Genomic DNA, 461373 nt, shown 5'->3' on the forward strand with positions numbered 1-461373 from the left:
TGATCATTGCCCACCGGCTGTCTGCGGTGAAACAGGCGGATCGGGTGCTGGTATTCGACGGTGGGCGCATCGCCGAGGACGGCGACCATCAGCAGCTTATTGCCGAAGGTGGCCTCTACGCGAAGTTGTACGGGCACCTGCAAAAAATTTGACGCGCTTGAGTTTTATCGGGTTTTCTGTGCTTAGTGGTTGAATTGACTGAAGGAAAGACTTTTTTCTCTGTGTGTGCGAACGATGGATGAGTTCCGGTGACCTGGAAGGGGGGAGGTTGATCCCTTCGGTGTCATGGAAATTAGCCTAGGCTGTGCTATCAGAAGTGGATTTCTCTCGAGTGCTCATCTGGCAGTGCTGATGCAAGGGATCTCATGAAGCAAACGCGGACTCTCGGAACGCCACGGCTGTTGGGCATCGTCTGGCCATTTATTGCTGTTGTCCTGTTTCAGGCCCTGCTGGGCTGCCTGAGCCTGTATGTGCTGTCCGCCGTGCGCGGTTATGTGGCGGGCGAGAGTCTCTGGTCCAAGGGCCAGAAGGACGCCATCTACTACCTCAACCTGTACGCCGATAGTCGCGACGAAACGATCTTCCGTAAATACCAGGAAGCGATCGCCGTGCCCCAGGGCGGACACGACCTGCGGGTCGCCCTGGATTCGCCGACCCCGGACCTGGCGGCCGCCCGGCGTGGGATACTGCAAGGCGGCAACCACCCCGACGATGCCTCCAGCATCATCTGGTTATACCTGAACTTCCGGCACTTCAGTTACCTGGAACGAGCCATTGAAAAATGGGCGGTGGGCGACAGTTATCTGTTGCAACTGGACACTGTCGCCCAGCAGATGCACCGGGCGATCTCGGTCAACCAGGAGAGTAACAACGATATCCGGCGCTGGAAGAGCCAGATCTTTGCCATCAATGATGGCGTGACACCGGCTGCTAAAGCCTTCAGCGATGCCCTGGGCGAAGGTTCGCGGGTCATTCTGCGCTTGTTGCTGATCACCAACCTGGCCACCGCCCTGGGCCTGATCGCCCTGGCCTTGCTGCGCACGCACAAGTTGCTGGCCCAGCGCCATGCCTTTGCCGATGCCTTGCAACTGGAAAAAGAGCGGGCGCAGATTACCCTTGAGTCGATCGGTGACGGGGTCATCACCACCGATGTGGAAGGCGCCATCGCCTATATGAATCCGGCCGCCGAGCACCTGACCCACTGGAAGGCCGGACAGGCCCATGGCCTGCCCCTGGCGGCACTGTTCAACCTGCTCGACGAAAATGCCCAGGAGGAAGGTTTTACCCTGATCGAACATATTCTCAGCGGCCGGCTGAGCGGTGGCAGCGAGCATTCCAAGCTGATCCAGCGCCTGGACGGCAGCACCGTGTCGGTGACCCTGGTGGGCGCGCCGATCCGCAACGCCGGCAAAGTCAGTGGGACGGTGCTGGTGCTGCACGATATGACCCAGGAGCGCCAGTACATTGCCAACCTGTCCTGGCAGGCCACCCATGACGCCTTGACGGGCCTGGCCAACCGGCGTGAATTCGAGTATCGCCTGGAACAGGCGCTGTACAACCTGAGCCGCCAACCGGCACGCCACTCCTTGATGTTCCTCGACCTGGACCAGTTCAAGCTGGTCAATGACACCTGCGGTCATGCCGCCGGCGATGAATTGCTCCGGCACATCTGTGCCTTGCTGCAATCCGGCTTGCGCGAGGGCGATACCCTGGCCCGTCTGGGCGGTGACGAGTTCGGCATCCTGCTGGAGAACTGCCCGTCGGAGGCCGCGGAAAAGATCGCCGAAGGCCTGCGGCAGACCGTGCAGAACCTGCATTTCGTCTGGAAAGGGCGGCCGTTCGTGACCACGGTCAGTATCGGCCTGGTGCACATTGCCCAGGCACCGGCCACCCTGGAGGCTTCGCTGCGGGCGGCGGACATGGCCTGCTACATGGCCAAGGAGAAGGGTCGCAACCGGGTCCAGGTGTATCACGCGGACGATTCGGAGTTGTCCTTGCGTTTCGGCGAGATGGCCTGGGTCCAGCGTTTGCACATGGCCCTGGAGGAAAACCGGTTCTGCCTGTATGCCCAGGAAATTGCCGCCCTGGGACACACCGATCACACCGGTGGGCATGTGGAAATCCTCCTGCGTTTGCACGACGAGGCCGGGCGTATGATCCTGCCCGACAGCTTTATCCCGGCCGCCGAGCGTTATGGCCTGATGACCCAACTGGATCGCTGGGTGGTGCAGAACGTCTTCAAGGTCATTGCCGAATGCATCGCCCAGAAGCGCGGGGGCGCGATGGCGATGTGCGCGATCAATCTGTCGGGTACCACCATTGGCGACGACGGCTTCCTCGGCTTCCTGCATGAGCAGTTCAAGCTGCATGGCATTCCGCCGGATATGATTTGTTTCGAAATAACTGAAACCAGCGCCATTTCCAATCTCGGCAGCGCCATACGATTTATCAATGAACTCAAGAACTTGGGCTGTCGGTTCTCGTTGGACGACTTTTGCGCGGGAATGTCTTCATTCGCCTATCTCAAACATTTGCCTGTAGACTTCCTGAAGATCGATGGAAGTTTCGTAAAGGATATGCTGGACGACCCGATTAACCGCGCCATGGTCGAGGTGATCAATCACATCGGCCATGTCATGGGGAAGCGAACGATTGCAGAATTCGTTGAAACACCGCAGATCGAGCAGGCCCTGCTCGAGATCGGTGTCGACTATGCTCAAGGCTATATTGTCGAGCGGCCGCAGTTGTTCACCTGTGACAGCCTGTTGTGTCGGCCCGCTCGACCCCGGCCTCTCCTGTTCAAGGCGCCTGGTACATTCCGCTGAAACCTTTGCTGATCTGCTTAAATCACCACTCAGAAGGAGCCCGACAGTGATCGACACTTTCAGCAGAACCGGCCCACTTATGGAGGCCTCCAGCTACCCCGCGTGGGCGCAGCAGCTCATTCAGGACTGTAGCGAGAGCAAGCGCCGGGTTGTCGAACACGAACTTTACCAGCGGATGCGCGACAACAGGTTGAGCGCGAAAACCATGCGCCACTATCTGATTGGCGGCTGGCCGGTGGTTGAACAGTTTGCGTTATACATGGCACAGAACCTCACCAAGACCCGTTTTGCCCGCCATCCCGGCGAGGACATGGCGCGGCGTTGGCTGATGCGCAATATCCGCGTGGAACTGAACCACGCCGACTATTGGCTGCATTGGAGCCGCGCCCACGGCGTGACCCTTGAGGACCTGCAGGCACAACAGGTCGCGCCCGAGCTGCACGCGCTGAGTCATTGGTGCTGGCATACCAGTTCGGCCGATGCGCTGATCGTCGGGATTGCCGCGACCAACTACGCCATTGAAGGGGCCACCGGCGAGTGGTCGGCGCTGGTCTGTTCGACGGGGGTCTATGCCGCGGCTTTCCCGGAGGAAGACCGCAAGCGTGCGATGAAATGGTTGAAGATGCATGCCCAGTACGATGATGCCCATCCGTGGGAAGCGCTGGAAATCATCTGTACCCTGGCCGGCAACAATCCCGCCAAGGCACTGCAGGTCGAGCTGCGGCAGGCGATCTGCAAGAGCTATGACTACATGTATCTGTTCCTTGAACGTTGCATGCAGTTGGAACATGGGGAAAAGGCTCCGGTCGCCCGCGAGCGCCAGGCCGCTCTCGCCGAGGGTTGACTGGTGGCACCTCGATCCTGAGTTCGATGCAGTCACTGTGGGAGCCGGCTTGCCGGCGATAGCGGCCGATCAGGCGATGCAAGGCTCACAGGCCTCATCGCCAGCAAGCTGGCTCCTACAGGGGTTGCGTGCAGTCTTGAATTTCCGGTTTGTGTCGCGCGTTCAACCTGCCATGGCCAGGCGGTTGCGCCCTTCGCGCTTGGCCACATACAGGGCATTGTCCGCGCGGCGTAGCAGGCTTTCGGTGGACTCGCCTGGCAACAGCGTGGCGCAACCGAGGCTCACTGTCAGGTTGATCAACTGGCCGTCGCAGGCGTAGTCCTGGTCTTGGGCCGCATAACGCAGGCGTTCGCCAACCATGGCCGCGGCCTCGCGGTGGGTATTGGACAGCAGGATCAGAAACTCCTCGCCGCCATAACGGAACACCCGGTCGACGTTGCGCAACTGGTCCTTGATCGACGCCGCAACGATTTTCAGCACCTGGTCGCCAGCGCTGTGTCCATGGCTGTCATTGATCCGCTTGAAGTGGTCGATATCCAGCATCAGCACCGAGATCGGCTGGCCATGGCGGCGCGCCATTTCGAATTCCCGCTGCAGGGCCTGCTCCATGGCGATGCGGTTGCCGGTTCCGGTCAGCGGGTCGCGCAGTGCGCAGCGGGTAGCGGCGCGGTAGAGCAGGGCGTTGCGCATCGGGTACAGCAGGCTCGCCAGCACCGATTCCAGATTGCCCAGTTCCTCTTCGTTGAAGCGGGTGCCACGGCGAAATATCAACTCGCCCAGTTGCTCGCCTTCATGGCTGAGGCTATAGCTGATCAAGTGATGGCCGCGTTGGCCGAACTCCAGGCGCAAGTCGCTGGCCGGGTGCAGGTAGCTCAAGGCATCCAGTGGCACCACGCGCTGGATCTCGCGGAAGAAGATGTCCAGGATGCGCTCCGGCTCCAGGCTGACCTGCAGCTGCAGGGTCAGTTGATGGCGCAGTTGGGCCAGGTTGATGGGGCGTTGCTGGGCGGGGGGAAGCTGGCCAAAGCCCAGACGTTGCAATCTGGCGCGATCAAAATCAATTGCGTTGGTCTGGGTCGGCGTTTTCATGGTGGCAAGCCCCTAAGCACAGAATACGGTCTTACAGGGTGGGCGAAAGAGCGGTTTGGAAACGACTCTTACGCTGCGTGTTGAAGAAGTTAGAGCGAAAGTCGTGCCAATCGGTTCAATCGAATAAAAGTCGTTTGAATTCAGGGATTTGATTTTTAGGGGCAGTGTCGTCGGCCGGCAAGGGCGGCAATTGTTTGACTTGCACTGATGGCTTTTGGGGGGCAGATCGCCGCGCGCCGGTATTCCGGCACACGCGGCGCGGTGGGGCGAGGGTTTACTGCGCGTCGAAGGCCTGGCCGTTGACGCCGCTGCTGTCGGGCCCCATCAGGTACAGGTAGACCGGCATGATCTGTTGCGGTGTCGGGTTGTTTTCCGGGTTTTCGCCGGGATATGCCTGGGCGCGCATGCTGGTGCGGGTGGCGCCGGGGTTGATGCTGTTGGCGCGCACCGGGGCCACGGTATCGAGCTCGTCGGCCAGGGTCTGCATCAGGCCTTCGGTAGCGAACTTGGACACGCCATAGGCCCCCCAATAGGCGCGGCCTTTGCGGCCGACACTGCTGGAGGTGAAGATCACCGAACCGTCCCGGGACAGCTTGAGCAGCGGCAGCAAGGTGCTGGTCAGCATGAACATGGCGTTGACGTTGACGTGCATGACACGCATGAAGTTTTCGCCGGAGAGCTGTTCCAGCGGGGTACGCGGGCCGATGATCGAGGCGTTGTGCAGCAGGCCGTCGAGGTGGCCGAATTCGGTTTCGATCATGGCCGCCAGTTCGTCGTACTGGTGCGGCAGGGCGGTTTCCAGGTTGAACGGGATCACGGCCGGTTGCGGGTGGCCGGCGGCTTCGATCTCGTCGTAGACCTGGCTCAGGTTGGCTTCGGTCTTGCCCAGCAACAGCACGGTGGCACCGTGGGCGGCGTAGGTCTTGGCGGCGGCGGCGCCGATGCCACGGCCGGCACCGGTGACCAGGATGACGCGGTCCTTGAGCAGGTCCGGGCGGGCGGAGTAATCGAACATGGCTAAACCTCTACAAATGTAAAACAGCTGGCAGGCTCAACAGCTGCACAGCGCGTTATCCAATACCTTGCGCAGCTCCAGCGGATGGTCGACCACCACATCGGCGCCCCAGTGATCGGGGTTGTCGTCCGGGTGGATGTAACCGTAGCGCACGGCGGCGGTACGGGTACCGGCGTCGCGACCGGACTCGATATCGCGCAGGTCGTCACCGACGAACAAGACGCTGGCCGGGTCGAGATCAAGCATCTTGCACGCGAGGATCAGCGGCTCCGGGTGGGGCTTGCTGTTCGTCACATGGTCCGGGCAGATCAGCAGCGCCGAGCGCTCTGCCAGCCCCAGCTGTTGCATGATCGGCTCGGCGAAGCGCAGCGGCTTGTTGGTGACCACGCCCCAGAGCAGATTGGCCTTCTCGATGTCGACCAACAGCTCGGCCATGCCGTCGAACAGGCGGCTATGGATGGCGCAGGCCTTGAGGTAGCGCTCGAGGAACTCCTGGCGCAAGTCTTCGAAGCCCGGCGACTCGGGGTCCATCATAAAGGTCACGGCGACCATGGCACGGGCACCGCCGGAGATCTCGTCGCGAATCGACCGATCGGCAATTGGCGGCAGGCCGCGCTCGGCGAGCATGGCCTGGCAGATGGCAATGAAGTCCGGCGCAGTGTCGAGCAAGGTACCGTCCATGTCGAAGAGAACCGCTCTCAAACGCATCGGTTACTCCTCGCGCAGGGTCTGGATCATGTAGTTGACGTCGACGTCCGCCGCCAGCTTGTAATGCTTGGTCAGGGGGTTGTAGGTCAGGCCGATGATGTCCTTGACCGCCAGGCCCGCTTCGCGGCTCCAGGCACCGAGCTCGGAGGGGCGGATGAATTTCTTGAAGTCATGGGTGCCGCGCGGCAGCAGGCCCATGATGTATTCCGCGCCGACGATGGCGAACAGATAGGCCTTGGGATTGCGGTTGATGGTGGAGAAGAACACCTGGCCGCCGGGCTTGACCATACGGAAGCAGGCGCGGATCACCGAGGACGGGTCGGGAACGTGCTCGAGCATTTCCAGACAGGTCACCACGTCGAACTGCTCGGGCATTTCCTCGGCCAGGGCTTCGGCGGTGATCTGCCGATACTCGACGCTGACACCGGACTCCAACTGGTGCAGCTGGGCCACGGCCAGGGGCGCTTCACCCATGTCGATGCCCATCACGGTGGCACCGCGCTGGGCCATGGCCTCGCTGAGAATGCCGCCGCCGCAGCCGACGTCGAGGACCTTCTTGCCGGCCAGCTTGACCCGCTCGTCGATCCAGTTGACCCGCAGCGGGTTGATGTCGTGAAGCGGCTTGAACTCGCTTTCGCGGTCCCACCAGCGATGGGCGAGGGCTTCGAACTTGGCGATTTCAGCGTGGTCGACGTTGCTCATGGACTATCCTCTAAAGCTTGGAAATCAGGTTGATGTCGCCCGCCGGGCGTTGCGTCATCTTCAAATCATGCACTCTATGGCGCGTCAATCAATGCTTCTGGGCGCCGATGCGCTGGCCCCAGGCCCGGGCCGTGGCGCCTAACTGCTGTTCGTCCAGGCGAGTCAGGCGGCGGTCTTCGAGCAGCGGCTTGCCGCCGACCCAGACATGTTGCACGCAGTCGCGGCCGCTGGCGTAGATCAGTTGCGACACCGGGTCGTAGATCGGCTGCTGGGCCAGGCCTGACAAGTCGAAGGCGACCATATCCGCGGCCTTGCCGACTTCCAGCGAACCGATCTCCTGCTCCAGGCCCAGGGCCCGGGCGCCATTGAGGGTCGCCATGCGCAGTGCGCGGTGTGCGTCCAGGGCCGTGGCGGAACCGGCGACGGCCTTTGCCAACAAAGCGGCGGTACGGGTTTCGCCGAGCAGGTCGAGGTCGTTGTTGCTCGCCGCGCCATCGGTGCCCACGGCCACGTTCACGCCGGCTTGCCACAGGCGCTCCACCGGGCAGAAACCGCTGGCCAGTTTCAGGTTCGATTCCGGGCAGTGGATCACGCTGCTGTTGCTTTCTACCAGCAATGCCAGGTCGTCATCGCTGATCTGGGTCATGTGCACGGCCTGGAAGCGTGGGCCAAGCAAGCCGAGGCGGCCCAGGCGCGCCAGCGGACGCTCGCCGCGTTGTTCCACGGACTGCTGCACTTCAAAGGCGGTCTCATGCACGTGCATGTGGATCGCGGCATCGAGCTCTTCGGCGATGACCCGGACTTTTTCCAGGTTTTCGTCGCCAACGGTGTAGGGTGCATGGGGACCGAAGGCGATCTTGATCCGTGGGTGATGCTTCAGGTCGCCGAACAGCTCGATGGCCTGGCGCAGCGACTCATCGACGCTGGCGGCGCCGGGGATCGGGAAATCGAGGATCGGAATGGCGATCTGCGCGCGCATGCCGCTGTTGTGCACGCGTTCGCTGGCGATTTTAGGGAAGAAGTACATGTCCGAGAAACAGGTGATGCCACCCTTGAGTTGCTCGGCGATGGCCAGGTCGGTGCCATCACGGACGAAGGCTTCGTCGACCCATTGGGCTTCGGCGGGCCAGATATGCTGCTCCAGCCAGGTCATCAGCGGCAGGTCGTCGGCCAGACCGCGAAACAGGGTCATGGCGGCATGCCCGTGGGCGTTGACCAGGCCGGGGGCGAGCAGGGTTTCCGGCAGTTCGCGGACCTCCCTGGCACCGAGTTTCAAGGCCTCGGCCCGAGTGCCGATAAAGGCGATGCGTCCGTCACGAATGCCCAGGCCATGCTCCTTGAGTACCACGCCGGCGGGCTCGACCGGGACCAGCCAGGTCGGCAGCAGGAGAAGATCGAGCGGGGCGGCGGTATTCGGCATCGTGGACGGCTTCCAGGCTTTATCTGAAATAATGGCGAAGTATACCCGAGCGTCCCCATGGGGGGATCGCTATAATCGGCGGCTTTTGTTCCGGAGTGTGGGGTGAATCATGCGCGATCGGCTATTGGCTGCGGAAAAAGTGAAGGCCATCGATTGGCGTGATGGTGCCTTGTATCTGCTCGATCAGCGCATTTTGCCGTTCGAGGAAACCTGGCTGGCCTACGACAGTGCGGCGGGGGTCGCCGAGGCGATTCGTTCGATGGTGGTGCGCGGTGCACCGGCCATTGGCATCAGCGCCGCTTATGGCGTGGTGTTGGCGGCACGGTCGCGAATCGCCGAGGGCGGCGACTGGCTGGCGGCGATGGAAGTCGATTTCGCCCTGCTGGCGAACTCGCGCCCGACCGCGGTCAATCTGTTCTGGGCCCTGGACCGCATGCGTGAGCGTCTGGAGCGGGTCAAGGATGGCGCCGATCCGCTGGCGGCCCTGGAGGCCGAGGCAATGGCGATCCATGAGAGTGATCGCGAGGCCAACCTGACCATGGCGCAACTGGGGGTCGACCTGATCCGCAAGCACCAGGGCAATGCCCAGGCGATTCTCACCCACTGCAATACCGGCGCCCTGGCCACCGGCGGCTTCGGTACGGCCCTGGGAGTGATTCGCGGGGCCTTTCTGGAAGGGATGGTCGAGCAGGTCTATGCCGATGAAACCCGACCCTGGCTGCAAGGCTCGCGCCTGACCGCCTGGGAGCTGGCCAACGAAGGCATTCCGGTGACCCTGAACGCCGACTCGGCCGCCGCGCACATCATGAAGACCAAGGGTGTGACCTGGGTGATAGTCGGGGCCGACCGCATTACCGCCAATGGCGATGTGGCCAACAAGATCGGCACCTATCAGCTTGCGGTCTGCGCGATGCACCACGGCGTGCGTTTCATGGTGGTGGCGCCGAGCTCGACCATCGACATGGACCTGGCCAGTGGCGACGATATCCCGATCGAGGAGCGCGACGGCAGCGAGCTGTTGAGTGTTGGCGGTCATCGGGTCGGGGCCGAGGTCGAGGCCTTTAATCCGGTCTTCGACGTGACGCCTGCGGACCTGATCGATGTCATCGTGACCGAAAAAGGCATCGTCGAGCGTCCGGACACCGCGAAGATGGCACAATTGATGTGTCGCAAACGCCTGCATTGACCGGCTTTTGTCCCCGGCCATGGGGTGTTTTGTGGGTCCAGAAGGCAGTCATTTTGCCTCTAAGCCCCTCTCGGCGCGCTCCCGGTCGGTTGCAGCGGCCGCCCGTCTACTTCCTTGCCTCTGTCGGGGTAGGTGCGTGGCGGCGATTGTGATAACATCCGACGGTTTCCAGGGCAGCCCGAACCGGCTGCCTTCACTGCGCAGATCCAAGGCATAACTCGTTGATTTGTCGTAAGTCGTTGCAGGGCATCAGGCCCGCGGCGGCGAGCTTCGTTCGTCCCAAATGGATGTGACGAAGTTTCACCAGAAAAAGGAATCAGGCTTCTCATGGGCGAACTGGCCAAAGAAATCCTCCCGGTCAATATCGAAGACGAGCTGAAACAGTCCTACCTCGACTACGCGATGAGCGTGATTGTCGGGCGGGCACTGCCTGATGCGCGCGATGGCTTGAAGCCCGTGCACCGGCGTGTGCTGTTCGCGATGAGCGAACTGGGTAATGACTGGAACAAGCCGTACAAGAAATCTGCCCGTGTGGTCGGTGACGTGATCGGTAAGTATCACCCGCACGGTGATACCGCTGTCTACGACACCATTGTTCGGATGGCGCAGCCATTCTCCCTGCGCTACCTGCTGGTCGACGGCCAGGGCAACTTCGGTTCGGTGGACGGCGACAACGCCGCGGCCATGCGATACACCGAAGTGCGCATGACCAAGCTGGCGCACGAGCTGCTGGCCGACCTGCATAAGGAAACCGTGGACTGGGTGCCGAACTATGACGGCACCGAACAGATCCCGGCGGTCATGCCGACCCGTATCCCCAACCTGCTGGTCAACGGCTCCAGCGGTATCGCCGTGGGCATGGCGACCAACATCCCGCCGCACAACCTCGGTGAAGTCATCGACGGTTGCCTGGCGCTCATCGACAACCCCGAGCTGACCGTCGATGACCTGATGCAGTACATCCCGGGCCCGGACTTCCCGACCGCCGCGATCATCAACGGTCGTGCCGGTATCATCGAGGCCTATCGCACCGGTCGTGGGCGCATCTACATGCGCGCCCGTTCGACCATCGAAGACATCGACAAGGTCGGTGGTCGCCAGCAGATCGTCATCACCGAGCTGCCGTACCAACTGAACAAGGCCCGGCTGATCGAGAAGATCGCCGAGCTGGTTAAAGAGAAGAAGCTCGAAGGCATCACCGAGCTGCGCGACGAGTCCGACAAGGACGGTATGCGCGTGGTCATCGAGTTGCGCCGTGGCGAAGTGCCAGAGGTGATTCTCAACAACCTCTATGCCCAGACCCAGCTGCAAAGCGTATTCGGTATCAACATCGTTGCGCTGATCGACGGTCGCCCGCGGATCCTCAACCTCAAGGACCTGCTGGAAGCCTTCGTCCGTCACCGTCGCGAAGTCGTGACCCGGCGTACCGTGTTCGAGCTGCGCAAGGCTCGCGAGCGTGGTCATATCCTCGAAGGCCAGGCCGTTGCGCTGTCCAACATCGACCCGGTGATCGCGCTGATCAAGGCCTCGCCGACGCCGTCGGAGGCCAAGGAAGCGCTGATCAGCATGCCTTGGGAATCGTCCGCGGTCGTGGCGATGGTCGAGCGTGCCGGTGCCGACTCGTGCCGTCCGGAGACCCTGGACCCGCAGTATGGTCTGCGCGACGGCAAGTACTTCCTGTCGCCGGAACAGGCGCAGGCCATCCTCGAACTGCGTCTGCACCGCCTGACCGGCCTGGAACACGAGAAGCTGCTGGCCGAGTACCAGGAGATCCTCAACCAGATCGGCGAGCTGATCCGCATCCTCAACAGCGCCACGCGCCTGATGGAAGTGATCCGCGAAGAGCTGGAAGTGATTCGTGCCGAGTACGGCGACGTGCGCCGTACCGAGATCCTCGATGCCCGTCTCGACCTGACCCTGGGCGACATGATCCCGGAAGAAGAGCGCGTGGTGACCATCTCCCACGGCGGCTACGCCAAGACGCAGCCGTTGGCGGCCTACCAGGCCCAGCGCCGCGGAGGCAAAGGCAAGTCGGCGACCGGCGTCAAGGACGAGGACTACATTGCCCACCTGCTGGTTGCCAACAGTCACACCACGCTGCTGCTGTTTTCCAGCAAGGGCAAGGTGTACTGGCTCAAGACCTACGAAATTCCCGAAGCGTCCCGTGCCGCCCGTGGCCGTCCGCTGGTGAACCTGTTGCCGCTGGATGAGGGTGAATACATCACCACCATGCTGCCGGTGGAGGAATACACCGAAGGTCATTTCATCTTCATGGCGACCGCCGACGGTACCGTGAAGAAGACCCCGCTGGAAGCCTTCAGCCGTCAGCGTAGCGTTGGCCTGATCGCCCTGGAGCTGGATGAAGGCGACGTGCTGATCAGCGCCGCGATCACCGATGGCGAGCGTGAGGTCATGCTGTTCTCCGACGCCGGCAAGGTCACTCGCTTCAAGGAGTCCGACGTCCGTGCCATGGGTCGTACGGCCCGCGGTGTGCGCGGCATGCGCCTGAACGAAGGGCAGAAGCTGATCTCCATGATTATCCCGGAAGAAGGCAGCCAGATTCTCACGGCTTCCGAGCGCGGCTTCGGCAAGCGCACCGCGATCAGCGAGTTCCCCGAGTACAAGCGCGGCGGCCAGGGTGTAATCGCCATGGTCAGCAACGAGCGTAACGGCCGTCTGGTCGGTGCGGTACAGGTGCTCGACGGTGAGGAGATCATGCTGATTTCCGACCAGGGCACGCTGGTACGTACCCGTGTCGATGAAGTCTCCAGCCTGGGTCGTAATACCCAGGGTGTGACGTTGATCAAGCTGGCCAGCGATGAAACGCTGGTGGGCCTGGAGCGTGTCCAGGAACCTTCGGAAGTCGAAGGTGAAGAACTGGAAGACGGTGTCGAGTTCGACGGCGAAGTGCTGATCGATGACGCGGCCGACGACCAGGCGCTGGATGCAGCGACCGACGAGGCGCAACCGCAGGACTAAAAGCGCCTGTCTGCTCTACTCTCCACCGTAGGCGTAGCCGGTCTGGAGTAGGGCGCAGGCCGGTGTGTATTGAAAAGCATAGCGAGAGTGGATGTGAGCAAACGAGCCTATAACTTCTGCGCGGGTCCTGCTGCGCTGCCTGAAGCTGTCCTTTTGCGTGCCCAGTCCGAGCTGCTCGACTGGCACGGCAAGGGCCTGTCGGTCATGGAAATGAGCCATCGCAGCGATGAGTTCGTGTCCATCGCCACCAAGGCCGAGCAGGATCTGCGTGACCTGCTGGATATTCCCTCGAACTACAAGGTGCTGTTCCTGCAGGGCGGCGCCAGCCAGCAATTTGCCCAGGTCGCGCTGAACCTGCTGCCCGAAAGCGGCAAGGCCGACTACATCGAGACCGGTATCTGGTCGAAGAAAGCCATCGAGGAAGCTTCGCGTTTCGGCAACGTCAATGTCGCCGCCAGCGCCAAGCCCTATGACTATTTCGCCATTCCCGGCCAGAACGAGTGGAAGCTGTCGAAAGACGCGGCCTATGTTCACTATGTGTCGAACGAAACCATCGGCGGCCTGGAGTTCGACTGGATTCCGGAAACCGGTGATGTGCCGCTGGTCACCGACATGTCCTCGGACATCCTTTCGCGTCCGGTGGATATTTCCCGCTTCGGCATGATCTATGCCGGTGCGCAGAAGAACATCGGCCCGAGCGGCATCGTCGTCAATATTGTCCGTGAAGACCTGCTGGGTCGCGCCCGTTCGATCTGCCCGACCATGCTCGACTACAAGGTCGCGGCCGACAACGGCTCCATGTACAACACCCCGCCGACCCTGGCCTGGTACCTGTCGGGCCTGGTTTTCGAGTGGCTCAAGGAGCAGGGTGGCGTCGAAGCCATCGGCAAGCTCAATGAAATCAAGCAGCGCACGCTGTATGACTTCATCGACGCCAGCGGCCTGTACAGCAACCCGATCAACAAGACCAACCGCTCCTGGATGAACGTGCCGTTCCGCCTGGCCGACGATCGCCTGGACAAGCCGTTCCTGGCCGGCGCCGAAGAGCAGGGCCTGTTGAATCTCAAGGGCCACCGTTCGGTGGGTGGCATGCGCGCCTCCATTTACAACGCCGTCGACATCAACGCGGTGAACGCGCTGGTGGCGTACATGGCAGCGTTCGAGAAGGAACACGGCTAATGTCCGAGCAAGAACTCAAGGCACTGCGCCTGCGTATCGACAGCCTCGATGAGAAAGTTCTCGAACTGATCAGCGAGCGCGCACGCTGCGCCCAGGAAGTCGCGCGGGTAAAAATGGCCTCGCTGGCCGAGGGCGAAGTGCCGGTGTTCTATCGTCCGGAGCGTGAAGCCCAGGTGCTCAAGCGGGTCATGGAGCGCAACCAGGGACCGCTGGGCAACGAAGAAATGGCGCGGCTGTTCCGCGAGATCATGTCTTCCTGCCTGGCCCTGGAGCAGCCGCTGAAAGTGGCTTACCTGGGTCCTGAAGGTACCTTCACCCAGGCTGCGGCCATGAAGCATTTCGGCCATGCCGTGATCAGCAAGCCGATGGCGGCGATCGACGAAGTCTTCCGTGAAGTGGCGGCCGGCGCGGTGAATTTTGGTGTGGTGCCGGTGGAAAACTCCACCGAGGGTGCGGTCAACCACACCCTCGACAGTTTCCTCGAGCACGACATGGTGATTTGCGGTGAAGTCGAGCTGCGCATTCACCACCACCTGCTGGTGGGCGAAAACACCAAGACCGACAGCATCAGTCGCATCTACTCCCACGCCCAGTCCCTGGCCCAGTGCCGCAAGTGGCTGGACGCCCATTACCCGAACGTCGAGCGCGTGGCGGTTTCCAGCAACGCCGAAGCGGCGAAGCGGGTCAAGGGCGAGTGGAACTCGGCGGCGATTGCCGGCGACATGGCGGCCGGCCTGTATGGCTTGACCCGCCTGGCGGAGAAAATCGAGGACCGTCCGGACAACTCCACGCGGTTCCTGATGATCGGTAGCCAGGAAGTGCCGCCCACCGGCGACGACAAGACCTCGATCATTGTTTCCATGAGCAACAAGCCTGGCGCGCTCCACGAGCTGCTGGTGCCGTTCCACGACAACGGGATTGACCTGACGCGTATCGAGACCCGACCTTCGCGCAGTGGTAAATGGACGTATGTGTTCTTTATCGACTTCGTCGGCCATCACCGTGATCCGCTGGTCAAGGGTGTGCTGGAGAAGATCAGTCAGGAAGCCGTCGCCCTCAAGGTGCTGGGCTCCTACCCGAAAGCGGTTCTGTAAAGGCGTTGATCATGAGCGGTAACTTCCTCGCCCTGGCTCAGCCGGGCGTGCAACAACTGTCGCCTTACGTTCCGGGCAAGCCCGTGGATGAACTGGCCCGTGAGCTGGATATTGATCCGGCGCGGATCATCAAGCTGGCGAGTAACGAGAATCCCCTTGGGGCGAGTCCCAAGGCCCTGGCGGCGATTCACGATGCCCTGGCGGATTTGACCCGTTATCCGGACGGCAATGGTTTCGAGCTCAAGCAGCGTCTGTCCGAGCTGTGCCGGGTGCAGGCCAGCCAGGTGACCCTGGGCAATGGTTCCAACGATATTCTCGAACTGGTCGCCCGTGCCTATCTGGCGCCGGGGCTGAACGCGGTGTTCAGCGAACATGCCTTTGCGATCTACCCCATCGTGACCCAGGCGGTGAATGCCGAGGCCCGTGTGGCTCCGGCCAAGGACTTCGGGCATGACCTGGCGGCGATGCTCGCGGCCATCGACGAAAATACCCGTGTGGTGTTTGTCGCCAACCCGAACAACCCGACCGGTACCTGGTTCGGCCCGCGGGCGCTGGAGACGTTTCTCGCCGCTGTGCCACGGGATGTCCTGGTGGTCCTGGACGAGGCCTATATCGAATATGCCGAAGGTGTCGACCTGCCGGATGGCCTGAACTACCTGGCAAGCTATCCGAACCTGCTGGTTTCTCGAACTTTCTCCAAGGCCTACGGCCTGGCGGCCTTGCGTGTCGGTTATGCGCTGTCGTCGCCCGCCGTGGCGGATATCCTCAATCGCGTTCGCCAACCGTTCAATGTCAACAGCCTGGCGCTGGTCGCGGCCCGTGCGGCACTTGACGATGTCGAGTATGTCGCCGGTAGCCGAAGCTTGAACGAAGCCGGCATGCAGCAACTGGAAGAAGGTTTTCGCCAGTTGGGGCTGAGCTGGATTCCCTCGAAGGCCAATTTCATTGCTGTCGATGTCGGTCGTGAGGCTGGCCCGGTGTACCAGGGTCTGCTGCGTGAAGGGGTGATCGTGCGTCCGGTGGCCGGTTACGGCCTGCCGAAGCACCTGCGGGTCAGCATTGGCCTGGCCAGTGAGAACAGTCGTTTGCTGGAGGCGCTGGCCAAGGTCCTGGCCCGTGGTTGATGTCATGTCGATGCAATCTGTGAAGCCTATGATCGGCCGCCTTGTGGTGGTCGGCCTGGGTTTGATCGGCGGCTCCTTTGCCAAGGGGCTGCGGGAAAGCGGCCTGTGCCGGGAAGTGGTGGGTGTCGATCTCGACCCGCAATCCCGTGAGCTCGCGGTCGAGTTGGGCGTGGTCGATCGTTGTGAGGCTGATCTGGCGACGGCTTGCCAGGGCGCCGATGTGATTCAGCTGGCGGTGCCGATCCTGGCCATGGAGAAAATGCTCGGCTTGCTGGCGGGCATGGACCTGGGGCAGGCGATCCTCACGGATGTCGGCAGTGCCAAGGGCAATGTCGTGCGTGCCGCCGGTCGGGCCTTTGGCACCATGCCGCCGCGTTTTGTCCCGGGGCACCCGATTGCCGGGTCCGAACAGAGTGGCGTGCAGGCCTCCAACAGTGCGCTGTTCCGTCGGCACAAGGTGATCCTGACGCCGTTGGCCGAGACCGATCCGTCGGCGCTGGCGACGGTCGATGCGCTCTGGCGGGCCCTGGGGGCGGATGTCGAGCACATGCAGGTCGAGCGTCACGACGAAGTGCTGGCGGCGACCAGTCATTTACCGCACCTGCTGGCCTTCGGCCTGGTGGACTCGTTGGCCAAGCGCAACGAGAACCTGGAGATTTTTCGCTACGCCGCCGGTGGATTCCGCGATTTCACGCGGATTGCTGGCAGCGATCCGGTGATGTGGCACGATATCTTCCTGGCCAACCGGGACGCTGTGCTGCGTGCGCTGGACAGTTTTCGCGGTGACCTGGACGTCTTGCGCGATGCGGTCGATGCCGGGGATGGGCCTCAGTTGCTGGAGGTATTCCAGCGTGCGCAAGCGGCGCGCGAGCATTTCGGCAGAATCCTGGCCCGCCGGGCCCGCAAGGGCACCTTGAACGCCAATGATGATCACAAAGAGGCACGGTCGTGAATATTCAAGCTCCAGTTATCACCATTGACGGGCCGAGCGGTTCGGGCAAGGGCACGGTCGCCGGGATCCTGGCCAAGCGCCTGAACTGGTGCCTGCTGGATTCCGGCGCCCTCTATCGGTTGCTGGCATTCGCCGCGCGCAACCATGGGGTCGACCTGACCAACGAGGAACTGCTCAAGGCCCTGGCCGCTCATCTGGATGTACAGTTCGTCGGTGCGACCAGTGATCGTACGGCGCGGATCATCCTCGAGGGCGACGACGTCACCGAAGATATCCGCAACGAGCAGGTCGGCGCCTGGGCTTCCCAGGTCGCGGCGTTGCCGGCGGTGCGCGAGGCTTTGCTGCAACGCCAGCGGGCGTTCCAGGAGCCGCCAGGCCTGGTGGCCGATGGCCGGGACATGGGCACGGTGGTGTTTCCCGATGCGCCGCTGAAGATTTTTCTGACCGCCAGCTCCGAGGAGCGGGCTCGTCGCCGGTACTTGCAGTTGAAGGCCAAGGGCGATGATGTTAGTCTGTCGAGTCTGCTAGATGAGATACGTGCACGCGATGAGCGTGACACCCAGCGAGCGGTAGCCCCGCTCAAGCCGGCGGCTGACGCCATACAGCTGGATTCCACGGAATTGTCCATCGAGCAGGTGCTGGAACGCATCATGAGCGAGATCGCCATTCGCGATATCGCCGGGTGACCAAGAGGTGTGCAGGGGACCAGTCATAGTCCTGCGCGGCTTCTTTCATATGAACGTAACCCACACCGTCTGGGGTGTGGCAGATGGGCGTATTCTTCGCCCTTATCAACAGGAATTAAAATGAGCGAAAGCTTTGCGGAACTCTTTGAAGAGAGCTTGAAGACCCTTAATCTTCAGGCTGGTTCGATCATCACCGGTGTTATCGTTGATATCGATTACCAAGCTCGTTGGGTCACTGTCCACGCCGGTCTGAAGTCTGAAGCTCTGATCCCGCTGGAACAGTTCTACAACGATGCTGGCGAGCTGAACATCAACGTCGGTGACGAAGTTCACGTGGCGCTGGATTCGGTTGAAGACGGCTTTGGTGAAACCAAGCTGTCCCGTGAAAAAGCCAAGCGCGCTGAATGCTGGATCGTTCTGGAAGCAGCCTTCGCAGCCGAAGAAGTGGTCAAGGGCGTTATCAACGGTAAGGTTAAAGGCGGCTTCACTGTCGACGTTAACGGCATCCGTGCGTTCCTGCCAGGTTCTCTGGTTGACGTCCGTCCAGTGCGCGACACCACGCACCTGGAAGGCAAAGAGCTCGAGTTCAAGGTCATCAAGCTCGACCAGAAACGCAACAACGTTGTTGTTTCCCGTCGCAGCGTCCTGGAAGCCGAGAACTCCGCCGAGCGTGAAGCTCTGCTGGAATCCTTGCAGGAAGGTCAGCAAGTCAAGGGTATCGTCAAGAACCTCACCGATTACGGCGCATTCGTCGATCTGGGTGGCGTCGATGGCCTGCTGCACATCACCGACATGGCTTGGAAGCGCATCAAGCACCCATCGGAAATCGTCAACGTTGGCGACGAGATCGATGTCAAGGTTCTGAAGTACGATCGCGAACGCAATCGTGTTTCCCTGGGCCTCAAGCAACTGGGCGAAGATCCATGGGTTGCTATCAAAGCCCGTTACCCAGAAAGCACTCGCGTCACCGCTCGTGTTACCAACTTGACCGACTACGGCTGCTTCGCTGAGCTGGAAGAAGGCGTTGAAGGCCTGGTACACGTTTCCGAAATGGACTGGACCAACAAGAACATCCACCCTTCGAAAGTCGTACAAGTCGGCGACGAAGTGGAAGTCATGGTTCTGGACATCGACGAAGAGCGTCGTCGTATCTCCCTCGGCATCAAGCAGTGCAAATCTAACCCATGGGAAGATTTCTCTGGCCAGTTCAACAAGGGCGATAAAATCTCCGGCACCATCAAGTCGATCACCGATTTCGGTATCTTCATTGGTCTGGACGGTGGCATCGACGGTCTGGTTCACCTGTCCGACATCTCCTGGAACGAAGTGGGCGAAGAAGCCGTTCGTCGTTTCAAGAAGGGCGACGAGCTGGACACCGTTATCCTGTCGGTTGACCCAGAGCGCGAGCGCATCTCCCTGGGTATCAAGCAACTGGAAAGCGACCCGTTCTCCGAGTACGTCTCGGTTAACGACAAAGGCGCCATCGTTAAAGGCATCGTGAAAGAAGTTGACGCCAAAGGCGCCATCATCGTTCTGGCCGACGATATCGAAGCGACTCTGAAAGCCTCCGAAATCAGCCGTGACCGCGTTGAAGACGCGCGCAACGTTCTGAAAGAAGGCGAAGAAGTAGAAGCCAAGATCATCAGCGTTGACCGCAAGAGCCGCGTGATCCAGCTGTCGATCAAGTCGAAAGACGTTGAAGACGAAAAAGAAGCCATCCAGAGCCTGCGCGACAAGCCAGCTGCTTCGGATGCTCCAGTCGACACCACTCTCGGTGCTCTGCTGCGTGCTCAGATGGAAAAACAGAACTAAGTTCTGTCGGACCATAGAAAAAGGGCGACTTCGGTCGCCCTTTTTTGTGCCCACGATTTGACGTTCAAAATCTGAAACGAATTCAGGGTGGCGACGGTCTTATTTATCAGTGTAAAAACGTTTGTCGTCAGGATCGTAGATTTGTGCTTCGTGAGCGGTTCGGGGAGCGCGTCAGTAAGGAAAGGAATGAGCAAGCTAATGGTTGTCCTCGCGTTGCTGTTACTTGCGGGGTGCGTCACCCAGGCGACGACTCACGTCAGGCGGGGCGTGAGCGGTGTCGAGATCGACTGTTCGGGACTTGGGTCGGACTGGGACAAGTGTTACACGCGGGCTGCCCTTGAGTGCAAGGCTCAGGGCTATAAGGTCGTCACCCGGTCCAGCGATGCAAAGGATGAAGGGGATGGCTATCTTTTCGGCTGGAATCCGGCCGGCGCCGTCACTCGCACCATGCTGGTGATTTGTAATTAGACGATCCTGTTCCTTGTTTCTTCTGCATGCAGATAAGTCAATAGATGGGCTGTTCAAAACCTTCCGCTCATGCTAAAACCTTCGAAGTGCTTTCCTAGCTGCTTGAAAAAGAAGGGAAAAATATGACGAAGTCGGAGCTGATCGAACGAATTGTCACCCATCAGGGGCTGCTTTCATCCAAGGATGTGGAGCTGGCCATCAAGACCATGCTTGAGCAAATGTCCCAATGCCTGGCAACCGGCGACCGCATCGAGATCCGCGGGTTTGGGAGTTTTTCGCTGCATTACCGCGCTCCGCGGGTTGGACGAAATCCAAAGACCGGGCAGTCGGTAAGCCTGGATGGGAAGTTCGTACCGCATTTCAAGCCGGGGAAAGAGTTGAGGGATCGGGTGAATGAGGAGGAAGAGGATTGATTGGATGAATTGGCGGTAACGCCATTTCCGGCTTGCCAGTTGCCCTATGGGGCGGTTTTCCGGGAAGGAACGCTGGGGTGAAGCCAAGCTCATGCCCCCAGAGGGATGTCCTGTGGTTATAGTTGTATAATTATATTCTTGTCGGACTTTTGATCCGCGTTGCCATGAAGATACTTTATTCTGGTGACTCATCAGCAGGAGAAGCCTAAATGGATGGTGCGTGAAATGGCATCCTGGGTAATGCCTTGCTAGATCTTCCGGATAGTTGCTCAAGAAATCTGAAGGTAAGAATATTCGGAAAAAATGTCATGTATGGAATCGGTCGAGAGAATTTTTATATTGAAAAAGTGCGGATAGTACGGATAGGGCGTTAGGAATGGTTGATGTTTTAGGTAGTAATGGAGTTGAGGCTCCACGGGCGCTGGGTTTGATCGATTTTTTTCGGCTTTTTTGGCAGCAAAGGTTCTTGCTGCTTTTTGTTATGTTGGTCAGTGGCGGGGCTGGAGCAGGTTATGCTTTTTGGGCGGTGCCAGTCTATGAATTTAACGTTGTTTTGGGCCCCCCTGCGGCAAGTGAAGTGTCAGCGCTGAATTATGGTCGTGGTAAAGACTTTGGCTTGGGATACCTGACGACCAGAGAAGTTTATGCTGTGTTCGCCCGTGAACTGAAGTCGTTGGATGTGCGACATGACTTTTATACAAAGATCTATCTACCTTCGCTACCTGTTGAGGTTCGCGGTTCGGAGGAGGCTTCCTACGCCCGTTTTGCCAAGAAGCTTGTCATTGCCGAGATGCCACTCAAGATCTATCCAGATGAAAATTTCGATAAGCGTTTTCCGCTCAATAGCTATCTGGTTGTCATGCGTGACAGTAATGCCGAGCAGGTTAAACAATGGCTCCAGGCGTTTGTCAAATTTGCAAGTGATGCGGCAGTGGCTGAGGTTGTCGAGCAGGTAAATCGTGATGCGATGGTGCTGGCGCGCAGCTATGACCATCAGATCGAGGTAGAGCGTAGCGCTGCGAATGATGGGGCCTCTGCCTCGAGGATTCGGGCCTGGGAAGTTAAGCGCAACTATTTTCGTGATCTGAAGGTTGGTGCTGAAGGGGTGGGGGTCTATCGATCAGATGGTTTTTTACAGGTTGAAAATATAGCGCCCGGTAAAAAAATCATCGTCTACTTCTTTTTGAGCGCTTTGCTCGGCGGGGCTTTTGCCGGATTGATGATCGCAGGGAAATTTTTCTTCGACGTATTGCGATGGCGGCAGGGAAAATTCTAGCCATTGATCCTGAGAAGGACGGTGTAGAGAGGAAGGGGGCGCGATGCTCCCTTTTGTTTTTTTGAGACAGTCTCCGCTGCCGGTGATGGCTGCTGTGGCTGTCGGGATAGGAGCTATTAGTCGTATAATGGGCGGTCAGTAGAGCAGTGTCCGCGACAGAAGTGCACGTAGGGTGATTTTTGGCCCGATGCATCCGGCCTTGATGCGAATAGGAAAGGCAGTTTTGAAAGGGGGGGGGTGATAGCTTGATGCCGTAATTTGTTGTTTTTTTGAGAATGGTTGTTATTGGTGTTTATGGTTTTTTGCATCTGTCAAGACTTGCCTTGACTGGTTTTGGATGTGAGGGAGTGCTGAGATCGCTGTCAGCAGTCGCCGCACCTGGCCTATTTCCTCGGTAGTGCGCTCGTAACGGGTCAGCACCCGAGGAGTTTGGAGTGCTGCGATGATCTGAGATTCGGGCGCAGCTGCCGATTTTTCAAGACTGAACTGTTCAATATTATGAATATGACGGCATTGGTAATCGAATGACTTTAAAGGTTTTGAGTGTGTTTGGCACACGTCCTGAAGCTATCAAAATGGCACCATTGGCGCTGCTTCTTGCCGCGGATGAGCGTTTTAATGCGAAGATCTGCGTTACGGGACAACACCGTCAAATGTTGGATCAGGTGTTGGAGCTATTCGAACTCGAGCCAGATTTTGATTTGAATATCATGAGACCTGCTCAAACGCTCACAGATGTTACCACGGCGATTCTTCAGGGCATGAAAGACATATTTGTCGACTATCGGCCTGACGTTATTCTTGTGCACGGTGACACTGCGACCACCTTCGCAACTACCCTGGCGGCCTACTATCACCAGATTCCAGTGGCTCACGTCGAGGCTGGACTGCGTACCGGTAATCTCTATTCTCCCTGGCCCGAGGAGGCGAATCGAAAGTTGACGGGGGCATTGGCAGCCGTTCACTTCGCCCCGACCGAGCGCTCGCAGCAAAACCTGCTTCAAGAGGGCGTGGATGCGGCATCCATTCATGTCACGGGCAACACGGTAATTGATGCGTTACTCGAAGTCGTAAAAAAACTGGAATCCAGCGAGGCGTTGCAGGCTCAGTTCGCCGAACAGTTTGGTTTTTTGTCAAAAGACCGCCGCCTGGTATTGGTGACCGGCCATCGCCGTGAAAGCTTTGGTGACGGTTTTGAGCGGATATGTCACGCCCTGGTTTCCATTGCCAAGGAGTTTGATGATGTTGAAATTGTCTATCCGGTACACTTGAACCCTAATGTGCGTGAGCCGGTCAATCGACTGCTGGGTGGCGTTAAAAATATCCATCTGATCGAACCTTTGGATTATTTGCCGTTTGTGTACCTGATGAATCGCTCCCACCTGATTCTGACAGACTCGGGAGGTGTGCAAGAGGAGGCGCCGTCCCTGGGCAAGCCCGTGCTGGTGATGCGGGACACTACGGAGCGGCCGGAGGCTGTCGAGGCGGGTACAGTCAGGCTCGTGGGGACTTCTGAAGATGCAATCATCAGTAACCTGCAGGCGCTTCTTCGAAGCTACGCAGCCTACGAAAAAATGAGTGTTGCCCATAACCCTTATGGCGATGGCAAAGCTTGCATGCGTATTGTAGCTGTCCTGGCAACGCTTCAGAAATAAGGTTCATTCATGAATTTTTCAACCATTTCAGTTATTGGTTTAGGTTATATCGGCCTGCCAACAGCCGCTGTTTTTGCGGCGCGAAAGATAAAAGTGCTCGGTGTCGACGTCAACCAGGCGGCGGTCGATACGATCAATCGCGGTCAGATCCATATCGTCGAACCGGATCTGGATATGGTCGTCCATGCCGCGGTTACTGAAGGTTTTCTTCGGGCCAGTACCCAGCCCGAGCCGGCCGACGCTTTTCTGATCGCGGTGCCTACGCCGTTCAAGGAAAACCATGCGCCAGACCTGAGTTATATCGAGTCGGCGAGTAAGTCGATTGCTCCCGTTCTGAAAAAGGGTGACCTGGTTATTCTCGAGTCCACATCGCCAGTCGGTGCGACTGAGCAGATGGCTGCCTGGTTGGCTGAAGCGCGTCCGGACTTGAGCTTTCCCCATACATGTGGCGAAGCGTCGGATATCAGAATCGCTCATTGTCCAGAGCGTGTTCTGCCAGGGCACGTATTGCGTGAGTTGGTCCAGAATGATCGCGTTATCGGCGGGATGACACCGAAATGTTCGGCGCTTGCGACCAGCCTGTACAAGATTTTTGTCCTGGGTGAATGTATTGTGACCAACGCGCGAACAGCTGAAATGTGTAAGCTGACAGAAAATAGTTTTCGTGATGTCAATATTGCCTTTGCCAATGAACTTTCAATGATCTGCGATTCGTTTGATGTCGATGTCTGGGAGTTGATAAAACTCGCCAACCGTCATCCGCGAGTCAATATTCTTCAACCGGGCCCGGGCGTCGGTGGGCACTGTATCGCCGTTGACCCTTGGTTTATTGTCAGTCAGGCCGAAGGGCAGGCGCGGCTGATTCGCACCGCTCGCGAAGTCAATGATTCCAAGCCTGATTGGGTCATGGAGAAGGTCGACAGGGCTATCGCCGAGCATCTGTCAGGCAATCCAGGGAAGCTTGAAAAAGACGTCGTTATCGCCTGTTTCGGCCTGGCCTTCAAGCCCGACATCGATGACCTCCGCGAGAGTCCGGCGCTCGAGATCGCAAAGGATATTTCGAAGCGTCATTCCGGCAAGGTGCTTGTCGTTGAGCCGAATATCGAAGGTTTGCCTGAGGCGCTGAAAGCGACAACGGAAATTACCAGCATCGAGGAAGCGATTGCTCGAGCGGATGTTTTGTTATTGTTGGTTGATCATAAAGAGTTCAAGGCTGTTCCCGCCGCCACATTGCAGGGTCGTAAGATAGTCGATACCCGTGGAATCTGGCTGCCATGAAAGTTCTTCCTGTCATCATGTCCGGAGGGGCTGGCACCCGTCTTTGGCCCTTGAGCAGGACCCTGTACCCCAAGCAGTTTCTGGCAATGTCAGGCAGAGAAACCCTCTTTCAGCAAGCGGCTTCCCATTTGTCCGAGCTGGGGGCCTGGGTTGCGGTTTGGCGCTCGCAGGATAAGGACGCGCAGGAAAGCGCCATACGCGGTGATGTCATTATCGATTCCAGCGTTAATACGCTGATTGTTGCTAGTAGTGCGAATATCTATGGCAACTCGCTGTCCTCACCGATTGCCGAAAGCGCAAGCCCGCAGCCGATGAATCACTACGCGCTCAGTAAGCTGGCGATGGAGGCGCTGGTTCAGAAATGGTTCAGTCGTATTTCAATAGTGGTTGTCAGGCCATTCAACTACACGGGGCCTGGTCAGTCCGAGTCTTTTGTTTTTTCAAAAATCGTGGGCGCTTTTGCGAGAAGCGAACCGGAATTGAGGCTGGGAAATATCGATGTTTCCCGGGATCTTTCCGATGTGCGTTTAGTGGTTGAGGCGTATGCCAGGTTATTGCTTTGCGATGCTCGCAGCGAGTTTTTTAATATCTGCTCTGGGCGCAGTATTTCCTTGGAAAACGTGATCGATGAGAAGGCACTGATCGCAGGCTACATGCCAAAAGTTTCCGTTGATCCTGCGTTTGTCAGGCAGGACGAGGTCAAGAGCCTCTATGGGGATCCTTCAAGGCTCTTTTCTGCTGTCGGTGATATTTCCATACCTGGTTTGCGCGAGACATTACTGTCTATGTACGAGCATAAGGTTACCGTCAAAGCTTAACGGCCAGTTTCAGGTTGGTGCACTGTGCGTATCTGTTTTTTTGCTAACATGTCAGCTCATGAAAACTGGCGTGAAATGTTTGACAAGGTCGAGTTCTACCGGGTCGATATTCGTATCCTCAAGGAATTGGGTCACGAAGTCATAGTTTCAGGTACGCCTGCGACGCTGGACTGGAAGGCTGATTTGTATTTTTGCTGGTGGTGGGGGCATTCGCCGCTCCCGCTGTTGGCCGGAAAATTGCGCCGAAAACCGGTGATCGTGACGGGGGCATTCGATTATTCAACGTGCCGGAAAGAAATTCCCGGTATGTGTTATCTGGATCGCCCGTGGTGGCAGAGAGTTGTATTACGCGCCTCGTTGCTGTTGGCTGACAGGAATCTGTTCATCTCTCATTTCGAGCGTGAGGAAGTGACCTCGAATCTTTCGGTGAAAAACCCGGTCGAGGCGACGCTGGCAATTGATACCGACTTTTACTCTCCTGGTGATCAAGCCGCGACGCCTGGTGATTATTTTTTTACCGTAAGTTGGACAAGTCGGACCAACGTTATTCGCAAGGGGCTTATTCCTACTATTGAAGCGTTTGCCCGGTTGGCTGAGCGTGCGAAAGATCTTCGTCTCGTTATAGCCGGGAAAAATGGCGATTATTTGTCCGAACTGAAGGCGTTGACTGCAAGGCTTGGGGTAAGCGATCAGGTCGAGTTTATCGGAATGATCTCCGATGAAGAAAAGCGTACTCATTATCGCAACTGCCTGGCCTACGTCCAGCCGACGCTTTATGAAGGGTTTGGGCATGCCATTGGCGAGGCCTTGGCCTGCGGGGCTCGTGTCATTACTTCGCCGCGGGGCGCAGTGCCAGAAGTAGCCGGCGATCATGCCTATTGGGTTCAGCCCGAGAGTGTTGACGAAATCGCGGCCGCCATGAGCTCCGTACTTCAAGCAGAAGTCGGCGATGGCGCGGCGGTTCGGCATAATTGGATTGTGTCGAAGTTTTCTATTGCCGCGCGTCGGGATGTTCTAAAGGCGGTTATAGATTCACTGGCACAAAAAAAGCGGGTGTGAATGTATGGGGTGTTCAAGGGCAATCGCTATGAATGGCGGTGTGGAGTGCTAGCGCGCCTAATCGCCTTGCTGGAAGGTTCACGGCTTTTTCAGCTTTTTATTATCACTGCTTGTATTCAAGGTGGTGTCATCGTCAGCCAGTTCCTGGTTTTCCCCTGGATCAGCCCCGCGGAGGTGGGGACGATTCGCTCCGTGGAAACCATCATTGCCCTGATCGTGCTGGCTGGCAGCCTGGGTATGCAGAGCATCGCGGTTCGAGAGTCTTCGGAGGTTGATGGTCTGCTGCTTCAGGGAGAGGTACTGCAGCGTGTTTATATGCTGATCGGCCTGACGTCTTTTGTGACGGTGCTGGGTGTTTGTATTGGCTACGGCCTTCTTCCGGTGTCGATCATTGGTGGTTATGTTTTACAGGCCTGTGGTCTGGTCTTTCTGACTAATTTGATTCGTGCTTCCACCGCGTTTGCGCAGGGTGTGAAAGCGATCAGGGAAATATATTTTGCATTGATGCTGGCAACCACTGCCGGGGTATTGGTGCACGTTTTGTTGACGCGAATTTATGGGGTTCACGGCTGGGTGCTCGCTCGCTACTTTGGTGAGGGGTTGTGTTTGCTTGTGGTGGGATGGAAGTTGAGGGCGTATGTCACCTCGGCCTGTGATAGGCGTCATTTCAGTTGGCAAAAGCTGATCGTTATGGCGCGCTCCGGTGCGTTGGTCAATGCGAGTCTTTTTGTCCGCCTGATTGTTGATAGCTTGCCGATATTGCTGTTGAATTATTTTACCTTGCCCATCGACCAAGTCGGTTATTTTGGTGTTGCCATGCTCGGCCTTGTTGCCGGGATATTGCCCGTGACGATAATCGCCCAGCGGGCACTTCCTGAGCTGGTCTCGGCGTTTGAGGACAAGGAAATATTTCGAAAAAATTACGCATTATTTGTCAGTACTATGCTGAAAGTGTCGTCCTTGACTGCCGTGCTGTTGATACTGGCTTCTCTGATATGGCTGTTTTTTTCGAAAGGGGCCTATGAGTTGACAGCACTCTATTCTCTGGTATTGGCACTGTCGTTACCCATGAAAGCGATGGCACTCTGCTGTGGTACAATGCTGCTGGTCCTTCGGGTCTTTGGACTCAGTTTGAAAATAAATATTGTCGAGGGTTGTGTGGTTTTACTTACACTTTTCAGTGGCGTTCCACTGATCGGCGGATGGGCGGGGGTTCTGGCGTCTTTAGTTGGGGCGGCCTGTTCTGCCGGTTTGTTGTTTTATTTTTTACGGCAGCGCTTGGCAGAGTTGTGAGCGAAAGAAGGACAGCTTTTGAAAATGTAAAGGCCTCGGATGGTCGATAGATGATAGGGGGTCTTATGGAACTTGCTTTAGTGGCTTTTATTGGTTTTCTCAGCATCGCCTATTGCCGCCTTGTTGGGCTGTTTGCACGCTTTGATGTCAGGCGCGATGCGTTTTTTATTTTTTTTTGCTTTCAGGCAATTGTTTACCTGATCGCGTCCCCGATGGGTGTCTACTTTCTGAATGATGGGGCCGACGTGTCAGGCTACTCGGGGTTCTGGATAGGGATATTGGTTTTTTACTTCCCCGTCCTGTTTGTCGCCTATGGATTGTTGGTGTGGCGTCTTCCCGGGATTGAAAAGGTGGTTGTCGTTTATCGATCTCGGTTCGCGATTACCGCGTTTTCAATTCTTTCTATTCTGTTGCTCGGCATTTATTGTTTTCGCGCGTTATCGCTTGGTTATTTTTTTCGGAGAATTGGTTCGGCGGAGGCCGCACAGCTTTTTTCCAGTTTGAGCGGATTAGACCTGCTGTTGATAAAATTTCATGATATGGCGGTTCCGCCCATTTTTTTCATGCTGATCGTGATCTTACGTCAGCAGTGGTCTCCGTTGTGGATGAAAATTATCGGAGTCATATTGGCTGTTGATGTATTGATATTTGCCGTTGTCAACTCACGGATCGCATTGGTTTTTATTTTTGTGTCCGTTGGAGTCATGATGTTGTGGACGGGGCTTGAGTTGAAGAAGTTTGCGCTTCGAATGCTGGCCCTGTCTCCCGTTTTTCTCTATCTCATGATCGTACTGGTCAACTTTCGCACCAGTGTTGATGCGGGAGGGGTCGACTACCTTGCTATATTGAATCCCTTTATGATAAGCACGGGGGGCTCTCAGATTAGTGCCCATGAGTGGTTGGATCGGGTCAATTGCTTTGATTTGATCAGTATCATCAGTCCTGTGCTGCAAGAACGTGGGTTTCCTTTGGGAGAAGCTTGGTATAGTCCATTCATCAGCTTGTTTGGTCCGCTGGTAGGCTCAACTGACGCGATCACACTGAAGGCGATGGGGATGACGACCGCCAAGGCTTTCATGATAGGGGAGTACACCAGCTTGTCCGCTGTTGATTATCAGAGCTGTGGACTAACGGATGCGTACGGCAATTTCGGTCCGGTTGGTTTTATTTTGGCGGGCCTTGTTCATGGTGTTTTCCTGGGGCTTATCACGCGCCTGCTGATGCATGGACGCAGTGGGCGAACACTGCTGGTGGTCATTATGCTGTCCTACTACTTCCTGCTCTTTGAGCAGGAGTTTTTCAATTTTGCCGTTGGCTGGATAAGGATCGTACCTTGGCTGGTTGTCTTGGCGCTGCTTGTACCCATTCGCTATTACTCCGTTGTTGGCAGTCGGTCTGCACCTCCTGAAAAAACTGCGGTTTCGACTGGATAGTCTTTTGCTTTTTAAATGAAGAAGCAAACGATATTTTAAACACATTGAGAGACGTTCTATGTGCGGTATCATGGGGTATGTTCATCGCGGTGAAAAAGAAACGATCGATTTTTCGGCGGCGCTTTCTTTTATTCGCCGTCGTGGTCCTGATGACCAGGGCGTTTGGTCGGATACAAACGCTGGCGTCTGGTTAGGTCAAGTACGCCTGTCCATTCTCGACACTTCTTCGGCAGGCCACCAACCCATGATTTCGGCCGATGGTCGGGTGGTCATGGTTTTTAATGGGGAAATCTATAATTTTCGCGAACTTCGAGTTCACTTGGAGAAAGCCGGGGATACGTTTTTCAGCCAGTCCGACTCCGAGGTTCTGCTTGCCTTGTTTTGCCGTTATGGCATCGATTGCCTGTCGCGCTTAAACGGTATTTTTTCGGTTGTCTTTTGGGAACGTGACACTCAGAAACTCTGGGTTGCCCGTGATCAATTGGGTGTCAAACCCCTTTATATACACGCTGGGCATGATCGCTTTGCTTTTTCGAGTGAGATGAAAGGTTTGCTGCGAGGCGGATTTACCAAACCGGACATTGACCCTCAGGCGGTATTGGCCCATTTGGGGTATTTGTGGTCGCCCGGGGAAAAGACAATCGTCCGGGGTATCAAGAAGGTGTTGCCCGGGCAGGCCATGTGTATTGTCAATGGTCAGGTCGAGAAGGCGTGGTTCTATTATGAGCTACCCATGTTGGAGGCTTCACAGCTTCAACCTGTCGAGGAAACGACCCGGGAGTTGGCGGCAGCGGTTCGCACGGCTGTCAAGCGACAGCTGGTGTCGGATGTACCGTTGGGCTCGTTTCTTTCGGGAGGCCTGGACTCCAGTGCCATCGTTGCATTCGCTGCTGAGGAGATACGAGGCAAGGAGCGTCTGCAATGTTTTAGCATCAAGATTGACAGTGCTTCCGCTGCCGGCGAGGGATTTGCCGAGGATTTGCCATACGCGGAAAAAGTGGCAAAACATCTGGATGTGGACCTGCAGGTAGTCACTGTCGGTGACGAAATGATGGACCGCCTACCTGATGTGGTCTATCTCCTCGACGAGCCCACGGCGGATCCGGCAGCGCTGAACGCGTTGTTTATCTCGGAGATGGCCAGCCAAAACGGCATTAAGGTGCTGCTGTCCGGGGCTGGTGGCGATGATATTTTTACCGGATACCGACGTCATTTCGCCCTGGCGCAGGAGCGTTGGTGGGGGCATCTGCCTGCTGTTATTCGTAAAGGGCTAGCGGGGAGTGCTGCACTACTGCCTGCGTCTTCACCCTTGTCGCGGCGCGTGGGCAAGGCTTTCCGCTATGCGGAGTTGCCACAGGACGATCGGCTGATCAGCTACTTCTTTTGGCTGGCCCCGGACATGGCTTTTGGCCTGCTGGCACCTGACTTGCGTCGGGAGTTATCGATCGACGACCTGTTCGCTCCAATGCGTGAGTCGTTGGCTCGTCTTCCGAACGACGCTACGCCGCTGGACAAGATGCTGACTTTGGAGTGCAAGCATTTCCTGGCAGACCACAATCTTAATTACACGGACAAGATGGGGATGGCGACGGGGGTTGAAGTTCGTGTTCCCTTGTTGGACCTGGAACTTGTCAAGCTGGCAGGTAGCTTGCCTTCGGGGCTCAAGCAAAAGGGTCGGGAGGGCAAGTGGATTTTCAGAAAGGCCATGGAGCCTTATCTCCCGCATGATGTTATTTATCGCCCTAAAACCGGTTTTGGCGTGCCGCTTCGCCATTGGCTGCAGGGGCGTTTGAAGCCGCTGGTCGATGAGGTGCTGTCACCCGTTTCGCTCGCGTCCAGGGGGATTTTCGATCCGGAGGCTGTTGCCAGTTTGATCAAGGCAGATCGCGCGGGTCGAATCGATGCGGCTTACACCTTGTTTGGTATCGTTTGCATGGAGCTATGGTGCAAGCAATATCTCGATGGGCATTTTGCTCTCGACTGACGTTGGATAAGATGGGCCTCCGTACGATAAACAGAATTTCAACTTTACTGGTATTTATGCATGAAGCAGGTTGTTCAAAATATGTCTAGCGGTGAAACGTCTTTGGTTGATGCCCCTGCGCCGGCGGTACGCAGCGGTGCCTTGAAAATGGCAACGACCAATACGTTGATATCTGCCGGTACGGAACGCATGCTCGTGGGGTTTGGTCGCGCCAATTGGTTTGAGAAGGCGCGCCAGCAGCCGGATAAAGTCCGCATGGTATTGCAGAAAGTTCAAACGGACGGTTTGATGACTACTGTCGATGCGGTTCGATCAAAGTTGGCCCAACCGCTTCCCCTTGGCTACTGCAATGTCGGGGTTGTTACCGAGATCGGTAAGGGCGTTTCTGGATTTAAAGCAGGGGATCGCGTCGTTTCGAACGGTCCCCATGCTGATATTGTCGTTGTTCCGAAAAACCTTTGCGCCCGGATTCCTGACGTCGTCAGTGATGAAGCGGCGTCGTTCACTGTGCTTGCCAGTATTGGTTTGCAAGGTATTCGTTTGGCCTCGCCTACGTTGGGTGAGACCTTTGTTGTCACTGGCGTTGGGTTGATCGGCCTCATGACCGTGCAGCTTTTACGGGCACAGGGATGTCGCGTACTGGCCATTGATTACGACGAGCAGAAACTTGCAATGGCGCGTCGCTACGGTGCTGAAACCTGCAATCCGGGCAAAGGGGAGGACCCTGTCGCTGCAGGTATTGCTTTCAGCAGAGGTCGTGGTGTGGACGGCGTGATCATAACCGCCTCGACCAAATCATCCGATCCTGTCACTCAAGCAGCAAACATGTCCCGTAAGCGGGGACGTATCGTTCTCGTGGGCGTCACGGGGCTGGAGTTGAATCGCTCCGACTTTTATGAGAAGGAACTTACTTTCCAGGTTTCTTGCTCTTATGGTCCCGGGCGATACGATCCTGATTATGAAGAGCGCGGAAATGATTTTCCGATAGGATTTGTTCGTTGGACGGAACAGCGCAATTTCGAAGCTGTTCTGGATATGATGGCCAGTGGTCAGCTCGAGGTCGAATCGCTGATCTCCCATCGATTTGCCTTTGAGCAGGCGGGTGACGCTTATCAGGTGCTGACGACGGGCACCTCAAGCCTTGGTATTATTTTGCAATATTCCTCGAGTGAGACGGAAAGGAATATTAAAAAGGTCGTCTTGAACACGCTTGCGCCATCTCATTTCAACTCCATCAAACCGGTCGTTGGTTTTATCGGTGCGGGTAACTATGCTTCGCGGATGTTGATCCCTGCTTTCAAGGCGGCGGGCGCTCAACTTCACACCATCGTTACCGCCGGGGGGCTGAGCGGCGTCATACATGGGAGCAAGGCCGGTTTCGCCGAGGCCTCGACCGATGTAACAGGATTGCTTGAGGACGCGAGGGTCAACACGGTTGCCGTTGTTACTCGGCATGACAATCATGCGCGTTTTGTTACACAGGTCTTGGATGCCGGTAAGCATGTTTTTGTCGAAAAGCCGCTGGCTATTGAGGCACAGGAGTTGCTGGATGTGGAGAGGGCCTACCATGACGCTTACGCCCGTGGGGCCAAGCTTCATTTGATGGTCGGGTTCAACCGTCGTTTTTCTCCACAGATTCAAAAAATGAAGGCACTGTTACAAAGTGTCAAAGAGCCGAAGTCCTTTATCATGACGATGAACGCCGGTGCTATTCCTGCTGATCATTGGACACAGGATATAGCAGTGGGGGGAGGACGTATTATCGGAGAGGCCTGTCATTTTATAGATCTCATGCGTTTCCTCGCAGGAAGTCGGATTGTTTCCATTCAGGCACGACGAATGGGCGGAGTCGATGGCGTTACCATTACCGAGGACAAGGCGGCGATCACACTTGGGTTCGAGGATGGTTCATTTGGAACAGTCCATTATCTGGCAAATGGTTCTTCGAGCTTTCCCAAGGAGCGAGTTGAGGTTTTTACTGCTGGTCGAGTACTGCAACTGGATAATTTCCGTAAATTGAGGGGGTTTGGTTGGCCGGGCTTCAAAAAGCTCAACCTCTGGAAGCAGAACAAGGGGCAGAATGAGTGTGCCCGTGCGTTCCTGGCTGCAGTTGAGAGCGGCGGCGAGACCCCGATTTCCGCAGCGGAGATTTTTGAGGTTGCCCGGGCCAGCATCGAGGTCGCACAGATGTTGCGTGAGCAGTGATATTACTCTAGGTTTACGCTTTCTGAAATGTTATGAAAAGGGTCTTATACGATGGGAATGTTTCGCATAGGTCCCAACTCATTTATTATTTAAACTTTTATGGGCGATGTGCTGATGTCTCGGTTTTTGAAGCTCTATCACACAGTCAAAACCTTACGATTGAAGCAGATTGTTTACAGAATATATTACCGTTTTGTAAAGGTTGGGCCATTTGTGGTCTCGGGGTACAAAAAGAGCACATCGTTTGGTCTCGGACAGATTCCCGCCTGGAGTGCGTCGAGACTGACCTCGGATAAGCAATTTGAGTTCATGGGAATCAAGCAGCCAGTGCAATGGAATAGTTCGACGCTTCCAAAAATCTGGCTTTACAATCTGCATTATCTAGATTGCTTGACAAGCGTTGACGTTACATCTGACGCCCTTGACAGTTATATCGTCAATCGCTGGATCGAGGAAAATCCACCCTATTCAGGGTGTGCTTGGGAGCCTTACACGCTTTCGTTGCGCATTGTGAATTTGCTGAAGTGGTTTCGCGGTCGCTCGGATTTGAAGCAGGATTGGTTGGATAGCCTGGCTCTTCAGACATTCGCACTGTCCAAACAAGTTGAATACCATATTCTCGCCAATCATCTATTTGTTAATGGCAAAGCATTGCTCATGGCTGGCTGTTTTCTGGACGGTCTGCATGTCGAGTATTGGCGGCATCTCGGTTTAAAAATACTCGATCGCGAGATTGATGAGCAGTTTTTATCCGATGGAGCACACTATGAGTTGTCACCCATGTATCACGCCTCCCTAATATGGGATATGTGCGACTTGGTCAACCTCGCCGCACACACACGGTGGGCACCGCTAGCAGAGCGTCTTGAAAAGTGGAAGGCGGTTGTCAGGCAAGGCATCATCTGGCTGCGTGATATTCAGCACCCAGATGGTGATATTCCTTTTTTCAACGACTCGGCATTTGGGATCGCACCACGCTTGCGAGATATTGAAGCCTATGCGCAGTTATTGGGTTGTTTGCCACCGCCAATGCAATTCGTGGCGGGGGGCGTGGCAGCCAGATGCTACAAGGACAGCGGTTATGGTGTTATTGATTTGGACGAAGGTGGCAAGGCGTTGATGAGCTTTGCGCAGATAGCCCCCGATTATCAGCCAGGGCACGCCCATGCGGATACCTTGAGTTTTGAACTCAGCCTCTTTGGTCAACGGGTTTTCGTCAACTCGGGAACCTCGCGGTATGGTGAGGATCGTGAGCGTCACCGCCAGCGCAGCACTGCCGCCCACAATACTGTTGAAGTGAACGGGGAGAATTCATCTGAGGTGTGGGCCGGGTTCAGGGTCGCGCGACGTGCAAGAGCTGAACTTGAGGCGTTTGAGAGCGTCGACGACAGTGCGCGTATAGCATGCAACCATGACGGCTATATTCGTTTGAGGGGCCGCAACATGCACCGGCGCGAGTGGCGGGCGACAGCTGGCGAGCTGCAGATTATTGACAGCATTACAGGGGCGTTTGATTGCGCGCTTTCAAGGTTTTTCGTTCATCCCGATGCGACTGTCTTGCGTGATGGGAGAAATGTGAGCGTGGTGCTGCCCCTGGGGGGAGTCGTGCATGTCTGCTTTCGAGGTGCTGTCAACATCAACGTTGTTGATTCAACATGGCATCCGGAGTTCGGGAAGTCCATCCCCAATCAGTGTATTATTGCTGAGCTTTCCTCGGAGATACTGATGACCACCATAACCTGGTGAGGTTTATTTGAAAATTCTAATACTCAGTTTTTATTATCGCCCTGATCTATCTGCCGGTTCGTTTCGTACCAGCGCGCTTGTGCAGGCGCTGCTGGAAGACTTGCCCACGTACGCCAGTATTGAGCTGATTACGACGTTGCCCAATCGCTACAGCTCATTTAATAGTGAGGCCCCTGAGCACGAAGAGCATTCACGCCTCACTATTCGCCGTATCGCGTTACCTGCCCATAAAAGTGGGATGCTGGATCAGGCCCGGGCGTTTTTAGTCTACGCGCGCCGTGTGCGTAACCTGACTCTGGGCAAGCACTATAATTTAATCTATGCGACTTCTTCGCGACTGATGACCGCCTCGTTGGGGGCCTGCATAGCAAGACGTCAAAACGCGCCCCTTTACCTTGATATTCGCGATATTTTTGTCGATACCATCAAGGATGTGTTGCCGAAAACACAGTCATGGCTTCTGACCCCTCTATTTTCATTACTCGAAAAATTTACTATTCGGTCTGCAAAGAAAGTCAATCTTGTGTCTGCGGGCTTCCTTCCTTATTTTGAACGTGCTTATCCTGAGCAGATCTATTCTCTGTTCACCAATGGGATTGATGATGAGTTTTTGAGCGCGGGTCCAGTGGCGGCTGAAGCCAGCTCAAATAAAATCCTGGAAGTGGTATATGCCGGTAATATGGGCGAGGGGCAGGGTCTGCATCATATTATTCCGCAGTTGGCCAAGCAATTTGAAGGTAGGCTTGTATTCAAGCTGATTGGCGATGGCGGGCGACTTGAGATCCTGAAGTCTGCAATTAGCGCAGTGGGCTGCACCAATGTTGAACTCTTGAAACCTGTCAGGCGTAATGAGCTGATCAGGATTTATCAAGCTGCGGATATATTGTTTCTGCATCTCAATGATCACAATGCGTTCCGTAAAGTTTTACCCTCAAAACTCTTTGAATATGCGGCGCTGGGCAAGCCGATTTGGGCGGGGGTTGCCGGTTATGCGGCGAATTTTGTTTCTGAAAATATAGACAATGCTGCGGTATTTACTCCATGTGATGTGTCGGGTGCTGTGAGTGCTTTTCAAAAATTGAACGCTGTTACGGCCCCGCGCGATGAATTTATCGAGTGTTTTTCTCGATTAAGCATTATGCGTGAAATGTCGAAAGACATTGTCTCTATCGTGAAAGGATCCTGATAATGCGTGTTGTTCTGACGGGAGGCAACGGTTTTATCGGTCGTGGCTTGATTACTGTGCTACTGGAGCGAGGGCATGAGGTCACTTCTGCAGTACGCAGAAAGCAAGCCAGCCTGGATCCGCGTATCAGGCAATGTTGGGTGGAGGGGCTTTCTGCCGATCAGGAGTGGCGACCGCTGCTGGCGGGGCAAGACGTTGTCGTTCAACTCGCTGCACGAGTACATGTCATGGGGGATACTTCATCTGATCCTCTTGCTGAATATCGCAAGGTCAATGTGGAGGGAACGCTGAGTCTGGCTCGGCAGGCGGCTGAGGCTGGAGTTAAACGGTTTATTTTTGTCAGTTCGATCAAGGTTAATGGAGAGTCCACCTCTCTCGGAAAGCCTTACACTGCTGATATGGCGGCGGCGCCTCTGGATCCTTATGGGGTGTCAAAGATGGAAGCCGAACAAGCTCTGCAAGCCCTGGCGGCCAGGACAGGCATGGAGGTGGTCATTATTCGTCCTGTTCTTGTTTATGGTCCGGGTGTGAGGGCAAATTTCTTTGCCATGATGAACTGGTTATACAAGGGGGTGCCGATGCCATTTGGTGCAATTGATAACAATCGGCGCAGTTTGGTGGCATTGGACAACCTGGTTGATCTGATTATGACTTGCCTGGTTCACCCAGCAGCGGCAAATCAGGTTTTTCTGGTAAGTGATGGTGAAGATCTTTCGACGACTGATCTGTTGCAGAGAATAGGTGGCATGTTAAATAAGCCGGCACGTTTGATACCAGTACCATGCTGGTTGCTGGAGGCCGGTGCCATAATATTAGGCAAGCGAGCGCTTGCTCAGCGTTTATGTGGGTCGTTACAGGTCGACATCCGCAAGACTCGCGAGCTTCTGAGTTGGAGTCCATTGATCAGTGTCGATGAAGCGTTGCGCAAGACGACCGAGGATTTTCTAGCGCAACGGGCGGGTTGAAACAGGATCTCGGTCCAGTGGCTCCAAGAGGTGTCACGATTGGCGGCTAGTCATTGGTCGCTGGCTGGCCATTGATTTTCGTTGCGGGTCACAAGAGTTCTCCAGCAGGCGCACATCTTCCTCGGTGCCTCGAACTACACCCATGCCTGCGCCACGCCGGGCGAGCCCCAGGTGGACTGGGTGATGGCGTTGAGCCGGGCCCTCAGCTATTTCGGTGGCGTCTCTGAAATGATCGCTCCGGATAGCCCGTGCGCTCTGGTTGCCCGGCCGTTACAAGCCGGACCTGAGGCGTGCGGCACTGAAGTGTGCGCCGGTACTACGGCGCCATTATGCTCCCGGCGCGGCCGAGCAAGCCGCAGGATAAGGCCCGGCTGGCGGTGCAGGTAGTCGCGCGCTTAATCATGGCCCGGGCTGCGGCACACAATCGAGTATTAACCAATTAAAGATGATGCTTTTTTGATATTATTGGCGCCCCGTGTGTAGATACCGGCCATTGCGATCTCTTCGCATATGCTCTTGCTGCGCAAGCCTCGGTCAATACTTTCTGATATTCTTGTAGCCCGATTGGCGTTGGTGCGGTCCCATGAAATGACGGTAAAGCAGCATCTAAAATTTTTGCTCGGCTGAAACAACGGTTTTGTGCCATTTTCGTGCTGAAAAATACGACAGCAGCCAACTTGAATCTAACGCTTTCGAGTGGCAGTAAAGGATCTAAAAAATGGGATTGATCCCGGTAATTCTATCTGGTGGTGTGGGTAGCCGGTTGTGGCCTGCTTCCCGCGAGGCGCATCCAAAGCCTTTCATGACCCTGCCCGACGGGCAGAATCTGATTAAGAAAACCTTCCTGCGTGCGTCGAAGCTCGAAGGTGTGGTGGAAGTGCTTACCGTTACCAATCGCGAGCTTCTGTTTAAGACCGAAGATGAATACCGCACCATCAACACCAGTGGTCTGGCACAGGGCTATATTCTCGAGCCGTTTGGTCGCAACACTGCCGCGGCCGTCGCAGCTGCCGCCCTGCAGCTCAAGGCGGTCCATGGTGCCGAGGCGTACATGTTGGTGCTGGCTGCCGACCATTTGATCCAGGACGAAGCCGCTTTCGCCAGTGCTGTTGCAAAAGCCGTGAGCTTGGCTGCCCAAGGCTGGCTGGTGACCTTTGGCATTCAGCCGCAGTATCCAGAGACCGGTTTCGGTTACATCGAGGCCGCTAAAGGTACCGTGCTCGAGGGTGGCCTGCAGGTCGAGCGTTTTGTTGAAAAGCCAGATCTGAAAACTGCCGAGTCCTATGTTGCTGCCGGTAACTACTTCTGGAACTCGGGAATGTTCTGCTTCCGCGTCGGCACCGTGCTCGAAGAGCTGGAAAAGCACGCCCCCGACGTGGTGGCTGCCGTTGCCCGTACCTTGGAGCAATCGCGCCGTACCACCGCCACCGGTTATAGCTGCCTGGCGCTGGACGCCGACACTTTCGCCAACGTGCCCGATATCTCCATCGATTACGCGCTGATGGAGCGCTCGACCAAGGTCGCCACCATCCCGTGCGACATCGGTTGGAGCGACATCGGTTCCTGGAACGCCGTGAGCGACCTCACTGCGCCTGACGAGCAGGGCAATCGTTTCGAAGGCGAAGTGTTCTCCTACGATTCGCGCAACAACTACGTCAACAGTGAGGACCGCCTGACCGCCCTGGTTGGTGTCGAAGACCTGCTGGTAGTCGACACCCCGGACGCCGTGCTGATTGCTCACAAGGATCATGCTCAGGATGTGAAACACATCGTCGGTCAACTCAAGGCCAAGGGGCACCACCTGCACCTGCTGCACCGCACCGTGCACCGCCCCTGGGGTACCTACACCACCCTGGAAAACGGCGAGCGCTTCAAGATCAAGCGTATCGTGGTCAAGCCGGGTGCCTCGCTATCACTGCAGATGCACCACCACCGCAGCGAGCACTGGATTGTCGTCAGCGGTATGGCTGTGGTCATCAACGATAGCCAGGAGCTGATGCTCAACACCAACGAATCCACCTTCATTCGCGCGGGTCACAAGCACCGTCTGAAAAACCCGGGCGTGATCGATCTGGTGCTGATTGAAGTGCAGAGCGGTGATTATCTGGGTGAAGATGACATCGTGCGTTTCGAAGACAACTACGGTCGCGTCGACAAGTAACCACACTGAGCCCGTTGCGAGCCTTGCGTCAAGCCGGGCCGCGCGCCAGTGGCATCAGACCCTGGCGGTCCATTTTCGGCGTTGCCACCCCAGGGTGGCATTGCGCATTCAGTGAGTGAGCAGAATGTATCCTCCTATTGTGACCCAATGCTTCAAAGCCTATGACATCCGTGGCCAGGTCCCCGCTCAACTCAACGAAGACATTGCCTACCGCATAGGCCGTGCGCTCGTCGTCGAGTTGCAGGGGCAAATCTTTGTGGTCGGCCAGGACATGCGCCTGGAAAGCCCAGCCTTGGCAGTTGCACTGATGCGCGGCATCAGCGATGCCGGCGCCAGCGTGATCGATATCGGCCTGTGCGGCACCGAGGAAGTCTACTTCGCCACCAGTCACTACAAGGTCGACGGCGGCGTGATGATCACCGCCAGCCACAACCCCAAGGGTTATAACGGCATGAAGTTGGTGAAGGCCGAATCGCGCCCCATCAGCGGCGACACCGGCCTGGACGCTATTCGTCTGCGCGTCGAGCAGGGCGACTTGGGTGACGAAGCAGTCGTCAAAGGTGAAGTGCGTGAGGTCTTTGACAAGACTGCCTACATAGAACACCTGCTTACCTACGTAGATGTCAAGGCCCTCAAGCCCCTGAAGATCCTCGCTGACCCGGGCAATGGCGCCGCCGGTCCTGTGCTCAAGGCACTGGCCGCACGCTTGCCGCTACAATGGGTGTTCATCAACGAAGAGCTCGACGGCAACTTCCCCAACGGCGTACCCAACCCGCTGCTGCCGGAAAACCGCGAGCTGACCCGTCAGGCGCTATTGGCCAGCCAGTGTGACATGGGGCTGGCTTGGGACGGCGACTTCGACCGCTGCTTCTTCTTTGATGCCGACGGTCGCTTCATCGAGGGCTACTACTTGGTCGGTTTGCTGGCCGAGATGCTGCTCAAGCAACACCCCGGTAGCAAGATCATCCACGACCCGCGCTTGACCTGGAACACCATCGAGCAGGTCGAGCAGGCTGGCGGTATCGCCGTACAGAGCAAGACCGGGCATGCGTTCATCAAGGAGCGTATGCGCGAGGAAGATGCGGTGTATGGCGGCGAGATGAGTGCACACCATTATTTCCGGGATTTTGCGTATTGCGACAGTGGAATGATTCCTTGGTTGTTGGTGGCGGCGTTGATGTCGGGCACTGGCAAGCCGTTGTCCGAGCACGTTGATGAGCGCATCGCAGCGTTCCCTTGTACCGGTGAAATCAACTACAAGGTGGCCGATGTCGCCAAGACCATTGAAAAGGTGTTGGCTCACTACCAGGCTCAATTACCTGCCTTGGACAGGACTGACGGTATCAGCGTGGCTTTCGAGGATTGGCGCTTCAACCTGCGGGGCTCCAACACTGAACCATTGTTGCGCTTGAACGTTGAGTCCAATGGTAATAGCGAATTGATGTGGGTTCACCTAAAGGAAATTGAAGCATTGATTGGTGCGGCTCAATGATTAATCCGGCACTGAAGGCTCTATGGAATTATCGAGGTTTTATCCTGGGCAGCGTCAAGCGAGAGTTTCAGTCAAAATACACCAACTCGATGTTGGGTGTTGCCTGGACGGTGATCCAGCCGCTGACCATGATCTTCGTGTACACGGTGATTTTCTCGCAATTGATGCGGGCAAAATTGCCGGGTGTGGAAGGGGTCTTCGGCTACAGTATCTACCTCTGTGTCGGGGTCATCGGCTGGGGGTACTTCGCCGAGATCGTAGGTCGGGCTCAAAGCATCTTTATTGATAACGCGAATCTGATCAAAAAGTTGAGTTTTCCGCGTTTGTGTCTGCCAGTGACACTGGTGCTGAACGCATCCGTCAATTTTGGCATTATATTCTCGCTGTTCATCATCTTTATGCTGGTGACAGGAAATTTCCCAGGATGGGTTTTTTTCACCATTATTCCGGTCCTGTTGATCCAGGTTCTGTTTGCCATCGGCCTGGGGATCACCTTGGGCGTGCTGAACGTATTCTTTCGCGATGTTGGCCAGCTCTTTGGTGTGGTGCTGCAATTCTGGTTCTGGTTTACGCCGATTGTTTACCCACTCAATATCCTGCCTGCCTGGCTGCAGGGGGTGATGGCGCTCAACCCGATGGCTACGTTGATTGGCACCTATCAAGGCGTCATGGTTCACGGCTTAATGCCCGATTGGATTGCCCTTATTCCTATTGCGTTGCTCAGCCTGTTCATATGCTTTTTGGGGCTTCGTTTATTCAAAAAGCATTCAGGTGAGCTGGTGGATGAACTCTGATGGGCACGATTAATGTTAATGGCCTGGGCAAGGCTTACAAGCAGTATCCGAGCCGTGTCTCCCGACTTGCTGAGTGGGTCATCCCATGGAGCAAGCCACGTCATAAATTGAAATGGGTGCTGGAAGGGCTCACCTTTCATGTTCGTTCAGGTGAGGCGGTCGGAATCATTGGTGTCAACGGGGCAGGTAAAAGTACGTTGTTGAAAATGATCACTGGCACCACCCAGCCTACCGTCGGCAGCGTGGAGATCAGTGGCCGAGTGGCTGCATTGCTCGAATTGGGCATGGGTTTTCATCCGGACTTCACCGGTCGTCAGAACGCGATTATGGCTGGCCAGTTGCTAGGGCTTAGCGTGGCTGAGGTCAACGAGCTGATGCCTGAAATTGAAGCGTTCGCCGAAATTGGTGATTACCTCGAGCAGCCGGTGCGGCTCTATTCCAGTGGAATGCAAATGCGCTTGGCCTTCAGCGTCGCGACTGCGCGTCGGCCTGACGTCTTGATTGTCGACGAGGCACTGTCGGTGGGCGATGCGTATTTTCAGCACAAGAGCTTTGAACGAATTCGCGAGTACCGCAAGGCGGGGACAACCTTGCTGATTGTTTCGCACGACAAAGCGGCGATTCAGTCCGTTTGTGATCGTGCCATCCTACTCAAAAGCGGCAAGCTAGCGATGGAAGGAAAACCTGAAGAAGTGATGGATTATTACAATGCGATCCTAGCCGAAAGAGAAAACCAGACGGTACACCAGTTGGTGGCCGAAGAAGGGCGAGTTCAGACGGTGTCGGGTTCCGGCGAAGCATCCATCCTGGATGTCAGTGTCCTCGATGAGCATGGCGACTCCTTGAAGGTCGTTGAGGTCGGTGCATCGGTCACGTTGCGTGTTCGAGCAAAAGTCAACCAGGGCATCGACAAGATGGTACTTGGTTTCATGATCAAGGATCGCTTGGGGCAACCCGTTTTCGGTACTAATACGCACCACATGCGGCAGACCTTGAGTGACTTGCGCGCCGGTGAATGTGTAGATTTCAGATTTGCTTTTAACGCAAACTTGGGTCCAGGCAGTTACTCAGTTGCTGTTGCATTGACAGGGTCTGAAAATCACCTTTCTGAAAACTATGAGTGGCGCGATCTGGCGTTGGTTTTCGAGATGTTGAACGTCAATTGTGATGTGTTCACTGGCAGCCTGTGGCTGAATCCAGTTGTCACTATTGAGAAAGAAATGGTTGAATGATGATCATCAGAATAGTCAACAAACTTTTATCCGCTTTTGACGTGGCCGTTACGCGTAGGTCAAGTTTGACTCGACTGTCGCAAGCGGCACTACATGTTCCTGCTCAAACTGATGCGAATACATCGGCTCAAAACGCCATTGTGGATCACTTGGCGGCCTTTCACCAAGACACTGTCCGAGGGCGGATTGCAAGCCAATGGAGAGTTATCGATCATGTCGAAAGGTTGTTGCCTTCTCCTTTGACCTTGGCGTGCGAGCTTTGTGGCGCGGTACACGCTACGTCGGCGTACAAGGCCATGGAGTCGCACTGTGTATTCGGAGGAGGGCGACTGCTTCGTCACCAGTGTCCGGATTGTGATGCTGTTTTCGGTCCGTCTAAAATGATGGTGTTGAGCGCTGCGGAACTCTCACAAGACTATGCCGTTCACTATAGCGTCTATCAGGAAGGTGACTCGACTGACTTGGAGGTTCGTACCTTCCACGCACTTAACCCAAACAAAGAAGGGGTTTATCTGAACTACGGTGCAGGCGGATGGTCGAAATCTGTTCAGCTATTACGTGAGCAGGGGTGGAACGTGATGGCCTATGAGCCACATCACTCTGGTGCGACAGCCAATGAACCGTATGTCATTTCCAGTGAGCGTGATCTTGATGCCATCGAATTTGACGGCATTTTCTCCAATAATGTATTGGAGCACTTTCGTCATCCGTTGACCGAAATGCGCTCGATGGCCAAACACCTCAAGCCAGGAGGGAAGATGTCTCACACTACTCCTTGCTTCGAGTACCGCTACGAATTTACCCGTTTTCATTTGTTTTTCTACCTTGGGCGTTCCCGTCAAGTGCTCGCCGAGCAAGCAGGGTTACTAATTGATTCGTATACGCAAGATGGCGAATTTATTAATTATATTTACTCGGTAAAGCACTGATGAGTTTTGTTTCCTACGCTCAAAATTTTGAAGACGTCATGTTGTGGAGGGCTTTGAGTCACGTCGGTAAAGGTTTCTACATCGACATCGGAGCCCAGGACCCGGTTAGCGACTCTGTCAGCCTGGCGTTCTATGAGCATGATTGGCGTGGTGTGCATGTTGAACCAACCGAGCAGTACTCCACGAAGCTGAAGCTCGCTCGGCCTGATGAAGTGATCGAACAGGTCGCTATCGGTTCGGGTGCGCAAACGCTAGAGTTTTATGAGTTCTCGGATACAGGTCTTTCGACGTCCGATGACTCAATCGCCAAGCTACATATTGAATCGGGATATAAGGCTATTCGCCGTGTGGTCCCTGTTATGCCACTCGATGCCTTGTTGGAAAAATATCGGGACCGTGACGTCAACTGGATGAAAATCGATGTTGAGGGCCTTGAGAAAAACGTTATCGAAAGCTGGGTCGAATCGGCAATTCGCCCCTGGATTTTGGTCATCGAGAGTACATTGCCGTTAAGTCAAGAGCAGAGTCATGGTGACTGGGAGCACTTGATTCTGGCGAAGGGTTATCGCTTTGCTTACTTCGATGGACTTAACCGTTTTTATGTACATGAATCGCACCCCGAACTGTTTGAGTCGTTTAACCGGCCTCCCAATGTTTTTGACCGTTTTGTGCTGGGCGGCAAAGCTTCGCACTCCTTTTATCAACTCATTCAAAATCACGTCTCCCAAGCAGAGGCAGAGACTAGACGTCAGGAGTTGTTGCGAGCGTCGCTAGAAGATCAATTGGCTGCTTTGTACGCGAGCACTTCCTGGCGCTTGACACGGCCGTTGCGTTGGCTGGTCTTTCAAAGCCGTTTGGCCAAAGAGCTGGGTTTTACGGTTCGTTTGAAAACTTTCGTGAAAAAAATCCTGAAATTCTCGCTTTGCAAAACAAGCCTGTTTTTTGTGGCGCGACCTCAATTGCGAGCACGGTGCATCAGTGTGCTGAGGAGTGCGAGGCTTTACGATGTCGCCCGTAAGTTATTCAATCGTCTTGCCAAAAGCGCTGCTGCCAAGCGGGCCATAGCACCACTAAGTGAACAGCACCTTACCGGCCGCGGACGTGATCTGTACCTACGGCTCAAAAAGGCTGCCGAACAACGTGGTGGACGCCAATAATGCGTATAGTAATCGATCTGCAAGGTGCTCAATCCACTGGCTCGCGTAACCGCGGTATTGGTCGCTATGCGCTGTCCTTGGCCCAAGGTATTGCGCGTAATAGCGCCGATCATGAAATTCTACTCGCCTTGAACGGAGCATTTCCTGAGTCCGTGGACAGCCTTCGCAATATCTTCCAGGGTTTGATCCCTCAGGAAAATATAGTCGTCTGGCATACCCCGGAGGCTGTTAGTCATATCGATGCAGGAAATGCCTGGCGGCGTGATGCTGCGGAACGGGTTCGCGAGTCTTTCCTGGCTTCGCTTGAGCCAGATGTCGTGCTGGTGAGCAGCCTTTTCGAAGGTGTTGAAGATGACTCTGTCACCAGTATCGGGTGCTTTACCAACAGGCTGCCGACTGCGGTGGTTCTGTACGACCTGATCCCGCTCATCAATCGCGACATTTACTTGAAGAACCCGCTCATCTCGAAGTGGTATGACAGTAAAGTCCGCTATCTGAAGTCAGCTGATCTGCTGTTGGCCATCTCGGAGTCTTCTCGTCAGGAAGCCATCCGGTACTTGGGGGTCGATGCTCTCCATGCAGTGAATATCTCGACCGCAGCAGATGCTCACTTCAAAGTGCAATCGTACAGCGATACGCAAAAAACTGAGGTGCTCACACGCTTCGGATTGAATCGTGCATATGTGATGTACACGGGGGGTATTGACCACCGCAAGAATATCGAAGGTCTGATCCGCTCTTATGCATTGCTGCCCGCCAGTGTCCGCGAACTGCATCAACTGGCGGTCGTCTGCTCGGTAAGGCCGGATGATCGCGTGCGTCTGGAAGCCCTGGCCAAGGAACACGGGCTTGATCACGACGAGTTCGTCATGACCGGGTTTGTGTCGGAAAACGATCTGCTTGCATTGTATAACTTGTGCCAGGCTTTCGTCTTTCCTTCCTGGCACGAAGGCTTTGGACTCCCAGCATTGGAGGCTATGTCCTGCGGTCGTGCGGTGATCGCGGCAAATACATCCAGTCTGCCGGAAGTGATCAACAATGAGCGGGCAATGTTTGATCCTCTGGATGACGCGTCGATCACACAAAAACTACGTGAAGTTTTGATGGATGATGCGTTCCGTCGCGAGTTGGAGCTGCATGGTCTTGAGCAGGCCAAGCAATTCTCTTGGGACATTACTGCTCAGCGCACCATTGCTGCACTGGAAGCTTTTCATCAGGAACGCTCATTGTCAGTTGCCCCTGTTGAACCCCGTCAGGGCCTTCCGCGTCTGGCGTATGTGTCACCGTTGCCAGCGGAGCGCAGTGGTATCAGTGACTACAGCGCCGAGCTGTTGCCCGAGCTGATGCGTTACTTCAATGTTGATCTGGTCGTAAAACAGAGCGTGGTCGAGCCGGCTTGGATAAACGAAAAGTGCCAAATTCGCTCAGTCGAATGGTTTGTCGATAACGCGGCGTCTTTTGACCATGTGCTCTACCATTTTGGCAACTCGACATTTCACGAACACATGTTCGAGCTTGTGAACGTCATTCCAGGTGTCGTGGTATTGCACGACTTTTTCCTTTCGGGCATTCTCGCGCACATGGAATTGAATACTCCGGCTCCAGGTGTCTGGACCGATGCACTCTATGAGAGCCATGGTTATTCGGCTGTCATTGACCGCTTCCATACAAAAGAGTTGGTTGACACTATCTGGAAGTATCCAGTAAACCTAGCCGTCCTGAAAGCGGCGCAGGGAGTGATTATCCACTCTGAAAACTCACGAAAACTTGCGGCTCAATGGTATGGCTCGCAGGCAGGGAGAGATTGGGTCAATATTCCGTTGTTGAGAGTTCCTGCAGAGTTACCTTCTGAAGGGAATGAAAACATCCGCAGTAAGTTGACGCTCAAGGCTGAAGATTTTGTCGTCTGTAGTTTTGGCTTGCTGGGCCCGAGTAAATTGAATCACAGGCTTCTGGACGCTTGGTTGAGCTCGCCGATGGCCAATGATGCAGCCTGTGTTCTGGTGTTTGTCGGGCAAAACGATCCAGGTAGCTACGGCGACCAGCTCCAGCAGCGTATCAACCAGGCCGGTGTGGCTTCGCGCATTATGATCACCGGGTGGGCCTCCAGCAAAACATTCTGTGATTATCTCTCCGTGGCCGACGTCGGTGTCCAACTGCGTACCCATTCGAGAGGTGAGACTTCTGCGGCAGTGCTCGATTGCATGAATTACGGCCTGGCAACCGTCGTCAATGCCAACGGTAGTATGGCAGACTTGGACGATGATGGGGTCGTCAAACTGCCGGATGAGTTTACCGATGCTCAATTGATCGCTGCGCTCAATCAGCTCTGGACTGACGTTCAGGCGCGCAAGGTAATAGGCGCGCGTGCGCAGGCAATTGTTCACGGCAATCATGCTCCAAGCGCTTGTGCTGCCCAGTACAAGACGGCTATCGAAGATTTCGCTGCACGCAGCAAAGCGGGTGTGTCAGAGTTGATTCTTGCTGTCGGCACGCTCCCTGTGACGCCCGAATTGTCTGTTACCGACGAAGACCTCATGGCTGTTGCGGATGCGATCGATCGTTCTTTGCCGGCAGCACTGGAGCGCTCACAATTATTGTTCGATGTGACACCATTCATCGATGGGCAAATGCCACGAGACAAAGCAGGAGCGTTGATTGGTGACTGGTTGGCGCGTGTTCCTGCCGGTGTGCGATTTGAGCCGGTGTTCGCCGATCGCGAGGAACAGGTCTATCGCTATGCGAGAGCATTTACTCTATCGATTCTAGGCTGCCCTTCGGATGTATTACATGATGAGAAGGTTTCTTATCGAATGGGTGATCGGCTGATCATGTTGGAAGGTGGATCCGCACATCGTGACTCAATGCAGGAAGGGTTGGAGGCGTTGCGCCATCAAGGCGTTGGCTTTTTCTCTGTAAATAGTGAACAAGATAGTTACGAACAAGGCACGATTTTTACCGAGCTGCTTGCGCGCGCCGATTTAAATTAGTCCTAAGGCTTCGCCTGATCATGCCGACATGATGTGTGTCGACATGATCGGGAAAATTTGCAAGGTCGGTTGAAGCAGTACCAGTGGCATATTAGCTGGCCTCTGCGCTGTCGTCATGAATGGCAGCAGTCTGTATGATCTGCACTACGCTAAATGCCTAGGCATGCATCTGGGGCTCAGGTATGGGCTCCTCGTTTTTGAAAATATTTGTATGGGGTTCAGAGGATTCGAATGAAAGCTATCGTTACCGGCATTACTGGTCAGGACGGCGCCTACCTGGCGGAGCTGTTGCTGGAAAAGGGTTACACTGTGTATGGCACCTACCGCCGTACCAGCTCTGTCAATTTCTGGCGCATTGAGGAGCTGGGCATTCACCAGCACCCTAATCTGCATCTGGTTGAATACGACCTGACCGACCTGTCTGCCAGTATTCGTCTGCTTCAGACTACTGAAGCCACCGAGGTCTACAACCTAGCGGCGCAGAGTTTCGTGGGCGTCTCCTTCGAGCAGCCATTGACCACTGCTGAAATCACCGGTCTGGGTGCGGTCAACCTGCTGGAAGCCATTCGTATTGTTAACCCGAAGGTTCGCTTCTACCAAGCCTCGACTTCCGAAATGTTCGGCAAAGTCCAGGCTATTCCGCAAGTTGAAAGTACACCTTTCTACCCTCGCAGCCCTTACGGTGTGGCCAAGCTGTACGCCCACTGGATGACTATCAACTACCGTGAGTCGTACGGTATTTTTGCAACCAGCGGTATTCTGTTTAATCACGAATCACCACTGCGCGGTCGGGAGTTTGTGACCCGAAAAATCACCGACTCCGTGGCCAAGATCAAGCTGGGCTTGCTGGAGGCAATGGAGCTGGGCAACCTGGATGCCAAACGTGACTGGGGCTTCGCCAAGGAATACGTAGAAGGCATGTGGCGCATGCTGCAAGCCAAGGAGCCGGACACCTTCGTCCTGGCCACAAACCGCACCGAAACTGTCCGCGACTTCGTGTCGATGGCGTTCAAGGCAGTGGACATCGCCATCAACTGGACCGGTGAGGCTGAAGCAGAGCAGGGCACTGATGCGGACACCGGTAAAGTGCTGGTGAGTATCAATCCCAAGTTCTACCGTCCTACTGAAGTCGAGTTGTTGATCGGCAACCCGGCCAAAGCAAAGGAAATACTTGGTTGGGAGTCCAAGGTCAATCTCGAAGAGCTGTGCCGCATGATGGTTGAGGCGGATCTTCGTCGCAATGCACAAGGATTTTCGTTCTGATGACCACTGCTGGCAAGCGTGCACTGATAACAGGTATTCAGGGGTTCACCGGGCGTTACATGGCTGCTGAACTCAAAGCTTACGGTTACGAGGTCAGCGGGTTGGGCAGTCAGCCCTCCGATGAAGCTGGATACCATCAGATCGATCTGGCTGATGGGCTAGGTCTACACGCTTTGCTGGCAACGCTTCAGCCGGACTTCGTAGTGCATCTTGCTGCGTTGGCATTTGTTGGGCATGGTACGCCGGAGGCGTTTTATCAGGTCAATCTGATAGGCACCCGGAACCTGCTCGACGCCATCGCCAATTGCGGCAAAACACCGAGTTGCGTTCTGCTGGCCAGTAGCGCCAATGTGTACGGCAATACCTCATCCGGTTTGCTGGATGAAACCACTGTCCCGGCCCCGGCTAATGATTATGCAGTCAGCAAGTTGGCCATGGAGTACATGGCTAACTTATGGCGCGATCGATTGCCTCTGGTCATTGCTCGCCCCTTCAATTACACCGGTGTCGGTCAGGCAGAAAATTTCCTATTACCCAAGATTGTTTCTCACTTCCGCCGTAAGGCCGAGAGAATCGAGCTGGGTAACCTTGATGTGTGGCGCGATTTCAGCGACGTACGAGCGCTGGTCAAAGCCTATCGTGGGCTTTTGGAAGCCAAGCCCATTGGCCACACAGTCAATGTCAGCTCTGGCAATGTCCACTCGTTGCGCGAAGTCATTGCCATGTGCGAGAGGTTGTCGGGTCGAAAGATCGTAGTTGAGGTTAATCCGGCGTTTGTGCGGGAAAACGAGGTGAAGACCTTGTGTGGCGACAATAGCCGCCTCAAGTCACTGGTGGCAGGGTGGCAAGCCCCCCCACTCGAAGAAACCTTGAACTGGATGTTGGCGGCCGAATAAATGAAGTTAGTGTTATCCGTAGAGCCGGTCCGTTTTCCACTGACCGGCATAGGTCGTTATACCTACGAACTAGCCTTGAGACTACAGACAAGCAAGGAGATTACGGATCTCCAGTTTTTTGCAGGTCGCCGCTTTTTACCCCGTCTGCCTACCGCCTCTGATGCCTCCGGCGGCGGATACGGTTTGAAGAGAACTGTCCAGAAGAATTTTTTGGCGGTGGAGGCATATCGGTTGCTGATGCCGATCCTTCGAGCACAGGCGCTGAAAAAGTACTCGGACTTTCTGTACCACAGTCCAAACTATTATCTCCCTCCATTTGGCGGGAAGAGGGTTGCAACGTTCCACGACCTTTCTCCGTTTACCTGGGCCCATTGTCACGCCCCGCAGTTAGTTCGCTATCTGCAAAAAGAGTTGAAGAAGACCCTGGAACGGGCTGATGCGCTGATTACTGACTCAGAGTACATCCGTCGAGAATTGGCCGAGTATTTCTCATGGCCAATCGAGCGTATCCATACCGTTCCGCTGGCCAGCTCCGAAGAGTTCCATCCGCGCGATTACGAAATGCTGCAGATCTCGCTCGCCAAGCACGGCCTTGTGCCCGGGGAATACAGTCTTTTTGTCGGTACGATCGAGCCTCGCAAGAACATTGAAACCTTGCTGAGCGCCTATGCGCGACTGCCGTTGGCTTTGAGAGCCCGTTGGCCATTAGTCCTCACCGGTTACCACGGCTGGCGCAATGATGAGATTCACCTGCGTCTGGAGACGGCACGACGAGAGGGTTGGGCACGCTACCTGGGCTTTGTGCCGAGCGAAGATCTACCTCTGTTGTTTGCCGGAGCGCGGTTGTTCACGTTCCCATCGTTGTATGAGGGGTTCGGCCTGCCGGTGTTGGAAGCCATGAGTTCTGGTGTGCCGGTGGTGTGCTCCAACAGTTCTTCGTTGCCTGAGGTTGCCGGCAATGCCGCGCTGATGTGCGAGGCTCTGGATGTCGAAAAACTGACCGAGCTCCTGCAGAAAGGCCTCGAGGATGAGGCCTGGCGTGCTCAGGCCATTACTGAGGGGCTGCTGCACTGTTCGGCATTTACCTGGCAGCGCTGTGCCGACGAAACGCTGCAGGTGTACCAGAAAGTTATGGAAAGTTGATGATCAAGGTTCTGCATTTTTTCAAGACGTACTACCCGGAAACCATGGGCGGTATCGAGCAGGTGATTTTCCAACTGGCCGAAGGTTCGGCCAGGTATGGAATTCAGGCTGAAGTTCTTTCCTTGAGCTCTCGTGGCGCAGCTCGTAACGAGACCGTGGGTACCCATGTGGCCCACCGCTCCAAGCTTGATTTGCATGTGGCCTCGACCGGTTTTTCGTTTTCGGCGTTCGGGGATTTCGCGGAGCTGGCTAAGGGCGCGGATATCATCCATTTCCATTTCCCGTGGCCTTATATGGATTTGGTCCATTTTGCCACGCGCTTGCGTAAGCCCACCGTTGTCAGCTACCACTCGGATATCGTCAAGCAGAAGACCCTGCTCAAGCTCTACAAACCGCTAATGTACCGCTTCCTCTCCAGCGTTGATTGTATTGTCGCGTCCTCGCCAAACTATGCACAGAGCAGCAGGGTGCTGACAGGCTTCAAGGAAAAGGTCAGCATCGTTCCCTATGGTCTGGATCGGGCAACCTATCCAGAACCCTCGGTTGAAAAGCTTGAGGAATGGAAAAAACAGGTGGGCGAGAAGTTTTTCCTATTTGTAGGTGCACTGCGTTATTACAAGGGCATTCACTTTCTACTGGCGGCGGCAGAGAAGACGCGTCTTCCTGTGGTCATTGTCGGTGGTGGAATGCTGGAAGAGGAGCTGAAAGCCAAAGCTCAAGCCTCTGCTCTGGATAATGTGTATTTCGTTGGCAAGTTGCCGGATGTTGATAAAGCCGCCTTGCTCAATCTTTGCTATGCATTGGTTTTTCCTTCCCACTTGCGTTCTGAGTCGTTTGGCATCTCTTTGCTGGAGGGGGCGATGTACGGGAAACCGATGATTTCCTGTGAGATTGGCTCTGGCATGTCTTATATTAATATTGCTGGCGAGACGGGGTTGGTGGTGCCTCCTGCGGATGTAGATGCGTTGGCGTCGGCGATGCAAACGCTTTGGGATCAGCCTGAGAGGGCCGCGCAGATGGGGCGAAATGCTGCCGGGCGGTTTGAAAAGGTGTTTACGGCGGATGTGATGGTCGCTACTTATGCCGAGATCTACCGTCGATTGATTTAAATAGTGGATCAGTTCCGCGTTAGCGCGGGTTTAGCTCACCATGAGGATTGATGATTCTGTGGGGGGTGTTGCTTATTTATTGTGGGGGGGGTATGGAGGAGGGAAGGCATAATAGGGATGTCGACGTACTGCGCGGTTTAGCAATTGTGTTGGTTGTGTCCTATCACATGGCTGCCGTTTCTTATCTTCCTGAGTCAATTAAATTTCTCTTGGCGATATTTAACGGGTCTTTCGGTGTAGATCTTTTTTTTGTGATCAGCGGATTTTTGGTTAGTTCTTCGTTGGCGCGTGCGTTAAATGCAAGGATGCAAGGCATAACTTCAGTGCTGCGAGTGTACTTTGCTCGTCGTTGGTTTAGGACTATCTTGCCGGCTATTGTGTGGGTTGTAATATGGACGCTTCTATCTTTTGTGACGCCCTATTTTGGTATATTTTCCAATAACTTTCATCATGCTGTTTCAGCGGTGTTTCAGTGGGCCCACATTTTTCTTTATGTCGAGTGTGTGAAGGGCGACGGTTGTGGTTTGTTTGGGTACTACTGGTCTCTGTCTCTTGAAGAGTGGTTTTATCTTTTGCTTCCGTTGTTCTTTATAGTGATCAAAGGACGTGCTGTCTGTATTGTGATAAGTTTGTTGTTGGTGGCTCTTTTTTATTTGGCGTTTCAGGGGTGGCCATTGTGGGGGGTGTTTCGTATTGAGCCAATGTTGTGCGGTATTCTTGTTTATTATTTTCGTGTGCCGCTAATCCAGTGGATATCCAGTAGGTCGTATATAAAATTCTTTTGGTGTGTGGTGCCGGTGTTGCTTTTGGTCTGTATGTATGCGACGGCAAATTTTTTTGGTAAAGCATACGTGCTCATAGTGCTGAGCTGTGTTTTTTTGCTGGTCATATCATTGCCAGATAAGGGGTGTTTGATGCCTCAGCGTGCTGCCCGTCTATTCGAGAGTGCTGGAAAATTTTCATTTTCTATCTATTTAGTGCATGTGCCGTTGATATGGTTTGTGGGGCGTCTATATGAGGGGTACTCAGGTTGGATAGCGATATTTTTCTTTAATAGCCTTCTTTTTTTGTTGGTCTGGGGGCTGTCTGCTGCTTCTTTTCGTTGGTTAGAATTGCCGAGCCGGAATGTAGGATATTGGGTCAGTAGGAAGCTAGAGAGTCAGAAAAATTAAATTGCGTGTCAGCGTGAATATTGATTTTATTTATTTGTCTAAGCTTTTTTCCTCAAGAGCGGCTGCATTTGGAAAGTGCATCCAGATGCAACCGGGTAAAGCTAGAGGTTAGGTCGGCTTTTTTTGCGCAAGATATGCCTATAGCGTAGAATCGGCTTTTCAATAAAATAATAGGATGCTAGGCTTGCAATAAAGGAGCATGCAAGTAGGGCTGTTGCCAGTGACGGCGAATTATAGAGGTTGCTTGCGCCAAAACTATGAAATATATATATAAATATAAAATGGTTAAGAAATACTCCGTAGCTTATGTTTCCAAAGAATTCGTCAATTTTGTGGTAGCCAAACTTGGATAGGAAATAAATTGCCGGGATTCCAAAGATAATGCCTGCAGTCACTTCTGTGTTAGATGGCGCCTCCTTGACTGTGCCTACTTGTATGGCTATGAAAAGAATAAGCTGAACGGTCCATGCTGTAAAAATCAGAATTTTCCCCCATTTTTCGCTAAAAAATATATAGCTTCCGCAAAGGAATATGAAAAGCACTCCGGGCAATAATCGATAGCCGTATATATCTGTGTTTATAACTCCGGTGATTGCAGTGATTGCTATCATCAGAGATGCAGTAAACATGAATGTTCTCAGCTTCCAGATGAGTATAAATGGAATCGCAAGATAGAAAAAGGCTTCAAGGCCTAATGACCATGCAGGGGGTATGATATCTGTAGAGGTAATACCAAACATGTATAAGTCAAGCGGTAAAATTCCTAGACTAGGGATGATGTTGGCTGCGCTGATGCCTTCTGCAGTCGGCGAGTTTGGAAGCATTGTGCCGATGATGATGCAAGCAAGTAAAAAGTAAAATAAAAATTGAGGGTAAAGTCTTAGTGCTCTATCTAGATAAAAAGCGGGGACTCTATCTATCGTAGAATAGTTTTTCTTTATTAGAGAGGTCATCACGAGTCCGCTTATTATTAAGAATGAGATGACTGCAAATACACCGGGATTATGCCCTGCTATTGATATACCCATGTGAGAGATTGCTACCAGCATCGCCAGTAGTAGGCGGAAAGCACCCATGTGTTTAATTCCTAGTCTAGGTTTTAGCTGTTGTAATTGGCGTATTATGCCAATCGTACGTTGCAAAAGCGAAGGGATTTAATATTTATAAGTCGAGGGTAGGGTGGCCAACTGCCCGGTTATCAAATTTTTTGTAAGCGCTCCATGAGCCTCGCATTCAAAGCGCTTAGCGGTGACCCCGGATGCTGTGTTCCCAATTTCCCCTCTGGGCCCAGCTCGCCGTGATGTGACCCGACGTCAAAGTCGAAAAAGTGTATCTGTGCTCCAGGCCCGTCGACTTTCGAAAATCCATTGATGGCCTGGCTGCGCTGGTCGAGCTGGACATTAAGATAGCCGTGTTCGACCCGGTGCTTTTCGTCTTCCTAAATAAGCCGCGCAATCGCGTGAAAATTTTGTATTGGGCGCGCAGCGGCTTCTGCCTTTGGCACAAGCGCCTGGAGTCTGTGCGATTTAAAACATCGCCCGATATCAGGACGAAGGTAAGCGGTTCATAAATCCGACCTACCGAAAAAAAGCGTTCTATACGTGGCTACGTCATGTGCTGAAGCGGTTACCATGAGGGCTACGAAGCCTTACTGCCGTGGAACTGCTCGCCGGAAATGCCAAAGTAAATCGCTAACCCACCTTTGGGGAGTTGGATTCATGGACCGCACACAGAACATCCATACTTTTACGTCGAATGAAAAAAATGTGAGGACACATCGACTATTTTGTGGAGGTCGATGGTCGTTATGCGCTCCACTACCTGCCCGGATGTTGGTGGGTTGGATGTCTTGGAATCCGCGTTTCCGGCGCATGAACGTCAAAGGCTTATTTTTCCTCGTCGACCAATCTTTCTATGGTTAGTGACTCTACCGAAAGGTTACCTGATTGATACCAGGTTCGAACCTCAAGGTTTCTCACAAAGCTATCTGCCACATCAAGCTCGGTCTCGAGCTTGACTTCGCTGCCCGCCCGGAGTGTTTTTTTCGCGAGTGTGACCGCCTTATTGGTCGCGTCTACTCCAATGATATCCGTGTAACCCAAGTCTGTGCCGTCACCTGAAATGGATAGTTCCACCCGGTACTTTCCTTTGGGCAACTCGATGTAAGGTCCATAGGACATAAACCCCGTACGCGTTTGGCCCTGCAGAGCTATACGCTTTCCGTCTTTTGGTGAGCCTACCAGACCTGCTAGTTCATCACCTTGCCATACAAAATGCTCAAGGCAAGTACCATGGATATCAATTTTCAGGTGATGGCAATTAGCGTCGAATTTGTATTTGATAGGGGGTTGATGAACTCTCAGTATCCAACCTTGCCAGCAGAAAAATACAGTGATGATCATTGCCAGCACAAAGGTAGACTGATGCAATATGCGGTGTGTGATCGCTGCCATGAAAGGAATACAAAACAGGAATAAGCCGCCTGCCTTCATGTAACCAGTAAAGTTCCAGATGACGGTGTCACCAAAGCAAAGGTACAGCAGACATAGCGTGAGCGTAAATGCCCCAGTGGTGTTTCTTATAATATCTCCCTTAAGAATCGATTTTACAGGTGATGTTTTCGCAATAGCCCAGAATGTCCAAGCTAATAAAACAGAGAACAGTGCCAAGCCTGTGCCTGCCATGTACGAGTCCCAGCCACTACCCATATTGGGGTAATGTCCCTGTAGTCCCGCAATGAGATGCATTATTAGGCTTTTTAGCGGAAAGCCAAGAACTAAAGCGCTTTGTTCCGCCGGTGTCATTGTAAAATGTATTCGGATGAAAGACTGCCAGGCAATGAAAATGATCAGAGGGCAAAGCAGAAAGAATAAATCTGAGTAGGGTCTGATCGATTTTTGCTTGATCAGGCGCTCAAGGAGTTGGGTACCGAAGAGGATCGCCGGGAACGCCACATACGCTTCTCTCGACAGGCAAGCAAAGGTAATAGTGACGGAGTATATCCAAAATTTCTTTTGATAAGCAGCCACCATACTGACAATGAGCAGCGCATCCGCGGCTCCATCGGGAAGCCCGTTCAGCAGCGTTATCTGAGTACCCATACTAATGGACCAAGGAATGATCCAGTAGACCGGTACACCTTTTTTGATAAAAAACTGTGCTGCGACAGCCGTGCCAAGTAGTATCAGTACAAAGTGTGTGAGGTAGTAGATGAAAGGGCTAACCCAATCCTGAAATAGAATAAGCGATAGGAGCTTGGACAGCACGGGGATACCGACTCTTTGGTAGCGGTAGGCATCGGCGTCGATGTGGCTGGAAGTATCTTTCTGCGCGAGCAAATCGTTTGCAATGTAGTAGTAGAACTGACCGTCCCAGCCCGAATTCCATTCGTCCAAGTAGAGCGGGGTAACGCCGTGCGCCTTGACGGCTTCGGGGATGCCCCAGCGATCAGCCTGCATCAGGTAATGATCAAAGTTACCATTGAGGGGGCCTTTAACATAGGTCACCATAGTGTAGATACTCACCATGGCGGTCAGTAACACGCAAGCCAAGATGGACAGGTACTGCCGGTTGATGAAGCGCTTACTTAACGTCATTCAAACCTCTTCTGTACTTCTCGGCATCCCAGTCAATCAACTCGGAAATCTGCGTATCGCTCAGCGTCGACAGTTTGGCTCCGTCATTCAATTTCGTCATTACATCGTAATAGCAAAGCAGTTGTGCGACTTTCGCTTTGTTCATCTTGTCGCGGGTAAACGTGCCCAGGCCGCGCACGAAGATGACATCGGGCAGTTCGGCTTCTTTTTCCAGGCTGGCCTTTGCTTCTTCAGGCGTTGCGAACAGGCGTGGATATGGACCGAGAAAAACAATATGGTCTGGATACAGCGCCCAACTGTCGTTTAGCCGGTCAACCAAAGCGGGCGCGGTAGCGATCTCATGAAGCTGTTCAAGCGCAATGGGGGAAAATTCGACGCCATTGATCAGGCTCAGCGACTGACGGGGTGCGATGATCGGTTGGTTGACCGCAGGCGTGGCAAAAAAACGAGTCAGGTAGCCGAGTATTTCGCCAATCTCGGCTATGTTGTCGCCACCAATAATCACGCCATGGTTCTTCAGGAAGACCACGCGCGTACTGTTGGTACTGTCGAGCTGCTTGGCGACGGCTTCTGCGAGTTCAGCACCAGGCTTGCAGTATTCAACGCTACGCGCGTTGAGCAACGTGTCCAGGTCCGGGTAATTGGCCAGATCGAAGTCTTTGCGAACTAGGTGCGTGAGCACCTCGATGGCGTGCAGGTGGACCACGATGCGCTGAGGCATCAGGGCATGCAGCAGTGTTTCGATCGAAGGTTTCAGCGGATGAGGCTCGACGGTTTGCGGCACCACGGCAAAGTCCCGGTTTTCAAGGGCTGTAGTCAGTTGGCCCAGTTTTACCGGTACAAAGATGTCTTTTTCACTGGCATCTGCCAGCCAAGTGCCGGATGCCTTGATCCAGAGGGCATCGTTCTCCTTCCAGGAGACGTTCCCACCGGCGCCTTGGACCAGCAGCGGATCTTTACCAATTTCAGAGCAAAATTGGCGAACCGAATCATGCAAGTTCATTTTTCTCTCCAAGCCTGGCAATCAGGCGACGCAGGTCACGAAACTCGGTGAAGGCGGCATCTGGAGCGTTTTCCTCAATGCCTAGCGGTGTACCGGTATGGATCTTTTGCAGGGTTATGGCATTGATCTGCTCGCGACCGCCGCGGATATCGTTGATCGGGTTGTCGCCGATCATCCAGATGCTATTGCCTTTGGGTCGCATTTTTTCCAGAGCGATTTCAAAAGGTGCCGCATGAGGTTTGTCGAACCCGGCTTCTTCGCTGGTCACGATGTAGTCGAAGTATTGATCGAGCCCAAAGTAGACCACCTTGCGAAATTGAATCTGAGCTGTCAGGTCGGTCACGATCGCGGTTGGAATGCCGAGCAAGCGCAGGTCGTCCAACAAGTCCTTCACCTCGTCGAACAGCACGGCGTTGCTGAGGAAGGTACGCCAATAGGTCTGTTCAAAGTCCAGCGCCAAAAGGACCTGCGAGCCTAGGCCCATGATTTCGAGCATGCGCTGAAGGTACAGAAGGCGGCTATGTGAAGACGCCGTATGTTTAAGGCGAGTCTTGACCTGTTCGCGGGCTTCCTTGAAGGCTACGTCAAACACTTCCGGTTTGATCGAGAAGGTAGTGACTACTTTATCTCGGACGGCCTGTTGCGCCGCAGCATGTGCTGGGTCATAAGGGTAAAGCGTGTTATCGGTGTCGAACAGTATAGCGTCAGGGAGGCGATTGAACCGCTCAGGTGCAAAAATCTTCACTATATGAACCGTTTTGTCAGTGCTTGGTTGATATGGGATAGGGTAATCAGCTGCATTAACCCCATGACGCCGTCTTGCCACTGTGGCTTGATGTCGAGGAATTCGAAGATGCGCGGGCAGATCATTCGCGCGGCCATTTCGATGTCCTGGGCAGATGTTTCGCCTTCGATCGTCAATTCAACTTCTGTGGTGTCATTGCGGTTGCACATGTCGACATGCAGACCGCAAACCCCAACCAGTACCCGTGTGAGTGATAGTTCATTCAGGCCGTTGCGCGAGCGTGCAACGATCTTGAAGTGCAGGGGGGGGGGCTTGCCGACACCTTCCAGAATGCGAGGATGTATCGGTTGCAGGGACAGCACCAGATCCGCATGTGCGGCTTGCGGGCGAATGAACCGTGCTGAGTCCGGTTCTCTGCGCTCGAAGGAGGCAAGCACTTTCTCTACGGTGTGGCCACGCTGGTGCACGTCGCGTTGAAGCTTGAAGTGGCGCCGTAAACCTTCGTCGATGTCCAGGTAGACGCTCAGGTTGTAGCACTCACGGAGGATCGGCATGTAAAGGGTATGCAGGCCACTTGCAATTACGAAGTCGTTGCTCTTGATCATGAAGGGGCGGCTCATGCGGCCAGTTTGATGATCGTAGTGCCGTGACTGGATGTGTTTGGAGTCAGTCAGTTTCACCAGGTCGCTGGCAAAGCCTTCCAGGTCGTTGGCCATGGGGTTCAGGTGTGTCATCACCTGCCACATCGGTTTCTGGCGATCCCACAGGTGGTAGTCGTCACCGGAAAGGGTCGTGACTGAGTGGCCGCCAAACAGTCCTTTGATGGCGTCCGAAAAAGTATCCTTGCCTGCGCCCGAATCACCCGCGACACCAATCACGAATGGCTTGCGGCTCAGGCGGAAGTAATCGTTACGGCTGACCGACTCGCGCCAGATTCGGATGGCCAGGACGATGCCCGCAGCAACCATGGCGGTATGCACCAACGATGATAGCTTGCCACCAAAGAGCCATTGACTGCTCCCCTGTGGCAACCAGTTAGTCTGGTCCACAAGCAGCTTGGCATCCGGGGTGATCAGTAGCGCGCTCGCCACATAGAGCAGCGAAAAAATCCCGGTAATGGCAATGGCTACACGATTGCTGGCTGCCTGGTAAGCTACCAGTGGGGGGATGGCCCAGATAAACCACCCCGGAGAGGCAGGTGTCATCAGTACGACAAGCAAGAACACGATGCCGAGCATGGCATGGAAAAGCTCGAAGTTTGGACGTTTTATCCGCCAGGCTGCATAGATCATTAGTAGGTAGGCTAGCGGTACGACATATAGATGAGTGCTGTCCCCGATACTGAATGCCAACCGGTATATCTTGTCAATTTCCGGGTTGTTGATCAGCATACTGACACCGGCACTGGACAGTAGAAACGGCACCAGAGTTGCCACCATGCCCACGATAAGTCCGATCAGAAGGCGTGGCAGATGTTGGCGCAGAGGCCGGTTATGCTGCAGGTAGATCAGAAAGAAGGGCAGTGCCAGCACCATGCTCAGCTTTGCCGAAATGGCTGTGACAAAGACCGCGCCCGTGAGTATCAAGCGAACACGCTTGAAAAAATACAGCGACCACGCTAGTAGCAGTACCGGGATCAAATCGTTGAACCCGAGTACATAGCTGCCGACGATCACGATTGGTGATAGCCAGTACACCCAAACCAGCAAACGGTCGCGACTGGGCACTATTTTTCTGAGCACGACCAGTAGCAAGAAATCTGCGCATAACAGTGTCAGGCCGTAGCCGAGTATCAAGGGCAGCGAGAGTGTTTTGCACAGGAGGATCGCTGGCAGGAAGGCCACCCACATCACGTAGCCATACGGGAACGCGGTAATGATGCCTCCCTGATTCAGCCACGTACTCCAGGGATCAAGTGTCAGCGTGCTGGTGCTGCTATCAAGGAATGGAAGGTACCATTCAGTGACAGGGGCAGGAGCAACCCAAAGTACAAGTACCAGTCGAAGCACCAGCCCGACCAGAAAGGCCGGCTGGTAGAAAACCTTTATGTTCATGCGTACGCAGCCAACGTTTCCCAGATGTCAGGTCGTTTGGTGCAAACCGCTTCGGCGACAATATTGCGATCAGTCAAGAGTTTCGCCAGCCGGGGGATTTCGGTTTCGGCATCGCGGCCCTGAAGCTCGGGGGAGACCAGACACAGTTTGAAGCCTGCCTCCTGGAGTCGCTTGGCATCTTCATGAGTGAGTGGGAACTGGTTGAAGCAGTCGACCCACACCCACTCCACCTTGCCTGCCAGTGTCATCGCGGTTTCAATCGACTCGAACTCGGATACCCGCACGGCGCAACGGCGTTCGCCAGCTTTGGACCATTTGATGAGGAACGGAAAGGATTGATCGAGGAAGAAGTAGTCTTCGATGCCCTTTTCCTTCATCACTGTAATCAAGCGTGCTTCCAGACCTTCTTCCTTGACGTTCAGAATCAGGGTCCCGTGCCGATAGTCGGCAATCCACTCATCAAACGACTCACCTTGTACACACGGGTCATGATGAATGATCAGATCGTTGCCGTAGCTGCGAATGTCGACCTCAATGCCATATTTCCCCTCTGTGGCATTGAGTTCCTGGCGGGTATTACGCCGATGCGATATGAGCTTCATGTCCTTAGACTCTTCTTAAGTTGCAAACTGAAATCGACAGTTCTGCGGATGAATTTTCGTTTGGCAGCCCAGTTGACGTTCCAGTGAGAAACACCATGGGCGCGCTCACCAAAACGCACGGCAAATCGATAAATCTTAAGGCCCTGTACATGAGCCTGGTAGTACGCATACAGGTCGAGCGCAAAATCGGATGGCGCGGCTTGCCAGCGTTGAAAAAAAGTCTTGGAGAACATCGTCGGCTGCGCGTTGATGTCCCACATGGGTTTGCCCAGCAGTACCGTTTCGAAAACGCTCATACCGAACGTGAACGCAACGTCGGCCAAGGGGCGGCCGAAGCGACGACCTTTAACAAAGATATTCGGGCCATGGTGATCAAAAAACTCCAGACCACGCAAGGCGTCCATGGGATCGGTTTGCAGGTCTGCATGAGTCCAGCCGAGAATTTCGCCTTCGGCGGCACGCAGGCCGGAAAGGATGCCGAAACCATAGCCCTGATTGACTTCTACCCTCACGCTTCTGCAGCCTGGATAGGCCGGCAGGAGACGCTGCAGCACCTGTGGGCTGTCATCAGTGGAGCCATTGTCGACCAGAATGACCTCCACACCAGGGCGTTCGGCCAGGCCTTTGCAGCGCTCCAGCAGCAAAGGCAGGTTTGCCGATTCGTTGTAGCAAGGGATAATGAGCGAAAACTTCATGATTTCTCCGTCGATGCGCTGGCCTTGAATACAAACAACTTCATTCCCAGGAAGTTGAGGACGGCCGATACACCCGTTGCAATCAGAAACGCCAGTTGTACTGTAATGGACACTGAACTGAACAACGACAGACAGCCGGCGTTGACCAGCACGTTGGCGCTCAGTGTTATCGCATAGAGCAAGGCGAATCGCCAGACACTGCCGGGGGCGTGCGCCTGCTGGCCAAATGTCCACACCCTGTTTGCGAAGTACGCAAACAGGGTGCCCGTCAGAAAGCCCGCGGCCTTTGCCAGGTCGACATCCATCCATGCGCTCCAGACCAGGCCGCGATAGGTCAGGAAGTCGATCAGCACGGTCAATGAGCCTACGACCAGAAATACGGCAAGCTCACGCTTGATCATGCCTGGGCGCCTGGCATTGCTGGCACGGTCGTTTGATAGCGTGCTTCAAGTTCGGCGACGGCGTCGGAGGGTATCCGACCATCGTTCTGCAGGCGATAGGAGTGCCCTGGCCATTTGTGGAAGCAGGACTGCCAATATTCGAATGTGCGCAGGTCGTTCGGAGTACCCCATGACAAGAAACTGTCTACTTCGAACAGTTCACAGCGCAAGCCCAATTCGATAGCGTCGTTAATGGTTGAGTCAATATAAAACTCGCCATTGATACGGCCGTCACGTTCAATCAATCGTGAGACTACCTTGCGAAAATCTTCGGCGCGGCGGAACGTGAAGGTGCCTAATACGATTGGGTCTGTTGCTGGAGACTCCAGCGGAGTCTTCACCGAGATCCTATGAATTCGGCCATTCGTTGCATCGATCCAGCCGAACATCTGTGGATGACGGATGGCATTCGCATGCCCTCGTACTCCCCAGATGATGATGTCCACATCTGGGGTCTCGATGAGGGTCTGGAAAGCCTTCTCGTCATAAAGGGCACCATTATCACAAGCCCCGAAGGTGATCGGGCCGTGGACATCGGCGATGGCACGTTCCAGAGCTTCCAGGCCGAGTAGTGCGGTACAGGCCTGGCCTTGAGTGACTTGCGCAACGGTTTCGATCACGGTGCGGGGGAATGCTTGCTCTAGTTCCCTGGCAATCTCTGCATAGCCGGGCATGTTCTTGCGTAGAACGAATGCATGGTGCTCGGCCTTGGGCAAGTCCTCTGTGGCCTGAGTAACCATTGGTTTGCCGGACACGGGGATCAGTGGTTTGGTCAGTGTGTAACCTTCGTTGACGAATCGTTGTCCCATACCTGCCATCGGGATTACCAAGGCGCCGATGGGTTTGGTCTCGGCACCTTGTGTCTGACGACTCATTGTCTCGAAAGCCGCCGACCAGCCATTGTACTCCCGCACGTCGTCCGGAGTGCCCCACTGCATGAAGTGCTGCAGGGAATAGACCGCGACAGGCTGCTTGTTTGCCAGCAGCGGCTTGTAGGCTAGGCTGACGTAGTATTCGCCACCTACATTGAGTTGTTGGTCCATGGTGTCGCGGAACGCTTCGCTCATGGTCTTGCCCGAGTCGAAATAGTAGGTCCCGCTGGAGGCGAACTCCTCCATGCGATTGTCGGTGTAAGGCTGCTTCTCTTGAATGTCGTCGACCCAGCCATGTGTCTCGCGAATATAGGCGTAGTTGGTGCTGCCCAGGGTATGCGGGTGGAAACCTTTGTAAGCCGGGATCGCACCTACGCATGCGGTGGCTTTGACGAAATGCTTGAAGTGCTGCCAATCCCAGTAGCAGCTGAAATCGCAATAGTTGACGATAATTGGGCGATTGGCGTCGATCAGGTGTTCAATCTGACGAACGGCATGGATCGGGCCGAGCTTGTGCGCAGGGATACCGATTATCTGACCTGTGGGACAATAACATTGCAGAATGGGCGCCATACGGTAATCAGGATCATCCAGATGATCCTGATTGCAAATAAAAATAAAATCCGTTTCGCCTGGAAACATGTCGATGACATGGGCGATGATTGGTTTGCCGTCAATTTCAATAAGGGGTTTTGGGACCGTGTAGCCCGCCCGGCGGAAGCGCTCGCCGAAACCTGACATTGGAATAATTATCTGCACTAGACACTCGTTTACTTACAATGTTGACGTCAGGGTTATGCACATTCATATGCCACCCGCGCGACCAATAGAAAAAAGCATTTTAGTCTGAAGACTGCCAGTGAGTCATCTTTCTTTAATAGGCTTTATGAATCAATTTTTTATGAGCCGGGCGGTTTGGGCATTAAGGTGGCCAGCTTTCCGTCATGTTGCCCCGTTTAGGTGTGGTGGTTTAATTTCCCCGGACACCCCGATAGGTGGAAAATGCATCTATCGAGGAGTTTTTCATGACCGACAAGCGCAGGACATTCGACGACAGCTTCAAGCTGCAAGTCGTGAAAATGATCACAGACCAGGGGTTGGCCGTTTCACAGGTCTGCCGGGATCTCAATCTGGTCGATTCGGCCGTTCGACGCTGGGTCCAACAGTATGAATCGGAGCAACTGGGGCAAGCCGGGATCGGTAAGCCGCTGACACCGGGGGTACGCAGTTCACGTTTCTAGGATTCACCTTTCGGCCACGAGAGGCACAGGGTAATAATGGACGCCGGTTCACCAGCTTCTAGCCTGCTGACAGTACCGAGGCTTTGAAACGAATACGCCAGCAAACTCGCCGCTGGAATATCCAGCGGCAAACACCGGCCAGCCTTCTGGATGCGGATTCCACGGCCATCCGGTCACCCATTCCACAGCCATCCGGTCCCCCTTAAGGCAGGCAGCGACGCAGGATTAATTCACTACCATCGACCTCTTTTTTCGAAGCAGAGAGGCCGTCGTGGAGCGGTTATCCATGCGTAAGATTCGAGAAGTACTGTGTCTCAAATTTGAGGTCGGTCTATCTGCCCGCCAGATTGCGGTCAGCTTGCAAGTCGAGCGAGCCACTGTCGGTGATTACCTCAATCGCTTTGCTGCCAACGGGCTGACTTGGCCCTCGGCATTGTCGGACGTTGAACTGGAACGATCTCTGTTCCCGCCAGCGCCGACGGTTCCCAGAGAGCAACGCCCAATGCCTGACTGGGCATGGGCTCACGCCGAGCTGCGCCGCCCCGGTGTCACCTTGGCCCTGCTCTGGCAGGAGTACCGACTCAGCCACCCACAAGGCTTTCAGTACAGTTGGTTCTGCGAGCACTACCGGCTCTGGGACGCCAAGGTCGATGAGGTCACGCGCCAGGAACATCGCGCCGGCGAGAAGCTGTTCGTCGACTACGCCGGCCAGACCGTAACGGTCATCGACCGGCAGGCCGGGGAAATCCGTCAGACCCAGATTTTCGTTGCCGTGCTCGGCGCCTCCAGCTACACGAGCACTACGGGGTTGCCGTGCTGCCCGCTCGCTCGCGTAAACCCAGGGACAAGGCCAAGGTCGAAGTCGGCGTGCAGGTGGCCGAACGCTGGATCCTGGCGGCGCTGCGCAACCGCCAGTTTTTCTCCTTGGGCGAACTCAACACAGCGATCAGCGTGCTGCTCGAACGTATCAACCAAAGGCCTTTCAAGAAGTTGCCCGGCTCGCGCCGCTCGACCTTCGAGGCCATCGATCAACCAGCACTGCAACTGCTGCCGGAACATCCGTACGTCTATGCCGAATGGAAAAAAGTACGAGTCCACATCGACTACCACGTCGAAGTCGACGGCCATTACTACTCGGTGCCGTATCAGTTGGTGAAGCACCAGCTCGAAGTACGCCTGACCGCGAAGACGGTCGAGTGCTTCCACGCCAACCAGCGTGTGGCCAGCCACCTGCGCTCGCCACACAAAGGCCGTCACACCACACCGACCGGACACATGCCTAAGAGCCACCGCGAACATGCCGAATGGACACCGCAACGGCTGATCCGCTGGGCCGAGCATTCGGGGCCCAACACAGCTGGTGTCATCGCCTGCATCCTTGAACGACGAATCCATCCGCAGCACGGCTTCCGTGCCTGTCTGGGCATCCTGCGCCTGAGCAAACAGCACGGCGAAGAGCGGCTGGAAGCCGCTTGCCAGCGTGCGCTGGCACTGGGCGCATGCAGTTACAAAAGCCTCGAATCGATCCTGCGCCAAGGGCTGGAACGACTGCCACTGGCCCAGCAAAACCTGTCGCTGCTGCCCGACGAGCACATCAACCTGCGTGGCCCCGGCTACTACCACTGACTGAAAAAGGAGCACGAACATGCTGCCCAATCCGACACTCGACAAGCTGCAAACCCTACGACTGCACGGGATGATCAAAGCGCTGAGCGAGCAACACGCAACGCCCGATATCAACGACCTAAGCTTTGATGAACGACTCGGCCTGATGGTCGACCGAGCGCGAAGACGCCCGCCTGACCACTCGACTCAAAGCCGCCCGACTGCGTCACAACGCTTGTCTGGAAGATATCGATTACCGCAGCCTGCGCGACTTGGATAAATCCCTGATCCTGCAACTGGGCAGCGGCCAATGGTTGCGCGGCGGCCTGAACCTGATCATCGGCGGCCCAACCAGCGTGGGCAAAACCTGGCTCGTTTGCGTGCCGGGACGGCTACAGCGTCCGTTACCTGCGCCTGCCGCGCTTGATGGAGGGGCTGGGCCTGGCCCATGGCGATGGACGCTTCGCCAAACTAATGATGGCCGGCTACGCCAAGACCGACCTGCTGATCCTGGACGACTGGGGCCTGGCGCCGTTTACCGCCGCGCAACGGCGCGACATACTGGAGCTGCTGGACGACCGCTACGGGCATCGCTCGACGCTGGTAACCAGCCAGATGCCGGTGGACAAACTGGCGGGCAGATAGACCGACCTCAAATTTGAGACGCAGTACTTCTCGAATCTTACGCATGGATAACCGCTCCACGACGGCCTCTCTGCTTCGAAAAAAGAGGTCGATGGTAGTGAATTAATCCTGCGTCGCTGCCTGCCTTAAGGGGGGGCGGATGGCTGTGGAATCCGCAGTCAATATTTCGCGAACAGCTCGGACCTATATAAATATTGTCATTTTTTACAAAAATGCCACGGGTGTAACAGCCCAGAATTTTCCTCCGCAAAAGCATGCCGCTGCTGTCATATTCATGTAACTCTTTGGTGTCGGATTTGGCACAGTAACAAGTGCTCGCCCATGGCCAACAGTCTGTGTGTTTGCGAGAGGCCGCTGATACGACGTTTGCCGCTGAGTAGATACTGGATAAAGCCTGCTTGCTAGTCTTGCCCTTATACTGGCGATGATCGGTGAAATCACCAAAGAAACAAAATACGATACGTTGGTTCCAGAGTACCAAGTAGTTGAGGTGTTTGAAGCTATTTTCACCGGCGAGTGTTCAGAGACGAATTTCCTTTACATTTTCATTCAGCTGCAGAAGTTTATTGGCGCCGGTCCCCACGGCGTAGAGGAAGTGGGGCTGCGATCAGAACATCATGAATGTCATGAATATGAGGATCATCATATTGCTCTGTGCCGTGGTTTTATAAAGCACCAGGCCCTGAGGTTGCAACCCCCTTCGCAGGGTTGTCCCGCTGAGGCTGATACCCGTGGGGTCGATCATGTCCAGCCGGAATACCTAGTCCGATGAATAAATGAAAGCCCACCTCAATTGGGCGAGGAAACCAGTAGATGATCAAAGAGGTAGGGTATGTGCTCCTGCACCTGCAACCAAAAATAACGAAAATGCAGTCATCGAGCACTTCTGGATTCCTAAAGTGATCGCGAACGACAGTGTTTACATACACGTCCTTGTTCAGGTAGCGGTAGAGCTGATTAATGAGGACCGTTGATCAGGGCGAGTAATTGATCCACCCCGGCGTCCAGACCCACGTTTTGCGTGTCGATCCTCAAGTGGGGCTGTTCGGGGGCTTCGTAAGGGGAGGAAATTCCGGTAAAATTCGGCAAGCTGCCCGATCTGGCTTTGTTGTACATACCTTTCGGATCACGGGATTCACAGACCCCCAATGAGGTACTGACATGAACTTCGCGGAAGTGCTCGGCTCCGATGATGGTCCGGGCCAGTGCGCGATCCTGGGTGAAGGGGGAAATAAAGGCCGCGATGACGATGAGCCCGGCCTCGTTCATCAATTTCGCCACTTCTGCCACGCGGCGGATATTTTCCGCCCGATCCTCGGTGCTGAAGCCCAGATTGCTATTGAGCCCATGGCGAACATTATCGCCATCGAGTACGAAAGACAGTTGCCCCTTGTCCAACAGACGTCGTTCCAGCGCAAAGGCCAGGGTCGACTTTCCGGAGGCGCTCAAACCTGTCAACCAGACGGTGATCGGTTTCTGACTCAGCAAGCCCTGGCGGTCTTCCGGTGTCACCTGACTGGCATGCCACATCACGAGTGGAGGTTGTGCGTCGGTCATAGAGGGGTGGTCCTGAATACGTTATAAAAGTTGATATCAGCCGGACGGCGCGAGACTGCAATCGTCAGCGACCAGGGCGAGAGGGCGCGCCTGCGCGGGCATCCGAGAGCAAGCGAGTTGCTGAAAAGCGTGTTGCCCACAGATTGTCCTGGCGGAACGCCTGGACCCTTGAAAAATTGCAGCGATAGTCAAGCGCCTGCCGGCTTGTCAGGCGTAGATCGCTGTTTTCATCGATCAGCCATACCGCGGCCTCTTCATCACGCAAGGCCATCTCACCAAAACGAGTGGAGATCACCGGCAGGCCAAGCGAGCGGTATTCATAGTATTTGATCGGATCGACGGAGTCTGTCAGACGATTGAGCTTGAATGGGATCAGGCCAACCGAGAACGTCGCCATGGCGGCAATGGCCTCGGCATGAGGGCGCTCGGGTAATAGCTCGATATTCCCTGGTAGCAGGCAGGGCGGGGGGGCAAAGATCGGGCCGATCAGTTGAATCCGGTTTTCGGGGTTGGCCTTTGCCAGCGCAATGACCAGTTCCCAGTCGAACCAGCTACCAATCGTTCCCACATAACCCAGCAACTGCTGCTTGGTATCCAGCACCAGCGATTCGAGGGGAGCCAGTTTCTGGATGTCGCAAGCATTCAGGGCCAACTCCACCTTGTCTCCCATGGCGCCCAGCGTTTTACCGATGGCGGTGGAGGAGACCAGGATTTTCGATACTCGCTCCACGAGCAAGCGCTCGCGAGTGGCCATGGAGCGACGAGAAATCCCCTTGTAGAAGGCCGGAAAATCGTCCATGGCATCGTAAACCGCATAGCTTTCGGGCATGCGCTCAATTAGCTGCAGCGCAAGCTCCGAAGGTTTACCGACGCAAATCATGCAGGGGTGTTCCGCGGCGAAAGCATGGGCTTTGTTGATGATCTCGCGCCAGAGCAAGGTTTGAAGCAGACCCGAGCCCGGAATGGGCTCGATGGGCAAAACCTTGGGCTTGACCACCTGTAGCCACTCAAGGGACAACTCCTCTTTGGTGGCTGGAGCTGGAGCAGCGGTTTTGCGCTTGAAATCGGATTGTCTCGGCAGTCTTGTGGGGTATGGATCTATCCATAGCACCTGCGCCTGTGTCTGTTCGTGATACCAGGCCACGAAATGATGTGAGCGCTGGCTGAAGCTAGTCCAGGGGACCGGGGACAGATAGATCATTCGCATGTTTGAAAATGTCGTACCAGAACTTCGACGATACGCCCGGCTGCCAGGCCATCGCCATAAGGAGAGACACCCCGTGCCATGGCTTTATAGGCCGCGGGATCGTCAAGCAATCGCTGAGTTTGTCCGATGATGGTGGCCTGATCCGCACCGACCAGCTTTACCACTCCAAGCTCGACGGCTTCGGGGCGCTCGGTTCCCTCCCTCAGCACCAGTACGGGTTTACCAAGGGCCGGAGCTTCTTCCTGAACACCGCCGGAGTCACTGATGATCAAATAAGAGCGCTTCATGGCCGCGACGAACTGTGGATAGTCCAGGGGGGCGCAAAGCATGATGTTGGTCGTCTGGCCCAGTATTTCGTGGGCGACATCCTTGACGTTGGGGTTGGGGTGTACAGGATAGAGTATCTGCACATCGGCATTGCTTTCGGCGATCATCCTGAGTGCCTGGCATATCGAGCGGAAGGGGGCGCCGAAGTTCTCGCGACGGTGGGAGGTCACCAACACCAGGCGTTTGCTCTCATCCAGTTGCATATCAAGGGCAAGCGGTCTGGCTGCCGCCATCAAGAGTGCATCGACGACGGTATTTCCGGTCATGGTGATCGCCGTCGTGGCAATACCTTCCTGTAACAGGTTTTCCATGGCGCCCTGGGTTGGCGCAAAATGCCAGCGTGCCAGCCTGCCGACGATGACCCGGTTCGCCTCCTCGGGGAACGGGTTGTACAGGTCCGCGGTGCGCAGTCCTGCCTCAATATGTCCAAATGGAATACGTTGGTAAAAGCAAGCCAGTGCCGCGGCCATGACCGTCGTGGTATCGCCTTGAGCCAGGACGACATCAGGTTTTTCGGCAAGCAGTACCTCATCGAGCCCTTCCAACAGGCGTGCGGTCAAGGTCGCCAGGGACTGGTTGGGACGTATAATGCAGAGTACCTTCTGGGTCATTCCTTTATAGATCCTGTTATCTGCATGTTTCATGCGTCACGGTATCGATGGGGAGTCCAGGCCCCCCACTTGCTTTCATAAATGGCTTTGTTTTTTTCAAAAAGCGCCTGCTTTTTTTCTGCGCCGAGCTTGTTGAAGGACGCTGACAAGTGATGGTGTACAAACACGTCTTCGGCACAGGCGGCGCGTATCCCCTGATGTTGAATACGACGGCAGTAGTCATCGTCTTCGAAAAAGCCCAATCCATAGTCTTCGCATAAGCCGCCGATCTGTTCATAGGATGAGCGTGGCAGCATCACGCAGAAAAACGCCAGTGTATTGATCTCGAACCACTGCCCCATGTGCTGACGGGTGATGCGCGCGGACTCGGCGTGCATTTCGCTCAGATGGGTATAGCGCGTGGTGATACGCGCCTCATTGCCAATATTGTTGGTGACAGGGCCGATAATGCCGATGTCATTATTGTCTATCAGATGACGCATCAGGCCCTTGATCCAGCCGGCCGTGACAATCGTGTCATTGTTCAGTATGACCAGGTAGTCGCCGCTAGCGGCTGCCAATCCCTGGTTGTTGCCGGCCGCGAAGCCTTTATTGTCCTGGTTGAGAATGATGATGCGGTCTGGGTCGGCCTTGGCCCACTCGGCCAGAAACGCCGGTGTCTCGTCGGTGGAATTGTTGTCAACGACGATAATCTCAAGGTTTTCGTAGTGGCTTTCGTTGACCAGGCTATTGAGGCAGGCCTGGGTCAACTCCAGGTTGTTATAGGTCAGCACCACGACGCTGACTCTTGGCGACGGCAAGCTGTCGATCGCCTGGCGCAGGGCAATGGCTCGATGTTCCCAGGTCTGGGTTTGCGCGAACTGCTGGCGATCCAGGCGTGCTGAGTAGGGTTCGGGGAGCTGTTCCAGAACGTTTTGAACGGCGGCGATAAACTCCATTGGGTTTTCAGCGGTATTGACCAGGTGACCGAATTGATCCAGTTCAGGCAGCTTGACCGATACCACGGGCTTGCCGGCGCTCAGGTACTCGTACACTTTCACCGGGTTGGTCGCCAGTGTCAGGGGAATGACCTTGAACGGCAGCAGGCACACGTCCATTGCATGGAGATAGTGCGGCAGGGAAGCGTAGGGAACCTCGCCATGCATGACAACGTTCGGGCAGCCCTTGAAGGTTTTTTTGGCATTGACCGTATCATTGCCTATGAGCAATACCAGGTGCTGGGGAAAGGCCTGGGCAAGCTGCTTGACGAGTTGAAGATCAAACCACTCCGCGATCGCGCCGTAGTAACCGATGATTTTTCTGTTTTGGGTATCCCGATAGACTTGCTGCGGTGCTTGGCAGAACGCGCTGTATTCCGCGGCATTGCGTATCACGCTGACGTTCTGGTTCTCACGTTTGCCATGCTGTTCGATCCAGGTTGACGTGGCAACCAGCAGGTCCGCTCGACGCATCAATGCTTTTTCCAGGTCCAGCAGCTCCCGGGCGACATTGCCAAACCCCTCGTGATGGTCCATGCAGTCATAGATCAGGGTGGAGTTGGGAACGCATCTGGCGAGTGGAAACCAATAGGCGTGCTGGACAATGCAGTTCACCTTTCCGATCTTTGCCCATTGCATCAACTCCGCCAGGCTCAGGCGCAGTTGTTTGGTCGCGGCGCTGCTGGGAGGGGCGTGATAGATGGCTGGTGCGCCGAGTACGTTCAGTCTGATCTGGAATAAACCACTTATGCTCTCAAGGGGTTCAACTTCAAACCCGGGGCGGTCGTTATCAATGAAGTGGTTGGAAATGTAGAACGTCACCTGGCCGGTTCGTGCCAGCTCTTTGGCCAGGTTCTGTGGACGCTGGATACGAAAATGCCAGTCAATGACCCCAAAGATAAAGGCGGCCGTCTGCTTTTCGTAAGGCGCTGCTGCTTCGGGACCCTTCTGGGGTATCTTCATCAGCGTTGAAAACGGCTGGTTTTGCGTTATGGACGCGGCACTGCCTTTCAGCCAGAGACGAACCCTATGGGCCCATTTGCTCTTCTTGCTGGGGTCAAGGGGGAGGTGGATGTACACATAGCGAGCCGAGTTGAACAGAATTTTTTGTAGTAGATGGCGCAGCGGTGTACGGTCCATGGTGATTGCCTAGTCTGAGAGACTCAGTAGTTCGGTTTGTTTTGACGCAAGCTGGTGATGCGGGCTGGCGACTTGCTCTGACAGTGCCTGGACTTCAGATTTTTGTGCTTGAAGCCGTTTCTCTGCTTCCCTGGGTTTCTGCGATACTGCTTGTATCTGGTTGTTGGCTGTGCTCCATTTGCCCAGTCAACCGCCCCAACTCGGGCGCGTGCGTTGACAGACAATCATCGATGCGGCCATGGGGTTTGATGCTGTCGCCGCTGGGATTGAGCAGGCCGCAAATGAGTTGCAACGAGGTGGGCCTGCCACTTCCGCTACGGCCGATGATGTCGACGGTTTCGCTATTTTTTATTTGAAAGTTAATATCTTTCAGGACAGGGTGAGCGTTGAAATACTGCTTGCGTCGATCGGTAAGCATTTTAAGCAAGTGCTGAAAGTGCTTTTCATAGTGATGATAGTGCTTTGACAGCTTCTCAATATGGATCGCCATTTCAGATGACATCAGCGAAGCCCTTGCGTGTTTTTTGAAACCAGATGAAGCCAAGCCAGGCCACCAGGAAAGTGAAGGCATAATAGATAGTCAGCCCCTCCCAGTGTGGCCAGGATCCCCAGAATAGAGCATTGCGGGCCATTTCTATCGGAAGGGTCAGAGGATTGGACTTGAGAAAAAAACGATAACTTTCAGGGAGTGCTGATACAGGATAAAAAACAGGTGACATAAACAACAGGGCGGTGGTCAGAATACCGATCAACTGACTGAGGTCACGCAGGTAGACGCTCAGGGCCGCGAGAAACCAACTGACCCCAAGTATCAATAAAGTCAGCGGGAGAACGATCAGCGGTAGTGAAAGGGCGGTCACCGGTGGAGCGCCAAACAGCACAACATAAAAAAGCAGCCAGACCAGAAGACTGATAGCGCTGTGAAACAACGCGGCGCCGAGCGATACGATCGGGAGGATTTCCAGGGGGAAGACAATTTTCTTGACGTAATTGGAGTTGCTCAGAATCAGGCCGGGTGCACGGTTTACACACTCGGAGAACAGATTGAAGATCAACAATCCGGCAAACAGTACCAAGGCAAACTCGCTCTTCGAGTCGCTTCCGCCTGACCAGCGGGTCTTGAACACCACACTGAAAAAAAATGTATAAATCAATAACATGAATAATGGGGTGGCGAAAGGCCAGAAAAGGCCGAATATTGAACCTTTATAGCGCCCTGTGACCTCTCGGAAAATGAGCGCTCGTATCAGACTCTTGTTGTTCAAAATGCTGCGCAGCATTGAGAGGGGGGATGAGTTGAACGACTGCATCAGACTGGTGCCTCGCGTGATCAAGCGTCGACTCATGAGTGATGTGTTTATGGGTCGATGTTGAAATGATTATTTTTTCTGTGGTGCCATTTTGATGGCGTCATTTTAGTATTGGTACGCTTTATCTATCGACCATTAGCTATTTTAAAAGCCTGCGGCTACTATATATTGGACTATGGTTGCAGGGAAGTATTCGCATTGACCGTCGCGCCGACGATTTTAGCAGTAGGTAACAGGTGGGTATCAGAATTGTTACTTTGTGGAATATGGATTTGAACTGTTTTGAACTTTCTATTGACCCGCCGTGAGCTGGCTTCATTTGAGTCGGGCTCTTCAGAAATGTCGCCTGCACTGTTAGATAATAGTTGCGATGTCATTATTGTCAACTACAATGCAGGCGAGTTTCTCTCTGAAAGTGTCTTGTCCGCATGGCGGGCAGGCGCTTCCCGCGTGATTGTGGTGGACAACGCCTCAAAGGATGGCAGTCTAGACAGCTTGATGCCGGCGCAGGGGGGGGCGTTACACGTTGTGCACAATGCTTCCAATCTCGGGTTTTCTGCCGCTTGCAATATCGGTACCCACCATACATCAGCCCCTTATGTGTTATTTCTCAACCCGGATTGTGTGCTGGCTGCCGATGCGTTGAATGGCATGATTCAGGCGTTGGTGAGTTATCCGCGTTCAGGGATGGTAGGGGGCTTCCTCTGCAACCCTGATGGTACGGAGCAGCCCGGTGGCCGGCGCGTTTTTCCGACGCCCAAGAGGGCTTTGTTGCGGGCATTCGGGCTCTCTCGGTTTTCGAAGTTCCTGCCGGCTTCATTCTCCGACTTCTTGTTGCACGAACAACCGTTGCCACGTGAGCCCATGGTTGTGGAAGCCATTTCCGGTGCCTGCATGCTTGTCCGGCGTGAAGCCATTGAGTCGGTTGGGCTGTGGGATGAGGGTTATTTTCTCCACTGCGAGGATCTGGATTGGTGCATGCGTTTTCGTCAGGCGGGTTGGGATGTCTTGTATGTGCCGGGTGCCAAAGTAAGTCATCAGTTTGGGGTCTGTAGTCGTGGTCGCCCCTATTTCGTGGAGTGGCACAAGCACCGTGGAATGTTGCGGTTTTATCAGAAGTTCTTCCGGCGCCAATACCCCGGGGTTTTGTGGGTGAGTGTGGTGATTGGCGTCTGGCTACGCTTCAGCTTGGTTGTTGCTCGCCATCTGCTCATGGGGTTGCTCGCATTTTTTAAACAGAAAAAAGGTGCATAAGATGCGTGTTGCGATCCTGGGTGGAGCGAGCTTTCTCGGAGAGCGGCTGGTCCCGGTGTTGCGGCAGTCCGGTTTTGAGGTGATCTCCTTTACGCGTGATCGCGCCCGGCTGCCTTCCTCCACTGTGGCGTGGCAGCACGTTGACGATTGGCCACGCCTGGAGTTCGGCGCCTGTGTCTGCCTGGCGCCGATCTGGGTCCTTCCCGAGTATCTGGAGCGCCTTGCCTTAAGCAAGGTCAGGCGTATCGTTGCGCTTTCCTCAACCAGTCGATATACCAAGCGCGAGTCGTCGGACCTTGCCGAGCGGGCGCTGGCTGATCGTCTGGCGACGAGCGAGTCGCTCCTGGAACGTTGGGCCGGGGATCATGGGGTCGAATGGGTGGTGTTGCGTCCCACCCTGATCTATGGCCTGGGCCGGGATAAAAATGTCTCTGAAGTCGCCCGATTCATCCTGCGATTTGGTTTTTTTCCGTTGGCGGGCGGTGGTACGGGGTTGCGTCAACCCATTCATGCCGACGACCTGATTCAGGTCTGTCTGCGGGCCTTGACCGCGCCCGCGGTGGTGGCAGGAGGCTACAACCTCTCCGGAGGTGAAGTGCTTTCCTATCGGGAGATGGTGATCCGTATATTCGAGGCGCAGCGATTGCCTGTGCGTATTATCAGCATCCCGGTGGTTTTTCTGCACTTGGCCATTTCAATGGCGCGTTGTCTGCCTCGTTATCGGCATCTGTCCCCCGCCATGGTTTCACGAATGATCGAGGATCTGGTGTTTGATCATTCCGAGGCTCAATACCAATTCGGTTTCATACCCCGTCCCTTTGAGCTGAGCGATACAGACTTGCCTTGAGGCTCTGTACCACCCCTCACGACCGATCGCTTTCTGGCCCCATCATCTGGCTGTTCTGACGAATCGACACCATCCGCGAGCTTCCGATGTCTTTTGCCGGTAGGCAGAGCCTGACGTGCGATTACGATGTTGCGTAGAATGGTGGATTGAATTCGCGAGCTTCGCTCTTTGCCTTGGCTTGTTTGTGGCCAATGTTTCAGGAATTTTGAACTAGATGATGATTTTGCTGCTGTGCGCGTTCGTATTGGTCTCCTCATTATTGTTGACCGGTGCGTTACGCCGATATGCGTTGGCTCGCAGTTTGATGGATGTTCCCAATGGGCGTAGTTCCCATTCTGTTGCCACGCCGCGGGGTGGTGGTGTGGCGATCGTGCTCGGTTTCCTGATCGCATTGTCGGCTCTAGCCTGGATGGGCATGATGCCAGTGGCGATATTCTTGGCACTTTTTGCGGCCGGCGCCGTTGTCGCCATAGTGGGATTTCTCGATGATCATGGGCATATAGCTGCTCGTTGGCGCCTATTGGCTCATTTTGGCGCCTCTTTTTGGATCCTGCTTTGTCTGGGGGGGGCGCCGGCCTTCAATCTGTTCGGGGCAGTGTTCAATTTGGGCTGGTTGGGGCACATTCTCGCGGCCTTTTACCTGGTGTGGATGCTTAATCTCTATAATTTCATGGACGGCATTGACGGGATTGCCAGTGTCGAGGCTATTTTTGTTTGCCTCGGTGCTTGTCTTGTCTATGAATTGGGCGGGTATGAGGGCCTGGTCTGGGCTCCTCTGTGCCTGGCACTGGCCGTGGCCGGTTTTCTTTATTGGAACTTTCCACCCGCACGTATTTTCATGGGCGATGCAGGCAGCGGTTTTCTAGGCATCATGCTGGGAGGGCTTTCTCTCCAGGCCGCTTGGCATTCGCCTCATTTGCTGTGGGTATGGTTGATTTTGCTGGGCGTATTTATCGTCGATGCGACGTTTACGCTGGGACGTCGACTGCTCCGTGGAGACAAGGTGTATGAGGCCCATCGCAGCCACGCCTATCAATTTGCCTCGCGTCAGGTCGGGCGTCATTTACCCGTGACCCTGGCTGTACTCGGGATCAATATCGTCTGGTTGTTGCCCATCGGCTTGTGTGTCGGCTTGTCTGTGGTGGACGGTCTCACCGGTGTGTTGTTGGCTTATGCTCCTTTGGTGTTTATCGCGGTCAGATTTCATGCAGGTGAGCTGGAGAAGGTTGGTTAATCTGTTGTGGTCTGGAACCGGGTTGGGTAATTGTCGATCCAATACGATGGTATTTTGCAGGCAAGCTATAGAGGGGTTATGGATAAGATACGAGCCTATTTGGTAGGTCTTCCGCGTCGAAAGAAGCGCGTTCTGCAGGTGCTCACCGATATCGTCATGGTCTGGGCAGCGCTGTGGATGGCGTTTGTCGTGCGTTTGGGGGTGGGTGACCTGATCAATCCATTTGCCCAGCACCGCTGGCTATTTATTGCCGCTCCGCTTGTCGCCATTCCTCTTTTCATTCGATTCGGCCTTTATCGGGCGGTGATGCGTTATTTCGGCAATGACGCGTTGATCACCATTGTCAAGGCGGTGAGTCTTTCGTCGTTGATTCTGGGGGTGGTCGTCTACATCTACAGTAACCACCAGGTGGTTGTTCCGCGTTCGATCATCTTCAACTATTGGTGGCTGAGCCTGGTCATGGTGGGTGGTCTGCGTCTTGCGATGCGCCAGTACTTCCTGGGTGACTGGTTTGGTACCGCGCAGCATATGCCGTTCACTAATCGTGATGATGGCTTGCCCAAGGTTGCCATTTATGGCGCCGGCTCGGCGGGCAATCAACTGGTTGCCGCGTTGCGCATGGGTCGTGCCATGCGGCCTGTTGCTTTTATCGATGACGACAGCGGTATTGCCGATCGCAATATCGCCGGTTTGCAGGTCTACAAGCCCAAGCATATCCAGCAGATGATTGATGCCACGGGGGCGCAGGAAATACTCCTGGCGATCCCGTCGTCTTCGCGTGGCCGTCGTCGTGAAATACTGGCGCTGTTGGAAGGTTATCCGCTCCATGTGCGAAGCGTGCCGGGCTTCATGGACCTTGCCAGTGGGCGGGTCAAGGTCGACGATATCCAGGAAGTCGATATCGCGGATTTGCTCGGGCGCGATACGGTTCCCGCTCAGGAAGATTTGCTCGAGCGCTGCATCAGGGGGCGTTCGGTGTTGGTGACGGGGGCTGGCGGTTCAATCGGTTCCGAGCTTTGCCGACAGATTCTGACGCTTCGTCCTACCACGCTTCTGCTTTACGAGCACAGCGAGTTCAATCTCTACAGCATCCTCTCCGAGCTTGAGCAGCGGGTTGTTCGAGAGTCGTTGTCGGTGCGTTTGCTACCGATCCTGGGTTCCGTGCGTAACCAGGACAAGCTCCTTTCGGTTATGAAAACCTGGCATGTCGAGACGGTCTACCATGCGGCGGCCTACAAGCACGTTCCGATGGTTGAGCACAATATCGCCGAAGGCGTACTGAACAACGTGATCGGTACCTTGAACACCGCACAAGCCGCCTTGCAGTCGGGTGTTGCCAACTTCGTGCTGATTTCCACCGACAAGGCGGTGCGTCCAACCAATGTGATGGGCAGTACCAAGCGCCTGGCTGAAATGACGCTCCAGGCCCTCAGTCGTGAGCTCGCCCCGGTACTGTTTGGCGATCAAGCCAATGTATCGCGGGTGAACAAGACCCGCTTCACCATGGTCCGCTTTGGCAATGTGCTCGGGTCCTCGGGTTCTGTTATTCCGCTCTTCCACAAGCAAATAAAAGCAGGCGGGCCGCTGACCGTTACTCACCCGAAGATCACGCGTTACTTCATGACTATTCCAGAGGCGGCCCAGTTGGTTATTCAGGCCGGCTCCATGGGGCAGGGCGGCGACGTCTTTGTTCTGGATATGGGCGAGCCTGTGAGGATTGTCGAACTGGCTGAAAAGATGATCCATCTCTCCGGCTTGAGTGTGCGCACGGACAAGAGTCCTCATGGTGATATCGCGATAGAGTTCACCGGGTTGCGGCCTGGTGAAAAGCTTTACGAGGAGTTGCTGATCGGTGACAACGTCGCTGCGACCGAGCATCCGATGATCATGAGTGCCCATGAAGATATGCTTTCATGGGATGCACTCAAGTCCAGGCTGTATGAATTGATGGCCGCCGTTGAGGGCGATGATTACGTTCGTGTACGGCAAGTGTTGCGCGATACCGTAAGCGGTTACGCCCCCGACGGTGAGATTGTCGACTGGATTTACCAGCAGCGCCGTATGGATCCCTGATCGTTACACACTTGGTAATGACGTGATTTTTGACAGGAGAGACCCATCATCTAGGTTTGGAAAGCAGCTTCGGAAAAGCTGCTTTCCTCTTACGATGTCATGGAGTGTCACTTATGCGTACAAGCTTTCTCTCTTCCCTCGCGTTCACCCTGCTGCTGGGTATCACCGGCGTGGTCAATGCGGCGCCGACCGCGCCCGCCAAGACCGATTCGTCTGTTGCCGCCTCAAGCCCGGCGGCAAGCGCCACGTCCGGCAAGCTCAACCTCAACACCGCCGATGCCCAAACCATCCAGCACGAACTCTCTGGCATAGGCGAAGCCAAAGCCCAGGCCATTGTCGCCTATCGTGAAGCGAATGGTCCTTTCTCGTCAGTGGATGAGTTGCTCGAAGTCAAAGGCATCGGCAAGTCGCTGCTCGACAAAAATCGCGACAAGCTCGATATCAACTGAATACGCTCCGGCGGGAGAAGAGGCCTTTTCAGTGATCGGCCTCTTCTCAGGGCGTAAAGCGGCGTTTTACTCCACCTGATCCTTCAAGTGCGCTTTCGTCACCGCCAGTATTTTTTGCGCCAGGGTCTCGTCCTCGGCACTTCGGGATAACACCAGGGCTCCCACCAGCGTCGCCAGCATGACAATGCTCTGATCCTGCGCGTCCGGCCCTGACCCCAGTGCGTCTTCGACCTGCTTGAGCCGCGACTCGATCACTGTATCCGTCGTCGGGCTCGGCTCCCCTCGCTGCCCCAACTCCAGGCACATGGTCGGCAGCGGGCAGCCGTGATCGGGGGTGGTCAGGTGCCACTCGGACAGATAGCTGTCGATAAAGGCCTGCAACGGTTTGTCCTGGCTGAACAGCGTATCGCAATGCACATCCAGTTCGGCCGCGGCTTCCTGCAGTGCCTTTTCCACCAACTCATCCTTGGATTTGAAATGCGCGTAGAAGCCACCATGGGTCAGCCCCAGCGCTTTCATCAGGGGTTGCAGGCCGGTCGCGCCAATACCGTCACGTCGGAAGCGTGCGGCGGCCTCCCGGATGATGCGTTCGTGGGTCTGGGCTTTGTGGTCTTGTGAATACCGCATGGCGGGCTCTCCGAATCGTTAAGCCATGATAACCGTGACATGTAGGCGATTTGTCATGTTTTTTCAAGGGCGCATACCGCTAATGGGGAAAAGTCGAAACCAAGGATCTGGCATGAATAGTGATTACCCATTGCTCTACGATTGTTGAACAATCCAAGGCGATGATCATGAGTACACAACTGTCCCTGGCGGACCAGATTACCCTGGAGCTGCGCGCCGACATCATCGGCGGTCGCCTGCTACCGGGTATGCCGCTGGTCGAGAACGATCTGGTCAATACCTACAACGCCTCGCGCAACACGATTCGCGAGGCGCTCCATCGGCTCGGCCAGGAAGGCCTGGCACGTTACGTCCGGAACAAGGGCGTGATGGTGCGCCGCCTCGGCGTCGAGGAGGTGCGCGATCTGTTCCAGGTGCGCCGCACCCTGGAGCTGCAGGCCATCGCCCTGAGCAAACCCCTGCGCGAATACCAGTCCGACCGCATGCTCGAGTCCATCGAGGCCGCCGAGTTGGCTCGCGAGCGCGAGGATTGGCGGGCCCTGGGCACCCACAGCCTGGCGTTTCATCAACATATCGTCGGCTTGATGCGCAGTCCGCTGTTCGACGAGTTCTTTACCAATATCGTTGCGCAGTTGCGCCTGGTGTTTTGTTCGGCGCCCGATGAGCAGCGTTTCCAAGCGCCCTGGCTGGCGCGTGACCGTTATATCCACGACCTGCTTGCCGAAGGTGACAAGCACGCCGCCGGGGAGGCGATGAGCCTGTACCTCGACGATTCCGAGCAGATGCTGCTCGACTTTTTAAGCCGTCCTTCCCATCACTGATCGAGGATCTTGAGCATGTACAAAGACTATCCCGCCGCCTATCAGGTCAGCAAAGGCTCGGCCTTGCAGGTGGATACCGCGTTTTACCAGCGCATTCGCGAGGAAAAGAGCGCTCGTACGCTGATCGAGCAGTTCGAGGTGCCAATTCGTACCGGGCGGGCCTGGAAGGTGCCGGCCGGCCACGTGTTCCGGGTGACCACGCCGGTTGGCCCACAGGTCGGTGACTTCAACGTCTGGAATGCCAACGACCCGCGTGAGCGTCTCTGGGCGGCCCGCACCCGTCAGTTGCAAGGCGCCCATGTCAGCACCCATGACCGGCTCTGGTCGAACCTGCCGTTCCTCCGTCCGCTGGTTACCATTACCGACGATAGCTTGGCCGGCTACGGGATCGACGAGCATGGCGGACGTATGCATGATCTTCTGGGGACGCGCTGTGATCCTTATGTGAACAAGATGCTGACAGGGGAAGACTTCCATCATCACTGTCACTCGAACCTGACCCGCGCCGTCCTGCCGTATGGCCTGACCGAATTCGATGTCCACGATGTACTGAATATCTTCCAGTGCACGGGGCTCAATCACGACGACATGTATTTCATGAAGGCCTGCCCGGCGCAGAAGGGCGATTACCTGGAGTTTTTCGCTGAAATCGATCTGCTGTGTGCGCTGTCCACCTGCCCGGGCGGTGATCTTTCGCTGCCGATGTGGGGCCCTGAAGCCCAGGACCCGCTCAGCGTCTGTCGCCCGTTGGGGGTGGAGGTCTATCGGTTGGAGCCGTCACTGCTCGAAGGTTGGAGTTCGCCTGAGCGAGCCGCCTATAAAGGCCTGCATGGCTTGCATATCGCCAAGGCGGACTGGGAGAAATAACCAGAGGGAATGGACGATCAGCGATCCTTGGCGTCCTGGGCGTCCATCTCTGCGTTTCGTTCCTGGACGCGCCGACGCTGTTCGTCAGTCAGTTCCACTTTGTTTGCGGTGTCGCGCAACATCATCAGTCCACCGACGATGGAGCCGATGGCGACGACGATGATCAGCCAGGCATACCAAGGCATAAGGTTCTCCCAGATGGGCCGTTTGCGGATGAGCATTTCATCCGCAAGGTCGGCCCTTACCACTTCGAGTCAAAAGATTTCTCGGTGGTTCCATTGTAAGCCCGATCGGTCCGAATAGCCCTTAAAGCCCGGTCAGCATCGCATCGGCCGGCGCCGCGGCACGCGATTGCCCGGTCAACAGGAAGTAGAGGAAGCCCGCGGCCATGAAACCGAGGAAAATCAGGCCGATCAGGGTGTTGAACCAGGCCATCGCGATCAGGCACACCACCGCCAGGACCAGTGCGATCCCCGGGACGATCGGATAACCCGGTGCGCGGAAGCTGCGTTCCAGATTGGGTTCGGTTTTACGCAGTTTGAACAGACTGAGCATGCTGATGATGTACATCACGATGGCGCCGAATACCGACATGGTGATCATCGCGGCCGTCAGACTCATGCCCTGCAGGTTGATCAGGCCGTCGCTGTAGATCGCCGCGATGCCGATCAGGCCGCCGGCAATGATGGCCCGGTGCGGGGTCTGGAAGCGTGACAGCTTGGCCAGGTAGGCGGGCAGGTAACCGCCCCGGGCCAGGGCAAAGAACTGCCGCGAGTAGCCGAGGATGATCCCGTGGAAGCTCGCCACCAGGCCGAACAGGCCGATCCACACCAGCATGTGCATCCAGCTGGAGTTACTGCCCACCACCGCTTTCATCGCCTGGGGCAACGGGTCGTTGATGTTCGACAACTGGCGCCAGTCGCCGACGCCGCCGGCCATCACCATCACGCCGAGGGCCAGGAACACCAGGGTCAGGATACCGCCGACGTAGGCTTTGGGAATGGTGCGCTTGGGGTCCTTGGCTTCTTCGGCGGCCATGGCCGCGCCTTCGATGGCGAGGAAGAACCAGATCGCAAAGGGGATCGCGGCGAAGATGCCGGGGATCGAGTCGATGCTGAAACTGCTCGAGCCGGACCAGCCGTTGAGCACGAAATTGCTGAAGCTGAAGCCCGGCGCGACCACGCCCATGAACACCAGCAACTCGGCCACCGCGAGCACCGTCACCACCAGTTCGAAGGTGGCGGCGATGCTGACGCCGAGGATATTCAGGCCCATGAACACCACATAGGCGCCGACGGCGGCGAGACGTGGGTCGAGGTCCGGGTACTGGACGTTGAGGTAGGCGCCGATGGCCATGGCAATGGCCGGCGGGGCGAAGACGAATTCGATCAGGGTGGCGATCCCGGCGATCAGTCCACCACGTTCACCGAAGGCCCGGCGGCTGTAGGCAAAAGGCCCGCCGGCATGGGGAATCGCGGTGGTCAGTTCGGTGAAGCTGAAGATGAAGCAGGTGTACATGGTCGCCACCAGCAAGGTGGTGATGAGAAAGCCCAGGGTGCCGGCGGTCCCCCAACCATAGCTCCAGCCAAAATACTCCCCGGAGATCACCAGTCCGACCGCGATGCCCCACAGGTGCAGTGTGCCCAGCGTGGGCTTGAGTTGTGTGTTCATACGTTTTCTCCCTGAACGGTTTGGATACTGCTCGGGGCGGGTAAGTGCAGTGGGCGTGCCAGTCGCCAGGATCGCGTCGTTATCCGCGAAAAGCTGTCGTATCGAGGACGTTTCGCCGATGTTCGCCAAGGTTACGACTTGCTTTGGTGCGAGCTCGGGCATTTATGGCGCATCGGGACTAGATTTACCGATCACCGGGTCCCGGTCCGCCCCGGGTTCCGCTACAATGCGCGCCGATTTCGACTTGCCAGAGAGCCCGCCCATGTCCGCCTGCCAGACGCCTATTATCGTCGCCCTGGATTTCCCCTCCCGTGACGCCGCCCTGAAGCTGGCCGATCAACTGGACCCGAAACTGTGCCGGGTCAAGGTCGGCAAGGAGCTGTTCACCAGTTGCGCGGCGGAAATTGTCGGCACCCTGCGTGACAAGGGCTTCGAGGTGTTCCTCGACCTGAAATTCCACGATATCCCCAACACCACGGCCATGGCGGTCAAGGCAGCGGCGGAGATGGGCGTGTGGATGGTCAATGTGCATTGCTCCGGCGGCCTGCGCATGATGGCGGCGTGCCGTGAGGTGCTGGATCAGCGCAGCGGCCCGCAGCCGTTGCTGATCGGCGTGACCGTGCTGACGAGCATGGAGCGCGAGGACCTGGCCGGTATCGGCCTGGATGTCGATCCGCAGGTGCAGGTATTGCGTCTGGCGGCGTTGGCGGAAAAGGCCGGGATGGATGGCCTGGTGTGCTCGGCCCTGGAAGCCACGGCGCTCAAGAGTGCCCATCCGGGCTTGCAACTGGTGACTCCGGGGATTCGTCCTGCGGGCAGCGCCCAGGACGATCAGCGTCGTATCCTGACCCCACGTCAGGCCCTGGATGCCGGTTCCGATTATCTGGTGATCGGTCGCCCGATCAGCCAGGCGGCCGATCCGGCCCAGGCGTTGGCGGCGGTAGTGGCCGAACTGGCCTGATAAGGTCTTATCGCGAGCAACCGGCGCATGCCCGATTGCTCGCGATGCGTTCTACCTGAGACGGCCCGGCTTTAAACCTTCAACACCAGCTTGCCGAAATTCTCCCCGCTGAACAGCTTCATCAGCGTTTCCGGAAAGGTCTCCAGGCCTTCGACGATATCTTCCTTGCTCTTGAGCTGGCCCTTGGCGATCCAGCCGGCCATTTCCTGTCCGGCCGCGGCGAAACGACTGGCGTAGTCCATCACCACGAAGCCTTCCATGCGGGCGCGATTGACCAGCAGCGCCAGATAATTGGCCGGGCCTTTCACCGCTTCCTTGTTGTTGTACTGGCTGATGGCGCCGCAGATCACCACGCGCGCCTTGAAGTTCAGGCGAGTGAGCACTGTGTCGAGAATATCGCCGCCGACGTTGTCGAAATACACGTCCACGCCTTTCGGACATTCACGTTTCAGGCCGGCGCCCACATCCTCGCTCTTGTAGTCGATGGCCCCGTCGAAGCCCAGTTCGTCGATCAGGAACCGGCACTTCTCGGCGCCGCCGGCAATCCCCACCACCCGGCAACCCTTGAGCTTGGCAATCTGCCCGGCAATGCTGCCGACCGCGCCGGCCGCACCGGAGATCACCACGGTTTCGCCGTCTTTCGGCGCGCCGACATCCAGCAGGGCGAAATAGGCGGTCATGCCGGTCATGCCCAGGGCGGACAGGTAGCGCGGCAGCGGCGCCAGTGTCGGGTCGACCTTGTAGAAGCCCTTCGGCTCACCGAGGAAATAATCCTGCACCCCCAGGGCGCCGTTGACATGGTCGCCGACGGCAAAGCCCGGGTGGTTGGACGCCACGACTTTGCCGACACCCAGGGCGCGCATCACTTCGCCGATACCCACCGGCGGGATGTAGGACTTGCCCTCGTTCATCCAGCCGCGCATGGCCGGGTCCAGGGACAGGTATTCGTTCTTGACCAGGATCTGGCCCGCTCCCGGCTCGCCCACCGGCACTTGCTGGTAGGTGAAGGTCTCGCGGGTCGCAGGGCCGACCGGGCGCTTGGCCAGCAGGAATTGGCGATTGTTCTGGGTGGTCATGGCAGGCACTCGAAGATCAATGAAGTCTTGTTGATAGACCCTCATCGCGCAGACAGCAAGTTTTGCAGGCAAGGCGAATAGGGCGTGATCCACTTCAATGATGAAAGTCCCCATAACCTTATCACTGCAACGCATAAGCCATTAACCGGGCTTCTGATAGTGCTGCCGCGGCGGTTGCCGCGCTGGCTAGACTGAGAGCACAGCAGCCCTTTCGTATTGCATTGAGGACATAACCATGAGCATGACGTTTTCCGGCCAGGTAGCCCTGGTGACCGGCGCAGCGGCCGGCATTGGCCGTGCGACCGCCCAGGCGTTTGCCGCCGAAGGCCTGAAGGTGGTCGTTGCCGACCTCGACGTTACCGGCGGTGAGGGCACGGTCGAGCTGATCCGCGCCGCGGGCGGCGATGCCGTGTTCGTGCGTTGCAATGTCACCCAGGAAGCCGATGTGCAAAACCTCATGGCTCAAGCGGTGAACGCCTATGGGCGGGTTGACTACGCCTTCAATAATGCCGGTATCGAGATCGAGAAAGGCAAGCTGGCCGACGGCACCCTGGATGAGTTCGACGCGATCATGGGCGTCAATGTCAAAGGCGTCTGGTTGTGCATGAAGTACCAGTTGCCGCTGATGCTGGCCCAGGGTGGTGGCGTGATCGTCAACACCGCCTCGGTGGCGGGCCTGGGCGCGGCACCGAAGATGAGCATCTACGCGGCCTCCAAGCACGCCGTCATCGGCCTGACCAAGTCGGCGGCCATCGAGTACGCGAAGAAGAAAATCCGCGTCAATGCCGTCTGCCCGGCAGTGATCGATACCGATATGTTCCGTCGTGCCTATGAGGCCGATCCGAAGAAAGCCGAGTTCGCCGCGGCCATGCATCCGGTCGGGCGCATCGGCAAGGTCGAGGAGATCGCCAGCGCGGTGCTTTATCTGTGCAGCGACGGTGCCGCCTTTACCACCGGTCACGCCCTGGCCGTGGACGGCGGAGCCACCGCGATTTGAGTTGTCGCTCGCTTCGCCCCGGTTCGTAGCCCCTTTGCAAGGAACCCGCCTAATGGCGGGTTTTTTTATGTCCGCCGGTGTTGGAAATCCGGTCGGTACATTCGCCCTCGCGCGTCAGTCGGTGTCTTCAGGGCCCGGCGGGCGGGCCTTCCAGGGCGGGGGGAAGAGGCTTTTTGTGCAAGCAAGACCCCCGGGCTTTTGTGTTTAACTGTTTAACGAGAAATAACAATGGGTTGGAGCGTCAAACAGAATGGATTTGGAAATTGATCGGCAGGCGCTGGTCCCCGTCGTGCAGCAAATCGTCAACGCCGTGATCGAGTGGATCCGCTGCCAGCGCGCAGGCCCCGGGACTCGCCTGCCATCGGTTCGGCAGTTGGCCAAGGACAACTCCCTCAGCCAGGCGAATGTCCTCGAAGCCTGCCAGCGCCTGGTGGCGCAGGGCGTGCTGACACCGCGCAATGGCTCGGCCTTTATTGTCTCGGATGCCCACGGTGATGCCGGCGACAACGGCGAGCGGCAGTGGTACGAAGGCTTGGAGGCGGAGTGGGGGGCCTTCAGCGAGCACCCTCTGGGCGAGTTGAAACTGGGCTGCGGTTGGGTGCCCGAAAGCTGGCGCGAGAGCGATGATATCGCCTATGCCATTCGCCAGGTCAGTCGTACGCAGATGCACGGGATGTTCAGCTACAGCACGCCCCAGGGGCTGCTGGCGTTGCGTCAACAGATCCAGAAGCGCCTGACGCAAAAGGGCATCGCCTGCGCACCCGAGCAGATACTGACAACCCATGGCGTCACCCAGGCGCTGGACCTGCTGGTGCGTCACCTGCTCAAGCCGGGTGACTGCGTCCTGGTGGAAACACCGGGCTACGCCAATCTGTACAAACTGCTGGCGCTGCAAGGAGTCAAGTTGTTGGAGGTGGAGCGTACGCAGTCCGGTCCGGACATGGAGCAGTTATCCAGGCTGTTGCAGCAGTACCGACCGCGTTGCCTGTTTATCAACAGCCTCTACCATAATCCGACGGGTACCAGCCTGACCCTGGCGGTGGCCACGCAGTTGTTGCAGTTGGCCCAGGCCCATGACTTCCTGATTGTCGAAGACGCTATCTACAGCGATCTGCAAAGCGGGCCCGGCGTACAACTGGCCGCGTTGGACAGTGCCCAGCGGGTGATCTACGTGGGCGGTTTTTCGAAAACCCTGAGCAGTTCATTGCGGGTCGGATTCGTCCGTGCCCGAAGCGAACTGATCCAGCGCCTGGCGCAAGTGAAGATGATCACCAGCCTCGGCGCCTCGCGTTTTGCCGAGTGTGTGGTTGCCATGCTGCTGGCCAATGGCACCTATCGCAAGCTGGTGCAGCGACTGCGCCAGCGACTGAGCGTGGAGCGGGTCACCACCCTGGATACCTTGGAGAGGGCGGGCTGGGAAGTCTTCGCCGAACCCACTGGCGGCATGTTCATCTGGGCCCGCAGCCCGGGCTATCCTTTGACGCAAGTCCTGGCCCGGGCGCGCAAGCTGGGGGTGCTGCTGGCTCCGGGCGACGCCTTTATGCCGCAGGGTACAAACAGTGACTGGCTGAGGATAAATGTGGCCTATGCTTCGGATCTGCGCGCGCAGAAGTTCTTCCGTCTGTTGGGCGGCGCCGAATCGACCTCGACCATCCTGAAAGCGACGCGGATGTAGCTTTTGGCCATTATTCCGGCGCCAAAGGCTTGTGCTTTACCCGTCCCGATTGCGAATCTGCATGAATCTTGAATGGGCGTGTGCACCTTCAGCATTCTAATCGGGGATTAAGCGCCATGATTTCTGCCGTGCAAGGACGTTTCGCCAATCTCGGTATGGCCAAGAAATTGGGTATCGGGTTTGCCTTGGTATTGCTGCTGACCGGTCTGGTGGCGGCGATCGGTGTCTGGTCCTTGCAAACCATCAGCTTGCGCTTCGATGGGCTCAAGCAGATGTCTTCGCTCAACAGCCAATTGCTCCGGGTGCGTTTGCTGGAGCAGGAATATGCGCTGCGTTCGGATCCCAAGACCGTCGATGCCCTGCATCAGGGCGTTGACGGCCTGTTGGCGCAGGCGCAGGTCCTCAAGGCGCAATCGGCGGCCAACGTGCCGGTCATGACCGACGTCGAGCAGGCCCTGGGTGCCTACCGCAAGGCGTTCGACGAATTCGTCGAACTGACCCAGACCAAGGACCTGGCGCTGGAAATGGCCAGTTGGTCGGTGTCCAGCGTGGCCAACAACCTGGATGTGCTCCAGGCCGGTTTGTCCGATGACGGTACCTATGCTCTCAAGGATTCCCAGGGCAAGGACGGCAAGGATTTTGTCGAGCAGGCCGGCCAGGTCAGCCATGTCTCGCAGTTGATGTTGCAGGCGATGAACGAGGCCCGGGTGCGCCTCGACCAGAGCCGCAAAGGCAATGAAGAGAACCAGAGCAAGGGCAAGATCGAGCAGGCCGACCAGGCCCTGGCCCAAGTGGAGGAACTCAAGACCTCGGTCAAGGACCCGGGCTATCAGACGGTGCTGACCGAGGTCAGTGGCCATATCGCCAGCTTCAGTGACAAGCTCACCGAATACACCGGCCTGCTGGAGCAGGAAAAAAAGGTTTACCAACAGTTGCATGAGCGCGCGGCCCAGGTGGTCGAGCGGGTCAACCAGGCCTATGCCGCCGAAGACCAGTCGATGCAGGCCGAACTGAAGAAAAACTCGCTGCTGATCATCGGCTCGTCGGCCCTGGCCTTGCTGGTCGGGCTGGTGGCGGCGCTGGTGATTACCCGTCTGATCGTTGCGCCGTTGCGCAGTGTGATCCTGGTAGCTCAGCAGATTGCCGCCGGTGACCTGACCGGTAAGGTGGAGGTCCGGCGTCGCGACGAAATCGGTCAACTGATGCAGGCCATGCAGCAGATGGGCGCGGGCTTGAGCGGCATCGTCAGCGGCCTGCAGGCCGGGATCGAGCAACTGGCGACCTCGGCGCATTCATTGTCGGCGGTTACCGAGCAGACCAATCTGGAAGTCAGCAGCCAGAAGGAAGAAACCGAGCAGGTCGCCACCGCGATGAACCAGATGACGGCCACGGTGCACGATGTCGCACGCAATGCCGAAGAGGCCGCCCAGGCGGCGCAGACCGCCGACGACAAGGTCGACAGCGGCCAGCAGGTGGTGCGCCAGAGCATGCAGCGGATCGAGCAACTGGCGGATTCGGCCAGTTCGGCGAGCCAGAGTATCGAAAGCCTCAGCGCGGAAATCCAGAATATCGGCACGGTGCTCGGGGTGATCAAGAGCGTGGCCGAGCAGACCAACCTGCTGGCCCTCAACGCGGCCATCGAGGCGGCCAGGGCCGGTGAGCAGGGCCGTGGTTTTGCCGTGGTGGCCGATGAAGTCCGGGCCCTGGCCAAGCGTACCCAGCAGTCCACCGAAGAGATCGAACGCCTGGTCAGTGCCCTGCGCACGGCCGCGCAGGCCTCGGTGCATCAGATTCAGAGCAGTGGCGAGTTGGTCAAGCTGGCGGTCAGCGATGCGTTGCAGACCGAGAGCGCGCTGGGCAGCATCGCCGCGGCGGTGTCGCTGATCCAGCAGATGAACCAGCAGATTGCAGCGGCGGCCGAGGAGCAGAGCTCGGTGGCCGAAGAGATCAACCGCAGCGTGACCAGCATCCGCGCCAGTGCCGATCAGTCGGCGCTGGCGATGCAGGGCAACGCGGCGTCAAGCATCGAGTTGGCACAGCTGGGGATGGAATTGAAGGGGATGGTCGGGCATTTCCGGATCTGATCCTTCAGGCCCGGTTGAATGCGTTCCCTGTAGGAGCCCGGCTTGCCGGCGATGGCGTCCGCAAGATCGACGCAAGACTTGCTGGCCTCATCGCCGGCAAGCCGGGCTCCTACAGGTTTTGTGGGGCTTCGGGATCTAGGCCTTGCGCCAATTGAGGATCAGCAGTGTCAGCACCCCCGCGACGATCCCCCAGAAGGCCGAGCCCACCGAAAACAGCGTGAACCCCGACGCCGTCACCATAAAGGTGATCAGCGCGGCTTCCCGCTCCTTGGGCTCGTTCATGGCCAGGCTCAACCCATTCATGATCGAACCGAACAGCGCCAGCGCCGCGATCGACAGCACCAGCTCCTTGGGCAGCGCGGCGAACAGTGCCGCGAGTGTCGCCCCGAAGGTCCCGGCAATCCCGTAGAAAATCCCGCACCAGACGGCGGCCGTGTAGCGCTTGTTCTTGTCCTCATGGGCATGGGCCCCGGTGCAGATGGCCGCGCTGATGGCCGCCAGGTTGATCCCGTGGGAGCCGAAAGGCGCCAGCAGCAGCGAGGCGATCCCGGTCACGCTGATCAACGGTGAGGCCGGCACGTTGTAGCCGTCGGCGCGCAGCACGGCGATACCGGGCATGTTCTGCGAGGTCATGGCCACCACGAACAATGGAATGCCGATGCTGATGGTTGCCGCCAGGGAGAACGAGGGCGTGGTCCACACCGGCGTCGCCACCTCCAGGTTGAAGCCGCTGAAGTCCAGCAAGCCCAACAGGCCCGAGACGGCTGTGCCGACCAGCAGCGCGGCAAGCACGGCATAGCGTGGCGACAGGCGCTTGATGATCAGGTAGCTGAAGAACATCCCCAGCACCAGCCCGGTGCGATGCTGCGCGGCGACGAAGATCTCGCTGCCGATCTTGAACAGGATGCCCGCCAGCAGCGCCGCCGCCAGTGACGAAGGCAGGCGCTTGACCAGCTTCTCGAAACTGCCGGTCAGGCCGCAGATCGTCACCAGCAGCGCGCAGGTGATATAGGCACCGATCGCCTCGCCGTAGGTCACCCCGGACAGGCTGGTGATCAGCAGGGCCGCGCCGGGTGTCGACCAGGCGATGGTGATCGGCGTGCGATAACGCAAGGACAGGCCGATGCTGCAAATCGCCATGCCGATCGACAGCGCCCAGATCCACGAGGAGATCTGTCCGGTGGTCAGTCCCGCGGCTTGCCCGGCCTGGAACATCAGCACCAGGGAACTGGTGTAGCCGGTCATCATCGCGATAAAACCGGCGACCACGGCGGAAGGTGAGGTGTCGGCCAAGGGGCGCAGGCGTGCCTGGGTGAGGTCGGTCATGGGACGGCATTCCTTGTACAGGGAAACAAGCGGTAACAGTCTGGGTAGACTAAACGTAAAGGTGCGGGCTGATTGCAATACAGCCGGCGCGGCAAACAGCCGTACAGTCGTGTTGGCACCCGGCTTTGTGTACAATGTGCCATGTTTTTACGCGCTACTTGTCAGTGACCCGCTGTGCCGTTCGCCAGTCGGGGTCCATTCGCCGCCGTCTCCGATCCGAGTGACCATGAACGAACAGTTGCAACCCCTCAAGAAACAACCGCGTGCCGGCAAGGCCGGTCGCACCGGGACCCAGGACGATATCGTCTACGCGCATATCTTCGAGGCCATTCTCGAACAACGGCTGGCGCCTGGGACCAAGTTGAGCGAAGAAGCGCTGGGGGAAATTTTCGGGGTCAGTCGCACCATCATTCGCCGTGCCTTGTCGCGCCTGGCCCATGAAGGCGTGGTGTTGTTGCGCCCGAACCGTGGCGCGGTGGTGGCGAGTCCCAGTGTCGAGGAAGCCCGCCAGGTGTTCCTGGCCCGGCGCATGGTGGAGAAGGCGATTACCGAGCTTGCGGTCTTGCACGCCACGGCTGAGGAATTGGCGCTGTTGCGGCAGATGGTCAACGATGAACGCGACAGTTTTTCCCGTGGCGATCGTGGGGCGGGGATCCGCCTTTCCGGCGAGTTCCACCTCAAGCTGGCGGAAGCGGCGAAGAATGCCCCGCTGATCAGCTTCCAGCGCAGCCTGGTGTCGCAGACTTCATTGATTATCGCCCAATACGAAAGCGGCAATCGTTCGCACTGTTCCTACGATGAACACACCCAGTTGATCGATGCCATCGAGGCCCGGGATGCGGTGCTGGCAGTGGACTTGATGATGCACCACATGGACCATATCGACAGCAAGCTCAACCTCGATGAAGAGAGTGCGTCGGATGACCTGCATGCGGTGTTCTCGCACTTGTTGCTGGCCAAGAAGCCGGGGCGGTCCGGGGCAAAGCTGTAGGCAATTGCCCGGTTCTGCCTTGCCACAATACTGTGTACCGATACGAACCTTGTAGGAGCAGGGCTTGCCCGCGAAGGCGGCCTTGAGATCGCTAAAAGCTTCGCGGGCAAGCCCTGCTCCTACAGGTTATGTGTTGTCGATGAGACTGGGTGCGCTCAGCGCTGATGCACCAGGTTCCCCGCCGCATAGGTCTGCTTCACCGTCCGGTCATCCCCCAGGGTCATCAGGACGAACAATATCTCGGCAATATTCCTGGCCTGCTTCAGGCGATAACTGAGCAGTGGCGTGGCGTGATAATCCAGCACCAGGAAGTCGGCGTCGCTGCCCGGTTGCAGGCTGCCGATCCTGTCCTCCAGGCGCAGCGCCCGGGCGCCGCCGAGAGTCGCCAGGTACAGCGATTTGAACGGACTCAACCGTGCCCCTTGCAGCTGCATCACCTTGTAGGCCTCGTTCAGCGTGTGCAGGATCGAGAAGCTGGTGCCGCCGCCCACGTCCGTGCCCACGCCAACATTCAACTTGTGTTTCTCCGCCATCGGCAGGTTGAACAAGCCGCTGCCGAGGAAGAAGTTCGAGGTCGGACAGAACGCCACCGCCGAGCCGGTCTGCGCCAGGCGTGCACACTCATCGTCACACAGGTGCACACCATGGGCGAACACCGAGCGCTCGCCGAGCAGTTGATAGTGGTCGTAGACGTCCAGATAACCCTTGCGCTCCGGGAACAGCTCCTTGACCCACTGCACTTCCTGCAGGTTCTCACTGATGTGGGTCTGCATGTACAGGTCCGGGTATTCCCCCAGCAGTTGGCCGGCCAGGGTCAATTGCTCCGGCGTTGAAGTCGGCGCGAAACGTGGTGTCACCGCGTAGTGCAGGCGACCCTTGCCATGCCAGCGCTCGATCAGCGCCTTGCTCTCCAGGTAGCCGGATTCGGCGGTGTCGGTCAGGTAGTCCGGCGCGTTGCGGTCCATCATCACCTTGCCGGCGATCATCCGCAGGTCGAGTTTCTCCGCGACCTCGAAGAAAGCATCCACCGATTGCGGGTGCACGCTGCCGAAGACCAGGGCGGTGGTGGTGCCGTTGCGCAGCAACTCCTTGATGAAGATATCCGCGACTTCCTCGGCATGGGCGCGGTCGGCGAACTGGCTTTCGCAAGGGAAGGTGTAGGTGTTCAGCCAGTCCAGCAGTTGCTCGCCATAGGCGCCGACCATGCCGGTTTGCGGCAGGTGGATATGGGTGTCGATAAAGCCCGGGGTGATCAGCGCGTCGGTGTGCTGGATGACTTCAACATCGGCGGGCAGGCTCGGCAGCAGCTCGCTGGCGGCGCCGAGGGCGATGATGCGGCCGTTCTCGACCACCAGCAGGCCGTCTTCGAAATATTCATAGGAGGCCTCGATGCCGACCTCGGCCGGATCGGCGAGGCTGTGCAGGAGGGCGGCGCGGTAGGCGGTACGGGTCGAAGGCATGGTCTTTCTCAGTGTGTGACCTGGCTGCGGCGCGAAGCCGGCAGCAGTTTGGCAATAGGTTCGGCGCTCGCGCTGTGCTGGCCGAAATTCGCGTTATAGGTGGCGATGATCTCGCCGGCGATGGAGATGGCGATTTCCACCGGCAACTTGCCTTTGACTTCGGCCAAGCCCAGCGGGCAGCGCATGCGTTGCAGCACGCTGGCGTCGAAGCCGCGCTCACGCAGGCGGTGTTCGAACTTGACCCGTTTGGTCTTCGAGCCGATCAGGCCGAAATAGGCGAAGTCGTTGCGCTTGAGGATCGCGGCGGTGAGTTCCAGATCGAGCGGGTGATTATGGGTCATGACGATGCAGTAGCTGCCCGCGGGCAGGTTGTCGATCTCATCCACCGGTTCCTCGCTGACGATCTTGCGCACACCGCTGGGTAGTTGCGCCGGAAACTCCTGTTCGCGGGAGTCGATCCAACGTACCCGGCAGGGCAGGCTGGCGAGCAAGGGCACCAGGGCGCGGCCGACATGGCCGGCGCCGAACACCGCGATTTCTGCCTGGACCTGGCCCATGGGCTCGAACAGCAGCACGGTGGCGCCGCCGCAGCACTGGCCGAGGCTGGCGCCCAGGCTGAAACGCTCGAGATGGGTGTTCTGCTGGCCGCGGGCGAGCATGTCCCGGGCGATCTGCATGGCCTTGTATTCCAGGTGACCACCGCCGATGGTGTCGAAGGCGCCGGCGGCACTGACGACCATTTTCGAACCGGCATTGCGCGGCGTCGAACCGAGCTCTTCGATGATGGTCACCAGCACGCAGGGCTCGCCCTGGTTCTGCAGGTCGGCGAGGGCGCTGATCCAGTAGTTCATAGACACCTCTCTGTCGTCTGTTCGACAACCGCGACCTGTTCCGCCTTGACCTGACGCATCTGCTCGCAGCCCCATAACACCCGCTCCGGCGTCGCCGGGGCATCGATTTTCGGTTGAACCCGATAATCCGCCAAGCTCGCCACCGCATCCTTGAGCGCACACCACACCGCAATCCCCAGCATAAAGGGCGGTTCGCCCACGGCCTTGGAATGGAACACCGTGTCTTCCGGGTTCTTGCGGTTCTCCACCAGCTTGACCCGCAGGTCCAGCGGCATATCGGCCACCGCCGGGATCTTGTAGCTGGCCGGGCCGTTGGTCATCAACTTGCCCTTGGCGTTCCACACCAGTTCTTCCATGGTCAGCCAGCCCATGCCCTGGACAAAGCCGCCTTCCACCTGGCCGATATCGATGGCCGGGTTCAGCGAGGCGCCGACATCATGCAGGATGTCGGTGCGCAGCATCTTGTACTCGCCGGTCAGGGTATCGACGATGACCTCGGCGCAGGCCGCGCCATAAGCGAAGTAATAGAACGGCCGGCCCCGGGCCTGGCTGCGGTCGTAGTAGATCTTCGGCGTCTTGTAGAAGCCGGTGCTCGACAGCGACACCTGGGCGAAATACGCCTGCTGGATCAACGTCTCGAAGGTCAGGATCTGGTCGCGTACCCGCACGTGGCCGTTGCGGAATTCCACGTCCGCCTCGCTGACCTTGTAGTGCCGCGCGGCAAACTCCACCAATCGCTGCTTGATGATCTCGGCGGCGTTCTGCGCCGCCTTGCCGTTCAGATCGGCACCGCTGGAGGCGGCGGTGGGCGAGGTATTGGGCACCTTGTCGGTGTTGGTGGCGGTGATCTGCACCCGATCGATTTCCACCTGGAACACCTCGGCCACCACCTGCGCGACCTTGGTGTTCAAGCCCTGGCCCATCTCCGTGCCGCCGTGGTTCAGGTGGATGCTACCGTCGGTGTAGATGTGCACCAGCGCCCCGGCCTGGTTGAGGAAACTGGCGGTGAACGAGATACCGAATTTCACCGGCGTCAGCGCCAGGCCTTTTTTCAGCACCGGGCTGTGGGCGTTGTAGCGGCGAATGGTTTCCCGCCGTTCGACGTACTGGCTGCTGGCTTCCAGTTCGGCGGTCATTTCCTCGAGCATATTGTGCTCGACGGTCTGGTAATAATGGGTGACGTTGCGTTCGGTCTTGCCGTAATAGTTGGCCTTGCGCACCGCCAGCGGATCGAGGCCCAGGTGCCGGGCGATGCTGTCCATCACCTCTTCGATGGCGACCATGCCTTGCGGACCGCCGAAGCCGCGATAGGCGGTGTTGGAAGCGATGTTGGTCTTGCAGCGATGGCCGTTGACGGTGACGTCGCCCAGGTAATAGGCATTGTCGGCATGGAACATCGCCCGGTCGACAATCGATGCCGACAGGTCTGGCGAACAACCGCAGTTGCCTGCCAGTTCCAGGTTGATCCCGTGCAGGCGCCCGCTGCTGTCGAAGCCGACGTCGTACTCGATATAGAAGGGGTGGCGCTTGCCGGTCATCAGCATGTCTTCGACCCGGGGCAGGCGCATCTTGGTCGGTTGCCCGGTCAGGCGCGCCACTACCGCACAGAGGCAGGCGGGGCTGGCGGCCTGGGTTTCCTTGCCGCCGAAACCGCCACCCATGCGCCGCATATCGACCACGATCTTGTTCATCGACACGTCCAGCACCTCGGCCACCAGCTTCTGCACTTCGGTGGGGTTCTGGGTCGAGCAATAGACAATCATCCCGCCATCTTCGGTGGGCATGACCGAGGAGATCTGGGTTTCCAGGTAGAAGTGTTCCTGCCCGCCGATATGCAGGTTGCCCTGGATACGTTGTTCGGCAGTGGCCAGGGCGGCGGCCGAATCACCGCGTTTATGGGTATGGCTGTCGAGCACGAAATGGCGTTTGCGCAGGGCCTCGACCACATCCAGCACCGGCTCCAGGTCTTCGTACTCGATCACCGCGGCCATGGCCGCCTGGCGTGCGGTATCCAGGTCGCGGGCGGCGACGGCGAGCACCGGTTGGCCGACGAATTCGACGATATCGATGGCCAGCAGCGGGTCGCCCGGCAGCAGCGGGCCGATGTCCTTGAGGCCGGGAATGTCTTCATGGGTAATGGCAATGCGCACACCCTCGAAGGCATAGCACGGCGCGGTATCGATGCTGAGAATGCGCGCATGGGCGCGATCGGACATCCGCGCATAGACGTGCAACTGGTTGGGGAATTCCAGGCGGTCGTCGATATACACCGCCTCGCCGGCCACGTGTTTGTCGGCGCTGTCGTGCTTGACGCTGCGACCGACGCCGGTGCTCAGGTCCCGGGCGAACAGTTCGGCCATCTCGGCCTGGGTTTTTTCCACGGCGTGAGGGTTAGACATAAGCGGTCACCCGAGTCTCGATGTGCGGTGTTTGCAGCTCGATAAAGTACTTGTGCAACAGGTTGCGAGCACTGAGCAGGCGATATTCCTTGCTGGCGCGGAAGTCCGACAGTGGAGTGAAATCCTCCCCCAGCGCCGCGCAGGCACGTTCCAGGTTGTCCTGGTTCCAGGGCTGGCCGACCAGGGCGCGTTCGCAGGCACGGGCCCGTTTGGGAATCGCCGCCATGCCGCCGAAAGCGATCCGCGCCTCGGCCACGACGCCGTTTTCGAGGCGCAGATTGAAGGCTGCACAGACGGCTGAGATATCGTCGTCCAGGCGCTTGGAAACCTTGTAGGCACGGAACTGCCATGCGGCATCGGCCCGGGGCACAATGATGCTTTCGATAAACTCGCTGTCCTGGCGCGCGGTGACCCGGTAATCGATGAAATAGTCTTCCAGCGCGAGGGTGCGCGTGCTGTCGCCCTTGCGCAGCCGCAGTTGTGCGTTCAGCGCGATCAACAGCGGTGGTGAATCACCAATCGGCGAGGCATTGCCGATATTGCCGCCCAGGGTGCCCTGGTTGCGGATCTGCAGGGAGGCGAAGCGTTGCAGCAGTTCGCCGAAGTCCGGGTACTCGGCCTTGAGGGCGGCGTAGCAATCGGAGAGTGGGGTCGCGGCGCCGATTTCCAGGTGATCTTCAAAGGTCTCGATGCGCTTGAGTTCGGCCACATTGCCGACATAGATCATCACCGGCAGGGTACGGTGGAACTGGGTGACTTCCAGCGCCAGGTCGGTACCGCCGGCCAGCAGTCGGGCTTGCGGATAAGCGTCGTAGAGCGCGGCCAGGTCGGCGACCGTCAAGGGCACCAGGCAGCGCTTGTCGCCGCTGTTCAGTTCCGCGGTTTCGGTCGGCGCGATGGCCTTGAGGCGGGCGATGGTTTCGGCTTCGCGGGCATCGAACTGGTCGGCCGGCTTGTTGCAGCAGGCGCGCTCGGCGGCGGCCAGGATCGGCCGGTAGCCGGTGCAGCGGCAGAGGTTGCCGGCCAGGGCTTCATGGGCCTTGTGGCTGTCCGGGGCATCGCTGTTCTTTTGCAGGGCGAACAGCGACATCACGAAGCCCGGCGTGCAGAAGCCGCACTGCGAGCCATGGCAGTCGACCATGGCTTGTTGCACGCTGTGCAGTTGGCCCTGATGCTTGAGGTCTTCAACGCTGATCAGTTGCTTGCCGTGCAGCGACGAGACAAAGGTCAGGCAGGAATTGAGGCTGCGATAACGGATCTGCTCCTGGCCCGAAGCGTCGCAATGCAGCTCGCCGACCACCACGGTGCAGGCGCCGCAATCGCCGCTGGCGCAGCCTTCCTTGGTGCCGGGTTTGCCCAGGTGCTCGCGCAAATACTCGAGCACCGTCAGATTCGGGTCCAGGGCGTGCTCGCGGCGGAGTTCCTGGTTGAGTAAAAACTGGATCACGGAAGGCCTCGCAGACTCATTATTGTTGTTGACCGATGGGCAGAATCTAGTGATATCTGACTTTTCGGTCAACAAATATCTGACCTTAGGGTCAGGAAAATCTCGCGATTGAAAGCATGGAGCGCTTTCTCCCAGTCTAGCTGCTGAAATAATTGCGGGATTCGTGCCAAATTCCGCCTCAGGAGCCCTGCGCCACCCGGTATCAAGTGCGCTACACTGCGCCGCTTGCACTGATCGAAGATTTTGAAGGAAAACCATGACGTTCAAGGCGCCGGACAGCCTCGCCGAGCAAATTGCTCACCACCTCGCCGAACGCATCATTCGCGGCGACCTCAAACCCGGGGAGCGCATCCAGGAACAGAAGGTTACGCTGGCGCTCAATGTCAGCCGTGGCTCCGTACGCGAAGCGCTGCTGATTCTCGAGCGCCGCCATCTGATTGCCATCCTGCCCCGGCGCGGTGCCCATGTCACCGAGCTCACCGCCCACAAGGTGCAGAGCCTGTGCACCCTGATGAGCGAGTTGTACATCCTGCTGGGCAATGCCGTCGCCCAACGCTGGAAGGAGCAGGCCGACCTCGCGCCGTTTCTGCAACTGCAGCAGCGCCTGAGCGCCAGCTTCGAGAACGCGGATATCCGCACCTTCGTCGAAGACAGCTTCAATGTGATGCGCGCGGCCTTTCCGTTCGCCGACAACCCGTACCTGCAGGAAACCGTCGAGAACCTGCAGCCGGCCATGAGCCGCGCCTATTACCTGGCGCTGGAGCGGCGCAAGGCGGAAATGAGCGAATACCTGACCCTGTTCGCGCAACTGCTGGCCGCCGTCATGGCCCGCGACCTGCCGCTGATCCGCACGGTCCTGGCCAATTACGCCCAGCGTAGCTGCGACATCGTCCTGTCTGCCCTGGCGGTCGACTAAGCGTGCGGCTCAAGTGCATCAAGTTGGCGGGGTTCAAATCCTTCGTCGACCCGACCACGGTGAACTTCCCCAGTAACATGGCGGCGGTGGTCGGTCCCAACGGTTGCGGCAAGTCGAACATCATCGACGCCGTCCGCTGGGTGATGGGCGAGAGCTCGGCGAAGAACCTGCGCGGCGAGTCGATGACCGACGTCATCTTCAACGGCTCCACCAGCCGCAAGCCGGTGAGCCAGGCGAGCATCGAACTGGTGTTCGACAACTCCGACGGCACCCTGATTGGTGAATACGCCGCCTACGCGGAAATCTCCATCCGCCGCAAGGTCACCCGCGACAGCCAGAACAGCTACTTCCTCAACGGCACTAAATGCCGGCGCCGGGACATCACCGATATCTTCCTCGGCACCGGCCTGGGTCCGCGCAGCTACTCGATCATCGAGCAGGGGATGATCTCCAAGCTGATCGAAGCCAAGCCCGAGGACCTGCGCAATTTCATCGAGGAAGCGGCGGGCATCTCCAAGTACAAGGAGCGCCGTCGCGAGACCGAAAACCGTATTCGTCGCACCCATGAAAACCTGGCGCGCCTGACCGACCTGCGCGAAGAGCTGGAGCGCCAGCTCGAACGCCTGCACCGCCAGGCCCAGGCCGCCGAGAAGTATCAGGAATACAAGGGCGAGGAGCGTCAGCTCAAGGCCCAACTGTCGGCCCTGCGCTGGCAGGCACTGAACGAGCAGGTCGGCCAGCGCGAAGCGATTATCGGCAACCAGGAAATCAGCTTCGAAGCCCTGGTGGCCGAGCAGCGCAATGCCGATGCCAGCATCGAACGCCTGCGCGACGGGCACCATGAACTGTCGGAACGCTTCAATCTGGTGCAGGGGCGCTTCTATTCGGTCGGTGGCGATATCGCCCGGGTCGAACAGAGCATCCAGCACGGCCAGCAGCGTCTGCGCCAGTTGCAGGACGATCTGCGTGAAGCCGAGCGCGCCCGTCTGGAAACCGAATCGCACCTGGGTCACGACCGCACCTTGCTGGCGACCCTCGGTGAAGAGCTGGCCATGCTCGAACCCGAGCAGGAGCTGACCAGCGCCGCCGCCGAAGAAGCCGCCGCCGCGTTGGAAGAGTCGGAAACCACCATGCACGGCTGGCAGGAACAGTGGGACCACTTCAACCTGAGCTCGGCCGAACCGCGGCGCCAGGCCGAAGTCCAGCAGTCGCGCATCCAGCAGCTGGAAACCAGCATGGAGCGCCTGGCCGAGCGCCAGCGGCGTCTGGCCGAAGAGCGCGCCTTGCTCTCGGCGGACCCGGAAGACGCGGCCATCCTCGAACTCAGCGAGCAGTTGGCCGAGAGCGAGCAGACCCTGGAAGATTTGCAGGCCAGCGAAGAAGGCCAGGTCGAGCGCCTGGAACAACTGCGCCAGGATTTGCAGCAGGCCATGCAGGATCAGCAACAGGCCCAGGGCGACTTGCAGCGCCTCAATGGCCGCCTGGCCTCCCTCGAAGCCTTGCAGCAGGCGGCGCTCGATCCGGGCACCGGCACGGCCGAGTGGCTGCGTGAGCAGCAGTTGGCGCAGCGTCCGCGCCTGGCCGAAGGCTTGAAGGTCGAGGCTGGTTGGGAGCTGGCGGTGGAAACCGTGCTCGGCGCCGACTTGCAGGCCGTGCTGGTGGATGATTTCGCCGGTCTCGACCTCGGCGGTTTCCAGCAGGGCGACCTGCGCCTGCTCAGCCCCGCGCCGGACGGCACCCGGGTGCCGGGCAGTCTGCTGGAGAAGGTCGAGGCGGATATCGATCTGTCGCCCTGGCTGGGTCAGGTCAAGCCGGTTGAAAGCCTTGAGCAAGCCTTGTCCCTGCGCGGTCAGTTGGCGGCCGGGGAAAGTCTGATCAGTCGCGACGGTTTCTGGGTCGGGCGGCATTTCCTGCGCGTGCGCCGGGCCAGCGAGGCCGAGAGCGGCGTGCTTGCCCGTGGTCAGGAAATCCAGCGCCTGGGCCTGGAGCGTGAAGAGCGTGAAGAAACCCTGGCCAGCCTCGAAACCCGTTTGCAAACCCTGCGCGCCACCCAGCGCCAGCAGGAAACCGGACGTGAGCATCTGCGTCGTCTGCTGCAGGACGAAGCCCGCCAGCAGGGTGAGCTGAAGGCCAAGCTGTCGGCCAGCAAGGCCAAGGCCGAGCAACTGCAATTGCGCCGTACCCGTCTCGATGAAGAGCAGAATGAACTGGGCGAGCAGCGTGCCCAGGAACACGAAGAAGTCGGTGAGGCCCGCCTGCAACTGCAAGAGGCCCTCGACACCATGGCCGTCGACACCGAGCAACGCGAGTTGCTGCTGGCCCAGCGCGACAGCCTGCGCGAGCGCCTCGATCGGGTTCGCCAGGAAGCCCGCCAGCACAAGGACCATGCCCATCAACTGGCGGTGCGCCTCGGCTCCCTCAAGGCCCAGCATGATTCCACCCGCCAGGCCCTGGAACGCCTGGAGCTGCAATCCGAGCGCCTGAGCGAAAAGCGCGAGCAGCTGAGCCTGAACCTGGAGGAGGGCGAGGCGCCGCTGGAAGAGCTGCGCCTCAAGCTCGAAGAACTGCTCGACAAGCGCCTGAGCGTCGACGTCGAACTCAAGACCGCGCAGATCGCCCTGGAAGACGCCGACCGCGAGTTGCGTGACGCCGAAAAACGCCGCAGCCAGGCCGAACAGCAGTCACAGCTGATTCGCGGCCAGCTCGAACAGCAGCGTATGGAATGGCAGGCCCTCAACGTACGACGCAAGACCTTGCAGGATCAGTTGCTGGAAGACGGCTACGACCTGCACGGCGTGCTCGCCACCCTGACGGCCGAGGCCAGCGAGAAGGAAGCCGAGGAAGAACTCGAACGCATCGCCGCGCGCATCCAGCGGTTGGGCGCGATCAACCTCGCGGCCATCGACGAATACCAGCAACAATCCGAGCGTAAACGTTACCTGGATGCCCAGAACGCCGACCTGGTGGAAGCCCTCGATACCCTGGAAAACGTGATTCGCAAGATCGACAAGGAAACCCGCAATCGCTTCAAGGACACCTTCGATCAGATCAACGCCGGCATACAAGCTTTGTTTCCAAAAGTGTTCGGCGGCGGCAGCGCTTACCTGGAGCTCACCGGTGATGATCTGCTCGACACCGGGGTCACCATCATGGCGCGGCCCCCGGGCAAGAAGAACAGCACCATCCATTTGCTCTCCGGCGGCGAAAAGGCCCTGACCGCCCTGGCCCTGGTGTTTGCCATTTTCAAATTGAATCCGGCACCGTTTTGTATGCTCGACGAAGTTGACGCGCCGTTGGATGACGCTAACGTTGGACGGTATGCCCGACTTGTCAAAGAGATGTCACAAACGGTGCAGTTCATCTATATCACCCACAACAAGATCGCCATGGAAATGGCCGATCAACTGATGGGCGTGACCATGCACGAGCCGGGTTGCTCACGGCTGGTGGCGGTGGATGTGGAGGAGGCCATGGCCCTGGTGGACGCCTGAATCGTCCGCCGTTGAGGCAAAGATATTCGAGGCGTAAGGGGATTTCCTTGGGCATTGTGGGAACTAGCACTGATCCTTGGGGACTTATAAATGCAAGCCTGTACGACAGACGGTGTAAAGTTTCCTTGTGTCGTGTTAATTTAATGTCAAGTTTTCTTGTGCGTGGGAAAAAATGCCTGTCAGAACATAGAGTTGGCGCCACGCTTTAAAGGGGTTTCAGCCCTTTCTTCATAGAACCATTTATTTAGAGGCACGGGATTACATGGAAATCGGTCTGCGCGAGTGGCTGATCGTCATCGGCATCATAGTCATTGCCGGTATTCTTTTTGATGGCTGGCGCCGGATGCGCGGTGGCAAGGGCAAGCTCAAGTTCCGTTTGGACCGGAGCCTGTCGAACCTGCCGGACGAGGACACCAGCGCCGAATTGCTGGGCCCGGCCCGGGTGCTGGACACCCACAAGGAACCTCAGCTGGACGAGCATGACCTGCCGTCCGTGAGCATGCCGGCGCGTGAAGGCCGCGAGAAGCTGTCCAAGCGCGGCAAGCGTGGTGGCGAGCCGAGCCAGGGCGATTTGAACCTGGACCTGGATGAAGGCCCGAGCTTCAGCAGCCGCGACGATGACTTCCCCGAGGAAGGCAACAAGCCGGCGGCGCGTCAGGAAAAGGAACAGCCGGCAGCGGAAGAAGTGTTGGTGATCAGCGTGATCAGCCGCGACGCCAACGGTTTCAAAGGTCCGGCGCTGTTGCAGAACATTCTGGAAAGCGGCCTGCGTTTCGGCGAGATGGATATTTTCCATCGCCACGAAAGCATGGCGGGTAACGGCGAAGTGCTGTTCTCCATGGCCAACGCGGTGAAGCCGGGTGTCTTCGATCTCGACGATATCGACCACTTCACCACCCCGGCGGTGAGCTTCTTCCTCGGTCTGCCGGGCCCGCGTCATCCGAAGCAGGCGTTCGACGTGATGGTCGCCGCCGCTCGCAAATTGTCACAAGAGCTCAATGGCGAACTGAAGGATGACCAGCGTAGTGTGCTGACCGCCCAGACCATCGAGCACTACCGTCAGCGCATCGTCGAGTTCGAACGTCGCGCCTTGACCCAGAAGCGTTGAATGGCTGAGCGCTTTGCGCTCATCGCCAGCGAACCGGCTCCTACCGCACTAACATATTGAGCAGCCTCGGCTGCTCTTTTTGCTTTTGAGAGAACTCCATGACCGCCGCCCACACCCGGATTCTAGAGCTGCGCGCTGAACTGGATCAGCACAACTACCGTTACCACGTCCTCGACGAGCCGAGCATTCCGGACGCCGAGTACGATCGCCTGTTCCACGAACTCAAGGCCCTGGAGGCCGAGCATCCGGAACTGGTCAGCGCCGATTCACCGACCCAGCGCGTCGGCAGCGCGGCACTGTCGGCCTTCACCCAGGTCCGGCATGAAATCCCCATGCTCAGCTTGGGCAACGCCTTCGAAGAAACCGATATGCGTGAGTTCGATCGTCGGGTCAGCGAAGGCCTCGACCTGCCGGCTGGCGACCTGTTCGGTGGCGGCGCCGAAGTTGAATACAGTTGTGAACCCAAGCTCGACGGCCTGGCGGTCAGCCTGCTGTACCAGGACGGCGCCCTGGTCCGTGGCGCCACCCGTGGCGACGGCACCACCGGCGAAGATATCAGCGTCAATGTGCGCACCGTGCGCAACATCCCCCTCAAGCTTCACGGCAGCGGCTGGCCGGCGACCCTGGAGGTGCGCGGCGAAGTCTTTATGTCCAAGGCCGGCTTCGAGCGCCTGAACGCCTCGCAGCTGGAAGCCGGCGGCAAGACCTTTGCCAACCCGCGCAATGCTGCAGCCGGCAGCCTGCGCCAGCTGGACTCGAAGATCACCGCCAGCCGTCCGCTGGAGTTCTGCTGCTACGGCCTGGGCCAGGTGTCCGCCGAGATTGCCGACACCCATATCGGCAACCTCCAGCAACTCAAGGCCTGGGGCATGCCGGTCAGTCGTGAACTGAAGCTGGCGAAAGGTATCGGCGAGTGCCTGGATTATTACCGCGATATCGGTGAGCGGCGTAATGCGCTGCCGTACGAAATCGACGGCGTGGTGTTCAAGGTCAACAGCCTGGCGTCCCAGCGTGAACTGGGTTTCCGCGCCCGCGAACCGCGCTGGGCGATTGCCCACAAATTCCCGGCCATGGAAGAGCTTACCGAACTGCTCGATGTGGAATTCCAGGTCGGTCGTACCGGTGCCGTCACCCCCGTGGCCCGACTGAAACCGGTCAAGGTCGCGGGCGTGACCGTGTCCAACGCCACCTTGCACAATATGGATGAAGTGGCCCGTCTGGGACTGATGATTGGCGACACCGTGATCATTCGCCGGGCCGGCGACGTGATTCCGCAAGTGGTGCAGGTCGTGACCGAACGGCGCCCGGACAATGCCCGCGCAGTGCAGATCCCGGAAAGCTGCCCGGTGTGCGGCTCCCATGTCGAACGCACGCAACTGGTCAAGCGCAGCAAGGGCCGCGAGACGATCAGCGAAGGCGCGGTGTATCGCTGCGTTGGCCGGCTGGCCTGTGGCGCGCAGCTCAAGCAGGCGATCATCCACTTTGTCTCCCGTCGGGCCATGGATATCGAAGGCCTGGGCGACAAGACTATCGAGCAGTTGGTGGATGAAAAGCTGATCGCCTCGCCAGCGGATCTCTACACCCTGGCATACGAGCAGATCGTCGACCTGGAAGGTTTTGCCGAACTCTCGACACGCAACCTGCTGGAAGCGATTGCCGACAGCAAGAAGCCGAGCCTGGCGCGGTTTATCTATGCCCTGGGTATTCCCGATGTGGGCGAGGAAACGGCCAAGGTCCTGGCACGTACCCTCGGCTCGCTGGAGCGGGTCATGCAGGCGCTGCCGTCGGTGCTGACCTATCTGCCGGATGTCGGCATGGAAGTGGCCCATGAGATCCACAGCTTCTTTGAAGACGAGCACAACCGCACGGTTATCAAGGAACTGCTGGAGCGTGGGCTGGAATTGCAGGACCAGGGGGAGCTGGGCGCCGAGTTTGCCGCCAGCACTACCCTGGGCGGGCTGATCGCCAAGCTGGATATCAGCTCGGTGGGGCCGACGGCGGCGGAAAAGCTGGCGACCAAGTTCGGTTCGGTCGAAGGCGTTATCGCGGCGGACTGGCTGGATCTGCGCCAGACCTTGAGTGAAAAGCCGGCCAATGCCGTGCGTGAGTTCTTCGCCCAGCCGGAGAATGCCCGGCGAGCCTTGGCGATTGAAGCGCAACTGCGTGATTTCGGCATGCATTGGCAGAGCGAGAAAAAGGCTGTTGAAGGCTTGCCGCTGGCGGGGCAGACCTGGGTGCTGACTGGCTCGTTGGAGTTGATGAGCCGTGATGTGGCCAAGGACAAGCTGGAAAGCCTGGGGGCCAAGGTGGCGGGCTCGGTCTCGGCCAAGACCCACTGCGTGGTGGCGGGCCCGGGTGCCGGCTCGAAACTGGCGAAGGCTAACGAACTGGGGCTCAAGGTGCTGGATGAAGAGGCGTTCGTGGCGTTCCTGAAGGGCCGTGGTATCGAAGTCTAAGCCCGAAAGTGCCGCAATCTCCTGTAGGAGTCGGCTTGCTGGCGATGGCGTCCTGGAGGCCGCCAAAAGCTTCGCTGGCAAGCCATGCTCCTACAGGCCTAGGTCGTACACACAACTTTCATCCGACACGAAACTGTAGGAGCAGGGCTTGCCCGCGAAGAGGCCCTTGAGGCCACCAAATCTTCCGCGGCGAGCCACGTTCCGACCGCCGATGTTTCTTCCCTGCATCAGGGAACCCACCACCGCGCCCAATGATCTAGTCTAGGCAGGCCCCTGGAGAGATCGCCATGTACCGGTTCTTCGAACAACTCAGTTCCCGCATCGCCGCGCCCTTCATCAGCGAACCCTCGCGCAACAGCAAGGTCTGGCGTTGCCGTTGCGATCAATCGGTATTCTTCCGCAACAGCCAATGCCTGGCCTGTTCCGCGGCCCTGGGCTACGAGCCTCAGGGCAGTGTACTGTCATCCCTCCAACCCGGCCCCTACCCAGAGAGCTGGCAACTGGACACCGACCCCGACGCAGGCCTGTTCCGCCGCTGCGCCAACCTCGACACCGCGGCCGCCTGCAACTGGGTGATTCCCTACGCCCACGGCAGCGCCCTGTGCACTGCGTGCGCCCTCAACCGGACCATCCCCGACCTGTCCATCGCGGAAAACCCGGATCGTTGGCGCAAGGTCGAAACCGCCAAGCGCCGCCTGGTGGCCCAGCTGATCACCTTGGGCCTGCGAGTCATCCCGAAAACCTGGGACGAAGAAAGCGGCCTGGCCTTTGACTTCGTCGGTGTCGACCTGGAGGGCAAGGCCCCCATGACCGGCCACGCCAACGGCCTGATCACCCTCGACATCAAGGAGGCCGACGACGAACACCGGGAAAAAGTCCGCGTGCAGATGCGCGAGCCGTACCGCACCTTGCTCGGCCATTTCCGCCATGAAGTAGGTCATTACTACTGGGATCGACTGATTGCCAACAGTCACTGGCTGGAACCGTTTCGCGGCCTGTTCGGTGACGAGCGCGCCAGCTATGCCGACGCCCTGGAGCGTCATTACCAGCAGGGTGCCCCGCAGGACTGGTCGCAACACTTCGTCAGCGCTTACGCGACCATGCATCCCTGGGAAGACTGGGCTGAGACCTGGGCGCATTACCTGCACATGATGGACGCGGTGGACACGGCACTGGGCTTTGGCATGAGTGCCAAGGAATCGGATTTCGACTACCCGTCGTTTCCCCTGAGCGCGCTCTACGACCCGCAACATCCGGAGGGGCCGGCGTTCCTGTCGTTCGTCAACGCCTGGATCGAGCTGGCGGGCATGCTCAACGAACTGTCCCGCAGCATGGGACAGCCGGATTTCTACCCCTTTGTGCTACCGCCGGCGACCATCGCCAAGCTGCACTTCATCCACCTGGTGATCCAGGAGGAGGGTGGCCGGGCGGATGAGGTGTTGCAGGTCGCGTCCTGAGGTTTTTTTACAAGCCCAGTTCGCTGTGTGAGCCGAGTCGAACGAGTTGCAGGATCGTGTCATCTGGTTTGCGATAAATCATCACCAAGTCTGGTTTGACGTGACAATCCCTGAAGTCTTTCCAGTTGCCGGTAAGCGCATGATCGCGGTGCTTTTCGGCCAATGGTCGATCATTCGCCAATGCTGTGATGATGGGCACAAAATCCCTTTGTAACGTTTCCCGATGCCGACCTTTGGTTTCTCGTTTGTAGTCGCGTTTGAACTGCCCCGTTTGCTCAATCTTCCGCATTCAGGTCCGCCATCAAGTCCTCTACGGAGTCGAACGACTTCAAGCCGCCTTGGCGGGCTTCCTTCATGGCGTTCAAGGTGGTGGCGTTCGGTACCAGTGGTTCGAACGGTAGTGCTTTTTCTTGGGCAACACGGGTCAGCATCATGCGGAAGGCATCGGATATGGTCAATCCCATTGCGGCGAGTACGACAGTCGCCTCTTCTTTAATGTGCTCATCAATACGAGCACGAACTACTGCATTTGCGGACATGGTTTGATTCTCCAGGCTGTTGGGCCACATTGTAGCCCAGCTACTAGCCTGTTGGCATTGCGTGCTTTTTAGCATCGATTCTCACCAAAAATACGAGGTGGCCAGAGGCCGGGTTTGGCTCGCTGTCTCTACTGAGCCGTGCCCGTTAGCATCCACTCAATTCTCAGTGCGATGTTGTAGAAAGATCCCTTTCACTTGCCTGAAATTTCCTAGAAAATCCCAGCCCGTTGCGCCTGTTCGAACCGGCGGCTAGTCTGCATTCCGTCACCGCAAAATCGGTGACACGGACGTGCAAGTCCGGACTGCGAGATAAGGCGCATCAACGCCACCACTACCTTTGGGCATCTTCATGTCTGGAGTTTGGTGTTATGGCGGCTGTACGTGGGAGATCTTCGGGATCTGCCGGGTAGTGCGCCTCTTCTTGCCCCGGTCTTGCACACCTGCGTATAGCTGCCACCCTCTTTGCGTGCAAGCAAACGGTGACGGCCTCTCTCAATCAGCAAGAAAGAGGTGCACCCGTATGTTCAAGATCACCCCCAATCCCCCAGCCGAAGACCTGTCGTCTCTTGCCAGCCAACTGGCGATTGAGCGAGCGTTCGCCCATTACGAACTGCCACCGGACAACGTCTCGCGACGTCGACGCGAACAGCTGACGACCGAAGACGCCCTGGCTCAAATCGACGAAATCCTCCAGTCCGCCTCAGTCACGGCTTACGAGTGCGCGGACAACCTGCAGGGCTCCAATCGCAAGCTGGCCTTGGGCGTGGTGCACCTGGTCGATCTGGCCTTGAGCCGGGTGGATAAGCTGCTGGATAAGCTGCTGGACAAGCAAGCACTACCAGCCTGACCTATCCCTGTAGGAGCGAGCTTGCTGGCGATGACGGCAGTGATTCCACCACCGCCATCCCTGGCAGGCCGCCGGGCCTGATCCACGCTGAGGACCGCCACACACCAGACACCGACAAGTACTTGACCCTCATCGAATTTTTATCGACGCCTAGCGGTTGTAACTTCTCGTTATCTAGGTACAATGGCGCGGCTCGCCGTCAGGCGGGCGTCGTTATGGTGACCCCATCGGTCCCCCCGCAACGATTACCCGTGAACCTGGTCAGATCCGGAAGGAAGCAGCCACAGCGGGAACATTGTGTGCCGGGGTGTGGCTGGTGGGGTTGCCTCCATAACGCCCACCATCAAAGCTTATCCCCCTGAATATCAGTCAAAGTGCCAGATCAAGATCAGCGCTTTGTTTTTCTGCATCTGAAATTCAAGATTCGACCCCGGGACCTTGGCGCCCTGAGTTGCTATGCCTATGACCCCTTGGTTCTCTTGATCTCCACCCCAGCATTCATTTTTGGCTTTGTATCGGATTGGTTACAAAGATGATATCGTTGAGCTATCAGTGATGCTCACGTAATCAATGTTATAGGGAGATGGCATGAAAAGAGTATTGGCTTTGGCTTTGGCTGCGCTGGTCCTTTCCGGGAACGTCTACGCTCGGGGTAGCGGTTTTGGTGGACACTCATCGTCCCACTCCAGCTATTCCAAGAGCCCTCGTTCGGATCACGCGATTAGCGGGTACACCAGGAGAAATGGGACCTATGTCCATCCCTCCCATGCCACAAACCCGGATGCTACACGGAACAATAACTACAGTACGAAAGGAAATGTAAACCCGTACACCGGTAAGGAAGGTACAAAAAATCGCGATGGAAGATAGTTTTTCAGTCGCTCGATATCGTTGGAGTATCTGGCGGGCTACTGTGGATGCTAAACAGTGGTCTGCATCCATTAGGCGCCGTCCCTGGCCTGACGCTCTATAAGGCTGTTGTCTTCGTTTGACAGCTCTTGTGCGGTATCAGAGATGTATAAGTGGAGGAGGAAGGCCGAAAAATGGGATATCAGACATCCACTACCTTTGGTTGCATGGCTGGATTCAAAGCGACCTCATGGGTCAGCATATTAAAAATTTGCGGTTGCACGACATACTTCCATTTGCCCTCTTTGTAGAACAGAAAGTTGAACGCGTTGGGCGCAGGATATTTCTGGTCGCTACGGCAATAGTCACTGGCGTCAATGCAGGAAAGAATGGATTGTCCCTGGGCCAGGATCAGTTGATTGATAGTTGCGCTGTCTGGATGTTGGTGATGATAAATTCTGAGCATGTTGCTGCCGGCCGGAGAGGTTGTTGTGACCAGCGCGCACCCGTTCATGGCGGCAGTGAATACAAAATTATGCTGTGGATTATGCCGTGGTATATCGACAAAACCAGGCAATACGTTGCCTTGAATAAAGGGGCACCAGTAGGCGGTGACCAAGGGATCGGCATGCGTGGGGTTGCCGGTTGGTGCCAGTACGACTTCTTTCGCCTGCCCGTCACCCAGTAGGTCGAAGGCGCCTGATTTGACGGTATTGAGAACCCTGTTTCGCTGTTGGTTCGTGCTGTTCGCTTGGTCCTTCATAAACCACGACACATTGTTTATCGCTCGCTGAGCGACATACCATATCGGATTGTTCCTAAAAGTCAGGTTGTGGCCGTTCATAATGATCTCCAGTTGTTGCACAAATACCCGGCATTAAGAAGAACGCCAGTGGGTGTGTAGTATTTTGTGAATGGAGAGAATGGTATTTATGGAGTAGAGGGCGGACAAGTGATCAAGCATGATGAGATGTTTCCGCGTTCAAGAGCTGAATGCGAAAATGTTTAAGTGTGTTGCGCCACGCTTGAATAACCGGATGTTCCTAAAGTACCGCCCGCAACTCCCGCGGCGACAACCCATAATGCTTGCGAAACCGCACGGCAAACCGTGAAGCCGAAGCATAACCACTGGCTGCCGCAATTTCCCCGATGGGCCGCGGAGTGACCTGCAACCACTGCAACGCCATCCCCAGCCTGACGTTCTCCAGGATATTGCTGAAGCTATCGTCCTCGTTCGCCAACTGCCGTCGCAACGTCGACGCACCAAGGTTCAGGCGCTCTGCGACACTGGCAACGGTCCAGTCCCGTGCCGGATCGCTCATGACAATCTGCTGCACGCGCTCACACAGCGGATCTCGACGGTCCAGTAGCACCGGGCCGGCCCAACCGCCCAGGGCCAACGCCAACAACACCGCTTCCGCATAATGCGTGCGCAAGGCATCCGGCGAGTCGGCGTTGATGCAGTCCAGCAGGTTTTCCCAGGCCTGGGTCGTATGCCGATCCAGCGGTACGCACAACTCCTGTGTCGCCGCGCGTCCGGGGAAAGTATTGATCTGCTGGCTGTAACGAACGCTGAAGGCCCGCAACAACTCCGTGGGAAAGGTCACTGCATCGGCGATGTAGTAACCCTGTGCCCCGGGATAGTTGCTGATCCCCACTTCGCACCCCGCCGGCATCAGGATCAGATGCCGTGGACCCACGCGCATTTGCCGATCATCCCAGCCCATCAGCTTTTCGCCCTGGCGGACACGGCACAGGGTGGTGACGAAAATCGGCACCCGTTGCAGTGCATGGGGCTGGCGCGCCTGTATGACACTGGCGCCGATACGGCTTTGGCGATGCTGGATGCCGGCGGGGGCGTTCATGGTTCCTAGCGTCCGTAGGGGGCGGTGAGGGTGGCTTTGCCCAAGGCGTTGGCGTTGAGCATGTAACCTACCATGGCGCCGCTGGATTGTTCATTGACCGGCAGTTTATCGACCTTCAAGGCCCAGACGGTGAATTGATAGCGATGCGGTTTATCGCCGGCCGGCGGGCAAGCGCCGCCGAAGCCTGATTGACCATAGTCGGTGCGGCCCTGGACGGCACCTACGGGCAGTTGGCTGGCAGTAGGGTTGCCTGCGCCAGAGGGCAATTCGTGGGTGGAAATCGGGAGGTTGACGACTGTCCAGTGCCACCAGCCGCTGCCGGTCGGAGCATCAGGATCGTAGACGGTGATGGCAAAGCTTTTTGTGCCGGCCGGAGCATTTTGCCAGGACAGTTCAGGCGAGGTGTTGCCGCCTTCGCAGCCAAAGCCCTGGAACACTTCGCGGCTGCTCAACGGCTTGCCGTTGGCGATGTCGCGGCTGGAGAGGGTGAAGTCGGCAGCCTGGGCGCTGAGGCTCAGGCCGAGGGTGAGGGCGGTGAGGAGAAATCGGGTTTTCATGCTGATCTCGTCTTGATAGGGAGAGGAGACACAAGTGTATTGAGGGACGGAACGGGTCGTTGTGCCGTTGCGCTCGGCCATTGTGCCGAAACGCTCAGAGTGTTTTTTACAGGAGCGGGCTTGCTCGCGCGATTGTCGTCGCAAGAGAGCGGGGTGTCAGGCGCTCCGCGTCATCGTTGACGTTTATCGCTGGCAAGTCAGCTCCTACAAGAGCTAGCGCTTGAACAACTTGCGGAAGAACCCGGCAACCACCACCAGTCCCACCACGATAAATTTCTTCAGCGCCAGCAGCATCACGCCGATCTTGGCGAACAGCCCGGCCTTGGCCGCAAGACCGCCCGCCACCAACGCCGCCAGCCCATAGGGTGCCAGCTTGTCGGTCTTGGAGTCATAGTCGGCATAACGGTTGCCGTCGGTGAAGTTGGTGAACGCCAGAATCTTCGGCGTTTCCAGCTTGATGGTCTGCAAATCGGCCATCGCCGCCACCGCGTTGAGCTCCAGGACTCCCTCGCGACCCAGTACGCGGATGCTGTAGTTCAGGGTGGTCTGTTGCGCATCGTCGGCCTTCAGCTCACGGGCCCAGTACATCTTGTGGCTGCCCTGGTCGTAGCTCGGTGGCTCGGCCCAACCCAGCAGCGACAGGCCGGCATAACCCTGCTTGTGACGCTCCTTGTTGTTTTCCTCATCATCGGCCTGCATCTGCTTGAGCAGGTCGGCGTAGTCGATCTTGGCCGCGTCATCGTCGGAAATATGCCCGTCGTTCTTGTAGCTGACGATCACGCCCCAGCCATTGTCCGCCAGCGGGCTGGTCGACTTGGGAATGATCATGCCCAGGGTCTTGTGACCGGGCGGGTTGCCCCAGCCTTCAGTCAGCAGACGCTCGGTGTCGGCCGGCGACAGGTAGTAGAAATCGTCATTGAGTTGCAGGGTGGCAATGCCACTGGGCAAGGTGATATTGCCGTGCTGCTGCTTGAGGGTCGCCAGCCATTGTTCAGTCGTTTGGTGGGGCGGGGTGCTGGCGGTCGGCGCCGGAGCGGGAGAGCTGGCGGCCAGGGCAGGCAAAGTGAGGCTGCTGAGCGCCACTGCGGCCAATAGCTGGCGCAGATGATGTTTCATCGTAGTCCCTTACATTTTGAATTAATTTGGTCGGCAGGATAGCTGAAGGGGCGAAGGTCGCGCTAGAGAAGGCGTGTAGTCGCTTTCAGGGGGCTTGGGGTGGTGTGACGATGGATTTGTGGCACTCTGGTGCCATTGATACAGCGTGTTTTTGGCCAGGATTGCGAGGCAGCAAATGGCACGAGAACGGTATCCATTCCAGGCGTCCTCACGAATCTACAAGCAGGCTCGCGAGTTGGCCGACAAGCTGCGTAAAGCCAGCATCGCGGGGAGCCGTCATTGCTTTTCCAGGACGTCGGACAGCCTGGCCGCCCAAGGCCTGGGGCTCTTGCAGAGCGATGAGCAATGGCAGTCGGCGATTGAATGGGCAAGGAACGATCTGGATGCCCTGGCGCGCCGGGTTGACCCGAGACTCGCCATTCCCGCACTGATCGAGGCGGTGGACGATTTCTATTACGGCCAGAAGAACTGGCGCAAGAAGGTGCCTTGGTGTGGCTCGTCGTTGAAAACGACGATCGCGCTCATATGGCCCAATCGCAAGGAACCGTTGGCCGTTGATAGAAGCGCCGCCCAGTTGCTCAATCTGGTCAATGCGGTGATTGCCTGGGAGCAATTGAGAGAGCTCTACGAGAGCAGCCAGGTTTTCAACTTTCAAGCGGTCGGTCTCAGGCCCCATGGATTCGAGTTTTCAGACAAGGCTGACCAGCGGCTGTTGGGGCGCTGGAACGCCATGGCAGCGCCCTACGGTGAAAACCAGAGAACGCTTGAACATTCGAAAGCGGTTATCTGGAAGGACCTCTTGCGGTTTTCCCAGGCCGTCTCTTTCGTCCTGTCGGGGCGTGACTCCACCACGATTGAATTGTTTGCCGGAACGGTCTTTGCGCTGGCCGGAAAGAACCCGGCATTCTGGATTGGGCTCAATGCCCGGCTGGTGTTGTTGGCCTGTGTGCGTCACATCAAGTCGACCGGGTCGAAGCGCATGGCCGGCGTGGTGCTATTCGAGGATCTGCCTATTGTCACCGATGCTTTCGGTGATGATCCCGTGCTTGCGAAACAGTCTCTCGAAGCCTGTTTTTGGCAGGAGCCCTGGTACCCGGACCGAGTGAGGAGCTATCCCTCGAACATGTTGGTCGAGCGGCCTGTCGTGCGGATTGATGACAGGACATTTGCCACAAGCGTCATGACCATAGTCGACTCCGTGAATTGTTTTGTTGAACACTCTGTTTTCCGCTACGTGGGCTATGGCGGGGCTCCTGTGGACGATGAGTCCTTTCGCGTGCATGTCTCGCAGCCTTTTGAAAATGCCGCGGTGCAATTGCTCCGCAAGGCCGGCTGGAAAGCCAGCGGGGTCAGTGATTCCGGATATTGGCAAGCGGGAGAGTCTCGCCTGGCGCACGAGAACGGCCAGAAAGTACCCGGGGAAATCGATGTGTTGGCCTTGCACCCTTCCGGGCAGGTCGCCCTCCTGATCGAGTGCAAGGTGCTCAGCCAGCCTTTTTCAATGAACAAGTTGAGCAATGTGGTCGCTAAGCTGGGCCCCTCCGACAGCGAGGGCTTTCACGCGAAGATCGAGAAGAAGGTCGCTTGGGCCGAAGCGACGGACGCCATGCAGGGCGCGCAGGTCGTTGGCCTGTTGTTGGTGGAACATGGCAGTTTTCTCGGGGAGAATGCCGCCCATCTGGTCGTCGAGATGCGTCAACTGGAAATACTCGTGGCCGAGATTAATAAAACCCTCGCGGGGTAATCATTTCCCCGACTGTTCCAGGCGCTCCTGCAATAGCCGGGCAAACGCATCGCGAGCCGGATGGCGAGTGGTTTCCTTGTGCCAGATAAAGCAGTTCTCCACTGGCGCCAGTTCAGCGAAGCGGTGGGTTTCAAGCCCGGCGGACTGCTCGTAACGTTGCAGGATGCCCTCGGGCACCAGGGACACGCCGGCACCGGCATGCACGCTGCCGATGATGGTGGCCCAGCTGGCGTAGCTGGCAATGGCCGGATGCGGGTCGTGGGGCTGCACCCAGTTTTTCAGGGCCGCGCGATAAGGGCAGCCGTTGGGCCACATGATCAGGGTCTTGCCGTGCAGGTCGGCGGCTCCTCGGATCGGACCGCTGCCGGCGGCGCTGATCAATACCAGCTGTTCACGGTAAAGCGCGTTGCTGGCGATTTTCGGGTGCTGGATATCGGCGGCGACCAGGGCGCCATCTAGGCGGCGTTGCCGTACGTCTTCCAGCAGTTGTGACCAGTTGCCGGTGGTCAATTCCAGGCTGACGCCGGGATAGGCCTGCTGGTACTCGGCCAGCAGCGCGGGCAGGTGCACCGTGGCGCAGGACTCGATCGCGCCGATGCGCAGGAGGCCCGAGGGTTGGGTGTTGGCGTCGACGGCGCGCTTGGCTTCGTCCACCAGCCCGAGGATTTTCGTGCAGTAGTCGAGGAATACCGTGCCGGCCGGGCTCAGGCTCAGGCCGCGTCCGGCGCGGATAAACAGGTCGGTACCCAGTTCGCTTTCCAGCTGCTTGACCCGCGTGGTGATGTTCGACGGTACGCAGTGCAGTCGCTGCGCCGCCTGGGCGATGCTGCCGGTTTCGGCGACCGCTTTCACCATGCGCAGTTGCGCCAGTTCCATGATTCACTCCCGGTGAATTCTCGACTCAATATTGATCAATTGTTCTGGCTGACAGGCCGCTCGAGACTGTGCGCACACCTCGGATCATCTTGGATATCGCACGCTCGTGAAAGCCCTGTCCGCTTTTAAAGTCCCTCTGGCCACCACTGTCGTCATCCTCTGCTGGGCCTACTCGCCCGTGGGAATCCATATCGGCCTGGAAAGCTACAGCCCCGGGCACCTGGCGCTGTTGCGGTTTTTGATTGCCTCGCTGTTCATGGCGCTGGTCGCGCTGCTGAAGGGGATCGCGCTGCCACGCCTGAGGGATTTGCCCTGGTTGTTTGCGCTGAGCTTTTTCGCGATTTTCCTCCATCACATCAGCCTCAACTACGGTCAGCAGTGGGTCAGTCCGGGGGCGGGGAGTGTGCTGTCGCAGTCCACGCCGCTGTTCAGCACCTTGATCGCGTTTTTCTGGCTGAAGGAGTCGGTGTCACTCGGCCGTTGGCTCGGCGTGCTGTCGGGATTGGCCGGTGCCCTGGTGGTGGTCTGGGGCGATCATGGGGTGGGGACGTTCGATCCCCGGGCCTTGCTGATTCTCTTCGCGGCGCTGTCCTGGAGTCTTTATTTCGCCTTGCAAAAACACTATTCCGGGCATTACAGCGGGCTGACCACGGTGTGTTACATGGTCTGGGCCGGGACCTTGTTGCTCTGTATCTATGCGCCGGGGCTGGCGCAGGAGGTGGTGGCGGCGCCGCTGCGGGTCAATGTCGCGGTGCTGTTGCTGGGGATTTTCCCCAGTGCCCTGGCCTACCTGGCCTGGGCCTATGTGCTGAGCCATTCGCTGGTAAGCCGTTCGTCCATTGCGCTGTATCTGATTCCGCCCGTGGCGATGCTGTTGGCGGCGCTGGTCCTGGGGGTAGGGGGTTCAGTGCTGGTGATGGTCGGCGGCGCGATTGTCCTGGGCAGTGTGCTGGCGCTCAATCTGGAAGGGCGGCGGCAACCCGCCACGGTGTCCGCCCAGCCCCGCAGCAGCGGGGTGGGGCAGCGCAGTGTGTAGCCATTTGGCGAGCGTATTCTGGTAACAGACAGGCGTGAGACTAAGGCTTGGACAAGGCTAGATCGACCGCCGCGATCAGCTTTCCCAGGTCCTTCGGGGGAGCGTTGTGGATGACGCCGAACAGGTAGGCACGCTGCTCGTCTTCGTCAGCCAGATCTGTGAAAAAGGCTTTAAGCTTCACCCCCAGGACATCGGCAAACAGGAACAAGGCCTCGACGCTGGGGGTGTAACTGCCGGTTTCGAAGCGGCTGATGGTTTTAGGGTCAAAACCGGTTTTCTCTCCGAGTTCAGCCTGAGTTAGCCCCGCTACCTTGCGGTAGCGCCTGATGGCCGTACCCAAACTTGAAATTTCCATCGCTCAATTCCCATTTAGAATCAAGAACTTAACGATAAATCTTTACATTAGACAACGCCATGGTTCATCACCTTCTATTGCATAATGTGATGTAATTCGTAGAATCAGCATTTAGGACAGGTATTTGGTGATCCGGTTTCCGGTGAAATATTTGTGAAACGGGAAATCCAGGCATTTCTTGGGTGCCCATGCCGTGACGGTCATAAGCCCTGAACAACGCATTGTCTCAGGACAGCCAAAAATACCTGTCCCAGCCAATGATGGCCTTCATTTAATCCTAGTTGATCTTCGTCGAAGTACGGCCAGGCGATGCCGCCAGGCGCGGTTGTGCTGCGAATTCGGGACAACCTCTAGCCGCCCAGGTGAGCTGATTCATGGATGAGACGTATCGCAGGGTCGTGGACGTCGCCGCCATTTTCTCCGAGACCGACCTGAACGGGCGGATCACCTACGTCAATGATCCATTCTGTGTGATTTCCGGTTATAGCCGTGATGAACTGCTGGGGCAGAATCACCGCATCTTGAACTCCGGCTACCACCCGTCCGGATTTTTTGTCGATATGTGGCGCACCATCGCCCAGGGCCGGGTCTGGAAAGGCGAAGTCTGCAACCGCGCCAAGGACGGTTCCCTGTATTGGGTCGACAGCACCATGGTGCCGCTGCTGGATGAGGCCACCGGGCAGGTCCGCAAATATGTGTCGATCCGTTTCGATGTCAGCGAAAAGCTGCGTCTGCTGCATACCCTGCAGTGGCGGGTGGGGCACGATGTACTGACCGGCCTGCCCAATCGGGCGTTTCTGTCGGACCTGCTGAACCAGGCCCTGGATTTTTCCCGACGCGAAGCCATTCCGCTGGCGGTCTGCATGCTCGACCTGGATGGTTTCAAGGCGGTCAACGATGGCTACGGGCATGCCAGCGGCGACCGGCTCCTGGTGGAAGTGGCGGAGCGCCTGCGCGGCATCATGCGCGGGGAGGATGTGGTGGCGCGGCTGGCAGGTGACGAGTTCGTGCTGATTCTGCGTTATGTGCACGACGCCGAGGAACTGAACGCCGCGTTGCAACGGGTGCTCGGCGCCATTTCGGCACCCTATTTGATACTCGGCCAGACCGTCCATGTGGATGCGAGTATCGGCGTGACACTGTTTCCCTCCGACGACGAGGACGCCGACACCCTGTTGCGCCATGCCGACCAGGCGATGTACCTGGCCAAGCAAGGTGGGCGCAATCGTTTCCATTTGTTCGACGTGTCCCTGGACCAGGAGGTCAAGGCCACTCACCAGACCGTGGCATTGATGCGTCAGGCCCTGGCCAATGGTGAGTTCCGCCTGGTCTATCAGCCCAAGGTCAATATGCGCACCGGCAGCGTGGTCGGGTTCGAGGCGCTGATGCGCTGGCAGCACCCGCACGAAGGTCTGCTCCAGCCCCAGGCGTTCCTGCCGCTGGTGGCCCAGACCGATGTGGTCATCGATATCGGCGAATGGGTCATGGACCAGGTCATGGCGCAGATGCAGGCCTGGCGCCAGGCGGGGCACGAGTGGCCGGTCAGCCTCAATATCGCCGCCCGGCATTTCCAGCGTGGCGATTTCGTCGAGCGTCTGCGCGCCTTGCTGATGCGCCACGCCGAGGTGCCGCCGCATATGCTCGATCTGGAGATCATCGAGTCGGTGGCCATCGAGAACATCCAGCGGGTCAGCCAGTGCCTGCAAGACTGCCAGACGCTGGGGGTGCGTTTTTCCCTGGATGACTTCGGCACCGGTTACTCGTCCCTGAGTTACCTCAAGCGCCTGCCCAGCCAGACCATCAAGATCGATCGCTCGTTCGTGCGCGATATTCTCCATGACCAGGATGACCTGGCCCTGACCACGGCGGTGATCGGCCTGGCCCGTGCGTTTGGCCGGGAAGTGATTGCCGAGGGGCTGGAATCCGCCGAGCATGGTCGGTTGCTGATGAGCCTGGGGTGTGAGGTGGCGCAGGGCTATTTCATTGCTCGGCCGATGTCGGCGGACGAGGTGCCGGCCTGGGTCGAGGCGTTCGAGCCACCGGCCTTATGGCGCAGTGTCACCTGATTCGAGCGCGTCCCTCTGGTCGTCATGCCCGGTATAGAGGTGGATGGTCCGGTCGATTTCCCCGGACATTTTCATGCGCAGCAAGGTCCTGAGGATGCGTTGTACCGGCAGGGCCGGGTCGTTGCGCACAAAGCAGCCCACGGCGTCTTCCTGCACGACCGTCACCGCGTGCAACTGTTGGTCCGGCATGCGGGTCTGGTTGAACCAGTCCAGTGCCCATTGGCTGCTGATGGCGTAGGCGTAGCGGCCGACCTCAAGTTTTTGCAGGACCTGTTGCTCATTGCGCGCCTCGTCGCGGATGAACCGACCGCTTTCGAACTGCGCCTGTATGGCCGGGTACGAGTAGCCCAGTACGGTGCCGAGTCGTTGTGGCTCAAGATCTTTCAGGGTCATCGCTTTGGGCGGCTTGGCCTTGCTGACCAGCAGGTTGCGCTGGGTGAGGAAGGGGATGCTCCAGATATAGTCGCCGGACTGGTTCGGTAGCCAGGATTGCGCGGCATAGCAGCGCACATCGATTTCACCGCGTTCCATGGCGCTCTGCACTCGGGCGCGGGCCAGCACATGAAACTCGGCCGGGCTGCCGACCTGGTGGGCCAGGCTGGTCATCAGGTCATACAAAATACCTTGGGTCGGTTGGCCGTGCTCGATCTCTATGATCGGCATGCTCCAACTGTCGGCCACGGAGAAGCGCAACGGCGCCGGGGCAGCGAAAGCAGGGGCGGTCATCAAGGCCAGGGCGTAAAAAACTGCACGCATCAAACTCTCCGGCGGGAGCATCACAAGGCCGCCAATCCATGCACAAAGTGCAGCTTAACCAGATTAGCATCCCATGCCGGATGCATTTTTACCCCTGCTCCGCTAGCATTAGCGGTCTTCCGCTTCCCCGACGCGATGGTTATCGATGAGTTATCAGGTTCTTGCACGTAAATGGCGTCCGCGCTCGTTCCGCGAAATGGTCGGCCAGACCCATGTGCTCAAGGCTCTGATCAATGCCCTGGACAGCCAGCGGCTGCACCACGCCTACCTGTTCACCGGTACCCGCGGTGTCGGCAAGACCACCATCGCGCGGATCATTGCCAAGTGCCTGAACTGCGAGACCGGCATTACCTCGACCCCCTGCGGGACCTGCTCGGTCTGCCGGGAGATCGACGAGGGGCGCTTCGTCGACCTGATCGAGATCGACGCCGCGAGCCGGACCAAGGTCGAGGACACCCGCGAACTGCTCGACAACGTGCAGTACGCCCCGAGCCGCGGGCGTTTCAAGGTCTACCTGATCGACGAAGTACACATGCTCTCCAGCCATTCCTTCAACGCGCTGTTGAAAACCCTGGAAGAGCCGCCACCCTACGTCAAGTTCATCCTGGCGACCACGGACCCGCAGAAACTTCCGGCAACGATTTTGTCGCGCTGCCTGCAATTCTCCCTGAAGAACATGACCCCCGAACGGGTGGTCGAGCACTTGACCCACGTGCTCGGGGTCGAGAACGTCCCGTTCGAAGAGGATGCCCTGTGGTTGCTGGGACGCGCCGCCGACGGTTCGATGCGCGATGCCATGAGCCTGACCGACCAGGCCATTGCCTTCGGTGAAGGCAAGGTCATGGCCGCCGATGTGCGGGCGATGCTCGGTACCCTCGACCATGGCCAGGTCTTCGACGTGTTGCAGGCGTTGATCGACGGCGATGCCAAGGCCCTGCTCGAAGCGGTGCGGCATCTGGCCGAACAGGGTCCGGACTGGAATGGCGTGTTGTCGGAAATCCTCAATGTGCTGCACCGCGTGGCGATCGCCCAGGCGTTGCCGGAGGGTGTCGACAATGGCCATGGCGACCGCGACCGGGTGTTGGCGCTGGCCCAGGCCCTGCCGGCCGAAGATGTGCAGTTTTATTACCAGATGGGTTTGATCGGCCGGCGCGACCTGCCGCTGGCGCCAGACCCGCGAGGCGGTTTCGAGATGGTGCTGCTGCGCATGCTGGCGTTCCGTCCGGCCGACAGTACGGCGCCGCCGAGACCGCCGCTAAAGCCAGTGGGGATCAGCCAGGCCACAGTTGATTCCGCACAGAGTGTGGCTGGCGCAGCCGTTGCCGCGCCAGCCGCCCCTGTGGCACCCGTGGTCGCTGCTGTTGCCGAGACGCCGGTGGTAGCGGCTGCGCCTGCCGAAGTGGCAGCGCCGATTGCCGCGCAACCGGTGCCCGTTGCTGCGCCGGTCGAAGCCGTGCCGGTGACCCCTGTCGTGGCGGCCGCGCCGCCACCGGCCGAGCCCGTTGTCCCGGCGGTGGAGGTCGTGGATCTGCCGTGGAACGATCCGGTCGAGCCCGAGGAAATACTGCAGGAGCCTGCTGTCGAACCGGTGCTGGAAACCGTCGCCGAACAGCCGGAGCTGGCGGCCATACCGCTGCCGACGCCGGACAGCGTGGTTCCGGATGCGCCCGAGTGGGTCGCCGCGACCCTGCCCGAGCCGACGCCCGCCCAGGTGGAGGCCGCGACGCCGGGTCCGGACCTGGACGACGAGCCGCCGCTGGATGAAGACTATATCGAGCCGGATATCGATTCGGCCTACAGCTATCTCGACGAACTGGCCAGCGAGCACGCCGCCGATCCGGCCCCGGAGCCCGAGCCGCAACCCGCGGCGGCCCCGGCCACCGGCCTGGCGCTGGAGTGGCTGGAATTGTTCCCGAAACTGCCGGTTTCTGGCATGACCGGCAGCATCGCGGCCAACTGCACCTTGATGGCGGTCAGCGGTGACGACTGGTTGCTGCACCTGGACCCGGCCCATAGCGCCTTGTTCAACGCCACGCAGCAACGCCGTCTCAATGACGCCCTGAACCAGTATCACGGGCGTGCGCTGAAGCTGACCATCGAGCTGATCAAGCCCGAGCAGGAAACCCCGGCCCAGGCGGCTTCCCGTCGGCGCCACGAACGCCAGGACGAAGCGGTGGCGTCGATTCATGCCGACCCGCTTATCCGGCAGATGATGCAACAGTTCGGTGCGGTGATCCGTGGCGATACAATCGAACCTGTCGATGCCCCGGTGGTCCAGGGCTAATAACTGAACGATGCCAGGCCTTTGCCTTGCATCTCTTTGTACATGTAACTCTTGAGGTGATTCCCATGATGAAAGGTGGCATGGCCGGCCTGATGAAGCAGGCGCAGCAGATGCAGGAAAAGATGGCCAAGATGCAGGAAGAACTGGCCAACGCCGAAGTGACCGGTCAATCCGGCGCCGGCCTGGTGTCCGTGGTGATGACCGGTCGTCATGACGTCAAGCGCGTCAGCATCGACCCGAGCCTGAAGGACGAAGACCTGGAAGTGCTGGAAGACCTGATCGCCGCGGCGTTCAACGATGCGACGCGCAAGATTGAAAGCAACAGCCAGGACAAGATGTCCGGCATGACCGCCGGCATGCAGCTGCCGCCGGGCTTCAAGATGCCGTTCTAAGGCGCCAGTTGCCTTACCTTGTAGGAGCGTGGCTTGTCGGGACGCCGCACCGCCGCGAAGCTTTTAGCGGTCCGAGGGCTTCTTCGTCGGAACGACGCCGGACCAAGCTTCGCTCCTACAAGGAATTGTGTTCCAGCGTGATCCCCGGACGCTGGCTGGAGGCGCGGCTATAAACCGCGTCTCGTGTTCTGTCGGACCCTTTGCCATGAGCTTCAGCCCCCTGATTCGCCAACTGATCGATGCCTTGCGGGTACTCCCCGGCGTCGGCCAGAAAACCGCCCAACGCATGGCCCTGCAACTGCTCGAACGTGATCGCAGTGGCGGCTCGCGCCTGGCCCAGGCCCTGGGCCAGGCCATGGAAGGCGTCGGCCACTGTCGCCAGTGCCGCACGCTCACCGAAGACGACCTCTGCCCACAGTGCGCCGACCCTCGGCGTGATGACAGCTTGCTGTGCGTGGTCGAAGGCCCGATGGACGTCTATGCCGTGGAGCAGACGGGCTACCGTGGCCGTTATTTCGTGCTCAAGGGACATCTGTCGCCCCTCGATGGCCTCGGTCCGGAAGCGATCGGTATCCCGCAACTGCTGGCGCGCATCGAAGAGCAGGGCAGTTTTACCGAGATCATCCTCGCCACCAACCCGACGGTTGAAGGCGAAGCCACGGCTCATTACATCGCCCAGTTGCTGGCCAACAAAGGCCTGATCACCTCGCGTATCGCCCATGGCGTGCCGCTGGGTGGGGAGCTGGAGCTGGTGGACGGCGGAACCCTGGCGCATTCGTTTGCCGGACGTAAGCCGATTTCGCTGTAAGCCCGCCCGGCGCTGGCCGCAACCTTTGAGGTCGCGAGGTTCCCGGGCGCGCCCCGGCGGCGCGACGCGGGTAACGGGTGAGGTCAGGAGGTCAGCAGCAGCAGGATCTGGTCCATGCGATTGTTGGCAATCCAGACCAGGGGCGCGCCGATGACCGCCGCGGCGCCAGCTATGTAGGTGAGTCGGCCCTTGATGGATTTCACATCGTTGCGCACCTCATTGAGGTCACGGTGGATGTATTCGAAGCGGGTTTCCAGCTCTGTGATTCGGGGTTCCATAGCATCGCCTCCAGGGGTACGGATCGTCTTGGCCTTGTCATGGCGGGGCGGGCGTTGCGGTTTGGCGTCGTGATGGCCCGGCTCGTGGGCCGCGGCGCTCAAGTGCGGTGCCGCGCAGTGCTGTAGCTCGACTTCCATGTGAATATGCTTCCTCGATGGTTCAGGTCCAGAGTGTTATTCGCTCGATAAAAAGAGCTTGAAGAAGTTCGCCTTATTTCGTCTCTGGGTCAATTGGGGTTGTTCGCTGATGGTTATCGGAAAAATCCTCATCGTTTGAAGGTCTGCCAAATCAGGCGTGCGGGCTGTCCCAGTAGCGCTTGTACATGCCCAGGTTCTTTTTCAGCCGCCTGGGCAGATGCCGCTCTTGCTGGCTCAGTTTGTAGGCGAGCAGTTTCACCGCATTGCGCCACAGTGAGCCGGGCCAGGCCAGGCAACGGGCGGGGCCGAGGAACTTCAGCTCCGAGATCACGTAGCGCAGGCCCTCGCCGCCGGCCCCGCCGAACTGCTGGCGGATCCACGGCTCACGGGCGTGAAAGACGCCGATATCGAAGTAGCGTCGGAACTCTTCACCGAGGCTGTAGTTATGGGAATGCCGGCAACGGGCGCTGCCTTCGTAGGCGACCTTCCACCCGGCCTGGAGCATTTTCGCGGCGACGTACATGTCTTCCGACAGGATCACATGCTGCGGGAAGCCGCCGACCTGGATCAGTGCCTGGCGCCGATAGGCGGAAAAGGAATTGGAGATGAAGGCGGTCTTGATGCCCAGCCGGGGAGCGTCGGCCAGGCTCTTGACCTGGGAGTCCGGCGGGTAGTTGAACAACCTGGCGTGCTCGGCCAGGGGGGTGGCATCCAGGTGCGGCAGTTGCCGGCCGCAGACGGCGCCGACCTGCTCGTCGGCAAACGGCCGGACGATATTGGCAATGCCGTCGGGATCGTCCAGGTAGGCATCCTGGGTCATGAACACGTAGAGCTCGTAGCCGGGGTTGTGTTCGACCATCCATTGGCGGGTGCCACCATGGTTGAAGTCCTTGCTGTCGATGCGTTGCACCCGTGGGCAGCGCGCGCAGGCCAGCTCGAAGGTGCCGTCGCTGGAGCTGGAGTCGACAATCAGGGTGTCGAAGGTCGCGGTCTGGAGCGCCAGGGAGTCGAGCAGGCGTTCCAGGTCGCGGCGTCCGTTGTAGGTCGGAATCACTACGGCCACTTGAGGGGTCGACATTGTTCGGTCTCCAGGTTTAGCCGGGCAGGGCGCGCCAGGGGCGCAACCACGCCGCCAGGGCAATCAGCAGGATCAGGCTGCACAGGCTGCTCAGGCCCAGTTGCAGCCAGATGCCGTGCAGCGGATGCAGGACTCGCGCGGCCACGACCATCACTGCCAACCCCAGCAAGGCGTGGCTGCGCCACGGTACCAAGGTTTGCAACTGTTGGCGGCGGATCAGCAGCAGGCCGGTGAGTATCACCCCGCAGATGGCGGCCAGGGCGATGCCGATCAATCCGAGGAAATACGGCAGTACCGCCAGCAGCAGGGCATTGAGCAGGCTGCCGGTCAGTTCGCAGGTGAGTGGCAGGCGGGTGTCGCCGGCGGCGTAGGCGTAGCGGGCGAGCAGGGCGTTCCAGGCACCGAAGACCAGGGGGATCGAGAACCAGGCCAGCAGTTCCGGCAGCGGGCTGTCGGCGGCCTGCTGGGGCAGCAGCAGACTGACCAGGGCCCCGGCGGCACCGATCAGCCCGACCACGGCGGGCAGGGTCAGCAGGCTGGCGCTGGCCAGGCCCTTGCGCAGCAGGTCCAGGCGTTCGCTGCCCTGGCTGCCGCTCATCAGGCCGAGCAGCACCTGGTTCAGGCTCATCAGGGCGATCAGCGGCAGGTTGATCAGTTTGCGCGCCAGGTTGATCCAGGTCACGGCGCCTTCGCCGAGCAACGACGCGACCATGCGTTCGAGCAGGGCCAGGCCCTGGCTGGCGAGGTTGCTGCTGAGCAACGGGCCGATGCGTTGCAGCAGTTCTTTGACGGCGCCGGGTGCGTGGCCAAGTTGCCAGGGTTTCCAGCCGCCGCGGTACAAGGCCGGCAACAGCAGCGTCGGCATCAGCAGGCTGCCCAGTACGCAAGCACTGGCCAGGCCGGTCGGAGTGGCGGCCTGGCGCAGGAAGGCCAGGTACAACACCGGCGGCAGGTTGAACAGCAGCGAGCCGAGTCCGGCCAGGACAAAGCGTGAACGGGCCTGCAAGGGCACGCAGAACAAGGCATGCAGGATAAACCCGGGGGCGCACCAGGCCAGCCAATGCAGACTGGCCCCGGCCAGTGCGTAGCCGTCGCTGTCGAGTCCCGGTCCGATCAGCCGAACCCATAATGGTGAGCCGACGCCCAGCACCAGCGCCAGCAGCAGGCCGCAGAGCAGCAGCCGGGGGGCCATCGCGCCGAGCCAGGCGGTTTGTTCGGTGGCGGTGCGTTGTTGGTAGAGCGGTAGCGCCGCCGCGCTGAGCAGGCCGGCCGCCAGGGCCATGCGCAAGGCTTCGGGCAGGAACAGCGCCACCAGGAAACTGTCGCTGCGCCCGCCGGCGCCCCAGGCGGCGACCAGCAGCCACTCGCGGGCGAACCCGGCGACGAGGCCGGTGAGGGTCGCCAGGGTCAGCCACAGGGTGGAACCGAGCAGTTTCGAGTCAGGCATGCCCGCGGCTCAATGGAACAAAGTGAACAGGCCTTTGCCGCCCACCTTGTAGTTCAGGCCGCGGCAACGTTCGCCCTTGATCGCCGCGTCCGGCCCGCCGACGATGGCGTAGGCCGGAACCGGCTTGGAGACCACGCACTGGCCACCGACCACCGCGCCTTCGCCGATATCGGCACCGAACGAGAGCAGGGCGCGACTGGCAATCCAGGCATAGTCGCGGATATAGATCGGCCCGCCGACCGCCCAGAACTCCGGGGCCTGGACGTCATGGCCGCCGGCAATGATCAGCACGTGGGAGGCGATGGTCACATGGTCGCCAATGATCAGGCCGCCACGGGCATCCAGTTGGCAATGCCAGCCGACGGTGCTGTCGTTGCCGATGCGCAGGTTGTTCACCCCCAGCACCTCGGTGTTGCGCCAGACCGTCGAGCCCTTGCCGATCTTCGCCCCGCCCGCGCGCAACCAGAGCAGCCTCAGCGTATGGCTGGGAATCTTGCAGATGAGTATGTTGTAGGCCAGTTCCCAGCCGCGCAGCATGCGGTCGCGCAGGGTCGGCCAGTTGATCCCGTACAACGGGATCAGCTCGCCCTTGACCTCGCGGCCGAGCAAGGCATAGAACCGCCGGGCCAGGGGCGGCTCGATTCGCGATTCGATGTTCAGGTAGCTGATGAAACACAGCATATTGCCCTTGAGCGGCTGTTCGAAACACACGTCGTTTTCCAGCATCCACTGGTAGCTGCCTTCCAGTTCCTCCAGCCCTACGCCCATCTTCTCGGCGTATTCGGGCAGGGCCTGCCTCAGGTTCAACGAGTGGAATATGCGGTGTTTCATGGGTGGATTCCTGGCAGAGGGGTGGCCTTGAACTTGAGACGCCGTGTTTCGTGCAGGTTCAGGCCCAGCATCAGCCAGAACAGGGCGATCAGCACATTGGTAAAGCTGAAATAGTGGTCGAAGAAGCCGCTGAGCAGCGCCGCCATCAAGCCGCAGGTAGTGCCGAGCCAGATGGCGTTGTCTTCGTTCAACTGGAAGGCGGCCAGGGAAGAGCGGGTGTCTCTCCACCAACTCCAGATCACCGCGGCAAACAGGACCAGACCCGGCACGCCGAGTTTGTAGATGAAGTTCAGCCACAGGTTGGAGATACCCCACAGGCCGGTGCCGGGCACGGGCGGCTCGACCTTGAAGCCGATGCCGAAGGGGAACATGGCCATGGCGTTGGGGAAGTGTGAGTATTCGTCGAAACGCACGTTGGTACTGGCGTCGTTGCTGGAAAAAAGCCCCAGCAGACGGTCCTGCAACGGCGGGTAGAACATCAGCAGCAGGCTGCCGAACACCAGGCCGGCGAGGATCACCTGACCGGCGTAGGGCACGCGTTTGCGGGCCATCCAGAACAGGACGATCAGCAGGCTGACCAGCGCCCCGCGTGAGCCCGAGAGCAGCAGGCCGATCACGCCCAGGCTTGCCACCGCCAGGCCCAGCGTGCGCCTCCAGCCTTGGCGGGCCAGCCCGTAGCAGAACGCCAATGGCAGCAGCAGGGTCATGGCGCCACCCAGGGCGTTGGGGTGCATCCAGGGCGAGCCCATGCGATTGGACAGTGCCGACAGGCTGTCCCCCAGCACCTCGATGCTGCCATAGCCGAGTGCGGCCAGGATCGGAGTCATGCCGGTGGCGCTACCGTTCTTGAGGAACACCGGGATCGACAGCAGCAACAGCAACAGGGTCCCGAGCAGCAGGCCGGTGACCACCTGCTCGCGAGCCTTTTGCTGATCGAGCAGGCGGGGCACCAGGAACAGCACCGACAGGTTGAGCAGCCAGCGGATCCAGTTCACCAGGCCGTTACCTTCGGCGTTGATCGTCAACTGGCCGACGATAAACGGAAAGGCACTAAACAACATCAAGGCCACCAGCCAGCGCTCGGTGCGTAGCAGGGGCGTTTTTTGCGGCAGGTTGCTGAACAGGCTTTGTACCAGCACGCTGCCCCAGACCAGCAGGATCAGGGCCTCGGACACCGTGGTACGCAGGCCGACCTGGATCGTCGAGTAGGGCAGGAAGGTGGCGAGCACGCTGAACAGCAGCAGGCCCCAGAGCGGATGGCGGATGATGGTCACCACGCCGCCGATGGCGACCAGCACGACCGCCACCTTGAACGGCGGCAGCAGCCAGGCGAGGATGCCGAACAGCAATCCGAACAACAGGGCGATGGGCAGCGCCAAGGGCATTATTTCAGCTCCTCGATCAGGTGGTTGAAGCGCTCCTGGTAGGCCGCGGTGCCATAACCCGCGGCCCAGGTCCGAAGTGCCTCGGGGTCCTCGGCGGGGGCGTCGGCCAGACCGATCATCAGCGCGCTGAGGGCCGGGCCGTCAGTGGGCGAGAAGCGCGGGCTGTGCGGTGGCGTGATTTCGTCCAGCGCCGACCCGCTGGCGACGGCCACCGGGGTGCCGACGCTGAGGGCTTCGATCACCGGCAGACCGAAACCTTCGGCATAAGACGGTTGCCACAAACGCTCGGCCTGTTGGTACACCCCGTGCAGTTGTGCATCGCTGAGGCCGGTCAGGTAATGCAGGCCCGGCAGGTGTTGCAGCGACGCGGGCAGGTCCTCGGGGGCACCGATCAGCACCAACTCCGGTACCTGCGGCGATTGCTGGCGGGCGGCGTGCCAGGCGCTGACGAACCAGGGGATGTTCTTGCGCGGCTCACGGGTGCCGACGGCCAGCCAGTAGCGTTCAGGCACTTGCAGGTCGCTGATGTCGGCGGCCTCACCGACGAAACCGGTGACCAGGTTGGGCAACACACGGACCTTGTCGCGGGCTTCGGGAAACAACTTGACCAGTTCGTCGGCGGTGTATTGCGATGGGGTCCAGATCCGGTCGGCGACCTTTACCGAATGGCCGATGGAGAGGCGGTCGGTGGCCCGGTAGACGCGTTCCTTGAGTTTCGAACCGTGGCTGTTTTGCAGGGTCAGTTGGAACAGGTCATGGAGTTGCAGCACATAACGCATGCCGGCGGGCTTGCGCCCTGGCGGCAGGCCCATGTTGAAGTTGCAGAGGTAGACCTCGATCCCGGCTTCGCGCAACGCGCCGGGCAGGAAGCCGGCCTCGAAGCGCAGGCGTATCGGCAGACGGTGTACGCCGAACAAGGGCGAGCCCCATTTCGGACAGTGGACGCGGCGACGGATCGGGTGATCCTCCGGAGCTACCCCGAACAGTTGCAGGCTCACCTCGGGATGGGCGCGCAGGGCTTGCTCAAGGGCCAGGTTCTGACGGCCGATGCCGCTGTGGGTGTAACCCGCTGCCGGGCGATAATCCAGACCTATGCGCATACGGATTCTGCTTCCTTGAGGTGGGGGAGGCGGTTATAGACCGCTTCCAGTTGTGCGGCGGCCACGGACCAATCGTGTTCGGCCTTGACGTAGGCCCGGCCGGCTTCGGCGATCTGGTGCAGGCGCGATGGGTGTTCGAGAAGTTCGGCGAGCATCCGGGCCAGGACTTGCGGGTCTTCGCTGCCCAGATAGTGTTGGCCGTTTTCGACCTTCAGTCCCGACACGCCCTGGCCGGTGGTGACCACCGGCAGGCCGGCGGCCATGGCCTCGAGCACCTTGAGCTTGGAGCCGCCGCCCTGGCGCAGCGGTGCGAAGAACACCGAGGCTTTGCTTTGCAGGGTGCGCAGGTCGGGGACAAAACCTTGCCATTCGATTCGCGGATCGGTCCAGCGCGCGCGCCAGGCATCCGGCAAGCCGAATCCGGCAATGGCGAAACGGACCCCCGGATTGAGCAGCCACAGGGCCGGGAGAATTTCCTCCAGGGCCCATTCGACGGCGTCCAGGTTCGGACTGTATTCGTAGTTGCCGATAAACAGCAGGCGTCGGGCGTGGAGGTCGGGTTGGACGCCGGCATAGAGGCCAGTGTCGACGCCGTTGACCACCACCGCCACCGGCTTGCCGGTCTGCTGGCGCAGTACCGTGGCGTCGTCGCGGGTCACCGCGATCAGTTCGGCGGCCTGGCGAAACACCCGGCTTTCCCAGCGCCGATAGCGTCGCTGGTCATATTGCGTGAAGGGCTTCATCCAGCCTGGCAGGCGGTCATAACTGGCGGCGCCGAGGGCCGACTCGATATTGTGCTCGGTGAGAATAAAAGGCTTGCCGGCATCGAGCAGTGGTTGTTCGAAGGGCTGGAAACTGTAGCTGTGCTCGATCTGGATCACGTCCCAGTCTTCTTCCAGCAGGGTGCGCAACCGGGCCTGCAACTGCGGCGCCAGGCCGTTGATCGTGGCCAGCATCGGGTAGGGTGCGAGCAGCACGCCGAGCAGGGTTTTCAGGCTGCGTAACGAGCGTCGCGGGACCACGATCAGGCGTTCGACAATCGGCGCCAGGGCGTGGCGGGTAGCCTCGTCGACGTCGGTTTTCGATTGCACCAGCAGGGTAATCCGATGCCCGCGCGCGGCGAGGCTGCGCAGCAGGTGAAATTGCCGGGTCTTGCCGCCACTGGTGGTGGGCCAGGGCAGGTAGGGCAGGGTCCAGAGGATTTTCATGGCGTCCACACCAATAGCTGCAGGCTGGTTTTCAGCGGCACGGTAATGGCTGTGCTGTCGCTCAGAGTTGTCTGGGTGCCGGTCAACGGGTCGAACAGCGCCGCCTGGGTCACACCGGGCAATTGCAGGCTCTGGCCGCTGGCACTCCAGAACATCCAGACATGGGCGCCGTCATTGCGGGTCCAGGTGATGTTGTAGAGGTCGGCGGGCGCATTGCTCGACGACGGGGCGTCGGCCGGCTGGAGGGCCGGGCCGGTGACCGTGAGGAAGTTCTTCAGGGCGTTATACACCGGCTTCGGCTCGCCGTTGAGGTCGAGCAGGCCGTAATGCTGGTCGCGCGGGGTGGTTCGCTGATCCAGGTCGCTGAGGTTGAACAGGAAGATCCGTTGGTAGTCCATGGCGCTCATCAGGGCCAGGCGTCGCAGAGTGTAGTCGGCCTGTCCGTCGACGCCGATCAGTGCCTGCATTTCCTTGGGACCGTCATAGCTCGACCAGCCCCATTCGGTGGCCCAGACCTGGGTGACGCCCTTGCCGTGCAGATCGCTGTTCATGGCATTGCCCCTGAGCAGGAAGTCCTGGGCCGCGGCGTCGTCGCCTTCCGGGAATTGGGTATAGGGGTGATAGGCAGCGATGATGTTCTGGCCGGCCAGTCCCTGGCCCAACAGGGCGTCGAGCATCAAGCCGGGGGTACTGTGCATCTGGCCGAAGTAAGCGACGCCGGCGGTGGCGATGGCTTTGCCCGGCACCTGGGTGCGGATGACATCGGCGGTGGTGCTCAGCATCTGGTAGTAGGCCGCGGGATCTTCCTTGGGCCGCCAGATGATGTTCGGTTCGTTCCATACCTGCCAGGTGCTCACCTGGGGGTAACGCTGGGCCAGGGTGACCATGCGCGAGGCGAACAGCTTGAAGTCCGTCGGTGGATACTGGTCGCTGCTCGGGGTGCCGGCCGGGGCGCTGCTGGCGAACGGCGGCGAGCCGACCAGGTAGGCGACGGTGTTGTAGCCATGGCTCTTCATCGCCGCCATGGCAGCATCGAGTTCGCTGAACTGGAAAGCCCCCTGTTCGGGTTCGATGATGAACCAGTGCAGGGTCAGGCGCACCCAGTTCAGGCCCAGTGCATCGAGCTGCGTCATCTGTTTCTGGTAGATGTCCGGATCGAAATACTGGAACTGGGCGTTGACCCCGAGAAAGTTTTTCCACTCCACCGCGCGGGGCGCCTTGAGCGTCGTCTGGGCGGCGACCTGGGGACTCCAGGGGATCAGGCTGACGGCGAGCGCCATCAGCAACAGGGCCGGGAACCATAAAAAGGCTCTACGCCACATCTTGATGTCCTCCGCAGGCCTGTTGGAACAACTGCAGGAAGCGCTCGGCGGTGTGGCTCCAGACCCGCTGTGCGCCGATCGCGCTGGCCTGTTCGGCCCAACTGATCGCCAGTTCCGGCTTGGCGCACAAGTGGCTCAGCTCCGTCGCCAGGGCCGTGACATTGCCCTGGGGGAAAATCACGCCGTTGCCCTGGGACACTTCCTCGGCAAAGGAACGTGCGTCCGAGGTGATGACGCCGCGTCCGCAGGCCACGGCCCAGGACAGCGCGCCGCTGGTCCCGCGCAGGCTGCCCAGCAGTTTGAGTTTGCTCGACTCGCGGTACGGCAGCACCATCACGTGGTGGGCCTGGATTACGGCGGGGATCTCGGCGGCCGGCAGGTCCAGTTGCCAGTCGACGTTGTCTTGCAGGCCAAGGCTCTGGATGTGCTGGCGCAGTTGATCGAGATAGCTGCCCGAAGGGCCGAAGGCCATCTCCGGCTCGCTGCCCCCGGCCAGGGTCAGGCGCACGCGGGTCCGCAAAGCCGGTTGCTGGGTGAAGGTGATGGCCAGGGCGTCGAGCAGGTCTTCGATGCCCTTGCCGCGGTAGATGAAACCGAAGTACAGCAGTCGCAGCGGCTCCAGCGCGGGCAGGGGCTTTGCCGCGATGGCCAGGTTACCGTGGGCAATCACTGCCATCTGTTCGTTGCGCAACCCCATGCGCTGGCGCAGGCAATGGCCGCCCGAATGGGTGAGTGTCACCAGGCGGGTCAGGCTGCGGGCCAGTTGCCGCTCCTCGTACAGGCACAGCGGATCGGCCAGCACCGTGGCCATCTGTGGTAGCGGCGAAGGCAGCCGTGCGGCCAGCGACAGCGGCCAGGGCAAGCGCTCGCGGCGCCAGACCAGGCGTTCCGGGTCATGCAAGGTCGCGGTCAGCGGCAGCGCCGGGAAGCGTGCGCGCAGGGCCTTCAAAGCATGGAACTCGGCCAGGCGCCCGCCCCCGATTTCGGCGTGGACCAGATCGATGCCCTGCCACGATGCCTGCGCTACAAGCTCCCTGGCCCGTTGCGGGTCGTTGCCCACTCCCGCCAGGGGCGTGCTGACACGCACCCCGAGGTTTTCCAGTGCCGCTTTCAGATGCCCGGCGTAGTCGGCGATGCCATTCTGTTCCGGTGGCAGGGGCGCTATCAGGGCGATATGCATCAGGCATGGCTCCGGATGCGGGCCAGGGTATTGAGTACACGCTCGGGGATCTCGAAACGCCGGCGATTGAGGATGATGCCGTCGACGCGCTTGAACGCGGTATTGAGTGTCGACAGGGCATTTTCCAGGATCGGTACGGTGGTGCTTTCCGCTTCGATGATCAACGCGATCAGGTCGGCCTGGCGCAGGGTCACGAAGGCTTCCTGGTTGGAGAAGAATGCGCCGGCATTGAGCAGCAGGATTTCCCCCGGATGCGCCGGGCCTTGGCCGTCGACGCGGACCCGATGGCCGCGTTCCTGCAGCAGGTTGGCCAGGTGCTCGATGACGAAGCTGACCCCTTCGCCACGCCGGGCCGAGGTCAGGCCGATGGCCAGTCCGTGTTCGGCGACCTGTTCCAGCGGCAGGACCCCATAGAGCCGGTACATGCTGGCAGTGAACGCGGTGCGACGCTGGATGCTGCCGTTGCTGATGTCTTGCAGGCTGGTCCAGATCTTGACCCCGAAGCGTGACTCGATCTTGTCGCCGTCGTGGATGCGCTGGTCCAGCAGATAGAAGAAATACAGGGCCAGCAGGCCGACCCCCAGGCTCAGCGGAATGGCCAGCAAGAGCATGGTCAGGCTTTTCGGGAAGACCCGGCTTTCGTTGAGGGTGGCCTGTTCGATCACCGCGATGTTGCTGATCTGGCTCTTGTCCAGTTCACGGTCGATCCGCGCTTTCTCGGTACTGGTGCTGTACAGGGCGAAGCTCTTTTCCGCGGCATCGAGTTCACGTTGCAGGCGGGCCATTTCCGGCTCCAGGGCCAGGGCCTGACGGCGGTCCTGCTCCAACTGGTTGAGCTGGGTTTCCTGCTGGGCGGCCTGGGTCTGCAAGCGACTGAGGCTGGCCTCCTGGTCGGCGAAGCTGTTCTGCAGGCGGGTGTAGACCGGGTTCGGCGCCAGGTTATCGGTGCGCTGGACTACCGCGTTCTGCGACTTGAGCAGGTCTTCCAGGTTGGCAATCGCCTTGTCCATGGCCTTCACCGGCGGTGCGCCTTCCTTGAAGGTGCGGAGCATTTCCTGGCGTTCGATCTGCTTGGCGTTGATCCGCTGTTGCAGGTCCTGGCGGTCCGGGTTGATGCTCATCTGCCGACCGATGCTGATTTCTTTCTTCATGCTGTCGAGCTGGGCTTTGATCCGGTCCAGCCCGCTCTTGGTCGAGGCCACCGCACGGGTGGTGTTCAGGTGCTCGCCGCGCAGGTTGTTGAGGTTGCGCGAGATATCGTTCAGGCGCTCGCCGATGCTCACCGCTCCCAGCTCGTTGAGATGGGCCTCGATCTGTTTCTTGTAGTCGAGGATGCGTTTGGTGGTCGCGGTACTTTCGCCTTCATAGAAGGCGTACAGGCTTTTACGCCCCAGGGTGCGGGTGCGTTCCTGTTCATACTGCTCGATCCAGCTCTTGACGATGGTCTGGGCGACCTGCGGGTCGTTCCAGGTGAAGCTGATTTCCATCACCGAGGAGCCCACGGCGTGGGTCACGCTGAAGTACTTCGTCAACTGGTCGGCGAGGCGTTCGACCGGTGTCTGCTTCTCCACCAGACCGAGCAGTTGCAGCAGGCCGCGACCGACATCCAGCAGGCCCTGCACCGTGCTCTTGACCAGGGTCTTGAGGGTGGCGATAAAGCCTTCCTGGGGCGGTACCCTGGACAGCTCGTCGAGGTATTGCTCGGCTACCAGCCGGGCGATCGGGCGCCCGGTGAGGATGCGTTCCTCATCGATGATCGGGTCGCGCTGGGCGCTGGGGATAATAGTTGCCTGGCGGTCGGAGATCTCGATCGGCAAGGTGCTGGTGTCCCGGCCCGGCTTGACCAGCAGCAGGGCCGTGGACTCGTAGCGGTTGGGCAACAGGAAGGCTCCCAGCAGGATGACGACGAAAGTCACTAGCACAGTGGTTTTCACTTCGCGCTTGAAGATGAAGAATAGGCGCAACAAGTCTCGGAAGGAGCGGATATTGATCATGTCTGTTGTCCTTAACGATCAGTTGCCAGTGCTGGTGGAGTTGTTCAGGTTGTAGTTCGCGCCGATGCCAATGGATTTCTGGAAGGGAATCAATTGGTTCAGATACAGGTCGACCCACTCGATGCCGTTGCCCACATGGGACTTGGGCACGAACACCACGTCGCCGCGTTGCAGCAGCACCGGTGCGCGGTTGCTGGCGCCGGCGAGCATGGTGTCGCGATAGTCGAAGAAGTAGGTCTTGTAGCGACCGTCGTCGTCCTGGCGCAGCAAGGCGATATTGCGGCTGTCGCCCACCGGCAGCAGACCGCCGGCACCGATCAGGGCCTGTTCCAGGGTGGTGACGGTGGTCACCGGCAGGCTGGCCGGGGTGCGCACCGAGCCACCGACGAACACGGTGTTGCTCGGGGCCTGGGAGATATTCACCGTCAGGGCCGAATCCTGGTAGATATTCTTCAGCTTGTCTTCGAGGATCAGGGTCAGCTGTTGGGGGGTCAGGCCGGCGGCCTTGACGTTGCCGACATAGGGGTAGGAAAAGCTGCCGTCATTCATCACGATGAACAGCGTCAGTTCGTAGATCGAGTTGGCGGTGAAGGCGGAAATGGACGGCGCTTCACCGGTATTGCGCACGATACGCAAGGTGTCGCCGGCGCGGATGCGCTGGTCCGGCAGCGGCTTGCCGGCCAGGGCGTCGCCGGCCCGGTGACCTTCGCGCAGGACGTCGTTATCCGGTAATGCCACCTTGGCCGGTATGCTGCACGCGCTGATTAATAAAACACTGAGGATCAGCAGGAGTTTGTTCATTGGTCAGTCTTCCCTTTATGCATGGTTACCCCCCCTTGACGGACCCGGGTCCGCGCATGTGGGTGCTCCTACTGTTTCAGGTGTCTCAGGTCTTGCTGGTTTCGACGGGAACCCGTCCATAAATATCGGTGAAACGCACGATGTCGTCTTCGCCGAGGTATTCGCCGCTCTGTACTTCGATCATCACCAGGTCGATCACCCCCGGGTTGACCAGCCGGTGCTGTTTGCCCGGCTTGATAAAGGTCGACTCATTGGTATCGAGCATGAACTCGTTGTCGCCGTTGGTGACCCGCGCCATGCCGCTGACCACGATCCAGTGTTCGCTGCGATGGTGGTGCATCTGCAACGACAGCGACGCATTGGGCTTGACCACGATGCGCTTGATCTTGAAGCGCTTGCCTTCCTCGAGCACGGTGTAGGTGCCCCATGGACGGGTTACGGTACGGTGCAGGCGATAGGCGTCGTGGCCCTGGCGCTTGAGTTCCTGGGCGATCAGCCTGACGTCCTGGCTGCGTTTGCCGTCGGCGATCAGCAAGGCGTCCGGCGTGTCGATGATGATCAGGTCCTTGAGCCCGACGCCGCCCACCAGGCGCTTGGGCGAATCGATGTAGCAGTTGCTGACGTCATGCAGCACGGTCTCGCCGTTGCACTGGTTGCCCTGGGCATCGGCCGGTGTCAGTTCACGCACCGCCTGCCACGAACCGATATCGCTCCAGCCGAGTTGGCAGGGCACCACCACGACTTTGCGCGAGCGTTCCATCAGGGCGTAGTCGATGGAGATGTCCGGCGCCCGGGCCAGGCTCTTGCCGTCCAGTTCCAGTTGAAGTTCCTGGCTGCCTTCGCGGCTGTGGCTGAGGGCCAGGCACTCGGTCATGGCCTCGAGGACGTCCGGGGCATGTTCGCGCAGTTCGCGCAGCACGGCGTCGGCCCGCATGCAGAACATGCCGGCGTTCCACAGGTACCGGCCGCCATTGAGGTACTGCTGCGCGGTCTTCGCATTGGGCTTCTCGACAAAGCGGGCGACCTGGAACGCCTCATCGCCCAGGGCCTGACCTTTCTCGATATAGCCGAAGCCGGTCTCGGGGTGGATCGGTACCAGGCCGAAGGTCACCAGCCAGCCTTGCTCGGCCAGGAGTCGAGCGCTGTCGACCGCCTTGGCGAAGGCGTCCAGGTCCTTGATCAGGTGATCGGCCGGCAGAACCAGCAGTTGCGCGTCGTCGCCGTAGAGCCTGGCCACATACAAGGCCGCCGCGGCGATGGCCGGGGCGGTGTTGCGACCAAAGGGTTCGAGGATGAAGTCCAGCGCCGCGTCGGCCTTGTTCAACTGGCGGTAGTCATCCAGGGTACGGAAGAACACCTCGCGGTTGGTCACCGTCAGTACCCGCTGGACACCGGGCAGTTCGGCGGCCCGGCGGAAGGTCTTCTGCAACAGGCTTTCGCCGTCGGGCAGGCGCATGAAGGGTTTCGGCATGGCCTCGCGGGAGACCGGCCACAAACGGGTGCCGGCGCCACCGGCGATGATGCAGGGGATGAGTACGCCCATTCAGAAGGCCTCGCGGGTCATGAGCACTGCCGGGACAGTGCGGAACAGGATGTAGAGGTCGAACCAGATCGACCAGTTTTCGATGTACTCCAGATCGAACTCGACACGTTTTTCGATTTTTTCCAGGGTGTCGGTTTCGCCGCGGTAGCCATTGATCTGGGCGAGTCCGGTGATGCCTGGCTTGACCCGGTGGCGCGAGGTGTATTCCTTGACCGCTTCCTCGAACAGGATGCCCGCCGCCTTGGTGGCCGTGGCGTGGGGGCGCGGGCCGACCATCGACATGCTGCCGATGAAAACATTGAACAGCTGTGGCAACTCGTCGAGGCTGGTTCTGCGGATAAAACGTCCGACCCGGGTGATCCGCGGATCGCCGCGGGTGGTTTGGGTTTCGGCGTTGGCATCGCTCTGGTGCTGGTGCATCGAGCGGAACTTGAAGACTTCGATCAGGCGGTTGTTGTAGCCGTAGCGCTTCTGGCGAAACAGCACCGGGCCCGGCGAATCGATTTTGATCGCCAGGGCCGTCAGCAGCATGATCGGCGACAAGAGGATCAGTGCGAGGCTCGACAGGACCATGTCCTCCAGGCGCTTGAACATCGGCGACCAGCCGCGCAGGGGAACCTCGGAGGCGTTGAACATCGGCAGGTTGGCGACTTCGGTGATGCGGTTGTGGGCATGCCGGAAGGCAACCATGTCCGGCACCAGCAGCACATTGACCGGCAGGCGGCGTAGTTCGCGGATGATGTAGTCCATGCGGTTTTCCGCCGACCAGGGCAGGGCGACCAGGACCTGGGTGACCTTTTCTTCGCGGATCAGGCGTTCCAGGTCATTGGAGTTGCCCAGCAGCGGCTGGTTGACCAGGGTCTTGGGCAGGCGGCCGATGCGGTCGTCGATAAAACCGATGACCCCGGAGCGGATGTCCTGGTGCTGGGCCAGGTATTCGGCCAGGCGCTGGCCGTTTTCAGTGGCGCCGAGGATAACCGCGTGCTGCAGGAAAAACCCCCGTTGCATCAGTTGCTGGAACAGGGTCAGCAGAACCAGGCGTTCGACACCGAACAGTATCAGGCTTGAAATAAACCAGATAAACAGTTCGGTGTTGGTCAGGAAGTTGAACAGTGACAAACCATGGTGCATGAACAGCAGCAGGCAGAACGCCGATGACCAGGCGAAGAGTGTGAGTTGAAAACGCAGCAGGTTGCTGAAGATGGTCTCGGCATACACGCCCAGCGCCTGGAAGATCAGCACGCTGATGAAACCGAAGAACAGCAGCAGGGTGAGGTAGCTCTTGATGACGGTTGGATCTTGCTCGCCCAGGTATACCAGCAGCATCAGGCCCGGCAGCATCGCGGTCACGCCATGGATCAGGCGGATGCCGAACAGGAAGTACTCGACCATACTGGGTCGTGTCAGTAACAGGCTGTCAACCGGCTGCAGGCGCATAAACACCCCTCCCGTCTTACCATCGTGAATGGTAATTACGAAATGTCGTGGCAGTTGTTTCAGTAGAAAAACCAAGGCTTTGTTGCGCTGACCCCATCCCTGAAGGTTGATCATTTTGCAGATTGAACAGCGTCAATCCAAGTGAGTCCTCCTACTGTCGTCTTGCGATTTTCATCGACCTGACGCTTCGTGTTTGCTTCCTGCTATGGGTGTTATGGGTTTGAGTAAAGCGCATGAAACAGCAGACTGCACAGCCAAATGACGGCTTATTGTAAAAAAAATCCGACTAATTCTTTCGTATTAGGACTACATAAATAGCAGATAAATTCAATGGATCGAGAGTCTTTTTGCTTCGGCCGCGGTCAACATCTTTCACGGTCACGTTGAAGGAAGACAAGGCTCATGAACGAGCGCAAGGCATTGTTGATTCTGCATGGCAAACAAGCCCTCAACGAGGCTGTGCGGGCCGCTGTCGAGGGCAAGCGGGCCGAGGGCTGGGACCTGGCGGTGCGCCTGACCTGGGAGGCCGGCGATGCCCGGCGCCTGGTCGGCGAAGCGCTGGCGCTGGGCTATCGGCAGTTGATTGCCGGCGGCGGCGACGGCACTCTGCGCGATGTCGCCGAGGCCCTGGCCAATGCCGAAGTGGACGCCAGCCTGGTGTTGCTGCCGCTGGGGACTGCCAATGACTTTGCCCGTTCGGCCGGTGTGCCGCTGGAGCCGGCCCAGGCCCTGGCGTTGCTGGAGGTCCCGGCGCGGGCGATCGACCTTGGCGGCGTCGGCGAGCAGATATTCCTCAACATGGCCACCGGCGGCTTTGGCAGCCTGGTCACCGCCAATACTTCGGAAGATCTGAAAAAACTGCTGGGAGGCGCTGCCTACCTGTTTACCGGCCTCAGCCGTTTCAGTGAGTTGCATGTCGCCTATGGCGAGCTGCAGGGGCCGGATTTCCACTGGAAGGGCGATCTGCTGGCATTGGGCATCGGCAACGGTCGCCAGGCGGGAGGTGGGCACCCGCTGTGCCCCGAGGCGCTGGTCGACGACGGCATGCTCGATATCAGCATCCTGCCGGCCCCCCAGGAGATGATCACGACCTTGCGCGAGTTGATGGCCGGTGGCTGGGGGCTGGACAACCTGTTCGTCCGGGCTCGCCTGCCCTGGGTCGAAATCAAGGTGTCCGAGGGGTTGTACCTCAATCTCGACGGTGAGCCCTTGCTCAGCGACAGCCTGCGTTTCGAGGTCCGTCCGGCGGCCCTGCGGGTGCACCTGCCGGAGGATTCACCGCTGCTCAGTCGTCGAGGCTGATGATCTGCTCACGCACGGCGAACAGCACCAGGCCGGCGACGTCGAAGATCTGCAGCCGTTTCATGATCTGCGAACGGTGGGTTTCCACGGTCTTGATGCTCAGGCCCAGGCCATTGGCGATTTCCCGGGTCGACTTGCCGCGCACGATCAGCCGCAGAATCTCCAACTGACGCCCGGTCAGGTTGTGGTTGGCGCTCCGTTCGGCCGGCAGGTTGCGCTGGACCTGGGTCAGGGCCTGGTTGATCACCGTATGGGCGATGGCCGGGCTCAGGTAGCGCTCGTTGCCGCGCAGGGCATCCAGGGCCTGGGCCAGTTCGGTGGCGGTGGTGTCCTTGAGCAGGTAGCCGTGGGCACCGATTTCCAGGGCCTGCATGATCAATTGCGGGTCGGTGTGCATCGACAGGATCAGCACCTTGCTCTGCGGGCGCACCGCCTTGAGCTTGCGCAGGGCATCCAGGCCACCGGTTTCGCGCATGGACAGGTCGAGCAGGATGATGTCCGGGTTCAGCCGTTCCACGGCATCGAGCAACTGCGCGCCGTCGCTGGCTTCGCCGATCACGGCGTAACCCGGGATATCCAGTACCAGGGCGCGGACACCGGCCCGGATCAGTGAGTGGTCATCCACCAGGAGTAGGGTGCAGGTCATGGAGCCTTATTCTTGCTGGCGCGTTCCAGGGCGCGTGGCGCCCAGGGCAGCAGTGCTTCGATCTGCGTACCTTTGCCGGGTCCGCTGGTGACTGTCAATGTTCCGCCTGCCTGTTCAATGCGTTCAGCCATGCCGGCCATGCCGCGCTGGCCCGCCTCGCCGGGATTGCGCGCCGGCGAAAAGCCCTGGCCGTCGTCGGCGATGTGCAGGGACAAGCCTTCGGGCAAGCGCTGGATACGCACCAGCAGGTTACGCGCCTGGGCATGGCGCAGCATGTTGGTGACGGCTTCCTGGGTCACGCGGAAGGCGGTCACCGCCATCTCCTCGGGGATGCCGGTCAGCCGCTGGTGACACTCGAGGCTCCAGAGCACGCTGGTGTTTTCCAGGGTCTTGAGCAAATGCGCGCGCAGACTGGCCTCCAGGCCAAGGCTGGTCAACTGGCGGGGATTGAGAATGGCTGAAACGTCGCGAACCTTGGCCAGGGTTTCGTCGAGGGTGTTGCCCAGGGTCTCGCAGTGACTTTGCAGGTCGTCGGGCAAGCGCCGTTGCAACCACTGGGTCTGGAGCTTGGCCGCGGTGAGCAACTGGCCGATGTCATCATGCAGTTCGCGGCTGAGGCGATGCCGCTCGTTCTCTTGCACCTGGAGCAGGCGATCAGCCAGTTCCTGCGGCTGGAACTGGATGGAGGTGCCGGCGTCGCGGTGCTGGAGCCAGACGCTGGCCAGGGCGGCCAGGTTGAGGATCAACAATCCCGTCGGGAAGCCTGTACAGGTGCTGTAGATGAGCAGGCTGGCGATGGCCGAACTGACGCATAGCACGACTGTCAGCCGGCGGGCATTTTTTCGAGACGGGAGCCAAGGCTTGAATGACTTGAGGCTGGCGTACATAGCGTATGGAGCCGATGAATGTTCGCTACGGGTAGACCGTCAGGACAACCGACAGGCCAAGTTTGAAAAACGGGTACGGTTTAATGTGTGCGTTCGAGGTGAAACAGTGTCAGGGTGAGAAACTTTGCGCAATGATGTCATTTTGATATCTATTTACAAAATTACTAAGCTGTACAAGTACATATGCGAATAAACGGCATGGTAGCACGCGATTCGGGAGCAGTCGCTCTCGGCCGGTATATGTCCGAGCGGTCAACTTTTATCGTACGTTTGTTCCACAAAATACCCTTGGGCAAGCTTACTCCAACTGAAGCCCGATGGCTGTTCCGGGGGGCTTTATCGCGTAGACGCTAGTTATTCTTTTTGCATTAAAAAACCATCGCCTGAAACCTGAAAGTTCGAGGGGAGTTGTTATTGTCGTTTTTAGGTATGAAGAGGGCGGGTCGAAGGCGCGAGGAGGGCGAACGGTTCAAACGGATCGTTCGGGGAAGGTGATCAGGGTGAAGGTCCTGGGCTCGGTGATAGCGGAGCCATATTGGCCGGTCTGGATGGCGAGCGCGGTGATCAGTTCGGACTCTTCGTCGTCGTCCAGGCCCAGTTGACCGGTACGCGGGTCGATCAATTCGACTTGCCAGGCCAGCAGCGTCAAGCAATTGCGCAGGGCCAGCAAGGCGTCTTCATGCAGGTTCAGCGGGTCCTGGGGCTGGCTCAGGAGGGCGTGGATCTGGCGCGAGAACCGGGCCATGGAGCGTACGCCCAGGCCTTGCGCGCAGATGGCCAGGGTGTGCAGCGAGACGAGAAGGCAATCGATGGCGTCCTTGTCGTTGCGGATCAGCTCCAGGTGCTGGCAGCACTCCTGCATTTTCGTTTGCAGGGCTTGGGCCTCGACCAGGAACTCCGGCAGGCTGGCTTGCCGTTCTTTACCGTTCAGCATGCTTTATCTCCTTGAATGCATAGGCAGGCGATAGAAGGTCGCACGGGGCGAACGGTTTTAAAGTTAATGCCGACAGGGCGCGTGTGTCTGTAGTCTGTTTCTGATTGTTTCGAATTACAGCTATTGCATTTCGTTCTCAGGTGCAAGTTGGCGGGCACCCGAAAGCGCCGCGGGCAGGTCCGCAGAAATTCACCGGAAGCGGCGGTCCAGAGGGCTTGAGCACGATGGGTGAAGGTGTTCACCGGGCTGTCTGGCCGAGGTCCTGCAATCGAAAGCAAAAGCCTGACTCCATTCATGCAATGAGAATGGCGTCACATTAATGGCTATTGGATATCGCGAATATCAGGTTGGGCCTGATTGTCACTAGGGGATTCCCCTAGTATGGGGAACTCTGACTGCCATTTGCGGTCGCGCATGGCAACAAGGAGGGGGTGAACTGAGTAAAGCATGATGCTAATGTGACATCAATGCTTTTGGCAGGTATTTGGCCGGAGGGTCAAGCTCCGATATTCTCCGCCGATAACCTATTCAATGTCACTTTCAGCAGCAAGCCCAGGAGTCATTAATGGCCGGCATTCTCGACACAGTAGATCAACGTACGCAACTGGTGGGTGAGAACCGGCTGGAAATTCTCATGTTCCGTCTGGCGGGGCGCCAGCTGTTTGCGATCAACGTGTTCAAGGTCCAGGAAGTGCTGCAACTGCCCAAGTTGACCTTGATGCCCCAGCGTCACCCGTTTGTCTGCGGCGTGGTCAACCTGCGCGGCCAGACACTGCCGGTGATCGACCTGTCCCAGGCGATCGGCATGCGTCCGCTGGTGCCGGGGCCCGACAGTACTATCATCGTCACCGAGTACAACCGTTCGGTGCAGGCGTTCCTGGTCGGTGGCGTGGACCGCATCGTCAACATGAACTGGGAAGCCATTCTGCCGCCGCCGACCAGCGCCGGTCGCCAGCATTACCTGACCGCCATCAGCAAGGTGGACGACCAGTTGGTGGAAATCATCGACGTGGAAAAGGTCCTGGCCGAGATCGTGCCGTACAACGCCAAGGTGTCCCGTGAAAAGCTTGACGACCCGATCATGGAGCAGGCCCGTGGCCGTGAAGTGCTGTTGGTCGACGACTCGAACGTGGCCCTGTCCCAGTTGCGCGATACCCTCGGGCAACTGGGGGTGAAAATGCACATCGCCAGCGACGGCTTGAAGGCCCTGAACATGCTCAAGGGCTGGGCGGATGGCGGTGCGGTGATGACCGACAAGCTGCTGATGGTTTTCACCGACGCGGAAATGCCGGAAATGGACGGTTACCGCCTGACCACCGAAATTCGTAACGACCCTCGCCTGCGCGGGCTGTATGTGGTCCTGCATACCTCGTTGTCCGGCAGCTTCAACGATGCCATGGTGAAGAAGGTCGGTTGCGACAACTTCCTCTCCAAGTTCCAGCCGGACAAGTTGGTGGATGTGGTACGTCAGCGGTTGATGCTGGATAACGCCTGATCCCCGCGGACTTGCAAACACCGCTGAACCTGTAGGAGCCGGCTTGCCGGCGATGAGGTCGGTAAGCCTTGCATTGATTTTGTGGGCGTCATCGCCGGCAAGCCAGCTCCCACAAAATCGCGTTCCAGCGCAAAAATGCCGTCGTGCCCGCCCTCCTGTAGAATCGCTGTTTTGTCTCTCCGGGAGCTGGACATGTTGCGTCTGAGCGCGCTGTATCGATATCCGTTGAAATCAGCCCGGGGCGAGGCCTTGCGCCAGAGTCCGCTGGACGAGCTGGGCCTGGCCGGGGACCGGCGCTGGATGCTGGTGGACGAGGCCAGTGGACGCTTTCTGACCCAGCGCGCGGTGGGCAAGATGAGTCAGTTGTCGGCGCTGTGGAACTCTGCCTGCGGCCTGACCCTGAGTGCTCCCGGCCATTCGGCGCTGGACGTGGCCTTGCCCGGCAAGGACGACACTTTGCGTGGCGTGACCATCTGGAGCGACACCTTGCGTGTGCCGGATGCCGGCGATGAGGCGGCGGCCTGGCTGAGCGGGTTTATCGGCAAGCCGACCCGCCTGGTGCATGTGCCGTTGGAGCGCGCCCGCCTCACCGAGGCCGGCTACGGCAGGGAAGAGGATCGGGTGGCGTTTGCCGATGGTTTTCCTTTGCTGCTGATCGGCCAGGCTTCTCTGGATGACCTGTCGCAGAAGGTCGGGCGTAAGCTGGAAATGCTGCGCTTCCGGCCAAACCTGGTGATCGAGGGCGGCGATGCCTTTGCCGAAGACGGCTGGAAGCGAATTCGCATCGGCGATGTCGAGTTTCGGGTGGTGAAACCCTGTTCCCGCTGCATCCTGACCACCCTCGACCCGCAGACCGGCGAGCGCAGTGCCGACCGCGAGCCCTTGACGACCCTCAAGACTTACCGCGAGCAGGGCGGCGATGTGATGTTCGGGCAGAACCTGGTCAATGATGGCCAGGGGGTTCTGGAAGTCGGGATGCCGGTGACGGTGCTCGAATAGCAGGGTTTTACAGGCGCGGTCACTGTAGGAGCCGGCAAGCCGGCTCCTACAAAACCAGATTATTGGTCGTCGAAATAGCGCTCGTTCCAATCCACCAACGGCTGTGGTGAGTTGAGCTTCTGGCCGTAGATCACCGAGTATGACAACACGTTCTGCACGTATTGGCGGGTTTCGTCGAACGGAATGCTTTCCACCCACACGTCGAAGCCCAGGTGGTTGGCGCCCTTGAGCCACTGCCTGACGCGGCCGGGGCCGGCGTTGTAGGCGGCGGTCGCGAGCACGCGGTTACCGTTGAACTGGCCGTGCACCTGGCTCAGGTAGGCCGCCCCCAGTTGGACGTTCTTGTCCGGGTCCAGTACCTGCTGCGGCGAGGCCAGTGGAATGCTGAACTTGCGCGCGGTTTCCTTGGCGGTCCCCGGCATCAGTTGCATCAAGCCGCTGGCCCCCACGCCTGAGCGGGCATCATCCATAAAGGCGCTTTCCTGGCGGGTAATGGCAAACACCCAGCTCGAGTGCAGCCCGCGAATCTTGGCTTCACGCACCAGGGTGTCGCGATGGGCCATGGGGAAGCGGATATCCAGGTCATCCCAGTATTGCGCCTGGCTGATGGTACGGATGGCTGGGAAATACCATTTCAGGTCATAGGCCAGCTTGGCCTGGGCGACCATTTCATCACGGCTGAACAGACGGCTGACGTGGTACCACTCGCGGCGCCCGTCGACCACCTGGCCGCGGTCATGCAGTTCCAGCGCGCGGAGTATGCCCGGGGTATTGCGGACCTTGTTCATCACTTGTGCGCTGAGCACCAGGGGGCGGTTGGTCAGCTGGTAAGGCGTCTGCGAGCGGTCCGCGGCCAGGAAACCATAGAAGTCGCGCTCGCGGGCGACGTTCTTCAGCAGTACCAGGGCTTGCGGATTTGCCGGTTCCGCCAGCTCCAGGCTGCGGGCTTGCCAGTAGCGCCAGCGATTGGTGGTCGCCAGGTCCTGTGGCAGTCGGCGTGTCAGTTGGTAGGCGTCTTCCCAGCGGCCCAGGCGCAGCAGCAGGCGCAGGCGCCATTCGGTCACGGTGTTGTCGCGCAACTCCGGGTCGTACTGGGTCATGATCTCCAGTGCGCGGCTGTCGTAGCGGCGGGCCAGGGTCAGGCCGATTTCGCGGGCGATCGCAACCTTTTCGTCACGGGAGAAGTGCATGCTCGCGGCATAGCTGTCGAGCAGGGGCATGGCCTTGTCCGGGTCCTGGCGAGCCAGGCGACGCAGGCCGAGGCCGACGACATCGGACATGGCCTCATCCGCCGGAAGGAAGCGCGAGGATTGGCTCAACAGTTCCGGCTTCTGCGCCACGTCGATCAGCAGGCGTCCCTGGGGCGCAAGGGTGGTCAGTCCGCTGGCCAGGCTGCTGGCCAGGCCATAGTTGCGTGCATCGGCTGCCAGTTTCAGGCGCTGCCAGCGTTTCTGTTCGGTCAATTGGCCATCGGCGGCCCAACTGCTGAACAGGGCGTCGCAGGCACTCGGTTGGGTCTTGCCGGTCATCCAGAGCTTTTCCGCCGTGGCATAGCCCTCGGCGCGCAGGTTATGGCTGAGCTGATACTGGCCGTAGAGGCAGTCCAGTTCGGTGAAATTCAGTTTGGGGTCGTAGTACTTGACGAAGGGCTGCCAGTCGCCGCGTTCGGCCAGCCAGCGCAACCAGCGCAGCTTCATCCAGTTGGCCTGGGGCAGGTCGCCATGGGCGGCGAGGAATTGCTCGATCTCGGCATTGCTCGCGGTTTTCAGACGCGCGGTCAACTCGTCGTAGGCCAGGTAGGGCTCCAGCGGATAGTTCTGGAGGGCGTCCTGGTAGCGGAAATAAGGGCCCGAGTCGCCGTTGGCGAGGGCGCGCTTGGCTTCATCGTAAAACTGGCGTTGCTGGGAGAGCTCTAGCGCCTGGGCGGCTTGAACAGCGCAGGTAGAAAGAAGCAGACACGATAAAAAATTGAACAGACGGCTGCGCATGGGAGTTCCGAGAAAATAAAACCTGACAAGCCGTGGAAAATTCCGCGGCTGATTACTAATAGCTTAGCTGTTTGCCATCCGTGGGAGAACGTTTTACCGGTTGCCGTACGTAACTTGATACCAATTGTCATCTTGAACCGAGGTGCCGATAAAATTGCCGGCCGCCTCCTGGCTCAAGTCAGGTAGAATGCGCGCCCGGTTTTTGGAGAAGCTCATGACCCTGCTCAAATTCAGCGATGTGTCCCTTGCCTTCGGCGCCATGCCGTTGTTGGACAAGGTGTCGTGGCAGATCGCCCGTGGTGAGCGGGTGTGCATCATCGGCCGCAACGGCACAGGCAAGTCCAGTATGTTGAAGCTGGTCAAGGGCGTGCAAAAGCCCGATGACGGCTCCGTCTGGCGTGCGCCCGGCCTCAAGATCGGCGAGTTGCCGCAAGAGTTGCCGCTGGCCGACGATCGCACCGTGTTCGATGTGGTTGCCGAGGGCCTGGACGGGGTCGGCGCGTTGCTCGCCGAGTACCACCACCTGAGCCAGAACATCGTCACCGATGCCGACCTGGACAAGCTCATGCATGTCCAGCACGACCTCGAAGCCCGCGATGGCTGGCGCTTGCAGACCCTGGTCGACAGCACCCTGAGTCGCCTGCAACTGCCGGCCGACAAGACCCTCGCCGAGTTGTCCGGCGGCTGGCGTCGGCGCGTCCTGCTGGCCCAGGCACTGGTCTCGGAACCGGACCTGCTGCTGCTCGACGAACCGACCAACCACCTGGACATCGGTGCGATCGCCTGGCTGGAAGAAGCCTTGAAGGATTTCCAGGGCGCGGTGCTGTTCATCACCCACGACCGTTCTTTCCTGCAGAACCTGGCCACCCGCATCCTCGAACTGGATCGCGGCGGCCTGATCGACTGGAACGGCGACTACGCCAGCTTCCTGGTGCACAAGGAAGCCACGCTGGCGGCCGAGGAAACCGCCAATGCGCTGTTCGACAAGCGCCTGGCCCAGGAAGAAGTCTGGATCCGCCAGGGCATCAAGGCCCGCCGCACCCGTAACGAAGGCCGTGTGCGCGCCTTGAAAGCCCTGCGTGTGGAGCGTAGCGAGCGTCGCGAGCGCACCGGCAAGGCGAACATCCTGCTCGATACCGCCGACAAGTCCGGCAAGCAGGTGATGGTGCTGGAAAACGTCAGCTTCGCGCACCCGGGTGGCCCGTTCCTGATCAAGGATTTCTCCATGGTCCTGCAACGTGGCGACCGGATCGGCCTGCTCGGAGCCAACGGCACCGGCAAGACCACTCTGCTCAAGCTGATGCTCAATGGCCTGCAGCCGACCAGCGGCACGGTGGAAGAGGGGACGCGCATCGACGTGGCCTACTTCGACCAGTTGCGCCATCAACTGGACCTGGAAAAGACCGTGATCGACAACGTCGCCGAAGGTCGCGACTTTATCGACATCGATGGCCAGAGCCGTCACGTGCTGAGCTACCTGGGCGACTTCCTGTTCAGCCCGCAGCGTGCGCGTACGCCGGTCAAGGCCTTGTCCGGTGGTGAGCGCGCGCGCCTGCTGCTGGCCAAGTTGTTCAGCAAACCGTCCAACCTGCTGGTACTCGACGAACCGACCAACGACCTCGATGTGGAAACCCTCGAGTTGCTGGAAGAAGTGTTGTTGACGTTCAGCGGTACCGTGCTGATGGTCAGCCACGACCGGGCTTTCCTCGACAACGTGGTCACCAGCACCCTGGTTTTCGAAGGCGAGGGCAAGGTGCGCGAGTACGTCGGTGGTTACCAGGACTGGCTGCGCCAGGGCGGTTCGCCGCGTTTGCTCGGTGTGACCGAGAACAAATCCGGCAAGGCCGAGCTCAACTCCGCGGTAGTGGCGGCTGCGGCAGCGGTCGAACAGCCGGTGGCGAAGAAAAAGCTCAGCTACAAATTGCAGCGCGAGCTGGAAGCGTTGCCGGGTGAAATCGAAGCCAAGGAACAACAGATTGCCGCTGTTGAAGCCGAAATGGCCGAGTCGAGGTTCTATCAGCGTCCGGCGGCGGAGACCGCCGCGGTCATCGCCGGGCTGGAAAAACTCCAGGCCGAGCTGGAAGTGATGGTGGAACGTTGGGCCGAGCTGGACGCCTGATGATCGGCCAGTGACAAAAAAGCCCGGCCCCATTTGCGTGGGTGCCGGGCTTTTTATTGGTGTTGCCGATATTTTATGACTTGCGCGAACCTGTAGGAGCCGGCTTGCTGGCGATTGCGATGCATTCACCGCCGCTATCGCCAGCAAGCCGGCTCCTACAGGTTCGTATTCCAGGATCAGGTCGGGCGTTTGACCAGGTGCACCGCCAGCACATCGCAGGGCGCACCGTGCAGGACGTCATTGGCGGTGGAGCCCAGCAGCAGCGCCAGGCCGTGGCGGCCATGGCTGCCGACCACGATCAGGTCGCAATGCTGTTCCTTGGCCAGATGGTGGATTTCCTGGCGCGGCTGGCCGTAGGTCAGGTGGCAGTTGTCCCGCGAGACCTCCGGGTACTTGACGATCAGCCGATCGAGGCGCTCCTTGGCCTGGTCGAATTGCTGTTGCTGCAACTGCGAAAGGTCCATCGGCACGTCGCCGCCGAACGCCATGGCCATGGGCTCGACGATATGCACCAGGGACAGCTTGGCTCCGCTGCTGACCGACAGTTCGCGTGCGCGCTTGATGACCGGGTCGCATTCTTCTGTCAGGTCGACAGCTGCCAGAATGTGTTCGTAGCTCATGAAAGGCACTCCTGAGGATCGCATTAGCTTTAAGTATGGCTGGTTTCAAGCGGATTGGTTCGGCGGCGAACCCATCGCTCATCAAGAATCGAGAGAGTTAGATATGACGGTATGGATAGTGGTGTCAATCCTCGCGCTGGTATTGAGTCCCCTGGCCTGGTTGCGTCCATCGCGCCGCCAGAGTGGGATGATGGCCGTGCGCATGGAAGCGCGGCGCATCGGCCTGGGCATGCAACTGGCGCCCCAGGAGTGGCCGCACTGGCTGCCTCACGAGCCGCCGAGCCCCTGTGCGCAATACCATCGGCCGCGCCTGCGCGCCGATAGCCCGTGCTGGTGCTATTGGCAGACCGCCCCGGGAGTCTGGGCCAACCAATGGCGGGAAATCTTGACCGATGACAAGCTGCTGGCGCATTTGCGCACGTTGCCAGACAACGCCTACAAGATCGAGGCGGACAAGCAGATGATCGCCGTGTATTGGGGCGAGCGCGGCGATGCCCAGGCCTTGCCGGCCATCGCGGCGGTGCTCAAGGCCCTGGCTTGACGCAGGGCGGGATCGGCCGCTCGCCGCTACACTATTGATTCGCTGAATGGGCGGCCATAAAGCCAGGCGCCCAGGGGGCTTTCACGCCCGGAATATGACCGGGAAGTCGTTTTTTTCGCAATGTTTTCGGCAATTGACAATTGCCGCGAATTCCGTGAAGGTGTCCACACCCAAATCAAACGGGCGTATGAATTGAGCGTTTGTCTGATCAGACGGCTCCAAACAGAATCCCGACTATCGCGTTGGCGGGTGTGCCTGGCGGCTTGGCGTAGCATCGACGGTAACGTCAGTGCCGTACCATCCGCTCGCGTCCGACGTGTACTGTTCAGCTTCCATATCGTGGAGATCAGTTGATGATTTACGAAGGTAAAGCCATCACGGTTAAGGCTCTTGAAAGTGGCATCGTCGAACTGAAGTTCGACCTCAAGGGTGAGTCCGTCAACAAGTTCAACCGTCTAACCCTGGGCGAATTGCGCCAGGCCGTGGACACCCTCAAGGCTGATGCGTCCGTCAAGGGCGTGATCGTCAGCAGCGGCAAGGACGTCTTTATCGTCGGCGCCGACATCACCGAATTTGTCGACAACTTCAAGTTGCCGGATGCCGAGTTGGTCGCTGCCAACCTCGAAGCCAACAAGATTTTCAGCGATTTCGAAGACCTGGCCGTGCCGACTGTCGCCGCGATCAATGGCATCGCCCTGGGCGGCGGTCTGGAAATGTGCCTGGCCGCGGACTTCCGCGTCATGTCCAGCAGCGCCAAGATCGGCCTGCCGGAAGTCAAGCTGGGCATCTACCCGGGCTTTGGCGGTACCGTCCGTCTGCCGCGCCTGATCGGTGCGGACAACGCCATCGAGTGGATTGCCGCCGGTAAGGAAAACCGTGCCGAAGACGCCCTGAAAGTCGGCGCCGTCGATGCCGTGGTTGCTCCGGAAAAACTCCAGGAAGCCGCTCTGGAACTGCTCAAGCGCGCCATCTCCGGCGAGCTCGACCACAAGGCCAAGCGCCAGCCGAAGCTGGACAAGCTCAAGCTCAACGCCATCGAACAGATGATGGCCTTCGAAACCGCCAAGGGTTTTGTTGCCGGTCAAGCCGGTCCGAACTACCCGGCCCCGGTCGAAGCGATCAAGACCATCCAGAAAGCCGCCAACTTCGGGCGTGACAAGGCCCTGGAAATCGAAGCCGCCGGCTTCGTGAAACTGGCCAAGACCTCGGCTGCGCAAAGCCTGATCGGTCTGTTCCTGAACGACCAGGAACTGAAGAAAAAGGCCAAGGCCTACGACGAAATCGCCAGGGACGTGAAACAGGCCGCCGTATTGGGCGCCGGTATCATGGGTGGCGGTATCGCTTATCAGTCGGCCTCCAAAGGCACGCCGATCCTGATGAAGGACATCAACGAGCACGGCATCGAGCAGGGTCTGGCGGAAGCCGCGAAACTGCTGGTCGGTCGTGTTGATAAAGGCCGCATGACCGCGGCGAAGATGGCTGAAGTGCTCAACGGCATCCGTCCTACGCTGTCCTACGGTGATTTCGGTCACGTCGACCTGGTGGTTGAAGCGGTCGTCGAGAACCCTAAAGTCAAGCAAGCGGTACTGGCGGAAGTGGAAGCCCAGGTCAAGGAAGATGCGATCCTCGCCTCCAACACCTCGACCATTTCCATCAGCCTGCTGGCCAAGGCCCTCAAGCGTCCGGAAAACTTCGTCGGCATGCACTTCTTCAACCCGGTGCACATGATGCCGCTGGTGGAAGTGATCCGTGGCGAGAAGTCCAGCGAAGAAGCGGTCGCCACCACCGTGGCCTACGCCAAGAAAATGGGCAAGAACCCGATCGTGGTCAACGACTGCCCGGGCTTCCTGGTCAACCGTATCCTGTTCCCGTACTTCGGCGGTTTCGCCAAGCTGGTCAGCGCCGGTGTGGACTTTGTCCGTATCGACAAGATCATGGAGAAGTTCGGCTGGCCGATGGGCCCGGCCTACCTGATGGACGTGGTCGGCATCGACACCGGCCACCACGGTCGTGACGTGATGGCCGAAGGTTTCCCGGACCGTATGAAGGACGATCGCCGTTCGGCGGTGGATGCCCTCTACGAAGCCAATCGCCTGGGTCAGAAAAACGGCAAGGGTTTCTACGCCTACGAGACCGACAAGCGCGGCAAGCAGAAGAAAGTCGCCGATTCGTCGGTGCTGGAAGTGCTCAAGCCGATCATCTACGAGCAGCGTGAAGTGACCGACGAGGACATCATCAACTGGATGATGGTCCCGCTGTGCCTGGAAACCGTGCGTTGCCTGGAAGACGGTATTGTCGAAACCGCCGCCGAAGCCGACATGGGTCTGGTCTACGGTATTGGTTTCCCTCCCTTCCGTGGCGGTGCGTTGCGCTACATCGATTCCATCGGTGTCGCCGAATTCGTGGCCCTGGCCGATCAGTACGCCGACCTGGGCGCGCTGTACCACCCGACCGCGAAGCTGCGTGAAATGGCCAAGACCGGCCAGCGGTTCTTCGGTTAAGCGCCCACACTAGAGCGAGAGTGAACGATATGAGCTTGAATCCTAGAGACGTCGTGATTGTCGACTTCGGTCGTACTCCGATGGGCCGCTCCAAGGGCGGCATGCACCGCAATACCCGCGCCGAGGACATGTCGGCGCACCTGATCAGCAAACTGCTGGAACGCAACGTCAAGGTCGACCCGAACGAAGTCGAGGACGTGATCTGGGGCTGTGTGAACCAGACCCTGGAGCAGGGCTGGAACATCGCCCGCATGGCGTCGCTGATGACCCAGATCCCGCACACCGCGGCCGGCCAGACCGTCAGCCGCCTGTGTGGCTCGTCCATGAGCGCGCTGCACACCGCCGCCCAGGCGATCATGACCGGCAACGGTGACGTCTTCGTCGTCGGCGGCGTCGAGCATATGGGCCATGTCGGCATGATGCACGGTGTCGATCCGAACCCGCACATGTCGCTGTACGCGGCGAAAGCCTCGGGCATGATGGGCCTGACCGCGGAAATGCTCGGCAAGATGCACGGCATCACCCGCGAGCAGCAGGACGCCTTTGGCGTGCGCTCCCACCAGTTGGCCCACAAGGCTACCGTGGAAGGCAAGTTCAAGGACGAGATCATCCCGATGCAGGGTTATGACGAGAACGGCTTCCTGAAGGTGTTCGACTACGACGAAACCATTCGTCCGGAAACCACCCTGGAAAGCCTGGCGGCCTTGAAGCCGGCGTTCAACCCCAAGGGCGGCACCGTGACGGCGGGGACTTCCTCGCAGATCACCGACGGCGCCTCGTGCATGATCGTGATGTCGGCCCAGCGTGCCCAGGACCTGGGGATCCAGCCTTTGGCGGTGATCCGTTCCATGGCCGTGGCGGGTGTGGATCCGGCGATCATGGGCTATGGTCCGGTACCGGCGACCCAGAAAGCGCTCAAGCGTGCGGGCCTGGCGATCTCCGACATCGACTTCTTCGAACTCAACGAAGCCTTCGCCGCACAGGCCCTGCCGGTGCTCAAGGATTTGAAAGTGCTCGACAAGATGAACGAGAAGGTTAACCTGCACGGCGGCGCGATTGCCTTGGGCCACCCATTCGGTTGTTCCGGTGCGCGGATTTCCGGCACCTTGCTCAACGTGATGAAGCAGAATGGCGGTACCCTTGGGGTAGCCACCATGTGCATTGGCCTCGGCCAGGGCATCAGCACCGTCTTCGAACGCGTCTAAGCGTCTCGTCGAAGGAAGCCGGGGCCTGGTGCCCCGGCTTTTGTTTTTCCGAATTTTTTTATTTTTATTTGTAAGGAGCCGATACATGAAATTGGAACCCGGGCTCTATCAGCATTACAAGGGGCCGCAGTACCGTGTTTTCAACGTTGCGCGGCACTCCGAGACCGACGAGGAACTGGTGTTCTACCAAGCCCTGTATGGCGATTACGGCTTTTGGGTACGTCCCTTGAGCATGTTCCTGGAGTCGGTCGAGGTTGACGGCGAACAGGTCCCGCGCTTTGCTTTGGTGCAAGCTGAACCGAGCCTTTTTTCAAGGCCTTGAGGAGAGGTCGCGCAGAACCCTGCGCTTGACCTCACCTTGTAGCCACTATATATAGCGGTGCCGCGTCAGGCGCAGGCCGCCTCTCACTTCTAGCATTCAGGAATTTTCTGATCCATGGGCAAATCGCTGGTCATTGTGGAATCCCCGGCTAAGGCCAAGACCATCAACAAGTACTTGGGTACCCAGTACGTGGTGAAGTCGAGTATCGGCCATATCCGAGACCTGCCCACCAGCGGTTCGGCGAGTGCCACCAAAGAGCCCGCTGCCAAGCGCGGCAAGGCGGCGGTTGGCGAAGCCCCCGTGCTGACGGCGAAGGAGAAGGCGCGCAAGCAGCTGGTCTCGCGCATGGGCGTCGACCCGGATCACGGCTGGAAAGCTCGCTACGAGATCCTTCCCGGCAAGGAGAAGGTGATCGAGGAGCTGCGCCGCCTGGCCAAGGATGCCGACACCATCTATCTCGCAACCGACTTGGACCGCGAAGGGGAAGCCATTGCCTGGCACCTGCGCGAAGCCATCGGTGGTGATGACAGCCGCTACAAGCGCGTGGTGTTCAACGAGATCACCAAGAAAGCCATCCAGGAAGCCTTCTCGGCGCCCGGCGAGCTGGATATCGATCGCGTCAATGCCCAGCAGGCCCGCCGTTTCCTCGACCGGGTCGTGGGTTACATGGTCTCGCCGTTGCTCTGGTCGAAGATCGCCCGTGGCCTCTCCGCCGGTCGCGTACAGTCGGTGGCGGTGAAGCTGGTGGTCGAGCGTGAACGCGAGATCCGTGCGTTCAACCCCGAAGAGTACTGGGAAGTCCACGCCGACCTCGGCACCGCCAAGGGCGCCAAGGTGCGCTTCGAAGTGGCGCGGGAGAAGGGCGAGGCGTTCAAGCCGCTGAATGAAGCCCAGGCCATGGCGGCCCTGGAGAAGCTCAAGGCGTCGGCCTACACCATCGCCAAGCGCGAGGACAAACCGACCAGCAGCAAGCCGTCGGCCCCCTTCATTACTTCCACCCTGCAGCAGGCCGCGAGCAACCGCCTGGGCTTCGGCGTGAAGAAAACCATGATGATGGCCCAGCGCTTGTACGAAGCGGGCTACATCACCTATATGCGTACCGACTCCACCAACCTCTCGGCTGATGCCGTGGCGATGGCGCGTACCTATATCGAAGGCGAGTTCGGCGCGAAGTACCTGCCGGAAAACGCCAACGTCTACAGCAGCAAGGCCGGCGCCCAGGAAGCTCACGAAGCCATCCGTCCTTCGGATGTGAATACCGACCCGAGCAAGCTGTCGGGCATGGAGCGTGATGCCGAGCGCCTCTACGAGCTGATCTGGCGCCAATTCGTGGCCTGCCAGATGCTGCCGGCGCAATACCTGTCGACCACCGTCAGCGTCGCCGCCGGTGACTTCGAGCTGCGTGCCAAGGGCCGTATCCTCAAGTTCGACGGTTACACCCGTGTCTTGCCGCAGATGAGCAAGCCGGGCGACGACGATGTGCTGCCGGACATGGCCCAGGGTGAGGTGATGAAGCTGATCCAGCTCGATCCGACCCAGCACTTCACCAAGCCGCCGGCCCGTTACTCCGAAGCCAGCCTGGTCAAGGAAATGGAAAAGCGCGGTATCGGTCGTCCTTCGACCTACGCGGCGATCATCTCGACCATCCAGGATCGTGGTTATGTGGCGCTGCACAACCGTCGCTTCTACTCCGAGAAGATGGGCGACATCGTCACCGAGCGCCTTTCGGAAAGCTTCTCCGACCTGATGGACTACGGTTTTACCGCCAGCATGGAAGAGCATCTCGACGACGTGGCCCAGGGCGAGCGTGACTGGAAGAACGTGCTCGACGAGTTCTACGGCGACTTCAAGAAAAAGCTCGAAGTGGCTGAAAGCCCTGACAGCGGCATGCGCGCCAACCAGCCGGTGATGACTGACATCCCGTGCCTGACCTGTGGCCGGCCGATGCAGATTCGCACCGCCTCCACCGGCGTGTTTCTCGGCTGCTCGGGTTACAGCCTGCCGCCCAAGGAACGCTGCAAGGCCACCGTCAACCTGGTGCCGGGGGATGAAATCGCCGCCGACGACGAGGGTGAATCGGAATCCCTGGTGCTGCGCGGCAAGCATCGCTGCCCGATCTGCAGCACGGCGATGGACGCCTACCTGCTGGACGAGAAGCGCAAGCTGCACATCTGCGGTAACAACCCGGATTGCGACGGCTACGAGATCGAAGAAGGCAGCTACCGCATCAAGGGCTACGAAGGCCCGAGCCTGGAATGCGACAAGTGCGGTAGCGAGATGCAACTCAAGACTGGCCGTTTCGGCAAATTCTTCGGGTGCACCAACGCGACCTGCAAGAACACCCGCAAGCTGCTCAAGAGCGGTGACGCGGCGCCGCCGAAGATGGACCCGGTGAAGATGCCGGAACTCAAGTGCGATAAGGTCAACGACACCTATATCCTGCGTGACGGTGCTTCCGGCCTGTTCCTGGCCGCCAGCCAGTTCCCGAAAAACCGTGAAACCCGCGCGCCGCTGGTGATCGAGATCCTTCCCCACAAGGACGAGATCGATCCCAAGTACCACTTCCTGTGTGATGCTCCGCAGAAGGACCCGGACGGTCGTCCATCGGTCATTCGCTACAGTCGCAAGACCAAGGAGCAGTACGTGCAGACCGAAGTGGAAGGCAAGCCGACCGGCTGGAAGGCGTTCTACGACGGCGGCAAATGGACGGTGGAAGACAAGCGCTCGTAAGCTGAGCACCTGATCCGCTGATCGGGTGTGAGCACCGGGGCCGCGTGAAAACTTGGGTTTTCACGCGGCCTTTGTCTTTTTTGGCTTGCGGCGAACTTGGTCGATCCCTGAAACTGACTGACCTGCCTGTGGCCTTTTTCCCTGGAGCGCGCCGTCATGGCCAACGAACTCTATACCCGTACCAACCAGAAGATTTTTTACGCCGGCCTCGCCCTGGAAGCCCTGGGCAAGGCCGAGACGAGCGGGGCGATGAATGCCCTGGCGCTGATCCAGGCCGAGCGCGAAGCCGCGGTGTTTCATCTATACGGTGCGCTGCTCGGGCTCTGCCATGAGATTGCCGGCTTCTACCGCCTGCCCCAGGCCGCCGCGCCGCGGGCCGAGTTGCTGCTGACCCGCGAAGTGCTGGAGGCGATCGCCATTCCGGAAATGGCCGAGCTGGTGGAGTTGGCCCATGGCCCGCAGACCTGGCTGGCCCGCTTGATCAGTGCCCACGCCGCGCTGTATCTGCCGCCCCAGGCCCCCAGGAAGGTCAAGGGCGACGTGTTGCAGCCGTTGATCGTGGCGGTGAGCCTGGATGAGGACGAGGCGCCCGATCTGGGGCGTGAGGAGTTGGAGAGCTGGCGGCAGAACCTGAAGGCGCTGGCGATCCGTTTTCGCGATGGGCTCAACGAGTGCTGAGTGATTGAACGGGCATATGGATGAACAGAGGGCGATTATTTTGTCGCCTTTTTCTTTGAAAAAAGTAGTCCCCATCTGTCAGATGTTCATCAAGTGGTAAAGAAAGCGCTTCAGTTCTCCTGCGAGGTGCCGTTGATGACTGATACAATAATGGCCTTTCGTGGAGAACTGACACTATGCCTACGTCCTTTCTAGAAATTGTCGAGCTGCCGGACGGCCGCATCGAGCTGCGCCGGGCCGAGGACGAAGGTTCTCTGGTGACCCTTAACTTTTCCGAAGATGCCAAGGCGTTCCTGCAGGGCCAGCACGTCGAGGTGGCCAAGGCCATGTTGAGCGTCGGCGTGCAGATGGCTGGGCGTTTGGCCGAAGGTGAAATCGAGAAAGACGACGGCGGGCCACGGGTTCTTCATTGAAACCGAGGCTCGTTCGACGCTGGATGACGTTTCAGGTCGGTTTCTCTGTCTTGGAGAAGCCCTGGGCGATCAGCATGCCGCACCGGCCCTGACGGCCGTTCAAACCGTCAGCCCAAACGAATATTCAGACTTTGCGCATCGCCTTGGCGAGCCGCGCTGATCAGCTGTTGGCGCGCACTGGCGTTCAGCGGGTTCAGCCAGCTGACCACGGTGTGGCTACGGCCCAGGCGCAAGGCTTCACAGGTCAATTGCTGGGCGTTTTGAGCGCTGCTGGGTTGCAGGAGCAGAATCCGCTCCCGGTTGAGCCCTGCATCCCGCAGCCAGGCCTGGGTCAGGCTGGCTGGCGGGGCGATCAGGGTCAGCCAGCGGGCCTCCTGATCCTGGCTCAACTCCCGCAGGATCGGTGCCAGCAGGCTCAGGCAACTCCCGGCAGCGCCCCGCAACGACAGCTCACTGAACACTTCTGGCTCAGTGCTCCAGGGGGCTTCGACCACCTCCTTGAGCAGGGGCGCGAGGGGTTGCGCCATGAACGCTTCGAACAGGGAAAGTTGTGCATGTTGTGGGGTTTGCTGGAATTGCATGACGCCTCCTTCAGCGGCGAATAACGCCGACACTCAAACCTTCGATGACGAAGTCCTGGTCTTTCAGGTTGACTTCGATGGGGGCGAACTCGGGGTTTTCCGCCAGCAGCCAGACCTTGCTGCCTTCGCGCTTGAAGCGCTTGACGGTGACGTCGTCGCCGATCCGCGCCACCACGATCTGGCCGTTGCGGGCTTCGCGGCAGGTGTGCACGGCCAGCAGGTCACCGTCGAAAATGCCGACGTCCTTCATGCTCATGCCGTGGACGCGCAACAGATAGTCGGCCCGGGGATGGAAGAAGGTCGGGTTGATGTTGCAGGATTCCTCGACGTGCTGCTGGGCGAGAATCGGCGCACCGGCGGCCACGCGGCCGATGATCGGCAGGGTGGATTCATCGCTCTTGGCTTCGAAACCGGGGATACGAATGCCGCGGGATGCGCCCGGGGTCATTTCGATCGCACCCTTGCGGGCCAGGGCCTTGAGGTGCTCTTCGGCCGCGTTCGGTGACTTGAACCCCAGCTCCAGGGCGATTTCCGCGCGGGTCGGCGGATAACCATTGTCATCCAGGCATCGTTTGATAAAGGCCAGAATCTCGGCTTGGCGTGGCGTCAGTTTTATCATGTTGAGCGCTCTGTCTTTTTATACAGTGACTGGGATTATATACAGTGCAAGGCGCTTGGCAATCCTCCTTTTTCTCGTGTCCGCCGGACGGTCTCCGGGCTATGGCCGCCGAGGATGGCTACAGGCCAGGATTTGTATGATTTAATGCTCGACCGGTGGGCCACGAACGGACCGCCAGACTTGACATTCCCAGGGCTGAAACGTATGTTTCAAACAAGTGTTTGTCAGGCGGAGTAACCATGGCCCAGTCGGAAACCGTTGAACGCATTCTCGATGCTGCCGAGCAATTGTTCGCGGAAAAAGGTTTCGCCGAGACCTCATTGCGGTTGATCACCAGCAAGGCGGGGGTCAATCTCGCGGCGGTGAACTACCACTTCGGCTCGAAGAAGGCCCTGATCCAGGCGGTGTTCTCGCGTTTCCTCGGCCCGTTCTGCATCAGCCTCGACCGTGAGCTGGAGCGACGCCAGGCCAAACCCGAGGTCAAGCCCGGGCTGGAAGAGCTGCTGGAAATCCTCGTCGAGCAGGCGCTGGTGGTACAACCGCGTAGTGGTAACGATCTGTCGATTTTCATGCGTTTGCTGGGCCTGGCCTTCAGCCAGAGCCAGGGCCACCTGCGGCGTTACCTGGAAGACATGTACGGCAAGGTGTTCCGACGCTATATGCTGTTGGTCAACGATGCCGCGCCACGGATTCCACCGATCGAGCTGTTCTGGCGCGTGCACTTCATGCTCGGCGCGGCGGCGTTCAGCATGTCGGGTATCAAGGCCTTGCGGGCGATTGCCGAGACCGACTTCGGGGTCAATACCTCCATCGAGCAGGTCATGCGCCTGATGGTGCCGTTCCTCGCGGCCGGCATGCGTGCCGACAGCGGTGTCACCGATGCCTCCATGGCGGCGGCGCAACTGCGCCCGCGCAGCAAGTCGACACCGGCACCGGCTGCGGCTGCCAAGGTTTGATAAGGTACGGGTGGGCGCGCCGGCTTTGATCCGCTAAGCTGCCGCCCATGCCTGATTTCTTTTTGTTCCAAGCCTCCCTTGCCCGTTCCCGCTTGCCTGGCGCTGTCCATGGCAAGGCGTTGCCGTGCCTGTCTGTCGCCGCCTGGCGTGCAGGTCCGCGAGGGCAATGGGCACTTTTGTCCAAGGATTCCCTATGAGTACTGCCCTGCAAGGCTCCCTGATGGTGGACGTCGCCGGTACCTGGTTGACGGCTGAAGATCGCCAGTTGTTGCGCCAGCCGCAAGTCGGCGGGTTGATTATCTTTGCGCGCAATATCGAGCACCCGCGCCAGGTTCGCGAACTGAGCGCGGCGATTCGCGCCGTGCGCCCGGACCTGCTGCTGGCGGTCGACCAGGAAGGCGGACGGGTGCAGCGCCTGCGCCAGGGCTTCGTACGCTTGCCGGCGATGCGCGCGCTTGCCGACAATCCGAACGCCGAATACCTGGCCGAGCAGTGCGGCTGGCTGATGGCGACCGAGGTGCTGGCGGTGGGCCTGGACCTCAGCTTTGCGCCGGTCCTGGACCTCGACTACCAGCGCAGCGCGGTGGTCGGCAGCCGCGCCTTCGAGGGTGATCCCGAGCGTGCGGCGTTGCTCGCCGGAGCCTTTATCCGCGGTATGAACAGCGCCGGCATGGCCGCCACCGGCAAGCACTTCCCCGGCCATGGCTGGGCCGAAGCCGACTCCCATGTGGCGATTCCCACCGATGAGCGGAGCCTGGATGAGATCCGCGCCAATGACCTGCTGCCTTTCGCCCGCTTGAGCAAACAGCTTGCGGCGGTGATGCCGGCCCATGTCATCTATCCACAGGTCGATGCGCAACCCGCCGGTTTCTCGCGCCGTTGGCTGCAGGAGATCCTGCGTGGCGAATTGCAATTTGACGGGGTTATCTTCAGTGATGACCTGTCGATGGCCGGTGCCCATGTGGTTGGCGACGCCGCGAGCCGGATCGAAGCGGCGTTGTCCGCCGGCTGTGACATGGGCCTGGTGTGCAACGACCGTGCGGCCGCCGAGTTGGCCTTGAGTGCCGCCCAGCGCCTGAAGGTCCAGCCGTCGCCGCGTATTGCGCGGATGCGCGGCCAGGGGTTCGCCCGCACCGATTATCGCCAGGATCCACGCTGGTTGTCGGCGTTGATGGCGCTTAAAGATGCTCAACTGATTGACTGAGGAATCCCGCATGACGGTTTACGCGATTATCGGCGGCACGGGCCTGACCCAGCTCGAAGGCTTGAGCATTCGTCAGTCGTTGACGCTGGATACGCCCTACGGCGTCCCTTCGGCGGATATCCAGATCGGTGAATACGCCGGGCGTGAGGTGCTGTTCCTGGCGCGTCATGGGCACCCGCACCGTTTTCCGCCGCATCAGGTGAACTACCGGGCCAACCTCTGGGCGCTGAAACAGGCGGGAGCCGAGGCGATCCTGGCGGTCAACGCCGTGGGCGGGATTCATGCGGCAATGGGTACCGGGCATTTCTGTGTGCCGCATCAGTTGATCGACTACACCAGCGGTCGCCAGCACACCTATTTTGCCGATGATCTGGAGCAGGTGACCCATATCGATTTCAGCTATCCCTACAGCGAAGGCCTGCGGGCACAGCTGATTGCGGCGCTGGCGGCCGAGGGGTGCGCCTATAGTAGTCATGGCGTCTATGCCTGCACCCAGGGGCCGCGGCTGGAGACAGTGGCCGAGATCGCCCGGCTGGAACGCGACGGCTGCGATATCGTCGGCATGACCGGCATGCCGGAAGCCGCACTGGCCCGCGAGCTGGAACTGGACTATGCCTGCCTGGCATTGGTGGTGAACCCGGCGGCGGGCAAGTCGACGGCGGTGATCACCATGGCCGAGATCGAGCAAGCCTTGCATGACGGCATGGGCCAGGTGAAGTCGACCCTGGCGCGGGTGCTCGCGGCGGGCCGTTAACGACCGGCTTTCTTGTCCGGCAGCGGCGCGAACAGGGCTTCGATATCGTCGTTCTGCAACTGCCAGTCGCCGGCCTGACGGCCGTCGAGCACACCGGCGGCCAGGTCCGATTTTTCCCGTTGCAGGTGCTGGATCTTTTCTTCCACCGTGCCGCGGGCAATCATCTTGTAGACGAACACCGGCTTCTCCTGGCCAATCCGATAGGCGCGGTCGGTGGCCTGGTGTTCGGCGGCCGGGTTCCACCACGGATCGTAGTGGATCACCGTGTCGGCTTCGGTGAGGTTCAGCCCCACGCCGCCGGCCTTGAGGCTGATCAGGAAAATCTGCAACTTGCCGCTCTGGAAGTCCTTGACCGGCGTGCGCCGGTCACGGGTCTGCCCGGTCAGCAGCGCATAGGCCACCCCGCGTTTACGCAACTCCACCTCGATCAGTGACAGCATCGAGGTGAACTGCGAGAACAACAGGATCCGCCGCCCTTCATCGAACAACTCCTCGAGCATCTCCATCAGGCTGTCGAGCTTGCCGGAGGCGCTGCCGCGCGCGGGCAGGGGCGCGTCGTTGACCAGGCGCAGGTCGCAGCAGACCTGGCGCAGCTTGAGCAGCGCCTCGAGGATGATGATCTGGCTGCGGGCCACGCCCTTGCGGGTGATCTCGGCGCGGACCTTCTTGTCCATGGCCAGGCGCATGGTCTCGTAGACATCGCGCTGGGCCTCGTTGAGTTCGACCCAGTGGATGATCTCGGTCTTGGGGGGCAGTTCGGTGGCCACCTGTTCCTTGGTGCGGCGCAGCAGGAAGGGCTTGATCCGGCCGTTGAGGTGTTGCAGGCGGACTTCACTGGCGTGTTTTTCGATCGGAGTTCGATAGTCGCGATTGAAGCTTTTCACGTCCCCCAGCCAGCCCGGCAACAAAAAGTGAAACAACGACCAGAGCTCGCCCAGGTGGTTTTCCAGCGGCGTTCCGCTCAGGCACAGGCGTTGCCGCGCATCCAGTTCGCGGGCGGCCTGGGCGGCCTTGCTGCCGGGGTTCTTGATGTACTGCGCCTCGTCGAGTACCAGCACGTGCAGCGGCTGGGCCTTGAGCAGCTCGATATCCTTGGGCAGCAGGGCATAGGTGGTGAGCAGCAGGTCGTAATCCTGCAATTGCTCGAAATGCTTCTTGCGTCCGGCGCCGTACAGCGCCAGCACCTTGAGCTGCGGGGTGAAATGCGCCGCCTCGTCCAGCCAGTTGGGAATCAGGCTGGTGGGCATCACCACCATGCAGGGACGGTCCAGGCGCCCGGCCTGCTTTTCGCTGAGAATGTGGGCCAGGGTCTGCAAGGTTTTTCCCAGGCCCATGTCATCGGCCAGAATGCCGCCGACTTCCAGTTGCCGTAGCGACTGCATCCAGCTCAGGCCTTCGTGCTGGTAAGGGCGCAGCGTCGCGTTGAGGCCTTCGGGAAGCGCCGCGCTGTAGTCGCGGATATCCCGCAACCGCTGGGCGAAGCCACGAATCTGTTCGCCGCCTTCCCAGAGCAGCGACAGCTCGTCCAGCGGGTTGAGCCGGGTCGCATCGGCATGGCTCAGGCGCAGGCGGGTGGTACCGGGCTCCTGCAGGTAGAACTCGCCCAGGGTGTTCAGCACCGGCCGCAGGCGCCCATAGGGCAAGGCGACTTGCAGCGGCCCGTGGTTGCCGGCGGGGGAGGCCGGGATATTCACCAGGATCAGTTCGTCGTCGCGGCGCCGGGCCAGGCGCTCGGGATTGAGCAGTTCGGTATGCGAGCGCACCAGGTTCAGCAGGATCGGCAGCAGGCTCAGGCGCTCGCCATTGACGATGATCCCCAGCTCCAGGTCGAACCAGTCGCGTTCGGGGGCTTCGTCGACCGTGGCGTACCAGTCCTCCACGGGGCTGAGGTCGAAACCGAAGTCCTCCTCGATCTGCAATTCCCAGCCCTGGGCGCGCAGGCCCGGCAGTTCGTTGAGGGTGAAATTCAGCCAGGCACTGTCATTGACCATTTCGAACAGCTCGCCGGCACTTTCCGGCAATGCCTTGCTCTGGCGCGTGGCGATCTTGAACCCCAGCAGGCGCAATTGCTCGCGACAGGCCTTTTCCGCTTCAAGCTGACGCTTGATACGCAGGCTCTGGTGTTCCTGGCGCAGGATGATATCGGCGTTTTTCTGCCCGCTGACGTACTCGCCCAGGTAGTCGAAGGAGAGGGCCGCGCGGTGCTGGATATAGCGCTGCATCCGCCCGTTGCGCGGCTCGAAGGCACTGAACTCGATGCTCGCCAGCCACAGGCGTGGCACCGGCATCAGGTCGTCGATCTGCTGTTGTGGCAAGGGTGACGGCGTGCGCGCATCCAGTACCGCCTGGAGTTTTTCCAGCAATTGGGCGTCTTTTTCCGCCGCCGGGTAGGCCAGGGTTTCCTGGACCTGCAGCAACACCGCGGCGGTGTGCTTGCAGCAGCTGCGCACCGGGCAGGTACAGGTGGCGTCGACCACCAGCAGCGTGCCTTTGGCGGACTCACGCAGGTGAATGGTCTGGCGATAGGTATTGCCGCCCGAGCCTTCGCAACTGGCGGTAATGGTGCTGTCGCCGGCCTGGACGATCCTCACGCGGTTTTCCAGGGCGTAGCGCCGGCCCCGTTCGAGGCTCTGTTCCTTGAAGCGACTGACCCAGGACGCGGCGAGCGGTTTGGTCAGGGCGGGCGTCAGGGACGAGGGCATCGGACGTTCACTGGTCGAGATTCTGTGACGGCGCTTCGCGTTTCGATGCGGCGAGTGAGGTCACCTTGAGCAGCAGGGCGAGGTGGCCGGCATCGAGGAAGTTGAGCTGACCGTTCTTGGTCTGGCTGGTCTGGTTCAGGCGTTCGCTGGCACTGACCACGCCGTTGCTGTCGAACTGGTTGACCCAGAACTGCGCCTGCACGTCGGTGAAACGCTTGAGGGTCAGGCTCAGTGTGCCTTGCACCGGGAACTGACCGAACTGTTCCTGGCCCTCGGTGATCGAGACCAGGCTCGGCTGGTCGCCCAGGGTCTGTTGCCAGGCCTTGTGCAGCAGCACCTCGTAGTTGCCGCTGGCGCCCAGTTTGGCGGTCATGTCATTGAGGCTGGGGGTGCGTTCCTGGTCGGCGGTGACCGGCTTGGCCCCCTTGGCCCAATCCTCGGGCGCCGGTTGGCTCTGGAAGGGTTGCTCCAGGTTCTGCCGGATCAGGATCATTTCGATCTGATACAACTCGTCGGCCAACGCCGCCGGGGCGATCAGGACCAACAACAAGGCCAGCGAGGGTATCAGGCGCATACGGCGTCCTTCAGGCAGTTTTCGGGGTGAGGCGTTCGAACAGCGCCTCCAGTGTATTAAAGCGTTCTTCAGCACGTTCCATCGGTACCATGAACTTGAACAGGGTGGCACCTTCGAACTTGTAGCGGTTGGGCTGGCCCTGGATCAACTTGATCAGCGACAGCGGATCGACCGGGGTGTCCGCGGCGAACTCGATGCGCCCACCTTGCGGACCGCCATCGACCTTCTTGATACCCAACTGCTCGGCCTGCAGTTTGAGCAGGGTCAGGCGCACCAGGTTCTTGGTCGGTTCCGGCAACAGGCCGAAACGGTCGATCATCTCCACCTGCAGGTCCTTGAGACCCTCTTCGTCGGTCGCCGAGGCGATGCGTTTGTAGAGGATCAGTCGTGCATGCACGTCCGGCAGGTAGTCTTCGGGGATCAGTGCCGGCAGGCGCAGGTTGATTTCCGGACCACCGCCCAGGGGCTGGTCGAGGTTGGGTTGTTCGCCCTTGCGAATGGCCTTGACCGCACGTTCGAGCATTTCCATGTACAGGGTGAAGCCTACCGCCTGGATCTGCCCGCTCTGACCGTCGCCCAGCAGTTCGCCGGCGCCACGGATTTCCAGGTCATTGGTGGCGAGCACGAAGCCGGCCCCGAGGTCCTGGGTATTGGCGATGGCCTCCAGGCGTTTTTCCGCGTCGGAAGTGATCTGCTGGCGACCCGGGGTCAGCAGGTAGGCATAGGCCTGGTGGTGGCTGCGTCCGACCCGGCCGCGTAGCTGGTGCAACTGGGCCAGGCCGAACTTGTCGGCACGCTCGATGATAATGGTGTTGGCGCTCGGCACGTCGATGCCGGTCTCGATGATGGTCGAGGCGATCAGCACGTTGAAGCGCTTGTGGTAGAAGTCGCTCATCACCTGTTCGAGATCGCGTTCGCGCATCTGCCCGTGGCCGATGCCGATGCGTGCTTCCGGCACCAGTTCGGCGAGGTCGGCGGCGCATTTCTCGATGGTCTTCACATCGTTGTGCAGGTAGTAGACCTGGCCGCCGCGCAGCAATTCGCGCAGCAGGGCTTCCTTGACCGTGCTCTTGTTCTGCTCCATGACGAAGGTGCGCACCGACAACCGGCGCGCCGGCGGGGTGGCGATGATCGACAGGTCGCGCATGCCCGATACCGCCATGTTCAGCGTGCGCGGGATCGGCGTGGCGGTCAGGGTGAGGATGTCGACTTCGCTGCGCAGGGCCTTGAGCTGTTCTTTCTGGCGCACGCCGAAACGGTGTTCTTCGTCGATGATCACCAGGCCCAGGTTCTTGATCTTCACATCGTCCTGCAGCAGCTTGTGGGTGCCGATGACGATATCGATCTTGCCTTCGGCGAGGTCGGCCACCGCAGCGTTCACTTCCTTGGCGGACTTGAAGCGGCTCATCACTTCCACGCTCACCGGCCAGTCGGCGAAGCGATCGCGGAAGCTGTTGTAGTGCTGCTGGGCGAGCAGGGTGGTGGGCACCAGGATCGCCACCTGCTTGCCGCCGTGCACGGCGATAAACGCCGCGCGCATGGCCACTTCGGTCTTGCCGAAGCCGACGTCGCCGCAGACCAGGCGGTCCATCGGCTTGGGCGCGAGCATATCGGCGCGCACGGCGTCGATGGTGGTCTGCTGGTCCGGGGTTTCCTCGAACGGGAAGCCGGCGCTGAAGGTGGCGTAGTCGGCTTTCGGGTCGGCGAACGCATAACCTTCGCGGGCGGCGCGGCGGGCATAGATGTCGAGCAGTTCGGCGGCGACGTCACGGACCTGTTCGGCGGCCTTGCGCTTGGCTTTCTGCCAGGTTTCCGAGCCCAGCCGGTGCAGCGGGGCGAGGGCGTCGTCGCTGCCGGTGTAGCGGGCGATCAGGTGCAGGTTGGCCACCGGCACATAGAGCTTGGCGCCCTCGGCGTAGGCCAGGGTGAGGAACTCGGCGACCTGGTTGTCGATCTCCAGGGTCGCCAGGCCCAGGTAGCGGCCGACACCGTGGTCGATATGCACCACCGGTGCGCCTTCGCGCAGCTCGGTGAGGTTCTTGATCACTGCGTCGTTGTTGGCGTCGGCGCGTTTTTCCCGACGCCGGCGCTGCATCACGCGCTGGCCGAACAACGGGCTTTCGGCAATCAGCGCCAGGGCCGGATCGTCCAGCACCAGGCCTTCGTCCAGCGGCGCGATGGTGATTGCCAGGCGATCTTTGCCGGCGGCGAAGTCCGGCCAACTGTCGACGGTCTTCGGCCGCAGTTTCAGGCGTTCGAGCAGTTCCAGCAGGACTTCCCGGCGCCCGGCGGATTCGGCGGTGAACAGCACGCGACCAGGGAACTCGTCGAGGAACGCGGAGAGGGCCGCCAGCGGCTGGTTGGCCTTGGCCTCGATCGCCAGGTTCGGCAGTTCACGGGCGGCGAAGCGTTCACGGCCGATGCCGGTTTCCACGTCCTGCTGGCTGGCGACCACCCGCGGCCAGCTTTTCAGGCGGGCGAAGCAGTCTTCCACCGGCAGGAACAGCTCGGCCGGTGGCAGCAGTGGTCGGGTCGGGTCGACGCGACGCTCCTCGTAGCGGTTGCGCACATCGTTCCAGAAGTTTTCCGCCGCCTGCTCGATGCCCGGCAGGGAGAACACCTGGGTGTCCTGGGGCAGGTAGTCGAACAGGGTCGAGGTTTCCTCGAAGAACAGCGGCAGGTAGTACTCGATACCGGCGGGGGTGATCCCGCTGTTCAGGTCCTGGAAGATCGGGCAACGGCGGAAGTCGACATCGAAGCGTTCGCGAAAGCGCGCCTTGAAGCGGGTGACCGCTTCTTTCTGCAGTGGAAACTCCTTGGCCGGCAGCAGGCGCACCGAATCGACCTTGTCGATGGAGCGCTGGTTTTCCGGGTCGAAGGTGCGCAGCGTCTCGATCTCGTCGTCGAACAGGTCGATGCGGTACGGCAGTTTGCTGCCCATCGGGAACAGGTCGATCAGGGCACCGCGCACGGCGAACTCGCCATGCTCGTAGACCGTGTCGACGCAACGGTAACCGGTGGCCTCCAGCCGCGTACGCATCTGCTCCACATCGAGCTTCTGGCCGATATCCAGCACCAGGCTGCTGCCCAGCAGGAACTTGGTCGGCGCCAGGCGGTGCAGGGCGGTGGTGATCGGCACCACCAGTACGCCATGGACCAGCTCCGGCAGCCGATAAAGGCTGGCAATGCGCTGGGAGATGATGTCCTGGTGCGGCGAAAACAGATCGTAGGGCAGGGTTTCCCAGTCCGGGAAATGCAGCACCGGCAAGTCCGGGGCGAAGAAACTCAGCTCCTGTTCGAGCCGTTCGGCACTTTGGCTGTCGGCGGTCAGCAGCAGGGTGAAGCGCTTGGCAGCGCTGGCAGCCTCGGCAATGGCCAGGCTCAAGGCTGCACCGGGGAGATTACCCCAGTGCTGTTTACCTGCCGCGGCAGGGAGAAGCGGTAGACGCAGAACGGGCACGGAAGGTTGAGCTCCAAGCGTTGCGACAAAGTCGGTAATTGTAACGGTCCCGGGTGCCGCCTGTCAGTTGCAGACTGTTTCTATTACGCATTGAGGGAAATGTAGTGGCTAAGACAAAAAATAGCGCTTTTCGACCCATTATGTAGTGCCGTATCGGGCGTATGTTTTGGAGGGTTACGGACAAGTCGCCCATGAGCACTCATTTTGTGCCCTGCTGCAAGCCGCGTATTTACTGGGCTGGCGCGGGGTGCGTTTTTTTCAAAAGGGTTTTTGTTGCTGGATGCACGACAGGCGCGCATTGCTCGCAGGGCCACTCGGCGGCATAATGTAGCCCCTTTTTTCAGCCCCTACATGTGGAAGGTTCCCGTGACTCAGAAGCCCGACCAGTGTCTTGGTGAGTGGATTGATCGTGAAGCGCTTGCAGAAGCGATGATCCCGCTTATCGGTCAGCTCTACCGCAATAACAATGTGGTGAGTTCGATCTATGGCCGCAGCCTGATCAACCAGTCTGTCATCGCGATTCTCAAGGCTCACCGCTTTGCTCGCCATCGTCAGAGTGATGATGTCGAACTGTCCGTCCACGAGACTTTCCCGCTGCTCAAGGCGATGAGCGAGCTCAAGCTGGGTGCCGCTTCGGTGGACCTGGGCAAGCTGGCCGTGAAATTCAAGACGCAAGGCAACGGCCGTAGCGCCGAACAGTTCGTTCGCGAAGAACTGGCCGATGTGGTTGGCCAGCAAAGCGCTGGCGGTCGCAAGGGCACTGATGTGGTGCTGTACGGTTTCGGTCGTATCGGTCGCCTGCTGGCCCGTATCCTGATCGAGAAAACCGGTGGCGGCGACGGCCTGCGTCTGCGTGCCATCGTGGTGCGCAAGGGCGCCGAGAACGACCTGACCAAGCGCGCCAGCCTGTTGCGTCGCGACTCGGTGCACGGTTCCTTCAACGGCACCATCACCATTGACGAAGAAAACAACACCATCACCGCCAACGGTAACCTGATCCAGGTCATCTACGCGAAGAACCCGACCGAGGTGGACTACACCCAGTACGGCATCAAGAACGCCCTGCTGGTGGACAACACCGGTGTATGGCGTGACGCCGAGGGCCTGGGCCAGCACCTGGCCTGCCCGGGGATCGACCGCGTTGTCCTGACCGCACCGGGCAAGGGCAAGCTGAAGAACATCGTGCATGGCATCAACCATGGCGAAATCACCGCCGACGACAAGATCGTTTCCGCGGCGTCCTGCACCACCAACGCCATCGTGCCGGTGCTCAAGGCCGTCAACGACAAGTTCGGCATCGTCAACGGTCACGTTGAAACGGTTCACTCGTACACCAACGACCAGAACCTGATCGACAACTTCCACAAGGGCGATCGCCGTGGCCGTAGCGCCGCGCTGAACATGGTGATCACCGAGACCGGTGCCGCCACCGCTGCCGCCAAGGCCTTGCCTGAACTGGCCGGCAAATTGACCGGTAACGCGATCCGTGTGCCGACGCCAAACGTATCGATGGCCATTCTCAACCTGAACCTTGAGAAAGCCACCACTCGCGAAGAGATGAACGAGTACCTGCGCTATATGGCGCTGCACTCGGATCTGCACAAGCAGATCGATTTCGTCAATTCCCAGGAAGTGGTCTCCACCGACTTCGTCGGTTCGCGCCACGCCGGTGTGGTCGACGCTGAAGCGACCATCTGCAACGATAACCGTGTTGTCCTGTACGTCTGGTACGACAACGAATTCGGTTACAGCTGCCAGGTGGTTCGCGTGATGGAAGACATGGCCGGGGTCAACCCGCCTGCGTTCCCGCGCTAAGCAATAGCTGCACATCAAAACGCCCCGACTTGTCGGGGCGTTTTCATTGGGGCCTGAGTGACGGATTTATAACAGGTGTTGTTTCGATGCTTTGAGCGGGGCGGTGTTGTTATATCGCTTTCATCTGGTAGGTTGTTTTGCTGAAATCATATCAATATAGAGGTGTTTTTCATTTTGTTTTTCCAGGCAATTAAAATACTAGAGAAAATAATTGGTTGCTGATCATCGGGTGGGGGTCGTCCATTTAATGGATCCCATTTACGGGGTGCTACATAATTGGCGTCATCAAGTTTCCGATGTTCGGGCGCTTGACACTGGGAAAAACTGAACTTAGTGTCGCCACTGACAACGCCCAAACTATTCCAAGGGATAGCTATCAAAATGCCTGCGTTTAGCCATCAGGCAAGGGTGGAAGTCGCCAGGTTCCTTTCGGTCATAAACAGGCAACATAAGTAGTGGATAAGTGGTCACTATGAGCGGATGCCAACTTCCAAAAAGACAGGAATATCATTCCTGCTCACAACACTAAGAAACCAACTAAATCAGGCAGATCAAGTAGTGGCCTGATGATGGGACATCTTTGCTGGTAACACCTGCTTTATGCCTTTCACGATAACGTGCGGCTACTGGCTGCTTGTTGAGAATGAATGTCTTCATGTCCTATCGGGAGAACCTGACATGACCGAAGAGCGCACAAGGCACTTTCCATTGTCCCTGCTACCCCGACTGGTGGGTGTGGGCATCCTGGTCTTTATCCTGTGGCTGTTGTTGTCGACCTTGTTCATGCCGTTGTTATCGACGTCGGCCACGCGGGCCATCCTCAATGCCCCGGTGATTTTGCTGACCACACCCATCGATGGCGTGGTGAGTTCCCTCAGCATCAAGTCGGGCACCTCCTTTGTCGAGGGACAGCAACTGGCCGTGGTGGAAAACCCCCGGGCCAATCAAGACACCTTGCTGACCTTGCAAACCCGGCGCTTGAGCCTGGAGCAGGAGTTGTCGTCTTCCCTCAGCCAGTTCGAACATGACCAGCAGTACTACCAGGCGCTGGAGAAAATCAGCCAGCAATACCAGGCGGCTTTCCATACCCGCCAGCTGTTCGGCCAGAAAGCCCTGCGGGCCGAAAATTACGCCGCCAGCGCGCGCTTGAAAGAAGCTCAGGATACGGTGGAGCGCAATCTCGAGTTGTTCCGCCAGGGAGCGGTCAGTAATGCCTTGGTCGACTCGTCGAAAGCCCAGTTGGCCTCGTTGCAGGGCGCCGCGGAGAGCGTCAGGTCACAGTTGGGTATCAGCAATGGTGATCTGAGCGCGGCCAACCAGCAGGTCTACCTGGACCCTGACCAGTTGCGCATGTTCGACCTCAGCTCGCATCTGGTCACCTTGAAGCTGAGCCTGGACAACCAGGAGCGCAACCGCTCCACGGTGGAGCAGGAGCTGCAAAAGCTCGACGGCTTGATCGAGGCGGAAAACAGCCGGATCAAACTGATGTCCGGCTATGACGTGGTGGCCTATTCCGCCGGGACGGTCCAGGAGGTGGTGGCGCCCCAAGGTACGCTGGTGCGCGCCGGCTCGACCCTGGTGCGCGCGACCAATTGTGGGGAGAGCTACGTCATCGCGGTCTTTCCCGAGCGGGTGGCGAGCAAAATCGATCGTGACACGGTGCTGAAGGTGAGTATTCGCGGGCTGGAGGAGCCGCTGACGGCCAAGGTCGAGCAACTGCTGTCCCACTCATCCGACCTGCAGCCGGGAACCTACAGCGTGCCTTTCCCCTACGCCGAGCAGAACTCCGTGTATGTGGTCGCCACCTTTGCCGCGAATCTCAGTGACAGGCAACGAAGCATGGTGTGCAAGCCCGGACTCTGGGCTTCCGCCGAGGTCGTGGGGAAATGAGCCGCTGGCGCGGCGTGGCCTGGCTGGTCGGCGCGTGGTTGCTGGGGCTCGGGCAACTGGCCTGGGCGGTGCCAGCCCGGGGGCAACTGGCGGCGGACACCTGTGGCGCATTGGATCAGGCGACACAGGCCTATCCCGGTACCGGTCCGGTGCTGCTGACCAGCTATCCGGCCCTGGATGGACAGCCTCCGGCAATACTGGCGCTGCGCGGGGTGGCCTTCACCTATGACAACGCCCTGGCCAGCATCGCCCTGTTCGCCTGTGGCAAGGCGCAGTCCGCTCGCCGGCTGGCCGATGCCCTGGCGTTAGCCGTGGAACATGACCCCGAGTACGCCGACGGGCGCTTGCGTAATGCCTATGCGGCCGGTCCGATCAAGGGCCAGGCCATAGCGTTGGCGGGGTATTGGAGTACTGAGCGCAATGCCTGGAGCCAGGATGCCTACCAGGTCAGCAGTGCCACCGGCAATCAGGCCTGGGGGGCGCTTGCGCTGCTCGAGGCTTTCCGCCAGACCGCCGAACCGTCTTATCTTGCCGCGGCCCAGCGGGTGCTGCACTGGGTCCAGCAGAACACCTACGACACCCAGGTACCCCCGGGCTTCAGCGGCGGCGTCTATGGCTACCTCAACCAGCAGGTCCGGCAAGGCTGGAAGTCCACCGAGCACAATATTGACCTGGTTGCCGCCTGGATCGCGCTCGACCGCCTGACGGCGGACCCGGATGCGCGGCTCCAGGCGCAGGTTGCCCTGGGTTTCGTGCAAAGCCAGTGGGATGACCGTGAGGGGCGCTTTCTGATTGGTACCGGCGAGGATGGGCGAACGTCGGATCGCCTGCGCTCGGGGCTGGACGCGCAGCTCTGGCCGCTGCTGGCGGTTCCCGATCCGCCGCGGGACTGGCAGCGGGTGTTTGCCTTTGTCGATCAAAGCCACCGTTTCGCCGACGGTTACGGCTTCAACCGCAACCCCGATGGCGTCTGGACCGAGGGCACCGCCCAGGCCGCGGCGGTGGCACGTCTGAGTGGTCTGCCCGACCGGGCCCAGCCCTTGTGGTCGGTATTGCTGGCGTTGCAGGCCGGCCATGGTTGGCTCTTCGCGACGCCGCAGGCGCAAATCAGCACCGGGCTGGCCATCGGTCCGGACTCGCCGCGCAACGATTTCTTCTACTACCACCTGCCTCATCTGGGCGCCACGGCATGGGCCGCTATTGCGGCCACCGGCGTCAATCCCTTTACCGGCGCCCAGGAGGCGGACTGATATGCAGGTACTGGACTCGTTGCATCTTATGCAAATCAATTTCTGGACCCTGGCCGTGGTCATTCTTTTCAGTTGCCTGACCCGGCGTGAGCAATGGGCTGCCCGAGCCGGTTTTGGTGCGATCACTGCGGTGTTGCTGATCAATTATGCCGCCTGGCGTATCCGCGACACCTTGCCCGACGGGCATGGCGGATTTGCCACGGTATGGGCCTATGCCTTTCTGTTTTTCGAGCTGATGGCCATCGGTTACACGCTGTTTTCCATTATCGTCCTGCTCGGTCGCAGCGATCACCGGGCCAGCGCCGATGCCGGCGAGCGTCGCTTGCGGGCGGCCGGGCGCGACGTGCCGGCGGTGGATGTGTTTATCGCCACCTACAACGAAGGCCTGGAGATCCTGGAGAAAACCATTCTTGCCGCCCAGGCCATCGATTACCCCAACTTCACTGTCTGGGTGCTGGACGATACCCGGCGTGACTGGTTGCGTGACTATTGCGCCGAGGCCGGGGTGCAATATGCCCGGCGTGCGGACAATACCCACGCCAAGGCCGGCAATCTGAACAACGGATTGCGCCAGTCGGCCGCCAGCAGCAATGCGCCGTACATTCTGGTGCTGGACGCCGATTTCGCTGCCCAGCAACCGATCCTGATGCGGATCCTGGGATTGTTCGAGGACCCACGGGTAGGCCTGGTGCAGACACCGCAGTTCTACTACAACCCGGATCCGATCCAGCACAATCTCGGCTCGTCCGATTGCTGGGTGGACGAGCAGCGAGTCTTCTTCGATGTTTTCCAGCCGGCCAAGGATGGCTGGGACGCGGCGTTCTGCGTGGGCACCTCCTTTGTGGTGCGGCGTGACCTGATTACCCGCATCGGCGGTTTTCCCACCGGCTCGGTCTGCGAGGACATCTACACCACCTGCCGCCTGCTGCAACAAGGCTATGTGACCCGCTGGCTCAACGAGCGACTGTCCATCGGTTTGTCGGCCGAGGGGCTGACCGAGTACATCAACCAGCGTGCGCGCTGGTGCCTGGGAACCCTTCAGGTCGCGCTGTTGAAGGAGGGGCCGCTGCGTGGCCGTGGCTACAGTTTCAATGATCGAGTGCACTACCTGCATGGCCTGATGCACTGGTTCTCCAAACCCTTCATCCTGATGCTGCTGGTCTCACCGGTGCTCTACTGGTACTTCGGCATTGCCGGGTTCTATGCCAAGCCCTTGGATTTCCTGGCTTTCGGCATGCCGGCACTGATCGCTTTCTGGGGCTATGGCACCTGGGTCACGGCACGCCGAACCCTGCCGGTGTTCACCGAGGTCACGCAGATCGTCGCGGCCCTGGCGGTCACCGCGACGATTGCCAGTGCAATGATTCGGCCGTTCGGCCGCCCCTTCAAGGTGACCGCCAAGGGGCTCGATCGCACCCGCACCCTGATCCACTGGAAGCTGTTCGGGTTCTTTCTGGCATTGATCCTGTTCTCCCAGGTGGGCGCGTTCACCGCCATTGCCACGGCCGCGGCCTTTGACGGCAACATGCTGTTCAACCTGTGCTGGACCGTGGTCGCGCTGATCTACAACCTGGCGACGCTGGTGGCCTGCGTTGACCGGCCTCGCCTGCATGGCGAAGAGCGCTTTCCCTTTGATGAAGCCACTGGCTTGAGACTGGGGACGAAAACCTTTGCGGGGCGTCTGGTGGATATTTCGGTCAGCGGGGTGTGCTTGTCTTGTGCCGTTGCCGACTTGATCAAGCCCGGTGCGCGCGGGCACTTATGGATCCCCTCGCTCGGTTGGCTCGCCGTGGAGGTCATGCGCAACCAGGGCAACGATCGTCTGGGGTTGCGTTTTGTCGACCTCGAGGAGGGGCTGCGCCAGCGCCTTATCGCCCGGTTGTTCAGTGATGCCAGCGTCAATGTGGCGAGCAAGGCCGAGCCGGCCATGGCCTTTGGCACCCTGCTGCGCCGTTCGTTGCTGGGGGAGCGTCGTTCGCTGCCGTCGTTCTCCCGGCCATCCCGGGAGCCGTCCCATGACGCGCTACCGAGTTATCGACCGGCTGCGCCGCGATTGCGCAAACAGCCCCTGTCGCGGGTGGCCGGGGCCCGTGGCGGCCTGTGGGATGCCCTGGTTTCACCCTTGCGAGCCTGGTTGGGCCTGCGTTGATAGAGGTGGATCATGAACCGTTGTGTACCTTCGACTTGCCTGATGTCCCTGTTCCTGCTCAGCGCCTGTTCGCTGGACCCGCCCTATGAAAAGCCCGATGCGCCGATCGACCAGCAGTGGCCGGCCAGTTCGGCAGGCGCCTGTTGTACGGCCAGGGAGGCGTTCGATCACGATTGGCATGGGTTTATCGTCGATCCGCGGCTGCGGACCCTGATCGAGCTGGCGCTGGAGAACAATCGCGGCCTGCGCCAGTTCGCCGCCAGCGTGGAAGAAGCCCGGGCCGGTTATGCCGGTGCAGAGTCGGCGTTGTTCCCCACGATCGGCATCGATACCTATGCCGGGCGCAGCAAGTTGCCGCCGCTGGTGCGCACGCCGGGCGGTGGGGACAGCGCGGGCAGTATCGCCAATACCTTTCAGGCGACAGCCGGTTTCACCTCCTACGAACTGGATCTGTTCGGGCGCATACGTAGCCAGAGAAGCGCCGCCGGCGCTCGCTTCGAAGCTTCCGAAGCGGACTATCAGACGGCTCGGCTGGCGCTGATCGGCGAGGTCGCCAGTACCTGGTTGAGCCTCAAGGCCAGCCAGAACCTGCTGGATCTCGCCCAGACCACCTACGAGACCCAGAACCACTACGGGCAGTTGCTGCGCAAGAGCTACAACCTGGGCTCCAGTGCGCAGATCGATGTGCATCAGGCCGATGCGCAAACCAATACCGCGGCGGTGCAGATCAACACCTATCGCATGCAGGTGGCGCAGAACATGAATGCACTGCGGGTACTGGTCGGTCAGCCGGTGCCACCGGCCCTCTTGCCCAGTGGGGTGTTGGGCGAGTCCCTGGCCACCGCCGATGTGCCGGCCGGGCTGCCTTCTTCGCTGATGACCCGACGCCCCGACATCATGGCGGCCGAAGCCTTGCTGCGCGCGGCCAATGCGGATATCGGCGCGGCGCGTAGCGCTTACTTCCCGACCTTTTCCCTGACGTCGGCGCTGGGTAGCCTGAGCGGCGACTTTTCCCGCTTGCTCAGCGCCCCGGCGCAGTTCTGGTCGACCGCCCTGAGCGGCTCCCTGACCCTGATCGATGGCGGTGCCCGACGGGCTCAGGTGGATGGCGCGCATGCACGATTCGATGGCCGGGCCGCGGCCTATGAGGCGACGGTGCAGAATGCCTTTCGCGAAGCGGCCGATGCGCTCAATGCCCGCCAGGAGATGCTCACCCAGGTGGCGGCGCAGAAGCGCCTGGTGGAGGACTACCAGGAGGCCTATCGACAGTCGCGATTGCGTTTCGAGGCGGGGATGGACAGCTACTTCTCGACGATGGATGCCCATCGCTCGCTGTTCGAGGCGCAGCAGAAATGGTCGCAGCTGGAGCTGGCCAGGGAGATCAATCAGGTGAACCTGTACAAGGCCCTGGGAGGGGGGTGGAGCCAGTCGTTGAAGGTTGCCGGTGAGTCGCGTGTGGCCGAACGGTCAAGGCCGGGGCCGTGATGGGCGGGGAGCCCTTGGCAAACCGCCGCGCAACGTCCGTGCTGCGCGCGAGGTGACCAGCAAGCGCCGGCATTGCGGGCGTTTGCTGGCGGGTGAAGGCGTCTGCTCAGCCGCGGCTGGACACAGCCATCTGCGCCGTGCGCAGTTCATGCTTGTTGCCACGGAACAGTACCAGGGTCGCAATCAACCCCAGTATTGCCGCGGCACTGAGCCAGATGCCCGGTGCCGCCTTGTTGTCCAGCACGTGGATCAGATAGGTACAGACCGCCGGGGTAAAGCCGCCGAAGGTCGCCGTCGCCAGGCTGTAGGCCAGGGAGAAACCGGTGGTCCGCACTTCGACCGGCATGATCTCGGTCAGGGCCACCACCATGGCACCGTTGTAGGAGCCGTAGAGGAACGACAGCCACAGCAAGGCGATCAGCAGGTGACTGAAGCTTGGCGCCGACACCAGCCAGGACAGCACTGGATACGCGGTGAGGATCGCCAGGATGGTCGCCGCCAGCAGCAACGGTTTGCGCCCGATCTTGTCGGACAGCGCACCCATCACCGGCAGCCAGAAGAAATTCGACAGGCCGACGCAGACGGTCACCAGCAGGGCATCGAAGTCCGACAGGTGCAGCTCTGACTTGCCGAAAGTCGGGGTGTAGGCGGTGATCAGGTAGAAGGACACGGTGGTCATGATCACCAGTGCCGTGCCCGCCAGCACCAGGCCGAAATTCTGACCGATTGAACGCATCACTTCCGACAGGCTCGGACGATGTTTGCGTGCCTGGAACTCAGGTGTTTCTTCCAGCGAGCGACGGATGAGGAAGATTGCCGGAACGATCATGCAGCCCACCAGGAACGGCACGCGCCAGCCCCAGTCACCCATTTGTTCTGGGCTCAGCCAGTGGTTGAGGCCCACACCCAGCAAGCCGGCGAAAACCACCGCGGCCTGTTGGCTGGCGGACTGCCAACTGACGAAAAAGCCCTTGCGGCCCGGGGTCGAGATCTCGGCCAGGTAGACCGAGACGCCGCCCAGTTCCACGCCGGCGGAGAAGCCCTGCAGCAAGCGACCGAGCAGGACCAGCAGCGGTGCCGCAACGCCCAGGGTCGCATAGCCGGGTACGCAGGCAATCAGCACCGTGCCCGCCGCCATCAGCGCCAGGGTGATGATCAGGCCTTGGCGACGGCCATGGCGGTCAATGTAGGCGCCGAGGAAAATTGCACCCAGCGGGCGCATCAGGAAGCCGGCACCAAAGGTGGCGAGCGAGAGCATCAGGGATGCAAATGCGCTGTCGGCAGGAAAGAAGGTTTTAGCGATGGCCGTGGCATAAAAGCCGTAAACCATGAAGTCGAACATCTCAAGGAAATTGCCGCTGACAACGCGAAAAATCGCCTTGCCCTTGCCCGTATTCGAGGCCATGTTATTTACTCTCTTTGTCTGTCTTATAAGCAATCCATCGTCTTTGCTCGTCCTTACTGAACCTTTCAGGCATACGCACGCTGGCAGTACAGTTATGTAACGATATGTGTATTAGAGTCATCAGGCAACAAAAAACCTAGGCTACTGGCTAAGTGGCACAACCCTTGATCTAGACGGCTTCAGCCGTGGTTTTGTGCCAACAGTGTTTCCCGTAACGGATCCGACAGGCCTTGCGGGGCCAGCCAGATACCGAAGTACGCCCTGGCCAGTTCCGGATCGCGACTGCTGAAGATCACCTGGCCGTTGCGCTCCAGGTTCAGCCCTTGTCCGACTCGGTAGTCGAGTGCATAGCGATCACCGCGCTGAATGTCCTTGAAACTCTGGTGCAGGCTGTCCAGTTCGCCTTGCAGGCGGACCAGGGTAGCGACTGTTTGCTGGCGTTGCAGGGTGGCGGTGGCGGCCTTGATGACATCGCTTCGGTCGATGTCGCGAAAGTAATAGAGCTCCAGGCGCAGGTCGCGCAGTTCGGTGACGGCCTGGCGGGCGCTGATGCCGGGGGGGCTATACAGCGCGGCGGCATAGACGTCGGCCCAGAGGTAGGTGAGGACGCTTTGCCCCTTGAGTTCGAGGGTTTCGCTGCCGTTGTGCCATTGGCTGGGGAAATGCGCTTCCTTCAGGCGTTCGGCGGGACCGGCCCAGGTCAGCGAGCTGAAGATCAGTAATAGGCAGGCGGCTATCTGACGCATAATGGTCAACCTCGAAAAGGGCCTTTCTACAGACTATGTCAAATCCACAGCCTGCCATGCCTTTGTTACCCGCCCTGGTGCTGAGCGGTGTTTTTGTCCTGCTCGGCGGTTGCGGTAACGCAGATTCGCTGGAGCAGTTTGGTGGCCCGACCATGGGCAGCACCTATTCGATCCAGTACGTCCGGCATGCCGGCGGCCCGGCGGTCGCCGAGGTCAAGCCCGCGGTCGAGGCGATCCTGGCCGAGGTCGACCGGCAGATGTCGACCTATCGTGGCGACTCGGATATCGAGCGCTTCAACGAGCTACCGGCCCACAGTTGCCAGGTCATGCCCTCTTCTATTCTGGAACTGGTCCGCGTCGGTGAACAGTTGTCGCTGGACAGCGACGGTGCCTACGACCTGACGGTCGAGCCTTTGATGAACCTCTGGGGCTTCGGTCCGCAGGGGCGCGAGGAAAAGGTGCCGGACGCGGCACGGTTGGCCGAGGTGCGTCAGCGTGTCGGCCACCGGTATCTGCGGATTGACGGCGACCAGCTGTGCAAGGATGCCGCCGTGGAGGTGGACTTCAACAGCATCGCGGCGGGCTATACGGTGGATCGTATCGTCGCGCGCTTGCAGGCACTTGGTTTGGACAGTTTTCTCGCCGAAGCCACTGGCGAGTTGAAGGCCGTCGGCAAAAAGCCCGATGGCAGTCCCTGGCGGATCGCCCTGGAGGTGCCACGGGATGACGAGCAGGTGGCGCAGCGGATCATCGCCCTCGACGGTTATGGCGTTTCCACGTCGGGCGATTACCGTAATTATTTCGAACAGGACGGCAAGCGTTATTCCCACACCTTCGATGCCCTGACCGGCGCGCCGATTACCCACAACCTGGCATCGGTCACGGTGATTCACCCGTCGACGTTGATGGCCGACGGTTTTTCGACGCTGTTGCTGATACTGGGGCCCGAGCGTGGCTGGGATTACGCGGAAAAACACATGATTGCCGCATTTTTTGTGATGCGTGCCGATACAGGTTTCGTCACACGGACAAATCAGGCGTTCGAGCGCCTGGCCAAGGGTGACGGGCATAACATGTAGTGCAGGCAAAGCTGGCCTACGACGCGACCAAGGGTTAATGTGCGCGGCGTTGAAGCTTCTATAGACTGCACACCGAGATTTGATCCTTCATGTCGCTGGCCGCGACATGATTTAGCCGCAGGTGCCAGAGGGGTGCCTCGGCCTGTTCTGAGGAGTACGCATGGCTGTCTACAACTACGACGTAGTGGTACTGGGTTCCGGCCCTGCTGGTGAAGGCGCGGCAATGAACGCCGCGAAAGCGGGGCGCAAGGTGGCGATGGTCGACAGCCGTCGCCAGGTCGGCGGTAACTGCACCCACCTGGGGACCATCCCGTCCAAGGCCTTGCGTCACTCGGTCCGGCAGATCATGCAGTTCAACACCAACCCGATGTTCCGGGCCATTGGTGAACCGCGCTGGTTTTCCTTCCCGGACGTGCTGAAAAGCGCCGAGAAGGTCATTTCCAAGCAGGTCGCTTCGCGCACCGGCTTCTACGCCCGCAACCGGGTTGACCTGTTCTTCGGCACCGGCAGCTTCGCCGACGAGCAGACCATCGAAGTGGTCTGCTCCAACGGGGTGGTCGAGAAACTGGTGGCCAAGCACATCATCATCGCCACCGGTTCGCGTCCATATCGCCCGGCCGATATCGATTTCCACCACCCGCGTATCTACGATAGCGACACCATCCTCAGCCTCGGCCACACGCCGCGCAAGCTGATCATCTACGGTGCCGGGGTGATCGGTTGTGAATACGCCTCGATCTTCAGTGGTCTCGGCGTGCTGGTGGAACTGGTGGACAACCGCGACCAGTTGCTCAGCTTCCTGGATTCGGAAATTTCCCAGGCCCTGAGCTACCACTTCAGCAACAACAACATCACCGTGCGTCACAACGAAGAGTACGACCGGGTCGAAGGCCTGGACAACGGGGTGATCCTGCACCTGAAGTCGGGCAAGAAGATCAAGGCCGACGCCTTGCTCTGGTGCAACGGCCGGACCGGCAACACCGACAAGCTGGGCATGGAGAACATCGGGGTCAAGGTCAACAGCCGTGGCCAGATCGAGGTCGACGAGAACTATCGCACCTGCGTGCCGAACATCTATGGCGCCGGTGATGTGATCGGCTGGCCGAGCCTGGCCAGTGCCGCCCACGACCAGGGGCGTTCGGCGGCGGGCAGCATTGTCGACAACGGCAGCTGGCGTTATGTCAACGACGTGCCGACCGGGATCTACACCATCCCGGAGATCAGCTCGATCGGCAAGAACGAGCATGAACTGACCAAGGCCAAGGTGCCTTACGAAGTGGGCAAGGCGTTCTTCAAGAGCATGGCCCGGGCGCAGATCGCCGGCGAGCCGCAAGGCATGCTGAAGATCCTGTTCCACCGGGAAACCCTGGAAGTCCTGGGCGTGCACTGCTTCGGTTACCAGGCGTCGGAGATCGTGCATATCGGTCAGGCGATCATGAACCAGCCGGGCGAGAACAACACCCTGAAGTACTTCGTCAACACCACCTTCAACTACCCGACCATGGCCGAAGCCTATCGGGTAGCGGCGTACGATGGCCTCAACCGGCTTTTTTGAGCGGCTCCGGCCGGTGGCCTGAGCCGGCCGGGGAGACCGATTTCAGCCTTTGCCAAGTGTGGCCGTGGCCAAACCGGGAAAGTCTGTAATCAGGCTATCGACGCCGAAGTCAGCGAGCCTGCGCATCAGCGCCGGTTCGTTGACCGTCCACACCGACACATGCAGACCCTGACGCTGGGCCTTGATCAGGCGTTCCGGGGTGCAGAGTGTCCAGTTCAACGCCAGAATCTCGCAGCCATAACTCTGGGCGACCTTCAACGGGTCGAGCCAGGCATATTCGGCTACCAGTCCGCGTGACAGGTCCGGGGTCAGTTCCAGGGCGGCCTTGAGCACTTCCCGGGAGCTGGAAGTGACGGTGACCTTGTCCAGCAGGCCGAAACGCTGGGCCATTTCGCGGATCGCCAGCACGGTGGTCGCCGCCCGGGTGCGCGAGGCACTCTTGACTTCCAGTTGCCAGTGCTCGAAATCGCACTGTTCGAACAGTTCTTCCAGGCGTGGAATCGGGCAGGGCTTGATCCAGCCCGGACCGCCCTGGCGCGCGTCATAGGTCACCAGCTCGGCCGCGGAGTGTTCGACCACCTTGCCGCGGCGGTCGGTGGTGCGCTTGAGGGTCGGGTCATGGATGACCATCAGTTCACCGTCCATGGACAGGTGCAGGTCCAGCTCGCAACGGCGCACGCCGTGCTTGAGGCATTCCTGGAAACTGGTCAGGGTGTTTTCCGGTGCTTCACCTTTGGCGCCACGATGGCCATAAATCAGAGTCACGACTGCTCCTTCAGGGAGAAAAAATACGGTTACAAGGTTAAGACCGCAGGCTGGCTGCAGCCGCAGGGATCAGGTGGCCTCGGGGTCGCTCTGCTCCCGGGCCAGGCGTCGCTCCTGCGCCTGTTTCTGCAGGATATGCCGCGCCAGCAACTGGCGCTGGGCATCGGTCAAGGCTTCGAACTCGGTGCCGATGTCGAAGGTGCCGAAGTGGCGGGGCGCGCAATGGGTTACCTTGGCCCGCAGCAACAGCCCGAGCGCCTGGGGCATCAGCACCATCTTGATCGCCAGGTGGCTGCCGACGGGATAAGCGATATGGTGTTCGAACTCCAGGCCGCCTTCGGAAAGCGTCACCCGTTGCGGTTCGCCGAACTCGCCTAGCACCGAATAGGCCATCACCTGGCTCAGCAGGTCGATGCGCTTGTTCTGGGCCTTGAGGAAGGCCGTCAGGCTTCGGTCACGCTCGCTGACCTGGCGCAGCAGGTGCTGGGACTCGAATTCGCTCAGGTGCAGTTCGCTCAGCAGGTTGAAGAGCGGAGAAGCATCTTGTAACACTTCCTTGTTCGCCGCTTCGGGGGCGGACAAGGGGCTGATTTCCAGTGCGATCGTGTCCTCGATACGGTAGTATTCGCGGCGATCTTCTTCATCTAATGTCGACATGGCGAACCCAGGGCAGAGGTGATGGTCTGAGTGTAAAGCTGCTGACCCTACCTCGCCACAAGGACGTCTTCTTTTCCTCCGAACAAGCCCCGACATGTTCAGACCACTCTTCGTATTTATCGGCACGCGTTATACCCGTGCAAAGCGTCGCAATCATTTTGTGTCTTTCATTTCCCTGACTTCGATGATCGGACTCGCGCTTGGCGTGGTCGTGATGATCGTGGTGCTCTCGGTGATGAACGGCTTCGATCATGAGATGCGCACCCGCGTGCTGGGCATGGTGCCCCACGCGACCATCGAGTCCGATGAGCCGATCAGCAACTGGCCGGCACTGGCCGACAAGATCCTCAAGAACCCGAAGGTAGAGGCCGTCGCGCCGTTTACCCAGATGCAGGGCCTGTTGACCAACAACGGCCAGGTGCAGAAGGTGATCCTCAATGCCATCGATCCGGCGCAGGAGCGCAAGGTCTCGATCATTGACCAGTTCATGCAGCAGGGCCAACTCGATGCGCTGACCCCCGGCAGCTTCGGCATCGTCATCGGCGACAAGGCCGCGACCAAGCTGGGCGTCGGACTCGGCGACAAGCTGACCTTCGTCGCCCCGGAAGTCACGGTGACCCCGGCGGGGATGTTTCCACGGATGAAACGCTTCACCGTGGTCGGCATCTTCCATGTCGGTGCCGGTGAGCTGGACGGTTACCTGGGCGTGACCAACCTCGAGGACCTGGCGCGCCTGCATCGCTGGAAGCCGGACCAGGTCCAGGGCCTGCGGCTGAAGTTCGACGACCTGTTCCAGGCTCCACGCACGGCCTGGGAGATCGCCCAGCAGTTGGGCGATGGTCATTACTACGCCCGTGACTGGACCCGTACCCACGGCAACCTGTACCAGGCGATCAAGATGGAAAAGGCCATGATCGGCCTGCTGTTGCTGCTGATCGTGGCGGTGGCGGCGTTCAACATCATCTCGACCCTGGTGATGGTGGTGAACGACAAGAAGGGCGATATCGCCATCCTGCGCACCCTGGGCTCCACGCCGGGACAGATCATGGCGATCTTCATGGTCCAGGGCACCGTGATCGGGGTGATCGGTACGCTGATCGGCGCGGTGGTCGGGATCCTCGCCGCGCTGAACGTCAGCGCCGCGATTGCTGCCCTGGAGCGCCTGATCGGGCACAAGTTTCTCAATGCCGACGTGTACTTCATCGACTACCTGCCGTCCCAGTTGATGGCCGAGGATGTGTTGATGGTCTGCGGCGCGGCACTGGTCCTGAGTTTTCTCGCCACCCTGTATCCAGCCTGGCGTGCGGCGCGCACCCAGCCTGCGGAGGCGCTACGTTATGAGTGAGTTGGGCATGAGTGAAAAAGCAGTGCTGAGTTGCCGCGACCTGGGCAAGTCCTACGAGGAAGGCCCGGAGTCGGTGGTGGTCCTGTCGGGCCTGCAGCTGGAGCTGCACGCCGGTGAGCGGGTGGCGATCGTCGGCAGCTCGGGTTCGGGCAAAAGTACCTTGCTCAACCTGCTTGGCGGTCTTGATACACCGTCCCAGGGCAGCGTCTGGCTGGCTGGCGAGGAGCTTTCCGCCCTGGGCGAGAAAGCCCGTGGCCTGCTGCGCAACCGCTCGCTGGGGTTCGTCTACCAGTTCCACCATCTGTTGCCCGAGTTCACCGCGCTGGAGAACGTCTGCATGCCGCTGTTGATCGGGCGCACCGCGATTCCCGAGGCCCGTCAGCGCGCCACGGCGTTGCTGGAGCGGGTCGGCCTCGGCCATCGCCTGGAGCACAAGCCGTCGGAGCTGTCCGGTGGCGAGCGCCAGCGTGTGGCGATTGCCCGGGCCCTGGTGAACAAGCCGGGGTTGGTGATGCTCGACGAGCCCACCGGTAACCTCGACCACCATACCGCCCAGGGCATCCAGGACTTGATGCTGGAACTCAGCACCTCGATGCGCACAGCGTTCCTGGTGGTGACCCACGACATGAACCTGGCCCGGCAGATGGATCGCGTGTTGCACCTGGAAGACGGCAAACTCGTCGCTATCTGATTCGCCAGGACCTGCACCCGTTGAATGACGCGGGTGCCGGGTCGATTATTTTTCTACGGTGGCCAGCGAATGTTCAGACCGTTATCGATTTTCATCGGCACGCGCTATACCCGCGCCAAGCGTCGCAACCGTTTTGTCTCGTTTATCTCGATGACCTCGATGATCGGCCTCGCCCTGGGCGTGCTGGCGATGATCGTGGTGCTGTCGGTGATGAACGGTTTCCAGAAGGAAATGAGTTCGCGGATCCTCGGTATGGTGCCCCACGCCACCATCGTTGGCGTCAAGCCTATCGACGACTGGCAGCCGGTGGCTGACGCGGCGCTGAAGAATCCTGAAGTGACGGCGGCGGTGCCCTTTACCGAAATGGACGGCATGCTTTCCTACAAGGGTTCGATGCAGCCGATCCAGATCAGTGGTGTCGACCCGGCCCAGGAAGGCAAGGTGTCGATTGTGGCCCAGCATATTGTCCAGGGGCGCCTGGAAGATCTGAAACCGGGTGAGTTCGGGGTGGTGATCGGTGAGATCACCGCGCGGCGCTTCCGGGTCAATGTCGGCGACAAGCTGACCCTGATTGTCCCGGAACCCAGCACCGAGCCCGGCGGTATTACCCCGCGCCTGCAACGGCTGAACGTGGTCGGGGTGTTCAAGGTCGGTGCGGAGCTGGATGGCTCCATGGCGCTGATCCATATGAGCGACGCGGCGGATATCCAGCACTGGCAGCCGAACCAGGTGCAGAGCGTGCGGCTGGCGGTGAAGGACCTGTATGCGGCGCCGCAAGTGTCCACGGATATCGCCACGGGCCTGGGCAGCGATTTCAAGGCCGATGACTGGACCCATACCCAGGGCAGCCTGTTCAGTGCCATGAAGATGGAAAAGACCATGATCGGCCTGTTGTTGCTGATGATCGTCGCGGTGGCGGCGTTCAATATCATCGCGACCCTGATCATGGTGGTGAACGACAAGGGCGCGGATATCGCGATCCTGCGCACCATCGGCGCCACGCCACGGCAGATCATGGCGATCTTCATGGTCCAGGGCACGGTGATCGGGATTGTCGGGACCTTGATCGGCGGTGTGCTGGGGGTGATTGCAGCACTGAATGTCAGTGAAATGGTGGGTTGGATCGAGCGGGTCAGTGGGCAGCATATCTTCAGTTCCGACGTGTATTTCGTCAGTAACCTGCCGTCGCAGTTGCAGGCGGGGGATGTGGTGTTGATCTGTTCGGCCGGGTTTGTCCTGAGCTTCCTGGCGACCTTGTACCCGGCGTATCGAGCGGCGAAGATCGAGCCGGCTCACGCCCTGAGATATTCGTAGTCGGGGATGGCCTCTTCGCGGCGGTGCGGCGATCCGACAAGCCCTGCTCCTACAGTTTTCCGTCGTTCACAGAACTTGTGTACGCCACCGTACTGTAGGAGCAGGGCTTGCCCGCGAAGAGGCCCTCAAGCCTGGCACGGCAACTCGATCACAAACCGCGTCCAGCCCCTCTCCGATTCACAACGAATCTGCCCACCATGGGCCCTAACGATCGACTGGGTAATCGCCAGTCCCAACCCTGCATGCTCACTGCTGCCTTCACGGCGTGCCGGGTCGGCCCGATAAAAACGGTCGAACAGCTGCGGCAACAATCCCGGGGCAATACCTTCCCCCGTATTCTCGACGCTGACCCGCAGGCCCTGCGGCACATTCTCCAGCCTCACCGCGATCTCGCCGCCCTCAGGTGTGAAGCGCAAGGCATTGTCCAGCAGATTGGACAACGCCCGACGCAGCATGCCGCGATCGCCCGCCAGACTCGCCTGGCCTTCACGCTTGAGTCGCACTCGATTCTCTTCCGCCAGTGGGGTAAAGAACTCCAGCAGGGCATCCACCTCATCGGCCAGCTCCAGCGCCTCACGCCGGGGCGTCAGCAGCCCGTGGTCGGCCTTGGCCAGGTAGAGCATGTCGTTGACCAGCTGCGCCATCCATTGCAGCTCCTCGAGGTTGCTGTGCAAGGCTTCGCGATAGTCTTCCAGCGGCCGGGGCCGGGTCAGGGTGACCTGGGTGTGGGTCAGCAGGTTCGACAGTGGCGTACGCAGTTCGTGGGCGATATCGGCGGAGAACGCCGAGAGTCGCTGGAACGAGTCATCCAGGCGCGCGAGCATGGCATTGAACGACTGCGCCAGCTCCGCCAGTTCCGGCGGCATCTGTTCCTCGGGCAGGCGCTGGGTCAGCGAGCTGGCCGAAACCCCGGCGGCCACTTCACTCATGCGCCGCAAGGGGCGCAAGCCACTGCGCGCTGCCCAGGCGCCGAGCAGGGCGGTGGCCAGGGCCGAAAGGCTGACCGTCAGCCAGATCAGGTGCTGCATGCGTTGCAGGAAATGCTGGTGATGGGTGATATCGAGGATCAGGGTCAGTTGCGGTGAGTCGGCCTTGCTCGGGTCCAGCGGGGCATTGAAGACCCGATAGGCGGTGCCCTCGATTCGCAGGCTGGTGAGCCCGGCTTGCGTCGGCAGGTCGCCGGGCAGGGCATTCGCTGCATTGAACCAGCGCTGGCCATCGGCGCCGCTGACCCGCAAGGCCAGGTCCGGACTCAGGTTAAGTTCGGCCGGCAGCCGGTCGCGGCGCTGCTGAAAGTCGTCGCGGTTCCCGACGCCCGCCAGGCTGCCACGCAAGGCCGCCAGGCGCGCGTCGAGCAGTTGCTGGTCGAGTTCGATGAAGTGCGACTCGCTGGCACGGTTGAACAGTACGCCCGCGCTCAGCGAAACCACGGCGGTGCAAGCGGCGAACAACAGGGCCAGGCGACTGCCCAGGGACAGGCGGCGCATCAGGCGTTGCGCTCTTCAAGGACATAACCCATGCCGCGCACGGTATGGATCAGCTTGTGCGGATGGGCGTCGTCGACCTTCAAGCGCAGACGGCGGATCGCCACTTCGATGACATTGGTGTCGCTGTCGAAATTCATGTCCCAGACCTGGGACGCGATCAGGGATTTGGGCAGGACCTCGCCCTGGCGCCGCAGCAGCAGTTCCAGCAGGGCGAACTCCTTGGCGGTCAGGTCGATGCGCTGTCCGGCCCGTTCGACCCGACGACGAATCAGGTCCAGGCGCAGGTCGGCCAGTTGCAGGTGGGTTTCCTGGGTGGCCGCGCTGCCCCGGCGTAGCAGGCTGCGGACCCGGGCCAGCAGTTCGGAAAAGGCGAACGGCTTGACCAGGTAGTCGTCGGCACCCAGCTCCAGGCCGTGGACGCGGTCCTCGACGGCATCGCGGGCGGTCAGGAACAGCACCGGAATATCCAGGCCGGCGCTGCGCACGGCCTGGAGGATTTGCCAGCCATCGCGACCGGGCAGCATGACATCGAGTATCAGCAGCGCGTAGTCGCCGGTCAGCGCCAAATGCTGGCCGGTGGTGCCGTCGGCCACCAGTTCGGTGTTGAAGCCGGCCTCGTTCAGGCCCTGGCGCAAGTAATGGCCGGTTTTCGGTTGGTCTTCGACGATCAGCAGTTTCATGGATGACTCATGGCTAATGACACAGGAACGTTATACCGCGCACTCGCTGGCCGGGGGGGCAAGCTGACAAAGTTGTAATCTGAAGGTCAGCTCAATGCCAGCGAGCGGGCCTTACAGTTTCACACAGCCTGGAGCCCATCCCCTTGGAGTGTGATTATGTTTTTGCGTAACAGCTTGCTGCTGGCCGGTTTGCTGGCCCTGAGTCTGCCTGCCCTGGCCTCGCCCGCGGAGAGCTACGACTTCGGCCAGCCGGCGCCGCCGAGCAAGGCCACCCGTACGGTTGAATTGACCATGACCGACATTGCCTTCAGTGCCAAGGAACTGGATGTGATGGCGGGTGAAACCGTGCGTTTCGTGCTGATCAATAAAGGTCATCTGCTGCATGAATTCAACCTGGGCCATGCGGCGGCCCATGCCGAGCACCAGCAGGAGATGCTCAAGATGCAGCAGGGCGGCCAGTTGACCGCCACCGGCATGAATATGACGGGCATGGATCACGGGGCCATGGGGCACGGGATGAAGCATGACGACCCCAACAGTGTGCTGGTGGAGCCGGGCAAGACCGCCGAACTGACCTGGACCTTCAGCCAGGCCAGGAACCTGCAATTTGCCTGCAATATTCCCGGGCATTACCAGGCGGGAATGGTCGGCACGGTGAAGGTTGCGCCTTGAAGTGGCCCGGCCGGGCCCAGGGTTTTCGTGCGTGCGGGTGAATTGCGATAGACTGGCGGGGTTTATTCAGTCAGGTTTTTGCCATGCATCCCGCCGCCGAACATTCGCCACTGGGCAAGTCCAGTGAGTACATCGCCACCTACACCCCGTCTTTGCTGTTTCCGATTCCACGGGCGGCCAAATGGGCCGAGCTGGGCCTGAGCGCCGAGACCCTGCCGTATGTCGGCGTGGACTTCTGGAACTGCTTCGAGTTGTCCTGGTTGTTGCCGTCCGGCAAGCCGGTGGTGGCGATCGGTGAGTTCAGCATCCCGGCGGATTCGCCGAATATCATCGAATCCAAGTCCTTCAAGCTGTACCTCAACTCCCTGAACCAGACGCCGTTCGTTGATACCGCCAGTCTGGAAGCGGTACTGCGTGCCGATCTGTCGGCCGCTGCCGGCAAGCCGGTGGGGGTGCGGGTCCGCCATTTGAGCGAGGTGCAGGCCGAGGGTGTGGTCGCTTTGCCGGGTGTGTGCATCGACGACCTGGAGATCAGTGTCAGTGACTACGCCCATCCGCGTCCGGAACTGTTGCGTTGCGATGCGTCGCGGATTGTCGAGGAGAGCGTGCACAGCCATTTGCTCAAGTCCAATTGCCCGGTGACCAGCCAGCCGGACTGGGGCAGTGTGGTGGTGGAGTATCGCGGCGCGGCGCTGGATCACGCGAGCCTGCTGGCGTATCTGGTGAGTTTCCGCCAGCACTCGGACTTCCACGAGCAGTGTGTGGAGCGGATCTTCCTTGACCTGCAACGCCTGTTGAAACCGGAAAAATTGACGGTGTATGCGCGCTACGTGCGACGGGGCGGGTTGGATATCAATCCGTATCGCAGTACCGAAGCGGCTGCGTTCCAGAACCAGCGTCTGGTGCGTCAGTAACGGCAGGTATAAAACCGACAGGCATAAAAAAGCCCCGACTAGTCGGGGCTTTTTCTATTGCGCGTACAGCTTAGGCTTGAACGACCGGAATCTTGGCGTTCGCCGCGGCTTCACGGAACTCGGCGATCTGGTCGAAGCTGAGGTAGCGGTAAACGTCGGCAGCCATGCTGTCGATCTTACCGGCGTACTCCATGTATTCCTCGACGGTCGGCAGGCGACCCAGGATCGAAGCCACGGACGCCAGCTCAGCCGAAGCCAGGTAGACGTTCGCGCCGTCGCCCAGACGGTTCGGGAAGTTACGGGTCGAAGTCGAGACCACGGTGGAGTTCGGTTCTACCCGTGCCTGGTTACCCATGCACAGCGAGCAGCCCGGCATTTCCATGCGTGCGCCAGCTTTGCCGTAGATGCCGTAGTAGCCTTCTTCGGTCAGCTGGTGAGCGTCCATCTTGGTCGGCGGCGACAGCCACAGACGGGTTGGCAACTGGCCTTTGACCTGGTCCAGCAACTTGCCCGCAGCGCGGAAATGGCCGATGTTGGTCATGCAGGAACCGATGAACACTTCATCGATCTTCTCGCCAGCAACGCTGGAGAGCAGGCGGGCGTCGTCCGGGTCGTTCGGCGCGCAGAGCACAGGCTCCTTGACGTCGGCCAGGTCGATTTCGATGATTTCCGCGTACTCGGCGTCCTTGTCGGCTTCCAGCAGTTCCGGGTTGGCAACCCAGGCTTCCATCGCCTGAGCACGACGCTCCAGGGTGCGGGCATCGCCGTAGCCTTCGCCGATCATCCAGCGCAGCAGGGTGATGTTCGACTTCAGGTACTCGGCGATCGACTCTTTCGACAGCTTGATGGTGCAACCGGCGGCGGAGCGTTCGGCCGAGGCGTCGGACAGCTCGAAAGCCTGTTCGACGGTCAGGGTTTCCAGGCCTTCGATTTCCAGGATGCGGCCGGAGAAGGCGTTTTTCTTGCCTTTCTTCTCGACGGTCAGCAGGCCTTTCTGGATGGCGTAGTAAGGGATGGCATGAACCAGGTCACGCAGGGTGACGCCGGGTTGCAGCTTGCCCTTGAAACGCACCAGGATCGATTCCGGCATGTCCAATGGCATAACGCCAGTGGCGGCGGCGAAAGCCACCAGGCCGGAGCCGGCCGGGAACGAGATGCCGATCGGGAAACGGGTGTGGGAGTCACCACCGGTGCCGACGGTGTCCGGCAGCAGCATGCGGTTCAGCCAGCTGTGGATGATGCCGTCGCCCGGACGCAGGGAAACACCGCCGCGGGTCATGATGAAGTCCGGCAGGGTGTGGTGCGTGGTGACGTCGATCGGCTTCGGATAGGCCGCGGTGTGGCAGAACGACTGCATGACCAGGTCGGTGGAGAAGCCCAGGCAGGCCAGGTCTTTCAGCTCGTCGCGGGTCATCGGACCAGTGGTGTCCTGGGAACCGACGGTGGTCATCTTCGGCTCGCAGTAGGTGCCAGGACGAACGCCCGTCACGCCACAGGCCTTGCCGACCATTTTCTGCGCCAGGGTGTAGCCCTTGGTGCTTTCAGCGGGAGCTTCCGGCAGCTTGAACAGGGTCGAAGGTGGCAGGCCCAGTTCAGCGCGCGCCTTCTCGGTCAGGCCGCGGCCGATGATCAGCGGAATACGACCGCCGGCACGGACTTCATCGAGCAGGACCGGGGTCTTCATTTCGAAGGTGGTCAGGACTTCATCGCTGTTGTGCTTGGTGACCTTGCCAGCATGGGGGTACAGGTCGATCACGTCGCCCATGTTCATGTTGGTAACGTCGAACTCGATCGGCAGTGCGCCGGCATCTTCCATGGTGTTGTAGAAGATCGGGGCGATCTTGCTGCCGAAGCAGAAGCCACCTGCGCGCTTGTTCGGCACGTAAGGGACGTCGTCGCCGAAGAACCACAGCACCGAGTTGGTGGCCGATTTACGCGACGAACCGGTACCGACCACGTCACCGACGTAGGCGATCGGGAAGCCGTCGTTGCGCATCTGCTCGATCTGTTTCATCGGGCCGATGGCGCCTTGCTGGTCAGGCACGATGCCGTCACGGGCCATTTTCAGCATGGCCAGGGCGTGCAGCGGGATGTCAGGGCGCGACCAGGCGTCCGGAGCCGGCGACAGGTCGTCGGTGTTGGTTTCGCCGGTGACCTTGAATACGCGCAGGCTGATCTTGTCGGCCAGCACCGGGCGGTTCTTGAACCACTCGCCGTCAGCCCAGGACTGGATCACTTCCTTGGCGTGAGCGTTGCCGTTCCTGGCTTTTTCCGCGACGTCGTGGAAGGCGTCGAACATCAGCAGGGTGTGCTTGAGTTGCGCGGCGGCAACGGCTGCCAGCTCGGCGTCGTCCAGCAGATCGACCAGGGTCACGATGTTGTAGCCGCCCTGCATGGTGCCGAGCAGTTCTACCGCGCGCTTCTTGTCGATCAGGGGGGATTTGACTTCACCCTTGGCCAGGGCGGAAAGGAAACCGGCCTTGACGTAGGCCGCTTCGTCCACGCCAGGCGGAACGCGGTTGGTGATCAAGTCAACGAGGAAAGCTTCTTCGCCAGCCGGGGGATTTTTCAGCAGCTCGACCAGGCCTGCGGTTTGTTCGGCGTTAAGCGGCTGGGGCACGATACCCAGGGCTGCACGCTCTTCGATATGTTTGCGGTAGGCTTCAAGCACAGTTATTACCCTCATCAGTGGTCCCAAATGGGTGTCCGGGACGCTCATCCAGAAATGCACGGCACTCATGCGCTGCGGGGCTTTTTGAGCCGCTTAGCCAGAGTTTCCACGATTTCCAACAGAAGCTGTTTTCAAAGTTTTACGCCTGCGGAACGGGGCTGATGAGGGTCGGCGCAGGGGCTTCCGGGGGGAATTCCTGCGCCAACGCCGTTCTCTAGGGTGAACTGTGCTCGTGACGCTTTGAAAACAGCTTCCAACGGACATTGGCGCCTAAAAAGGCAGGCCGATTCTACGGCATATTCCAAAGAAAGGTAAGTTAGGCCCTACAGGTTCGGGGGTGACCCTTGTTAGACAAAGGGCTAACATGCGGACCTGTTCTGCTTTTCCGCGTGACCCCTGCCCATGTCCAATCAGACCATCAAGACCCCCTGCGTCGGCCTCTGCTCCACTGTTTACGGTGATCTGGTGTGCCGGGGCTGCAAGCGCTTCCACCACGAAGTCATCCATTGGAACGGCTACAACGAGGAAGAAAAGCGTGCGGTCTGGTTGCGCCTGGAACAATTGCTGGTCCAGGTCATGGTGGCCAAGATCGAGGTATTCGATCCGTCCAGGCTGCGCCAGCAACTGGAGGCCCGCAAGATCCGCTTCGTGCCCCATCAGTCGGAATATTGCTGGGCGTACCAGTTGATTGCCCGTGGCGCCCGGGTGATCAGCCAGTTGGAGGCCTATGGCATGGTGTTGCTGCCGGAGTTTCGCGACTGGGGCCTGCCTGAGCTGCGCGACGCCATTGATCGGGAATTTTTCCTGCTGTCCGAGGCGCATTACCAGCGCTATATCGCCCCGGGTTTCCTCAAGGAGGCCATGGGCGGCTGATCAGGGTCGTGGCGCTGTCTCCACCAGGTGATCGATGATTTCCTGGGGCTTGAGCACCAGCACATCGCTTTCCAGGGCATCGAGCACCACTTCCGCGGTATTGCCGATCAGTGCCCCGGAAATCCCGGTGCGCGCCACCGTGCCGATCACCGTCACCGCCGCCCCGAGCGTGCGGGCCATATGGGGAATCAGCACATCGGCGGGGCCTTCCTTGATATGCAGGTGTTCGTCATCCACATCGAATTGGCCCTGGAAATCCCGGCATTGGTCGCGATAACGGCCTTCGATGGTTTCCCTGAGCTGGTATACCGGGTCGGCGGCCGACAGCATGGGCGAGGGGTGGGCGCTGATCACGTGCAAGCTGCCCTTGGCCAGGCTGGCGATGTCATAGCCGTGATCAATGATGCTGGCGTGCAGGTGTCGGTGTTCATCATCGGCATTGCCCACGTCCACGGCCGCCAGAACGACGCCTCCTGACCAGGGCGTCTCGGTCTTGACCATCAATACGGCGCAGGGGCAGTAGCGCAGCAGCTTCCAGTCGGAAGGGGTCAGCAGGGCCTTCTTCAGCGGGCTGTCGGGGCGGTGCTGCTTGATCACCAGGCCACAGCCTTCGGCCTGTTGCACGCCGATGATGGTCTCGTGCATGGTCTTGTCCCAGGCTTGTTCGGCCGTGGCGCTGTAGCCGTCGTCATGCAACTGGCTCTTGAGCAGGCTGAGCAGGGCGCTGTGGTCGTGCTTGGGATCACACATCAGCAGGTGCAGGTGCGCATCCGTGACGCCGGCGATCAGCTTGGCGCGGTTGAGGGCCAGGCTGTGGGCGTGGTCGGGGTCGAGTATCACCAGAATGCTGCGGATGGCTTGCATGGTCGGGGTGCTCCGAGAAAGTCTGAAGGCGACTTGATACAACTATAGTTGCAGTCTGCCGACTGCGACCTTGATGCATATCAAGCAGGGCGACTGGCGATCTGCTCCGGCCGCCGTATAATCGGCGACCTTGTTCTGCCTGATCCCCCCGGTTTTTGTGAGCCCCATGTCGACTATTCCCGCGTTGCGCCCTTGCCAAGCCTCTTCTGTGACGGGAGTTTTCCTGTGAATCTGCCGGAAATCCATGAATTCCTCGGTTGCCCGACCCCGCAAGGCTGGGTGCAGGCGGCGCTGGCGGATCAGGAAACGCTGCTGATCGATCACAAGAACTGCGAGTTCAAGGCGGCCAGCACCGCCTTGAGCCTGATCGCCAAGTACCACTCCCATGTCGATCTGATCAACCTGATGTCGCGTCTGGCCCGGGAAGAGTTGGTGCACCACGAACAGGTCATGCGGCTGATGAAGCGGCGCAAGATCGAGTTGCGGCAGTTGTCCGCCGGTCGTTATGCCTCAGGGTTGCGCAAGGCGGTCCGTAGCCACGAACCGGTCAAACTGGTGGACACCCTGGTGGTCGGCGCCTTTATCGAAGCCCGCAGTTGCGAGCGCTTCGAGGCCCTGGTGCCGCATCTGGACGAAGAACTGGGCAAATTCTACTTCGGCCTGCTCAAGAGCGAGGCCCGGCATTTCCAGGGTTACCTGAAACTGGCCTACCAATACGGCGACGCCGAGGACATCGGCCGGGTCATCGAGCGGGTGCGGGCGGTCGAGCAGGACCTGATCGAGTCGCCCGACAGCGAATTCCGCTTCCACAGCGGTGTCCCGGCTGTTGCCAGCGTTTAAGTGCGCACCAGCTTTTCCAGCGCCGCGTCCGCCAGGAACGATGAGCGGCTCTTGATCCGGTGGTCGCGCACGTAACGATCGATACGCTGGATCACAAAGCCGGGAAGGGTCACGTTGACCTTCTCGGTCTTGCCCAGGTAGGGCGAGATATCGATTTCCAGCATGCCCCAGCCCATGTCCGCGAACTCGGGATTTTTCCGATGGGTGAAGGAGGGCGAGGGTGTCGGCACGGGCTGACCGTTCGAAACGATCTCCTCGAGCATTATGTGGGCGATTTCCAGGGCGGCGTTATAAGCCTCTTCGAACGTATCGCCGGCGGTCACGGCCCCCGGAATATCCGGAATCTGGATGCCGATGGCGGTGTGTTCATCACCCCATTCGATGGCGATGGGATATTGCATGATGGTCTCCTGACTGAACGGGCTCATGACAAGCCCGCCCGTTTTCTGATGCTTCTGATGGTCCCGAGCGGCAGATCCTTCTTCGGATGCGGCACGGGGATCGAGTGGGGGCTGCTGGGGTGGACAAAAACATGATGACTGCCCCTTATTCGTTGCAGCATCCAGCCAGCGGCTTCCAGTTCGGCGATCAAATCCCTGCTTTTCACCTGTGACTCCTTGTCAGGTATGTCAGGGAAGCCTAGCCGTGCCGTTATCAAACATCGAATTCAAAGGTGTGTCTAGAGTTATCTATTCCTTCCTCGGCCTTTTATCGGGTAAATAAAAAGCTTGCTAACTAATGCTTTGATATTAGCTGCCTAAGCAGTAATATCTCACCAACTCTCTGCCTAAGCAGCTTTTGGTGGCCTAATGAAACATTTCACCCCGGACGACTTTCACAACTGCCATCTCGGCTTGCTCCTGGGCCGTGCCGCGTTGCTCAAGGACCGGATCATCGACGCCCATATGGTGCCGTACGGCATCACCGCCGCGCAGTTCAAGGTGTTGATCATCATGGCCCAGTTCGGGGTCGATACTCCGGCCGAGCTGTGCCGCCACCTGTCCCTGGACAGCGGTTCGATGACCCGCATGCTTGATCGCCTGGAGCAGAAAGATCTGCTCGCCCGTCGGCGTTCCGAAGGCGATCGGCGCCAGGTGCAACTGGTGCTGACGGCGCAGGGGCAGGTCCTTGCCGACCGTTTGCCGGAAATCGGTGCCGATGCGATGAACGAACTGGCAGGGGCTGTCACCCCGCAAGAGCTGCGGAGCCTGGAAGAGATCCTGAAGAAAATTTTGCTGGCGGCCGGGGACTCGATCACCCTGCTGCGGGTGGGTGAAAAAAATGAGCAGTAAAACCCTGCGTACCGGCTTCAGCCTGGTGTTCGTGTCGATGGTCCTGGCCGGTTGCGCCAGCTACAGCGGCCTGAACACCGAAGGCGTCAGACTCGAGGCGAAAGACCTCAAGGCCGCTCAATCCCTCAAGGGCGTGACCCTGTCGCCGGCGGCCTGGCCGAAAAGCGACTGGTGGAAAAGCCTCGGCGATCCGCAACTCGATGGCCTGATCCGCGAAGCCCTGCGCGACAGCCCCGATATGCAGGTCGCCAGCGCGCGGGCGCATCAGGCCAGCGCAGCGGCCGATGCCGCCGATGCGGCGCGGACGCCGACCCTCGATGCCAGTGGCGGTATCACCCGTTCGCGCCTGCCGCGGGACCAGGACCCCACCGGTCGCGGCGGCCTTTACGAGACCGTGCGCAAGGCGGGTGTCACCTTCAACTACAGCTTCGATCTCTGGGGAGGCCAGCGTGACGCCTGGGAAGCCGCGTTGGGCCAGGCGCGCGCCGCCGAAGTCGACCGCCAGGCCGCGCAACTGACCCTGGCCGCCGACGTGGCACGGGCCTACAGCAACCTGGGGCAGGCGCATATCGTCTATGACCTGGCCAACGATGACCTGCAGCGCACCCACAAGCTGCTGGACCTGGGCAAGCGTCGGCTGAGTTCCGGCATCGACAGCCACTACCAGTACCAGCAGACCGAAAGCCTGGCCGCCACGGCTGAAGAGCAGGTGATCGACGCCGGGAAAAAGCTGCAAAGCGCCAAGGTCGCCCTGGCCGTGTTGCTGGGCAAGGGCCCGGATCGCGGCAATGAGATCGCCCGGCCGAAAATCCTCCAGCCGAGCGCCGTGGCCTTGCCTTCGGTGCTGCCGGCGGAACTGCTGGGGCGGCGTCCGGACCTGGTGGCCGCGCGCTGGCGTGTCGAGGCCGCGAGCAAGGATATCGCTGCCGGCAAGACGCGTTTCTATCCCAACCTCAACCTGAGTGCCGCCGCCGGTGGCGAGTCGTTGCTGGGAGATGCGATGTTCGGCTCCGCCAGTCGTTTCTTCAGCATCGCGCCGACCGTCTCGCTGCCGATCTTCGATGGCGGTCGCCTGCGCGCCGGCCTCGACGCCAAGGACGCCGACTACGACCTGGCGGTGGCGCAATACAACAAGAGCCTGGTCCAGGCCCTGGGTGATGTCAGCGACACCCTCCAGCAACTGCGCGCCCTCAGCCAGCAGATCGTGGCCCAGCAACATGCGGCGGATATCGCCCAGGACTCCTATAACACGGTGTTGCAGCGCTACGGCGCGGGCATCGGCAACTACCTGGACGTACTCACCATCGAGCAGACCCTGTTGCAGGCCCAGCGTCAGCTGGCGGACCTGAATGCCCAGCAGATCGACCTCTCCATTGAACTGATGCAGGCCCTGGGTGGTGGTTTCCAGGCTGACAACATCGCCTCGAACGCCACCCGCCCCTCGGCTCAGACTTATTAATTCAAGGTACCTGCCATGGCCATTGCAACGAACACTACTGAAACAACCCAGGATGCTGGCAATTCCCGCAAGCGCAAGGTCATGCTGACCGGTCTCACCCTGCTGGTGGTCCTTGGCGGCCTCGGTGTCTGGGGTTGGCATGAAGTCTACGGACGCTGGAACGAAAGCACCGACGACGCCTATGTCAACGGCAACGTGGTGGAAGTCACCCCGCTGGCGACCGGCACCGTGGTCAGCATTGGTGCTGATGACGGCGATCTGGTGCATGCCGGGCAGGTGCTGGTGAACTTCGATCCGAGCGACGCCAAGATCGGTCTGCAAAGCGCCGAGGCCAACCTGGCCAAGGCCGTGCGCCAGGTCCGCGGTCTGTACAGCAATGTCGACGGCATACGCGCCCAGGTCGCCGAGCAGAAGACAGCGGTGCAGAAGGCCCAGGAAAACTTTACCCGTCGCAAGAACCTGGCGGCCGGTGGCGCGATTTCCCAGGAAGAGCTGTCCCACGCCCGTGACGACCTGACCTCCGCCCAGAGCGCGCTGAACAACGTCCAGCATCAACTCAACAGCAGCAATGCCCTGGTGGATGACACCGTGGTATCCAATCACCCGGATGTCAAAGCCGCGGCCGCGCAACTGCGCCAGGCTTATCTGGCCAATGCGCGGACCACACTGATTGCCCCGGTCACCGGCTATGTCGCCAAGCGCACCGTGCAATTGGGCCAGCGGGTTCAGCCGGGTACCGCGCTGATGGCGGTGATTCCCCTGGATCAGCTGTGGATCGACGCCAACTTCAAGGAAACCCAGCTGCGTGATATGCGCATCGGTCAGCCCGTGGACATCGAGGCCGACCTGTATGGCAGTTCGGTGAAATTCAGCGGCACCATCGACAGCCTCGGCGCCGGCACCGGCAGTGCCTTTGCCTTGCTACCGGCGCAGAACGCCACCGGCAACTGGATCAAGATTGTCCAGCGGGTGCCGGTGCGCATTCACATCAACGCCGAAGAGCTGGCCAAGCACCCGCTGCGGGTCGGCCTGTCGACCCAGGTCGAGGTTAACCTGCATGACCAGAGCGGCCCGGTGCTGGCCCAGCAGCCGCCGCAGAAGGCTTCGTTCAGCACCGATGTGTATGGGCAGCAACTGGCCGATGCCGATGCGGAAATTACCCGGCTGATCCATGAAAACAGCGCCACCGCGACGAAAACCGCGCAACGCTGAGTCGCCAATCCAGCCGCGACCCGAGCGTCGCGGCACCTGCCTCGTTTCCAAGGATTCGCGATGAGCTCGAACGCATCTTTCACTCCCCCCAGCCTGTTGCTCAGTACCATCGGCCTGTCGCTGGCGACCTTCATGCAGGTGCTCGACACCACCATCGCCAACGTGGCCTTGCCGACCATTTCCGGCAACCTGGGGGTGAGTTCGGAGCAGGGCACCTGGGTCATCACCTCCTTTGCCGTGAGCAACGCTATCGCCCTGCCGCTGACCGGCTGGCTGAGCCGGCGCTTTGGCGAGGTGAAACTGTTTATCTGGGCGACGATCCTTTTTGTCATGGCGTCGTTCCTCTGCGGTATTTCCACCTCGATGCCTGAACTGGTGGGCTTTCGCGTGCTGCAAGGGCTGGTCGCCGGGCCGCTGTACCCGATGACCCAGACGCTGCTGATTGCGGTCTATCCGCCGGCCAAGCGCGGCATGGCCCTGGCGCTATTGGCAATGGTCACGGTGGTCGCGCCGATTGCCGGGCCGATTCTCGGCGGCTGGATTACCGACAGCTACAGCTGGCCGTGGATCTTCTTTATCAACGTGCCCATCGGCGTATTCGCCGCGATGGTGGTCCGCCAGCAACTCAAGGCCCGGCCGGTGGAGATCAGTCGCCAGCCGATGGACTATGTCGGTTTGCTGACCTTGATCATTGGTGTCGGGGCCTTGCAGGTGATCCTCGACAAGGGCAATGACCTGGACTGGTTCGAGTCGAACTTCATCGTGATCGGTGCGGTCATCTCGGCGATTGCCCTGTCGGTGTTCGTGATCTGGGAGATGACGGACAAGCATCCGGTGGTCAATCTGCGGCTGTTCGCCTATCGCAACTTCCGCATCGGGACCATTGTGCTGATCCTCGGCTACGCCGGGTTCTTCGGCATCAACCTGATCCTGCCGCAGTGGTTGCAGACCCAGATGGGCTACACCGCGACCTGGGCCGGCCTCGCGGTGGCGCCGATCGGGATCCTGCCGGTACTGATGTCGCCTTTCGTCGGTAAATACGCCAATAAGGTCGATCTGCGCCTACTCGCCGGCCTGGCGTTCCTGGCAATCGGCCTGAGCTGCTTTATGCGCGCCGGTTTCACCAATGAGGTGGACTTCGGGCATATTGCCATGGTGCAACTGTTCATGGGGATCGGTGTGGCGTTGTTCTTTATGCCGACCCTGAGCATCCTGATGTCGGACCTGCCGCCCAGCCAGATTGCCGACGGTGCCGGCCTGGCGACTTTCCTGCGTACGTTGGGGGGCAGCTTTGCCGCATCGCTGACCACCTGGATCTGGATTCGCCGGGCGGACCAGCACCATGCTTATCTCAGTGAAAGCATCACCCCCTTCGATCCGGCGACGCGCGACACCCTGAGCAATCTCGGTGGGGCGGGTACCCGGGCTTATGCCCAGTTGGATCAGGTGCTCACCAGCCAGGCGTACATGCTCTCGACCGTGGATTACTTTACGTTGCTGGGCTGGGGCTTCATGGGCTTGATGCTGCTGGTGTGGCTGGCCAAGCCGCCGTTCGCGGCGAAGGCCGGGCCGGCGGCCGCGGGGCACTGACGATAATACGCACGGCACAAAACCTGTAGGAGCCTTGCGGGCCTATTCGCGGGCAAGCCACGCTCCTACAGGTCAGTGTTCAGGCTGGCGGCATGAAATCAAACGCCGCCAGCTGGAAACCCTGCTCGTCCACCTGCAAGGCCCAGCCCTGGCGATCCCAATCCCCCAGCACAATCCGTTTTGCCGCCTGCGCGCCGAGTTGCAGCTTGTGAATGGCCGGTCGATGGGTGTGGCCGTGGATCAGGGTCTGCACACCATGCTGCTGCATGACCTGCACCACCTCATCCGGCGTCACATCGACAATGTCATTGGCTTTCATCCGCGTCTGCGCACGACTCTCGCTGCGCAATTTGCGCGCCAGCTTGTGGCGGGTGCGCAGCGGCAGATGCCGGAGGATGAACAAGGTGATGGGGTTGCGCAGATAACGACGCAGGCGCATATAGGCCTCGTCCCGCGTGCACAGGCTGTCGCCGTGCATCAACAGCACCGGCTCGTCATTCATCCGCACCACGCTCGGGTCCTTGAGCAGGGTCGCGCCGGCCGCTTTGCAAAAGGCCTTGCCCAGCAGGAAGTCACGATTGCCGTGCATCAGGAAAACCTGCGTGCCACTGTCGCTCAATGCGCGCAAGGCTGCGCAGATCGAGTCTTGAAAGGGGGTCATGGCATCGTCGCCGATCCAGACTTCGAAAAAATCGCCCAGGATGTACAGCGCTTGTGCCGAACGGGCGCGTCCGGCGAGGAAATCCAGAAACGCCCGGGTAATGTCCGGGCGCTCCTCTTCCAGATGCAAATCTGAAATCAGCAGTATCACTCAACGATCTCTGCTTTCTCGATGATCACGTCTTCTGCGGGTACGTCCTGGTGGCCGGCCTTCATGGTGGTGGCCACGCCTTTGATCTTGTCGACCACGTCAGTGCCGGAAACCACTTTGGCGAATACCGCGTAGCCCCAGCCCTGGACGGTCTTGGCGCTGTGGTTCAGGAAGCTGTTGTCGGTGACGTTGATGAAGAACTGCGCGGAGGCCGAATGCGGCTCCATGGTACGGGCCATGGCAACGCTGTACTTCTCGTTCGGCAGGCCGTTGTCGGCTTCGTTCTGGATGCTTGGGCGCTTGTCTTTCTTTTCTTTCATGCCAGGCTCGAAACCGCCGCCCTGGATCATGAAGTTGCCGATCACACGGTGGAAAACGGTGTTTTCGTAGTGGCCGGCGTTAACGTACTCGATGAAGTTGGCCACGGTGATCGGGGCTTTCTCGGCGTTCAGTTCCAGGACGATTTCGCCGTGGTTGGTGGTCAGTTTGACTTGGGTCATCTTGGCTACTCTTTGAAGGAATTCGTGGGTTTCGGCATGCGGGTACCGCTCGCGGGGCCGAACCGATCTGGCATAAAACGACCAGGTTGCGCAGTTTAGCGTGAGGCGCGGGAATTTCGAGGCGGTTTTTTCATCCCGGCGCTATTAATAGCCGCCGTTTTCGGCGCGCCACTGTCAGCTGCCTGATCGCATCGGCTATGATAGCCGTTTTGATTGATCAGGCCGCCCCCGGCCGCGCAACCGCAAGCCCAAGGATCCTATGAGCAAGCCCACTGTCGACCCTACCTCGAACGTCAAGACCGGACCGGCTGTCCCGGTCAACTTCCTGCGCCCGATCATTCAGGCCGACCTGGACTCGGGCAAGCACACTCAGATCGTGACGCGTTTCCCGCCTGAGCCCAACGGCTACCTGCACATCGGCCACGCCAAGTCGATCTGTGTGAACTTCGGCCTGGCCCAGGAGTTCGGCGGCGTCACGCACCTGCGTTTCGACGACACCAACCCGGCCAAGGAAGACCAGGAATACATCGACGCCATCGAAAGCGACGTCAAGTGGCTGGGCTTCGAATGGTCCGGTGAAGTGCGCTACGCCTCGCAGTATTTCGATCAGTTGCACGACTGGGCGGTGGAGCTGATCAAGGCCGGCAAGGCCTACGTCGACGACCTGACCCCCGAGCAGGCCAAGGAATACCGTGGCAGCCTGACCGAACCGGGCAAGAACAGCCCGTTCCGCGAGCGTTCGGTGGAAGAGAACCTCGACTGGTTCGCGCGCATGCGAGCCGGAGAATTCCCGGACGGCGCCCGCGTGCTGCGGGCCAAGATCGACATGGCTTCGCCGAACATGAACCTGCGCGACCCGATCATGTATCGCATCCGCCACGCTCATCACCACCAGACCGGCGACAAGTGGTGCATCTACCCGAACTACGACTTCACCCACGGTCAATCGGATGCCATTGAAGGCATTACCCACTCGATCTGCACCCTGGAGTTTGAAAGCCACCGTCCGTTGTACGAGTGGTTTCTGGAAAACCTGCCCGTGCCGGCGCACCCGCGGCAGTATGAGTTCAGCCGCCTGAACCTGAACTACACCATCACCAGCAAGCGCAAGCTCAAGCAGTTGGTGGACGAGAAGCACGTCAACGGCTGGGACGACCCGCGCATGTCGACGCTCTCGGGCTTCCGGCGCCGTGGCTACACGCCTAAATCCATCCGCAACTTCTGCGAAATGGTCGGCACCAACCGTTCCGACGGCGTGGTGGACTTCGGCATGCTGGAATTCAGCATCCGCGACGACCTCGACCACAGCGCGCCACGGGCCATGTGCGTGCTGCGTCCGCTGAAAGTCGTGATCACCAACTACCCGGAAGGCCAGGTCGAGAATCTCGAACTGCCGCGCCACCCGAAAGAAGACATGGGCGTACGGGCATTGCCGTTCGCCCGTGAGATCTACATTGATCGCGACGACTTCATGGAAGAGCCGCCCAAGGGCTACAAGCGCCTGGAGCCGACCGGTGAAGTGCGCCTGCGCGGCAGCTACGTGATCCGTGCCGACGAAGCCATCAAGGATGCCGACGGCAATATCGTCGAGCTGCGCTGCTCCTACGATCCTGAAACCCTGGGCAAGAACCCCGAAGGGCGCAAGGTCAAGGGTGTGATCCACTGGGTGCCGGCGGCGGCCAGCGTCGAGTGCGAAGTGCGCCTGTACGATCGCCTGTTCCGTTCGGCCAACCCCGAGAAAGCCGAAGACAGCGCCAGTTTCCTGGACAACATCAACCCTGACTCACTGCAAGTTCTCACGGGTTGTCGTGCTGAACCCTCGCTGGGCAATGCACAGCCGGAAGACCGTTTCCAGTTCGAGCGCGAAGGTTACTTCTGCGCGGATATCAAGGACTCGAAACCCGGTGCTCCGGTATTCAACCGTACCGTGACCTTGCGTGATTCGTGGGGCCAGTGATTCTTTAAGGACGCCGTTGTGCTAACGATCTACAACACGCTCACCAAGAGCAAAGAAGTCTTCAAGCCCCTGGATGGCAACAAGGTGCGCATGTATGTCTGCGGGATGACCGTGTATGACTACTGCCACCTGGGCCATGGCCGCAGCATGGTGGCCTTCGATCTGGTCACTCGCTGGTTGCGTTTCAGCGGGTATGACCTGACGTATGTGCGCAACATCACCGATATCGACGACAAGATCATCAATCGCGCCAACGAAAACGGCGAATCGTTCGGCGCGCTGACCGAGCGCATGATCACCGCGATGCACGAGGACGAGGCGCGTCTCAACATTCTCAAGCCGGACATGGAGCCGCGCGCCACGGATCATATCCCCGGCATGCTGACCATGATCCAGACCCTGATCGACAAGGGGTACGCCTACGCCCCGGGCAATGGCGACGTGTATTACCGCGTCGCCAAGTTCATGGGCTACGGCAAGTTGTCGCGCAAGAAAATCGAAGATCTGCGCATCGGGGCGCGGATCGAAGTCGACGAAGCCAAGCAGGATCCGCTGGACTTCGTCCTGTGGAAAGGCACCAAGCCCGGCGAGCCGAGCTGGCAGTCGCCATGGGGCGCCGGGCGTCCGGGCTGGCATATCGAGTGCTCGGTGATGTCCACCTGCTGCCTGGGCGAGACCTTCGATATTCATGGCGGCGGCAGCGACCTCGAGTTCCCGCACCATGAAAACGAAATCGCCCAGAGCGAGGCGGCCACCGGCAAGACCTACGCCAATGCCTGGATGCACTGCGGCATGATCCGCATCAATGGCGAGAAGATGTCCAAGTCCTTGAACAACTTCTTCACCATTCGCGATGTGCTGGACAAGTACCACCCGGAAGTCGTGCGTTACCTGCTGGTGTCGAGCCACTACCGCAGCGCCATCAACTACTCGGAAGACAACCTCAAGGATGCCAAGGGCGCCCTGGAGCGTTTCTACCATGCGCTGAAAGGCCTGCCGAATGTGCCGGCAGCCGGTGGCGAGGCGTTCGTCGAGCGTTTCACCCGGGTGATGAACGATGACTTCGGCACGCCGGAAGCCTGTGCGGTGCTGTTCGAGATGGTGCGTGAGATCAACCGTCTGCGCGAGAGCGATCTGGCTGCGGCGGCCGGTCTGGCGGCGCGTCTGAAAGAGCTGGCCAGTGTGCTCGGAGTCCTGCAGTTGGAGGCCGATGAGTTCCTGCAGGCGGGTGCCGAAGGGCGGGTCGATGGGGCTGAAGTCGACGCGCTGATCCAGGCACGTCTGGCAGCACGGGCCAACAAGGACTGGGCGGAGTCCGACCGTATCCGCGACCAGATCACCGCCATGGGCGTGGTGCTGGAAGACGGCAAGGGCGGGACCACCTGGCGTCTGGCTGACTGAGTCGGGTTCCTGTGGCAACAAAAAACCGCCGATTGGCGGTTTTTTGTTGGGTGAAGGCCTTCAGCGTTGTGGTGTCGCTGAAGGCTCCATCGCCTCAGGCATGCAGCGTTTCGGCGGCATACAAGGTGTTTTCCAGCAGGCAGGCGCGGGTCATCGGGCCGACGCCACCCGGAACCGGAGTGATCCAGCCGGCACGGGGCAGGGCGGTCTCGTAGACCACGTCACCCACCAGCTTGCCATCTTCCTGGCGGTTGATGCCGACGTCGATGACGATGGCGCCTTCCTTGATCCACTCGCCCTTGACCAGGCCCGGCTTGCCGGCGGCCACCACCACCAGATCGGCGCGGCCGACGTGGCCGGCCAGGTCCCGGGTGAAGCGGTGGGTGACGGTCACGGTGCAGCCGGCCAACAGCAGCTCCATGGCCATCGGCCGACCGACGATATTGGAGGCGCCGACAATCACCGCATCCATCCCGTACAGATCGACCCCGGTGCTTTCCAGCAGGGTCATGATGCCTTTCGGGGTGCACGGGCGCAGCAACGGAATGCGCTGGGCCAGGCGACCGACATTATAAGGATGGAAGCCGTCGACGTCCTTGTCCGGGCGAATGCGTTCCAGCAGCTTGGAGGCATCCAGATGTTCGGGCAGCGGCAATTGCAGCAGCACGCCGTCGATCTGCGGATCGTCATTGAGGCGATCGATCAGGTCGGTGAGCGCCTGTTGGGTGGTGTCGCTAGGCAAGTCGTAGGCTTGTGAAATGAAGCCGACCTCTTCGCAGTCTTTACGCTTGTGCGAAACATAAACCTGAGAGGCAGGATCGCTGCCGACCAGAATCACCGCGAGGCCTGGCGTACGCAGGCCCTGCTGGCGACGCTCGGCGACACGTTGGGCGATCTGCTGGCGCAGACGGGCGGCGATCGCTTTGCCGTCGATTAGTTGTGCAGTCATGACGCGTGATTAACCATCGAGAGGGGTTGAAAAAGAGTGCGCATTCTCGCATGTCGTGGCGCGAGGGCAAAGGCGCTTGGTCCGGATATTCCCCTAAGCCCTTTATATATCTGAATTTTTTTTAGAAAAGAGTTGACGATCTTTCGGCTCGTCTATAACATTTGTCGCGCTTGTCGGGCATAGCCTAGCACTGGTTGAGAAGGTCGAGCAGAGTTGATGTCTGGCTCAGCAAGATTGAAGCACTTGGTTTGTAGTCGTCACCGAGTACAGATTAATAAGGCGCCCGTAGCTCAGCTGGATAGAGCATCCGCCTTCTAAGCGGATGGTCGCAGGTTCGAGTCCTGCCGGGTGCGCCATTAGGCAGCTTTGGCACAAGTAACGCAATATGGTGGGCGTAGCTCAGTTGGTAGAGCACAGGATTGTGACTCCTGTTGTCGTGGGTTCGATCCCCATCGTCCACCCCATATTTCGAAAAGCGCTAGATTAACAGTCTGGCGTTTTTGCTTTAAAGGCTTCATGCGCGGATGTGGTGGAATTGGTAGACACACTGGATTTAGGTTCCAGCGCCGCGAGGCGTAAGAGTTCGAGTCTCTTCATCCGCACCAAATAAAGTTTCATCAAGGCCGCTGGGTGTTGGTGAGGCTTAACAAGGAGGTCGATCTGATCGGTCTTTTTGAACAGGCAATATGGTGGGCGTAGCTCAGTTGGTAGAGCACAGGATTGTGACTCCTGTTGTCGTGGGTTCGATCCCCATCGTCCACCCCATATTCGAATAAAAACGCCAGATTAATTATCTGGCGTTTTTTTTTCATCAGGTTTCGCCAAGGTCCGCTGACTTTTGCAAGGCCCAGTAAAGAAGCCGCCTTGAGCGGCTTTTTTATTGCCTCGAATTTCGCCATTCTTCGTTGTCTTGGGCGCATTTCCAGCTTGTTCGTGAAGGTGTCTCTGTGCCTCGATCGGAATTTACTTGGCTGCAGCCTTCCAGTCCTTTTATCGGGTGGAGAGGGTTGCCTGGCGGCGTGGTTGGTCTTGCCGAGTCAAGGTGTGGGATATAACGACGGCGATAATGGCGATGGTACGAAGGCCATTGATGTCCTGGCGATACGCAATAGGCGAATGACTGGCGGCATGCTTCTGCGGCGACGAACGTTCTGGTGAGGTCATCGTTGCCAGTTGCTCCAGTGCTTGGCTTGCATGATAAAGCGGCGTAGGTTGGCTGTTAACCTGCCAAGGCAAAAGGCGGATCGCCCACCTGCGGGGCCTGTCGGTGTGCTGGCGCAATGCTCTCCCGCGGCTCTTCTATATAGTAGAAAGGTGATTGAGTGACCGCCTGTCCGGGACGCCTGGCTCAAGGGTGGCCCATGCCCAATGATTACCTGCTGTTTTTAGCCCTTTTCAGTAGGGTGACTTCTTGAGTCTGACCCTCTAGAATGCTTGCCCTTGCTTCTGAGGTCGGAAACGGCCGGCTAATGTCTGTGCAACGAGGAATATCCATGCAAGTTTCTGTTGAAAATACATCGGCTCTTGAGCGCCGCATGAGCATCACCGTGCCAGCTGAGCGCATCGAGACCCAGGTCAACAAGCGTCTGCAGCAGACTGCCCAAAAGGCCAAGATTGCAGGCTTCCGCCCTGGCAAGGTGCCAATGAGCGTGATTCGCCAGCGTTACGAGGCGGATGCCCGCCAGGAAGCCGTGGGCGATGTGATCCAGTCCTCCTTCTATGAAGCCGTGGTTGAGCAGAAGCTGAACCCGGCTGGTCAGCCTTCTGTCGAGCCGAAAGTGCTGGAGAAGGGCAAAGACCTGGAATACGTTGCTACGTTCGAAGTGTTCCCTGAGTTCACCGTTGCCGGTTTCGACTCCATCTCTGTCGAGCGCCTGAGCGCCGACGTGGCGGACTCGGATCTGGATAACATGCTGGAAATCCTGCGCAAGCAGAACACCCGTTTCGAAGTGGCCGATCGCGCTGCCCAGAACGAATACCAGCTGAATATCGATTTCGTCGGCAAGGTCGACGGTGAAGTCTTCGCCGGTGGTTCCGCCAAGGGCACCCAGCTGGTGCTGGGCTCCAACCGCATGATCCCGGGCTTCGAAGATGGCCTGGTAGGCGCTAAAGCCGGTGAAGAACGCGTTCTGAGCCTGACTTTCCCCGCTGACTACCAGAACCTGGACCTGGCTGGCAAAGCTGCCGAGTTCACCGTGACCGTCAACACCGTGTCCGCACCGACCCTGCCTGAGCTGAACGAAGCCTTCTTCGCCCAGTTCGGCATCAAGGAAAGCGGCATTGACGGCTTCCGCACCGAAGTTCGCAAGAACATGGAGCGTGAGCTGCGCCAGGCGATCAAATCCAAGGTCAAGAACCAGGTGATGGACGGTCTGCTGGCCGCCAACCCGATCGAAGTGCCGAAGGCCCTGCTGTCCAACGAAGTGGATCGTCTGCGCGTGCAGGCCGTTCAGCAGTTCGGCGGCAACATCAAGCCTGATCAACTGCCGGCCGAGCTGTTCGAAGAACAAGCCAAGCGCCGCGTCGTGCTGGGCCTGATCGTGGCTGAAGTGGTCAAGCAGTTCGAGCTCAAGCCTGATGAAACCCGCGTGCGTGAGCTGATCCAGGAAATGGCCTCGGCCTACCAGGAGCCAGAGCAGGTTGTGTCGTGGTACTACAAGAACGACCAGCAACTGAACGAAGTTCGTTCGGTTGTGCTGGAAGAACAAGTTGTGGATACTGTTCTGCAGAAGGCGAATGTGACCGATAAATCGGTCTCCTACGAAGAAGCAGTCAAGCCGGTGGAAGCTCCACAAGCCGACTGATTTTCTGACTCGTTGGAAATACACACCATAAGCCAGCCTCGCGCTGGCTTATGCGTATTCAAGACATGACTATTTGGGAGTGACTGCAGAGCATGTTCCGTAATTCTTATATTCAGCAGAACTCTGATATCCAGGCCGCAGGCGGCCTGGTCCCGATGGTTGTCGAGCAGTCCGCTCGTGGCGAGCGCGCCTATGACATCTACTCGCGCCTTCTCAAGGAGCGGGTGATTTTTCTGGTGGGCCCGGTAGAGGACTACATGGCCAACCTGATCTGTGCGCAACTGCTGTTCCTTGAAGCGGAAAACCCGGACAAGGACATCCATCTCTATATCAACTCCCCGGGCGGTTCGGTGACAGCGGGCATGTCGATCTACGACACCATGCAGTTCATCAAGCCAAACGTGTCGACCACCTGTATCGGTCAGGCGTGCAGCATGGGCGCGTTCCTGCTGACGGCCGGTGCCGAAGGCAAGCGTTTCTGCCTGCCGAACTCGCGTGTGATGATTCACCAGCCATTGGGCGGTTTCCAGGGCCAGGCGTCGGATATCGAAATCCATGCCAAGGAAATCCTCTTCATTCGCGAGCGTCTCAACACGCTGATGGCCAAGCATAGCGGGCGCACGCTGGAAGAAATCGAGCGCGATACCAACCGTGACAACTTCATGAGCGCAGAAGCCGCGCGTGACTACGGGTTGATCGATGCAGTGATCGACAAGCGCCCCGCTTAACATTAAGCAGCACAAAATAGGGCTGGTCGGCTGTTCCGATCACCAGCGGGCTTGAAAAAGCCCGCAATAGCCTTCATCTTGTGTTGCAAGCCTATCGGATTTGGATCGAACGAATGACTGACACCCGCAACGGCGAGGACAACGGCAAGCTGCTCTATTGCTCCTTCTGCGGCAAAAGCCAGCATGAAGTACGCAAGTTGATCGCCGGCCCCTCGGTCTTTATCTGCGACGAGTGCGTCGACCTGTGCAATGACATCATCCGTGAGGAGGTGCAGGAAGCACAGGCTGAAAGCAGCGCGCATAAATTGCCTTCGCCTAAAGAAATCAGCGGCATCCTTGATCAGTATGTGATTGGTCAGGAGCGTGCGAAAAAGGTTCTGGCGGTAGCGGTCTACAACCACTACAAGCGTCTGAACCAGCGTGACAAGAAAAGTGACGACGTCGAGCTCGGCAAAAGCAACATCCTGCTGATCGGTCCGACCGGCTCGGGTAAGACCTTGCTGGCTGAAACCCTCGCTCGCCTGCTGAATGTGCCGTTCACCATTGCTGACGCAACCACCCTCACCGAGGCGGGTTATGTGGGCGAAGACGTGGAAAACATTATTCAGAAACTGTTGCAGAAGTGCGACTACGATGTGGAAAAGGCCCAGATGGGCATTGTCTACATCGACGAAATCGACAAGATTTCCCGCAAGTCCGATAACCCGTCGATTACCCGGGACGTTTCCGGTGAAGGCGTGCAACAGGCCTTGCTGAAGTTGATCGAAGGCACGGTGGCCTCCGTTCCGCCCCAGGGCGGTCGCAAGCACCCACAGCAGGAATTCCTGCAAGTGGACACCCGCAACATCCTGTTTATCTGTGGTGGTGCGTTCTCCGGTCTGGAAAAGGTTATTCAGAACCGTTCCACCCGTGGTGGCATCGGTTTCAGCGCCGAAGTGCGTAGCAAGGAAGAAGGCAAGAAGGTCGGTGAATCCCTGCGTGAAGTCGAGCCTGACGATCTGGTCAAGTTCGGTCTGATCCCGGAATTCGTCGGTCGCCTGCCGGTCCTGGCCACGCTCGACGAGCTGGATGAGGCTGCGTTGATGCAGATTCTCACCGAGCCGAAGAACGCCTTGACCAAGCAGTATGCCAAGCTGTTCGAAATGGAAGGGGTTGACCTGGAATTCCGTGCCGATGCACTGAAATCCGTCGCCAAACGTGCCCTGGAGCGTAAAACCGGTGCCCGTGGCCTTCGTTCGATCCTCGAAGGCGTCCTGCTCGACACCATGTATGAAATCCCCTCGCAGTCCGAGGTGAGCAAGGTGGTGATCGATGAAAGCGTGATCGAGGGTAAATCCAAGCCACTGTACATCTACGAGAACAGTGAGCTGCAGGTAAAGGCCGCGCCTGACGCCTGAGTGCGGCAGACTGTGACCTGACAAGGGGCCTTCGGGCCCCTTTTCTTTTGGCGCTTGTTTTTTTCCGAACAAGCCCCCATCTTGGTTTCAAGCTTATCCATCTGTTTCCGGCCGTACGGCCGCCGTAGAGGCGAAATCATGAAGACAACCATCGAATTGCCTCTCCTGCCATTGCGTGATGTCGTGGTGTATCCGCACATGGTGATCCCGCTGTTCGTGGGGCGCGAGAAATCTATCGAAGCCCTCGAGGCCGCGATGACGGGCGACAAGCAGATCCTGCTGCTGGCCCAACGTAATCCTGCCGATGATGACCCGGGCGAAGATGCGCTGTATCGCGTAGGTACAGTCGCCACCGTATTGCAGTTGCTGAAATTGCCTGATGGCACCGTCAAGGTGCTGGTCGAGGGCGAGCAGCGCGGCACCGTCGAGCGTTTCAGCGAGGTTGACGGCTACTGCCGCGCCGAAGTGGCGCTGATCGACGAGGTCGATGCCCCGGACCGTGAGTCCGAAGTCTTTGTCCGCAGCCTGCTGGCACAGTTCGAACAATATGTGCAGTTGGGCAAGAAGGTCCCGGCTGAAGTGCTGTCGTCGTTGAACAGCATCGACGAGCCGAGCCGCCTGGTCGATACCATGGCCGCGCACATGGCCTTGAAGATCGAGCAGAAGCAGGAAATTCTCGAAATCGTCGATCTGTCGGCCCGTGTCGAGCACGTGCTGGCCCTGCTCGACGCCGAAATCGACCTGCTGCAGGTCGAGAAACGCATCCGTGGTCGCGTCAAGAAGCAGATGGAGCGCAGTCAGCGCGAGTACTACCTGAATGAGCAAATGAAAGCCATTCAGAAGGAACTGGGCGACAGCGACGAAGGCCATAATGAAGTCGAAGAGCTGAAAAAGCGCATCGATGCCGCCGGTCTGCCGAAAGATGCCATGACCAAGGCCCTGGCCGAGTTGAACAAGCTCAAGCAGATGTCGCCGATGTCCGCGGAAGCGACCGTGGTGCGCTCCTACCTCGACTGGTTGGTGCAGGTGCCATGGAAGGCCCAGAGCAAGGTGCGCCTGGACCTGGCGCGGGCCGAAGATATTCTCGACGCGGACCATTATGGCCTGGACGAAGTCAAGGAACGTATCCTCGAATACCTCGCCGTGCAGAAGCGAGTGAAGAAAATTCGGGGGCCGGTACTGTGCCTCGTCGGACCTCCGGGCGTGGGTAAAACTTCCCTGGCTGAGTCGATTGCTCACGCGACCAATCGAAAATTCGTACGCATGGCCCTCGGTGGTGTGCGTGACGAAGCGGAAATTCGTGGTCATCGACGGACTTATATCGGTTCGATGCCAGGAAGATTGATACAAAAGATGACAAAGGTTGGCGTGCGCAACCCGCTGTTCCTGCTCGATGAAATCGACAAGATGGGCAGCGACATGCGTGGCGATCCGGCCTCGGCGCTGCTCGAGGTGCTGGACCCGGAACAGAACCACAATTTCAACGATCACTACCTGGAAGTTGACTACGACCTGTCCGATGTCATGTTCCTCTGCACCTCCAACTCGATGAACATCCCGCCGGCGCTGCTCGACCGGATGGAAGTGATCCGCCTGCCGGGTTACACCGAGGACGAGAAGATCAACATCGCCACCAAGTACCTGTCGCCCAAGCAGATCCAGGCCAATGGCCTGAAGAAGGGCGAGCTGGAATTCGAGGTCGAGGCGATTCGCGACATCATTCGCTACTACACCCGCGAAGCCGGTGTGCGGGGGCTGGAGCGGCAAATCGCCAAGGTCTGCCGCAAGGCGGTGAAAGAGCACTCCCTGGAAAAACGCTTCTCGGTCAAGGTCACCTCCGACCTGCTGGAGCATTTCCTCGGCGTGCGTAAATTCCGCTACGGCCTGGCCGAGCAACAGGATCAGATCGGTCAGGTCACGGGCCTGGCCTGGACCCAGGTCGGTGGCGAGTTGTTGACCATCGAAGCCGCCGTGGTGCCGGGCAAGGGCCAGTTGATCAAGACCGGTTCCCTGGGCGATGTCATGGTCGAGTCGATCACCGCCGCGTTGACCGTGGTGCGCAGCCGCGCCAAGAGCCTGGGGATCCCCCTGGACTTCCATGAGAAGCGCGACACCCATATCCATATGCCGGAAGGGGCGACGCCGAAAGACGGTCCTAGCGCTGGTGTAGGAATGTGTACGGCCCTGGTGTCAGCCTTGACTGGCATTCCTGTGCGTGCCGACGTGGCCATGACCGGTGAAATTACCTTGCGCGGTCAGGTGCTGGCCATTGGTGGTTTGAAGGAAAAATTGCTGGCGGCACATCGTGGTGGGATCAAGACCGTCATCATTCCAGAAGAGAATGTGCGCGATCTGAAGGAAATTCCTGACAATATCAAGCAGGATCTTCAGATTAAACCGGTTAAATGGATTGACGAGGTCCTGCAAATTGCGCTGCAATACGCGCCGGAGCCCTTGCCAGATGTGGTTCCGGAGATCGTCGCGAAAGATGAGAAGCGCGACTCCGATTCTAAGGAAAGAATCAGCACGCATTAAGTACGGATCAAGCCTGGGTGGCTTCCTTGACAGCTTTTTAGAGCCCTTGTTATAAAGCGGCTCTTAAGTGTCTGTAGGCCATTCAGCACAGGTTTAGCTTTCACCCAAAAACTTAGAAATATACTCAATAGATATAAGGGGACTTAGAGTGAACAAGTCGGAACTGATTGATGCTATCGCTGCATCCGCTGATATCCCGAAAGCTGCTGCTGGCCGTGCGCTGGATGCAGTCATCGAATCCGTCACTGGCGCTCTGAAGGCTGGCGACTCCGTTGTACTGGTAGGTTTCGGCACCTTCTCCGTGACCGACCGTCCTGCTCGCATCGGTCGCAACCCTCAGACCGGTAAGACGCTGGAAATCGCTGCTGCCAAAAAGCCAGGTTTCAAAGCCGGCAAAGCACTGAAAGAAGCTGTCAACTGACATTCGTTCAAGCCTTTGCCTATCCGGGTCGGGTTATTGCCTGATCTGGCCGCGGAGCGGTGAAGCGGTCGGCCAGGGTCCTTTTTCAGGGCCGGCCTGACACGCCGAGGGACGCGTATCGAGCCCTCATCCGCTCTGCCAGTTACGAGAAGGCGCATCCTCGGATGCGCCTTTCTTCTATCCGGATTCTACCCACGCTCCACGGTTGCCCACATTGAAGTTCAACCGTTTCTGGGGGACGCATGCTGCAAAATATCAGGGACAATTCACAAGGCTGGATTGCCAAGACCATCATCGGAGTCATCGTCGCATTGATGGCGCTGACCGGTTTCGATGCCATTTTCAGGGCCACCTCCACTAGCCAGGACGCGGCCAAGGTCAACGGTGACGAGATCACCCAGACCGAGCTGAGCCAGGCGGTCGACATGCAACGTCGCCAACTCATGCAACAGCTGGGCAAGGATTTCGATGCCTCGTTGCTGGATGAGAAAATGCTCCGCGAATCCGCCCTCAAGGGGCTGATCGATCGCAAGCTGCTGCTGCAGGGCGCCGAGAAGTCGAAGTTCGCTTTCTCCGAGGGTGCTCTGGACCAGGTCATCCTGCAAACCCCTGAATTCCAGGTGGACGGCAAGTTCAGCTCCGATCGTTTCGACCAGGTGATTCGTCAACTGGGCTACGGTCGTATGCAATTCCGCCAGATGCTGGCTCAGGAAATGCTGATCGGCCAGATCCGTGCCGGTCTGGCGGGCAGTGGTTTCGTCACTGATGCCCAGGTACTGGCGTTTGCCCGTCTGGAAAAACAGACCCGCGATTTCGCTTCGCTGAACGTGCCGGTCGATCTGTCGGCGGTCAAGCTGACCGATGACGAGGTCAAGGCCTACTACGACAAGCACGCCAAGGAGTTCATGACGCCGGACCAGGTGGTCGTCGATTACCTGGAGCTGAAGAAGTCCTCGTTCTTCGATCAGGTCACCGTCAAGGATGAAGACCTGCAGGCGCTGTATCAGAAAGAAACCGCGAACCTCGCTGAACAGCGTCGTGCCGCGCACATTCTGATCGAAGTGAATGACAAGGTGAACGACGCACAGGCCAAGGCGAAGATCGAAGAGATCCAGCAGCGCCTGGCCAAGGGTGAGCATTTCGACGCCCTGGCCAAGGAGTTCTCCCAGGACCCGGGTTCGGCCAGCCATGGCGGTGACCTCGGTTTCGCCGGCCCGGGTGTCTATGACCCGGCCTTTGAAAAGGCGCTGTATGCCTTGACCAAGGACCAGGTGTCGGGACCGGTGCGCAGCGAGTTCGGTTATCACCTGATCAAGCTGTTGGGCGTCGAGGCACCGCAAGTGCCGACCTTCGCCAGCCTGAAGGACAAACTGACCCGCGAGCTGAAAACCCAGCAAGTGGAACAGCGTTTCGTCGAGGCGACCAAGCAGCTTGAAGACGCCTCGTTCGAAGCCTCCGACCTGGCCCAGCCGGCCCAGGACCTGAACCTGAAGGTGCACACCTCAGCGCCGTTCGGGCGTGAGGGTGGTGAAGGTGTGGCAGCCAACCGTGCCGTGGTAACGGCGGCGTTCAGTCCGGAAGTGCTGGATGAGGGTGCCAACAGCACCGCCCTCGAGCTGGACCCGGACACCGTGGTGGTATTGCGTGCCAAGGAACACCACAAGCCTGAGCAACTGCCTCTGGCCAGCGTGGATGCACCGATTCGCAAGCAATTGACCAAGGAGCACGCCACGGCGGCGGCCAAGGTCAAGGCGGACGAACTGATCGCCAGCCTGCGTGAAGGCAAGGCACTGCCGGCCGGCCAGACCTGGAAAACCCAGGAAGCCGTCACCCGCGGTCAGGAAGGGGTTGATCCTGCAGTGTTGCAAGCGCTGTTCCGCATGCCCAAGCCCGAAGGCAAGGACAAGCCGACCTTCAGCACCGTGACCCTGGCTGATGGCAGCCTGGTGCTGGTGCGTCTGAACGGCGTGAACGAAGGCGCGGCACCAAGCGAAGAAGAGAAGGCGTCCTATCGTCGCTTCCTCGCCTCCCGTGCCGGCCAGCAGGACTTCGCGGCCTACCGCAAGCAGCTGGAAGGCCAGGCGGACATCAAGCGCTTCTGAGGCACTTGATTCAGCCAACGCTCGCTACATAAAAAAAGACCGCTCATTGAGCGGTCTTTTTTATGTCCGGGAAACAGGAGTCGTCGCTCGGCGTACCTACACTGAACCCGTCCCGGGCACCAGGAACGCCGCTTCCAGCAACTGTTTTGTATAAGGATGTTGCGGCGCGGCAAAGATGTCCTTTGCGTCGCCTTGTTCAACGGCCTTGCCATGCTTGACCACCATCAACTGGTGGCTCAGCGCTTTGACCACCGCCAGGTCGTGGCTGATAAACAGGTAGGTCAGGTTGTACTTGATCTGCAACGAGCGCAGCAGTTCGACGACCTGGCGCTGCACCGTGCGGTCGAGGGCCGAGGTCGGCTCGTCGAGCAGGATCAACGCCGGCTTGAGCACCAGCGCCCGGGCAATGGCGATGCGCTGGCGTTGTCCGCCGGAAAACTCGTGGGGGTAGCGGTTGCGGGTTTCCGGATCCAGGCCGACTTCTTTCAGCGCCGCGATGATCGCCGCTTCCTGTTCCTGCTCGTTACCGATCTTATGGATGCGCAGACCTTCGCCGACAATCTGGCTGACGCACATGCGCGGGCTGAGGCTGCCGAACGGGTCCTGGAACACCACCTGCATTTCCCGACGCAACGGTCGCACCTGCTTCTGGGACAGGCCGCTCAACGACTGGCCTTCGAAACGGATATCGCCCTGGCTGCCGATCAGTCGCAGGATCGCCAGGCCGAGGGTGGATTTGCCCGAGCCGCTTTCGCCGACAATGCCCAGGGTCTGGCCCCGGGGCAGGCTGAACTGGATGCCGTCCACGGCCTTCACATGGTCCACGGTGCTGCGCAACAGGCCTTTCTTGATGGGGAACCAGACCTTGAGGTCGTCCACCTCCAGCAGCGGCTCACCGACCTCGGTCACGGCCGGTTCGCCACGGGGTTCGGCGCTGAGCAGTTCACAGGTGTAGGGATGTTGCGGGGCCTGGAACAGGGCTTCGCAGTCGGCCTGCTCGACGATCCGGCCGCGCTGCATGACGCACACCCGGTGGGCGATCCGGCGTACCAGGTTGAGGTCATGGCTGATCAGCAGCAGGGCCATGCCCAGGCGTGCCTGCAGTTCCTTGAGCAATTCGAGGATTTTCAACTGCACCGTCACATCGAGGGCGGTGGTCGGTTCGTCGGCGATCAGCAGCTCCGGCTCGTTGGCCAGGGCCATGGCGATCATTACACGCTGTCGCTGGCCGCCTGAGAGCTCGTGTGGGAGGGCTCTGAGGCGTTTGTGTGGCTCGGGGATGCCCACCAGCTCCAGCAGCTCCAGGGTGCGTCGAGTGGCCACCTTGCCGGTCAGGCCCTTGTGGATGCCGAGCACTTCGTTGATCTGCTTCTCGATGGAGTGCAGCGGGTTCAGCGAGGTCATCGGCTCCTGGAAGATCATCGCGATGCGATTGCCGCGGATGTGGCGGATGGTCTTCTCTTTCAGGGTCAGCAGGTCCTGCCCGGAATACTGGATCGTACCGCTGGGGTGGTGGGCCAGGGGGTAGGGCAGCAGGCGCAGGATCGAGTGCGCGGTGACCGACTTGCCCGAGCCGCTTTCGCCCACCAGGGCCAGGGTCTCGCCGCGACGGATATCGAAGCTGAGGTTTTCCACCACCCGCTGGCGCTGCTCGCCGACCACGAACTCCACCGAGAGGTCGCGCACTTCGATCAGATTGTCCTGATTCATCTTACTTCCTCGGGTCGAAGGCATCGCGAGCGGACTCGCCGATAAACACCAGCAGGCTGAGCATCAAGGCCAGCACGGCGAACGCGCTCATGCCCAGCCAGGGCGCCTGCAGATTGGATTTGCCCTGGGCCACCAGTTCGCCCAGGGACGGCGAGCCGGCCGGCAGGCCGAAGCCGAGGAAGTCCAGGGCGGTCAGGGTACCGATGGCGCCGGTGAGGATGAAGGGCATGAAGGTCATGGTCGAGACCATGGCGTTGGGCAGGATATGGCGGAACATGATCGCGCCGTTCTGCATGCCCAGGGCCCGGGCCGCTCGGACATATTCCAGGTTGCGCCCACGGAGGAACTCGGCGCGCACCACGTCCACCAGGCTCATCCAGGAAAACAGCAGCATGATCCCCAGTAGCCACCAGAAGTTCGGCTGGACGAAGCTGGCGAGGATGATCAGCAGGTAGAGCACCGGCAGCCCGGACCAGATTTCCAGGAAACGCTGCCCGGCCAGGTCGACCCAGCCGCCATAGAAGCCCTGCAAGGCGCCGGCGATCACGCCGATGATGGAACTGAGCACGGTCAGGGTCAGGGCGAACAGCACCGAGATGCGGAAGCCGTAGATCACCCGGGCGAGCACGTCGCGGCCCTGGTCATCGGTGCCCAGCAGGTTGTCCGCCGATGGCGGGGCGGGGGCCGGGACACGCAGGTCGTAGTTGATGCTCTGATAGCTGAACGGAATCGGCGCCCACAACGTCCAGGCGTCCTTGGCCTTGAGCAGTTCGCGGATGTACGGGCTCTTGTAGTTGGCTTCCAGCGGGAACTCACCGCCGAAGGTGGTTTCCGGATACCGCTTGAGGGCCGGGAAATACCAGCCGCCGTCGTAGTGCACCAGCAGCGGCTTGTCGTTGGCGATCAGCTCGGCGCCGAGGCTCAGGACGAACAGCACCAGGAACAGCCATAGCGACCACCAGCCGCGCTTGTTGGCCTTGAACCGTTCGAAACGTCGGCGATTGAGGGGGGATAACTGCATCTCAATGCTCCCGATGTTCGAAGTCGATCCGCGGATCGACCAGGGTGTAGGTAATGTCGCCGATCAGTTTCACCACCAGCCCCAGCAGGGTGAAGATGAACAGGGTGCCGAAGACGATCGGATAGTCGCGGTTGATCGCCGCCTCGAAGCTCATCAGGCCCAGGCCGTCGAGGGAGAAGATTACTTCCACCAGCAGGGAGCCGGTGAAGAAGATGCCGATGAAGGCCGAGGGGAAACCGGCGATAACCAGCAGCATGGCGTTGCGAAACACATGACCGTAGAGCACGCGGCGCTGGGTCAGGCCCTTGGCCTTGGCGGTGACCACGTACTGCTTGTTGATTTCATCGAGAAAGCTGTTCTTGGTCAGCAGGGTCATGGTGGCGAAGTTGCCGATGACCAGAGCGGTAACCGGCAGCGCCAGGTGCCAGAAGTAGTCGAGGATCTTGCCGCCGAAGCCCAACTGATCGAAGTTGTTCGAGGTCAGTCCGCGCAAGGGGAACCAGTTCAGGTAGCTGCCTCCGGCGAACACCACGATCAGCAGGATCGCGAACAGGAACGCCGGAATCGCATAACCGACGATGATCGCCGAACTGGTCCAGACATCGAAATGACTGCCATGGCGAGTGGCTTTGGCAATGCCCAGCGGAATGGAGACCAGGTACATGATCAGGGTGCTCCAGAGCCCGAGGGAAATTGATACCGGCATCTTTTCCTTGATCAGGTCGACGACCTTGGCATCGCGGAAGAAGCTGTTGCCGAAGTCCAGGGTCGCGTAGTTCTTGATCATGATCCACAAGCGTTCCGGCGCCGACTTGTCGAAGCCGTACATGTGCTCGATTTCCTTGATCAGGGCCGGGTCCAGGCCCTGGGCACCGCGATAGCTGGAACCGGCCACCGAGACTTCCGCACCGCCGCCGGCGATCCGGCTGGTGGCGCCTTCGAAGCCTTCGAGCTTGGCGATCATCTGTTCCACGGGGCCGCCGGGGGCGGCCTGGATGATCACGAAATTGATCAGCAGGATGCCGAACAGGGTCGGGATGATCAGTAGCAGTCGGCGAAAAATATAGGCCAGCATCTTATTGCTCCGCGCTCGTGCTGTCGGTTTGTAGCGGTACCGCCGGCTTGGCATCCGGCTTGATCCACCAGGTGTCGAGGCCGATATCGTAGGCCGGCGAGACTTTCGGGTGGCCGATATGGTCCCAGTAGGCCACGCGCCAGGTCTTGATATGCCAGTTGGGGATCACGTAGAAGCCCCATTGCAGCACGCGGTCCAGGGCGCGGGCATGCTCCACCAGGCTCTGCCGGGAGTCGGAATCGATCAGCGCTTCCACCAGCTCATCCACCGCCGGGTCCTTGAGGCCCATGAGGTTGCGGCTGCCGGGTTTGTCGGCGCTGGAAGATTTCCAGAACTCGCGTTGCTCGTTGCCCGGTGAGTTGGACTGCGGGAAGCTGCCGACGACCATGTCGAAGTCCCGCGAGCGCAGGCGGTTGATGTACTGGGAAACATCGACCCGGCGAATCACCAGATCGATGCCGATGTCGGCGAGGTTGCGCTTGAACGGCAGCAGCACCCGCTCGAAATCGGTCTGGGCGAGGAGGAACTCGATGCTCACCGGCTTGCCCTGGGCGTCGACCATCTTGTCGTCGACGATGCGCCAGCCGGCCTCCAGCAACAGCTGGTAGGCACGGCGTTGTTGCGGACGGATCATGCCGCTGGCGTCGCACACCGAGGGTTCGAAGGCCTGGGTGAAGACCTGTTCGGGAATCTTGCCCCGCAGTGGTTCGAGGATGGCCAGCTGGGCGGCGTCCGGCAGGCCGGTGGCGGCCATTTCCGAGTTTTCGAAATAGCTGCGGGTACGGTGGTAGGCGCCGTTGAACAGCTGCTTGTTGGTCCACTCGAAGTCGAACAGCAGGCTCAGGGCCTCGCGCACGCGGATATCCTGGAACATCGGTTTGCGCAGGTTGTAGATGAAGCCCTGCATGCCCGTCGGATTGCGATTGGGGATCTGCTCCTTGATCAACCGACCCTGGGCGACCGCCGGGGTGTTGTAGGCGTTGGCCCAGTTCTTCGCGCTGTTCTCCAACCAGTAGTCGAATTGCCCGGCCTTGAGGGCTTCCAGGGCTACGGTGCCGTCACGGTAGTAGTCCATGACCATGGCATCGAAGTTGTAGAAACCGCGGTTGATCGGCAGGTCCCTGGCCCAGTAGTCCTTGACCCGCTCATAGCGTACCGAGCGTCCGGCCCTGACCTCGGCCAGCTTGTACGGCCCGCTGCCGAGGGGGAACTCCAGGTTGCCCTTGTTGAAGTCACGGTCGGCCCACCAGTGCTTGGGCAGCACCGGCAGTTGGCCGAGGATCATCGGCAGTTCACGGTTGGTGGTGCGCTTGAACTTGAACAGCACCCGCAACGGGTCTTCGGCGATGACGTCGTCGACGTCGGCGTAGTAGGTCCGGTACAGCGGGGCGCCATCCTTGATCAGGGTCTGGAAGCTGAACACCACGTCTTCGGCGCGCATCGGGTGGCCGTCGTGGAAGCGTGCCTCAGGGCGCAGGTAAAAGCGCACCCAGCTGTTGTCCGGGGCCCTTTCGATTTTTTCCGCCACCAGCCCGTATTCGGTGAAGGGCTCGTCCAGGCCATGGCGCATCAGGGTGTCGTAGATCAGGTCGAGACCATCGGCCGGCACGCCCTTGCTGATAAAGGGGTTGAGGCTGTCGAAACCGCCCATGGACGACTGGCGGAAGGTACCGCCCTTGGGGGCGTCGGGATTGACGAAGTCGACATGCTGGAAATCGGCCGGGTATTTCGGGGGTTCGTTGTAGAGCGTCAGGGCATGTTGTGGAGCAGCGACGGCAAGGCCGGCCAGGGCGCTGAACAGCAGGCCGCTGAAGGGCAGGAACAGGACGCGCGAAAACATCATTGGGCTTTCTCCGAAGCTTTCATCCACCAGGCGCTCAGGCCCAGGGTGTACGGCGGCGTGGTGACGAAGGCGAACCGGTTGCGGTAGGCCAGGCGATGATAGTCAAGGTACCAGTTGGGAATCATGATGTGTTGCCAGAGCAGGACCCGGTCCAGGGCGCGACCGGCGGCCAGTTGCTCGTCTTGGGTGTGGGCCGCCAGCAGGGCTTCGAGCAGATGGTCGATCACGGGGCTTGCGACCCCCGCGTAGTTCTTGCTGCCTTTGACGCCGGCCTGGCTGGAATGGAAGTACTGCCATTGCTCGAGTCCCGGGCTGAGGTTCTGGTCCAGGGTCATCAGGATCATGTCGAAATCGAACTGGTCGAGACGTTGTTTGTACTGGGCACGATCCACTGTTCGCAGGCGGGCGTCTACACCTATGCTCGCGAGGTTTTCGACGTAGGGCTGGAGGATCCGTTCCAGGTTCGGATTGACCAGCAGTATTTCAACGCGCAGGGGTTGGCCGTTCTTGTTCAGCAGGCGCTGGCCGTCGAGTTTCCAGCCGGCGTCGCCGAGCAGGGCGAGGGCGCGGCGCAGGGTTTCGCGGGGGATGCCGCGACCGTCGGTCTGCGGCAGGCTGAAGGGTTCGCTGAACAGCCGGGCCGGCAGTTGTTCGCGGTAAGGCGCCAGCAGCAGCCATTCCTGCCCGGCCGGCACGCCCGTGGCGGAAAATTCGCTGTTGGGATAAAAGCTCATGGCCCGCCGGTAGGCCCCGCCGAACAGCGTGCGGTTGGTCCATTCGAAGTCGAACATAAGGCCCAGGGCTTCGCGCACCGGGTCTTGGGCAAAGCTGGCACGGCGGCTGTTCATGAACAGACCCTGGGTCTGGGTCGGGATCCGGTGGGGGATCCGGGTCTGGATCACTTCGCTCCGCTCGACGGCTGGAAAGCGGTAGCCGCTGGCCCAGTTCTTGGCCTGGTGTTCGATATAGATATCGAACTCACCGGCCTTGAAGGCTTCGAAGGCGACGTCGCTGTCGCGATAGAACTCCACTTCGACGCGATCGAAATTGTATTTGCCGCGATTGACCGGAAGGTTTTCGCCCCACCAGTTCCTGACCCGTTCAAAGACCAACTGGCGACCCGGTTGCACCTTGCTGATGCGATAGGGGCCACTGCCCAGTGGCGGCTCGAAGGTGGTGGCGGTGAAGTCGCGGCCTTGCCAGTAGTGCTGCGCCAGCACCGGCAGTTCACCCAGGCGCAGGATCAGCAGCGGATTGCCCGAGCGTTTGAAGACGAAGCGGATCCGCTGAGGCGTAAGCACGTCGACCCGGGCCACTTCCTGCAGGCTGGTGCGGTACTGCGGATGACCTTCCTTGAGTAGCAGGCGGTAGGAAAAGGCCACGTCGTAGGCGGTAATTGGCGTGCCATCGTGGAAACGCGCCTCGGGCCGCAGGTTGAACACCACCCAGCTGCGATCCTCGCTGTACTCCACCGACTGGGCGATCAGGCCGTAGCTGGCGTTCGGTTCATCCCCCGAGGGTGCGTACTGGCCGGTGCCGGCCATCAGGGTGGCGTTGAGCTCGTTGACGCCGTATTGCAGGAAATTGGGCGTGCTGACCGGGCTGGTGCCCTTGAAGGTATAGGGGTTGAGGGTGTCGAAGGTGCCGAACGCCATCACCCGCAAGGTGCCGCCTTTGGGGGCATCGGGGTTGACCCAGTCGAAGTGGGTGAACCTGGCGGGGTACTTGAGCGTGCCGAACTGCGCATAACCATGGCTTTCGCTGATCGTCGCGCTTGCGGGAGAGCTCAAGGCCAGGCTGATGAACAGCAGGAGGAGGGGACGCGTCAAGGCAGAGATCCGATCCAGGCGGCTTGGGCTATAGGGCCAGTACCTTAACAGCTTGTATCGGGTGGAAAAAGGCGCGCCGGAAGAGGCGCAATCCCCTTGTGAATGTCAGGTTGGAAATCTGGGCTTGCAGGCGACGCCGAACCTGTAGGAGCAGGGCTTGCCCGCGAAGCTTTTGGCGGTCTCGAGGCCGCCTTCGCGGGCAAGCCCTGCTCCTACAGGGGCGTGATGTTTTCGCGGTCGTTGGCGATTAGCGCGGTTGGGAAACCGTCAGGATCTGCCCGGGCTTGAGCGCCTGGCCAGTGCGCGGGTTCAAGCGCTTGAGGTGCTGCATCTCGACATTGAAACGCTTGGCGACGATATACAGCGAATCGCCTTTCTGCACCTTGTAGGTGGTAGCGGCCTTCTTGCTGGTCACGGCCTTGACGTTGTCCTGCATGACCAGGGTCTGGCCGACCTTGAGGTGATGCCCGGAAAGCTTGTTCCAGTGTTGCAGGTCCTTGACGTCGACCCGGTTGGCCTTGGCGATCGAGGTCAGGTTGTCGCCGGTCCTCACCTTGTAGCGGCGGGTCAGGCGTACCGGTGAATTGCCGGCGAGGGATTCGAACACCGGCTTCTTCGGCCGCAGGCTGATCAGCTCTTCGGGTTTCATCCGCGACAGGCTGGCGGTCAGCAGTTGCGCCTTGGAACTGGGCACCAGCAGGTGCTGCGGACCGTCCATCGTGGCTTTCTGCTTGAAGGCCGGGTTGAGCTGGATCATCTCGTCTTCGTCGATCTCGGCCAAGGCCGCGACCCGGCTGAGGTCCATGGGCTGGTTGACTTCGACGGTGGCGAAATACGGTTCGTTGGCAATCGGGTTCAGGTTCACGCCGTAGGCTTCGGGGGCCATGACCACCTGGGACAGGGCCAGCAGCTTGGGCACGTAGTCGCGGGTTTCCTGGGGCAGCGGCAGGTTCCAGTAGTCGGTGGGCAGGCCGAGCTTTTCATTGCGCTCGATGGCCCGGCTGACCGTGCCTTCGCCGGCATTGTAGGCGGCCAGGGCCAGCAGCCAGTCACCGTTGAACATGTCGTGCAGGCGGGTCAGGTAGTTCATCGCCGCGATGGTCGACGCGGTGATGTCCTTGCGCCCGTCGTAGAAACGGTCCTGGCGCAGGTTGAAAGAGCGGCCGGTGGACGGAATGAACTGCCACAGGCCGACGGCATCGGCTCGTGAATAGGCCATCGGGTTGTAGGCGCTTTCGATCACCGGCAGCAGCGCCAGCTCCAGCGGCATATTACGTTCTTCCAGGCGCTCGACGATGTAATGAATGTAGAGGCTACCGCGGGAGCTGGCGTTTTCCAGGAATTCGGGGTTACTGGCGAACCACAGGCGCTGTTGTTCGATACGCGGGTTCACACCCAGGCCGTCCTGCAACTGGAAGCCCTGGCGCATGCGCTCCCATACGTCCTGGGGCGGCGTGTGCTTGGCCTTTTCGCTGAGCCAGATCGGTTTCTGCTTGATCCGGGCGCTGAGGTTCGGGGTCGGTTCGTTGTTGCTGTCCACCGGGGTATGAAGGCTTGAACAGCCGGCCAGGGCGGCGGACACAGCCACGGCAACAGCTTGAGCCAATCGCGTCAATGCGTCTGAATGGGTGGGTTTTCGGTTGGATGACGACATTGGCTGGAAGTGAGTTCCGGGCGAAAATGTCGGGCGATTCTAGAAAGCGCTCAGGGTGCGGTCAACCATTCAGATTTTTTGCGTTGACCGCACCTTGATCAGAAGCTGTCTTTCCAGCGGCGCAGGGCCGCAAAAACCTCACTCGGCGAGCCGTTGTCGAGGCCGTTCCGTTCGTCTGCTTTTTCTTTAACAGATGTTTCGCCGACCCGCAGAAACGGGTTGGTCTTCAATTCCAGTGCCAGGTTCGAGGGCAGGCTGATGCGTCCTTCGGCCCGCCATTGGCTGACCTGTGCCATTCGTTCGGCGATGTCCGGGTTCTGCGGTTCGACCGCCTGGGCAAAACGCAGGTTGCTCAGGGTGTACTCGTGGGTGCAGTACACGCCGGTGGTCGCCGGCAGCGCCGCCAACCGGCTGAGGGAATGGTGCATCTGTTCTGGCGTGCCTTCGAACAGGCGCCCGCAGCCGGCGGCGAACAGCGTGTCGCCGCAGAACAGCAGCGGGCGGGCGGCATCGCCATGGTAGAAAGCGATATGCCCCAGGGTATGACCGGGCACGGCGAATACCTGGAACTCGAGGCCGAGCACCGTGACACTGTCGTTATCGCTCAGTGCCAGGTCGCGGGCCGGGATGTTTTCGCTGGCCGGACCCAGTACCCGGGCGCCACTGGCCTGTTTCAGGCGCTCGACACCGCCGACATGGTCGTGGTGGTGATGGGTGACCAGGATATCCTCGAGTTGCCAGCCCGGATGCTGTTCCAGCCAGGCCAGCACCGGCCCGGCATCGCCCGGGTCGACCACGGCGCAGCGGCGGCGGACAGTATCCTGTAACAACCAGATGTAGTTGTCGGTGAAGGCGGGCAGTGCGTCGATCTGTATCATGGTGCAATTCCCAAGCGCAAAACAATGGCGCATCTTAGTGCTTGTAAAGCACTTGTGGCGAGTTGGAGAAGGCAATGACCGATAAAGCGTTCGCTCAGGCTGATCCTGACTGGCTGGCACTGATCAGCGCGGCCCGCGACTGGCTGTCCGGTCCCCTCGGGCAACTGCTGCTCGACGAGGAGCGGCGCATGCTCGAGGACGAGCTGGGGCGGTATTTCGGCGGCTACCTGGTGCATTACGGCCCCTCGGCCGAGACCCCGCCGCAGGCCGACCAGGTGCGCCGCAACGTGCGCCTCGGCGCGCCGCTGCCGGGGGTGGAGATCGTCTGCGAGGAGCAGGCCTGGCCGCTGAGCGAGCATGCCGCCGATGTGGTGGTGCTGCAGCACGGCCTGGATTTCTGCCTGTCGCCCCATGGCCTGCTGCGTGAGGCCGCCGCCGCCGTGCGTCCCGGTGGGCACCTGCTGATCCTCGGCATCAATCCCTGGAGCGCCTGGGGGCTGCGCCATGTTTTCGCCCATGACGCGCTGCGCAAGGCCCGCTGTATTTCACCCTCGCGGGTGGCTGACTGGCTCAACCTGCTGGGCTTCGCGCTGGAGAAACGCCGCTTCGGATGCTATCGTCCGCCGCTGGCGTCGGCCGCCTGGCAAGCGCGGTTGGCGGGCTGGGAGCGGATCGCCGGCGGCTGGCAGCTGTCGGGTGGCGGCTTCTATCTGTTGGTCGCGCGCAAGATCGTGGTCGGCCTGCGGCCCGTGCGCCAGGTACGCCGCGAACCGGTCGGCAAGCTGGTACCGCTGCCGATGGCCAAGGTCAACCGGCGACAAAGCGAAGAGTAAGCATTTTTTTCCTTGAGGGTCGAGCCTGCTCGGCCCGGGATGCGTCGGTCAGTTACCGGCGCGCCACGGGGTCATTTTCGATGGAAAGGTTGTAATGAGCGATACTGTTGAACTCTTCACCGACGGTGCCTGCAAGGGCAATCCCGGCCCAGGCGGCTGGGGTGCCTTGCTGGTCTGCAAGGGCATCGAGAAAGAACTCTGGGGCGGCGAAGCCAACACCACCAACAACCGCATGGAGTTGATGGGGGCGATTCGCGGCCTCGAAGAGCTCAAGCGTCCCTGCGAAGTGTTGCTGGTGACCGACTCGCAGTACGTGATGAAAGGCATCACCGAGTGGATGGTCAACTGGAAGAAACGCGGTTGGAAGACCGCGGCCAAGGAACCGGTGAAAAACGCCGACCTTTGGCAGCTGCTCGACGAGCAGGTCAGTCGGCACACGGTGAAATGGAAGTGGGTCCGCGGGCATATCGGCCATCACGGCAACGAGCGTGCCGACCAGTTGGCCAACCGTGGCGTGGATGAAATACGGGGGATCAAACATGCGTAGCGTGGTGCTCGATACCGAAACCACCGGTATGCCGGTCACCGACGGCCATCGTGTCATCGAGATCGGTTGCGTCGAGTTGATGGGGCGCCGCCTCACCGGCCGGCATTTCCACGTGTACCTGCAACCTGACCGCGAAAGTGATGAAGGCGCCATTGGCGTCCACGGTATCACCAACGAATTCCTGGTGGGCAAGCCGCGTTTCGCCGAGGTGGCCGACGAGTTCTTCGAATTCATCAAGGGCGCCCAGCTGATCATCCACAACGCGGCGTTCGACGTGGGGTTCATCAACAACGAATTCGCCTTGATCGGTCAGCAGGACCGTGCGGACATCACCCGCCACTGCAGCATCCTCGACACCCTGATGATGGCCCGGGAACGTCACCCGGGGCAGCGCAACAGCCTCGATGCCCTGTGCAAGCGCTACGGCGTCGACAACTCCGGCCGCGAACTGCACGGCGCCTTGCTCGACTCGGAGATTCTCGCCGACGTCTACCTGACCATGACCGGCGGTCAGACCAGCCTGTCCCTGGCCGGCAACGCCACCGATGGCAATGGTTCCGGTGAAGGCTCGGGCAACCAGGCCAGTGAAATCCGCCGCCTGCCGGCCGATCGCCAGCCGGCGCGGATCATTCGTGCCAGCGAAAGCGACCTGGCCGAACACCTCGTGCGTCTCGAAGCGATTGCCAAGTCCGCCGGCGCCCCGGCGCTCTGGACCCAACTGGCCGAGGCCGACGCGCAACGCCACTGAGCAGCGCGCGGATGATCTTTTGTGCAGCGGCGATTGACCTTCTAAGCTGAAGGGACCGGTGCAGCGAGGTCCACTGTCCGGGGACCGGATGTCCCCGGACAGGACCCCGACGTTTCTCCTCCCGATCGTGCACCGTGACATCAAGGCTTGAGGATGATTGGCCCAATGCATTTAGTCACGAACCCGAAGTATCCCGAGGTATCGGTCCGTGTAGCTGACGCTGGTTTCTCCGAGTACATCTGGGGCAGCGATTTCAGTTTTCAGGTCAAGGCCCATGGCTTGGCCGAAATCGGCAAGCGGGTCGACCAATGGCCACTGGTGCCGGTGGCGCCCTATCGCAAGTGTTATGGCATCGACCCCGAGGAGTTCGCCAGCTATCGCGCGGCGGTGGACAGCGAAATCTTCATGGCCTACCTGGACGGTCGTGCGGTCGGCCATGTGGTGGTCAGTACCAACTGGAACGGTTTTGCCCATGTCGATGAGCTGGCGGTCGACGCCTCGGCGCGGCGTCACGGCGTGGCCCGGGCGCTGCTGGATGTAGTGCGCTTCTGGAGCCACAAGAAGAACCTGCCGGGGATCATGCTGGAAACCCAGAACAACAACCTGGGCGCCTGCCGCCTGTACGAACGTTGCGGTTATGTACTGGGCGGGATCGATCATCTGCGTTATCGCGGAATCGATGCGCAAACCGCCGAGGTGGCGGTCTTCTGGTACCTGTTGTTTGCCGGACAGCCCTGACGGGCGGCCGGCTCAGAGTAGCATCGCGGTGGCTTTCTCGCCGACGATTTCCCGCAGGGCCTTCAAGGCGGCGCTCGGTTCGCGGTCCTTGAGGGTCAGGGCGTACAGGGTGACACCAATGGCCGGTGATACCGGGCAGACATCCAGTCCGCCGGCCCTGGCCCCGACCGCTGTGAACGGGTCGACAATCGCCAACCCTTCACCGGCTTCGACCATGCTGCGCATCATCTGGTAGGTCTGCACCCGCGTCTGTACCTGGGGCGCCGGCCGCAGGGCCTGCAGCTTGCTGTCGAGCATCAGGCTGAGGGTGTCCTGCTCCTCCAGGCCGACCATCGATTGCCCGGCCAACTCCTGCAGGGCGATGTATTTCTGCTTGGGTTGCAGCCAGCCGTGGGGCGCCAGCAATTGCAGCTTGCCCTCGGCCAGGGCCTGGGCGTGGATCTGTGGATGATCGGGATTGTGCAGGCTCAGGCCCAGTTCGACCTCCCTGAGCAGTAGCTCACGGACGATCTCGCGGGTGTGCTGGCTGGCGAGGGTGCAGGGGGTTTCGCGAAAGCGTCGGCGCAAGGCCGCCAGGCTCTGGGGCAGCAGTTGCTGGGCCAGGGTCGGTGTGCAGACCACCCGCAGGGCGGGGTCCTGATGTTGACGCAGGCTGCCGGCCAGTCGCCGCAGCGGTTCCACTTCCGCGTACAGGCGGTGGAGCAGGGGTTGCAGCTCGCGGGTTTCCCGGGTCGCCTGCATCCGCCCGCGCACGCTGGCGAACAACAGGAAGCCCAACTGCTGCTCGGCGTCCTGCAGGGTCGCGCTGACGGTGGCCGCTGGCAGTTGCAGCAACTCGGCGGCGGTGCCGAGGTTGCCGGTCTGCAGAAGGGCCTGGATTACTTCGATATGGCGTAAACGCATGCTTGAAGTCCGTGTCCAGCCGGGAGGGGGTCAGTGGACTGATCCTAACTCAAGTCTGCGCACATGACTTCAGGTGGCTGTTGCGCCTGTTGTCCCAGATCAGGAAGCGGTCGAGGTCTCGGGTTCACGGGTGAGCGTGACCCCGGATTGAACCAGCTGAAATGAGTTGTGGTCGATTTTGTTGACGCGATCGCCAATGGCCAGTTTGTAGGTGGTGACAGGCTCCGTGCCGGCCAGGCCTTCGGCTGAAGGCGTGGATTCCTGGAATTCATGCACGGAATAGACGCGACCTTCCGCATCCCTGGCATGAAATTGTCCGACGAGTACTGCGGCCATCTGTTTAGAACCTCTGGAAATGAAAACCCGATTTGCGGCTCAGTAGACCGTGGTTTGGCGGGGGAAGTTTTGCAAGGTGGAAAATATAGTCTCTCTACTCTACAGGCTCCGGGGCATCGAAGGGGAAAGCAGTGGACTGACGGGAGAAAATCGTCGGAACAATAGCGGCCGATCATCTATAACTACTGTTCCTTCGCCCAGATAGTCGGGAGTTCTTATGAGCAACGTCTACACGGTCGCTGTGCTGGTTGGCAGCTTGAGAAAACAATCCATCAATCGCAAGGTGGCGCTGGCCCTGGCCGGGCTGGCACCGGCGAACCTGAAGCTGACGATTGTCGAGATTGGCGATCTGCCACTTTACAGCGAGGATATCGATACCGACGCGCCGCCGGCGGCCTACAAGGTCTTTCGCGAACAGGTCCGGGCCACCGATGCGGTGCTGTTTGTCACCCCGGAATACAACCGTTCGGTGCCTGGAGTCCTGAAAAACGCCATTGATGTTGGCTCGCGGCCCTATGGCAAAAGTGTCTGGAGCGGCAAGCCGGGGGCGGTGATCAGCGCCTCGCCGGGAGCGATTGGCGGTTTTGGCGCCAATCACCACTTGCGCCAATCCCTGGTGTTCCTCGACGTACCGTGCATGCAACAGCCGGAAGCCTATCTGAGTGGGGCGGGCAGTGCGTTCGACGAGGCGGGCCACCTGTCGGAGACGGTCAAACCTTTCCTGCAGAGCTTTATCAATGCCTATGGGCACTGGGTCGAGCGCAACAGGAAGATCTAGAGGGGATTTGCCAGGCGCTGATGGATCAGCCCCTGGGTTTCCCGCAGCCAAGCCTCCACCTGTGTCGCGGACAATTGCGCGGTGATGCAGTAACGCCGCCCGCCCCAGACCAGCACCAGCCAGGCATCGATGGCCTGGTCCGAAGGTCTGGAGGCGAGGTCCGTGCAGGCGTCGAAGGCCTCCCGCCATTTCTGCGACAGTTCCTGGAATACCCGTTGATGGTGCTTGGGCTCCGCGATCTCATGTTCGAGCATCAGCAGCGGGTAGTCGAACAGCGGCTGCTCGGAGCTTGCCGGATGACCGCTGAGCTGTACCAGACGCTCGACCCGTGCCTGCCAGTCCAGGCCCTCGGCACGGATCACCTGGTCATCGAGCTGACACAGCAAGCGCTCGACGCTATGGCGCACATAACCGGACAGCAGCGCGGCCTTGCTCGGGAAATAATCGTACAGCGTACCGATGGCCACCCCGGCTTCCAGGGCGACCGCGCGGGTGGTCAGGGCGGACCAGCCGTTGCGCTGCCAAATCCGAACAAAGGCTTCGTAAATGGCCTCGACGGTGAATATCGCCCGGGCCTGACTGGGCCGCTTGAGCGGCTTGGCGCGGGGCTTGAGGCTATGTGCAGCCGGCTTGCCGGCGTTTCCGAACCCGTTCTTCATGGTCTGCCATTAAGCTGGTTCCACCCGCAATCGTCGCAGAGAGGAGTCTGATTATGCCAAGTGCCAGCACGGTAACACGACTGATCACCCGCAAGAACGACCTCGGCCAGAGCCGGATCGAAACGCAGGAACGTGCCCTGGTGGTCGGTCCCGGCGAGGCGATCCTCAAGGTCGAACGTTGCTCCCTGACCACCAACAACATCACCTACGCCGCCTATGGCGACTCGATGAACTACTGGGGCTTTTTTCCTACCGCGGAGGCGGAGTGGGGGCATATACCGGTCTGGGGCTTTGCCGATGTTTTGCTGTCGAATGTCGATGGGGTGGCGGTGGGGGAACGCTTCTACGGTTACTTTCCGATGGCCAGCCATTTGTGGATGAAACCGGAACGGGTGACCGAACGGGGCTTTTATGACGGTGCCGAGCACCGCAAGGACCTGACCTCGGCCTACAACCAGTACACCCGTTGCAATTGGGACCCTTACTACAGCCCGGATACCGAGGACCTGCAGATCCTGCTCAAGCCGTTGTTCCTGACCTCGGCGATGCTCGCCGACTTCCTTCAGGACAACCAGTTCTTCGGCGCCACGCGCCTGGTGTTTTCCAGTGCGTCGAGCAAGACCGCCTTTGGTACGGCGGTGTGCCTGGAGGGGCGGCCCGAGTTGACCCGTGTGGCGTTGACGTCCTCGGCCAATCGGGCGTTTGTCGCCGAGCTGGGCTGTTATGAGCAGACCTTGGCCTACGATGAACTGGACCGGCTGGAAACCGACCAGCCGACGCTGTATGTGGATTTTTCCGGTGATCTGGCGTTGCGTGACCGGGTGCATCAACGCCTCGGCCGGCAACTGGTCTACAGCTGTTTCGCCGGCTCCGCGCAAACCACCGGCGAGGCGCAACTCACGGCGATCGAGGGACCGCAGCCGGTGTTCTTTTTTGCCCCCATCCAGATCCGCAAGCGCAATGCCGAATGGGGGCCGGAACGGGTCAGTCAGTATATCGGCGAAGGCCTGCAGCGGTTCTATCAGACGGTGAGCGAAGGGCCGGCGCCGCTGCTGGAGGTGGTCGTCGATGAAGGCTACGAGGCCGCCCGACAGTTGGTCTCACGCCTCTATCACGGGCAGGTGCCGCCGACCCAGGGCAATATCATCAAGCTCTGAAGCCCTGCATCAGTTGCCCTGGGGCATTTCACCCTTCGCCAGACGCTTGTTGATATCGTCGATTACCTGCGGCAGATCGTTGAGGGTGTCGATCAGGTAATGCGGCCGGGAGCCGGCGAACAGTTCGTGGATACGCTGGCGTTCGGCGTCCAGGGTCGCCCGGTCGAGGTCGCGGTACTGCTCGTAGGTCAGCCCCAGCGCATTGCCGGAACAGACCAGGGCGACGGTCCACATGCCGGCCCGACGGCCTTCGAGGATTCCCGGTACGGTGTCGTCGACCTTGACGCAGGCGGCGACATCGTCGATGCCCAGCGCGATCACGTTGGCCAGTGCCTGGGCCGGCCAGGGGCGACCGTTCGGCACCTCGTCGGTGGCCACTACATGGTCGGCAACATAACCGTTGCCGGCGGCCAGGGCCACGACCTTTTCCATGACCCGGGCCGGATAACCCGAGCACGAACCGATCTTCAGGCCTTGCTGGCGCAGTGTGGCGATGGTCTCCAGGGCTCCTGGAATCAGCGCCGAGTGTTCGGCGATCTTCTCGATCTGCAGGGGCATGAAGCGCTGGTAGATGGCGGTGACGTCTTCATCGCTCGGGGCGCGGCCGAAGGCTTGGCGGTAGCGTTCGGTGATCGCCGGTTGGTCGCACAGCGTGCGGATATGGTCCCATTTGCCCATGCCCATGGGGCCGCGGGCTTCTTCGATGGAGACTTGTACGTCGAACTCGGCGAAGGCCTCGACAAATATCTGGGTCGGGGCGAACGAACCGAAATCGACGACGGTGCCGGCCCAGTCGAGGATCGCGGCTTGCAGTTGGGTGGGGTTGCGGTAGTTCATGTCGATCAGCCTTTGAATACAATAAAAGAGTTGGAATACAAACCTGTAGGAGCCGGCTTGCTGGCGATGCGCTCTGATCGTCGCCATCGTTGTCGCCTGGAAAAACGCTATCGCCAGCAAGCCGGCTCCTACAGGGGGCGTGTTCAGTCTTGGGTTCTAGATATCCAGCACTTCCATTTCCCGCAGTACCTCGGCGATAGCGGCAACCGCCGCCTGCATATCGCCGCGCCCGACCTGGCCGATACAGCCCACGCGAAACGTCTCGACCCGGGTCAGCTTGCCCGGATAAAGAATGAAACCCTTGGCCTTGACCCGTTCGTAGAACGCCTTGAACTGGTAGCGCGGATCTTTCGGCGCATGGAAGGTCACGATGATCGGCGCCTGGATCGCCGCCGGCAGGAAACTGCGCAAGCCGAGCCTGGCCATTTCCTCCAGCAGCACCTGGCAGTTGTCGGTATAACGCCCGAGGCGGGCGGGCAGGCCACCCTCCTCGTGGTATTGCAACAGTGCCTCGTGCAGCGCCGCGACCACATGGGTCGGCGGGGTGAAACGCCATTGGCCGGTCTTGGCCATATAGGCGTGCTGATCGTGCAGATCCATCGCCAGCGAATGGGCGTTGTCGGCGGCCGCGGCCAACGCTTCCTTGCGGGCAAACACAAAACCCATCCCGGGCACGCCTTCCAGGCATTTGCCGGAAGCGGCGATCAGCGCATCGAACGGCACCTGGCGGGCGTCGATGGGCAAGGCACCGAACGAGCTCATGGCGTCGATGATCAGGCGCTTGCCGTGGCGCGCGACCACCTCGGCGATCTCCGCCAGCGGGTTGAGAATGCCGGTGCTGGTTTCGCAGTGGATCAGCGCGACATGGCTGACGGTCGGGTCGGCGAGCAGCAGGTGCTCGACATCAACGGCGGTGGTCGGTTGGTCTTCGGCGGTTTCGAAGGTGCTGAACGAACGGCCCAGCACTGCGCAGATCTTCGCCAGGCGCTGGCCGTAGGCACCGTTGATCAGCACCAGCACTTTGCCGTCCCGTGGCACCAGGGTGCCGATGGCCGCCTCCACGGCAAAGGTGCCGCTGCCTTGCAAGGGTACGCAGTGATGGCTGTCGGCACCCTTGACGATTGCCAGCAGTTGCTCGCACAGGCTCGCGGTCAACTGGTTGAAGCCTTCATCCCAGGAACCCCAGTCCTGGCTCATTGCCTGGCGAGTGCGGGCCGAGGTGGTCAGTGGGCCCGGGGTGAGCAGGATGGGAGCGGCAGTACGCATGCGGGTTTCTCGCGGCGGGGATCGTTGACGGGATACAGGGCATAAATTGCCGTTTGGCTTGTCATCAATCAAATTGTTTGTTGTTATGCGAGCTATCAGTGAGGCCGATAGCCATGAACCTGTTCCAACTACGCGCATTCGATGCCGTGGCCCGCGAGGGCAGTTTTACCCGTGCCGCGGCCCGGTTGTTCATCAGCCAGCCGGCGGTGACCGGGCATATCAAGGCCCTGGAAGAGCACTACCAGATCACCTTGCTCAGGCGCACGGCGCGACGGGTGGAACTGACCGCCGAGGGCACCCGGCTGGCGGCGATCACCCGGGCCATGTTCGGTCTGGTGGAGGAAGCCCAGGCGATGCTCGAAGCCAATCGACAACTGTTGACCGGACGCCTGGAGATTGCCGCGGACGGGCCCCATATGGTCATGCCGATGCTTGCGCGGCTGCGGGCGCGATACCCGGGGATCACCGTCAACCTGAGGCTCGGCAATGCCCAGGAAACCCTGGCGGCGCTGTTGTCCGAGCATGCCGATGTGGCGGTGCTGACCGAGGTCGAGCCGCGCAAGGGCCTGTACCTGCAACCCCTGAGCGAGTCGCGGATCTGTGCGCTGGTGTCCCAGGGGCATCCGTGGTTGGCCGAACCACAGGGCATTGCCCTGGAGCAACTGGACCAGGTGATCATGGTGCTGCGCGAGCCGAGCTCGATCACCCGGCGCACCTTCGATCAGGCCTGTGCCCAGGCCGCCGTGAGTCCACGGGTGCTGCTGGAACTGGACAGCCGCGAGGCGGTGACCGAAGCGGTGGCCGCGGAGTTGGGGGTGGGTATCGTCTCGTCGTTGGAAGTCAGTCCCGACCCCCGGGTACGGGCGCTGCCGATCAGCGGTGAGGGGCTGGGCAACCGGCACCAGATCGGTTGCCTGGAGCGCCGCAAGGAACTGCGGCTGATTCAGGCATTCCTTGGGCTGGTGCCGCAAACGCCGGGGGCATTCAGCCCGTCCTGAAGAAAGGCCTGGCGCTGGCGCTGGCTCCAGTGCTGCTGGATGTAGGCGTGCAGGGCCACGCATTGTCCTGGGTAGAGCAACCACAGCTGTTCCGGCGTGGCGGCCAACTCCAGGGCCAGTCGCCGTCTGTCGGCGGGGCTCAGCAAGGCCGCGCCACGGCTGTCACTGCGGCCTTCCAGAAGGATGTCATCACGACTCAGGCGCGCCAGTTCCTTGAGTCCGGGCCGGGGCATTCGCACGACGTACCAGATGTTTTCGCCCAGGCAACGGGCGGTGGTTGTCGGCGGTTCATGGGGTTGCTCATACAGATAGAACTCCCCGGGGTCATCATCCGGTGCGCCGCCGCTCTCCTGTCCCTCCCACGGCGCGGCGCCGCCAGGCGGCCGGTCGGCCAGGGGCGGCGGGTCAATGGCGGCGTACAGGTCCCGATCGGTGAGAAAACCACAGATCACCGGTTGCTCCGCCTCGTTCTCGACAAAGTCGATCAGCACCTGGCTGCCAACCCGGGGGGCCTGGTTTTGCGCGACGCCGGGCGAGGCCCAGCAGCCCGGTGCGCAGTCCGCGGGCTGGACGCTGTTCGACAACTGTACCCGCAGGCGCCCCTGGGCATCCGGCCGGGCGGTGCCGGCATGCGCACCCAGTAGCGTGCCGATCTGATAACCCTGCGCCGCCGGGCGTTTTTCCCGTAAGGAGGGGCGAAACGGCGTGGCCCAGGGGATGGCCCTGAAGTGATTGCTGTAGCCGTCGCTGAAACACTCGTCATGCAGGCCGTCGTCCGCCTCGACACTGAAGGCGTCGACGGGGTATCGATCCAGGCACTGTTCGCCCAGATGCTGCACCTCGGTGATCAGCCATTGATCGTTGAGCGCCTGTCGTGGATGGCCGCCGATCCGCCGGACTTCGCCGCTGCGCAGGCTGTCCAGGTTGCTGTAGCCCTGGATCTGGCGTTGTTCGCAACGCAACCGTTCGAGGCTGCGCTGGCTGCGTTGCTGTTCGTGGCGCTGGCGCGGTGTGGGGGGGGCGGTGTGCAGGCCATAGGCGTTGGCCTGGTTGGCGGCGCCGTCGTCGGGTGCTTCCGGCGGCCAGGCGGGAGCATGCCCGGGCAGTCGGCTGTCATGGCTGGCGAGCATCTGGTGACGCTCGTAGAGTTGGCTGATAAAGGGCTGTTCCAGTCCCGCGGCACTGTCGTGACAAGGCACCACGCCGGCTCGTTCGGGAAAGCTTTGCGGGTCTTCGGCGAACACCAGGACATGTCGGTGCGGCGCCTGTTCGAAGTGATAGTGGATGCCTTCTTCCTCGCAGAGCCGGTTCAGCAATTGCAGGTCGTTTTCATCCTGTTGCAGGCACAGGGCCCGGCGGGGGTACAGGCCACGCTCAAGCTCGAAGCGGTAATCGGCGGCCTCCAGGTCGTGGGCTTCAAGCAGTCGCAGGAGAATCGCCGGTACGCTCAGATCGCAGAAGGCCCGACGTCGTTGGCAACGTGCCAGGGCTTGCAGGCGCGGCACCAGCACCACCTGGTAATGACAGAGCCGTGGCTCCAGGTAGCGACTGCTGATCTCCTCAATGATCCCATGCCAGCTGGTCTGTCCGCGGCCCAGACTCAACAGGGCCGGACGATGCAGCAGGGGTTCCAGGTCCAGGGCGGTGTCGCCCAGCAGTTCCATTTCGAAGCGGAAGGGTTCGTTCAAGGCCTCGCGGCCCTTGAAGCGGATGACCGGCAAGGGGTCAGGGAGCAGGCCGATGGTCAGTGAGATCTGTCGTTCCTTGTCCTGAGGCATTTCGTCTCTTCTCCACGGATTTGTGGCAGAGGGTACGAAAAGCCGTGGGCGCCTGGACACCGCAAAACGATGTTTGGGAAATTGCCTACGAACATCAGGGTAGAGTCGTAATCTTCGTCAGGTTTTGGTCGATTGGCGGGGACTGGCCGTATAAACTGGGCGGCAAAGCGTCGGCCAATAAATGTCACGACGCCTCTGATCGAGAGAGTGAGTAATGGGCGCACAGTGGAAGGTTAAACACAAAGAAGCGGCGGCCAACGCCAAGGGCAAGATTTTTGGCAAGCTGGTCAAGGAAATCACCATCGCCGCGCGCAACGGTGCGGATGTCTCCACCAACGCACACCTGCGGCTGGTGGTCGAACAGGCGAAAAAGGCCTCGATGCCTCGCGAGACCCTGGAACGCGCCATCAAGAAAGGCTCGGGCCAGTTGGGCGAAACCGTGCAGTATCACCGCGTGACCTACGAAGGCTTCGCCCCGCACCAGGTGCCGCTGATCGTTGAATGCGTCACCGACAACATCAACCGTACCGTGGCGGAAATCCGCGTGGCGTTCCGCAAGGGCCAGTTGGGCGCGTCGGGTTCGGTGTCCTGGGACTTCAACCATGTCGGCCTGATCGAGGCGTCCCCGGACAGCCCGGATGCCGACCCGGAAATGGCGGCGATCGAAGCCGGCGCCCAGGATTTCGAGCCGGGCGAAGAGGGCGCGACCCTGTTCCTGACCGAACCGACCGATCTCGACGCGGTGCAGAAAGCCCTGCCGGAGCAAGGTTTCACCGTGTTGTCGGCCAAGCTGGGTTACCAGGCGAAGAACCCGGTCAGCGGCCTGAGCGACGAGCAGATGGCCGAAGTCGAGGCTTTCCTCGAAGGCCTGGACAACCACGACGACGTGCAAGACATGTTTGTCGGCCTGGCGGGCTGATCCGCCAAGCCCCCCTTGTCACAAGGGGGGCTGATGCCCGGCAGTTATGCCAGGGTTGCGCAGATCGCCTCGAACCCCGGCCGCGCCAGCACATCCGGCTGGATGCAGCGCAACTGCAGGTCCTTGAGCGATTCAAGCACGCGCGGCTCCATCGCCCCGTCGATCCGTTCCAGCAGCTCGCCGAGCAGAATCCCGAACGCACGCACCTCGATCCGTTGCAGCGCGCGGGTTTCCAGGCTGTCGGTCGGTGCATGGAACGAGGCGGCGCCAAAGTCCCCGAGCAGGCAATCCCCGGCCTCGTTGTAGAGAATATTGTGTGCGTACAGGTCGCCATGGCAGAGCCCCAGGCGATGCAGATGCGCGCCCACCGAGGCGATCCCGCGGGCCATGCGCAAGGCTTGTTCCGGGCTGAAGCGGGTCTCGTCCCGGTACACATCACGGCTGCACGAATCGAGGCTCGGCAGTGCCGCAAGATTGGCGAACTGCGGATCGATCAGTTCCATCACCAGGCCGGCCTGGGCATCGGGGTGACCGCCGATGCGCCCTTCGACCTTGATCAGGTTCGGATGCAGGCCCGCCGCGATGCAGGCATTCATTTCATTCAAGGGCGAACCGTCGCTGGTCATGCTGCCCTTGTACAGCTTGACCGCCACCGGCAAGGCCGGCGCCTCTGGACGGCTCCAGCGTGCCTGGCTGATCACCCCCGAGGCGCCTTCGCCCAAGCGTTGCGCCAGTTGCAGCTGGCTCCAGTCGATGCTCGGGGTGGTGTCGCCGACCAGCACCTCACCGGTGTGATCAAGCTTCGGGTTACCGGCATAGGCGATCCAGGCCAGGCCCGGCAGGGTCAGCAGCCACTCGGGCAACTCGTCCAGCTGGTTGGCGGCGATGCGGATCAGTTCCAGCCGGTGACAGTCCGCCAGGCTGGCGGGCAGGGTGCGCAGGCGATTGCCTGCCAGCATGAGTTTCTGCAGCAGGGGCCGGCGGCCGAGTTCTTCCGGTAGCTCGGTGATGCGGTTGTCGGTCAGGATCAGCCAGCGCAGCTGGGGCGGCAGGGCGGCGGCCGGCACTTGCTCGATGCGGTTGGCCTTGAAGGCGACCATGCTCAGTCTGGCGCACTGGCCCAGGCACACCGGCAACTCGGTGAACTGGTTGTCCGAGCAGAACAGGATGCGCAGGTGTGGCAGCCGGTACAAGTCGTCCGGCAGGCTGCTCAGGGCATTGCCGCTCAGATTGAGGATTTCCAGGGAGTCGGCCAGCTGGAAAATCTCCCGGGGGAACTCGGTCAGCCCGCAGGACAGGTCGAGTCGCTTGATACCGGTCAGTTGACCGGCGCGCAATTGGGCAAGGGTATCCATAAGCGGGCGTGAGTACTCGTCGCGATCATCGAAAAAAGATCGCCATGATAGCAATGTTGTTCAGCAACGGCGCTGTGATGAGTGGGTGTCAGCCCTGGTTGAGGGACTCGGGTCCGACTTCGACCAGTTGCCCCAGGCGGCTGCGGGTCCGTGCCAGGTCGATGGCATTACCGCCCAGGCTGTCGCGCAGCGGCCGTTCGCCGATCAGCAGCAGGCGTTTGTCCTGGTCGTACAGCACGTCGATCAGGTTGATAAAACGCTGCTGGGCCGCGATCGAACAGTCTTCCAGGCTGGGCAGTTCATCGACGATCCAGGTGTCGAAGCGTCGGCACAGTTCCAGGTAGTCCATCACGGCGGTGGGCTGGTCGCAGAGGTCGGTGAACTCGAAACGCACGGTGCGTTCGCTACACAGACGCGCTTTCAGTTGCCGGGCGCCGACCTGCAGGGCAAAGGCCGGAGCCTGGCGCTGCGGCAATAGCAAGGCCTGGCGTTGTTTCGCAGTGCCCGGCCAGACGTACTGGCCCTGGGTGAATTGCTGTTGGCTATGGCTGCGCGGTTGGCTTCGGTAGTCATGGGGACCTCCGACCTCCATGACCTCCATGCGGGCGTTGATCAGGTCGATTACCGGCTTGAAGCGGGCGTGATAGAGCGGGTTGGGCAACAGGCCTTCGGGCGGGTAGTTGGAGGTCACCAACAGCAGCACGCCACGTTGGAACAGGGCCTTGAACAGCCGATTGATGAGCATGGCATCGCCGATGTCATGGACATGGAACTCGTCGAAGCACAGCAGCCGGCAGTCTTTGAGCAGCTCATCGAGGGTCCGGCCCAGGGCATCGGGGGTTTCCCGGTGGAGGAACATGCCCTGGTGCAGGTGGGTAAAGAAATTGTGGAAGTGCACCCGCTGCTTATCGGCAATCGGCACGGCCTGGAAAAAACCGTCCAGCAACCAGCTCTTGCCACGTCCGACCGCGCCGTGCAGGTACAGGCTGCGTTGGCGGCCCTGGTGCGCACTGTAGAGCAGCGCGCTGGCCTGCTGCGCCATGCGTTCGATGACCCGCTGCTGGCTCAGGCTCAGGGTGTAGCCCTGATGGTTGGCCTTGCGTCGGAAATACTCGTGCACGTCGTGGGACAGCGGTGTGGCGCTGCCCTTGCCGGCGAAAGCCTTGCCGAAAAAGCGGCGCAAGGCTGGCCAACGGGATTTCACGCCAGGGCGATGGGGGGGCAGAGCGGCCAACGGAGAAGATCCCCTTGCATGACAGTCCAGATCGGGTTTATTGGTCAGAAACATCAGAAAAGGCGGAAGGCATATCGCCGTATTGATTAATCTTTAACCACGTTCAAGTTTTACCGTGACGTGTCAACCAAGGCAACCTCCATCCAGAAGCCAAAAGGAATGAGGTCTTGGAAAGCTCTATGGTTTTGGCATTGTCCCTTGTTCCGGGCCCTGCAAACCTGCCGTCCGGCGCAGGCGAATACCAGGCCCCTGTTTGCACATCGCCCTGAAGAATGCCCAGTTGCACAGCAGCAACGGCAACCTGACGGTGCCCTGCCAGCCGGCACCTGCAGCGATACCCTGAGCGTGACGCTGGCCTGCTCACCGCGTCATGACGATGCGGCGTGTTGGCACCTGCAGCGTGATGCTCGATAGCGGCTTTTTAACGTTGCCGGAAGACAGGATCATGCGGTTAATAAAGGATTTTCCAGCGGAAATATGGGTAAATATGCCATTATAAGCAAGGAAAATACCTACTAATTATTACTAAATGTCTTACATTGCTGGACGCATTTTCCTTCACTGCTAACCTGACTTTAGCAAGCCATCCCTCAAAAGGATTGAGGCCGTGAATGGATCTATGGTTTTGGCCATCTTTAGCACACTGTGCTCTGTGCCAGTGTTGGCCGCGCAACTCCAGGTGGAGGTGCGCGTCAATGTGCAGCGTGGTTGCCAGTTGGTCGGCGTGACCCTTGAGGCTGGCATCGAGCAACTCGGCGTACTGGATTTCGGCGATATCGCCCGTCTCGACGGCCCGTCGGGGGCGCAGGGGGCCGCGTTGTCGAATCAGCGTCTGCCGCGCCTGGAATGCAATCCCGACACCCCTTATCAAATGCGCATCGACGGCGGCCTGCATGGCGGTGTCGGCGATGTCCGCTACCTGGCCGGCAGTGATCCCGACAGCACCATTCCTTATCGACTCTACCGTGATCCGGCGCGACGTTTTGCATTGCCGGTCAATCAGCCCGTCAGTGGCAGCGTGCCCGAGAGTGGCTCCGTTGAATTGCCGTTGTATGGGCGAATCGGGCCTCTGGCCCAAATCCCGCGCGTCAGCCGTTATACCGATGTGGTGAAGGTGACCGTCACCTGGTAACACCGTTCATGCAGGACCTGCCGGTGGATCCGGCGGGCAAGGGAACGCCGCCCAGGGTGGGTGGCCAGTAGGTTCAATCCTGATGGAATTAGGATCGGCATATGAAGTCTGGCAACCACGCATTGATTGCTGTTGGCACCTTGTTCTTTCTGTCCGACAGCGCCCACGCGGCGATCACCGGGCAAATCCAGGCCCGGCTGGTTATTTCTGCTGCCTGTGAGGTGAGCCACGCCACTCCCATCAGCGCGAGCATGGCGGCCCGGTTGGACTTCGGCAGCCAGGGACCGACTTGGGCCCGCCCCCTCAACGCCAACCTGCAAGGCAACAGCAGCAATCTCCAGGTGACCTGCAATTCCCAGGTCACCGGTTTCATCGTGACCATTGACGGAGGCAGCAATGGCGACGGTCTCTCCCGTCACCTGAGCAATGGCCTGCAAACCATTCCCTACCGACTGTTCATCGATGCCGGCGGCACCGACACCTACAGCATCGGTCAGCAACGCAATTTCGCGGTGGGCAACGGCACCCAGGTACCGATTCCGGTCTATGGCGCCGTGGTCGCGAATACCACCGCACTGCCGGAAGGTATCTACAGCGACATCCTGACGATCACGTTGGACTGGTAACTCAACAGAGGAAAGCATCATGCAACTCGTATCGCGACTCGGTTTGCCATTGTTCGGCCTGACGCTGATAGCCAGCGCCAACGCCGCCACCACGGTTACCGGCCAGATCAGCTCGAGCCTGATCCTGACCAGCAGTTGCCTGGTCAACGGCGCAGCCGGCAGCACCAACCTGAACTTCGGCTCGTTGAATTTCGGCACCACCACCAGCCTGTTCACCAATACCGGCACGCAACTGGTGGCCGCCGGCGGCGGCGCGGTGTCGATCCAGTGCTCATCCGGGACCACGCCCACGGTGACCGTCCAGGGCGGCCTGCATGACGGCCAGTCCCCGGGTGGCAGCCGGGCCCTGTACGACGGGGTGGCGAACTTCGTGCCCTACGATCTCTACACCGACTCCGGCTACAACAACCTCCTGACCAGCACCGGGGTGATTCCCCTGGCGGCCAGCACCGGCGCTGCCCAGACCATCAATCTGTGGGGCCGGGCGGTGGGCAAGCCCGGGCTGCCGGCGGGGACCTATACCGACACCATTGCCGTACAGCTGAGCTTCTGAGTGCGATGGCCGGGCATGGATGCGCCGTCGTGCTGCTGGCCTGCGCGAGCAGCCTGCCGCTGCCGCTGGCGGCGGTAACCAGTGTCAGCTTCCAGGTCAGCGCGAGCATTGTCGCCGGTTGCCTGGTGGTGGGTGGGGGGGCCAACTACGGCAACCTGAACTACGGCAGCTACTCGGCGTTGTCCACCAGTACGGTGTCGGCCGCGTTGGCCGGCGGGGTGCAATTGCAATGCACGCCGGGGGTGACCCTGCACATGAGCGTCGACGGCGGACAGAACAACAGCAGCGGCCGGCATCTGAAGCTCAACAGCGGCAGCGCCCAGGTGGCTTATCAACTGTTCAGCGACGCCGGCCTGAGCCAGAGCCTGGGCATCAGCCAGAGCATCAGCGTGGCCTACAGCAACGCGAACAACATCAGCCTGCCGATCTACGGCCGGATGGTTTTACCGGGTAATCAGCCAGCGGGGACCTACAGCGATGTGCTGCAGGTACAGCTGTCCTGGTAGGGGGCGTTTAAATTGCAGCAACAAGGAGTTTGTCTATGTGTTCACCCTCCCGGCGCTGGCAGGCCGTGCGTTACGGACTGCTGGCCATGGTCTTGCTGGTTGCGAGCAGGGTCCAGGCGGCAAGCTCGGTCCTGATCTGGCCGATCGATCCGGTACTGGAGGCCGATCAACAGGCCAGTGCGCTATGGCTGGAGAATCGCGGCAATGAAACCGCCAACCTGCAGGTCCGGGTATTCGCCTGGAGCCAGAGCGGCTTCGACGACCAGTACCAGAACCAGCGGGATGTGATCGGCAGCCCGCCGGTGGCGCGGATCGAGCCGGGGCAGAAACAGCTGGTACGCCTGACCCGCACCCGGGACGTGCCGCCGGGGCAGGAGCAGGCCTATCGCATCATCATCGACGAGATCCCGGTGGCGAAGGCGTCGAACGGGCCCGAGGCGGACGGCAAGACGGCGGCGGCGATCCAGTTCCAGATGCGTTACTCGGTGCCCTTGTTCGCCTACGGCGCGGGACTCTGGAGCAAGCCGGACCTGACGCGCCCGCGCGATCCGAAAGGTGCCGGGGTCGCGGACCTGAGCTGGCGCAAGGTGAGCCAGGGCGGGCGTTCCTATCTCGAGATTCGCAACCGCGGTGCGGTGCATGCGCGACTGACCGATGTGGCGGTCAAGCAGGGCGGCCAGACCCGGCCGGTAGCCGAGGGGCTGATGGGCTATGTGTTGCCGGGCGCAACCATGCGTTGGCCGCTGCCGGAACCATTGGCCGGTGGCCAGGAGTTGCTGCTGCGGGTCAACGGTGCGTCGCAGGCCCAGAGCGTCAAGGCGGATCAGTGAAGAACAGGGAGTGAGCTGAGTGTGGGCTCGTTATATCCAATGTCTGCCATGGCTCGCGACGGGGTGCTGCTGGCTGGTGTTCATCCCCAGGGCGGCTGCCGGTGAGCTGCCACCCCCGCCCACCAGCCTGGAGGCGATACCCGATGCGCAATTGTACCTTGAGTTGCTGGTCAACCAGATGGACACCGGCAAGGTCGTCGTGGTCGATCAGCGGGCGGGCCAGTTGTTTCTGCCGGCTTTTGAGCTGCAGGCGCTCGGCATGAAGTTGCCGGCGTCGGTGGCCGCCGAAGTGGCCCTCGACCAACTGCCAGGCCTGCACAGCGAATACGACAGCCAGGGCCAGCGCCTGTTATTGAGCGTGCCGCCGGACTGGTTGCCGGCGCAATTGCTCGGCAACCGTCAGGCCTACCCGCGGACCCAGGCGCTGACCAGCTTCGGCGCGTTGCTCAACTATGACCTGTACCTCAACGACACCGACGATTCCGGCACCTACCTGGCCGCCTGGAACGAAGTGCGGGTGTTCGACACCTGGGGCACCGTCTCCAACACCGGGCAGTACCGCCGCAGTATCGGCGCGAGCGCGAGCAGCGGGTTGAACAACGGTTATCTGCGCTACGACACCACCTGGCGTTATTCCGACGACGAGCGCCTGTTGACCTATGAGGCCGGTGACGTGGTCAGCAGTGCCTTGCCCTGGAGCAACTCGGTGCGCCTGGGCGGGGTGCAACTGTCGCGGGACTTCAGCGTACGCCCGGACCTGGTGACCTATCCCTTGCCGCAGTTCGCCGGCGAGGCGGCGGTGCCGTCCTCGGTGGACCTGTTTATCAACGGTTTCAAATCGTCCAGCAACAATGTGCAGCCCGGTCCCTACACCCTGACCAATATTCCGTTTATCAACGGCGCGGGCGAGGCGGTGGTGGTGACCACCGATGCCCTGGGGCGGCAGGTGTCCACTACCGTGCCGTTCTATGTCACCAGCGCCCTGCTGCAAAAGGGCATGGCGGACTTTGCGGTGACCGCCGGTAACCTGCGCCGCGATTATGCCTTGCGCGATTTCGGCTATGGCCCGGGCGTGACCTCCGGCAGCCTGCGTTATGGCCTGAGCGACAGTTTCACCCTGGAAAGCCATGCCGAGGCGGCCAGCGACCTGACCCTCGGCGGGATCGGCGGCAACCTGCGCCTGGGCAACCTGGGGGTGCTCAACAGCGCCATCAGCCAGAGCCGTTACGCCGGGCGCCAGGGTCAGCAGGTGAGCCTCGGCTACCAGTACAGCAGCCAGCGCTACGGCCTGTCCTACCAACGGATCGAGCGGCACGATCAATACGCCGACCTGACGCTGATCGACACGCCCACTATCAGCCTGAGCAAACGCAGCGAACAGGTCACCGCCAGCCTCAACCTCGACCGCTGGGGCAGCCTGGGGGCCGGTTATTTCGATATCCGTGCCGCCGACGATACTCGCACCCGCCTGCTCAACCTGACCTGGAACCGCCCGCTGTGGGGCAACAGCAGCTTCTACCTGTCGGCCAACCGCGAAATCGGCGACAGCCACTGGGCGGTCCAGGCCCAGGTGGTCATTCCTTTCGACCTCGGCGGCAGCCTGAGCATGAGTGTCGAGCGCAGCAAGACCGGCGAGAGCCGCGAGCGGGTCAACTTCAGCCGCGCGGTACCGACCCAGGGGGGGGGGGCTACAACCTCGGCTATGCCCACGGCCAGGGCCCGGACTATCGCCAGGCCGACCTGACCTGGCGCCTGCAATCGGTGCAGTTGCAAGCCGGCATGTATGGCGGCAGCGACGCCGAAACCCGCTGGGCCGACGCCAGCGGTTCGCTAGTGTGGATGGACAAGCAGGTGTTCGCCGCCAACCGCATCGACGATGCTTTCGTGGTGGTCAGCACCAAGGGTTACCCGAATGTTCCGGTGCGCTACGAAAACCAGCTGGTGGGGGCGACCGACCAGTCCGGGAAGCTGCTGGTGACCGGGAGCAGTGGCTACTATCGCGGCAAATACGAGATCGATCCGCTGAACCTGCCGGCCAACGTCCAGAGTCCGAATGTCGAGCAGCGCGTGGCTGTCCGCCGGGGCAGTGGCTACCTGCTGGCGTTCCCGTTGAACCGGATCATTGCCGCGAGCATTGAGCTGGTGGATGTGCGGAACGCGCCATTGCCGTTGGGGGCCAATGTGCTCCACGAGCAGACTGGGGCCAGGGCGGTGGTGGGCTGGGACGGCCTGGTCTACCTGGAGAACCTGGCGAAGCAGAACAGCTTGCAGGTGACCCTGGCTGACGGCAGCCGCTGTCGGGTGCAGTTCGCCATGGAAGATTCCACCGAGCAGGTACCGATGATCGGTCCGCTGGTTTGTCGATAGGCACAGGAGGTGTCGGGTGAGGATGAGGTGTGTGGTGTTGGGTGCGCTGTTGAGTGGGCTGGGGTCCCAGGCCCAGGCATTGTGTTCGGTGATCGGGACCAACGCGATCGGCTTCGGCGCGGTGAGCTCGATCCTGGTCCGCACCACCGCGCAAGCCTCGTCCACCACCAACGCCGGGTTGCGCTGCACCGGTTCGCTGCTGACCCTGTTGACCTTGAACGATCACTTCTATGCCACGGTCACTTCGTCCACTGCCGGCATGGTCGGCCCGACCGGGGATATCATCAGCTACAACATTTATGCGACCAACAACACCGGTGCCGCCTATCTGGTCAACCGGGGCACGGCTTATGACTTTGCCCGCAACGGCATCATCGATGCCCTTGGCCTGCTCGGTGGCAGCACACCGAAGACCGTGCCGCTCTATGTCAATACGGTGATCGGCAGCAACGTCGCGGCGGGGATCTACACCGAGACCTTGAGTATCTTCTGGGACTGGAACTACTGCGCCGGGATTGGCGCGCTGGGTATCTGTCTGGGGCGTGACACCAACTCGGCGACGGCCAGCCTCACAGTCAATATGACCGTCAACAACGACTGCACGGTGACGGCGCCGAATATCAGCTTTGGTGGTTTTCCGGTGGTCAGCGCCTTCAGCCCGGTCAGCCAGACCATCAACGTGTCCTGCACCAAGGGCAGCCCTTACACGGTCGGTCTGGACCCGGGCCAGAATGCCAGCGGCGGGCGCCGGCGGATGGTTTCGGGAGGCAACTTCCTTTCCTACGACATCTTCAAAAGTGCCGGGACCACGGTCTGGGGCAGCGTCAGCACGGCCCGCCGTTCCAGCACCGATGCCGAGATCAATCCGGGTAACGGCCTGGGCACGGGGAGCCAGGTGTTCAACTACAACGCCAGGGTCTACACCGACCAGACCACGCCGCCGGCAGGAATCTACACCGACAACGTGATTCTGGATGTGGGTTTTTGAAGGAAGTTTCTAGCGCTCGATACTGCGGTTCCAGCGCGCGTTCCACTCAGGCCGCAGCAGGTTGACCTGATCCCAGTCGATGGCCACCGCGGTGTCCAGGTATTTTTTCATGGCCTCGACCTGGCCGCGGGTCTTGTCGGTGGTCGGGGTGTTGGGGTTGGACGGGATCTGGTCGCCATCTTCCAGCGCCGCCGCCTGGGCCTCGGGAGTCAGGAGGAACTCGGCGAGTTTCTGCGCCAACGCCGGCTCAGTGTTGTTGGCGATCGCACATTCGGCGACGTTCAGCACCACCGCGCCTTCCTTGGGTTGCGCGTACTCCACCGGGATGCCCTTGAGCTTGAGCGCGGTAACCTGGGTCGGGGTCAGCGGGAACAGTGCCGCTTCATCGGTCTGGACCATCTCCGAAAGCTTGGCCGAACTCGGGATGTACTCCAGCACATTACGCCCCACGCTGTTCGGCCAGGCCTTGAAACCCGGTTCGACATTGGTCTCGCTGCCGCCCTGGAGCCGGTTGAACATCAGGAAACCGTGCAGGCCGAAGGTCGAGGACGACATCGACTGGAACACCAGCTTGTCCTTGTACTTGCTGTCCGCCATGTCCATCCACGAGGTCGGCGCGGCCCAGCCTTTTGCCTTGAACAGCCGCGTGTTGTAGGCCAGCCCGGTCACCCCCAGGCTGACCGCCACGGCCTGGTCCTTGATCCGGCCCTTGGCCGGGATCTGCGCCAGGGTCGGGCTGTCTTCGAGCTTGCTGCACAGGCCCATGGAGATCGCCCGGTACATGATCCCGTCATCGAGGAAGATCACGTGCAACTGCGGATTGTCCTTGCTCGCCTGGACCTTGGCGAGGATGTCGGCGGAGGTGCCCGGCACAATGACTACCTTGACGTGATTGGCCTTTTCGAAGGGCGGCAGCACCTCGTCGGTGTACAAGCGTTCCATGGTCCCGCCGTTCATGCCCAGGTACAGCGTGGGCTCGGCCTGGGCCGGCGCGGCGCCCAGCAGGGCCATGAGAGGCAGGCAGGACAAACCGATCAGGGCATTGCGTTGAGTCTTCTTCATGGCGCGATCTTCCTCTGGGTTCTGACGGCCCGCTCAAGCGGCGGGAGTGGCGTGGAAACGGGTAATGGAAAAAGCTTCTATCGGTGTCGACGACTGGCCCTGGCACACCAGTTCGGCGAGGACTTCGCCCACCGCCGGAGCGATCTGGAAGCCCGCCCCGGCAAAACCGAAGGCGTGCAGCAGGCCGGGTTGGATACTGCTCGGGCCGATCACCGGCTGGCGGTCGGGCAGGTAGCCTTCGGTGCCGCTCCAGGTGCGAATCGCCTGGGCCCCTTGCAGAAACGGATAGAGCTCGACGGCCTGGCGCAGAATCTCCAGCACGGCGCTTTGTCCCGGCCGGGCACGGGCGTGGTCCAGGGCAAAACCCTGGCCGCCACCCAATACGCAGTTGCCGCGACTGACCTGGCGGGCATAGATACCGCCGCCCTCGACACCGGTGCTGGCGTCCATCACCAGGGGCAGGGGCTCGGTCACCAGCATCGCCGGATGGCCGGAGTGCATCGGCACCGCTTCTCCGAACTGCGCGGCGAGGCTGCCGGCCCAGGCACCGGCGCAATTGAGCAGCCAGGGCGCGCGGACTTCGAGGCCCTTTTGCGTGCGCAGGAGAAAACCTCGGCCGTCGTGCTCGACCTGGGTCACTTCGCTCTGTTCCAGCACCGTCGCGCCGAGCAGACGGGCGGCCCGGGCAAACGCCGGGGAGACCAGCCGGGGGTTGGCATGACCATCGTCGGGGCAGAAGGACGCGCCCTCGGCGACCTGGCCGACCCAGGGAAAACGTCGGTGCAACTGTTCGCGGTCAAGCACTTGCAGGTCAAGCCCGAAGCCCTGGCTGCTGTCTGCATAGGCTTGCAGGGCGGCCAGATCGTCGAGGCTGCGGGCCAGCTTGAGATGCCCGGAGCGTTGGTATTCACCGTCGATGCCGATCAACTCAGGCAGGCGGGCCCAGATCCCGTGGGCACGTTGGGACAGCGGCAACTGCGACAACGGCCGCCCCTGGCGGCGCACGCCGCCGTAGTTCACACCGCTGGAATGCGAGCCGCAGAAGTCCCGCTCCAGCAGCGCCACGCTGCGGCCTTGGCGACTCAGGGCCAGGGCCGCCGAAGCACCGACAATGCCGCCGCCGAGAATCACTACGTCGACTTCGATCATGGTGCGACCTCCACGCCGAACGGCAGCGGCTTGATCGGTGCCTGGGCCCGCAGACGGCCAATACTGTCCAGGGCCAGGCCGCTTTCACAGGCAATGATTTCCGCTGTCGCCGCGCCGCAGATCCGGCCCTGGCAGCGGCCCATGCCGACCCGGCAATGGGCCTTGACCCGATTGATTTCCCAGTGGCCTTCGCGGACCACCGCGCGCACCTCGCCGACGCTGACTTCCTCGCAGCGGCACAGCATCAGCGTGTCAGGGACGTTCGCCGCCCAGTGCTCGGGGAAGGGGAAGGCCTGTTCCAAGCCTTGGCGGAAGCCGTCGATACGTTGCAGGCGAGTTTCCAAAAACGCTGTCCGCTGTGGATCGACAGCGCGTCCCAGGTCTTCCAGCAGCGCCAGGGCAGCCCGCTCGCCGGCCATTTCCGCCGCATCGGCACCCATGATTCCAGCGCCATCACCGGCCAGGTAAACACCCGCCACACTGCTACGCCCGGCGCTATCGCGTTCCGGCAGCCAGGCGCGGTTCAAGGGGTTCCAGGCGAAACGGCAGCCGAGCAGATCGGCCAATTGGGTTTCGCTGCGCAGCCCGTGGGCGAAGGCCAGTGCGTCGCAGTCAAGCGAGCGCAGGAGCTCGCCCTGGCGCCAGCGCAACGACTGCACGCGTTGTTCGCCGTCAATCTGTTGCAGATGGGCGTCCTGATGGACCGGGATACCGTGGGCCGTCAGCCAACCGCGGTAATACAGGCCCTTGGCGAGGGTCAGCGGCTGCCTGAGCAGACCGGGCAGGGCGCGGCACTGGGCGCTGAACGGCGTGCTGTCGAGCACCGCGACCACCTTGGCCCCGGCCTTGGCGTACTGGTAGGCCACCAGGTACAGCAGCGGTCCGCTGCCGGCGAACACCACCCGTTGGCCGATGGCACAGCCCTGGTATTTCAGGGCAATCTGCGCGGCACCGAGACTGTAGGCACCGGGCAAGGTCCAGCCAGGAATCGGTAACACCCGGTCGGTGGCGCCGGTGGCGACGATCACCTTCGAGTAGTCCAGGCGCCCGGCACGGCCTTGCTGCAAGGTGTCGAGGGCGCCGTCTTCGGCGTTCCACACCAGGGTGTCGGGACGGTAGTCGAGTTGTTCGCGCAGATGGTCCAGGGTCTGGTGAATCGCCACCGCCTTGCGGGCTTCGAACCCATAGAGTTTCACCGGCGAACGGCGGAAATTCTCCGGTTGACGCCGATAGATCTGCCCGCCGCCGCGTGCGGCTTCATCCAGCAGGCAGGGGCGCAGGCCATGGGCAACCAGGGTTTGCGCGGCACGAATACCGGCCGGTCCGGCGCCGACGATAACGATCTCAGACATGCTCAATCCGCCGTCCGCTCGAAAAAATGCCGCGACCTTTTGTCGACATGCCCGTCATGCTGGCTTTCTCCCTTCCCGACTCACCTGCTGCCCGGCTTCGAGCATCGTCGAACAGGCGCGCACCCGGCGCCCGTCGGCCAGCCTGACCCAGCAATCCTGGCAGGCGCCCATCAGGCAGAACCCGGCACGGGGCTCGCCGCTGAAATCGCTGTGGCGCAGAAATTCACCGGCGGTCAGCAGCGCGGTCAGCAGGGTATCGCCCTGCAGACCGCTGGCCGGTTCGCCGTCGAGGGTAAAGTCCAGGGCCGGGCGATCGCCTTCGGCCAGTCGTGTCAGCAGCGCCATGTCGGCCTCATTGTTTGCCTACCAGTACCCGGTCCAGGCCATAGACCCGGTCGAGCAGAATCATCGTCAGCGCGGTCAGCGCGATCACCAGGGCCGAGACCGCCGCCATCATCGGATCGATGGATTCGGTGGCGTAGACGTACATGCGCACCGGCAGGGTCTGGGTCGAGGGGGAGGTGACGAAGATCGACAGCGTCACTTCGTCGAAGCTGTTGATGAACGCCAGCAGCCAACCGCCGGCCACGCCGGGCAGGATCATCGGCAGGGTGATCTGGCGGAACAGCGTGAAGCGCCCGGCCCCGAGGGACTCGGCGGCCTGCTCGGCGCTGCGGTCCATGCCAATGGCGGCGGCCAGTACCAGGCGCAGTACGTAAGGCGTGATCACCAGCACATGGGCGGCGATCAACCAGGCGAAGCTGCCGTTGACCCCCATCAGGGCGAACAGGCGCAACAAGGCGACCCCGAGCACCAGGTGCGGGATGATGATCGGCGAGAGAAACAGGCCATTGAGAAAGTCCCGCCCGGGAAACTGATGACGGGTCATCGCCAGGGCCGCCGGGACCGCGATCAGGGTCGCCAGGCTGGCGGCGCTGAAGGCCAGGATCAGGCTGTTGTAGAACGCCTGGACAAAATCCGCGCGTTCGAACACCGCGCGGAACCAGCGCAGCGAAAAGTGCGTGGTCGGCAGGCTCAGGGTGTTTTCCGGGGTGAAGGCCACCAGGCACACCACCACCAGCGGCGCCATCATGAACACCACGATCAGGCTATGGAACAGCAGGGCCAACGGGCCGTTTCTGGACATTTACGCGGCCCCCAGGGATTTTTTGTAGCGACGCTCGATCATCCGGTTCCACGACAGCATGATCAGCAGGTTGAGCAGCAACAGCACCACGGCAATCGCCGCGCCCATCGGCCAGTTGAGTTCCGAGAGGTACTGGTCGTAGACCAGGGTCGCGACCATCTTCAGCCGGCGTCCGCCGAGCAGGCCGGGAATCGCGAAGGAACTGGCGGACAGACCGAACACGATCAACGTGCCGGACAACACCCCGGGCATGACCTGCGGCAACACCACCAGGCGCATCACCGTGGTGTGGCTGGCGCCGAGGGACAGCGCGGCCTGTTCGGCGGCCGGATCGAGCTTTTGCAGCGAGGTCCAGACCGGAATGATCATGAACGGCAACATCACGTGGACCAGGGCGATCACCACCGCGAACGGCGTGTAGAGCAGCTTCATCGGCGCCAGGCCGAAGGCTTGCAGGCCCTGGTTGACCAGGCCGTCGGCACCCAGCAACAGGCTCCAGCCGAAAGCCCGAACCACCACCGAAATCAGCAACGGGGTAAGGATCAGGATCAGGAAGATCGAGCGCCAGGGCGTGCCCATGCGGCTGAGGATGTAGGCTTCGGGCACCCCGATCAGCACGCAGAGCAGGGTGGTCAGGCCGCTGATCCAGAAGGTCCGCAGGAAGATTTCATAGAAGTACGGATCGCTGAACAGCAGGTTGTAGTGTTCCAGGGTGTAGGCGTGGTTTTTGACCCCGGTCTGGTAATCGAAGACGTTGAACGACAGCACGGCGGTCAGGCCCAGCGGCAGGAGCAGCAGGCCGAGGTAGAGCAGCAGGGCCGGCGCCGACAACAGGTAGCCACGGCGCCCCTGGCGCATCCGCACGAGCAGCTTCATGCCGGCACCTCGCCGTGCTCCAGCACCCGCAGCAGCTCGGCCGGCCAATCCAGGCCCACCGCCGTGCCTTCGTTCAGCGGTGCCGAACCGTCATTGCGGCGCACCACCGTGATCTCGCCGATGGCGGTGTCGATCCGGTACAGCCACTGGCTGCCGAGAAAGAACCGGCTGAGGATTTTGCCGGGCAGACGTCCGCTACCCGCGGCCAGCAGGTCGATCTTTTCCGGGCGCAGGCTCAGGGTCAATTCGCCTTCGCCCGGCAGTTGCCGCACTTGCGGGCAACCACTGGCATCGCGGTCTCCCGGTAGCAGGTTGGCCTTGCCGACGAAGCCGGAAATAAAGCGCGTGCGCGGGTGTTCGTAGAGTTTGTAGGGTTCGTCGATCTGGGTGATGCGCCCGGCCTGCATTACCACCACGCGGTCGCTGATGGACAGCGCTTCGGCCTGGTCGTGGGTGACCATCAGGGTGGTGATACCGACTTCGCGCTGGATGCGGCGAATCTCGAACTGCATCTCTTCGCGCAGATTGGCGTCGAGGTTGGACAGCGGTTCGTCGAGCAACAGCACCGGTGGTTCGATCACCAGGGCCCGGGCCAGGGCGACCCGCTGGCGCTGGCCGCCGGACAGCTCGCGCGGATAACGCTCGGCGTGCTGGTGCAGGCGCACCAGCTGCAACACCGTCGCCACCCGCTTGCGCACTTCGGCGGCCGGTACCTTGCGCATGTGCAGGCCGAAGGCGACGTTGTCCTCGACACTCATATGGGGAAACAGCGCGTAGCTCTGGAACACCACACCGAGGCCGCGACTGCTGGGCTTGGCGTGGGTGATATCGCGGTTGTCGAGAAGGATCGCGCCGGCGCTGACCTCGACGAAGCCGGCGATCATTTGCAGGGTCGTGGTCTTGCCGCAACCGGAGGGACCGAGCAGCGAGACGAACTCGCCCTTGTCCACCGAGAGATGCGTGGCGACTACGGCTTCGATCTCGCCATAACGCTTGCACACGCCTTCAAGTCGTAGAAAGGCCATAACTGCGTTCCACCTGTGTGTTGTTGTGTACGCCGGGGGCGCACTTTTTTGTCATGGGCAGAGACGAAAGGGTATTGCCGGGGTGCGTGGTGCTCGACCTGTGTCGGCTACCGGTGTTGTTCGAATCGCCCCTTGTGGACGCAGAGTAGGACGAAGCCTAGGATGTGCGAAAGAGTGAATTTCACTGAAAGAATGATTATTTTCACTTTCATTCATTGAATAAATTTTCAGATGGGAAAAGTAATAATGGATTCCACTGAGCGGAATGATAAGAAAAGTGAAGTCGGTGTCAGCGCGGTGTCTCGGCTGTTTGCCGTATTGCGCAGCCTGGGGGAGACGCCGGAGGGTGGTGAACGGGTGACCCAGTTGGCCGAACGGGTCGGTTTGTCCCAGCCGACCACGCATCGGTTGCTGCGCAGCCTGGTGGACGAGGGCATGGTCGAGCAGGATGGGCGCAGCAAACGTTATCGCCTGAGCCTGGATTTTTTTGCCCTGGCGGCCCGGGCCGGGCAGACCGGCAATCTGCGTGAACTGGTGCGGCCGGCGTTATTGCGTTTGTCGGCATCGCTGGGGGACTCGTTGTTCCTCCTGGCCCGTAGCGGCTTCGATGCGATCTGCCTGGACCGTAGCGAAGGACCGTTTCCGATCCGCACCTTTACCGGCGATATCGGTGGGCGCGTGGCCCTGGGGGTGGGGCAGGGCAGTTTGGCGATTCTCGCCTTCCTGCCGGAGGAGGAGCGGGAAACGGTGATCCGCTACAACCTGCCGCGACTGCGGGATTTCCATCTGTATGACGAAGTGCTGCTGCGTTCGGAAGTGGAGAATGTGCGCAAGCTCGGGTATGCCGGTCGCAATACCGGGGTGCTGCAGGGCATGGCCGGGGTGGCGGTACCGATCCTGGATCGCGAGGGCCGGGCGGTGGCGGCGTTGAGCGTGGCCACCATCAGCGACCGCCTGGGACCGGATCGCCTGCCGACGGTGGTGGAGTTGCTCAAGCGCGAGGCCGCGGCGATCGGGCCACGGATCAATCCGTTTGATCCGTTGTTGCGGCGGCCGTCGCAGATATTTGGTACTGCAAAATAGTGGGTTTGGCCTGACCTAGAACCGCGTGGTCTGCTGCAACAGCTGCGCCGCCGGACTGTCCGCCGGAGCCACCATCGCATAGTTGTAGCCGCTGCCGGACCAGTACTCGGCCCGCAGCTCGCCATCCCTCCGCCCACCGCGGTCCAGCAGATGATTCTGTGGTCCCGGCGGCCGTACGTAGTAGCTGATCCGCTGCCCTTGCGGGTTCTCATACAGCACCATCGCCGCCGCGCCCTGCTCGGTGCTCAGCAAACGTGCACTGACCGGCTTGAACCCGGCGTTCTGCAAGTTCGGCAAGCGGTTGGCCTGGGTGAAGTAACGGTCGAGCCAGCCTTGCAGGTCGCCGCTCTGCTCGACCTTGAAGTCCGCCGGGAGGATGTCCTGGGTAGCGAACATGCGATAGGCCTGCACCGCATCGGCCATTGGCGCAGGCTGTGGGAAAGTCATCTGCCGGGCCTGCCAGCCGCTGATACCGCCGATGCTCACGGCAATCAGCAGCACCGCGGCACTGGCCAGGTGCCGGCGGGACTGACCACGCAGGCGTCGGCGAATCACGCTCGGATCCAGCGCCGGGTTCGCCGGCATCTGCAAGGCACCGCCCAGGGCCGCGCGCAGGTGCTGGGCATCACGCTGCCAGTCGCGGACCTGTTCGGCCAGTTCCGGGTGGCTCGCCAGGTACGTCTCCAGCAACTGCCGGTCGGCATCGCTGAGCTGATGATCGACGTAGGCGTGCAGGTCGCGTTCGCTTGGAGGAATAGTGATCATTTCAATATCCGCAGGGAGGGGCTGGTGATTTCGCCTTCGCTGAGCTGACGCAGGGCCTGGCGGGCGCGGGACAGACGCGACATCACGGTGCCGGTGGGGACGTCGAGAATCTCGGCGACCTCCTTATAACTCAAACCTTCCACCGAGACCCAGAGCAACAAGGCCCGTTGTTCGGTGGGCAGCAGCTCGAAGGCTTCCAGGGTCGACTGGGCCACCACCGTGCGTTCCACCGAGGGCTGGGCATCGTCGCGGCCGGTAAAGAACTCGAGCATCCGCGCATAACGCTTGCCGCGACGGTGGGCGTCGATGAATTGGCGATACAGGATCGAGAACAGCCAGGCTCGCAGGTCGCCCTCGGCACGCTTGTCGCCCCAACTGGACAGGGCGCGCTCCAGGCTGGCCTGGACCAGGTCGTCGGCGCTGCTGGGATTGCGCGTCAACGACACGGCGAAACGCCGCATTCGCGGGATCAATTCACGTAACTGCTCATCGAGATCGTTCATGGAATCCTGCGGGTTTTTAACCAGTCACTACGCTTGGACTAGCAAGACGCCTGGCCTCGAAGGTTATTCCAACGGCCGGAAAATAAATATTCGAAAAATAAATCGGGGCGCCTGGAATAAACCGGGACGGCCTTCGTCTTATAGCTCCTTCACCCTGTGGCCGCCTGAGGCCCTGGAGTTTTTTCATGGTAGATCACACACCACCGCCCCTCAGCGGTTCGAGCAAGGTCTTGCGCCTGGCGGGCATCGCCGCCGTGCTCGCCGTCCTGGTCGGGGCCTTTGCCTATGTCAACGGTCGGCTCGATCCGGCGCGCCTGACCCCCGGACGGATCGTCAATACCTTCGAGAAAAACAACGGCCTGCATGCCGGCTTCAGGCGTAATCATGCCAAGGGCGTGTGTGTGGCCGGGTATTTTGAAAGCAGCGATGCCGCCCGTGCCTATTCCACCGCCCAGGTCTTCCGCGAAGGCAGCGTGCCGGTGGAAGGACGCTTCGCCTTGCCCAGCGGTAACCCTTACGCGCCGGACAGCAGCGTACCGATTCGCAGCCTCGGTTTGCGCTTCACCCAGGCCAACGGCCAGCAATGGCGCACCGGGATGAACAGCATGCCGGTGTTTCCGGTGGGCACCCCCGAGGCATTTTTCCAGCAACTCAAGGCGGCCTCGCCCGATCCGAGCACCGGCAAGCCGAACCCGGCGGCCATGGCGGCGTTCTTCGCCAGCCACCCGGAAACCGCGCCATTCCTGCAATGGGTCAAGACCGCCAAGCCGTCGGCCAGCTATGCCACCGAAAGCTATAACGGTTTGAATGCCTTCTATCTGGTCGACGCGGCCGGCCGGCGCCAGGCCGTGCGCTGGGGACTGGTGCCGTTGAGCCAGGATGCCGCGGGGGCGACGGCGCCGGACGGTGCCGACTTTCTCGCCAAGGACCTGGCCCAGCGCCTGGCGGCAGGCCCGCTGAAATGGCAATTGCGCCTGACCCTGGCCAATCCCGGCGATCCGACGGACGATGCCAGTCGGCAATGGACCGGCGAACACAAGGTGCTCAACGCCGGCACCCTGGTGCTGGAAAGCACCCAGCCCCAGGACGACGGCGATTGCCGCGATATCAACTACGACCCGCTGATCCTGCCGAGCGGTATCGAGGCTTCGGCCGATCCCCTGTTGGCGGCGCGTTCGGCGGCCTATGCCAGTTCCTATCTGCGTCGCACCAGTGAGGTCGGCTCCCTGCCTGCCGCCCATTCGTCACAGGAGTCCCGCCCATGAGCGCCCCTTCGAATCACTTCGCGCCCCTGGCGCGCCTGCTGCATTGGTTGATGGCACTGATGATCCTGGCGATGCTGTTTATCGGTGCTGGCATGGTGGCCTCGGTGTCCGAGCGGCATGAATGGTTGCTGCACCTGCACAAGCCGCTGGGGATTGCGATTCTGCTGCTGGTGGTGGTGCGCCTGCTGGTGCGTTTCAGTACCCGCCAACCGCCGTTGCCGAAAGACTTGCCGGGCTGGCAGGCGCTGGCGGCGAAGCTGTCCCATGTGTTGCTGTATGCGTTGATGCTGGTATTGCCGCTGCTGGGTTGGGCAATGATTTCGGCGGCGGGGGATCCGGTGATGCTGAGCAGTTCGCTGCAATTGCCGGCGATCATGTCGGCCAATCCGACGACTTTTGCCTTTTTGCGCAAGGCCCATGGGTACCTGGCATATCTGTTGTTCCTGACGGTGTTGGTGCACCTGGCCGCGGCGCTGTTCCATGGCTGGATTCGTCGGGATGGGGTGTTGGAAAGCATGGTGCGCGGCAAGGATTGAAGTCATTGGTTGTTCGGGAGGGCCTCTTCGCGGGCAAGCCCTGCTCCTACAAGTTCCGGGTGTACGCAAGATTTCGGTACGACTCGATCCTGTAGGAGCAGGGCTTGCCCGCGAAGGCGTCCGTCCCGGCACCACTGATTCAATGGTTTTTCACCACCCTCAGCGACCACCCCCAATACCCCAACGCCAGCGTATTGAGGCCCGCCCCCAACAGACAAACCCCCAACCAACCTGCCCAGGCATACATCGCCGTCGCCCCGATCGACCCCGCCGCGCTACCCACTGAATAAAACACCATATAACCCGCCGCCAGCCGGCTTTGCGCCTGCGGCCTGACGCTATAGATCAGCGTCTGGCTGGTGACATGCACCGCCTGCAAGCCCAGGTCCAGGGCAATCACTCCCAGCAGCAAGGCCCACAGCGACGATTGGGTAAAGGCAATCGGCAGCCAGGACAACAGCATCAGCAACAAGGCGCCGCCGCTGGTCCACTGCGCCCAGCCGCGATCCGCCAGTTGTCCGGCCCGGGCGGCGCCCAGGGCGCTGGCGGCTCCGGCCAGGCCGAACAGGCCTATCTCGGTATGGGACAGCGACAGCGGCGGGGCGCTCAGGGGCAACACCAGCGGTGTCCACAGCACAGTCCCGGCAGCAAAGATCAGCATCGCCAGCACAGCCCGATCCCGCAGGACCTTTTCCTCCTTGAACAGCGTGAAGACCGAAACGATCAGCGCCCCATACGCCTGCCGTGGCCGGGGCGGCTCGACCCGCGGCAGGGCCCGCCACAGCAGGCCCGCCATTAACAGCGTCAGGGCACCGGACAACCCATAGACCGAGCGCCAGCCGGCCAGGTCGGCCATGCCGCCGGCCACACTGCGGGCCAGCAGCAGGCCGACCACGATGCCACTGGTGACTGTCCCGACCACCTGGCCGCGCTCACCCGGTGCTGCCAGATGGGTGGCGTAGGCCACTAGCACCTGGGTCACCACGGCCAGCAAGCCGACGCCGGCCAACCCGATCAGCAGCCAGGCACTGCTGGGGGCCAGGGCAGTGACCAGCAGCGCCACCACCGAAAGCAGCATCTGCCCGACGATCAGACGTCGGCGGTTGAACAGGTCGCCGAGGGGGACCAGCAACAGCAGGCCCAGTCCATAGCCGATCTGGGTCAGGCTGATCACGATGCCGACGCTGGCAGGGTCCATGGCAAAGGTCTCGGCCATGGCGTCCAGCAGCGGCTGGGCGTAGTAGACATTGCCCACCGACAGCCCGCAGGCAAAGGCGAACAGCAGCACCACCGCGCCGGGCAGGTGTGTGGCAGTGTCCAGGGCATGGGAGGTGAGCGGTGCTTCAGATTCCATGATCGGCTCCGGGATTTGTGGTTGCTTTTTGAAACCAGTTGTACCCTAGAGTGACTGGTTTTATATTGCAACCACATTTATCGGCGGAGCTTCAGGCCATGGTCAAGCGTTCGAGTCTGGAGGGGGGCGAATGTCCGGTGGCCCGGTCACTGGACGCCATCGGTGATGGTTGGTCATTGTTGATCATCCGTGATGCATTTGACGGCATCCGTCGTTTTGGCGAGTTCCAGCGCAATCTGGGCATGGCCAAGAATATTCTCGCGACGCGACTAAAAAGCCTGGTGGCCCATGGCGTGCTGGAGATCGTCCCGGCATCCGATGGCAGTGCGTATCAGGAGTACGTGTTGACGACGAAGGGTAAGGCCCTGTTTCACCTGATCATCGGTTTGCGCCAGTGGGGCGAGGCGTATCTCTACGAGCCGGGAGAGCGCCATTCAGTGATGGTGGATCAGCAGCAGGGTGCGGCGTTGCGACCGCTGGAGTTGCGTGCCGAGGATGGCCGCTTGCTGGGGCCGGAGGATTGTCGGCGGATTCCGGCGGATGAGGTGTGACCACCGCTGACCTTGAAGTCGACGCCGCTTTTGCAGGAGCCGGCTTGCTGGCGATAGCGATCTGCGGGGCGCCGCCAGAACCTCAGCCTATCGGCTGATCGCCAGCAAGCCGGCTCCTAAAGATCAGCGTGTGGCGGTTATTCGCGGGAAAACCGCTCGCGGCTGTTGCTCAAGTGCGTCCACATCGCTGCCCGCGCCGCATCCGGGTCCTGGCGGCGGATGGCGTTGAGAATCGCCTCGTGTTCCAGGCTGGCGAGCTGGCCCAGTTGCGCCAGGTCGGCATCGCCGCGCTCCGCCCCCGGCACCCGGGTGCGTGGAATCATCGAGCTGCCCAGGTGCAGCAGGATCTCGGAAAAGTAGGCATTGCCGGTGGCTTCGGCGATCAGCAGGTGAAAACGCTGGTCGGCCGCCACGCAGCTGTCGTTGTTGGCCAGCAGGCTCCGATACTCATCCAGCGCCGCGCGCATCTGCTTGAGGTGCTCGTCGCTGCGCCGGCGTGCCGCCAGCGCCGCCGCCTGGGTTTCCAGGCCCAGGCGCAGTTCCAGCAGATCGCGCACGCTCAACGCGGTTTCCACATTCAGGCGCAGGCCGTGGGGCTCTTGGCGCTCCAGCACGAAACTGCCGACACCATGATGGGTTTCCACCCAGCCCGACGCCTGCAATTTGGAAATCGCCTCGCGCACCACCGTACGGCTGACCTTGTGCTCGCAGACAATGGCGCTTTCCGACGGCAGCTTGTCGCCCGGCTTCAAATGCCCCAGGCGAATCTGCTGGGTCAGGTGATCGACCAGGTCGTGGGCCAGGTTGGGGCTGCGTTTGCGCCGTGGCGCAGGGGAGGCGGTTTCAGTGTTCATGGGCGTGTCACGCAGGGGCGAGGGGAAAGCTTAACACTCGTATGACAAGAGGCGTAGCGATGACCGTCAGCATGTATGACAACTTGAAGTCAGAAGCCGCTCTTTCTAAATGGTAGCGCTGGCCAAGGGGTCTTGTGGGCCACTGACAGATATTTTTATTTCTAATAAAGTACTTATAAATCAAATAGATATTATTTTATGTGCTGTTTTTTTCGTTCTCCATCGGCGATTCCTGTCCAGAAATCGCGATCTGGGCACTTGTTGCCCTATTTTTCTACTCGTATGATGACTATCGACTGGCTCGTCTGATCCAGCACCCCCGCACACAAAAATAACCCGTGGGAGACTCGTCGTGAACAACACCCTGGATACGTCCGCAACAGCGGAACGCGATTCCTTGCTGGCCGTCGCCGTGGCGAAGGTCAAGCGCCATGTGCTGCCGCTGTTCGTCATCATGTTTATCGTCAACTACATCGACCGGGTGAACATCGGCTTCGTGCGCACGCACTTGGAACACGACCTGGGAATCGGCGCCGCCGCCTACGGTTTTGGTGCCGGGTTGTTCTTTATCGGTTATGCCCTGTTCGAAGTGCCGTCCAATATCCTCTTGCAGAAGGTCGGCGCACGGCTCTGGCTGACCCGCATCATGTTCACCTGGGGGCTGGTCGCCACGGCCATGGCCTTTGTCCAGAACGAAACCCACTTCTATATTTTGCGTTTCCTGCTCGGGGTGGCCGAGGCCGGCTTCTTTCCCGGGGTGATCTACTACTTCACCCGTTGGCTGCCAGGGGTTGAGCGCGGCAAGGCGATCGCCATCTTCCTCAGCGGCTCGGCCGTGGCCTCGCTGATTTCCGGCCCTCTGTCCGGGGCCCTGTTGCAGCTCGAAGGCTTCGGCTGGCACGGCTGGCAGTGGATGTTCATCATCGAAGGTCTGGCCTCGGTGGTGCTCTGCGGCTTCACCTGGTTCTGGCTCGACTCCACGCCCAAGGACGCGAAGTGGCTGAGTGTCGCCGAGCAACAGGTGCTGGTGCAGGTCATCGAGGACGAACAGCAGCAGCGCGACGCCTCGATGCCGATCAAGCCGTCGATCTGGAGCCTGCTCAAGGACCGCCAGATCCTGTTGTTCTGCGTGCTGTATTTCTGCATCCAGCTGACCATCTATGCCGCCACCTTCTGGCTGCCGAGCATCATCAAGAAGATGGGCCAGATGAGCGACCTGCAGGTGGGTTTCTTCAACTCGATTCCCTGGCTGATCTCGATCATTGCCATGTATGCCTTCGCGGCCGCCTCGGGCAAGTGGAAACACCAGCAGGCCTGGGTCGCCTCGGCCCTGCTGATCGCCGCGCTGGGGATGTTCATGTCCACCACCGGCGGGCCGATCTTCGCCTTTGTCGCGGTGTGCTTCGCGGCCATCGGTTTCAAGTCCGCCTCGTCGCTGTTCTGGCCGATTCCTCAGGCGTACCTGGATGCGCGCATCGCCGCGGCGGTGATTGCCCTGATCAACTCCACGGGCAACCTCGGCGGTTTCGTCGCGCCGACGACCTTCGGCTGGCTGGAGGAGCACACCGGTTCGATCCAGGGCGGCTTGTACGGCCTGGCGGCGGCTTCGGTGATCGCCGCGATCCTGGTGTTCTTTGCCCGCACCCAGCCCAAACCGACCCACACATTGCCGGGATCGGTCAGCCCGGCCCTGAACAAATCCCATTAAAGACTGCGGTTGAACACAGGTAGCCATCATGACGACAAACACTTTGCACGCGGCCGGCCAGGCCCCCGTCATCACCAGCTTGCAGGTCATCCCGGTGGCCGGCCACGACAGCATGCTGCTGAACCTGAGCGGTGCCCATGGTCCGTTTTTCACCCGCAATATCGTGATCATCACCGACAGCAGCGGTCGCACCGGCGTCGGTGAAGTGCCGGGCGGCGAGCGTATCCGCGCGACCCTGGAAGATGCCCGTTCGCTGTTGCTGGGGCAGTCCATCGGCAACTACCAGAAGCTGCTCAACCAGGTGCGCCGCACCTTCGCCGAGCGCGATGCCGGCGGTCGCGGCCAGCAGACCTTCGACCTGCGCATCACCATTCATGCGGTGACGGCCCTGGAAGCTGCGCTGCTCGACCTGCTCGGCCAGTTCCTCGGTGTGCCCGTGGCGGCCTTGCTGGGTGAGGGGCAGCAGCGCGAGGCGGTGAAAGTGCTGGGTTATCTGTTCTATATCGGTGATCGCGGCAAGACCGACCTGGCCTACCGAAATGAAGCCGGGGCGGATGACGCCTGGTTCCGCCTGCGTCACGAAGAGGCGATGACCCCCGAGGCCATCGTCAAGCTCGCCGAAGCCGCCCAGGCGCGTTACGGCTTCAATGACTTCAAACTCAAGGGCGGTGTGCTCAGCGGTGCCGCGGAAATCGAAGCGGTGACGGCCCTGGCCGAGCGCTTCCCCCTGGCGCGGATCACCCTCGATCCCAACGGCGCCTGGTCGTTGAAAGAGGCCATCGCCCTTTGCCGTGATCAACATCATGTCCTGGCTTACGCCGAGGACCCTTGCGGTGCCGAGAACGGCTACTCCGGTCGTGAAGTCATGGCCGAGTTTCGCCGGGCCACAGGCCTGCCGACGGCGACCAATATGATCGCCACCGACTGGCGGGAAATGGGCCATGCGATCCGGTTGCACGCCGTCGATATTCCCCTCGCCGACCCGCATTTCTGGACCATGCAGGGTTCGGTGCGGGTCGCGCAGATGTGTCATGAATGGGGCCTGACCTGGGGCTCGCATTCCAACAACCACTTCGATATTTCCCTGGCGATGTTCACCCATGTGGCCGCTGCCGCGCCGGGTGAGATCACCGCCATCGACACCCACTGGATCTGGCAGGACGGCCAGGGCCTGACCAGGGAGCCGTTGCAGATCGTCGACGGTTTTATCCAGGTCCCGCAAAAGCCGGGGTTGGGTATCGAACTGGATATGGACGCGGTGGCCAAGGCCCATGAGTGCTACAAGAACATGGGCCTCGGCGCCCGCGACGACGCCGTGGCGATGCAGTTCCTGATTCCCGGCTGGTCGTTCAACAACAAGCGCCCGTGCCTGGTGCGCTGAGGCCTATTCGGGGCTGAACAGCGTCACGGCGACGATCTGCTCGCCGTCGACGCGCACTTGCAACACGCCTCGGGGGACGGGCTGGTCCTGCTGGTAGCACTCCAGCAGAACCCGGTCCGCCGCCGTGGCGGTGGCCTGGAACTGATGGGTTTTACGCAGCAGGGCTCGTGCTTCGGGAGAGATCGGGAAGGCGCCATGGCCTTCACGAACCGCCTCGCAGAACGCCAGGGTCACGGCTCTCGGCGTGCGGGCCGGTGGCGAGGGCATGTCGGCATCGGCGAACAACTGGTTGAGTTGGTTGGCGGTTTCCACAGCCCTCGGAAAGCCGGTGAAGGCCGACACCTGCAACAGGAGTTCGGTGTATTCGCCGGGTGCCAGGCCCGAGGCCAGGCCGGTCTTGAGATGTACGCTGAGGGGAGCGCCGACCGTGCCGGCGGCGACGATCGCGGCAAAGGTCGCGGCTTCACGTAGCCTCGGATCAAGGCCGGGACGCTGATGCAGATAGCCATAGACCACGCCGACCGCCAACTCGCCCAATGCCGGCGCGGTATGAAACAACGCATCCAGGCGCGCACCGCCGCCAGGGACCCACTCGATAAACTGTTTGCGACCTTCACGGTAAAGTTCGGCCACGGGATCCTTGCTGTTCATGTTCTGTCCTCTGCGAAAAAGTAGGGTTCGCGCGTCGACGACAGCAGGACATCGATGGGTAGGAGCCTAGTCAGTCCGGTGAAAAACGCTCCCGGGCACAGCGGTTTTGCCACTAGAGTGGTGGGCCTGAGAGGACGATTCCAGAGAGGGTGTATGCCGACGTTTTACGACGCACGTGGGAATATCTATGCCGTGGCGAGCCCCGCCGAAGTGCGCGGGCTGGGCCTGGATCTACCGGCGGATGCCGCACAGGCAGCGCTGCTGCGTCGGACCTGGGCGCTTGAAGCGGTGGAGGCACTTTGTGGCTGGGGAGAGCAGGCGCCTGCGCGAGATGGCAAACACCATCGTTCCGATGGCCTGCTGGTAGGGCCGTTCCAGGCGCAGGCGCCGTTCGATCTGTTGATCGTCAATACCGACGGCACCCTGGCCGAGCGCAGTGGCAACGGTCTGACGATTTTTGCCCAGGCGCTGACCGAGCAGGGCTTGATGCCGGTTCAGGGCGCTTGTCTGTTGCGGGTTCATCACGATCAGCCGGGGGGCCTTTCTCCGGTCGCCACCTCGGTCGAGTCGGCGCAGGTCGAGGATCAACAGGGGTTCTGGCTGGACCTGGGGAAACCGGTGTTCGGTCCGGAAGCAGTGTCTGCCCGGCGTGTCGGTGAGGCGCAGTTGAATGGCCGCCAGTTGAGCCATGTCGCGCAGTTGTCGAGTTTGAACGCCGGCTGGCAGCGCAGCCAGTTTGTGCGTATCGGCAATCCGCATTGCGTCACCCTGGTCGACGAGCCGACGTTGCTACCGAGCAACGCACAAATGGGCGAGTCGGCCCTGGAGCCTGGCCTGACCCGCATCGCCTTTGCCCCACCGACCGGTGCCGGCGAACCCTGTCCGGCGGGAGTGAATCTGCAATGGGCAACCCGGGTGGCGCCGGGACAATTGCAGGCCCGGGTGTTCGAGCGCGGTGAAGGACCGACGGCGTCTTCCGGCACCAGTGCCAGCGCGGTGGCCTGTGCGGCCTGGCGGGTCGGTTGGGTCGAGGCCGGCGAAGTCCGGGTCGGCATGCCGGGCGGCACGGCGCCGATCCGCCTGGTGGCCCTGGACGACGAGCTGCAGAGTGTCCACCTGTTTGGCGCGGCCCGGCGTCAATCCTGAGGCCGACATCGAGACCAGAAAAAGTCCCCCCTGCGCAGGCCTGTTCGGCCCTTGTCCGACCCTGGCGGTTTTGGCTTGATGAGTCGACAGGGTGGAAGGCCGACGAGCGCCTTGCCCTGATCGGCCCGTGAGAACGGGTCCGAATTTCCGACTCGTTTAAAGGGAATTTACGATGAGAGCAATCAAAGGTTTATTCAGCGCGCTGGTGTGTGCCGGGCTGGTGTTCAGCACCGCTTCCACGTGCGCTCAGGCGGTGCCCGAGCCGGCCATCAGCGATAAGAAAGTGGTTTCCTCCACCACTACCGATGCGGTTGAGTCCAGTCCGGCGGAACTGCTGGAGGGCAGTCGAACCGACTATTTTTCATGCTCGGTGGGCCGCTTCAGGGGCGAACTCGAGGCGAGGGTGGTGTTCGCCTCCGCCGGCAGCACGGCTTACTTCGATGTCAGTACGGTGCGCTACCGGATTGTCCGCAGCAGCGGCCAGGGTGGCGGCAACAAGGCCAATATCAACTTTCACCTGGACACCCTGAACAAGCAGGGGGTGACCAGGGCCAGCGACCAATACCGTTCGCCGGACTCCTTGCGCCAGGATGGCAGCTGGCACCTGCTGGACGTCAACCGGATCGTCCGCACGGATTATCAGGGCGCGGTGACCTTCGAGTTCGTGTTCGACCGCTCGGTGGCCAGTGACACCCGATGTGCGGCCCACAAGACCTACCAGTGGGCCGGTGCCTCGACCGCGCGCACCGGCGCGGCGGATTGAGCCGGTTCAAGGGGCATCAAGTCCTGGCGCCTGGCGAATCAGGAAGTGATCCAGGTTGTCGATTTCACAACTGAACACGCTGAAGGTCTGGTCCGGGTTCTTCTTGCTCGGCACTTGCTTCAATTGCGGCGTGACACCGTAGAAGAAGCAATACAGGTCTTCAGCCTGGTCGATGACACTCTTGATCTCTTCCAGGAACACCGTGCGCTGGCGGTAGTTCTCGATCAGGCTTTTGCTCAGGTAGACATTGATCGAGTAGCGCTTCTTGTCGGCCCACACCGGTTTGTCGAAAACCACGCTGAAGCTAGTCTTGTAGTCCTTGATTTCCTTTATTTTTCCCCAGTAGATCAGGCCCTGGCGGTCCTGGCAGTATTCGACCTTCTTGAAGAAGGTGTTGTAGTTCAGGGTCAGGTCGCCAATGGTCAGGGGCATGCGTTTGAGCAGGTCCTTGTTGGCGTGGTTGGAGACGAAGCACTCCACCGGATGGGCGAACACGCTGGTGCGGTTCGGTGGGGCCTTGGTTTCCTGGACGGCGGGAGTATCGATGATGACTGGCGTCGGTTCCGCTATTGGTTGCGCCGGTCGGGTGTCGACGCTGGCCGGCGTCTTGCGGGCATAGGTGCGGCGGGTCAGCAGCAGCTCGACGGGGAAGTTCTGTTCGCCTTCGATATCGTCCGGCGGCTGTTCCCCATCGAGCCCGCTCGGTGCGGTTTCCGCGCTCAGGTACGGGCAGTCCGCCAGGTGCCGGGTACTGGGCATGTTCTTGAAATGCGGGGTGCGTTTGAAGCGTGGGTTGCTGGCGTTGTAGGTGGTCAGCCGGTTGCTGCTGTCGAACGCCGCGCGGCAGGCATCGTTCGGGCACTGGAAGCTTTCCCGGCTGGAATCGAACTCCACCGTCTCGTCGAAGTTCAGATCGCGGACGTCATAGATCGTCAGTTTTTCGTCGAGGCTGATGCAGTAGGCCTTGTCGAATTTCATAGCGGGTCCTGCCACTGCAACTGCGCCGGCTGGCGTTTCACCAGGACCTTGCCGTCACGGATCGAATACAGCGGCAGGCCCTGGCTGCGGATCATCTCGTAGTCGCTGTCGGCCGAGAGGATCAGCAAGTTGGCCGGGCGTCCGACTTCCAGCCCGTAGCGTTCACCCAGGGCCATGGCCTTGGCACTGTTGTCGGTGACCAGGTCCAGCGCGCTTTGCAGATTGCGATAACCGAGCATATGGCAGATATGCAGCCCGGCTTCCAGCACCCGCAGGATATTGCCGTTGCCCAAGGGGTACCAGGGGTCGACGATGGAGTCCTGGCCGAAACAGACATTCATCCCGGCATCCAGCAATTCGCCCACCCGGGTCACGCCCCGCCGCTTCGGAAAGTTATCGAAGCGGCCCTGCAAGTGAATGCTCTCGGTGGGGCAGGAGACAAAACTGATCCCCGAGGCTTTCAGCAAACGGAACAGCTTGGCGCAGTAGGCATTGTCGTAGGAGCCCATGGCCGTGGTGTGGCTGGCGGTCACCCGCGAACCCATGTCGCGGCTGCGGGCTTCTTCGGCCAGCACTTCAAGGAAACGTGAGTGCGGATCGTCGGTTTCGTCGCAATGCACGTCCACCAGGCAGCCGGTTTTTTCCGCCAGGTCCATCAGGAACTTCACTGAGGACACGCCCTGGTCCCGGGTGTATTCGAAGTGCGGGATGCCGCCCACCACGTCGGCACCGAGATTGATCGCCTCGACCATCAGTTCCCGGCCATTGCGATAGGACTCGATGCCTTCCTGGGGAAACGCCACGATCTGCAGGTCGATCAGGTGGCGGCTTTCCTCGCGCACTTCGAGCATGGCCTTGAGCGCGGTCAACTGCGGATCGGTGACGTCGACATGGGTCCGCACATGCTGGATGCCATGGGCGGCAAGGCTGCGAATGGTTTTCTTCGCGCGGGTCTTGGTGTCTTCATGGGTGATGGTCGCCTTGCGTTCGCCCCAGCACTCGATGCCTTCGAACAGGGTGCCGCTCATGTTCCAGCGTGGCTCGCCGGCGGTGAGGGTGGCGTCGAGGTGGATATGCGGTTCGACGAAAGGCGCGACCACCAGGTTGCCCTGGGCGTCGAGATCATCTGGGCCGGCGCTCAACGGGCCGGTTTGCGGGGTGATGCTCGCGATCCGTGCGTGTTCCAGGTGCAGGTCATACAGGCCTTCGCGGTGACGCAGCTTGGCGTTGAGGATATGCATGGGCGGGGTCCTTGTCGTACGTGTCGTCATAAGGTATCCGAAGTCTGCAGGAAACTGCTCGGAGATCGGCCGAGAACTCGGCGGAACATGGTCGAAAACGCCGCCGGGCTCTGGTAGCCGAAATCCAGGGCAATCCGCGTGACCGACTCGCCTTGACTCAACCGGGCCAGGGCCAGGACCACGCAGACCCGTTGTCGCCATTGGGAAAAGCTCAGGACGGTCTGGTCCTGGAACAGGCGCCCGAAGCTGCGCAGGCTCAGGTGCAGGCGGTCCGCCCAGGCCCGGGGGGACTGGCGGATGTCCGGTTGCCCGACGAAGGCCTGGCACAGCGGCAGCAGGCGCGGGTCCTGGGGCAGGGGGATATGCAGAGGCAGGCTGTGGGCGCGGGCCAACTCATGCAGCAACAGGGTGATCAGCGCGCCATCGCGGCCCTGTGGGTCGTAGTCCACCGGCATGTCGACGGCGGCGATCAGCAACTGCCGTAGCAGGGCCGAGACTTCCAGTACCTGGCAGGCCTGGCTCATCTCGCCGACGGCATCGGGCTCGATATACAGGCTGCGGGTGCTGACACCGAGCATCAGTACCTGATGGGGCACGCCGGGAGGAATCCACACCGCGCGTTGCGGCGGGACGATCCAGTTGCCGCCATCGGTGAGCACATGCATCACCCCCGTGGCGCCATAGAGCAATTGCGCCCGACGGTGCTGGTGGCGGGTCAGCAGGTGCCCGTGGGGGTAGTCGGTGCCGATGGCGATCACGGCCTGGGGCAGGTGATCGAACTGAGCGAGGGACGTGTTGCGCATGGCAGGGTCTGTCTGGCCGAAACGCAAACAGTATTGACGGACTTGCGCAAGCGCGCCAAGTGTCAGCTGCTTAAGGTTGGGGTTCTCTCTTTCTGAAAGGACCCGACGTGATGCTTTATGGGCTGTTGGCACTGTTTGGCGGACTGGCTGGGGTGACCAGCGTGCTGTTCGGTTTTGGTGGCGGTTTTGTGGTGGTGCCGTTGTTGTACTGGGCCCTGAGCGACAGCCCGGACCCGGCGATCAGCACGGCGGCGATGCAGATTGCCGTGGCGACCTCGACCTGCGTGATGATCGTCAATGCCCTGATCGCCACGGGCAAGCACCGGCGTGCCGGAAATCTGCGGCGCGCTTATATCTGGCCGCTGGCGGGGTTTATCGGGCTGGGTTCGGTGTTGGGGGCGGTGCTGGCCAGTTTGGTCAGCAGCGGGACGGTACGTTGGGCCTTTATCGCTTATCTGGCGCTGACCATTGTCGATTGTCTGGCACGGCGCGGGTTTATGCAGCAGGGCGCGACGGGGTTGGTGCAACCGCTCAAGCCCTTTGTCACGGTGGGCGGAGGGTTGGTGATCGGTGTCGTGGCGACTTTTCTCGGTGTCGGTGGCAGCGTCATGACGGTGCCGCTGTTGCGACGCAGCGGCTTGAGCATGAACCTCGCTACGGCCATTGCCAATCCACTGAGCGTGCCGGTGGCGGTGGTCGGGACCCTGACTTATGTGGCGCTGGCCGGGTTCCGGCCACTGGGGCTGGGGTCCTGGTTTGCCGGGTATGTGGATCTGCTGGCGTTCGCGGTGCTGATCCTTGGATCGCTGGCGGGGATGCGCCTGGCGACGCCTTGGATCGGGCGCTTGCCGGACCGTTTGCATGCCAGGGTCTACATCGGCTTGCTGGCGCTGGTGCTGTTGGCGATGTTACTGAACTGACTCGCCCATCAATACACCCCGAACCTGTAGGAGCAGGGCTTGCCCGCGAAGAGGCCCGCAAGATCGCTAAAAGCTTCGCGGGCAAGCCCTACTCCTACAGGGGGCGGTGCTCGGCCTCAGGATCAGACGGTCAGCAAACGCTCGCGCAACTTGGCGACCTCGTCGCGCATCTGCGCCGCCGCCTCGAACTCCAGGTCGCGGGCCAACTGGTACATCTTCTCTTCCAGCTGGCGGATACGCTTGCTGATCTCGCTCGGCGAACGCAGTTCGTTTTCGTAGCGGGCGTTTTCCTCGGCGGCCTTGGCCATGCCCTTGCGCTTCTTGCTGCGCGAACCGGGTACGGTGGCGCCTTCCATGATATCGGCGACATCCTTGAACACGCCCTTGGGCGTGATGCCATTGGCCAGGTTGTGGGCAATCTGTTTGTCGCGGCGGCGCTCGGTCTCGCCGATCGCCCGCTCCATGGAGCCGGTAATGCGGTCCGCATAGAGAATCGCCCGGCCATTGAGGTTACGCGCCGCCCGCCCGATGGTCTGGATCAGCGAACGCTCGGAACGCAGGAAACCTTCCTTGTCCGCATCGAGGATCGCCACCAGCGACACCTCGGGCATGTCCAGGCCCTCGCGCAGCAGGTTGATCCCCACCAGCACATCGAAGGTGCCCAGGCGCAGGTCGCGGATGATTTCCACGCGCTCCACGGTGTCGATATCCGAGTGCAGGTAACGCACCCGCACGCCATGGTCGGCGAGGTAGTCGGTAAGGTCCTCGGCCATGCGCTTGGTCAGGGTGGTGACCAGCACGCGTTCTTCCACGGCCACGCGCTTGCTGATTTCCGAGAGCAGGTCGTCGACCTGGGTCAGCGCCGGGCGGATCTCCACCTGCGGGTCCACCAGGCCGGTGGGGCGAACCACTTGCTCGATAACCCGGCCGGCGTGTTCGGCTTCGTAGTTGCCGGGGGTGGCGGAGACAAAGATGGTCTGCGGGCTCACCGCTTCCCACTCGTCGAAGCGCATCGGCCGGTTGTCCAGTGCCGAGGGCAGGCGGAAGCCGTACTCCACCAGGGTTTCCTTGCGCGAGCGGTCGCCCTTGTACATGGCGCCGACCTGCGGAACGCTGACGTGGGATTCGTCGATCACCAGCAGCGCGTCGGCCGGCAGGTAGTCGTAGAGGGTCGGCGGCGCCTCTCCGGAAGCGCGGCCGGAGAGGTAGCGCGAGTAGTTTTCGATGCCGTTGCAGTAGCCCAGTTCGAGGATCATTTCCAGGTCGAAGCGGGTGCGCTGTTCCAGGCGCTGGGCTTCCACCAGCTTGTTGTTGTCGCGCAGGTAGTCCAGGCGCTCCTTGAGTTCCTCCTTGATCCCGTCGATGGCACCGAGCAGGGTTTCCCGTGGCGTCACGTAGTGGCTTTTCGGATAGAAGGTAAAGCGCGGCAGCTTGCGGATCACTTCGCCGGTCAGCGGGTCGAAGGCCGAGAGACTTTCCACTTCGTCATCGAACAGCTCGATGCGGATCGCTTCCAGGTCGGATTCGGCCGGATAGACGTCGATCACATCCCCGCGCACACGGAAGGTGGCACGGGCGAAGTCCATATCGTTGCGGGTGTATTGCAGGTCGGCCAGGCGGCGCAGCAGGGCGCGCTGGTCGAGCTTGTCGCCGCGGTCCACGTGCAGGACCATCTTCAGGTAGGTTTCCGGGCTGCCCAGGCCATAGATGCAGGACACCGTGGTGACGATGATGGCGTCCTTGCGCTCCAGCAGCGCCTTGGTTGCCGACAGGCGCATCTGTTCGATATGGTCGTTGATCGAGGCATCCTTCTCGATAAAGGTATCGGAGGAGGGCACATAGGCTTCCGGCTGGTAGTAGTCGTAGTAGGAAACGAAATACTCCACGGCGTTGTTCGGGAAAAATGCCTTGAACTCGCCGTACAACTGCGCGGCCAGGGTCTTGTTCGGCGCCAGCACCAGGGTCGGGCGTTGCACCTGGGCGATGACGTTGGCGATGCTGAAGGTCTTGCCCGAGCCGGTCACCCCGAGCAGGGTCTGGTGAGCCAGGCCGGCTTCGATGCCCTCGACCATCTGACGGATGGCTTCAGGCTGGTCGCCGGCGGGCTGGAAGCGGGTGACGAGCTGGAATTCGGACATAACCTACCTCTGGGTTCATTCCCGCCTGACAGTCGCGGCGAAAACGAGAAAGACCTCTTACGACCGATGTCGTAGGGAAAAAACATGATAATGCTGGATATGGTGCCCGGGAGGACAGCTTTCAAGGCAATCGTCACCCGGGCAGCTTGTTGCAATTGGACGGGCGTCCCGCAAATAAATCAAAAAACTTGTCACATTCCGACAATAGTCGGTCGCCCTGGCCGGTGATGGCCTCTATACTAGCTCCCCGTTTGTGCACCGCTCTAGTGCAATCGGCCGGAGCGTTGTCACTTCCCTCCACCCCCCATTCAGAGCCGCCGCAATAATGAGCCTGTTCTCCGCTGTCGAAATGGCACCACGCGATCCTATCCTGGGCCTCAACGAAGCATTCAATGCCGATACCCGTACCGACAAGGTCAATCTGGGTGTGGGTGTTTACTGTGACGAAAGTGGGAAAATTCCACTGTTGCGGGCCGTTGTCGAAGCCGAAACCCAGCGCGCGGCTCAGCATGCCTCCCGTGGCTACTTGCCGATCGACGGTATTGCCGCCTACGACAAGGCCGTGCAAACCCTGTTGTTCGGTCAGGATTCGCCGCTGATCGCCGCCGGTCGTGTGCTCACCACCCAAGCGGTGGGCGGTACCGGTGCGCTGAAAATCGGTGCGGACTTCCTCAAGCAACTGTTGCCGGACGCTACCGTCGCCATCAGCGACCCGAGCTGGGAAAACCATCGCGCGCTGTTCGAAACCGCCGGTTTCCCGGTGCAGAATTATCGTTATTACGATGCCGCGAGCAACGGTGTGAACCGTGCCGGTCTGCTGGAAGACCTCAACGCGCTGCCGGCCAAGTCCATCGTCGTGCTGCACGCCTGCTGTCACAACCCGACCGGTGTCGACCTGACCCCGGCCGACTGGCAGGACGTACTGAACGTCGTCAAAACCAAGGATCTGGTGCCGTTCCTCGATATGGCGTACCAGGGTTTTGGTGATGGCATTGATGAAGACGCCGCCGCCGTGCGTCTGTTCGCTGAATCGGGCCTGACCTTCTTTGTCTCCAGCTCGTTCTCCAAATCGTTCTCGCTGTACGGCGAGCGTGTTGGTGCACTGTCGATCGTCAGTGAGTCGAAAGAAGAGACCGCCCGCGTCCTGTCCCAGGTCAAGCGCGTGATCCGCACCAACTACTCCAACCCGCCGACCCATGGTGCGACCATCGTCGCGGCGGTGTTGAACAACCCTGAGCTGCGCGCCCAGTGGGAAGCGGAGCTGGCGGAGATGCGCCTGCGTATTCGCGGCATGCGCATGCAGATGGTCGACCTGCTGGCCCAGTACGGCGCCAAGCGTGACTTCAGCTTCGTCGGTCGCCAGCGCGGGATGTTCTCCTACTCCGGCCTGACGGTCGAGCAAGTGGCCCGCCTGAAAAACGAGTTCGGCATCTATGCCCTGGATACCGGCCGTATCTGCGTGGCGTCGTTGAACCAGCGCAATATCGAAGCGGTGGTGAAGGCGATCGTTCAGGTGATCTGATCCCACCGGTAATACCCTGGCACTCCATGAAAAAGGCCTGCAGCGATGCAGGTCTTTTTTTGCCTGGAGAAACATGAACTGCAACTTAAAACTCGGTGAAGAAATCTTCACCGCTACTTAAATCAGTGTTCATGAATGCCTCGGGCAAAAAATTATATATAGATGGTGGCAATCACAATAACAACAGAGGCCATGGGTTGACGGTTCAAAGTGCGTTGGATCTTATCGGGATAAACCCATGAGCGATAACGTGGAAAGCCTTGTTTAAAAAGGGCTGCGGGGTGTCGTCGAGACACCCGGGAATCGCCAATGCTGCACCCGCCACCTCCTTCGCTGATGCGAAGATTGTCCTTGCCTTCGGGCACTTTCTGCCCTTTACCGCTTTACGTTTCCACCCCTTCGCGCGGAGGACGGAGTGTATCCGTCGTTTGCACTAACAAGAGGGTGAAACATTATTAACCAGGGGAATTACAATGATGTCGACCAAACTCAACTTCCTGACGCTGGCGGTCTCGCTGGGCATGGCCCAGGCGGCCATGGCGACCACCGTGACGGATCAAGACGAGGCCAAGGGTTTCGTCGAGGACAGCAGCCTCAATCTGCATCTGAAGAATCAGTACTTTGACCGTGACGTGAAAAACGGTCCGGCGGACAAGAAGGACTGGACCCAGGGCATCTTCGGCAACTACAGCTCCGGCTTTACCCAGGGCACCGTCGGTTTTGGCGTGGATGCCTTCGGTTACTGGGGGATCAAGCTCGATGGTGGCGCCGGCACGGCCGGTACCGGTAACCTGCCGGTGGGTCGCAATGGCGAGCCCGAGGACGATTACGCCAAGGCCGGCGGCGCGGTGAAGATGCGGATTTCCAAGACCGAATTGCTCTACGGCGATATGCAGCCCACCGCGCCGGTCTTCGCCGCCGGCGGTACCCGCCTGATTCCTGAAACCGCCACCGGTTTCAACCTGCTGAGCAGCGAGATCAAGGACCTGGACCTGGAAGCCGGGCATTTCACCAGTGGCACCGGGGTGGTCTCCACCAGCAACGATCACTCGCTGTATGCCACCTACGCCAACGTCACCGCCAGCGCCGTCAACTACCTCGGTGGCAAGTACAAGGTCAACGACAACCTCAACTTCACTCTCTACGGTTCCGAGTTCGAAGACGTCTGGCGCCAGTACTACACCAACGGCAACTACACCCTGGCGCTTTCGCCGGGTCAGTCGCTGAACTTCGACTTCAACCTGTACAAGACCAATGACGAAGGTTCGGCCAAGGCCGGTCCGATCAACAACACCGCGTTCTCCTTCGCCACGGCCTACACCTTCCTGACGGCGCATACCGTGACCCTGGCGTTCCAGAAGATCCATGGCGACACGCCGTTCGACTATGTCGGCTTCGGCACCAACGGCCCTGGCGACGGCGGCGACTCGATCATGCTGGCCAACTCCGTGCAGTACTCGGACTTCAACGGTCCGGGCGAGAAATCCTGGCAGGCGCGTTATGACCTGAACATGTTGACTTATGGAGTGCCGGGCCTGAGCTTCATGACCCGTTATATCTACGGTGACGATATCGACGGCACCAAGATGGCCGCGGACAGCGCGTACAACCAGCTGCACTACGGTGCCAACGGTACGCACCACGAGACCGATGTTGAGGCCAAGTACGTGGTGCAAAGCGGTCCGGCGAAGGACCTGGCGTTGCGCCTGCGCCAGTCGTTCCACCGTGCCAATGCCGATCAGCCTGAAGGCGACAACAACGAATTGCGCCTGATCGCCGATTACCCTATCTCGATCTTCTGATCACAGGGTGGGAAGAGGAGGGCTCAGGCGCTCTTCTTCCTGTTGTTCCAGCGGGCAGACATCCGCTTCTGGCCGCGCTGCCTCGACGCGATTCCTGCCCGAGCGCTTGGCCTGGTACAGGGCCGCATCCGCCAAGCCATAGGCCGTGTCGAAACTGGTGCCCATGGGACTGGCACTGACCCCGAAACTGGCGGTGATCTGCCGGTTCACCGGTTGCCCGAAGACATGCGAGGCAATGCAGTCACGCAGGGTCTCGGCAAGACTGAGGCCTTCCTCCAGCGTGCCGGCGGGAATCAGCACGGTAAATTCCTCTCCGCCCACGCGACCAATAAATCCCGCATTGCCCACGGCCCGGCGCAGGCAGCCGACGATGCCTTGAATCACCGCGTCGCCCGCCGGATGGCCGAATTCGTCGTTGACTTGCTTGAAGTGGTCGATGTCCAGCACCACCATCGCCGCCCCGGTCTTGCGTAGCGCTTGCACGGTCAGGTCAATCACCGCGCCGCGGTTCAGCACATCGGTCAGCGCATCGTGGGTGGCACGGTATTCGAGCTGACGGGCGAGGGTTTGCAACTGCGCATTGAGGGCGTTCATTTCGCGCTCGGCACGGTCGCTGCGGCGTATCAGCCGGCGCGTCTCGCGCATGAGCCGCTCGAAGTGCACGGTCAGCTCGCCGAGGGCTTGCTGGTACACCGGGGCGCCGGCTTCAGTCAGGGCCAGAATCGAACGGGCGTGTTCCAGGGCGTCGGTTTCGCTCCTGAACAGGTCGTGTGCCGCGTCATCCTGTGCGCCGGCGGAAGTGACTGAAGCGGTCATGCTCACCATCCTTCTCCAGGAATCATTGGAGAGTCGTTGCGTGGTCGTTGAAGATGATGGCGGTAAAATCGGCCTTCAGTTCTTCACCGAATTCGAAGATGGTTTCATCTTCTTCGTCGTGGTACCAGTTCACCTGCATCTCGTTACCCGATTGGGCGGCCTTGTCCAGGGCATCGAAAATGCTGAACAGCATCTTGGTGCTGGAGCTGTTGAAGTAGGCCAGCGCAATATGGGTGGTGATGGTGGTGTCCTCGCGGGCGGCGAGGTAGGTGCGCAGTTGCTGGAGGACAGGGGCATAGAAGGCGGCGGCATTTTCCGGGTAGGACTCGCCTTTTATCGTCAGCAGATTCTGATCGAAACGAAAGTCGACTTCCGGTGATGTGGCGGTTGCTTCAATGTAGAAATTATCCATGGCGATTGCGTCACTCTACTTAGATAGTGGCTTTAAGGCAGAACAGCGTGGTTCCCGGCTCGTCCGCTCTTGGGTAGAAATCGAATTCCAATGGCGCGCAGGCATCGCGCGCCATTGTCAGGAAGCCCAGGCCGGCCCCCTTGCTGTCCGCAGGGGTTTCCGCACGCAAGGTCACTTTGTACGCTTGCTTGATCTCCTCCAGCGACATGTTGCGCAGGGGCTCGAGCTTTTCCCGCAGGCGGTCGACATCACTGGTGGCGATCGGGTTGGCACAGAGCATCAGGTGGCGATCACCTTCTGCGCTGATGCACACGGCACCCTGGCGCAGCGACGACTCTTCACGCGGCTCGGTGGGCAACGAGTCGGAGGAATAGTGAATGATGTTTTGCGACAATTCGACGAAGGAGGAAAACAGTTTGCGCCGTGTCGGCCCGTTCACCCCTGAAATCTCCAGCTGCAGCCGCACCACCTCGGCCATCGCGGTAATGATGGTGTGGGAGAAATAACCCATGTGATAGAAAATCACATTACGTTGCTGGGCCAGGTCGAAGAAGTGGCAATCGGCGTGGGCTGTGTTCGAATTAATCATGATTGTTTCCAAGACGCGCGCAGAAGAGGGTGAGATCGTCACGCCGGTTTTGCTCTCCTTGCCAATTGGCCAGCGTGCGTTGCAAGGCTTCGCAGATGACGGTCGCTGGCTGATTGCGGTGTTCCAGTATCGTGTCGAAGGTCTTGCTCTTGCCGAACGCAATGTTGCGCGGGCCGCCAATCTGGTCGGTCAGGCCGTCGGTGGCGATGAATACCAGGCTGTCCGGCACGATCGTCACCTGGCTTACCGGCCATTGGTAGTTGATGTCACTGTCGACGTAGCCGACACCGACACGCTGACCGGCGAGGGTTTCCAGTTGTTGGGCATCAGGCGGCAAGAGGTTGAGGGACATGCGCGCGCCGGCAAAGCTCAGGGTCTGGCTGGCGCTGTCGAACCAGAAGAAAGCGGCATCCAGGCCATCGTCGGACTCGGGGGTTTCATCGACGCCCTGGACCTGCCCCAGCAGTTCCTTGACGCTTTTATTCACCGCCGATAACAGCGCGCCGGGATCACGCGGTCCGAGCTTGGCCAGTGCCTGGGTCAGCGAGGAGGAGGCGATCAGGGTCATGAAGGCGCCGGGAACACCGTGCCCGGTGCAGTCGGCAATCGCCCCGAACCAGCCATCGGGGTAGGCGCAGAAATGGTAGAAGTCGCCGCCGACCACATCCCGTGGTTCCCACAGCAGGGTGGCATCGTCCAGGGTCGACTTCAGGGCATCCCGCGAAGCGCGCAGCATGGCGCGCTGGATAACGCTCGCATACTCGATGCTCTGCATGATCTGACGATTTTTTTCGGCCTGCATGGCCGCGACCACTTCCATCAGTTGCAGGCCACTGCCCAGTCCGGCGAATTGGCCGTTGCGGGTAATGATAAAACCGTCGGCCAGGGTCTTTTCGCCAAATTCCACGGTCTTGAACGTCAGTTCTTCAATGCTCATTCCGGCATCGACGATCAAGGGTTCCTTGTCCATGAAGGCAATGCAGCTTTTCTTGTCGTACAGCTCGCGGTGAAACGGCTTGCTCATCATCGACAGGAAGATATTGCGGTTGATCAGGCCGATCGGGCGCTCGTCTTCGAGTACCGCCAGGCAGACGATTTCCTTGTGCGCGTTGAAGGTCTCCATCACCAGGGCATTGGTGCTGTTGGAGTCGATCACCGGCACTTCAATGCACAAGTCACCGGCGCAGCGATGATCTCTAGGCCGCTGTGGACGCATAAAGGGGAAGTTTTCTGCGCGCATGCTGGGGTCGCCGGGCGAGGTGAAGGCACAATGCTATCTGCGGAATATGAAGCTTATATGACGGCCTCCCGCTTGGCCGCCGAGCCGGGGCCGCGACGGGATGGCGGTCGCTGCACGGCAGGTGATGTATCACACTGTGTACGAACCGGCGGCGGATACATCCCGCGACGTGCTGCCCGGGTCCGCGACACAGAAGGGATACACGCTCGCGGTTAACTTTGCTGGTCGAACAACGCAGCCCACGACGCTGCTGGTTCGCGCCATTCATTGTTGATCGGGAGATGTCCATGAAGCGCCCCTACGCGGCCCTTGCCGCCACCCTTGCATTCTCGCTGACGGTTCTCGCCAGCGCTGCCCATGCCGCCGATGAAAGTCCCAAGGAAAAATGCTACGGCGTGTCCAAGGCCGGCCAGAACGATTGTGCCGCCGGCAAAGGCACCTCCTGTGCCGGCACCGCCGAGGCCGACTACCAGGGCAATGCCTGGGTGCTGGTGGACAAGGGTACCTGCCTCCAGATCAAGACGCCCAAGGGCGTCGGCTCCCTGACGGAGCAGCCATGAACCGCGGCAACAGCGGCGCGACTGCCGGCCTGAGGCGCCTGCTGCCTGAGCCACTGTTGCTGCTGGTGGCGCGCCTGGGGATCGCCTCGGTGTTCTTTCTTTCCGGGCGCACCAAGGTGCAAGGCCTGTTGACGATCAAACCGTCGACCTACGTGCTGTTTCGTTCGGAGTACGTGTTGCCGTTGATTCCGTCCGACCTGGCGGCGCACCTGGCGACCTATGCCGAGCACCTGCTTCCGATCCTGCTGGTGCTGGGTCTGCTGACACGACCGGCCGCCGCCGCACTGCTGGGCATGACCCTGGTCATCGAGATCTTCGTTTATCCCGATGCCTGGCCGACGCACCTGACCTGGGTAGGCCTGCTGTTGCCACTGATCGCTTATGGCGGCGGTCACTGGTCGCTCGATGCGCTGTTGCAGCGCCAAGGCCGCTAACGCACCACCCATCATCCACCATCACATCAGGCCCTGGCGGCCTGTGGGGAAACACCATGCGCAAGATTCCAACCCTGGCCCTGGCCGCACTGGCCCTGGCGACACCGATGTTTGCCGGCGCCGTCGAGGCGACGCCGCCCGCTGGCGCGAAAAACATCGTCATCGTCCACGGCTCCTTCGTCGACGGGTCGGGCTGGCGGGTCGTTCACGACATCCTGATCCACAAGGGCTACAAGGTCACCGTCGTGCACCAGCCGGCGACCAATATGGACGAAGACATCGCCGCTACCCGCCTGGTCCTCGACCAGCAGGTCGGTCCGGTGGTGCTGGTCGGCCACAGTTCCGGTGGTGCGGTGATCGGCATGGCCGGTGATCGCGACAAGGTCAAGGCACTGGTCTATGTCGCCGCGCTGCAACCGGAAGTGGGCGAAAGCCTGATCCAGTTGCTGGACTCCATGCCGGCGCCGAACAACGACATCCATGCCACCCGTGACGGGCACCTGTTCGTCGACCGCGCCAAGTTCGGCGAAGACTTCGCCGCCGACCAGACCAGCAATCGCACCGATTTCCTCGCGGCCTCGCAAGTACCGGCGACCACCGAGACTTTCGGCGCGCGGACCTGGGCCGCGGCCTGGCACCAGAAACCCAGCTACGGGATTGTCGCCACTGAGGACAAGGCCCTGAACCCGGATCTGCAGCGCTGGATGTACAAGCGCGCCGGTTCCACGGTGACCGAGATCAAGGGCAGCCACACGCTGTACATCTCGCAGCCCGAGGCGGTGGCGAAAGTCATCGAGCAGGCCGCGTTGAACGTCAAGTAACACCCATCCGGCACCTGAACTTTCACTGTTGTACCCCTGACTGAACTGGAGAAACATCATGGCTAGCACTGCATCCCGTTTGAGCCTTGCCACCGCCGCCGCGTTGATCGCACTGGCGTCCGCATCCTTTGCCGTATCGGCCAGTGCCGCCGAGAAAGAGCAGCCGGGCCGCTGCTACGGCGTCAACAGTTGCAAGGGCGAAAGCCTCTGCGCCACCGCCAGGAACGACTGCAAGGGACTGAACAGCTGCAAGGGGCAGGGCGTTATCGTCAAGACCCCGAGTGAGTGCCTCAAGGCCGGCGGCACCCTGACTGAGCCGAAGTAAGGGCAGGGCACCGGTTCCTCCTGCGGGACGAGTGCCCTACGCAAAAATTGCCTTCGACACCGTCCTTGTAGGAGCAGGGCTTGCCCGCGAAAGGGCCCGTGAGAACGCCAAAGCTTCACGGGCAAGCCGGGACGCCGGACCGCCTGCTCCTACAGGTTACGCGGTGTTTTCAAAACAGTATTCCTCTCTCAAGCCGAGTACATGCGATGTCCACTACCCCCTTCTCGGGCTACGGCCTGGGCCTGCGCAAGGAGCACTATCGGGACTTCCTGGAGAGCCGGATCCCCGTCGACTTCGTCGAGGTGATTTCGGAGAACTTCATGGTCGACGGCGGTCAACCGCGGCATATCCTGCGCCAGATCCGCGAGCGTTATCCGGTCGCGCTGCACGGTGTCTCGATGTCCGTCGGCTCGGCGGACGGGCTCGACTCCGCCTACCTGCATCGCTTGAAGGCACTGGTCGACGAGATCGAACCCCTGTTCGTCTCCGACCACCTGAGCTGGTCGCGCATCGATCACTTCAATTCCCATGACCTGTTGCCCGTGCCTTATACCGATGAGGCGCTGGATCTGGTCTGCGCGAATATTTCCCGCGCCCAGGATGTCCTGGGTCGCCCCCTGCTCTTTGAAAACCCCTCCAGCTACCTGGCCTTCGACGGCGCTTCGATGACCGAGTGGGAATTTATTGCTGCCATGTCCAGGCGCACCGGCTGCGAGCTGCTGCTCGACGTCAACAATCTCTTCGTCAGTGCAAGCAACCACCACTTTGATGCCCTGGCGTTTCTCGATGGCCTGCCGGCCGACCGGGTAAGGCAGATCCACCTGGCCGGCCACAGCCAGGGCAAGGAGCTGCTGATCGATACCCATGACAGCCCGGTCTGTGCCGAGGTCTGGGCGTTATACACCCTGGCGATGGCCCGCTTCGGCCCGTTGGCGACAATGATCGAGCGCGATGACCGGATCCCGCCGCTGGCCGACCTGCTCAAGGAACTGACGATAGCCCGGACCCTCGGCGGCCTCGATGGGCGGGCCTGCTCGCGGAGTGGCGCATGAACCTGGCGCAATGGCAGCGTGAGCTGCGCAACTCTCTGGTCAGCGCCTCGGCGCAAGCGGCCGCCAATCTTGGCGCTACGGCGCAGGCCGGATTGTCCGTCTACCAGAACAACTACCGCGCGCAACTGGTGGGGTGCCTTGAAGAGGCTTTTCCCCAGGTCCGTGTCTGGATCGGCGCCGAGGCTTTTTTTACCGCCGCCGTCACCCATATCGATCAGCATCCGCCCCATGCCTGGACCCTGGATGCCTACCCGCAAGGATTCGTCGCGACCCTGGCGACGTTGTTTCCCGACAACCCCGAGGTGCACGAGCTGGCCTGGATCGAGCGAGCACTCGACGAGTCGTTCGTGGCCGCCGATGCCGAGCCGCTGCCCATGGCTGTGCTGGCGAGCATGGATTGGGAGACGGCCTGCCTGAGATTTACACCGTCCCTCAGAACTTATGCCCTGGCCAGCAACGCCGAGCCGATCTGGTCGGCCCTCAGCGAAGGGCTGCCGCTACCCGCGCCCGAGCGCTTGGCTGAGACGGCGGGCCTGCTGGTCTGGCGTCGGCAGAGGGTGGTGCGCCTGCGACCTGTCGAGGCACTGGAGCACCAGGCGCTGCTGCACTTGCAGGACAACGGCAGTTTCTCCGGGCTCTGCGAATGGCTCGTTGAACGCCTTGGCGAAACCGCCGGTATTGCCAAGGCCGGATCGCTACTCGCCAGTTGGTTGGCCGGCGAGCTGATTGTCGGCGTCGACTGATCTCGCCCGACGTCGCTCGAAAACCGGGCGTCTGCCCGATTGACCATATCCTATGGGGGAGGATAGGATAAAAGCACATTCATTCGGAAACCGGCGCCATGAGCGAATCCTTGCACGTGCATCAGACACACGAGGCGATCATCAAACGGCTCAAGCGTGCCGAAGGGCACCTGCGCAGCATCATCGGCATGATCGAAACGGGGCGGCCCTGCGTGGACGTGGCCCAGCAACTTCATGCGGTGGAAAAGGCCGTGTGCCAGGCCAAGCGCACGCTGATCCAGGACCATATCGACCATTGCCTTGAAGACACCGTCGGGGCGATGACCGCTGCCGAACGGGCACCGCTGGAAGCATTCAAGCAGATCACCAAATACCTGTAGGCGGGTGTGGGTGTTCATCCCCGTTCCACGGGGTTGAAGGGCCCCGGACACGTCGGAGCATCGCCATGCTGGATATCCTGAAAAACACCACCTATCGGCATCTGTTTCTCGCTCAGATCATCGCGCTGGTGGGGACCGGCCTGGCCACGGTTGCCCTCGGCCTGCTGGCCTACGACCTGGCCGGCGCGCAGGCCGGGGTCGTGCTGGGCACCGCCCTGGCGATCAAGATGAGCGCCTATATCGGCGTCGCTCCCGTGGCTGCAGCCTTTGCCGAGCGCCTGCCGCGCCGGGCGATGCTGGTGGCGCTGGATCTGATTCGCGCCCTGGTGGCGCTGGCCTTGCCCTTTGTCAGCGAGATCTGGCAGATCTATGTGCTGATCTTCGTGCTGCAATCGGCCTCGGCAGCGTTTACCCCGACGTTCCAGGCGACCATTCCCGACATTCTTCCCGACGAGGAGCAATACACCCGCGCCCTGTCGTTGGCGCGGCTGGCGTACGACCTGGAAAGCCTGGTCAGCCCGATGCTTGCCGCCGCGCTCCTCGGCGTGATCAGTTTCCATGGTCTGTTCGGCGGCACCGCGCTGGGGTTTTTCGCTTCGGCCATGCTGGTCGGCTCGGTTGTGCTGCCCAAGGCCAGGAGAGGCGTGCGGCGCAGCATTTATGAGCGCACCACCCGTGGCGTGCGGCTGTTCCTGGCGACCCCGCGTTTGCGCGGGCTGCTGGCCCTGAACCTGGCGGTGGCCGCCGCCAGCGCCATGGTGATCGTCAATACCGTGGTGTTGGTGCAGGCGCATTTTTCCCTGCCGCAGCGGTTTACCGCCTTTGCCCTGGCGGCCTTTGGCGCGGGGTCGATGCTCACCGCGTTGCTGCTGCCGCGTCTGTTGAACCGCGTGGCGGACCGTACGGTGATGCTGTCGGGCGCGGGGTTGCTGGTGATCGGCCTGGGCATCGGTGCGACGCTGACTTCCTACAGTGCGCTGTTGCCACTGTGGTTCCTGCTCGGAGTCGGTTATTCCCTGGCGCAGACTCCCGGCGGGAGGCTGTTGCGTCGCTCGTCCCACGTAGAAGACCGTCCGGCATTGTTCGCGGCACAGTTTGCGCTGTCCCATGTCTGCTGGCTGATCACCTATCCGCTTGCCGGTTGGTTGGGCGCGCAGGTTGGTCTCGGTGCTTCGTTCATGGTCTTGAGCCTGCTTGCTGCCATGGCAGTGCTGGCCTGCCTGGTCATCTGGCGGCCGGCTCACGAGCAGGCCGCGCTCAGGCATAGCCATGATGACCTGCCATTGGATCACCCGCACCTGCAGGACGCCGGCGGTAAAATCCACGAACACGCCTATATTATTGACGACGAGCATCGTCGCTGGCCGGTGTGACGGGCGGGCAGCGGCCTGCTCCCGATCCGGCAGGGGTTGACTTCTCTTTTTATATCAGTAACATACACGGCATTCCGCAATAGCTCAGTTGGTAGAGCAAGTGACTGTTAATCACTGGGTCCCTGGTTCGAGTCCAGGTTGTGGAGCCAGATAGAAGCCTGCAGTGATCGGGTCGTGTGAACACACAGCCTGCCAAGGCTCAAAACAAATGCCCCGACTTGTCGGGGCATTTGCGTTTCTGGCATCAGAAAAGTCAACGACCTCCCTATCCGGCAACGCCATCAGCTTTTGCGCTCCCAGCACCTTTGATAATCCTTTTCAAGTTGTAGTCCTGCACCCTATGCACTATTTCTGCATGAGCACCCTTCAGTTGGCGCGGCAGGAATCTGTCATTGCCAGCGAATCGCTGGATGTCGGTAGCCATTGATATCTCTCCGTGCCAATGGCGCAAGGGACGATTCCCTCAAATTAAGAGCACCCAGCGGTAGGTATTTGTAGTCCATTTCGCTGAATTGGGTGGGCTTTTCCTTTATATGCTGGGGAGGGTGGCACAGCTACTTGAGATAATTCACTATTGGATCCGTGAGGTGAACGCATGCCTCATGTCAGAAATCGTAAAAGCGTTTAAGAAAGTTTATATCCTGTAGTCGACAAGGGTTTTGGGGCTGCTGTTAAAGGTATAAATTCCAATCCTGTTTTAGTTTCGTGATGGCATTGGCTGTCGAAAAGAAGGATCTCTGGGGGGAACATGGCTGCAAATAGTTTTCAGAATGAAGTGCCTAAGGCACGGGTCAATATCAAGCTCGATCTGCATACCGGCGGTGCGCAGAAAAAAATGGAGTTGCCGCTGAAGTTAATGCTGATGGGCGACTACAGCAACGGCAGGGAGCAGCGTCCGCTGTCTGAAAGAAGCAAGGTCGATATCAACAAGAACAACTTCGACAGCGTCCTCGGTGAGTTTTCTCCGAATCTGAAACTGACGGTGCAAGATACCTTGGCTGACGGCAATGCCGACACCTCTGTCGTGTTGAATTTCAAGAATATGAAGGATTTCGAGCCTGAGCAGGTGGCGCGGCAGATGCCGCAACTGCGTGCCCTGCTGGCGATGCGCAACCTGCTGCGCGATCTCAAGTCGAACCTGTTGGATAACGTGACCTTTCGTCATGAATTGGAACGCATCCTCAAGGATGATGCGCTGAGTGACGAACTGCGCGCCGAACTGGCCGCGCTGGCACCATAAGAAGAACGTTAATTTCCTCCGGTTTGCTTCATAGGTAGTTCCTTTATGTCCGTAGAACATTCATCCGCACAATCTGGCGGCGCTGTAGTGTTGTCCGCAGAAAAGCAAAGCGTCTACACCGCCTTGTTCAACAAGATCAACCTCAACCCCATTGCGGAGTTGGGCAGTATCGAGGCTTTCCAAAATACCGAGGCATTATCCGATGCTTCCGCCGATGAACGAGTCACTGCCGCCGTCAGCGTGTTCCTGACGCTGCTCAAACAAACGTCGCAGAAAGTCGAACGCCTGGACAAGGCCCTGTTGGACGAGCATATCGCGTCGTTGGATGCGCAGATCAGTCGACAGCTGGATGCCGTGATGCATCATCCGGATTTCCAGCGAGTAGAATCAACCTGGCGCGGTGTAAAGTCGTTGATTGATCAGACCGACTTTCGTCAGAACGTTCGTATCGAACTCTTGGATATCAGTAAAGATCATCTGGTGCAAGATTTCGAGGATGCTCCGGAAATTGCCCAGAGCGGCCTCTATTTGCAGACTTACACCCAGGAATACGACACCCCGGGGGGTGAGCCGATTGCAGCGGCCATTTCCAACTACGAGTTTGATCGTGGTCCGCAGGATATCGCCTTGCTGCGCAACATCTCAAAAGTGTCGGCGGCAGCACACATGCCTTTTATCGGCGCCGTTGGTCCTGCATTTTTTGGCAAGGAGTCGATGGAGGAAGTGGCCGCGATCAAGGACATCGGCAACTATTTTGACCGCGCCGAGTACCTCAAGTGGAAAGCCTTCCGCGACAGCGACGATGCCCGTTACATCGGCCTGACCCTGCCGCGTGTCCTGGGGCGTTTGCCTTATGGCCCGGATACCGTCCCGGTACGCAGTTTCAACTACATCGAGAGCGTCAAGGGGCCTGATCACGGCAAGTATCTGTGGACCAACGCCTCGTTCGCCTTCGCGATAAACATGGTGAAGAGCTTTGTCACCAACGGTTGGTGCGTGCAGATTCGCGGGCCACAGTCAGGCGGCGCGGTCACCGATTTGCCGATTCACCTATACGATCTTGGCACGGGTAACCAAGTGAAGATTCCCTCCGAGGTGATGATTCCGGAGACACGCGAATTTGAATTTGCCAATCTCGGTTTTATTCCCTTGTCGTATTACAAGAACCGGGATTACGCCTGTTTCTTTTCGGCCAACTCCACCCAGAAGCCGGCGCTGTATGACACCGCCGATGCCACCGCCAACAGCCGGATCAATGCACGCTTGCCGTATATCTTTCTGCTGTCGCGCATCGCCCATTACCTGAAGTTGATTCAGCGCGAGAACATCGGAACCACCAAGGACCGACGTTTGCTGGAGCTGGAGCTGAACAAGTGGGTCGGTGGGCTGGTGACCGAAATGACCGACCCGAGCGACGACTTGCAGGCTTCACACCCGCTGCGCGATGCAAAAGTGACCGTGGAAGACATTGAGGACAACCCCGGTTTCTTCCGCGTCAAATTGTACGCCGTGCCGCATTTCCAGGTGGAAGGCATGGACGTCAATCTGTCGCTGGTTTCGCAGATGCCCAAAGCGAAAGCCTGATTTACTCGTAGGGAAACGACACCATGAAGATCGACCGCCCCTTGTGGGCTGCGGGGGTTCTGCTGTCTCCGCAGCAATTCCAACAACAGGCGCGCTGGGAAGCCTGGGCCAACCAACATCTCGCTCATCTGTCCTGGGTACACCCCTGGGGTGTCCAGGCGGTGGCATTTGACCCGCAGGCCCTGGGCCTGGGTAAGCTCAAGGCTACCCAACTGCGCTTGCGCATGCCTGATGGCACCTTGATCGATAGCGAACAGGTGGATCGGCTGCCGCCGGCTTTGGAGTTGTCCCGACTGCTGTCCGATAACGCCCAGGACGCCACCCTGCTTCTGGCCCTGCCATTGGAGCAGGCCAATGGCAACAATTGCCTGTTTGACGGGGGCAGGGCCGAGCGGCCGACGCGTTATCGCCAGGATTGGCGCCAGGTACAGGACATCTACGCAGACGAGGTGCAGTCGATTGGCGTGCTGGAGCACGCCTTGAGCCTGCGGCTGGAGAGCGACGACAACGCCGATTACCTGACCTGTCCGATCGCGCGTCTGGTGCGCGATGGGCAGGGGGCCTGGGGGCTGGATTCAACCTATGTACCGCCGTTGCTCGACTTTGCCGCCCATTCAGGATTGCTGGCACAGCTGGACAATCTGTTGACCCAGTTGTCCGCCAAGCGCCAACGATTGATGGGCATGCGTCGCGAGAGCAACCAGCGTATGGCTGACTTTGCCGTGGCCGATGTGTCGTTGTTCTGGTTACTCAATGCCTTGAATACCTATCAACCGGTATTGGCCGATCTCAAGGCCCACCCCGCGCGCCACCCAGAGCAGGTGTATCTGGAGCTGGTCAAGTTGGCGGGGAGCCTGCTGACTTTTTCACTGGAACACGATCTCGACAAGATTCCCGCCTATCGGCACGAGCACCTGGAAACTGTGTTCCCGCCGTTGATGCGCACGATTTCCACCTTGCTGGAAGCCAGCCTGCCGTCGCGGGTCGTTGCCCTCGTGCTGGAGGAGAAGGGCGCCAACCGCTGGCAGGTGAGTCTCGACGATGCTCGCTTGCGTGAGCGTGACGGCGCCGATTTCTATCTGTCGGTGCGTTGCCGAATGCCGGCCGCGCAACTGCAGCAGCAGTTCCCGCGTCTGTGCAAGGTGGGTACGCCGGATGAGGTCAATCAGTTGATCAACGCTGCCCTGGACGGCGTCCCGTTGCAGTCGCTCAGCCATGTACCCGCGGCTATTCCATTGCGCCTGGAGAACCAGTACTTCGCCCTAGATCTCAGTCATCCCAAGGGCCTGGCCATGTTGGACGAAGCCGTTTGTGCCTTCTACGTGCCGAGCACACTGGCCGACGTGAAGCTTGAACTGTTCGCGGTGCTGCGCACATGAAGCTGATCGCATCCAGGAAACAGACCACCCCGGCCGTGGATATCGACGCGCTGTTGCAGGACAGCTACCTGCTGGTGGTTGAGTTGCGCCAGGGGCGCTTGGTGCAGGACAGCGAGGCTCTGCGGGCGCTTTGCGTGAAGCAGATCGAGCACGTTCGGCAACAGCTGGAACAGGCCAACCTTGGCCCTCGCAGCATCGACCACATCAGTCACGCTCAATGCGCCTTGCTGGATGAAACCGTGCTCGGCCGTGCCACTGGGGACGTCCACTCCGATTGGGCCAGCAAGCCCCTGCAGGCGAAGTTCTTCAGTCATCACCAGGCGGGTGAGTTTTTGTATGAAGACCTGCGCGACGTATTGCGCGAGCCCGCGCCCGACCCGTTGGTGCTGATGGTATTCCAACGGGTGTTGATGCTGGGCTTCCAGGGCCGTTATCGCGATGTGAACGACCCCCAGCGTGAGCAATTGCTGGAGGCTCTGACGGCACAGGTTCCGCCATTGGCACTCAACCACGGGTTCACGACCCAAGTGAATATTCGCCAGGGTATGAACCCCCTGCGTGGGTGGCGATCCCCACTGGCGCATTTCTTTGTGGTGAGCCTGTTGCTCGTCGGTGTCTGGTGGGGGTTGGACCACTGGTTGGGTGGTCTGATCGCCACATTGTTGCCTGGCCAGGGCTGATGATGACTCTCAAACTGATACGAGCCCTTTGGCTATGGGCCGGCGCGCTGGTTCTGGCGCTGTTGGCTATTCTCCCGCTGGCTGGCGGAACAAGGGCGAGCGCTGCGCTGAGCCTGGTGTGTGTCATCGCCGTGGCCTGGGTCCGGGCGGGCCGCCGCGCGGTGCGCCAGAGTGAATCACTGGTTCTGGCCGACAAGATGTCTCTCCCATCGGCGGCCTACCGCAAACCCGTGGTTCTGGTCTGTGGTGATGGTCTGGGCGGCCTGTTTGGTGCGATCCCGGCTGAGCAACTGGCCCTGCGCGTCACCGAGCACGGTTGCTACGTGCGGGTGCCGGACCTTGCACAGCTAACGGCGGTGACCATGGGTTTGCTGGCCTTGCGGACGGACTGGCGCGGGCAGCTCAGCGTCATGTTCATCACCAACCCGGGTGAGCAGGCCGACGACCTTGTCCTGGCCGGAAACGTGCGTGCCTTGTGCCACCAACTGACGATCATTCGCAAGAGTGGCCTGGCGTTGCCGCTCCTGTTGGTGAGCTACCTGCAAGCTTCGCAAGGCGAAGGGCCGTGGCTCAGCTGGGAGTCTGGGCAAACCAGCCCTAGCGTGCGCGAGGCCGGTGCGTGCTTCAGCCTGGCGGATTGGCAACGGCGGAGCGCCAGCGCCGTGACGCGCACCGCCCGCTTGCAGGCAAGTGTTCAACTGAGCAGTGCGGCGCGTTGGTTGGGGGAAAAGGTCTTCCCGCACTTCGCGACTCGTGAGGGCGTCAGCCCGCCGCTGGCTTGGGCCATCACCCAAGTCCCGGTGCTGCCTCAGGTGGTGACGGGTAACCTGTGGCAACAATGGTTGCGTGACAAGGTCGCGTTGATTGACGCCCGCCAGGCTGTGCCAGGCGCAGACAGGATTTTACCCTTCCCTGATCCATTGCTGACGGTAATCCCGACGCAGGTCCAGCATTCGTCGACAAAACGCGCGAGCGTATTGGCGCTGTGGCTGTTCGCCCTGGCGAGTCTGGTCGCCCTGGCCAGTTCGGCCTGGCAGAACACCTTGCTGGCCCGCCAGGTCAGTGATGACCTGCGTCGCTACACCTCCATTGCCCTGTCGGAACGTCGTAGCCAGCCCGAGTTCGCCTTGCGTGAACAGGCGGTGAGCGTGCTCCGTCAGGATGCCCAACGCCTGGACCGCTACTACCGCCACGGCGAACCCTTGGCTCTCGGACTGGGCCTGTATCGCGGCGAACACTTGCGGGGGCCGTTGCTGGCGGCGATTACCAATCACCGGCCGCCGCTCGCGCAAAGACCGGTGCAGGTTCCCAAACCGGTGCGCCTGGACAGCCTGTCGCTCTTCGGTGCCGGGAGCGCCGAGCTCAAGCCTGACTCGACCAAGGTCCTGATCAATGCGCTGGTCGACATCAAGGCCCAGCCAGGCTGGCTGATCGTTATCGCCGGGCATACCGATGCCACGGGCAACGCCGAACACAATCTCAAGCTGTCACGCGCCAGAGCGGCGGCGGTACACGACTGGATGCAACGCATGGGCGATATCCCCGACAGCTGTTTTGCGGTCCAGGGTTTTGGCGCCAGCCAGCCGATTGCGAGCAATGACACCGAGGCCGGGCGCGCGGCCAACCGTCGCGTCGATATCCGTCTGGTACCGGAGGTGGGGGCCTGTGCGTTGCCCATCGCGGGGCCGGACAGACAACCCCCTGCCGCATTCAGCGGCATTTAATTTCCGAGACAAGGAGCTTCACATGGCCATTCCTATTTACCTGTGGCTGAAAGATGACGGTGGCAATGACATCAAAGGTTCGGTGGACGTGCAAAACCGCGAGGGCAGTATCGAGGTGGTTGCCCAGGAGCACAGCCTGTACATCCCCACCGACAACAACACCGGCAAGCTGACCGGTGCGCGGGTTCATGCTCCGTTCCTGTTCAGCAAGGAAATCGATTCCTCCAGTCCCTATCTGTACAAGGCGGTGACCTCCGGGCAGACCCTCAAGAGTGCCGTATTCAAGTGGTACCGGATCGACGATGCCGGCCAGGAAGTCGAGTACTTCATCACCCAGTTGGAAAACGTCAAGGTGGTGAAAGTCGCGCCGAAAATGCACGACGTCAAGGATCCGGAAAAGGAGAAGCACAACCACCTCGAAGAGATCGAGCTGCGCTACGAGAAGATCATCTGGACCTATAAGGACGGCAACATCATTCACTCGGACGCCTGGAGCGAGCGCCAGAGCGCCTGACGCGAGCGGGCCGGCAGACAGTCTTCGGTCTGCCGGTACCTGGTGTCCAGGGTTGAGCATCCGTTCGCGGGCGTTCAGCCATGCACATCGAGTTTCAAGCTCGCCACTTACCCCACCCACCACCCGCCGAACCTCCAGAACAAGGACGCATCCGTATGGCACAGAACTCCACCCGTTTGCTTCGCCGTCTCAATCCCTACTGCGCTCAGGCCTTGAGCGCGGCGGCTTCGTTGTGCCAAAGCCGTGCCCATGCACAGATCAGCATCGAGCACTGGCTGCTCAAGCTGCTGGGGCAGGGCGAGGGTGACCTGACCGTTATCGCGCGCCGCTACGACTGGGATATGGAAGCGCTCTGGTGCGGGCTGCTCAGCCATCTCGACAGCCTGCCGCGCAGTGTGCAGGGCAAGCCGCAGCTGTGTGACAAGTTGCAGCAATTGATCAGGAACGCCTGGTTGCGCGCATCGCTGGACGACAACAACGACCAGCTGCGTTCGGCGCACTTGCTCGGCGCGTTGATGGAAAACCCTGACCTGCTGACGTGCGAGGCCGCCTGGCCGCTGCTCAGTCTCAGCCAGGTTCAGTTGCAGAATCTGTTTGCGCTGCTCGATCAAACCTCCGAAGAACGTCCCCAGGCACAACAGGACATCGCCCAGGATCGAACAGAAATGTCCGCGGACGAACTCGCCACGCTCCCCACCGGCCCTGCCAGGCACGAGGCTTCGCAAACCGTACTGGAAAAGTTCACCCAGGACCTGACCGCCAAGGCCGGGGAAGGGCGGATCGACCCGGTTTTCGGGCGCGACGATGAGATCCGCCAAGTGATCGATATCCTCAGTCGTCGACGCAAGAACAACCCGATCCTGGTCGGTGAACCCGGGGTCGGCAAGACCGCCCTGGTCGAAGGTCTGGCGCTGCGCATTGCCCAGGGCAACGTTCCCGACAGCCTCAAGTCGGTCAATGTACGCAGCCTTGACCTGGGCTTGTTGCAAGCGGGTGCCGGCGTCAAAGGCGAATTTGAACAACGCCTGAAAAACGTGATCGATGCCGTGCAGCAGTCAGAAAAACCGGTGCTGTTGTTTATCGACGAAGCCCATACGCTGATTGGTGCCGGCAATCAGGCGGGTGCTGCCGATGCGGCCAATCTGCTCAAGCCGGCCCTGGCTCGCGGCGAGTTGCGCACCATCGCAGCCACCACCTGGAGCGAGTACAAACAATACTTCGAGCGTGATGCCGCATTGGAGCGGCGCTTCCAGGTCATCAAGGTCGATGAGCCGGACGACGCCGGTGCGAGCCTCATGTTGCGCGGTCTCAAGGCCCGTTATGCCAGCCATCATGGCGTGCATGTCCAGGATGCGGCGGTGCAGGCCGCCGTCAGCCTGTCACGGCGCTACCTGACGGGGCGGCAGTTGCCGGACAAGGCCGTCGACCTGCTCGACACCGCCAGCGCCCGGGTGCGCATGGGCCTCGATTGCGAACCCCAGGCACTGCTCCGGCTCAAGGCCCGGCAGACGGCCCTGGACCTGGAGCGCAAGGCCCTGGAAGAAGACCAGCAGTTGGGCGGCGATAGTGTTGAAGAGCGCCTGGTGACGATTGCCGTGCAACAGGCCGAGTTGCATGACCAGCAACGCGAAGTGGAGCAGCAATACTGGTCCGAACTCGACCTGATACGCCAACTGCTCGACGCTCGCCAGGCCGAACCTGTGCAGCTGGACGCCTGCGCCTCGTTGCAACAACGACTGGCCCAGACCCAAGGCCAGCAACCGTTGCTGTCCCTCGATGTCGATGCCCGCAGTGTGGCCGAAGTGGTTGCCGACTGGACCGGTGTGCCGCTGGGCAGCCTGCTCAAGGACGAACATGCCAACCTGTTGGCGCTGGAACAACAACTGGGTGAGCGGGTCATCGGCCAGGGGCCGGCGCTGAACGCCCTGGCTCAGCGCCTGCGCGCGGCCAAGACCGGGCTGACGGACGAAAAGGCCCCGCTGGGAGTGTTCCTGCTGGTGGGCAGCAGTGGTATCGGCAAGACCGAAACCGCCCTGGCCCTGGCCGACAGCCTGTTCGGTGGCGAGAAGTCGCTGATCACCCTCAACTTCTCCGAGTACCAGGAAGCCCACACGGTCAGTCAACTCAAAGGCTCGCCACCGGGCTATGTCGGTTACGGCCAGGGCGGCGTGCTGACCGAAGCGGTGCGGCAACGGCCGTACAGCGTTGTGCTGCTCGACGAAGTGGAAAAAGCCCATCGCGACGTCCTCAACCTGTTTTATCAGGTGTTTGATCGCGGCTTTATGCGCGACGGCGAAGGGCGCGAAATCGACTTCCGCAATACGGTCATTGTCATGACTTCCAACCTGGGCAGCGATGAACTGCAAGCCTGCCTGCACGAGCACCCTGAAGCGCCGGACAGCACCCTGCAGGAGTTACTGCGACCGATTCTGCGCGAGCACTTCCAACCGGCCTTGCTGGCGCGCTTCCAGACCCTGATCTACCGCCCGCTGCAAGCCGACGCCCTCGAGCGCATTGTCGCGATCAAACTCGCTCAGGTCGCCAGGCGCTTGCAGCGCCACTACGGCCTGGACTGCCAAGTCGACGCGGGCCTCAACGATGCCCTGGTTGCCGCCTGCCTGCTACCCGACAGCGGCGCACGCAATATCGACAGCCTGCTCAATCAGCAGATCCTGCCGGTGCTCAGCCAGCAGTTGCTGCAACGCCAGGCGGCCCAGCGCAAAACCCAGGGTGTGACCCTGGGTTACAGCGAGGCTGAAGGCATCACCCTGCATTTCACTGACGTAGAGGACGCGGCACAAGTCGTGGTCATGGAGGCTTGACCATGCTCAACGAACTGCGCACGTTCTTCGACCACAGCCGCCATAAACTCTGGGTCCGCAATGTCGACGCCGCGCTCGATGTGCTGGCCTTCAAGGGCGAGGAAGGCCTGAGCCAGCCGTTCAAATACACGGTGGAATTCACCTCCACCGATCAGGACGTCGCCGCCGAACAGATGCTCGGCCAGGACGCCCGTTTCAGCCTGCACACCGCGCCGCACAAACTGCCCGTGGCGCTGCCGGGCCTACCCGTGCCGGAGGTCAAACCGCTGCGCGTGCTGTACGGCGTGATCACCGGCTTCAAGCGCTTGTCCGGCTCCAACGACCAGGCCTGTTACGAAGTCACCCTGGAGCCGCGTCTGGCGCTGCTTGGCCGAGGCAAACAGTTCCGCATTTACCAGCACCAGTCGGTGCCGGAGATCGTCGAGAGTATTTTGCGCGGTCGCCACGACTTCGAGGGCCAGGATTTTCTCTTCAAGCTGGTGCGCGACTACCCCAAGCGTGAACAGGTCATGCAGTACGACGAAAGCGACCTGGTCTTTATCGCCCGGCTGTTGGCCGAGGTCGGCATCTGGTATCGCTTCACCAGCGACGAACGCCTGAATATCGATGTCGTCGAATTCCATGACGACCAGCGCCACTACGCCAAGCCCCCTATTGAGCTACCGTATCGCCCGCAATCCGGACTGGGTAGCAGTGGGCAGGATGGCGTGTGGAAACTGCAATCGAGCCATCAGGTGGTGGAGCGGCACGTCAATATTCGCGCCTACCACCACCGCGACGCCAGCGCCTGGCTCGACGGTGAGGTGGACCAGACGCGAGGGGCCAAGACCACCTACGGCGAGGCCTATCTCTACGCTGAACCCTACCGGGTCCTTGGCGACCCGATTCTCCAGGACGAAGACCTGCAAAGCGAAAGCGGCTACTTCTATGCGCGCCTGCGCCATGAGCGCTACCTCAATGGTCAGACCCAACTCAGCGGGGTCAGCAGCAGCGCCACCCTGGCACCCGGCCAACAGCTCAGCATCACCGGCGGCGCGCCGCGGGCCTTCGCCTCACGAGCGGTGATCATCCAGCTGACTACCCGCGCCGCGCGTGATAGCAGCTTCGAAGCCACCTTCGAGGCGATTCCCTACTCGGAAACGGTGTGCTTCCGTCCACCGTTACTGTCCAAACCGAAAATGGCCGGCACTGTCCCTGCCCGTGTCACCAGCCCGCAGGCCAACGATCCCTACGGACATATCGATCTGGAAGGGCGCTACAAGGTCAACTTCCTGTTTGATCGTGACAGCTGGAAGCCCGGGCAGGAAAGTCTGTGGTTGCGCCTGGCACGGCCTTACGCCGGTGACACCCAAGGCTTGCACCTGCCGCTGATTCCCGGCACCGAAGTGGCGGTGGCGTTTGAACAGGGCGACCCGGACCGACCCTATATCGCCCATGCCCTGCACGACAGTCGACACCCGGATCACGTGACCCTGGGCAAGCGCAACTACACCCGCAACGTGCTGCGCACTCCAGCCAACAACAAGCTGCGTATGGAGGATCTACGCGGCCAGGAGCACGTCAAACTCAGTACCGAGTACGGCGGCAAGAGCCAGCTCAATCTTGGGCATCTGGTGGATGCCGAGAAGCAAAAGCGTGGCGAGGGCGCTGAACTGCGCACGGACGGTCATGCCGCCATCCGGGGCGGTCGCGGCATTTTCATTAGCGCTGACAAGCAGTCGAAAGCGCAGGGCGAAATGCTCAGCATGGGTGAGGCCCTGGCGCAATTGGAAGAGGCACTCCAGCGCGTGCGGGGATTGGCCCGTAATGCTGCAGCGACAGGGGCTCTGGAAGCGGACAGTGCGGTGCCGGAGCAACTGAAGGGGGCGCTGGGGCAATTGAAGGAAGCGGGTTTTCTGGTCTCCGCTCCTGCCGGTATGGCCCTGGTGACCCCGGAGCATTTGCAACTGGCGTCTGGCCAGACCTTCTCTGCCGTAAACAACAATACCGACTTCAGTGTATTGAAGCGCTTTACCGTGGCTGCCGGTCATGCCATTGGCCTGTTCGCACAAAAGCTGGGGCTGAAGTTCATTGCCAATCAGGGCGCAGTGTCGATCCAGGCGCAGAACGACCGTATGGAATTACTGGCCCGGCAGGGTCTGGATATCAGCAGTACCGAGGATGAAATTCGAATCACCGCGAAAAAGAAAATCACCCTCAATTCTGGTAGCAATTACATCACCCTCGACCCCTATCGCATCGAGATCGGCTCACCGGGCGAAGTTGAGATCAAATCACCTCATTTTGACTATATCCAGACTGCGGCCAGGTTGAAAACAGCGCCTGTTCCCATGGCCGAGCCTTTGGGTGACGAGCCTAACCGACTGCTGCTGAATTTTTTTGATGCGGCGGCACAGCCCATTGCAGGCGTGCCTTATGTCCTGACATTCGATAGCGGTCAAGTACTGCAAGGCAATCTGGACGAGCAAGGTCACGCTCTACACAGCGTGGTTCCTGAAAGTCCGGCGCGTGTGCAGTACCAACTTCCTGAACCTGAGCCCGATCAACCCTGGCCTTCTTATGCTTTGTTGATGGAGGAGCAGCCGTCAACAGTGCAATACCCGACGCAGGCGTCAGGGCCAGGCGTCTGGGTAACCCAGGAATATGATTATCTGGGGATGGCCAATTTAGCCATCGGATTGCTCAACCGGGTTACCTCCATGGGGGATCAAGGGCGGGTGTTTGGCAGTGATGGCAGGGACCTTAAAAATACCATGAGGGATGTCATACAGGAGTGGCAGCCACTTCCCGAAGATGCGCCGTTGTCATTGTTGCAGACCTCCATGACGCATACATATGGCGAAACCCGGCGTATACGGCAGCAGTACCTCGAAGGTGATGATCAATGGGCGGTTAGCGGCAGCTCATGGCACTGGAAACCCGTCATCGCCAATAAAGTATTTGAAGTCAAGGAATGAGAGTGTTCATGAATAAAAAGTCTGTGTTTTTGTTTTGGGCTGCGATGGATTTTTTATATGTGCTGGGTTTTTTGTATTTTAATCTCAGTCGCGGACGGATTCCGCTGTATGACGATGTGCTTTCATTTGCGCAAGTAAATCTGCAGTTTGGCGAAAATCTGCTGACGTTGTTTTTTGTCGGTTCCATGTTACTGACGATTTCAATTCCCGTGACGATGTGGATGCTCTTTAGGCAGCACCCGTGGGCGCGTTTTGTTGCCTATGTGCAGGTTCCATTTCGTTTGTGTTTTTCCGTGCCTTCGTTGTCCTTCATTCCTTGGGTGATCAGTCTTTTTCAGCTGAAGCAGGCGTTAATAATGATTTTTATTTTATTTGTCTCTGAAATATTGAAAGTCATCAGTCTTTATAAAGTTGATGTTCGTCAGAAGGAGGGGAGGTGATTACGCATGCACTTTTCTAATCGAACAGGGAAATTTTTGCCCGCCGGTAACGGCATAACCCTTTCATTGAACGTTGTGATGGGCTACCCATGAATGAAGACCTCCAGAATGCCCTGGCGTTCTACCAACCCGCCCCACCGGGCTGGTTTGCGGGTGCCCAAGCGCGGGTCGAGGCCAGCGGCGTATGGCTTTGGGAAACCCTGCAAGGCGATTTTCATGAAAACCCCAGCACCGCGCAGGTAGTCACCGGAACGGTCATTTCGATGATCCCGTTGGTGGATCAGCTCTGTGACATACGCGACTTCATCGCCAACTGTCGCAAGATCAACGAGGACAGCAGCGATACCTGGGCCTGGGTTGCCATGGTGTTGACCCTGCTCGGTGCCGTTCCGGTCCTGGGCTCACTGGTCAAGGGCTGCTTCAAGGTACTGATCCAGGCGACGCGCCGTCGTTTTCACACTGCCCTGAAATCCAAGGAGCGCGATAGCGCGGCGATCGAGCAGGGAATGATCCTGCTAAAGCGCTATCTGGATATGGAGCCCGTGCGCAAGACGCTGGCTCGCATGAAGATCCACAACGTCTACCAGTATCTGGCGGAAAAAATGGATGGGCTGAAGAGCCTGTTGAGCGTGGATCTGTTACTGGACGCCTTCAAGACCTTGATGGATACCACCCGCAAATTGATGGACACCGTCATCGGGTGGGGGCCGGCGTCGCTGAAGGCTCCGGTGGAAGCGCTGTGGGGGATTATCGAGCGAGTATTCGTCAAGGCGCCGGCCGAGCTGAAAAAGGCCCTGAACCATGCCCAGGATTATCTGGACACCCTGGCCAACCGCCTGCGGGTGGAGGGCGACAACGCCTACCGGGCGCGACCGGGGAACAATAACCATGTGTTGGGGCAACGTGATGCCGCTGAACTGGATCTGTTCAAACAGAAACAGCCGGATTGGGTGAGTAAGGTGGATGATTTGAAGTATCCAGCCTTGAAGGATCTGCCGCCAGATGCGTTGACCGATATTGCCAAAGGTTGGCCGGATATCAGTGTGGCCTCGAAGCATCCAGCGTTGAAGGGGAAGTTCGATACCTTCGATAAGTCTTTGCGTGCAGCCAGTGTTTCGCCGGGCGAGCGACTTTACCGAGTGGTGGACCCAAGTTCTGGAGACAACAATATCTGTTGGATGCGTGCGGTCGAGTTCAATGCACTGAAGTCTAAAAGCCAATGGCGGCGTGAATTCGCGGTCTGGAAACACTGGAACGAGAACGGCGAATACCTCGTTTATACCGTTCCTAAGGGCCAGACGTTAAAGGTTTGGGAAGGCAGTGCGGCAACCCAAAAATTCATCCCCGACGAGAGCTACAAGTTGCAAGGCGGTCGTCAGCAGATTGTGCTGAACCCGGATGATCTCGATCCAAAATTCGTCGAGGCCCGGCAAAAAACCGACTGGGGCTATGACGACGGCACTGGTATCTCTGACCTCGACCCTCTCAAGCCCTATTTGGGCCTACCTGATCTGACCCATCAATGGCGTATGCCCAAAATCAACAAGGAACTTTGACATGGCCGTTCTACACCCACTGGAATGTTACCTGCTGGAAACCTTCAGCTCCCCTGACCACTTCGCTGCCACTCGCGATGCAATTATCGACTGGATCGATGCCCACGAGGCGGCCTATGCCCGCGTGCAAGCGCATCTGGACCCCCGTCAGCGCAACAAGCCGCAGTGGCAGCAAGGCGATGTGGTCTGGGGGAGTCGTGTGTTACCCAATATTCGACCTAGTCGGGATTTTTATATCAAAGCCTATATCCAGCGTATTAATAATGACCCGCTGGCTTTCAAGGCGGGTTGTGCCATGAGCTCCCATAATCGTGGCATCAGTGAGTTCTGGGATGGCTGGATGACCGAGGAAGAGCAACAGCGCATCTCGCTAACGGGTGACTTGGCGACCAAACTGGATAAGCGTCTGGAGGGCACAACGGAAGGGTGGGATGAAGGTCATTTGACCTATAACGGGCAAGGTAGTCTATATCAAGTGTCTGAATTGCCCCGACGCATTCCTCGATATGTGCTGGACCGAAGTGTGCGCATAGAGAAAGACGAACGTCCCAAGCAAATCGGTATTTATTTGCCGGATGTGGATTTTGCAGCGGCCCATCTTCTGTATCCCACTGAGTGGACCGAGGGAGGGAAGAAAGTCTTGCGTGGTGTCAGGCGTAGTACTTGGGTACATCCTGATACCGGCAAGCGGGCTTATGACTGGAAGGAGGATGAACTGGTCGAAACCGGCTGGACGTTGATCCGCCGAGTGCCAGGTGAATTCATTGATGTCCCGGAGCAAGGCTTTTTCCCAAAAGGCCAGCCGGACGAGCTGTACACCTGGCCCGAGCGCGAAGCGCAGTTCATTAATAGGGACGGAACCTTTATCACGGCTCAGTCGGGAGAACCTGCAGCACATAGCGGCAAATGGTCAACCTTCGGCCGCCAAGGTTTTGAGTATCTCAATCTGCAACAAGGTCAGCGTTTGCCGCACAAGGATGAACAGTCGGTGAGGTGGACGCTGATCGAGCGTGTCGATGGCGGCTCGTGCATTGAACCCAACAAGGAGCGTTGAAATGGCCGTTCTGCATCCGTTGGAATGTTACCTGCTGGAAACCTTCAGTTCTCCTGAACACTTCGCGGCCACTCGCGATGCAATTATCGACTGGATCGATGCCCACGAAGCGGCCTATGCCCGCGTTCAAACGCAACTGGACCCCCGTCAGCGCAACAAGCCGCAGTGGCAGCAAGGCGATGTGGTCTGGGGGAACTGTGTGCTACCCAATATTCGACCTGATCGGGCTTTTTATATCAAGGCGTATATCCAGCGTATTGATAGTGACCCGTTGGCCTTCAAAGCAGGTTATGCCATGCGCGAGAATAATCGTGGCATCCGTGAGTTTTGGGATGGCTGGATGACCGAGGAAGAGCAACAGCGTATCTCGCTAACGGGTGACCGGGCTACCAAACTGGATGACCGGCTGGGGAACACTACTGGGGCCTGGCGCGAAGGATCCTTGACCTATAACGGACAGGGTGGTCTATATCAAGTGTCTGAATTGCCCCGACGCATTCCTCGATATGTGCTGGACCCAAGTGTGCGCATAGAGAAAGACGAACGTCCCAAGCAAATCGGTATCTATTTGCCGGATGTGGATTTTGCGGCGGCCCATCTTCTATACCCGACTGAGTGGACTGAGGGAGGGAAGAAAGTTCGGCGCGGCGTCAGGCGTAGCACTTGGGTACATCCCGATACCGGCAAGCGTGCTTACGACTGGAAGGAAAGCCAGTGGGCCGAAACCGGCTGGACGCTGATCCGTCGAGTGCCAGGCGAATTTATCGACGTCCCGGAGCAAGGTTTTTTCCCAAAAGGCCAACCGGACGAGCTGTACACCTGGCCAGAGCGCGAAGCGCAGTTCATTAGCCGGGACGGAGCCTGTATCACAGCCCTGTCGGGGGAACCCGAATGAGAGGGATTATTCGCATTGGCGACACCACCAGCGGTGGCGGTACGGTGTTATCGGGTTCTACGGCGATGCGCTTTGGCGGTATTGGCGTGGCCCGGCAGGGGGATCCGGTCAATTGCCCAAGGCGTGGACATGGCAGGACGCTGATTTCCGAGGGGCACCCGACTTTCCGTGACAACGGTATACCCGTCGCCTTTCAAGGACATCTATGCGCCTGTGGCTGCGCGCTGATTTCGTCCTTGCCCAATGCGACAGCGAGCTGACTCGTGCCGGTCAAATTGGACAAGATCCCCCCTCTCATGGTGGCCCCATCCGCGCCGCGTGCGTGGCGTTGGCTGCTTTTGCTGGCCATGCTGTTGCTGTCGGGCCTGGGCCTGACCCTGTGGTTGGCGGGCGACACCTTTACTCATCAGTCGAATCAGTTTTGGCTTATCGCGCTGGGAATACCGTTTCTGCTCTGGTGCGCACTGAGCGTTGTACGTGTGACGGCGTATCTCGGCGATTCGAGTGTGGTTGATGGTTGGAATGACGAGCGCGAGGCGGATCTGATTCAGAAAATGCGTCGGGGGCGTCGTTCGCAGCAAGTGCTGGCGGTCAGCCTGCATACCGCATTGCGTGAGCGGGGTGTCGAGAACGCCGAAGCCCAACGGGATGCTTTGCAGAACGGCACGAAGGCCTTGAATGTTCAAGCTGCCTGGCAGGCCAGTGAAGAGGGGATTCGTCACAGCCGTTTGCCGCATGAACAGGGCGAATTGCCAGATACGTTGCCGCGGCGGGTGTTGCTGCAAGTGTTGAGCGAGATCGGCGAGGTATTGGAGACACTGTCGGAGGATAGGCCGCTGGCTCTGCTGTTGGAGATGAACAGCGGTGTCGCCGAGAACGTGCTGAGCGAACTGTGGCAAGCAGTCTGGGCCGAGTCTGGCATCCGCCAGACGGTCACGCGGGTCGAAGGCAGTGGACTATCGGTGGTGGATGCCTGGCTGGATGAGCGCATCCACGATCAGGCGTTGTTGCTGGTGGTGGCGTTTCAGCTCGCTCCTTCTGAAGCGCAAGGCACTGCCGAAGCGGTCGTGGGTTTGTTGTTTGGTAACCCTCTGACGCAAACCATGCTGGAGCCCATGGCTTGTCTGCATCGTCCTGAGCAGGAGCGCGAGCCAACCTCCGAGGGCTTGCTCCGCGCCACGCGCCAAGCCCTGGATTGGGTGCCGGTGCAGGCATCGTCCATTGGGCACGTCTGGGCAGTGGGGGCCGACTCGACCCGCATGACGGCCATCACCATGGCACTTAGCGAAACTCCGATACTGCTTGAGCATAAACAAGGTTTGCATGACTTGGGGGGCTCCCTGGGTCATCCAGGGTGCGCGGCACCCTGGGTGGCCATAGCTGCCGCCGTGGAGTCGATCCGCGGAGAGGGTAAGCCGAACTTCATTTTCAGTGGAGAGAGCACCGCCGATTTGCGGCTGTGGTGCTCGGTGGTCATGCCGCCCTCCGTGATCTAGGGAAATCTGATGAGCAGTCGTCGTTCGTGGTTGTGGGTGTTGGTCGGTCTGGTATTACTGGCGGCGATATCCGTATGCCTAGTGGTTTGGTGGTCGCCTGCAGTGCCAGGCATGCGGTTGGGTCGAGATGAGCAAGCTACCGGGTGGCTGGTGACCGCGGGTTTTACCTTTATGGTTCTGGCAGTGGTGGCTGGCTTCCAATTAGTGAGGCGTAAGGTAGGCGGCTTGTCGTATCGGCACCTTATGGGGAACAACCTGAGTACGCCGACTTCCGCGCCTGCAAAGGGCGAAGCCCACGTATGGGAAAAGCTGCGTGCTCACCTCCACCAGCGCTACGGCCCCTTCTGGCGCCGCAAGGTCCGTTTGCTATTGGTGGTCGGTGAACCGGCACACATCGAAGCCATGGCGCCGGGCCTGGCCAAACAGCAGTGGCTGGAGGGCCAGGATACGGTCCTGCTCTGGGGCGGTAGCGTGCAGACCGAACTGAAGGCCTTTGAGCAATGGCGCGGTTTGAGCCGCTGGCGCGCCTTGGACGGGGTGGTCTGGGCACTGGACAAAGAGCAGAGCAGTGACACCGCCGCCATGCGTACCGGCGTGCGTCACCTGCAAGCCTTGGCCCGTCAGTTGCACTGGCAGTTGCCGCTGCACCTGTGGCAAGTCTGCGCCAGTGAGTGGTCGCAGGCCAAACGTAAGTCTCAGTCGATCGGTTGCCTGTTGCCCGCAGAATTCAACGCTCCGGAGTTGGAAGCCCGCCTCAAGGGGTTGCTGGAGCCGCTGCGCTTGGAAGGGTTGGAGCAGATGCAAGAGGTCATGGCACATGACTTCCTGCTGCGTCTATCCCGCGATCTTCAGGCCGAAGGTATTACTCGTTGGCTGCAGGCACTCGTACCCTTGATCGGTGAGTTCGCCCGTGGTGTGCCCCTGCGGGGGCTGTGGTTCAGCCTGCCGCTGCAGCGCGTCGACGTCGAGCATGAGCATGTCTGGCCGCCGACCCCGGCCTGGCGGGGCATTGTCGATGACAAGGCCCGCCCCGACCGCCGCCTGGGCTGGCCGGCCACGCGCATCGGTTATGTTTTTATCCTGGGCCTGGCACTGGTGTGGGGTGCCGGAATGCTGTTGTCCGGTGCCAGCAACCGTGCGCAGATCGCCCAGGTGCAAACCTCATTGACGGCTTTGCAGCAGTCGTCGTCAGGCGATGAGCAACTTCAAGCGTTGAACGAACTGGTCCGCGAACTGGCCCGCCTGGATTATCGCGCCGAGCACGGCGTGCCCTGGTACCAACGCTTCGGCCTGAACCAGAATCAAGCCTTGCTCGACACCCTGTGGCCACGTTATGTCGAGGCCAACAACCGGCTGATGCGCGACCCGGCGGCGGCCAACCTGAAAGCCCGGCTCAGCGCCCTGGTCAAATTGCCCCCGGACAGTCCCGAGCGTATCAAGCGAGCCCAGGAGGCCTACGCCCAGATCAAGGCCTACCTGATGATGGCCCATCCGGAGAAAGTCGATGCCAGCTTCCTGGCCCAGGTCCTGGGTGACGCCGAACCGCTGCGCGCCGATTTTTCTCCGGGCCTCTGGCAAGGCCTGGCGCCCAACCTGTGGCAATTCTATGCCGAACAGCTGGCCACCCACCCGGCCTGGCGTATCGAGGTCGACCCGTTGCTGATCACCCAGGCCCGGCAGATCCTGCTCAACCAGATGGGCCAGCGCAATGCCGAAGCCAGCCTGTACCAGCAGGTGCTCGACACGGCGGCCCCGCACTACCCGGCGTTGAACCTGCACCAGATGCTCGGCGAGAGCGCTACCCAGGGACTGTTTTCCACCACCGCCACGGTCCCGGGCGTGTTCACCCGCCAGGCCTGGGAAGGTCAGGTGCGTCAGGCCATCGACGACATCGCCCAGGCGCGCCGCGAGGAAATCGATTGGGTCCTCAGCGACAAACCCACCAATATCGCCCCCGAGCTGACCCCGGACCTGCTCCGGGAACGCCTTACCGAACGCTACTTCCAGGAGTACGCCGGGGTCTGGCTGGACTTCCTCAACAGCCTGCGCTGGCATCCGGCCGATAGCCTGGGCGGGGTGATCGACCAGTTGACCCTGATGAGCGATATCCGCCAGTCGCCGCTGATCGCCCTGATGAACACCCTGGCCTACCAGGGCCAGGCCGGCACCCGCCGCCAGGCCTTGGCCGACTCGCTGCTCCAGTCCGCGCAAAAGCTGATGGCACAGGACAAGGTGCCGGTCATCGACCAACTGGTGCAAGGCCCGGGCAGCCCGCTGGACGCCACCTTCGGCCCATTATTGGCCTTGTTGGGCAAAGACCCCGAGGGCCAGAACGGCACTGACCGCCTGAGCCTGCAGGCCTTCCTCACCCAGGTGACCCGCGTGCGCCTGAAATTGCAGCAGGTCAGTAACGCCCCCGATCCGCAGGCCATGACCCAGGCCCTGGCGCAGACCGTGTTCCAGGGCAAGAGCATCGAGCTGACCGACACCCAGGCCTATGGCAGCCTGATTGCCGCCAGTCTGGGGGCGGAATGGGACGGCGTCGGCCAGACCCTCTTCGTACAGCCGCTGGAGCAGGCCTGGCAACGGGTCCTGCAACCCTCGGCGGCGGGCCTGAACAGTCAGTGGCAGCGTGCGATCGTTGACAACTGGCACAGCGCCTTTGCCAGCCGCTACCCCTTTGCCGCCACCACCAGCGACGTCTCGTTGCCGATGCTGGGGCAGATGATCCGTTCCGACTCCGGGCGCATCGAGCAGTTCTTGCAGCGTCAACTGGGCGGGGTACTGCGCAAGGAAGGCAGTCGCTGGGTGGTCGATCCCAGTCATAGCCAGGGTTTGCGCTTCAACCCGCAGTTCCTGACCGCGATCAACCAACTCAGTCACCTGTCCGACGTGCTCTACACCGACGGCGGCCTGGGCCTGAGTTTCGAATTGCAGGGCAAAGCGGTGCGTGATGTGGTGCAGACCACCTTCGTTCTTAATGGCGAGAAGCACCACTACTTCAACCAGAAGGAAGGCTGGCAACGTTTCAACTGGCCGGGCGGCAGCGACTATCCGGGCGTCAGCCTGAGCTGGACCAGCGTGCATGCCGGTGAGCGCCTGTTCGGTGACTACCCGGGTACCTGGGGGTTGATCCGTTTGCTGGAGAAGGCTCAGATCACGCCGTTGGACGATGGTGACAGCCGCTATCGCATGGTCCTCAAAGCCCCCGACGGCCTGGACCTGACCTGGCACCTGCGCACCGAGCTGGGCGCGGGGCCGTTGGCCTTGCTCAAACTGAGGGGCTTCCGGTTGCCGACGCAGATATTCCTCAGCGAGAGCGGGGCGACAGAACCCTATGTACGGAATGGGAGTTTCGAATGAGCTTGCAGAGTTTGATTGCCCGTTGCCTGGGCGCGCGTGATGCCCTGTCCCTTGCCCATGAACAGGCCGCCCGCTGGCAACCCTGGCTGCAGCCGATCAGCGCGGATGCGCCGGTAGGGGAGGACCCCGGTTATGACGATGACTTCCAGCGTATGCGTGAAGAGGTCAACAAACTGTCCGGGGCGGATACCGAGTTGGTGGTCCAGTTGGCGGAAAAGCTGCTCGTGCACACCTGCAAGGATTTGCGCGTAGCCACCTATTACCTGTGGGCCCGCTTGCAGAAGGAGGGCGAGGCGGGGCTGGCCGACGGCCTGAGTCTGCTGGCTGCGTTGGTGGAACGCTTCGCCGGCGAGGTGCTGCCGGCGCGTCCCAATAGCCGCAAGATGGCCCTGGAGTGGCTGGCCAGCAGCAAGGTGCTGGACAGTCTGTCGCTGTACCCGGAGGTGGTGAAGATCGAGGCCGAGCGCACGGCGGCGGCGTTGGCCTGGTTGGAGCGTGGTCTGAGCGCGTGGCCGCAGGATCGGCGCCCGGCCCTGGGCGCCCTGTATGCCAGGTTGTCGGCCCGGCTGGCGCAGTCCGGTGGCGTGGACGCGCTGGTGCCGCAGAACAGTGCTCGTCATGAGTCGAGCGCGCATACGGCCGAGTTGTCCGCCACGACCATAAAATCCGGCCGCGATCTGTTGGACAGTGGTCGCGCCCTGGCCGGTTATCTACGCGAGCAACCCCAGGGTTGGCTGGCGGCCCATCGATTGATGAAGAGCCTGCGCTGGGACACCGTGCATCAGGCTCCGCCGCAGGACGCCAACGGCAATACCCGTCTGATGCCGCCGCGCGGCGACTATCGAGCGCAACTCAAGCGCCTGTACCTGCAGCAGAGCTGGGCTGAATTGCTCGATCAGGTCGAGCGGATCTACGCCGAGGGCGTGAACCATTTCTGGCTGGACCTGCAGTGGTACCTGTATCAGGCGCTGAGCAAGCAGCCCGCGCCGCAGAACAACTGGGCCGCTATTACCCAACGCGACCTGGGCATGTTCCTCGAGCGTCTGCCGGGCCTGGAAGTGTTGTGCTGGAGCGACGGCACACCCTTTGCCGACGAGACCACCCGCGAGTGGATCAGCCAGCACGTCAGTGGCAATCGCTCGCAGCAGTGGTTACCGGCCCCGATCCTTGCCCCGACAACGGGTGATGCCGAAATCCTTTCACTGGAGGGTGAGGCCATTGCCCAGGCCGACAGCGACGGCGTGGAGGCGGCGCTGGCCTGGTTGGCCGCGCGCCCCGGCATTCAGTCCGGGCGCCAGCGCTGGCTGCTGCGCCTGCTGATGGCCCGGGTGGCGGAACAACACGGCAAGAGCGATTTGGCCATCCATCTATTGGGCGAACTGGATGCCATCGCCCAGCGCCAGGTGCTGACGGAGTGGGAGCCTGAGCTGAATTTCGAGATCAAGGCCCGTCTGCTCAAGCTGCTGCGCTTGAAAGCGCAGCGCAACGATGCGGACAAAAACACCCTGGCCCGGCGGATGGAGGCGTTGCTGGCGGCGCTGGTGGCCATTGACCCGGTGCGCGCCGCAGTGCTCTGCGGCTAAATCTCATTTATCAGGATTCTTTTTTTGAGCATGGACAATCTGACACTGCGTTACTTCGACGCCGAGATGCGCTACCTGCGCGAGGCCGGCAAGGAGTTTGCGCAAGCTTTCCCGGATCGGGCGGCGCAACTGAACCTGGATAAACCGGGGGCGCATGATCCCTATGTGGAGCGTCTGTTCGAGGGCTTTGCCTTCCTGATGGGGCGGCTGCGCGAGAAGCTCGACGATGACCTGCCGGAGCTGACCGAAGGTCTGGTCAGTCTGCTCTGGCCGCATTACCTGCGCACGATTCCATCGCTCTCGATCATCGAACTGGTGCCCGAGCTTGCGCAGATGAAAGACAGTGAACTGATCGCACAGGGCTTTGAGGTGCTCTCGCAACCCATCGGTCCGCAGCGCACCCGTTGCCGCTACACCACCACCCAGAACCTGATGCTGCAGCCGCTGGCCCTGGAATCCGTGCGAGCGACCCATGAGCCGGACGGTCGCTCGTTGCTGCGTTTGCGTTTTTCCTGCGGTGCCTTGACGGATTTGAGTCAACTCGACCTGAGCCGCCTGCCGCTGTACCTGAATGCCGATGCCCCGCTGGCCAGTGCGCTGCATCAGGCACTGACCCTCAATACCCAGGCGCTGTATGTGCGCTTGCCGGGGCAGACGGACCGCCAGGTGCTGGACGGTCATTTCGCGCCCAAGGGGTTCGCCGAGGAAGATCGCCTGTGGCCCAAGGGTGACAGTGCTTTCAGTGGTTATCAGTTGCTGCTGGAGTACTTCACCTTCCGCGAGAAGTTCATGTTCGTGACCCTCTGTGGATTGGAGCAACTGAGCATCGCCGTGGGTACACCCTGGTTCGAACTCGACGTGGTGCTTCGCGAGGCGTGGCCACATGAGTTCGATCTCGGCGCCGAACACCTTCGTCTGCATGCCGTGCCAGTCATCAACCTGTTCCCGCTGGACGCCGACCCACTGACCCTGACGCCCTTGCAAACAGATTACCTGCTTCGGCCCATGCGCTTGCAGGACGGTCATACCGAAATCTATTCGGTGGACCGGGTCACGGCCTCGAAGAACGCGGAGAAAAAGGACTATGTGCCGTTTACCAGCTTTCGCCACAAGGGCGGCATGCTGCGCGACGAAGCCCCCGAGTGTTACTTCCATACGCGCTTGAAGCGGGCCGCCAATGGGCTGCATGACACGTGGCTGATCCTGGGGGGCGAGGGCTTTGACAAGGATCGGCTGCACGGGAGTGAAAGGCTGTCATTGCAGTTGACCGGCACCCACGGCCAGTTGCCGCGCAAGGCGCTGCAAAGCACCTTGCTCGATACCCTGGTGCAATCCACCCAGACGGGGTTGCGGGTACGCAACCTGTGCGCGCCGACCTTGCCGTGCTACCCGCCGAACCGCGACCGTTTCCACTGGCGCGTGCTCAGCCACCTGGGGTCGAACTTCCTGCCGATGCTCGACAACGCCGAGGTGCTGCGCGGCACCCTGGCGCTGTACGACTGGACGGGCAGCGAGCTGAATCGACGTCGCCTGGCGGCGATCATCGAGGTCAGTCACCACCTGGTCCAGCGCTTCGAGAAAGGCTTTCTGCTGCGTGGCGTGGATATCGAAATCACCCTGGATGCCAATGGTTTTTCCGGCGAGGGTGATATCAGCCTGTTCGGCGAAATGCTCAATCGTTTTTTTGCCCTTTACGCCGACATTCATTTGTTCACCCAGCTCACGCTGATCCTGCAACCTACCGGAAAGTGCCTGCGATGGAACGAGAACCACAGTCAGCGTATTCCCGGCTGAAGGCCAGCGGTTTGCTGGAAACATTGGAGGGGCGGGTGGCCGAGGCCAGTCTGTATCGCTTCTGCCAACTGCTGGAACAGGTCATGCCGAATCACCCGCCATTGGGCAGCACCGCGCACCCGGCGGATGACCCGGTACGGTTTCGACCTGACCCTGGCATGGGATTTCCTGCCGGTGAACTGAAGACCATTGAAACCGATGAGGCGCATCCGCAACGCCCGGCCACGGTGCGCACCCGGCTGCTCGGTTTGTACGGTGTCGACTCGCCGTTGCCGACGGCGTTTCTGGACGATATCGCCCAACGTCGGGAAGGGCATGAGGCACTGGAAGCTTTCCTCGATATTTTCAACCATCGGATCTTTACCCAGTTCTACCGGATCTGGCGCAAGTACTCGTATCCGGCCACGTTTGAAGCGGGCGGCAGCGATGCGACCTCGCAGTGCCTGCTGGGTCTGATCGGCCTGGGGATTCCCGGTACCGCCGAGCAGATCGCCACACCGGTCTCACGCTTTCTGGCGCTGCTTGGCGTGATGCGCCTGCCCACCCGCAATGCCGAGGGCATCGCGGCGTTGGTCAAGCTACTGGCCCCCGCCACTCGGGTACGGGTGACCCCGCACTGGCCGCAGAAAATTCCTCTCGCGCAGCCGGCCAGTCTTTCCATCCGCCGCCCGGTGAGCTTGTCCCAGGGTACGCCACTGGGCAGTGTCGGGCACGACGCCAACAGTCAGTTGCACCTGGCACTATTTACCGAGGACCCGGAAGAGGCGCGAGGCTGGTTGCCGGGTAGCCCATTGCACAATGACCTCTTGGTCCTGCTGCGGGTGTACCTGGGCTGGCGTTGCACCGCGAAACTGGAGTTGTCGCTACCGGTGCGCAGTTTGCCGGAGCCGGTGCTGGGGCGAGCACCGGTACGGCTGGGCATGACCGGTGTCCTGGGCCTGGGGGGCGACGCCGGGCGGTTTGCGCAGCATGACAGCATGACGATCAATCTGGGCCGATATGAAGGCCTGCACAGCAACCCCCGGAACAGGGAGATACAGCATGTCACGTACCTTTTTTAATTCATTGATGCTGGTGGCGCTCGCCGTATTGCTCGGTGGTTGCGGGCTGACCCAGACCGTGGCGGACGCCGGCTCTTCCACGGCCAGGGCGATTTTCTACAAACAAGTGAAAACCCTGCACCTGGACTTTAGTGGCCGCGCGGCGACGAATGCCGATGCGACGGACATGCGCGGGTTGTCCGTGCCGACCCTGGTGCGGGTGTACCAGCTACGTGATAACAGAGTGCTGGAACGGGCCGCCTACGACCGTCTGTTGAACGATGACGACAGCCTGTTGAGTGCCGATCTGCTGGACAAGCAGGCCGTGGTGGTGAAACCCGGGGAGGGCGCGCAATTGAACGTGCCCCTGCACAAGGACGCGCAGTTCGTCGCGGTGGTGGCGTTGTTCCGCGATCCCGATACCCGGATGGACAGCTGGCGTCTGATCCTGGCCCGCGACGACCTGGACCCGGACCGGGCGCGGGTACTCGAATTGGGCGACAACCGGCTGACCCTGCGGCCCCTGGCGAAGGACTGAACCATGAGCGAACCGAATCCGTCGCTCTACGAAATGCTCCTGCAGAATTTCGACGGCGAACTGGAGCTGTGTCGCGTCAGCGAAGAGGACCAGCAGACCCTGTCGGTGCTGGACAATCTGCAACGTATCCTCAACAGCAGGGCAGGCACCCTCAGTCATCTTCCGGATTACGGCCTGCCGGACATGGGCCAGATACTGCAAGGACTGCCGGCCACCGCCCACGGGCTGATGAATACCCTGGCCGAGACTTTGCTCAAGTACGAGCCGCGCCTGCTTGCGGTCAATGTCGGACTGTTGCCGCAGAGGCTACCCGGTCATCTGGAGTACGCCTTGGACGTGGAGTTGAAAGGGGGCGAGCGGCTGACTTTCGGTACGACCGTGGCGCCCGAGGGCAAAGTGCTGGTGTGTCACTTGAAGCAGCAGAACTATCTGGCCAAGTCGTGAGCCTGTAACGCAAGAGAGGTGAGATAACCGCTTTGTTTGAAATGCATATTCGAGTCGGTGGTGATCCGCGCGGCTTCGGCGAGTTTACGGCACTGCGTGATGAGCTGGCCAAACTGAGTCACCCGGCCTGTCCGGATGTGGACTGGGCCAAGGTGGAGCAGTTGTGCCTGGCGCTGTTCCAGCACAACGGCGCGGAGCTGCAAAGCGCGTGTGCTTACGTACTGGCACGCAGCCAATGTCATGGCTTGGCAGGCATGGTGCAAGGGTTGGCGCTGATCGAGGCCCTCAGCGGCGAATGGGCGCGCTTGTGGCCGCCGATGGCGTCGGTGCGCCTGGATATTCTGGCCTGGCTGTTCGCGCAATTGCAGCCGTTGTTGCGCAGTCTGGCGATGACCTCGCGTGAAGTGCCAGATCTTGCTCGTCTGTACGCTGAACTGGAGCGTTTGAATCAGCGATTGATGAGCCAGACGCAAGTTCCTCTGGTCACGTTGCAGGCTCTGCGTCAGCAGGTAACCCGCCTTATCCAGCGTTTGGAGGGGAGCCACGCATCGGTTGAAAGCGTGCAGCCGATGATCAGGGTAACGGAACCGGCACAGGTCTGGCCCGTTGTGATCCTGCCACCCCTTCCCATACCCGTGGTGAAAACCAGAAGGCGTCGTATTCTGCGGCTGTTGGCGTTGACAGCCGTGCTCGCCCTGGCCAGTGGGCTCGGTTGGCGGCAGTGGCAGGCAGGTCCGGACAGTGAAGGCGTGCGCGAACCGCTACGACTGGACAGCCTGTCACTGTTCGATGCCGGTAGCGCGCAGCTCAAGCCAGATTCGACCAAGGTGCTGATCAATGCCCTGGACGATATTAAGGCTCAGCCGGGATTGCTGATTGTCATCGCCGGGCATACCGACTCGACGGGCGTCGCTGAGCAAAACCTCCAGCTGTCATACGCTCGTGCCTCCGCCGTGCGTGACTGGATGCGGCGCATGGGTGACATCGCCGACAGTTGCTTTGCCGTCCAGGGCTTCGCCGCCAGCCAGCCGATCGCCAGCAATGACACCGAAGCTGGACGCACCGCCAACCGCCGGGTCGATATCCATCTGGTGCCACAAGTGGGGGCCTGTGAGCCACCCACCTTGGGGGCAAGCGGATAAGGGGCGGTTTTTATCCTCAGCGACGATCCAGCCAAACCGTCTGCGCATTGCAGAATTCACGGACTCCGAAGTGCGACAGTTCACGACCAAAACCGCTTTTCTTCACGCCGCCGAAGCTGACCCTTGGGTCGCTGGCGCTATAGCCATTGATGAACACGCCGCCGGTTTCCAACTCGCCAGCGAACTTGCGGGCCAGCTCCAGATCCGCTGTGTAGACGGTTGCCGTCAGTCCGAATTCGCTGTCATTGGCCAGCGCCAGCGCATGCTCGGCATCCCGCGCGGTAATGATGGATGCCACCGGGCCGAACAACTCCTGTTTGAACGAGGTCATCTGGTCGGTGACATCGGCCAATACCGTGGGCTCGTAGAAATTGCCGGAGCCGTCGGCCTTCTTGCCGCCGAGCAATAGGGTCGCGCCTTGCGCCAGGGTGTCCTGGACCTGTTGATCCAGTTCGTCACGCAGATCGAAGCGGGCCATGGGACCGATATAGGTCTCGGTTGCCAGCGGGTCGCCGACCACCAGGCGACGGGTGGCCTCGACGAACTTCTCGGTGAAGGCTGCGACTACGCCTTGCTCGATAATCAAGCGTTTGGCAGCCGCGCAGACTTGCCCGGTGTTCTGGTAACGACCGATCACAGCGGCCTTGACCGCTTCGTCGAGGTCGGCGTCATTGAGCACGATAAAGGGGTCCGAACCGCCCAGTTCCAACACGCATTTCTTCAAGGCCGCACCGGCCTGGGCGCCGATGGCCATGCCGGCGCGTACGCTGCCGGTGAGGGTGACCGCTGCGATACGTGGGTCGGCGATGGCCCGGGAAACGCCCTCCGGGGTGACATTGATGACTTCGAAGACGCCTTCGGGGAAACCGGCGCGCTTGACGGCATCCAGCAGCAGGTAGGCGCTGCCCATGACGTTGGGCGCATGCTTGAGCACGAAGGTGTTACCGGCCAGCAGCGTCGGCACTGCACCGCGCAGTACCTGCCAGATTGGGAAGTTCCATGGCATCACGGCGAGGATCGGACCCAGCGGGCGATACTCGATACGGGCCTTGCCGCCTTCCACCTGGGTCGCTTCGGCACTGAGCATGGCCGGGCCGTTTTCCGCGTACCACACGCACAGCTGCGCACATTTTTCAATTTCACCGCGGGCCTGGGCGATGGGCTTGCCCATTTCCAGGGTGATCATCTCGGCCATCTTCGTGGCGTTGTCACGCAGCGCCTGGGCCAGGGCGAGCAACGCCTGTGAGCGTTGTTCCAGCGCGGTACGGCGCCAGAGCGAAAACCCGGCCGCGGCCCGGGACAGGGCGGCATCCAGGGCCGAATCGGATTCGAAAGGGTAGTGGCCGATCTGCTCGCCGTTGGCGGGATTGATCGACAGGGCATGGGTGAGGCTGGAAATCGAAGACATGGCACCGTCCTGCTGTGTGGGTATGGCCTCAGATTACGGTGGCGTTAGTTTTCTGGAAACTGAATAATGGTGAGCATATCGTTCACGATTGGAGAATGACTTGGATCTGGTCCAGTTGGAGATTTTCAAAGCCGTTGCCGAGCACGGCAGCATCAGTGCGGCCGCCCAGCAGATCCATCGGGTGCCGTCGAACCTGACCACGCGGATCAAGCAGTTGGAACAGGATCTGGGGGTGGATCTGTTTATTCGCGAGAAGAGTCGCCTGCGGCTGTCGCCGGCGGGCTGGAGTTTCCTCGACTATGCCCGGCGCATCCTCGACCTGGTCGGCGAGGCGCGGGCCACCGTGGCCGGCGAGGAACCACAGGGTGCCTTTGCCCTGGGCTCGCTGGAGAGCACGGCGGCGGTGCGTATTCCGCAACTGCTGGCGGCCTATAACCAGCGCCATGCCAAGGTTGACCTGGACCTGTCCACCGGCCCGTCCGGGACCATGATCGATGGCGTGTTGTCCGGGCGCCTGGCGGCGGCGTTTGTCGATGGGCCGGTGTTGCATCCGGCGCTGGAGGGGGTGCCGGCGTTCGAGGAAGAGATGGTGCTGATCGCGCCGCTGCAGCATGGGCCTGTCCGGCGTGCGCGCGAGGTCAACGGCGAGAGCATCTATGCCTTTCGCGCCAACTGTTCCTACCGGCACCATTTCGAAAGCTGGTTTACCAAGGACGGCGCGGTGCCCGGCAAGATCCATGAGATGGAGTCCTACCACGGCATGCTCGCTTGCGTGAGCGCCGGGGCCGGCCTGGCGCTGATGCCCCGCAGCATGCTGGAAAGCATGCCGGGCTGCAGCACCGTGAGTGTCTGGCCGCTGACCGAGTCCATGCGCTATCTGCGAACCTGGCTGGTGTGGCGCCGGGGCACGGTCTCGCAAAGCTTGAGCATGTTCGTGCGCCTGCTCGAGGAGCAGGGTGTGGTCCGCGAGGAGGCCTGAGCCCCAGGGTAGGTTGGGAAAGTTGCTGCTGGCGGCTTAGCTGACCTCCAGTAAGTAATAGCCGGCGAAACCCGTGTCGTTGACGGCGGTGACGGTCGCCTTGGGGTTGCTGGTCGTCACCTCGTCGGTGGTGACACCGTTGATCACTGCATGGATCGAGAAGGTGTTGCTGATGTCCAGCGTCTGGGTCTGGAAGCTACTGGTCACTACGATGTTTTGCAGAGGTTTGCCATTCTTGCTGATGGTGAAGGTCACTGGGTTGAGGCAGGTTTTCTGAAAGGCCAGTTGATTGGGGGCGACGTTTTGAAACATGACCATGTCGAAGTCATAAGCCTCTTGAGAGGGCGATTGCAGCACTTGCGCCAGAAAACCCATGCCGCCTGAAGCTGTCATCGGAGCAGAAGTGTAGGTGTTGCCATCGATCAGGGTGGTGGCGCTAACTTCATAGATGTCGTCCACCGGAATGATCGCCCGGGCGTGCGGGTTGACGTCGAGTTGCCTCACAATGACCTTTTGGTCTTTTAGGACGAGGTAAATAGCAGGGTATCGAGTCTGGTTGAGCAAGGTAATACTCATGGACGGCTCCTGGGTGTGGGGTTGGCCATTGCCCGGACAGGTTTTCGGTGGCCGGTGCAAAAAACGCTCTGGAGCTTGGTTGAAATATCCAGAATGTCCAGGCTTGCCTCGATTGGGCTGGCGGTGGAGCTCTGGACCGGCGGTTGCCCGCTGCTTTGACATCAGGCAGTCAAGGGATTAACTTCGCGACTTTTTACCCGTCGCTCCAAACGGGTGCGGGCAGTTATGGTTAAGGAAGGGCACGATGACGGAAGAAATGGTACTGCAGGACGATTTGTTTCAGACGGACAAGCGACTCTCCCTCAAGCCCGTGACGGACTTCAATGCCTTCCTGCTCCAGGCGTTTGCCGACGGGCCGTGCAAATGCCTGCGCTGTGTGGAAGCCGCGGGTGTGGAAACCGGCTATGCCTTCCAGCATAGCTTCGAACTGGGCAAGGTGGTCAACCGCCAGTTCGCCAGGACCACCCCAAGCGAAGTGCTCCTGGTGCTGAAGAAGGCCTGGCTGTCGTTCTTCAAGAGCGAACTGGAGGTTCCAGGTTTACTGGACTTGTCCAAGGTGCATGAGTTCGTTAAGCCGGAGTTGCACGTCCGGTTGCGCCCACTGCTGCAGGCCTGTGGCCTGATCGTGGAGCAGGAAGGTGGATGGGTGTTGCAGGCGGTTGCCGAGTAACCCATAGGCAAGCGCCGTCGGCACGAAGATTAATGCTCACTTAACCTGCAACCGTTCAAGTAGCGTATCTTTTCCCGCAACCCTTCTTCATTGGCGTCCTCGATGTTCAGGTTTCAGCTGATCTTGACCCTGGTGCTCAGCCTGATGCTGCCGATCTTCGGCAGCGTGGCCGCGGCCGCGTCTTTTGCTGAACCTTGCCCGATGCCGTTGATGAACCACGCCGGGTCGAAAATGACCGGCGCCCCCTGCTGTAATGATATGGAGCATGGTGCCGCGTCCAAGTCGCCCTGCAAATCCGGCGAGGAGTGCAAGATCGGTGGACTGGTCCAGGTCCTGACGATCAGCACCTTTACCCCTGTTCCGCCGCTCCCGCTTACCCTGCAGGCGCCCGCCGTGCTCCAGTCGGCGCCGGCCGATCCGTGGCGCCCTCCGCGTTACCTCTGATGCCTTGATCCGAATCCCCGCACGCCTGCACAAAGCGGCGTAGGGGCCATCGCGACCGCTATTTGCAGCGGACGCGTCGATCCTGCATTGGAGATGAAAGCATGTTCGCTTTCCTTCCCTCACACCGCGTATTGGCCGGTGTGATCGCTGTTGTCCTGGGCGCCAGCCCGCTGGTGGCCGTCAGGGCCGAGCCGCTGAGTTTCGAGCGGGCCCAGCACCTGGCCGAAAACACCGCCCCCGAAAACCTTGCGCGCCTGGCGCAGGTCGAGTCGGCACAGTCCTCGGTCGGTCCCGCCGATGCGTTGCCCGATCCCAAGTTGATGCTGGGGATCCAGGACCTGCCGATCCAGGGTTCCGGGCGTTATTCCTTTGACGGCGACTCGATGACCGAGCGCCAGATCGGCCTGCGCCAGGAGGTGCCCAACAGCGACAAGCGCCTGGCCCGCAAGCAGCTTGCGCTGGCCAGCGTGGACGTCGCCGAAGCCGAGCGGCGGGCCTCGCTGCTGGAGGTCAAGCGGCAAACCGCGCTGGCCTGGCTGAATGTCTATTACGCCGAACTCAGCGTGAAAAACTTCGATCAGTTGGACCATCAGGTCGCGCTGTTGCGCAACACCACCCCGTCGCGTATCGCCGCCGGCACCGCGCAGGCAGGCGATCTGCTCCAGGCTGATCAAGAAGCCCTGGCCCTTGCCGACCGCCGTGACGAACTGGTACAGAACATCGCCATGGCCCGGGCCAAGCTGCGCCGCTGGATCGGGGCCGATGCCGATCAACCTCTGGTCGACGGGCCGCCGACCTGGGGTCCGATCCTGCCGCATACCCAGCACACCCTGGGGCGCCATCCGGACCTGCAGGCCGCCACGGCCCGGGTCAGCGAAGCCAATGCCGAACTGGCCGATGCCATCGCGCAGAAGAAGCCCGACTGGGGCGTCGAGCTGGTCTACGGTCACCGTGACCGACAGTTCGGCGGCGACATGGCGTCGCTGCAATTCACCTTCGACCTGCCGCTGTTCACCGGTTCCCGCCAAGGGCCGCGGATCAATGCGCGGCAGCATGAGGTCGAGCAGCGGGAGGCCGAACAGGAAGTCATGTTGCGTGAGCACAAGGCCGAGCTGGAAAGCGGGTTGGCCGAGCTTGAGCGTTTGAAGAAAGCCCTGGAGCGCTCGCAACAATCAGCGATTCCCCTGGCTGAGCGCCGCGCCGAGCTTTCATTGGCCTCCTACAAGGCCGGCAAGAGCCCGTTGAACGAAGTGATCGGCGCCCGTCGCGATCTGATCGAGGCGCGGCTGCGCAGCGTCAGCCAACAGAGTCAGTTCAGCCAATTGTCCGCCAGCCTGTACTACGCCTATGTCGAGGGCCTGAAATGAACAAGCTCACTTACTCGCTGTTGACCCTCACGCTGGCCGGACTCGGTGTTGCTGGTGGCTATTGGCTCGGCCACGGTGGGCCCCTGATGTCCGCTGCGGCCGATGGCGCAAAAAAGGAACGCCCGACCCTGTACTGGTTTGACCCGATGTACCCGACCCAGCACTTCAATGCACCGGGGAAGTCGCCGTTCATGGATATGCAACTGGTGCCCAAGTATGTCGATGGCGCCGAGGACACCTCGTCCATCAGCGTGTCGCCGCAACTGGCCCAGAACCTCGGCATGCGCACGGCCTCGGTGGTACGTGAACGCCTGCCCGGCGGTCTTGATGCCGTCGGTTCGCTGGGCTACAACCAGCGCGATATCGCCAATCTGCAAGCCCGTGCGGCGGGCTTTGTCGAGCGAGTCTATGACCGCGCGCCCGGTGATGTACTGCCGACCGGCGCGCCCCTGGTGGATCTGTTGATACCCGAGTGGTCGGCCGCGCAACTGGAGTTCGTCGCGGTCCTTGCCAGCGGCGACAGCCGTTTGATCCAGGCCTCGCGCCAACGCCTGCAACTGCTCGGCATGCCCGAGGCAGTGATCGCCCAGGTGGCGAAGACCCGCACGGTGCGTCCGCTGCTGACCATGACCACGCCGATTGCCGGTGAGCTGCAAAGCCTGGAGGTGCGCGCGGGCATGAGCGTATCCGCCGGGATGAGTCTGGCGCGGATCAACGGGCTGGGCAGTGTCTGGCTCGATACCGCGATCCCCGAGGCGCAGGCAACTTCTGTCCAGGTGGGCGCTTCGGTATCCGTCGCTTTGTCCGCTTATCCCGGACAGACGCTGGCCGCAAAGGTGGTGGCGGTATTACCCAGTGTTGATCCGCAGAACCGGACCCTGACGGTGCGCAGCCAGTTGCCCAACCCGGACGGCAAGTTGCGTCCGGGCATGTTCGCCAGCGTGCGCCTCGCCGATCCCGATCCGACCCCGAGCTTGCTGGTGCCCAGCGAAGCGGTGATCCGCACGGGCAAGCGCACCCTGGTAATGCTGGCGCGGGAAGAGGGCCGTTATCAGCCCAAGGAGATTCGTATCGGCCGCGAGTCCGGTGGGCGTATCGAGGTGCTTGATGGCCTGAGCGAAGGCCAGAAGGTGGTGACCTCCGGGCAGTTCCTGCTCGACTCGGAAGCCAGTCTGCAAGGCATCGTCCCCACCGATGAGCCGATGGACTCGATGGGGGGCCTGAAATGATCAAGCGTCTGATCCATTGGTCCATCGGTAATCGGTTCCTGATCCTGCTGGCGACCCTGTTTATCGTTGCCTGGGGCATCTGGTCGGTGCGCAATACGCCGCTCGATGCGTTGCCGGATCTGTCCGACACCCAGGTGATCGTGCGCACCACGTTTCCCGGGCAGGCGCCGCAGATCGTCGAAAACCAGATCACCTATCCGTTGGCCAGCACCTTGCTGTCGGTCCCCGGGGCGAAGACCGTGCGCGGTTACTCGTTCTTCGGCGACTCCTTTGTCTATGTGATTTTCGAGGACGGCACCGACCTGTACTGGGCCCGTTCGCGGGTATTGGAATACCTCAACCAGGCCCAGGGTCGTTTGCCCCGGGGCGTCACCAGCACCCTCGGCCCGGACGCCACCGGTGTCGGCTGGATCTATCAGTACGCCCTGGTGGACCGCACCGGGCAGCATGACCTGGCGCAGTTGCGCGGGATCCAGGACTGGTTCCTCAAATACGAGCTCAAGACCGTGCCCAATGTGGCTGAGGTCGCCACTATCGGCGGCATGGTCAAGGAATACCAGGTGCTGCTCGACCCGCAGAAGATGGTGGTCTACGGCATCACCCAGCAGCAGGTGAACGAGGCGCTGAAGAGCGCCAACCAGGAGGCTGGCGGTTCGGTACTGGAGCTGGCCGAACGCGAATATATGGTGCGGGCCTCGGGCTACCTGAAGAGCCTGGAGGACTTTCGCAATATCCCGCTGAAAACCTCGGCGCAAGGCGTGCCGGTGCTGCTCGGCCAGGTGGCGACGATCCAGGTCGGTCCCGAGATGCGCCGTGGCATCGCCGAGCTGGACGGTCAAGGCGAGGCGGTCGGTGGCGTGGTGATCCTGCGTTCCGGCAAGAACGCCGATGAAACCCTCCAGGCGGTGAAAGCCCGTATCGACAGCTTGCGCGGCAGCCTGCCGCCCGGGGTAGAACTGATCACCACCTACGACCGTTCGCAGCTGATCGACCGGGCGGTGCACAACCTCAGCTTCAAACTGCTGGAAGAGTTCGGAGTGGTGGCGCTGGTGTGCCTGCTGTTCCTCTGGCACTGGCGCTCGTCCCTGGTGGCGATCATCACCCTGCCGTTGGGGGTGTTGATGGCCTTTATCGTGATGCGCATCGAGGGCGTCAACGCCAACATCATGTCCCTCGGCGGTATCGCCATTGCCATCGGCGCGATGGTCGATGCGGCGGTGGTGATGATCGAGAACGCCCATAAACATATCGAAGCCTGGCAACTGCGCCATCCCGGCCAGAAGCTGCAAGGCGAGGCCCATTGGCGGGTGATCGGCGAGGCCGCGGCGGAGGTCGGGCCGGCGCTGTTTTTCAGCCTGTTGATCATCACCTTGTCGTTCCTCCCGGTGTTTACCCTGGAGGCCCAGGAAGGGCGGTTGTTCGGGCCGCTGGCGTTTACCAAGTCCTATTCGATGGCGGCGGCGGCGGGGTTGTCGGTGACCCTGGTGCCGGTGCTGATGGGCTACTGGATTCGCGGTCATATTCCCAGTGAGCAGCAGAACCCGCTTAATCGCTGGTTGATCGCGGCCTATCGCCCGCTGTTGGATGCGGTGCTGAAATGGCCGAAGTTGACCCTGGCGCTGGCACTGTTGATCTTCCTTTCCAGCCTCTGGCCCTTGAGCCAGTTGGGTGGGGAATTCATGCCGGCGCTGGATGAAGGCGACCTGTTGTACATGCCTTCGGCGTTGCCGGGATTACCGGCGAGCAAGGCCAGCGAGTTGCTGCAGCAGACCAATCGGATGATTCGCACGGTGCCGGAAGTCGAGCATGTCTTCGGCAAATCCGGGCGGGCGGAAAGCGCCACTGATCCGGCCCCCCTGGAGATGTTCGAAACCACCATCAAGTTCAAGCCTCGTGAGCAATGGCGCGCCGGTATGACCCCGGAAAAGCTGATCGAAGCGCTGGACCAGGCGGTCAAGGTGCCGGGGCTGTCGAATCTCTGGGTGCCGCCGATCCGCAATCGTATCGATATGCTCGCCACCGGCATCAAGAGCCCGATCGGGGTCAAGGTGGCCGGCACGTCGCTGGCCGATATAGATGAGGTCGCCCATCAGGTCGAAGCGGTCGCCAAGCAGGTGCCCGGGATCAGTTCGGCCCTGGCGGAACGCCTGACCGGAGGCAGCTACCTCGATATCCGGATCAATCGCCTGGCGGCGGCCCGCTACGGGCTGAGCATTGCCGATGTGCAGGCGGTGGTGTCCGGTGCCGTGGGTGGCAGCACGGTGGGGGAGACGGTCGAGGGCGTGGCCCGTTATCCGATCAATCTGCGTTATCCGAGGGAATGGCGCGACAGCCCGCAGGTCTTGCAGCAATTGCCGATGCTCACCGCCAGTGGGCAGCAGATCACCCTCGGTGCGGTAGCGGATATCAGCGTGAGCGCGGGGCCGCCCATGCTGCGCAGCGAAAATGGCCGGCTGTCCGGTTGGGTCTATGTGGATGTCCGGGGCCGCGACCTGGCGTCGACCGCTCGTGACCTGCAGCAACAGGTGGCGCAGCAGGTGAGGCTCAAGGCCGGGATGACGGTGTCCTATTCCGGGCAGTATGAGTTCCTGGAGCGGGCCAATGCCCGTCTGATGTGGGTGGTGCCGGCCACCTTGCTGATCATTTTCGTGCTGCTGTACCTGACCTTCGGGCGTTTCAGTGAGGCGGGCCTGATCATGCTGACCTTGCCTTTTGCGCTGTCCGGCGGTGTCTGGTTGCTCTACCTGTTGGGCTTCAATCTGTCGGTGGCCACGGGAGTGGGGTTTATCGCCCTGGCCGGGGTGTCGGCGGAGTTTGGTGTGATCATGCTGCTGTATCTGAAGAATGCCTGGACGGCGCGTCTGGATGCCGGACGGGAGGAGAACGGCGATTTGCTGGAGGCCATCGGCGAGGGCGCGGTGTTGCGGGTCCGGCCCAAGGTGATGACGGTGGCGGTGATTGTCGCCGGTCTGCTGCCGATTCTCTGGGGCAGCGGTACCGGGTCCGAGGTGATGAAGCGGATTGCCGCGCCGATGGTTGGCGGCATGATCACCGCGCCGTTGTTGTCGATGCTGGTGCTGCCGGCGGCGTACTGGTTGATGAAGCGTCGGCGTTAGAGCGATGGACCGTGTCGCCTGCTTCGCGGGCAAGCTCCGCTCCCACATTGTCCGAGTCAAACACAAAACCTGTGTACGACCGCAGACCTGTGGGAGCGGAGCTTGCCCGCGAACGGCGCGACGCGGAACCTCTGACACCACCGGAGCGCCGAAGCGGCCCCCAGGACTTTTGTTCCTCTTTACTGGCCTGGATCAAATGGCCGAAGTGCCGAATCCCTTAGCGTGCACCTTTCACGCTAGTCATGGATGATGCACCTATGCAAAACCTGGATCGACAACACGATATCCAACCCCTTTCCCAGGTGGACATGACCGTCCACCTCAACGGTCAACCCGTACCGGCCGCCGTCGGCGAGACCGTCCTCAGCGTGCTGCAATCGGTCGGCCTGCGACAGCTGGCGCGCAACGATCATGGCGAGATCGCCGGAGCCTTCTGCGGCATGGGCGTTTGCCAGTGCTGTCTGGTCTCGATTGATGGCCGGCACAAGCGCCGGGCCTGCCAGACGCTGGTACGGCCCGGCATGCAGATCGAAACCGCTATCAGCCGCTTCCCCGTGCTGGAGGTGCTATGAGCCGCCTGCCCGTGGTGATTGTCGGCGGAGGTCCGGCGGGCATGGCCGCCGCCGCCGAGCTGGCCCGGCACGCGGTACCCAGCGTACTGTTCGAGGAAGCCTCGCGCCTGGGGGGCGTGGTCTATCGCGGACCATTACGCAAGGGAGTCGACCTCGGCTACCTGGGCACGCGCTACCGCGAGGTGCTGGAGCGTCTGCACGGTGAGTTCGCGCGGTATTCCGACTGGGTCGATGTGCGCCTGGGCACGCGGATTCTCGGTGGTGAAGGCACGCGAACGCTGATGGCGCTGGATGCCGACGAGCACCTGCGGCAGATCGAGTATTCGCAACTGTTGCTGGCGGCCGGCTGCCATGAGCGCAACGTGCCGTTTCCCGGCTGGACCTTGCCCGGAGTCATGCTGCTCGGCGGTTTGCAGTTGCAGATCAAGAGCGGCGTGGTCAAGCCGTTGGGGACCACGGTCATTGCCGGTACCGGCCCCTTGTTGCCATTGGTGGCCTGCCAGTTGCACGCGGCCGGGGTGCCGGTGGCAGGTGTCTATGAAGCCAGCGCCTTGGGCCGGATCGCCCGCGAAAGCCTGGCCCTGCTGAACAAGCCGCAGATGTTTCTCGACGGTTTGAGCATGCTCGCCTATCTGAAATTGCACGGCATCCCGTTTTACTACGGCTGGGGTGTGGTCGAAGCCCAGGGGCAGGAAGAGTTGACCAGCGTGACCCTGGCGCCGTATTCCAGCGATTGGCAGCCGGACCTCGCCCAGGCGCGGCGGGTCGAAGCGCAGACCCTGGCGGTCGGTTATGGTTTTGTCCCGCGCACCCAACTCAGTCAGCAGATGGGCTTGGCCCATGGCGTCGGCGAGGACGGCTGCCTGCGGCCCGAGAGCAACGTCTGGCAGCAGAGCAGCGAACCGACCATCCATCTGGCCGGCGATATGGGCGGGATTCGCGGCGGCGAGGCGGCGATGCTGGCCGGCAGGATTGCCGCCGTGTCGATCCTGATGCAACGCGATGTGCTCGACGCCGAGGGGGCCCTGGTCCTGCGCCAGATCTACCTGGACAAACTGACGAAAATCCGCAAGTTCCGCGCCGGTGTTGATCGCTACACCCGGCGCGGTACCCGGCAGATCGACTTGCCCCGCGCCGACACACTGATCTGCCGCTGCGAACACACGACTCGCGCCGAGATCGACCTTGCTCTGTCCCAGGGCGTCGAGGACATGGCTGGGCTGAAGATGCGTACGCGGGTCAGCATGGGGGATTGCCAGGGGCGCATGTGCGTCGGTTATTGCAGCGACCGCCTGCGGCAGGCCACCGGACGCGCCGATGTCGGCTGGCTGCGCCCGCGTTTTCCCATCGAGCCAATTCCCTTTTCCGCCTTCGAGAGCCTGGGTAAGGACGCCTGAACCATGAACAGAACCTATGATGTGGTGATTGCCGGTGGCGGCGTGATCGGTGCTTCCTGTGCCTACCACCTGTCCCGGCGCCAGAACCTGCGGATCGCCCTGATCGACGCCAAGCGTCCCGGCAATGCGACCCGCGCTTCGGCCGGCGGCCTGTGGGCCATCGGCGAGTCGGTGGGGCTGGGCTGCGGGGTGATCTTCTTCCGCATGATGTCGGCCCAGCGTCGCCAGGCCCATGGTGCGGCGGTGGCGGTGGACGCAAGTACCCCGCATATCCTGCCGCCGGCATTCTTCGAGTTCGCCTTGCAATCCAACGCGCTCTATCCGCAGTTGCACCGTGAACTGATCGAACGCCATGGCATGGACTTCAAGTTTGAACGCACCGGCTTGAAATACGTGATCTATGACGATGAGGACCGACAGTATGCCGAACATATCGTTTCACGCATTCCGCACCTGGCGGACCAGCTGCGCTGGCTGGATCGTGAAGCACTGCGCGAAGCGGAACCGGCGGTAAGCCATGAGGCGCAGGGGGCGCTGGAGTTTCTCTGCGATCACCAGGTCAGCCCGTTCCGCCTGGCCGATGCCTACACCGAGGCCGCGCGGCAGAATGGCGTGGACCTCTACTTCAACACCAATGTCATCGGCGTTCTGCATCAGGGCGACCGGGTCAGCGGCGTGCGCACCGCCGAGCAGGGCACCTTCCATTGCGGCACATTGATCAATGCCGCCGGGGCCTGGGCCGCCGAGCTCAGCGAGCAGGCCACCGGGATCAGGCTGCCGGTCAAACCGGTGAAGGGGCAGATCCTCCTGACCGAGCGCATGCCCAAGCTGCTGGAGGGCTGCCTGACCACCAGCGATTGTTATATGGCGCAAAAGGACAACGGTGAAATCCTGATCGGCAGCACCACCGAGGACAAGGGCTTCGATGTCAGTACGACCTTTCCGGAAGTCGCCGGCCTGGTCCAGGGGGCCATTCGCTGTGTGCCGCAACTCAAGGACATCAATCTCAAGCGCTGCTGGGCCGGCCTGCGTCCGGGCTCGCCTGACGAACTGCCGATACTTGGGCCGATGGCGGGTGTCGGGGGTTATCTCAATGCCTGCGGACATTTCCGTACCGGTATCCTGACGTCGGCAATCACCGGTGTGATGCTGGAGCGGCTGGTCCATCAGGAGCCGCTGCCCCTGGATATCACGCCGTTCCTGGCGGATCGCTTCGAGGTGGGCTTGCTCAAAGGCGTCGGATAACGGTATCTATCCAGGTGTTTCGCTGGCTCACGCATTGAGCCGCACCCGAGTGGATACCCGCATGGACTATTTCGCCGCTCTCACGGCCTTTGTCGAGGCCGCCCAGGCCAACAATTTTTCCCGGGCGGCCGAGAAGCTTTCGATCAAGGCCTCGACCGTCTCGCGTTATATCAAGGACCTGGAGCAGGACCTGGGCATCGCCCTGTTCAATCGTTCCACCCGTACCCTGCGCCTGACCGAGGGCGGCGAAACCTTTCTGCATCACGCCTTGCGGGTACTCGCCGAACTGGATCAGGCCAGGGCCGCGACCTCGGCCCTCAACCAGCAACCCCGGGGGCTGCTCAAGCTCAACCTGCCACCGGCCTTTGCCCGGCACCATGTGTTGCCGCTGCTGGGCGACTTCGCCGAGCTCTTTCCGCAAATCCGCCTGGAGCTGACCCTGGAAGACAGTCACGTCAACCTGATCAGTGCCGGTGTCGACCTGGCGCTGCGGGTCGGAGTGCTGCCGGACTCGTCGCTCAAGGCGCGCAAGCTGGCGGCCGAGCACACGCTGCTGTGCGTCAGCCCCGAGTACGCCCGGCGGCATTCGCCGCCACGCTCGCCGCAAGCGCTGGCGGAGTGTGCCGCAATACTGAATGGCAACCTGCCTGACGAGGTGTTTTTCGTTGCGCGGCAGGCCCCCGGTGCCCAGGCCGAGCGCGTTGCAATCAAGGGCCATCTGCGGATCAACGATCTGGATGCGCAACTGCTGGCGGTGCGCCAGGGCTTGGGCATGGCCTTGTTGCCGGACTGGCTGGTGGCCGATCTGCTCAGGCGAGGCGAACTGGTGCACTGGCTGCCCGATTGGCAGGCCCAGGCCACACAGATCGCCGCATCACTCTGGTTTGTCTATCCGCCCAAGCGCACCGTCTCGTCGAAGGTGCGCAGTTTTATCGACTTCATGCTCGAACGTATCGGCACGCCACCTTATTGGCAGCCCTGATTCAGCTCAGCTGAAGCGAATGTCCAGGGCGCGCAGGTAGGTCTGCAAGCCGGCATCCTGGATCGGAATCAGGAAGGCTTCGCGGTCCGACTCGTTGTAGTGCGCATGCCAATAGCCCGGCGGCGTCACGAACGCCAGTCCGGGCGCCCAGTCGACCCGGGTCGGGTTGCGGATCTGGCCGTGTTCATCGACCTCGGTGCCGACCAGGCTGTAGCAGCCGGGCGGGCAGTCGATGATGAAGTCCAGGGCGATCGACTGGTGACGATGGGGTTTCTGCACCGAGCCCGGCGGCAGGATACCGTACATCGCCCAGAGCACATGGGTCACGGTGCGAGTCTGGGGGAAGTGCCGATTGCCCAGCAGGATGCTGATCCGGCTGCGGTCCTGGGCGCGTGGGTCGTCGGCGGCTTCTCGCAGCTTGGCATTGGCGGTCTGCGCCGGGTACAGGGTGGCACTGAAGCGGTCCTGCTGGCTGCTGACACCGAGGTAACGCAGCAGCGGTTCGTCGTGCACGTAGTAGAAGCGGCTGTCCTCGCCGGCGGCCAGTTCGACCGCCTGGCGGCCGGGCAGGGCGATAAAGCAGCCCTTGTCCCACTCGAAGCGGGACTCGCCCTGTACCAGGCGGCCATGCCCGGCAATCACATAAAGCACCTGGGACGTGGCGTTGGGTTGCAGGGTCAGCGAATCGCCGGCATTCAAGCGGATAAAGTTCGCGCACAGCCCGGGACCGGTGGCCGGGCCTTCGCAGCCGAGGGCCTGGCTCAGGTCCAATGGCACCAGCCGCGACGGCCCGCTGTTGTAGAGCGAGGCGGGAAAGTCCTGATAGGGGATGCGCGAGATCAATCCGGCGCTGATCGGGTTGGCGGCCTTGCTGTACTCGAAGTACTCGGCGTCCTGTTCGCAGGCGGGCAGTTCGGTGCTGGCGATCATCGGCTGTTGAAGGTTCATGCTCGGGCCTCTCGACGTTGTGGTTATGGGGCGCAGAGCACTCACTATACGAAGCGAGCTGCCGTGGATTAAGGCCTCAACGGGAACAGCAGTTATGCGCAAAAGGGCAGTGGGGCGATGCCGCCGCCCTGCAAGCTCGTCCGTCGCCTCTACAGGGCGAACGCCGCCCGTGACGTTGACGTGATTGTGGCGATTGTGGTCTACGCTGGCAGTGTCGCGCAGCCAACAGTAAAAGGAGATCCCCATGGGCAGTCCCCAGGTGTGCAGCGGCGCCACCCTGCAATGCAGCTTTGGCGCCGCGCCCGGCATGCTGAACGTGCTGCCGATCAACCGGGCCCTGACCAGCAGCATGCCCGCCGCCAATATCATGGATTACATCCCGCTGGTGAATATCGGCACTTTTGCCGTGTGCCAGAGCATCGCCAATCCGATGGTGGCCGCCGCGACCGCCGCCGCCCTTGGCGTCCTGACACCCATGCCGTGTATCCCGGCCACCGCCGCGCCCTGGATTCCCGGCGGCCCGCCGACCCTGCTGCTGGGCAATATGCCAGCCCTGGACGCCAACAGCTGCGTGATGTGCATGTGGGGCGGGGTGATCAAGATCGTCGTGCCTGGCCAGGTGCAGATGCTGATTCCCTGAGGCTCAGGCTTCCTCCGGACCTTCACGCCGCAACCACCACCAGCGCCAGCGCGAGATCGGTTTGCCCTCGGCATCCAGGGGGCGGCCATCCTCGGCATAGGGCTGTCCAGCATCGAGCAGCTGGCCATTGAGATAACGGCTGCTCAGGGCGATTTGTCCGTTCTGATGAAAGCGCTGGTACAGGCCGTCGCGCACGCCGTCGCGGTTGTGCTCGACGTCCGCCACGCTGCCATCGGCAAAGTAGTTGGTCGCCTCGCCATGCAGCAGCCCGTTGCGATAACCCGCCTTGCGCTGCAAGCCGCCTTCCGGGCTGAAGAAACTGGCAATGCCGTGGGTTTTTCCGGCCACATAGGGCACCTGCGCCGAGACCTTGCCGTTGGGGTGATAGAGCGTCGACAACCCTTGCAACTTGCCCTGGCTGTAGCTCAGGTTGGCCTGGGGACGCCCGGACTCCTCGATCTTCAGCGGACCTTCGAGCTGATCGTCCAGAAGGCGCCCGGTGAGATGGCTGTCGCCGCGTATCAGATCCAGTTTGGTCGACTCACTCATGTGCTCTCCTCAATTGACCTTCACCAGGCCGCCCTTGATGGTCAGCATGCCGCCGCCGTCCACGGTCTGCTCGGCGCCACCCTTGTTCATCAGGCTGACGCCGGCATCATTGGTCAGGGTGGTCCCGGCCTTGTTCTCCAGCGACGTGCCGGCCTGGTTGCTCAGGGAGGTGCCGGCCTTCTGGCTGATGGAAGTCGCGGCCTGGGCTGCCAGGTCGGCATCGCTCTTGATGGCGAAACTGCCGCCGCTCTGCAGGGTCAGGGTGCCTGTCACCTTGATTGTCAGGTTGCCGTCGACGGTCAGGTTGTAGTTACCGGTGACCTTGTGCTCGTAATTGCCGCCGGTGCTATGGGTCTGGTCGGTACCGACCTTCACCGTGCGGCTGTCCTTGACATCGAGAGTATCGCTGCCGGTCTGGATGGTAACGCTGCGCTTGCCCTTTTCCAGGGTCACGGTTTCGTCGCCCTCCTTTACCGTGCGGGTACGGGCGTTCTGTACGGTGAGGGTTTCATCGTGGCCGACGGTGGCGGTGGTGTCGTTGAGCACATTGATCTTGAAGTCCTTCTGCGCCTGTAAGAACACCTCCTCGGCATCCTTCTTGTCCTCGAAGCGCAGCTCGTTGAAGCCGCCACCGCCCTTGGATGATTGGGTCTTGATCCCGGACTGGGTCTGGTTGGCCGGCAGCGCGTAGGGCAGGGCATTGTCGCCGTTGTAGACGCAGCCGGTGACCAGCGGCCGGTCCGGGTCACCGTCGATAAAGGTGACGATCACTTCCTGGCCGATCCGCGGCACGAACTGCATGCCGAAGCCCTTGCCACTCCAGGGCAGCACCACGCGGACCCAGCAGGAGCTGGTCTCATCGTTCTTGCCGTCGCGGTCCCAGGGAAACTGCAGCTTGATCCGACCGTATTCGTCGGTCCAGATTTCTTCGCCGGACTTGCCCACCACCAAGGCGGTTTGTGTGTGCATGCGCGGTTTTGACGTGTCGCGCATCGGGCGAAAGGGCGTGGCCTTGGGAATCGCCTCGAAGCGATTGCGGTAGTGCTCGTGATTGGCTTCGTGGGTCACCGAGGTCACCAGCCAATCGATATTCAAGCGGGTGTCGTCATGACCGGTGAGGGTGAACCAGTGCCCTGGCACCAGCCAGCGACAATCGCTTTCGCCGACAAAGCGTTTTTCCTGGCTGCGCAGGGCGTCCACCCGCTGCTTGGTCAGGGTATCGCCTCGCGCCTTGGCCGTGTAGCCGCCGGGATGTTCATAGACCGAGCGCGGCCCGGCAACGGCTTCGGCCTGGCCGTAGAGCGAGGTAGTGGGGGTGGTGAACGCGTAGTCGGTGGTCTTGTAGCTCCCGGAGACGGCTTGTAGGCAGAGTTGCCCGGAGCGGATACCGTGCAGTTCTCGTTCGCCCATTCTTTGACCTAGATAGGGCACTTTCGGGCCGTTTGGAATCGGCGGGAAGGCGTCATTGCTGTCCGCCAGCACCAGCGTGTGCTTACCGTCCTCGTGGGTGAAAAACCAGAAGATGCCTTCTTCTTCCAGCAGGCGCGAGACAAAGGCGAAGTCGCTCTCGCCGTACTGGATGCAGTATTCACGGGGGGTGTAGCTGCCGCTCAGCGAGAGTTTGAAATCGCTGAAGGCGTGGGCCTTGAAGATCGTGGTGACGATATCCGAGGTGCTGAGATTCTGGAACACGCGGTTGTTGCTGGCCAGGGTCAGCCACCAGAGCCAGGGCCGCAGCACCAACTGGTAGCGCTCGGCGCTGGCATCGGCGGGAAGCTGGCGGATTTCGGCGACCAGGGCGTCGAGGGGACGCAGTTGGACATCATTGTGGAAGGTGCTGGTAACGTGGGTGGCGATGGCGGTGGACAGGGTGAGGGGGGGGCCGTCGTTGAGGCCGAGCAGGTTGTGCTGGCCGAGCAGGTTAAGTGCCTCCTCACCGGAAATGGACTCAGGGTAAAGTGCGGCTAATGATGTGGCCGTCAGGGATAGACTGGTGTTGGCATCGATGGTGCGTGGCATCGAGTGACCTCAGTGGAATGACAGAACGGTGTTGCTAGTGCATTTAACGCTGTCCAGCGTTCTCTCTTCTTGGACTGAGTGAAAGGCTTAAGCGACTATGAGTCCTTTGTTTATATATATCCTGACCCCGTCCAATGGTGCGTTTCCGACGGTCATTGCTTCAAGCAGTTTTTCCCATTGCTTGGCGCTTAAAAATGAATATTGCTTGCTCTCTTCGATGTCAAATTCCGTGTATCCGGCGATCAGGTTGTCTCCGGAAAGTAGTTCGGCGCGTCTTACGTAGTGGTCGGCAATGGATTTTTGATATCCTTTGGAGTTTGGGTAGTCGGCGACGCAATAGTAAACGTAATCAGGGGCCGAGAAGGGAACGAATTGAGTGGCCTGTGTGCATTGCCACTTTCCCATCTGAGTTTTGCTCCGTATAACAATGTCGGTGATCAGAGCGTTCGCAAGAGTTCTTTCTTTACGGGTTTTGGCAAGCCATTTGTTTAAGGCTTTGAAAAAGCCAGCCGTATTCAGATCCCTGACCTCATCGTTAAACGTACGAGCATCGGTTGGAAGTAGGAACGAACTGACAACGACCGTGTTGTCCGCATTGTAACGTTGCGTGGCTCGTTGTTGGGCTACCTCGGTTGTCTTTGCAACATGTCTTTGAGAAAAGCGCTCGCTGAGATATGGGTAGGTGGCATCTGCCTTTGGGGCTTCGAAGCTGATGACTGTGGCGGCTTGCGGCTGAATAACTTCAAATAACACAATGACCGCCATAAGCTTCTGGACCTTGGAGGCGGGAGCGGGGGGAGTACCTACACCTACGTGCATTAGGAAATTTACCCCGGCAGTTGTTGGCAAGGCTCCGAGGGTTGTTATGTTGGTGTGGGGCGGGATGACAACCAATATGTCCTTGATTTGCCCTTCTGCCTCAATGATTTTTTGATTGAGCAGTTTTTGTTTTTTTGAATAGTAATCATCTTTCGCTACAGATTTTAGATAGGTAATGTCTACCCGCTGTGCGACGAGGTTGTTGGATATTTTATTCAATAATGTCATTTGTCGTCTCCGTCTTTTTTCTGTGAGCTGATCGGCTGGTAGAGGGGCGATTTTATCCGAGTGCCCATTCAGCAAGCTTTCCAGTCACCTGCGTCATCAATACATTTTCGATGTCCCTGGCACCTGCTACGCTGCATTTGGCGAGCACCGCTTTAACGATTCCGGCATCGAACTCGAATGGTTTCCCGGTTGCCGCCTTGTACCGCTCACGCAACTTTTCTAACTTCGCCAGAACAATCCCTTCCAATGTCACCTCATCCAGTGCTCGATAAGGCACCACCGTCATCCGCGCCAGAAACGCCGGTCTGAAGGCTTGTAGCAACACCTTGCGCAGATGCTCGTTAAAAACATCGGTGCTCAATTGCGAGACGGGTGTGTCAAGAATCAACTCCGCGCCGACATTGCTGGTCGCCAGCATCACGGTGTTCTTGAAGTCCACCACCAAACCGGTGCCGTCCTCCATCACGCCCTTGTCGAACACGTTGTAGAACGCCTCCAGCACATCCGGGTGGGCCTTTTCGATTTCATCCAGCAACACCACCGAATACGGCTTGCGCCGTACCGCTTCGGTCAGCACGCCGCCACTGCCATAGCCGACGTAGCCAGGCGGGGCGCCTTTGAGTTGGCTGACGGTATGGGCTTCCTGGTATTCCGAGAGGTTGATGCTGATCAGGTTGCGTTCGCCGCCATACAGGGCATCGGCCAGGGCATAGGCGGTTTCGGTTTTGCCGACGCCCGTGGGGCCGAGCAGCAGGAACACGCCGACCGGTTTTTGCGGGTCGGTCAACCCGGCGCGATAGGCTTGCAAGCGTTGGGCGATGGTCCCCAGCGCCGTGGTCTGGCCCATCACCCGCAGGCCCATGCGCTGGCCGAGGGTACGCACGGCATGGGCTTCGTCGGCGAGCATCTTGCCCACTGGAATCCCGGTCCAGCCGGCGATCACTGCAGCCACGGTTTTTGAATCGACCTGTTCCGGTACCAGTGGATCATCCTGGCGAATGGCATCGAGCCCGGCCTCCAGTCGAACCAACTCGGCGGCCAGGGTGTCGATGCGGCCATCGGTGTCTTCATCGGACTTGCCGCTCTCCACACGGTCGCTCAACATCAGCAGCTCACGGCGTTTTTCCAACAGTTCACGCACCGCCTCGCGCTCTTCGCCCCATCGGGTTTCCAGTTCGCGTATGGCTTGCAGATTGCCGATGGATTCACTCTCCAGCGCGGTGATGCGCTCACGATGATCCAGCCCGGTGGCCTGTTCACGGCGCAGGCGGTCGACTTCTTCCTTCAGGCTCTGCTGACGATGACGCAGGCTTTCCAGCGGCGGCGGTACATCGTGCTGGCCGAGGGCGACCCGGGCGCAGGCGGTGTCGAGAATGCTAATGGCCTTGTCCGGCAACTGTCGCCCGGAGATATAACGGTGGGACAGCTTCACCGCATCATGAATCGCCGCATCCAGCACCTGCACGCCATGGTGCTGTTCCAGCTTGGCGGCCACGCCCCGGAGCATTTCCACGGCGGTGGTTTCGTCCGGCTCTTCCACCTGCACCAGCTGGAAACGCCGGGCCAGGGCCGGGTCTTTCTCGAAGTATTTCTTGTATTCCATCCAGGTGGTGGCAGCCAGGGTGCGCAATTCGCCCCGGGCCAGCGCCGGCTTGAGCAGGTTGGCCGCGTCGCTGCCGCCTTCCGCGCCGCCCGCGCCGATCAGGGTATGGGCCTCGTCGATGAACAGGATGATCGGTTTGTCGGCACTGCGCACCGCGTCGATCACGCCCTTGAGACGCTGCTCGAATTCGCCCTTGACCCCGGCCCCGGCCTGCAACAAACCCAGGTCCAGTACCCGCAGGCTGACTTCCTGCAACGATGGAGGTACATCCCCGGCGGCAATCCGCAGGGCTAGTCCTTCGACCACCGCCGTCTTGCCGACACCCGGCGCGCCCACCAGAATCGGGTTGTTCTGCCGACGACGCAGCAGAATATCGATGCACTGGCGGATCTCCCCATCACGGCCAACGATGGGATCGATGCGCCCGGCATGGGCATCGGCGGTCAGGTCCTGGGTGTATTGGTCCAGAACCGAGTCCTGCGCTGTGTTTCGGGCAGCGGGTTTTTCCAGCGTCGTCGCCGATCGTTTCGGCCCGGTATGTTCACGGGAGTTTTCCGTCCACTCCAGCAGATGGCTGCGCAATGCATCCCGAGGAATCTTCAGCAGCGACGAAGCACTATTGAGTAGCAGGCTGCGTCGCTCATCGCGGTCAAGCAGCGCCAGCAGCAGTAAACCGGAACGAATGCTCTCGAGCCCGAGCACGCTGGCCTGGACCACCGCATCCTCCAGCAAGCCGATGGTCTGTGCCGACAGTGATGGCGTGCGGGTGCTGCCGGACTTGAACAGTTCCAGCGCCTTGTTGATCTCCGCCGACAAGGCATCTTGCTCCAGCCCGAAACGCGGTAGCAACCAGGCAAAATCACCGCCTTCGATTTCCAGCAGCTCGAGCAACAGGTGCTCGATTTCCACATAGTGATGACCCCGTTGCAGGCAGCGCTGGGCGGCCTTTTCCAGGGCACGACGGTTGTCGGCGTTGAGGCGTCCGATCAGGCTGCCCAGTTCCATGTTCAAGCGATCTCCAGTTGGCGCAAACGGGTTTCGATCCGTTGTACATGGTCAGTGGGCTGCTGCTGCAGGCCGCCGTTCCAACTCAGTTGTGGCGGTGCGGCGCTGTCGAGGATCATCGGCGAGGCACCTCGTATCAGCAGGGCCAGCGTGCAATCCAGGTCGGGGCCGAAGTACAGGGCGGCGAGTGCGGCCAGGGCCGCATGGGCGCCGCCGTCCGGGAGAAAGCGCACGACCTGGCTGCCAGGCAGGGGACCGAGGGTCAGGCGAATGCCGGCATGTTCATCCCAGACCCGCGTTCCCGCCACGGCATCGCGGCCAAGCGTCAGATTGGGGCCACCGGCAAGCATGCAACTGCGACTGGCCTGGGGGATATCCCGCCAGGCGCCGATATAAGCCTCGACCGTCACCGGTATATTGAAATGCTGGCGTACCACTGCCGCAAACCCTGCCAATGAACGACGCCCGCCGGCAAACAGTGCAGTGCGCGCCAATACCGCGGCATCCGGCAGGGCCCCACGATCATGCAGGGCCTTGGGCAGTAATCCGCTCAGTGCGCGCAACTGGTTGTGTACCGGCGTCGCGGTGGGCGACGAAAAACCCACGGCGATCCGGTGTTTGCGCATCACCCGATACAGCAGGCTGATCAGCCGGTGCTGGAACAGGTTGAGGAATTCGGCGGGGGCGTGGTCCTTCTGCCGTGCTCGCTGTTGCAGCCATTCCTGATCGGCATAAGGCAGCGGCCCATCGGGGCCGCCGAGGCCGAACACCGGCGTGGTCAGTACCGGTTGCTGGCCTTCGGTTTCCCTCAGGCTTTGCACTTCACTGCTGGGGAACAGCGGCGTCAGCGGTCCGCGCAGACGCACTGCCTCGGCTTGAGGCGCGGTGCCGGTGCCCAGCGGTACGGCCTGTGGATGTTCACATTCCAGCAGCAATAACGCCTGTAACAATTCGAAAGCCTGCGGGTCATCCCGCAGTTGCCGACTCAGAGGGACAGTGGCTGGCCGGGTTGGGGTTGCCATGTCTTGACCTCCTTGTCGGACTGGACCAGCACCGTTCGCACAAAGCGATTGGCGGTGGCATAGAGTGAAAAGAACTGTGCCAGCACTGCGGAAAACAGCACCGCGCTATTACCGACAAAGCGTTGCGGATCGAGTTGCACGCGTACTTCCAATCCATTGCGCCAGCCGCGCCAGGCATCCTCGCCGACATGGGCGACCACTCGCTCGCAGGTCAGCCCCAGCAAACCTTCGACCTGCCGGCGGGCATTCGCCTCGTCGCGCAGGTTGTGCAGTTCGAGGATTTCCTTGAGGGCGTCCAGCGCCTGGGGGCCTTCCACCAGCGACAGGTGATTGAGGGTCAGTTGCGACACCAGCTTCCAACGTGACTCACCGCCCAGATGCGGCAGGCTCTGCGGAGTTGGCGGGTTGCGCAGGCGCGCCCAGGCTACCGGTCCCGGGCGCTCGAAGCCCAGTGCCGTGCCGGCTCCAAGGCTTTGTGCCAGATGTCGGTTGGTGCACAGCAGTTCGGCGGTGACGCTGTAGTCCGGCGCCTCCTCGCGAGGCTTGAACTGGGTGTCCACCAGACTCAGCATCAGGTCGCTGCCCAGCCGATTGGGGGTCAGGCCGCTGATGCGCCGGGCATGCCAGTACAGGCGGCTTTCACCCAGCGCGTGCTGGCTGCCGTAGTAGGCCGGGACCTTCAGCACGCCATGCGGGGTCATGGCGCGCAGGCCTCGGATGCTGTGGATTTCGACACTGTTTTCCCGATGACTGTCGGCGATCAAACGGTGTTCGCTGTGGGTGCCGTCTGGGCGCAGGGGCTCGGAGGTGCGCGGGAACAGGTTGAGCACTGGACTGCAGCCCAGCACGATATCGCTGGCTTGCAGATGCAGGCGACTGCCGGGCGTATGATCGAATACCAGGTACAGGTAGAGTATTTCGCTATCGTCCCGTCCCCCGCCGAAGGGCACGTCGAAGAAGCTGAATTTGTCCGGAAAGGCAAAGTATTCGGCCAGCAGGCGCAGGCCCGGATGGACGCCATCCTCTTCCGGCAGCAAGGCTTCGTTGTTGGCGAAACCGACGATCTGTGGCAAGCCGACGAGGGGGCGTGGTGGGGTGCCGGGTGGGCCAGCCAGTATCTGGGTGGTGTGGGCACCGAGCAGGTCATACAGCCGGGCGTTGACCACGGGCGAGGCGGCCAGGTGCAGGCGCAGCCGCTGTGCCTGCAACTCCGACCAGAGGGTTTTCCCCTGGCAGCGAAAGCTCAGGCGCAGGGCCGAGCGCGCCTGATTCACCCCGGTCAGGGCTTGGGTCTCATCGCTGTCGAGCAGCAGTGCCTCGGTGATTTCCAGCGGCCACAGATTGACCTCGGCGGTACTGCGAAAATGGATGCTTTCACCCTTCTGGGTGGTGACAAACAGCGGTGTGTCCCGGGGCAGGCGATAACCGGCCGCCAGGTTGCCCTTGCTCGGGTCCGGCTGGAACTGGACGATGGCGCAGGAGGGCAGGGGCCGCACCGCCAGGGGATAGAGTTGCTCGAGCAGGGCGTCGCTGAATTCCGCGTAGTCATCGTCCAGCCGTCGTTGCAGGCGCGCGGCCAGCAGGGCGAAGCCTTCCAGCAGGCGCTCGACATGCGGGTCGGGGCATTCGCCGGGCGACAGTTCCAGGCGTCGGGCCACCTTGGGGTACTGCTGCGCGAAGATACCGCCGGCATGCCGCAGCCAGGTCAGTTCCCGCTGGTAGTAGTCAAGCAGTTCGGCGTCAATCGAGTCGCTCATGGCTGACCTCCAGGCCCTGGCGGGTTTTCTCGATGACAAAGGCCACCGGCCAATGTTGATGACCACTGCGCAGGGCGCCATGCAGGACAATATTCAACTGCTGGGGTTGACCTTCCACCGGCTGCACATCGACTGCATCCAGTGCCAGGCGGGGTTCGAAGTGCTCCACGGCCAGGCGGATTTCCCGGGCCAGCCTGCGGCGGTCATCGCTGCGCTGGCCCTGCAGCGCGGTCCAGTCGGCGATACCGTAGTCGAGAATGCTGGGCGGCGAGGTCATGGCCTCGCGCGCCCGGCGGGTGTTGAACAGCCGCAGCAATTCGCTACGCACCGAGTCGACCAGGGCTTGACGGTCGTACGCCTCCACGAACGATGCCTGGTCTTCGTGGGAAGCCAGGCGCTCGAACAGGGGCGGAAGAATGCCGGTCGCTGACATGACCGCCCGGCTCCCTTACTTGACCAGCTTGTTGGCAGCCATGTCCCAGGTCGAGGCGGCGGTGCCTTCCTTGGTGCCGTCGTCTTTCTGGGCGGTGAGTTCCCATTTGATCTTGGTGAAGTTCAGCGAGATGGTTTCCACCGGTTTGCCGCCGGCGCCGCCACTGACACTGACGTTGGACAGCACCACGTTGGTCAGGGTGTAGATGATGAAGGGCAGCAACTGCCCGCTGCCCTCTGAGGCGTTACGGCCGATGGTGATCTTGGCTTCCGGGATAGGTTTGCCGGCGCAGCAGTATTCATTGAGCGACGGGGTCGAGGTGTCGACGAACTTGGTCAGGGTGAACTCGCCGATATGCGGCTTGCCCGAAGTCCGTTCCGAGTTGCTGACGTCGTTGGTCACTTGCATTGCCACATTGTGGCTGTAGGACATGATCTCGATCTTGTCCTTGTAACCCTCGAGCAGGCTGTCGCCTTTGATGTCGCCGCCGAGGTCGAGAATGATTGCATCCATCGCCTGAAACTCCAGAAAGTGTTCACACTAGAAGGAAGGGAAAACCCCGCCGGCCAACGGGCCGGCGGGCACAGGCTCAGGCTGCAACCGGCGGTGGCAGGCTGGCGACCAGGCGGATCGAGGCGGTCAGTTCTTCCAGCTGGAAGTGCGGCCGCAGGAACACCGTGGCGCGGTATGCGCCGGGCTTTCCGGCGATTTCCGTCACGTCGACCCGGGCTTCGCGCAACGGGTATTGCGCCTTGATTTCCTGGGGCGCGTTGTCGTTGATCAGCACGTAGTCGGCGATCCAGTTGTTGAGGTAGGTCTGCACGTTGTCGCGGGTCATGAAGCTGCCGACCTTGTCGCGCATGATCACTTTCAGGTAGTGAGCGAAGCGCGACGCCGCCAGCACGTAGGGCAGCATCGCCGAGATCCGCGCGTTGGCATTGGCCTCATTGGTGTTGTACAGCCTGGACTTGTTGGTGGTCTGGCCGCCGAAGAACACCGCCACGTCGCTGTTCTTCTTGTGGCACAGGGCGATAAACCCGAGGTCGTTGAGCTCTTTTTCGCGACGGTCGGTGATCGCCACTTCGGTCGGGCACTTGAGCGACAGGTCGCCGGAACTGGTGCGGAAGGTATGAGCCGGCAGCCCTTCCACCGCGCCACCGCCTTCAGCGCCACGGATGGCCGCGCACCAACCGTACTTGGCGAACGCTTGGGTGATGCGCTGGGACAAGGCCCAGGCGGCATTGCCCCAGAGGTACTTGCTGTGGTCGGAGCCGTTTACATCTTCGACGTAGTTGATACCTTCCACTGGCTTGGTGTCCGGGCCGTAGGGCAGGCGCAGCAGGGTGTGCGGCAGCACCAGGGAGACATAACGCGAGTCTTCGCTTTCGCGGAAGGAGCGCCACTTGATCAGTTCCTGGCTCTCGAAGATTTTCGATAGATCACGGGGCACGGCCAGTTCGGTGAAGCTGGTCATGTCGAACAGTTTCGGGCTGGCGGCGGCGATGAACGGCGCGTGGGCCGCGGCGGCGACATTCGAGAGTTTCTCCAGCAGACCGATGTCCTGCGGATGGCGACCGAAGGTGTAGTCCCCCACCAGCAGGCTGTAGGGGTGCCCGCCCAGGGTGCCGTATTCGTCTTCATAGATCTTCTTGAACAGTGCGCTCTGATCAAAATCGACGGCTTTTTCCAGGTCGTTCTGCAGTTCCTTCTGGCTGACATTGAGCAACCGCAGCTTCAACCGTGAACTGGTCTCGGTGTTCTGCACCAGCATGTGCAGGCCGCGCCAGGAGGCTTCGAGGGCCTGCATGTCCGGGTGGTGATAGATTTCGTTGAGCTGGGCGCTGATCAGCTTGTCGATCTGGCTGATGCGATCGTTGATCATCGCCACGGTGTCTTTGTCGATCGCCATGTCCTTGTCGAGGACTTGGGTGGCGAACTCCGCGAGCATGTCACGGGCATATTCCTGCTGGCTGTCGTCGTGGGCCATGCGCCCATCGGCAATGATCTTGTCCAGCAGGGACAGGGTCTGGGTATTGCTCTCGCTGCTTGAACCTTCGGTACTGGCGGAACTGGGCATGACAAATCCTCCGAGAATGGATAGGCGATCAGGCTTGCGGTTCTTCGGCAGGGGCGGCGGTGTCCTTGTCTGCGGCTGGGGCATCCTGCACGCGGGCGGACGACTTGATCTCCTGCAAGCCTTCGGTGTTGGCGATCACGTCACGCAGCAGTCTGTCCAAGTCGTCGTTGCCGTCGAGTTTGGTCAGCAGGTCGCGCAGGCGCTGGCGAGCCTCGAACAGGCGGCGCAGCGGGACGACCTGCCCCACCACCTTGACCGGGTCGAAGTCATCGATATGGTTGAACTTGAGCTTGATATTGAGCTTGCTGTCGTCGGTGGCGAAGGTGTTCCTGACCTGTAGCACCGAGCGCGGGGCGATGGACGCGAGGACTTCGTTGAAGTTGTCGCGATCGATCTCGACGAAGCGGCGGTCGCTCAGTTTCGCCGGAGGTTTTTCTGGCTTGCCGGACAAATCGGCGAGGATGCCGACCACCAGGGGCAGTTCCTTTTTCTCGATGGCACCGCCCGTCTCTACGTCATAGGTAATCTGGACGCGCGGCGGACGAATCCGGTCGAGCTTGTGCTGGGTACTTTCGGCCATGTTGGCTGACTCCGATGCGTTGAGCGGGCGCAATGCATCGGTTACCCGTGATCGCTCCCTTGCTGAACCGTGAAGCCAGACAGGGGGGTGGAGAATGCGATCCTGTCAATCCTTCGACGGTCCCTCCAATTCGTCGTGCTGACGAACTACCCAAGACGCTAGAACAGGTCTATAAAAAAGCAAGGCAAACTGCCATATGAGCTGCACGAAAAAAGGAAAATTCAATTTTGTGTAAGAAGATCCTTATCTGCATGGTGTTGTTGTTTCTGTCCGGGTGCTCATTTTTCGGACCCTCGGTCGGTGTGGCGAGCCTTACGCTGGACGTGGCGCCCCTGGCTAACGACAACACACCGATTGCTGTGGATTTCGTCGCGGTGAAGGATCCCGACCTCCTCAAGCAATTGGCCGGAGTGAGCGCCAAGCAGTGGTTCGGCGAGCGTGAGCAGTTCCAGCGCGACTATCGTCAGCAACTGAGCGTGTGGGGACTGGAACTGGTCCCCGGGCAGTTTGTTGCCAAGCAGGACTTTCCGTTGAGGGGCCAGAGTGCGGTTGGACTTTTGGTGTTCGCCAGCTATAACACTCCCGGTGCGCACCGGCTCAGGCTAGATGATCAGCATGATGCCTGGCTGAAGTTCGACAGTCGGGAGATGAGTCTGTTGAACCCAGCCGAGCGCTGATCAGCGCCGCTCAGGAACATTATCGGATGTCGAAGGGAGTCGTATGAGCCTGTTACCTGATGCGGTTTGCTGGTACGAGGGGATGCAATTGCAGCCCCAGCACTTCCAGTTGCAAGGGCTGCGTGCCGAGGTTCTGGCCGCGCATTTCGCCCAGGCGGCCAATCCCTGGTTCTGGGGCGTCGAGAAACTGGAGATCGATCCTTCCGCGCTGTGCGCCGGGCAGGTACGCATCCTGGTTCTGGACGCCACCTTGCCCGACGGCTTGCCCGTAAGTCTCAACGCCGCCGATGGTGCGCAGCTTGAATTGGAAGTGGGCGATGCCATCGCCCAGTCGATACATTCAATGGTCACGGTGTACCTGGCGGTCAGCCCGCTGTGGCGCGCAGGGCACTTGCGCGATTTCAAGGGGCGCCTGCAGTCGCTGACCAGCGAGGCGTTGCCGGACCTCACCAGTGGCCAGAACCCGCAGTCGATCACGGTCTGGCGGCCGAATCCGCACCTGTGCACGGACTCGAACAAGGCCGACTCGATCTGCCTGCCGCTGCTGCGCATCCGCAAGGAGGGCGGTGGGTTTGTCCAGGTGCCGTATGTGCCGCCGACCCCCAGGTTGCTACCGGAGTCGCCGTTGGGGCGGCGGGTTGCAGCGTTGTGCGCGCGGACCCGGGAAAAGTGCCTGTTTCTCGCCGGCCGCCTGCGTCAGGCACAGCAGGCGGGCAACCAGGAGGATGCGCTGGAAATTCGTCGACAGCTCGGTGCCCTCTGGGCCCGTCTGCCGGAGGTCGAAGGCCTGCTGAACACGCGTGTCGCCACGTCCCAGGCTCTGCACGGGCTATTGCTCGGGATGGCCGGCAGTTGGTCGGCGCTCGACCCGTTGGCCGGGGTGCCAGTCTTCATGCCGTTGGACTATCTGGATCTGCAACGCGGTTATGAAGAAGTACTGAACTGGCTCGAATTGGGCTTGGAACTGATCCGCGTTGGCTATCGCTGCCTGCCGTTCGAGCAGACCGGCGAACTGTTTTCCCTGCAATTACCCGGGCGCGAGCCCGAGCAGCGCCTGGTGATCGGCCTGCGGATGCCCGCCGGAGCCGGCGAAAGCGCGGCGATCGAATGGCTGGAGCGCACCATCATCGCCTCCGACAGCAATCTGACCGTGCTAGCCCGGCAACGCATGCCCGGGCTGCGGCACCAGGTCATGAGCCGCCAGGAGCAAGTGGCCTACAGCGTCGGCAGCGACACCCGGCTGTTTGTCGTCGAGGCCCGGGGTGAGTGGTTCGATCCCGAGCAACCGCTGCACATCATCGCGCCGGCCTCGAAGCTGGCGCTCAACCCGTGGCAGATCGTCCTGTTCGTCAAGCAGGTCAGCGAAGCACTTTAGTCAAGGAAGGGGAAGGCAATGCCAGAGGGAAGCGTCGGCACGGGGTTACCGCAGTCACCGTTGAGCAACGCCTTTCGCCAGGCCTGGTTGGAGTGGTTGGTGGCCTGGGACGGCTTGAACAAGGACGACGAAGACGTGGCGCGGCAGGTCGGCACGGCGGTGGAGTTCTCCACGAAGATCAGCCGCAAGCTCTGGCGCAGCGCCTTCGCCAGTGTCGGCGACTCGGCGGAACATCAGGTCAAGGCCACGGTGTATGCCTTTGTCGCGCTGGTGGATGAAACCCTGTTGTACGCTGACTGGCCGGGGCAGCGTACCTGGCAGAGCGATCCCCTGGAGTCGCTGTTGTATGCCTCGCGCCATGCCGGCGAGCACCTACCCCAGGCGATCGAAAAACTGCTGGTCGACGAGGTCCCCACCAGTCGCGATCTGGCCAATGTCTATCTGCAATGCTTGATTCTCGGTTTTCACGGGCGCCTGCGCGGCGAGTCCGGGCTGGCACAGCATGAAAAATGGCGTCACGCGCTGTTCGCTTTCGCCTGGCAGCGCGAGCCGGACTATGTCGATGTCAGCGATTGCCTCGAACGACCGAGCAATGCGCCCGTGCGGCGACTGCCGATTCGTCAGTCCCTGCCGGACGGCCTGCGCCTGGGGCTGGTGATTCTCGGTGTAACACTGGTGATGCTCGGTGTCAGTCACTACTTCTGGTACGACATCAATCTGCAGGTGCAATCGGTGTTGAACCAGGCCAGCCCCGACGCTCTTGCGGAGCGGAATCCATGACTCCTCTTGCGATTGTCGCGTGGGTGGTCGGCGTGTTGCTGGTGCTGGTGTTGCTGGTCTTGGCTATCTGGTGGTTGCGGACCCAGAGCGGGGCGGCGATTCGCAGCTTCTACGGTGCCGTGCGCAATATGGAGCAGGAGCAAGGGGTGCAGGACCGTTACCAGTCACCCTGGCTGTTGATGCTGGGCAATGATGCCCAGGGTTCGCAACTCTGCTCCTGCTGGCACCTGCTACCCACGGATAAACCGGCCTGGTTCGGGCGCTGGTGGTCCGACCCCGATGGGGCGGTGCTGGTGGTGCCGGAGTCGTTGTTCATGCCGGATGAGGGACTGAAGCTCAAGCGTGGAAGTTGGTGGCGGTTACTCGGGCTGATTCTGCGCCTGCGTGCCCGACGTCCGCTGGACGGAGTGATCTGGACGGTCTCGGCCAGCCGCCTTTGGGATGACGAACAGGCAGCAGCCCTGGGAATCGCCGCGCGCCGGCGCTTTATCGACCTGCTGCTGCGCCTGGGCCTGAGCCTGCCGGTGTATGTGGTGGTCACCGATATGGAGCAGGTTCCCGGCTTTCAGGAACTGATCGCCGCGCTGCCTAAAGAGTCCCATGAACGAATCCTGGGTTGGACCTCGCCGTTTGCTCCGGAAACCCTCTGGCAATCGGAGTGGAGCGATCAGGCGCTGGAGCAGGTTACCCGGGCGCTGGCGGAGGCAATCACCGAGGTCGGAGCGCTGTCCGGGCAACTGAGCGAAGACCTGTATCGCCTGCCGGAGCGTTTCGGGGCTCTGCGTCGTAACCTGCAGGTCCTGCTTGATCCGGTGTTCCAGGGCAATGCGCAGAACGAGGCAGCGCGTTTTCGCGGGGTGTATTTCACCGCCAGCGAGGCACCGACTTCGACTCCGGTTTTTTCGGCCAGCGATATTCCATTGCTGCAAAGCACCTTCGCCCGGCAGCTCTGGCAGCGACGAATTGTCGCCGAGCAAGGGCTGGCCCAGGTGGTCCCACGGCTGTTGCGGTTGCGTCAGCGCTGGCAGCGGGTAGTGGGTGTGACGGCGGCGGTGGTCGGGCTGATCTGGGCGGTGGCGATGGTCTGGGTCTGGCAGGACTCGCTCAAGGACGCCCGCGAGCTGTCGAGGCTCTTGCAAGAGGCGCAGAAGAGCTATGTCACGGTCAACGACGAAACCCACCGGCTGGGGCCGACCCGGCGCAATGTGCAGGCGTTCTGGCAACTCATGGAGCAGTCGCCGCGTTGGCACTTCGCCTCGCTGGTGTTGCCGACCTCGTGGTTTTCTTCCCTCGATCATCAACGTGACCAGGTGCTGCGCAACGTTGCCATGAGCCAGATGATGCTGCCGCTGCGCGATCTGTTGCAGGCGAATCTGACCCGACTCAAAGCGATCCAGAGTACCGACCGCCGTCCCAACCTGGAAAGCGAGGACCCGGCGCAATGGCAGACTTATATCAAGTCTAAAGAGCTGGTGGAGCAGGCCACGGCACTGGAGCAGCAATACCAGTTGTTGAACAAGGCGATCAACAACCACAAGACACCGCTGGACGAGCTGGCCTCCCTGAGCAACCTGGCCCTGGGCCTGAACCTCAATGCCGCGATGTTGCACAAGGCGGCCTTCTATAACCAGCACCTGGCGAAGATGGACATCTCGAACCTGATCCGCCTGGACCTGCCGGCAGAGCGACTGACCATTGGTGCGAACTTCAAGGAATTGATGGGGCGCTGGCTGGATCAGTACTTCCTGGCCGAGAACTTCGTGCGCCAGGCCGGCTACCTGAAACTGCACCTGGAGCAACTGGAATCCGGTGCGCTGAACTCACCCGCGGACTTGGAAGACCTCAAGGCGATGATCGACGACTTGCAGACGGTGGTCAGCCAGACCAACTCGGCCTGGAGTCGCGGCAAGGGCCAGGACCTGGTCCCCGGCTACAGCGCGTTGATGGACAAGGTGCGCCAGAGTGCCTTGCTCGGTACGCCGTTGGAGCAGAGCCTGGAAGACCAGGTGACCCAGTTGCAGCAGAGCTTTCGCGACCAATGGATCGCCAAGGCCGGCTCCCGGGGCAATCTGCTGACCCAGCAAGGCAACGGACAACTGCTGTTGCAAGAGTCGGTGTCGCAACTGAACAACGCGATCTCGGCGCTGTTTCGCCGTGACTTCGTGGCAATGGCCATGCGTGCCGATGACAGCGCCGGCGGGACCTATCAAAGCCTCGACAGCGATGGTCTGAACAATGCGCTCGCCTACTTCGCCAGCTACAAGAGTTACGCCGGCGAAGAGATGCCACACATCCCGCCGGCCTATCGCGGGCCGATGCTGCGTGTAGCGGAAAGTGCGGCGGCCAAGGCCATGTGGCTGAGCCTGGAAAGCAACCGCAGTCGGTTGCAGGGGACGGCGGCGTTCAATATCAAGACCGATCAGGCGCTGGCGTTACAAAGCGCGTTTATCGAACTCAAGCGGGCGGACCTGGCGAGCAACCTGCAAAACTCCCTCAACCGGCGGGCGCTGGCCGAGGTGGATAGCGGGCTGGAACAGATCAATGCCCAGGCGGTGTTCCATGAACGGGTCGATATCGACAGTTGGGACGGCGCGAAGAATCTCGGCCTGCAGTTGTTCAGGGCCAGTGATGTGCAGGGTCTGAAGCTGGATCTCAAGCAGCAGTTCAGCAGCATGCAGGCGATTGCCGAGGCGAGGGCTCCGGCGCTGGATTGGCTCAGGGCCCAGCAGCAGAACCTGGCGGCGGGCGACTTTGAACGGTTCACGCGTTTGAGCGACTTGTACGACGAACTGCTCAAGTACAAAGAGCAGAATCCGGCCAGTTCACCGGCACTGATGGAGCAGTTGGTCAGTCGTGACTTTATCGACATGGATGCCGGCTCCTGTGGGCAGATTCTGTCGTCGGTCAACCTGCCGGCCGGCCAGGGTGAACTGGCGTTGCGGGTACAGGCCTTGCAACAGGGGGCCATGCGCCGCTGCCAGGCGTTACAGCAGGAGCAGGCGGTCAAGGCCTGGAACGAGTTGGCGGGCTACTTCAACCAGTACCTGGCCGAGCGTTTTCCGTTTTCCCTGGGATTACAGGCCGTGGATGCGGAGCCCGCGCGGGTCCAGCACTTGCTGGAGTTGATCGACACGCGTTTGCCGCTGGCCCAGGCCGGCTTGGTGTTGAGCCAGTCACCCGATCGGCTGGCGGCGGCTGATTTCCTCGATCGCCTGAAACAGGCCAGGGCCTGGCTCGGGCCACTGTTCCAGCGCGACCCGAGCGGGATGATCGGCTTTGACCTGGACGTGCGCTGGCGCACCGACCGTGATGAAGAACGCGGCGCCAATCAGGTGATTGCCTGGGGCCTGAATGCCGGCAGCCAGCAGATAAACTACCCGGGCGATGCCCAGCAGCGTTTGCGCTGGATGGTCGGGCAGCCGATCCGGTTGACCCTGCGCTGGGCCCGCAACGGACCCGAGCGGCCGGTCAGCGATCCGTCGCAGCCGAGTCTGGCGGTGGCCGACCTGGAAGCCGGCTGGGAATACGGCGGGCCCTGGGCTTTGCTGCGGATGATGCGTTCACACCTGTCGGTGGTACGCCAGCCGAGCATGGATTACACCGACTTCCCATTGACCTTGCACCTGCCGGTACGTGGCGCGACCAACGGCGATGCCCTGACCACGATGTTCCTGCGCCTGTCGTTGATGACCCAGGGCGGCAAGTTACCGTTGTCGTTGGCACCGCTGCCGGTGCGGGCTCCGTTGTCACCTTTTTCAAGTTTCGGCACGGCGAGCACGGCTGCCGGTAATCAGGGGGCATTATGAGCCAGTCGATCGCCGGGCTGCCGTTGTCGGTGGAGCCCCTGCTCGAGGCGATTTCCGAGGACTCGCCGTGCGGGCAGAACCTGCGCTATGAAGCCGACTATGATCGGCTGCGTGAGTTGCGGCGCGAGGATGACACCAGTTTGCCCAACGGGGTCTGGGAAAAGGAGATCAAGCGGGCGGAGTGGGAGAGCGTCGAACAGTTGGCCAGCGAAATCCTGCAGGGCCGCAGCAAGGACCTGATGGTCGCGGCCTGGCTCGGTGAGGCCTGGCTGCATCGTCATGGGCTGGAGGGGCTGCAGGCGGCCTTGGCGTTGCTGCTGGGGTTGTGCGAGCGCTATCCCGAGCAGGTCCATCCGCAGGCGGAGGAGGGCGACCAGTCCTGGCGGGTGACGCCGGTGGACTGGGTGGTACGGCGTTACGCCGAGGTGTTGCATACGCGGGTGCCATTGTTCGCCCCGGGCGGCAGCCACGGGTTTTCCGGGTTGAGCCTGTATGGCTGGCAGCAGTTGCAGGCGCGGCAGGTGCTGGCCGGGGACAACAAGAGCGCCAGGAGCATTGTCGAGACCGCGCGGCTCGAGCAGCAAAAGGTCAATGAGTTGATCCGCGCAACGCCGTTGTCCTGGTGGCTGCACAGCCAGAATCTGGTGCAGGCGTCGTTGCACCAGTTGCAGGGACTGGAGCGGTGGACCGATCGCTATCTGAGGGAACTGGCCCCGACATGCGGGCCCTTGCGTGACGTCATGCAGGCATTGAGCACACTGAACCGGGAGTTTATTGCCATGCACCCTCAACAGCCGGAACCGCCTGTGACTACCATCGAGGAGGAGACGGCTTCAGCGCCGCAAGGCGCCGCGTCACCGGAGCCGGCGGAGCAACCGCTGCTCTCGGCGACGCCGCGTAGTCGGGAGGAGGCTTATCGGCAATTGTTGTTGATCGCCGATTACCTGGCGAGAACCGAGCCCCACAGCCCGGTGCCCTATGTGGTCAAGAAGGCGGTGGAGTGGGGCAACAAACCGTTGAACGAACTGTTGTCGGAACTGATTTCTTCCGACGCGGAGGCGCGACGGGTCTGGGCGTTGCTGGGGGTGCTTTGAGCGGGTGAGGAGGGCAGGCGGGACCTGCCCACGATCACTCGATAAACAACTGCGCGATCAACCAGGTATTTGCCGCGCTGATCACCACGAACAGGCCCCAGGCCAGAGCCTTGGTGTACCAGCGATTGACGAAGGGTCCCATCAGGCGTTCATCGCCGGTCATGCGGATCAACGGGTACAGCGCAAAGGGCAACTGCAGGCTCAGCACCACCTGGCTCAGCACCAGCAATTTGCCCACCGCGTCTTCGCCCATCAGCCAGACCCCGACGAAGGCCGGGATCAGTGCCAGGCCACGGGTGATCAAGCGGCGCTGCCAGCAGGGAATCTTCAGGTTCAGGTAGCCTTCCATGATCACCTGGCCAGCGATGGTGCCGGTAAAGGTCGAACTCTGCCCGGACGCCAGCAGCGCGATGCCGAATAAAGTGCTGGCGAACGCGCCGCCCACCAGCGGGTCGAGCAGGTGGTAGGCGTCCTGGATCTCCACCACGGCGGTATGCCCGTTCTGGTGGAAGGCCGCCGCGGCCAGGATCAGGATCGCCGCGTTTACCAGCAAGGCCAGGGCCAGGGAACCCAGGGTGTCGATACGCGCCAGTTGCACAGCGTCCTGGCGGCTGGCCAGGTCCGTGCCGATCAACCGGGTCTGCACCACCGAGGTGTGCAGGTAGAGGTTATGGGGCATCACCGTGGCCCCGAGAATGCCGATGGCCAGGTACAGCGGTGCGGCGTCGCTGATGGCCGAGAGGGACGGCTTGAAACCCTGGAACACGTCCGGCCAGTAGGGTTTGATCAGCACCAGTTCGATAAAAAAACACACGCCGATGGTCGCCACCAGCACCAGCATGATCGCTTCCAGGCGCCGGAAGCCGCGGTTCTGCAGGGCCAGGATCAGCACCGTATCGAAGGCCGTCAGGGCAATGCCGAAGGTCAGCGAGCAGCCCAGCAGCAGATGAAAGGCCAGGGCGCAGCCGAGGACTTCGGCCAGGTCCGTGGCGATGATCGAGATTTCCGCCAGCAGCCATTGGAGTTTGGCGGAGCGCGGGCTGTAGCGCTCGCGGCAGAGCTGCGCCAGGTCGCGGCCGGTGGCAATCCCCAGGCGCGAGCAAAGACACTGCACCGCCATGCCGGCGAGGCTCGCCAGCAGCACCACGAACAGCAGGTTGTAGCCATAACGCGAGCCGGCCTCGATGGCCGTGGCCCAGTTGCCCGGGTCCATATAGCCGATGGAAATCAGCAGGCCGGGTCCGGCAAAGCGCAGGACGCGCTTGAAGAACGGCGCCCCGCGATCGACGGCAATCGAGCCATTCACTTCAGAAGGACAGAAGGGGGCGGTGGCAACTTTCGGCAGGCTGAATTTCACACGGCGTTCCAGGACAACGGGCGGGAAATGCCAGCTTAGACGTTTGGCGCCCACAGCCCAAGCTATCGGGGCGATTGAATCTGCCGTGTTCTGAATCCAGCGCCCTGACGCCTGTCGATCGCGACCTCAGGGTTGCCACGGCGTGACATCGCCGCTGAGTCTGCGGTCAAGGAAACATGCCGCGCTGATCAGCGCCAGGTGGGTCAGCGCCTGCGGGGTATTGCCCATGTGCCGGGCCTGCGGGTCGAACTCCTCGGCGTAGAGTCCCAGCGGGTTGGCGTAACGCAGCAGTTGCTCGAACTCCAGATGCGCCTGCTCCACGCGTCCGGCCCGGGCCAGGCACTCGACGTACCAGAACGAGCAGGCGGCGAAGGCACCTTCGCTGCCCGGCAAGCCGTCGATGGGGTGATCGTCGTTGCGATAGCGATAGACCATGCCGTCGCGCACCAGGCTTTTCTGGATCGCCTCCAGGGTCGCCAGCCAGCGCGGATCGGTGGCGCCGACAAAGCGCACCAGTGGCATCAGCAGCATCGAGCCGTCGAGGCCGGTGCCGCCGATATGCTGGACGAAATGTCCACGTTCGGCGTTCCAGAAGTTGCTCCAGATATCGGCGTGGATCGCCTGGCGAGTCTGGTCCCAGCGGGCGAACGGGGCCGGCAGCGAGCGCTTGGAGGCCAGGCGAATGGCGCGGTCCAGGGCGACCCAGCACATCAGCCGCGAGTGCAGGAAGTGGTGTTTCTCGCCGCGCATTTCCCAGATCCCGACATCGGTCTGGTTCCAGGTGTCGCAGACCTGATCGACAATCTGGCCGACATGCAACCAGCCTTCATGGGAAATCGCCTCGCCGTATTTGTTGGTCAGGTACACCGCGTCCAGCAACTCGCCGAAGATATCCAGCTGGACCTGCTCGTAGGCCTGGTTGCCGATACGCACCGGACGGGCATTACCGTGGCCGGACAGGTGCGTCAGCTCGGTTTCCGGCAGTTCCTGGGTGCCATCGATGGCGTAGAGAATGTTCAGCTTCAACGGCTGATCGCTGCAATCGCCGACCCGTCCGCGCAACCAGCGCATGAAACCGTTGGCTTCCTCGACATAACCCAGGCGCATAAAGGCGTAGATGGTGAAGGAGGCGTCGCGGATCCAGGTATAGCGATAGTCCCAGTTGCGCTGGCCGCCGGGGCTTTCCGGCAGGCCGAAGGTAACGGCGGCGAGGATCGCGCCGTGCTTGCGCGAGGTCAGCAGCTTGAGGGCCAGGGCCGAGCGGTTGACCGCCTCGCGCCAGCGCCCGCGATAGTTCGAGCGTCCGAGCCAATGGCGCCAGAAGGTCAGGGTGCGTTGCAGGGCGAGGTCACTGCTGCCGACCTTGATGCGTGGATCGTCGACCGCACCGAGAAGGAATTCGGCGTTCTGTTGCTGTTCCAGGGTGAAGCTGGCGACGGCGGCCTGCTGGTCCAGTTGCAGCGGCTGATCGGAGCACAGGCGCAGGCTGGGCAGGCCCGGCGCCTCGAAGCACACATAGTCGCCGTCGAGACGGGCACGGGTCGCGGCGCGGGCATAGTCATGGCGCACGGCGCAACGCACATGGAAGGTGGCCCGGCCGCTGATCACCCGGACCCGACGGATCAGCATCGGCAGGTCGTTTTCATCATCGCTGACCGGCAGCAGATCGGTGATTTCCACCACCGCGCTGGCGCTCAGCCAGCGGGTTTGCAGGACATTGGTGTCCGGCAGGTAGATCTGTTCGCGACGGGCATCGGGCAGGTCCGGGGCCAGTTGGAAAATCCCGGCGTCGGGGCTGTCGAGCAAGGCGCAGAAGATCGAGGGGCTGTCGAAAGCCGGCCAGCAGAAAAAGTCGACGCTGCCGCGGTCGTTGACCAGCGCGGCGCTACTCATGTCGCCAATGACGCCATGGGCCTCGATCGCGCTCTGGGGTTCGTTGGAAAGATCAGGCATGGCCGCGAAACTCCGGGTAGAGAGGCCTGCCGCTGTCAGCGCAGGCCTTTGAATGCACTTATTGAGCTGACTGGCATTCCTCGGCGGAGTTCAGGCGGGCAGGCGCTTATTGCTCCGGGGTGTCTTCGGGCGCCGGGTCACCGCCGTAGTGCTGGCCCAGTTCGACGCGCTTTTCCTCGACCCAGCCGCTGAAGTCATCGCCGTTCTTGGCGATGTACATGACCTGGGCCCAGCCGTCCTCGGTGCTGGCGTACACCGTGAGGCCGTCGCCAGGCACGACGAAGACCTTCTTGGTGATGCAGGCACTGTTGGGCGCGCTGTGAAAGTAGACCCGGCCTTGGCCGATAACCTTGCCTTCGACGGGTGGGCGGTAGCTGCCGGCTTCGGCGTTGGCCTTTTCATGCAGGGCATCGCAATCGACCGGTGCCTCGGCGGCGAAGGTCGAGGGCGAGAGGCCCAGCAGCAGGCAGGCAAAGGGCAGCAGGCGGGCGGTGCGTTCCATGCGGGAGGTGTCCATCAGGCGTGTGGGAAGGTGGTGATCATAATGGTTTGGCACGTTGGCCGTCAGCCGGGAAGGGCAATCGGCGTGAGTACCGGCTTGCCGGAAAAATACGCCAGCAGGTTTTCGGCCACCAGCGCTACCGTGGCTTCGGAGGCTTCCGGCGACAGACCGGCCACGTGGGGTGTCAGCACCACGTTGCCCAGGCTCTTGAGGACTTCAGGCACATTCGGTTCGTCGTCGAACACATCCAGTGCCGCACCGGCGAGGCGACCTTGCTGGAGGGCGGCCACCAGGTCGGCGGTCACCACCACGCTGGCGCGTGCAATGTTGACCAGGAACCCTTGCGGGCCGAGGGCTTCAAGAGCCTGTCGGCCGATCAGGCCGTCGGTGCCGACACCGCCTGGGGTGGCGATGATCAGGTAGTCCGAGGCCAGCGCCAGTTCGGTGGTCGTGGCGCAATAGTGGTAATCGATATCCATGCGCGGTCGCCGGTTGTGATAGCTCACCGTCATGCCGAAACCCAGGGCCGCGCGCTGGGCAATCGCCTGGCCCACCGCGCCCATGCCGAGGATGCCCAGGCGCTTGCCGCCCAGGGACGGGCGCATCAGCTTGCGCCACTCGCCACGGCGCACCGAGGCATCGGCGCGGGGAATATCGCGCACCAGCGACAGCAACAGGGCCATGGCATGGTCGGCCACGGACGAGGCGTTGGCACCGGCACCGTTGGTCACGACGATGCCCCGTTGCGCGGCGGCGTGCAGGTCGACCTTTTCATAGCCGGCACCGATCACGCAGATGATTTCGAGTTTGGGCAGGGCGGCGATTTCCTCGGCGAACAGTCCCAGCGGGCCGCGGGTGAGCACGGCATTGATGCGTTCGCCCTGCTCGGCGATGGCCTGCGCGCGCAGGGTTTGGGTCGGCGCCAGGATCAGTTCGAAGCCGTGCTTCTGGATGATTGGCAGGTAGTCGTCGACGGTTTCCACGAGTACCAGCAGCACCTTGCTCATGTGTTTCTCCGGGCCGTTTCAATAAGAGTGACCGGTAGGACATCGCCCTGCCGGTGGTTGAGCTCAGGTCGCCCTGACGCCGTAGCGACCTCGGTAATCACTGGGCGAGAAGCCGGTGATTTTCTTGAAGGTCGAACGGAACGCACCGGGGTCCTGGTAACCCACGGTCCAGGCGATATGGTCGACGGTGCCGTTGGTGAATTCAAGCATTTCCCGCGCCTTGCCAACCCGCAGGTGCTGGCAGTACTCCGTCGGACGCAGGCCGGTGGCGGCGCGAAAGCGGCGCAGGAAGGTGCGCTCCTCCAGGCCGGCCTTGTCGGCCATGGCATTTACGCTCACCTCCAGGGCGCCGCTGCTTTGCAGCCAGTGCTGGACCTTGAGGATCGCGGCGTCGCCGTGGCCCAGGATCGGCGCAAAGTTGCCGGCGCATTCGCTGTTGTCACGGTGTTCGATCAGCAGGTAGCGCGCGGTGCGCGTGGCGATCCCCGGCCCCAGCAGCCGTTCGACCAGGCGCATGCCCAGTTCGGCCCAGGCCATCAGCCCGGCGGTGGTGATCAGGTCGCCGTCGTCGATGATCGGCTTGTCGGTGTCGAGGCGTATCTGCGGGTAGAGCGCGGCAAAGGCCTTGGCCGAATTCCAGTGGGTGGTGGCGGGGCGTTGGTCGAGCAGGCCGGTCTGCGCCAGCACGAAGGCGCCCATGCACACGGAACCGATGATCGCTCCGTGGCTATGTTGTTCGCGGACCCAGGCGGCACTGAGTTGCAGGGCGGCGGGCGAGGGCGTATCGCCCAGCGAAGGGGGAATGACCACGGCGACCGGATGGCCGTCCATGCCCGGCTGGCTGTCGTAGATCCGTTCGAGGGACTCGCCCGTGGCGCCGGTGGCCCAATGGCTGACACGCAGCCGCCGGGCCGCATCGCCGTGTTCGGCGACCATGCGATTGGCCACGCTGAACAGGTCGGTCAGGCCGTGGACGGCGGCGGTCTGCGCGCCGGGATAGAGGAGCAGGCCGATCTCGGCCACGGCGTTGTCGGTTGGCGTGGCGCGGTCGATGGCGGCCATGGGCGCGTCCATTGTCAGTTTTCCCCTCGAAAGTGTCGGTCCGGCCAATCCCCGGAACACCGTGGGAACTGGATACTTGATCCGGTAAGGCAAAGCAACCGAACGCTGCACCACTAATCGAGGAAGATGATATGTCCGTACAAGCGCTGATCCTGGTGGATATCCAGAATGACTATTTCCCAGGCGGAAAGTGGACCCTGAGCGGCGCCGATGCGGCGGCCGACAAGGCCGCCGCGATTCTGGCCGCGGCGCGTGAGGCGGGTGACCTGGTGGTGCATGTCCGCCATGAGTTCGCTGGCGCCGATGCGCCGTTCTTTGTGCCGGGTTCCGAAGGGGCGCGGCTGCACGCCAAGGTCCTCAATCGCGCCGACGAGCAGGTGATACTCAAGCATTTCGTCAACTCGTTTCGCGACACCGAACTGAGCGCGGTGCTGGAGCGCAATGAGATCAAGGAACTGGTGGTGGTCGGCAGCATGAGCCACCTGTGCATCGACGCCATCACCCGCGCGGCGGCTGACCAGGGCTACATGGTCACGGTGATCCACGATGCCTGTGCTTCACGGGACCTGGAGTTCAACGGCCTGACGGTGCCGGCGGCCCATGTGCACGGGGCGTTTATGGCCTCCCTGGCGTTCGGTTATGCCACGGTGGTTTCCGCCGAGCAGTGGCTGGCGCGCTGAGCCGTCACGGATGGACGCGACTCCCCGGCAGGCAGCGGCCTGCCGGGGAGTCGATTATTGAGTTCCCCCCAGAATCGATTTCGGTTCGAGGAACGCCTCGAGCCCGAAGCTCCCGTATTCCCGGCCGATTCCCGACTGCTTGAAGCCGCCGAAAGGCGCCGCCGGCTCGTGGGCCAGGGTGTTGATCAGCACGCGTCCGGCCTCGAGGCGGTCGGCGACCTGGCGGGCCCGTTCGACATTGGCGGACATCACATAGGCCTGCAGGCCGTAGGGTGTGTCATTGGCGATGCGGATGGCTTCTTCCTGGTCGCGGTAGGTGATGATCGACAGCACCGGGCCAAAGATTTCCTCGCGGGCGAGGGTCATTTCATTGGTCACGCCGCTGAATACCGTCGGGCGCACGAACCAACCTCTGTCCACGCCCTGGGGCAGGCCTTCGCCGCCGACCAGCAGGCGGGCGCCGTCGTCGATGCCGATGCGGATATAACGTTGCACCCGCTGCCATTGTTTTTCGCTGACCATCGGCCCGACGGTGGTCTGTGGATCAAGGGGATCACCGGCCTTGACCACGTCGATGGCCTGGATTACGGCGGCTTCGACTTCGAACAGACGCTCCTCCGGCACCAGTATCCGGGTCCCGGCGATGCACGCCTGGCCGCTGTTCATGAAACCGGCCTGCAAGGCCAGGGGAATGGCCTGGCTCAGATCGGCATCGTCGAGGATCACCACCGGCGATTTGCCGCCCAGTTCCAGAGTGACGCGCTTCAAGGTCTCGGCAGCGCTGCGCAGTATGCTTTTACCCACCAGGGTGGAGCCGGTGAAGGAGATCTTCGCGATATCCGGGTGGCTGCTGATCGTGGCGCCGACGGTTTCACCGCGACCGGTGACGATATTGAACAGCCCCGCTGGCAGGTCGGCCTCGTGCAGGGCCTCGGTGACGATACGGGTCTGGATCGCGCTCATCTCGCTGGGCTTGATCACCGCGGTACAACCGGCGGCCAGGGCGGCGGCAAGCTTGCCGCAGATAAAACCGGCGTCGTTGTTCCAGGGGGTGATCAGGCCGGCCACGCCGAGGGGCTGCATGATCACCTCGGCGGTTCCGGCGCGGCGCTTGAAGTCGTACTTTTCGAGGACCTTCGCCGCTTCCAGAAAGACGCTGGCGGCATGCTGGGCCATCCAGCGCGAGCGGGAAGCGGGGGCGCCGTATTCCTCGATGATGGCGTCGTTGAGCGGGTCTTCCCGGGCGACAATGGCGGCGTGCATGCGCTGCAACATGGCCAGGCGTTCGGCCTTGGTGGTGCGGGAGAAGGCTGGGAACGCGGCCTTGGCGGCGGCAATCGCGGCATGGGCATCCTGCTCGTCCGCCAGGCGCACCTGGCCGATGACCTGGCCGGTGGCGGGGTTGAACAGGTCGAACAGTTCCTCGCCGTGGGGCGTGACAAAGGCGCCATTGATATAGATATGGTCGATGCGTTGCATGGCTGCTCCGAGGTGTGCGTCTGTGGTGTGAGTCAGGATAAGCGGCTAGGATTAGCCTGATAAGCCGGACGAAGCGGCATGGGTTAATGAGTGATTTGGGATAATGCGCACATCAGGCCTGACAGAGTTGGAAGCGGTACTGGCCGTGGCCCGGCACCGGAGTTTCCGGGCGGCGGCGGCCGAGCTGGAGGTCTCGACCTCGGCCTTGAGCCATGCGGTGTCGGCGTTGGAGAGCCGGATCGGGGCGCGGCTGTTCAACCGTACAACCCGTAGCGTGGCGTTGTCCGAGGCGGGGGCGCAGTTTGTCGAGAGCATTTCGCCGGCCATGTCGACCATTCGCGCGGCCATGGAACAGGCGGGCAGTCACGCCGGTATTCCCGCCGGTACCTTGCGGATCAATACCGCCGTGGGCGCGGCGAAGCAGGCGATGCCGTTGTTTGTCGAATACATGCGCCGCTACCCGCAGATGAACGTGGATATCGTCACCGAGGGCAAGCTGATCGATATCGTGGTCGAGGGCTTCGATGCCGGGATTCGCCTGCACGACAGCGTGCCCCAGGACATGATCGCCATTCCATTGGGCTTGCCGTTGCGTTTGTTGGTAATGGGCAGCCCGGAGTATTTCTCGCGCCATCCGGTGCCGCAGACGCCGACCGATCTGCTCAAGCATCGGTGTATTCGCTTGCGCTTGCCGAGTGGACGGATCTACCACTGGGAGTTCGAGCGCCATGGCGAGACCCATACGGTGGATGTCCAGGGCGTATTGACCCTGGATGAATCGACCCTGGTGCTGGAGGCGGCGCGGGCGGGGTTGGGGCTGGTGTATGCGACACAGTGGAACGCGGCGGCGGACCTGGCGGCGGGCACGCTGGTGTCGGTACTGGAAGACTGGACACCACCGTTTGACGGCTTGTCGCTGTATTACCCGGGGCGGCGGCATGTGCCGGCGGGGTTGCGGGCGTTGATCGAGTTGATTCGCGAGCGCAATGCTCAAGGGCTTTGAGAGGTGCGTTGTTCGCTCGGGCCTCTTCGCGGGCAAGCCCTGCTCCTACAAAGTTATGTCGTACGCAGTTTTTGTGTTCGACGCAAAACTGTAGGAGCAGGGCTTGCCCGCGAAGGCGTCATCAGGATCAATGCGCTTCCCCAGCCTTGATCCCCGCCGGCAGCGCCTTGGTCAACAGCACCGCCAACATGCTGATCCCCAGGGCGATCCCGACAAAATGGAAGGCGTCGTTATAGGCCATGATCGATGCCTGCTGATGGGTGATCTCGCTCAGCTTGCCCAACGCCGCGCCGTCGCTGCCAAGCTTCTCCGAAAGCATCGTCAGGCGTTCCGCCACCTGCGGATTACCCGGCACGATCGCCTCGCGCAAATAGTCGAAATAGACCTTGGTCCGCGCATCCAGCAAGGTCGCCAGCAAAGCGATGCCAATGGCCCCGCCGAGGTTGCGCAGGATATTGAACAGGCTCGACGCCGACCCCGCGTCCTGGGGCAGGATATAGGCGGTAGCGATCAGCGAAATGGTCACCATGATCAGCGGCTGGCCCAGCGCCCGGATAATCTGGATCTGGTTGAACTGCGGGCCGGCAAAGTCCGGGTTGAGTACCCCGGAGGAAAAACTCGCCAGCCCGAACAGGCCGAAACCCAGGGTACAGAGCAGCTTCGGCGAGATGAATTTCATCAGCTTGGGCACCAGCGGAATCAGGAACAACTGCGGCACCCCCATCCACATGATCACTTCGCCGATCTGCAGGGCGTTGTAGTTCTGGATCTGCGCCAGGTACAGCGGCAGCAGGTAGATCGAGCCATACAGCCCCACGCCCATGCCCAGGCTGGCAATGCTGGACAGGCCGAAGTTGCGGTTCTGCAGGATGCGCAGGTTGATCAGCGGATTGGCCTTGGACAGTTGCAGGATCACGAAGGTGATCAGGCTCAGCAGGGCGATACTGCCCAGGGTCACGATCAGGTCCGATTCCAGCCAGTCCTTGCGGTGGCCTTCTTCGAGGAACACCTGCAGGCACCCCAGGCCGATGCCGAGGCTGACGATCCCGGCATAGTCGGTGCTCTTGAGCAGTTCCCAATGGGACTCCTTCTTTTCCAGGCCGTAGAGCAGGCCGCCGATCATGATCAGGCCGGGCGGGATGTTGATGTAGAAAATGTACTGCCAGCCCCAGTTCTCCGTAAGCCAGCCGCCTATGGTCGGTCCGATGGACGGGGCGAAGGTGGCGGTCATGGCGAACATGGCCATGCCCTTGGCACGGTGGTGGTCCGGCAGCTTGATCAGGGTCAGGGTGAACGCCAGGGGAATCAGCGCACCGCCGGTGAAACCCTGCATGGCGCGGAACACGATCATGCTTTCCAGGCTCCAGGCCATGGAACAGAGCAGCGACGAACCGAGGAAACCCAGGGAGACCCAGACCGCCAGCCGCCGCGCCGAGAGCAATTGCACCAGCCAGGCGGTGAGGGGAATCATGATGATTTCCGCCACCAGGTAGGAGGTGGAAATCCACGAACCTTCTTCCAGGGTCGCCGACAGGGCGCCCTGGATATCCTTGAGCGAAGAGTTGGTGATCTGGATATCGAGCACCGCCATAAAGGCGCCGAGCATCACGCTCATCACCGCGATCCAGTCCCGGCGGGTCGGTTCGCCCAGCGGTCGGATCAGTTGATCACCGGCCATGCTGGGTGTCGCGCAGATCGACCTTGACGGTGACCGACATGCCCGGACGGATCTTGCCCTGCAACGGATTGTCGGCGGCAAAGGTCAGCTTGACCGGAATGCGTTGCACCACCTTGGTGAAGTTGCCGGTGGCGTTGTCCGGCGGCAGCAGGCTGAACTGCGCGCCGGAAGCGGCGAACAGGCTCTCGACCTGGCCCTGGATCGGCGTGTCCTCATAGGCATCGAAGGTCAGCGTCGCGTGCTGGCCCGGCTGCATATGGCCGATCTGGGTTTCCTTGAAGTTGGCCTGGATCCAGATGTCCTGGTCCGGGACGATGGACAGCAGGTAGGCACCAGCCTGCACATACTGGCCATTGCGCGCCGCGCGCTGGCCGACCAGGCCGCTGATGGGTGCATGGATCTCGCTGCGGGTCAGGTTCAGCTCGGCCTGGGCCAGGTCGGCGCGGGCATTGGCGATCTGGGCGTCGAGGCGCTTGAGCTCGGCACTCAGGGCCGTGACCTGCTGGCGTTGGCCTTGCAGGTCAGCCTGGGCCTTGGCCACTTGCGAGCGGGCGATATGGTTGTCGGCGGAGAGCGTGGTGACCCGCTCTTCCGAGACGTAGCCGGGTTTGCGCAGGGTCTGCGCACGGTTCAGGTCGAGTTGCGAGCGGCCGAGGCTGGCCTGGCTGGCCGCGACCTGGGCATCGGCGGAGGCGATCAGGCTGGCTTGCTGGGTCAGCTTGCTCTGGGCCTGCACCCGTTCGGCCTCGCGGGTGGCGAGGACGGCATTGGCGCGGTCGATGGCCAGTTGGAAGTCAGCGCCTTCGAGCCGGACCAGCAACTGGCCTTTCTCCACATGCTGGTTGTCCGCCACCAGCACTTCGTCAATGCGTGCGCCCAATTGGCTGGAGACCCGGGTGATTTCGCCCTGGACATAAGCGTTATCGGTGCTTTCATAAAAGCGTCCCCTGAAAAACCACTGGACGAAAAAGCCCAGGGCAATCATCAGGACCAGGAACAGGAAAATAAACAGTCGACGCTTGAGTTGGGAGGGCATGGGCAGCAACACATCAATGTGTAAGTGAATTTTACGGTAGACGAATCTGGCACAGCAGGATTAATGGGTAAATGCCAGTAACCGAGAAAGCCCGGCTTTCGGGGCCTGGAGCCATTTTTAGACCGAAGCTTGGCTTATATGCCCTCGGCCGGATGCCCTGTACTGGAGCCCGGACGGCTGTGCCTGTTACCATTCGCCCTTTGTTTTATCTCCACTTCGAGACCGCCCATGACCACCGTTCGCACGCGCATCGCGCCATCGCCCACCGGCGATCCCCACGTCGGCACCGCCTACATCGCTCTGTTCAACTACTGCTTTGCCAAGCAGCACGGCGGTGAGTTCATCCTGCGGATCGAAGACACCGACCAGTTGCGCTCGACCCGCGAGTCCGAACAGCAGATTTTCGATGCCCTCAACTGGCTGGGTATCACCTGGGCCGAAGGCCCGGATGTCGGCGGTCCCCACGGTCCGTACCGGCAGAGCGAGCGTAGCGAGATCTACAAGAAATACACCCAGCAACTGGTGGACATGGGCCACGCCTTCCCGTGCTTCTGCACCGCCGAAGAGCTGGACCAGATGCGTGCCGAGCAGATGGCTCGCGGCGAGACCCCGCGCTATGACGGTCGTGCGCTGTTGTTGTCGAAAGAGGAAGTGGCCCGGCGCCTGGCTGCTGGCGAGCCCCATGTGATCCGCATGAAAGTACCGAGCGAAGGCGTCTGCGTGGTGCCGGACATGCTCCGTGGCGATGTCGAGATCCCGTGGGATCGCATGGACATGCAGGTGCTGATGAAGACTGACGGTCTGCCGACCTACTTCCTGGCCAACGTGGTCGACGACCATCTGATGGGCATCACCCACGTGCTGCGCGGCGAAGAGTGGCTGCCGTCGGCACCGAAGCTGATCCTGCTCTACGAATACTTCGGTTGGGAACAGCCGCAGCTGTGCTACATGCCGCTGTTGCGCAACCCGGACAAGAGCAAGCTGTCCAAGCGCAAGAACCCGACTTCGGTGACCTTCTACGAGCGCATGGGCTTTATGCCTGAAGCCATGCTCAACTACCTGGGACGCATGGGTTGGTCGATGCCCGACGAGCGCGAGAAGTTCTCCCTGGAGGAAATGGTCGAGCATTTCGACCTGTCCCGCGTTTCCCTGGGCGGGCCGATCTTCGATATCGAGAAGCTGTCCTGGCTCAATGGCCAGTGGCTGCGCGACCTGCCGGTGGAAGAATTCGCCAGCCGGGTGCAGAACTGGGCGCTGAACCCCGAGTACCTGATGAAGATCGCACCGCTGGTCCAGGGCCGGGTCGAGACCTTCAGCCAGGTCGCGCCGCTGGCGAACTTCTTCTTCGCCGGCAGCCTGCCGCTGGACGCCAAGCTGTTCGAGCACAAGAAACTCTCGGCCGACGACGTGCGCAAGTTGATGCAGTTGATCCTGTGGAAGCTGGAAAGCTTGCGCCAGTGGGAAAAGGACAGCATCACCGCGACCATCCAGGCGGTGGTCGACTCCCTGGAGTTGAAGCTGCGCGATGCCATGCCGCTGATGTTCGCCTCGATCACCGGGCAGGCCAGTTCGGTGTCGGTGCTCGATGCGATGGAAATCCTCGGGCCGGACCTTACGCGTTTCCGTCTGCGCCAGGCCCTGGATTTGCTGGGCGGGGTGTCGAAGAAAGAAAACAAGGAATGGGAAAAGCTGCTGGGCGCGATTGGCTGATCAGCGACAGGGGCGGCCCTGAGGGCGTCAAAAGCTTCGCGGGCAAGCCAAGCTGTTACGGGTTCTGAGTGCCTACGGGGTTGTAGAGGATTCCACAGTAGGTGGTATTCCCCCCGGTTTTACCGGGGCAGGGCGGTAAGTGGTTGTTATGCCGACAAAAAATTTTCAAAAAGTTTGAAAATAAGTTTGACAGCTCCCCGATACGCCCTTAAGATTCGCCCCGTCCTCACCGATGAGGGGCTATAGCTCAGCTGGGAGAGCGCTTGCATGGCATGCAAGAGGTCGACGGTTCGATCCCGTCTAGCTCCACCAATTTACACTTCAAGGCCTGGCCACACCGGTCTTGAAGCGATCAGCACTCAGCGTTGATCAGTTGTATAGAAGGGTTTGCGTCCCCTTCGTCTAGTGGCCTAGGACACCGCCCTTTCACGGCGGTAACAGGGGTTCGAGTCCCCTAGGGGACGCCAGTTTTACAGAAGCGATGTTGCAGGTTGATGTCGTTCCGCCTCCGAGGCGAAAAATCCGGGGCTATAGCTCAGCTGGGAGAGCGCTTGCATGGCATGCAAGAGGTCGACGGTTCGATCCCGTCTAGCTCCACCAATTTACACTTCAAGGTCTGGCCACACCGGCCTTGAAGCGATCGGCACTCAGCGCCGATCATGTTAGAAGGGTTTGTGTCCCCTTCGTCTAGTGGCCTAGGACACCGCCCTTTCACGGCGGTAACAGGGGTTCGAGTCCCCTAGGGGACGCCACGATTGCCCGCTCTGCGGGATTTTATAAGGGTCATTCAATTATTGAATGACCCTTTTGTTTGTCTGGCGTTTGGCCCTTTGCTCCCTGCAATCCATTTTTTAATACCCATAGCTCGGACCAGCGGTCAAAATAAAGTCTTGCGGAAAAATATTATGCGAATAATATTTTCTGTGTGATGTCTGGAGGTGGCAATGAACGACAAGAAAGCTCAAACCCGCGAGCGCATCCTGCAGGCGGCCAGTAACGCCCTGATCCAGCGCGGTCCGGTGGAGCCGAGTGTCAGTGAAGTGATGGGCGCCGCCGGGTTGACCGTGGGTGGGTTCTACGCGCACTTCGAGAGCAAGGACGCGTTGATGCTGGAGGCGTTCAAGCAATTGCTCGCCCAGCGCCGGGCGAAGATGGGCGAGGTCGACAGCCAGTTGCCGGGCGAGGAGCGGCGTGCCCTGTTCGCGGCCTTCTATCTGTCGCGCAAGCACCGTGATGCGGTCCAGCAAGCCTGTCCGATCCCGTCGATCGTCGGTGAGATGTGTAATCTGCCGGAGTGTTTTCGCGAAGCCCTGAACGAGCATGTGGAACTGATGGTCGCGCAGTTGGCGTCCAGCCCCGAGGACACCGACAAGGCCCTGGCCGATATCGCCCTGATGGTCGGTGGTCTGGCCGTGGCCCGGGCGCTGGGGCCTGGCGAATTGTCCGACCGAATCCTGCGGGCGGCCAAAACGGCGGTGATCTGAGGGTTGTTCCGTTACACTGCCCGGGTCTTTGATTTGACCGGGAGCGGTACATGAGTTGGGATCTGGCGACACCCTTCATCCTCGATTTGCAGGTGGCCGACGAGGATATCGACGGTCTCGGGCACGCCAACAACGCGGTGTATGTCAGCTGGCTGGAACGCTGCGCCTGGCGTCACTCGCAGCGCCTGGGCCTGGACCTGACCGAGTATCGGCGCCTGGATCGGGCCATGGCCGTGGTCCGACATGAAATCGACTACCTGGCCGCCGCCTACGAAGGCGACGAGTTGCAACTGGCGACCTGGATCGTCGACTGGGACCAGCGCCTGAAGATGACGCGGCGTTTCCAGCTGGTCCGTCCCCGCGACAACCTGACCCTGTTGCGCGCGCAAACCACCTTTGTCTGCATCGAGCTGTCCAGCGGCAAGCCCAAGCGCATGCCGGCGGAATTTATCGAGGGCTACGGGCCGGCGCTGCAGTCGGTCTGAGGGCGTACCGGTTTGTGCCGGAACCCCGTAAACTGCCGCACTTTTTCGCCGGTCGCTTTTTTTCATGACCGCTTTTTCCGATGAGAGTACCCATGCAAATTGCCCTGGCACCCATGGAGGGGTTGGTCGACAACATCCTGCGTGATGTGCTGACCCGCGTTGGCGGTATCGACTGGTGTGTCACCGAGTTTATCCGGATCAATGACTCGCTGTTGACGCCTGCCTACTACCACAAGTTCGCCCCCGAACTGCTGACCGACGCCCGCACGGCGGCGGGTGTGCCGTTGCGGGTGCAACTGCTGGGTTCCGATCCGGTGTGCCTGGCGGAAAACGCGGCCCTGGCCTGCGAGCTGGGGTCGCAGGTGATCGACCTGAATTTCGGTTGCCCGGCCAAGACCGTGAACAAGTCCCGGGGCGGGGCGGTGCTGCTCAAGGAGCCGGAGTTGCTCAACGCCATTGTCGAGCAGGTGCGGCGCGCGGTGCCGGCGCATATCCCGGTGACGGCGAAGATGCGCCTGGGTTTCGACAGCCCGGATGGGGCGTTGGTCTGCGGTACGGCCCTGGCTGAAGGTGGCGCATCGCAGATCGTGGTGCACGCCCGGACCAAGGTCGATGGCTACAAGCCGCCGGCCCATTGGGAATGGGTGGCGCGGGTGCAGGAAGTGGTCAAGGTGCCGGTGTTCGCCAATGGTGATATCTGGTCGGTGGACGACTGGCGGCGCTGCCGTGAGATCAGCGGTGCCGAGGACATCATGCTCGGTCGCGGCCTGGTCTCGCGTCCGGACCTGGCTCGGCAGATCGCCGCGGCGCGGGCCGGCGAAGAAGTCGTGGAGATGACCTGGGCCGAGCTGCTGCCGCTGTTGCGTGACTTCTGGGTGCAGGCAGAGGCGCAGCTGACGCCACGCCAGGCGCCGGGTCGTTTGAAGCAGTGGCTGGCGATGTTGACGCGCAATTATCCGGAGGCGGTGGAGCTGTTCACTCACCTGCGCCGTGAGACCGATTGCGCGGCGGTCGGGCGCCTGTTGAATGTGCCGTTGCCTGAAGCGGCCTGAAAATTTTCACGACAATCTCTTGAAATGCCTGGGCGAGTTCCTATCTAGGGAGTACGCGATGCCGAATTCGGGTCGCGGACTAAACCACTCGCTGAATTTCAGGAGATTGACATGACTACCGCATTTTCGCTGGCTCCGCTGTTCCGTTCTTCCATCGGTTTCGATCGTTTCAACGATCTGTTCGAGACCGCACTGCGCAACGAACCGGGCAGCAGCTATCCACCCTACAACGTTGAAAAGCATGGTGATGACGAGTACCGCATCGTCGTGGCCGCCGCCGGTTTCCAGGAAGAAGACCTGGAACTGCAGGTCGAGAAAGGCGTACTGACCGTCAGTGGCGGCAAACGTGACGCCCTGGCTGAAAACGTCAGCTACCTGCATCAGGGCATCGCCCAGCGTGCGTTCAAACTGTCCTTCCGCCTGGCCGACCATATCGAGGTCAAGGCCGCCGGCCTGAGCAACGGTCTGTTGAATATCGACCTGCTGCGGGTCGTGCCGGAAGAGGCCAAGCCAAAGCGCATTGCCATTAATGCAGGGCAAAAGCCGGCACTGCAGCACTAAGCGCCAGTCCGCTGAAAAAGAACCCCGCCACGGCGGGGTTCTTTGTTTGGTGCACTCAGATCAGGAGCTTTTTGAACTCCTCCAAAGGCAGCGGCCGACTGTGCAGGTAACCCTGGTACAGATGGCAACCCAAGCCTTCCAGGAACACCAGTTGCTCCGGCAACTCCACCCCCTCGGCAATCACCGTCAGCCCCAGGCTGCGGGCCATGGCGACAATGGCACGGATGATTTCCGCGTCGTTGGGATCGTGGGTCGCGTCGCGCACGAACGACTGGTCGATCTTCAGGGCATCCACCGGCAGGCGCTTGAGGTAGGTCAGCGACGAATAGCCGGTGCCGAAATCATCCATGGCAAAACTGACACCGAGCTTGTTCAGGCGGCGCATCTTGCTGATGGTGTCCTCCAGGTTCTGGATCACGATGCCCTCGGTAATTTCCAGTTTCAGCATCGAGGACGGGATGTTGTAGCGGGTCAGTGTACGTTCCACCCGTTCGACGAAATCGGTCTGGCGGAACTGCCGCGGGCTGATATTCACGCACAGGCTGAAGGCATGAGTGATCAGGCCGTCGCCCAGCAATAAGCCAAAGGCCTCGCAGGCGTGGTCAAGAATCCAGGTGCCGACTTCAAGGATCAGCCCGCTGTCTTCCAGGACCTTGATGAACTCGGTCGGCGATTGCGCGCCGAGTTCCGGGTGGTGCCAGCGCACCAGGGCTTCGGCGCCGATGATGCTGTTGTCGCGGGCGTCCACCTGGGGCTGGAAATGCACGCTGAATTCACCCCGGGAAAGCGCCTGGCGCAGGTCGTTTTCCATGCGCAGGCGCTCGCTGGCGGCTTTCTGCATGGTGCTGTGGAACAGCTGGGTGATGTTGCGACCGGAATCCTTGGCCCGGTACAGCGCGATATCGGCGCGCTTGAGCAGGTCGGCGGGGGTGGTGCCGTGATCGGGAATCAGCGCCACGCCGATGCTGGGGGTCACTTGCAGGCGCTGGCCGTCGAGGAACATCGGTTCGGCCAGCAGCTCGCGAATGGTGTCCGCCAGCTCGCGGACTTTGTGCGTGACCTCGCTACGTGAGCCGTCCAGGCCGCTGAGCAGTACCACGAACTCGTCGCCGCCGAGGCGCGCCACGGTGTCCTCGGTGCGCACGCTGGCCTCAAGGCGAGCGGTCACCACTTTGAGCACGGTGTCGCCCACCGGGTGGCCGAGGGAATCGTTGATATGCTTGAAGTGGTCCAGGTCGAGGAACAACAGGGCGCCGCGCAGGTTGTGGCGCTTGAGCAGGGCGATCTGCTGGCTCAGGCGGTCCATCAGCAGGGCGCGGTTGGGCAGGTTGGTCAGCGGGTCGTGATAGGCCAGGTGGCGGATCTGCGCCTGGGCGTTCTTCAATTGGCTGATATCCCGGGCCGTCAGCAGCAGGCACGCGGTTTCATTGAGGATGATGGGTTCGACCGACACCTCGACCGTGAGCACGTCGCCGCGTTTGTTGCGCCCGAGCATGTCGCGGTGCGGGACATGGCCCTTTTCCTTCAGCTCCGCCAGCAGGGCGCTGCGCTGCTTGTGATCGGCCCAGACACCGATTTCATACACCGTTCTGCCGATGACTTCGCCGCTGGTGTAGCCGGTCAGCCGGCAGAAGCCGTCGTTGACCTCCAGGTAGCGGCCGCTGTCGCGCTCGGTAATGGTGATGGCGTCGGGGCTGGAGTGGAAGGCCTTGGCGAATTTCTCCTCGCTGGCCTTGAGCGCTGCCTCGGCCCGCTGTTGCTGGGTGATGTCGCGCAAGGTGGTGACGATGCACGGTTGTCCCTCGACCACGATCTGCCGACTGGCGATCACGCAGGTCAGGGCGTGGCCACGCTTGTGGTGAACGATCACCGCCACATTGTTCAGGGCCTGGTCGCGGATCACCTGCTGGATGCGTTGCAGGCGCTTGGCCGAGTCGTCCCACAGGCCGATCTGCTCGGCACTGCGATTGCGCACTTCATCGATGTTCCAGCCGAACACCTGGGTGAAGGCCGGGTTGATCTCGATGAACTGCCCGGTTTCGTGACGGGTGACGCAGATCGGGTCGGGGCTGGCCTGGAACAGGCTGGCGAATTTCTCTTCCGAGGCCACCAGGCGCTGTTCGCGCTCCACCTGTTCGGTGATATCCAGCAGTGTGCCGGCCATGCGCAATGGGTTGCCCTGCTCGTCGCGGTAGAGGCGGGCGCGGCTTTCCAGGTAGCGCGAGGTACCGTTTTCCAACTGTACCCGATAGGTCAGTTGATAGCTGCCTTCCGGACCTTCGCGCAAGCTGCGGTACGCGTTGCGCATGCTTTCGCGTTCGCTGGCGGGCACGCCGTCGAAAAACGCGTCGAAGGATTCATGGAACGGCTGTGGCTCCAAGCCGTGCAACTGCGCGGCGCGCGCCGAGCCATAGAGCATGCCGCTGGGGATATGCCAGTCCCAGGTGCCCAGTTGCGCCGAGTCCAGGGCCAGGTCGAGACGGTCCTGGCTGTCCTTGAGGGCCAGCTCGGCATTCTTGCGTTCGGTGGTGTCGAGAAAGGTGCTCAGCAGATAGGCCTGGCCTTCCAGTTCGACCCTTTGGGCACAGAGGATGCCATCATGAATTTTGCCGTTGCTGGCGCGAAACTGCACCTCCTGGCTGACTGACTCGCCGCGGATGTTGATCGATTTGACCAGGCGCTCGCGTTCTTCGGGATTGACCCAGAGTCCGATCTCCACGGTAGTCCGTCCGATCACCTGGAGCGCCGGCCAGCCGAACAGGCTTTCGAAGTACTGGTTGGCCTCGCTGATCAGGCCGTCTTCCTCGCGGGTCAGCAGCACCATGTTGGGGCATAGATGAAACAGGGTGGCGAAGCGCTTTTCCGAACTGCTGAGGGCATGTTCGCGCTGGCGCTGGTGGGTGATTTCGCGGATGACGCCGATCATTCGCGGCTTGCCGTTCTTGTCCGGCAACAGGCTGCCATTGATTTCCAGCCAGTGCAGGCTGCCGTCGGGCCAGAGGATGCGGTGATGCATGGCCTGTTCGACGGGCTCGCCTTCCAGTACCGCGTGGAAGGCCCGCAGGGTGCGCGCGCGGTCCTCGACCGGCAGCAGGTCGAGGTAGTCCATGTCCTTGGGCAATGGCTGGTGCGGATCGAAGCCGAACAGCGCCTGGGTGCCACGGGACCAACTGACCTGGCCGCTTTCAATATCCCAGCACCAGGCTCCGAGGCGCGCGCCATTGAGGGCCGCCAGCAGTTGCGTGGCGCTTTCCCAGCTCTGTTCCGACACCTGGGGGTCGAGTGCATGAATGCGTGGCAGGGGTGGAATACGGCTGGCGTACTTGGGCATTTACAGCTGTCCTTGGTATGAAAGGAACGTTGTGCCGCAAAAAGCTGTTTGGAATAAAGCAGGCTTGCCTTATGCGGTCAATCCTGGCTTGTCACCCTGTGCATCCAATAAAGCCATGAACGCCCGGGCGGCATTCGACAGAGTCCGTTCCGTGTGCAGGATATAGCCTAGCTGGCGAGTCAGTTGTATGCCCGGTAAAGGAATGCGTGCCACCTGGTCATCGAGCATGGTTCGCGGCAGGACGCTCCAGGCCAGGCCGATGGAGACCATCATCTTGATGGTTTCCAGATAATTGGTACTCATGGCGATGTTCGGCGTCAGGCCCTGGGCTTCGAACAGGCGCTGGACGATATGGTGGGTAAAGGTATTGCCCCCTGGGAAGACCGCCGGGTGATGGGCGATGTCCTTGAGACTGACCGGGCCGTGGCTGACCAGCGGATGCTCGAGGGCGACGACGAAATCCAGCGGGTCGTCCCACACCGGCACGGCGCGTACCAGGCTGTGGGGTTCCGGGGCCAGGGTGATGACTGCCAGTTCGGCGCGGCCGTGAAGAATTTCCTCGTAGGCGATTTCCGAATCGAGGAACTGAATATCCAGTGCCACCTGTGGGTAGCGTCGGGTAAAGGCCCGCAGCAGGGGTGGCAGGCGGTGCAGGCCGATATGATGGCTGGTGGCCAGAGTCAGCCGGCCGCTGACTTCGCCGGTCAGGTTGGTCAGTGCCCGGCGGGTATCGTCCAGTACATTGAGAATCTGGTAGGCGCGCGGCAGCAGGGCCCGGCCGGCCTCGGTCAGGCCGATTTCGCGGCCCAGGCGGTCGAACAGGCGGACATTGAGTTGTTGTTCGAGGCCGGCGATGCGCTTGCTGATGGCCGGCTGTGTCAGGTGCAGGCGCTCGCCCGCGCCGGAAAAGCTGCCGGTCTCGGCGATGGCGATAAAGGCGTTGAGGTTGGCCAGGTCCATTCTAGTATTCCACTTGGTTATCCAAAGCATAAAAAATATGAATTTGAGTTATTCACTCTAACCCCATAGCATCGACCTCACAAGCCAAGGGGTTATTGAGAACAGCCATCAATAAACCGGGGCATAGAAACAAGCTGATGAGGAAACGTCTGATGGCCGGCAAAACGCTTTACGACAAGCTCTGGGATTCTCACGAAGTGAAACGGCGCGACGATGGGTCGTCGCTGATCTATATCGACCGTCACATCATTCATGAAGTGACTTCGCCCCAGGCTTTCGAAGGCCTGCGCCTGGCCGGGCGCAAGCCCTGGCGTGTCGACTCGATCATCGCCACCCCGGACCACAACGTGCCGACCACTCCGGAACGCAAGGGCGGGATCGAGGCGATTGTCGACCAGGTATCGCGTTTGCAGGTGCAGACCCTCGACGATTACTGCGATGAATATGGCATCACCGAATTCAAGATGAATGACGTGCGTCAAGGCATCGTCCACGTGATCGGTCCGGAGCAGGGTGCAACCTTGCCGGGCATGACCGTGGTCTGCGGCGACTCCCATACGTCGACCCACGGCGCTTTTGGGGCCTTGGCCCACGGTATCGGCACTTCCGAGGTCGAGCATGTGTTCGCCACCCAGTGCCTGGTGGCCAAGAAGATGAAAAATATGCTGGTGCGGGTCGAAGGCACCTTGCCGTTTGGCGTGACCGCCAAGGACATCGTCCTTGCCGTGATCGGCAAGATCGGCACCGCCGGCGGTAACGGCCATGCCATCGAGTTCGCTGGCAGTGCGATTCGCGACCTGTCCGTCGAAGGCCGCATGACCATCTGCAACATGTCCATCGAAGCCGGTGCCCGCGTGGGCCTGGTGGCCGCCGATGAAAAGACCGTGGCCTACGTCAAGGGCCGTCCTTTCGCCCCGAAAGGCGCGGAGTGGGATTTGGCCGTCGAAGCCTGGAAAGAGCTGGTCTCCGATGCCGATGCGGTGTTCGACACCGTGGTCGAACTGGATGCCGCGCAGATCAAGCCGCAGGTCAGCTGGGGTACTTCGCCGGAAATGGTCCTGGCGGTTGACCAGAACGTGCCGGACCCGGCTCGCGAGCCCGATCTGGTCAAGCGTGGTTCCATTGAGCGCGCCTTGAAGTACATGGGTTTGACCGCCAACCAGGCGATTACCGATATCCAGCTGGACCGCGTCTTCATCGGTTCCTGCACCAACTCGCGGATCGAAGACCTGCGTGCCGCTGCCGTGATCGCCAAGGGCCGCAAGGTCGCCTCGACCATCAAGCAGGCGATTGTCGTACCGGGTTCGGGTCTGGTGAAAGCCCAGGCGGAAGCCGAAGGCCTGGACAAGATCTTTCTCGAAGCCGGTTTCGAATGGCGTGAGCCGGGTTGCTCGATGTGCCTGGCGATGAACCCGGACCGCCTGGAAAGCGGCGAGCACTGTGCCTCGACGTCCAACCGTAACTTCGAAGGGCGCCAGGGCGCCGGTGGTCGTACCCACCTGGTGAGCCCGGCCATGGCCGCCGCCGCCGCCGTGAGCGGTCGTTTTGTCGACGTTCGTGAATTGATCTGAGGAGCGCAGCATGAAAGCCTTTACCCAGCACACCGGTCTTGTCGCGCCTCTGGATCGTGCCAACGTCGACACTGACCAGATCATTCCCAAGCAGTTCCTGAAGTCGATCAAGCGCACCGGTTTCGGTCCCAACCTGTTCGACGAATGGCGTTACCTGGATGTGGGTTATGCCTACCAGGACAATTCCAAGCGGCCGTTGAACAAGGAATTCGTGTTGAACGCCGAGCGTTACCAGGGCGCCAGTGTGTTGCTGGCCCGGGAGAACTTCGGTTGCGGTTCCAGCCGTGAGCATGCGCCGTGGGCTCTGGAGGAGTACGGCTTCCGCAGCATCATTGCGCCGAGCTATGCCGATATCTTCTTTAATAACAGCTTCAAGAACGGCCTGCTGCCGATCATCCTCGACGACAGCGAAGTCGACGAGCTGTTCCAGCAGGTCGAGGCGACGCCGGGTTATCAGTTGACGGTCGATCTGCAGGCGCAGACCGTGACCCGTCCGGACGGCAAGGTCTATCACTTCGAAGTCGATGCGTTCCGCAAGCATTGCCTGCTCAACGGCCTGGACGATATCGGCCTGACTTTGCAGGACGGCGAGGCGATTGCCGCGTTTGAAGCCAAGCACCGGGCCAGTCAGCCGTGGTTGTTTCGCGACGCTTGATTTGGGGTAGGCAGGGCCGGCCTCTTCGCGGGCAAGCCCTGCTCCTACAAAGTTATGTCGTACGCGGCTTTTGTGTACGACGCAAAACTGTAGGAGCAGGGCTTGCCCGCGAAAAGGCCGGATCGGCAACACGGAACTCTCGGCAAAAGGAAAATCCCATGACCGGCAACGCCCACACCGCAGTCGTTCAAAAGCAATTCGGCGAACAGGCCAGCGCCTACCTGAGCAGCGCCGTGCACGCCCAGGGCGCCGAATTCGCCCTGCTCCAGGCCGAGCTGGCCGGACGCTCCGACGCTCGGGTCCTGGACCTGGGCTGCGGTGCCGGTCACGTGAGCTTCCATGTCGCCCCGCTGGTCAAGAAAGTGGCCGCCTATGACCTCTCGCAGCAGATGCTCGACGTGGTCGCAGCGGCGGCCGCCGAGCGCGGCCTGAACAATATCGCCACGGTATGCGGCGCGGCCGAAAGCCTGCCGTTCGCCGATGGCGAGTTCGACTTTGTCTTCAGCCGCTACTCGGCACACCACTGGAGCGATCTGGGGCAGGCCTTGCGGGAAGTGCGGCGGGTGCTCAAGCCCGGTGGCGTGGCAGCGTTCATCGACGTCATGTCCCCCGGCAGCCCGTTGTTCGACACCTACCTGCAAAGCGTCGAGGTTTTGCGCGACACCAGCCATGTCCGCGATTATTCGGCGGGCGAGTGGCTGCGTCAGGTCAACGAGGCCGGGCTGCACGTACGCAGTACCCAGCGTCAGCGCCTGCGCCTGGAGTTCGGCTCCTGGGTCGAACGCATGCGCACCCCACAACCGTTGCGGACCGCCATTCGCGATTTGCAGCAGGCAATGGGCGCGGAAGTGCGAGAATATTTCGAGATTGAGGCCGATGGTTCATTCAGTACCGATGTGCTGGTGCTGTGGGCCGAGCGATAGACTTTTTCCAGCCGCGCCCGTGACCATGGGCGCGGCGACAGATGACATGAGGAAAGCATGAGCAAGCAGATTCTGATTCTCCCAGGCGATGGTATCGGTCCGGAAATCATGGCCGAAGCGGTCAAGGTGCTGGAATTGGCCAGCGAGAAGTACAGCCTCGGTTTCGAGCTGAGCCACGACGTGATCGGCGGCGCGGCCATCGACAAGCACGGCGTGCCCCTGGCCGACGAGACCCTGGAGCGTGCCCGCGCCGCCGATGCCGTGCTGCTGGGCGCCGTTGGTGGGCCGAAGTGGGACAAGATCGAACGGGATATCCGCCCTGAACGCGGCCTGCTGAAGATCCGCGCGCAACTGGGCCTGTTCGGCAACCTGCGTCCGGCGATTCTCTATCCGCAACTGGCCGATGCTTCCAGCCTGAAGCCGGAAATCGTCGCCGGCCTGGATATCCTCATTGTTCGCGAACTGACCGGCGGTATCTACTTCGGCGCGCCACGGGGTACCCGCACCCTGGAAAACGGCGAGCGCCAGTCCTACGATACCCTGCCGTACAGCGAAAGCGAGATCCGCCGCATTGCCCGGGTCGGTTTCGACATGGCGCGGGTGCGCGGCAAGAAGCTCTGCTCGGTGGACAAGGCCAACGTCCTGGCGTCCAGCCAGCTGTGGCGTGAAGTGGTCGAGCAAGTTGCCCAGGATTACCCGGACATCGAGCTGAGCCACATGTACGTCGATAACGCCGCCATGCAATTGGTGCGGGCGCCGAAACAGTTCGACGTGATCGTCACCGACAATATGTTCGGCGATATCCTGTCCGACCAGGCTTCGATGCTCACCGGCTCCATCGGCATGCTGCCGTCGGCGTCCCTGGATGCCCATAACAAAGGTATGTACGAGCCGTGCCACGGCTCTGCGCCGGACATTGCCGGGCAGGGCATCGCCAACCCGCTGGCGACCATCCTGTCGGTTTCGATGATGCTGCGTTACAGCTTCAACCTGCACGAAGCGGCGCAGGCGATCGAGACCGCGGTCAGCCGTGTGCTGGACCAGGGCCTGCGCACCGGTGACATCTGGTCGGCCGGTTGCACTAAAGTCGGTACGCAGGAAATGGGCGACGCAGTAGTCGCCGCGCTGCGGAATCTGTAATCTCTCGGGCCCACCGCCTCTTCCATCCCTGGAGGCGGTGACCCACTTTTGTAAAAGGTGTAGTTGCGATGAAACGTGTAGGTCTGATCGGTTGGCGCGGTATGGTCGGTTCCGTGCTCATGCAGCGGATGCTGGAAGAGCAGGATTTCGACCTGATTGAGCCGGTGTTTTTCACCACTTCCAATGTCGGTGGCCAAGGCCCGTCCGTGGGCAAGGACATTGCTCCGCTGAAGGATGCCTACAGCATTGAAGAGCTCAAGACCCTCGACGTGATCCTGACCTGCCAGGGCGGCGACTACACCAGCGAGGTTTTCCCCAAGCTGCGCGAAGCCGGCTGGCAGGGTTACTGGATCGATGCGGCTTCCAGCCTGCGCATGCAGGATGACGCAGTGATCATCCTCGACCCGGTCAACCGCAAGGTCATCGACCAGCAGCTGGATGCCGGTACCAAGAACTACATCGGCGGCAACTGCACCGTCAGCCTGATGCTGATGGGCCTGGGTGGCCTGTTCGAGGCCGGCCTGGTGGAATGGATGAGTGCCATGACCTACCAGGCGGCCTCGGGTGCCGGCGCGCAGAACATGCGTGAGCTGATCAAGCAGATGGGCGCGACCCACGCCGCTGTCGCCGATCAACTGGCCGACCCTGCCAGTGCCATCCTCGACATCGACCGTCGTGTCGCCGAAGCCATGCGCAGTGACGCCTACCCGACCGAAAACTTCGGTGTGCCCCTGGCCGGCAGCCTGATCCCATGGATCGACAAGGAACTGCCGAACGGCCAGAGCCGTGAAGAATGGAAGGCCCAGGCCGAGACCAACAAGATCCTCGGTCGCTTCAAGAGCCCGATCCCGGTGGACGGTATCTGCGTGCGCATCGGCGCCATGCGTTGCCACAGCCAGGCGCTGACCATCAAGCTGAACAAGGACGTGCCGATCGCCGACATCGAAGGGCTGATCAGCCAGCACAACCCCTGGGTCAAGCTGGTGCCGAACCAGCGTGAAATCAGCATGCAGGAACTGAGTCCGACCAAGGTCACCGGCACGCTGAATATCCCGGTGGGCCGTCTGCGCAAGCTGAACATGGGGTCGCAGTTCCTCGGTGCCTTCACCGTGGGCGACCAGTTGCTCTGGGGCGCGGCCGAACCGCTGCGGCGCATGCTGCGTATCCTGCTGGAACGTTGATCCGCTGAAACGTTGAAAAACCCGCGTCTCGTCAGATTCGCGGGTTTTTTTATACCCTGCATCTCTGCAAGGCCTGCATGCAATTGCCTGACCGCCTGGTCACGGGTAAAGTGCCGCTCCCCCCGTTTCACCTGAGGTCATCCCATGAGCCAGTCCTTTGATATTGCCGTGATCGGCGCCACCGGCACCGTCGGCGAGACCCTGGTGCAGATCCTCGAAGAGCGCGATTTCCCGGTGGCCAACCTGCACCTGCTGGCCAGCAGCGAGTCGGCGGGGCATTCGGTGCCTTTCCGCGGCAAGAACGTGCGGGTGCGCGAAGTCGACGAATTCGACTTCGGTAAAGTCCAGCTGGTGTTTTTCGCCGCCGGCCCCGCGGTGACCGCCAGCTTTGCCCCGCGTGCGACGGCAGCGGGTTGTACGGTGATCGACCTGTCCGGCGCCTTGCCCGCGCCCCAGGTCGTGCCGGAGGCCAATCCCGAGGTGCTGGCGACCCTGGGCAAGCCGGTGCAGGTCGGCAGCCCGAGCGCGGCCGCCACGGCGTTGGCGGTGGTGCTGGCGCCGCTCAAGGGCCTGGATATCCAGCGGGTCACGCTGACCGCCTGCCTGGCGGTATCGAGCCAGGGCCGCGAGGCGGTGACCGAACTGGCCCGACAAACGGCGGAGTTGTTGAATGTCCGTCCGCTGGAACCGCGCTTTTTCGATCGGCAGATGGCGTTCAACCTGCTGGCCCAGGTCGGCAAGCCGGATGCCCAGGGGCATGTCTCCCTGGAAAAACGCCTGGTCAGCGAACTTCGCGAACTGCTCGCGGCACCTTTGTTAAAAATTTCAGTGACTTGCATTCAAGCCCCGGTGTTTTTCGGCGATAGCTATAGTGTCTCTCTGCAAACCGCCGGCGAGGTTGATCTGGCCGCGGTGAACGCTACGCTGGAAGCAGCGGCGGGAATCGAGCTGGTGGAAGCCGGCGACTACCCGACGGCGGTGGGTGACGCGGTGGGTCAGGATGTGGTTTATGTCGGGCGGGTACGTCGCGGTGTGGACGAGCCGTGTGAGCTGAACCTGTGGCTGACAGCCGATAATGTACGCAAAGGCGCGGCATTGAACGCTGTGCAACTGGCAGAGCTGTTGATAAAAGACCTGCTGTAAAAGATACTTGGCGGCAATTTGCAGAATGACTCTAGCCTGACGCTATGCTCAGGCTGGTTGCTGGAGGTGAACCTGTCCTCGGGCATTTGCAAGGGCGTCGGCTGAAACCGCGCGCTGCGGCGATGTTTTCAAGGGCGCGCACGCTGCCGCAAGGCGGGCGACACCACCTTCTCGCTAGCCGAGGAATGCACAAACAAAGGAAGAGGCTATGGTTCAAGTTCGCAAACTGGTGTTAGCAATAGCGGCCGCTTCGGCGCTGTCTTCCGGTATGGCACACGCGCTTGGGCTGGGGGAAGTGACCCTCAAGTCAACTCTGAACCAGCCATTGCTGGCAGAAATCGAACTGCAGGATGTCAGTGGTCTCAGCGCCTCGGATATCGTGCCGAGTCTGGCCTCGCCCCAGGCCTTCGCCGATGCCGGGGTCAGTCGCCAGGATTTCCTCAACGACCTGACGTTCACGCCGGTGATCAACCCCAACGGCCGCAGCGTGGTTCGGGTTACCTCGAGCAAACCGTTGTCCGAAGCCTATGTGCGCTTCCTGGTACAGGTGCAGTGGCCCAATGGCCGCTTGATGCGCGACTACAGCGTGTTGCTCGATCCGTCGAAATACACCCCGCCCGCTGACGCCGCCAAACCAGCTGCTGCTGCGAGTGCTCCGACGGCAGCCGCCGCGCCTGTGGCGCCGGTTACCGCGCCGACCAAGGCCAAGCAATACACCACCGGCCCCAAGGACACCTTGTGGGATATCGCCCTGAAGGAGAGCAATGGCGCTTCCGTGCAGCAGACCATGCTGGCGATCCAGGCGTTGAATCCGGGGGCTTTCCTCGACGGCAATATCAACCGCCTGAAGACCGGCCAGGTGCTGCGTCTGCCTGATCGCGTGGAAAGCCGCGCCTTGGCACAACCCAAGGCTATCGCTGAAGTGGCGGCACAGAATGCCGCCTGGCGTGCGGGACGGCGCTCGCCCCATGCCGGCAAGCAACAGATCGATGCCACCCGGCACAAAGGGACCGAGGGCGCGCCGACCAAGGCTGCTGCCAAGGACAACCTGAGCCTGATCTCCGCCGAGTCCGGCAAGAAGCACGGCAAAGGTGCCGCCAGCGATAGCAAGGCCCTGAACAACAAACTGGCGGTGACCCAGGAAAGCCTGGACACCACCCGTCGCGACAATGCCGAGCTGAAGAGCCGGATGGAAGACCTGCAAAGCCAGCTGGACAAGTTGCAGCGCCTGATTCAGTTGAAGAACGATCAGTTGGCCAAGTTGCAGGCCGATGGTGCGACAACCACGCCTGCGGCACCCACTGCCGGGCAACCGGCCAACGCCATGTCCGCCCAGTTGGCGGCCAAGCCGGAAGCGGCGCCCGCGCCGATCGCTCCGGCGGCGGAAGTGACCAAGCCTGCAGCGGTTGTACCGCCGATCCAGCCTGGCGCCGCCGTGCCCCAGGAGCGCAAGCTCGATGACCTGCTGGCCAGTCCGATCCTGATGGGACTGCTGGCCGGTTCCGTGGTGCTGGTGTTCCTCTTGCTCCTGCTGTTCCTGGCGCGTCGTCGCAAGGCCAAGCAGGAAGCGGAAAAACACCTGCGCATGGCCCGGGCGCTGAACGAGGAAGGTGGTTTTTCCGAAGAGCTGGATATGCCTGAAAGCAGTTTCGAGGGTCTGGAGGTCCCTCCGCCCAGCGTAAAGCTGGCACCCGCTCCGGCCCCGGTCCCGGCCGCTGAGCGTCCTACCGATGTACTGGACCAGGCTAACCTGCATATCCAGCGCGGTCACCTGAACCAGGCGGCCGGCTTGCTCGAAGAAGCGGTGAAATACGAACCACAGCGTACCGATGTGCGCCTGAAACTGATGGAGGTCTACGGCCAGCAGGGCGATCGTGATGCGTTTATCGCCCAGGAACGGCAGTTGCCTGCCGGTCAGCACCAGGCCGAAGTCGAGCAGCTCAAGAGCCGTTTTCCGTCGATGATCGCGGTTGCCGCGGTGGCCGGGCTCGGAGCGGCCGCGGTGGCGGCTGAACTGAGCGAGGATTACGTCAAGGAACTGCTGGCCGATGAGCCGCCGGCGCCAGTACCCGCTCCAGCTCCAGCTCCAGCTCCTGTTGCGGCGCCGGCACCGGTGGCGGCAGCGGACGATCTCTTCGACAGCGATTTTGACCTGAGCCTGGATGATCTCGAAGCCGCCTCGCCAACGGTGGTTGCACCGGCCAAGGCGGATCTGGATGACCTGCAACTGGATGACGACCTGAGTTTCGAGTCGATTCTGGGGCAGCAGGCAGGCGCCACGCCGGCGCTGGACGACGATTTGAGTTTCGAGTCGCTCATGGAACAGCATGCCCCGGCCAAGCCGGCCCTCGACGACCTGGCGGATTTCGATCTGGACCTGGGTGGGGAAGCGCCGCTGTCGACTTCGGCGGACGAGGACTTCCTGCTGAGCCTGACCGAAGACCTGAAGGATTCCGACGCCGAGGTCCCGACCCTGGGCGCCGGCGGTCTGGATGATCTGGATCTGCCGGCGGATTTCGATCTGTCGCTGGCGGACGAACTGGAGGCGCACGCCGGCCCGAATGCGTTCACCGACGAGCTGGATGACGTCAACGCCGAGCTGGATCGTCTGTCCCAGAGCCTGGAGCAGCCGCCGCTGGCTACACCGAGCCTGGCGGCCGACGAATTGCCCGAGGACGAGTCGTTCGACTTCCTCTCCGGCACCGACGAGGCGGCCACCAAGCTCGACCTGGCCCAGGCCTATATGGACATGGACGACAGCGATGGGGCGCGGGATATCCTCGCCGAGGTGCTGAACGAGGGCAGCGAGGCGCAGAAGGCCGAAGCCCGGGAGATGCTCAAGCGTCTGGCTTGATCGGTGCTTCAACAAAAAAACGGCAGCCTTCGGGCTGTCGTTTTTATTTGTAGGGCCAACTAAAAGTCCCTGGTGCATGGCGTCTCGGCCGGCTGGCCTTATAATGCCCGCCTTTGCGTCAACCAGCAGGCTGTGAGTTCTTGGCAAATATAGATAATCCGGCCGCCGAAGTGGCGGCCGACGGCGTCTTCAGGATCGCCCTGGGCGTCGAGTACAAGGGCTCGCGCTATCGCGGCTGGCAACGTCAGGCGTCCGGTGTGCCGACGGTGCAGCAGACCCTGGAAGAAGCGCTGTCGAAAGTGGCGGATTCGCCGGTTTCGCTGATGTGCGCCGGCCGCACCGATGCCGGCGTGCATGCCTGTGGCCAGGTGGTGCATTTCGATACCCAGGCCGAGCGTTCGCTGAAGGCCTGGGTCATGGGTGCCAATATCAATCTGCCCCATGACGTCAGCGTCAGTTGGGCGCAGGTGATGCCAGCGCACTTCCATGCGCGTTTCAAGGCCATCGCCCGGCGTTATCGCTACGTGATCTACAACGATCAGATCCGTCCGGCCCACCTGAACGAAGAGATCACCTGGAATCATCGTCCGCTGGATGTCGAGCGCATGGCCGAGGCCGCCCGTCACCTGATCGGCACCCATGATTTCAGCGCGTTCCGGGCCGGCCAGTGCCAGGCCAAGTCGCCGATCAAGGAAGTGCATCACCTTCGGGTCACCCGCCACGGCAAGATGATCGTCATCGATATCCGCGCCGGGGCCTTCCTGCATCATATGGTGCGCAATATCGCCGGGGTGCTGATGACCATCGGTGCCGGCGAGCGGCCGGTGGAGTGGGCCCGGGAAGTCCTGGAAAGCCGGGTCAGGCGTACCGGCGGCGTTACCGCCCATCCGTTCGGCCTTTACCTGGTGCAGGTAGAGTATCGCGACGAGTTTGCCCTGCCGCAGCGTTACATCGGGCCGCACTTTCTCACCGGCTTCTCGGAACTTGACGGCTGACGCCCGGAAAAGCATTTGTTACCATCCGGGACTTTCTCGGAAAAGCACTCGGGGTTTTACGACATGTCCGCCGTTCGCAGCAAAATTTGCGGAATTACCCGCATTGAAGATGCGTTGGCCGCCGTCGATGCCGGGGCCGATGCCATTGGTTTTGTGTTCTACGCCAAAAGCCCGCGGGCAGTGACGTTCCAGCAGGCGCGGGCGATTATCGCCGCCTTGCCGCCGTTCGTGACCACCGTCGGCCTGTTCGTCAATGCCAGCCGTTGCGAGCTGGGGGAAATCCTCGACGCGGTGCCGCTGGACCTGTTGCAGTTCCATGGCGATGAAACCCGCGAGCAGTGCGAAGGTTATCACCGTCCCTATATCAAGGCCTTGCGGGTCAAGGCCGGTGACGACATCGCCGCGGCCTGTGACGCTTACCCGAGTGCCAGCGGGATTCTCCTCGATACCTATGTCGAAGGTGTTCCCGGGGGAACCGGCGCGGCGTTCGACTGGTCCCTGATACCAACGGGCCTGAGCAAGCCGATTATCCTCGCCGGCGGCCTGACCGTCGACAACGTGGCCGAGGCCATCGCCCGGGTCAAACCCTATGCCGTGGATGTCAGCGGCGGGGTGGAGCAGGGCAAGGGCATCAAGGATCGTACAAAGATCGAAGCGTTCATACGCGCCGTACGCGGTTGCCGAGCGCCAATGTGACGGCTGGCAGCCTGCCGCCGTCCATGCATACCGCCGCAGAAAACAGGCGGGCCCGGTTGTTCGACGGGCCGAAAACGAATTGGAGAAAGACAGCATGAGCAACTGGTTAGTAGACAAACTGATCCCTTCGATCATGCGTTCCGAGGTGAAGAAAAGCTCGGTGCCTGAAGGTCTGTGGCACAAGTGCCCATCGTGCGATGCGGTGCTCTACCGTCCGGAACTGGAAAAGACCCTGGACGTCTGCCCCAAGTGCAACCACCACATGCGCATTGGCGCCCGTGCACGCATCGATATCTTCCTCGACGCCGAAGGCCGTGTTGAGCTGGGTGCCGACCTGGAGCCGGTGGACCGTCTGAAATTCCGTGACGGCAAGAAGTACAAGGACCGCCTGACCGCGGCCCAGAAGCAGACCGGCGAAAAAGATGCCCTGGTGTCCATGAGCGGCACCCTGCTGGGCATGCCGGTGGTGGTTTCCGCCTTCGAATTCTCGTTCATGGGTGGCTCCATGGGCGCCATCGTCGGCGAGCGTTTCGTACGTGCCGCCAACTACGCCCTGGAAAACCGTTGCCCGATGATCTGTTTCGCCGCTTCCGGCGGTGCGCGCATGCAGGAAGCACTGATTTCCCTGATGCAGATGGCCAAGACTTCGGCCGTACTGGCGCGCTTGCGTGAAGAAGGCCTGCCGTTTATCTCGGTGCTGACCGACCCGGTCTACGGCGGTGTTTCCGCCAGCCTGGCCATGCTCGGCGACGTGATCGTCGGCGAACCCAAGGCGCTGATCGGCTTCGCTGGCCCACGGGTGATCGAGCAGACCGTTCGCGAGAAGCTGCCGGAAGGTTTCCAGCGTAGCGAATTCCTGCTGGAGCACGGTGCGATCGACATGATCATCGCCCGCCAGGAACTGCGTCCGCGCCTGGGTAACCTGCTGGCGCAGATGATGGGCCTGCCGACACCCGAATACATCGCCTTGCCTGTTGAACCTGTCATTGTCCCACCGGTGCCTGCAAGCCTATGACCGAACGTACCCTGGGCGAGTGGCTCGCCTACCTGGAGCAATTGCACCCATCGGCCATCGACATGGGGCTGGAGCGCTCGCAAGAGGTAGCGAACCGCATGGGGCTGGGCAGGCCGGCGCCTCGGGTAGTCACCGTGACCGGCACCAATGGCAAGGGTTCGACCTGCGCCTTTGTTGCCTCGTTGCTGCAAGCGCAGGGGCTCAAGGTCGGCGTCTATAGCTCGCCACATCTGCTGCGCTACAACGAGCGCGTGCAGATCAACGGGGTCGAGGCGACGGACGCGCAGTTGTGCGAAGCCTTCGCCGCCCTCGATGCCGGGCGGGGCGAGACTTCCCTGACCTATTTCGAGATGGGCACCCTGGCCGCGCTCTGGCTGTTCGAGCGTGCGGCCCTGGATGTCGTGGTCCTGGAAGTCGGTCTTGGCGGGCGCCTGGATACGGTCAATGTGGTGGATGCCGACCTGGCGCTGGTGACCAGCATTGGTGTCGATCATGCCGAATACCTGGGCAACACCCGCGAATCGGTGGCGTTCGAAAAGGCCGGGATCTTCCGCCCGGGCGCACCGGCGCTGTGTGGTGACCTGAATCCGCCGCAGCCGCTGCTGGACAAGGTCCGTGAGTTGGGTAGCCCGTTCTTCCTGCGTGGCCGGGACTTCGATCTTGGCCTCACCGATGCAAACTGGCAGTGGCGTGGCGTCGACCGCGAGGGCCGGGTGGTCGAGTTGCGCGATCTGCCGCTGCTTGGCCTGCCGATGGAGAACGCCGCCCTGGCCCTGCAGGCTTACCTGTTGATGGATCTGCCATGGCAACCCGAGCGGATTGCCCAGGCGCTGCTGGATACCCGTATTGTCGGCCGGCTGGATCGGCGTAAGCTGACCTGGCAGGGCAAGTCCCTCAGCCTGATGCTGGATGTCGGGCACAATCCCCATGCCGCCGAATACCTGGCCGAGCGCCTGGCGCACAGTCCCTTGAAGGGGCGGCGTTTGGCGGTATTCGGGCTCTTGTCGGACAAGGACCTCGATGGGGTGGTTGCCCCGCTTGAGCGTCATATACAGCACTGGGCGGTAACGCCCCTGCAGACGCCGCGCAGTCGCCCGGCCGCTGACCTGCAAACCGCCTTGGCGGCCCGTGGTGCGTCGGTGAGCGTCTACGAGAGTGTCGCCGCTGCACTGGAAGGGCAATGCGCCCAAGCCACGGCCGATGACGAAATTCTGTTGTTCGGATCGTTTTTTTGTGTTGCCGAGGCGCTGGAGTGGCTGGCCCGGCGCGCCACGGAGGAGGCTGCCAATGGCAATGCTGGATAAAGCGTACAAGCAACGGATGGTCGGTGCCCTGGTGCTGGTGGCCTTGGCGGTGATCTTCCTGCCGATGCTGTTTTCCCGCCAGGACGAGCAGCGTCAGGTTCGGGTCGAGGCGCCGACCGCGCCCCAGGCCTCGGCGCTGCCCCAGGTCAAGGTCGAGCCGGTGCCGGTTCCCGAACCCCAGGCATTGCCCCCGGATTCGGTCCCGGCTGATGAGGAAGTCGAGGAAACGCCGGTGCCTCTCGCACCGGCACCGGCACCGGCACCGGCACCCAAGCCAGTGGCTCCGGTCGCGGCGGCCAAGCCCGTAGCCCCTGCGCCCGCCACCAAACCGGCTCCGGCCCCGGCGCAAACACCGGCCCAGGTGGTTGCAGTGGCGCCGGCCAAGCTCGATACCACGCAAAATCGCGTAGACCCCAACGGCCTGCCGATCAGCTGGTCGGTGCAGTTGGCCAGCCTGTCCAGCCGTGACAGTGCCGAAAGCCTGCAGAAGACCCTGCGCAGCCAGGGTTACAACGCCTATATCCGTTCTTCCGATGGCAAGAACCGGGTCTTTGTCGGTCCGCTGATCGAGCGTGCCGAGGCCGATCGCCTGCGTGACCTGCTGGGTCGTCAGCAGAATCTGAAGGGCTTTGTCGTGCGTTTCCAACCGGAACGCGGGTAAGCCCGCGGCTTTGTATCGAAATGCTCTGACAATCGCCTTACCAGTGGGGCGGCGCTCTGCTAAAATGCGCCGCCTTATCCGTCTGTAGGCTGCACTGTGCCATTTACCTGGGTTGACTGGGCGATTATTGCGGTAATCGTCGTTTCTGCGTTGATCAGCTTGAGCCGTGGTTTCGTCAAGGAAGCCCTGTCCCTGCTCACCTGGATCATTGCCGGCGCGGTCGCCTGGATGTTCGGTGGCTCGTTGTCCGTGTACCTGACCGACTATATCCAGACACCTTCGGCACGCGTGATCGCGGGCTGTGCAATCATGTTCGTCGCCACCCTGCTGGTGGGCGCCATGGTCAACTATCTTATCGGCGAACTGGTTCGCGTCACCGGCCTGTCCGGGACCGACCGCTTCCTCGGCATGGCCTTCGGTGCCGCGCGTGGCGGGCTGCTGGTGGTGGTGGCCGTCGGGCTGCTGAGCCTGGGGCCGGTCCAACAGGATTCGTGGTGGCAGGGCTCCCAGCTCGTGCCAAAATTTCTATTGGTCGCCGACTGGTCCAAGAACCTCATCCTGGGGTGGAGCAGTCGGTGGTTAGCCAGCGGAATCAGCGTACCCGCTGACCTTCCGTTCAAGGAACATCTCTTGCCGGCCAAAACGCCTCAGTAAGAGCTGTTCAGTTCAGATTCATTAAGTAGGGGTTGCGTCGCATGTGTGGCATCGTCGGTATCGTCGGTAAGTCGAACGTCAATCAGGCGCTGTATGACGCGCTAACCGTGCTCCAGCACCGCGGCCAGGACGCTGCCGGTATCGTGACCAGCCATGACGGCCGGTTATTCCTGCGCAAGGACAACGGCCTGGTCCGCGATGTATTCCATCAGCGGCACATGCAGCGCCTGGTCGGACACATGGGCATCGGCCATGTGCGTTACCCGACCGCCGGCAGTTCGACTTCGGCTGAGGCCCAGCCGTTCTATGTCAACTCGCCGTACGGCATCACCCTGGCCCACAACGGTAACCTGACCAACGTCGAACAGTTGGCCAAGGAAATCTACGAGTCGGATCTGCGCCACGTCAACACCAACTCCGACTCGGAAGTGTTGCTCAACGTGTTCGCCCACGAGCTGGCCCAGCGCGGCAAGCTGCAACCGACCGAAGAAGACGTGTTCGCCGCGGTGACCGACGTGCACAACCGCTGCGTCGGTGGTTACGCGGTGGTGGCGATGGTGACTGGCTACGGTATCGTCGGTTTCCGCGACCCCCATGGCATCCGTCCGATCGTGTTCGGCCAGCGTCACACCGACGAAGGCGTCGAGTACATGATCGCCTCGGAGAGCGTGTCCCTGGACGTGCTCGGTTTCACCCTGATCCGCGACCTGGCACCGGGCGAAGCGGTGTACATCACCGAAGACGGCAAGCTGCACACCCGTCAATGCGCGACCAACCCGTCGTTGACCCCGTGCATCTTCGAACACGTCTACCTGGCGCGTCCGGATTCGATCATCGACGGCGTGTCGGTATACAAGGCGCGTCTGCGCATGGGCGAGAAGCTGGCGGAGAAGATCCTGCGCGAGCGTCCGCAGCACGATATCGACGTGGTCATCCCGATCCCGGACACCAGCCGTACCTCGGCCCTGGAGCTGGCGAACCACCTGGGCGTGAAGTTCCGCGAAGGCTTTGTGAAGAACCGCTATATCGGCCGGACCTTCATCATGCCGGGCCAGGCGGCCCGCAAGAAGTCCGTGCGGCAGAAGCTCAACGCCATCGAGCTGGAATTCCGTGGCAAGAACGTCATGCTGGTGGACGACTCCATCGTGCGCGGCACCACGTGCAAGCAGATCATCCAGATGGCCCGCGAAGCCGGCGCGAAAAACGTCTACTTCTGCTCGGCGGCCCCGGCGGTGCGCTACCCGAACGTCTACGGTATCGACATGCCGAGTGCCCATGAGCTGATCGCCCACAACCGCACGACCCAGGACGTGGCCGACCTGATCGGCGCCGACTGGCTGATCTACCAGGACCTGCCGGACCTGATCGAGGCCGTCGGTGGTGGCAAGATCAAGATCGAGAACTTCGATTGCGCGGTGTTCGACGGCAAGTACGTCACCGGCGACATCGACGAGCACTACCTGGCCAAGATCGAGCAGGCGCGTAACGATGCGTCCAAGGTCAAGACCCAGGCGGTCAGCGCGATCATCGACCTGTACAACAACTGAGTAAAAACCGGCTCTGGGGTGTGGTCGCGGTCCTGAAAACACCGCAACCCTGTAGGAGCCGGGCTTGCCCGCGAAGCTTCTGGCGGTCTCAAGGGCCCCTTCGCGGGCAAGCCCTGCTCCTACAGGGGTCGTGTCCACCCTTAAAACCGGTTTTAATCTTCAAGAGAATCGAACAAGGAGTGGCAGCATGAGTCAGGAATGGGATGCCGGTCGGTTGGACAGCGATCTCGAGGGCGTAGCCTTCGACACCCTGGCCGTCCGTGCCGGTCAGCACCGCACGCCGGAAGGCGAGCACGGCGACCCGATGTTCTTCACCTCCAGCTACGTGTTCCGCACCGCCGCCGATGCGGCGGCGCGTTTCGCCGGGGAAGTGCCGGGTAACGTCTACTCGCGCTACACCAACCCCACCGTGCGTTCCTTCGAAGAGCGCATCGCCGCCCTGGAAGGGGCCGAGCAGGCGGTTGCGACCGCCACCGGCATGGCCGCGATCATGGCCGTGGTCATGAGCCTGTGCAGTGCCGGCGACCATGTGCTGGTCTCGCGCAGTGTGTTCGGCTCCACCATCAGTCTGTTCGAGAAGTACTTCAAGCGCTTCGGCGTTGAAGTCGACTACGTACCGTTGGCCGACCTGTCGGGCTGGGACGCGGCGATCCGGCCGAATACCAAGCTGCTGTTCGTCGAATCGCCGTCCAATCCGCTGGCCGAACTGGTGGATATCGCCGCGTTGGCTGAAATCGCCCATGCCAAGAGTGCGATGCTGGTAGTGGACAACTGTTTCTGCACGCCGGCCCTGCAACAGCCTTTGAAGCTGGGCGCGGACATCGTCGTGCATTCGGCGACCAAGTTCATCGACGGCCAGGGTCGTTGCATGGGCGGCGTGGTTGCCGGGCGTGGCGAGCAGATGAAGGAAGTCGTCGGTTTCCTGCGCACCGCCGGGCCGACCCTCAGCCCGTTCAACGCCTGGATCTTCCTCAAGGGCCTGGAAACCCTGAACCTGCGCATGCGCGCCCACTGTGCCAATGCCCAGGCCCTGGCCGAGTGGCTGGAGCAGCAGGACGGCATCGAGAAGGTCCATTACGCCGGTCTCAAGAGCCACCCGCAGCACGAACTGGCCCAGCGTCAGCAACGCGGTTTCGGTGCGGTGGTGAGCTTCGAGGTCAAGGGCGGCAAAGAGGGCGCCTGGCGCTTTATCGACGCCACCCGACTGATCTCGATCACCGCCAACCTGGGTGACAGCAAGACCACCATCACCCACCCGAGCACCACTTCCCACGGCCGTCTGGCGCCGCAGGAGCGTGAGGCCGCGGGGATTCGCGACAGCCTGATCCGTGTCGCCGTCGGCCTCGAAGACGTGGCCGACCTGCAAGCCGACCTGGCTCGCGGGTTGGCGGCCTTGTGATCGAGTGGTCCCTGGACACGGCCGTTGCCAATAACGGCCGTGTCGCCCTGGTGACGGGCGCGGCCCGTGGTATCGGCCTGGGGATCGCGGCGTGGTTGATCAGCGAAGGCTGGCAGGTGGTGCTCACCGACCTCGATCGTCGCCGTGGCGCCAAGGTGGCCCGGATCCTGGGCGAGAATGCCTGTTTCATCGGCATGGATGTGGCCGATGAAGCCCAGGTGGCCCAGGGCGTTGCCGAGGTATTGGGCCGTTTCGGCCGGATCGATGCCCTGGTGTGCAACGCGGCGATTGCCGATCCCCACAACATCACCCTCGAAAGCCTCGACCTGGCGCACTGGAATCGCGTGCTGGCGGTCAATCTCGGCGGGCCGATGCTGCTGGCCAAGCACTGCGCGCCTTATCTGCGTGCCCACTGCGGCGCGATCGTCAACCTGGCCTCTACCCGTGCGGCGCAGTCGGAACCCGACAGCGAGGCCTATGCGGCGAGCAAGGGCGGTCTATTGGCCCTGACCCACGCCCTGGCGATCAGCCTCGGGCCGGAGATCCGGGTCAATGCGGTCAGTCCGGGCTGGATCGATGCCCGCGATCCCTCGGTACGTCGGGCCGAGCCGTTGAGCGACGCCGACCATGCCCAACATCCGGCGGGAAGGGTAGGGACGGTCGAGGATGTGGCGGCGTTGGTGGCCTGGTTGCTGTCGAGGCATGCGGGGTTTGTCACCGGCCAGGAATTCGTGGTTGACGGTGGCATGAGCCGCAAGATGATCTACCGGTAGGAGCGAGCTTGCTCGCGATGGACGTCAACGATAACGCGGGAAGTCTGCTAGCCCGTAGTGTTCCGGCTACCATCGCGAGCAAGCTCGCTCCTACAGAGAGCAGGGCTTGATGGTCTTGCCTGTGACACGAATCTGTCTTTTTCTGAAAAACTTCAAGCAGGCTATTGACTTAGGTCCGCTACCTGCGTAAATTTCGCGGCCTCAACGAAGCAAAGGGTGATTAGCTCAGCTGGGAGAGCATCTGCCTTACAAGCAGAGGGTCGGCGGTTCGATCCCGTCATCACCCACCACTCGTTGAGCTTCTCGCAAGAGAATCGGATGTTCCGCAAGGAACTTCCAACCGACGCGCAGCGGTAGTTCAGTCGGTTAGAATACCGGCCTGTCACGCCGGGGGTCGCGGGTTCGAGTCCCGTCCGCTGCGCCATATTTGTACAGGTCGCCTTGTGCGGTCTGCGATTGAAAGGCACCGAAGCTTTTTGATCACGGGTTTCAAGATTTCAAACGGACGCAAGTCCGAGCGATACGCAGCGGTAGTTCAGTCGGTTAGAATACCGGCCTGTCACGCCGGGGGTCGCGGGTTCGAGTCCCGTCCGCTGCGCCATACACCGCTTCAAGGCCCTTGAACTCCTTGAAGCAAAGAAAATGCCCCGGCTTGCCGGGGCTTTTTTTTGCCTGTTTTTTGCCCGCCACTGCCTGGGCTTCTTGCGCTGACTTGAAGTCGTCCCCTTCGATTCTCTTGTGACACGTTTTAAATACGCTGCGAATGTTTAAAAAAGTGTCATGAAAGTTCCTTCTTTGCTCTTCCTTTGAAAGTTGCAAACTTTCGTTATTTATTTCCTTTGCAACGGCACTTCGTGGTTATCCGATCTAGGACGATTCCTATGTTTTCGGCCCCCCCCTTTGACTAGAGTGAATCCACGCAGCGCCTGGCTTGCCGTGTGCGCAGGGCGCTGAGGTTTAAAGTCTTTCACTTTGGTTTGGCGTGCCTGAAGGGCATTTTCATGGGGCTGGAATATGTCGATAAAAGAACTGATTCCTTATATTAATACCCTGCCTGACAGGCCCTGCGGTCCGAACTTGGAATACCGCGCGGACTTTATTCAACTGTTACAAGAAATAGACGGCGGCAACGAAGTTCAATACGGCGATCATGTGTACCCCGCAACGCCGGTGGACTGGCAACGGGTACGCTCGCTGTGCCTGACGCTGCTGGAGGATGCTCTCGACCTGCGGGTGGCGGTTTGCCTGGCGCGGGCCTTGCTGGAATTGCACGGGCTGCCCGGCTTTGTCGATGGCTTGCGGCTGATCGACAGTCTGCTGCGTGAGCGCTGGGAGGATGTTCACCCGCAGCTCCTGGCCGAAGACGATCACGATCCGCTGATGCGCCTCAATACCCTTGCCGAGCTGGCGGTGCCCACCAGTGTGGTCCAGGTGCTCAAGCGTCAGCAACTGGGCAATGCCATGGGCCTTGAACCGCTGCGTCTGACCGATCTGGCCTGCATCGCCGAGTCCGCCGAGGAGGAGGTTCGGACACAAGGACTGGCGCGTCTGGGCGCGCTGATCGAGTCCAAGGCCCGTGCTGAGCTGATCGAGAACCTGAGCTTGTTGAGGGCTCTGGTCGAACTGATCGCGCGGATCGGTGCTTGTCTCGAGGAAAAAATCGCGGCCCCCGGTATTTCGCCGCTGGACGGCCTCGGGCGGGCCCTGGACAAGTGGTGCCGCATCGCCGAAGAGCGTTGCGATGTCGTCTTGCCGCCGCTAGGCGATGACTTGCCCCCGGCCCTGGCCACCGATGTGACAAGTCGCGCTCCAGCTGCCTGGAGCGGTGTCTGCCAGTCCCGTGAGGACGTAGTCCGCGCCCTGGATGCCATTTGCGCCTACTACGCCCACCACGAACCTTCGAGCCCGGTGCCCTTGCTGGCGGCCAGGACGCGTCGGCTCGCCAGCATGAGTTTTCTCGAAGCGATCGCCGAACTGGTGCCGGGCAGCCTTGCCGACCTGCATGCGCTGGGCGGTATCACCGATGACTAACCTTTCCCTCCCTGCTCAGGTTTATCTGTATGTCCAGTAACAACAGCCAGAAATTCATTGGGCGCAACCGTGCGCCACGGGTCCAGATCGAATATGACGTCGAGTTGTACGGCGCCGAAAAGACCATCGAGATCCCCTTTGTCAACGGCGTGTTCGCCGATCTCTCGGGGGCCAACCGGGACGACCTGCCGCCGGTGGCCGAGCGCAAGTTCCTGGAAATTGATATCGACAATTTTGATGAGCGCATGGCCGCCATCGAACCCCAGGTGCGCATCAGTGTGCCCAACCAACTGACGGGGGAAGGGCAGATGGCGGTGTCGCTGGCCTTCAAGAGCATGGACGACTTCTCGCCCGGCGCCGTGGCCCGCAATGTCGAGCCGCTGCGTGAACTGCTGGAGGCGCGCAATCAACTGGCCAACCTGCTGACCTATATGGACGGCAAGAGTGGCGCCGAGCAACTGATGGCCAAGTTGCTGGAAAACCCGGCCCTGATGCAGTCGCTGCTGGCCCACGCCAAGCCGGCGGCCACCGAGTCCGAAGACTGATGCCTTCGATGATCGCTCCCTGAAACAGGTAAATATCCGTGTCCGCCACATCTCAGAATCAGTCCGGCATCGACCCGACGGCCGAGCTCTCGCCCAGTGAATTCAACGACCTGCTGCAACGCGAGTTCAAGCCCCGCGGCGAGCCGGTGCGCGAAGCCATTGAAAATGCGGTACAGACCCTGGCCCAACAGGCGCTGCGCACGACCCACCTGATTGCCCACGACACCCTCGGCACCATCCAGGCCCTGATCGGTGAAATCGACGCCAAGTTGTCCGCGCAAGTCAACGATATCCTCCATCACCCGGATTTCCAGGCCGTCGAATCAGCCTGGCGCGGCCTCGACTACCTGGTGAGCAATACCGAGACCGACGAGAAACTCAAGATCCGTTTCCTCAACGTCGCCAAGGACGAAGTCGCCCGCGAGCTGAAGAAATTCAAGGGCGCGGCCTGGGACCAGAGCCCGCTGTTCAAGAAAATCTACGAGCATGAGTACGGCCAACTGGGCGGTGAGCCCTTCGGTGTGCTGATCGCCGATTTCTATTTCGATAACAGCCCACCGGATGTGGAGCTGTTGGCGTCACTGGCCAAGATTGCCGCCGCGGCCCATGCGCCCCTGATCAGCGCGGCGTCGCCGGCGGTGATGTTGATGGACTCCTGGTGCGAGGTCGCCAACCCCCGCGACCTGAGCAAGCTGTTCCTCACTCCCGAGCATGCCGCCTGGCGCAATCTGCGGCGCTCCGAGGATTCGCGCTATATCGGCCTGACCATGCCGCGTTTTCTCGGGCGTATTCCCTACGGCGCACGTACCGCGCCAGTGGAGGAGTTCGCCTTCGAGGAGGTCACCGAAGGCCAGGCGCAGAACTACCTGTGGGCCAATGCGGCCTATGCCATGGGCATCAATATCAACCGCTCCTTCAAGGAGTACGGCTGGTGCTCGCGGATTCGCGGCATCGAGTCCGGCGGCGCCATCAGCGGGCTGCCGGTGCATACCTATCCGACCGAGGACGGCGGCGTCGACATGACCTGTCCGACCGAGGTCGCCATCAGTGACCGGCGCGAAGTGGAGTTGGCCAAGAACGGCTTCATGCCCCTGGTGCATTGCAAGAACAGCTCGCTGGCGGCGTTTATCGGCGCGCAGTCCTTGCACGCTCCCCAGGAATACGACGACCCCGACGCCACCGCCAATGCACAGTTGGCGGCGCGGTTGCCGTATCTGTTCGCCACCTGCCGTTTTGCCCATTACCTCAAGTGCATCGTGCGCGACAAGATCGGCTCCTTCAGTGAGCGCGAAGACATGGAGATCTGGCTCAACAATTGGATTGTCAAGTACGTCGAGCATAACCCGGCGACCGCCAGCGACGCCGACAAGGCGCGCAAGCCGCTGGCGGGTGCCGAAGTGGTGGTGCAGGAAGTGGAGGGCAGCCCGGGCTTTTACCAGGCCAAGTTCTTCCTGCGTCCCCACTATCAATTGGAAGGCCTGAGCGTATCCCTGCGACTGGTCTCCCGACTGCCCTCGGTCAAAGGCTGAGGGGTTCATGCCCGACCGGGGCCTGGTCCCGGGAAAGGTACTTAACCATTCAAATAAACAGATGTTGGAGTCCGCATGATTGTATTGAAATTCAAAACCGAGATTAAGGGGAACTGCCAGGAGAAGGATCACAAGGACTGGATCGTCATCGACACCTGGGGGTTCGGTGGTTTTCGCTCCATCTCCGTCGGCAATAATCGCGAGCCAAGCGTCGGGAATGTCACCGAGCTCACCTTGACCAAGACCACCGATATCGCCTCGCCCAACCTGTTTATCGAGTCGGTCACTGGCAAGTCCCTGGACCAGGCGACCTTGCGCGTCATCCAGACCAGTGGCAGTTCGACGGGCAAGAACGAACCCTACATCGAGCTCACGCTGGATGCGCCGATAATCAGTAGCTACAGCGTCAGCGGTAATGGAGATAGCCGTCCGACCGAGACCTTCCAGATCAGCTTCACCAAGATTCGATACAAGTACACGCACTTCGTTGAAGGCAAAGCTGGCGCGCCTACTGACAAGACTTACAACATGCTGAGCCATACCACCGAGGACTAATCAAGTGCCGCCGGATTCCGTACCACGTTGCGGAATCTGGCGGTGCCCGGGTTTTTTTGGGAGGATTTTCATGAGCACTTCCATGACACCGCTGCTCGAACGTCTGCTGCGTCCCGCCAATCCTGGCGATGAGATGACCCGGCGCCGGGCGGGGGGCGGTGCGCAGCAAGAGCTGGAACAGCTGTGCCGAGATCTGACGCTGCTGTTCAATGCCACCGGACTCGGGGCGATCTGCCCGTTGGGCAGCCAGCCCCATGTCACCCGTTCAGTGCTCAACTATGGCCTGGGCAACCTGGCGGGCGTGGTGCTGTCGAGCATCGATACGCAGAAGCTCGAGAGCCGCATCCGTGAAATCGTCCTGGATTTCGAACCGCGCATCCTGCGTTACAGCGTCGCGGTGCAACTGCTGCCGGTGACGTCCTGCAGTGCCAGCCTGAATTTTCTGATCGAGGGCGAGATCCGCGGCCTCGATGCGTTGCACGCCTTTCGCCTGGAGTCGGCCTGGAACACCGAAAGTGGTGAGGTGCGGGTCCGGCCCTATGGTCGACCGTCCACCCATGGATGAGCGGCTGCTGCGGCACTACGAGCGTGAATTGAGTTTCCTGCGTGAAGCCGGTGCCGAGTTCGCCGAGGACTACCCCAAGATCGCCGCCACCCTGGGGCTGCGTCCCGATGAGGTGACCGATCCGTCGGTGGAGCGTTTGCTGGAGGGGCTGAGTTTTCTCACTGCCCGGGTGCAACTGCAAATGGAAGCCGAGTTTCCGCGTTTCACCGAGAGCCTGCTGGAACTGGTGCAGCCGCAGCAGTTGCTGCCGGTGCCGTCCATGGCGGTACTGCAGCTTTCCCCGGACTTGCAGGAGGGCTCGCTGGCCTCGGGGTTCACCTTGCCGGCCGATAGCGTGGTGCGCTCCGTGGGTGAGGCGGGCGGGCAAGACCCGCGCTGCGAGTTTCGCAGCCTGCGCCCGGTGACGCTCTGGCCCCTGGTCCTGGACTCGGCCGAGTACCTGCCCAGCGCGGGACTGCTCAAGGGCTTGCCCGCCAGCGTCGTCAAGCAGGAAGGTGGTGCCTTGCGCCTGCGTCTGCGAACCACCGCCGGGGTGTCCTTCGATCAATTGGCACTGCAGGAGCTGACGCTGTTCCTGCGCGGCGATGGTTCGCTGCCGCTGGCGGTCCAGGAAGCCCTGTTGACACGTGCCGAAGGTCTGTTCGTACGTTGCGGCGAAGGCGAGGGCGGATGGAGCCCGCGAATCGACCCCGAGCATATCCGGCAACCGCCTGCGCACCCGGCCTCCAGCCAGTATGCACGGTCGTTGAACAGTGACGCGGTGTGCGCGCAACTCAAGACCTTTCTCGCCTTCGCCGAGGGCGAGCGCTTTGTCAGCCTGGGTGGCCTGGGGCCGGCGTTGCGCGAGTGTCCGGCGCGCAGCGTGGAGCTGGTGGTGGTGTTCGCGCCCCTGTCACAACCCTTGTCGGCGCTGCTCAATGCCAGCCACTTCGGGTTGTTCTGCGTACCGGTGATCAATCTGTTCAACAAGCGGGTCGAGCGAATCGTCGTCGATCCTTATCGGCATGACTTGCCCTTGGTGGTCGACAAGGCCCGGCCACTCGCCTACGAGATCCAGGAGGTCCTGGCGGTCCATGGCTATGCCGCCGGCTCCAAGGAACGCCAGGTCATCCTGCCGTTGTATGCCCCGCAACGGCAGGATGGAGACGAGCGTCGCCTGGCGGGGTTCTACCAGATGCAGCGCACCCCCAGCCGCGTTCCACAGCGCTTTGTCGACGGGCAGCGACGTTATCGCGGCTGTGACGCCAGTCTGGTCGTGGCGCTGGAGGCGGACGCCGAGTTGCAGCGCCTGGCGGTGGACGTGCTGTGTTCCAACCGCGATCTGCCGTTGCGCCTGCCCCTGGGGTCGGGCAACACCGATTTCGTCCTCGACGTGGGCGCCCCGGTATTGGCGATCCGTTGTGTGGCCGGGCCTTCGCGACCGCTCCCCGCGCCGTCCCAGGGCGACCGGCAATGGCAGGTGGTGCGGCAGTTGTCGCGCAACTACCTGCCCCTGGCTCACCACGACGGGGCGGCCGGGGCCCGGGCCTTGCGCGAGTTGCTGGCGCATTACCTGCCCGAGGGCGACAGCAGCGGGCACAAGTTGCTGCAAGGTATCGTCTCGTTGCGCGCGCAGGTCGTCACCCGGCGTTTGCCCGGGGCCGGGCCGGTGGCGTTCGGTCGCGGGCTGAACCTGATCCTGGTCCTTGATGACGCCGCCTGCGAAGGCACCGGGACCTATCTGTTCGGCGCCGCGCTGGAGCGTTTTTTTGTGCGTTATGCCGCGCTCAATGCCTTTATGCAGACCGAGTTGCACAGTGTGGGCCGAGGCCATATCAAGACCTGGCAGGCGAGGGCGGGTCAATGCATGATCTGGTAGCGCCACCGCCCGAGTTGGTCGAACAGCCCTGGCGCTACGATTTTTTTGCCGCGATGCGTTTGCTCGAGCGCACTTACCCTGATGCGCCGCGCTGGGGGACGGCGCAGCGCCTGGGCGACGATCCGTTGCGTCTGGCGCAGCACGTCTCGCTGGCGTTCGAGCCGGCGATGATCGCTCAACTGCGCCTGCGTGAGGGCCGTGCCGCGCAACTGGCGGTGAACTTCTTCGGCCTGACGGGGGCGAACGGGCCGATGCCCCTGCATTTCAGCGAGGATGTGCTGTCGCGCCAGATCAACCATGGCGACAGTACCCTGGCGCACTTTCTCGATGTGTTTCACCACCGTCTGCTGAGCCTGCTTTATCGAAGCTGGGCGCGGGTGCGGCCGGTGGTCTGGGCCGATCGTCCGGCCGACGACCGTTTCGCCGACTATGTGTCGGCGTTCTCTCCGGGCCAGCCCCGCGCCTTGCCCAACGCCACGCGCTACTACGCGCCGCAGTTTATCGATCAGCGCCGCAGTGCCGCCGGTTTGCTGGCCCTGGTCCGGGATCTGCTGCGCCTGCCGGTGGCGCTCAGCAGCCTGGGCCGGCATCGGACTGTCCTGGCATCCGATGAACGCTTGCAGCTGGGTCGGCGGCGCGAGTCGGCGCGGCTGGGCGGGGCCGCGTTGCTGGGGCGCCGGCTGTGGAATATCCAGCACAGTTTCTGCCTGCACCTGGGGCCTTTGTCCTGGGCGGACTACCAGCACCTGCTGCCCGGCGGACGTTACTTCGAACCCTTGTGCCAACTGGTCGAATGTTATGTCGGACCGACCTTTCAATGGGATCTCGATGTGTGTCTGGAGGCAGGGCAGCGACCAGGCCTGCAACTGGGCGCACGGCAGGGCCTGGGACGGGCCTGCTGGTTGGGGCACAAGGGTGCGACGGCAGCGGGATGGCGCTTCGAACCTGCGCGCTTTCAGCGACCCGCACCGGGCCACGTCGGCTGATTTAGGAGTTATCCGATACCCCGCGGGGCACCCTTCACTGACACTGCGCGGGCTTTCCACGGATGTCTGTCTGGAGCACGCATGAATCAGCAAGTTGTAATGGGCGCCTTGCTTTCCTGTTCGTTTGGCGCCGCACCGGCTCCCCTGGGTGTCCTGCCGCTGGGGCGGGTCAAGGTCGAAGGTCGGCTGGCGGCGAACATTCTCGATCATCAACCCATGGTCAATATTCCTGCCTTCGGCCTCTGCCGCAGCCCGGCCAACCCCCAGGTCGCGGCGGCGACGGCCGCCGCCATGGGCGTGTTGACGCCGATGCCCTGCGTGCCCGCCACGCTCACGCCCTGGCAACCCGGTGCGATGCGAACACGGATTGCCAAGCTGCCGGCGCTGGACCACTGCTGCACCTGCCAGTGCAACTGGGGTGGTCAGATCAGTGTCAATGCCAGCGCCACCCTCAAGACCACGATTGCCTGAGCGAGCCCTTGTCACCATGTCCGAAAACACCTACTACCGTGTCCAGGTGCCTGGCGTCGATGCCACGCTATTGCTGCTGGCGCTCACCGCCCAGGAGGGGTTGAGCCGGCTCGGCGAGTATGAGCTGACGCTCTCCTGTGCAGACGATGGCTTACAGGCCGATGACTTGCTCGGGCGACCCCTGGCACTGGGCCTGGGTGTCGAGGAAGGGCGGGGACGTTTCATCCAGGGTTATATCAGTGCCTTCAGCGCCATGGGGCGAGTCGGTCGCGATGCGCGCTACCGGGTTTCGCTCAGGCCTTGGTTATGGTTCCTGGCGCAGTCGCGGCGCCACCGGATTTTCCAGAACATGACCTTGAAGGAGGTGCTGGAGGACGTATTCAAGGACTATTCCGACTGTTTCGATTGGCGGGCCGAAGAATCTACGGAGCCGATGGAGTACTGCGTGCAGTTCGCTGAAAGCGACTTTGCTTTTTTCAGTCGTTTGCTGGAGGACGCAGGGCTGTACTACTTCTTCGAAGACCAGGATGAGGTTCACCTGTTGGTCATCGTCGACTCCATGGGGATGCACAAGCCGGTGCAACACCTGCGTGAAATGAGTTATCGGCCCAACCTGGACAACAACCCGGGCATCATGCAGCGCTGGGAGTCCCGCGCCGAGCTGCGTCCTGGGTTGTTCAGCCTGGTGGACTTCGATTTCTCCAAGGCCAGTAACCGTGAAGCCAGCGTTCTCTCGGTCAGCCACGCGAGCGCGGCGACGTCGCGCCATGGTGACTATCGCCAGGAAGGTTTTCCGGGGCGCTTCAAGGGACGCCGGTCCGGCGAAGCCCTGGCACGGATTCAGCTCGAAGCCGCGCAGGTCTGCCAGCAGTCGCGATGGGGTGTCAGCCAGTCGCCTTACCTGGTGCCCGGTCAGTGTTTCAGCCTGGTCGATCACCCTCGAACCGAGCAGAACGGCGATTACCTGATTGTTGCCGCGACCTTGCAGTTCGATGAAGGGGCTGGGTTACGCTGCGAAGTCGAGGCGATCCCGACCACCCAGGTGTTTCGCGCGCCGATCCAGACACCGCGTCCGCTGATCGCCGGACCACAGACGGCCTTTGTGGTCGGCAAGGAAGGCGATCCGATCTGGGTCGACGAGTACGGTCGGATCAAGGTGCAGTTTCACTGGGACAGCAGCGGACGACGCAACGAGGCGTGTTCCTGCTGGGTCCGGGTCGCCCAGCCGATAGCCGGCAAGCGTTGGGGGGCGCTGTTCGTGCCGCGGGTCGGGCAGGAGGTGGTGGTGGAGTTCCTCGGCGGCGACCCCGACCGGCCCCTGGTCACCGCCGGGCTCTATAACGCCGGTCACCGGCCACCCTGGGAACTGCCGGCCCAGGCGGCCCGCAGTGGTCTCAAATCGCAGTCCCTGGGCGAGCAGGATGTCTACAACGAGTTGCGCTTCGACGACAAGAAGGGCCACGAGCAACTGCTGATCCATGCCGGACGCAACCAGGACCTGACGGTGCGCAACGATGCGTTCGCCAGCATTGGCAACGACTGGCACCTGACGGTGGGCGCCAATCAGTTTCTCAAGGTCGAGGATGACCTTCATGAGTCCGTGGGCGGCCGGCGCAACACTCGGGTCGACGCCGATCAATCGCTGGATATCGGCGGTGACAGCCATTGCCGGATTGCCGGCCAATGGCAGTCGAGCGCCACCGATATGGATTTCAAGGCCAACGGCAAGCTGGTGCTGGAAGCCGGCAAGAGCCTGACCCTCAAGGTCGGTGCCAGTACCCTGGTGCTCAGCGCCGCGGGTGTGGCGATCAATGGCAAGACCGTGACCCTCGACGGCACCGCCTCGGTCGACATCAATGGCGGCGCCACCGCGGCCACCACCTCGGCCAAGGCGGCTGCACCTGCGAAGGCCAAGGCACCCAAGGAGGCCGACGATGGTCGCGATTAAGCCGGTGTTTCGACGGGCCCTGTGCCTGCTGCTGGTGTCGACGCTCCCGGGCTGTGCCTGGTTCTGGTCGGACGAACCGCCGCCTGAACCGCGTATCGCGTTGTCCCTGGAAGCGGCACTGGACAGCAATCCCGACCTGCATGGGCGGCCGTCGCCGGTGATCGTCAGGCTGCTGCAACTGGCGGACAGCAAGCGCCTGGAACAGGTCGAGCTGTTCCAGTCCGAAGCCGCGGCCGAGCAGGCGCTGGGCCGTGATCTGCTGCGCCAGGAATCGTTGCTGCTGCGCCCGGGCCAGCAGCAGGAGCAGAACTTTCTTCCCGTGCCCGGCACCCGCTTTATCGCGCTGGTGGCCGAGTACCGCAATATCGACCATGCCCAGTGGTGGGCCTGGGCCGAAATCGACCCGACGCGCCCCTCGCGGCTGAAGGCCCAGATCGCTCGCCAGCGCGTGGCGTTAACGTCGGCGCCGGCAGAGGAGAATGCCGATGAGTAGTCACGACGGCGTCGTCTGGTCAGAAGGCATGTTTCTGCTGCCGCAGCACTTCCAGCAGCAAGAGCGCCATCATCGGGCCCGGCTGGCGCAGGTCCTGCGTGCCGTGCAACCCCATGGCTGGGGCTTTGTCACACTGAAAATCGATGCCGCGCAGTTGGCGCTGGGCAACCTGGCCCTGAGCGCCTGCGAAGGGATCATGCCCGATGGCAGTCCCTTCGCCCTGACGGACGAGGAACTGGTCCGGCTGCGTTATCCGGTGGCCGACGGCGAGCGTGACGTGCAGTTGGTGCTGGCCCTGGCCCTCAATCGCCCTGGGGCGGCGGACACCGAAACCGCCCCCGGGGACGACAGCCTGGCCCGTTACCGGATCAGCGAAGTCCTGGTGGCCGACGCCAATACCGAGGGCGGCGAGCCGGCCTGTTTGCAGGTCTGTCGTCTGAACCTGAAGCTGGCGCGGGAGGCGGATGTCGCCGCCTCCCATGTCTTTTTGCGGGTGGCCCGGGTGGTGGAGCGCACGGCCGCCGGCCTGGTGGTGCTCGACCGGCAACAGGTGGCACCGTTGCTGGCCTGGCGTAGTTCGCCGGTGTTGGCGCGCTCCGTCGACGAACTGATCGCCCGCGCCCGCCAACGCGGTGTGGCCCTGGCCGGCGGGCTTGGCCAGGGCGGGCTCGGCGGGATGACCGAGATCCAGCAGTACGTGATGCTGCAGAGCGTCAATCGCGCCGAAAGCCTGCTGATGCACCTGGCCAGCCAGCCGGCGCTGCACCCCGAGTTGCTGTACCGCGAGTTGGTGCGGCTGGCCGGCGAACTGGCGATTTTCGGCCAGGAGCGCAAGCGCCCCAGGGCGTATCCGCCGTACCGCCATGACCGCCTGGGCGAGAGCTTTGTGCCGTTGATCCAGGACCTGTTGCAGGCGCTGAGTGCGGTGGCCGGTGCCGACGTGGTCGCCCTGGCGCTCAAGAGCGGTGCCTTTGGTTTTCGTTTTGCCCAGGTGCCGGATATCAACCTGTATCAATCGGCGCGTTTTATTCTCGCGGTGCGTGCGCAGGTGCCCGACGAGGAACTGCGCAAAAGTTTCCCCAGCCGCTTGAAGATCGGTCCGGCCGAGCGCCTGCACGACCTGGTGAACCTGCAATTGCCGGGGTTGGCGATCCAGGTGTTGCCGACGGCGCCCAGGGAGCTGCCTTACTACCCCGGCTTCAGCTATTTCCAGCTGTCGAACGACCATCCCTTGTGGGCTGATCTGGTGGACACCAGCGGCTTCGGCCTGCATGTGGCCGGTTCGTTTCCGGGGCTGCAATTGGCGTTCTGGGCCATCAGGGAGGCGTGATGGCGTTTGCCAGAACGGCTCGCGGATCGCGCAAAAACGCCCGCGAGCGTGTCCAGGCCGGGCCGGCGGTTGCCGATGAAAACCTCTGCGTGCTGGCTGACGACCTGCTGCATGAGGTGGTGGTGTTCCAGCGCCTGAAGCGCCAACCCGACCTGCCGGCGCTACGTTTGCGCCTGATCGCCCGGTTGCGGACCTTCCAGCGGCAGGCCCTGGCTTGCGGTATCGAATCACGCATCGTGTTGCGTGCCCGTTATGCCCTGTGCACCTTGCTCGATGAAATCATCGCCAGCAGCGAATGGGCCCGGGGCGCCTGGTCACGGCACAGCCTGCTGATGACTTTTCATCAGGAAGCCGAAGGCGGCGAAGGCTTTTTCGCCTATCTGGACGAGGCGCAGCTCAAGCCGGTGGAGCACCTGGCGCTGCTCGAACTGATGTACCTGTGCCTGGCCCTGGGCCTGGAGGGCCGTTATCGAATCGAACGCGAAGGCCGTTCGATCCTGATCCTCAAACGTGCCCGACTCTACGAAACCCTGCGCCTGTACCGCGAGCGTTATCCGCGTCCGTCGCCGAAAACCGCTCCGCCGGGCCGCTGGCCACGGCGTGCGTTGTGCTGGACCTTGGGCGGCCTGCTGGTGTTGCTGATGGGCCTCGCCGTCGCGGGTGCCTATGACTTGCAGGTGCGTTCCGCCCAGCAGCGGCTTGGATTGTCGCGGCTGTCGTCCACCGTGGCGACATTCCCTCCTGCGCCGGCAGCCCTGCCCACGCTGGCTGAGCGCCTGGCCGAGGATATCCGCGCCGGACGCCTGACGTTGCAGGAGGAGGCCGGCGCCGTGCGGCTGTTGCTCGGTACCAGGCAATTGTTTGCCCCAGGCGGCAGCTTGATCGCGCCAGAAAGTCGAGCCACCTTGCAGCGTACTGCCACGGTGCTGGCGGATTGGCCGGGGCGTATCCGGATCATCGGCCACAGTGACGACACGCCGGTGGGCAAGGGCCGGGTCTCCAACCAGCAGCTCTCGCTGCGGCGCGCCCACGCGGTGTTGGTCGAGATGTTCGGCGCGGCGGCCGACCCCGGGCGGGTCCAGGCCCTGGGGCGTGGTGCCAGTGAGCCACGGGTGCCGAATGACAGCGCGGACAACCGGGCGCGCAATCGTCGGGTGGAGATTGTGCTCGAACCGCTCTGACCGCCAGCGCCCCGCCAGGGGGCGCGTCACCCCATTTGCCCTAGCCGGATGACTGCCACCATGCTCTTGAGATTGCTGAAAAACCTGTTGCGGGCGCTGCCGCTGGTGGTGGGGCTTTATCTGCTGACCCTGCTGGTCCGCCATCAGGGGCCGCGCTTGTCTATCGATGGTGTTGCGCCGCTGGCCCAGGACTGGCAGCAGTGGCTGTTGCTGGGCCCTATGTACCTGGTGGGGCTGATTTTTTTCGGGTGGGCCCGGCGACGGCGCAAGCGTCGGGAGTTGCTCCGCGCCGAGGCGGCGCAGTCGGCGTTGCAGCAACTCAATCCTCCTGGTACCCGGGAACGGCGCTTGCGCGAGCGGCTGGAGCACTGGCGCCTGGAAAGCCAGGCCAACGCCAGCGGCCCGGTGTTCCTGCTGTTGGGGGCGACCGGTGCCGGCAAGCGCAGTCTGATGGGAGAAAAGGGCCGTCGCGCACCCACGGGCGACGAGTTGCCGCATGATGATTTGCACCCAGGGCGTATCGGCGCTTTTTCCGTCATGGCCGTGAGCGCCGCGTTGCTGACCCAGGCCGATCCTGACGGCAAAGGGTTATGGCGTTGCCTGCTCGATGAACTGAGCCGCTCGCGTCGTCACGGCTTGGGGGTTGCGGGAGCGGTGCTGGTGCTCAATGCGGTGCATCTGTTGCGCCTGGCGCCCGCCGCCCGCGATGCCCAGGCGTTGATCCTGCGGGCGCGCCTGGAAGAGCTGGGCGCCCGGTTCGGTCAGGGCTTGCCGGTGCAGGTGATCGTCACCCACTGTGATCGCTTGCCGGGATTCGAGCCGTCGTTGCTGGCCTTGCCGGCCGAGGAACGAGACCTGGCGCTGGCCTTTGCCCATGGGCGCAATCGGCAGAACCTGTCGGGGCTGGCCGAGCGCCTTGTCCGCGCCTTCGCGGCGGTGCAAGACACAATACCTGAGCGTTTGCAGAGAGAGACACAGACCGCTACGCGGGTTCAACTCTACGGTTTCCCGCGCTTGTGGCGACAGTTCGGCGAGGTCTTGCAGCCTTATCTGCAAACGGCGTTTTTCGAGCAGCCGCGGGTTGCGCAGGCCCATCTGCAATCGCTGCATTGCAGCGGCCACTTGCGGTTCGAACCGGGCACCCGGGCTGCCAGCCAACGGTTGGTCCGTTGTCTGCAACAGAGTCGACGTCACGGGCGCTGGTGGGGATTCTTGTCGCGGGGTGCGGGCGGGGGGCGCTGGTTGCTGGTCTTCGGCGCGGCGGCCCTGGTCATTCTGTTGGCAATGCTGCTCGGCAACGGGTACTGGCAGCAGACCCGGCAGTTGCAGTGGCTGACCGAGCAACAAGTTTTGCTTGAGCAGTTACCGGCCAGCGCTACCGGAGCGAGTGTGACGCCGACGCTGCTCGAACGCCTGGCGCACTTCAGGAACCTGGCCTATCCACCCTCGGGCGCCGGGTTGTGGCCCGGCTTCTGGTTGAGCGAGTATCGCCGCTTGCTGGGCCAGACCCGTAGCCTTTACCAGCGGGCGCTACTCGAAGAATTGCTGCCCGGCGTCGTACAAAGCTTGCAGCATTCCCCGTTGAACGAGCCGTATAGCGAGCGCCAGGAGCGTCTGCGCTTTTACCTGATGCTGGGGGGGCAGGGCCGCTTCGAATCGGCGGCCTTCGACGACTGGCTGTCGGCCCGGGTGCGGGGCGATCTCGGTCAGTCGCTGGCCCCGGAGCAACGCGAGCAATTGCAGGTTCATGCCCGGGCACTGATACCGCTGCTGGCGACGGGGCCGGTGCTGAGCGTCGATCCGCAGTGGGTCGAGCGGGAGCGTCGACAACTGCGTAGCGAGCCGCAACAGCAGCGCCTGTACGCCCGGTTGAGCACAATGTTGGCCAGTGCCGACGCGGAGGATTTCAGTGTCGTCGCGGTCAGCGGCAGCGAGGGGCTGCTGAGTCTTGCCCGGCGTAGCGGCGAGCCCTTGAACCGAGGTGTTCCCGCACGCTTCAGCCCCAAGGGCTATGAACAACTGCGGATTCGCCTGCCGCTACTGGTGGCCGAGGTGCTCAAGGATGAAGACTGGGTCATGGGCGAGGGGCTGCGGCTGGACGCGCTGACCTTGCACAACGAAGTGTCGGCGCTTTATGCACAGGACTATATCCGTCACTGGGAAAACTTCTTTGCCGACTTGCAACTGGTTGGCCTCGACCAGCCCGAATCCCTGGCCCTCAGGCTCGAGCGGTTGTCGCGGGCCGACTCGGCGCTGTTCAGTCTGCTGCGCGCGGCAGGGCGTGAAACCCGCCTGGAGATCCCCGAGGTTCCCCAGCGTCTGGTCGACAGGGCGCGTCAGCAAGTGTCGTCACTGGCCTCCGGTTTCTCCTCGGAGGTGGCCAAGGCGCTGCCTGCCACGATTGCCGCCGAGGAGCACCCGGTCAACCGGCACTTTGCGCTGCTGCAACAGCTGACCGAAGGCAGCGCCGCCGGGCTTGAGGCATTGCGCGAAGCCCTGGCCCAGGCGGCGGTTTACCTCCAGGCCCGCGAGCAAGCCTTGGCGATGGGCTTGCCGAGCCCGCCGGTGGATGCCCTGGAGCAGCTGAGACGGCAGATCGACAGCCTGCCGCCGCTGCTGCATCCGCTGTTCGCCGATATCGTCAGTGTCGGCCGGCAACATCTGCACCAGAAGACGGTGGCGACGGTCGGTGCCAACTTGAACCTGCAACTGGGCCCCGAATGCTCGCGGCTGCTCGCCCAGCGCTATCCCTTTGACCGGCAGGCCCGGGAGCAGCTGTCGCTGGCGGACTTCAACCGCTTGTTCGCACCTGCCGGGTTGCTGCAGGATTTCCAGCGCAGCCATCCGGATGTCACGCTACTGGAGGGCAAAGTGGCGGCGCAGTTCCGACGTGCGGAGCAGATTCGCCGGGCATTCTTTCCTGCTGCGTCCGACGTCGCACGGGTCGATTTCGAGCTCAGTCCCGTGTCCATGGATGAAAGCATCGCCCAGGTGCGCCTGACCCTGGACGAGTTGCAGCTCAGCTATGCCCACGGTCCGATCCGTCCCAGCCTGTTCACCTGGCCGACCCGGGCCCTGGGCAGCCAGTTGAGGATGGTGGTCACGCTGATCGACGGTCGGACCCTGGTGCGCTCGGCCGAAGGGCCCTGGGCCTGGTTCCGCTTTATGGAACAGGGGCGCCTGGTGCCGGCGCCGAGCGGAGAAGGTTACTGGTTGACCCTGGGCTTCGAGGATGTCGAGGTGGTGCTGCAATTGCGCAGCGCCAGCCTTGACCATCCCTTCGGCCGCAAGATCCTCAGCGATTTCCGATGCCCATCGACGTAGCGACTGTCGGTATTTGGCCTGTCCTGCACCATGAAGGTCGGTTTCGTAATGGGCCCGTGGAAATATCCTATGTCGGATGCACCGACGACTGTTTAGCATGACCTCCCATAGCCCACGCCAGAGGCGCCGATCGTCATCGTGGCGCGGCTGGCCGGGTGGGAGTCTGGCGCAGGGTGAGGGGCCCTGCGGATCAGGGGATGTATCGGTTGGGCAGGATGCCATGGTGAAGGGGTGGCGGTCCGCACAACGATTTTGCGTCGGTCGGACCTGGCCACTGCCGAGTCAGTTTTTCATTGGCAGCAGTGCAGGAGAGTCCATGCTCGAGAAAAAGCCTACCCGCCTCATGATTCTGGACGACCACAGCCTGGTCCTGTGCGGCATGGAGATCAAGATCCAGGCCGAGGCCGATCTCCTCTTGCTGGGCAGTTTCAGCCGTGGTTCGACGCTGATGGCCGCCTTGCGCGAGGAGGAAGTCGACCTGGTGGTGATGGACTACTCGTTGCGCTCGGGCGAGGTCGACGGCCTGAACCTGATTCGTACCTTGAAGATCCGCTTTCCCAAGCTGCGGCTGCTGATCATTTCGTCCCTGTATGTACCGGCGACGGTGGCCCTGGCGCTGCGCTGCGGGGCCAGCGGCTTTATCGGCAAGGAGCTGAATTCCGACGAGTTCGTCCTGGCCATTCGTCAGGTGGCGGCCGGCAAGGTCTACCTGCACCCGGACATGGCAGAGGCATTGCAGGTGCATGAGGTGTCGCGGCTCGACATCGCCACGCCGGCCTCGGAATCCGAGGTCGCCAGCCTCGACGTGCTGGCCAGGACCTCCGAACTGACGGTGCGCGAGCACGAGGTGCTGCGCTGCTGCCTGGACGGCTTGTCGGTAAGCCATATTGCGCGCAAGTTCTCACGCAGTATCAAGACCATCAGTACCCAGAAGCAGGCGGCCTTTCGCAAGCTGGGACTGCGTGGCGACAACGAGTTGTACAAGGTGCGTTACCAGATGGAGGGGCGCTGATCTGCATTTTCCTGAAAATTCGCTGTCACAACCTGTTCAGTGTGCGCTCAGCGATGTCGAACTGATGCACAATACGCCCCGGACCGTTTTTCCTCAGGATTTTCAATGTCGACATCATTCCACTTGCGTGCCGTTGCATTGGCACTGATGCTGGCGGGCGCCGCGGGCTGCTCGTCGACCACCAAGACCGCCGTTTACGAACGGGAAAATTTCGACGACGCCGGCACGTTCTCACGCAATTACGGTGTGAGCGACGCGGCGTCCTGTGAAGCGGCCCGGCGTGCCTTGCTCAGCCAGGGCTATATCATCACCAGCAGCGACCCGAAGCTGATCAGCGGCAACAAGAGCTTCCAGCAGACCGGCGATACCCACATGCAGATCAGCTTCAGCGTGGTCTGTGCGGCGGATGGCGCGGCCAATCATCGCTCGACCATGTTCGCCAACGCCCTGCAGGACCGTTATGCGCTGAAGAAGGTCAACAACTCCGCGAGCCTCGGCGTGGGCGTGCTGGGCTCTGTGTCGATGCCGATCGGCTCGACGGATGACTCGATGGTCAAGGTGGCCAGCGAGACCGTGTCCTCGGCGACCTTCTATGACCGTTTCTTCACCCTGGTGGAGCTGTTCCTGCCACCTGAAGTGAAAAAAGAAAAACATACCGACGAGAAACCCAAGGCCGAACTGGGGATGCCCGAAGCGGTGCCGGCCAAGGCGGCGGATCCCAAGGCGGCAGAGCACAAGGCCGTCGACGCCAAGCCGGCGGACCCGACGCCTGCGCCGGCAGCGAAGGCCGCGGACCCTGTGCATAGTGCTCCTGTAGCTCCTGTGGCCCCTGCCACTCCGGCTGCTCCTGCCGCGTCCGAACCGGTCGCCGCGCCAGCCGAAGCCGCTCCGGTAACGCCGCTCGAGAAGGCTCCCGCCACTCCAGCCGCCCCGGCAACCCCCGCCGAGCCGACGCCTGCCCCGACGCCAGCGGCCAGCGAACCGGTGGCTCCGGCGCCTGCGGCTCAGTAAGCCGAGTACAAGGTGGCGGGGTCGGGTTTGTCGACCTCGATCCCGTGACCTTGTGACAGGGGACGCTGCCCGCAAAATAAAAGTGGGTAAATTCTGACCGTTCTGCTAGTTTTTTATTTCAGGCCCTTATTCAAGTGCCTGGGCAGACGGGTGCTTCATTTTTCCTTCACATGGGACCCCTATGCTGGATCCAGCCCGTTCCCAAAGGCGCGGTCAGCAAGACAGCGGTTTACCCACGAGCGAAAAAGGAGTTTGACGATGGATGACTATCAAGAAGAGCTGTTGGAGTTCAGTGCTTTCGAATTGGACCCCGTTGAGCCGGCTGAAGACGCGACCGAGCTGTAAGCGGTCGTTTTTCGGCTCAGGCCGAATGCCGCTGGCTGCGGCGGAACTCGCCGGGTGTCTGGCCGTTCCAGCGTTTGAAAGCCCGTTGAAAGGCCTCGGCTGAGGCAAACCCGAGCAGGTAGGCGATTTCGCCAAAAGCCAGTTCGGTGTCGCGAATATAGGTCATCGCCAGGTCACGGCGAGTGTCGTTGAGAATGGCGCGAAATTGCGTGCCTTCCTCGGCCAGTTTGCGACGCAGTGTCCAGGTCGGCAGCTTCAGGCGTGCCGCCACTTCTTCCAGGTCGGGTTCCCGACCGCCATTGAGCAAAGGCCCCAGCAACTGAGTGATACGTTCACGCAGACTGCGGGTGCGCGTCAGTTGTTCCAGTTCCCGTTCGCACAGTTGCAGCAGGTGCCGCCAGGTCCCGGGGCAATGGTTCGGGTTGCGCAGGCCGAGGCTGGCCTGGCTCAGGCGCAATTGATTGTGCTCGGCGGCGAAGTGCACCTGGCAGTCGCACAGCCCCTTGTAGGCCGCCGCATAGTCCGGTTCGGCGAATTCGATGTCGATGCGTTCGGCGTGCAGCGTTTCGCCGCCGACGCTGGCCAGCTGTTGTAGCCAGCCGGCGATGATCGAGTCCACCACGAAGCGGTTATAGGTGTTGTACGGACTGATGGAGTAGAAGCGCAGCCAGGCACCGTCGGCGTCTTCGTGGAAACTCGACTGCCCGCGATAATTGGAGCCGTAGAGCGCTTCGAAGCGGGTCAGGGTTCGCGCCGCTTCACGTACCGTCGGTGCCTGGGCGGCGGTGATACCGGCAAGGCCCGCCTGGGGGAGTCGGCTGAAACGACCCATGCGCAAGCCCAGGGCCGGGTCGCCGGTCAGTTGGATCGCCGCGTGCCCGAGGCGCATATAGCGCGGAATCGACAGCCGGGCGCCGGGCTCGGCCAGGCGCGCCGGGTCCAGCCCATATTGCTCCAGCAGCGCCCCAGCGTCCTGGCCATGGCTGCTCACCGCCTCCGCGAGGCTGTGGACGAAGCTCACGGACAGGTCGCCCAGGCGCATTGATACTGGCTTCATGGCAGCCACAGGTTCAGCAGGCGGGCGCCGCGATCACTGCCGTCCTGCCCGTCGATGGAGCGCCCGTCCCGGCTGATAAAGCTCTGTCCCGAATAACGCTGGTTCCAGAACTGGCCACGGAGAAACACGGTCATGCCGGCCGTGGACTGGCTGGCGGGGGCGCGGCTGATCAGGGTCAGGCGATGCCAGGCCTCACCTTCGCCGAGTTCGCCGGGCCTGAGGCTGATCTCCGCCGGCGTGGCCGCGTTCTTGAAGCCGCGCCAGGGCTGTTCCCAGCTGTTCTTGCCGGGCAGCGAGGCGCTCACCGCAATCAGTGACACGCCGAGTTCGTCAAACCGGCGGTAGTTGTCCGGGTACCAACTGTCACTGCCGATCAGTACGCCGAGGCGCCCGGCCGGGGTCTCCACGGCATTCAGCTCCTGGCGTTCGCCACCCTTGATATAACCGCGTTCGTCGAAGGTCGGGTAGAGCTTGCGCTGGGGCTGGCCGAGGGGGCGGCCGTCGGCGGCGAAGACCAGGCTGACGTTGTACAGCGCGCCCTTGCCGATTTTCAGGCTGCCTTGCTCGACGCTGGGATCCGGCAGGACGATGGAGCCGGCCACCAGGGTGACGCCGAATTCTTTCGCCAGGCCGCCGAACACCGCCTGGTAATCCTGGGCCATGCCTTTGGCCTTCATGCGCAGGCGGGCGTCTTCGAGGAAGCTGCGGCCCTTGGCATTGAACAGGGCACCGAGCAGCTTCAGCGGGTTGCCGAGCATCAGCCAGTTCATCGCCTCCTGCTGGTCGAGGGCCTGGTAGAGGTCATCCTTTTCCCCGCGCAGCAGCAGCCAGGTGCCGATATGTTCGGGCAGTACCACAATGGTCTTGGCGTTCAGCAGTCCCAGGCCACGGGCCTGTTGCAGATAGGCCGCCAACTTGCGGTGCAGGCGCGCCGGGCTCTGGTAGTCGTTGGGAAACAGCTCCGGTTGCAGACCCAGCAGGTTGCCGTGCTCGCCCGCCACGCCCTGGTTCACGGCCAGGCGGATACGCAGGTCCGAGAGGTAGTGGCCGCTGCCGCGTTGTTGGGTCCACACGCCATAACCGACGACGCTGGCGAGCAGCAGGACCGATAGGAAGAAGAGCAGGAATTTACGCATGGGAGCGGATAACGAACGACCGTGTGCGGGAGTCGTCGACTAGGGTAGGGCCCACGGGCGTGCTTGCCAAGGGGCGCTGCACATTTGGATCAATAAGTTGTCAGTTTCGGTCATTGAGCCAGGGCCTGGGCGTCTTTAATGTGCCAGTCATACAACTGACGGGGGCCGAAGAGCTTCCCGCATCCCGTGATCTTGCCCGTTGTGGAGTTTCTATGACCGCCGCCCAATACCCGCACCTGCTGGCCCCGCTCGACCTGGGTTTCACCACGTTGCGCAACCGCACCCTGATGGGCTCGATGCACACCGGTCTTGAGGAAAAGCCCGGTGGTTTCGAGCGCATGGCGGCTTATTTCGCCGAACGTGCTCGTGGCGGTGTCGGCCTGATGGTGACCGGCGGTATCGCGCCAAACGACGAGGGCGGGGTGTATTCCGGCGCGGCCAAGCTGACCACCCAGGCCGAAGCCGACCAGCATCGCATCGTCACCCACGCGGTGCATCAGGCCGGCGGCAAGATCTGCCTGCAGATCCTCCATGCCGGGCGTTATGCCTACAGCCCGAAACAGGTGGCGCCGAGTGCGATCCAGGCCCCGATCAACCCGTTCAAGCCCAAAGAGCTGGATGAGGAAGGTATTGAGAAACAGATCGCCGATTTCGTGACCTGTTCGGCCCTGGCCCGGAATGCCGGGTACGACGGCGTCGAGATCATGGGTTCGGAAGGTTACTTCATTAACCAGTTCCTCGCGGCCCACACCAACCACCGCACCGACCGCTGGGGCGGCAGCTACGAGAACCGCATGCGCCTGCCCGTGGAAATCGTGCGCCGGGTGCGTGAGGCGGTGGGTTCGGACTTCATCATCATCTTCCGCCTGTCGATGCTCGACCTGGTGGAAGGCGGCAGTACCTGGGACGAAATCGTCCAGTTGGCCAAGGCCATCGAGCAGGCCGGCGCAACCATCATCAACACCGGTATCGGCTGGCACGAGGCGCGGATTCCGACCATTGCCACCAAGGTGCCGCGCGCTGCGTTCAGCAAGGTCACCGCCAAGTTGCGTGGCTCGGTGGGCATTCCGCTGATCACTACCAATCGGATCAACACCCCGGAAGTGGCCGAGCAGATCCTCGCCGAGGGCGACGCCGACATGGTTTCCATGGCCCGGCCTTTCCTGGCCGACCCGGAGTTCGTCAACAAGGCGGCCCAAGGGCGTGCCGACGAAATCAATACCTGCATCGGCTGCAACCAGGCCTGTCTGGACCATACCTTCGGCGGCAAGTTGACCTCCTGCCTGGTCAACCCGCGGGCCTGCCACGAGACCGAGCTGAATTACCTGCCGGTCACCCAGGTGAAGAAAATTGCCGTGGTTGGCGCCGGGCCGGCGGGTCTGTCGGCGGCCACCGTGGCGGCCGAGCGCGGGCACCAGGTGACGCTGTTCGATTCGGCCAGTGAGATCGGCGGCCAGTTCAATGTCGCCAAGCGTGTACCGGGCAAGGAAGAGTTCTTCGAAACCCTGCGTTACTTCAAGCGCAAGCTGCAGACCACCCATGTCGAGGTTTGCCTGGATACACGGGTGGATGTGGCGCAACTGGTGGCTGGCGGGTACGACGAGATCATTCTCGCCACGGGCATCGCGCCACGGTTGCCGGCGATTCCCGGCATCGATAATCCCAAGGTGCTGAGCTACCTGGATGTGCTGCTGGAGCGCAAGCCGGTGGGCCACAAGGTGGCGGTGATCGGCGCTGGTGGTATCGGCTTCGACGTTTCGGAGTTCCTGGTGCATGAAGGTGTGGCCACCAGCCTGGATCGCGAGGCGTTCTGGAAGGAGTGGGGTATCGACACCCACCTTGAGGCGCGTGGCGGGGTGGCCGGAATCAAGGCCGAACCCCATGCACCGGCCCGTGAGGTGTTTCTGTTGCAGCGCAAGGCCTCCAAGGTCGGCGATGGCCTGGGCAAGACCACCGGCTGGATTCACCGCACCGGGTTGAAGAACAAGCGGGTGCAGATGCTCAACAGCGTCGAGTACCTGAAGATCGACGAGGCGGGCCTGCATATCAGCATCGGCGGTGGCGAGCCGCAGTTGCTGGTGGTGGACAACGTGGTGATCTGCGCCGGGCAGGACCCGTTGCGCGAGTTGCAGGACGGGCTGGTGGCGGCCGGGCAGAATGTGCACCTGATCGGTGGCGCGGACGTGGCGGCGGAGCTGGATGCCAAGCGGGCGATCGACCAGGGTTCGCGGTTGGCGGCTGGGCTGTAGGTCTGAGCAGACTGAACGCGGCCTTTCTCCTGTAGGCGCCGGCTTGCTGGCGATGACGCCTCGATGAGCGCTGCAAGGCTTAAGGGCCTCTTCGCGGGCAAGCCCTGCTCCTACAACCTTGTGTCGTGCGCAAATTTTGTGATCGGCTCGAATCTGTAGGAGCAGGGCTTGCCCGCGAAGAGGCCCTCGAAAACGCCACAAGACCTGAACTGTTAAACTGGTGGGTCTCCTCCCATCGGACCACCCCGCAATGCTACCCCCTGCCGACTGGCACCCCCACGCCCCCCTCGAACCCCTGCACCTGGACTGGCTGACCCAGGCCGAGGTCGAGGTGGCCATACTGCGCCTCGACCTGATCGATCCGCTGATCAGCGGCAACAAGTGGTTCAAGCTCACCGAACATCTGGCGGCGGCCCGGCAGGCCCGTGCCGAAGGCCTGATCAGCCTGGGTGGCGCGCACTCCAATCACCTGCACGCCCTGGCGGCGGCGGGCAAGCGTTTCGGTTTCCCCACCGTCGGCCTGCTGCGTGGCAATCCGGTACAAACTCCCACCGTCGTCGATCTCCAGGCCTTCGGCATGGAGCTGCACTGGCTCGGCTATGGCGGTTATCGGGCGCGGCATGCGCCGGACTTCTGGGAACCGTGGCAGCAACGCTATCCACATCTGCACGGCGTGCCGGAGGGCGGTGGCGGCTTGATGGGCGCGCGCGGTTGTGGGGTCTTGCTGGACCAGGTCCACGAGCAATTACCGGCACTCGGCTGGGATGACTATCACGGCTGGTGGCTGGCCGCCGGAACCGGCACCACCCTGGCCGGGCTGGTGCTGGCCGAAGCCGGGCGCCGACCGGTGTATGGCGCCCTGGCGGTGCCGGCCGACCATGGCGTGGCACCTTTGGTCGCGGCGATCCTGGAGGAGGGCGGGGTAATGAGCCCGGCGTTTGAACTGATCGACGCCTGCCGTGGCGGTTTTGCCAAGGTCGATCCGGCGTTGCTGGGTTTTATTGCGCAAAGCGAGCAGCAGAGCGCAGTGCCGCTGGAGCCGCTGTATACCGGCAAGGCTTTACTGGCGCTTCAGGAAGAGGTGCGCGCCGGACGTTTTGCCCCTGGCACGCGCCTGGTCTTCGTGCACACCGGTGGTTTACAGGGTCGCCGGGGTTTTACTTTGTAAACCCGGTCCTTGTAGGAGCAGAGCTTGCTCGCGAAGGGGCCCTCAAGATCGCCAAAGGCTTCCCTGGCAAGCCATGCTCCTACAGGTTGCGCAGGGCTCCGAGACCTCGCGTTATCGTTGCGAGCAAGAAGGCATCGGGGCTCAAGCACGACGCTTGGGCAGTATGCGTAGCAGGGTGTTATCCCGCACGAAGTAGTGGTGATACAGACCGGCCAGGGCATGCAGGCCGATCAGCCAGTAGCCGATCGTCGCCAGCAGTTCATGCCAGCCCTTGATCTCTTTGGCAAAATCCAGGTTTTCCCCCGTCAGCGCCGGCAGCTCGACGCCGTAGAACAGCACCGAATGTCCTTGCGCACTGACGACCAACCAGCCCAGGACCGGCGTAGCGATCATGAACAGGTACAAAGCCCAGTGCATCAGCTTGGAAATCAGCATCTGCCAGACCGGCGGCGCGGGGACGATCTTCGGTGCCACGCCGAGGGCACGGGCCAGCAAACGCAGCCACACCAGCAGGAACACGGTCAGGCCGAACATGTAGTGCGCCTCGACGATCAGCGCCCGGCCGCCGCTGCCCTTGGGGAATATCCCGCGAAACTCGATACAGGCGTAAACCACCGCCAACAGCACCAGCATCAACCAGTGCAGTGCAATCGACAGGCTGCTGTAGCGACTGTCGGTATTTTTCCACGGCATACGGTGTTCCTCGAATCATCAGGGCTGGAACCTCCATTCTTGAGCGACGGAGTTCCTACACCTTAATAGGTTTAGCAGCATTTTGCCCAAGGCAACTCAGGGGAGGGCCTGCATTCTCTGTGACTGGGATTTGCTTTTATATATGCTTACTCATATATTCGAAAATCCATATGTATAGAGCTGCTCGCGATGCCCTGTTTTGCCTCCCCTGTGGAACTCTTCAAATGCCTGGCTGACGAAACCCGTAGCCGTGTTGTGCTGCTGGTGGCTCGTGAGGGTGAGCTCTGCGTGTGCGAATTGACTGCCGCCCTGGAATTGAGCCAGCCGAAAATCTCCCGGCACCTGGCGCAACTGCGCCAGGGCGGGCTGCTGGCTGACCGACGTCAGGGACAATGGGTGTTTTATCGTCTGCACCCGGAGCTGCCGCAATGGGTTTCGACCTTGCTGCAAGGCACCCTGCAGGCCAGCGAGAACTGGCTGGCGGCGGATATCCGGCGCCTGCAGGCCATGAACGACCGGCCACTGCGCTGTTGCTGAGCTTTTACTCCCCCTCTTGCTAACCATGAAGGTTGTTGTGCATGTTGATTGCCGCGTTGATTTTCCTGCTGACCATTACCCTGGTGATCTGGCAGCCCAGGGGCCTGGGCGTCGGCTGGAGCGCCTGTCTGGGCGCGCTGCTGGCCTTGCTCTGCGGTGTGGTCCATCTCACTGATATTCCGCTGGTGTGGGAGATCATCTGGAATGCCACCGGCACCTTTATCGCCCTGATCATCATCAGCCTGTTGCTTGACGAAGCCGGCTTCTTTGCCTGGGCGGCGCTGCATGTGGCGCGCTGGGGGCGGGGCAGCGGACGCAAGCTGTTCGCCGCCTTCGTGCTGCTGGGGGCGTTGGTGTCAGCGTTGTTCGCCAACGATGGCGCGGCGTTGATCCTCACGCCGATTGTGATCGCCATGCTCCTGGCCCTGCGTTTTTCCAAGGCGGCGACCCTGGCATTTGTCATGGCCGCCGGCTTTATCGCCGACACCGCGAGCCTGCCGCTGGTGGTGTCGAATCTGGTGAACATCGTCTCGGCGGACTATTTCAAGATCGGCTTCAATGCCTATGCCTCAGTGATGCTGCCGGTGAACCTGGTCAGCGTGGCGGCGACCCTGCTGGTGTTGCTGTGGTTCTTCCGACGCGACATTCCCCGTGACTACGATCCGCAGCAGTTGGAGCTGCCCGCCAGCGCAATTCACGACAAGGCGACTTTCATTGCCGGTTGGTGGGTGTTGATCATCCTGCTGGTGGGGTGTTTTGCCCTGGAGCCCCTGGGGATTCCCATCAGCGCGATTTCGGCGGTGTGCGCGGCCTTGCTGCTGGGGATCGCTGCACGGGGTCACAAGATCTCGACCCGCAAGGTGCTGAAAGAGGCGCCGTGGCAGATCGTGATTTTCTCCCTGGGCATGTACCTGGTGGTCTATGGCCTGCGCAATGCCGGGTTGACCACTTACCTGGCCGGTTGGCTGGATCACTTCGCGAACTACGGGATCTGGGGCGCGGCGATGGGCACCGGGCTGTTGAGCGCCTTCCTGTCCTCGGTCATGAACAACCTGCCGACGGTGCTGATCGGCGCCTTGTCCATCGATGCCAGCCAGGCCAGCGGCGTGGTGAAGGAGGCGATGATCTACGCCAACGTCATCGGCAGCGACCTGGGCCCGAAAATCACCCCCATCGGCAGCCTGGCCACCTTGCTCTGGCTGCATGTGCTGGAGCGCAAGGATATCCGTATCGGCTGGGGTTACTACTTCAAGGTCGGGATCGTCCTGACCCTGCCGGTGCTGCTGGTGACCCTGGCGGCCCTGGCCTTGCGTTTGTCGCTGGTTTGACGGGTGGTGACGTGCTTTGGCGATCAGCCGGTACCCGGCACATTCGGCCAGAGATCGGCCACCAGGAACAAGCGCTCGGCCTCTTCCCAGTCGCCTTGCGCATTCTGGGTCAGGCGCACCAGCAACTGCGCTGGCGCGTGCGGGTCGAGCTCCTCCAGCCACTGGGCCAGGTGCTCCCGCGACCAGGCGTCTGCCTCGGCATAGTGCGCCGGCGCCAGCCAGGCATGGCGGGGCAGGGGTTGCCAGCGGCCCACCGGGCTGCGCTTGATAAAGTCCGCCCAGTCGCGCTGATGCAGCCAGCGCCCGTGCAGATGCTGCGGATGAGCCCCCCGGGGCGGACGCGCCGTCCCCGGCCACGGATACAGCAGGTAACCGCCCAGCCACAGCTGTGCGCTGAACTGATGGATATCCAGCGCCGCCAAGGCCTCGCGGCTTTCCGGCCGGGCGGAAATCGGCAACTGGTGCTCGCTCAGGTGCGCCAGCTTGCGGTCCAGCCGATCATGGCAGCCCGGGCCGAGCCAGCGTGCCGGGTCTTCGCCGCCGCCGTGTTGCGGGCCAAGGTACAGCTTGATCGCCAATTCCAGGTGATGCACACCATCGCGATCGCGCAACAGCAGGTCCAACTCACCCAGGGTGTGGCCCTCGCGGCGGATCGGCAAGTTGGCACCGATCAGCTCGATCCCCGGCGCCTGCTGTACCGCGAACTGCCACAGTCGCTCGTAATACAACCCCAGGCGCCGGGTCGCCCCGCGTACCAACCACCCCTGCAACTCGACGGGATTGCGATCCAGCCCATGCAACCACCGCTCCAACAGGTCCGGTGCCTGGACCCAGTCACTGCCGGCCAACGGGTGGCGCTGCGGCCACGGCGTGTCTGCCAGCATCGGTGGCGCCAGGATGACCCAGGCCAGGTCGCGCACTTCGGGATGGCGCAACTGTCGGGGCAGGTTGAGCAAGTCGGGGAAGAGGATCATCCTGCGAGCATAGCTGAAAGGGTTTTGTCTCGGGCCGGCTTTCGCCCATAATCTCCCCTTTGCCCGTCCCAGACCCCGCAGGAGCCCCATGGAGCAATTTCGCAATATCGGCATCATTGGCCGCCTGGGCAGTTCGCAGGTGCTGGAAACCGTTCGCCGGTTGAAGAGATTCCTCCTGGCGCGGCACCTGCACGTCATCCTCGAGGACACCATCGCCGAGGTCCTGCCGGGCCACGGCCTGCAAACCTCGTCGCGCAAGATGCTCGGCGAAGTCTGCGACATGGTCATCGTCGTCGGCGGCGACGGTAGCCTGCTCGGCGCCGCCCGCGCCCTGGCCCGGCACAATATCCCGGTGCTGGGGATCAACCGTGGCAACCTGGGCTTTCTCACCGATATCCGCCCGGACGACCTCGAGGTCGAAGTGGCCAAGGTCCTCGACGGCCATTACCTGGTGGAAAATCGCTTCCTGCTGCAGGCCGAAGTACGCCGCCATGCCGAAGCCATCGGCCAGGGCGATGCGCTCAACGACGTGGTCCTGCACCCCGGCAAGTCGACGCGGATGATCGAGTTCGAGCTGTATATCGACGGCCAGTTCGTCTGCAGCCAGAAAGCCGACGGCCTGATCGTCGCCACACCCACCGGTTCCACTGCCTATGCGCTGTCCGCCGGCGGTCCGATCATGCATCCCAAGCTCGATGCCATTGTGATCGTGCCCATGTACCCCCATACCTTGTCCAGCCGCCCCATTGTGGTCGACGGCAACAGCGAGTTGAAAATCGTGGTGTCCAAGGACATGCAGATCTACCCGCAGGTTTCCTGTGACGGGCAGAACCATTTCACCTGTGCCCCCGGCGATACGGTGACCATCAGCAAGAAACCGCAGAAGCTGCGGCTGATCCACCCGCTGGATCACAACTATTACGAAGTCTGCCGCACCAAGCTCGGCTGGGGCAGTCGGCTGGGTGGTGGAGGCGACTGATGCTCGATCCCGCGCGTGGCTACGATCTGATCGGTGATGTGCACGGTTGCGCCCATACCCTCGAACATCTGCTGGACATGCTCGGCTACCAGAAGCTGGGGGGCATCTGGCGTCATCCGTCGCGCATGGCGGTGTTCCTCGGCGATATCATCGACCGTGGCCCACGTATCCGCGAAGCCCTGCATATCGTCCATGACATGGTCGAGGCCGGGCAGGCGCTGTGCATCATGGGCAACCACGAGTTCAACGCCCTGGGCTGGAGCACCCCGGCCGCCGCGGGCAGCGGCAAGCAGTTCGTCCGCGAGCACACGCCACGGCATGCCCGGCTGCTTAATGAAACCCTGACCCAGTTCGAACAGCACCCGGCGGACTGGCATGACTTTCTCGCCTGGTTCTACGAGCTGCCGCTGTTCATCGATGCCGGACGTTTCCGCGTGGTGCATGCCTGCTGGGATGGCGGCTTGATCGCGCCTTTGCGGGCGCAGCACCCCGACGGCCGGATCGACGAAGCCTTCCTCAAGGATTCGGCGCTGCCCGGCAGTTTTGCCGCGACGGTGTTCGACCGCCTGCTGCGCGGCACCGATATGCGCCTGCCGGACGGCCTGACGTTGACCGGCGGCGACGGCCTGACCCGGGCGTTCTTCCGCACCAAGTTCTGGGAAGACGACCCGCAGACCTACGGCGATATCGTCTTCCAGCCGGATGCCTTGCCTGAATTGGTGGCGAGCAAAGCACTGTCCTCGACCGAAAAGAATGCCCTGCTGCGCTACGGTCTCGAAGAACCGATGCTGTTCGTCGGTCACTACTGGCGCAGCGGCAAGCCCGCGCCGATCCGTCCCAACCTGGCCTGCCTGGATTACAGCGCCGTGCTCTACGGCAAGCTGGCGGCTTACCGGCTGGACCAGGAAACCACCCTCGACCCGCAGAAATTCGTCTGGGTCGACGTCGAACGTCCCGAGGCTTTGCGATGAGTGCCACTGCTGTCTTACGCCTGCCGTTGACCACTGATTTGAGTGGCTTCGTCAAACTGCTGGAGCGCATGCAGGTGCCGCACCGGGTCAACGAGGAATCCGGCGAGCAGGTGCTGTGGGTGCCCGAGTCGATCAGTGCCGACGTGCTGTCCCTGTACCAGCGTTTCCCCGCTGGCGACCCGGATAACCACCTGGAAGTCCCGGACAAGCCCGTGGCCATGACCCGGCCGAACTTCCTCACCCAGGTGCGTCAGAGCCCGGCCACCGCCAGCATCCTCTTGCTGTGCCTGATCGTCGCCGGCGCGACCCTGCTCGGTGACAACCTCCAGACCCTGCACTGGTTGACCTTCCTCGACTTTCGGGTGAATGGCGACTACGTCCAGTTCACGCCCCTGGCCGACGGCTTGGCGGCGGGGCAGTGGTGGCGTTTGGTGACGCCGATGCTGATCCACTTCGGCATCCTGCATATCGCCATGAACGGCATGTGGTACTGGGAGCTGGGCCGGCGCATCGAGCTGCGCCAGGGCAGCATCAACCTGATCGGGCTGACGCTGCTGTTCAGCCTGGTTTCCAACTATACGCAGTACTACGTCAGCGGCCCGACCCTGTTCGGCGGCCTGTCCGGGGTGCTCTACGGTTTGCTCGGGTATTGCTGGATCTACCAATGGGTGTCGCCGAACCCGGTCTATCGTCTGCCGCGCGGTGTGCTGGTGATGATGCTGGTCTGGCTGTTGTTGTGCCTGTCGGGCCTGGTCTCGATGATCGGCTTCGGCGAAATCGCCAACGGCGCCCATGTCGGTGGACTGCTCATCGGATGTTTCAGCGGTTTGTTGGGCGGCCTCTGGTCTCGTCGTAAACTGGCCATCTAGTCGACTTTTTTCAAGCGTGGAGAGCGCATGTCCTCTTTTATCGAAATGATTGAAAACATCACCCCCGACATCTACGAGAGCCTGAAACTGGCGGTGGAAATCGGCAAATGGTCGGACGGGCGCAAGCTCAGCGCCGAACAGCGCGAATTGTCGTTGCAGGCAATGATCGCCTGGGAAACCCAGAACCTGCCGGAAGACCAGCGCACCGGCTACATGGGCGCGCAGGAATGCGCCTCGAAGTCGGCGCCGGTGCCGAACATCCTGTTCAAGTCGGATGCCATCCATTGATCGAGCTTGGCCGCGGTGCAATCAGCAAGATGTCGACGCGCCTTGAAGGCGCGGATGTGCAGTACGCCTTTCGCCTGGGGGACAGCGAGGTGCCGGTCAATCCGTTGATCGGCCAGAAGCTGCGCCTGGAATTCCTCGGGGCGATTCATTGCACCCATTGTGGACGCAAGACCAAGACCAGCTTCAGCCAGGGTTATTGCTACCCGTGCATGACCAAGCTGGCCCAGTGCGACACCTGCATCATGAGTCCCGAGCGCTGCCATTACGACGCCGGCACCTGCCGCGAACCGTCCTGGGGCGAAAAATTCTGCATGACCGACCACGTGGTCTACCTGGCCAATTCGTCGGGGATCAAGGTCGGCATCACCCGCGCCACCCAGTTGCCGACCCGCTGGCTCGACCAGGGCGCCAGTCAGGCGCTGCCGATTGTCCGTGTGGCGACCCGCCAGCAGTCCGGTTTCGTCGAGGACCTGTTTCGCAGCCAGGTGGCCGACAAGACCAACTGGCGCGCCTTGCTCAAGGGCGATGCGCCGGCGGTGGACCTCAAGGCGGTGCGTGATCAACTGTTCGAATCCTGTGCCGAGGGCTTCACGGCCTTGCAGGCGCGTTTCGGTCTGCAGGCGATCCAGCCGGTGCATGATGTCGAGCCGCTGGAAATCCGCTATCCGATCGAGCACTACCCGACCAAGGTGGTCAGCTTCAACCTGGACAAAGACCCGATTGCCGAAGGCACGTTGATGGGGATCAAGGGCCAGTACCTGATCTTTGACACCGGCGTGATCAATATCCGTAAATACACGGCTTACCAGCTCGCCGTGCATCAGTAAAAGGACACCCTCATGCGCACCGAACAACCGAAGATGATTTATCTGAAGGACTATCAGGCACCGGACTACCTGATCGACGAGACGCACCTGACCTTCGAGTTGTTCGAGGACCATACCCTGGTCCATGCGCAGCTGGTGATGCGCCGCAACCCGGCTGCCGGTGCCGGTCTGCCGCCGCTGGTGCTGGATGGCCAACTGCTGGAACTGCTGTCGGTGCAACTCGACGACCGCGTGTTGTCGAGCAACGACTACCAGATCGACGATAGCCACCTGACCCTGCACCCGGGCAGCGAGCACTTCAGCGTCGATACCAGCGTGAAGATCCACCCGGAAACCAATACCGCCCTGGAAGGCCTGTACAAGTCCGGCTCGATGTTCTGCACCCAGTGCGAGGCCGAAGGCTTCCGCAAGATCACCTACTACCTCGACCGTCCGGACGTGATGAGCAAGTTCACCACCACGGTGATCGCCGAGCAGCATCGCTACCCGGTGCTGTTGTCCAACGGCAACCCGGTGGGCAATGGTCCCCAGGACGACGGTCGGCACTGGGCGACCTGGGAAGACCCGTTCATGAAACCGGCCTACCTGTTCGCCCTGGTGGCGGGTGACCTGTGGTGTGTCGAAGACAGCTTCGCGACCATGAGCGGCCGTAACGTCGCGCTGCGCATCTATGTCGAGCCGGAAAATATCGACAAGTGCCAGCACGCCATGAACAGCCTGAAGAAGTCCATGCGCTGGGACGAGGAAGTCTATGGTCGCGAGTACGACCTGGATATCTTCATGATCGTCGCGGTCAACGACTTCAACATGGGCGCCATGGAGAACAAGGGCCTCAATATCTTCAACTCCAGCGCCGTGCTGGCCCGGGCTGAAACCGCCACCGACGCCGCGCACCAGCGGGTCGAGGCTATCGTCGCCCATGAATACTTCCACAACTGGTCGGGCAACCGCGTGACCTGCCGCGACTGGTTCCAGCTGTCGCTCAAGGAAGGCTTCACGGTGTTCCGCGATGCCGGCTTCTCCGCCGACATGAACTCGGCCACGGTCAAGCGTATCCAGGATGTCGCCTACCTGCGCACCCACCAGTTCGCCGAAGACGCCGGCCCCATGGCCCACGCCGTGCGCCCGGACAGCTTTATCGAGATCTCCAACTTCTACACCCTGACCGTATACGAGAAGGGTTCGGAAGTGGTCGGCATGATCCACACCTTGCTCGGTGCCGAAGGTTTCCGCAAAGGCAGCGACCTGTATTTCCAACGCCATGACGGCCAGGCCGTGACCTGCGACGATTTCGTCAAGGCCATGGAGGATGCCAATGGCGTCGACTTCAGCCAGTTCAAGCGCTGGTACAGCCAGGCCGGTACACCGCGTCTTGCCGTCAGCGAAAGCTACGATGCGAGCGCCAAGACCTACAGCCTGACCTTCCGCCAGAGCTGCCCGCAGACCCCGGACAAGCAGGAAAAGCTGCCGTTCGTGATTCCGGTGGAGATCGGCCTGCTGGATGCCCAGGGCGCTGAAATCGCCCTGCAACTGACGGGTGAAGCGGCCGCCGGCGCCACCAGCCGTGTGCTCTCGGTGACCGAAGCCGAACAGACCTTCACCTTTGTCGGCATCGCCGCCAAGCCGTTGCCGTCCCTGCTGCGTGGCTTCTCGGCACCGGTGAAGCTGAGCTTTCCCTACGACCGCGACCAGTTGATGTTCCTGATGCAGCACGACAGCGACGGTTTCAACCGTTGGGACGCCGGCCAGCAATTGTCGGTGCAGGTGCTGCAGGAACTGATCGCCCAGCATCAGAAGGGTGAAACGCTGGTGCTTGATCCGCGTCTGGTCACGGCCTTGCGCAGCGTGCTGGGCAACGAGCAGCTTGATCAGGCGATGGTTGCTGAAATGCTCTCGTTGCCGGGCGAGGCCTACCTCACCGAGATCAGCGAAGTGGCGGATGTCGAGGCGATCCACACCGCTCGCGAATTCGTTCGCCGGCAGCTGGCCGAGCAGTTGTTCGACGGTTTGTGGCAGCGTTACCAGGCCAATCGCGCGCTGTCGAAAACCACGGTTTACGTGGCCGAGAACGAACATTTCGCCCGGCGTGCCCTGCAGAATATCGCGCTGTCGTACCTGATGCTCAGCGGCAAGCCTGAAGTGCTGGCGGCGACCCTGGAGCAGTTCGAAAGCGCCGACAACATGACCGAACGCCTGACCGCCCTGGCGGTGCTGGTGAACTCGCCGTTCGAGGCCGAGAAGGCGTTGGCGCTGGCCAGTTTCGCCGAGCACTTCAAGGACAATCCGCTGGTCATGGACCAGTGGTTCAGCGTCCAGGCCGGTAGCCCGTTGCCGGGTGGCTTGCAGCGGGTCAAGGCGTTGATGGAACACCCGGCGTTCACCATCAAGAACCCGAACAAGGTGCGGGCGTTGATCGGTGCCTTTGCCGGGCAGAACCTGATCAACTTCCACGCGGCGGACGGTTCCGGCTACCGCTTCCTGGCGGACCTGGTGATCCAGCTCAATGCGCTGAACCCGCAGATCGCTTCCCGGCAGTTGGCGCCGCTGACCCGTTGGCGCAAGTATGACGACGCCCGCCAGGCCTTGATGAAGGCCGAGCTGGAGCGGATTCGCGGTTCGGGCGAGTTGTCGGCCGATGTGTACGAGGTTGTCAGCAAAAGCCTGGCCTGATAGTTGATTCACACCCGCAAAGGCCACGCTCGTGGCCTTTGTTCATCACCTCACCTGATGCCCCATCATTCAGGCTCCCCCTCAACGCCCCGGGTTAACAAAAGATAACGTGGCGTCGATTGTCAGACGATTCCAAAGCCCGATAGGATAGCTCCAGCTTTAGAAGGGGCTCTAGATTGCCGGTTTCAGACGAACCGGCCGTCATGAAAATGCCCTCGAAGGCGCCCTGATAGGTTGGATGACCTGACAATAATAATGGGGAGAAAGGTCTATGAATGAGCCTGTGAGGCCTACGGGTTCTGGCTGTCCGCCGACATGGCGCGGTACGGCATTGCTGGTGGCGGCGCTTTCGCTGTCGGGACTGGCGGCACTGCCGGCCAGCGTATACGCGGCAGCGTCCACCACTGCCGACACCGTCTACTCCATCGAATCCTCCAAGGCCATCAAGAGCCTGCTGCTCGACGTGGTGCATGCCGGCAAGCGGCTGGTGGCCGTCGGCGATCGCGGGCACATCCTCTTCTCCGACGACCAGGGCGGCCACTGGACCCAGGCCAAGGTCCCGACCCGGCAGATGCTCACCGCGGTCTATTTCGTCGACGACCAGCACGGCTGGGCCGTCGGCCACGACGCGCAGATTCTCGCCAGCAGCGACGGCGGCGCCACCTGGACCCGCCAGTTCCAGGACCTCAAGCGCGAAGCGCCGTTGCTCGACCTCTGGTTCAAGGACGCCCGCACCGGCTTTGCCGTGGGCGCCTACGGGGCCCTGCTGGAAACCACCGACGGCGGCCAGCACTGGGAAAACGTCAGCGACCGCATCGACAATCCCGACCAGTTCCACCTCAACGCCATCGCGGCGGTCAAGGATGCCGGGCTGTTCGTCGTGGGCGAGCAGGGCAGCATGTTCCGCTCCGCCGACTGGGGCCAGACCTGGGAACACGTCGACGGCCCTTACCAGGGGTCGTTGTTCGGCGTGATCGGCACCGCTCAACCCTCCACGTTGCTGGCCTACGGCTTGCGCGGCAACCTCTACCGCTCCACTGACTTCGGCAGCAGTTGGGAACCGGTGGAACTCAAGGCCGCCCGTGGTGCCCTGGAGTTCGGCCTGTCCGGCGCGACCTTGCTGGATGACGGTTCGCTGGTGATCGTCGGCAACGGCGGCAGCGTGATCCGCAGTACCGATGACGGCGTGACCTTCAGCGTGTTCAACCGTCCCGACCGGATTTCCCTGTCGGCGGTGACGGCGGCCGGCAACGGCAACCTGATCCTCGTCGGCCAGGGCGGCGCCCACACCACCACGCCCACGGGCGCTGAGCTGGGCCAATAACAAGAAAGGCGGGAATGTATGAGCAGTCAGCAAAGTCATCATCAAGACAAGGCGACGTTTCTCGAGCGCCTGATTTTCAACAACCGCCCGGCAGTGATCGTTATCTGCCTGCTGGTCAGCCTCTTCCTGTTCTGGCAGGCCACGCTGATCCGGCCGTCCACCAGCTTCGAAAAAATGATTCCGCTCAAGCATCCGTTCATTGAAAAGATGATGGAGCACCGCAACGACCTCGCCAACCTGGGCAATACCGTGCGGATTTCGGTGGAGGCCAAGGACGGCGATATCTTCACCAAGGACTACATGGAGACCCTGCGTCAGGTCAACGACGAGGTGTTCTACATTCCGGGTGTCGACCGCTCCGGCCTCAAGTCCCTGTGGAGCCCCAGCGTGCGCTGGACCGAGGTGACGGAGGAGGGCTTCGCCGGCGGCGAAGTGATCCCGCAGAGCTACAACGGCTCGGCCGACAGTCTCGAAAAACTGCGCAACAACGTGCTCAAGTCCGGCCAGGTCGGGCGCCTGGTGGCCAACGACTTCAAGTCGAGCATCGTCGATATCCCGCTGCTGGAGTCCTACCCCGACCCTAAGGACCAGGGCAAGTTGCTGGCACTGGACTACCAGAAGTTCTCCCACCAGCTCGAAGAAAAGATCCGCGACAAATTCGAAGCACAGAACCCCAATGTGAAGGTGCATATCGTCGGCTTCGCCAAGAAGGTCGGTGACCTGATCGATGGCCTGGTCATGGTGGTGCTGTTCTTCGGCGTCGCCTTCGTTATCACCCTGGTGCTGCTGTACTGGTTCACCCGGTGCATCCGCAGCACCGTCGCCGTGTTGAGCACCACCCTGGTGGCGGTGGTCTGGCAACTGGGGCTGATGCACGCGTTCGGCTTCGGCCTGGACCCGTACTCGATGCTGGTGCCGTTCCTGATCTTCGCCATCGGGATCTCCCATGGCGTACAGAAGATCAACGGCATCGCCTTGCAGTCCAGCGACGCCGACAACGCCCTGACGGCGGCGCGGCGCACCTTCCGGCAACTGTTCCTGCCGGGCATGATCGCGATCCTCGCCGACGCCGTGGGTTTTATCACCCTGTTGATCATCGATATCGGCGTGATCCGCGAACTGGCCATCGGCGCTTCCATCGGCGTGGCGGTGATCGTGTTCACCAACCTGATCCTGCTGCCGGTGGCCATCTCCTATGTCGGCATCAGCAAGCGGGCGGTCGAGCGCAGCAAGAAGGATGCGACCCGCGAGCATCCGTTCTGGCGCCTGCTGGCGAACTTCGCCAGCCCCAGGGTCGCCCCGGTGTCCATCGTCCTGGCCCTGCTGGCCCTGGGCGGCGGCCTCTGGTACGGGCAGAACCTGAAGATCGGCGACCTCGACCAGGGCGCGCCGGAGCTGCGTCCCGACTCGCGCTACAACAAGGACAACAGTTTTATCATCAACAACTACTCCACCAGCTCCGATGTGCTGGTGGTGATGGTCAAGACCCCGCCCGAGGGCTGTTCGCACTATGAGGCGATGGCGCCCATCGATGAACTGATGTGGAAGATGCAGAACACCGAGGGCGTGCAGTCGGCGATTTCCCTGGTGACCGTGTCCAAGCAGATGATCAAGGGCATGAACGAAGGCAACCTGAAATGGGAAACCCTGTCGCGCAACCCGGATGTGCTGAACAACTCCATCTCCCGGGCCGATGGCCTGTACAACAACAATTGCTCGCTGGCGCCGGTGCTGGTGTTCCTCAACGACCACAAGGCCGCGACCCTCGACCGTGCGGTGCATGCGGTACAGGACTTCGCCAAGGAGAACAACAAGGACGGCCTGGAATTCCTTCTTGCCGCGGGTAACGCCGGGATCGAGGCGGCCACCAACGAAGTGATCAAGGAGTCGGAACTGACCATCCTGATCCTGGTGTACGTCTGCGTGGCGACCATGTGCATGATCACCTTCCGCTCCTGGGCGGCGACCCTGTGCATCGTTCTGCCGCTGGTGCTGACCTCGGTGCTGGGCAATGCGCTGATGGCGTTCATGGGCATTGGCGTGAAGGTCGCGACCTTGCCGGTGGTGGCGCTGGGTGTGGGGATTGGCGTGGACTACGGCATCTACATCTACAGTCGCCTGGAAAGCTTCCTGCGTGCCGGGCTGCCATTGCAGGAAGCCTATTACCAGACGCTGAAATCCACCGGCAAGGCGGTGTTGTTCACCGGCCTGTGCCTGGCGATCGGGGTTTGCACCTGGATCTTCTCGGCGATCAAGTTCCAGGCCGATATGGGGCTGATGCTGACCTTCATGCTGCTCTGGAACATGTTCGGCGCGTTGTGGCTGCTGCCGGCGCTGGCACGGTTCCTGATCAAGCCGGAGAAGCTGGCAGGGAAGGTGGGCGGGTCGTTGTTTTCCCATTGAGGAGGCGGATGGCCGGGTGATCGTGATAAACGATCACCCGGCCCCAGGGCAATATCGCCTATCATGAGCACTTCCCCAAACACGATAGAACACCATGACCGCTGCAACCGACACCCTGCTCAATGCCCTCGAAACCAGCAACATGCTTGAAGTCGACGGCCTGCACGCCTTCGATTTCACCCTCGACGACAGCCGCCTGTTGATCGAATGCATGGATGGCCGGGCCGAAAAACGCTGGAGTTTCACCCGTGCCCAGCTTGAAGCGGCGACTTTCGACGAGGCCCTGCAAAGCTGGACCCTGAGCGACGACTCCAGCGAGCATCGGCTGGTCTGCATGAGCGCCTTCACCGGTCGCGACGAAGAAGAGTAAGGCGTCAGCTGCATCGTTTCACCTCGTCCTCCGAGGTGCGCGCGCTGCGACAATAGACCGCAGACCCTGATGAATCAGGCACTTGCGCTTCTATTAATGACGCTGATATCCGCTACTGCTGCAATGAATTTCAACGATGTCCACCCTCGGATGTACTTTTGACTCACGGCCTGAAAGGGCAAGCAAGCCAACTGACATCGAGGGTTACCATCATGAACTTCAATCTTTTCTCCATCATCGCCGCTTCCGCTGTTTCCGCCACCGTAGCCCTGCCTGCCAGCGCCAACGTGGAAATCAACAGCCCTAAAAGCCACACCCAGAGCTACACCCAGAAATACCTGCAACAGAGCGCCAACTTCTACGCCGCCCTGGATCACAAAGCCCAGCACTGAGCACCGACGTCTGGACACATACCTTGTGGGAGTTTGGACCGTCGCGAAGAGGCCCTTGGGGCCACCAAAAGCTTCGCTGGCAAGCACCGCTCCCACACCACTCCCACAAGGTATGTGTCCAGGTTCGGGTTATGTTGCAGGTTTCAGATTGAGCGCTTTCAAGTGAACAAGCCCCTGTCAGGGCTTGGCCATGACGGAGTTGAACAGTTCCGATGCCAGGAACTGTTCCAGCCAGCTCTGTAGATGTTTGTACGGCGCTTGCGCAAACCACACCTGATCCACATGGGCAAATTGACGCACGAACGGTGCGACTGCAATGTCCGCCAGGCTCAGGTGTTCGGCCAGCAGATGGCCGTTACGCGCAAGCAGACCGTCCAGTTTCAAGAGAAATTGCCCGCCCTGTTCCCGGTAGTGCTCCATGGGGAACTCCGGGTAGCGCACCGCGTACTTGTAGCGGTCCAGCCACCGTTTGAAAACCGTGTCATTCTCTTCGATCAGCAGCCCCGTGGCCTGTGCCGTCACGGGATCGCTGCCGAGCAACCAATCCTGCGGATCATGCTGGGCCAGCGCCCAGTGCATGATCTCCAGGCTCTGTTCGATCACCCGCCCATCAGCACACGCCAGCACCGGCACCGTGCCCTTGCTCGACAATTCCAGCATCCGCGCCGGCTTGTTCTTGAGGCTGACTTCCTCGATGTCTACCGCCACCCCCGAATACCGTAGCGCCATGCGTGCGCGCATGGCGTAAGGGCAGCGGCGGAACGAATACAGCGTGGCCGGCGTCATTTCACCTCCAGGGTGCTCAGCCCGTTGCCTTGGCGGCGTACCTGAATCTGCACCGGTATCCGCTCGTGCATTTCCTGCACATGGGAAATCACCGCGACCTTGCGGCCCTGGGCTTGCAGGCCGTCCAGCGCATCCATCGCCAGTTGCAGGGATTCCGGGTCGAGACTGCCGAAGCCTTCGTCGATAAACAGCGATTCGATCTTCAGCGTGCTCGAAGCCATCGACGCCAGGCCCAGGGCCAGGGCCAGCGAGACCAGGAAGGTTTCGCCGCCGGACAACGAATGCACCGAACGCAGTTCGTCGCCCATTTCCGTGTCCATCACCAACAACCCGAGCATGCTGCCGCCACGCTTGAGGCGATAACGCCGCACCAGTTGGCGCAGTTGCGCGTTGGCATGGTGCACCAGCAGGTCGAGGTTGTAGGCCTGGGCCAGTTTGCGGAAGCGATCGCCGGTGGCCGAGCCGATCAGCGCGTCCAGGCGTGCCCAGCGCTGATACTCGTTGTTGGCCTCGGTGATCCGCTGTTGCAGCTCCTGGTTGGCGTCCTGGCGGCGCTGGTCTTCGGTTTGTCGCGCGCGCAGTTCCGCACAGTGGTGTTCACTGGCAATCAGCTGGGTTTGCAGATCGCTCAAGGCGGCGTCCAGTGCTGGCGCGTCGAGGTTGCCATTGTGCTGGGCTTGATGCTGCTGAAGGTGTTTCTCCCGCTCCTGCAGCAACACCCGGGCTTGCTCGACGGCTTTTTCGCTGATTTGTAATTGCTGGCGCAGTTGGCTGACATGTTCATCGTCGCAGGCCAGCAGTTGCTCAAGTCCGGCGTCGTCCAGTTCCGGGTGGCGGGCACGCCAGTCCGCGACTTGTTGCGCCAGTTCCAGGCTTTCCTGTTCCAGGGCCTGCCGGCGTTCCTGGCGGGCCTTGATGTCGGCGCCGAGCTGGATCAGTTGACTACCGAGTTCCTGTAACTGCTGGTTGGCCGAAGCATCGGCCTGCCGCGCATGCTCCACCGCCTGGTCCATCTGCTGCTGCCAGGCTTCGACGCTGGCGTGTTCGCCGATCAGGCCGACCAGCTTGAGCTGGCTGGCCTGCTGCTGCTCAAGGAGCGCGGCGCAACGTTGTTTCAGCTCTTCGTATTGCTGTTCTCGGGTTTGCTGACGAACTTGCTCCAGTTCGATTTTTTCCTGGCGCTCGCGCTGTTCCTGCTGCTCCTCGCGCTGCTGTTCCAACTGACCGAGACGTTGCGCGACCTGTTGATCGAGCTGCATGAAGGTCGCCGCCGGATCCTTGCGCAGGCCTTGCAGGGTCTCGTCCGGCAACAGGCTGGCGAAGGTGCCCAGTTCCTGTTCCAGTCGTTCCTGATCGGCACCCATCTGGCGTTGCTGATCGAGCAAGTGCTGGCGCGCGGCCTGGCTGGCTTCGGTGGCGGCCTGCAATTGTTGCTGGAGCCGCGCCGCATCCTGTTGCAGGGTGAGCAGGGCGGTTTGCCGTTGCTCGTCCTGGCCGATGTTCTGCTGCAACTGGTGCAACTGCTGGTTGATCCAGGCCCCGCGGCGAGCGTCATCCTGTTCCAGTAGCGTGCTGTGCAGCGGATGGGCTTGCAGGCTCGGCGCCAGTTCCTGATGCTGCTGGGCCAGCTGTTCCTGCTGGGTGAGCAGCTCTTTCTGCTGGGCAATCAGCCCGCCGACCTTTTCCCGCAGTTGGCTGAGCTTTTCCGTCAGCGTGTCGACGGCCTGCCGTGCGGCGGCCTCTTCGCTCTCGTCGTGACGACCCAGGCTCTGCAACAGGGCCTCGGGTTGATGGTAGGGATGTTCATGGCTGCCGCATACCGGGCAGGGCTGGTCGTCCTGCAACTGTCCGCGCAGTTCTTCGACGCTGGCGCTGCGGGCCAGGCGCTGGCGTTCAAGCAACTGCCGGGTAATCGTCAGGGCCTGCTCGGCGACCTTGAGTTCATCCCGTGCCTGCAGGCCTTCGCGGTTGAGTTCATCGCGTTGCTGCTGGGCGTTCTGCTGCCGTTCCTGCAACTGCTGGGTGCGCTGGTCCAGCTCGCGCTGGCGGCTCCACAGTCGTTGCAGTTCTTCGAAGGCGCGCAGTTGCTTGCGATTGTCCTGCAGCAGGCTGCCGAGAATCTGGATCTGTTCGCCGACAGCGGCCGGTTCCGCTCCGGCTTCGCTGTACAGCACTTCGAGCGCGCCACGCTGCTCAGCAAGCTGTTGGTCGGTGTGGGCGACCCGTGCCTGCAACTGCTCCAGCTCGCGTTGGCCCTGGTTCAGTCGATTGCCGATCAGCATCAACTGTTGCAAGCGATCGCGATAGGCGTTCCAGGCCTCGCTCAACGGGGCGAGGGCGGCGCTGTGCCGCAACTGTTCGGCGATTTGCTCCAGGCGCGTGGCGACCTGCTGCTGTTGCTCCAGCAGTGAAGTGAGTTGCGCGCGGCCTTCGCTGCCGGCCTGTTCGGCGGCCTGCTTCTGCCGCTCGGCATCGTCCAGGTCCTTGCCCAGGTGGGTCAGCGTGGCCTGTTCATCGAAGGCCTGGCGTAGCAGTGGCGCACTATCGCTTTGCCGGGTCAGGGCTTCGCTCAACTGGGTATGGGCATTCGACCGGCTCTGTTCAAGCTGCTGCTGACGGGCCTGCAAGTCGGCCTGCTGGTCCAGATGCTGCTGGATCTGCGCGGCCAGTGGCGCCAGTTGCTCGTTCAGTTGACGCTGGCGGGCGAACTGATGCCGTTGTGGCGCCAGTTGTTCCAGGCGGGCGAGTTGCTGGCGCTCGGCGCCATGGGCCTGCCAGTCCTGTTCCGCGCCTTGCAGTTGCTCGGCGGCGGCCTGGTGTTGTTCCTGCCGTTGCAGCAGTTCCTTGAGCCAGGTGTGCTGTAGCTCAAGCTGCTTGAGCTGGGCTTGCCCGGTCTTGAGTTGCTGTTGGGCTTCACCGAATTGTCGATCCAGCTCGACCCGTGCTTCAGCGTCCATGGGCGCGATGCCACCGGCCTGGTCCAGCAACAGCTTGTGGGCCTCGCGGGCCTGCTTGGTCTTGTCGAAGGCACGCCGGCCGAGGCGGGTATAGAGCGCGGTATCGGTAAGCTTTTCCAGCAGTTCGCTACGCTCGTTGTCGTCAGCCTTGAGAAAGGCGCTGAACTCGCTCTGGGCCAGCAACACGGCACGGGTGAACTGTTCGAAGTTCAGGCCCAGGCGGCTTTCCAGCAGGGTCTTGTATTCGCCTTTCTGGCTGGCCAGCAGTTGGTCGCTGTCCAGATCGCGCAGGCTCTGGCGGCTGGCCTGCAACTTGCCGCCGGCTTTGTCCCGGGCGCGGTTGGCTTCCCAGCGTGCGCGGTAGCGGCGGCCGTCGATACCGACAAAATCCACTTCGGCATAGCCTGCGCCGGTGCCGCGACGCAACAGGGTGCGCGGGTCGCCGGTGCCGATCTCGCCATCGGCGTCCGGCACCTTGGCATCGCGCGACGCATTGTTCAGCCGGGGTACGGCGCCGAACAAGGCCAGGCACAAGGCATCGAGCAGGGTACTTTTACCGGCGCCGGTGGGGCCGGTAATGGCGAACAGGCCGGCGCTGGCCAGGGGCTCGGCGGTGAAGTCCAGTTCGAAGGGGCCGGCAAGGGAGGCCAGGTTTTTCAGGCGGATGGCGAGGATCTTCATGGCTGTTCGCCCTCCAACTGGACTTCCTGCAACAGCAGGGCAAAGTCATTGAGGGTCGCTTCGTCCACCGGGTTGCCGTAGCTGTCCTGCCAGGCACGGCTGAACAGTTCCTGCGGGCTGAGCTGATCGAGATCGATCAGTCGCTCGTTGTCCGTTTCGCCTTCACCCCCGTTTGAGCCGGCGTACTCGGCGGCGATCCGCACCAGGCGCACGGCCTTGCCTTGCAGGGCGGTTTCCACTTGCTGGCGCAGGTCCGGCTGCGGCTCATCCAGGCGTACTCGCACTTCCAGCCAGGGTTGGCGTTGCAGGTCGGCCAGCAGGTCGACATCGGGCAACTGCGCCAGCTGTTCGAGGATCTCGGCAAATGGCACCGGGCCCAGGCGCTGCAGGTTCACGGCGCGGGGGATCAGGCGGCTGTCGACGCTGACCAGGGTTTCGCCGTCGAGGACGATGTCAAGGATCTGGTGTTGGTAGGCGATTTCCGAGAACGACAGGGGAATTGGTGAGCCGCAGTAGCGAATACGTTCCTCGCCGTTGACCTTCTGCGGCTTGTGCAGATGGCCAAGGGCGACATAGCTGACACTGGCGTCGAACAGGCTTGCCGGCAGAGCCTCAGCGCTGCCGATGATCAGGCTGCGCTCCGAATCCTCGGAGACCGAGCCGCCGGCCATATGTGCGTGGCTGATGGCGACCAGGGCCTGGCCCGGCTGGCGCTTGGCGTTGGCCGCGGCGATCAGTCGGCGATGCACCTCGCCGATACCCTTCAGGTAGTGGTCACCCAACTGCGTGCCGGTGACTTCGGCAGGCCGCAGAAAGGGCAGGGCCAGGCACCAGGCGGCGATTTCACCGTTCGCGGCGGGCAATGGCAGCAGCAGGCGTTCACTGTCCAGCTCGCCATCGTCGAGCCACAGCACCCGGCCCACGGCGTGGGTGCGCAGTCGGCGCATCAGCGGCGCGGGCAGTTCGATACGGGAACCGGAGTCGTGGTTGCCGGCAATCATCACGATGGTCAGCAGCGGCTGTTGTTCGTGGGCGCTGACGATAAAGTCGTAGAGGCGCTCCTGGGCTTTGACCGGCGGGTTGACGGTGTCGAAGATATCGCCGGCGATCAGCAGGACATCGGGCTGCTGTTGCTTGAGTTGGGCCAGAAGCCAGGTGAGAAAACAGGCGTGTTCGAAATCTCGCTCCTGGCCATGAAGGTTCTGGCCAAGATGCCAGTCGGAGGTGTGAAACAGGCGCAAGGCAAACTCCAACTTATCGATTATTTGGGGTAGAGCGGCGGCAGGCTGCTGTCGCTGGCCGGGTCCTGGACGCGCTCGGCGACCGGGATCGCGCGGATCGCCCGCCACAGTTCCTCACCTTGCCAGTACTGGCCGCTTTCGCTGTAGAGCGCGCCATTGAGGCCGTCCAGGGCATCGGACAGGGTGATAAACCGCGCGGCCATGTCGGCCAGGGTTTCCGGTTGCTGCCGGGCCCAGGCATCCAGGGCCTGGCGGGTGGCCTGGGGATCGTTGGCCAGGCAGGTCCGTTTGAGGTCGTCGAGCAGCGTCCGTGGGCTCGGGCCGGTCTGGGCGGCGCGGTGCACCGCCGGCTGCGAGCGGGCCCGCCACCACAGGCCGAAACCCAGCAGGGTGGTGCAGGCGAGGATCAGCGTGCTGAGCTTCCAGGCCCACAGCAGCGGCGGTTGCGGCGGCGTGTTGTTGGCGGCACTGCTCACCGGCGTGTCCACCGCCAGGCTCGGGTTGTTCGCCACTTGCAGGGTCCGCGCCGGCAGTGTGCTGCGCTCCATATGCTCTTCATGGGTATTCCACCAGGTCACTTCCACCGCCGGCAGGTCGAAGCTGCCGCTGTGGGTCGGCACCAGCGCCTCGCGTTCCTCGCGGGTGCCGATCAGGCCGCGTTCGGTGTTCTGGTTGCTCAGTTGCGCCTGGTCCGGGTAGCGTCGCAAGCCATTGAGAGTGGTCGCCGGCAGCGGCGGCAGTTGCCCGCTGGAGAGCCCTTCGGCCTTGAGGGTCAGGCTGCGGGTCAGGGAGTCGCCGACCTGGCTGTGATCCGGTTCCGGGCTCCAGCTTTCACTGAGGCTCAGGCTGCGGGCCGGCAGCCACGGCACGTCGGCGGGCCAGGTATCGGGCTGGGGTTTGACCTGCAAGCGCATCTGCTCGGAGCTGACGCGCATCAATTTGCCGGGTTTGGCGCCCTGGGGCACCTGGCCCTGGTTTTGATTCGGCTGGGCGTCCACCAGGGTGGCGGTAAACACCTGCGCGGGGATCGTCAGTTCACCGCTGTGCTGCGGGTAGATCGCATAACGCCACTCGATCACGCCATGGCGCACGCCATTGATCAGCTTTTCGTAAGTGCGCGACTCGCCCAACTGCTCGATACGGGCATCGGGGATCTGCAAGGGGGTGAGGCTGCTGTCGTCATACAGCGACACCGAGTGATAGATGCGCAGGGTCAGCACGGCCTGGGCCTGGACGTAGACGCTGTCCTGGTCGAGGCTGGCGTCGATGAACACCGGCGCCAGGTTGCTGGCCGCGGCCTGGTCCTCGCCTTGCAGCACCTGCAGGGTGATCGGCTCGCTGCTGAGTTCGCCCAGGTGCAATTCCGGGATTGTCACGTTGCCGTTTGCCTTTGGCGTCAGGGTGACGATCCAGCGCGTGGTGGCCTGGCTTTCGCCGCCCAGGGTGGTCAACTGGTTGACCTGGCGGGTGCCGCGCACTTCGAACTGCGGGTCCAGCGGGGCCAGGTCGGGTTTGCCGAACTGGGTGACATCCTTGGATTCGAGGGTCAGTTCCACCGACTCGCCGGAGTTCAGGCGCGTGCGGTCGACGCTGGCCAGCAAGCCCTCGGCATGGGCCGACAGGTTGGCGCAGAGCAGCAGCGTAAGGAACAGGGAGAAGCGCAGGGTCATCGGGTCTTGTCCTGATGGAGCTGTTGTTCGTACCAGAATTTGCGCCGCAGCAGTTCTCCCGGGTCATCGGGGATCTGTCGCAGCCATTGTTCCAACGCCTGGTGGCGTTCACCGTCGATGATATCGGCGGCGGCCCGCAAGGGCGGATGGGTGGTCTGTTCGTCGCCCAGCTCGCTGCCGGGTACCTCGTTGCCGCCGGGCTGATTGCCCGCTTGGCTGGCCTGGGCGTCCGGCGGCTGGTTGCCGGTCGCCGGGTTCTGTTCCTGGGGCGCGGACTGCGCCGTGGCGGTGCTGGACGAATTCGTCCCGGCCGGGGCCGATTGCGCGGCGTTTTGTTCGTTGCCGGTTGTGGCGGCGTCGGCGGGCTTGCTTGGCTCAACCGGTGGCTTGGCCTGTTTTTCCCTGAGCAACTCTTCCACCAGTGTCCGGTTCTGCAAGGCTGGTCGCAAGTCCGGCTGACGTTCCAGGGCCTGTTCGTAGGCGTCCAGCGCCGCTTCCAGCTCGCCGCTGCGGGCCAGGGCGTTGCCCCGATTGTAGTGGGCGTTGGCATCGTCGCCTTCGGCAAACTTCTTCGCGGCGGCGGCGTAGTCGCCGGCTTCATAGAGGGCCAGGCCTTGCCATTGCGGGTCCTCGAAATGTTGTGCGGCTTCGATCGGGCGCTTTTGCTCAAGCAACTGCTGGCCCTGTTGGTCTGGCCGCAACCATAGATCCCTCAGCTCAAAGGCCTGGCTCGGCTGTGGGAACAGGAAGAACAGTGGCAGGCAGAACAACCAGCCACGCCGTCCGGCACAGGCGGCCAGCAGCAGGAGCGGCAACAGCAACCAGTAGCCCTGGTCGGCCCAGCTGTCGAGCTGTACGGTCTGGCCGTCCTTGCGCAGGTGGCGCGGGCCGTCCAGCAGGCCGAGGCCGCGCAGGTCGCTGTCGTCCAGGCGGGCCTGGCGGTAGCGGCCGCCGATTTCGCCGGCGAAGTCCTTCAGGCTCTGGCTGTCGAGATGCGGCACCAGGATCGTGCCTTGGTCGTCCTTGAGGAAACCGCCGTTCTCCTGGGCCACCGGCGCACCATCGCGGGTGCCGATCCCGAGGATCAGCAGGCTGTGGGGCTTACCGTCCAGGGCCTGGCGGATGCCTTGGCGTTCCTGCTCGCTGAGGGACGAGCCGATCAGCAGCAGCCGGCCTTCGCCCAGGGCGCCACGTTCGAGCAGGGTCAGGGCCTTTTTTACTGCAAGGTCGGCGCGATGGCCTTCCTCGGGCATGATCGAGGGTTTGATCGCGTCCAGCAGATTGCGGCTGGTGCCCAGGTCATCGGACAGCGGCACCAGCGTATGGGCGCTGCCGGCGTAGACGATGATCGCCGTCTGCGAGTCGCTGCGAGCGCGCAACAGGTCGAACAGTTTGCGCCGGGCCTGTTCCAGTCGATTTGGCGGGGTGTCGGTGGCGAGCATGTCCGGCGTCAGCTCGAGTAGCACCACCAGCGGGTCCAAGGGTTTCTGGGTGGACTCTTCGACCCGCTGCCAGCTCGGCCCGAGCAGGGCCAGGGCGGCGAGAGTCCAGCCCAGGCCGAGGGCGATCAGGTGCAGTTTGCTGCTGTTGCGGCTGCCACCATTGAGCAGGACCCGATGGAACGCCGTCGGCAGGATCATCTGCCAGCGGCCGGCGCGTTTCTGCCGGTGCCAGAGTTGCCACAGCAACCAACCCAGCAGCGGCAGGACCAACAGCGAGATAGGGCGGAACCAGTGTGGCCAGAGGGCTTCGATCATCGACGCCTCCGCAGACGCAGGCGTTCCAGGCGCTGGCGCCATTCCGGGCGCTGCGGCAGGAACTGCCGGCGTGCCAGCCAGCGTTGCAGCAGGTTGTCCGGCCAGCGTTCGCGGATCACCAGCAACACGCTGATCAGCAGGGCCAAGCTGAGCGGCCAGTGATACAGCGCTCGGGCGGGGCGGGCCTGGGTGGGTTGTTGGGCGACAGGTTCAAGCTGGTCGAGGGTTTCCTTGATGGCTTGCAGCTCCTGGCCGTCGCGGGCACGGAAATAGCGACCGCCGGTGATGCTGGCGATCTCCTTCAGCGCCGGCTCGTCGAGGTCCATGCTCGGGTTCAGGCCGAGCATGCTCAGGGTCCCGGTTTGTTGCGGATCGGCACCCATGCCGATGGTGTAGATCTTCACGCTTTCTTCGGCGGCCAGGTGCGCGGCGGTGATCGGATCGATTTCGCCGGCGTTGTTGGCGCCGTCGGTGACCAGGATCAGCACCCGGCTTTGCGCCGGCCGCAGGCGCAGGCGCTTGATGGCCAGGCCAATGGCGTCGCCGATGGCGGTGTTCTTGCCGGCGATGCCGATCTTCGCTTCATCCAGCCAGATGCGCACGGTGCGTCGGTCGAAGGTCAGGGGGGCCTGCACATAGGCCTTGCTGCCGAACAGGATCAGGCCCACGCGATCGCCTTCGCGGTGCTCGAGAAAATCGCCGAGCAGGTGCTGGACCAGGCCCAGGCGGCTGATGTCCTCGTCCTGCCAACGCATGTCGGGGTATTCCATGGAGCCGGACAGGTCCACCGCCACCAGCAGGTCACGACCGCTGGCGGCCAGCGGCAAGGGGTCGCCCAGCCATTGTGGCCGCGCGGCGGCGCATAACAGCAGCAGCCAGAGCAGGATGAACGGCAGTTGCTGGCGCCAGCTCGGCAGGCTGACCCGGGCGCGGCGGCGGGCCAGGCTTTCCAGATCGGCGAGAAAGCTGATCTTCAGCGATGCTTCGCCGCTGTCGGCCACCGGCAGCAGGATGCGCATCAGCCAGGGCAGCGGCAGCAAGGCAAAGAGCCAGGGCCAGGCGAACTCAAACATGTTTGCGGATCCAGGTGTCGATCGCCTGGCTCAACCCGGCGATGGCCTTGTCGTCGAGCTTGCATTCGGGTTTGTAGGCGCCTTCCACCAGCACCATCCAGCGGGTCAGGCCGGCGGCTGGACAGCGGTTGTCGAGGAACGCCAGCCATTTACGGCCATTGAGGGTGTGGCTCTGGCTGTAGGGGTAATGGTTGCGGCACAGGCGCTTGAGCAGGCCGTTGAGTTGTTGCAGCCAGGCCCCGGCCGGTGCGCCGTCATAGGGCTTGGGCAACTGCGCGAGTTCCGCCAGGGCGGCCAGGCGCACCGGGTCCAGGGGCTGTTCGGCGCGGGCGACGGGGCGCTTGGCCGGCAGGAAGCGACGCAGGTACCAGAGCCCGACGCCCAGCAGCGGAATCAGTGCCAGCAGCAGCCACCAGCCCGGTGCCGGTGGCCAGAAACCCTGGATCGGCGGGGTGATCAGCGGTTGCAGTTGCTCCAGGCTGCTCATGGTTGTTTCCCCGGTCGCTGGGGGTTCAGGTACTCGCGTAACTGCTCGACCATTTCGCTCTGGGTGCTCAAGGGCATCAACAGCACCCGCAGTTTCTGCGCCAGCAGCTCCCAGCGGGCAATCCGTGCTTCACCCTGGGCGCGGTAGGTCTGGCGCAGCTCCAGGTTGAGGGTGTCGAGTTCCAACTGCGCGCCGCGCTCGGCAAAACGCAACAGGCCGGCGGCGGGGAGGGCATGGTCGAGGGGATCGGAAACCGGCAGCATCAGCAGGTCGCAATGACGCGAGAGCAGGCTGAGTTGTTGTTCGGCGGCATCGCTCAGGGCTCGCTCGTCACAGATCACGATCACCAGGCTGCCGGGGCGCAGCACCTTGCGCGCGCGGATCAGCGCCAGGCCCAAGGCATTGGGATCGGCGGCGGTTTCGGTGTGCAGCGAGTGGTTGACCCGCACCAGGCGGTTGAGCAGTTGCAACAGGCTTTGCTTGCTGCGCCGCGGCTTGATCTCGTAGTGCTCGTTGTCGCCGTAGACCAGGCCGCCGACCCGGTCGTTGTGGCCCAGGGCGGCCCAGCCGATCAGGCTCGCGGCCTGGGCGGCGAGCACCGACTTGAAGGTCAGCCCCGAGCCGAAGAACAGCTGGCGGCTCTGTTCCACCAGAATGAAGATCGGCCGTTCGCGTTCTTCGTGAAACAGCTTGGTATGGGGTTCCTGGGTGCGGGCGGTGACGCGCCAGTCGATGGTGCGCACATCGTCGCCGGCCTGGTAGACCCGCACCTGGTCGAAATCGACCCCACGCCCGCGCAGTTTCGAGTGGTGCAGGCCGATCAGCGGGCTGCGCTGGCTCGGCGTCGAGAACAGCTGCACTTCGCGCACGCGATGGCGCATCTCGATCAGTTCGGCGAGGGTGGTGCGGATACCGGGTTCGGCGGGCAGGGGCGCGATCATGGTCCGGGTCAGGCGACGGCGACGACATCGAGGATGCGCTGCACCACCCGATCCTGGTCGATCCCGGCGGCTTCGGCCTCGAACGACAGGATGATACGGTGGCGCAGTACGTCGAACAGCACCGCCTGGATATCCTCGGGGCTGACGAAATCGCGACCGGCCAGCCAGGCATGGGCCCGCGCGCAACGGTCCAGGGCAATCGAGCCGCGAGGGCTGGCGCCGTAGGCGATCCATTCGGCCATCTCCGGGTCGAACTTGGCCGGTGTACGGGTCGCCATCACCAGTTGCACCAGATACTCCTCCACCGCATCGGCCATGTACAAGCCGAGGATTTCCTTGCGCGCGGCGAAGATCGCCTGTTGGCTGACCCGGCGCTCGGGCTTGGTTTCGCCGTTCAGGGCTTCGCCCCGGGCCTGTTGCAGGATGCGCCGTTCGACCGAGGCATCGGGGAAACCGATCTTGACGTGCATCAGGAAGCGGTCGAGCTGGGCTTCGGGCAGCGGGTAGGTGCCTTCCTGCTCGATCGGGTTCTGGGTCGCCATCACCAGGAACAGCGGCGACAGGTCGTAGGTACTGCGTCCGACGCTGACCTGGCGTTCGGCCATGGCTTCCAGCAGGGCCGACTGGACCTTGGCCGGCGCGCGGTTGATTTCATCCGCCAGCACCAGGTTGTGGAAGATCGGGCCTTGCTGGAACACGAAACTGCCGGTTTCCGGGCGATAGATCTCGGTGCCGGTGATGTCGGCCGGGAGCAGGTCGGGGGTGAACTGGATGCGATGGAACTGCGCTTCGATGCCTTCGGCCAACTCCTTGATGGCCTTGGTCTTGGCCAGGCCCGGGGCGCCTTCGACCAGTATGTGACCGTCGGCCAGCAGGGCGATCAACAGGCGCTCGACGAGTTTTTCCTGGCCGAGGATCTGGGCTGAGAGAAAGGTTCGCAGCGCAAGCAGCGCTTCACGATGTTCCATCGATGAGTGTTCCTGGAGAGGGTGGCCGACGGCATTCGAATGAATGTCACGGCTGGGGGCGTTACTTTAATGCATCGGGGGTGGTGGCGACTAACGGCTATGGGGATTTTTATGGATTTTGAGGAAAAGTCTTACCTGGTTGGGAATCATCTCCTGTAAGCAGCCCCGCCCAGGCGATTTCTCACTGGGCGGGGGGGGCGCTCGCGTTACGGGTTATTGGGCCAGTGCGCAGCCATAGTCCTGGATCTCGCCGGCGGAGCCGCGGCTGAAACCGACCAGGCTCAAACGGTTCGCCAGCAGCAACAGGTCACCGCCGGGCGCTACCACCAGGGCCAGGCCATAGTGGGACAGGCTGTCACCCTGTTGTCGGGCATATTCACCCAGCACCTTGAACGGGTTTTCCTGTTTCAGGTCCTGGCCGTTCAGGCGTTTCGCCAGGTACTCATGGCCGTTCAGCCTGACCGCCAGGGGCTGCCACGCCTGGGTCACCCGCGGGGCTTGTTCGACCAGTTGCTGGTAGATCCCGGGGCGCAGGCAGGCCAGATGGATATGCAGTTGGCCCTGGGAGCGGCCATACGGCGAGTTGATGGCCAGCGAGAGAAACTCGTCCTTGATCGGTTTGCCGGCTTCGGCGGACAGGCGCCCACGTTGCTGCCAGGCACTGGCGAAAAAGGCGTAGGCATTGTCCTCGAGCAGCAGCGGACTCTCGATGCCGGTGACCCGGTCAGTGGGAATGGTCAGGTCATGCAGCGGGCCCTGGCGATCCTTGAGCAAGGCAACGTGCTGCTGCAGATCCACCCTCAGGCACGGCGCGGGGTTCTGGGCGTCCTGCTGATGGGGCACGCATTGCTGGCCGACAATCTGCCAAAGCGCATTGCCTTTGCCGAGTCCCCAGATCAGCCAGGACCCCGCCGCCAGTACAGCGACCACCAACACCAGCCCTGAAATTTTCAGCCACTTGCTCATGCCACTTTCCTGATCAGAAGTAAAAACCGGGACACTCTAAACCAGCTCTTCGTGCTTTTTTGTGTCGATTCTGATCGCGGATGTTTCAAGCCGATCGGCTGTCAGCCCAGTTCGCTGACATAGGTGCCGGTGCCGGCAAGAATATTTTTCAGGGTTTGCTCGACTTCGGCCAGGTCGGCCGCGTCGGTCTGGTGCTGGATCTCGAGGTGATCGTCGCCGTTGAGCGCATCGGCATCGGCGGCGGCGATTTCGATCAGCAGGCGCGTGGCGCTGAGGGTCACCTTGATGCCATCCAGGGTGGAGGGTTCGCCATCGAGGGTGATCTCCAGTTCATCCTCGTCGGGATAGCGGGTCATCAGGAACATTTCGCCCTTGTCGCTATGGCAGCAGAGCATGGCCATGTTGTCTTCTTCATCGTCGCAGGGGTTGGCGATCAGGTGGGCGGTGCTGAGCTGCATGGCGGAAGGTCCTGTCTGGGCGGGGGGAGCGCTATTTTGCCTGTATTCGGGATATTTTTCAGGGCTGAGTGACTGGAAAGCTTAATGGTTATAAGACGCATCCGGATATGATTTGATTATTTCTATCATCAAGGGGCACTCGTACAGACCTGTCATTTCTGACAGTAGACGTCGCCGCCGGAAGTCTTGATAATCACCGTCAAGCCGAGTTCCAGCATTTGTCGTCCGGTTGAAGATTTTTCGTAAGAATCTTTTGACGGAGGGCTGGGCCTTGAAAGTCTCAATCTTGATGTGTACCTATAATGGCCAGCGGTTTCTGGCCGAACAGATCAACTCCTTTGAGCGTCAAAGCCATTTCAACTGGAGCCTGGCAATATCCGACGACGGCTCCACGGATAAAACCCTGGAAGTCGTACGCAGTTGTGCCAGTGATTGGCCGCGAGATCGCCTGAAAATATTTTCCGGGCCGAAGAAGGGCTTTGCGGCCAACTTTCTCTCATTGACCTGTCGTGCTGAAGTTCAGGCGGATTTTTACGCCTGGTCCGATCAGGACGATATCTGGAACGAGGACAAACTCGAAACGGCGCTGATGTGGCTGCAAAGTGTGCCTGAGCAGGTCCCGGCACTTTATTGTGGTCGCACCCAATTGATCAGTGAGTTGGGCATCGCCGCCGGCCAGTCGCCGAAGTTTTCCCAGCCGCCGAAGTTTGCCAATGCCCTGGTACAGTGTATCGGCGGTGGTAATACCATGGTATTCAATCATGCCGCCCGGGAGCTTCTACGCGAAGCGGGCCCGTATATCGCCATTGTTTCCCATGACTGGTGGGCTTATCAACTGGTGTCCGGTGCCAAGGGCGGCGTGGTCTTTTACGATCCCCATGCCAAGACCCTCTATCGTCAGCACAAGAGCAATCTGGTGGGCAGTAATGCGGGTTGGTACGCGCGTCTTTATCGACTGTGGATGGTGTTCCATGGGCGCTTTCATGAATGGAGCAGGAAAAATATCCGAGCGCTGGAAGTGATGAGCCATCGCCTGGATAAGCAGAGTGTTGAAATCCTTTCAAACTTCAAAGCGGCTCGCGATCAGCCACTGTTCCCTCGGCTCGCCGGTATTCGTCGTTGCGGCGTCTATCGACAGACACTCGGCGGCAATCTGGGACTGTTGTTTGCCGCCTTGATCCGAAAAATCTGAACGTCTTTTGTGATGGGTTGTTTATTTCGCTCGGCCGAGAGGTCGTCGTTTTTTGATTTTCAGAGGCATTGACCGCATGGATGAATTCACCAGCAGGTCGAAGGAGATGTCGAGGGGTGCATGGTATCACCGAGGCCTGTCTCTGATGTTGTTGCTGGCCAGTGAATGGGGGGCAGGGTTCGTGTGGGACTTTTTTCAGAGCGGCCGTAGGAGGATTGCCCATGTCCTCTGATATTGCTATCTCCGCTGAGGGGCTCAGCAAGTATTATCCGATCTATAACAAGTCCAGTGATCGGCTGTTGCAGGCGTTATCGCTGGGGCGCAGGTGTCGTTATCGGGAGCTTTGGGCGTTGAAGGGCGTCTCGTTCGAACTGAAAAGGGGCGAAGCCATTGGCATCATCGGTCAGAAGGGCTCTGGCAAGTCAACATTATTACAGTTGATTTCTGGAGCATTGAGCCCCACTTCCGGAGCTCTTCGCGTTCAGGGACGAGTTGCGGCACTGTTGGAGTTGGGGGCCGGTTTGAATGTCGAGTTTACCGGACGTGAAAATGTCTATATGGCGGCTATGCTCTATGGATTGAGTATCGAAGAGATTAATCTGCGTTTTTCCGCGATTGCTGCATTTGCAGATATCGGTGGGTTCATGGAGCAACCGCTCGCGACTTACTCGAGCGAGATGTACGTGCGTCTGGCGTTTGCGGTGATTGCTCATGTAGAGGCCGATATCCTGGTCATCGACGAAGCCCTTTCCATGGGGGACGCCAGCTTTCTGCACAAGTGCATGCGTTTTATCCGTGCGTTCAAGGAAGAGCATTCGCTGATTTTTGTCAGCCACGATACGAGCACGATTGTCAGCCTGTGTGATCAGGTAATCTGGCTGGAACACGGGGAAGCAAGGCAGTTGGGCCCTTCCAGGGCGGTCTGCGAGTCATATCTGGACGATGTGTTTCGTTCGATGAATGACGAACGGACGGATCCGCTGATGGTTCATGTCGATGGGCATAAAAGTCTGGCCCAGTGTCATTGCCATGATGGCTTGGAGTGGCGTGATCACCGCGCCGAACTGATCCATTCGAATGACTTGGAAGTTTTTCGGTTCGACCCGCAGGCGCCCGACGTGGATGCATTTGGCGGAGAAGATGCTCGGATTGTCGATGTCCGCCTAAACGACTCTTCGGGGGGCGGATTGACCTGGGTGCTGGGTGGCGAACGTGTCTCGCTCAAAGTCGAGGCGCAAACTTTTGTGTTCTTGGAGAGTCCTCTTATCAGTTTTTCTGTCAAGGATCGATTAGGGCAGACACTGTTCGGTGATAACACCTATATCAGTCAGATCGGCCAGGATCGTACCGTTGTGGCGGGTTCGACGTTGTCGGCGGAGTTTCAATTCTTCATGCCTTGGCTGGCCAAGGGTGACTATGTTATCCAGGTTGCGATCGCTGACGGCGAGCAACATGACCATAGGCAACTTCATTGGTGCCACGAAGCCCTGTTGATTCGGTCGCATCATGACCCCGTGGCGACAGGGGGCATCGGTATTCCGCATATCAATATAACTCTCAATGTGACTAATCAGTAAGGAGTCCTATGTCTCCGCCCAAGAACGTTACGGCCATTAATCCCCACGCCAAACGCGTGGTGGATTTTCGAGAATTGATAGGCAGTGTGTGGAGAAATAAACAGCTGATTTGGCAGATGACGAAAAGAGAGGTGGTGGGGCGCTATAAGGGCTCAGTGATGGGGCTGGCGTGGTCGTTTTTTAATCCTGTTGTTATGTTGGTGGTGTACACCTACGTATTCTCCGAAATCTTCAAAAGCCGATGGGCGGGTGCCGGCGCAGAAGACAGTAAGACTCAATTTGCCGTTATTTTATTTGTCGGGATGATTGTGCAAGGGTTGTTCGCTGAGGTTTTCAATAAGTCACCAGGGCTCATTGTTTCGAACGTGAACTATGTCAAGAAGGTGGTTTTTCCTTTGGAGGTGCTTCCCGTGATTATCATGGGGGCTGCACTCTTTCATGGCCTTGTCAGCTTTGTTGTGCTGCTGGTGGCGTTTTTTATTTTTAACGGTTTTGTTCATTGGACCGCTATTTTTATGCCAGTGGTGATTTTACCTTTGATTATTTTAATACTCGGCTTTTCCTGGTTTTTAGCCTCGCTGGGTGTTTTTGCACGGGACATAGGACAGTTTACCGTCATTGTCACAACAATCCTGACATTTTTATCGCCCGTCTTTTATCCGGTTTCAGCAGTTCCGGAAGCTTTCAGACCGTTCATGATGGCAACCCCCTTGACCTTTATCATAGAACAATCCAGAGAGGTACTGATATGGGGGCATCTGCCAGACTGGAAGGGGTTGGTTCTATATATGCTAGTTGCTACCTTCTTTGCTTGGGCAGGTTTCGCGTGGTTTCAGAAAACGAGAAAAGGTTTCGCCGATGTTCTCTGATCAGATGGCAATACGCGTGTTGAATATCAGCAAGCGCTATGAGATTTATAGTGCCCCCTTCGATCGACTGAAGCAGTTTGTCTTGCCGCGCCTCTCTTACCGACATCAGGAAGGAGGGCGTCGCCAATATTTTAATGAGTTTTGGGCGCTACGAGATGTTTCTTTCGACATAAAACCTGGCGAAACCATCGGCGTGATTGGTCGTAATGGCAGTGGAAAATCCACGCTGCTTCAAATAATTTGCGGGACACTTACCCCCACGGGCGGTGAGATTGAGACCCGTGGTAGGGTCGCCGCGCTGCTTGAGCTTGGATCCGGATTCAATCCTGAGTTCACCGGGCGCGATAACGTCTATATGAATGCTGCCATCCTGGGTCTGACGAAAGAGGAAATAGATAAAAAAATTCCAGATATCGAGTCATTTGCGGATATCGGCCGTTTTTTGGATCAGCCCGTAAAAACCTATTCCAGCGGCATGGTGGCAAGGCTGGCTTTTTCGGTGGCGGTGCAGGTGGACCCCGATATTCTTGTTGTGGATGAGGCGCTCAGTGTCGGTGATATGGCTTTCCAGGAGAAGTCTTTTACACGGATGAAAAAGATCCGTGATGCAGGGACCGCTATTTTGTTCGTATCGCATTCCACCTCCGCGGTGCGAAATTTTTGTGACAGGGCCATTTGGCTGGATAAAGGGCACGTTCGGGCGATAGGTGAACGCCAAGGTATCTGCGATATGTATCAAGCGGAGATGGAACAGGAGATTCGTAAGGAGAATACACGTTTAATACCGGCCACACATAAAAAAAAGACCGCCTCGAGCACCGGGTCAAACGCCAAGACGATCGCCATTTTGTCTGTCGCAGCGGATAGGCAAAACTACAAAATGGGTGATGAAATACGTGTCGAAATAAGATTGCAGTTCCTGGGTGCGCCACCGGTATATGGCGTCGGATTAATCATATATGATGCTGACGAGAAGGTCGTCAGTATTCTGAGCACCTTGAGGGATGATCTGTTTTTTTCTGACGTCAGGCCGAATATTTCCCTGGTTATCAAAAATAACAATTTCGTTCCAGGTTCTTACAGCGCGACTCTCTCCGTCTCGGACGAACACGGGATGTTCTCATACGACAAACGTGAGTCATGCTTTCAATTTACGATTGAGATGGAAAGAAGTGCACGGGGGCTCGCAAAGGCCGAGGGTATGCTGAGGTCCGATCATGAATGGGTTGAGCATGCCCGTTGGGAACTGAATAGCAGCGAGCGTTTATGGATCCGGCCTGGGCTGCCTCCGAAATCCACTCACAAAGTTCCCCTGCTGGTCCTTCTGAGGGTGAGAAATGAGGCGCTCATTCTCCCAGACACACTCGATCATCTTTCGACATTCGCGGATTACATCTGCGTGTATGAAGATGCCAGTACGGATAGAACACGTGAGCTATTAAGAGCTTGTGAGAAAGTTGTCCTTGTTTTGGAAAATGATCAGTGGCAGGTCGGTGTGGAGAATCGGCTGTTGTCTGAAACAAGGCATCGCGGATTGTTGTTGGAAATGGCACGATGCCATTTTGCGTTTCAGTGGTGTATGTGCTGCGACGCGGATGAGCGATATATCGGCCCCATACGGGAGTATGTAACGGCAGCGCTGGATCTTAAGCCCGAGGCGGTCAGGATTCAGCTGTTTGACGCTTATATGAGTCCAGGAGACGACGCACCCTACACACCAGGCACACCACTGTTGGGGTTTAGACGTTTTTTTGGCGTGGAACGGCGGGATATTCTGATGCTATGGCAAAATCGTGACAATGTGAAATTTGTGGGATTGGATGCCAGAGAGCCCGTGGTTAATGGCCGCATCGATGTCAATTTTTTCTGTCAACATTACGGTAAAAGTCTGTCGTATGAACATTGGGATGCGACGTGCGACTACTACAGCGCTCATTTTCCTTGGGTACCCTACGGGGCGAAATGGTCAAAACGCAAAGGGCAGGCACTCCATGAGCGATCTGACTTTGGCCGCGAACTGCAAAAATGGAGTGGCGCGTTATTCGAAAACTCGATAAAGATTAATTGATATGAGCCAGATAGAGTTTAACGGAAAAAAAGCCCTGGTTGCCTGTTCAAGGCTCGTGGATTTCGCGGGCGCCGAGATCGCTACCTTGGAAATCGCTTCGACGTTATCGACGCTTGGATTTGAGGTGGTGATCGCGGCGATGGAGGTAGGCGGATTGATAGAGTCTGAATTGAGTGCGGAGGGGATCCCTTTCGTTGATCTATCCAAGGTAAGTTTGGCTGATGCACAGTTCGATTTTGTATGGGTGAGCCATTTTGTGGCTGCTTATCATTTGTTGGTGCACGATCGGGTTTCAGCGAACCATGCTCTTTATTCTTCGTTGTCGCATTTTGAACCGCTCGAAGCTCCGCCGTTACCGGCGCTGTTTTTTTCACAGTATCTTGTTCATTCGCAGGAGAATTTTGAGTTTTTTTCTGAGCGATATCCTCACCTCGCTGGTAGGCTCAGTATTTTTCCCAACGCGGCGCCTGCGGGGTATTTTGAACAGGCTAAACACCCAGTTCAGCGCGGTCTTGAATCGATAGGGATTATTTCAAATCACGCGCCCGAGGAAGTCCTTGAGCTGGTTGAGTTGTTTAAGGCTAGAGCCATTAAAGTCGAGTTGATTGGCCTTCAAGGCACGCCTAAGAGGGTGACCCCTCAAGTGATCAGCGGGTACAGCGCCGTTATCAGTATTGGAAAGACCGTTCAGTATTGCTTGGCGGCGGGTGTTCCTGTTTATTGTTATGATCACTTTGGTGGTCCTGGGTGGATAGTGAGTAGTGTGTTTGAGGCGGCGTTTGAAAGGAATTTTTCAGGTCGATGCACACCAAGAAAAATTTCGTCTGCCCATATAGTGGAAGAGATGATCAACGGGTACGCATCGACGTTGGAACAGTCTGACGTCTTGAGGGGATTTGCGCGTGATCGATTTTCTCTGACGGATAACGTAAGGGCTATTCTTGATAAAAGCAGTTGTTTTTCTTTGCTCAGGACGCTTTCTAAAACGGAGGTTGAGATTTTGTCCAGAGAGTCAGAGGTTTTTCTGGCACAGCGAGATGTTATCAGAAACTGTCATCAATCAATAAACGATCGTGATGCCCTGCTGATGCGGCTTGATAAGTCCAACACTGAGCAAGAAGCGGCGATGGTGGTTGTGAGCAAAGCCTTGGCCGAACGGGAGGCTCAGATGGATCTATTGAATACGAAGCTTTCGATGTGTGAGGGCAAGGCGGCCAGGTTGAAGAGTGATCTTGAGAACCGTGACTCCAAGATAGAAACATTCAATATGACACGTTCGCAGTGGGAAGCCAAAGTTACCCGGGTTGATAAGAGCTCGGCTGTACAGCAAAGCGGAATCCCTCGTCTCGATCAGGAGAACGTTGAGCGAGAGTCGTATGTATCCGTTTTTAGTCGTCTGCTTTCGGAGCGAGAAACTCAAATAGCTAAGTTGAATCACGACATTATGCTAAGCCATCAGGCGCAGCAGGCGGCTTCGTATTCAAGTCAGCATACGAGAGAGGAATTGAGCCGTCGGATCGCTGATCTCGAGCATCAATTGATTCTGTCGCGCGGAGAGCTGGAGTCGATACTCAGCTCTAATAGCTGGAAAATAACATCTCCGATCAGGCACCTTGTGTTCTGGCGTGGGGTGCGATGGGCATCTGTCAGAATGCTGCTAAAAAATGCGCTCTTTGTTTTAAGGCAGGAAGGTGTGGTGCCATTTGTTCGCAGGGCAACGAGCTTTCTAGTTCGTCGGCGGCAGCGAAAGGCAGCGTCATTGAAGCTTGAAAGATTTAATCAAATAGAACACCAGGCGATGACTGGAAATCGTCCGTTAGTGTCCTTTGTCATACCTATATACGACCGGGTTGATGTGTTGCGTGTAGCGGTGAACTCCGCGCTCGCCCAGACGCAACAGGTTTTTGAAGTGATTCTGGTGACTGACGGTTCTCCTGCTCAGACCTTAGCCGTGGTTGAAGAGTTTCGCGACAATCCATTCGTTAGAATTTTCAAGTTTCCAACCAGTTCCGGCAACGCTGTCCGCGGCCGGAATAAGGGCATTCTTGAGGCACGGGGTAGATATATCGCTTTTCTGGACAGCGATGACGTTGCCGCGCCCGATCGCTTGGAGGTATGCCTCCCGATATTGGAGTCCGGGGTTGACGTGGTTTATGGGGGGTGGCGCGCTTTGTTGGATGGTACCCGAAAAATTGAGGGTCTGGTTAATGGCCAAGAAGTGTACAGTCCCGATTGTGATTTGGAAATGTTGAAAGAGATTTGCGTGCCTTGTCAAAGTACCGTGATGGTGAGACGCGATACGTTGCTGCGCAGCGGATTGCTGAAGCGTCGGATGGAGTATAGGGAAGACCATGAACTATGGTTAAGGCTTGCTTATAATGGTGCAACATTCAAATCCGTCCCTCATATTCTCACCGATTTGCGGTTGCACGCCGGCAATAATGAATTGAATTTCAAAGGTCATGACAGTCACTGGAAATCCTTGCTCGAAGAGGAATACCAGAAGACGGGTCCGATGCCAAAAAAAATCGCGTTTCTCCTGGCCGGGCTGGGTATTTCTGGGGGCGCCGCGGTCGTTTTAAAACACGTCAGTCTACTTCTCGATGCAGGGCACGACGCTTTCGTGATTGACCTTGGTGGGTATGGCGATATTGAATGGTTTGGAAAACCTGCCATTCGAGTATACCGGGTGAATGAACTGTCTGAATGTGGTATTGATAATATTGATATGCTTTTTGCTACGTTTTGGACGACCGTGGAGTGGCTCGATAAGATTCCGGCTAAAAGAAAGCTTTACTTAGTTCAGTCTGATGAGCGCTTTTTTTATGAAGAGCAATCGTTGAAGGACCGCGTCGAAGATACCTATCGCAAAAATATGGAGTATGTCGGTATCGCGAAGTGGATCGTTGATTTTTTGCGCGACGAGTTTGGTCATTCAGCCGTTTATCTTCCCAATGGTATTGATACTTCTCTGTTTTACCCGGACACGCCTTTGGTGAAAAAAAATCCAGATTGCCCGCGTGTTTTAATCGAGGGACCTATTTCTGTACCCTTCAAGGGGGTGGCGCAAGCGTACGCCGCCGTAAGTGAGCTCGATTGTGAGTTGTGGATCGTCAGCAGTGACGGCGTCCCGGAGCCTCATTGGCGTCACAATCGGTTTTTTCAAAAGGTTAAGCAGGAAGACATGCGACGGATCTACTCGTCTTGCGATATTTTATTGAAAATGAGTGAGATTGAGAGTTTTGCCTATCCGCCGCTGGAGGCCATGGCGTGTGGCTGTTCAGTGGTTGTCATGGACGTCAACGGCGGGATTGAGTATGCAATAGATGGAGAAAATGTACTGAAGGTGAATAAGGGTGACGTTTTGGGGGCGAGGTTGGCTGTCAAGAAACTGATGGATGACCGCGCACTGCGTCATAGGCTCAACCAATCCGGTTTTAACACGGTAAAAAACTGGAGCTGGGAGCCAGCCAAAAAAGTCCTGTCTGAGTTAACTGCATCTTGAGCTGATCAGAGAGGGCGCCACCCCGGTGCCCCTGGCTGAAAACGCCCCGCATCACCCCCACGCTACCTGCCAATGTCCGAATATGTCGCAGCACCGCAAGCAGCGGCGTTCGCGCACTCGTTAAGCTGCGCAACGGAGCGTCGTCCACGAAAATACAGCCTGTGCACCCGGCCGTTGCCATCGTGTGCGACTATCTTGAACGTGAATGTGACCCCTGGGTCGCGGCCAGCTTCATCAACCTGTCACTCTGTACTGCCCAGATTCACCCTGCAGAGTGATGCAGGTCCCCTTTTCCGGGGAAGAAAACGCGACGCTTCTCTCTATATAACAAGCCCAAGCGGAGTACCACAGATGGCGTTCTTCACCGCAGCCAGCAAAGCCGACTTCCAGCACCAACTGCAGGCGGCACTGGCGCAGCACATCAACGAACAGGCACTGCCACAAGTGGCGCTGTTCGCTGAGCAGTTCTTCGGCATCATTTCCCTGGACGAGCTGACCCAGCGCCGGCTCTCCGATCTCGCCGGCTGCACCCTTTCGGCCTGGCGTCTGCTGGAGCGTTTCGACCACACCCAGGCACAGGTTCGCGCCTACAACCCGGATTATGAACGCCATGGCTGGCAGTCGACCCACACCGCCGTCGAGGTCCTGCACCCCGACCTGCCGTTCCTGGTCGACTCGGTCCGCACCGAACTGAACCGCCGCGGTTACAGCATCCACACCCTGCAAACCACCGTGCTGAGCGTGCGTCGCGGCAGCAAGGGCGAGTTGCTTGAGGTCCTGCCCAAGGGCACCCAGGGCGAGGGGATCGACAAAGAATCCCTGATGTACCTGGAAATCGATCGCTGCGCCAACGCCGCCGAGCTGAGCGTGCTGTCCAAGGAGCTGGAACAGGTCCTGACGGAAGTGCGTATCGCCGTCGCCGACTTCGAGCCGATGAAGACCAAGGTCCAGGAGCTGCTGGCCGGTATCGACGCCAGCCAGTTCGCCATCGACCCGGAAGAAAAAACCGAGATCAAGACCTTCCTGCAGTGGCTGGTGGACAACCACTTCACCTTCCTCGGCTACGAAGAGTTCGTGGTCCGTGACGAGCAGGACGGCGGTCATATCGAATATGACGCCCACTCCTTCCTCGGTCTGACCAAATTGCTCCGCGCCGGCCTGACCCCCGACGACACCCGCATCGAAGACTACGCCGTCAACTACCTGCGCGAACCGACGCCGCTGTCGTTCGCCAAGGCCGCGCACCCGAGCCGTGTGCACCGCAACGCCTACCCGGACTATGTCTCGATCCGTGAGATCGACGCCGACGGCAAGGTCATCAAGGAATGCCGCTTCATGGGCCTCTACACCTCTTCGGTGTACGGCGAAAGCGTGCGGGTGATCCCTTACATCAGCCGCAAGGTCGCCGAAGTCGAGCGCCGTTCGGGCTTCCAGGCCAAGGCCCACCTGGGCAAGGAACTGGCCCAGGTCCTCGAAGTGCTGCCCCGCGACGATCTGTTCCAGACCCCGGTGGATGAGCTGTTCAACACCGTGATGTCGATCGTGCAGATCCAGGAACGCAACAAGATCCGCGTGTTCCTGCGCAAAGACCCGTACGGTCGTTTCTGCTACTGCCTGGCCTATGTGCCGCGTGACGTCTACTCCACCGAAGTGCGGCAGAAGATCCAGCAAGTGCTGATGGATCGCCTGAAAGCCACCGACTGCGAGTTCTGGACCTTCTTCTCCGAGTCCGTGCTGGCCCGTGTACAACTGATCCTGCGGGTCGATCCGAAGAACCGTCTCGATATCGACCCGCTGCAACTGGAAAACGAAGTGATCCAGGCCTGCCGCAGCTGGCAGGACGACTACAAGAGCCTGGTGGTCGAAGGTTTCGGCGAGGCCCAGGGCACCAATGTGCTGGCGGACTTCCCGAAAGGCTTCCCGGCCGGCTACCGCGAGCGCTTCGCCGCGCACTCGGCCGTGGTCGACATGCAGCACCTGCTGAGCCTGAGCGACAGCAATCCGCTGGTGATGAGCTTCTACCAGCCGCTGGGCCAGGTGTCCGGCCAGCGCGAGCTGCACTGCAAGCTGTATCACGCCGATACGCCGCTGGCCCTGTCCGATGTCCTGCCGATCCTGGAAAACCTCGGCCTGCGCGTGCTCGGCGAGTTCCCGTACCGCCTGCGTCACAACAACGGTCGCGAGTTCTGGATCCATGACTTCGCCTTCACCGCCGCCGAAGGCCTGGACCTGGATATCCAGCAGCTCAACGACACCCTGCAGGACGCCTTCGTCCACATCGTCCGTGGCGATGCCGAGAACGACGCGTTCAACCGCCTGGTGCTGACCGCCGGCCTGCCATGGCGCGACGTGGCGCTGCTGCGGGCCTATGCCCGTTACCTGAAGCAGATCCGCCTGGGCTTCGACCTGGGTTACATCGCCAGCACCCTGAACAACCACACCGACATCGCCCGCGAGTTGACCCGGTTGTTCAAGACCCGTTTCTACCTGGCCCGCAAGCTCAGCGTCGAAGACCTCGACGACAAGCAACTGCGCCTGGAACAAGCGATCCTGACCGCCCTGGACGACGTCCAGGTGCTGAACGAAGACCGCATCCTGCGTCGCTACCTTGACCTGATCAAGGCGACCCTGCGGACCAACTTCTACCAGACCGACGCCAACGGCCAGAACAAGTCGTACTTCAGCTTCAAGTTCAACCCGCACGCGATTCCCGAGTTGCCCAAGCCGGTACCGAAGTTCGAAATCTTCGTCTACTCGCCACGGGTCGAGGGTGTGCATCTGCGTTTCGGCAACGTCGCCCGCGGCGGCCTGCGCTGGTCGGACCGCGAAGAAGACTACCGCACCGAAGTCCTGGGCCTGGTAAAAGCCCAGCAAGTGAAGAACTCGGTGATCGTGCCGGTGGGTGCGAAGGGCGGCTTCCTGCCGCGTCGCCTGCCACTGGGCGGCGGTCGTGACGAGATCGCGGCCGAGGGCATCGCCTGCTACCGCATCTTCATCTCGGGCCTGTTGGACATCACCGACAACCTGAAGGACGGTGCCCTGGTGCCACCGGCCAACGTCGTGCGTCATGACGACGATGACCCCTACCTGGTGGTGGCGGCGGACAAAGGCACCGCGACCTTCTCCGACATCGCCAACGGCATTGCCATCGACTACGGCTTCTGGCTCGGCGACGCCTTCGCCTCCGGCGGCTCGGCCGGTTACGACCACAAGAAGATGGGCATCACCGCCAAGGGCGCGTGGGTCGGCGTACAGCGCCACTTCCGTGAGCGCGGCATCAATGTCCAGGAAGACAGCATCACCGTGGTGGGCGTCGGCGACATGGCCGGCGACGTGTTCGGCAACGGCCTGTTGATGTCCGACAAGCTCAAGCTGGTCGCGGCCTTCAACCACCTGCATATCTTCATCGACCCGAACCCGGAGCCGGCCAGCAGCTTCGCCGAGCGCCAGCGCCTGTTCGACCTGCCGCGTTCGGCCTGGTCGGACTACGACGCCAGCCTGATGTCCGAAGGCGGCGGGATCTTCTCGCGCAGCGCGAAGAGCATCGCGATTTCCCCGCAGATGAAAGAGCGCTTCGACATCCACGCCGACAAGCTGACCCCGACCGAACTGCTCAATGCCTTGCTCAAGGCGCCGGTGGACCTGTTGTGGAACGGCGGTATCGGCACCTACGTCAAGGCCAGCACCGAAAGCCACGCCGATGTCGGCGACAAGGCCAACGATGCACTGCGCGTGAACGGCAACGAACTGCGCTGCAAAGTCGTGGGTGAGGGCGGTAACCTCGGTATGACCCAGCTCGGTCGCGTCGAGTTCGGCCTCAATGGCGGCGGTTCCAACACCGACTTCATCGACAACGCCGGTGGCGTGGACTGCTCCGACCACGAAGTGAATATCAAGATCCTGCTCAACGAAGTCGTGCAGGCCGGCGATATGACCGAGAAGCAGCGTAATCAGCTGTTGGGCAGCATGACCGACGAAGTCGGCGGCCTGGTCCTGGGCAACAACTACAAGCAGACCCAGGCCCTGTCCCTGGCGGCCCGTCGCGCAGTCGAGCGGATCGCCGAGTACAAGCGCCTGATGAGCGATCTGGAAGCCCGTGGCAAGCTGGACCGTGCCATCGAGTTCCTGCCGTCGGAAGAGCAACTGGTCGAGCGCGTCGCGGCAGGCCAGGGTCTGACCCGTGCCGAGCTGTCGGTGCTGATCTCCTACAGCAAGATCGACCTCAAGGCGGCGTTGCTCGAGTCCAAGGTTCCGGACGACGAGTACCTGACCCGCGACATGGAAACCGCGTTCCCACCGATGCTGGTGAGCAAGTTCGCCGACGCCATGCGCCGTCACCGCCTCAAGCGCGAGATCGTCAGCACCCAGATCGCCAACGACCTGGTCAACCACATGGGTATCACCTTCGTGCAGCGCCTGAAGGAGTCCACCGGCATGAGCCCGGCGAACGTGGCCGGTGCTTATGTGATCGTGCGTGACATCTTCCACCTCCCGCACTGGTTCCGTCAGATCGAGGCCCTGGATTACAAGGTGTCGGCCGAGACCCAGCTGGAACTGATGGATGAACTGATGCGCCTGGGCCGTCGTGCCACGCGCTGGTTCCTGCGCAGCCGTCGCAACGAGCAGGATGCTGCCCGTGACGTCGCGCACTTCGGTCCGCACCTGGCGGCCCTGGGCCTGAAACTCGACGAACTGCTGGAAGGCCCGACCCGGGAAGTCTGGCAGGCGCGTTACCAGGCTTATGTCCAGGCCGGTGTGCCGGAGTTGCTGGCGCGTATGGTGGCGGGTACCACGCACCTGTACACCCTGTTGCCGATCATCGAGGCCGCCGACGTGACCGGTCACGACGCCGCCGAAGTGGCCAAGGCCTACTTCGCGGTGGGCAGTGCGCTGGACCTGACCTGGTACTCCCAGCAGATCAGCGACCTGCGCGTGAGCAACAACTGGCAGGCCCAGGCCCGTGAAACCTTCCGCGACGATGTGGACTGGCAGCAACGTGCGATCACCATCTCGGTGCTGAAACTGGCCGACGCGCCGCAAGACATGGAAGCCCGCGTGGCCCTGTGGCTTGAGCGCAACGCGAGCATGGCCGAGCGCTGGCGTTCGATGCTGGTGGAAATCCGTGCCGCCAGCGGCACGGACTACGCCATGTACGCGGTGGCCAACCGTGAGCTGATGGACCTGGCGTTGAGCGGTCAACCGGTGCTTTGATAGCCTGAAGCAAGTGGTAACCAAAAGCCCCGGCTCGTGAGAGTCGGGGCTTTTTTTGTTAGAACGATATAAGAATGTTCTCAGTTTTATAAAGGGCTTTGTGATCAACCGAAAGCCGTTCACGGGTTGAGCTGTTGGAGGGCGTTAATATCTATGTCATGGGTGGGTAATGTAGATGGGACGGTAGAGGAAGTGATTGGTTATTTGAACTTTTTATCGTGCGGATGAAGATTAGTATAAAAAGATTGAAGTTATTTAAGGTTTTTGGAGATGGCTGTTTCCACGCTTGAAACATCGGATGTTGCAGTGGCTCTTGAGGGTGAGGAATATCATGCCCTGGTGAAAAGTCGACTGCCGGACTGGCTGAAGGCCGCACCCTTCGAAACCCGCAGTTCCTACGTGGGCAACATGCAGCGCAATCAGGCGAGCAAGGCCGACCTGAGCGCTTATCTGGAGGGCTTGCAGAGCCCGGAGGACTTTGCCGCACCGCTCTTGCAAGGTGCCCTGGACAAGGAATTCGGCACCGGCCTGGATGTGTACGAGGACCAGCTCAGGCATGTTCATATACTGTCGGCACAAACCCCCTCCACGTCTTATCAGCAACGACTGACGCAACAGACGTTGTTACAGGCGGCCTTGCAGAACTTCGAAGAAAGCGAAACGACTTACTTTGGCTTCGATCGAGGTTCGCAGATACTTCGCAAGGGGCAGGGGGTCTTGCTCAAGGCGTTTACGCCACGGGAGTTTGCGCGGTCATGCCGTGAGCTGGATCTGGGCGGGAAATATAAGGAACATATCGAGTCTTTTCTGTTGCGCAAGAGTGCTTCCGGGCAGCGCGATGATGAGTTTCGTCGATTGTTCGTGGCCCACGAGATCTCCGAACTGGCGCTCCAGGCCGATATTGCCGTGATGAAAGGGCATATCGACGACTCGGCCTACCGCATGCTCAAGCAGTGGGTGAGTGGGAACGCCAGCCCACTCTGGAGCCTGCATGCCGTGCAGTTTCATGAGATCAAGATGCTCGATGTGCGTATTCCCGAAAGCGGCTATCGAGGCGCCTTGCTCAAGGGCGCACTGCTGATCCGTTTCGACGTCTCGGCTGCCCGCGAGTCTTGTCCTTGTGTGGTGTACCTGTCCGGTGATGCCGAGCAGGCGCTCAAACAGTATTCAAGCCTGGCGGCCTTCGAGGATGACCTCAGGCGCAGGTTGCGTGATCAGCGCTATCAGCAGGCATTTCGGCGCTATCTCCATTTGCGCACGCAACCGGTGTTTTTCACTGCGCTGAACGAACGCCTGAATCCCTTGAGTGCCGAAACACGCCGGCGTATGCCCGATGAACAGGCGCGCCTGCAACTGCAACTCGCCCGGGTAA

At 60.8% G+C, this 461373-nt stretch carries 378 protein-coding genes, 12 tRNA genes, 1 other RNA gene and 7 pseudogenes (2 of these 398 running past the window's edge); 251 read left to right on the plus strand and 147 right to left on the minus strand.

Going from position 1 to position 461373, the window contains the following annotated elements; translation table 11 throughout:
- The 3 genes from M5B42_RS00555 to M5B42_RS00565 form a co-directional block, all read left to right on the plus strand.
- Positions 1 to 152: the 3' end of an ABC transporter ATP-binding protein gene (locus M5B42_RS00555; protein WP_177100246.1), read on the plus strand. The gene continues 1627 nt to the left of window position 1, outside the view; 152 of the gene's 1779 nt are visible here — the last part of the coding sequence; its start codon lies beyond the left edge, outside the window; the stop codon is at positions 150 to 152.
- 213 nt (positions 153 to 365) lie between these two features.
- Positions 366 to 2825 (plus strand): EAL domain-containing protein, encoded by a 2460-nt coding sequence (locus M5B42_RS00560; RefSeq protein WP_152737264.1) that lies wholly within the window; start codon positions 366 to 368, stop codon positions 2823 to 2825.
- Positions 2826 to 2871: 46 nt separating this feature from the next.
- The gene (locus tag M5B42_RS00565; RefSeq protein WP_103495902.1) at positions 2872 to 3669 is read left to right on the plus strand and encodes an iron-containing redox enzyme family protein; all 798 of its coding nucleotides are present in this window, start codon (positions 2872 to 2874) and stop codon (positions 3667 to 3669) included.
- Between the two features lie 162 nt (positions 3670 to 3831).
- On the opposite strand, the gene M5B42_RS00570 is transcribed toward M5B42_RS00565, so the two are convergent.
- The 5 genes from M5B42_RS00570 to M5B42_RS00590 form a co-directional block, all read right to left on the minus strand.
- Positions 3832 to 4758, minus strand: a complete 927-nt coding sequence (locus M5B42_RS00570) for a GGDEF domain-containing protein (RefSeq protein ID WP_248744724.1) — start codon at positions 4756 to 4758, stop codon at positions 3832 to 3834.
- A 274-nt stretch (positions 4759 to 5032) separates the two neighbouring features.
- Positions 5033 to 5773: a YciK family oxidoreductase gene (locus tag M5B42_RS00575; RefSeq protein WP_152737266.1), complete on the minus strand. Its 741-nt coding sequence runs from the start codon at positions 5771 to 5773 to the stop codon at positions 5033 to 5035.
- A 36-nt stretch (positions 5774 to 5809) separates the two neighbouring features.
- The gene (gene mupP / locus M5B42_RS00580) at positions 5810 to 6481 is read right to left on the minus strand and encodes an N-acetylmuramic acid 6-phosphate phosphatase MupP (RefSeq protein ID WP_152737267.1); all 672 of its coding nucleotides are present in this window, start codon (positions 6479 to 6481) and stop codon (positions 5810 to 5812) included.
- A 3-nt stretch (positions 6482 to 6484) separates the two neighbouring features.
- On the minus strand, positions 6485 to 7183 hold the full coding sequence (ubiG, locus tag M5B42_RS00585; protein ID WP_100939083.1) for a bifunctional 2-polyprenyl-6-hydroxyphenol methylase/3-demethylubiquinol 3-O-methyltransferase UbiG: 699 nt from the start codon (positions 7181 to 7183) through the stop codon (positions 6485 to 6487).
- An 88-nt stretch (positions 7184 to 7271) separates the two neighbouring features.
- On the minus strand, positions 7272 to 8603 hold the full coding sequence (locus M5B42_RS00590) for a TRZ/ATZ family hydrolase (protein WP_248744725.1): 1332 nt from the start codon (positions 8601 to 8603) through the stop codon (positions 7272 to 7274).
- A gap of 109 nt (positions 8604 to 8712) precedes the next feature.
- Here M5B42_RS00590 and mtnA point away from each other — a divergent pair, with 109 nt between their 5' ends.
- The 35 genes and pseudogenes from mtnA to M5B42_RS00765 all read left to right on the plus strand — a co-directional run bounded on the left by mtnA (position 8713) and on the right by M5B42_RS00765 (position 53732).
- On the plus strand, positions 8713 to 9789 hold the full coding sequence (gene mtnA, locus M5B42_RS00595) for an S-methyl-5-thioribose-1-phosphate isomerase (RefSeq protein ID WP_248744726.1): 1077 nt from the start codon (positions 8713 to 8715) through the stop codon (positions 9787 to 9789).
- 327 nt (positions 9790 to 10116) lie between these two features.
- Positions 10117 to 12768 (plus strand): DNA gyrase subunit A, encoded by a 2652-nt coding sequence (gene gyrA / locus M5B42_RS00600; RefSeq protein ID WP_177100165.1) that lies wholly within the window; start codon positions 10117 to 10119, stop codon positions 12766 to 12768.
- A gap of 93 nt (positions 12769 to 12861) precedes the next feature.
- The gene (gene serC, locus M5B42_RS00605) at positions 12862 to 13947 is read left to right on the plus strand and encodes a 3-phosphoserine/phosphohydroxythreonine transaminase (RefSeq protein WP_103495991.1); all 1086 of its coding nucleotides are present in this window, start codon (positions 12862 to 12864) and stop codon (positions 13945 to 13947) included.
- Entirely contained in the window at positions 13947 to 15041 is a 1095-nt protein-coding gene (pheA, locus tag M5B42_RS00610; RefSeq protein WP_017129662.1) for a prephenate dehydratase, read from the plus strand. The genes serC and pheA overlap by 1 nt, the downstream gene beginning before the upstream one ends.
- Positions 15042 to 15052: 11 nt before the next feature.
- Positions 15053 to 16165 (plus strand): histidinol-phosphate transaminase, encoded by a 1113-nt coding sequence (gene hisC, locus M5B42_RS00615; RefSeq protein WP_248744727.1) that lies wholly within the window; start codon positions 15053 to 15055, stop codon positions 16163 to 16165.
- Positions 16158 to 17108: pseudogene (locus M5B42_RS00620) on the plus strand (prephenate dehydrogenase/arogenate dehydrogenase family protein); the annotation flags it as partial. The gene hisC and the pseudogene M5B42_RS00620, both read left to right, overlap by 8 nt.
- A gap of 5 nt (positions 17109 to 17113) precedes the next feature.
- Positions 17114 to 17803: a (d)CMP kinase gene (gene cmk, locus M5B42_RS00625; protein ID WP_100939089.1), complete on the plus strand. Its 690-nt coding sequence runs from the start codon at positions 17114 to 17116 to the stop codon at positions 17801 to 17803.
- 120 nt (positions 17804 to 17923) lie between these two features.
- A complete protein-coding gene (rpsA, locus tag M5B42_RS00630) occupies positions 17924 to 19615 on the plus strand; it encodes a 30S ribosomal protein S1 (protein WP_100939090.1) in 1692 nt (563 codons plus the stop codon).
- A 186-nt stretch (positions 19616 to 19801) separates the two neighbouring features.
- Positions 19802 to 20083, plus strand: coding sequence for a hypothetical protein (locus tag M5B42_RS00635; protein WP_152737272.1), 282 nt, complete (start codon positions 19802 to 19804; stop codon positions 20081 to 20083).
- 122 nt (positions 20084 to 20205) lie between these two features.
- A complete protein-coding gene (ihfB, locus tag M5B42_RS00640) occupies positions 20206 to 20496 on the plus strand; it encodes an integration host factor subunit beta (protein ID WP_019360462.1) in 291 nt (96 codons plus the stop codon).
- Between the two features lie 376 nt (positions 20497 to 20872).
- On the plus strand, positions 20873 to 21772 hold the full coding sequence (locus M5B42_RS00645) for a Wzz/FepE/Etk N-terminal domain-containing protein (protein ID WP_248744728.1): 900 nt from the start codon (positions 20873 to 20875) through the stop codon (positions 21770 to 21772).
- 524 nt (positions 21773 to 22296) lie between these two features.
- A complete protein-coding gene (gene wecB, locus M5B42_RS00650) occupies positions 22297 to 23427 on the plus strand; it encodes a UDP-N-acetylglucosamine 2-epimerase (non-hydrolyzing) (RefSeq protein ID WP_248744729.1) in 1131 nt (376 codons plus the stop codon).
- Between the two features lie 9 nt (positions 23428 to 23436).
- A complete protein-coding gene (gene wecC / locus M5B42_RS00655) occupies positions 23437 to 24705 on the plus strand; it encodes a UDP-N-acetyl-D-mannosamine dehydrogenase (protein ID WP_248744730.1) in 1269 nt (422 codons plus the stop codon).
- On the plus strand, positions 24702 to 25523 hold the full coding sequence (locus M5B42_RS00660) for a GDP-mannose 4,6-dehydratase (RefSeq protein ID WP_248744731.1): 822 nt from the start codon (positions 24702 to 24704) through the stop codon (positions 25521 to 25523). Before wecC ends, M5B42_RS00660 begins: the two co-directional genes overlap by 4 nt.
- Before the next feature lie 24 nt (positions 25524 to 25547).
- A complete protein-coding gene (locus tag M5B42_RS00665) occupies positions 25548 to 26582 on the plus strand; it encodes a glycosyltransferase (protein ID WP_248744732.1) in 1035 nt (344 codons plus the stop codon).
- Complete coding sequence (locus M5B42_RS00670; RefSeq protein ID WP_248744733.1) at positions 26583 to 27875, plus strand: hypothetical protein; 1293 nt, start codon at positions 26583 to 26585, stop codon at positions 27873 to 27875. It begins immediately after the preceding gene.
- 65 nt (positions 27876 to 27940) lie between these two features.
- Complete coding sequence (locus M5B42_RS00675) at positions 27941 to 29308, plus strand: hypothetical protein (protein ID WP_248744734.1); 1368 nt, start codon at positions 27941 to 27943, stop codon at positions 29306 to 29308.
- Positions 29309 to 29378: 70 nt separating this feature from the next.
- Positions 29379 to 31292: an asparagine synthase (glutamine-hydrolyzing) gene (gene asnB, locus M5B42_RS00680; RefSeq protein ID WP_248744735.1), complete on the plus strand. Its 1914-nt coding sequence runs from the start codon at positions 29379 to 29381 to the stop codon at positions 31290 to 31292.
- 60 nt (positions 31293 to 31352) lie between these two features.
- Entirely contained in the window at positions 31353 to 33497 is a 2145-nt protein-coding gene (locus M5B42_RS00685) for a bi-domain-containing oxidoreductase (RefSeq protein WP_248744736.1), read from the plus strand.
- A 99-nt stretch (positions 33498 to 33596) separates the two neighbouring features.
- The gene (locus tag M5B42_RS00690) at positions 33597 to 35243 is read left to right on the plus strand and encodes a heparinase II/III family protein (protein ID WP_248744737.1); all 1647 of its coding nucleotides are present in this window, start codon (positions 33597 to 33599) and stop codon (positions 35241 to 35243) included.
- 7 nt (positions 35244 to 35250) lie between these two features.
- Positions 35251 to 36429, plus strand: a complete 1179-nt coding sequence (locus M5B42_RS00695) for a glycosyltransferase family 4 protein (RefSeq protein ID WP_248744738.1) — start codon at positions 35251 to 35253, stop codon at positions 36427 to 36429.
- 2 nt (positions 36430 to 36431) lie between these two features.
- Positions 36432 to 37394 (plus strand): SDR family oxidoreductase, encoded by a 963-nt coding sequence (locus M5B42_RS00700; RefSeq protein ID WP_248744739.1) that lies wholly within the window; start codon positions 36432 to 36434, stop codon positions 37392 to 37394.
- Positions 37395 to 37493: 99 nt separating this feature from the next.
- Positions 37494 to 37798, plus strand: a pseudogene (locus tag M5B42_RS00705) (IS21 family transposase); the annotation flags it as partial.
- A 314-nt stretch (positions 37799 to 38112) separates the two neighbouring features.
- Entirely contained in the window at positions 38113 to 39555 is a 1443-nt protein-coding gene (locus M5B42_RS00710) for a mannose-1-phosphate guanylyltransferase/mannose-6-phosphate isomerase (protein WP_248744740.1), read from the plus strand.
- Positions 39556 to 39679: 124 nt separating this feature from the next.
- Entirely contained in the window at positions 39680 to 41047 is a 1368-nt protein-coding gene (locus tag M5B42_RS00715; RefSeq protein ID WP_248744741.1) for a phosphomannomutase, read from the plus strand.
- Positions 41044 to 41841: an ABC transporter permease gene (locus tag M5B42_RS00720; protein WP_248744742.1), complete on the plus strand. Its 798-nt coding sequence runs from the start codon at positions 41044 to 41046 to the stop codon at positions 41839 to 41841. Before M5B42_RS00715 ends, M5B42_RS00720 begins: the two co-directional genes overlap by 4 nt.
- Entirely contained in the window at positions 41841 to 43073 is a 1233-nt protein-coding gene (locus tag M5B42_RS00725) for an ABC transporter ATP-binding protein (protein ID WP_248744743.1), read from the plus strand. Before M5B42_RS00720 ends, M5B42_RS00725 begins: the two co-directional genes overlap by 1 nt.
- Positions 43070 to 44002, plus strand: a complete 933-nt coding sequence (locus tag M5B42_RS00730; protein WP_248744744.1) for a class I SAM-dependent methyltransferase — start codon at positions 43070 to 43072, stop codon at positions 44000 to 44002. Before M5B42_RS00725 ends, M5B42_RS00730 begins: the two co-directional genes overlap by 4 nt.
- Positions 44002 to 45159 carry an FkbM family methyltransferase gene (locus M5B42_RS00735; protein WP_248744745.1) on the plus strand — a complete coding sequence of 386 codons (1158 nt, stop codon included), beginning with the start codon at positions 44002 to 44004 and terminating at the stop codon, positions 45157 to 45159. Before M5B42_RS00730 ends, M5B42_RS00735 begins: the two co-directional genes overlap by 1 nt.
- Positions 45159 to 48149 (plus strand): glycosyltransferase, encoded by a 2991-nt coding sequence (locus M5B42_RS00740; RefSeq protein ID WP_248744746.1) that lies wholly within the window; start codon positions 45159 to 45161, stop codon positions 48147 to 48149. Before M5B42_RS00735 ends, M5B42_RS00740 begins: the two co-directional genes overlap by 1 nt.
- A 231-nt stretch (positions 48150 to 48380) precedes the next feature.
- Positions 48381 to 49412 (plus strand): GDP-mannose 4,6-dehydratase, encoded by a 1032-nt coding sequence (gene gmd / locus M5B42_RS00745; protein WP_248744747.1) that lies wholly within the window; start codon positions 48381 to 48383, stop codon positions 49410 to 49412.
- Complete coding sequence (locus M5B42_RS00750; protein ID WP_248744748.1) at positions 49412 to 50308, plus strand: GDP-mannose 4,6-dehydratase; 897 nt, start codon at positions 49412 to 49414, stop codon at positions 50306 to 50308. Before gmd ends, M5B42_RS00750 begins: the two co-directional genes overlap by 1 nt.
- Entirely contained in the window at positions 50309 to 51451 is a 1143-nt protein-coding gene (locus tag M5B42_RS00755; RefSeq protein ID WP_248744749.1) for a glycosyltransferase family 1 protein, read from the plus strand.
- Entirely contained in the window at positions 51451 to 52560 is a 1110-nt protein-coding gene (locus tag M5B42_RS00760; RefSeq protein ID WP_283099647.1) for a glycosyltransferase family 4 protein, read from the plus strand. The genes M5B42_RS00755 and M5B42_RS00760 overlap by 1 nt, the downstream gene beginning before the upstream one ends.
- A gap of 50 nt (positions 52561 to 52610) precedes the next feature.
- On the plus strand, positions 52611 to 53732 hold the full coding sequence (locus M5B42_RS00765) for an acyltransferase (protein ID WP_248744750.1): 1122 nt from the start codon (positions 52611 to 52613) through the stop codon (positions 53730 to 53732).
- Positions 53733 to 53833: 101 nt separating this feature from the next.
- Here M5B42_RS00765 and M5B42_RS00770 read toward each other — a convergent pair whose 3' ends face one another.
- Positions 53834 to 54808 carry an acyltransferase gene (locus M5B42_RS00770; RefSeq protein WP_248744751.1) on the minus strand — a complete coding sequence of 325 codons (975 nt, stop codon included), beginning with the start codon at positions 54806 to 54808 and terminating at the stop codon, positions 53834 to 53836.
- A gap of 251 nt (positions 54809 to 55059) precedes the next feature.
- Between M5B42_RS00770 and tnpB the strand changes: the two genes are divergently transcribed.
- Positions 55060 to 55302, plus strand: a complete 243-nt coding sequence (gene tnpB / locus M5B42_RS00775; protein WP_248744752.1) for an IS66 family insertion sequence element accessory protein TnpB — start codon at positions 55060 to 55062, stop codon at positions 55300 to 55302.
- A 316-nt stretch (positions 55303 to 55618) separates the two neighbouring features.
- Here the strand turns inward: tnpB and M5B42_RS00785 are convergent, their stop codons facing one another.
- The 8 genes from M5B42_RS00785 to M5B42_RS00820 are packed head-to-tail and all read right to left on the minus strand — an operon-like array spanning position 55619 to position 64498.
- Positions 55619 to 57328, minus strand: coding sequence for a hypothetical protein (locus tag M5B42_RS00785; protein ID WP_248744753.1), 1710 nt, complete (start codon positions 57326 to 57328; stop codon positions 55619 to 55621).
- The gene (locus M5B42_RS00790; protein WP_248744754.1) at positions 57315 to 58331 is read right to left on the minus strand and encodes a class II aldolase/adducin family protein; all 1017 of its coding nucleotides are present in this window, start codon (positions 58329 to 58331) and stop codon (positions 57315 to 57317) included. Before M5B42_RS00790 ends, M5B42_RS00785 begins: the two co-directional genes overlap by 14 nt.
- Positions 58318 to 59076: an HAD family hydrolase gene (locus M5B42_RS00795; RefSeq protein WP_248744755.1), complete on the minus strand. Its 759-nt coding sequence runs from the start codon at positions 59074 to 59076 to the stop codon at positions 58318 to 58320. Before M5B42_RS00795 ends, M5B42_RS00790 begins: the two co-directional genes overlap by 14 nt.
- Positions 59076 to 61130: a hypothetical protein gene (locus tag M5B42_RS00800; protein WP_248744756.1), complete on the minus strand. Its 2055-nt coding sequence runs from the start codon at positions 61128 to 61130 to the stop codon at positions 59076 to 59078. Before M5B42_RS00800 ends, M5B42_RS00795 begins: the two co-directional genes overlap by 1 nt.
- A complete protein-coding gene (locus M5B42_RS00805; protein ID WP_248744757.1) occupies positions 61127 to 61732 on the minus strand; it encodes a phosphatidylinositol-specific phospholipase C/glycerophosphodiester phosphodiesterase family protein in 606 nt (201 codons plus the stop codon). The genes M5B42_RS00800 and M5B42_RS00805 overlap by 4 nt, the downstream gene beginning before the upstream one ends.
- Entirely contained in the window at positions 61729 to 62427 is a 699-nt protein-coding gene (locus M5B42_RS00810) for a glycosyltransferase family 2 protein (RefSeq protein ID WP_248744758.1), read from the minus strand. Before M5B42_RS00810 ends, M5B42_RS00805 begins: the two co-directional genes overlap by 4 nt.
- A complete protein-coding gene (locus M5B42_RS00815; RefSeq protein WP_248744759.1) occupies positions 62424 to 62828 on the minus strand; it encodes a GtrA family protein in 405 nt (134 codons plus the stop codon). The genes M5B42_RS00810 and M5B42_RS00815 overlap by 4 nt, the downstream gene beginning before the upstream one ends.
- The gene (locus tag M5B42_RS00820) at positions 62825 to 64498 is read right to left on the minus strand and encodes a sugar phosphate nucleotidyltransferase (RefSeq protein WP_248744760.1); all 1674 of its coding nucleotides are present in this window, start codon (positions 64496 to 64498) and stop codon (positions 62825 to 62827) included. Before M5B42_RS00820 ends, M5B42_RS00815 begins: the two co-directional genes overlap by 4 nt.
- 266 nt (positions 64499 to 64764) lie before the next feature.
- Between M5B42_RS00820 and M5B42_RS00825 the strand changes: the two are divergent.
- The 4 genes and pseudogenes from M5B42_RS00825 to M5B42_RS00840 form a co-directional block, all read left to right on the plus strand.
- Positions 64765 to 64953 (plus strand): annotated as a pseudogene (locus M5B42_RS00825) (transposase); the annotation flags it as partial.
- A gap of 313 nt (positions 64954 to 65266) precedes the next feature.
- A pseudogene (locus tag M5B42_RS00830) lies at positions 65267 to 66606 on the plus strand (IS21 family transposase).
- A 19-nt stretch (positions 66607 to 66625) separates the two neighbouring features.
- Positions 66626 to 67212 (plus strand): annotated as a pseudogene (locus tag M5B42_RS00835) (ATP-binding protein); the annotation flags it as partial.
- A gap of 442 nt (positions 67213 to 67654) precedes the next feature.
- Positions 67655 to 68002 (plus strand): hypothetical protein, encoded by a 348-nt coding sequence (locus tag M5B42_RS00840; protein ID WP_248744761.1) that lies wholly within the window; start codon positions 67655 to 67657, stop codon positions 68000 to 68002.
- Positions 68003 to 68187: 185 nt separating this feature from the next.
- Here the strand turns inward: M5B42_RS00840 and cysC are convergent, their stop codons facing one another.
- The 6 genes from cysC to M5B42_RS00870 all read right to left on the minus strand — a co-directional run bounded on the left by cysC (position 68188) and on the right by M5B42_RS00870 (position 74359).
- On the minus strand, positions 68188 to 68787 hold the full coding sequence (gene cysC / locus M5B42_RS00845) for an adenylyl-sulfate kinase (protein ID WP_248744762.1): 600 nt from the start codon (positions 68785 to 68787) through the stop codon (positions 68188 to 68190).
- A gap of 64 nt (positions 68788 to 68851) precedes the next feature.
- Positions 68852 to 69994 (minus strand): glycosyl transferase, encoded by a 1143-nt coding sequence (locus tag M5B42_RS00850; protein WP_248744763.1) that lies wholly within the window; start codon positions 69992 to 69994, stop codon positions 68852 to 68854.
- The gene (gene wecB / locus M5B42_RS00855) at positions 69985 to 70932 is read right to left on the minus strand and encodes a UDP-N-acetylglucosamine 2-epimerase (non-hydrolyzing) (RefSeq protein ID WP_248744764.1); all 948 of its coding nucleotides are present in this window, start codon (positions 70930 to 70932) and stop codon (positions 69985 to 69987) included. Before wecB (M5B42_RS00855) ends, M5B42_RS00850 begins: the two co-directional genes overlap by 10 nt.
- A 29-nt stretch (positions 70933 to 70961) precedes the next feature.
- Positions 70962 to 73049, minus strand: coding sequence for a glycosyltransferase (locus tag M5B42_RS00860; RefSeq protein WP_248744765.1), 2088 nt, complete (start codon positions 73047 to 73049; stop codon positions 70962 to 70964).
- A 94-nt stretch (positions 73050 to 73143) separates the two neighbouring features.
- The gene (locus M5B42_RS00865; RefSeq protein ID WP_248744766.1) at positions 73144 to 73551 is read right to left on the minus strand and encodes an ATP-binding cassette domain-containing protein; all 408 of its coding nucleotides are present in this window, start codon (positions 73549 to 73551) and stop codon (positions 73144 to 73146) included.
- Positions 73541 to 74359 (minus strand): ABC transporter permease, encoded by an 819-nt coding sequence (locus M5B42_RS00870; protein ID WP_248744767.1) that lies wholly within the window; start codon positions 74357 to 74359, stop codon positions 73541 to 73543. The genes M5B42_RS00865 and M5B42_RS00870 overlap by 11 nt, the downstream gene beginning before the upstream one ends.
- 282 nt (positions 74360 to 74641) lie before the next feature.
- On the opposite strand from M5B42_RS00870, the gene M5B42_RS00875 reads away from it, so the two are divergent.
- The 5 genes from M5B42_RS00875 (at position 74642) to M5B42_RS00895 (ending at position 80216) form a co-directional block, all read left to right on the plus strand.
- Entirely contained in the window at positions 74642 to 75613 is a 972-nt protein-coding gene (locus M5B42_RS00875) for a glycosyltransferase family 2 protein (RefSeq protein ID WP_248744768.1), read from the plus strand.
- 1 nt (position 75614) lies between these two features.
- Positions 75615 to 76460 (plus strand): NAD(P)-dependent oxidoreductase, encoded by an 846-nt coding sequence (locus tag M5B42_RS00880; RefSeq protein ID WP_248744769.1) that lies wholly within the window; start codon positions 75615 to 75617, stop codon positions 76458 to 76460.
- 214 nt (positions 76461 to 76674) lie between these two features.
- Entirely contained in the window at positions 76675 to 77694 is a 1020-nt protein-coding gene (locus M5B42_RS00885) for a glycosyltransferase family 4 protein (protein ID WP_248744770.1), read from the plus strand.
- Positions 77695 to 77772: 78 nt separating this feature from the next.
- Positions 77773 to 79767: a nucleoside-diphosphate sugar epimerase/dehydratase gene (locus M5B42_RS00890; protein WP_248744771.1), complete on the plus strand. Its 1995-nt coding sequence runs from the start codon at positions 77773 to 77775 to the stop codon at positions 79765 to 79767.
- Positions 79768 to 79880: 113 nt separating this feature from the next.
- Entirely contained in the window at positions 79881 to 80216 is a 336-nt protein-coding gene (locus M5B42_RS00895; protein WP_177102567.1) for a ComEA family DNA-binding protein, read from the plus strand.
- A 66-nt stretch (positions 80217 to 80282) separates the two neighbouring features.
- On the opposite strand, the gene M5B42_RS00900 is transcribed toward M5B42_RS00895, so the two are convergent.
- On the minus strand, positions 80283 to 80843 hold the full coding sequence (locus M5B42_RS00900; RefSeq protein WP_248744772.1) for a TetR/AcrR family transcriptional regulator: 561 nt from the start codon (positions 80841 to 80843) through the stop codon (positions 80283 to 80285).
- Positions 80844 to 81010: 167 nt separating this feature from the next.
- Between M5B42_RS00900 and M5B42_RS00905 the strand changes: the two genes are divergently transcribed.
- Complete coding sequence (locus M5B42_RS00905; protein WP_100939111.1) at positions 81011 to 81664, plus strand: GntR family transcriptional regulator; 654 nt, start codon at positions 81011 to 81013, stop codon at positions 81662 to 81664.
- Positions 81665 to 81679: 15 nt separating this feature from the next.
- Entirely contained in the window at positions 81680 to 82531 is an 852-nt protein-coding gene (locus M5B42_RS00910; RefSeq protein WP_248744773.1) for a DUF1989 domain-containing protein, read from the plus strand.
- Positions 82532 to 82548: 17 nt separating this feature from the next.
- On the opposite strand, the gene M5B42_RS00915 is transcribed toward M5B42_RS00910, so the two are convergent.
- Both M5B42_RS00915 and eat read right to left on the minus strand, forming a co-directional pair.
- Positions 82549 to 82716, minus strand: coding sequence for a DUF2897 family protein (locus M5B42_RS00915; protein WP_103495866.1), 168 nt, complete (start codon positions 82714 to 82716; stop codon positions 82549 to 82551).
- 121 nt (positions 82717 to 82837) lie between these two features.
- Positions 82838 to 84202, minus strand: coding sequence for an ethanolamine permease (gene eat / locus M5B42_RS00920; RefSeq protein ID WP_248744774.1), 1365 nt, complete (start codon positions 84200 to 84202; stop codon positions 82838 to 82840).
- A gap of 262 nt (positions 84203 to 84464) precedes the next feature.
- Between eat and pyrF the strand changes: the two genes are divergently transcribed.
- Complete coding sequence (gene pyrF, locus M5B42_RS00925; protein ID WP_177145861.1) at positions 84465 to 85163, plus strand: orotidine-5'-phosphate decarboxylase; 699 nt, start codon at positions 84465 to 84467, stop codon at positions 85161 to 85163.
- A gap of 71 nt (positions 85164 to 85234) precedes the next feature.
- Here the strand turns inward: pyrF and M5B42_RS00930 are convergent, their stop codons facing one another.
- The gene (locus M5B42_RS00930) at positions 85235 to 86239 is read right to left on the minus strand and encodes an NADP-dependent oxidoreductase (RefSeq protein ID WP_103497383.1); all 1005 of its coding nucleotides are present in this window, start codon (positions 86237 to 86239) and stop codon (positions 85235 to 85237) included.
- Between the two features lie 235 nt (positions 86240 to 86474).
- Between M5B42_RS00930 and M5B42_RS00935 the strand changes: the two genes are divergently transcribed.
- The 3 genes from M5B42_RS00935 to M5B42_RS00945 all read left to right on the plus strand — a co-directional run bounded on the left by M5B42_RS00935 (position 86475) and on the right by M5B42_RS00945 (position 90995).
- Entirely contained in the window at positions 86475 to 87236 is a 762-nt protein-coding gene (locus M5B42_RS00935) for an SDR family oxidoreductase (protein ID WP_248744775.1), read from the plus strand.
- Between the two features lie 250 nt (positions 87237 to 87486).
- Positions 87487 to 88911, plus strand: coding sequence for a PLP-dependent aminotransferase family protein (locus M5B42_RS00940; RefSeq protein ID WP_248744776.1), 1425 nt, complete (start codon positions 87487 to 87489; stop codon positions 88909 to 88911).
- Between the two features lie 116 nt (positions 88912 to 89027).
- Positions 89028 to 90995: a methyl-accepting chemotaxis protein gene (locus M5B42_RS00945; protein ID WP_152737283.1), complete on the plus strand. Its 1968-nt coding sequence runs from the start codon at positions 89028 to 89030 to the stop codon at positions 90993 to 90995.
- Between the two features lie 135 nt (positions 90996 to 91130).
- Here M5B42_RS00945 and M5B42_RS00950 read toward each other — a convergent pair whose 3' ends face one another.
- Entirely contained in the window at positions 91131 to 92321 is a 1191-nt protein-coding gene (locus M5B42_RS00950; RefSeq protein ID WP_248744777.1) for a benzoate/H(+) symporter BenE family transporter, read from the minus strand.
- A 226-nt stretch (positions 92322 to 92547) separates the two neighbouring features.
- On the opposite strand from M5B42_RS00950, the gene M5B42_RS00955 reads away from it, so the two are divergent.
- On the plus strand, positions 92548 to 93312 hold the full coding sequence (locus M5B42_RS00955) for a GntR family transcriptional regulator (RefSeq protein WP_100939121.1): 765 nt from the start codon (positions 92548 to 92550) through the stop codon (positions 93310 to 93312).
- Positions 93313 to 93467: 155 nt separating this feature from the next.
- On the opposite strand, the gene guaD is transcribed toward M5B42_RS00955, so the two are convergent.
- Genes guaD through xdhA form a run of 4 tightly spaced genes read right to left on the minus strand, consistent with a single transcriptional unit; the run spans position 93468 to position 99469 of the window.
- Positions 93468 to 94772: a guanine deaminase gene (gene guaD / locus M5B42_RS00960; RefSeq protein WP_152737285.1), complete on the minus strand. Its 1305-nt coding sequence runs from the start codon at positions 94770 to 94772 to the stop codon at positions 93468 to 93470.
- 8 nt (positions 94773 to 94780) lie between these two features.
- Complete coding sequence (gene xdhC / locus M5B42_RS00965) at positions 94781 to 95623, minus strand: xanthine dehydrogenase accessory protein XdhC (RefSeq protein WP_248744778.1); 843 nt, start codon at positions 95621 to 95623, stop codon at positions 94781 to 94783.
- The gene (gene xdhB, locus M5B42_RS00970) at positions 95620 to 98022 is read right to left on the minus strand and encodes a xanthine dehydrogenase molybdopterin binding subunit (protein ID WP_248744779.1); all 2403 of its coding nucleotides are present in this window, start codon (positions 98020 to 98022) and stop codon (positions 95620 to 95622) included. The genes xdhC and xdhB overlap by 4 nt, the downstream gene beginning before the upstream one ends.
- Positions 98015 to 99469, minus strand: a complete 1455-nt coding sequence (gene xdhA / locus M5B42_RS00975) for a xanthine dehydrogenase small subunit (protein ID WP_248744780.1) — start codon at positions 99467 to 99469, stop codon at positions 98015 to 98017. Before xdhA ends, xdhB begins: the two co-directional genes overlap by 8 nt.
- A 256-nt stretch (positions 99470 to 99725) precedes the next feature.
- Here xdhA and M5B42_RS00980 point away from each other — a divergent pair, with 256 nt between their 5' ends.
- The 5 genes from M5B42_RS00980 (at position 99726) to M5B42_RS01000 (ending at position 108897) form a co-directional block, all read left to right on the plus strand.
- Complete coding sequence (locus tag M5B42_RS00980; RefSeq protein ID WP_103497392.1) at positions 99726 to 100385, plus strand: GntR family transcriptional regulator; 660 nt, start codon at positions 99726 to 99728, stop codon at positions 100383 to 100385.
- Positions 100386 to 100387: 2 nt separating this feature from the next.
- Positions 100388 to 103876: a chromosome segregation protein SMC gene (smc, locus tag M5B42_RS00985; protein WP_248744781.1), complete on the plus strand. Its 3489-nt coding sequence runs from the start codon at positions 100388 to 100390 to the stop codon at positions 103874 to 103876.
- Positions 103877 to 104138: 262 nt separating this feature from the next.
- Positions 104139 to 104984, plus strand: a complete 846-nt coding sequence (zipA, locus tag M5B42_RS00990; protein WP_248744782.1) for a cell division protein ZipA — start codon at positions 104139 to 104141, stop codon at positions 104982 to 104984.
- 98 nt (positions 104985 to 105082) lie between these two features.
- Positions 105083 to 107440, plus strand: a complete 2358-nt coding sequence (ligA, locus tag M5B42_RS00995; protein WP_248744783.1) for an NAD-dependent DNA ligase LigA — start codon at positions 105083 to 105085, stop codon at positions 107438 to 107440.
- A gap of 287 nt (positions 107441 to 107727) precedes the next feature.
- Entirely contained in the window at positions 107728 to 108897 is a 1170-nt protein-coding gene (locus M5B42_RS01000) for a putative zinc-binding metallopeptidase (protein WP_248744784.1), read from the plus strand.
- Between the two features lie 7 nt (positions 108898 to 108904).
- Here M5B42_RS01000 and M5B42_RS01005 read toward each other — a convergent pair whose 3' ends face one another.
- A complete protein-coding gene (locus M5B42_RS01005) occupies positions 108905 to 109186 on the minus strand; it encodes a type II toxin-antitoxin system YafQ family toxin (protein ID WP_248744785.1) in 282 nt (93 codons plus the stop codon).
- On the minus strand, positions 109173 to 109436 hold the full coding sequence (locus M5B42_RS01010; protein WP_248744786.1) for a type II toxin-antitoxin system RelB/DinJ family antitoxin: 264 nt from the start codon (positions 109434 to 109436) through the stop codon (positions 109173 to 109175). Before M5B42_RS01010 ends, M5B42_RS01005 begins: the two co-directional genes overlap by 14 nt.
- Positions 109437 to 109956: 520 nt before the next feature.
- Between M5B42_RS01010 and M5B42_RS01015 the strand changes: the two genes are divergently transcribed.
- The gene (locus M5B42_RS01015) at positions 109957 to 110283 is read left to right on the plus strand and encodes a hypothetical protein (protein WP_248744787.1); all 327 of its coding nucleotides are present in this window, start codon (positions 109957 to 109959) and stop codon (positions 110281 to 110283) included.
- A 225-nt stretch (positions 110284 to 110508) separates the two neighbouring features.
- An RNA gene (gene ffs, locus M5B42_RS01020) (signal recognition particle sRNA small type) lies at positions 110509 to 110605 on the plus strand.
- A gap of 729 nt (positions 110606 to 111334) precedes the next feature.
- On the opposite strand, the gene M5B42_RS01025 is transcribed toward ffs, so the two are convergent.
- From M5B42_RS01025 to M5B42_RS01040, 4 genes are all read right to left on the minus strand, one after another.
- Positions 111335 to 111976, minus strand: a complete 642-nt coding sequence (locus M5B42_RS01025) for a hypothetical protein (protein ID WP_248744788.1) — start codon at positions 111974 to 111976, stop codon at positions 111335 to 111337.
- 199 nt (positions 111977 to 112175) lie between these two features.
- Positions 112176 to 112997: a helix-turn-helix transcriptional regulator gene (locus tag M5B42_RS01030; protein WP_103496693.1), complete on the minus strand. Its 822-nt coding sequence runs from the start codon at positions 112995 to 112997 to the stop codon at positions 112176 to 112178.
- Between the two features lie 5 nt (positions 112998 to 113002).
- Positions 113003 to 113554: a kinase inhibitor gene (locus M5B42_RS01035; protein WP_248744789.1), complete on the minus strand. Its 552-nt coding sequence runs from the start codon at positions 113552 to 113554 to the stop codon at positions 113003 to 113005.
- Positions 113555 to 113767: 213 nt separating this feature from the next.
- On the minus strand, positions 113768 to 114670 hold the full coding sequence (locus M5B42_RS01040; RefSeq protein WP_248744790.1) for a DUF2167 domain-containing protein: 903 nt from the start codon (positions 114668 to 114670) through the stop codon (positions 113768 to 113770).
- A 235-nt stretch (positions 114671 to 114905) separates the two neighbouring features.
- On the opposite strand from M5B42_RS01040, the gene M5B42_RS01045 reads away from it, so the two are divergent.
- Entirely contained in the window at positions 114906 to 116414 is a 1509-nt protein-coding gene (locus M5B42_RS01045; RefSeq protein WP_248744791.1) for a DUF234 domain-containing protein, read from the plus strand.
- Here the strand turns inward: M5B42_RS01045 and M5B42_RS01050 are convergent, their stop codons facing one another.
- Positions 116415 to 117290, minus strand: a complete 876-nt coding sequence (locus M5B42_RS01050; protein WP_248744792.1) for a LysR family transcriptional regulator — start codon at positions 117288 to 117290, stop codon at positions 116415 to 116417.
- A 106-nt stretch (positions 117291 to 117396) separates the two neighbouring features.
- Between M5B42_RS01050 and M5B42_RS01055 the strand changes: the two genes are divergently transcribed.
- Positions 117397 to 118326 carry a DMT family transporter gene (locus tag M5B42_RS01055; RefSeq protein ID WP_248744793.1) on the plus strand — a complete coding sequence of 310 codons (930 nt, stop codon included), beginning with the start codon at positions 117397 to 117399 and terminating at the stop codon, positions 118324 to 118326.
- Between the two features lie 40 nt (positions 118327 to 118366).
- Here the strand turns inward: M5B42_RS01055 and M5B42_RS01060 are convergent, their stop codons facing one another.
- On the minus strand, positions 118367 to 118681 hold the full coding sequence (locus tag M5B42_RS01060; RefSeq protein ID WP_103496699.1) for a helix-turn-helix transcriptional regulator: 315 nt from the start codon (positions 118679 to 118681) through the stop codon (positions 118367 to 118369).
- A 374-nt stretch (positions 118682 to 119055) separates the two neighbouring features.
- On the opposite strand from M5B42_RS01060, the gene M5B42_RS01065 reads away from it, so the two are divergent.
- Positions 119056 to 120747: a GGDEF and EAL domain-containing protein gene (locus tag M5B42_RS01065; RefSeq protein ID WP_248744794.1), complete on the plus strand. Its 1692-nt coding sequence runs from the start codon at positions 119056 to 119058 to the stop codon at positions 120745 to 120747.
- Here the strand turns inward: M5B42_RS01065 and M5B42_RS01070 are convergent.
- Positions 120727 to 121503, minus strand: coding sequence for a transporter substrate-binding domain-containing protein (locus M5B42_RS01070; RefSeq protein WP_248744795.1), 777 nt, complete (start codon positions 121501 to 121503; stop codon positions 120727 to 120729). The genes M5B42_RS01065 and M5B42_RS01070 overlap by 21 nt on opposite strands.
- 145 nt (positions 121504 to 121648) lie before the next feature.
- Here M5B42_RS01070 and dnaX point away from each other — a divergent pair, with 145 nt between their 5' ends.
- The 3 genes from dnaX (at position 121649) to recR (ending at position 124987) form a co-directional block, all read left to right on the plus strand.
- On the plus strand, positions 121649 to 123787 hold the full coding sequence (gene dnaX, locus M5B42_RS01075) for a DNA polymerase III subunit gamma/tau (protein ID WP_248744796.1): 2139 nt from the start codon (positions 121649 to 121651) through the stop codon (positions 123785 to 123787).
- 65 nt (positions 123788 to 123852) lie between these two features.
- On the plus strand, positions 123853 to 124179 hold the full coding sequence (locus tag M5B42_RS01080; protein WP_100939147.1) for a YbaB/EbfC family nucleoid-associated protein: 327 nt from the start codon (positions 123853 to 123855) through the stop codon (positions 124177 to 124179).
- A gap of 205 nt (positions 124180 to 124384) precedes the next feature.
- A complete protein-coding gene (gene recR / locus M5B42_RS01085) occupies positions 124385 to 124987 on the plus strand; it encodes a recombination mediator RecR (protein WP_100939148.1) in 603 nt (200 codons plus the stop codon).
- An 83-nt stretch (positions 124988 to 125070) separates the two neighbouring features.
- Here recR and M5B42_RS01090 read toward each other — a convergent pair whose 3' ends face one another.
- The 13 genes from M5B42_RS01090 to M5B42_RS01150 form a co-directional block, all read right to left on the minus strand.
- Entirely contained in the window at positions 125071 to 125403 is a 333-nt protein-coding gene (locus M5B42_RS01090; protein WP_247263002.1) for a hypothetical protein, read from the minus strand.
- A 151-nt stretch (positions 125404 to 125554) separates the two neighbouring features.
- Entirely contained in the window at positions 125555 to 126481 is a 927-nt protein-coding gene (locus M5B42_RS01095) for a glycosyltransferase family 2 protein (protein WP_248744797.1), read from the minus strand.
- A 16-nt stretch (positions 126482 to 126497) separates the two neighbouring features.
- Entirely contained in the window at positions 126498 to 127913 is a 1416-nt protein-coding gene (locus M5B42_RS01100; RefSeq protein ID WP_248745000.1) for a lipid II flippase MurJ, read from the minus strand.
- A gap of 24 nt (positions 127914 to 127937) precedes the next feature.
- Positions 127938 to 128759 (minus strand): acyltransferase, encoded by an 822-nt coding sequence (locus M5B42_RS01105; RefSeq protein WP_248744798.1) that lies wholly within the window; start codon positions 128757 to 128759, stop codon positions 127938 to 127940.
- Positions 128756 to 130144: an O-antigen ligase family protein gene (locus tag M5B42_RS01110; protein WP_248744799.1), complete on the minus strand. Its 1389-nt coding sequence runs from the start codon at positions 130142 to 130144 to the stop codon at positions 128756 to 128758. Before M5B42_RS01110 ends, M5B42_RS01105 begins: the two co-directional genes overlap by 4 nt.
- Positions 130144 to 131244 carry a glycosyltransferase family 1 protein gene (locus M5B42_RS01115; protein WP_152737306.1) on the minus strand — a complete coding sequence of 367 codons (1101 nt, stop codon included), beginning with the start codon at positions 131242 to 131244 and terminating at the stop codon, positions 130144 to 130146. Before M5B42_RS01115 ends, M5B42_RS01110 begins: the two co-directional genes overlap by 1 nt.
- Positions 131235 to 132452 carry a glycosyltransferase family 4 protein gene (locus M5B42_RS01120; protein ID WP_248744800.1) on the minus strand — a complete coding sequence of 406 codons (1218 nt, stop codon included), beginning with the start codon at positions 132450 to 132452 and terminating at the stop codon, positions 131235 to 131237. The genes M5B42_RS01115 and M5B42_RS01120 overlap by 10 nt, the downstream gene beginning before the upstream one ends.
- A complete protein-coding gene (locus M5B42_RS01125) occupies positions 132449 to 133732 on the minus strand; it encodes a beta-galactosidase (protein WP_248745001.1) in 1284 nt (427 codons plus the stop codon). Before M5B42_RS01125 ends, M5B42_RS01120 begins: the two co-directional genes overlap by 4 nt.
- Positions 133733 to 133763: 31 nt before the next feature.
- Positions 133764 to 134954, minus strand: coding sequence for a glycosyltransferase (locus tag M5B42_RS01130; protein ID WP_152737308.1), 1191 nt, complete (start codon positions 134952 to 134954; stop codon positions 133764 to 133766).
- On the minus strand, positions 134954 to 136948 hold the full coding sequence (locus M5B42_RS01135) for a GumC family protein (RefSeq protein WP_103496710.1): 1995 nt from the start codon (positions 136946 to 136948) through the stop codon (positions 134954 to 134956). Before M5B42_RS01135 ends, M5B42_RS01130 begins: the two co-directional genes overlap by 1 nt.
- A gap of 18 nt (positions 136949 to 136966) precedes the next feature.
- Positions 136967 to 137749: a polysaccharide biosynthesis/export family protein gene (locus M5B42_RS01140; protein WP_103496711.1), complete on the minus strand. Its 783-nt coding sequence runs from the start codon at positions 137747 to 137749 to the stop codon at positions 136967 to 136969.
- Positions 137750 to 137834: 85 nt separating this feature from the next.
- On the minus strand, positions 137835 to 139292 hold the full coding sequence (locus M5B42_RS01145; RefSeq protein WP_248744801.1) for a mannose-1-phosphate guanylyltransferase/mannose-6-phosphate isomerase: 1458 nt from the start codon (positions 139290 to 139292) through the stop codon (positions 137835 to 137837).
- Positions 139293 to 140729: an undecaprenyl-phosphate glucose phosphotransferase gene (locus tag M5B42_RS01150; RefSeq protein ID WP_152737310.1), complete on the minus strand. Its 1437-nt coding sequence runs from the start codon at positions 140727 to 140729 to the stop codon at positions 139293 to 139295.
- 402 nt (positions 140730 to 141131) lie between these two features.
- Here M5B42_RS01150 and yegS point away from each other — a divergent pair, with 402 nt between their 5' ends.
- Positions 141132 to 142031, plus strand: a complete 900-nt coding sequence (gene yegS / locus M5B42_RS01155) for a lipid kinase YegS (protein WP_103496714.1) — start codon at positions 141132 to 141134, stop codon at positions 142029 to 142031.
- On the opposite strand, the gene M5B42_RS01160 is transcribed toward yegS, so the two are convergent.
- The 3 genes from M5B42_RS01160 to M5B42_RS01170 all read right to left on the minus strand — a co-directional run bounded on the left by M5B42_RS01160 (position 142015) and on the right by M5B42_RS01170 (position 144498).
- Positions 142015 to 142677 carry a response regulator transcription factor gene (locus tag M5B42_RS01160; RefSeq protein ID WP_177102519.1) on the minus strand — a complete coding sequence of 221 codons (663 nt, stop codon included), beginning with the start codon at positions 142675 to 142677 and terminating at the stop codon, positions 142015 to 142017. The genes yegS and M5B42_RS01160 overlap by 17 nt on opposite strands.
- Positions 142674 to 143564, minus strand: a complete 891-nt coding sequence (locus M5B42_RS01165; RefSeq protein ID WP_177102517.1) for a sensor histidine kinase — start codon at positions 143562 to 143564, stop codon at positions 142674 to 142676. Before M5B42_RS01165 ends, M5B42_RS01160 begins: the two co-directional genes overlap by 4 nt.
- Before the next feature lie 469 nt (positions 143565 to 144033).
- Positions 144034 to 144498, minus strand: a complete 465-nt coding sequence (locus M5B42_RS01170; RefSeq protein ID WP_103496717.1) for a hypothetical protein — start codon at positions 144496 to 144498, stop codon at positions 144034 to 144036.
- 565 nt (positions 144499 to 145063) lie between these two features.
- Between M5B42_RS01170 and M5B42_RS01175 the strand changes: the two genes are divergently transcribed.
- Both M5B42_RS01175 and M5B42_RS01180 read left to right on the plus strand, forming a co-directional pair.
- On the plus strand, positions 145064 to 145993 hold the full coding sequence (locus M5B42_RS01175; RefSeq protein WP_103496718.1) for a chemotaxis protein CheV: 930 nt from the start codon (positions 145064 to 145066) through the stop codon (positions 145991 to 145993).
- A 192-nt stretch (positions 145994 to 146185) separates the two neighbouring features.
- Positions 146186 to 146992 carry an MOSC domain-containing protein gene (locus M5B42_RS01180; RefSeq protein WP_152737313.1) on the plus strand — a complete coding sequence of 269 codons (807 nt, stop codon included), beginning with the start codon at positions 146186 to 146188 and terminating at the stop codon, positions 146990 to 146992.
- Positions 146993 to 147051: 59 nt separating this feature from the next.
- On the opposite strand, the gene M5B42_RS01185 is transcribed toward M5B42_RS01180, so the two are convergent.
- Entirely contained in the window at positions 147052 to 148980 is a 1929-nt protein-coding gene (locus tag M5B42_RS01185; RefSeq protein ID WP_248744802.1) for a transglycosylase SLT domain-containing protein, read from the minus strand.
- Between the two features lie 214 nt (positions 148981 to 149194).
- Between M5B42_RS01185 and M5B42_RS01190 the strand changes: the two genes are divergently transcribed.
- Complete coding sequence (locus M5B42_RS01190) at positions 149195 to 151099, plus strand: ATP-binding cassette domain-containing protein (protein WP_248744803.1); 1905 nt, start codon at positions 149195 to 149197, stop codon at positions 151097 to 151099.
- 176 nt (positions 151100 to 151275) lie between these two features.
- Here M5B42_RS01190 and M5B42_RS01195 read toward each other — a convergent pair whose 3' ends face one another.
- Entirely contained in the window at positions 151276 to 151719 is a 444-nt protein-coding gene (locus tag M5B42_RS01195) for a universal stress protein (protein WP_248744804.1), read from the minus strand.
- 103 nt (positions 151720 to 151822) lie between these two features.
- On the opposite strand from M5B42_RS01195, the gene M5B42_RS01200 reads away from it, so the two are divergent.
- The 7 genes from M5B42_RS01200 (at position 151823) to M5B42_RS01230 (ending at position 160109) form a co-directional block, all read left to right on the plus strand.
- A complete protein-coding gene (locus M5B42_RS01200; RefSeq protein ID WP_103496723.1) occupies positions 151823 to 152260 on the plus strand; it encodes a hypothetical protein in 438 nt (145 codons plus the stop codon).
- Between the two features lie 353 nt (positions 152261 to 152613).
- Positions 152614 to 154761: a fatty acid oxidation complex subunit alpha FadB gene (gene fadB, locus M5B42_RS01205; RefSeq protein WP_103496725.1), complete on the plus strand. Its 2148-nt coding sequence runs from the start codon at positions 152614 to 152616 to the stop codon at positions 154759 to 154761.
- A gap of 29 nt (positions 154762 to 154790) precedes the next feature.
- Positions 154791 to 155966 carry an acetyl-CoA C-acyltransferase FadA gene (fadA, locus tag M5B42_RS01210; protein WP_103496726.1) on the plus strand — a complete coding sequence of 392 codons (1176 nt, stop codon included), beginning with the start codon at positions 154791 to 154793 and terminating at the stop codon, positions 155964 to 155966.
- Between the two features lie 85 nt (positions 155967 to 156051).
- Positions 156052 to 156288, plus strand: a complete 237-nt coding sequence (locus M5B42_RS01215; protein WP_100939173.1) for a DUF1653 domain-containing protein — start codon at positions 156052 to 156054, stop codon at positions 156286 to 156288.
- A gap of 114 nt (positions 156289 to 156402) precedes the next feature.
- Positions 156403 to 159018 carry a type I DNA topoisomerase gene (topA, locus tag M5B42_RS01220; RefSeq protein WP_177102493.1) on the plus strand — a complete coding sequence of 872 codons (2616 nt, stop codon included), beginning with the start codon at positions 156403 to 156405 and terminating at the stop codon, positions 159016 to 159018.
- 156 nt (positions 159019 to 159174) lie between these two features.
- Entirely contained in the window at positions 159175 to 159696 is a 522-nt protein-coding gene (locus tag M5B42_RS01225) for a DUF6586 family protein (RefSeq protein WP_248744805.1), read from the plus strand.
- A gap of 176 nt (positions 159697 to 159872) precedes the next feature.
- A complete protein-coding gene (locus M5B42_RS01230; protein ID WP_100939176.1) occupies positions 159873 to 160109 on the plus strand; it encodes a hypothetical protein in 237 nt (78 codons plus the stop codon).
- Positions 160110 to 160216: 107 nt separating this feature from the next.
- Here the strand turns inward: M5B42_RS01230 and sulA are convergent, their stop codons facing one another.
- Both sulA and lexA read right to left on the minus strand, forming a co-directional pair.
- Positions 160217 to 160690 carry an SOS-induced cell division inhibitor SulA gene (gene sulA, locus M5B42_RS01235; protein ID WP_152737317.1) on the minus strand — a complete coding sequence of 158 codons (474 nt, stop codon included), beginning with the start codon at positions 160688 to 160690 and terminating at the stop codon, positions 160217 to 160219.
- Between the two features lie 10 nt (positions 160691 to 160700).
- Positions 160701 to 161309, minus strand: coding sequence for a transcriptional repressor LexA (gene lexA / locus M5B42_RS01240; protein ID WP_103496730.1), 609 nt, complete (start codon positions 161307 to 161309; stop codon positions 160701 to 160703).
- Positions 161310 to 161548: 239 nt separating this feature from the next.
- On the opposite strand from lexA, the gene M5B42_RS01245 reads away from it, so the two are divergent.
- The 3 genes from M5B42_RS01245 to M5B42_RS01255 all read left to right on the plus strand — a co-directional run bounded on the left by M5B42_RS01245 (position 161549) and on the right by M5B42_RS01255 (position 164223).
- Entirely contained in the window at positions 161549 to 162265 is a 717-nt protein-coding gene (locus M5B42_RS01245) for a TetR/AcrR family transcriptional regulator (protein WP_103496731.1), read from the plus strand.
- A gap of 205 nt (positions 162266 to 162470) precedes the next feature.
- Positions 162471 to 163469 carry a beta-N-acetylhexosaminidase gene (gene nagZ / locus M5B42_RS01250; RefSeq protein WP_177102616.1) on the plus strand — a complete coding sequence of 333 codons (999 nt, stop codon included), beginning with the start codon at positions 162471 to 162473 and terminating at the stop codon, positions 163467 to 163469.
- Positions 163470 to 163479: 10 nt separating this feature from the next.
- Entirely contained in the window at positions 163480 to 164223 is a 744-nt protein-coding gene (locus M5B42_RS01255; RefSeq protein WP_248744806.1) for an S-methyl-5'-thioinosine phosphorylase, read from the plus strand.
- On the opposite strand, the gene M5B42_RS01260 is transcribed toward M5B42_RS01255, so the two are convergent.
- From M5B42_RS01260 to mfd, 3 genes are read right to left on the minus strand one after another with little or no spacing between them, the layout of a single operon-like run.
- On the minus strand, positions 164220 to 166913 hold the full coding sequence (locus M5B42_RS01260; RefSeq protein WP_248745002.1) for a DEAD/DEAH box helicase: 2694 nt from the start codon (positions 166911 to 166913) through the stop codon (positions 164220 to 164222). The two genes, M5B42_RS01255 and M5B42_RS01260, sit on opposite strands and share 4 nt — an antisense overlap.
- Before the next feature lie 19 nt (positions 166914 to 166932).
- A complete protein-coding gene (locus M5B42_RS01265; RefSeq protein WP_248744807.1) occupies positions 166933 to 167499 on the minus strand; it encodes a CsiV family protein in 567 nt (188 codons plus the stop codon).
- 10 nt (positions 167500 to 167509) lie between these two features.
- Positions 167510 to 170959, minus strand: coding sequence for a transcription-repair coupling factor (gene mfd, locus M5B42_RS01270; RefSeq protein WP_103496735.1), 3450 nt, complete (start codon positions 170957 to 170959; stop codon positions 167510 to 167512).
- A gap of 351 nt (positions 170960 to 171310) precedes the next feature.
- On the opposite strand from mfd, the gene M5B42_RS01275 reads away from it, so the two are divergent.
- The 5 genes from M5B42_RS01275 to M5B42_RS01295 all read left to right on the plus strand — a co-directional run bounded on the left by M5B42_RS01275 (position 171311) and on the right by M5B42_RS01295 (position 179548).
- On the plus strand, positions 171311 to 172774 hold the full coding sequence (locus M5B42_RS01275) for a glyceraldehyde-3-phosphate dehydrogenase (protein ID WP_103496736.1): 1464 nt from the start codon (positions 171311 to 171313) through the stop codon (positions 172772 to 172774).
- Positions 172775 to 173452: 678 nt separating this feature from the next.
- Entirely contained in the window at positions 173453 to 174664 is a 1212-nt protein-coding gene (locus M5B42_RS01280) for a hypothetical protein (protein WP_248744808.1), read from the plus strand.
- Positions 174661 to 175914 carry a hypothetical protein gene (locus M5B42_RS01285; RefSeq protein ID WP_248744809.1) on the plus strand — a complete coding sequence of 418 codons (1254 nt, stop codon included), beginning with the start codon at positions 174661 to 174663 and terminating at the stop codon, positions 175912 to 175914. Before M5B42_RS01280 ends, M5B42_RS01285 begins: the two co-directional genes overlap by 4 nt.
- Before the next feature lies 1 nt (position 175915).
- Positions 175916 to 178063, plus strand: a complete 2148-nt coding sequence (locus tag M5B42_RS01290; RefSeq protein ID WP_248744810.1) for a glycosyltransferase family 2 protein — start codon at positions 175916 to 175918, stop codon at positions 178061 to 178063.
- 12 nt (positions 178064 to 178075) lie between these two features.
- The gene (locus tag M5B42_RS01295; RefSeq protein WP_103496739.1) at positions 178076 to 179548 is read left to right on the plus strand and encodes an efflux transporter outer membrane subunit; all 1473 of its coding nucleotides are present in this window, start codon (positions 178076 to 178078) and stop codon (positions 179546 to 179548) included.
- Between the two features lie 106 nt (positions 179549 to 179654).
- Here M5B42_RS01295 and M5B42_RS01300 read toward each other — a convergent pair whose 3' ends face one another.
- The gene (locus M5B42_RS01300; RefSeq protein ID WP_152737324.1) at positions 179655 to 180953 is read right to left on the minus strand and encodes an MFS transporter; all 1299 of its coding nucleotides are present in this window, start codon (positions 180951 to 180953) and stop codon (positions 179655 to 179657) included.
- A 179-nt stretch (positions 180954 to 181132) separates the two neighbouring features.
- Positions 181133 to 181699 (minus strand): chalcone isomerase family protein, encoded by a 567-nt coding sequence (locus tag M5B42_RS01305; RefSeq protein ID WP_177102481.1) that lies wholly within the window; start codon positions 181697 to 181699, stop codon positions 181133 to 181135.
- A gap of 56 nt (positions 181700 to 181755) precedes the next feature.
- On the opposite strand from M5B42_RS01305, the gene M5B42_RS01310 reads away from it, so the two are divergent.
- Both M5B42_RS01310 and sthA read left to right on the plus strand, forming a co-directional pair.
- On the plus strand, positions 181756 to 182778 hold the full coding sequence (locus M5B42_RS01310) for an FAD:protein FMN transferase (protein WP_247263000.1): 1023 nt from the start codon (positions 181756 to 181758) through the stop codon (positions 182776 to 182778).
- Between the two features lie 160 nt (positions 182779 to 182938).
- Positions 182939 to 184333 carry a Si-specific NAD(P)(+) transhydrogenase gene (gene sthA / locus M5B42_RS01315; protein ID WP_103498395.1) on the plus strand — a complete coding sequence of 465 codons (1395 nt, stop codon included), beginning with the start codon at positions 182939 to 182941 and terminating at the stop codon, positions 184331 to 184333.
- Positions 184334 to 184375: 42 nt separating this feature from the next.
- On the opposite strand, the gene M5B42_RS01320 is transcribed toward sthA, so the two are convergent.
- Together M5B42_RS01320 and M5B42_RS01325 are read right to left on the minus strand one after the other, a co-directional pair.
- Entirely contained in the window at positions 184376 to 185098 is a 723-nt protein-coding gene (locus M5B42_RS01320) for a glycerophosphodiester phosphodiesterase family protein (protein WP_100939189.1), read from the minus strand.
- A 69-nt stretch (positions 185099 to 185167) separates the two neighbouring features.
- Positions 185168 to 185755 carry a PilZ domain-containing protein gene (locus M5B42_RS01325; RefSeq protein WP_103498396.1) on the minus strand — a complete coding sequence of 196 codons (588 nt, stop codon included), beginning with the start codon at positions 185753 to 185755 and terminating at the stop codon, positions 185168 to 185170.
- Positions 185756 to 185849: 94 nt separating this feature from the next.
- Here M5B42_RS01325 and M5B42_RS01330 point away from each other — a divergent pair, with 94 nt between their 5' ends.
- From M5B42_RS01330 to M5B42_RS01340, 3 genes are all read left to right on the plus strand, one after another.
- The gene (locus tag M5B42_RS01330; protein ID WP_103498397.1) at positions 185850 to 187100 is read left to right on the plus strand and encodes a lipoprotein-releasing ABC transporter permease subunit; all 1251 of its coding nucleotides are present in this window, start codon (positions 185850 to 185852) and stop codon (positions 187098 to 187100) included.
- Positions 187101 to 187107: 7 nt separating this feature from the next.
- Positions 187108 to 187791 (plus strand): lipoprotein-releasing ABC transporter ATP-binding protein LolD, encoded by a 684-nt coding sequence (gene lolD / locus M5B42_RS01335; RefSeq protein WP_177102479.1) that lies wholly within the window; start codon positions 187108 to 187110, stop codon positions 187789 to 187791.
- Positions 187792 to 187860: 69 nt separating this feature from the next.
- A complete protein-coding gene (locus M5B42_RS01340) occupies positions 187861 to 189105 on the plus strand; it encodes a lipoprotein-releasing ABC transporter permease subunit (protein ID WP_103498399.1) in 1245 nt (414 codons plus the stop codon).
- Between the two features lie 125 nt (positions 189106 to 189230).
- Here the strand turns inward: M5B42_RS01340 and M5B42_RS01345 are convergent, their stop codons facing one another.
- Entirely contained in the window at positions 189231 to 190592 is a 1362-nt protein-coding gene (locus M5B42_RS01345) for a heavy metal sensor histidine kinase (protein WP_283099649.1), read from the minus strand.
- A complete protein-coding gene (locus M5B42_RS01350) occupies positions 190592 to 191272 on the minus strand; it encodes a heavy metal response regulator transcription factor (RefSeq protein WP_103499479.1) in 681 nt (226 codons plus the stop codon). Before M5B42_RS01350 ends, M5B42_RS01345 begins: the two co-directional genes overlap by 1 nt.
- Positions 191273 to 191428: 156 nt before the next feature.
- On the opposite strand from M5B42_RS01350, the gene M5B42_RS01355 reads away from it, so the two are divergent.
- Positions 191429 to 191944, plus strand: coding sequence for a cupredoxin family protein (locus M5B42_RS01355; RefSeq protein WP_248744811.1), 516 nt, complete (start codon positions 191429 to 191431; stop codon positions 191942 to 191944).
- 83 nt (positions 191945 to 192027) lie between these two features.
- On the plus strand, positions 192028 to 192858 hold the full coding sequence (queF, locus tag M5B42_RS01360) for an NADPH-dependent 7-cyano-7-deazaguanine reductase QueF (RefSeq protein WP_103499477.1): 831 nt from the start codon (positions 192028 to 192030) through the stop codon (positions 192856 to 192858).
- A gap of 70 nt (positions 192859 to 192928) precedes the next feature.
- Here the strand turns inward: queF and acnB are convergent, their stop codons facing one another.
- Positions 192929 to 195529 (minus strand): bifunctional aconitate hydratase 2/2-methylisocitrate dehydratase, encoded by a 2601-nt coding sequence (gene acnB, locus M5B42_RS01365; protein WP_248745004.1) that lies wholly within the window; start codon positions 195527 to 195529, stop codon positions 192929 to 192931.
- A gap of 402 nt (positions 195530 to 195931) precedes the next feature.
- On the opposite strand from acnB, the gene M5B42_RS01370 reads away from it, so the two are divergent.
- Positions 195932 to 196402 (plus strand): DUF1289 domain-containing protein, encoded by a 471-nt coding sequence (locus M5B42_RS01370; RefSeq protein WP_248744812.1) that lies wholly within the window; start codon positions 195932 to 195934, stop codon positions 196400 to 196402.
- On the opposite strand, the gene M5B42_RS01375 is transcribed toward M5B42_RS01370, so the two are convergent.
- Positions 196403 to 197266: a universal stress protein gene (locus M5B42_RS01375; RefSeq protein ID WP_103499474.1), complete on the minus strand. Its 864-nt coding sequence runs from the start codon at positions 197264 to 197266 to the stop codon at positions 196403 to 196405. It abuts the gene before it with no gap.
- Positions 197267 to 197491: 225 nt separating this feature from the next.
- On the opposite strand from M5B42_RS01375, the gene miaE reads away from it, so the two are divergent.
- On the plus strand, positions 197492 to 198106 hold the full coding sequence (miaE, locus tag M5B42_RS01380) for a tRNA isopentenyl-2-thiomethyl-A-37 hydroxylase MiaE (RefSeq protein WP_178129745.1): 615 nt from the start codon (positions 197492 to 197494) through the stop codon (positions 198104 to 198106).
- On the opposite strand, the gene M5B42_RS01385 is transcribed toward miaE, so the two are convergent.
- Positions 198103 to 198507, minus strand: a complete 405-nt coding sequence (locus M5B42_RS01385; protein ID WP_103499481.1) for a type II toxin-antitoxin system HicB family antitoxin — start codon at positions 198505 to 198507, stop codon at positions 198103 to 198105. The two genes, miaE and M5B42_RS01385, sit on opposite strands and share 4 nt — an antisense overlap.
- 23 nt (positions 198508 to 198530) lie before the next feature.
- A complete protein-coding gene (locus M5B42_RS01390; RefSeq protein WP_248744813.1) occupies positions 198531 to 198713 on the minus strand; it encodes a type II toxin-antitoxin system HicA family toxin in 183 nt (60 codons plus the stop codon).
- Between the two features lie 202 nt (positions 198714 to 198915).
- Between M5B42_RS01390 and M5B42_RS01395 the strand changes: the two genes are divergently transcribed.
- From M5B42_RS01395 to M5B42_RS01410, 4 genes are read left to right on the plus strand one after another with little or no spacing between them, the layout of a single operon-like run.
- Positions 198916 to 199398, plus strand: coding sequence for a MarR family transcriptional regulator (locus M5B42_RS01395; RefSeq protein WP_103499470.1), 483 nt, complete (start codon positions 198916 to 198918; stop codon positions 199396 to 199398).
- Complete coding sequence (locus tag M5B42_RS01400) at positions 199388 to 200857, plus strand: efflux transporter outer membrane subunit (RefSeq protein ID WP_248744814.1); 1470 nt, start codon at positions 199388 to 199390, stop codon at positions 200855 to 200857. Before M5B42_RS01395 ends, M5B42_RS01400 begins: the two co-directional genes overlap by 11 nt.
- A gap of 15 nt (positions 200858 to 200872) precedes the next feature.
- Positions 200873 to 202069: an efflux RND transporter periplasmic adaptor subunit gene (locus M5B42_RS01405; RefSeq protein WP_248744815.1), complete on the plus strand. Its 1197-nt coding sequence runs from the start codon at positions 200873 to 200875 to the stop codon at positions 202067 to 202069.
- A gap of 60 nt (positions 202070 to 202129) precedes the next feature.
- Positions 202130 to 203659, plus strand: coding sequence for a DHA2 family efflux MFS transporter permease subunit (locus M5B42_RS01410; protein ID WP_103499467.1), 1530 nt, complete (start codon positions 202130 to 202132; stop codon positions 203657 to 203659).
- A gap of 79 nt (positions 203660 to 203738) precedes the next feature.
- Here the strand turns inward: M5B42_RS01410 and M5B42_RS01415 are convergent, their stop codons facing one another.
- Both M5B42_RS01415 and M5B42_RS01420 read right to left on the minus strand, forming a co-directional pair.
- Positions 203739 to 204470, minus strand: a complete 732-nt coding sequence (locus M5B42_RS01415; protein ID WP_103499466.1) for a UDP-2,3-diacylglucosamine diphosphatase — start codon at positions 204468 to 204470, stop codon at positions 203739 to 203741.
- A complete protein-coding gene (locus M5B42_RS01420; protein WP_248744816.1) occupies positions 204467 to 204970 on the minus strand; it encodes a peptidylprolyl isomerase in 504 nt (167 codons plus the stop codon). The genes M5B42_RS01415 and M5B42_RS01420 overlap by 4 nt, the downstream gene beginning before the upstream one ends.
- A gap of 259 nt (positions 204971 to 205229) precedes the next feature.
- On the opposite strand from M5B42_RS01420, the gene M5B42_RS01425 reads away from it, so the two are divergent.
- Both M5B42_RS01425 and cysS read left to right on the plus strand, forming a co-directional pair.
- Complete coding sequence (locus M5B42_RS01425) at positions 205230 to 206927, plus strand: glutamine--tRNA ligase/YqeY domain fusion protein (RefSeq protein ID WP_103499464.1); 1698 nt, start codon at positions 205230 to 205232, stop codon at positions 206925 to 206927.
- A gap of 18 nt (positions 206928 to 206945) precedes the next feature.
- Positions 206946 to 208328 carry a cysteine--tRNA ligase gene (gene cysS, locus M5B42_RS01430; RefSeq protein ID WP_248744817.1) on the plus strand — a complete coding sequence of 461 codons (1383 nt, stop codon included), beginning with the start codon at positions 206946 to 206948 and terminating at the stop codon, positions 208326 to 208328.
- 94 nt (positions 208329 to 208422) lie between these two features.
- On the opposite strand, the gene folD is transcribed toward cysS, so the two are convergent.
- Positions 208423 to 209277 (minus strand): bifunctional methylenetetrahydrofolate dehydrogenase/methenyltetrahydrofolate cyclohydrolase FolD, encoded by an 855-nt coding sequence (gene folD / locus M5B42_RS01435; protein WP_103499462.1) that lies wholly within the window; start codon positions 209275 to 209277, stop codon positions 208423 to 208425.
- A gap of 279 nt (positions 209278 to 209556) precedes the next feature.
- Between folD and M5B42_RS01440 the strand changes: the two genes are divergently transcribed.
- The 10 genes from M5B42_RS01440 (at position 209557) to M5B42_RS01485 (ending at position 219264) form a co-directional block, all read left to right on the plus strand.
- Positions 209557 to 209633, plus strand: a tRNA-Arg gene (locus M5B42_RS01440).
- 32 nt (positions 209634 to 209665) lie between these two features.
- Positions 209666 to 209741: transfer RNA gene (locus M5B42_RS01445), tRNA-His, on the plus strand.
- A 56-nt stretch (positions 209742 to 209797) separates the two neighbouring features.
- Positions 209798 to 209882 (plus strand) — tRNA-Leu (locus M5B42_RS01450).
- A gap of 84 nt (positions 209883 to 209966) precedes the next feature.
- Positions 209967 to 210042, plus strand: a tRNA-His gene (locus tag M5B42_RS01455).
- A gap of 728 nt (positions 210043 to 210770) precedes the next feature.
- Positions 210771 to 212081, plus strand: a complete 1311-nt coding sequence (gene tig / locus M5B42_RS01460; protein WP_248744818.1) for a trigger factor — start codon at positions 210771 to 210773, stop codon at positions 212079 to 212081.
- A gap of 92 nt (positions 212082 to 212173) precedes the next feature.
- A complete protein-coding gene (clpP, locus tag M5B42_RS01465; RefSeq protein ID WP_017736926.1) occupies positions 212174 to 212809 on the plus strand; it encodes an ATP-dependent Clp endopeptidase proteolytic subunit ClpP in 636 nt (211 codons plus the stop codon).
- Between the two features lie 113 nt (positions 212810 to 212922).
- On the plus strand, positions 212923 to 214206 hold the full coding sequence (gene clpX, locus M5B42_RS01470; protein ID WP_248744819.1) for an ATP-dependent Clp protease ATP-binding subunit ClpX: 1284 nt from the start codon (positions 212923 to 212925) through the stop codon (positions 214204 to 214206).
- 138 nt (positions 214207 to 214344) lie between these two features.
- Positions 214345 to 216741, plus strand: coding sequence for an endopeptidase La (gene lon / locus M5B42_RS01475; protein WP_103497809.1), 2397 nt, complete (start codon positions 214345 to 214347; stop codon positions 216739 to 216741).
- 148 nt (positions 216742 to 216889) lie between these two features.
- Positions 216890 to 217162, plus strand: a complete 273-nt coding sequence (locus M5B42_RS01480; RefSeq protein ID WP_002552737.1) for an HU family DNA-binding protein — start codon at positions 216890 to 216892, stop codon at positions 217160 to 217162.
- 242 nt (positions 217163 to 217404) lie between these two features.
- The gene (locus tag M5B42_RS01485) at positions 217405 to 219264 is read left to right on the plus strand and encodes a SurA N-terminal domain-containing protein (RefSeq protein ID WP_248744820.1); all 1860 of its coding nucleotides are present in this window, start codon (positions 217405 to 217407) and stop codon (positions 219262 to 219264) included.
- A 96-nt stretch (positions 219265 to 219360) separates the two neighbouring features.
- On the opposite strand, the gene M5B42_RS01490 is transcribed toward M5B42_RS01485, so the two are convergent.
- The 7 genes from M5B42_RS01490 to gloB all read right to left on the minus strand — a co-directional run bounded on the left by M5B42_RS01490 (position 219361) and on the right by gloB (position 229274).
- The gene (locus tag M5B42_RS01490) at positions 219361 to 220974 is read right to left on the minus strand and encodes an ABC transporter ATP-binding protein (RefSeq protein ID WP_248744821.1); all 1614 of its coding nucleotides are present in this window, start codon (positions 220972 to 220974) and stop codon (positions 219361 to 219363) included.
- Position 220975: 1 nt separating this feature from the next.
- Positions 220976 to 221995, minus strand: coding sequence for an ABC transporter permease (locus M5B42_RS01495; RefSeq protein WP_103497813.1), 1020 nt, complete (start codon positions 221993 to 221995; stop codon positions 220976 to 220978).
- A gap of 1 nt (position 221996) precedes the next feature.
- On the minus strand, positions 221997 to 223070 hold the full coding sequence (locus tag M5B42_RS01500; protein WP_103497814.1) for a microcin C ABC transporter permease YejB: 1074 nt from the start codon (positions 223068 to 223070) through the stop codon (positions 221997 to 221999).
- Position 223071: 1 nt separating this feature from the next.
- Positions 223072 to 224913, minus strand: a complete 1842-nt coding sequence (locus M5B42_RS01505; protein ID WP_103497816.1) for an extracellular solute-binding protein — start codon at positions 224911 to 224913, stop codon at positions 223072 to 223074.
- Positions 224910 to 226742, minus strand: a complete 1833-nt coding sequence (locus M5B42_RS01510) for an extracellular solute-binding protein (RefSeq protein WP_248744822.1) — start codon at positions 226740 to 226742, stop codon at positions 224910 to 224912. The genes M5B42_RS01505 and M5B42_RS01510 overlap by 4 nt, the downstream gene beginning before the upstream one ends.
- A 247-nt stretch (positions 226743 to 226989) precedes the next feature.
- Complete coding sequence (locus tag M5B42_RS01515) at positions 226990 to 228396, minus strand: transglycosylase SLT domain-containing protein (RefSeq protein ID WP_248744823.1); 1407 nt, start codon at positions 228394 to 228396, stop codon at positions 226990 to 226992.
- 98 nt (positions 228397 to 228494) lie between these two features.
- A complete protein-coding gene (gloB, locus tag M5B42_RS01520; RefSeq protein ID WP_248744824.1) occupies positions 228495 to 229274 on the minus strand; it encodes a hydroxyacylglutathione hydrolase in 780 nt (259 codons plus the stop codon).
- A 74-nt stretch (positions 229275 to 229348) separates the two neighbouring features.
- Between gloB and M5B42_RS01525 the strand changes: the two genes are divergently transcribed.
- The 4 genes from M5B42_RS01525 (at position 229349) to M5B42_RS01540 (ending at position 232140) form a co-directional block, all read left to right on the plus strand.
- Positions 229349 to 230107 carry a methyltransferase domain-containing protein gene (locus tag M5B42_RS01525; protein ID WP_248744825.1) on the plus strand — a complete coding sequence of 253 codons (759 nt, stop codon included), beginning with the start codon at positions 229349 to 229351 and terminating at the stop codon, positions 230105 to 230107.
- A 94-nt stretch (positions 230108 to 230201) separates the two neighbouring features.
- Entirely contained in the window at positions 230202 to 230654 is a 453-nt protein-coding gene (gene rnhA, locus M5B42_RS01530; RefSeq protein WP_100942753.1) for a ribonuclease HI, read from the plus strand.
- Complete coding sequence (gene dnaQ / locus M5B42_RS01535; protein WP_103497822.1) at positions 230647 to 231402, plus strand: DNA polymerase III subunit epsilon; 756 nt, start codon at positions 230647 to 230649, stop codon at positions 231400 to 231402. Before rnhA ends, dnaQ begins: the two co-directional genes overlap by 8 nt.
- A 165-nt stretch (positions 231403 to 231567) precedes the next feature.
- Positions 231568 to 232140, plus strand: a complete 573-nt coding sequence (locus tag M5B42_RS01540; RefSeq protein WP_100942751.1) for a GNAT family N-acetyltransferase — start codon at positions 231568 to 231570, stop codon at positions 232138 to 232140.
- Between the two features lie 12 nt (positions 232141 to 232152).
- On the opposite strand, the gene M5B42_RS01545 is transcribed toward M5B42_RS01540, so the two are convergent.
- Positions 232153 to 233043, minus strand: a complete 891-nt coding sequence (locus tag M5B42_RS01545) for a LysR substrate-binding domain-containing protein (RefSeq protein WP_248744826.1) — start codon at positions 233041 to 233043, stop codon at positions 232153 to 232155.
- A 99-nt stretch (positions 233044 to 233142) separates the two neighbouring features.
- Positions 233143 to 233379, minus strand: coding sequence for a hypothetical protein (locus M5B42_RS01550; protein ID WP_103497825.1), 237 nt, complete (start codon positions 233377 to 233379; stop codon positions 233143 to 233145).
- 217 nt (positions 233380 to 233596) lie between these two features.
- On the opposite strand from M5B42_RS01550, the gene M5B42_RS01555 reads away from it, so the two are divergent.
- A complete protein-coding gene (locus tag M5B42_RS01555) occupies positions 233597 to 234157 on the plus strand; it encodes an NADPH-dependent FMN reductase (RefSeq protein ID WP_103497826.1) in 561 nt (186 codons plus the stop codon).
- On the opposite strand, the gene M5B42_RS01560 is transcribed toward M5B42_RS01555, so the two are convergent.
- Positions 234154 to 234816, minus strand: coding sequence for a TetR/AcrR family transcriptional regulator (locus M5B42_RS01560; protein WP_152737340.1), 663 nt, complete (start codon positions 234814 to 234816; stop codon positions 234154 to 234156). The two genes, M5B42_RS01555 and M5B42_RS01560, sit on opposite strands and share 4 nt — an antisense overlap.
- Positions 234817 to 234869: 53 nt before the next feature.
- Between M5B42_RS01560 and M5B42_RS01565 the strand changes: the two genes are divergently transcribed.
- The gene (locus M5B42_RS01565; RefSeq protein WP_152737341.1) at positions 234870 to 235973 is read left to right on the plus strand and encodes a DUF2855 family protein; all 1104 of its coding nucleotides are present in this window, start codon (positions 234870 to 234872) and stop codon (positions 235971 to 235973) included.
- A gap of 9 nt (positions 235974 to 235982) precedes the next feature.
- Here the strand turns inward: M5B42_RS01565 and phnX are convergent, their stop codons facing one another.
- Together phnX and M5B42_RS01575 are read right to left on the minus strand one after the other, a co-directional pair.
- Positions 235983 to 236810 (minus strand): phosphonoacetaldehyde hydrolase, encoded by an 828-nt coding sequence (gene phnX / locus M5B42_RS01570; RefSeq protein WP_103497830.1) that lies wholly within the window; start codon positions 236808 to 236810, stop codon positions 235983 to 235985.
- Between the two features lie 156 nt (positions 236811 to 236966).
- Positions 236967 to 238076, minus strand: coding sequence for a 2-aminoethylphosphonate--pyruvate transaminase (locus M5B42_RS01575; protein WP_248744827.1), 1110 nt, complete (start codon positions 238074 to 238076; stop codon positions 236967 to 236969).
- A 113-nt stretch (positions 238077 to 238189) separates the two neighbouring features.
- On the opposite strand from M5B42_RS01575, the gene M5B42_RS01580 reads away from it, so the two are divergent.
- The gene (locus M5B42_RS01580) at positions 238190 to 239074 is read left to right on the plus strand and encodes a LysR substrate-binding domain-containing protein (protein ID WP_248744828.1); all 885 of its coding nucleotides are present in this window, start codon (positions 238190 to 238192) and stop codon (positions 239072 to 239074) included.
- Here the strand turns inward: M5B42_RS01580 and tssI (M5B42_RS01585) are convergent.
- Positions 239020 to 240852 carry a type VI secretion system tip protein TssI/VgrG gene (gene tssI, locus M5B42_RS01585; RefSeq protein ID WP_248744829.1) on the minus strand — a complete coding sequence of 611 codons (1833 nt, stop codon included), beginning with the start codon at positions 240850 to 240852 and terminating at the stop codon, positions 239020 to 239022. The two genes, M5B42_RS01580 and tssI (M5B42_RS01585), sit on opposite strands and share 55 nt — an antisense overlap.
- Positions 240853 to 241066: 214 nt before the next feature.
- Here tssI (M5B42_RS01585) and M5B42_RS01590 point away from each other — a divergent pair, with 214 nt between their 5' ends.
- Positions 241067 to 241771, plus strand: coding sequence for a YebC/PmpR family DNA-binding transcriptional regulator (locus M5B42_RS01590; protein ID WP_100942741.1), 705 nt, complete (start codon positions 241067 to 241069; stop codon positions 241769 to 241771).
- 44 nt (positions 241772 to 241815) lie between these two features.
- On the opposite strand, the gene M5B42_RS01595 is transcribed toward M5B42_RS01590, so the two are convergent.
- Together M5B42_RS01595 and zapE are read right to left on the minus strand one after the other, a co-directional pair.
- Positions 241816 to 243126, minus strand: a complete 1311-nt coding sequence (locus tag M5B42_RS01595) for a leucine-rich repeat-containing protein kinase family protein (protein ID WP_103497835.1) — start codon at positions 243124 to 243126, stop codon at positions 241816 to 241818.
- Positions 243127 to 243214: 88 nt separating this feature from the next.
- On the minus strand, positions 243215 to 244360 hold the full coding sequence (zapE, locus tag M5B42_RS01600; protein ID WP_248744830.1) for a cell division protein ZapE: 1146 nt from the start codon (positions 244358 to 244360) through the stop codon (positions 243215 to 243217).
- 619 nt (positions 244361 to 244979) lie between these two features.
- Here zapE and M5B42_RS01605 point away from each other — a divergent pair.
- The 7 genes and pseudogenes from M5B42_RS01605 to M5B42_RS01635 all read left to right on the plus strand — a co-directional run bounded on the left by M5B42_RS01605 (position 244980) and on the right by M5B42_RS01635 (position 251362).
- Positions 244980 to 245492 (plus strand): spore coat U domain-containing protein, encoded by a 513-nt coding sequence (locus M5B42_RS01605; protein ID WP_248745005.1) that lies wholly within the window; start codon positions 244980 to 244982, stop codon positions 245490 to 245492.
- 101 nt (positions 245493 to 245593) lie between these two features.
- Positions 245594 to 246118, plus strand: a complete 525-nt coding sequence (locus M5B42_RS01610) for a spore coat U domain-containing protein (protein WP_248744831.1) — start codon at positions 245594 to 245596, stop codon at positions 246116 to 246118.
- 19 nt (positions 246119 to 246137) lie between these two features.
- Complete coding sequence (locus M5B42_RS01615; protein ID WP_248744832.1) at positions 246138 to 246671, plus strand: spore coat protein U domain-containing protein; 534 nt, start codon at positions 246138 to 246140, stop codon at positions 246669 to 246671.
- Positions 246672 to 246676: 5 nt separating this feature from the next.
- The gene (locus M5B42_RS01620; protein ID WP_248744833.1) at positions 246677 to 247177 is read left to right on the plus strand and encodes a spore coat U domain-containing protein; all 501 of its coding nucleotides are present in this window, start codon (positions 246677 to 246679) and stop codon (positions 247175 to 247177) included.
- A 35-nt stretch (positions 247178 to 247212) separates the two neighbouring features.
- A complete protein-coding gene (locus M5B42_RS01625; RefSeq protein WP_248744834.1) occupies positions 247213 to 248007 on the plus strand; it encodes a molecular chaperone in 795 nt (264 codons plus the stop codon).
- A 43-nt stretch (positions 248008 to 248050) separates the two neighbouring features.
- Positions 248051 to 250374: pseudogene (locus M5B42_RS01630) on the plus strand (fimbria/pilus outer membrane usher protein).
- Positions 250375 to 250396: 22 nt separating this feature from the next.
- Positions 250397 to 251362 carry a spore coat U domain-containing protein gene (locus M5B42_RS01635; protein WP_248745006.1) on the plus strand — a complete coding sequence of 322 codons (966 nt, stop codon included), beginning with the start codon at positions 250397 to 250399 and terminating at the stop codon, positions 251360 to 251362.
- Positions 251363 to 251371: 9 nt separating this feature from the next.
- On the opposite strand, the gene M5B42_RS01640 is transcribed toward M5B42_RS01635, so the two are convergent.
- From M5B42_RS01640 to M5B42_RS01670, 7 genes are read right to left on the minus strand one after another with little or no spacing between them, the layout of a single operon-like run.
- On the minus strand, positions 251372 to 252424 hold the full coding sequence (locus M5B42_RS01640) for an ABC transporter substrate-binding protein (protein ID WP_103497838.1): 1053 nt from the start codon (positions 252422 to 252424) through the stop codon (positions 251372 to 251374).
- Between the two features lie 33 nt (positions 252425 to 252457).
- On the minus strand, positions 252458 to 253573 hold the full coding sequence (locus M5B42_RS01645) for an FAD-dependent oxidoreductase (RefSeq protein ID WP_248744835.1): 1116 nt from the start codon (positions 253571 to 253573) through the stop codon (positions 252458 to 252460).
- Positions 253570 to 254925 (minus strand): FAD/NAD(P)-binding oxidoreductase, encoded by a 1356-nt coding sequence (locus M5B42_RS01650; protein WP_248744836.1) that lies wholly within the window; start codon positions 254923 to 254925, stop codon positions 253570 to 253572. Before M5B42_RS01650 ends, M5B42_RS01645 begins: the two co-directional genes overlap by 4 nt.
- Positions 254926 to 254979: 54 nt before the next feature.
- Positions 254980 to 255270, minus strand: a complete 291-nt coding sequence (locus M5B42_RS01655; RefSeq protein WP_177144746.1) for a (2Fe-2S)-binding protein — start codon at positions 255268 to 255270, stop codon at positions 254980 to 254982.
- A gap of 7 nt (positions 255271 to 255277) precedes the next feature.
- Positions 255278 to 256072 carry an ABC transporter permease gene (locus M5B42_RS01660; RefSeq protein ID WP_100942727.1) on the minus strand — a complete coding sequence of 265 codons (795 nt, stop codon included), beginning with the start codon at positions 256070 to 256072 and terminating at the stop codon, positions 255278 to 255280.
- Positions 256073 to 256948, minus strand: a complete 876-nt coding sequence (locus M5B42_RS01665; RefSeq protein WP_248744837.1) for an ABC transporter permease — start codon at positions 256946 to 256948, stop codon at positions 256073 to 256075.
- A complete protein-coding gene (locus M5B42_RS01670) occupies positions 256945 to 257973 on the minus strand; it encodes an ABC transporter ATP-binding protein (RefSeq protein WP_248744838.1) in 1029 nt (342 codons plus the stop codon). The genes M5B42_RS01665 and M5B42_RS01670 overlap by 4 nt, the downstream gene beginning before the upstream one ends.
- Before the next feature lie 243 nt (positions 257974 to 258216).
- Between M5B42_RS01670 and M5B42_RS01675 the strand changes: the two genes are divergently transcribed.
- Positions 258217 to 259056, plus strand: a complete 840-nt coding sequence (locus M5B42_RS01675) for an IclR family transcriptional regulator (protein ID WP_248745007.1) — start codon at positions 258217 to 258219, stop codon at positions 259054 to 259056.
- A 15-nt stretch (positions 259057 to 259071) separates the two neighbouring features.
- On the opposite strand, the gene M5B42_RS01680 is transcribed toward M5B42_RS01675, so the two are convergent.
- Both M5B42_RS01680 and M5B42_RS01685 read right to left on the minus strand, forming a co-directional pair.
- A complete protein-coding gene (locus M5B42_RS01680) occupies positions 259072 to 259821 on the minus strand; it encodes an anti-sigma factor (RefSeq protein ID WP_248744839.1) in 750 nt (249 codons plus the stop codon).
- Positions 259818 to 260324 (minus strand): sigma-70 family RNA polymerase sigma factor, encoded by a 507-nt coding sequence (locus M5B42_RS01685; RefSeq protein ID WP_152737351.1) that lies wholly within the window; start codon positions 260322 to 260324, stop codon positions 259818 to 259820. The genes M5B42_RS01680 and M5B42_RS01685 overlap by 4 nt, the downstream gene beginning before the upstream one ends.
- Before the next feature lie 185 nt (positions 260325 to 260509).
- Here M5B42_RS01685 and M5B42_RS01690 point away from each other — a divergent pair, with 185 nt between their 5' ends.
- Entirely contained in the window at positions 260510 to 261589 is a 1080-nt protein-coding gene (locus tag M5B42_RS01690; protein WP_248744840.1) for a catalase family peroxidase, read from the plus strand.
- The gene (locus M5B42_RS01695) at positions 261586 to 262125 is read left to right on the plus strand and encodes a cytochrome b (RefSeq protein ID WP_103497857.1); all 540 of its coding nucleotides are present in this window, start codon (positions 261586 to 261588) and stop codon (positions 262123 to 262125) included. Before M5B42_RS01690 ends, M5B42_RS01695 begins: the two co-directional genes overlap by 4 nt.
- A 139-nt stretch (positions 262126 to 262264) precedes the next feature.
- On the opposite strand, the gene M5B42_RS01700 is transcribed toward M5B42_RS01695, so the two are convergent.
- Positions 262265 to 263479: an MFS transporter gene (locus tag M5B42_RS01700; RefSeq protein ID WP_248744841.1), complete on the minus strand. Its 1215-nt coding sequence runs from the start codon at positions 263477 to 263479 to the stop codon at positions 262265 to 262267.
- 98 nt (positions 263480 to 263577) lie between these two features.
- Between M5B42_RS01700 and M5B42_RS01705 the strand changes: the two genes are divergently transcribed.
- Positions 263578 to 264030: a helix-turn-helix domain-containing protein gene (locus M5B42_RS01705; protein WP_103497860.1), complete on the plus strand. Its 453-nt coding sequence runs from the start codon at positions 263578 to 263580 to the stop codon at positions 264028 to 264030.
- Between the two features lie 137 nt (positions 264031 to 264167).
- On the opposite strand, the gene M5B42_RS01710 is transcribed toward M5B42_RS01705, so the two are convergent.
- Positions 264168 to 264884: a FadR/GntR family transcriptional regulator gene (locus M5B42_RS01710; RefSeq protein ID WP_218226570.1), complete on the minus strand. Its 717-nt coding sequence runs from the start codon at positions 264882 to 264884 to the stop codon at positions 264168 to 264170.
- A 352-nt stretch (positions 264885 to 265236) separates the two neighbouring features.
- Between M5B42_RS01710 and M5B42_RS01715 the strand changes: the two genes are divergently transcribed.
- On the plus strand, positions 265237 to 266592 hold the full coding sequence (locus M5B42_RS01715) for an MFS transporter (protein WP_177144752.1): 1356 nt from the start codon (positions 265237 to 265239) through the stop codon (positions 266590 to 266592).
- A 28-nt stretch (positions 266593 to 266620) separates the two neighbouring features.
- The gene (gene gudD / locus M5B42_RS01720) at positions 266621 to 267973 is read left to right on the plus strand and encodes a glucarate dehydratase (protein ID WP_248744842.1); all 1353 of its coding nucleotides are present in this window, start codon (positions 266621 to 266623) and stop codon (positions 267971 to 267973) included.
- Positions 267974 to 267976: 3 nt separating this feature from the next.
- On the opposite strand, the gene M5B42_RS01725 is transcribed toward gudD, so the two are convergent.
- Positions 267977 to 268624 carry a carboxymuconolactone decarboxylase family protein gene (locus M5B42_RS01725; RefSeq protein ID WP_248744843.1) on the minus strand — a complete coding sequence of 216 codons (648 nt, stop codon included), beginning with the start codon at positions 268622 to 268624 and terminating at the stop codon, positions 267977 to 267979.
- A gap of 153 nt (positions 268625 to 268777) precedes the next feature.
- Here M5B42_RS01725 and M5B42_RS01730 point away from each other — a divergent pair, with 153 nt between their 5' ends.
- Together M5B42_RS01730 and M5B42_RS01735 are read left to right on the plus strand one after the other, a co-directional pair.
- Positions 268778 to 269770: a diaminopimelate epimerase gene (locus M5B42_RS01730; protein ID WP_248744844.1), complete on the plus strand. Its 993-nt coding sequence runs from the start codon at positions 268778 to 268780 to the stop codon at positions 269768 to 269770.
- Between the two features lie 172 nt (positions 269771 to 269942).
- Positions 269943 to 270533: a hypothetical protein gene (locus M5B42_RS01735; protein ID WP_103497867.1), complete on the plus strand. Its 591-nt coding sequence runs from the start codon at positions 269943 to 269945 to the stop codon at positions 270531 to 270533.
- 6 nt (positions 270534 to 270539) lie between these two features.
- Here M5B42_RS01735 and M5B42_RS01740 read toward each other — a convergent pair whose 3' ends face one another.
- From M5B42_RS01740 to M5B42_RS01750, 3 genes are read right to left on the minus strand one after another with little or no spacing between them, the layout of a single operon-like run.
- Positions 270540 to 271511: a hypothetical protein gene (locus tag M5B42_RS01740; RefSeq protein ID WP_103497869.1), complete on the minus strand. Its 972-nt coding sequence runs from the start codon at positions 271509 to 271511 to the stop codon at positions 270540 to 270542.
- Entirely contained in the window at positions 271508 to 272752 is a 1245-nt protein-coding gene (codA, locus tag M5B42_RS01745; RefSeq protein ID WP_248744845.1) for a cytosine deaminase, read from the minus strand. Before codA ends, M5B42_RS01740 begins: the two co-directional genes overlap by 4 nt.
- A gap of 26 nt (positions 272753 to 272778) precedes the next feature.
- Positions 272779 to 273555 carry a helix-turn-helix transcriptional regulator gene (locus M5B42_RS01750; protein WP_248744846.1) on the minus strand — a complete coding sequence of 259 codons (777 nt, stop codon included), beginning with the start codon at positions 273553 to 273555 and terminating at the stop codon, positions 272779 to 272781.
- 110 nt (positions 273556 to 273665) lie between these two features.
- Here M5B42_RS01750 and M5B42_RS01755 point away from each other — a divergent pair, with 110 nt between their 5' ends.
- Complete coding sequence (locus tag M5B42_RS01755) at positions 273666 to 274475, plus strand: sulfite exporter TauE/SafE family protein (protein ID WP_248744847.1); 810 nt, start codon at positions 273666 to 273668, stop codon at positions 274473 to 274475.
- Positions 274476 to 274597: 122 nt separating this feature from the next.
- Here the strand turns inward: M5B42_RS01755 and uvrB are convergent, their stop codons facing one another.
- The gene (gene uvrB, locus M5B42_RS01760) at positions 274598 to 276613 is read right to left on the minus strand and encodes an excinuclease ABC subunit UvrB (RefSeq protein WP_248744848.1); all 2016 of its coding nucleotides are present in this window, start codon (positions 276611 to 276613) and stop codon (positions 274598 to 274600) included.
- Between the two features lie 325 nt (positions 276614 to 276938).
- Here uvrB and M5B42_RS01765 point away from each other — a divergent pair, with 325 nt between their 5' ends.
- Positions 276939 to 278135: an amino acid aminotransferase gene (locus tag M5B42_RS01765; RefSeq protein ID WP_103494201.1), complete on the plus strand. Its 1197-nt coding sequence runs from the start codon at positions 276939 to 276941 to the stop codon at positions 278133 to 278135.
- Positions 278136 to 278608: 473 nt separating this feature from the next.
- A complete protein-coding gene (locus M5B42_RS01770; protein ID WP_177102389.1) occupies positions 278609 to 279937 on the plus strand; it encodes an OprD family porin in 1329 nt (442 codons plus the stop codon).
- Here the strand turns inward: M5B42_RS01770 and M5B42_RS01775 are convergent, their stop codons facing one another.
- Genes M5B42_RS01775 through M5B42_RS01790 form a run of 4 tightly spaced genes read right to left on the minus strand, consistent with a single transcriptional unit; the run spans position 279938 to position 282970 of the window.
- Positions 279938 to 280753, minus strand: coding sequence for a GGDEF domain-containing protein (locus tag M5B42_RS01775; RefSeq protein ID WP_248744849.1), 816 nt, complete (start codon positions 280751 to 280753; stop codon positions 279938 to 279940).
- A gap of 22 nt (positions 280754 to 280775) precedes the next feature.
- Positions 280776 to 281165, minus strand: a complete 390-nt coding sequence (locus tag M5B42_RS01780) for a DUF1987 domain-containing protein (RefSeq protein WP_100942705.1) — start codon at positions 281163 to 281165, stop codon at positions 280776 to 280778.
- Positions 281166 to 281184: 19 nt separating this feature from the next.
- Positions 281185 to 281754, minus strand: a complete 570-nt coding sequence (locus tag M5B42_RS01785; RefSeq protein ID WP_103494199.1) for a SiaB family protein kinase — start codon at positions 281752 to 281754, stop codon at positions 281185 to 281187.
- A complete protein-coding gene (locus M5B42_RS01790; RefSeq protein WP_247263017.1) occupies positions 281747 to 282970 on the minus strand; it encodes a SpoIIE family protein phosphatase in 1224 nt (407 codons plus the stop codon). Before M5B42_RS01790 ends, M5B42_RS01785 begins: the two co-directional genes overlap by 8 nt.
- Positions 282971 to 283281: 311 nt before the next feature.
- Between M5B42_RS01790 and M5B42_RS01795 the strand changes: the two genes are divergently transcribed.
- The 30 genes from M5B42_RS01795 to M5B42_RS01940 all read left to right on the plus strand — a co-directional run bounded on the left by M5B42_RS01795 (position 283282) and on the right by M5B42_RS01940 (position 316927).
- The gene (locus M5B42_RS01795) at positions 283282 to 283554 is read left to right on the plus strand and encodes a DUF2282 domain-containing protein (protein WP_103494197.1); all 273 of its coding nucleotides are present in this window, start codon (positions 283282 to 283284) and stop codon (positions 283552 to 283554) included.
- Complete coding sequence (locus tag M5B42_RS01800) at positions 283551 to 283988, plus strand: DoxX family protein (RefSeq protein ID WP_248744850.1); 438 nt, start codon at positions 283551 to 283553, stop codon at positions 283986 to 283988. Before M5B42_RS01795 ends, M5B42_RS01800 begins: the two co-directional genes overlap by 4 nt.
- A gap of 56 nt (positions 283989 to 284044) precedes the next feature.
- Complete coding sequence (locus M5B42_RS01805; protein ID WP_248744851.1) at positions 284045 to 284809, plus strand: alpha/beta hydrolase; 765 nt, start codon at positions 284045 to 284047, stop codon at positions 284807 to 284809.
- A 58-nt stretch (positions 284810 to 284867) separates the two neighbouring features.
- Positions 284868 to 285134 carry a hypothetical protein gene (locus tag M5B42_RS01810; protein WP_103494194.1) on the plus strand — a complete coding sequence of 89 codons (267 nt, stop codon included), beginning with the start codon at positions 284868 to 284870 and terminating at the stop codon, positions 285132 to 285134.
- Between the two features lie 206 nt (positions 285135 to 285340).
- Entirely contained in the window at positions 285341 to 286186 is an 846-nt protein-coding gene (locus tag M5B42_RS01815; protein ID WP_177102379.1) for a DUF692 domain-containing protein, read from the plus strand.
- Entirely contained in the window at positions 286183 to 286929 is a 747-nt protein-coding gene (locus M5B42_RS01820; protein WP_248744852.1) for a DNA-binding domain-containing protein, read from the plus strand. The genes M5B42_RS01815 and M5B42_RS01820 overlap by 4 nt, the downstream gene beginning before the upstream one ends.
- Before the next feature lie 98 nt (positions 286930 to 287027).
- Complete coding sequence (locus tag M5B42_RS01825) at positions 287028 to 287309, plus strand: metal-sensing transcriptional repressor (RefSeq protein ID WP_103498967.1); 282 nt, start codon at positions 287028 to 287030, stop codon at positions 287307 to 287309.
- A 65-nt stretch (positions 287310 to 287374) separates the two neighbouring features.
- Positions 287375 to 288682: an MFS transporter gene (locus M5B42_RS01830; RefSeq protein ID WP_248744853.1), complete on the plus strand. Its 1308-nt coding sequence runs from the start codon at positions 287375 to 287377 to the stop codon at positions 288680 to 288682.
- Between the two features lie 73 nt (positions 288683 to 288755).
- Positions 288756 to 288831: transfer RNA gene (locus M5B42_RS01835), tRNA-Asn, on the plus strand.
- A 599-nt stretch (positions 288832 to 289430) separates the two neighbouring features.
- Positions 289431 to 289922, plus strand: a complete 492-nt coding sequence (gene tssB, locus M5B42_RS01840) for a type VI secretion system contractile sheath small subunit (RefSeq protein ID WP_248744854.1) — start codon at positions 289431 to 289433, stop codon at positions 289920 to 289922.
- Between the two features lie 45 nt (positions 289923 to 289967).
- Complete coding sequence (gene tssC / locus M5B42_RS01845; protein WP_248744855.1) at positions 289968 to 291506, plus strand: type VI secretion system contractile sheath large subunit; 1539 nt, start codon at positions 289968 to 289970, stop codon at positions 291504 to 291506.
- A gap of 23 nt (positions 291507 to 291529) precedes the next feature.
- Positions 291530 to 292885, plus strand: a complete 1356-nt coding sequence (gene tssK, locus M5B42_RS01850) for a type VI secretion system baseplate subunit TssK (RefSeq protein ID WP_248744856.1) — start codon at positions 291530 to 291532, stop codon at positions 292883 to 292885.
- On the plus strand, positions 292882 to 293565 hold the full coding sequence (gene tssL, locus M5B42_RS01855; RefSeq protein ID WP_248744857.1) for a type VI secretion system protein TssL, short form: 684 nt from the start codon (positions 292882 to 292884) through the stop codon (positions 293563 to 293565). The genes tssK (M5B42_RS01850) and tssL overlap by 4 nt, the downstream gene beginning before the upstream one ends.
- Positions 293565 to 295289, plus strand: coding sequence for an OmpA family protein (locus M5B42_RS01860; protein ID WP_349292761.1), 1725 nt, complete (start codon positions 293565 to 293567; stop codon positions 295287 to 295289). Before tssL ends, M5B42_RS01860 begins: the two co-directional genes overlap by 1 nt.
- Before the next feature lie 22 nt (positions 295290 to 295311).
- Positions 295312 to 295803: an Hcp family type VI secretion system effector gene (locus tag M5B42_RS01865; protein ID WP_248744858.1), complete on the plus strand. Its 492-nt coding sequence runs from the start codon at positions 295312 to 295314 to the stop codon at positions 295801 to 295803.
- A 155-nt stretch (positions 295804 to 295958) separates the two neighbouring features.
- Complete coding sequence (gene tssH, locus M5B42_RS01870) at positions 295959 to 298625, plus strand: type VI secretion system ATPase TssH (RefSeq protein WP_248744859.1); 2667 nt, start codon at positions 295959 to 295961, stop codon at positions 298623 to 298625.
- Between the two features lie 2 nt (positions 298626 to 298627).
- On the plus strand, positions 298628 to 301582 hold the full coding sequence (gene vgrG / locus M5B42_RS01875; RefSeq protein ID WP_248744860.1) for a type VI secretion system Vgr family protein: 2955 nt from the start codon (positions 298628 to 298630) through the stop codon (positions 301580 to 301582).
- An 8-nt stretch (positions 301583 to 301590) separates the two neighbouring features.
- On the plus strand, positions 301591 to 302022 hold the full coding sequence (locus tag M5B42_RS01880) for a hypothetical protein (protein ID WP_248744861.1): 432 nt from the start codon (positions 301591 to 301593) through the stop codon (positions 302020 to 302022).
- An 89-nt stretch (positions 302023 to 302111) separates the two neighbouring features.
- Positions 302112 to 303578: a hypothetical protein gene (locus M5B42_RS01885; protein ID WP_248744862.1), complete on the plus strand. Its 1467-nt coding sequence runs from the start codon at positions 302112 to 302114 to the stop codon at positions 303576 to 303578.
- A 1-nt stretch (position 303579) separates the two neighbouring features.
- Positions 303580 to 304632, plus strand: coding sequence for a hypothetical protein (locus M5B42_RS01890; RefSeq protein ID WP_248744863.1), 1053 nt, complete (start codon positions 303580 to 303582; stop codon positions 304630 to 304632).
- A gap of 1 nt (position 304633) precedes the next feature.
- Positions 304634 to 305527, plus strand: a complete 894-nt coding sequence (locus M5B42_RS01895; protein ID WP_248744864.1) for a hypothetical protein — start codon at positions 304634 to 304636, stop codon at positions 305525 to 305527.
- Positions 305524 to 305787: a PAAR domain-containing protein gene (locus tag M5B42_RS01900; protein ID WP_283099652.1), complete on the plus strand. Its 264-nt coding sequence runs from the start codon at positions 305524 to 305526 to the stop codon at positions 305785 to 305787. Before M5B42_RS01895 ends, M5B42_RS01900 begins: the two co-directional genes overlap by 4 nt.
- Before the next feature lie 3 nt (positions 305788 to 305790).
- A complete protein-coding gene (locus M5B42_RS01905) occupies positions 305791 to 307023 on the plus strand; it encodes a hypothetical protein (protein ID WP_248744865.1) in 1233 nt (410 codons plus the stop codon).
- A gap of 9 nt (positions 307024 to 307032) precedes the next feature.
- On the plus strand, positions 307033 to 310386 hold the full coding sequence (locus tag M5B42_RS01910; protein WP_248744866.1) for an ImcF-related family protein: 3354 nt from the start codon (positions 307033 to 307035) through the stop codon (positions 310384 to 310386).
- On the plus strand, positions 310383 to 311969 hold the full coding sequence (tssA, locus tag M5B42_RS01915; protein WP_248744867.1) for a type VI secretion system protein TssA: 1587 nt from the start codon (positions 310383 to 310385) through the stop codon (positions 311967 to 311969). Before M5B42_RS01910 ends, tssA (M5B42_RS01915) begins: the two co-directional genes overlap by 4 nt.
- A 24-nt stretch (positions 311970 to 311993) precedes the next feature.
- Positions 311994 to 313763, plus strand: a complete 1770-nt coding sequence (gene tssF / locus M5B42_RS01920; protein ID WP_248744868.1) for a type VI secretion system baseplate subunit TssF — start codon at positions 311994 to 311996, stop codon at positions 313761 to 313763.
- Positions 313727 to 314824, plus strand: a complete 1098-nt coding sequence (gene tssG / locus M5B42_RS01925) for a type VI secretion system baseplate subunit TssG (RefSeq protein WP_248744869.1) — start codon at positions 313727 to 313729, stop codon at positions 314822 to 314824. Before tssF (M5B42_RS01920) ends, tssG (M5B42_RS01925) begins: the two co-directional genes overlap by 37 nt.
- Positions 314805 to 315341, plus strand: a complete 537-nt coding sequence (tssJ, locus tag M5B42_RS01930) for a type VI secretion system lipoprotein TssJ (RefSeq protein WP_248744870.1) — start codon at positions 314805 to 314807, stop codon at positions 315339 to 315341. The genes tssG (M5B42_RS01925) and tssJ (M5B42_RS01930) overlap by 20 nt, the downstream gene beginning before the upstream one ends.
- A gap of 3 nt (positions 315342 to 315344) precedes the next feature.
- The gene (tssE, locus tag M5B42_RS01935) at positions 315345 to 315785 is read left to right on the plus strand and encodes a type VI secretion system baseplate subunit TssE (protein ID WP_248744871.1); all 441 of its coding nucleotides are present in this window, start codon (positions 315345 to 315347) and stop codon (positions 315783 to 315785) included.
- Between the two features lie 23 nt (positions 315786 to 315808).
- Positions 315809 to 316927 carry an OmpA family protein gene (locus M5B42_RS01940; protein ID WP_248745010.1) on the plus strand — a complete coding sequence of 373 codons (1119 nt, stop codon included), beginning with the start codon at positions 315809 to 315811 and terminating at the stop codon, positions 316925 to 316927.
- A 16-nt stretch (positions 316928 to 316943) separates the two neighbouring features.
- On the opposite strand, the gene M5B42_RS01945 is transcribed toward M5B42_RS01940, so the two are convergent.
- Entirely contained in the window at positions 316944 to 318335 is a 1392-nt protein-coding gene (locus M5B42_RS01945; protein WP_248744872.1) for an aldehyde dehydrogenase family protein, read from the minus strand.
- A 100-nt stretch (positions 318336 to 318435) separates the two neighbouring features.
- Here M5B42_RS01945 and M5B42_RS01950 point away from each other — a divergent pair, with 100 nt between their 5' ends.
- Complete coding sequence (locus tag M5B42_RS01950) at positions 318436 to 319314, plus strand: LysR family transcriptional regulator (protein WP_248744873.1); 879 nt, start codon at positions 318436 to 318438, stop codon at positions 319312 to 319314.
- A 36-nt stretch (positions 319315 to 319350) separates the two neighbouring features.
- Here the strand turns inward: M5B42_RS01950 and M5B42_RS01955 are convergent, their stop codons facing one another.
- The gene (locus tag M5B42_RS01955) at positions 319351 to 319890 is read right to left on the minus strand and encodes a hypothetical protein (RefSeq protein WP_248744874.1); all 540 of its coding nucleotides are present in this window, start codon (positions 319888 to 319890) and stop codon (positions 319351 to 319353) included.
- 244 nt (positions 319891 to 320134) lie between these two features.
- Here M5B42_RS01955 and M5B42_RS01960 point away from each other — a divergent pair, with 244 nt between their 5' ends.
- The 9 genes from M5B42_RS01960 (at position 320135) to M5B42_RS02000 (ending at position 330912) form a co-directional block, all read left to right on the plus strand.
- A complete protein-coding gene (locus tag M5B42_RS01960; protein WP_248744875.1) occupies positions 320135 to 320560 on the plus strand; it encodes a hypothetical protein in 426 nt (141 codons plus the stop codon).
- A gap of 102 nt (positions 320561 to 320662) precedes the next feature.
- Entirely contained in the window at positions 320663 to 321004 is a 342-nt protein-coding gene (locus M5B42_RS01965) for a hypothetical protein (RefSeq protein ID WP_248744876.1), read from the plus strand.
- Between the two features lie 101 nt (positions 321005 to 321105).
- Positions 321106 to 322371, plus strand: a complete 1266-nt coding sequence (locus M5B42_RS01970) for a TolC family protein (RefSeq protein ID WP_248744877.1) — start codon at positions 321106 to 321108, stop codon at positions 322369 to 322371.
- Complete coding sequence (locus tag M5B42_RS01975; RefSeq protein WP_248744878.1) at positions 322368 to 323600, plus strand: efflux RND transporter periplasmic adaptor subunit; 1233 nt, start codon at positions 322368 to 322370, stop codon at positions 323598 to 323600. Before M5B42_RS01970 ends, M5B42_RS01975 begins: the two co-directional genes overlap by 4 nt.
- Positions 323597 to 326716: an efflux RND transporter permease subunit gene (locus M5B42_RS01980; RefSeq protein ID WP_248744879.1), complete on the plus strand. Its 3120-nt coding sequence runs from the start codon at positions 323597 to 323599 to the stop codon at positions 326714 to 326716. The genes M5B42_RS01975 and M5B42_RS01980 overlap by 4 nt, the downstream gene beginning before the upstream one ends.
- A 257-nt stretch (positions 326717 to 326973) precedes the next feature.
- Positions 326974 to 327288 (plus strand): cyanide-forming glycine dehydrogenase subunit HcnA, encoded by a 315-nt coding sequence (gene hcnA, locus M5B42_RS01985; RefSeq protein ID WP_248744880.1) that lies wholly within the window; start codon positions 326974 to 326976, stop codon positions 327286 to 327288.
- Entirely contained in the window at positions 327285 to 328685 is a 1401-nt protein-coding gene (gene hcnB / locus M5B42_RS01990) for a cyanide-forming glycine dehydrogenase subunit HcnB (protein WP_248744881.1), read from the plus strand. Before hcnA ends, hcnB begins: the two co-directional genes overlap by 4 nt.
- 3 nt (positions 328686 to 328688) lie before the next feature.
- Complete coding sequence (hcnC, locus tag M5B42_RS01995; RefSeq protein WP_152737373.1) at positions 328689 to 329930, plus strand: cyanide-forming glycine dehydrogenase subunit HcnC; 1242 nt, start codon at positions 328689 to 328691, stop codon at positions 329928 to 329930.
- A gap of 61 nt (positions 329931 to 329991) precedes the next feature.
- On the plus strand, positions 329992 to 330912 hold the full coding sequence (locus tag M5B42_RS02000) for a LysR family transcriptional regulator (RefSeq protein WP_248745011.1): 921 nt from the start codon (positions 329992 to 329994) through the stop codon (positions 330910 to 330912).
- A 6-nt stretch (positions 330913 to 330918) separates the two neighbouring features.
- Here the strand turns inward: M5B42_RS02000 and M5B42_RS02005 are convergent, their stop codons facing one another.
- Positions 330919 to 331860, minus strand: coding sequence for a cupin (locus M5B42_RS02005; RefSeq protein WP_248744882.1), 942 nt, complete (start codon positions 331858 to 331860; stop codon positions 330919 to 330921).
- A gap of 244 nt (positions 331861 to 332104) precedes the next feature.
- Between M5B42_RS02005 and M5B42_RS02010 the strand changes: the two genes are divergently transcribed.
- Entirely contained in the window at positions 332105 to 332500 is a 396-nt protein-coding gene (locus M5B42_RS02010) for a DUF4280 domain-containing protein (protein WP_103498584.1), read from the plus strand.
- Positions 332501 to 332503: 3 nt separating this feature from the next.
- Here M5B42_RS02010 and M5B42_RS02015 read toward each other — a convergent pair whose 3' ends face one another.
- The 10 genes from M5B42_RS02015 to tssB (M5B42_RS02060) form a co-directional block, all read right to left on the minus strand.
- The gene (locus M5B42_RS02015; protein WP_103498583.1) at positions 332504 to 333049 is read right to left on the minus strand and encodes a toxin-antitoxin system YwqK family antitoxin; all 546 of its coding nucleotides are present in this window, start codon (positions 333047 to 333049) and stop codon (positions 332504 to 332506) included.
- A 9-nt stretch (positions 333050 to 333058) separates the two neighbouring features.
- Positions 333059 to 335068 carry a type VI secretion system tip protein TssI/VgrG gene (tssI, locus tag M5B42_RS02020; protein ID WP_248744883.1) on the minus strand — a complete coding sequence of 670 codons (2010 nt, stop codon included), beginning with the start codon at positions 335066 to 335068 and terminating at the stop codon, positions 333059 to 333061.
- 87 nt (positions 335069 to 335155) lie between these two features.
- Positions 335156 to 336115, minus strand: a complete 960-nt coding sequence (locus M5B42_RS02025) for a hypothetical protein (RefSeq protein WP_248744884.1) — start codon at positions 336113 to 336115, stop codon at positions 335156 to 335158.
- A gap of 52 nt (positions 336116 to 336167) precedes the next feature.
- Positions 336168 to 338723 carry a type VI secretion system ATPase TssH gene (gene tssH / locus M5B42_RS02030; RefSeq protein WP_248745012.1) on the minus strand — a complete coding sequence of 852 codons (2556 nt, stop codon included), beginning with the start codon at positions 338721 to 338723 and terminating at the stop codon, positions 336168 to 336170.
- Positions 338724 to 338725: 2 nt separating this feature from the next.
- A complete protein-coding gene (gene tssG, locus M5B42_RS02035) occupies positions 338726 to 339745 on the minus strand; it encodes a type VI secretion system baseplate subunit TssG (protein WP_103498579.1) in 1020 nt (339 codons plus the stop codon).
- Positions 339709 to 341502, minus strand: a complete 1794-nt coding sequence (tssF, locus tag M5B42_RS02040) for a type VI secretion system baseplate subunit TssF (protein ID WP_248744885.1) — start codon at positions 341500 to 341502, stop codon at positions 339709 to 339711. The genes tssG (M5B42_RS02035) and tssF (M5B42_RS02040) overlap by 37 nt, the downstream gene beginning before the upstream one ends.
- Positions 341486 to 341935: a type VI secretion system baseplate subunit TssE gene (gene tssE / locus M5B42_RS02045; RefSeq protein ID WP_103498577.1), complete on the minus strand. Its 450-nt coding sequence runs from the start codon at positions 341933 to 341935 to the stop codon at positions 341486 to 341488. Before tssE (M5B42_RS02045) ends, tssF (M5B42_RS02040) begins: the two co-directional genes overlap by 17 nt.
- Positions 341936 to 341950: 15 nt before the next feature.
- Positions 341951 to 342448: an Hcp family type VI secretion system effector gene (locus M5B42_RS02050; protein WP_103498576.1), complete on the minus strand. Its 498-nt coding sequence runs from the start codon at positions 342446 to 342448 to the stop codon at positions 341951 to 341953.
- 76 nt (positions 342449 to 342524) lie between these two features.
- Positions 342525 to 344012 carry a type VI secretion system contractile sheath large subunit gene (tssC, locus tag M5B42_RS02055; RefSeq protein ID WP_103498575.1) on the minus strand — a complete coding sequence of 496 codons (1488 nt, stop codon included), beginning with the start codon at positions 344010 to 344012 and terminating at the stop codon, positions 342525 to 342527.
- A gap of 28 nt (positions 344013 to 344040) precedes the next feature.
- Positions 344041 to 344592, minus strand: coding sequence for a type VI secretion system contractile sheath small subunit (tssB, locus tag M5B42_RS02060; RefSeq protein WP_248744886.1), 552 nt, complete (start codon positions 344590 to 344592; stop codon positions 344041 to 344043).
- 251 nt (positions 344593 to 344843) lie between these two features.
- On the opposite strand from tssB (M5B42_RS02060), the gene M5B42_RS02065 reads away from it, so the two are divergent.
- Genes M5B42_RS02065 through tssA (M5B42_RS02085) form a run of 5 tightly spaced genes read left to right on the plus strand, consistent with a single transcriptional unit; the run spans position 344844 to position 352324 of the window.
- Positions 344844 to 345269 carry a type VI secretion protein gene (locus M5B42_RS02065; RefSeq protein WP_103498586.1) on the plus strand — a complete coding sequence of 142 codons (426 nt, stop codon included), beginning with the start codon at positions 344844 to 344846 and terminating at the stop codon, positions 345267 to 345269.
- 43 nt (positions 345270 to 345312) lie between these two features.
- Complete coding sequence (tssK, locus tag M5B42_RS02070) at positions 345313 to 346644, plus strand: type VI secretion system baseplate subunit TssK (RefSeq protein ID WP_248744887.1); 1332 nt, start codon at positions 345313 to 345315, stop codon at positions 346642 to 346644.
- An 18-nt stretch (positions 346645 to 346662) separates the two neighbouring features.
- The gene (locus tag M5B42_RS02075) at positions 346663 to 347424 is read left to right on the plus strand and encodes a DotU/TssL family secretion system protein (RefSeq protein WP_248744888.1); all 762 of its coding nucleotides are present in this window, start codon (positions 346663 to 346665) and stop codon (positions 347422 to 347424) included.
- The gene (locus M5B42_RS02080; RefSeq protein ID WP_248744889.1) at positions 347421 to 351230 is read left to right on the plus strand and encodes a type VI secretion protein IcmF/TssM N-terminal domain-containing protein; all 3810 of its coding nucleotides are present in this window, start codon (positions 347421 to 347423) and stop codon (positions 351228 to 351230) included. Before M5B42_RS02075 ends, M5B42_RS02080 begins: the two co-directional genes overlap by 4 nt.
- Positions 351227 to 352324 (plus strand): type VI secretion system protein TssA, encoded by a 1098-nt coding sequence (gene tssA / locus M5B42_RS02085; RefSeq protein ID WP_248744890.1) that lies wholly within the window; start codon positions 351227 to 351229, stop codon positions 352322 to 352324. The genes M5B42_RS02080 and tssA (M5B42_RS02085) overlap by 4 nt, the downstream gene beginning before the upstream one ends.
- Before the next feature lie 34 nt (positions 352325 to 352358).
- Here tssA (M5B42_RS02085) and M5B42_RS02090 read toward each other — a convergent pair whose 3' ends face one another.
- The 5 genes from M5B42_RS02090 to M5B42_RS02110 form a co-directional block, all read right to left on the minus strand.
- Positions 352359 to 353681, minus strand: a complete 1323-nt coding sequence (locus tag M5B42_RS02090; RefSeq protein ID WP_248744891.1) for an Nramp family divalent metal transporter — start codon at positions 353679 to 353681, stop codon at positions 352359 to 352361.
- 126 nt (positions 353682 to 353807) lie between these two features.
- On the minus strand, positions 353808 to 355634 hold the full coding sequence (locus M5B42_RS02095) for a glycoside hydrolase family 15 protein (RefSeq protein ID WP_248744892.1): 1827 nt from the start codon (positions 355632 to 355634) through the stop codon (positions 353808 to 353810).
- A gap of 106 nt (positions 355635 to 355740) precedes the next feature.
- Positions 355741 to 356136 (minus strand): SH3 domain-containing protein, encoded by a 396-nt coding sequence (locus M5B42_RS02100; RefSeq protein ID WP_248744893.1) that lies wholly within the window; start codon positions 356134 to 356136, stop codon positions 355741 to 355743.
- A gap of 62 nt (positions 356137 to 356198) precedes the next feature.
- Positions 356199 to 357143 carry a 2-hydroxyacid dehydrogenase gene (locus tag M5B42_RS02105; protein WP_248744894.1) on the minus strand — a complete coding sequence of 315 codons (945 nt, stop codon included), beginning with the start codon at positions 357141 to 357143 and terminating at the stop codon, positions 356199 to 356201.
- 63 nt (positions 357144 to 357206) lie between these two features.
- Complete coding sequence (locus tag M5B42_RS02110; protein WP_248744895.1) at positions 357207 to 358205, minus strand: helix-turn-helix domain-containing protein; 999 nt, start codon at positions 358203 to 358205, stop codon at positions 357207 to 357209.
- Positions 358206 to 358336: 131 nt separating this feature from the next.
- Here M5B42_RS02110 and M5B42_RS02115 point away from each other — a divergent pair, with 131 nt between their 5' ends.
- Positions 358337 to 358885, plus strand: coding sequence for a cysteine hydrolase family protein (locus tag M5B42_RS02115; protein WP_248744896.1), 549 nt, complete (start codon positions 358337 to 358339; stop codon positions 358883 to 358885).
- Between the two features lie 54 nt (positions 358886 to 358939).
- Here the strand turns inward: M5B42_RS02115 and M5B42_RS02120 are convergent, their stop codons facing one another.
- On the minus strand, positions 358940 to 360364 hold the full coding sequence (locus M5B42_RS02120) for an aldehyde dehydrogenase family protein (RefSeq protein ID WP_248744897.1): 1425 nt from the start codon (positions 360362 to 360364) through the stop codon (positions 358940 to 358942).
- 103 nt (positions 360365 to 360467) lie between these two features.
- Between M5B42_RS02120 and M5B42_RS02125 the strand changes: the two genes are divergently transcribed.
- Positions 360468 to 361367 (plus strand): LysR family transcriptional regulator, encoded by a 900-nt coding sequence (locus M5B42_RS02125; RefSeq protein ID WP_152737388.1) that lies wholly within the window; start codon positions 360468 to 360470, stop codon positions 361365 to 361367.
- 127 nt (positions 361368 to 361494) lie between these two features.
- On the opposite strand, the gene M5B42_RS02130 is transcribed toward M5B42_RS02125, so the two are convergent.
- Positions 361495 to 362985, minus strand: coding sequence for an MDR family MFS transporter (locus M5B42_RS02130; protein ID WP_177102602.1), 1491 nt, complete (start codon positions 362983 to 362985; stop codon positions 361495 to 361497).
- 49 nt (positions 362986 to 363034) lie between these two features.
- Complete coding sequence (locus M5B42_RS02135; RefSeq protein WP_248744898.1) at positions 363035 to 364081, minus strand: HlyD family secretion protein; 1047 nt, start codon at positions 364079 to 364081, stop codon at positions 363035 to 363037.
- 228 nt (positions 364082 to 364309) lie between these two features.
- On the opposite strand from M5B42_RS02135, the gene gltX reads away from it, so the two are divergent.
- The 9 genes from gltX (at position 364310) to M5B42_RS02180 (ending at position 369373) form a co-directional block, all read left to right on the plus strand.
- The gene (gene gltX, locus M5B42_RS02140; protein ID WP_100942997.1) at positions 364310 to 365791 is read left to right on the plus strand and encodes a glutamate--tRNA ligase; all 1482 of its coding nucleotides are present in this window, start codon (positions 364310 to 364312) and stop codon (positions 365789 to 365791) included.
- Positions 365792 to 366027: 236 nt separating this feature from the next.
- Positions 366028 to 366103: transfer RNA gene (locus M5B42_RS02145), tRNA-Ala, on the plus strand.
- Between the two features lie 79 nt (positions 366104 to 366182).
- Positions 366183 to 366258, plus strand: a tRNA-Glu gene (locus M5B42_RS02150).
- Between the two features lie 57 nt (positions 366259 to 366315).
- Positions 366316 to 366391 (plus strand) — tRNA-Ala (locus M5B42_RS02155).
- A gap of 76 nt (positions 366392 to 366467) precedes the next feature.
- Positions 366468 to 366543: transfer RNA gene (locus M5B42_RS02160), tRNA-Glu, on the plus strand.
- A gap of 192 nt (positions 366544 to 366735) precedes the next feature.
- Positions 366736 to 367275, plus strand: coding sequence for a TetR/AcrR family transcriptional regulator (locus M5B42_RS02165; protein ID WP_248744899.1), 540 nt, complete (start codon positions 366736 to 366738; stop codon positions 367273 to 367275).
- A gap of 50 nt (positions 367276 to 367325) precedes the next feature.
- Positions 367326 to 367760 (plus strand): thioesterase family protein, encoded by a 435-nt coding sequence (locus M5B42_RS02170; protein ID WP_152737391.1) that lies wholly within the window; start codon positions 367326 to 367328, stop codon positions 367758 to 367760.
- A gap of 92 nt (positions 367761 to 367852) precedes the next feature.
- Positions 367853 to 368812 carry a tRNA-dihydrouridine synthase gene (locus tag M5B42_RS02175; protein WP_152737392.1) on the plus strand — a complete coding sequence of 320 codons (960 nt, stop codon included), beginning with the start codon at positions 367853 to 367855 and terminating at the stop codon, positions 368810 to 368812.
- 111 nt (positions 368813 to 368923) lie between these two features.
- Positions 368924 to 369373, plus strand: a complete 450-nt coding sequence (locus M5B42_RS02180) for an Hsp20 family protein (protein ID WP_103497622.1) — start codon at positions 368924 to 368926, stop codon at positions 369371 to 369373.
- A gap of 55 nt (positions 369374 to 369428) precedes the next feature.
- On the opposite strand, the gene M5B42_RS02185 is transcribed toward M5B42_RS02180, so the two are convergent.
- Positions 369429 to 372704 (minus strand): PAS domain S-box protein, encoded by a 3276-nt coding sequence (locus M5B42_RS02185; protein ID WP_248744900.1) that lies wholly within the window; start codon positions 372702 to 372704, stop codon positions 369429 to 369431.
- 69 nt (positions 372705 to 372773) lie between these two features.
- The gene (locus M5B42_RS02190) at positions 372774 to 373664 is read right to left on the minus strand and encodes a LysR family transcriptional regulator (RefSeq protein ID WP_248744901.1); all 891 of its coding nucleotides are present in this window, start codon (positions 373662 to 373664) and stop codon (positions 372774 to 372776) included.
- A 152-nt stretch (positions 373665 to 373816) separates the two neighbouring features.
- On the opposite strand from M5B42_RS02190, the gene leuC reads away from it, so the two are divergent.
- From leuC to M5B42_RS02360, 34 genes are all read left to right on the plus strand, one after another.
- Entirely contained in the window at positions 373817 to 375235 is a 1419-nt protein-coding gene (gene leuC, locus M5B42_RS02195; RefSeq protein ID WP_103497619.1) for a 3-isopropylmalate dehydratase large subunit, read from the plus strand.
- 10 nt (positions 375236 to 375245) lie between these two features.
- Positions 375246 to 375890 carry a 3-isopropylmalate dehydratase small subunit gene (leuD, locus tag M5B42_RS02200; protein ID WP_103497618.1) on the plus strand — a complete coding sequence of 215 codons (645 nt, stop codon included), beginning with the start codon at positions 375246 to 375248 and terminating at the stop codon, positions 375888 to 375890.
- A gap of 158 nt (positions 375891 to 376048) precedes the next feature.
- Positions 376049 to 376813, plus strand: coding sequence for a class I SAM-dependent methyltransferase (locus M5B42_RS02205; RefSeq protein ID WP_248744902.1), 765 nt, complete (start codon positions 376049 to 376051; stop codon positions 376811 to 376813).
- A gap of 57 nt (positions 376814 to 376870) precedes the next feature.
- A complete protein-coding gene (gene leuB, locus M5B42_RS02210; protein ID WP_103497616.1) occupies positions 376871 to 377953 on the plus strand; it encodes a 3-isopropylmalate dehydrogenase in 1083 nt (360 codons plus the stop codon).
- A gap of 68 nt (positions 377954 to 378021) precedes the next feature.
- Positions 378022 to 379134 (plus strand): aspartate-semialdehyde dehydrogenase, encoded by a 1113-nt coding sequence (gene asd / locus M5B42_RS02215; RefSeq protein ID WP_017129390.1) that lies wholly within the window; start codon positions 378022 to 378024, stop codon positions 379132 to 379134.
- Between the two features lie 144 nt (positions 379135 to 379278).
- Positions 379279 to 380277: an aspartate-semialdehyde dehydrogenase gene (locus M5B42_RS02220; protein WP_248744903.1), complete on the plus strand. Its 999-nt coding sequence runs from the start codon at positions 379279 to 379281 to the stop codon at positions 380275 to 380277.
- A gap of 208 nt (positions 380278 to 380485) precedes the next feature.
- Entirely contained in the window at positions 380486 to 383131 is a 2646-nt protein-coding gene (locus tag M5B42_RS02225) for a FimV/HubP family polar landmark protein (protein WP_248744904.1), read from the plus strand.
- A 170-nt stretch (positions 383132 to 383301) separates the two neighbouring features.
- Complete coding sequence (gene truA, locus M5B42_RS02230; protein WP_177102600.1) at positions 383302 to 384126, plus strand: tRNA pseudouridine(38-40) synthase TruA; 825 nt, start codon at positions 383302 to 383304, stop codon at positions 384124 to 384126.
- Positions 384127 to 384189: 63 nt separating this feature from the next.
- The gene (locus tag M5B42_RS02235; RefSeq protein ID WP_103497612.1) at positions 384190 to 384822 is read left to right on the plus strand and encodes a phosphoribosylanthranilate isomerase; all 633 of its coding nucleotides are present in this window, start codon (positions 384190 to 384192) and stop codon (positions 384820 to 384822) included.
- Positions 384823 to 384916: 94 nt separating this feature from the next.
- Entirely contained in the window at positions 384917 to 385837 is a 921-nt protein-coding gene (accD, locus tag M5B42_RS02240) for an acetyl-CoA carboxylase, carboxyltransferase subunit beta (protein WP_100942980.1), read from the plus strand.
- Positions 385834 to 387141 carry a bifunctional tetrahydrofolate synthase/dihydrofolate synthase gene (folC, locus tag M5B42_RS02245; protein ID WP_248744905.1) on the plus strand — a complete coding sequence of 436 codons (1308 nt, stop codon included), beginning with the start codon at positions 385834 to 385836 and terminating at the stop codon, positions 387139 to 387141. Before accD ends, folC begins: the two co-directional genes overlap by 4 nt.
- Positions 387125 to 387802, plus strand: a complete 678-nt coding sequence (locus M5B42_RS02250; protein WP_248744906.1) for an SPOR domain-containing protein — start codon at positions 387125 to 387127, stop codon at positions 387800 to 387802. Before folC ends, M5B42_RS02250 begins: the two co-directional genes overlap by 17 nt.
- 96 nt (positions 387803 to 387898) lie before the next feature.
- Entirely contained in the window at positions 387899 to 388456 is a 558-nt protein-coding gene (locus tag M5B42_RS02255) for a CvpA family protein (protein ID WP_103497609.1), read from the plus strand.
- A 41-nt stretch (positions 388457 to 388497) separates the two neighbouring features.
- Complete coding sequence (gene purF / locus M5B42_RS02260) at positions 388498 to 390003, plus strand: amidophosphoribosyltransferase (protein ID WP_100942976.1); 1506 nt, start codon at positions 388498 to 388500, stop codon at positions 390001 to 390003.
- 187 nt (positions 390004 to 390190) lie between these two features.
- Positions 390191 to 391402 (plus strand): O-succinylhomoserine sulfhydrylase, encoded by a 1212-nt coding sequence (locus tag M5B42_RS02265; protein ID WP_248744907.1) that lies wholly within the window; start codon positions 390191 to 390193, stop codon positions 391400 to 391402.
- On the plus strand, positions 391399 to 392175 hold the full coding sequence (locus M5B42_RS02270) for an SDR family oxidoreductase (RefSeq protein WP_248744908.1): 777 nt from the start codon (positions 391399 to 391401) through the stop codon (positions 392173 to 392175). Before M5B42_RS02265 ends, M5B42_RS02270 begins: the two co-directional genes overlap by 4 nt.
- 214 nt (positions 392176 to 392389) lie before the next feature.
- Positions 392390 to 392465 (plus strand) — tRNA-Val (locus M5B42_RS02275).
- A 57-nt stretch (positions 392466 to 392522) separates the two neighbouring features.
- A tRNA-Asp gene (locus M5B42_RS02280) sits at positions 392523 to 392599 on the plus strand.
- Between the two features lie 100 nt (positions 392600 to 392699).
- A tRNA-Asp gene (locus M5B42_RS02285) sits at positions 392700 to 392776 on the plus strand.
- Positions 392777 to 393189: 413 nt separating this feature from the next.
- Positions 393190 to 394206: a type VI secretion system protein TssA gene (gene tssA / locus M5B42_RS02290; protein WP_248744909.1), complete on the plus strand. Its 1017-nt coding sequence runs from the start codon at positions 393190 to 393192 to the stop codon at positions 394204 to 394206.
- A 29-nt stretch (positions 394207 to 394235) separates the two neighbouring features.
- Positions 394236 to 394751: a type VI secretion system contractile sheath small subunit gene (tssB, locus tag M5B42_RS02295; protein WP_103495071.1), complete on the plus strand. Its 516-nt coding sequence runs from the start codon at positions 394236 to 394238 to the stop codon at positions 394749 to 394751.
- 38 nt (positions 394752 to 394789) lie between these two features.
- Positions 394790 to 396280 (plus strand): type VI secretion system contractile sheath large subunit, encoded by a 1491-nt coding sequence (tssC, locus tag M5B42_RS02300; RefSeq protein ID WP_349292762.1) that lies wholly within the window; start codon positions 394790 to 394792, stop codon positions 396278 to 396280.
- Between the two features lie 75 nt (positions 396281 to 396355).
- Positions 396356 to 396835: a type VI secretion system tube protein Hcp gene (locus tag M5B42_RS02305; protein WP_248744910.1), complete on the plus strand. Its 480-nt coding sequence runs from the start codon at positions 396356 to 396358 to the stop codon at positions 396833 to 396835.
- A gap of 70 nt (positions 396836 to 396905) precedes the next feature.
- The gene (locus tag M5B42_RS02310) at positions 396906 to 397400 is read left to right on the plus strand and encodes a GPW/gp25 family protein (RefSeq protein ID WP_248744911.1); all 495 of its coding nucleotides are present in this window, start codon (positions 396906 to 396908) and stop codon (positions 397398 to 397400) included.
- A complete protein-coding gene (gene tssF / locus M5B42_RS02315) occupies positions 397375 to 399258 on the plus strand; it encodes a type VI secretion system baseplate subunit TssF (protein ID WP_248744912.1) in 1884 nt (627 codons plus the stop codon). The genes M5B42_RS02310 and tssF (M5B42_RS02315) overlap by 26 nt, the downstream gene beginning before the upstream one ends.
- A complete protein-coding gene (gene tssG / locus M5B42_RS02320) occupies positions 399243 to 400244 on the plus strand; it encodes a type VI secretion system baseplate subunit TssG (RefSeq protein ID WP_152737402.1) in 1002 nt (333 codons plus the stop codon). The genes tssF (M5B42_RS02315) and tssG (M5B42_RS02320) overlap by 16 nt, the downstream gene beginning before the upstream one ends.
- 81 nt (positions 400245 to 400325) lie before the next feature.
- Complete coding sequence (locus tag M5B42_RS02325) at positions 400326 to 400715, plus strand: DUF4280 domain-containing protein (protein ID WP_103495067.1); 390 nt, start codon at positions 400326 to 400328, stop codon at positions 400713 to 400715.
- A 16-nt stretch (positions 400716 to 400731) separates the two neighbouring features.
- Positions 400732 to 402663: a type VI secretion system tip protein TssI/VgrG gene (gene tssI / locus M5B42_RS02330; protein ID WP_248744913.1), complete on the plus strand. Its 1932-nt coding sequence runs from the start codon at positions 400732 to 400734 to the stop codon at positions 402661 to 402663.
- Positions 402650 to 403156: a type VI secretion system lipoprotein TssJ gene (tssJ, locus tag M5B42_RS02335; protein ID WP_248744914.1), complete on the plus strand. Its 507-nt coding sequence runs from the start codon at positions 402650 to 402652 to the stop codon at positions 403154 to 403156. The genes tssI (M5B42_RS02330) and tssJ (M5B42_RS02335) overlap by 14 nt, the downstream gene beginning before the upstream one ends.
- Positions 403149 to 404486 carry a type VI secretion system baseplate subunit TssK gene (gene tssK / locus M5B42_RS02340; RefSeq protein ID WP_248744915.1) on the plus strand — a complete coding sequence of 446 codons (1338 nt, stop codon included), beginning with the start codon at positions 403149 to 403151 and terminating at the stop codon, positions 404484 to 404486. Before tssJ (M5B42_RS02335) ends, tssK (M5B42_RS02340) begins: the two co-directional genes overlap by 8 nt.
- On the plus strand, positions 404486 to 405667 hold the full coding sequence (gene icmH / locus M5B42_RS02345; protein ID WP_248744916.1) for a type IVB secretion system protein IcmH/DotU: 1182 nt from the start codon (positions 404486 to 404488) through the stop codon (positions 405665 to 405667). The genes tssK (M5B42_RS02340) and icmH overlap by 1 nt, the downstream gene beginning before the upstream one ends.
- 60 nt (positions 405668 to 405727) lie before the next feature.
- A complete protein-coding gene (locus M5B42_RS02350) occupies positions 405728 to 408991 on the plus strand; it encodes an ImcF-related family protein (RefSeq protein ID WP_248744917.1) in 3264 nt (1087 codons plus the stop codon).
- A gap of 316 nt (positions 408992 to 409307) precedes the next feature.
- Positions 409308 to 410003 (plus strand): response regulator transcription factor, encoded by a 696-nt coding sequence (locus M5B42_RS02355; protein ID WP_103495061.1) that lies wholly within the window; start codon positions 409308 to 409310, stop codon positions 410001 to 410003.
- A gap of 105 nt (positions 410004 to 410108) precedes the next feature.
- Positions 410109 to 411014, plus strand: coding sequence for a DUF2242 domain-containing protein (locus M5B42_RS02360; protein WP_248744918.1), 906 nt, complete (start codon positions 410109 to 410111; stop codon positions 411012 to 411014).
- A 361-nt stretch (positions 411015 to 411375) separates the two neighbouring features.
- Here the strand turns inward: M5B42_RS02360 and M5B42_RS02365 are convergent, their stop codons facing one another.
- Positions 411376 to 412416, minus strand: coding sequence for an AraC family transcriptional regulator (locus M5B42_RS02365; RefSeq protein WP_248744919.1), 1041 nt, complete (start codon positions 412414 to 412416; stop codon positions 411376 to 411378).
- On the minus strand, positions 412413 to 413552 hold the full coding sequence (locus M5B42_RS02370) for a carbon-nitrogen hydrolase family protein (protein ID WP_248744920.1): 1140 nt from the start codon (positions 413550 to 413552) through the stop codon (positions 412413 to 412415). Before M5B42_RS02370 ends, M5B42_RS02365 begins: the two co-directional genes overlap by 4 nt.
- Before the next feature lie 212 nt (positions 413553 to 413764).
- Here M5B42_RS02370 and M5B42_RS02375 point away from each other — a divergent pair, with 212 nt between their 5' ends.
- Positions 413765 to 415801, plus strand: coding sequence for an NADPH-dependent 2,4-dienoyl-CoA reductase (locus M5B42_RS02375; protein WP_248744921.1), 2037 nt, complete (start codon positions 413765 to 413767; stop codon positions 415799 to 415801).
- Positions 415802 to 416051: 250 nt separating this feature from the next.
- Positions 416052 to 416969 (plus strand): pyridoxal-phosphate dependent enzyme, encoded by a 918-nt coding sequence (locus M5B42_RS02380; protein WP_248744922.1) that lies wholly within the window; start codon positions 416052 to 416054, stop codon positions 416967 to 416969.
- 141 nt (positions 416970 to 417110) lie between these two features.
- Here M5B42_RS02380 and M5B42_RS02385 read toward each other — a convergent pair whose 3' ends face one another.
- On the minus strand, positions 417111 to 417662 hold the full coding sequence (locus M5B42_RS02385) for a cytochrome b (RefSeq protein WP_152737413.1): 552 nt from the start codon (positions 417660 to 417662) through the stop codon (positions 417111 to 417113).
- Positions 417663 to 417851: 189 nt separating this feature from the next.
- Here M5B42_RS02385 and M5B42_RS02390 point away from each other — a divergent pair, with 189 nt between their 5' ends.
- Together M5B42_RS02390 and M5B42_RS02395 are read left to right on the plus strand one after the other, a co-directional pair.
- On the plus strand, positions 417852 to 418199 hold the full coding sequence (locus M5B42_RS02390; protein WP_248744923.1) for a metalloregulator ArsR/SmtB family transcription factor: 348 nt from the start codon (positions 417852 to 417854) through the stop codon (positions 418197 to 418199).
- 41 nt (positions 418200 to 418240) lie between these two features.
- Positions 418241 to 419527, plus strand: a complete 1287-nt coding sequence (locus tag M5B42_RS02395) for an arsenic transporter (protein ID WP_152737414.1) — start codon at positions 418241 to 418243, stop codon at positions 419525 to 419527.
- A 23-nt stretch (positions 419528 to 419550) separates the two neighbouring features.
- Here M5B42_RS02395 and M5B42_RS02400 read toward each other — a convergent pair whose 3' ends face one another.
- Positions 419551 to 420501 carry a DUF1853 family protein gene (locus M5B42_RS02400; RefSeq protein WP_248744924.1) on the minus strand — a complete coding sequence of 317 codons (951 nt, stop codon included), beginning with the start codon at positions 420499 to 420501 and terminating at the stop codon, positions 419551 to 419553.
- An 88-nt stretch (positions 420502 to 420589) separates the two neighbouring features.
- On the opposite strand from M5B42_RS02400, the gene M5B42_RS02405 reads away from it, so the two are divergent.
- The 10 genes from M5B42_RS02405 (at position 420590) to M5B42_RS02450 (ending at position 431594) form a co-directional block, all read left to right on the plus strand.
- Entirely contained in the window at positions 420590 to 421480 is an 891-nt protein-coding gene (locus M5B42_RS02405; RefSeq protein WP_103495792.1) for an NAD(+) kinase, read from the plus strand.
- On the plus strand, positions 421477 to 422451 hold the full coding sequence (locus M5B42_RS02410; protein WP_248745014.1) for a metallophosphoesterase: 975 nt from the start codon (positions 421477 to 421479) through the stop codon (positions 422449 to 422451). Before M5B42_RS02405 ends, M5B42_RS02410 begins: the two co-directional genes overlap by 4 nt.
- Positions 422448 to 423320: a rhomboid family intramembrane serine protease gene (locus M5B42_RS02415; RefSeq protein ID WP_248744925.1), complete on the plus strand. Its 873-nt coding sequence runs from the start codon at positions 422448 to 422450 to the stop codon at positions 423318 to 423320. Before M5B42_RS02410 ends, M5B42_RS02415 begins: the two co-directional genes overlap by 4 nt.
- A 27-nt stretch (positions 423321 to 423347) precedes the next feature.
- Positions 423348 to 423608, plus strand: a complete 261-nt coding sequence (locus tag M5B42_RS02420) for a DUF1315 family protein (RefSeq protein ID WP_100942947.1) — start codon at positions 423348 to 423350, stop codon at positions 423606 to 423608.
- Complete coding sequence (locus tag M5B42_RS02425) at positions 423605 to 424435, plus strand: DUF2797 domain-containing protein (protein ID WP_103495789.1); 831 nt, start codon at positions 423605 to 423607, stop codon at positions 424433 to 424435. The genes M5B42_RS02420 and M5B42_RS02425 overlap by 4 nt, the downstream gene beginning before the upstream one ends.
- A 12-nt stretch (positions 424436 to 424447) precedes the next feature.
- Positions 424448 to 427105, plus strand: a complete 2658-nt coding sequence (gene pepN, locus M5B42_RS02430) for an aminopeptidase N (RefSeq protein ID WP_248744926.1) — start codon at positions 424448 to 424450, stop codon at positions 427103 to 427105.
- Between the two features lie 271 nt (positions 427106 to 427376).
- A complete protein-coding gene (locus tag M5B42_RS02435; protein WP_177102224.1) occupies positions 427377 to 428429 on the plus strand; it encodes a YCF48-related protein in 1053 nt (350 codons plus the stop codon).
- 18 nt (positions 428430 to 428447) lie between these two features.
- Positions 428448 to 430832, plus strand: coding sequence for an RND family transporter (locus tag M5B42_RS02440; RefSeq protein WP_248744927.1), 2385 nt, complete (start codon positions 428448 to 428450; stop codon positions 430830 to 430832).
- A 94-nt stretch (positions 430833 to 430926) separates the two neighbouring features.
- On the plus strand, positions 430927 to 431202 hold the full coding sequence (locus tag M5B42_RS02445) for a DUF5629 family protein (RefSeq protein WP_248744928.1): 276 nt from the start codon (positions 430927 to 430929) through the stop codon (positions 431200 to 431202).
- 212 nt (positions 431203 to 431414) lie between these two features.
- Positions 431415 to 431594, plus strand: a complete 180-nt coding sequence (locus tag M5B42_RS02450; protein ID WP_103495784.1) for a hypothetical protein — start codon at positions 431415 to 431417, stop codon at positions 431592 to 431594.
- A gap of 177 nt (positions 431595 to 431771) precedes the next feature.
- Here the strand turns inward: M5B42_RS02450 and M5B42_RS02455 are convergent, their stop codons facing one another.
- The 11 genes from M5B42_RS02455 to M5B42_RS02505 form a co-directional block, all read right to left on the minus strand.
- On the minus strand, positions 431772 to 432380 hold the full coding sequence (locus M5B42_RS02455) for a glutathione S-transferase (RefSeq protein ID WP_177102222.1): 609 nt from the start codon (positions 432378 to 432380) through the stop codon (positions 431772 to 431774).
- A complete protein-coding gene (locus tag M5B42_RS02460; protein ID WP_248744929.1) occupies positions 432377 to 436018 on the minus strand; it encodes an SbcC/MukB-like Walker B domain-containing protein in 3642 nt (1213 codons plus the stop codon). The genes M5B42_RS02455 and M5B42_RS02460 overlap by 4 nt, the downstream gene beginning before the upstream one ends.
- Positions 436015 to 437259 carry an exonuclease SbcCD subunit D C-terminal domain-containing protein gene (locus M5B42_RS02465; RefSeq protein WP_248744930.1) on the minus strand — a complete coding sequence of 415 codons (1245 nt, stop codon included), beginning with the start codon at positions 437257 to 437259 and terminating at the stop codon, positions 436015 to 436017. Before M5B42_RS02465 ends, M5B42_RS02460 begins: the two co-directional genes overlap by 4 nt.
- 20 nt (positions 437260 to 437279) lie before the next feature.
- A complete protein-coding gene (locus M5B42_RS02470) occupies positions 437280 to 438929 on the minus strand; it encodes a BatD family protein (RefSeq protein ID WP_248744931.1) in 1650 nt (549 codons plus the stop codon).
- On the minus strand, positions 438926 to 440683 hold the full coding sequence (locus M5B42_RS02475) for a tetratricopeptide repeat protein (protein WP_248745015.1): 1758 nt from the start codon (positions 440681 to 440683) through the stop codon (positions 438926 to 438928). Before M5B42_RS02475 ends, M5B42_RS02470 begins: the two co-directional genes overlap by 4 nt.
- Complete coding sequence (locus M5B42_RS02480; RefSeq protein WP_248744932.1) at positions 440683 to 441759, minus strand: VWA domain-containing protein; 1077 nt, start codon at positions 441757 to 441759, stop codon at positions 440683 to 440685. The genes M5B42_RS02475 and M5B42_RS02480 overlap by 1 nt, the downstream gene beginning before the upstream one ends.
- The gene (locus tag M5B42_RS02485; RefSeq protein WP_100942933.1) at positions 441752 to 442246 is read right to left on the minus strand and encodes a DUF4381 domain-containing protein; all 495 of its coding nucleotides are present in this window, start codon (positions 442244 to 442246) and stop codon (positions 441752 to 441754) included. The genes M5B42_RS02480 and M5B42_RS02485 overlap by 8 nt, the downstream gene beginning before the upstream one ends.
- On the minus strand, positions 442243 to 443187 hold the full coding sequence (locus M5B42_RS02490) for a DUF58 domain-containing protein (RefSeq protein ID WP_103495777.1): 945 nt from the start codon (positions 443185 to 443187) through the stop codon (positions 442243 to 442245). Before M5B42_RS02490 ends, M5B42_RS02485 begins: the two co-directional genes overlap by 4 nt.
- Positions 443188 to 443195: 8 nt before the next feature.
- A complete protein-coding gene (locus M5B42_RS02495) occupies positions 443196 to 444155 on the minus strand; it encodes a MoxR family ATPase (RefSeq protein ID WP_103495776.1) in 960 nt (319 codons plus the stop codon).
- 213 nt (positions 444156 to 444368) lie between these two features.
- Positions 444369 to 445121: a CDP-diacylglycerol diphosphatase gene (locus M5B42_RS02500; RefSeq protein ID WP_103495775.1), complete on the minus strand. Its 753-nt coding sequence runs from the start codon at positions 445119 to 445121 to the stop codon at positions 444369 to 444371.
- Positions 445122 to 445222: 101 nt separating this feature from the next.
- A complete protein-coding gene (locus M5B42_RS02505; RefSeq protein ID WP_103495774.1) occupies positions 445223 to 445579 on the minus strand; it encodes a hypothetical protein in 357 nt (118 codons plus the stop codon).
- Between the two features lie 229 nt (positions 445580 to 445808).
- On the opposite strand from M5B42_RS02505, the gene M5B42_RS02510 reads away from it, so the two are divergent.
- The 8 genes and pseudogenes from M5B42_RS02510 to M5B42_RS02545 form a co-directional block, all read left to right on the plus strand.
- On the plus strand, positions 445809 to 446771 hold the full coding sequence (locus M5B42_RS02510; RefSeq protein ID WP_283099657.1) for a glycosyltransferase family 2 protein: 963 nt from the start codon (positions 445809 to 445811) through the stop codon (positions 446769 to 446771).
- Between the two features lie 221 nt (positions 446772 to 446992).
- Entirely contained in the window at positions 446993 to 448348 is a 1356-nt protein-coding gene (locus tag M5B42_RS02515) for an ABC transporter ATP-binding protein (protein WP_248744933.1), read from the plus strand.
- Between the two features lie 8 nt (positions 448349 to 448356).
- A complete protein-coding gene (locus tag M5B42_RS02520) occupies positions 448357 to 449217 on the plus strand; it encodes an ABC transporter permease (RefSeq protein ID WP_248744934.1) in 861 nt (286 codons plus the stop codon).
- A pseudogene (locus M5B42_RS02525) lies at positions 449207 to 449953 on the plus strand (ABC transporter ATP-binding protein); the annotation flags it as partial. The gene M5B42_RS02520 and the pseudogene M5B42_RS02525, both read left to right, overlap by 11 nt.
- Positions 449954 to 450418: 465 nt before the next feature.
- Positions 450419 to 451285 (plus strand): glycosyltransferase family 2 protein, encoded by an 867-nt coding sequence (locus tag M5B42_RS02530; RefSeq protein WP_248745017.1) that lies wholly within the window; start codon positions 450419 to 450421, stop codon positions 451283 to 451285.
- Between the two features lies 1 nt (position 451286).
- Positions 451287 to 454790 (plus strand): glycosyltransferase, encoded by a 3504-nt coding sequence (locus M5B42_RS02535; RefSeq protein ID WP_248744935.1) that lies wholly within the window; start codon positions 451287 to 451289, stop codon positions 454788 to 454790.
- 351 nt (positions 454791 to 455141) lie between these two features.
- Positions 455142 to 460001, plus strand: coding sequence for an NAD-glutamate dehydrogenase (locus M5B42_RS02540; RefSeq protein ID WP_248744936.1), 4860 nt, complete (start codon positions 455142 to 455144; stop codon positions 459999 to 460001).
- Between the two features lie 270 nt (positions 460002 to 460271).
- Positions 460272 to 461373 carry the 5' portion of a DUF6543 domain-containing protein gene (locus M5B42_RS02545; protein WP_248744937.1) on the plus strand. The gene runs 3953 nt beyond the window's last position, so 1102 of the gene's 5055 nt are visible here — the first part of the coding sequence; its start codon is at positions 460272 to 460274; its stop codon lies off the right edge, out of view.

The sequence above is a fragment of the Pseudomonas sp. MWU12-2037 genome (genome assembly GCF_023242345.1).
Taxonomy (GTDB): Bacteria; Pseudomonadota; Gammaproteobacteria; order Pseudomonadales; family Pseudomonadaceae; genus Aquipseudomonas; species Aquipseudomonas gingeri_D.

Coding starts and splice junctions, on each gene's coding strand:
- dnaX (WP_248744796.1), top strand. CDS start 121,649: ATGAGTTATCAGGTTCTTGCACGTAAATGGCGTCCGCGCTCGTTCCGC.
- M5B42_RS01705 (WP_103497860.1), top strand. CDS start 263,578: ATGGTCAAGCGTTCGAGTCTGGAGGGGGGCGAATGTCCGGTGGCCCGG.
- M5B42_RS02135 (WP_248744898.1), bottom strand. CDS start 364,081: ATGCCCTCCCAACTCAAGCGTCGACTGTTTATTTTCCTGTTCCTGGTC.
- M5B42_RS01555 (WP_103497826.1), top strand. CDS start 233,597: ATGAGCAACGTCTACACGGTCGCTGTGCTGGTTGGCAGCTTGAGAAAA.
- M5B42_RS02015 (WP_103498583.1), bottom strand. CDS start 333,049: ATGAGTGAGTCGACCAAACTGGATCTGATACGCGGCGACAGCCATCTC.
- tssG (WP_103498579.1), bottom strand. CDS start 339,745: ATGGCAACCCCAACCCGGCCAGCCACTGTCCCTCTGAGTCGGCAACTG.
- M5B42_RS02385 (WP_152737413.1), bottom strand. CDS start 417,662: ATGCCGTGGAAAAATACCGACAGTCGCTACAGCAGCCTGTCGATTGCA.
- M5B42_RS01200 (WP_103496723.1), top strand. CDS start 151,823: ATGACGGTATGGATAGTGGTGTCAATCCTCGCGCTGGTATTGAGTCCC.
- M5B42_RS01645 (WP_248744835.1), bottom strand. CDS start 253,573: ATGATCGAAGTCGACGTAGTGATTCTCGGCGGCGGCATTGTCGGTGCT.
- leuD (WP_103497618.1), top strand. CDS start 375,246: ATGAAAGCCTTTACCCAGCACACCGGTCTTGTCGCGCCTCTGGATCGT.
- M5B42_RS02220 (WP_248744903.1), top strand. CDS start 379,279: ATGAGCCAGTCCTTTGATATTGCCGTGATCGGCGCCACCGGCACCGTC.
- M5B42_RS01160 (WP_177102519.1), bottom strand. CDS start 142,677: ATGACCTGCACCCTACTCCTGGTGGATGACCACTCACTGATCCGGGCC.
- M5B42_RS01750 (WP_248744846.1), bottom strand. CDS start 273,555: ATGCGCAACACGTCCCTCGCTCAGTTCGATCACCTGCCCCAGGCCGTG.
- M5B42_RS02460 (WP_248744929.1), bottom strand. CDS start 436,018: ATGAAGATCCTCGCCATCCGCCTGAAAAACCTGGCCTCCCTTGCCGGC.
- M5B42_RS01735 (WP_103497867.1), top strand. CDS start 269,943: ATGAGAGCAATCAAAGGTTTATTCAGCGCGCTGGTGTGTGCCGGGCTG.
- M5B42_RS01110 (WP_248744799.1), bottom strand. CDS start 130,144: ATGCCCTTGGCGCTGCCCATCGCCCTGTTGTTCGGATTGCTGTTCGGC.
- M5B42_RS01680 (WP_248744839.1), bottom strand. CDS start 259,821: ATGATCACTATTCCTCCAAGCGAACGCGACCTGCACGCCTACGTCGAT.
- M5B42_RS02180 (WP_103497622.1), top strand. CDS start 368,924: ATGACTACCGCATTTTCGCTGGCTCCGCTGTTCCGTTCTTCCATCGGT.
- M5B42_RS01410 (WP_103499467.1), top strand. CDS start 202,130: ATGAGCTCGAACGCATCTTTCACTCCCCCCAGCCTGTTGCTCAGTACC.
- M5B42_RS00955 (WP_100939121.1), top strand. CDS start 92,548: ATGAACGAACAGTTGCAACCCCTCAAGAAACAACCGCGTGCCGGCAAG.
- tssK (WP_248744915.1), top strand. CDS start 403,149: ATGAGTAGTCACGACGGCGTCGTCTGGTCAGAAGGCATGTTTCTGCTG.
- ligA (WP_248744783.1), top strand. CDS start 105,083: ATGACCGCCGCCCACACCCGGATTCTAGAGCTGCGCGCTGAACTGGAT.
- M5B42_RS02535 (WP_248744935.1), top strand. CDS start 451,287: ATGAGCCAGATAGAGTTTAACGGAAAAAAAGCCCTGGTTGCCTGTTCA.
- M5B42_RS02105 (WP_248744894.1), bottom strand. CDS start 357,143: ATGAGCAAGGTGCTGCTGGTACTCGTGGAAACCGTCGACGACTACCTG.
- M5B42_RS00590 (WP_248744725.1), bottom strand. CDS start 8,603: ATGCCGAATACCGCCGCCCCGCTCGATCTTCTCCTGCTGCCGACCTGG.
- M5B42_RS00560 (WP_152737264.1), top strand. CDS start 366: ATGAAGCAAACGCGGACTCTCGGAACGCCACGGCTGTTGGGCATCGTC.
- M5B42_RS01770 (WP_177102389.1), top strand. CDS start 278,609: ATGATGTCGACCAAACTCAACTTCCTGACGCTGGCGGTCTCGCTGGGC.
- clpX (WP_248744819.1), top strand. CDS start 212,923: ATGACTGACACCCGCAACGGCGAGGACAACGGCAAGCTGCTCTATTGC.
- M5B42_RS01685 (WP_152737351.1), bottom strand. CDS start 260,324: ATGAACGATCTCGATGAGCAGTTACGTGAATTGATCCCGCGAATGCGG.
- M5B42_RS01640 (WP_103497838.1), bottom strand. CDS start 252,424: ATGAAGAAGACTCAACGCAATGCCCTGATCGGTTTGTCCTGCCTGCCT.
- M5B42_RS02185 (WP_248744900.1), bottom strand. CDS start 372,704: ATGCCCAAGTACGCCAGCCGTATTCCACCCCTGCCACGCATTCATGCA.
- tssH (WP_248744859.1), top strand. CDS start 295,959: ATGGCACAGAACTCCACCCGTTTGCTTCGCCGTCTCAATCCCTACTGC.
- M5B42_RS02505 (WP_103495774.1), bottom strand. CDS start 445,579: ATGCAGCTCAGCACCGCCCACCTGATCGCCAACCCCTGCGACGATGAA.
- folC (WP_248744905.1), top strand. CDS start 385,834: ATGACCGAACGTACCCTGGGCGAGTGGCTCGCCTACCTGGAGCAATTG.
- M5B42_RS01525 (WP_248744825.1), top strand. CDS start 229,349: ATGACCGATAAAGCGTTCGCTCAGGCTGATCCTGACTGGCTGGCACTG.
- M5B42_RS01370 (WP_248744812.1), top strand. CDS start 195,932: ATGTCCAATCAGACCATCAAGACCCCCTGCGTCGGCCTCTGCTCCACT.
- M5B42_RS01425 (WP_103499464.1), top strand. CDS start 205,230: ATGAGCAAGCCCACTGTCGACCCTACCTCGAACGTCAAGACCGGACCG.
- M5B42_RS01355 (WP_248744811.1), top strand. CDS start 191,429: ATGTTTTTGCGTAACAGCTTGCTGCTGGCCGGTTTGCTGGCCCTGAGT.
- M5B42_RS00710 (WP_248744740.1), top strand. CDS start 38,113: ATGGGATTGATCCCGGTAATTCTATCTGGTGGTGTGGGTAGCCGGTTG.
- M5B42_RS00850 (WP_248744763.1), bottom strand. CDS start 69,994: ATGCGAATGATCTATCTGTCCCCGGTCCCCTGGACTAGCTTCAGCCAG.
- M5B42_RS00760 (WP_283099647.1), top strand. CDS start 51,451: ATGATCAAGGTTCTGCATTTTTTCAAGACGTACTACCCGGAAACCATG.
- topA (WP_177102493.1), top strand. CDS start 156,403: ATGGGCAAATCGCTGGTCATTGTGGAATCCCCGGCTAAGGCCAAGACC.
- vgrG (WP_248744860.1), top strand. CDS start 298,628: ATGCTCAACGAACTGCGCACGTTCTTCGACCACAGCCGCCATAAACTC.
- asnB (WP_248744735.1), top strand. CDS start 29,379: ATGGGGTATGTTCATCGCGGTGAAAAAGAAACGATCGATTTTTCGGCG.
- M5B42_RS02415 (WP_248744925.1), top strand. CDS start 422,448: ATGAGTGCCACTGCTGTCTTACGCCTGCCGTTGACCACTGATTTGAGT.
- M5B42_RS01265 (WP_248744807.1), bottom strand. CDS start 167,499: ATGCGCCTGATACCCTCGCTGGCCTTGTTGTTGGTCCTGATCGCCCCG.
- M5B42_RS02095 (WP_248744892.1), bottom strand. CDS start 355,634: ATGCCTGATCTTTCCAACGAACCCCAGAGCGCGATCGAGGCCCATGGC.
- pyrF (WP_177145861.1), top strand. CDS start 84,465: ATGTCCGCCTGCCAGACGCCTATTATCGTCGCCCTGGATTTCCCCTCC.
- recR (WP_100939148.1), top strand. CDS start 124,385: ATGAGCTTCAGCCCCCTGATTCGCCAACTGATCGATGCCTTGCGGGTA.
- leuB (WP_103497616.1), top strand. CDS start 376,871: ATGAGCAAGCAGATTCTGATTCTCCCAGGCGATGGTATCGGTCCGGAA.
- M5B42_RS01500 (WP_103497814.1), bottom strand. CDS start 223,070: ATGCTGGCCTATATTTTTCGCCGACTGCTACTGATCATCCCGACCCTG.
- M5B42_RS01755 (WP_248744847.1), top strand. CDS start 273,666: ATGCTTTATGGGCTGTTGGCACTGTTTGGCGGACTGGCTGGGGTGACC.
- M5B42_RS02125 (WP_152737388.1), top strand. CDS start 360,468: ATGCGCACATCAGGCCTGACAGAGTTGGAAGCGGTACTGGCCGTGGCC.
- M5B42_RS02325 (WP_103495067.1), top strand. CDS start 400,326: ATGAATCAGCAAGTTGTAATGGGCGCCTTGCTTTCCTGTTCGTTTGGC.
- M5B42_RS01105 (WP_248744798.1), bottom strand. CDS start 128,759: ATGAAACACCGCATATTCCACTCGTTGAACCTGAGGCAGGCCCTGCCC.
- cysC (WP_248744762.1), bottom strand. CDS start 68,787: ATGACCGACGCACAACCTCCACTCGTGATGTGGCATGCCAGTCAGGTG.
- M5B42_RS01970 (WP_248744877.1), top strand. CDS start 321,106: ATGTTCGCTTTCCTTCCCTCACACCGCGTATTGGCCGGTGTGATCGCT.
- gudD (WP_248744842.1), top strand. CDS start 266,621: ATGACGACAAACACTTTGCACGCGGCCGGCCAGGCCCCCGTCATCACC.
- M5B42_RS00730 (WP_248744744.1), top strand. CDS start 43,070: ATGATGATCATCAGAATAGTCAACAAACTTTTATCCGCTTTTGACGTG.
- M5B42_RS02500 (WP_103495775.1), bottom strand. CDS start 445,121: ATGAGCAAGTGGCTGAAAATTTCAGGGCTGGTGTTGGTGGTCGCTGTA.
- pepN (WP_248744926.1), top strand. CDS start 424,448: ATGCGCACCGAACAACCGAAGATGATTTATCTGAAGGACTATCAGGCA.
- M5B42_RS01635 (WP_248745006.1), top strand. CDS start 250,397: ATGAGGTGTGTGGTGTTGGGTGCGCTGTTGAGTGGGCTGGGGTCCCAG.
- M5B42_RS00715 (WP_248744741.1), top strand. CDS start 39,680: ATGTATCCTCCTATTGTGACCCAATGCTTCAAAGCCTATGACATCCGT.
- M5B42_RS01330 (WP_103498397.1), top strand. CDS start 185,850: ATGTTCAGACCACTCTTCGTATTTATCGGCACGCGTTATACCCGTGCA.
- M5B42_RS01590 (WP_100942741.1), top strand. CDS start 241,067: ATGGGCGCACAGTGGAAGGTTAAACACAAAGAAGCGGCGGCCAACGCC.
- M5B42_RS01560 (WP_152737340.1), bottom strand. CDS start 234,816: ATGAAGAACGGGTTCGGAAACGCCGGCAAGCCGGCTGCACATAGCCTC.
- M5B42_RS02050 (WP_103498576.1), bottom strand. CDS start 342,448: ATGGATGCAATCATTCTCGACCTCGGCGGCGACATCAAAGGCGACAGC.
- M5B42_RS02265 (WP_248744907.1), top strand. CDS start 390,191: ATGAGTCAGGAATGGGATGCCGGTCGGTTGGACAGCGATCTCGAGGGC.
- M5B42_RS02350 (WP_248744917.1), top strand. CDS start 405,728: ATGCTCTTGAGATTGCTGAAAAACCTGTTGCGGGCGCTGCCGCTGGTG.
- M5B42_RS02435 (WP_177102224.1), top strand. CDS start 427,377: ATGAATGAGCCTGTGAGGCCTACGGGTTCTGGCTGTCCGCCGACATGG.
- rnhA (WP_100942753.1), top strand. CDS start 230,202: ATGAGCGATACTGTTGAACTCTTCACCGACGGTGCCTGCAAGGGCAAT.
- M5B42_RS01295 (WP_103496739.1), top strand. CDS start 178,076: ATGAACCGTTGTGTACCTTCGACTTGCCTGATGTCCCTGTTCCTGCTC.
- codA (WP_248744845.1), bottom strand. CDS start 272,752: ATGCATATCCTCAACGCCAAGCTGCGTCACCGCGAAGGCCTGTATGAC.
- tssC (WP_103498575.1), bottom strand. CDS start 344,012: ATGCCCAGTTCCGCCAGTACCGAAGGTTCAAGCAGCGAGAGCAATACC.
- M5B42_RS01130 (WP_152737308.1), bottom strand. CDS start 134,954: ATGCATATCGCCCTGATAGCGCCCCTGCCACCGGAACAGAATGGCATC.
- M5B42_RS02540 (WP_248744936.1), top strand. CDS start 455,142: ATGGCGTTCTTCACCGCAGCCAGCAAAGCCGACTTCCAGCACCAACTG.
- M5B42_RS01145 (WP_248744801.1), bottom strand. CDS start 139,292: ATGGGCGTACTCATCCCCTGCATCATCGCCGGTGGCGCCGGCACCCGT.
- M5B42_RS01225 (WP_248744805.1), top strand. CDS start 159,175: ATGGCCAACGAACTCTATACCCGTACCAACCAGAAGATTTTTTACGCC.
- leuC (WP_103497619.1), top strand. CDS start 373,817: ATGGCCGGCAAAACGCTTTACGACAAGCTCTGGGATTCTCACGAAGTG.
- tssE (WP_248744871.1), top strand. CDS start 315,345: ATGAGCGAACCGAATCCGTCGCTCTACGAAATGCTCCTGCAGAATTTC.
- M5B42_RS00910 (WP_248744773.1), top strand. CDS start 81,680: ATGTACAAAGACTATCCCGCCGCCTATCAGGTCAGCAAAGGCTCGGCC.
- M5B42_RS01275 (WP_103496736.1), top strand. CDS start 171,311: ATGTGGAAGGTTCCCGTGACTCAGAAGCCCGACCAGTGTCTTGGTGAG.
- M5B42_RS01305 (WP_177102481.1), bottom strand. CDS start 181,699: ATGCGTCAGATAGCCGCCTGCCTATTACTGATCTTCAGCTCGCTGACC.
- M5B42_RS01595 (WP_103497835.1), bottom strand. CDS start 243,126: ATGGATACCCTTGCCCAATTGCGCGCCGGTCAACTGACCGGTATCAAG.
- hisC (WP_248744727.1), top strand. CDS start 15,053: ATGAGCGGTAACTTCCTCGCCCTGGCTCAGCCGGGCGTGCAACAACTG.
- M5B42_RS01660 (WP_100942727.1), bottom strand. CDS start 256,072: ATGTCCAGAAACGGCCCGTTGGCCCTGCTGTTCCATAGCCTGATCGTG.
- gyrA (WP_177100165.1), top strand. CDS start 10,117: ATGGGCGAACTGGCCAAAGAAATCCTCCCGGTCAATATCGAAGACGAG.
- M5B42_RS01785 (WP_103494199.1), bottom strand. CDS start 281,754: ATGATTAATTCGAACACAGCCCACGCCGATTGCCACTTCTTCGACCTG.
- lolD (WP_177102479.1), top strand. CDS start 187,108: ATGAGTGAAAAAGCAGTGCTGAGTTGCCGCGACCTGGGCAAGTCCTAC.
- M5B42_RS01615 (WP_248744832.1), top strand. CDS start 246,138: ATGCAACTCGTATCGCGACTCGGTTTGCCATTGTTCGGCCTGACGCTG.
- M5B42_RS01140 (WP_103496711.1), bottom strand. CDS start 137,749: ATGAACAAACTCCTGCTGATCCTCAGTGTTTTATTAATCAGCGCGTGC.
- M5B42_RS01030 (WP_103496693.1), bottom strand. CDS start 112,997: ATGAACGCCCCCGCCGGCATCCAGCATCGCCAAAGCCGTATCGGCGCC.
- M5B42_RS01790 (WP_247263017.1), bottom strand. CDS start 282,970: ATGCGTCCACAGCGGCCTAGAGATCATCGCTGCGCCGGTGACTTGTGC.
- M5B42_RS01575 (WP_248744827.1), bottom strand. CDS start 238,076: ATGCGTACTGCCGCTCCCATCCTGCTCACCCCGGGCCCACTGACCACC.
- M5B42_RS01805 (WP_248744851.1), top strand. CDS start 284,045: ATGCGCAAGATTCCAACCCTGGCCCTGGCCGCACTGGCCCTGGCGACA.
- M5B42_RS01690 (WP_248744840.1), top strand. CDS start 260,510: ATGGTAGATCACACACCACCGCCCCTCAGCGGTTCGAGCAAGGTCTTG.
- M5B42_RS01095 (WP_248744797.1), bottom strand. CDS start 126,481: ATGTCGACCCCTCAAGTGGCCGTAGTGATTCCGACCTACAACGGACGC.
- mupP (WP_152737267.1), bottom strand. CDS start 6,481: ATGCGTTTGAGAGCGGTTCTCTTCGACATGGACGGTACCTTGCTCGAC.
- M5B42_RS00980 (WP_103497392.1), top strand. CDS start 99,726: ATGACGTTCAAGGCGCCGGACAGCCTCGCCGAGCAAATTGCTCACCAC.
- asd (WP_017129390.1), top strand. CDS start 378,022: ATGAAACGTGTAGGTCTGATCGGTTGGCGCGGTATGGTCGGTTCCGTG.
- M5B42_RS01695 (WP_103497857.1), top strand. CDS start 261,586: ATGAGCGCCCCTTCGAATCACTTCGCGCCCCTGGCGCGCCTGCTGCAT.
- hcnC (WP_152737373.1), top strand. CDS start 328,689: ATGAACAGAACCTATGATGTGGTGATTGCCGGTGGCGGCGTGATCGGT.
- uvrB (WP_248744848.1), bottom strand. CDS start 276,613: ATGTCCGAATTCCAGCTCGTCACCCGCTTCCAGCCCGCCGGCGACCAG.
- M5B42_RS00790 (WP_248744754.1), bottom strand. CDS start 58,331: ATGAACTTGCATGATTCGGTTCGCCAATTTTGCTCTGAAATTGGTAAA.
- M5B42_RS02355 (WP_103495061.1), top strand. CDS start 409,308: ATGCTCGAGAAAAAGCCTACCCGCCTCATGATTCTGGACGACCACAGC.
- M5B42_RS01975 (WP_248744878.1), top strand. CDS start 322,368: ATGAACAAGCTCACTTACTCGCTGTTGACCCTCACGCTGGCCGGACTC.
- M5B42_RS00800 (WP_248744756.1), bottom strand. CDS start 61,130: ATGAACATAAAGGTTTTCTACCAGCCGGCCTTTCTGGTCGGGCTGGTG.
- clpP (WP_017736926.1), top strand. CDS start 212,174: ATGTTCCGTAATTCTTATATTCAGCAGAACTCTGATATCCAGGCCGCA.
- M5B42_RS01605 (WP_248745005.1), top strand. CDS start 244,980: ATGGTTTTGGCCATCTTTAGCACACTGTGCTCTGTGCCAGTGTTGGCC.
- guaD (WP_152737285.1), bottom strand. CDS start 94,772: ATGCCTTCGACCCGTACCGCCTACCGCGCCGCCCTCCTGCACAGCCTC.
- tssK (WP_248744887.1), top strand. CDS start 345,313: ATGAGCCTGTTACCTGATGCGGTTTGCTGGTACGAGGGGATGCAATTG.
- M5B42_RS01775 (WP_248744849.1), bottom strand. CDS start 280,753: ATGACCGCTTCAGTCACTTCCGCCGGCGCACAGGATGACGCGGCACAC.
- M5B42_RS01700 (WP_248744841.1), bottom strand. CDS start 263,479: ATGGAATCTGAAGCACCGCTCACCTCCCATGCCCTGGACACTGCCACA.
- M5B42_RS02110 (WP_248744895.1), bottom strand. CDS start 358,205: ATGGCCGCCATCGACCGCGCCACGCCAACCGACAACGCCGTGGCCGAG.
- M5B42_RS01730 (WP_248744844.1), top strand. CDS start 268,778: ATGCCGACGTTTTACGACGCACGTGGGAATATCTATGCCGTGGCGAGC.
- M5B42_RS01670 (WP_248744838.1), bottom strand. CDS start 257,973: ATGGCCTTTCTACGACTTGAAGGCGTGTGCAAGCGTTATGGCGAGATC.
- M5B42_RS00940 (WP_248744776.1), top strand. CDS start 87,487: ATGGATTTGGAAATTGATCGGCAGGCGCTGGTCCCCGTCGTGCAGCAA.
- zipA (WP_248744782.1), top strand. CDS start 104,139: ATGGAAATCGGTCTGCGCGAGTGGCTGATCGTCATCGGCATCATAGTC.
- lexA (WP_103496730.1), bottom strand. CDS start 161,309: ATGATAAAACTGACGCCACGCCAAGCCGAGATTCTGGCCTTTATCAAA.
- ihfB (WP_019360462.1), top strand. CDS start 20,206: ATGACGAAGTCGGAGCTGATCGAACGAATTGTCACCCATCAGGGGCTG.
- M5B42_RS02480 (WP_248744932.1), bottom strand. CDS start 441,759: ATGTTTGAGTTCGCCTGGCCCTGGCTCTTTGCCTTGCTGCCGCTGCCC.
- tssF (WP_248744912.1), top strand. CDS start 397,375: ATGGTCGACCGTCCACCCATGGATGAGCGGCTGCTGCGGCACTACGAG.
- M5B42_RS01765 (WP_103494201.1), top strand. CDS start 276,939: ATGAGCCTGTTCTCCGCTGTCGAAATGGCACCACGCGATCCTATCCTG.
- M5B42_RS01215 (WP_100939173.1), top strand. CDS start 156,052: ATGAAATTGGAACCCGGGCTCTATCAGCATTACAAGGGGCCGCAGTAC.
- M5B42_RS02395 (WP_152737414.1), top strand. CDS start 418,241: ATGTTGATTGCCGCGTTGATTTTCCTGCTGACCATTACCCTGGTGATC.
- M5B42_RS02115 (WP_248744896.1), top strand. CDS start 358,337: ATGTCCGTACAAGCGCTGATCCTGGTGGATATCCAGAATGACTATTTC.
- folD (WP_103499462.1), bottom strand. CDS start 209,277: ATGACTGCACAACTAATCGACGGCAAAGCGATCGCCGCCCGTCTGCGC.
- fadA (WP_103496726.1), top strand. CDS start 154,791: ATGAGCTTGAATCCTAGAGACGTCGTGATTGTCGACTTCGGTCGTACT.
- M5B42_RS02170 (WP_152737391.1), top strand. CDS start 367,326: ATGAGTTGGGATCTGGCGACACCCTTCATCCTCGATTTGCAGGTGGCC.
- mtnA (WP_248744726.1), top strand. CDS start 8,713: ATGCGCGATCGGCTATTGGCTGCGGAAAAAGTGAAGGCCATCGATTGG.
- M5B42_RS01190 (WP_248744803.1), top strand. CDS start 149,195: ATGACCCTGCTCAAATTCAGCGATGTGTCCCTTGCCTTCGGCGCCATG.
- M5B42_RS02360 (WP_248744918.1), top strand. CDS start 410,109: ATGTCGACATCATTCCACTTGCGTGCCGTTGCATTGGCACTGATGCTG.
- gloB (WP_248744824.1), bottom strand. CDS start 229,274: ATGATACAGATCGACGCACTGCCCGCCTTCACCGACAACTACATCTGG.
- M5B42_RS02365 (WP_248744919.1), bottom strand. CDS start 412,416: ATGAAGCCAGTATCAATGCGCCTGGGCGACCTGTCCGTGAGCTTCGTC.
- M5B42_RS02190 (WP_248744901.1), bottom strand. CDS start 373,664: ATGGACCTGGCCAACCTCAACGCCTTTATCGCCATCGCCGAGACCGGC.
- yegS (WP_103496714.1), top strand. CDS start 141,132: ATGAACGAGCGCAAGGCATTGTTGATTCTGCATGGCAAACAAGCCCTC.
- M5B42_RS02470 (WP_248744931.1), bottom strand. CDS start 438,929: ATGACCCTGCGCTTCTCCCTGTTCCTTACGCTGCTGCTCTGCGCCAAC.
- M5B42_RS00885 (WP_248744770.1), top strand. CDS start 76,675: ATGATGATTTTGCTGCTGTGCGCGTTCGTATTGGTCTCCTCATTATTG.
- M5B42_RS01350 (WP_103499479.1), bottom strand. CDS start 191,272: ATGAAACTGCTGATCGTCGAAGACCAACCGAAAACCGGCCATTACTTG.
- M5B42_RS01900 (WP_283099652.1), top strand. CDS start 305,524: ATGAGAGGGATTATTCGCATTGGCGACACCACCAGCGGTGGCGGTACG.
- M5B42_RS00675 (WP_248744734.1), top strand. CDS start 27,941: ATGGAACTTGCTTTAGTGGCTTTTATTGGTTTTCTCAGCATCGCCTAT.
- M5B42_RS00815 (WP_248744759.1), bottom strand. CDS start 62,828: ATGATCAAGCGTGAGCTTGCCGTATTTCTGGTCGTAGGCTCATTGACC.
- M5B42_RS00915 (WP_103495866.1), bottom strand. CDS start 82,716: ATGCCTTGGTATGCCTGGCTGATCATCGTCGTCGCCATCGGCTCCATC.
- M5B42_RS02375 (WP_248744921.1), top strand. CDS start 413,765: ATGACCGCCGCCCAATACCCGCACCTGCTGGCCCCGCTCGACCTGGGT.
- M5B42_RS00945 (WP_152737283.1), top strand. CDS start 89,028: ATGATTTCTGCCGTGCAAGGACGTTTCGCCAATCTCGGTATGGCCAAG.
- eat (WP_248744774.1), bottom strand. CDS start 84,202: ATGAACACACAACTCAAGCCCACGCTGGGCACACTGCACCTGTGGGGC.
- tssL (WP_248744857.1), top strand. CDS start 292,882: ATGAAGCTGATCGCATCCAGGAAACAGACCACCCCGGCCGTGGATATC.
- M5B42_RS01910 (WP_248744866.1), top strand. CDS start 307,033: ATGAGCAGTCGTCGTTCGTGGTTGTGGGTGTTGGTCGGTCTGGTATTA.
- xdhB (WP_248744779.1), bottom strand. CDS start 98,022: ATGTCTAACCCTCACGCCGTGGAAAAAACCCAGGCCGAGATGGCCGAA.
- M5B42_RS00860 (WP_248744765.1), bottom strand. CDS start 73,049: ATGGACCGTACACCGCTGCGCCATCTACTACAAAAAATTCTGTTCAAC.
- M5B42_RS01400 (WP_248744814.1), top strand. CDS start 199,388: ATGAGCAGTAAAACCCTGCGTACCGGCTTCAGCCTGGTGTTCGTGTCG.
- M5B42_RS01035 (WP_248744789.1), bottom strand. CDS start 113,554: ATGAAAACCCGATTTCTCCTCACCGCCCTCACCCTCGGCCTGAGCCTC.
- tssA (WP_248744890.1), top strand. CDS start 351,227: ATGAGCCAGTCGATCGCCGGGCTGCCGTTGTCGGTGGAGCCCCTGCTC.
- tssI (WP_248744829.1), bottom strand. CDS start 240,852: ATGCCTCAGGACAAGGAACGACAGATCTCACTGACCATCGGCCTGCTC.
- M5B42_RS02530 (WP_248745017.1), top strand. CDS start 450,419: ATGCTGAGGTCCGATCATGAATGGGTTGAGCATGCCCGTTGGGAACTG.
- M5B42_RS01255 (WP_248744806.1), top strand. CDS start 163,480: ATGACGGTTTACGCGATTATCGGCGGCACGGGCCTGACCCAGCTCGAA.
- M5B42_RS01980 (WP_248744879.1), top strand. CDS start 323,597: ATGATCAAGCGTCTGATCCATTGGTCCATCGGTAATCGGTTCCTGATC.
- M5B42_RS01945 (WP_248744872.1), bottom strand. CDS start 318,335: ATGTCTTCGATTTCCAGCCTCACCCATGCCCTGTCGATCAATCCCGCC.
- M5B42_RS01860 (WP_349292761.1), top strand. CDS start 293,565: ATGATGACTCTCAAACTGATACGAGCCCTTTGGCTATGGGCCGGCGCG.
- ubiG (WP_100939083.1), bottom strand. CDS start 7,183: ATGAGCAACGTCGACCACGCTGAAATCGCCAAGTTCGAAGCCCTCGCC.
- M5B42_RS01120 (WP_248744800.1), bottom strand. CDS start 132,452: ATGAAAATCCTCTGGACCCTGCCCTACCTGCCCTGGCCCACCACCAGT.
- M5B42_RS02175 (WP_152737392.1), top strand. CDS start 367,853: ATGCAAATTGCCCTGGCACCCATGGAGGGGTTGGTCGACAACATCCTG.
- rpsA (WP_100939090.1), top strand. CDS start 17,924: ATGAGCGAAAGCTTTGCGGAACTCTTTGAAGAGAGCTTGAAGACCCTT.
- M5B42_RS02225 (WP_248744904.1), top strand. CDS start 380,486: ATGGTTCAAGTTCGCAAACTGGTGTTAGCAATAGCGGCCGCTTCGGCG.
- M5B42_RS01620 (WP_248744833.1), top strand. CDS start 246,677: ATGGCCGGGCATGGATGCGCCGTCGTGCTGCTGGCCTGCGCGAGCAGC.
- M5B42_RS00805 (WP_248744757.1), bottom strand. CDS start 61,732: ATGAAGCTCATATCGCATCGGCGTAATACCCGCCAGGAACTCAATGCC.
- M5B42_RS01890 (WP_248744863.1), top strand. CDS start 303,580: ATGGCCGTTCTACACCCACTGGAATGTTACCTGCTGGAAACCTTCAGC.
- M5B42_RS02370 (WP_248744920.1), bottom strand. CDS start 413,552: ATGCGTAAATTCCTGCTCTTCTTCCTATCGGTCCTGCTGCTCGCCAGC.
- tssA (WP_248744909.1), top strand. CDS start 393,190: ATGTCGATAAAAGAACTGATTCCTTATATTAATACCCTGCCTGACAGG.
- pheA (WP_017129662.1), top strand. CDS start 13,947: ATGTCCGAGCAAGAACTCAAGGCACTGCGCCTGCGTATCGACAGCCTC.
- M5B42_RS02455 (WP_177102222.1), bottom strand. CDS start 432,380: ATGACGCCGGCCACGCTGTATTCGTTCCGCCGCTGCCCTTACGCCATG.
- dnaQ (WP_103497822.1), top strand. CDS start 230,647: ATGCGTAGCGTGGTGCTCGATACCGAAACCACCGGTATGCCGGTCACC.
- M5B42_RS01195 (WP_248744804.1), bottom strand. CDS start 151,719: ATGAGCTACGAACACATTCTGGCAGCTGTCGACCTGACAGAAGAATGC.
- M5B42_RS00905 (WP_100939111.1), top strand. CDS start 81,011: ATGAGTACACAACTGTCCCTGGCGGACCAGATTACCCTGGAGCTGCGC.
- M5B42_RS01015 (WP_248744787.1), top strand. CDS start 109,957: ATGTTCAAGATCACCCCCAATCCCCCAGCCGAAGACCTGTCGTCTCTT.
- M5B42_RS01040 (WP_248744790.1), bottom strand. CDS start 114,670: ATGAAACATCATCTGCGCCAGCTATTGGCCGCAGTGGCGCTCAGCAGC.
- M5B42_RS02380 (WP_248744922.1), top strand. CDS start 416,052: ATGCTACCCCCTGCCGACTGGCACCCCCACGCCCCCCTCGAACCCCTG.
- queF (WP_103499477.1), top strand. CDS start 192,028: ATGCATCCCGCCGCCGAACATTCGCCACTGGGCAAGTCCAGTGAGTAC.
- M5B42_RS00785 (WP_248744753.1), bottom strand. CDS start 57,328: ATGACGTTAAGTAAGCGCTTCATCAACCGGCAGTACCTGTCCATCTTG.
- accD (WP_100942980.1), top strand. CDS start 384,917: ATGAGCAACTGGTTAGTAGACAAACTGATCCCTTCGATCATGCGTTCC.
- M5B42_RS01580 (WP_248744828.1), top strand. CDS start 238,190: ATGAACCTGTTCCAACTACGCGCATTCGATGCCGTGGCCCGCGAGGGC.
- M5B42_RS02405 (WP_103495792.1), top strand. CDS start 420,590: ATGGAGCAATTTCGCAATATCGGCATCATTGGCCGCCTGGGCAGTTCG.
- M5B42_RS02165 (WP_248744899.1), top strand. CDS start 366,736: ATGAACGACAAGAAAGCTCAAACCCGCGAGCGCATCCTGCAGGCGGCC.
- M5B42_RS01070 (WP_248744795.1), bottom strand. CDS start 121,503: ATGCGTGCAGTTTTTTACGCCCTGGCCTTGATGACCGCCCCTGCTTTC.
- M5B42_RS02235 (WP_103497612.1), top strand. CDS start 384,190: ATGTCCGCCGTTCGCAGCAAAATTTGCGGAATTACCCGCATTGAAGAT.
- M5B42_RS01725 (WP_248744843.1), bottom strand. CDS start 268,624: ATGAACAGCAAGGATCCCGTGGCCGAACTTTACCGTGAAGGTCGCAAA.
- wecB (WP_248744729.1), top strand. CDS start 22,297: ATGACTTTAAAGGTTTTGAGTGTGTTTGGCACACGTCCTGAAGCTATC.
- M5B42_RS00810 (WP_248744758.1), bottom strand. CDS start 62,427: ATGAAGTTTTCGCTCATTATCCCTTGCTACAACGAATCGGCAAACCTG.
- M5B42_RS00685 (WP_248744736.1), top strand. CDS start 31,353: ATGAAGCAGGTTGTTCAAAATATGTCTAGCGGTGAAACGTCTTTGGTT.
- M5B42_RS01230 (WP_100939176.1), top strand. CDS start 159,873: ATGCCTACGTCCTTTCTAGAAATTGTCGAGCTGCCGGACGGCCGCATC.
- hcnA (WP_248744880.1), top strand. CDS start 326,974: ATGCAAAACCTGGATCGACAACACGATATCCAACCCCTTTCCCAGGTG.
- M5B42_RS00720 (WP_248744742.1), top strand. CDS start 41,044: ATGATTAATCCGGCACTGAAGGCTCTATGGAATTATCGAGGTTTTATC.
- M5B42_RS02390 (WP_248744923.1), top strand. CDS start 417,852: ATGCCCTGTTTTGCCTCCCCTGTGGAACTCTTCAAATGCCTGGCTGAC.
- tssA (WP_248744867.1), top strand. CDS start 310,383: ATGAGCTTGCAGAGTTTGATTGCCCGTTGCCTGGGCGCGCGTGATGCC.
- M5B42_RS01000 (WP_248744784.1), top strand. CDS start 107,728: ATGTACCGGTTCTTCGAACAACTCAGTTCCCGCATCGCCGCGCCCTTC.
- M5B42_RS01090 (WP_247263002.1), bottom strand. CDS start 125,403: ATGGAAGTCGAGCTACAGCACTGCGCGGCACCGCACTTGAGCGCCGCG.
- tssJ (WP_248744870.1), top strand. CDS start 314,805: ATGTCACGTACCTTTTTTAATTCATTGATGCTGGTGGCGCTCGCCGTA.
- M5B42_RS02400 (WP_248744924.1), bottom strand. CDS start 420,501: ATGATCCTCTTCCCCGACTTGCTCAACCTGCCCCGACAGTTGCGCCAT.
- M5B42_RS00880 (WP_248744769.1), top strand. CDS start 75,615: ATGCGTGTTGCGATCCTGGGTGGAGCGAGCTTTCTCGGAGAGCGGCTG.
- M5B42_RS01280 (WP_248744808.1), top strand. CDS start 173,453: ATGACCGAAGAGCGCACAAGGCACTTTCCATTGTCCCTGCTACCCCGA.
- M5B42_RS01285 (WP_248744809.1), top strand. CDS start 174,661: ATGAGCCGCTGGCGCGGCGTGGCCTGGCTGGTCGGCGCGTGGTTGCTG.
- M5B42_RS00765 (WP_248744750.1), top strand. CDS start 52,611: ATGATTCTGTGGGGGGTGTTGCTTATTTATTGTGGGGGGGGTATGGAG.
- purF (WP_100942976.1), top strand. CDS start 388,498: ATGTGTGGCATCGTCGGTATCGTCGGTAAGTCGAACGTCAATCAGGCG.
- M5B42_RS01125 (WP_248745001.1), bottom strand. CDS start 133,732: ATGGCGCTCGCCGTCAGCCTGATCCCCTGGAGTCCCCAGGTCGCCGCC.
- M5B42_RS00735 (WP_248744745.1), top strand. CDS start 44,002: ATGAGTTTTGTTTCCTACGCTCAAAATTTTGAAGACGTCATGTTGTGG.
- icmH (WP_248744916.1), top strand. CDS start 404,486: ATGGCGTTTGCCAGAACGGCTCGCGGATCGCGCAAAAACGCCCGCGAG.
- M5B42_RS00690 (WP_248744737.1), top strand. CDS start 33,597: ATGGGCGATGTGCTGATGTCTCGGTTTTTGAAGCTCTATCACACAGTC.
- wecC (WP_248744730.1), top strand. CDS start 23,437: ATGAATTTTTCAACCATTTCAGTTATTGGTTTAGGTTATATCGGCCTG.
- sulA (WP_152737317.1), bottom strand. CDS start 160,690: ATGCAATTCCAGCAAACCCCACAACATGCACAACTTTCCCTGTTCGAA.
- tssI (WP_248744883.1), bottom strand. CDS start 335,068: ATGCCACGCACCATCGATGCCAACACCAGTCTATCCCTGACGGCCACA.
- M5B42_RS02490 (WP_103495777.1), bottom strand. CDS start 443,187: ATGATCGCGCCCCTGCCCGCCGAACCCGGTATCCGCACCACCCTCGCC.
- M5B42_RS01025 (WP_248744788.1), bottom strand. CDS start 111,976: ATGAACGGCCACAACCTGACTTTTAGGAACAATCCGATATGGTATGTC.
- M5B42_RS01865 (WP_248744858.1), top strand. CDS start 295,312: ATGGCCATTCCTATTTACCTGTGGCTGAAAGATGACGGTGGCAATGAC.
- tssB (WP_248744886.1), bottom strand. CDS start 344,592: ATGGCCGAAAGTACCCAGCACAAGCTCGACCGGATTCGTCCGCCGCGC.
- lon (WP_103497809.1), top strand. CDS start 214,345: ATGAAGACAACCATCGAATTGCCTCTCCTGCCATTGCGTGATGTCGTG.
- M5B42_RS01655 (WP_177144746.1), bottom strand. CDS start 255,270: ATGGCGCTGCTGACACGACTGGCCGAAGGCGATCGCCCGGCCCTGGAC.
- M5B42_RS01150 (WP_152737310.1), bottom strand. CDS start 140,729: ATGCGCCTGCAGCCGGTTGACAGCCTGTTACTGACACGACCCAGTATG.
- M5B42_RS00725 (WP_248744743.1), top strand. CDS start 41,841: ATGGGCACGATTAATGTTAATGGCCTGGGCAAGGCTTACAAGCAGTAT.
- M5B42_RS01170 (WP_103496717.1), bottom strand. CDS start 144,498: ATGCTGAACGGTAAAGAACGGCAAGCCAGCCTGCCGGAGTTCCTGGTC.
- M5B42_RS01050 (WP_248744792.1), bottom strand. CDS start 117,290: ATGGAACTGGCGCAACTGCGCATGGTGAAAGCGGTCGCCGAAACCGGC.
- M5B42_RS01540 (WP_100942751.1), top strand. CDS start 231,568: ATGCATTTAGTCACGAACCCGAAGTATCCCGAGGTATCGGTCCGTGTA.
- M5B42_RS01710 (WP_218226570.1), bottom strand. CDS start 264,884: ATGAACACTGAAACCGCCTCCCCTGCGCCACGGCGCAAACGCAGCCCC.
- M5B42_RS01185 (WP_248744802.1), bottom strand. CDS start 148,980: ATGCGCAGCCGTCTGTTCAATTTTTTATCGTGTCTGCTTCTTTCTACC.
- M5B42_RS02450 (WP_103495784.1), top strand. CDS start 431,415: ATGAACTTCAATCTTTTCTCCATCATCGCCGCTTCCGCTGTTTCCGCC.
- M5B42_RS01165 (WP_177102517.1), bottom strand. CDS start 143,564: ATGTACGCCAGCCTCAAGTCATTCAAGCCTTGGCTCCCGTCTCGAAAA.
- M5B42_RS01565 (WP_152737341.1), top strand. CDS start 234,870: ATGCCAAGTGCCAGCACGGTAACACGACTGATCACCCGCAAGAACGAC.
- M5B42_RS02010 (WP_103498584.1), top strand. CDS start 332,105: ATGGGCAGTCCCCAGGTGTGCAGCGGCGCCACCCTGCAATGCAGCTTT.
- M5B42_RS00645 (WP_248744728.1), top strand. CDS start 20,873: ATGGTTGATGTTTTAGGTAGTAATGGAGTTGAGGCTCCACGGGCGCTG.
- M5B42_RS01495 (WP_103497813.1), bottom strand. CDS start 221,995: ATGCAGTTATCCCCCCTCAATCGCCGACGTTTCGAACGGTTCAAGGCC.
- wecB (WP_248744764.1), bottom strand. CDS start 70,932: ATGACCCAGAAGGTACTCTGCATTATACGTCCCAACCAGTCCCTGGCG.
- M5B42_RS00865 (WP_248744766.1), bottom strand. CDS start 73,551: ATGTCATCTGAAATGGCGATCCATATTGAGAAGCTGTCAAAGCACTAT.
- M5B42_RS02520 (WP_248744934.1), top strand. CDS start 448,357: ATGTCTCCGCCCAAGAACGTTACGGCCATTAATCCCCACGCCAAACGC.
- M5B42_RS01880 (WP_248744861.1), top strand. CDS start 301,591: ATGAATAAAAAGTCTGTGTTTTTGTTTTGGGCTGCGATGGATTTTTTA.
- M5B42_RS02495 (WP_103495776.1), bottom strand. CDS start 444,155: ATGGAACATCGTGAAGCGCTGCTTGCGCTGCGAACCTTTCTCTCAGCC.
- M5B42_RS01485 (WP_248744820.1), top strand. CDS start 217,405: ATGCTGCAAAATATCAGGGACAATTCACAAGGCTGGATTGCCAAGACC.
- M5B42_RS01625 (WP_248744834.1), top strand. CDS start 247,213: ATGTGTTCACCCTCCCGGCGCTGGCAGGCCGTGCGTTACGGACTGCTG.
- M5B42_RS02000 (WP_248745011.1), top strand. CDS start 329,992: ATGGACTATTTCGCCGCTCTCACGGCCTTTGTCGAGGCCGCCCAGGCC.
- M5B42_RS01490 (WP_248744821.1), bottom strand. CDS start 220,974: ATGAATCAGGACAATCTGATCGAAGTGCGCGACCTCTCGGTGGAGTTC.
- M5B42_RS01385 (WP_103499481.1), bottom strand. CDS start 198,507: ATGCAATATCCCATCGCCATCGAATGGGGTGATGAACACACCGCCATC.
- M5B42_RS02310 (WP_248744911.1), top strand. CDS start 396,906: ATGAGCACTTCCATGACACCGCTGCTCGAACGTCTGCTGCGTCCCGCC.
- tssG (WP_248744869.1), top strand. CDS start 313,727: ATGGAACGAGAACCACAGTCAGCGTATTCCCGGCTGAAGGCCAGCGGT.
- M5B42_RS01420 (WP_248744816.1), bottom strand. CDS start 204,970: ATGACCCAAGTCAAACTGACCACCAACCACGGCGAAATCGTCCTGGAA.
- M5B42_RS01060 (WP_103496699.1), bottom strand. CDS start 118,681: ATGGAAATTTCAAGTTTGGGTACGGCCATCAGGCGCTACCGCAAGGTA.
- M5B42_RS01830 (WP_248744853.1), top strand. CDS start 287,375: ATGCTGGATATCCTGAAAAACACCACCTATCGGCATCTGTTTCTCGCT.
- M5B42_RS02075 (WP_248744888.1), top strand. CDS start 346,663: ATGCCAGAGGGAAGCGTCGGCACGGGGTTACCGCAGTCACCGTTGAGC.
- M5B42_RS01820 (WP_248744852.1), top strand. CDS start 286,183: ATGAACCTGGCGCAATGGCAGCGTGAGCTGCGCAACTCTCTGGTCAGC.
- M5B42_RS01815 (WP_177102379.1), top strand. CDS start 285,341: ATGTCCACTACCCCCTTCTCGGGCTACGGCCTGGGCCTGCGCAAGGAG.
- M5B42_RS00895 (WP_177102567.1), top strand. CDS start 79,881: ATGCGTACAAGCTTTCTCTCTTCCCTCGCGTTCACCCTGCTGCTGGGT.
- M5B42_RS01545 (WP_248744826.1), bottom strand. CDS start 233,043: ATGCGTTTACGCCATATCGAAGTAATCCAGGCCCTTCTGCAGACCGGC.
- M5B42_RS00670 (WP_248744733.1), top strand. CDS start 26,583: ATGTATGGGGTGTTCAAGGGCAATCGCTATGAATGGCGGTGTGGAGTG.
- M5B42_RS01515 (WP_248744823.1), bottom strand. CDS start 228,396: ATGTCGTCATCCAACCGAAAACCCACCCATTCAGACGCATTGACGCGA.
- hcnB (WP_248744881.1), top strand. CDS start 327,285: ATGAGCCGCCTGCCCGTGGTGATTGTCGGCGGAGGTCCGGCGGGCATG.
- M5B42_RS02205 (WP_248744902.1), top strand. CDS start 376,049: ATGACCGGCAACGCCCACACCGCAGTCGTTCAAAAGCAATTCGGCGAA.
- tig (WP_248744818.1), top strand. CDS start 210,771: ATGCAAGTTTCTGTTGAAAATACATCGGCTCTTGAGCGCCGCATGAGC.
- M5B42_RS02485 (WP_100942933.1), bottom strand. CDS start 442,246: ATGAGCAGCCTGGAGCAACTGCAACCGCTGATCACCCCGCCGATCCAG.
- M5B42_RS01375 (WP_103499474.1), bottom strand. CDS start 197,266: ATGCAAGCCATCCGCAGCATTCTGGTGATACTCGACCCCGACCACGCC.
- tssJ (WP_248744914.1), top strand. CDS start 402,650: ATGGTCGCGATTAAGCCGGTGTTTCGACGGGCCCTGTGCCTGCTGCTG.
- M5B42_RS01115 (WP_152737306.1), bottom strand. CDS start 131,244: ATGCGCATAGGTCTGGATTATCGCCCGGCAGCGGGTTACACCCACAGC.
- M5B42_RS00950 (WP_248744777.1), bottom strand. CDS start 92,321: ATGACCGACCTCACCCAGGCACGCCTGCGCCCCTTGGCCGACACCTCA.
- M5B42_RS00770 (WP_248744751.1), bottom strand. CDS start 54,808: ATGGGTGCTTTCCGCCTACTACTGGCGATGCTGGTAGCAATCTCTCAC.
- M5B42_RS02080 (WP_248744889.1), top strand. CDS start 347,421: ATGACTCCTCTTGCGATTGTCGCGTGGGTGGTCGGCGTGTTGCTGGTG.
- M5B42_RS01065 (WP_248744794.1), top strand. CDS start 119,056: ATGGATGAGACGTATCGCAGGGTCGTGGACGTCGCCGCCATTTTCTCC.
- M5B42_RS01005 (WP_248744785.1), bottom strand. CDS start 109,186: ATGCGGAAGATTGAGCAAACGGGGCAGTTCAAACGCGACTACAAACGA.
- gmd (WP_248744747.1), top strand. CDS start 48,381: ATGAAAGCTATCGTTACCGGCATTACTGGTCAGGACGGCGCCTACCTG.
- M5B42_RS00935 (WP_248744775.1), top strand. CDS start 86,475: ATGAGCATGACGTTTTCCGGCCAGGTAGCCCTGGTGACCGGCGCAGCG.
- M5B42_RS01300 (WP_152737324.1), bottom strand. CDS start 180,953: ATGGCCTCGAATACGGGCAAGGGCAAGGCGATTTTTCGCGTTGTCAGC.
- M5B42_RS01395 (WP_103499470.1), top strand. CDS start 198,916: ATGAAACATTTCACCCCGGACGACTTTCACAACTGCCATCTCGGCTTG.
- M5B42_RS01180 (WP_152737313.1), top strand. CDS start 146,186: ATGTTGCGTCTGAGCGCGCTGTATCGATATCCGTTGAAATCAGCCCGG.
- M5B42_RS01340 (WP_103498399.1), top strand. CDS start 187,861: ATGTTCAGACCGTTATCGATTTTCATCGGCACGCGCTATACCCGCGCC.
- tssB (WP_248744854.1), top strand. CDS start 289,431: ATGGCTGCAAATAGTTTTCAGAATGAAGTGCCTAAGGCACGGGTCAAT.
- M5B42_RS00635 (WP_152737272.1), top strand. CDS start 19,802: ATGAGCAAGCTAATGGTTGTCCTCGCGTTGCTGTTACTTGCGGGGTGC.
- tssC (WP_248744855.1), top strand. CDS start 289,968: ATGTCCGTAGAACATTCATCCGCACAATCTGGCGGCGCTGTAGTGTTG.
- xdhC (WP_248744778.1), bottom strand. CDS start 95,623: ATGAACTACTGGATCAGCGCCCTCGCCGACCTGCAGAACCAGGGCGAG.
- M5B42_RS01955 (WP_248744874.1), bottom strand. CDS start 319,890: ATGAGTATTACCTTGCTCAACCAGACTCGATACCCTGCTATTTACCTC.
- M5B42_RS00740 (WP_248744746.1), top strand. CDS start 45,159: ATGCGTATAGTAATCGATCTGCAAGGTGCTCAATCCACTGGCTCGCGT.
- M5B42_RS02440 (WP_248744927.1), top strand. CDS start 428,448: ATGAGCAGTCAGCAAAGTCATCATCAAGACAAGGCGACGTTTCTCGAG.
- M5B42_RS01505 (WP_103497816.1), bottom strand. CDS start 224,913: ATGATGTTTTCGCGCGTCCTGTTCCTGCCCTTCAGCGGCCTGCTGTTC.
- M5B42_RS00570 (WP_248744724.1), bottom strand. CDS start 4,758: ATGAAAACGCCGACCCAGACCAACGCAATTGATTTTGATCGCGCCAGA.
- M5B42_RS01290 (WP_248744810.1), top strand. CDS start 175,916: ATGCAGGTACTGGACTCGTTGCATCTTATGCAAATCAATTTCTGGACC.
- M5B42_RS02120 (WP_248744897.1), bottom strand. CDS start 360,364: ATGCAACGCATCGACCATATCTATATCAATGGCGCCTTTGTCACGCCC.
- M5B42_RS01135 (WP_103496710.1), bottom strand. CDS start 136,948: ATGATCAATATCCGCTCCTTCCGAGACTTGTTGCGCCTATTCTTCATC.
- M5B42_RS01245 (WP_103496731.1), top strand. CDS start 161,549: ATGGCCCAGTCGGAAACCGTTGAACGCATTCTCGATGCTGCCGAGCAA.
- M5B42_RS01550 (WP_103497825.1), bottom strand. CDS start 233,379: ATGGCCGCAGTACTCGTCGGACAATTTCATGCCAGGGATGCGGAAGGT.
- tssI (WP_248744913.1), top strand. CDS start 400,732: ATGTCCGAAAACACCTACTACCGTGTCCAGGTGCCTGGCGTCGATGCC.
- M5B42_RS01080 (WP_100939147.1), top strand. CDS start 123,853: ATGATGAAAGGTGGCATGGCCGGCCTGATGAAGCAGGCGCAGCAGATG.
- M5B42_RS02445 (WP_248744928.1), top strand. CDS start 430,927: ATGACCGCTGCAACCGACACCCTGCTCAATGCCCTCGAAACCAGCAAC.
- M5B42_RS01795 (WP_103494197.1), top strand. CDS start 283,282: ATGAAGCGCCCCTACGCGGCCCTTGCCGCCACCCTTGCATTCTCGCTG.
- M5B42_RS02420 (WP_100942947.1), top strand. CDS start 423,348: ATGTCCTCTTTTATCGAAATGATTGAAAACATCACCCCCGACATCTAC.
- M5B42_RS01325 (WP_103498396.1), bottom strand. CDS start 185,755: ATGTCGACATTAGATGAAGAAGATCGCCGCGAATACTACCGTATCGAG.
- M5B42_RS00840 (WP_248744761.1), top strand. CDS start 67,655: ATGATCGGTGAAATCACCAAAGAAACAAAATACGATACGTTGGTTCCA.
- M5B42_RS00890 (WP_248744771.1), top strand. CDS start 77,773: ATGGATAAGATACGAGCCTATTTGGTAGGTCTTCCGCGTCGAAAGAAG.
- M5B42_RS01650 (WP_248744836.1), bottom strand. CDS start 254,925: ATGTCTGAGATCGTTATCGTCGGCGCCGGACCGGCCGGTATTCGTGCC.
- M5B42_RS02025 (WP_248744884.1), bottom strand. CDS start 336,115: ATGACATTATTGAATAAAATATCCAACAACCTCGTCGCACAGCGGGTA.
- M5B42_RS02305 (WP_248744910.1), top strand. CDS start 396,356: ATGATTGTATTGAAATTCAAAACCGAGATTAAGGGGAACTGCCAGGAG.
- M5B42_RS02515 (WP_248744933.1), top strand. CDS start 446,993: ATGTCCTCTGATATTGCTATCTCCGCTGAGGGGCTCAGCAAGTATTAT.
- M5B42_RS00750 (WP_248744748.1), top strand. CDS start 49,412: ATGACCACTGCTGGCAAGCGTGCACTGATAACAGGTATTCAGGGGTTC.
- tssG (WP_152737402.1), top strand. CDS start 399,243: ATGCATGATCTGGTAGCGCCACCGCCCGAGTTGGTCGAACAGCCCTGG.
- M5B42_RS01610 (WP_248744831.1), top strand. CDS start 245,594: ATGAAGTCTGGCAACCACGCATTGATTGCTGTTGGCACCTTGTTCTTT.
- phnX (WP_103497830.1), bottom strand. CDS start 236,810: ATGAACTACCGCAACCCCACCCAACTGCAAGCCGCGATCCTCGACTGG.
- sthA (WP_103498395.1), top strand. CDS start 182,939: ATGGCTGTCTACAACTACGACGTAGTGGTACTGGGTTCCGGCCCTGCT.
- M5B42_RS00660 (WP_248744731.1), top strand. CDS start 24,702: ATGAAAGTTCTTCCTGTCATCATGTCCGGAGGGGCTGGCACCCGTCTT.
- M5B42_RS01345 (WP_283099649.1), bottom strand. CDS start 190,592: ATGCGCCGCCTGTCCCTGGGCAGTCGCCTGGCCCTGTTGTTCGCCGCT.
- M5B42_RS01740 (WP_103497869.1), bottom strand. CDS start 271,511: ATGAAATTCGACAAGGCCTACTGCATCAGCCTCGACGAAAAACTGACG.
- M5B42_RS01810 (WP_103494194.1), top strand. CDS start 284,868: ATGGCTAGCACTGCATCCCGTTTGAGCCTTGCCACCGCCGCCGCGTTG.
- tssE (WP_103498577.1), bottom strand. CDS start 341,935: ATGTCAGCGACCGGCATTCTTCCGCCCCTGTTCGAGCGCCTGGCTTCC.
- M5B42_RS01175 (WP_103496718.1), top strand. CDS start 145,064: ATGGCCGGCATTCTCGACACAGTAGATCAACGTACGCAACTGGTGGGT.
- M5B42_RS01665 (WP_248744837.1), bottom strand. CDS start 256,948: ATGAAGCTGCTCGTGCGGATGCGCCAGGGGCGCCGTGGCTACCTGTTG.
- M5B42_RS01010 (WP_248744786.1), bottom strand. CDS start 109,436: ATGTCCGCAAATGCAGTAGTTCGTGCTCGTATTGATGAGCACATTAAA.
- M5B42_RS00575 (WP_152737266.1), bottom strand. CDS start 5,773: ATGTTCGATTACTCCGCCCGCCCGGACCTGCTCAAGGACCGCGTCATC.
- M5B42_RS02065 (WP_103498586.1), top strand. CDS start 344,844: ATGGTGTTGTTGTTTCTGTCCGGGTGCTCATTTTTCGGACCCTCGGTC.
- M5B42_RS02005 (WP_248744882.1), bottom strand. CDS start 331,860: ATGAACCTTCAACAGCCGATGATCGCCAGCACCGAACTGCCCGCCTGC.
- M5B42_RS02250 (WP_248744906.1), top strand. CDS start 387,125: ATGGCAATGCTGGATAAAGCGTACAAGCAACGGATGGTCGGTGCCCTG.
- tssF (WP_248744885.1), bottom strand. CDS start 341,502: ATGAGCGACTCGATTGACGCCGAACTGCTTGACTACTACCAGCGGGAA.
- M5B42_RS00755 (WP_248744749.1), top strand. CDS start 50,309: ATGAAGTTAGTGTTATCCGTAGAGCCGGTCCGTTTTCCACTGACCGGC.
- tssK (WP_248744856.1), top strand. CDS start 291,530: ATGAAGATCGACCGCCCCTTGTGGGCTGCGGGGGTTCTGCTGTCTCCG.
- M5B42_RS02100 (WP_248744893.1), bottom strand. CDS start 356,136: ATGGAACGCACCGCCCGCCTGCTGCCCTTTGCCTGCCTGCTGCTGGGC.
- M5B42_RS01825 (WP_103498967.1), top strand. CDS start 287,028: ATGAGCGAATCCTTGCACGTGCATCAGACACACGAGGCGATCATCAAA.
- M5B42_RS00700 (WP_248744739.1), top strand. CDS start 36,432: ATGCGTGTTGTTCTGACGGGAGGCAACGGTTTTATCGGTCGTGGCTTG.
- M5B42_RS01310 (WP_247263000.1), top strand. CDS start 181,756: ATGCCTTTGTTACCCGCCCTGGTGCTGAGCGGTGTTTTTGTCCTGCTC.
- M5B42_RS01405 (WP_248744815.1), top strand. CDS start 200,873: ATGGCCATTGCAACGAACACTACTGAAACAACCCAGGATGCTGGCAAT.
- M5B42_RS01885 (WP_248744862.1), top strand. CDS start 302,112: ATGAATGAAGACCTCCAGAATGCCCTGGCGTTCTACCAACCCGCCCCA.
- tssH (WP_248745012.1), bottom strand. CDS start 338,723: ATGGAACTGGGCAGCCTGATCGGACGCCTCAACGCCGACAACCGTCGT.
- M5B42_RS01780 (WP_100942705.1), bottom strand. CDS start 281,165: ATGGATAATTTCTACATTGAAGCAACCGCCACATCACCGGAAGTCGAC.
- M5B42_RS01960 (WP_248744875.1), top strand. CDS start 320,135: ATGACGGAAGAAATGGTACTGCAGGACGATTTGTTTCAGACGGACAAG.
- M5B42_RS01965 (WP_248744876.1), top strand. CDS start 320,663: ATGTTCAGGTTTCAGCTGATCTTGACCCTGGTGCTCAGCCTGATGCTG.
- gltX (WP_100942997.1), top strand. CDS start 364,310: ATGACCACCGTTCGCACGCGCATCGCGCCATCGCCCACCGGCGATCCC.
- M5B42_RS00870 (WP_248744767.1), bottom strand. CDS start 74,359: ATGCAGTCGTTCAACTCATCCCCCCTCTCAATGCTGCGCAGCATTTTG.
- M5B42_RS01895 (WP_248744864.1), top strand. CDS start 304,634: ATGGCCGTTCTGCATCCGTTGGAATGTTACCTGCTGGAAACCTTCAGT.
- fadB (WP_103496725.1), top strand. CDS start 152,614: ATGATTTACGAAGGTAAAGCCATCACGGTTAAGGCTCTTGAAAGTGGC.
- M5B42_RS00900 (WP_248744772.1), bottom strand. CDS start 80,843: ATGCGGTATTCACAAGACCACAAAGCCCAGACCCACGAACGCATCATC.
- M5B42_RS01800 (WP_248744850.1), top strand. CDS start 283,551: ATGAACCGCGGCAACAGCGGCGCGACTGCCGGCCTGAGGCGCCTGCTG.
- tssB (WP_103495071.1), top strand. CDS start 394,236: ATGTCCAGTAACAACAGCCAGAAATTCATTGGGCGCAACCGTGCGCCA.
- M5B42_RS00930 (WP_103497383.1), bottom strand. CDS start 86,239: ATGACCACCCAGAACAATCGCCAATTCCTGCTGGCCAAGCGCCCGGTC.